Annotated in this window: 334 protein-coding genes, 4 tRNA genes and 1 pseudogene (1 of these 339 only partly in view); 144 read left to right on the forward strand and 195 right to left on the reverse strand. The window is 38.8% G+C overall.

Annotated features, from left to right (window positions below):
- Positions 1-80 (reverse strand): annotated as a pseudogene (locus tag ACRD69_RS04155) (DUF559 domain-containing protein); the annotation flags it as partial.
- A 610-nt stretch (positions 81-690) separates the two neighbouring features.
- On the opposite strand from ACRD69_RS04155, the gene ACRD69_RS04160 reads away from it, so the two are divergent.
- The 3 genes from ACRD69_RS04160 (at position 691) to ACRD69_RS04170 (ending at position 2420) form a co-directional block, all read left to right on the forward strand.
- Positions 691-763 (forward strand) — tRNA-Trp (locus ACRD69_RS04160).
- A gap of 106 nt (positions 764-869) precedes the next feature.
- Positions 870-957 (forward strand) — tRNA-Ser (locus ACRD69_RS04165).
- Between the two features lie 248 nt (positions 958-1205).
- Positions 1206-2420: a phage integrase SAM-like domain-containing protein gene (locus ACRD69_RS04170; RefSeq protein ID WP_430813805.1), complete on the forward strand. Its 1215-nt coding sequence runs from the start codon at positions 1206-1208 to the stop codon at positions 2418-2420.
- Between the two features lie 341 nt (positions 2421-2761).
- Here the strand turns inward: ACRD69_RS04170 and ACRD69_RS04175 are convergent, their stop codons facing one another.
- From ACRD69_RS04175 to ACRD69_RS04275, 21 genes are all read right to left on the reverse strand, one after another.
- Positions 2762-3937 carry an aldose epimerase family protein gene (locus tag ACRD69_RS04175; RefSeq protein ID WP_430813806.1) on the reverse strand — a complete coding sequence of 392 codons (1176 nt, stop codon included), beginning with the start codon at positions 3935-3937 and terminating at the stop codon, positions 2762-2764.
- Positions 3938-4081: 144 nt separating this feature from the next.
- The gene (locus tag ACRD69_RS04180; RefSeq protein WP_430813807.1) at positions 4082-6325 is read right to left on the reverse strand and encodes an alpha-L-rhamnosidase-related protein; all 2244 of its coding nucleotides are present in this window, start codon (positions 6323-6325) and stop codon (positions 4082-4084) included.
- Between the two features lie 541 nt (positions 6326-6866).
- The gene (locus tag ACRD69_RS04185) at positions 6867-9218 is read right to left on the reverse strand and encodes an arylsulfatase B (protein ID WP_430813808.1); all 2352 of its coding nucleotides are present in this window, start codon (positions 9216-9218) and stop codon (positions 6867-6869) included.
- A gap of 32 nt (positions 9219-9250) precedes the next feature.
- Positions 9251-10903 (reverse strand): hypothetical protein, encoded by a 1653-nt coding sequence (locus tag ACRD69_RS04190; protein WP_430813809.1) that lies wholly within the window; start codon positions 10901-10903, stop codon positions 9251-9253.
- 163 nt (positions 10904-11066) lie between these two features.
- On the reverse strand, positions 11067-13664 hold the full coding sequence (locus ACRD69_RS04195; RefSeq protein ID WP_430813810.1) for a T9SS type A sorting domain-containing protein: 2598 nt from the start codon (positions 13662-13664) through the stop codon (positions 11067-11069).
- Between the two features lie 177 nt (positions 13665-13841).
- Positions 13842-14888, reverse strand: a complete 1047-nt coding sequence (locus ACRD69_RS04200; RefSeq protein WP_430813811.1) for a T9SS type A sorting domain-containing protein — start codon at positions 14886-14888, stop codon at positions 13842-13844.
- 75 nt (positions 14889-14963) lie between these two features.
- A complete protein-coding gene (locus ACRD69_RS04205; protein WP_430813812.1) occupies positions 14964-16364 on the reverse strand; it encodes a hypothetical protein in 1401 nt (466 codons plus the stop codon).
- A 52-nt stretch (positions 16365-16416) separates the two neighbouring features.
- Positions 16417-18078: a hypothetical protein gene (locus tag ACRD69_RS04210; protein WP_430813813.1), complete on the reverse strand. Its 1662-nt coding sequence runs from the start codon at positions 18076-18078 to the stop codon at positions 16417-16419.
- Between the two features lie 98 nt (positions 18079-18176).
- Complete coding sequence (locus tag ACRD69_RS04215) at positions 18177-20690, reverse strand: glycoside hydrolase family 2 TIM barrel-domain containing protein (protein WP_430813814.1); 2514 nt, start codon at positions 20688-20690, stop codon at positions 18177-18179.
- Between the two features lie 4 nt (positions 20691-20694).
- Positions 20695-22236: a sulfatase family protein gene (locus ACRD69_RS04220; protein WP_430813815.1), complete on the reverse strand. Its 1542-nt coding sequence runs from the start codon at positions 22234-22236 to the stop codon at positions 20695-20697.
- Between the two features lie 118 nt (positions 22237-22354).
- Positions 22355-24148 (reverse strand): RagB/SusD family nutrient uptake outer membrane protein, encoded by a 1794-nt coding sequence (locus ACRD69_RS04225; protein ID WP_430813816.1) that lies wholly within the window; start codon positions 24146-24148, stop codon positions 22355-22357.
- A gap of 27 nt (positions 24149-24175) precedes the next feature.
- Positions 24176-27463 (reverse strand): TonB-dependent receptor, encoded by a 3288-nt coding sequence (locus tag ACRD69_RS04230; protein WP_430813817.1) that lies wholly within the window; start codon positions 27461-27463, stop codon positions 24176-24178.
- A 277-nt stretch (positions 27464-27740) separates the two neighbouring features.
- Positions 27741-28943, reverse strand: a complete 1203-nt coding sequence (locus ACRD69_RS04235; protein ID WP_430813818.1) for a FecR family protein — start codon at positions 28941-28943, stop codon at positions 27741-27743.
- A gap of 91 nt (positions 28944-29034) precedes the next feature.
- A complete protein-coding gene (locus ACRD69_RS04240; RefSeq protein ID WP_430813819.1) occupies positions 29035-29613 on the reverse strand; it encodes an RNA polymerase sigma factor in 579 nt (192 codons plus the stop codon).
- 148 nt (positions 29614-29761) lie between these two features.
- Entirely contained in the window at positions 29762-30439 is a 678-nt protein-coding gene (locus tag ACRD69_RS04245; RefSeq protein ID WP_430813820.1) for an inorganic pyrophosphatase, read from the reverse strand.
- 63 nt (positions 30440-30502) lie between these two features.
- Positions 30503-31801 (reverse strand): class II aldolase/adducin family protein, encoded by a 1299-nt coding sequence (locus ACRD69_RS04250; protein WP_430813821.1) that lies wholly within the window; start codon positions 31799-31801, stop codon positions 30503-30505.
- A gap of 114 nt (positions 31802-31915) precedes the next feature.
- Positions 31916-33070, reverse strand: a complete 1155-nt coding sequence (locus ACRD69_RS04255) for an iron-containing alcohol dehydrogenase (protein ID WP_430813822.1) — start codon at positions 33068-33070, stop codon at positions 31916-31918.
- A gap of 12 nt (positions 33071-33082) precedes the next feature.
- Complete coding sequence (locus ACRD69_RS04260; RefSeq protein WP_430813823.1) at positions 33083-34462, reverse strand: FGGY-family carbohydrate kinase; 1380 nt, start codon at positions 34460-34462, stop codon at positions 33083-33085.
- Positions 34462-35574: a class II aldolase/adducin family protein gene (locus ACRD69_RS04265; protein WP_430813824.1), complete on the reverse strand. Its 1113-nt coding sequence runs from the start codon at positions 35572-35574 to the stop codon at positions 34462-34464. Before ACRD69_RS04265 ends, ACRD69_RS04260 begins: the two co-directional genes overlap by 1 nt.
- Before the next feature lie 102 nt (positions 35575-35676).
- Positions 35677-36942, reverse strand: coding sequence for an L-rhamnose isomerase (locus ACRD69_RS04270; RefSeq protein WP_430813825.1), 1266 nt, complete (start codon positions 36940-36942; stop codon positions 35677-35679).
- Between the two features lie 54 nt (positions 36943-36996).
- Positions 36997-38025: an L-rhamnose/proton symporter RhaT gene (locus tag ACRD69_RS04275; RefSeq protein ID WP_430813826.1), complete on the reverse strand. Its 1029-nt coding sequence runs from the start codon at positions 38023-38025 to the stop codon at positions 36997-36999.
- A gap of 135 nt (positions 38026-38160) precedes the next feature.
- On the opposite strand from ACRD69_RS04275, the gene ACRD69_RS04280 reads away from it, so the two are divergent.
- Complete coding sequence (locus ACRD69_RS04280) at positions 38161-39033, forward strand: AraC family transcriptional regulator (RefSeq protein WP_430813827.1); 873 nt, start codon at positions 38161-38163, stop codon at positions 39031-39033.
- On the opposite strand, the gene ACRD69_RS04285 is transcribed toward ACRD69_RS04280, so the two are convergent.
- From ACRD69_RS04285 to ACRD69_RS04295, 3 genes are all read right to left on the reverse strand, one after another.
- Entirely contained in the window at positions 39030-40037 is a 1008-nt protein-coding gene (locus ACRD69_RS04285) for a DUF6371 domain-containing protein (protein ID WP_430813828.1), read from the reverse strand. The genes ACRD69_RS04280 and ACRD69_RS04285 overlap by 4 nt on opposite strands.
- A gap of 264 nt (positions 40038-40301) precedes the next feature.
- On the reverse strand, positions 40302-41657 hold the full coding sequence (locus ACRD69_RS04290; RefSeq protein WP_430813829.1) for a DUF3987 domain-containing protein: 1356 nt from the start codon (positions 41655-41657) through the stop codon (positions 40302-40304).
- Between the two features lie 14 nt (positions 41658-41671).
- Positions 41672-41953 (reverse strand): helix-turn-helix domain-containing protein, encoded by a 282-nt coding sequence (locus ACRD69_RS04295; protein ID WP_138529957.1) that lies wholly within the window; start codon positions 41951-41953, stop codon positions 41672-41674.
- A 368-nt stretch (positions 41954-42321) separates the two neighbouring features.
- Here ACRD69_RS04295 and ACRD69_RS04300 point away from each other — a divergent pair, with 368 nt between their 5' ends.
- The gene (locus ACRD69_RS04300) at positions 42322-42558 is read left to right on the forward strand and encodes a DUF4248 domain-containing protein (RefSeq protein ID WP_430813830.1); all 237 of its coding nucleotides are present in this window, start codon (positions 42322-42324) and stop codon (positions 42556-42558) included.
- Between the two features lie 525 nt (positions 42559-43083).
- On the forward strand, positions 43084-43320 hold the full coding sequence (locus ACRD69_RS04305) for a DUF4248 domain-containing protein (protein WP_430813831.1): 237 nt from the start codon (positions 43084-43086) through the stop codon (positions 43318-43320).
- Positions 43321-43591: 271 nt separating this feature from the next.
- On the opposite strand, the gene ACRD69_RS04310 is transcribed toward ACRD69_RS04305, so the two are convergent.
- Both ACRD69_RS04310 and ACRD69_RS04315 read right to left on the reverse strand, forming a co-directional pair.
- Positions 43592-44518, reverse strand: coding sequence for a nucleotidyl transferase AbiEii/AbiGii toxin family protein (locus ACRD69_RS04310; protein WP_430813832.1), 927 nt, complete (start codon positions 44516-44518; stop codon positions 43592-43594).
- A complete protein-coding gene (locus ACRD69_RS04315; protein WP_430813833.1) occupies positions 44515-45282 on the reverse strand; it encodes a type IV toxin-antitoxin system AbiEi family antitoxin domain-containing protein in 768 nt (255 codons plus the stop codon). Before ACRD69_RS04315 ends, ACRD69_RS04310 begins: the two co-directional genes overlap by 4 nt.
- A 567-nt stretch (positions 45283-45849) precedes the next feature.
- Between ACRD69_RS04315 and ACRD69_RS04320 the strand changes: the two genes are divergently transcribed.
- Entirely contained in the window at positions 45850-46920 is a 1071-nt protein-coding gene (locus ACRD69_RS04320; protein WP_430813834.1) for a Fic family protein, read from the forward strand.
- Between the two features lie 753 nt (positions 46921-47673).
- Here the strand turns inward: ACRD69_RS04320 and ACRD69_RS04325 are convergent.
- The 13 genes from ACRD69_RS04325 to ACRD69_RS04385 all read right to left on the reverse strand — a co-directional run bounded on the left by ACRD69_RS04325 (position 47674) and on the right by ACRD69_RS04385 (position 81032).
- Positions 47674-50175 (reverse strand): T9SS type A sorting domain-containing protein, encoded by a 2502-nt coding sequence (locus tag ACRD69_RS04325; RefSeq protein WP_430813835.1) that lies wholly within the window; start codon positions 50173-50175, stop codon positions 47674-47676.
- A 125-nt stretch (positions 50176-50300) separates the two neighbouring features.
- A complete protein-coding gene (locus ACRD69_RS04330) occupies positions 50301-51188 on the reverse strand; it encodes an energy transducer TonB (RefSeq protein ID WP_430813836.1) in 888 nt (295 codons plus the stop codon).
- A gap of 232 nt (positions 51189-51420) precedes the next feature.
- On the reverse strand, positions 51421-55998 hold the full coding sequence (locus ACRD69_RS04335; protein ID WP_430813837.1) for a CBM96 family carbohydrate-binding protein: 4578 nt from the start codon (positions 55996-55998) through the stop codon (positions 51421-51423).
- Positions 55999-56213: 215 nt separating this feature from the next.
- On the reverse strand, positions 56214-59564 hold the full coding sequence (locus ACRD69_RS04340; protein ID WP_430813838.1) for a CBM96 family carbohydrate-binding protein: 3351 nt from the start codon (positions 59562-59564) through the stop codon (positions 56214-56216).
- A 79-nt stretch (positions 59565-59643) separates the two neighbouring features.
- Positions 59644-62115: a glycoside hydrolase family 95 protein gene (locus ACRD69_RS04345; RefSeq protein ID WP_430813839.1), complete on the reverse strand. Its 2472-nt coding sequence runs from the start codon at positions 62113-62115 to the stop codon at positions 59644-59646.
- A 76-nt stretch (positions 62116-62191) separates the two neighbouring features.
- Positions 62192-63889, reverse strand: a complete 1698-nt coding sequence (locus tag ACRD69_RS04350; RefSeq protein WP_430813840.1) for a right-handed parallel beta-helix repeat-containing protein — start codon at positions 63887-63889, stop codon at positions 62192-62194.
- Between the two features lie 75 nt (positions 63890-63964).
- Positions 63965-67273, reverse strand: a complete 3309-nt coding sequence (locus ACRD69_RS04355; protein ID WP_430813841.1) for a sialate O-acetylesterase — start codon at positions 67271-67273, stop codon at positions 63965-63967.
- A 97-nt stretch (positions 67274-67370) separates the two neighbouring features.
- Positions 67371-69335: a DNRLRE domain-containing protein gene (locus ACRD69_RS04360; protein ID WP_430813842.1), complete on the reverse strand. Its 1965-nt coding sequence runs from the start codon at positions 69333-69335 to the stop codon at positions 67371-67373.
- A 42-nt stretch (positions 69336-69377) separates the two neighbouring features.
- Entirely contained in the window at positions 69378-71171 is a 1794-nt protein-coding gene (locus tag ACRD69_RS04365; RefSeq protein ID WP_430813843.1) for a RagB/SusD family nutrient uptake outer membrane protein, read from the reverse strand.
- A gap of 23 nt (positions 71172-71194) precedes the next feature.
- Positions 71195-74299 (reverse strand): SusC/RagA family TonB-linked outer membrane protein, encoded by a 3105-nt coding sequence (locus ACRD69_RS04370; protein ID WP_430813844.1) that lies wholly within the window; start codon positions 74297-74299, stop codon positions 71195-71197.
- Between the two features lie 4 nt (positions 74300-74303).
- Positions 74304-77090: a hypothetical protein gene (locus ACRD69_RS04375; protein ID WP_430813845.1), complete on the reverse strand. Its 2787-nt coding sequence runs from the start codon at positions 77088-77090 to the stop codon at positions 74304-74306.
- A 20-nt stretch (positions 77091-77110) separates the two neighbouring features.
- Positions 77111-79387 (reverse strand): FAD-dependent oxidoreductase, encoded by a 2277-nt coding sequence (locus ACRD69_RS04380; RefSeq protein WP_430813846.1) that lies wholly within the window; start codon positions 79385-79387, stop codon positions 77111-77113.
- Between the two features lies 1 nt (position 79388).
- Entirely contained in the window at positions 79389-81032 is a 1644-nt protein-coding gene (locus ACRD69_RS04385; RefSeq protein WP_430813847.1) for a sodium:solute symporter family protein, read from the reverse strand.
- A 235-nt stretch (positions 81033-81267) separates the two neighbouring features.
- On the opposite strand from ACRD69_RS04385, the gene ACRD69_RS04390 reads away from it, so the two are divergent.
- Positions 81268-82332 (forward strand): LacI family DNA-binding transcriptional regulator, encoded by a 1065-nt coding sequence (locus ACRD69_RS04390; protein ID WP_430813848.1) that lies wholly within the window; start codon positions 81268-81270, stop codon positions 82330-82332.
- A 229-nt stretch (positions 82333-82561) separates the two neighbouring features.
- On the opposite strand, the gene ACRD69_RS04395 is transcribed toward ACRD69_RS04390, so the two are convergent.
- Positions 82562-84868, reverse strand: a complete 2307-nt coding sequence (locus tag ACRD69_RS04395) for a TonB family protein (RefSeq protein ID WP_430813849.1) — start codon at positions 84866-84868, stop codon at positions 82562-82564.
- 780 nt (positions 84869-85648) lie between these two features.
- Here ACRD69_RS04395 and ACRD69_RS04400 point away from each other — a divergent pair.
- The 4 genes from ACRD69_RS04400 to ACRD69_RS04415 all read left to right on the forward strand — a co-directional run bounded on the left by ACRD69_RS04400 (position 85649) and on the right by ACRD69_RS04415 (position 88218).
- Positions 85649-86545 carry a hypothetical protein gene (locus tag ACRD69_RS04400; protein WP_430813850.1) on the forward strand — a complete coding sequence of 299 codons (897 nt, stop codon included), beginning with the start codon at positions 85649-85651 and terminating at the stop codon, positions 86543-86545.
- A gap of 108 nt (positions 86546-86653) precedes the next feature.
- A complete protein-coding gene (locus tag ACRD69_RS04405; protein WP_430813851.1) occupies positions 86654-87046 on the forward strand; it encodes a TFIIB-type zinc ribbon-containing protein in 393 nt (130 codons plus the stop codon).
- A 42-nt stretch (positions 87047-87088) separates the two neighbouring features.
- Positions 87089-87694 (forward strand): hypothetical protein, encoded by a 606-nt coding sequence (locus ACRD69_RS04410; RefSeq protein WP_430813852.1) that lies wholly within the window; start codon positions 87089-87091, stop codon positions 87692-87694.
- A gap of 29 nt (positions 87695-87723) precedes the next feature.
- A complete protein-coding gene (locus ACRD69_RS04415; protein WP_430813853.1) occupies positions 87724-88218 on the forward strand; it encodes a YcxB family protein in 495 nt (164 codons plus the stop codon).
- Positions 88219-88299: 81 nt separating this feature from the next.
- On the opposite strand, the gene ACRD69_RS04420 is transcribed toward ACRD69_RS04415, so the two are convergent.
- The 3 genes from ACRD69_RS04420 to ACRD69_RS04430 form a co-directional block, all read right to left on the reverse strand.
- The gene (locus ACRD69_RS04420; RefSeq protein WP_430813854.1) at positions 88300-92223 is read right to left on the reverse strand and encodes a sensor histidine kinase; all 3924 of its coding nucleotides are present in this window, start codon (positions 92221-92223) and stop codon (positions 88300-88302) included.
- A gap of 217 nt (positions 92224-92440) precedes the next feature.
- Positions 92441-92947: a PH domain-containing protein gene (locus ACRD69_RS04425; protein ID WP_430813855.1), complete on the reverse strand. Its 507-nt coding sequence runs from the start codon at positions 92945-92947 to the stop codon at positions 92441-92443.
- Positions 92948-93501: 554 nt separating this feature from the next.
- Positions 93502-94632: a helix-turn-helix domain-containing protein gene (locus tag ACRD69_RS04430; RefSeq protein ID WP_430813856.1), complete on the reverse strand. Its 1131-nt coding sequence runs from the start codon at positions 94630-94632 to the stop codon at positions 93502-93504.
- A gap of 575 nt (positions 94633-95207) precedes the next feature.
- On the opposite strand from ACRD69_RS04430, the gene ACRD69_RS04435 reads away from it, so the two are divergent.
- From ACRD69_RS04435 to ACRD69_RS04460, 6 genes are all read left to right on the forward strand, one after another.
- Complete coding sequence (locus tag ACRD69_RS04435) at positions 95208-95777, forward strand: hypothetical protein (RefSeq protein WP_430813857.1); 570 nt, start codon at positions 95208-95210, stop codon at positions 95775-95777.
- A 37-nt stretch (positions 95778-95814) separates the two neighbouring features.
- On the forward strand, positions 95815-96462 hold the full coding sequence (locus tag ACRD69_RS04440) for a flotillin-like FloA family protein (RefSeq protein WP_430813858.1): 648 nt from the start codon (positions 95815-95817) through the stop codon (positions 96460-96462).
- Positions 96463-96625: 163 nt separating this feature from the next.
- Positions 96626-97345, forward strand: a complete 720-nt coding sequence (locus ACRD69_RS04445) for a suppressor of fused domain protein (protein WP_430813859.1) — start codon at positions 96626-96628, stop codon at positions 97343-97345.
- A 413-nt stretch (positions 97346-97758) separates the two neighbouring features.
- The gene (locus tag ACRD69_RS04450) at positions 97759-98394 is read left to right on the forward strand and encodes a hypothetical protein (RefSeq protein WP_430813860.1); all 636 of its coding nucleotides are present in this window, start codon (positions 97759-97761) and stop codon (positions 98392-98394) included.
- Between the two features lie 134 nt (positions 98395-98528).
- Positions 98529-98975 carry a putative signal transducing protein gene (locus ACRD69_RS04455; protein WP_430813861.1) on the forward strand — a complete coding sequence of 149 codons (447 nt, stop codon included), beginning with the start codon at positions 98529-98531 and terminating at the stop codon, positions 98973-98975.
- A gap of 67 nt (positions 98976-99042) precedes the next feature.
- Complete coding sequence (locus ACRD69_RS04460) at positions 99043-100158, forward strand: Gfo/Idh/MocA family protein (RefSeq protein ID WP_430813862.1); 1116 nt, start codon at positions 99043-99045, stop codon at positions 100156-100158.
- 600 nt (positions 100159-100758) lie between these two features.
- On the opposite strand, the gene ACRD69_RS04465 is transcribed toward ACRD69_RS04460, so the two are convergent.
- Positions 100759-101088 carry a DUF3795 domain-containing protein gene (locus ACRD69_RS04465; protein ID WP_430813863.1) on the reverse strand — a complete coding sequence of 110 codons (330 nt, stop codon included), beginning with the start codon at positions 101086-101088 and terminating at the stop codon, positions 100759-100761.
- Positions 101089-101212: 124 nt separating this feature from the next.
- Here ACRD69_RS04465 and ACRD69_RS04470 point away from each other — a divergent pair, with 124 nt between their 5' ends.
- Both ACRD69_RS04470 and ACRD69_RS04475 read left to right on the forward strand, forming a co-directional pair.
- On the forward strand, positions 101213-101398 hold the full coding sequence (locus tag ACRD69_RS04470) for a carboxypeptidase-like regulatory domain-containing protein (protein WP_430813864.1): 186 nt from the start codon (positions 101213-101215) through the stop codon (positions 101396-101398).
- 247 nt (positions 101399-101645) lie between these two features.
- Entirely contained in the window at positions 101646-104549 is a 2904-nt protein-coding gene (locus tag ACRD69_RS04475) for a DUF2135 domain-containing protein (RefSeq protein ID WP_430813865.1), read from the forward strand.
- A 544-nt stretch (positions 104550-105093) separates the two neighbouring features.
- Here ACRD69_RS04475 and ACRD69_RS04480 read toward each other — a convergent pair.
- Both ACRD69_RS04480 and ACRD69_RS04485 read right to left on the reverse strand, forming a co-directional pair.
- A complete protein-coding gene (locus ACRD69_RS04480) occupies positions 105094-105774 on the reverse strand; it encodes a phospholipase D-like domain-containing protein (protein WP_430813866.1) in 681 nt (226 codons plus the stop codon).
- Positions 105771-106514, reverse strand: a complete 744-nt coding sequence (locus ACRD69_RS04485) for a helix-turn-helix domain-containing protein (protein ID WP_430813867.1) — start codon at positions 106512-106514, stop codon at positions 105771-105773. Before ACRD69_RS04485 ends, ACRD69_RS04480 begins: the two co-directional genes overlap by 4 nt.
- 194 nt (positions 106515-106708) lie before the next feature.
- Between ACRD69_RS04485 and ACRD69_RS04490 the strand changes: the two genes are divergently transcribed.
- The 11 genes from ACRD69_RS04490 (at position 106709) to ACRD69_RS04540 (ending at position 121758) form a co-directional block, all read left to right on the forward strand.
- A complete protein-coding gene (locus tag ACRD69_RS04490) occupies positions 106709-107107 on the forward strand; it encodes a type III secretion system chaperone family protein (RefSeq protein WP_430813868.1) in 399 nt (132 codons plus the stop codon).
- 8 nt (positions 107108-107115) lie between these two features.
- Positions 107116-107829 carry a PspA/IM30 family protein gene (locus tag ACRD69_RS04495; protein ID WP_430813869.1) on the forward strand — a complete coding sequence of 238 codons (714 nt, stop codon included), beginning with the start codon at positions 107116-107118 and terminating at the stop codon, positions 107827-107829.
- Positions 107830-107936: 107 nt separating this feature from the next.
- Positions 107937-108641, forward strand: coding sequence for a hypothetical protein (locus ACRD69_RS04500; RefSeq protein WP_430813870.1), 705 nt, complete (start codon positions 107937-107939; stop codon positions 108639-108641).
- 13 nt (positions 108642-108654) lie between these two features.
- On the forward strand, positions 108655-110790 hold the full coding sequence (locus ACRD69_RS04505) for a flotillin family protein (RefSeq protein ID WP_430813871.1): 2136 nt from the start codon (positions 108655-108657) through the stop codon (positions 110788-110790).
- Positions 110791-110914: 124 nt separating this feature from the next.
- Entirely contained in the window at positions 110915-115813 is a 4899-nt protein-coding gene (locus tag ACRD69_RS04510) for a DNA repair ATPase (protein WP_430813872.1), read from the forward strand.
- An 18-nt stretch (positions 115814-115831) separates the two neighbouring features.
- Positions 115832-116245 (forward strand): tellurite resistance TerB family protein, encoded by a 414-nt coding sequence (locus ACRD69_RS04515; protein ID WP_430813873.1) that lies wholly within the window; start codon positions 115832-115834, stop codon positions 116243-116245.
- Between the two features lie 209 nt (positions 116246-116454).
- Positions 116455-116856, forward strand: a complete 402-nt coding sequence (locus ACRD69_RS04520; RefSeq protein ID WP_430813874.1) for a TFIIB-type zinc ribbon-containing protein — start codon at positions 116455-116457, stop codon at positions 116854-116856.
- 190 nt (positions 116857-117046) lie between these two features.
- Positions 117047-118681: a hypothetical protein gene (locus ACRD69_RS04525; protein ID WP_430813875.1), complete on the forward strand. Its 1635-nt coding sequence runs from the start codon at positions 117047-117049 to the stop codon at positions 118679-118681.
- A 36-nt stretch (positions 118682-118717) separates the two neighbouring features.
- Positions 118718-119842: a DegT/DnrJ/EryC1/StrS family aminotransferase gene (locus ACRD69_RS04530; RefSeq protein ID WP_430813876.1), complete on the forward strand. Its 1125-nt coding sequence runs from the start codon at positions 118718-118720 to the stop codon at positions 119840-119842.
- Between the two features lie 5 nt (positions 119843-119847).
- Entirely contained in the window at positions 119848-120432 is a 585-nt protein-coding gene (locus tag ACRD69_RS04535; protein ID WP_430813877.1) for an acyltransferase, read from the forward strand.
- A gap of 36 nt (positions 120433-120468) precedes the next feature.
- Complete coding sequence (locus tag ACRD69_RS04540; RefSeq protein WP_430813878.1) at positions 120469-121758, forward strand: nucleotide sugar dehydrogenase; 1290 nt, start codon at positions 120469-120471, stop codon at positions 121756-121758.
- Positions 121759-121866: 108 nt separating this feature from the next.
- Here the strand turns inward: ACRD69_RS04540 and ACRD69_RS04545 are convergent, their stop codons facing one another.
- A complete protein-coding gene (locus tag ACRD69_RS04545) occupies positions 121867-122475 on the reverse strand; it encodes a T9SS type A sorting domain-containing protein (RefSeq protein ID WP_430813879.1) in 609 nt (202 codons plus the stop codon).
- A 639-nt stretch (positions 122476-123114) separates the two neighbouring features.
- Between ACRD69_RS04545 and ACRD69_RS04550 the strand changes: the two genes are divergently transcribed.
- The 3 genes from ACRD69_RS04550 to ACRD69_RS04560 all read left to right on the forward strand — a co-directional run bounded on the left by ACRD69_RS04550 (position 123115) and on the right by ACRD69_RS04560 (position 126973).
- Positions 123115-123540 (forward strand): hypothetical protein, encoded by a 426-nt coding sequence (locus ACRD69_RS04550; protein WP_430813880.1) that lies wholly within the window; start codon positions 123115-123117, stop codon positions 123538-123540.
- A gap of 332 nt (positions 123541-123872) precedes the next feature.
- Positions 123873-124520, forward strand: coding sequence for an HD domain-containing protein (locus ACRD69_RS04555; protein WP_430813881.1), 648 nt, complete (start codon positions 123873-123875; stop codon positions 124518-124520).
- A gap of 47 nt (positions 124521-124567) precedes the next feature.
- Entirely contained in the window at positions 124568-126973 is a 2406-nt protein-coding gene (locus ACRD69_RS04560; RefSeq protein WP_430813882.1) for a penicillin-binding protein 1A, read from the forward strand.
- A gap of 82 nt (positions 126974-127055) precedes the next feature.
- Here ACRD69_RS04560 and ACRD69_RS04565 read toward each other — a convergent pair whose 3' ends face one another.
- Positions 127056-128129, reverse strand: coding sequence for a mannose-1-phosphate guanylyltransferase (locus tag ACRD69_RS04565; protein ID WP_430813883.1), 1074 nt, complete (start codon positions 128127-128129; stop codon positions 127056-127058).
- 198 nt (positions 128130-128327) lie between these two features.
- Between ACRD69_RS04565 and ACRD69_RS04570 the strand changes: the two genes are divergently transcribed.
- Both ACRD69_RS04570 and ACRD69_RS04575 read left to right on the forward strand, forming a co-directional pair.
- Positions 128328-129068, forward strand: a complete 741-nt coding sequence (locus ACRD69_RS04570) for an MlaE family ABC transporter permease (RefSeq protein ID WP_430813884.1) — start codon at positions 128328-128330, stop codon at positions 129066-129068.
- Entirely contained in the window at positions 129065-129820 is a 756-nt protein-coding gene (locus tag ACRD69_RS04575; RefSeq protein ID WP_430813885.1) for an ABC transporter ATP-binding protein, read from the forward strand. The genes ACRD69_RS04570 and ACRD69_RS04575 overlap by 4 nt, the downstream gene beginning before the upstream one ends.
- Positions 129821-129892: 72 nt before the next feature.
- Here the strand turns inward: ACRD69_RS04575 and ACRD69_RS04580 are convergent, their stop codons facing one another.
- Entirely contained in the window at positions 129893-131290 is a 1398-nt protein-coding gene (locus ACRD69_RS04580) for a S41 family peptidase (RefSeq protein ID WP_430813886.1), read from the reverse strand.
- 117 nt (positions 131291-131407) lie between these two features.
- On the opposite strand from ACRD69_RS04580, the gene ACRD69_RS04585 reads away from it, so the two are divergent.
- Positions 131408-132037 carry a hypothetical protein gene (locus ACRD69_RS04585; protein WP_430813887.1) on the forward strand — a complete coding sequence of 210 codons (630 nt, stop codon included), beginning with the start codon at positions 131408-131410 and terminating at the stop codon, positions 132035-132037.
- A gap of 66 nt (positions 132038-132103) precedes the next feature.
- On the forward strand, positions 132104-132925 hold the full coding sequence (locus ACRD69_RS04590) for a purine-nucleoside phosphorylase (RefSeq protein ID WP_430813888.1): 822 nt from the start codon (positions 132104-132106) through the stop codon (positions 132923-132925).
- 99 nt (positions 132926-133024) lie between these two features.
- Here the strand turns inward: ACRD69_RS04590 and ACRD69_RS04595 are convergent, their stop codons facing one another.
- Positions 133025-133633: a riboflavin synthase gene (locus ACRD69_RS04595; protein WP_430813889.1), complete on the reverse strand. Its 609-nt coding sequence runs from the start codon at positions 133631-133633 to the stop codon at positions 133025-133027.
- Between the two features lie 209 nt (positions 133634-133842).
- Here ACRD69_RS04595 and ACRD69_RS04600 point away from each other — a divergent pair, with 209 nt between their 5' ends.
- Together ACRD69_RS04600 and ACRD69_RS04605 are read left to right on the forward strand one after the other, a co-directional pair.
- Positions 133843-134247, forward strand: a complete 405-nt coding sequence (locus tag ACRD69_RS04600) for an OsmC family protein (protein ID WP_430813890.1) — start codon at positions 133843-133845, stop codon at positions 134245-134247.
- A 9-nt stretch (positions 134248-134256) separates the two neighbouring features.
- Positions 134257-135246 (forward strand): NAD-dependent epimerase/dehydratase family protein, encoded by a 990-nt coding sequence (locus tag ACRD69_RS04605; RefSeq protein WP_430813891.1) that lies wholly within the window; start codon positions 134257-134259, stop codon positions 135244-135246.
- 128 nt (positions 135247-135374) lie between these two features.
- Here the strand turns inward: ACRD69_RS04605 and ACRD69_RS04610 are convergent, their stop codons facing one another.
- The 3 genes from ACRD69_RS04610 to sppA form a co-directional block, all read right to left on the reverse strand.
- Entirely contained in the window at positions 135375-136187 is an 813-nt protein-coding gene (locus ACRD69_RS04610) for a purine-nucleoside phosphorylase (protein WP_430813892.1), read from the reverse strand.
- The gene (gene lpxK, locus ACRD69_RS04615) at positions 136159-137199 is read right to left on the reverse strand and encodes a tetraacyldisaccharide 4'-kinase (RefSeq protein WP_430813893.1); all 1041 of its coding nucleotides are present in this window, start codon (positions 137197-137199) and stop codon (positions 136159-136161) included. Before lpxK ends, ACRD69_RS04610 begins: the two co-directional genes overlap by 29 nt.
- A gap of 72 nt (positions 137200-137271) precedes the next feature.
- Positions 137272-139032: a signal peptide peptidase SppA gene (gene sppA, locus ACRD69_RS04620; RefSeq protein WP_430813894.1), complete on the reverse strand. Its 1761-nt coding sequence runs from the start codon at positions 139030-139032 to the stop codon at positions 137272-137274.
- Positions 139033-139182: 150 nt separating this feature from the next.
- Here sppA and folK point away from each other — a divergent pair, with 150 nt between their 5' ends.
- The gene (gene folK, locus ACRD69_RS04625) at positions 139183-139674 is read left to right on the forward strand and encodes a 2-amino-4-hydroxy-6-hydroxymethyldihydropteridine diphosphokinase (protein WP_430813895.1); all 492 of its coding nucleotides are present in this window, start codon (positions 139183-139185) and stop codon (positions 139672-139674) included.
- Here the strand turns inward: folK and upp are convergent.
- Together upp and ACRD69_RS04635 are read right to left on the reverse strand one after the other, a co-directional pair.
- Positions 139671-140324: a uracil phosphoribosyltransferase gene (upp, locus tag ACRD69_RS04630; RefSeq protein WP_430813896.1), complete on the reverse strand. Its 654-nt coding sequence runs from the start codon at positions 140322-140324 to the stop codon at positions 139671-139673. The two genes, folK and upp, sit on opposite strands and share 4 nt — an antisense overlap.
- 50 nt (positions 140325-140374) lie before the next feature.
- Positions 140375-141496 carry a DegT/DnrJ/EryC1/StrS family aminotransferase gene (locus ACRD69_RS04635; RefSeq protein WP_430813897.1) on the reverse strand — a complete coding sequence of 374 codons (1122 nt, stop codon included), beginning with the start codon at positions 141494-141496 and terminating at the stop codon, positions 140375-140377.
- Positions 141497-141555: 59 nt separating this feature from the next.
- On the opposite strand from ACRD69_RS04635, the gene ACRD69_RS04640 reads away from it, so the two are divergent.
- Positions 141556-141966 carry a sugar 3,4-ketoisomerase gene (locus tag ACRD69_RS04640; protein ID WP_430813898.1) on the forward strand — a complete coding sequence of 137 codons (411 nt, stop codon included), beginning with the start codon at positions 141556-141558 and terminating at the stop codon, positions 141964-141966.
- On the forward strand, positions 141963-142898 hold the full coding sequence (locus tag ACRD69_RS04645) for a hypothetical protein (protein WP_430813899.1): 936 nt from the start codon (positions 141963-141965) through the stop codon (positions 142896-142898). Before ACRD69_RS04640 ends, ACRD69_RS04645 begins: the two co-directional genes overlap by 4 nt.
- Positions 142899-142915: 17 nt before the next feature.
- Here ACRD69_RS04645 and ACRD69_RS04650 read toward each other — a convergent pair whose 3' ends face one another.
- On the reverse strand, positions 142916-143848 hold the full coding sequence (locus ACRD69_RS04650; protein ID WP_430813900.1) for a glycosyltransferase family 2 protein: 933 nt from the start codon (positions 143846-143848) through the stop codon (positions 142916-142918).
- Positions 143849-143974: 126 nt separating this feature from the next.
- On the opposite strand from ACRD69_RS04650, the gene ACRD69_RS04655 reads away from it, so the two are divergent.
- Entirely contained in the window at positions 143975-145234 is a 1260-nt protein-coding gene (locus tag ACRD69_RS04655) for an O-antigen translocase (protein ID WP_430813901.1), read from the forward strand.
- A gap of 173 nt (positions 145235-145407) precedes the next feature.
- Positions 145408-146322: a CPBP family intramembrane glutamic endopeptidase gene (locus tag ACRD69_RS04660; RefSeq protein ID WP_430813902.1), complete on the forward strand. Its 915-nt coding sequence runs from the start codon at positions 145408-145410 to the stop codon at positions 146320-146322.
- Here the strand turns inward: ACRD69_RS04660 and ACRD69_RS04665 are convergent.
- From ACRD69_RS04665 to ACRD69_RS04680, 4 genes are all read right to left on the reverse strand, one after another.
- A complete protein-coding gene (locus ACRD69_RS04665) occupies positions 146319-147020 on the reverse strand; it encodes a hypothetical protein (RefSeq protein ID WP_430813903.1) in 702 nt (233 codons plus the stop codon). The two genes, ACRD69_RS04660 and ACRD69_RS04665, sit on opposite strands and share 4 nt — an antisense overlap.
- A gap of 278 nt (positions 147021-147298) precedes the next feature.
- The gene (locus ACRD69_RS04670; protein WP_430813904.1) at positions 147299-148054 is read right to left on the reverse strand and encodes a succinate dehydrogenase/fumarate reductase iron-sulfur subunit; all 756 of its coding nucleotides are present in this window, start codon (positions 148052-148054) and stop codon (positions 147299-147301) included.
- A gap of 30 nt (positions 148055-148084) precedes the next feature.
- On the reverse strand, positions 148085-150022 hold the full coding sequence (locus ACRD69_RS04675; RefSeq protein WP_430813905.1) for a fumarate reductase/succinate dehydrogenase flavoprotein subunit: 1938 nt from the start codon (positions 150020-150022) through the stop codon (positions 148085-148087).
- A 28-nt stretch (positions 150023-150050) separates the two neighbouring features.
- Positions 150051-150728, reverse strand: a complete 678-nt coding sequence (locus tag ACRD69_RS04680) for a succinate dehydrogenase cytochrome b subunit (protein WP_430813906.1) — start codon at positions 150726-150728, stop codon at positions 150051-150053.
- 460 nt (positions 150729-151188) lie between these two features.
- On the opposite strand from ACRD69_RS04680, the gene frr reads away from it, so the two are divergent.
- Complete coding sequence (gene frr / locus ACRD69_RS04685) at positions 151189-151752, forward strand: ribosome recycling factor (protein WP_430813907.1); 564 nt, start codon at positions 151189-151191, stop codon at positions 151750-151752.
- Positions 151753-151830: 78 nt separating this feature from the next.
- Here frr and ACRD69_RS04690 read toward each other — a convergent pair whose 3' ends face one another.
- Both ACRD69_RS04690 and ACRD69_RS04695 read right to left on the reverse strand, forming a co-directional pair.
- A complete protein-coding gene (locus ACRD69_RS04690; RefSeq protein WP_430813908.1) occupies positions 151831-155064 on the reverse strand; it encodes a S41 family peptidase in 3234 nt (1077 codons plus the stop codon).
- A gap of 668 nt (positions 155065-155732) precedes the next feature.
- Positions 155733-157040 carry an acetyl-CoA hydrolase/transferase family protein gene (locus ACRD69_RS04695; protein WP_430813909.1) on the reverse strand — a complete coding sequence of 436 codons (1308 nt, stop codon included), beginning with the start codon at positions 157038-157040 and terminating at the stop codon, positions 155733-155735.
- 548 nt (positions 157041-157588) lie between these two features.
- Between ACRD69_RS04695 and ACRD69_RS04700 the strand changes: the two genes are divergently transcribed.
- Positions 157589-158002: a DUF6146 family protein gene (locus tag ACRD69_RS04700; protein WP_430813910.1), complete on the forward strand. Its 414-nt coding sequence runs from the start codon at positions 157589-157591 to the stop codon at positions 158000-158002.
- Here ACRD69_RS04700 and ACRD69_RS04705 read toward each other — a convergent pair.
- The gene (locus ACRD69_RS04705; protein WP_430813911.1) at positions 157999-158898 is read right to left on the reverse strand and encodes a DMT family transporter; all 900 of its coding nucleotides are present in this window, start codon (positions 158896-158898) and stop codon (positions 157999-158001) included. The two genes, ACRD69_RS04700 and ACRD69_RS04705, sit on opposite strands and share 4 nt — an antisense overlap.
- A 475-nt stretch (positions 158899-159373) precedes the next feature.
- On the opposite strand from ACRD69_RS04705, the gene ACRD69_RS04710 reads away from it, so the two are divergent.
- Positions 159374-160186 (forward strand): hypothetical protein, encoded by an 813-nt coding sequence (locus ACRD69_RS04710; RefSeq protein ID WP_430813912.1) that lies wholly within the window; start codon positions 159374-159376, stop codon positions 160184-160186.
- A gap of 107 nt (positions 160187-160293) precedes the next feature.
- Positions 160294-163413 (forward strand): ATP-binding cassette domain-containing protein, encoded by a 3120-nt coding sequence (locus ACRD69_RS04715; RefSeq protein ID WP_430813913.1) that lies wholly within the window; start codon positions 160294-160296, stop codon positions 163411-163413.
- 192 nt (positions 163414-163605) lie between these two features.
- Here ACRD69_RS04715 and ACRD69_RS04720 read toward each other — a convergent pair whose 3' ends face one another.
- The 8 genes from ACRD69_RS04720 to ACRD69_RS04755 form a co-directional block, all read right to left on the reverse strand.
- The gene (locus ACRD69_RS04720; protein WP_430813914.1) at positions 163606-163824 is read right to left on the reverse strand and encodes a hypothetical protein; all 219 of its coding nucleotides are present in this window, start codon (positions 163822-163824) and stop codon (positions 163606-163608) included.
- Positions 163825-163930: 106 nt separating this feature from the next.
- Positions 163931-164632, reverse strand: a complete 702-nt coding sequence (locus ACRD69_RS04725) for a hypothetical protein (RefSeq protein ID WP_430813915.1) — start codon at positions 164630-164632, stop codon at positions 163931-163933.
- 162 nt (positions 164633-164794) lie between these two features.
- Positions 164795-167215, reverse strand: a complete 2421-nt coding sequence (locus ACRD69_RS04730; RefSeq protein ID WP_430813916.1) for a zinc-dependent metalloprotease — start codon at positions 167213-167215, stop codon at positions 164795-164797.
- Positions 167216-167300: 85 nt separating this feature from the next.
- Entirely contained in the window at positions 167301-168794 is a 1494-nt protein-coding gene (locus ACRD69_RS04735) for a hypothetical protein (RefSeq protein ID WP_430813917.1), read from the reverse strand.
- Positions 168781-170247 carry a RagB/SusD family nutrient uptake outer membrane protein gene (locus ACRD69_RS04740; RefSeq protein WP_430813918.1) on the reverse strand — a complete coding sequence of 489 codons (1467 nt, stop codon included), beginning with the start codon at positions 170245-170247 and terminating at the stop codon, positions 168781-168783. Before ACRD69_RS04740 ends, ACRD69_RS04735 begins: the two co-directional genes overlap by 14 nt.
- A 2-nt stretch (positions 170248-170249) precedes the next feature.
- Positions 170250-173315, reverse strand: a complete 3066-nt coding sequence (locus ACRD69_RS04745; protein WP_430813919.1) for a SusC/RagA family TonB-linked outer membrane protein — start codon at positions 173313-173315, stop codon at positions 170250-170252.
- Between the two features lie 82 nt (positions 173316-173397).
- Positions 173398-174801: a T9SS type A sorting domain-containing protein gene (locus ACRD69_RS04750; RefSeq protein ID WP_430813920.1), complete on the reverse strand. Its 1404-nt coding sequence runs from the start codon at positions 174799-174801 to the stop codon at positions 173398-173400.
- A gap of 130 nt (positions 174802-174931) precedes the next feature.
- On the reverse strand, positions 174932-176833 hold the full coding sequence (locus tag ACRD69_RS04755; protein WP_430813921.1) for a 4Fe-4S binding protein: 1902 nt from the start codon (positions 176831-176833) through the stop codon (positions 174932-174934).
- A gap of 255 nt (positions 176834-177088) precedes the next feature.
- Between ACRD69_RS04755 and ACRD69_RS04760 the strand changes: the two genes are divergently transcribed.
- The gene (locus tag ACRD69_RS04760; protein ID WP_430813922.1) at positions 177089-177289 is read left to right on the forward strand and encodes a hypothetical protein; all 201 of its coding nucleotides are present in this window, start codon (positions 177089-177091) and stop codon (positions 177287-177289) included.
- A gap of 16 nt (positions 177290-177305) precedes the next feature.
- On the opposite strand, the gene ACRD69_RS04765 is transcribed toward ACRD69_RS04760, so the two are convergent.
- From ACRD69_RS04765 to ACRD69_RS05010, 50 genes are all read right to left on the reverse strand, one after another.
- Positions 177306-178466, reverse strand: a complete 1161-nt coding sequence (locus ACRD69_RS04765; protein ID WP_430813923.1) for a helix-turn-helix domain-containing protein — start codon at positions 178464-178466, stop codon at positions 177306-177308.
- Positions 178467-178995: 529 nt separating this feature from the next.
- On the reverse strand, positions 178996-181011 hold the full coding sequence (locus ACRD69_RS04770) for a M3 family metallopeptidase (RefSeq protein WP_430813924.1): 2016 nt from the start codon (positions 181009-181011) through the stop codon (positions 178996-178998).
- 261 nt (positions 181012-181272) lie between these two features.
- Positions 181273-182709, reverse strand: a complete 1437-nt coding sequence (locus ACRD69_RS04775; RefSeq protein WP_430813925.1) for a sulfatase-like hydrolase/transferase — start codon at positions 182707-182709, stop codon at positions 181273-181275.
- A 4-nt stretch (positions 182710-182713) separates the two neighbouring features.
- A complete protein-coding gene (locus tag ACRD69_RS04780) occupies positions 182714-184237 on the reverse strand; it encodes a glycoside hydrolase family 16 protein (protein WP_430813926.1) in 1524 nt (507 codons plus the stop codon).
- Positions 184238-184271: 34 nt separating this feature from the next.
- A complete protein-coding gene (gene lacZ, locus ACRD69_RS04785; protein WP_430813927.1) occupies positions 184272-187400 on the reverse strand; it encodes a beta-galactosidase, LacZ type in 3129 nt (1042 codons plus the stop codon).
- A 288-nt stretch (positions 187401-187688) separates the two neighbouring features.
- A complete protein-coding gene (locus tag ACRD69_RS04790; protein WP_430813928.1) occupies positions 187689-188447 on the reverse strand; it encodes a T9SS type A sorting domain-containing protein in 759 nt (252 codons plus the stop codon).
- Positions 188448-188522: 75 nt separating this feature from the next.
- Positions 188523-189899 (reverse strand): glycosyl hydrolase, encoded by a 1377-nt coding sequence (locus tag ACRD69_RS04795; protein WP_430813929.1) that lies wholly within the window; start codon positions 189897-189899, stop codon positions 188523-188525.
- A gap of 80 nt (positions 189900-189979) precedes the next feature.
- Positions 189980-191533 carry a RagB/SusD family nutrient uptake outer membrane protein gene (locus tag ACRD69_RS04800; protein ID WP_430813930.1) on the reverse strand — a complete coding sequence of 518 codons (1554 nt, stop codon included), beginning with the start codon at positions 191531-191533 and terminating at the stop codon, positions 189980-189982.
- 19 nt (positions 191534-191552) lie between these two features.
- Positions 191553-194675 (reverse strand): SusC/RagA family TonB-linked outer membrane protein, encoded by a 3123-nt coding sequence (locus tag ACRD69_RS04805; protein WP_430813931.1) that lies wholly within the window; start codon positions 194673-194675, stop codon positions 191553-191555.
- A 653-nt stretch (positions 194676-195328) separates the two neighbouring features.
- A complete protein-coding gene (locus ACRD69_RS04810) occupies positions 195329-199384 on the reverse strand; it encodes a two-component regulator propeller domain-containing protein (protein WP_430813932.1) in 4056 nt (1351 codons plus the stop codon).
- Between the two features lie 339 nt (positions 199385-199723).
- Complete coding sequence (locus ACRD69_RS04815) at positions 199724-201121, reverse strand: T9SS type A sorting domain-containing protein (RefSeq protein ID WP_430813933.1); 1398 nt, start codon at positions 201119-201121, stop codon at positions 199724-199726.
- 196 nt (positions 201122-201317) lie between these two features.
- Complete coding sequence (locus tag ACRD69_RS04820; protein ID WP_430813934.1) at positions 201318-203837, reverse strand: N-acetylmuramoyl-L-alanine amidase; 2520 nt, start codon at positions 203835-203837, stop codon at positions 201318-201320.
- Between the two features lie 38 nt (positions 203838-203875).
- A complete protein-coding gene (locus ACRD69_RS04825; protein ID WP_430813935.1) occupies positions 203876-204802 on the reverse strand; it encodes a TolB family protein in 927 nt (308 codons plus the stop codon).
- A 15-nt stretch (positions 204803-204817) separates the two neighbouring features.
- A complete protein-coding gene (locus ACRD69_RS04830) occupies positions 204818-205723 on the reverse strand; it encodes a hypothetical protein (protein WP_430813936.1) in 906 nt (301 codons plus the stop codon).
- 47 nt (positions 205724-205770) lie between these two features.
- A complete protein-coding gene (locus ACRD69_RS04835; RefSeq protein ID WP_430813937.1) occupies positions 205771-208554 on the reverse strand; it encodes a family 10 glycosylhydrolase in 2784 nt (927 codons plus the stop codon).
- A gap of 85 nt (positions 208555-208639) precedes the next feature.
- Positions 208640-210256: a PKD domain-containing protein gene (locus ACRD69_RS04840; RefSeq protein ID WP_430813938.1), complete on the reverse strand. Its 1617-nt coding sequence runs from the start codon at positions 210254-210256 to the stop codon at positions 208640-208642.
- A gap of 22 nt (positions 210257-210278) precedes the next feature.
- On the reverse strand, positions 210279-211124 hold the full coding sequence (locus ACRD69_RS04845) for a hypothetical protein (RefSeq protein ID WP_430813939.1): 846 nt from the start codon (positions 211122-211124) through the stop codon (positions 210279-210281).
- A gap of 25 nt (positions 211125-211149) precedes the next feature.
- The gene (locus tag ACRD69_RS04850; protein ID WP_430813940.1) at positions 211150-212730 is read right to left on the reverse strand and encodes a SusD/RagB family nutrient-binding outer membrane lipoprotein; all 1581 of its coding nucleotides are present in this window, start codon (positions 212728-212730) and stop codon (positions 211150-211152) included.
- An 11-nt stretch (positions 212731-212741) separates the two neighbouring features.
- Positions 212742-215840, reverse strand: a complete 3099-nt coding sequence (locus tag ACRD69_RS04855) for a SusC/RagA family TonB-linked outer membrane protein (protein ID WP_430813941.1) — start codon at positions 215838-215840, stop codon at positions 212742-212744.
- Between the two features lie 444 nt (positions 215841-216284).
- Positions 216285-218141, reverse strand: coding sequence for an outer membrane protein assembly factor BamB family protein (locus ACRD69_RS04860; RefSeq protein ID WP_430813942.1), 1857 nt, complete (start codon positions 218139-218141; stop codon positions 216285-216287).
- Positions 218142-218200: 59 nt separating this feature from the next.
- Entirely contained in the window at positions 218201-218461 is a 261-nt protein-coding gene (locus tag ACRD69_RS04865; RefSeq protein ID WP_430813943.1) for a winged helix-turn-helix domain-containing protein, read from the reverse strand.
- A gap of 1465 nt (positions 218462-219926) precedes the next feature.
- Entirely contained in the window at positions 219927-221417 is a 1491-nt protein-coding gene (locus ACRD69_RS04870) for a Gfo/Idh/MocA family protein (RefSeq protein WP_430813944.1), read from the reverse strand.
- 17 nt (positions 221418-221434) lie between these two features.
- Positions 221435-222844: a sulfatase family protein gene (locus ACRD69_RS04875; RefSeq protein ID WP_430813945.1), complete on the reverse strand. Its 1410-nt coding sequence runs from the start codon at positions 222842-222844 to the stop codon at positions 221435-221437.
- Positions 222845-222942: 98 nt separating this feature from the next.
- The gene (locus tag ACRD69_RS04880) at positions 222943-224358 is read right to left on the reverse strand and encodes a sulfatase (RefSeq protein WP_430813946.1); all 1416 of its coding nucleotides are present in this window, start codon (positions 224356-224358) and stop codon (positions 222943-222945) included.
- A 33-nt stretch (positions 224359-224391) separates the two neighbouring features.
- Positions 224392-226581, reverse strand: coding sequence for a M60 family metallopeptidase (locus ACRD69_RS04885; RefSeq protein WP_430813947.1), 2190 nt, complete (start codon positions 226579-226581; stop codon positions 224392-224394).
- 154 nt (positions 226582-226735) lie between these two features.
- The gene (locus tag ACRD69_RS04890) at positions 226736-228295 is read right to left on the reverse strand and encodes an arylsulfatase (protein WP_430813948.1); all 1560 of its coding nucleotides are present in this window, start codon (positions 228293-228295) and stop codon (positions 226736-226738) included.
- Positions 228296-228367: 72 nt separating this feature from the next.
- Positions 228368-230059: a DUF3472 domain-containing protein gene (locus tag ACRD69_RS04895; protein WP_430813949.1), complete on the reverse strand. Its 1692-nt coding sequence runs from the start codon at positions 230057-230059 to the stop codon at positions 228368-228370.
- 113 nt (positions 230060-230172) lie between these two features.
- A complete protein-coding gene (locus ACRD69_RS04900) occupies positions 230173-232767 on the reverse strand; it encodes a VPS10 domain-containing protein (RefSeq protein ID WP_430813950.1) in 2595 nt (864 codons plus the stop codon).
- Positions 232768-232909: 142 nt separating this feature from the next.
- Positions 232910-233887 carry a LamG-like jellyroll fold domain-containing protein gene (locus tag ACRD69_RS04905; protein WP_430813951.1) on the reverse strand — a complete coding sequence of 326 codons (978 nt, stop codon included), beginning with the start codon at positions 233885-233887 and terminating at the stop codon, positions 232910-232912.
- Between the two features lie 161 nt (positions 233888-234048).
- Positions 234049-235881, reverse strand: coding sequence for a RagB/SusD family nutrient uptake outer membrane protein (locus ACRD69_RS04910; RefSeq protein WP_430813952.1), 1833 nt, complete (start codon positions 235879-235881; stop codon positions 234049-234051).
- A gap of 13 nt (positions 235882-235894) precedes the next feature.
- Positions 235895-239362: a TonB-dependent receptor gene (locus tag ACRD69_RS04915; protein ID WP_430813953.1), complete on the reverse strand. Its 3468-nt coding sequence runs from the start codon at positions 239360-239362 to the stop codon at positions 235895-235897.
- A gap of 148 nt (positions 239363-239510) precedes the next feature.
- Positions 239511-240524, reverse strand: coding sequence for a FecR family protein (locus ACRD69_RS04920; RefSeq protein WP_430813954.1), 1014 nt, complete (start codon positions 240522-240524; stop codon positions 239511-239513).
- Between the two features lie 77 nt (positions 240525-240601).
- The gene (locus tag ACRD69_RS04925; RefSeq protein WP_430813955.1) at positions 240602-241165 is read right to left on the reverse strand and encodes an RNA polymerase sigma-70 factor; all 564 of its coding nucleotides are present in this window, start codon (positions 241163-241165) and stop codon (positions 240602-240604) included.
- Positions 241166-241727: 562 nt separating this feature from the next.
- Positions 241728-242774: a polysaccharide lyase family 7 protein gene (locus ACRD69_RS04930; protein WP_430813956.1), complete on the reverse strand. Its 1047-nt coding sequence runs from the start codon at positions 242772-242774 to the stop codon at positions 241728-241730.
- A 99-nt stretch (positions 242775-242873) separates the two neighbouring features.
- Positions 242874-243071 carry an SDR family oxidoreductase gene (locus tag ACRD69_RS04935; RefSeq protein ID WP_430813957.1) on the reverse strand — a complete coding sequence of 66 codons (198 nt, stop codon included), beginning with the start codon at positions 243069-243071 and terminating at the stop codon, positions 242874-242876.
- Positions 243068-243928, reverse strand: coding sequence for a sugar phosphate isomerase/epimerase family protein (locus ACRD69_RS04940; RefSeq protein ID WP_430813958.1), 861 nt, complete (start codon positions 243926-243928; stop codon positions 243068-243070). Before ACRD69_RS04940 ends, ACRD69_RS04935 begins: the two co-directional genes overlap by 4 nt.
- A 106-nt stretch (positions 243929-244034) precedes the next feature.
- The gene (locus ACRD69_RS04945) at positions 244035-246338 is read right to left on the reverse strand and encodes a chondroitinase-B domain-containing protein (protein ID WP_430813959.1); all 2304 of its coding nucleotides are present in this window, start codon (positions 246336-246338) and stop codon (positions 244035-244037) included.
- A 177-nt stretch (positions 246339-246515) separates the two neighbouring features.
- On the reverse strand, positions 246516-247190 hold the full coding sequence (locus ACRD69_RS04950) for a bifunctional 4-hydroxy-2-oxoglutarate aldolase/2-dehydro-3-deoxy-phosphogluconate aldolase (protein ID WP_430813960.1): 675 nt from the start codon (positions 247188-247190) through the stop codon (positions 246516-246518).
- Positions 247191-247274: 84 nt separating this feature from the next.
- The gene (locus ACRD69_RS04955) at positions 247275-248306 is read right to left on the reverse strand and encodes a PfkB family carbohydrate kinase (RefSeq protein WP_430813961.1); all 1032 of its coding nucleotides are present in this window, start codon (positions 248304-248306) and stop codon (positions 247275-247277) included.
- Positions 248307-248475: 169 nt separating this feature from the next.
- Positions 248476-249222 (reverse strand): sulfite exporter TauE/SafE family protein, encoded by a 747-nt coding sequence (locus tag ACRD69_RS04960; protein ID WP_430813962.1) that lies wholly within the window; start codon positions 249220-249222, stop codon positions 248476-248478.
- A gap of 48 nt (positions 249223-249270) precedes the next feature.
- Positions 249271-250032 carry an SDR family NAD(P)-dependent oxidoreductase gene (locus ACRD69_RS04965; RefSeq protein WP_430813963.1) on the reverse strand — a complete coding sequence of 254 codons (762 nt, stop codon included), beginning with the start codon at positions 250030-250032 and terminating at the stop codon, positions 249271-249273.
- An 89-nt stretch (positions 250033-250121) separates the two neighbouring features.
- Entirely contained in the window at positions 250122-251387 is a 1266-nt protein-coding gene (locus tag ACRD69_RS04970; protein WP_430813964.1) for an MFS transporter, read from the reverse strand.
- An 80-nt stretch (positions 251388-251467) separates the two neighbouring features.
- The gene (locus ACRD69_RS04975; RefSeq protein ID WP_430813965.1) at positions 251468-251842 is read right to left on the reverse strand and encodes a cupin domain-containing protein; all 375 of its coding nucleotides are present in this window, start codon (positions 251840-251842) and stop codon (positions 251468-251470) included.
- A gap of 30 nt (positions 251843-251872) precedes the next feature.
- Positions 251873-254092, reverse strand: a complete 2220-nt coding sequence (locus tag ACRD69_RS04980) for an alginate lyase family protein (RefSeq protein WP_430813966.1) — start codon at positions 254090-254092, stop codon at positions 251873-251875.
- A gap of 470 nt (positions 254093-254562) precedes the next feature.
- Positions 254563-255447: a polysaccharide lyase family 7 protein gene (locus tag ACRD69_RS04985; protein ID WP_430813967.1), complete on the reverse strand. Its 885-nt coding sequence runs from the start codon at positions 255445-255447 to the stop codon at positions 254563-254565.
- Positions 255448-255455: 8 nt separating this feature from the next.
- Entirely contained in the window at positions 255456-256331 is an 876-nt protein-coding gene (locus tag ACRD69_RS04990; protein ID WP_430813968.1) for a PKD domain-containing protein, read from the reverse strand.
- Between the two features lie 29 nt (positions 256332-256360).
- On the reverse strand, positions 256361-257785 hold the full coding sequence (locus ACRD69_RS04995; RefSeq protein ID WP_430813969.1) for a RagB/SusD family nutrient uptake outer membrane protein: 1425 nt from the start codon (positions 257783-257785) through the stop codon (positions 256361-256363).
- 20 nt (positions 257786-257805) lie between these two features.
- Positions 257806-260844 carry a SusC/RagA family TonB-linked outer membrane protein gene (locus ACRD69_RS05000; RefSeq protein WP_430813970.1) on the reverse strand — a complete coding sequence of 1013 codons (3039 nt, stop codon included), beginning with the start codon at positions 260842-260844 and terminating at the stop codon, positions 257806-257808.
- Positions 260845-261082: 238 nt separating this feature from the next.
- Positions 261083-261790, reverse strand: coding sequence for a FadR/GntR family transcriptional regulator (locus ACRD69_RS05005; protein ID WP_430813971.1), 708 nt, complete (start codon positions 261788-261790; stop codon positions 261083-261085).
- Positions 261791-261805: 15 nt separating this feature from the next.
- Complete coding sequence (locus tag ACRD69_RS05010; RefSeq protein WP_430813972.1) at positions 261806-263578, reverse strand: polysaccharide lyase 6 family protein; 1773 nt, start codon at positions 263576-263578, stop codon at positions 261806-261808.
- Between the two features lie 552 nt (positions 263579-264130).
- On the opposite strand from ACRD69_RS05010, the gene ACRD69_RS05015 reads away from it, so the two are divergent.
- Both ACRD69_RS05015 and ACRD69_RS05020 read left to right on the forward strand, forming a co-directional pair.
- Positions 264131-264535 carry a site-specific integrase gene (locus ACRD69_RS05015; RefSeq protein ID WP_430813973.1) on the forward strand — a complete coding sequence of 135 codons (405 nt, stop codon included), beginning with the start codon at positions 264131-264133 and terminating at the stop codon, positions 264533-264535.
- Positions 264536-264543: 8 nt separating this feature from the next.
- Positions 264544-264708: a hypothetical protein gene (locus tag ACRD69_RS05020; protein WP_430813974.1), complete on the forward strand. Its 165-nt coding sequence runs from the start codon at positions 264544-264546 to the stop codon at positions 264706-264708.
- A gap of 67 nt (positions 264709-264775) precedes the next feature.
- Here ACRD69_RS05020 and ACRD69_RS05025 read toward each other — a convergent pair whose 3' ends face one another.
- Together ACRD69_RS05025 and ACRD69_RS05030 are read right to left on the reverse strand one after the other, a co-directional pair.
- Positions 264776-265291: a hypothetical protein gene (locus tag ACRD69_RS05025; protein WP_430813975.1), complete on the reverse strand. Its 516-nt coding sequence runs from the start codon at positions 265289-265291 to the stop codon at positions 264776-264778.
- A 120-nt stretch (positions 265292-265411) separates the two neighbouring features.
- Positions 265412-265843: a very short patch repair endonuclease gene (locus ACRD69_RS05030; protein ID WP_430813976.1), complete on the reverse strand. Its 432-nt coding sequence runs from the start codon at positions 265841-265843 to the stop codon at positions 265412-265414.
- A gap of 181 nt (positions 265844-266024) precedes the next feature.
- Between ACRD69_RS05030 and ACRD69_RS05035 the strand changes: the two genes are divergently transcribed.
- The 4 genes from ACRD69_RS05035 (at position 266025) to ACRD69_RS05050 (ending at position 270366) form a co-directional block, all read left to right on the forward strand.
- A complete protein-coding gene (locus ACRD69_RS05035; protein WP_430813977.1) occupies positions 266025-267359 on the forward strand; it encodes a DNA cytosine methyltransferase in 1335 nt (444 codons plus the stop codon).
- Between the two features lie 3 nt (positions 267360-267362).
- Positions 267363-268433, forward strand: a complete 1071-nt coding sequence (locus ACRD69_RS05040) for a hypothetical protein (protein ID WP_430813978.1) — start codon at positions 267363-267365, stop codon at positions 268431-268433.
- A gap of 59 nt (positions 268434-268492) precedes the next feature.
- Entirely contained in the window at positions 268493-268846 is a 354-nt protein-coding gene (locus tag ACRD69_RS05045) for a hypothetical protein (RefSeq protein ID WP_430813979.1), read from the forward strand.
- Positions 268847-269142: 296 nt separating this feature from the next.
- Positions 269143-270366 (forward strand): site-specific integrase, encoded by a 1224-nt coding sequence (locus ACRD69_RS05050; RefSeq protein WP_430813980.1) that lies wholly within the window; start codon positions 269143-269145, stop codon positions 270364-270366.
- A gap of 18 nt (positions 270367-270384) precedes the next feature.
- Here the strand turns inward: ACRD69_RS05050 and ACRD69_RS05055 are convergent, their stop codons facing one another.
- Positions 270385-271038: a helix-turn-helix domain-containing protein gene (locus ACRD69_RS05055; protein ID WP_430813981.1), complete on the reverse strand. Its 654-nt coding sequence runs from the start codon at positions 271036-271038 to the stop codon at positions 270385-270387.
- 131 nt (positions 271039-271169) lie between these two features.
- Here ACRD69_RS05055 and ACRD69_RS05060 point away from each other — a divergent pair, with 131 nt between their 5' ends.
- The 4 genes from ACRD69_RS05060 to ACRD69_RS05075 all read left to right on the forward strand — a co-directional run bounded on the left by ACRD69_RS05060 (position 271170) and on the right by ACRD69_RS05075 (position 273548).
- Complete coding sequence (locus ACRD69_RS05060; protein WP_430813982.1) at positions 271170-271466, forward strand: helix-turn-helix domain-containing protein; 297 nt, start codon at positions 271170-271172, stop codon at positions 271464-271466.
- 276 nt (positions 271467-271742) lie between these two features.
- On the forward strand, positions 271743-272231 hold the full coding sequence (locus ACRD69_RS05065) for a hypothetical protein (protein ID WP_430813983.1): 489 nt from the start codon (positions 271743-271745) through the stop codon (positions 272229-272231).
- Positions 272209-272919: a P-loop NTPase family protein gene (locus tag ACRD69_RS05070; protein ID WP_430813984.1), complete on the forward strand. Its 711-nt coding sequence runs from the start codon at positions 272209-272211 to the stop codon at positions 272917-272919. Before ACRD69_RS05065 ends, ACRD69_RS05070 begins: the two co-directional genes overlap by 23 nt.
- Before the next feature lie 284 nt (positions 272920-273203).
- Complete coding sequence (locus tag ACRD69_RS05075) at positions 273204-273548, forward strand: plasmid mobilization protein (RefSeq protein ID WP_430813985.1); 345 nt, start codon at positions 273204-273206, stop codon at positions 273546-273548.
- A 289-nt stretch (positions 273549-273837) separates the two neighbouring features.
- Here the strand turns inward: ACRD69_RS05075 and ACRD69_RS05080 are convergent, their stop codons facing one another.
- From ACRD69_RS05080 to ACRD69_RS05090, 3 genes are all read right to left on the reverse strand, one after another.
- Positions 273838-274209: a hypothetical protein gene (locus ACRD69_RS05080; RefSeq protein ID WP_430813986.1), complete on the reverse strand. Its 372-nt coding sequence runs from the start codon at positions 274207-274209 to the stop codon at positions 273838-273840.
- 17 nt (positions 274210-274226) lie between these two features.
- Positions 274227-275255: a thioredoxin fold domain-containing protein gene (locus ACRD69_RS05085; RefSeq protein WP_430813987.1), complete on the reverse strand. Its 1029-nt coding sequence runs from the start codon at positions 275253-275255 to the stop codon at positions 274227-274229.
- A 592-nt stretch (positions 275256-275847) separates the two neighbouring features.
- On the reverse strand, positions 275848-276609 hold the full coding sequence (locus tag ACRD69_RS05090; protein WP_430813988.1) for a metallophosphoesterase: 762 nt from the start codon (positions 276607-276609) through the stop codon (positions 275848-275850).
- A 315-nt stretch (positions 276610-276924) separates the two neighbouring features.
- Here ACRD69_RS05090 and ACRD69_RS05095 point away from each other — a divergent pair, with 315 nt between their 5' ends.
- From ACRD69_RS05095 to ACRD69_RS05120, 6 genes are all read left to right on the forward strand, one after another.
- A complete protein-coding gene (locus ACRD69_RS05095) occupies positions 276925-277344 on the forward strand; it encodes a hypothetical protein (RefSeq protein ID WP_430813989.1) in 420 nt (139 codons plus the stop codon).
- 11 nt (positions 277345-277355) lie between these two features.
- Complete coding sequence (locus ACRD69_RS05100) at positions 277356-278261, forward strand: SHOCT domain-containing protein (protein ID WP_430813990.1); 906 nt, start codon at positions 277356-277358, stop codon at positions 278259-278261.
- A 159-nt stretch (positions 278262-278420) separates the two neighbouring features.
- Positions 278421-279035: a hypothetical protein gene (locus ACRD69_RS05105; RefSeq protein ID WP_430813991.1), complete on the forward strand. Its 615-nt coding sequence runs from the start codon at positions 278421-278423 to the stop codon at positions 279033-279035.
- A 73-nt stretch (positions 279036-279108) separates the two neighbouring features.
- Positions 279109-279366: a hypothetical protein gene (locus ACRD69_RS05110; RefSeq protein ID WP_430813992.1), complete on the forward strand. Its 258-nt coding sequence runs from the start codon at positions 279109-279111 to the stop codon at positions 279364-279366.
- Between the two features lie 629 nt (positions 279367-279995).
- On the forward strand, positions 279996-280571 hold the full coding sequence (locus ACRD69_RS05115) for a Panacea domain-containing protein (protein ID WP_430813993.1): 576 nt from the start codon (positions 279996-279998) through the stop codon (positions 280569-280571).
- 9 nt (positions 280572-280580) lie between these two features.
- Positions 280581-281048: a hypothetical protein gene (locus ACRD69_RS05120; RefSeq protein WP_430813994.1), complete on the forward strand. Its 468-nt coding sequence runs from the start codon at positions 280581-280583 to the stop codon at positions 281046-281048.
- Between the two features lie 4 nt (positions 281049-281052).
- Here ACRD69_RS05120 and ACRD69_RS05125 read toward each other — a convergent pair whose 3' ends face one another.
- A complete protein-coding gene (locus ACRD69_RS05125) occupies positions 281053-282813 on the reverse strand; it encodes a hypothetical protein (RefSeq protein WP_430813995.1) in 1761 nt (586 codons plus the stop codon).
- Positions 282814-283434: 621 nt separating this feature from the next.
- Here ACRD69_RS05125 and ACRD69_RS05130 point away from each other — a divergent pair.
- From ACRD69_RS05130 to ACRD69_RS05175, 10 genes are all read left to right on the forward strand, one after another.
- Positions 283435-283974, forward strand: a complete 540-nt coding sequence (locus ACRD69_RS05130; RefSeq protein ID WP_489685665.1) for an SUKH-4 family immunity protein — start codon at positions 283435-283437, stop codon at positions 283972-283974.
- Positions 283975-284206: 232 nt separating this feature from the next.
- Positions 284207-285211, forward strand: coding sequence for a hypothetical protein (locus ACRD69_RS05135; protein WP_430813997.1), 1005 nt, complete (start codon positions 284207-284209; stop codon positions 285209-285211).
- A gap of 210 nt (positions 285212-285421) precedes the next feature.
- On the forward strand, positions 285422-286588 hold the full coding sequence (locus ACRD69_RS05140; protein ID WP_430813998.1) for a caspase family protein: 1167 nt from the start codon (positions 285422-285424) through the stop codon (positions 286586-286588).
- Positions 286589-286659: 71 nt separating this feature from the next.
- Positions 286660-287511 carry a hypothetical protein gene (locus ACRD69_RS05145; protein ID WP_430813999.1) on the forward strand — a complete coding sequence of 284 codons (852 nt, stop codon included), beginning with the start codon at positions 286660-286662 and terminating at the stop codon, positions 287509-287511.
- A gap of 224 nt (positions 287512-287735) precedes the next feature.
- The gene (locus ACRD69_RS05150; protein WP_430814000.1) at positions 287736-289742 is read left to right on the forward strand and encodes an ATP-dependent nuclease; all 2007 of its coding nucleotides are present in this window, start codon (positions 287736-287738) and stop codon (positions 289740-289742) included.
- Between the two features lie 122 nt (positions 289743-289864).
- On the forward strand, positions 289865-290884 hold the full coding sequence (locus ACRD69_RS05155) for a hypothetical protein (RefSeq protein ID WP_430814001.1): 1020 nt from the start codon (positions 289865-289867) through the stop codon (positions 290882-290884).
- A 117-nt stretch (positions 290885-291001) separates the two neighbouring features.
- Positions 291002-291832, forward strand: a complete 831-nt coding sequence (locus ACRD69_RS05160) for a hypothetical protein (protein ID WP_430814002.1) — start codon at positions 291002-291004, stop codon at positions 291830-291832.
- Between the two features lie 236 nt (positions 291833-292068).
- Entirely contained in the window at positions 292069-292914 is an 846-nt protein-coding gene (locus ACRD69_RS05165; RefSeq protein ID WP_430814003.1) for a hypothetical protein, read from the forward strand.
- Between the two features lie 488 nt (positions 292915-293402).
- Positions 293403-294194 (forward strand): hypothetical protein, encoded by a 792-nt coding sequence (locus tag ACRD69_RS05170; RefSeq protein WP_430814004.1) that lies wholly within the window; start codon positions 293403-293405, stop codon positions 294192-294194.
- Entirely contained in the window at positions 294187-297345 is a 3159-nt protein-coding gene (locus tag ACRD69_RS05175; protein ID WP_430814005.1) for a DEAD/DEAH box helicase, read from the forward strand. Before ACRD69_RS05170 ends, ACRD69_RS05175 begins: the two co-directional genes overlap by 8 nt.
- A gap of 106 nt (positions 297346-297451) precedes the next feature.
- Here the strand turns inward: ACRD69_RS05175 and ACRD69_RS05180 are convergent.
- Both ACRD69_RS05180 and ACRD69_RS05185 read right to left on the reverse strand, forming a co-directional pair.
- A tRNA-Leu gene (locus ACRD69_RS05180) sits at positions 297452-297535 on the reverse strand.
- A gap of 88 nt (positions 297536-297623) precedes the next feature.
- Positions 297624-299021: an MFS transporter gene (locus tag ACRD69_RS05185; RefSeq protein ID WP_430814006.1), complete on the reverse strand. Its 1398-nt coding sequence runs from the start codon at positions 299019-299021 to the stop codon at positions 297624-297626.
- Positions 299022-299278: 257 nt separating this feature from the next.
- Here ACRD69_RS05185 and recO point away from each other — a divergent pair, with 257 nt between their 5' ends.
- From recO to ACRD69_RS05200, 3 genes are all read left to right on the forward strand, one after another.
- Positions 299279-300007 (forward strand): DNA repair protein RecO, encoded by a 729-nt coding sequence (recO, locus tag ACRD69_RS05190; RefSeq protein ID WP_430814007.1) that lies wholly within the window; start codon positions 299279-299281, stop codon positions 300005-300007.
- Between the two features lie 147 nt (positions 300008-300154).
- Entirely contained in the window at positions 300155-301297 is a 1143-nt protein-coding gene (locus ACRD69_RS05195) for a methionine aminotransferase (protein ID WP_430814008.1), read from the forward strand.
- Positions 301298-301343: 46 nt separating this feature from the next.
- A tRNA-Arg gene (locus ACRD69_RS05200) sits at positions 301344-301415 on the forward strand.
- A gap of 70 nt (positions 301416-301485) precedes the next feature.
- On the opposite strand, the gene ACRD69_RS05205 is transcribed toward ACRD69_RS05200, so the two are convergent.
- From ACRD69_RS05205 to ACRD69_RS05230, 6 genes are all read right to left on the reverse strand, one after another.
- Entirely contained in the window at positions 301486-301971 is a 486-nt protein-coding gene (locus ACRD69_RS05205; RefSeq protein WP_430814009.1) for a hypothetical protein, read from the reverse strand.
- A 2-nt stretch (positions 301972-301973) separates the two neighbouring features.
- A complete protein-coding gene (locus ACRD69_RS05210) occupies positions 301974-303305 on the reverse strand; it encodes an AAA family ATPase (RefSeq protein WP_430814010.1) in 1332 nt (443 codons plus the stop codon).
- 389 nt (positions 303306-303694) lie between these two features.
- Positions 303695-305218, reverse strand: coding sequence for a phage/plasmid replication domain-containing protein (locus ACRD69_RS05215; RefSeq protein ID WP_430814011.1), 1524 nt, complete (start codon positions 305216-305218; stop codon positions 303695-303697).
- 128 nt (positions 305219-305346) lie between these two features.
- The gene (locus tag ACRD69_RS05220; protein ID WP_430814012.1) at positions 305347-305634 is read right to left on the reverse strand and encodes a helix-turn-helix domain-containing protein; all 288 of its coding nucleotides are present in this window, start codon (positions 305632-305634) and stop codon (positions 305347-305349) included.
- Positions 305635-306005: 371 nt separating this feature from the next.
- Positions 306006-306578 carry a hypothetical protein gene (locus ACRD69_RS05225; RefSeq protein ID WP_430814013.1) on the reverse strand — a complete coding sequence of 191 codons (573 nt, stop codon included), beginning with the start codon at positions 306576-306578 and terminating at the stop codon, positions 306006-306008.
- Positions 306578-307804 carry a site-specific integrase gene (locus ACRD69_RS05230; protein ID WP_430814014.1) on the reverse strand — a complete coding sequence of 409 codons (1227 nt, stop codon included), beginning with the start codon at positions 307802-307804 and terminating at the stop codon, positions 306578-306580. The genes ACRD69_RS05225 and ACRD69_RS05230 overlap by 1 nt, the downstream gene beginning before the upstream one ends.
- A 462-nt stretch (positions 307805-308266) precedes the next feature.
- Between ACRD69_RS05230 and ACRD69_RS05235 the strand changes: the two genes are divergently transcribed.
- Entirely contained in the window at positions 308267-309523 is a 1257-nt protein-coding gene (locus tag ACRD69_RS05235) for a site-specific integrase (RefSeq protein WP_430814015.1), read from the forward strand.
- Positions 309524-309968: 445 nt separating this feature from the next.
- Here ACRD69_RS05235 and ACRD69_RS05240 read toward each other — a convergent pair whose 3' ends face one another.
- The 4 genes from ACRD69_RS05240 to ACRD69_RS05255 all read right to left on the reverse strand — a co-directional run bounded on the left by ACRD69_RS05240 (position 309969) and on the right by ACRD69_RS05255 (position 315942).
- Positions 309969-311462 (reverse strand): glycoside hydrolase family 130 protein, encoded by a 1494-nt coding sequence (locus ACRD69_RS05240; protein WP_430814016.1) that lies wholly within the window; start codon positions 311460-311462, stop codon positions 309969-309971.
- A gap of 16 nt (positions 311463-311478) precedes the next feature.
- Positions 311479-312492: a glycosyltransferase family 4 protein gene (locus ACRD69_RS05245; RefSeq protein WP_430814017.1), complete on the reverse strand. Its 1014-nt coding sequence runs from the start codon at positions 312490-312492 to the stop codon at positions 311479-311481.
- A gap of 252 nt (positions 312493-312744) precedes the next feature.
- Entirely contained in the window at positions 312745-313671 is a 927-nt protein-coding gene (locus tag ACRD69_RS05250; protein WP_430814018.1) for a glycoside hydrolase family 130 protein, read from the reverse strand.
- Positions 313672-313719: 48 nt separating this feature from the next.
- The gene (locus tag ACRD69_RS05255) at positions 313720-315942 is read right to left on the reverse strand and encodes a glycosyltransferase family 4 protein (RefSeq protein ID WP_430814019.1); all 2223 of its coding nucleotides are present in this window, start codon (positions 315940-315942) and stop codon (positions 313720-313722) included.
- Positions 315943-316347: 405 nt separating this feature from the next.
- Between ACRD69_RS05255 and ACRD69_RS05260 the strand changes: the two genes are divergently transcribed.
- The 3 genes from ACRD69_RS05260 to ACRD69_RS05270 all read left to right on the forward strand — a co-directional run bounded on the left by ACRD69_RS05260 (position 316348) and on the right by ACRD69_RS05270 (position 319044).
- Positions 316348-316908, forward strand: coding sequence for a helix-turn-helix domain-containing protein (locus ACRD69_RS05260; RefSeq protein ID WP_430814020.1), 561 nt, complete (start codon positions 316348-316350; stop codon positions 316906-316908).
- Between the two features lie 206 nt (positions 316909-317114).
- Positions 317115-318599: a B12-binding domain-containing radical SAM protein gene (locus ACRD69_RS05265; RefSeq protein WP_430814021.1), complete on the forward strand. Its 1485-nt coding sequence runs from the start codon at positions 317115-317117 to the stop codon at positions 318597-318599.
- A 94-nt stretch (positions 318600-318693) separates the two neighbouring features.
- Positions 318694-319044, forward strand: a complete 351-nt coding sequence (locus ACRD69_RS05270; protein ID WP_430814022.1) for a cupin domain-containing protein — start codon at positions 318694-318696, stop codon at positions 319042-319044.
- 50 nt (positions 319045-319094) lie between these two features.
- Here ACRD69_RS05270 and ACRD69_RS05275 read toward each other — a convergent pair whose 3' ends face one another.
- Positions 319095-319571: a universal stress protein gene (locus ACRD69_RS05275; protein WP_430814023.1), complete on the reverse strand. Its 477-nt coding sequence runs from the start codon at positions 319569-319571 to the stop codon at positions 319095-319097.
- A 942-nt stretch (positions 319572-320513) separates the two neighbouring features.
- Positions 320514-321845 (reverse strand): B12-binding domain-containing radical SAM protein, encoded by a 1332-nt coding sequence (locus ACRD69_RS05280; protein ID WP_430814024.1) that lies wholly within the window; start codon positions 321843-321845, stop codon positions 320514-320516.
- A 558-nt stretch (positions 321846-322403) separates the two neighbouring features.
- On the opposite strand from ACRD69_RS05280, the gene ACRD69_RS05285 reads away from it, so the two are divergent.
- Positions 322404-323153: an NYN domain-containing protein gene (locus ACRD69_RS05285; RefSeq protein WP_430814025.1), complete on the forward strand. Its 750-nt coding sequence runs from the start codon at positions 322404-322406 to the stop codon at positions 323151-323153.
- A gap of 72 nt (positions 323154-323225) precedes the next feature.
- On the opposite strand, the gene ACRD69_RS05290 is transcribed toward ACRD69_RS05285, so the two are convergent.
- The 6 genes from ACRD69_RS05290 to ACRD69_RS05315 all read right to left on the reverse strand — a co-directional run bounded on the left by ACRD69_RS05290 (position 323226) and on the right by ACRD69_RS05315 (position 328573).
- Positions 323226-323531 (reverse strand): hypothetical protein, encoded by a 306-nt coding sequence (locus tag ACRD69_RS05290; protein WP_430814026.1) that lies wholly within the window; start codon positions 323529-323531, stop codon positions 323226-323228.
- Positions 323532-323604: 73 nt separating this feature from the next.
- The gene (locus ACRD69_RS05295) at positions 323605-324432 is read right to left on the reverse strand and encodes a sensor histidine kinase (RefSeq protein ID WP_430814027.1); all 828 of its coding nucleotides are present in this window, start codon (positions 324430-324432) and stop codon (positions 323605-323607) included.
- Between the two features lie 671 nt (positions 324433-325103).
- Positions 325104-325838, reverse strand: a complete 735-nt coding sequence (locus ACRD69_RS05300; RefSeq protein WP_430814028.1) for an ABC transporter ATP-binding protein — start codon at positions 325836-325838, stop codon at positions 325104-325106.
- Positions 325839-325846: 8 nt separating this feature from the next.
- A complete protein-coding gene (locus ACRD69_RS05305; protein ID WP_430814029.1) occupies positions 325847-326962 on the reverse strand; it encodes an MlaE family lipid ABC transporter permease subunit in 1116 nt (371 codons plus the stop codon).
- Positions 326963-326968: 6 nt separating this feature from the next.
- Entirely contained in the window at positions 326969-327586 is a 618-nt protein-coding gene (locus ACRD69_RS05310; RefSeq protein WP_430814030.1) for an ABC-type transport auxiliary lipoprotein family protein, read from the reverse strand.
- A gap of 3 nt (positions 327587-327589) precedes the next feature.
- Positions 327590-328573 carry an MlaD family protein gene (locus tag ACRD69_RS05315; protein WP_430814031.1) on the reverse strand — a complete coding sequence of 328 codons (984 nt, stop codon included), beginning with the start codon at positions 328571-328573 and terminating at the stop codon, positions 327590-327592.
- Positions 328574-329814: 1241 nt separating this feature from the next.
- Between ACRD69_RS05315 and ACRD69_RS05320 the strand changes: the two genes are divergently transcribed.
- The 3 genes from ACRD69_RS05320 (at position 329815) to ACRD69_RS05330 (ending at position 332544) form a co-directional block, all read left to right on the forward strand.
- Positions 329815-329940, forward strand: coding sequence for a hypothetical protein (locus tag ACRD69_RS05320; protein WP_430814032.1), 126 nt, complete (start codon positions 329815-329817; stop codon positions 329938-329940).
- Positions 329941-330618: 678 nt separating this feature from the next.
- Entirely contained in the window at positions 330619-331812 is a 1194-nt protein-coding gene (locus ACRD69_RS05325) for a hypothetical protein (protein WP_430814033.1), read from the forward strand.
- 9 nt (positions 331813-331821) lie between these two features.
- A complete protein-coding gene (locus tag ACRD69_RS05330) occupies positions 331822-332544 on the forward strand; it encodes a DUF6320 domain-containing protein (protein ID WP_430814034.1) in 723 nt (240 codons plus the stop codon).
- On the opposite strand, the gene ACRD69_RS05335 is transcribed toward ACRD69_RS05330, so the two are convergent.
- Positions 332541-333125: a CPBP family glutamic-type intramembrane protease gene (locus ACRD69_RS05335; RefSeq protein ID WP_430814156.1), complete on the reverse strand. Its 585-nt coding sequence runs from the start codon at positions 333123-333125 to the stop codon at positions 332541-332543. The two genes, ACRD69_RS05330 and ACRD69_RS05335, sit on opposite strands and share 4 nt — an antisense overlap.
- 609 nt (positions 333126-333734) lie before the next feature.
- Here ACRD69_RS05335 and ACRD69_RS05340 point away from each other — a divergent pair.
- On the forward strand, positions 333735-334901 hold the full coding sequence (locus tag ACRD69_RS05340) for a cation:proton antiporter domain-containing protein (RefSeq protein ID WP_430814035.1): 1167 nt from the start codon (positions 333735-333737) through the stop codon (positions 334899-334901).
- 551 nt (positions 334902-335452) lie between these two features.
- Here the strand turns inward: ACRD69_RS05340 and ACRD69_RS05345 are convergent.
- Genes ACRD69_RS05345 through ACRD69_RS05355 form a run of 3 tightly spaced genes read right to left on the reverse strand, consistent with a single transcriptional unit; the run spans position 335453 to position 337265 of the window.
- Positions 335453-336010 carry a hypothetical protein gene (locus tag ACRD69_RS05345; protein WP_430814036.1) on the reverse strand — a complete coding sequence of 186 codons (558 nt, stop codon included), beginning with the start codon at positions 336008-336010 and terminating at the stop codon, positions 335453-335455.
- A gap of 12 nt (positions 336011-336022) precedes the next feature.
- Entirely contained in the window at positions 336023-336928 is a 906-nt protein-coding gene (locus ACRD69_RS05350) for a relaxase/mobilization nuclease domain-containing protein (protein ID WP_430814037.1), read from the reverse strand.
- A 1-nt stretch (position 336929) separates the two neighbouring features.
- On the reverse strand, positions 336930-337265 hold the full coding sequence (locus ACRD69_RS05355; RefSeq protein WP_430814038.1) for a plasmid mobilization protein: 336 nt from the start codon (positions 337263-337265) through the stop codon (positions 336930-336932).
- 991 nt (positions 337266-338256) lie between these two features.
- Between ACRD69_RS05355 and ACRD69_RS05360 the strand changes: the two genes are divergently transcribed.
- The 3 genes from ACRD69_RS05360 to ACRD69_RS05370 all read left to right on the forward strand — a co-directional run bounded on the left by ACRD69_RS05360 (position 338257) and on the right by ACRD69_RS05370 (position 340622).
- Positions 338257-339015, forward strand: coding sequence for a metallophosphoesterase (locus tag ACRD69_RS05360; RefSeq protein WP_430814039.1), 759 nt, complete (start codon positions 338257-338259; stop codon positions 339013-339015).
- 78 nt (positions 339016-339093) lie between these two features.
- Complete coding sequence (locus ACRD69_RS05365; RefSeq protein WP_430814040.1) at positions 339094-340104, forward strand: MarR family transcriptional regulator; 1011 nt, start codon at positions 339094-339096, stop codon at positions 340102-340104.
- Positions 340098-340622, forward strand: coding sequence for a hypothetical protein (locus tag ACRD69_RS05370; RefSeq protein WP_430814041.1), 525 nt, complete (start codon positions 340098-340100; stop codon positions 340620-340622). The genes ACRD69_RS05365 and ACRD69_RS05370 overlap by 7 nt, the downstream gene beginning before the upstream one ends.
- A gap of 683 nt (positions 340623-341305) precedes the next feature.
- Here the strand turns inward: ACRD69_RS05370 and ACRD69_RS05375 are convergent.
- From ACRD69_RS05375 to ACRD69_RS05390, 4 genes are all read right to left on the reverse strand, one after another.
- Entirely contained in the window at positions 341306-342526 is a 1221-nt protein-coding gene (locus tag ACRD69_RS05375) for an outer membrane beta-barrel protein (protein WP_430814042.1), read from the reverse strand.
- Between the two features lie 243 nt (positions 342527-342769).
- Positions 342770-343642, reverse strand: a complete 873-nt coding sequence (locus ACRD69_RS05380; protein WP_430814043.1) for a hypothetical protein — start codon at positions 343640-343642, stop codon at positions 342770-342772.
- A gap of 243 nt (positions 343643-343885) precedes the next feature.
- Positions 343886-344668 carry a fibrobacter succinogenes major paralogous domain-containing protein gene (locus ACRD69_RS05385; protein WP_430814044.1) on the reverse strand — a complete coding sequence of 261 codons (783 nt, stop codon included), beginning with the start codon at positions 344666-344668 and terminating at the stop codon, positions 343886-343888.
- A 7-nt stretch (positions 344669-344675) separates the two neighbouring features.
- Complete coding sequence (locus tag ACRD69_RS05390; protein ID WP_430814045.1) at positions 344676-345149, reverse strand: T9SS type A sorting domain-containing protein; 474 nt, start codon at positions 345147-345149, stop codon at positions 344676-344678.
- 1694 nt (positions 345150-346843) lie between these two features.
- Here ACRD69_RS05390 and ACRD69_RS05395 point away from each other — a divergent pair.
- The 3 genes from ACRD69_RS05395 (at position 346844) to ACRD69_RS05405 (ending at position 349079) form a co-directional block, all read left to right on the forward strand.
- Positions 346844-347548, forward strand: a complete 705-nt coding sequence (locus ACRD69_RS05395; protein WP_430814046.1) for a hypothetical protein — start codon at positions 346844-346846, stop codon at positions 347546-347548.
- A gap of 68 nt (positions 347549-347616) precedes the next feature.
- On the forward strand, positions 347617-348312 hold the full coding sequence (locus ACRD69_RS05400) for an MORN repeat-containing protein (RefSeq protein WP_430814047.1): 696 nt from the start codon (positions 347617-347619) through the stop codon (positions 348310-348312).
- Positions 348313-348548: 236 nt separating this feature from the next.
- Positions 348549-349079: a hypothetical protein gene (locus ACRD69_RS05405; RefSeq protein WP_430814048.1), complete on the forward strand. Its 531-nt coding sequence runs from the start codon at positions 348549-348551 to the stop codon at positions 349077-349079.
- A 242-nt stretch (positions 349080-349321) separates the two neighbouring features.
- Here ACRD69_RS05405 and ACRD69_RS05410 read toward each other — a convergent pair whose 3' ends face one another.
- The 6 genes from ACRD69_RS05410 to ACRD69_RS05435 form a co-directional block, all read right to left on the reverse strand.
- On the reverse strand, positions 349322-352030 hold the full coding sequence (locus tag ACRD69_RS05410) for a T9SS type A sorting domain-containing protein (protein ID WP_430814049.1): 2709 nt from the start codon (positions 352028-352030) through the stop codon (positions 349322-349324).
- Positions 352031-352208: 178 nt separating this feature from the next.
- Positions 352209-355511 carry a BspA family leucine-rich repeat surface protein gene (locus tag ACRD69_RS05415; protein ID WP_430814050.1) on the reverse strand — a complete coding sequence of 1101 codons (3303 nt, stop codon included), beginning with the start codon at positions 355509-355511 and terminating at the stop codon, positions 352209-352211.
- Between the two features lie 505 nt (positions 355512-356016).
- The gene (locus ACRD69_RS05420; protein WP_430814051.1) at positions 356017-358662 is read right to left on the reverse strand and encodes an ATP-binding protein; all 2646 of its coding nucleotides are present in this window, start codon (positions 358660-358662) and stop codon (positions 356017-356019) included.
- Between the two features lie 93 nt (positions 358663-358755).
- A complete protein-coding gene (locus ACRD69_RS05425) occupies positions 358756-359793 on the reverse strand; it encodes a response regulator (RefSeq protein WP_430814052.1) in 1038 nt (345 codons plus the stop codon).
- A gap of 15 nt (positions 359794-359808) precedes the next feature.
- A complete protein-coding gene (locus tag ACRD69_RS05430) occupies positions 359809-360522 on the reverse strand; it encodes a LytR/AlgR family response regulator transcription factor (RefSeq protein WP_430814053.1) in 714 nt (237 codons plus the stop codon).
- A gap of 721 nt (positions 360523-361243) precedes the next feature.
- On the reverse strand, positions 361244-361717 hold the full coding sequence (locus ACRD69_RS05435) for an ester cyclase (protein ID WP_430814054.1): 474 nt from the start codon (positions 361715-361717) through the stop codon (positions 361244-361246).
- A 463-nt stretch (positions 361718-362180) separates the two neighbouring features.
- Here ACRD69_RS05435 and ACRD69_RS05440 point away from each other — a divergent pair, with 463 nt between their 5' ends.
- On the forward strand, positions 362181-362939 hold the full coding sequence (locus ACRD69_RS05440) for a metallophosphoesterase (RefSeq protein ID WP_430814055.1): 759 nt from the start codon (positions 362181-362183) through the stop codon (positions 362937-362939).
- Positions 362940-363268: 329 nt separating this feature from the next.
- On the forward strand, positions 363269-363790 hold the full coding sequence (locus ACRD69_RS05445; protein WP_430814056.1) for a CvpA family protein: 522 nt from the start codon (positions 363269-363271) through the stop codon (positions 363788-363790).
- On the opposite strand, the gene ACRD69_RS05450 is transcribed toward ACRD69_RS05445, so the two are convergent.
- Complete coding sequence (locus ACRD69_RS05450) at positions 363791-366856, reverse strand: PAS domain S-box protein (protein WP_430814057.1); 3066 nt, start codon at positions 366854-366856, stop codon at positions 363791-363793.
- A gap of 257 nt (positions 366857-367113) precedes the next feature.
- On the opposite strand from ACRD69_RS05450, the gene rsgA reads away from it, so the two are divergent.
- The 6 genes from rsgA (at position 367114) to ACRD69_RS05480 (ending at position 374378) form a co-directional block, all read left to right on the forward strand.
- Positions 367114-368043 carry a ribosome small subunit-dependent GTPase A gene (gene rsgA, locus ACRD69_RS05455; RefSeq protein ID WP_430814058.1) on the forward strand — a complete coding sequence of 310 codons (930 nt, stop codon included), beginning with the start codon at positions 367114-367116 and terminating at the stop codon, positions 368041-368043.
- Between the two features lie 22 nt (positions 368044-368065).
- A complete protein-coding gene (locus ACRD69_RS05460) occupies positions 368066-370870 on the forward strand; it encodes a response regulator (protein ID WP_430814059.1) in 2805 nt (934 codons plus the stop codon).
- A gap of 111 nt (positions 370871-370981) precedes the next feature.
- Complete coding sequence (locus tag ACRD69_RS05465; protein WP_430814060.1) at positions 370982-372133, forward strand: sensor histidine kinase; 1152 nt, start codon at positions 370982-370984, stop codon at positions 372131-372133.
- 100 nt (positions 372134-372233) lie between these two features.
- Positions 372234-372785, forward strand: coding sequence for a YceD family protein (locus ACRD69_RS05470; protein ID WP_430814061.1), 552 nt, complete (start codon positions 372234-372236; stop codon positions 372783-372785).
- 8 nt (positions 372786-372793) lie between these two features.
- A complete protein-coding gene (gene rpmF / locus ACRD69_RS05475) occupies positions 372794-372979 on the forward strand; it encodes a 50S ribosomal protein L32 (protein WP_212188993.1) in 186 nt (61 codons plus the stop codon).
- A gap of 385 nt (positions 372980-373364) precedes the next feature.
- Entirely contained in the window at positions 373365-374378 is a 1014-nt protein-coding gene (locus tag ACRD69_RS05480) for a beta-ketoacyl-ACP synthase III (protein WP_430814062.1), read from the forward strand.
- Positions 374379-374927: 549 nt separating this feature from the next.
- Here ACRD69_RS05480 and ACRD69_RS05485 read toward each other — a convergent pair.
- From ACRD69_RS05485 to ACRD69_RS05505, 5 genes are read right to left on the reverse strand one after another with little or no spacing between them, the layout of a single operon-like run.
- Complete coding sequence (locus ACRD69_RS05485; protein WP_430814063.1) at positions 374928-375413, reverse strand: DUF4252 domain-containing protein; 486 nt, start codon at positions 375411-375413, stop codon at positions 374928-374930.
- A 51-nt stretch (positions 375414-375464) separates the two neighbouring features.
- Positions 375465-376961 (reverse strand): PspC domain-containing protein, encoded by a 1497-nt coding sequence (locus ACRD69_RS05490; RefSeq protein ID WP_430814064.1) that lies wholly within the window; start codon positions 376959-376961, stop codon positions 375465-375467.
- 37 nt (positions 376962-376998) lie between these two features.
- The gene (locus tag ACRD69_RS05495) at positions 376999-377970 is read right to left on the reverse strand and encodes a PspC domain-containing protein (protein ID WP_430814065.1); all 972 of its coding nucleotides are present in this window, start codon (positions 377968-377970) and stop codon (positions 376999-377001) included.
- Positions 377967-378311: a PadR family transcriptional regulator gene (locus tag ACRD69_RS05500; RefSeq protein ID WP_262326143.1), complete on the reverse strand. Its 345-nt coding sequence runs from the start codon at positions 378309-378311 to the stop codon at positions 377967-377969. The genes ACRD69_RS05495 and ACRD69_RS05500 overlap by 4 nt, the downstream gene beginning before the upstream one ends.
- A gap of 24 nt (positions 378312-378335) precedes the next feature.
- A complete protein-coding gene (locus tag ACRD69_RS05505; RefSeq protein WP_430814066.1) occupies positions 378336-378557 on the reverse strand; it encodes a hypothetical protein in 222 nt (73 codons plus the stop codon).
- A gap of 250 nt (positions 378558-378807) precedes the next feature.
- Between ACRD69_RS05505 and ACRD69_RS05510 the strand changes: the two genes are divergently transcribed.
- The 7 genes from ACRD69_RS05510 to ACRD69_RS05540 all read left to right on the forward strand — a co-directional run bounded on the left by ACRD69_RS05510 (position 378808) and on the right by ACRD69_RS05540 (position 385077).
- Positions 378808-379254: a YqaA family protein gene (locus ACRD69_RS05510; protein ID WP_430814067.1), complete on the forward strand. Its 447-nt coding sequence runs from the start codon at positions 378808-378810 to the stop codon at positions 379252-379254.
- Positions 379255-379591: 337 nt separating this feature from the next.
- On the forward strand, positions 379592-380677 hold the full coding sequence (trpS, locus tag ACRD69_RS05515) for a tryptophan--tRNA ligase (protein WP_430814068.1): 1086 nt from the start codon (positions 379592-379594) through the stop codon (positions 380675-380677).
- Between the two features lie 191 nt (positions 380678-380868).
- Complete coding sequence (locus tag ACRD69_RS05520; protein ID WP_430814069.1) at positions 380869-381210, forward strand: ArsR/SmtB family transcription factor; 342 nt, start codon at positions 380869-380871, stop codon at positions 381208-381210.
- A 19-nt stretch (positions 381211-381229) separates the two neighbouring features.
- On the forward strand, positions 381230-381649 hold the full coding sequence (locus ACRD69_RS05525; RefSeq protein WP_430814070.1) for an arsenate reductase ArsC: 420 nt from the start codon (positions 381230-381232) through the stop codon (positions 381647-381649).
- 260 nt (positions 381650-381909) lie between these two features.
- Positions 381910-382941, forward strand: coding sequence for an ACR3 family arsenite efflux transporter (gene arsB, locus ACRD69_RS05530; protein ID WP_430814071.1), 1032 nt, complete (start codon positions 381910-381912; stop codon positions 382939-382941).
- Between the two features lie 84 nt (positions 382942-383025).
- Complete coding sequence (locus tag ACRD69_RS05535) at positions 383026-383406, forward strand: hypothetical protein (protein ID WP_430814072.1); 381 nt, start codon at positions 383026-383028, stop codon at positions 383404-383406.
- Between the two features lie 240 nt (positions 383407-383646).
- The gene (locus tag ACRD69_RS05540; RefSeq protein WP_430814073.1) at positions 383647-385077 is read left to right on the forward strand and encodes a sodium:solute symporter; all 1431 of its coding nucleotides are present in this window, start codon (positions 383647-383649) and stop codon (positions 385075-385077) included.
- Positions 385078-385080: 3 nt separating this feature from the next.
- Here ACRD69_RS05540 and ACRD69_RS05545 read toward each other — a convergent pair whose 3' ends face one another.
- The gene (locus tag ACRD69_RS05545) at positions 385081-387288 is read right to left on the reverse strand and encodes a DUF3352 domain-containing protein (protein ID WP_430814074.1); all 2208 of its coding nucleotides are present in this window, start codon (positions 387286-387288) and stop codon (positions 385081-385083) included.
- Between the two features lie 106 nt (positions 387289-387394).
- Positions 387395-388513 (reverse strand): CapA family protein, encoded by a 1119-nt coding sequence (locus ACRD69_RS05550; RefSeq protein WP_430814075.1) that lies wholly within the window; start codon positions 388511-388513, stop codon positions 387395-387397.
- A gap of 130 nt (positions 388514-388643) precedes the next feature.
- On the opposite strand from ACRD69_RS05550, the gene ACRD69_RS05555 reads away from it, so the two are divergent.
- The 5 genes from ACRD69_RS05555 (at position 388644) to ACRD69_RS05575 (ending at position 394210) form a co-directional block, all read left to right on the forward strand.
- Positions 388644-388982, forward strand: coding sequence for a MerR family transcriptional regulator (locus tag ACRD69_RS05555; RefSeq protein WP_200463263.1), 339 nt, complete (start codon positions 388644-388646; stop codon positions 388980-388982).
- A 9-nt stretch (positions 388983-388991) separates the two neighbouring features.
- The gene (locus ACRD69_RS05560) at positions 388992-390086 is read left to right on the forward strand and encodes a Nif3-like dinuclear metal center hexameric protein (RefSeq protein WP_430814076.1); all 1095 of its coding nucleotides are present in this window, start codon (positions 388992-388994) and stop codon (positions 390084-390086) included.
- Between the two features lie 4 nt (positions 390087-390090).
- Positions 390091-390858, forward strand: a complete 768-nt coding sequence (locus tag ACRD69_RS05565; RefSeq protein WP_430814078.1) for a zinc ribbon domain-containing protein — start codon at positions 390091-390093, stop codon at positions 390856-390858.
- A gap of 88 nt (positions 390859-390946) precedes the next feature.
- Entirely contained in the window at positions 390947-392383 is a 1437-nt protein-coding gene (locus ACRD69_RS05570) for a tetratricopeptide repeat protein (RefSeq protein ID WP_430814079.1), read from the forward strand.
- A gap of 261 nt (positions 392384-392644) precedes the next feature.
- Entirely contained in the window at positions 392645-394210 is a 1566-nt protein-coding gene (locus ACRD69_RS05575; RefSeq protein ID WP_430814080.1) for a lamin tail domain-containing protein, read from the forward strand.
- A gap of 182 nt (positions 394211-394392) precedes the next feature.
- Here ACRD69_RS05575 and hutU read toward each other — a convergent pair whose 3' ends face one another.
- On the reverse strand, positions 394393-396402 hold the full coding sequence (gene hutU / locus ACRD69_RS05580; RefSeq protein ID WP_430814081.1) for a urocanate hydratase: 2010 nt from the start codon (positions 396400-396402) through the stop codon (positions 394393-394395).
- Between the two features lie 209 nt (positions 396403-396611).
- Here hutU and ACRD69_RS05585 point away from each other — a divergent pair, with 209 nt between their 5' ends.
- The 3 genes from ACRD69_RS05585 to pepF all read left to right on the forward strand — a co-directional run bounded on the left by ACRD69_RS05585 (position 396612) and on the right by pepF (position 401361).
- Entirely contained in the window at positions 396612-398009 is a 1398-nt protein-coding gene (locus ACRD69_RS05585) for an aminopeptidase P family protein (protein ID WP_430814082.1), read from the forward strand.
- Positions 398010-398131: 122 nt separating this feature from the next.
- Complete coding sequence (locus ACRD69_RS05590; RefSeq protein ID WP_430814083.1) at positions 398132-399238, forward strand: C1 family peptidase; 1107 nt, start codon at positions 398132-398134, stop codon at positions 399236-399238.
- A gap of 239 nt (positions 399239-399477) precedes the next feature.
- Complete coding sequence (pepF, locus tag ACRD69_RS05595) at positions 399478-401361, forward strand: oligoendopeptidase F (RefSeq protein ID WP_430814084.1); 1884 nt, start codon at positions 399478-399480, stop codon at positions 401359-401361.
- Positions 401362-401722: 361 nt separating this feature from the next.
- Here the strand turns inward: pepF and ACRD69_RS05600 are convergent, their stop codons facing one another.
- Positions 401723-402697, reverse strand: coding sequence for a M23 family metallopeptidase (locus ACRD69_RS05600; protein WP_430814085.1), 975 nt, complete (start codon positions 402695-402697; stop codon positions 401723-401725).
- Positions 402698-402819: 122 nt separating this feature from the next.
- Here ACRD69_RS05600 and alaS point away from each other — a divergent pair, with 122 nt between their 5' ends.
- The 5 genes from alaS (at position 402820) to hutG (ending at position 410340) form a co-directional block, all read left to right on the forward strand.
- Entirely contained in the window at positions 402820-405453 is a 2634-nt protein-coding gene (alaS, locus tag ACRD69_RS05605; RefSeq protein ID WP_430814086.1) for an alanine--tRNA ligase, read from the forward strand.
- Positions 405454-405672: 219 nt separating this feature from the next.
- Positions 405673-406125, forward strand: a complete 453-nt coding sequence (locus tag ACRD69_RS05610) for a DUF2846 domain-containing protein (protein WP_430814087.1) — start codon at positions 405673-405675, stop codon at positions 406123-406125.
- Between the two features lie 273 nt (positions 406126-406398).
- Complete coding sequence (locus tag ACRD69_RS05615) at positions 406399-407604, forward strand: DUF1254 domain-containing protein (protein ID WP_430814088.1); 1206 nt, start codon at positions 406399-406401, stop codon at positions 407602-407604.
- A 101-nt stretch (positions 407605-407705) separates the two neighbouring features.
- Complete coding sequence (locus ACRD69_RS05620; protein ID WP_430814089.1) at positions 407706-408806, forward strand: BamA/TamA family outer membrane protein; 1101 nt, start codon at positions 407706-407708, stop codon at positions 408804-408806.
- Positions 408807-409356: 550 nt separating this feature from the next.
- Positions 409357-410340: a formimidoylglutamase gene (hutG, locus tag ACRD69_RS05625; protein WP_430814090.1), complete on the forward strand. Its 984-nt coding sequence runs from the start codon at positions 409357-409359 to the stop codon at positions 410338-410340.
- On the opposite strand, the gene ACRD69_RS05630 is transcribed toward hutG, so the two are convergent.
- Positions 410330-411025 carry a Crp/Fnr family transcriptional regulator gene (locus ACRD69_RS05630; RefSeq protein WP_430814091.1) on the reverse strand — a complete coding sequence of 232 codons (696 nt, stop codon included), beginning with the start codon at positions 411023-411025 and terminating at the stop codon, positions 410330-410332. The genes hutG and ACRD69_RS05630 overlap by 11 nt on opposite strands.
- 381 nt (positions 411026-411406) lie before the next feature.
- Between ACRD69_RS05630 and ACRD69_RS05635 the strand changes: the two genes are divergently transcribed.
- The 6 genes from ACRD69_RS05635 to ACRD69_RS05660 all read left to right on the forward strand — a co-directional run bounded on the left by ACRD69_RS05635 (position 411407) and on the right by ACRD69_RS05660 (position 417275).
- The gene (locus tag ACRD69_RS05635) at positions 411407-413002 is read left to right on the forward strand and encodes a tetrathionate reductase family octaheme c-type cytochrome (RefSeq protein WP_430814092.1); all 1596 of its coding nucleotides are present in this window, start codon (positions 411407-411409) and stop codon (positions 413000-413002) included.
- A 2-nt stretch (positions 413003-413004) separates the two neighbouring features.
- Positions 413005-413637 carry a cytochrome b/b6 domain-containing protein gene (locus ACRD69_RS05640; RefSeq protein WP_430814094.1) on the forward strand — a complete coding sequence of 211 codons (633 nt, stop codon included), beginning with the start codon at positions 413005-413007 and terminating at the stop codon, positions 413635-413637.
- A gap of 99 nt (positions 413638-413736) precedes the next feature.
- On the forward strand, positions 413737-414246 hold the full coding sequence (locus tag ACRD69_RS05645; protein WP_430814095.1) for a rhodanese-like domain-containing protein: 510 nt from the start codon (positions 413737-413739) through the stop codon (positions 414244-414246).
- 94 nt (positions 414247-414340) lie between these two features.
- On the forward strand, positions 414341-415333 hold the full coding sequence (locus ACRD69_RS05650) for a rhodanese-like domain-containing protein (protein WP_430814096.1): 993 nt from the start codon (positions 414341-414343) through the stop codon (positions 415331-415333).
- A 64-nt stretch (positions 415334-415397) separates the two neighbouring features.
- Positions 415398-416417: a porin gene (locus ACRD69_RS05655; RefSeq protein ID WP_430814097.1), complete on the forward strand. Its 1020-nt coding sequence runs from the start codon at positions 415398-415400 to the stop codon at positions 416415-416417.
- An 18-nt stretch (positions 416418-416435) separates the two neighbouring features.
- Positions 416436-417275, forward strand: coding sequence for a sulfurtransferase (locus ACRD69_RS05660; protein ID WP_430814098.1), 840 nt, complete (start codon positions 416436-416438; stop codon positions 417273-417275).
- Positions 417276-417475: 200 nt separating this feature from the next.
- Here ACRD69_RS05660 and ACRD69_RS05665 read toward each other — a convergent pair whose 3' ends face one another.
- Genes ACRD69_RS05665 through ACRD69_RS05675 form a run of 3 tightly spaced genes read right to left on the reverse strand, consistent with a single transcriptional unit; the run spans position 417476 to position 419216 of the window.
- Positions 417476-417856, reverse strand: a complete 381-nt coding sequence (locus ACRD69_RS05665; protein ID WP_430814099.1) for a hypothetical protein — start codon at positions 417854-417856, stop codon at positions 417476-417478.
- Between the two features lie 4 nt (positions 417857-417860).
- Entirely contained in the window at positions 417861-418103 is a 243-nt protein-coding gene (locus ACRD69_RS05670) for a DUF2007-related protein (RefSeq protein WP_430814100.1), read from the reverse strand.
- 39 nt (positions 418104-418142) lie between these two features.
- Positions 418143-419216, reverse strand: coding sequence for an amidohydrolase family protein (locus tag ACRD69_RS05675; RefSeq protein ID WP_430814101.1), 1074 nt, complete (start codon positions 419214-419216; stop codon positions 418143-418145).
- Between the two features lie 231 nt (positions 419217-419447).
- Between ACRD69_RS05675 and ACRD69_RS05680 the strand changes: the two genes are divergently transcribed.
- Entirely contained in the window at positions 419448-420701 is a 1254-nt protein-coding gene (locus ACRD69_RS05680; protein ID WP_430814102.1) for a DEAD/DEAH box helicase, read from the forward strand.
- Positions 420702-420768: 67 nt separating this feature from the next.
- On the forward strand, positions 420769-422610 hold the full coding sequence (locus ACRD69_RS05685) for a Xaa-Pro dipeptidyl-peptidase (protein WP_430814103.1): 1842 nt from the start codon (positions 420769-420771) through the stop codon (positions 422608-422610).
- Positions 422611-422702: 92 nt separating this feature from the next.
- On the opposite strand, the gene ACRD69_RS05690 is transcribed toward ACRD69_RS05685, so the two are convergent.
- From ACRD69_RS05690 to ACRD69_RS05725, 8 genes are all read right to left on the reverse strand, one after another.
- Positions 422703-423398 (reverse strand): hypothetical protein, encoded by a 696-nt coding sequence (locus ACRD69_RS05690; RefSeq protein WP_430814104.1) that lies wholly within the window; start codon positions 423396-423398, stop codon positions 422703-422705.
- A 432-nt stretch (positions 423399-423830) separates the two neighbouring features.
- Complete coding sequence (locus tag ACRD69_RS05695) at positions 423831-424514, reverse strand: hypothetical protein (RefSeq protein ID WP_430814105.1); 684 nt, start codon at positions 424512-424514, stop codon at positions 423831-423833.
- 329 nt (positions 424515-424843) lie between these two features.
- Positions 424844-425110: a DUF4834 family protein gene (locus tag ACRD69_RS05700; RefSeq protein ID WP_430814106.1), complete on the reverse strand. Its 267-nt coding sequence runs from the start codon at positions 425108-425110 to the stop codon at positions 424844-424846.
- 212 nt (positions 425111-425322) lie between these two features.
- Positions 425323-426939: a S41 family peptidase gene (locus ACRD69_RS05705; protein ID WP_430814107.1), complete on the reverse strand. Its 1617-nt coding sequence runs from the start codon at positions 426937-426939 to the stop codon at positions 425323-425325.
- A 26-nt stretch (positions 426940-426965) separates the two neighbouring features.
- Positions 426966-427457 carry a deoxycytidylate deaminase gene (locus ACRD69_RS05710; protein ID WP_430814108.1) on the reverse strand — a complete coding sequence of 164 codons (492 nt, stop codon included), beginning with the start codon at positions 427455-427457 and terminating at the stop codon, positions 426966-426968.
- 96 nt (positions 427458-427553) lie between these two features.
- On the reverse strand, positions 427554-427946 hold the full coding sequence (locus ACRD69_RS05715) for a DUF7670 domain-containing protein (RefSeq protein WP_430814109.1): 393 nt from the start codon (positions 427944-427946) through the stop codon (positions 427554-427556).
- A 205-nt stretch (positions 427947-428151) separates the two neighbouring features.
- Positions 428152-430680, reverse strand: coding sequence for a YfhO family protein (locus tag ACRD69_RS05720; protein WP_430814110.1), 2529 nt, complete (start codon positions 430678-430680; stop codon positions 428152-428154).
- Positions 430681-430860: 180 nt separating this feature from the next.
- A complete protein-coding gene (locus ACRD69_RS05725) occupies positions 430861-431265 on the reverse strand; it encodes a MerC domain-containing protein (protein WP_430814111.1) in 405 nt (134 codons plus the stop codon).
- A gap of 273 nt (positions 431266-431538) precedes the next feature.
- On the opposite strand from ACRD69_RS05725, the gene ACRD69_RS05730 reads away from it, so the two are divergent.
- From ACRD69_RS05730 to ACRD69_RS05740, 3 genes are all read left to right on the forward strand, one after another.
- The gene (locus ACRD69_RS05730; protein ID WP_430814112.1) at positions 431539-432222 is read left to right on the forward strand and encodes a pseudouridine synthase; all 684 of its coding nucleotides are present in this window, start codon (positions 431539-431541) and stop codon (positions 432220-432222) included.
- Positions 432223-432311: 89 nt separating this feature from the next.
- Positions 432312-433373, forward strand: coding sequence for a bestrophin family protein (locus ACRD69_RS05735; protein WP_430814113.1), 1062 nt, complete (start codon positions 432312-432314; stop codon positions 433371-433373).
- Between the two features lie 249 nt (positions 433374-433622).
- On the forward strand, positions 433623-433850 hold the full coding sequence (locus tag ACRD69_RS05740; protein ID WP_430814114.1) for a hypothetical protein: 228 nt from the start codon (positions 433623-433625) through the stop codon (positions 433848-433850).
- A 69-nt stretch (positions 433851-433919) separates the two neighbouring features.
- Here the strand turns inward: ACRD69_RS05740 and ACRD69_RS05745 are convergent, their stop codons facing one another.
- Positions 433920-435470, reverse strand: a complete 1551-nt coding sequence (locus ACRD69_RS05745) for a glycine--tRNA ligase (protein WP_430814115.1) — start codon at positions 435468-435470, stop codon at positions 433920-433922.
- Positions 435471-435796: 326 nt separating this feature from the next.
- On the opposite strand from ACRD69_RS05745, the gene ACRD69_RS05750 reads away from it, so the two are divergent.
- Positions 435797-435994, forward strand: coding sequence for a hypothetical protein (locus ACRD69_RS05750; protein WP_430814116.1), 198 nt, complete (start codon positions 435797-435799; stop codon positions 435992-435994).
- Positions 435995-436093: 99 nt separating this feature from the next.
- Here ACRD69_RS05750 and ACRD69_RS05755 read toward each other — a convergent pair whose 3' ends face one another.
- Together ACRD69_RS05755 and ACRD69_RS05760 are read right to left on the reverse strand one after the other, a co-directional pair.
- The gene (locus tag ACRD69_RS05755) at positions 436094-438565 is read right to left on the reverse strand and encodes a TonB-dependent receptor plug domain-containing protein (RefSeq protein ID WP_430814117.1); all 2472 of its coding nucleotides are present in this window, start codon (positions 438563-438565) and stop codon (positions 436094-436096) included.
- A 22-nt stretch (positions 438566-438587) separates the two neighbouring features.
- On the reverse strand, positions 438588-439100 hold the full coding sequence (locus ACRD69_RS05760) for a YfiR family protein (protein ID WP_430814118.1): 513 nt from the start codon (positions 439098-439100) through the stop codon (positions 438588-438590).
- 452 nt (positions 439101-439552) lie between these two features.
- Here ACRD69_RS05760 and ACRD69_RS05765 point away from each other — a divergent pair, with 452 nt between their 5' ends.
- Entirely contained in the window at positions 439553-440404 is an 852-nt protein-coding gene (locus tag ACRD69_RS05765) for a patatin-like phospholipase family protein (RefSeq protein WP_430814119.1), read from the forward strand.
- Between the two features lie 99 nt (positions 440405-440503).
- Here ACRD69_RS05765 and ACRD69_RS05770 read toward each other — a convergent pair whose 3' ends face one another.
- From ACRD69_RS05770 to ACRD69_RS05795, 6 genes are all read right to left on the reverse strand, one after another.
- Complete coding sequence (locus ACRD69_RS05770) at positions 440504-444064, reverse strand: AAA family ATPase (RefSeq protein WP_430814120.1); 3561 nt, start codon at positions 444062-444064, stop codon at positions 440504-440506.
- Positions 444065-444067: 3 nt separating this feature from the next.
- Positions 444068-445276, reverse strand: a complete 1209-nt coding sequence (locus tag ACRD69_RS05775; protein WP_430814121.1) for an exonuclease SbcCD subunit D C-terminal domain-containing protein — start codon at positions 445274-445276, stop codon at positions 444068-444070.
- Between the two features lie 6 nt (positions 445277-445282).
- A complete protein-coding gene (locus ACRD69_RS05780) occupies positions 445283-445723 on the reverse strand; it encodes a C-GCAxxG-C-C family protein (RefSeq protein ID WP_430814122.1) in 441 nt (146 codons plus the stop codon).
- Between the two features lie 86 nt (positions 445724-445809).
- Positions 445810-447831, reverse strand: coding sequence for a helix-hairpin-helix domain-containing protein (locus ACRD69_RS05785; RefSeq protein ID WP_430814123.1), 2022 nt, complete (start codon positions 447829-447831; stop codon positions 445810-445812).
- On the reverse strand, positions 447831-448661 hold the full coding sequence (locus ACRD69_RS05790) for a hypothetical protein (protein WP_430814124.1): 831 nt from the start codon (positions 448659-448661) through the stop codon (positions 447831-447833). The genes ACRD69_RS05785 and ACRD69_RS05790 overlap by 1 nt, the downstream gene beginning before the upstream one ends.
- Before the next feature lie 51 nt (positions 448662-448712).
- Positions 448713-449354 carry an HAD family hydrolase gene (locus ACRD69_RS05795; protein ID WP_430814125.1) on the reverse strand — a complete coding sequence of 214 codons (642 nt, stop codon included), beginning with the start codon at positions 449352-449354 and terminating at the stop codon, positions 448713-448715.
- 230 nt (positions 449355-449584) lie between these two features.
- On the opposite strand from ACRD69_RS05795, the gene ACRD69_RS05800 reads away from it, so the two are divergent.
- From ACRD69_RS05800 to ACRD69_RS05820, 5 genes are all read left to right on the forward strand, one after another.
- Positions 449585-451024, forward strand: a complete 1440-nt coding sequence (locus ACRD69_RS05800) for a sensor histidine kinase (protein WP_430814126.1) — start codon at positions 449585-449587, stop codon at positions 451022-451024.
- A gap of 153 nt (positions 451025-451177) precedes the next feature.
- The gene (gene lysS, locus ACRD69_RS05805) at positions 451178-452899 is read left to right on the forward strand and encodes a lysine--tRNA ligase (protein ID WP_430814127.1); all 1722 of its coding nucleotides are present in this window, start codon (positions 451178-451180) and stop codon (positions 452897-452899) included.
- 89 nt (positions 452900-452988) lie between these two features.
- Positions 452989-453984 (forward strand): NAD(P)H-dependent glycerol-3-phosphate dehydrogenase, encoded by a 996-nt coding sequence (locus ACRD69_RS05810; protein ID WP_430814128.1) that lies wholly within the window; start codon positions 452989-452991, stop codon positions 453982-453984.
- Positions 453985-454123: 139 nt separating this feature from the next.
- Positions 454124-455773 carry a glucose-6-phosphate isomerase gene (gene pgi, locus ACRD69_RS05815; RefSeq protein WP_430814129.1) on the forward strand — a complete coding sequence of 550 codons (1650 nt, stop codon included), beginning with the start codon at positions 454124-454126 and terminating at the stop codon, positions 455771-455773.
- A gap of 249 nt (positions 455774-456022) precedes the next feature.
- On the forward strand, positions 456023-456604 hold the full coding sequence (locus ACRD69_RS05820; protein ID WP_430814130.1) for a DUF2179 domain-containing protein: 582 nt from the start codon (positions 456023-456025) through the stop codon (positions 456602-456604).
- Positions 456605-456706: 102 nt separating this feature from the next.
- Here ACRD69_RS05820 and ACRD69_RS05825 read toward each other — a convergent pair whose 3' ends face one another.
- Positions 456707-458521 carry an AMP-dependent synthetase/ligase gene (locus tag ACRD69_RS05825; RefSeq protein WP_430814131.1) on the reverse strand — a complete coding sequence of 605 codons (1815 nt, stop codon included), beginning with the start codon at positions 458519-458521 and terminating at the stop codon, positions 456707-456709.
- A gap of 119 nt (positions 458522-458640) precedes the next feature.
- On the opposite strand from ACRD69_RS05825, the gene ACRD69_RS05830 reads away from it, so the two are divergent.
- The 4 genes from ACRD69_RS05830 to ACRD69_RS05845 all read left to right on the forward strand — a co-directional run.
- Complete coding sequence (locus ACRD69_RS05830; protein ID WP_430814132.1) at positions 458641-459168, forward strand: hypothetical protein; 528 nt, start codon at positions 458641-458643, stop codon at positions 459166-459168.
- Between the two features lies 1 nt (position 459169).
- Positions 459170-459601, forward strand: a complete 432-nt coding sequence (locus ACRD69_RS05835; RefSeq protein WP_430814133.1) for an SRPBCC family protein — start codon at positions 459170-459172, stop codon at positions 459599-459601.
- 2 nt (positions 459602-459603) lie between these two features.
- Positions 459604-460410, forward strand: coding sequence for a hypothetical protein (locus ACRD69_RS05840; RefSeq protein WP_430814134.1), 807 nt, complete (start codon positions 459604-459606; stop codon positions 460408-460410).
- Positions 460411-460482: 72 nt separating this feature from the next.
- A protein-coding gene (locus tag ACRD69_RS05845; protein ID WP_430814135.1) for a dipeptidase crosses the window boundary here: on the forward strand, positions 460483-461373 show its 5' portion. The gene runs 315 nt beyond the window's last position; only the first 891 of its 1206 coding nucleotides appear in the window; the start codon lies at positions 460483-460485; its stop codon lies off the right edge, out of view.

Here is a 461373-nt window from a genome sequence, read left to right on the forward strand (position 1 = left end):
GGACAATAAAAATCCAGAATGTATTGCCCAATAGAATGTTGTCGCCTAAACTTCAGATTGCATATTCTTTTTCCTTTAAGGTAATTCCAAAGTTCTCATTCCGCTGGAGTTGCTCTGTTTCTCAATAGTTTTCTCCTATAAATCATTTCTGGCCGGTTACTTTTCATATCTTTCTTATATTGTTGAAAACTAATTTATAAAAATGACTTAAAACCACCTCCCCTCTCCTTCGTCGAGGTACTCCTCCTTGCCAGGAGGAGAGCTGATTTACAGCTTGCAAAACACTATATATGTGAATGTTTGAATCTTTTCGAACACTCGTGCGCTTTGCCCCGGACTATGATATGGCAGACCTACAGCCTGCTATTTACAGCTTGGCAGCAAATAATGACCAGCCATTACGATCCTTTAATTCCTTAATTTACAGCACATCGATTCTGAAGGATTTAATCAGTAAAATCTGTAGTTTAAACTCTTTGAGAATTTGTAATCAATGCCTTTAAGAGATCAATTGCAGGACTGTGGATTTATTAAAACGAAGCAGGAATAGAATTTATAAAAAATTAAACCCTCTAATTACCAGAACATATGCGAGAGGCAGTGGTTTTTTCTTAAAAAAAACATTTGTTTTAATGATTATTCTCCTATTTTTGCATCCGCATTGACAAAGGCAGTGCATCAATAAAACATACGGGTGTAGCTCAGTTGGTAGAGCACTGGTCTCCAAAACCAGGTGTCGGGCGTTCGAGTCGCTCCTCCCGTGCAACAATCCTGACTTCGGTCGGGATTTTTTGTTTCAGGCAATGAGTTTAACCAATAAAACATTATTAGTTTAAATGGTATAAGTTATTATATTTGCTGTTCATATTGGAGAGGTGACAGAGTGGCCGATTGTGCACGCCTGGAAAGCGTGTGTACACCGCAAGTGTACCGGGGGTTCGAATCCCCCTCTCTCCGCTGAGTGCGAAAGCAATTTAAAGTAAAACCCTGTAAGTCAACACTTACAGGGTTTTTTAATGCGCAATATTTTGCAAAAAGATGCAAAAAAACGCAGTTTTTGGGTGGACTTCTGGTGGACTTAAAAAGTCCTCATTTTAGTCCACCAGAAACGGTTATAAAAGCTCTGCATTGCACTGTATTACTCGGTTTTGAATCGTTACAAAATGGACTCATAAAAATAATTTTAACACAAAAAATTTATTATTATGAGTGGACTTGAGACCATCAAAATCAACTTCTTTATCAAGAAGACAAAATTGCTTAAAAACGGAGAAGCTCCAATCTTCGTTAGAATCATCATTAACAAAGAAAGGGATGAGTACGCCTTAAAGAAAAGTATTCTACCTAAACAGTGGAACGAAACAAAACAATTAGCAAAAGGTAGTTCTGAAAAATCACAGGAAGTTAATCAGCTAATAGAGCTTCACTCTTCAAAGATTAAATCTTACTTTGATTTTCTCATTATGGACAACCAACAAGTATCTCCCAGAATTATTAAAGAGAAGATTGTTGGCAAAAAAGAAACCAGGCGCACTATCCTAAAAATATTCCAAGAACATAACGACAATGCCAGAAAGCTAATTGGCATAGACTTCGCTCCTGATACAGTTCAACGCTACGAAACCTGCTATATGCATACCAAAGATTTTATTCGTTGGCAATACAAACGTGAAGATATGACGTTGGAAGACCTGAATCATCAGTTTATACGCAATTATGAGTTATACCTAAAAACCGAGCGTAAATGTGCCCACAACACTGCCATTAAGTATCTGAAAAACTTCAAAAAAATTGTTCGCATTGCATTGGCTAATGGTTGGATGAAGAAAGATCCATTTGCTACCATTAAATTCAAACTGAAGCCAGTAGATGCCATCTATCTCACCAAAGAGGAGTTGGATACAGTTATCAATAAAGAAATAAGCATAGAACGCTTAAGACAAGTTCGTGATGTTTTTGTGTTTTGTTGTTTTACCGGATTAGCCTTCTCAGATGCAAAGTCCTTAAAACGAGAACATATTACAACTGATACAAACGGAATTACCTGGATTCATAAAAAACGTACCAAAACCGATCAAATGAGTACCATCTTTGTTATTGAGGCTGCCAAAAAGCTAGTAGCAAAGTATGAATACGAACCGGAACTTATTGAAAAAGGTGCAGTTCTTCCCGTTCTCAGCAATCAAAAAATGAATGCGTACTTGAAAGAAATTGGAATCATATGTGGTATTGATAAACCCATATCAACACATACTGCCAGGCATACTTTTGCAACAACTGTAGCTTTGGAAAATAATATGCCTTTGGAGGTAGTATCAAAAACTTTAGGCCATTCCAGCACCAAAATGACTCAGCGCTATGCGAGAACAACGGAAGCTTTGATTCAAAAGAATATGGAGAAGATTAAGGATTTGTATTAACTATAATTTCAGAAAAATTACCTTTATTTACTGATATTCTTCAAAATAAGGAATTGTTTATGCCAATACAATAATGACATAAGCAATTCTTTTTAGGCTTAATTAATCCTAAGTGGAAATAACGGTGATGTTGACCGCTCTAAACGAAGAACCAACTTCAGCGCTTTTTCCAATTTAGGCTTTCATCTTGGGTTTGACTTTTTTTAGGAACAATATATTGACTCTACGGTCATTGGCAGCCGATAAAACATGCCCACCATTCTAATCAATATGTTCGAAAATTAGATTGATTCGTCCAGAAGATTTTACTATGGTATTAGATTCGTTTGTGCTTAACGTTGTTATTTTACAGAAAACTGAAACCAGGTTTCGCTAGTGAACGTTTCACCGGGTTGTAAAATTGTAGTTGGAAAACTAGGTTCGTTAGGAGAGTTGGGAAAATGCTGTGTTTCTAAACAAAAGCCACTCCTTGCCCCATAGGTACCACCCATTTTTGAAGCTAGTTTGTTATTCAGATAATTGGCGGTATAGAGCTGGATTCCCGGTTGATCTGTATAAACTTCCATCACTCTTCCACTCTCAGGGTGATATACTTCAGCTGCATTGACAATTTTTTTGTTTAGGTTGTTAATCACCCAACAGTGGTCGTATCCATTACCGATCGTAATTTGGTCGTTTTTAGCCTCGATGTCTCTACCAATTATTTTAGGAGTTCTGAAATCAAACGGGGAATCTGCAACCGTTTGAAGGTTTCCTATGGGAATATTTGTATTATCTAAGGGCAGATATTGATCTGCGTTAAGATACAGCTCATGATCCAATATTTGCTTTGAAAAATCTCCAGAAAGGTTAAAATAACTGTGCTGAGTAAGGTTGATTACGGTGGTTATGTCTGTATGTGCTCTGTACTTCACTTTTAAGGTATTGTCGTCTGTGAGCACATAGGTTACTGTTACGAATAGATTTCCCGGATAGCCTTCTTCTCCATCTTTGGACGTGTAACTTAGTTGAATTCCGTTTTCGTTTTTTAGGCACTCCACTTCCCAAATCGCTTTGTCAAAACCCGATAATCCGCCATGTAAGTGGTTGGAACCGTTGTTTTGAGCAAGACTATATTCTTTCCCTTCCAAACTAAACTTTCCATGTGCAATTCTATTGGCAAATCGACCCACAATAGCACCAAAATATGGGTTGCTTTCAATATATTTCTCTAATGAATTATACCCCAAAACAACATCTTCATAAACCCCATCTCTATTTGGTGCAGTCCATCGAATAATAATTCCACCATAATTAATTACTTCAATACGCATACCTAATCTATTTGTCAACGTGTATTTTTCTACAGATTGTCCATTTCTAGTTGACCCAAACAGCTCCTTTTTGATTTGTGGAGTTTCATCGGATTTTAAAGAAGTTGTATTTTTAGATTTAGATCCAATTACGGCACACTGAATAAATAATGCGTAAAATAATATGAGCACATTGATGCAAAGAGTTTTGCTTAGAATTGTCATTTGATAATCTATTTAATACAATTGTCCATTCAAGTAAAATGGAGAAAAGGGCAATTGCAGAACCTAATGAATTTATTAATAAAAGGTTGCGCTAAATCTCCGATTTTGATACTAATTTAGTACACACTACTAAGAAATACACCATCATTTTACACGATACAAAGCGTATTCTCCATCCTTTTCTTTTGTAGAAACTCTTTTACCATTAATTATTACCTTCTTATATTTTTCAGGAACATACACTACAGCTTCACTTCCTTGAGGCACTGATAGCTCCATCTCCAATCCGTGCTTTATTTTAGTTATTTTCACTGATACTTTACCGGCTATTGTTTCGTTTGCGGTTTCGGCATATTTCAGACCGGCAAGTTCAGGTTTTACCATAAAGCTTTTCCAACCAGCTTCTATAGGATATAATCCACAAACATATTGTGATAGAATGGTTAAACCGCCACCACTCCAGGCATGGTTTGTAGAGCCTCCCCCAAAGCCCTCTTTTCCTATACCCCAGCCTTCAAATAACGTGGAATATTCTGTATTGTCAACCATAGGTTGAAAGCGTTTTTTCAAGCGCTCTAAACCATATTCTGATTGGCCCATTAGGAACAAAGCTTCACAAACGTATTTCTCCATGTAAGGACTCGAGTACTCCTGCGATTGCAATACTTTATAGATGGCATTATACTTATCACCATCAGCTAATCCTGCTACCACCGCAAGCGCCTGTCCACGGTCATCTGTATCATCTTTATAATTATAAGATCGGTATTCGCTACCTTTCCAGAAGGTTTTATTAAAAGCAACTTTAAAGCTACTCATTTGCTTTTCTGCCCATGCTGCCTGACTGCTCTTACCAAGTAGTTCAGACATATTCTTATAACCTTTTAATGCCAGGTAATACCATCCATTCATCAATAGGTCTTTATCTACATTGGTACCCCAATCGCCCCAGTACCAACCTTTACTATCAGCTTCATTCATCCGCTTAACGAGCACCCCATTTTCATCCAGTTCCCAAATATCTATATAACGCTTAACTCCATCATAAACGTGTTCAATAGAAGCAGTATCTCCTGTGTTCATAAAATAATTCCAAAACCCGTAATAACCAATACTGGCTAACATCTGTCCCGGTAATTCCTTGTCCCAGTTTCCGGCAGGCACTGGTGAAAATAAAGTACTATCTTCACGTTGCCAGTTAATTAATTCCAATATCCCTTTTTTAGTTAGACCATGACTCTTCGTATCAAGGGCATAAAAAGTTTCTCCACTTTCGTTCACTGCATCACCCCACCATTGAGCCCGTTCACGGTCGGGACAATCCATATAAGTATCGCGCATGGTTACATAAAGCGTACGGAGAGCTTTTGACCACAAACGATTATAAAAATCATCATTACAATTAAAACTTCCTGTAAACTCAGTATTATAACCAGTCTCTCTATACTTTAGATCCAGCACTTTAATCCCTTCCGGAATGATGTAATTGACTTTCTGGCCATTCATCCAGCCCAGATTTTCATACTCCTGTATTCTGTCTCGGGTAATGTATTCACCCCTTACATTAGGATGTCCACCTCCATAGTAATGATCGGTAAAAATGATAATTTCATCACCTTCTTTAGCTTCAACTTTAAAATATGGGGTAACCTGAGCATTATACGGAAGTTCGCAAACAATGGTATCTCCTGAGCTGACAAAAGGGAATGCCATTTCATTCTCATAGCTTTTCACCCCGAAATCTTTCCATAGAGGAATAGGTCGTTTGACCAAATTATTCCATGGGGCTGTTGGAGGTGTTCCCAAAGAACGGGTGCGTCCCCACATCTTAGATTTTGTAAAATCAAAATTCCCTAAACGAGCATCATAGCGGATGCTTGATTCAGGCAGTCTGAAATTGGGCAAAGGAAGTCCTGCAGTTCCAAATTCTCGACGGATAGTAGCTTGCCAACTCACATCTGAGAGTAATTCAAATCCCTGTGCCTGACAATCAAAAATTAACGCAGCCTTACCACTGCTGTTATGAGAAAATCCATCTTTCCCGAAGTACCAAACTAAAATAGAAATCATATTCTCTCCACGCTTTAAGAAAGGGGCAATATCTACTTCATCGTAATAAGTATCTTTTGGTGAGGGGCCACGTTTAACCTGGCCTTCGAAAACTGCTAACTCTCCATTTATCCACATCCAATATTTAGAATCGCAAGCTATTTTGGCCAAAGCCTCATTTGGTACATTTTCCAACTGAAATGTTTTTTGGTAAGCCGTCCAGTTATTGGTTTCGTTTTGTTGCTCAACTTGAGTTATCCACTGGGCTTTCCACGTATTATCCTGTGAAGAAACATGCAAGCCTATAAAGCTTAGAAGTATTAAAATTATTATTCTCATTTTTTTATTTTTATATCCTTTTTCATTGTTGTCTGGTAAACCCAATAGTTTATGATTTTTCATTTTCATAAATAAGCCCACTATATATTGGGGAATAGCAATTTTGGTACTTGCATTTGTCTTCATTAATGATTATCAGCCAACTACACTTAAACCTTTTTAGCAAACATTTGTGTTCAAAATTTTAAACCTAAAAAATATAAAAGCTTTTGAACATCGCGAATGATCAGAGGCGAGGATCGATTCATTAAATTAACTACTGCAAATAGCAGTGAAATATCTAAATTTAAATCATAGATCAATATCGCTAGTTCTTTGCTCGTATATATTCTAGAGGACCCATCTGTAAAATGCAAACTAATTGCATCTATAGTATTGGATTCTGAATGTCTTTTCATTATGATTAAGTATTAAACATCTACTGTTATATTTCTTTTTTTGTGGGGATACTTAGAAGTGAGGAATCACCATCACTGATTTCCCCCTAACGCTCTGTAAGTAACTTTTTACCGAACACTAATTTTCCCTTATTTAGCATCATTCATTTAGTTGCGGTTTCATTATAAAACCAAACATCTTTGAAACTTCGGCCTATTTTCAAATCATCAACAGTTAAATCACCTCCTGGTCGACCGGCAACTTTAAACTGTAATCTATCGAAGGTGAACTCTCCAAAATAAGAAGCAGTTGCTTCCATTTTTGGGCCTTTTTCAGGATTGATGAAGATGTTCAACTTGTCTTGACCTGTTGCTCCCAAATCAAACTCAAAGACAACATGCATTACTTCGTTGTGATAATTTGCCAGCCAACTCTCATTCTTTTCATAATTAGGCACATCAACCTGATTGCAGTAAATAGCATCATTTTGAATGGATAAAGAAACCTGCTTTTCGCTGTTTCCTCCCCAACCGTTTTGCACTAAAAAGTTAATTTGCGCCGTACTTTCTGATTCTAAGGCTTGATATTGTAATAACATCGCTAAATATACCTTTCCTGTATTCAGTGGTTCCTGAAAATACCTGGTAAGATAAACCTCTGGGATTTTATTTGTGCTTTTGAGGTTTAAAGCGCCCCCTTTTTGAGGGTAAGCCTTATATTTCAAGCTTTTGTCAATAATTCTTATATTCTCACCTCCGGCTACATCAGATTTGGTTAAAAAACCAGCTATGTTAGGGAGGCGATCGACAGTCCCGGCAAATGAGTCTCCAGTTTTATAGCCTTTATCTGCAGAGAAACTATCGTGTATAGGTAAACCGAAGTGCATATCTGTTAATACACGGTACTCTACTATTATTTTATCTTTGGGCAGAGCAGGAAAAGTGTATGCTTCTGCGTTCTCACGACAAACATATTCACCCAAATTATTCCAATTTTTCCCATCTTGAGTCCCCTGCAATTTATAAACTAGTTTATCACAAGCGGGTGATAAAGTGACTTTGGTCTTATTTCCTGCATTGTTAATATCAATTTCCGGTAAATCATTAATAACGTTGTCATAGCTGTGGTCAAAAGTCTTTTTCTCTTTCCTATACCTGGCATATTTAATATCCCAATTAAAGTCTCCCCGATTAACTTTAGGGAAATATGCCAATAACTGTTCTTGCATATGCGCCTTCTCATCTTGAGAATCATGAATCGATTTAGTTTGTGTTACATCCGAATCAATATCGTAAAGCCGGAAACTGTTCAATTCGTTATTCATTGACCGCAGATAATTATTACTGTTGCCAACCAAGGCATAATTATCATTAATTAATGCATGGCGCTGTTCAGATATAATAGCTATATGGTCACGATTCCCTTTTCCTCCCTTTATGATATTCAAAGCGGAAGTACCATCTAAGTCTTCATTTTTATACTCAATCCCCGCTGCGTCAGCAAACGTTGAATACCAGTCACTAACGTGTATCAACTCGCTGCTTTTTGAATTTGGCTTGACATTGCCCGGCCAAAACACTATAGCTGGCGTGCGGATACCTCCTTCAAAAGCATCCCCTTTAATGCTTCGCAATGGTCTATTGTCTGCTTCAATAATTCCACCGTTATCACTTGTAAAAACAATAAGGGTATTTTCTTTCATTCCATTTTTTTCCAATGCACCGAGCACATTACCAATGGCTTCGTCCATAGCATCGACCATAGCCATATAATACTGTCTGGTTTTGGCTGTACGCCCTTTTTCTGCTTCCATGCCAGCCCAGTAATCTTCTATTTGATCTAAGGGGTATTTGTCTAATTTATTTTGTGGAGCATCCAAAGGATGATGAGGTGCCGTAAACGGGAGATACATAAAAAGCGGTTGCTTTTTGTCGTGATTGTCGATCAAGTCAACAGCTTCGTCGGCAAACATATAAGTGGAATACCTATTGCCTGACTCCTCTTTATTTACCATAGAAGGAGCATATATTTTCTTTCCATTGCGAATCATATCACTTTTACCACCATGAGTGTAATTCCAATAAGATATACTTCCGTTGATGCAAACAAAGGAATGATCAAATCCTTGATGATGTGGAAGAAAGGATTGCTTTCGACCTCCAACATGCCATTTTCCTACAATGGCTGTTTTGTAACCACCCTCCTTCATCTTTTCAGCAATCGTTTTTTCCTCTCCGGGTATTCCTGTATAAGAGTATGGCAACACAATATGCTCGTGCAAACCATAACGATATGGATAGTTACCTGTTAAAAATGAAACCCGTGTTGGGGTACATTGGGGCTGAGTATAATGGCGCTCCAAAAACAATCCTTCGGATTTCAACCTATCAAGGTTGGGGGTTTCAATTACTGAGCTTTGCCAACTCATATCGGAGTAACCCATATCATCAGCAAGGATAAAAATAATGTTGGGTTGCTTTTGAGCAACTATTATGTGTATTGTTGAAAGAAACAATGCCAATATACTTATAAACCTCATTTCAGCTTTTATTTATTAATATTTACACTGATTTTATTATTATCTCCATCTGTAGGTCTAAATTGAACTTCAGTTTCTCCGAATTGATAGCGTATATAGTTTTCCTGAGGAAGAAATGGCTCTACAGCCTGTTTAACTTCATCGGAAAGGAACGATTCTGAAACAATCCATTGCCCTTGGCCATCTGTTACACTTCCATTGTTACCTGTTTGCGTATATATATCAGTGGGAGCCAAATGTGGTAAGGATATGCACAAAGCTCCTTGCCGAACACATGCTTGAACATCTGTTAATGTGGATTCCGAGATTCCAATACCAGTTAAGAAAATTAACTCAACGCCTGTAAGATGCTCAGCACCTACCTTCTCATCAAATACCACTACACCATCTAATGGATAAAATATTTGATATGGGGTGTTTTTTACACTATTATTATGCCAGTTGATTGACTCTTTAGAGATGTTTCCATTGGAAAGTAAATTCCATATCTCCAGCCAAGCGCTAGTAACAGAATTGCTAGAAAAGTTCGGGTTGCCAAACAAGCCATCACCCAGCCATGAATCGGCCTGTCCCCAACACGCATCTTCTTGTCGGATAATAGCCTTTTTAGGTTTTAGATCCGTGTGCTTGTAAAAGCGAGGATTATTGGGCACATAGCTGTTTTTAAACCACTTTGCGGCAACTCCGTATTCAGTTAACTCATAAGACAGTTTATCGTCGCTTACTTTTATCAAACTCCCTTTGCCAGCTCCGACTCCAGCACCATCGTAACCAAGGTTTTCGGTATATATTGCCTCGGCTCCCATATGATAAGCCATCATAAGAGCTGACTTGTATTCATCATTTGAATGCCCAGGATACCCATCAGGACTCCATAAATCTGGGGTTAACCAAAATGGTCTGTTATATTGTATAGCAGTACCTAACGCAATAGCCATATATGCAGGCATACAACCGTCCTTAAGTATTTTTGAAACAGGAGTAAAACCGGCATTAGCTAAAGTATGAAACTGAATAGGAAAGACATGTTCACTGTAGACATTAAGCCCATAACGGCTATATTTATCAGCAACTTTACGCGCTTCCTCTGTAAAAGCTACACTTGCTTGTTCTACAGAAGTAAGTTGATTGGCATCTAGAAAATAAGGTTTACCTCCATTATAATTTGCTCCGATTTTCATATTTTGCATGTGACCGGCCTCATCATACATTATGCCCGGTTTATGCGACAAACCTGATAAGAAGGTCAGAATATGATCCGGAAACATCCAATAGTGTCTGCCATCCGGACGGTTATACCAATCATTCCCTTTTGCATCAACAAACTCAGATGTTTTCCAATTGGCCTTTTCAGTGTTGATTATCCATTGAATACCGTGCTTGTCATAGAATTTAGACAAGCTATCCAATACTAACTTATTTCCGGACTTTTGTGGTTTGTAGTGATAAACCACAAAATCAAACCCGAAGTCTTTTAAAATCTCCGCTTCTAACTCACTACCGGGCAAGTAACCAGCATTATCATACCCCCAAGCCAAAGGTGTACCTATGATCCTTGGTAATGCTTTTTTTGTTGTACCCTTATTCCCATTGCATCCAAATAAAAAGAGTAGCATAAACATTACTATAAAGTAACTCTGTATCTTCTTATTTTTATTCATCTTACTCATTTATAATAATGATTAACCAATATCCCTTAACTTGATTTTTAGCACATTGACGCAACTAACCCTGTCGTTTCAATTATAAAGAATAGCCCCTTCTAAACATGGATAACTATCAAGAAACCTAAAGCGGAGGAAATATATTTTTTAAGATATTATCTTACTTTTTTATAAACTTACACGTATTAAGCACTACATTGTCAGATAACACCTGCACATAATAAACACCAAGCTGACATGAACTCACATCAATATTTTGATTGTCAGAAAAGGCACTTGACTTAATTAATTTACCCGTCATATCAAAAATGTTATAGCGAAGGTTAGCACTCTTCTCTCCATCCCATTTAATCTGAATAAAATCAGTTGCTGGATTTGGATAAACAGTCACATTTACATCTTGTTGCTCCATGTTACCTATAGCTGTTGCAACAGATTTCATTTTAGTGATTTTTACATTGTCGTACATAGGAAGGTCTGCATCTGAACCATGATTCATTATCCCTAATCTATTATCACCTCTGCTATCAATGACATATTCGCCTGACTTGACAAGTGTACCATCAATGTAATAGTCTATTTTTACAGGTGAAGCTACAGTACCTTCTCCGGTAAAGATTATTTTCACAGGAATCCAATAATCTGCATTAGCATAACCATCCACATAATAGTCGATCTCAGCATTATCATTAGCCCCATAAATAGCATCTTCCTGTTTAGCTCCATCTTTCCAATAATCGGTTACCAGATAGCCTCCACTTCCGTTCATAAAACGGAGACGTATGCCTTGTGTTTCGTTAAAAACACCAACAGGATCTCTATCAATCGTAAATAAATGAACACCAGCCCAACCGCTTCCTCCTCTATTATGAAGCATAAATTCCAACTGGTAAATTTCTTTGGGATCAATTACAAAACCTTCAATATTAGTAACAGCAGCCCATTGAGACTGTAAACACTGAGCACCACCAATGGCACCAGCTGAAGCATTTACAGCAAGCCCCCCATAGGCCGGCCAATTGTAGTTTTTAGTTCCTCCCAAGGCATTATTAAAGTATGTAGGAGCACCAGTTTGATTAAATGTTGTCTCAGCGGTTACTGCTTCAAAATCATAACTGCCAAGCACTACATCTTGTATGCCTGGATCTATCGATTCGTTTATCTGAACAATGATTTTATTATTATCTCCATTTACAGGCCTAAATTGAACTTCAGTTTCTCCGAATTGATAGCGTATATAGTTTTCCTGAGGAAGAAATGGTTCTACAGCCTGTTTAACTTCATCGGAAAGGAACGATTCTGAAACAATCCATTGCCCTTGGCCATCTGTTACACTTCCATTATTACCTGTTTGCGTATATATATCAGTGGGAGCCAAGTGTGGTAAGGATATACACAAAGTTCCTTGCCGAACACGTGCTTGAACATCTGTTAATGTGGATTCAGAGATTCCAACACCAGTTAAGAAAATTAACTCAACGCCTGTAAGATGCTCACCACCTACCTTCTCATCAAATACCACTACACCATCTAATGGATAAAATATTTGATATGGGGTGCTTTTAACACTATTATTATGCCAGTTGATTGACTCTTTAGGGATGTTTCCATTGGAAAGTAAGTTCCATATCTCCAGCCAAGCGCTAGTAACAGAATTGCTAGAAAAGTTCGGGTTGCCAAACAAGCCATCACCCAGCCATGAATCGGCCTGTCCCCAACACGCATCTTCTTGTCGGATAATAGCCGTTTTAGGTTTTAGATCCGTGTGCTTGTAAAAGCGAGGATTATTGGGCACATAGCTGTTTTTAAACCACTTTGCGGCAACTCCGTATTCAGTTAACTCATAAGACAGTTTATCGTCGCTTACTTTTATCAAACTCCCTTTTCCAGCCCCGACTCCAGCACCATCGTAACCAAGGTTTTCGGTATATATTGCCTCGGCTCCAATATGATAAGCCATCATAAGAGCTGACTTGTATTCATCATTTGAATGCCCAGGATACCCATCAGGGCTCCACAAATCAGGGGTTAACCAAAATGGTCTGTTATATTGTATAGCAGTACCTAGCGCAATAGCCATATATGCAGGCATACATCCATCTTTTAGAATTTTAGAGACTGGAGTCACACCAGCGTTAGCCAGATTTTGAAACTGAATGGGAAAAACATGTTCACTGTAAACATCAAGACCATAGCTTTGGTATTTACTCACTATAGTACGAGCTTCTTCTATAAAGGAAGCACTTGCATCTTCTATAGTGGCGACTTTACTAGCATCAAGAAAAAAAGGCTTTCCTCCGTTATAATTACTGCCTGGCTTTTGATTCTGCATGTGCCCAGCTTCATCATACATAACACCAGGCTTATGTGACAAACCAGAAAAGAAAGTCAACAGGTAATCTGGAAACATCCAATAATGCCTACCATCGTCTCGATTATACCAATCGTAACCATCTTGGTCTACAAATGCATCACCCCAATTCGACCTTTCAGTATTGATAATCCATTTAACATTTCGTTCTTCATAGAATATAGATAAATTACCTAATTTATTTTCATTTTCATTTTTGTACATTGCAGGCCAGTAATGATACACCACTAAATTAAAGCCAAAATCGTCTATAATTTCTGCCTCCATAGTGGGGTTAGGAATAAAACCGGCATTGTCATAACCCCATAACAAAGAAGTGCTAGTGTTCTGAGCAAACATTAATGTTGAAAGGTAAATATTCAGTAATAAGAGGTATATTCTATTCATTATTACAAGTTCTTAAGAGATTTATAAGAATTTCAGATACAGCAACATAATTTCAGTTACCATATTTATGAGATATTTTTGGCAAACAATTTTTATACTAATAAAAAAACCCCAATAAATCTTTGGGCATCCCTTTAGAAATACTGGGGTTTTAAGTAAAGTATTTAAGCTATTATCTTACTTTTTTATAAACTTACACGTATTAAGCACGACGCTGTCAGACAACACCTGCACATAATAAACACCTTGCTGACATGAACTCACATCAATTTTTTGATTGTCAGTAAAAACACTTGATTCAATTAATTTACCAGTTAAATCAAAGATATTATAGCTAAGGTTAGCACTTTTCTCACCATTCAATTTAATCTGAATAAAATCAATTGCTGGATTTGGATAAACAGCAACATTTACATCTTGTTGTTCCAGATTACCTATAGCAGTAGCAACAGATTTCATTTTAGTGATTTTTACGTTGTCGTACTTAGGAAGGTCAGCATCTGAACCATGATTCATTATCCCTATTCTATTATCACCTCTGCTATCAATAACATATTCACTTGACTTAACTAATACACTATTGATATAATAATCGATCTTAACAGGAGAAGCAACAGTACCTTCCCCGGTAAAGATAATTTTTACAGGGATCCAATAGTCTGTATTAGCATAACCATCTATGTAATAGTCAATCGCTGTATTATCATTAATCCCATAGATATTTTCTGTGCTCATTCCACCTTGCCAATAATCGGTCACCAGGCCGCCTCCATCTGCATTAATAAAACGAAGACGTATGCCTTGTGTCTCGTTAAAAACACCAACAGAGGCTCTATCTAATGTAAATAAATGAACACCTGCCCAGCCTGAACCTCCCCGGGGATGTATCATAAATTCAAGTTGGTATATTTCGTTGGGGTCAATAACAAATCCCTCAATATTAGTAACAGCTGCCCATTGAGACTGTAAACACTGAGTACCTCCAACGGCACCAGCCGAAGCATTAACTGCAAGCCCCCCATAGGCAGCCCAATTGTAACTTTCGGATCCTCCCAGGGCATTATTAAAGGCTGTAGGAGCACCAGCTTGGTTAAATTGTTGCCAGGCAGTAACTCCTTCAAAATCATAACTGCCAAGCACTACATCTTCTTCTATGCCTGTAATCTGCGCAAATAATAGCGTTGAAAAACAAATATTAAATGCTAATAGGTAGATTTTTTTCATAATAATAGATTTTTTTAGTTATTTAAAATATACCCAGTCAGAGCAATGAAAAATCTCTGACCGGGATAAAAATTCTTATAATAGTTCACTGATACGAACGTTATCGTATTTCGCCACTAAATCTCCCGGCTGCTTGTTAGTATTAGTGATACTAATCTTTTTGTTTCCTCTGTCTTCAATGGTGTAGTCAACTGATTTAACTTTTGTATCATTGATATAGTAATCAACAGATACCGTAGTGCCATTATCCGTAAAAACGATTCTCGCAGGCACCCAAAAATCCGGTGCACCCGCTTCATTTACAGCATCAACATAATAGTCAATTTCGGCATTATCATTTTCGCCATATATATCTGTCGATTGCATTTCTCCTGCTACCCAATGGTCAGAAACACATAAGTCAGGTGTGTCAGCGGTTTTAACAAAGCGGATACGAATACCTCTGGTCTCATTAAATGCATCTGAAAGATTAGGATATTCATTTGTATACAGGTGTATGCCTGCCCATTGTTCTTCGGCATGAGGGTGTACCATTACCTCTAGCTGATAGGTTTTATTTTCTTCGATAGTAAAACCATTGATATTAACAACAGCACCCCACTGGGACTGCAAACACTGTGTGCCACCTGCTGCACTATATCCGGGATGTATAACCAAAGAGCCAGATTCAGCCCATGTTAGGTTACTATTTCCCCCCATAGCATTATTAAAGTCTATTGGGGCACCGCTTTGGTTAAATGTTGTCCACGCTGGAGTTGCGCCTTCAAAATTATCGCTGGCCAAAATTTTAGCTCGTTGCACCATTATTTCAGCGTAGAAATCACTCACTGCTGTTGCATCTTTGGTTTTTACTCGGTAATAAAAAGCAGCACCTTTTTCGGCATTAAGTATTTCACTATCTGTATAATTAGTGGTCGTCACTTCAGCTAATTCAGAAAATTCACCATTCTTGGTCGCCGACTTGTACACTACATAACCTATAGCATTCTCAACAGCATCCCATGATAGGCTTGCCCCTTCTTGAAGAGTAAAACTACCCGATAAATTTTCAGGAGCAGCTATGCTTTTGCCAACTACCATTGCTTCGGCTGCTATGCTGTAATCACTTTCATCAGCAGTAGTTCTTAAAGACTTTACTTTATAAAAACGAGACGTCCCATTTTCTAAGTTGGGTTCTGTATCGTCTGTTGCGTTAGTTTGTTCTGTTGCGATCAATAAAGTATATTCACCATCTGCAGTGGTTGACTTATACACTTTGTACATGGTCGCCCCCTCTGCAACATCCCATGTGATATCAATAGCATTCGTTTCTACGTTGTAGGTTGCATTTACATTAACAGGAGGAACAATGCCAGCCTCCTCAATAGTATCTTTTTCACAACTGAGAAGAAATACTGACATCATGAACATTGCCAGGGCTTTTAGTGTGATTTTACTATTTGCTAAAACCTTCACTTTCATTGATATTTTTTTCATCATATAATTGATTTAGTTTAAATAATAGATACGATATAACTTTAAAGCCTTACTAGTTAACTTCAACTTTTATTTTATTATTATTGCCGTTATATGGTCTGAATTTCACCTCGGTTTCGCCAAACTTGTAACGAATGTAGTTTTCGGCAGGAAGGAATGGGGCTACAGCCGTTTTGACTTCATCAGAAAGGAATGATTCGGTAACCACCCATTTCCCTGTTCCATCGGATACACTTCCATTATTACCAGTTTGACTCACTATATCCGCAGGAGCCAGACTTGAGAGCGACACACAAACTGCCCCTTGTTGTACACGTGCTTGCACATCGTTTAATGTAGATTCTGAGATTCCAACACCGGTTAAGAAAATTAACTCAACATCTGTTAGGTGCTCACCCCCAACCTTTTCGTCAAATACTACCACACCATCAAGCGGATGAAATATTTGATATGGGGTAGCTTTAACACTGTTATTATGCCAGTTGATAGACTCTTTCGGTATTTCTCCATTGGACAATAAATGCCATATTTCTAACCAAGCTTCTGTAGTGGCATTGCTGGTAAAGTTTGGATTTCCATACAACCCATCTTTCAACCAGGAATCAGCCTGGCCCCAACAGGCATCTTCCTGTCTGATAATGGCCGTTTTGGGTTTTAAATCAGTGTGCGTATAGAAGCGAGGATTATTGGGTACATAGGTATTTTTAAACCACTTGGCTACACCTCCATAAGCTGTTACTTCATAACTTTTTTTGTCATCACTTACTTTTATAAGGCTTCCTTGACCTTCTCCTGACCCTGAACCATTAAAGCCAATATTTTCGGTATACATTCCCTCAACTCCCATGTGGTATGCCAATTGTAATGCAGAGCGATACTCATCAGTGCTGTGCCCAGGGTAATTATTACCAGGCATTCCCCACAAATCAGGTGTTAGCCAAAAGGGATTGCCATATTGGATGGCAGCTCCCAAAGCGCAAGCAATATAGGCAGGCATACACCCTTCCTTTAGAATTTTTGAAACAGGAGTAAAGCCGGCATCAGCTAAATTATGAAACTGAATAGGGAAGACATGTTCACTATATACATCAATACCATAGGTTTGATATTTGTTCGCTATTTCCCGAGCATTATTTCTAAAAGCAGCACTGGCTTCCTTTATAGAAGACAACTGAGTTGCGTCAAGAAAATAAGGTTTTCCTCCATTATGACTTCCTGTATTGTAGCTATTTTGCATGTGACCGGCTTCATCATACATAATGCCAGGTTTATGCGATAAGCCAGATAAAAAGGTCAGAATATGATCCGGGAACATCCAATAGTGTCTGCCATCAGGTCTGTTATACCAATCATTCCCTGCTCCATCAATAAACTCAGAGTCTTTCCAATTGGCCCTTTCGGTATTTATTATCCATTTAACATCGTGGTTTTCATAAAACTCAGACAAATCACCCAAGACTTTTTCATTTTCACCTTCCCACTTGCGTGGCCAATAGTGATACACCACTAAGCTAATGCCAAACTCATCGATAAGCTCTGCTTCCATAGCTGTATCCGGAATAAAACCGGCATTGTCATAGCCCCATACCAAAGGCGTTCCGCTTTCAGGTTGCGGTGTTACTCCGCCAGTTTCTTTTTCACAACTTGCTGTTCCGCATAGAATAGCAATAGATGCTAATATACTTATCAACGACAGTGTTATTTTATTTTTCATCTCATTATATTTAAACATTTTAGGTATTCGATGGAACTCGCCATTAATGATTTCCCTGTGTGAGAAATTTTTCTCATGGCTCGTTTCATCTTCACTATTTATTTAAGTTCCAGTATAACTTCTGCACTTTTTAAGTTTTTACTCTCAGCCCTTAAGGTGATAGTTCCTTTTTTTAGACCTGCTCTTACGATAGCTAATGCACTTCCGTTGTATAGTGTACGTTTATTGTCAACATGAAGCTCTTCACTTGTAATATCGCCATTATCCACTGCCACTAAAGTGGCATCACCTGCTATCGAAAAGTGAATCATATCATCAGCATGGACTACGGTTCTGCCTTTATCATCTACCGCATAAACCCTTACATGTTGTAAATCCAATCCATCGGCTTCCCAGTTTTCATTGTCAATGCTAAGCTTTAATGCTACAGGTTTACCATAAGTCTCTATTTGATGTTCGGCAACTATCTGACCGTTTTTGCGAGCTACGGCTTTTAGCGTTCCAGCTTGGTATTTTATATTTGGCCAATAGATACGGTTGCGTTTAAATACCCCTTTGCCTTTAAGATGACCAATGTGTACTTTTTTACCACTCCACTTATAATCTGAAGTATCATTTTTCTGTACTCCCAGCGATTTTCCATTCAGGAACAACTCTACTTCATCAGCATTGGTATAGGTAAATAGATTTACATTAGATCCCTCCGGACGATTCCAGTTCTCACTCATTTGGTGCATTCCAAGTGTAACGTCACTCCATTTTTCCAACTCGGCCTCTTTTTCAAACACGCTAATATGCACCACTGGTTCATCATCAAAATAGCTTTTAATAAAATAGAACTGAGGTTTCTTTTCCAGCGATAAGTCTATCACCGCCCGGGTTCCCCATCCTTTATAAGGCCACACGCCACCTTCTCCAAGGTATGCTATAGCTCCCCAATAGGCCAAACCTACCACCTTGTCAAGGTTCATCCCGAAAAAGTTGTACCCTAAATCAAGTGTTTGAGCTTCGCTCTGGTAGAAAATCATATTGGGATAATCTTTGCCATCTTTTTCAAACATTTCCCATGTGTAGTTGTAACTCACCACATCTGATGCTTTTGCTAATGCAGGAGCATCACTTTCTGTAAAGCCTTTTTGATTAAATAAGATACCATTAGCTCTCGCAGGATAGTGTCCCACGGTTGTTTTTCGGGTGGGATCCAGTTTTTTTGTCACTGCATCCATCTTTTTAAACATGGTCACTCCCCAGTCTTTTTCGCGACAAGTATTAAGCACTTGATGTTTCGTCAATTCATTACCAAGGCTCCACAGTACCACAGAAGGGTGGTTGCGGTCGCGCTTAACAAATTCAGTCAATTCCCTTTCCCATAAATCGTGAAATTCAGTACGACCTCCAGTCAGGCGTGTGTACCATTTGTCAAATGCTTCATTCACGACAAGAAAACCATATTTGTCTGCTAAATCTAAAAAGGATTCGGAATAGGGATTGTGTGCCGTACGGATATGATTACATCCCATTTCTTTTAGCAACTGAAAGCGCTTTTCGATAGCATTGTCGTACACAGCGGCTCCTAAAGCACCCAAGTCATGATGCATATTTACACCCTTAAAAAGTACCTTTTCCCCATTAAGCAAAAATCCTTGTTCAGGCGTAAACTCAATCTTTCTAATACCAAAATTGTACGTTTGCTTATCAAGTATCTGCTTATCTGATTTTACAGTAACTTGAGCTGTATAAAGCGTAGGTGACTCACAAGACCATAATTCTGGATTCTTAACATCAAATCTGGACATTACTTTTTTAAGTCCTTGTGCCAAGTTAAGCTCATTAAGCATACTGCCTAACTCAATACCATTGGGTGCAAATATTTTTGTTTCAAGCACCACATTTTTAGTATCAAGTTCTGTGTTTTCAATTTCTGTTTGTATGTTTACTATTGCATTTTCAGCAGTGATCTCTGGGGTGGTGATAAACACACCGTGTCTTGCTATAGCAACTGTTTCTTTTAGAACGATGTGTACATCACGGTAAATACCACCGCCAGTGTACCAGCGAGCATTGTCTTGCTCCATAGTGCTGGCGCGAACTGCAAATGTATTGGGCTTGTCAAAATTAATATATGGCGTGATGTTGCATTCAAAACCCACATAACCATAATCGGTTTTTCCAATCTTTACGCCATTTAACCACACATCACCAACTAACATAATACCTTCAAAATCGGCAAATATGCGCTTACCTTTCCATGCTTGTGGAGCCTCAAATGTTTTGCGGTACCAGCCTGTGCCAATGGGTTTAAAGCCACGAGGTGCATAAGCACTTCCTCTGGGATCGCCAGGTGTTTTGCTATTTAGCTTATAATCTTGCTCTTTGGTAATCCAATCTTGCTCTATCTGAAAATCATGAGGCAAGTTGATATCCCGCCATTGACTGTCATCAAAATCAGGCTTAGAAGCCTCAGCTATATCGCCGTAGTAGAATTTCCACCCGAAGTTAAACAATTGAGCGCCTGAAACTTTATCAACCCCTTTATCAGTACATCCCACCAATAAAACTATTGAAATGCAAAAGAGTAGATATGATACCTGTTTACTTACGTAAGTTGTCATTATGTTATTTTAAATCTAATTTCTGTACTTTTGAATATTTTTCTCCTCGGATAGCTTTAAAGGACTCTAACATCTCCTTCAGTTTTTCAGGGTGACTATTGGCTAAATTATTTTGCTGCGCGATATCTTCTCTCAAATTATACAATTGATAAACATTGTCATTACCCGTTTCAATATTGACATACTTATTAATTTTATTGCCATTATAGGGGGGAATAATTATCCAATCACCTTTTCTCAATGCCGTTCTAGTATTAGCTTCTATCACTAACTCTTCCCGACCATTAGAACTTCTACCTAAAAGCACTTCAATTAGTTCGTGACTGTCAGTATTCGACTCTTCTGTCCCTAATAACTTTGCTAATGAAGCCAATAAATCCATCTGACATACCAGGGCATTTGACTCTCCCGGTTCAATGGTACCTTTCCAGTAGGTAATAAATGGCACTCGTGCACCAGCTTCAAATAGACTATATTTTCCTCCACGTAAAGGTCCTGCAGGCATATGTTTACCTAGTTTTTCTACCGCATCATCATAATATCCATCGTTTAAAACAGGACCATTGTCACTTGAAAATACAATCAAGGTATTTTCAAGAATTCCTTCCCTTTCAAGTGTTTTTATAAACTCACCTATACACCAATCTGCTTCCAGAATAACATCTCCGCGTGGGCCCATACCTGATTTCCCAACAAAACGCGGATGCGGTGTTCGGGGTACATGGGGTTGTTGCATGGCATAATACAAAAAGAAAGGTTTGTCTTTGTGCGATTTCACATAGTCCTGTGCTTTATCCAGAAAATGGTCGGCCATATCTACGTCGCTCCACTTAGCCGCTTCGCCCCCTTTCATATAGCCAATGCGGGGTACTCCATTCACAATGGTTGCATTGTGCCCATGGTGCCACATCATATCGCATAATTCAGGATTGTCCTTTCCTGTTGGCTGACCTTCAAAGTTTTTATTGTAATCCACTTCAATCGGATCATTGGGGTCCAGTCCTTCAACCAAACCATCCTTTAAATAAACGGTTGGTACACGATCCTGTGTGGCAGCCATGTAATAGGCATAATCAAAACCTACTTCGTTTGGGCCTGGTGATACTGCTTTATTCCAATCTACATGGCCGGTGCCTAGACCAAGATGCCATTTACCAACCAAAGCAGTTTGGTACCCCTGTGCCTTTAACATTTTTGGCAAAGTAACCTGTGCGGTATCGATAATAAGAGGGGCTGTTCCAGGTAAGATTTGAGCCCTTTTATTCCGCCAAGGATACACTCCTGTCAATAAAGCGTAACGACTAGGTGTACAAGTCGCTGATGATGCGTAACCATTAGTAAACCTAATACCTCCATTAGCTAGGGCATCTATATTTGGGGTCTGTAATTCAGTAGCTCCATAACAGCTTAAATCACCATAGCCCAAATCATCAAGGTAAATAACTACCACATTGGGTTTAGTCCCCTCATTTTGTGTTGCAGTGTTGCAGGCAGAAAGTAAAACTGTACATACAACAACTAAACTTATAAAAATATTTTTTCCCATTATTGTATCTTTATATCGAATTAATCTTCACACTGATTTTATTTTTCCCCGAGAAAAGGTCTAAAACCAACTTCCTGATTAGGGAATAACATCGCATGTGTTTTTTCGTGAGCAATCTCTAATATCCTGGATTTTCGATCAGATTAGGATTAATTCCGGTTCTTGCTATTGTAATTGGCAGATAATAGTTTTGTTCGTAAAAGGCAGGAATATTATTCTCTCCATCTACATTTTCTATAACCATTAGTTCTAGCTTACCAGTTGCATAATCATAAATATGTCTTAAACCCGAAAATGTTCTTGATAATTCATTTTCAGCAGTTCTCCAGCGGCGTAAATCCCAATAACGATGCCCCTCAAAAGCTAATTCAACTTTTCGTTCGTGACGAATTGCTTCAAGAGTTATCGGTTTGCCCATCGATTGAAGTGTGGCAATACCTGCACGTGCCCTAATTTCATCAACAGCCCAAAGTGCTTCATCCATCTCGCCTCCCAATTCAAATGCAGCTTCGGCATAATTAAGAAGCACCTCGCCATAGCGAAACATAATAAAAGCTTGATCAGAAGTACCTCTAGCTGTCATTACATCATGTCCTTCTTTCAGGTATTTTTTCACCCCAAAACCTGTTCCATTTGAGGTACGTTGATTACCATTAGCCAACACCCCTTCGTAGGAACCTGAGGTAATCAAACTCCCATCCAAAGCACGTACGCCGTAATGCCAATCAATTGGAGCACCATTCCATAGTGTATTCATGGTATAAATAGAGGCAAAAAAACGAGGGTCTTTATTTTTCCAAAGCAAATCAGTTGTCCACAAATGACCATTTATTTCAGTGGTATCTAGTTTACCCGGAGTTCCGTCAAGGTATTCAAACTCTTCGACCATTTCGAGATAAACGCCATCTTGATTACCACCACCCCAAGCATTAGGTAGTGGGGTTTGCATAAAATCGTATGCCCAACCATTTCCACCATCTCCTTTATTTAGAGAGTTGTGTTGTTTTACAAACATCACCTCTTTATTTTTAGTCAGGAATAAAGTTTGAAAATTCACAGCTTTATCCTCTTGCTCATCGTATAGTTCAAAGTTGTCACTCTTAATAATGTCATAAGCGGCATCGTAAGCCATTTGATAGTATTCTGAAGCTTTTGCATTATCTATTCCAACTAACCCCTCAAGTTTTATTGTACCGTATTTGGCAATACTAGCAGCATAAAGCGCAGCACGACAACGCAAAGCTAAGGCTACATATTGGGTAGGTCTTCCATAATCATCTTTTGAATTGGCTTCCGGTAAGTCGTTTTTTATGGCAGCCATCTCTGAAAGAATAAAATCATACACATCTTGTTCTTTGTCTCGCTCCACATAAATACCTTCATCATCTATACCTTTGGCTTCTGTAATTATTGGCACGCCACCATAGCGCTTAACTAAATAGAAATAATTGAATGCTCGAAGGAAACGCGCTTCTGCACTGCGTTGTACTCTAAAATTTTCATTTACTGGAGCCGTCTTTATTTTTTCTATAAAAATATTAAGCGCACGGTTGATGACATAGGCCTGTTCCCACCATTCTAAAAGTCCTCCAGTGACATTTAATGTCCCATATTTTTTTTGCATTCCTAACCCTTTCCACCAGTTAGCTTTGCATTCGTCACTTACATTGTTGACTACATAAGGCGCAAACCACAGTTCTCCGTTACCACTATGGTCATCCCCTCCCGTTTCGTTGGAAAATACATACATTTGGGCATACTGCTCAGTGAGGTAGGCATCAATTAGCACTTCGTCTTCCCACACAACGGCGTCAGACATAATATCGAGCGGTTGTTTATCTAATATATCTTCACAAGAAGTTAAGATGTGAATGGATATAATAAACAGAAATATTTTATATAGATTATTCATCTTATTTGTTTTATAGAGGTATTAAACTTAGAATGAAAGATTCAGACCTAATGAGAGTGTCTTCTGCTGAGGATAATACATGCCAGAACCGCCACTTGGTGCTTCCGGGTCAGTATTGTATTTGTTCATTGAACTAAATGTGAGCAGATTGGTCCCTGAAAAGTAAATTCGGGCTTGTCGAAAATTAATTCTATTCAACCACCTTTCGGGAAGGTTGTAGCCCAAACTAAAAACTTTCAGTCTTAAATAACCCGCTTCCTTATAAAAGTAATCTGAAGTAGTGTTGTTGGTAGCAGCACCACCATAGCGAGGCACCAAAGCATATCTGTCATTATTCTCAGGTGTCCAACGATTATCATAAGCCTCAACAGAGTAAGGGTGTAATTTTATCCAAGTATAATACCCCCATGCCCCCTGAAATCGGGCAGACATATCAAAGTTTTTGTAGTTAAGATTGATATTAGTTCCCATCATCCAATTGGGCGTAGTACCCTTACCTATTTCTACCTGATCTCTCCAATCCAGAAATCCATCCTGATTTACATCAACGTAGCGAACATCTCCAGGGTTCAGTGTGATATTGCCTTGTTGGTCTTGATCAAAAAGCAGGTTATCTATCTCCTCTTGTGAGGTAAATAGTCCGTTGGAGATATAACCAAAAGCTCTATCAGTCCACTGTCCTGACTTGCCATAAACTCTTTTTTGGTCTTCATCTTCGTAATCCGGTTCTTCGAAATGATCCCATTTAGCTCGCGACCACGATACGTTGGCATTGACATCCCACCTAAAATCACCTAAATTACTCGCATTACCCAACATTAGCTCAAAACCTCTATTATTTTGACTATTGATATTTTCCTGCGGTAATTCCGCTCCCAGTGTAGAGGGTAAAGATGCCAACCTTGTGGCAGGAATTCCATCTCTGGTTCTGTAAAACACATCGAATTCACCGTAGAGTTTTCTTTGCATTAATGAGAAATCCATACCCAAATTATAAATGGTCATCTCCTCCCAAGTTAAATATGGATTGGCCAAGCCTGTAGATACAATTCCTTGTTGTGGATCTTCTCCAAGTATATAACTGCTATTAAAAGCGTATCCCGAGAGGTACTGAAAGTTACCCACTCCGTCGTTTCCCATTTCACCATAACTGACTCTCATCTTCAGGTTATCTAGATAATCGACGTTTTCCAGGAAACCCTCTTCACTTATTCGCCATCCCATCGATACACTAGGAAAAAAACCCCACCTTTCCTCAGAGGAAAATTTTGCCGAAGCATCTGCCCTCAAGATAGCCTCTAGCAGGTATTTATCCTTGTAAGCATAGTTTATTCGCCCCACAATACTAGATCGTCCCATTTCTGTGGCAGAACCACTATTAGTCATATTAACGGTACTACCTGCATAGAGGTATGGAATGGAGGCTGATAGGTAATCTCTACGAGCAGCACCAATATTATCAGTACTATAATCAATAAATTCGCTAAGTAACAAACCCTTCACTTTGTGATCTTGAGCAAAGGTTCTATCATAATTCAAAGAGAATTGTCCAGTTGTTGTTCTGGACCTACCTCTGCTTTCATTTAGATTGGGTGCTGAACCACCCATTGTACCGTTTAATATGTACGTTTCTGTTAACGGTTCATAAAGAAAGAACTCGACAGGCGTTAAAAATACTTTTCGCGTACGGTAAGATTGAATTGTATTGACAAATGCCCTTGCTTTTAAACCTTTAATAAGTTTACTAAAGTCATAATTTATCGACAGGGTACCTTTCAGTACATGATTTTCAGTATCATTGGTTCCTATCAAATCAGCATTAGTACTAATATGAGCACCTCCATTCCCACCACCATAGGATATTTTTGAAGGATCCGGCAATTCTGATGGATAAATGGGCAAGGTAGACCATAGGTGCTGCCACGCAGACCCCCCCGTATTACCTTGACTTACATACGGATATAATCGATCTTCATATATACTGGCAAAATCCAACTGTATGGACAGGTCATCGCTAATCTGTGCATCTATGTTAGATTGAATATTGAAACGTTTAAACGTTCCACCACTCTTCTTCCACATGCTCTCTTGCTCAGTGTACCCTACTAAACCATAGTATTTTATTTTCTCACTACCACCTTTGACTGATAAATTATATTGCTGCTGAGGAGCCCAGTCTCTTACCAGATAATCAAACCAATCCGTATTGGGATACAGGTATGGGTCAGCTTCTTCATAATATTTTTGAATTTCTGTCAAGGTATAAGGTACCGTCTCTGCAGGCTTGCCTGATTGTAGATGTGTCTCAGACATCAATTCGGCATATTGACCAGAACTGACCATTTGCGGCATTGTGGTAATGCCCTGAAATGTCATAGCGGCATTGAGCGAAATAACCGGCTTATCATTATTCCCTCGCTTAGTGGTTACAAGAATAACACCATTACCTGCACGAGAACCATAGATAGCCGCTGATCCGTCTTTAAGTATACTAATGGACTCTATTGAGTTAGGATCCAGCTGATTTATGTCTGCTTCCACACCATCTACAATTACTAAGGCATTTCCAAAACCTCGTATGCTTAGATTAGCCGCATCCTGACCAGGTTGTCCACTAGTTTGATGCACAATTAATCCTGGTAGTGTTCCTGCCAGAGCGTTGGAAGGGTTAGCTACTGGCGCCATGGTTATTTGTTTACTTGCTACTTTGGAAATTGCTCCGGTAATCGAAGCTTTGCGTTGCGCGCCATAACCAACTGCAACTACTTCGTCTAATCCAATAGCATCGGGCATCATTTTTACATCAATTCTCAGTTGATTACCTACAAGAAACTCCTGCATAGACATACCTATAAATGAGAATTGCAAAGAAGCATTAGACGGAACATCTGAAATAGTATAGTTACCATCCATATCTGTTATTGTACCGGTAGTTGTACCTTTTACAATCACACTAACACCAGGGAGAGGTTCCCCAAGATCGTCGGTTATACTGCCTGTGATGGTTTTTTTTGTTATTTGCCCATTAGCAGCATTTTGTTCGCTATCAATTTGATCCTTACTTTTCTTAATAATTGTAATTTGTCGCTTATTTATTTTGTAAGAATTGTTTGTGCCCTTAAAAACTTGTTCTAAAACAGCATTAATATCACCATTTTGTACATTTACAATTACTTTGCGATTTAAATCCACCACCTTGTCGTTGTAAATAAATACATAATTGCCGCTTTTTTCAATCTCCTGAAAAACTTGCTTAACAGATACGTTGTCTAGTTTTAGGTTAATACTTGACTGTTGTGCGTAAATGTTCTGCATAGAGGATACTGTTGTTATCGCCACCAGCAAGAGAAATGCGAACTTCTTTTTCAAGCTCCAACAGGTAACTTTTCTATCCAAAAAGTTCCTAACTACTCGATTCTTTTTCATAAATTTGGATTCCTTAAATTGAATATTTAATGATATTTAATTGTTAAACCGGGGGCGAGCAGGCCTTCGGTTTTTTTATGCTTTTCTAATTACTTTATCTAACACTATTGCACACCAATCCCATCCTGCCATTAGCTGGTTATACAAATAAACTATTAAACTGTCGTTATTTTTCCTCTTCTATAAATATGTCCTTACCCTTAACTTTGCATTTTATTTGAGCTACGTCTTCCAATACCTCTATCACATCTTTCAAGGAGTCGTTCAAATCTAACTTACCAGATATGGTTTCTGAAAAAACTAACCCCTTAGGTACTATGAATTTCACATCATAATAGCGCTCCACTCTTTTAAAGATTGTTCTTACATCTTCACTTGAGAAATCATACCATCCTTTTGTCCATGAAATAACTTTTTGAACATTATACTCTTCCTCTATTTCAATCGTATTATTTTCCTTATGAAAGGTTGCTCTTTGATTTGGCTCTAAAAGATACTCTTTCTTTCCAATTCCGAGGGCAGTTGGTCTTGACACAGCTACACTACCTTCTAACAATACGGTTTCTATTTTATTGTCTGAAGCATAAGCCGACACATCAAACCATGTTCCTAATACTTTGACATCCATTTCTCCGGCATTCACTATAAAAGATTTATACTTGTTTCTGGCAACTTTAAAACAAGCTTCTCCTTCCAGGTAAACATCTCTTTTTTTGCCGGTGAATTCAGATGGAAATGCCAATCTACTACCTGCATTAAGCCATACTTTTGTACCATCTGCCAGAAGTAATTCGGAACGCTTTCCTTTAGGAACAATCACTTCATTCATCTCAACCTTCTGTCCTTCGATGCTTTTTAAATTAATGATACTATCATTAACTATCAATTGCTCCTTTTCCTGATCCAACACAATGAAAGATTCATTCATCGTTAAAGCAATCTCTTCTCCCGAAGAAAGCACAAGGCGAGCATCATTGGATATTTTAAGCTCTGATTCTGCAAAATGATAGGCTTCCTCTTCTGTCAATTGAAACAATCCCAATGTACCCAAAGATATTACTAACAATATTGAAGCAGCCCAACTAATACTTCTCCTAATCCTAAGCTTCTTTATTTGTCTCTTATTATTAGCATCAAATTGCTCAATATTTCTCCAAATCCCCAATACAGATTGTTCATCCAAACCTTCACTGTCATCTTTTATCAACAATACAATCTCACGCGCCTCTTCAACCAAAGGCTTAAATCCCGGATTTTCTTCAATGAATGCATTCCACACATCGTTATTATCTCCTTTCAAAACCCAATCAATAAAGGATTTCTCCTCAATGAGTTCTTCAAGATTATATTTTAAAAAATCGTTCTTCATTAAATGGTTTTTAACGCCTCTTTATTATAGAAAGACTGCAGTTTATTTTTTGTGGACAAAAAAATTAAGTTTTTTTTATTTTTTTTTTAGATCACCAAAGATTATTGAAGAAGAACAACAGCATGCTGGTTCCTCCAATTGCATCTTTAAGTGCACTTAATGACCTAAACACCAACTTTCTTGCTGAATCGTATTTAATTTGCATCAGTTCGCAAATTTCATCGTAATCAAGCTCACATGTGTATCGGTAAAAAAGTATTTCACGCTGTTTGGAACTCAGTTTTTGCAATCCTTCCTGGACTTGCTTTTCACGGTGAGACAATTCTTCCTTCCCAATAATATCTTGTTCCGTAGAAAACATAAATTGGGTGGTTGAATCATCTACCGTACCCAATTCCAGGTACTCATCGACAGATTTTGAACTACGTGCCAGTTTTCTTCGGAAAGATCTTAAAAGGTAAAACTTAATATTATCCGTCTCTCCAAGATTCTCCCTGGTACGGATTAAATCAAAAAACAGATCCTGAATAGTATCTTTTATGAGTTCTTCATCATGACTGAATTTTTTACCGTAACGATGAAGTATTTGTACATGTTGATAATAAATATGCGAAAGGGCATAATTTTCCCCATTCCTAAAATCATCCCATATTTTCTTATCTGAATTCATATTTGTACAACTAGCCTCTTCACAAAGATAAATACTTTATAACAATTCTATTGAAAATTATTTCCTCGAGACGATGTATTAAAATCTGGAATTATTCATAGTTATATGATAACATAATTGAATGGCCTTATTCGTTTTTCTTAAAGCATTAATAATTTTGTAATTCCATACTTAACCTTTCAAATTTCTTTTTATAATCTAACCTTGAATATTCAATTACTTTCCTAGCTTCTTCTAAACCATAAACTTGCGTAATTTCACAGTCCTTATCAAGACCAGGCATATCCTTATAGGTTAGAAAATAATGTTTTAAACGGGTAACGACCAATCCCGGCAACTCAGAAATATCCTTAATATTACCATACATAACATCCCCCTTTAAAACTGATATAATTTTATCATCCGCTTCATTTCCATCAATCATCCTGAAACCTCCTATAGGGATAACATTTGCTATTATATCACCATGAGGAACATCCTTTTCTGTAAGCACAATAATATCAAGTGGATCACCATCTCCATCAATATCTTTTTTACCTGACATTTTTGAAGAATATTGCCCTACTTTATCACCACAATAAGTCTGTGGGATAAAGCCATATGGTGCAGGCACCACATTTGAATATTTTTGTGGACGATCAATACGCAAATATCCACTAGATTTGTCGACTTCATATTTAATAGTATCTGTAGGTACCACTTCAATAAAACAAGTAATCATATCCTTCTCAGGTGCTCCAATATCTACACCATGCCAAGGATGAGATTTATACCTAAGTCCCATCAATCTACCGATAGATTCCATAATATCGTAGGTTTCTTTCATGTTTTTTCAATTAAAAAAAGGTGGGTTTTAAGCCCACCTCAATAAATTGTTGTATTAATAAAACTATCCTAGAAACTTTTCTCGCAATGCTTCAACCTGCTCATCATTAATAGGGAATAGTTTTCCTAGAGGTGCTCCCATTACCAACGATTTAGCGCTAAATTCAGCCACTTCTAATCTATCAAACGTCTGCAGCAGTTTATCTCCTGTTACTAAAAAAGAATCATTGGCAATAAGTACCGATGGTACAGATTCACTTAACAATTCAGGTATGGCTTTATCTCCTTCGAAATGAACTCCGAAAGGAAGACAGGGAACATCTTGTAGAAAAATCCAACTCTCAGGAATGGTTCGTACATCAAACTTCACACCTGTTGTTCCATATGCCATCAGGTAAGGTGGCTGTGTTAATATAATAGAATTAATATGAGGATTTAACTCATAGATCTTTTGATGAAGAGCTACCGATCGACTTGGCGTTTTTTCCGGCTCAGCTTTTCCTCCTTTTATCTGAACTATATCCTCCGGCACAATGTCCCATCTTGCCACATGAGGAGGCGTCACCAAGAAATCATTATCCTTCCATCTTACCGATACTGTTCCATACGAACTAATCATTAGCCCCTGATCACAAGCTCTACGAACTATTTCACAGATCTCCTGACGAATTTTACGCTCTTCCGAAGGATATGATACATTATTATTTTTAGCAATATCATGAGGAATTTGCGATTCGAACTCTTCTATTTGTTCATCTGTGAGGTAAATAGGTTCTCCAATAGTTTTGGCATTAATGATGGTTCTGGCACAGAATTCCAATGTCTCAAAACGCGTATATGCATCCAGCAAATCAGATCCACCCAAGACCGTACCATGGTTTTCCATGATGACAGCCATATTTTTACTGTCTTTAAATTGGGCAGCAATTTTCTCACCCAGTTCCTCACTACCTGGCATTCCATATGGTGCGTATCCTATCGAACCACAAATCTCTTTAGCTTGAGGAATGACATTGGTATTTGGAATATCTCTAACAATACTAAATGACACTAGTGCCGGTGGGTGTGCATGTATTACAGCCTTAATTTCAGGACGCACATCGTAGATTGCCTTATGAAAAGGGAACTCCGATGATGGTTTATGATCTCCAATAATTGTTCCATCGCTTTTTACGCAGATGATGTCCTTTTCTGTTAAAGTACCTTTATCAATCGCAGAAGGAGTAACCCATATGTCACCGTTTTCATCCTTAATAGAAATATTACCACCAGAGGTAGTTGTCATTCCATTCTTGTAAATCCTGCTAATTACTTTTGTTATCTGCACCTTCGGGTGCATCAACTTTACATCTAGTTGTTTCATACCTTAAATAATTCGATAAACGACCATAGATGAACCTACTTTGTTATTTATACCCTTTTCTGAGTAGGTACCTCATGGTCATTTATTCTTCTCTTAAATAATCCGTTCTTATTATTAAAGTGCTGCTGTATATATTTTAATGGTATCCTCTAATGTCATTTCTTTTGGGTTACCTCCTGCACACACATCAAGCAATGCATTTTTCGACATTAGTTCAATATCCTTTTCTTGTACACCCAACTCTTTTAATCCACTAGGAATTCCTACATCGGCAGAAAGTTTTTTGATAGCATTAATAGCAACTTTGTTAGCTTCTTCAGTAGTCATACCAGCAGTATCTTCACCAAGGGCTTCTGCAATATCTCTGAACTTATCTCCACAGGCATCGGCATTAAACTCCTCTACGTATGGCAGTAACACAGCATTACAAACACCATGAGGAAGATTATAAAATCCACCTAATTGGTGTGCCATTGAATGCACATATCCTAAACCACAATTTGAAAAAGCCTGACCAGCAATAAACTGTCCCCATGCCATTTTACTTCGTGCCTCAACATTATTGCCATCTTTAACTGCATTACGTAAACTTTCTCCAATAAGTTTAATAGCCTTAATAGCAAGTGCATCAGACCACTCAAAGGCACCAGCAGTAACATAAGCTTCAATGGCATGCGTTAGCGCATCCATACCGGTTGCTGCCGTTAATGGGGCAGGTTTATTCAACATTAATAATGGGTCGTTGACAGCAATATCGACCAAACAGTTTTTATCTACCATTACCATCTTTACTTTACGCTTTTCATCTGTAATAACGTAGTTGATTGTAATTTCACTTGCTGTGCCGGCGGTTGTATTAATGGCTATAATGGGTAATGACTTCTTTTTAGAGACATGAATTCCTTCGTAATCCTCAATAGCACCTCCATTGGTGGCTAAAATACCAATAGCTTTACCACAATCCTGTGGAGAACCGCCGCCTAAAGTAATGATACAATCACATGCATTTTTTTGAAGAGTTGCCAAACCATTGTTTACATTCTCTACTGTTGGATTCTGACTCACATCACTATAAATCACATAGTCCAATTTAGCCGCTAAAAGTATATTTTCCACTTCTTTAGCCAAACCAATTTCAAGTAACATTTTATCGGTTACTAATAATGCTTTTTTAAACCCCCGTGATTTAAATTCTTCTTCCAGTTCTTTTAAAGACTCTGGCCCCACTATACTCAATGGAGGTAAATAAATTTTTCTTGAAATGTTCATATAATTATCTTTTTATACTATGCTTTTAGAATCTTGTATCAACTCAATTTGACTGCTATCAAATCCATCCAACTGATCAGCAATTACAAGGGCAGCACCTAATGCACTTGCATTATCAATTTCTGAGGTAAACACCTTCTTCGAAGAGAAATACTCTGCTAATAGACATAAGTAAATACTGTTTCTTGCAAAACCGCCTGATACATACAAAACTTCCGTTTGGTCGTTGGCTGGAATAATAAAATTGATAGAATCAATAGATAAAGCGGTCAATTCCATGACCAGACGAGTATAAGCTTCATCGAAATCTTTAAAAACAGATAGATCAATCTTATCTATTCCTTTCTCAAAGTCATTAATCCCATTTGGAAAGAAGACCTTCTTATTTCCAAATTTTTCTTTTAAGGCTTTGATCATTTCTGGCTGGTACGATAAAGACTTAAAATAATTCTCTTCAATACCAAAGTAAGAATTTAGCTTTTCTATTAACTTCTCATGGTAATATCCCATAAATAAACGAGATGATTTAACCTGACGTTTTTGAGGTGTTAAGAAACACAAACAATCATTATTTAGCTGGTCGCTGGTTAATGGCTCATCGTTATATGGATTCATACTAATACACCATGTACCGGTTGATACCAAAATAAATTTATCGTTTGAGTTTTCAAGATAAGGTACCAGAGAAGCTGAACTATCATGAATTCCAACCCCGGTTTTAATCTCTTTACCTTTTATCATGGCTGGATACACCGTATTATTATTAACTAGATCCGGCAGGTTTACCTCTTCATCTTTTACCCAGGGATGATATTGCATATTATCAAAATCCCACATAAATGTATGACAACCAACAGAAGTTGGTTCTGATGTAACCTTACCCGTCAGAATATATGAAAGGTACTGCGGAAAATGCAATATGTGATTGACCTGTGACCATAACTCTTTCTTTTTCGTTTTGAGCCAAAGTGCCTGAATGCCTGAATTTAGTAACAATCCTAGGGCCGGACTTGCTGTTCGGCGGCAAAACTCATGAATTCCACCATTAGCTCTAAATAGCTCGTTTTGGATGTCCGGATTAACCTCTTTAAGGTAATTATAAATAGGAGTAAGGAGCTTTCCATCTTTGTTTATATAAGCCAAAGATGCTCCATATGTTGAAAAATTAATCCCTTGAATATCAAACTTTCTTTCGCTAACAATGGAATCTAAAGTAGCTATCATCCAATCCTGGATAAGCTGAATATCATCGCATTCAAATCCGTCTTCATCAACAGTGGTAGCAAACTTTTGCTCGCTATTGTGAACAACTTTCATCTTCTTATCGAACAACAATATTTTCTTGTTCGTTTTTCCAATATCAAATACTGCAATTACTTTTGTCGCACTCATTATTTACTTTCTTTTGACATTTTACGTCTGTAATTTTCCACCTCCCAATTATCAATAAAATCAATTTGCTTACAGGTCATTGGACGTGGTCCCCCGAAGGCGGTAGTCAAATAGCTTATCTTCATCATATCTTTAAAAACATCAAGCACAATAGTGGCCGACTTTAAATTTTCTTCTATACAGATTAGCCCATGCCCTTCAATAGCTACTACTTTTGGATAGTAGCCGTTCACATTTTTAAAAGATGTGATTTCAGCATTAATATCGGAATTGGCTTTCAGGTATAAATATCTGGATTTGCAATACACAATATTATCCGGCGTAAAAGGAATGTTCACCTTTGAAAATACATTGACGTTCTTAACGAAAAACTGAACCAACTCACTTGAGTCAATAACTTTACTATCTATATCAGCACCATTTATTTGAACCTGATCAGCCAGCTTTAAAAGCTCTTTGTTATCGGAGTTCATTTCCGAAGGAAGACTTGATATATTTTTATTTAGCTTATACTCAACATTTTCGTATATTTCTTCTATCTCTTTACAAGTATCTGCCCCAACAAACACCCCATGATTCTCAAGAAAAATGATTTGGGCTTCCTTTCTTTTTTCTAACCTAAAGTCCTCTAAAGCAAGTTCTACTTTTTTAAAAAGAATATAACCGGGATCTGTATAGGGCACATAAACCACTTCATCTCCCCAAATCTCTTTAATCTCTTCTTTAGAGTTTTTTGCACATAAAACACCATTAACTAACGTAGGGTGCGTATGCATTATGTACTTATACTGGATAACCTCATGCATGCTGGCTTCTACAGAAGGTCTTTTTCCATCAGGTGACAAAATAGCCTTTTGCAAATCCTGTTTTACTTCTTCTTCCCTCAATTTTGCATCCTCACTATACTTCTTTTCAGAAAGGACTCGCATCATTTTTCTATCGAGACAAACAAATCCCTTTTCATCTATATTGGCCATTGAAGTGCCACTAGCCTTTACCCACATCAAGTTCTTATTTTTATAAGAACTATTTCCACCCCCAGCAATAATATAATCAGGATTCTTTCCGAATTTCTGAGACAGGTTTATCAATTCATTGAGATTATCTTCCATGTAAAGAGTTTTAGATATATTGATTTAATAGGATCAAAAAGGGTAGGTAAAGAATGAACCTGGGTCAAACAAGCACTTTTTCTCTACCTACCTTAATATCAGTTATCTTTTAGACAACACTTCTTTCTCGTATGCCTGTATTTCAGTAATATAATCCTCTCCTACTGCTACGCCTTCTTGCAAACAATAGTAATCCCAAACCGCACCAAAAGGCTTAGTTTTTAACTCTTCTAGAAGAGCTAAACGCTCAAAATTTTGTCCATTTTCTTCATATTTTACCAATGTAGAAGTTGGCTCCAACAAAGCAATCATGAATGCTTTTTGAGCTGCACGTGTACCTACCACATAAGCACCAATACGGTTGATTGATGCATCGAAGAAGTCAAGACCCACATTTACTCTGTCAATAAAGTCATTACGTACAATCTCCAAAGCGATTAGCTGCACTTCTTCGTTTAATGTTACAACATGGTCAGAATCCCAACGAATAGGACGAGTTACATGTAATAATACTTCATCCACAAACTGAAGGCAAGAAGAAATCTTATCACCTACAACTTCCGTTGGGTGGAAGTGACCATTATCTAAACAAATCATTTTATTGTTCTTGATCGCATATCCCAAGTAGTAATCATGCGATCCAACAGTCATTGATTCAGCACCAATACCAAATACTTTACTTTCAACAGCATCTTTCATATGCTCTTTTGGAAACTCTTGAGCTAAACCTTCGTCAAGCGACTTGGTTAACTGAGCACGCATACCATTTCTGTCAATTGGTGTATCTTTTGATCCATCAGGAATCCATGTATTTAATACACAAGGAGTACCTAACTGTTTTCCTATTTCTGCAGCAATTTCACGAGAACGTTTTAAGTGCTCTACCCAGAATTTACGTACCTCTTCGTCTTTTGAAGATAAAGTGAATCCACTATCAGCTTTTGGGTGAGAAAAGAATGAACCATTAAAGTCCATACCAATTTCCATTTTCTTACACCAGTCAATCCATCCCTGGAATTGCTTCACACTAATGGCATCACGATCTACCATACCATCAGAAAAATCACCATATAAAGCATGTACGTTAATACGTTGCTTACCGGGTAACATAGACATTACTTTTTCAAGGTCAGCCATAATTTCTTCAGCATTACGAGCTTTTCCTGGGTAATTACCTGTAGCTTGGATACCACCAGAAAGTTGTCCGTCAGGATTTTCTGTACCGGAAACATCATCAGTTTGCCAACAGTGAAGACTTATTTGTACATCATTAATTTTTTTAAGTACTGTGTCAGTATCTACACCAATAGCTGCATACTGCTCTTTGGCCAATTCATAGGCCTTAATAATTTGTTCTTTACTTGCCATAATTGATAAAATCTATATTTTCTAAAACTATTTCTTAATTTTTTTCTAAACAGATTATCCAAGATTCACTACAAACGTGGATAGTATTAGCACAACTATTCCTATTACAAGAAATACCATTGTTTTTTTGCTAACGCCTTTCCATTCTCCAAGAGCAATACCCCAAATATTACCAATCGCAATATTCAATGCCATTAGAATACTCCATGCAAATGGTGCAATATCTGAAGGCAACTGACTCTTACCCATTCCATAAAAATGAAATTGTAAAAACCATAAAAAACCAGCTAAGAATGTAAAGAACACGTTATTGAGAAAGGTTGATGCTGTAACTGTTGTATAATCTGTATAAGTTTTATTTTTTACATTTAGATATACACAGTAAACCAGGTTAGTAAGAAAACCTCCTCCAAGAATAAAAATTAACGTTGGATTACTTTGATATAAAGGGTTTACACCATGCTTAAGAGCAACAGCTTCTAAAGGTTTACCTACTTCAAAACCATAACTAAAAGCAGCACTCATTAATCCGGCTAAAAAGGCAATAATTAAACCTTTCTTTAAAGCGAATTCTTTAATAGCTTCCTTTCTTTCTTCTTCGCTAAGGCCTTGATTTTTTAAAGCACCTGCATATCCAATCAATGCGATTCCTGCAATACAAACCGAAACTCCAATAACCATTAAAATTCCTACAGTGGAACTAAATAAATTTTCTCCGGCAACAATCGGCGGAATCAAGGTTCCAAAAGCAGCACAAAAACCAAGAGCGATACTCTGGCCCATTGCAATTCCAAGATAACGTATACTTAAACCAAAAGTAAGTCCGCCAACACCCCACAAAACACCAAAGAATGCAGCCATCCATTTAGATGAAGCTGGCGCTTCGGCAATAATGGTTAATAAATTACCATCCGGCACGGTAAATAATGCAAAAAGCCAGGGTGCTAATAACCACGCTGCAACTCCCTGCACAATCCAATACGATTCCCAGGCCCAATTCTTAACTCTTTTAAACGGAACATAGAAGCTTGCTGCTCCTAGACTGCCGATGGCTATCATGCCAATTGCCCCCATTGCATTCATAAAAACTTAGATTTTTTTAGTTGAATATTAACAACAATGCTAATTTTACATTCGTTTGACATTGCAAACATACCTGTAATAGCAAGTTGTATCAATGCACAAAATGGGGTTTGATTTGCACTTTTTGGACTATTTATGAAGGACTTTTTTAAATACATTACAGCCAGTGAGGAAGACAAAGCCTGGGGCTTATATCTCAATGTTGTTGGAAAATCAACTATACCTTCAGATATTACATATCCTTCACCAGAACATCCTAGTGGATATTACTTTAAGTGGAAAAATGGACGTATACTCAACGAGTACCAGATCAATTATATCACCGAAGGGAATGGAGTTTTAGAAAATAAAAAAGGTAAGTTTATAGTTAAGCCAGGTTCGTTAATGATTATACGAAAAGGCGAATGGCACAGATACAGGCCAACCAAAGGACATGGATGGGTGGAGAATTATATTGGTTTTGATGGGAAACTGGCTGAACATTTCTTAACTGAAAACCAGGTTTTAAAAGGACAATCCATGATTCAATGCGGGGTACGCGAGGACTTTATTGATAGCTATTTTAAGATATTTGAATTAATTAAAAACGAGGATCCCGGTAATCAACACATAGCAGCAGGCCTTATCATAAAGTTACTCGGCTATATTGTTGCCTGGGAAAAGCAACGCAACTTCTCTGGTAAACCCATTGAAAAACTCATTCAGGAAGCCCGCTTTTATATGCGAAATAATGTAAATGGGGAGATTGACCTGGAGAAACTAGCGGAAGATAACTTTGTAGCCTACTCTTATTTTAGAAAAATGTTTAAGAAGTATACTGGAATCTCGCCTCATCAATATCATCTTGATTTAAAAATCATCAGAGCCAAAGAGCTCATTTTAACCACCAACAAAAACATTAAAGAAATTAGTTATGAATTGGGCTTTCAGAGTATTCATTATTTTAGTAGGTTGTTTAAGAAAAAAACGGGGTGCAATCCTTCGGAATTAAGAAAGACAATTGTTTAAGCATCACAAGTTGTCACTGAGTAACTAACTTCTTCAACTGTTAGATTAAATTTCTTTATAAGCATTGGAAAATATCTATTCTTGTTGTTGAACTTTTCAATTAAAGCCTCTGGAGTTACTTTATATTTTTCCTTTTTGATAGAGATAACCAAGTCAGCTATATCATCACCTTCATTCAAATCAGTATTTTCCAGAACGGTATTTACATAAACTTCAAAGCAAGCACTTGTTGCAATCTTGCTCCATTTCACAAATGCTTTTCCTTTATCAGGAAATAAAGTGACCTGATAATCTACGAGAGCATTTAGCTTTTGCACATTCAGCATTTCAATAGAGCCAACAGCAACCCAATTGTATTGTGGATAATACAATGCTCCGAATATGGCATTCTTTTCGCCTTCGGCAATAGCGACAGGTCTTGTTTTATCAATAAGCAGATGCGCACCAAAGAATACTTGTTTTAGATTGAAATCCTTTTGCTTAGTGATATGATGCACCCAATTAATATAACCGACTCGCTTTAAGGTTGCTGAATTATACTGCATTACTTTACCCGTTCTTACTTGTCCCAATCGATTGACTTGCCAAAAAATGGTTTTATTCCCTTTGGCTGTACCAACATAATATCTTTGTAACACCTCTAAAACCAAGTGTTCAGGAAAGTATTTAGTCAAGCCGATAGCAAAGTTATTTTGGTGATAGTTGGTAAGCGAAGCTAGCATTAGCTTTTTGTCAATACATGAAGGAGGTTTGCTGATTGGTTTTGGTTTAGACACTGGCATATTAAAATCATCCGCTTCATATCCATTTTTCTCAAAGTACATTTTAGGTGTAAAATGGTAACCACATTTTTCTACCCGGTTACATCTACCTGTATTATCTGACAAATGCTTGTTGGTGTGGTGGTCTACATACCTGGTAAAAGTCCTCTGGTGACATTTCGGGCAATTATACCTGGTTGATCGTCCTTTGTATTTTTCCAAGGAATAGCGAATATCTGACATAAAGGAAAGTTTTTTGTTTTAGTGGAGTTTGTGGAGTAGTGGAGGATTACTGTTTTTCAAGCACTTACTACTCCATACAACTCCACTCACTCCACAATTCCATCAATTTTGCGATAATGATTGAACTATTTGTGCTGCCTCATACTACACAGTTACTACACTAAAACTACACACGTAAACAATTGTGAATCAGCCAAACTCCACAACTCCACAAACTCTACAGTATTCCATATTTTTCTCTGTGCCTTTATGGTTGGAGTAAGATTAATTGAGTACGTCAGTTTCGTACACGCCTTTCTGCTTTTTATGCGCTAGCTTTGTATTGCTCAGCAATTGGTAAGCATATGATTCTTTGGCGATATTGAGTTTGTTGGCCATTTCAATAAACTCTTTGTTGGTAAACTCCCGTTTGCCAATCTTCTTTAAAACCTGGAATACCTTACCTTCCTTTGAGTTATCTTCATACACATTTAAAACCATGTGGTTTAGCTTTAATGCATTGGAAAAGAAATAATCCTTAAGCATAATGGCCTTTTTCATTGAATCCATGCTTATATTCTTAATCGCTTGCCCTTCAAAAAAACTATTGGAGACTTCAAGAACCAAGGCAAACCGTAATATATACCTATCCAGTTTTGACAGGATTCCAGAAATGGTAGCATCCTTATTAGATGGCTTTACGTGTTTGTTTACTTCATCAATAAACAAGTCCTCTGCTTTCTCAGATAATGGTAACTCTATCGTATTAATGCTCTCATAAACTTTATCCATCAATGCTTTCATTCTGGAATGAAATTTCTCCACCATATAATCATCCGGATTTTTTCTTTGGATATATTTCTTCTCCATTTTTAATGGAATGGCAAATAAAATTCGCTCAAAGAACCCGTCTTTGATATCCTTAGCCTTAAAGGATGCAATCACATCGTCCTGAATGCTACCAATAATTGATACGCAAGGCATACTCAACGAAGAGCTTTCAACTTCTTTACGATCCAGTGAAATAGGCGCACCATCCCATATGGATAAAAACTGACTTTGTTTTGAGGTTCCGCTATATCCAATCAAATTCAATATAAAGCTCTTAAACTCGTCCGGCATCAATATCATACCATTGGGATTTTGCTTATGTATATTGATGAGAGCCTCAAAAGTAGGATCAGTAGAATATAGTTTTTTCTTAGTCGGTTTCTTTTCTCCCAAATCAGGATCATAATTGGCGATGGCTGCTTCATAATCCTGGTCGTATTGCTTCTGCAGGTTTTTAATCGCTTTAAAAGCTGTTTTTAAGGGAGCACTTTTGTTCTGCCCTGACTTGCCGACCAACACCACCCACATGGATGGATTTTCTATCCATTCAATATGTTTACGCAGATGATACGAGTTGCCTATAATCCCAGCCAACGCTGTAAAAATACTTACCGATGTATAGTCGATGTTATAATTCCCGTGGTCATGCAATTCTATAATAGTATCCTGGATAAACTTTGGAAAGATGGTTAATGGAAATTCCGATTCTTCTGCCATTTTAAGTCTAAGATTGGCTTCATGGATGGACATCTTCCCATATTTTAGGTGCGCTTTCCCCAGTTCCGTTTTTTCATTTTCAAATGATTCCATAAGTTTTTCGGGGATTATCCATTAATACTTTCCAAGTAAGCTTCAATTTCAGAAGCCTTATAGTAGATTTTGCGCCCGGTCTTTTTATATGCAATAACCTTATTATCACGCATAGTTTGCAAAGTCCGCCTGCTGACGTTTAACAACTTGCATACTTCTTCGGTAACATACCAGCGGTCTTTAAAACCATCATTCTTGGCCACATTGATACTATCAATCTTATCGTTAATATGGTCAATCTTGCCCATTAACTTATTAAAGAGATGCTCATCTACAATTACAACTGTCTTGCTCATTTTTATACGATTTTAACGTGTTATTAAATTTTATTTCGTCAAACCTAAGCAATACGGTACACTCACTTCCTAGTAAAAGATAGTAACGGAAAGTAAAGGAGAGTAAAAGCAAGTAAAAAATTGTTTTGTATCGTATTTTATCGTTTTAGCGGTTTTTAATTGAGCGCAAGTAAATATTACTGAGTACAGACTAAATTACTTCACACTTCTAAACCTTGCCATTTTTCTATTTATTACCATTTGTTACTATCTAAAAATCAATTGATTTTACTTTTATTACTATTTATTACCATGTTCTACATTCCTTTTGAAATTGCATTCTATTTCTCTATAATTGAATCAGAAAAACGCAAAAATGACTCACTAAAATGATATTTAGAAGAACAATATTAAAACAAGATTTGGCCATTAAATTATATCCACAAAGCTCAAATATAAATGCAGCGATGCAGTTGCTCCGGAAAGAAATAAAATTGTCACCCGAATTGAATAGCAGACTTGAATTACTGACAAGAAATAAACGGGCTCATTATTACACTCACAAAGAACTGGAAGCTATCCTGGAACATTTTTGTATAAGTCAGGAAGAATTTGAGTTGTTATAAGGACTTCTTTGGGAAAATCATGATAATACTTACAGAAAACCTAGGGAAATCAAGCTCAAAAGCACTATCTAAGCCAATAAACAGATAGCTTTTGAGTGCTTTTCCAAGCTTCAGAGTACTTTCAGAGTATATACAGACCATATTCAGAGTATATTGAGCTTGCTTTTGAGAGCTTTTTGTATTTTGTAGAGTATATTAAGCGTGCTTTTTGAATGCTTCCAAAATTCTAAGAGTACTTTTGGGATGCTTAACTCATTATCAATAGTACTTGGTGTAAATCTGTCCACCAATATGAAAATAACACCATTGTTGAATCAGGAAAATGTTTCATTTTTAAGAGTGCATTTTGAGCACTTTATTGGGAATTGTATGGTCTGTCGTGCATGAAACCAATAAAAGTTCAAAATGTCGTTAATTGGCTAAGTTGTGTCGCAAATTGGCATAGCTGTAAGTCACTAGTTTTGTGATTTATAATATAATTTTACAACCATCAAAATGAAGTAGAATAATAATAAACGCAATACGATGATATTACCCCGAACAATATTAAAACAAGATTTAGCTAAAAAACTATACCCACAAAGTTCAAATACAACTTCTGCCATGCAATTACTACGTAAGGAAATTAAAGTTTCACAGGAATTAAGCTCCAAGCTTGATAAATTGACACGTAATAAACGTGCACATTATTTTACCCACAAAGAACTGGAGGTCATCCTTGAACACATTGGCATTAGCCAGGAGGAGTTTGCAGGGCTTTAATATACTTACAATATCCGTTCGGGTATAATTCACAACTATATTGGTATAATTATACCCTATTGGTATATTTAATGCTATTCATATATACTTCACATTTAAGGAGATTGCGAAATTACCGCAACAAACTAATTCTGTAGCATTTTTAGTATCTACTTATATATCAAATTTAGTATATAGCGATGTGGAAGTTTTAGTATATAGGTGCATATAGTTGTATTTCAAGCATTACAGAAGAACAATTCCGTATAAGTATTAATTAATAAAGCTTTAGTTACTTAAAATCCAAAACTTCTTTCAAGTGCGCTACCATCTGCGAATGCTTTTTTGCATTTACTTTTTTAAGCTTGTTAATATTTAGCAACTTCCACTGAATGGCAGGTAAGTCTTTTAATACTGGTATTGGAAATAGTTCCCAGTCCGGGTCTCCACTTTCAAAACTCAATAAGAATCGCTTATCTTCATCTGTAAGGCGTTCTCCAATGGTTTTAATCAACAATGCTCTTGTTGTTTCATAATCGTCATATGAAAATTCAACAGTTGTCATTCCGGCAAACTGATTGTCAAAAGCAGATTCCTGGTCTTTTAATATTGGAGAAAGCAATTCACTAATTGGTTTGTAATGGCTGATTAAGCCAATTTTAAAACCTTCCCAAATCACATCCGTGAAACCTTCGTTTTCAAGTAGCAATTTTACATCAAAAACATCACGTGGGTGCTGTCTGTCAACAGCTGCACAAATTTTACCTCCATAAAGTTCAGCGATAGAAACCACATTGATGGCTGCAAATTTGTCAAATTCATCCTGTACAGAATCTACCACTTGCATTAATTCAGTAGGGAATACATTTCCCCTGGTAATTGTATTGGCTTCAATTTTTATTTGAGCGCCTTGACCTTGGCAATTTAATTTAACGTCAGTTGCACCATTTAATGGAACGGTGTTGATTGTAATCCCTGGTACATTTTTTTCTATATCTGCCTTGATTCTACCTAAACCTTCCTGAATATTTTTGAGGGCTTCGGCTCTGGAATCGAGAGGCAGATAGGTTAGATCAATGTCAACTGACAAACGAGGCATTTCCCTTATAAAAAGGTTAATAGCTGTACCACCTTTTAATGCAAATATTTCTTCTTTTGCTACATATGGTAGAACCTGTAACAATAAATCCACTTGTGCCCTATATGCTGGTGAAATCATAACTCTGCTAATTCTTTTGGTATTGTAATCTTATACTTTGAGCTGTATGCTCCACTTTCTGTTATCATCCGGTCTCCGCTACCTAAATCTATTTTATCTGTTTTCAGGAATTGAAGCCATTGATGATTTGCCTTTTCTGCCATATAAAGAAACAGACGTTTTACCTTCACAGAGTTGCAAGCTGATAGAAGCTCGCTAACGAGTCTCGGTTTTAAGTTGACCAATCCTTCTAAAACCTGATAGCATTCAACAAGGTCTGCATGTTGCGGTGCTAAAAACAAGCATTCCAGTATGGCACGTTCGGGTGTTGATACATTAACTTTTATATCTTTTATTTCCATTTCCTTGATGCCTGTATTTTCAGGAAGAAATGAAGTAGGTTTCTGAAATAGTTCTACATTCCAGTTGTAATTTGTAAACCAGTTAGGCATTCTGGTTTGCAGGGGGGAAAAGAGGTATATCGTTTCCTTACTTAGTCTGAAATAGTGGCTGAATCCATGTAAGATTAATGCGGTTAAACCTCCCACATGAATTTTGATATTTAGTTGGTTTTGCAAAGCATTCACACCTGCCTGCCATTCTAACAAATCTCCGGGCTTTTTATAGGCACCTCTTCCTAACGGTTCTATCCATCCACTTTCCTGATAGTACCTTCGCAGATGTCTGGAAACACCATTTTCATCCAATACTGCTGCTGTTATCACATTATTGGGCTGTAATAAATTAAAAAGCTTCTTTAATTTTGTGTCATTATGCGTAGTCATACTACTCAATTTTACACAAAGATAAAGAGATTGTTTGATAAAAAAACACAATAGCTTTAAAAATATTCATTAATGAGTAGTTAAACTACGCAAATACTCATATTTATAAAGTTATTTATCTTCTTTTCGTTGTCAAAAGCAATTAACCTATAAGCAAACCCAAATGCTTTATTATCAATATGGGTTTCTGTCAACGGAATCTTTCTTAAATTAAAATCTAATGATTCTGGTTATTAAAATAAACGCTTTAAAACTTATTGAGAGTATTAATAATTTTTTACTTACGAAAAGACTACATACAATAAAGAACTGGAGCTTATCCTGGAACATTTTTGTATTAGCCAGGAAGAATTTGAGGGGCTGTAAGAAATGATTGTCTAAACAGAGCTTAATTTCTTATTCATACCTAAAACCTATCACAATCAAACATCTACAATTACTTAATTTCATAAAGGCATGTATAAAAAACTCCATTTTTTATACATCCATAACTAACTATGTATAGTTTATTGCATTTTCTATACAAAAGAACCTATATTTGTAAAGAAAAACACAAAATCTATACAAATGAAATCTTGGGGACTATCAGAGCTACCATTAAATATTGATTTCGAGACAAAGAAAGTTTTAAAATCGCTTCCATCCGCTCATGCAGCTTTAGCAGAATTAAAAGGAATCGCTTCGACAATACCAAATCAAAATATTTTAATAAACACATTGGGTTTGCAAGAAGCTAAGGATAGTTCTGCAATTGAGAATATTATTACAACGCATGATGATCTCTATAAATCAGAATTAAACCTTGAAGGATTTAAATCATTGAATGCTAAAGAAGTTCAGAATTACATTTCTGCTCTAAAAAAAGGATTTGCTCTGACTAGCAAAAGTGGATTGTTAACCAATAAGATTATACTGGAAATTCAGGAGGAACTGGAAGACAATAAAGCCGGATTCCGAAAATTACCCGGGACAGCGCTGAAGAATACATCTACAGGAGAAACAATATATACTCCGCCACAGGATTACGATGAGATTATGAAATTAATGTCCAATCTTGAGAAGTACATTAATGACTCCGATATGCAAGATTGTGATCCGTTAATAAAAATGGCCATTATTCATTTTCAATTTGAAAGTATTCACCCATTTTATGATGGAAATGGACGAACTGGAAGAATAATCAATATTCTGTATTTAATACTTGAGGAATTACAAAATCTCCCAATATTATATCTAAGTAATTATATTATAAAGCATAAATCAGATTACTACAGCTATTTACAGCAAGTTAGAGATCAGAATCTGTGGGAAGAATGGATTTTATTTATGATTAAGGGCATTGAGGTTACATCGCGAGAAACAATTGAGTTAATAATTAAAATTAAAGAGCTCATGCTTGACTATAAACATCGATTGAGAGATAATTATAAATTCTATAGTCAGGATTTACTCAACAACCTTTTTAAACACCCTTATACGAAAATAGAATACGTTGTAAATGACTTAGGGGTATCAAGATTGACAGCAGCAAATTACCTTAATAAATTAGCAAAAGATAAAATGCTAAAAAAAGAAAAATTAGGTACTGGTAATTATTACATTAACGAAGAGCTCTTTGAACTTTTGACGAAGAGATAAGATAAGATCACAAACATCAATTTAACCAGTAAATTTTTCATTTTTAGGTTCGGTTCCTTTTTGCTACTTTTGAAGTGAAATGAGTTCATTAAAACGCATTTGAAACGGTCATTTCTTGGCCAATTTTGGTGGACTTACAGAGGACTTAAATAATTGAATTCGTAAAATATTGAGGATAGGGCACTTAAAGTAATTTTTCAGTTCCCCCTCTCTCCGCGAAAGGAAAAGCGCTTCCCATTTATGGGGAGCGTTTTTTTTGTTTATGGACAAAGACGAAGCTTGCTTCAGGCTTTGGGATTAAACTAAAAAAACGAGAGACCTGAAAAGGGATCGTTTTTCTATGCTCGTTCAGGACTCCCAATTCGGGATATATAATCCCCCTCTCTCCGCGAAAGGAAAAGCGCTTCCCATTTATGGGGAGCGTTTTTTTGTTTATGGACAAAGACGAAGCTTGCTTCAGGCTTTGGGATTAAACCAAAAAACAAGAGACCTGAAAAGGGATCGTTTTTCTATGCTTGTCCAGAACTCCCGGTTCGGAAAATATTATCTCCCTCTTTTCTTTGATAGCGAAAATAATTTTAAAAGACTTTAGGTCACTCCAGCACCAAAATAACTCAGGACTATGCAAGAACAACGAATCTTTGATTCAAAAGAACATAAAGAAAGTTAAGGATTTGTATTTGATTGTTCATAGGATAAAAAAATGGAGGCAATCTCTTTTGCAGATCACCTCCTCGATAAGTTTATTGTTATTTATTTAACAATCAGCTTTTTTTTATGACGAACTACCACACCATCTCTAATTAATACAACATATATACCTGGTTCAAACCTTTTTATTTCAACGTTATATAGTTCATTACTGTTTATTATTTCTGATTTAAATTTACGTCCTAGTATATCATAAAATTCAATTACACATCCCTCAATCTGACACCCCTTAATAATAACATTATCATTGGCTGGATTCGGTGAAATAGTAATAGCATCGTTTAGATTCTCCTCCTCAAATTCCTCACCGTTGAAAGCTGATTTTAAACCTGACTGATTGTGGAGCTTCCAACATGTTTCGGTAGTATCAGCAGCAATCGACTGTGTCAGATAAGAATTATTTGCTGCATCTCCTTTCAAATAATTTCCACTATAATGGTTCTTGATGTGATAATATCCTTCTTTCCCTTCAACAGGTATAATTTGCCATTTCAAAGTAGACCAGCTGGCATAATCATAAACTGCTACTTTCTCACCGTCGGCAGTTGGCGTAGATGAAGCTGGGTCATAGCCCCTAATATACCTATCGCTATAAGCATTCTGAATATGATAATATCCCGGAAAATTTACATCTTCTGTGATCAACCAATTCTGTGTAGACCAGGTGGGTCGGTCATCATAAATGGTTACATAAGAATCATTCCCATGTGTATTACTTGAGTTTGGGTCATAGCCTCTTAAATAGTTAGAGTGCGTATAATTCTGAATTCGATATACGGCGCCACTTTCAATACCATTATTATTAATGGTTTTACTACCGTCAACATCACGCAATTGAATATCTTCAGCAATACCTGTAAAAGTGTTATCAGTAATTGTTATATCCCGTGCTTCATCAAGGATGATGCCTACTCTCCCCGTTTCGGCAACTGTACTTTCAAATTGATTACCTGTAATCGAGATATTTGAAATATCCATGTCGTCAAAACCATCCGTACTTGCATTAAATGCATTAATATAGCCGTATTCATCGGTTTCGTCACCAGGATTATCCAGATTGACTTCCCATACACAGTCTTTAAAAACCGAATTGGTAACAGCCAGGTTGCTTCCTGCATGATTACGTGTCGGATTGGCTCCAAACCGAACTGCAGCATACATGATATTTTCATGATTATTATTATCTGAAAGAACGTTATCGCAAAACAGAATATTTGATGAACCGGCAATACTTTTAAACGTGCTGTTTCGAATTATTACTGTATCGGGACTAACTCCTGCCGGTATCAGATTCGTTCCTACCTGAACAAATGAAGGCATATCTTCAGAAGTAACCACAGAGTATACACTACCAGCAGATGAGCTACTAATGTATGATACACTTTCCACATCTACTTTATGTCTTACACCATTTTCATTGAAATACAGAGGACGAATATTACAGGTAAATGATCCGATACTTTGATCAGTAATAAACTGAAGATTCCTGTCATCCGTTTTTGAATATATTTCGGCTGCAGTTCCTGTGACTACAAAAGCATCTAATCGTGTACCTTTCACGTTCATGTTTTCAAACACGAACTCACCTTTATTTCTTGAGGCATGCACACCGTCTCTGGGACTCATGGCAAAACGTTTGTTTTCAGGGCGTATCTCCACATTATTTCCATAAATATTCTCACCATATGCTACAAATAAAGACGACCTTAATGCACTGTAAATATGAATATTTTCAAGGTGTACGTTTATGTTTTTATATAAATATACAGTACCCACAGAAGTATAGCCATAATGCCATGACAGATAATCTCCAACCTCAACATGACTGAAATTGGCATAACTGGTATGATTGGTTTCCATTTCCCTATTGGTGCCAGCCACTTTAGAAAAAGTTGGCCCTGTTGTATATGTAACACTTGGCGCATCAATCTTCAAAATTTCATCGCCTTCGTTTTGGGTGGCAGAATCCCAGGTCCATACATTGGCTGCGGTAGCCGGACAGCTATTATCAACAGGATATCCGTCCTCAATCTCCACTTTTATATTTGTTGCATCTTTTGAAATCACTTTCCCTACAGTAAAAAAAAGCTGATCATTTGTAAATGTCAGGTTCTCCAGTTTTAGACCTGCATTACTACTAGCCTTTATTATTGATGGTAAATAACCGCTTGAGTTATCCTGATAAACTAATTCTCTCTTGATATGAGTCGCAGGTTCCCCACTAGCATCAATAGCGCCTCTGAGAGTCAGATTGGTTTTACCTGAAATAAACATATGGGCTGTATTATTGGTAGTAAATCTGGAATCTGGCTTTCTTAAATTGTAAACACCGGCCTGAAAGAGCACAACATCTCCATTTCCGGCTGCATCAATAGCTGCCTGAATTTGATCTTCATCGTCGATTCCATCATTAGGGAATGCATTGTAATCGGAAACATGAATGACAGATCCGCTTTCGCTAACACTAAAAGTCGGATACGATTGTGCATAAGTAGTTAACACTCCCAATAGCACAAATAGCAATTGAATTGTGAATTTTTTCATGATTTAAAAATTAGTTAGACTTTAATGGAAGTACCTTAAAAAAGGCATATCAACTCTAAGCCACAAACAAGAAATTGTCCGGGCACAAGAACCAATCAATTGTATAACAACTAATTATTTACGTATTAAAGCATAAAATCTATTGGAATAACATATGGCATTCGCACATATTCACCATACTGAATACCAGGCTCCCAACTGGGCATATTCCTAACAACTCTTAAAGCCTCTTGATCTAATAGATAATCTACTGACTTTACTAATCTTGCATTCTCAACCCTACCATCTTTAGCTATAACGAACTTAACAAATACCCGTCCTTGCTTTTTATATTTTTGAGCGGATAAAGGATATTTCACACACTTGGCTATATAATCTCTTAACATTGGTGTACCACCCGGAAATTGTGGCATTCGAAAAAATGGAATATGTGCAAGTTCTTCACCATTTTCAGATAAAACCATAGCTTTTACCAGTTTATAAGACCTCCCTTGTTCTTTATCAACAAAGTCATAATATTCATCATCCCGTTTTAACTGCCCATTTAAATAATATGATTTAACTTGAATTTTTCTTTCCCTTTCTGGACCAGAATAAAGAACCTCGTTTTTTAAATTACCTCCTACATAGTAATCGTGAACCGATTGAAGTACGCCACTCTTATAAACACTTTCCCGCTTTAAATCAGAAGTTGTGAAATATGACTTAGTCCATACTACTTTATTGTCTTTATATAACGTCTTTTTACTTATCACGCCAGTTTTATAATAATGCGTATGAACACCTATTCTACCCTTTAAATCTTTCTTAAGTGCATTCCCTTCAAAACTCAATTCTCCATTTATATGATAGCGTTCTATTTTCCACGTTTTATCAGCATTCTTTGTTTGAATGGTATAAAATACCGCCTTTTTCTTTGTTGTTATCTTTTCATTTTGATCCCAGTAAGTTATTTTCTGAGAAAAAACCAGGTGACTAATCATCAAAAACAAAAGCAATATTATGCATCTCATAAGCTTATCTAATATTTTTATTTAAATCTAGTAGAAAAAATCATGCTTACCCAGCTTAAAAAACATTAACTAACTCATTATTAACGGAAACGTTTCCGACACATAAGAAAGTAATAAATGACAAATAAAAGTTAGACGTAGCAAAGTTTATTATATGCACAAGAGCTGCTACTTTTGAAGCAACTGCTCTTGTACTCTGGTAGTTTGATTGAATTATTGCGAAATACCAAGATTACATTACAATAAAACGCTTAGTAATTATATCAGATTCAAGCTCTATAACTGCAATATATGTCCCACTTATAAAACCAGTCAGCGGATAACATGCTTGGTTACTCTTTTGTCCGACTATTTGACCAGCCATATTAACGATTGAAATTCCCTTTACCTCTTTTTGTGATTGGACAAATAACTCATGATTTAAGATAAACACCTTCACCTCTGAACCATCCGTTTCTTCAATGCTACTTGGAATGCCCTGGAATGAAACATCAGATACAAGTATGGGAGCTGTAGCTCCATCTCCTTCCTCCTTGCTATTAAACCTTAAATCCAAATCTTCATCTCCTTGTAAAAATTTTACTTTAAAGTTGACTTTATCAGATGGGTTGTTCTTTACAAAATCAGTCACATTAAAATAATGATACATGCCTTCAGGTGATAAATTACTAATCCCTATAGTATCGATAGCCACGAATGATTCACTAGCTGGTTTAGTATTCCATGTTATGGTGCTTTCATCCCATGACTCATCACTACCTAAGACTTCTATAACTGCGTTGGTTGCAATCGAGTTGGTCAACCATAAGCCTAATTGATAAACATTACCGGATAAATTAGCATTGGTGACATCAAATTCCACAAACACCTCTCGCTGACTGCTCTCACGCCCTTTAATTCTTAAATTTGGCTCTGTCCCATAACGGTTATCAGCACCAAGTAAATAAACATAAGCGTCCTGGGCTCCTGATAGGCTGTAATCAAGTATGAATTCATTCGCAATAGATACTTTGGCTTTATCCAATTCAACCATGGCCATATCGCCATCGGCATCCACTGCTGAAAGTAAGGTAAATGTGGTTGTATGCTCTGGTGTCAATACCTGAGAATATGATTGTGTTTCTACCTTTTTCTCTATTACATTTTCCCCATCGGAATAGGTTAAATCCCAAGGCGGCTTCCCATCAGTATGATAAGTCACTGTAACATTATCTCCTTTTAAAACTGAGGTCCAACCGCTAACTGATGCAGCAACAGTATAAGGGTTACGTGTAAAAACCACTTCCTCAGGCGTGCCTCTATCTGATGTAATCTCAATACGCACTGTATTGACGCTGCGCGGCACCCATTCTCCATATTCGTAAGGATAAGTTGTTTGTAACACATCATCCTGCTGCACGCCATCAAACCAAACTTTAAAACGCACATTTGAATAGGTATCTTTAGTAGCATCTGAATAGGCATATACTCTGGTATAATCGTTTGAGAAACCAATCATCATCGCCCTGGCGTCAACTGTAGTCAAGTCCTTATAGGACAATTGCCAATCGTTTTTGCCTGACTGGAAATACATTTTATCCTGAAACTTAGCCTCTACCGCTACATCGTTAATAGCAACAGCCGTAATACCATTGGCCGACACACTAATATTAAAGGCATTACCAGATACAGAAAGCGTTCCGCTTGCTTCATTATCTTTCCATACCTGTGCAGTATTACCTGCAACAGTCAACTGTTGGCTGTTAATATTGATTTGCGCATTCACATCTTCACCACTTTGATTAACAAAAGCCAGATAAAGCTTATTATTACCACGTGCTACTATGTAATTCAACTCCTGATTATCACAAGTCACCAAACCAACAGGCATCCAAGGTGTCACATTCTCATCGCCATAAAATACACCAGGTTTAAAATATAAGTTGTTATATAGGTTAGCTGTGTTCTCTGTAAATTCTGTTGGAAAATCAATCGCCCCCCCAGACTTGGCAAAGGCATCACTAACCAGGTAATCAAAGGTTAGAGCTACCATTGGCCAAACGTGACTGTAATGCATTGAGGTCGTTGTTAACAGCTCTGATATCTCTCGGTGTGCAAAATCTACTTTCTCATACACTGTGGTTCTGTCTGTATTAATGTGATATCCCGGGAAGCTTCTCCATCGTCCAATGATTGCCGCTTTGGCCACATCCATCAAAAACTGGTCATTGGTCAAGGCGCCTATACGCATAAAAAATGGCGCATGATTAGCCATAAAGACAGCTCTGTGCTTTCCGGTACTGGTACCGCCCGCTTCGCACGACAGACCAACACTTGATAATCGCCAGGCCGGGGCATCCTCTTCTGGAATAGAAATAGCTGTCCCACTTCGGTATAAAGGTGCTTTATCACCAATATTACAAGTTATCATTTCATCAGGTACCGCCGGTGACATCCACAAATGATAGGCATAGCTTCTGGCTGCTTTCTGAGCTGCATCCAAATAGCGCTGGTAGCCGGTTAACTCATAGGTTTCATATAACTCCCAGAATTTTGGTGCCAGACTAGACCAGAAACTACTCTTTGAATGGTTGATATAATCAAAGCCTGTTTGCTTGGTATTGATTCGCTCATTGATGTACTTATCAGCCCCGTTAATCACTTTATTTAGGTAAGTAAATTCGCCTGTCGCTTTATACATGGCCATGTTCTCACGCCATTCTTTTTCAAAGGCATTGTTTGAATAGTTGATGGCATTATCAACAGCCAAGTCCCAGAAAGCATGTGAATAATTACTCCCAGTAATATAGTACCCCATCATCTCACTGATATTCATGCAAGGATCACCCAAATCATTCGGTGCTGTCTGTCCGGTACCGGAGGTACCATCCTTGGAATAATTAAAACTTTCACGTGACAACATGTATTCGGTAATGGGCAGAGCCCTTTCTTTAAACATCACCGAATCATTCACCACAAAAGCCATGCTGTGAATTGGCAGCGCTGAAGTATTTTTTACTGAATTAGGAATATCCGTTTCGTAGGAATAGCCTTTCATATCTTCGAGATACCTGCCATAAGGTCCCATAGCAAATTCAAGCAGATTTTCAAAAGCAGAATTGAGAGAACCTAAATCGTTGTGACGATAATCTGAAAAACCATACAAGCGACGTGCAATATCCTCATAGGCACTTGATAAACCTCTATTTGAAACATATAAACGATAGTTAAAAGCATATTCCGTTCCGCTGCTTATCTGTGAATCAGCATTACCCATTATTAAAGCCCATACCATAGGACGTACTTGACCGGCATTGTCACGAATAGTTACACCAAAGGGACTTCGTGATACACCGTTGGGAAGCGGATTAAAAGGGAACTCTGAACGATCGGCTATTACACCGTAAGTTGTTCCATTGATTGTGGCCAACGTGGCTGGTAAGGTCGCTTTGTATGCCGGTGTCAGGTACGATGACTCTGGAAAACGCTTCTCGGTAAAAGGTAAGGGCTGAAAGATTTCTTCCACTTCGTTAATGGAATAAGCAGGAGCTCCACAATAGCCAATTGAAAAATAAGCAGTAGAACTTGGTGTTAACGAAGCCTTAAACTTGGGTTCGCCATCACCTGATTCTGGCAATTCCATAGTGGCTGAGAAGGCGAAGTCAGCATTAGCAGCATAGGTGAAAAACATCTTACTCCCATCGGTAGTTACCTCACTCGGTGTCATTATACTAAAGTCACCTGTGCGTGAAGAAAAATAATCGGTATTTCCTTCAACACTTACTGTTTTGTAATTAAAGTCTTCCGATATGGATGACTCAGAAACAGAGGGGCGACTTTCATTACGAGCCACATAGAACACAGGGGCAAACTCCAGAACAACACCTGAAGATTTTTCTGTTAGCTCGAGATTATTGGTGATTTTATTGTGTGACACCAGGTATTGTGCATTCTCAATAGTGGTATATAACTCTTCCTGAGTATAAACAGTTACCGTGGCTGTTCCTGAAACAGTCCCTGTACCATTCGCATCACTTACCGATACCAGTTCATAGGTAGTTGTGGTGTTTGGGGATACATTAATTTCAGTGTAGTAATCGTTCACCGACAGACTGTGCTGATTTACTCCATCACTGTAAACCACATCAAAAGGAGGTGTTCCAATGAATTCAATGGTCAAAGGAGTTGATTGACCTGATACAATCCCGGCATCGCCCGATAAGGTAGCCACAGCATCAGATATTCCTTCGGGCTTGTACAACTCAATCTCACTCAACATGGTGTAGGGAAAACTACCGCCATGATTACTTTTTATATCCAAACCAATCCATCTTGTGTTGGCTGGCAAACCCGCCATGTCTTTATATTCTCCTGTATAAGAAGTTGTACCGCTCGCTTCAGCTAAATTATCAGCTCTGAGTAAAGTCCACTCTCCGTTACTAAACGTTGAACCAGACAAGTCATTAACAGAAGAAGAATAGTATATGTCAAAGCTGTTGACTCCTCTGTTAGTATAGCCTACCCAATTTCCATTCCAAATGTGCATACCCAGAACATGGGTAGGAGCTGCCATCTTAAGAATGAGAGTGTGATTGGCAGCACTGCCATCCTGGGTCGCCCACATGGTACTTGCACTATTACTGTGGCTACCATCTGCATTTAAACCTGATTCATTGATGACATTATCTACTACCCTTCCGGTACCTGTATATTCGGAAGATGCAAAGGCCGTTAGACCAATAATTTTCTCATATGCAACCGATGGTTGTGCCTTAATCGTCGCTGTGACTATGGTTAGAGAAACGAGTAAAAGTATATGCATTGCTTTCATAAAACGATATTTAATTGCTTATTATAAACTGTTTAAATGCCAGACATCGCGCCAAGCTATTTGCATGCTGTCTTCGGTTAATTTAATGGGCAGAAGTAAATAAACAGTCAATTTAACCTTTAGGTATTTTTTTAATACTGCAGTCATTCTTGTTATAACTCTTAAACGGGTATGAAAACTTTTTAAGTTTTGTATTCTATAACTGATTCCAGCTATTAGCGAACAATCACTTTTTGAAACTGGCCGTCCACTGCAATTACATAAAATCCGGGCATCAAACTACTTACTTTTTCTGTTTCAAAGGCCTCGATATTGCTTTGTCGTATCAGTCGCCCACTTGAATCATAAATTGCATAAGTATCCTTCTTATCAAGGGGGTTTTCAATGTAGAATGTTCCATTTGAAGGATTAGGATAAATCACCAGTTTCTGCTCATCCAGTTTCGATTGGATGATGTCGGTTGGAAAACCATCCGGTTGGCTGGCAAAAAGCAATTTTGGCCTGTTTTCAGTACTCTCCATGGCATTATAATACAACACATGACTGGCACTGGAACCATCCAAACAAAGTACCATATTCGCTTGCCCCTCATTAATACAATGATTCAGGTAATCACTAACATCAAAAGATAAATAAGTACCCAATAAGCTTTCATCAACATTTACAAGCGCACCTGTTTCGATGAAACTAATGGCTTGTAAATTGTCCCAGGTAGTTACACCACAGGTGAAATCATCTTCATTCACACCATAAACCATAACCTGATTATTGAATGTTGAGGATGAACTTTTATTTAAAAACACCTGAAAGGACGCACCAGCCAGCTCTTCATTAAAACCACTGATATCAAAACTAAAAAGTCCTTTACGGCCCCATGATGAAGCATTCTTTTGCTCAATGAGTGCAGATGTATAATATCCGTCGGCCTGGGTTTGTCTAACCATACCGTCACAATTGGGCGTCAGCGTATGACTCTCTGGCACAGGTGTTGTGTCTAAAAGATATACTAATTGTGGTCTGTCCTCCGAATTTGCAGTCTCCTTTGAATGATACTCTATATAATCTTCGGCAGCATTCATATCTGAAATACGTACGCTCAAGTTATCACCAGCTGTATTGTTAACTGCGGATGTTACATCAAACTCAATCCAGTCGTTTACAGCAGGTGCTGCTTTAGATGCTATTAATGTAGAGGCAGCAGGCATATTGTTCCATGTAATAGAGGCTTCGTTCCAACTATTAGTTACCAAATGCAGGTTGTGGCTGGCATCAGGGTCTTCTCTCTTTACTTTAATTCTGATTTTTGCAATGGATACGTTGCCGGAGATAGTACTTAGATCAAATTTAAGAAAACTCATTCTGTCGTAACCGGCATAAGTCGATTCTTTTACTTGCAATGTTGAAGCTGTACCATAATTATTATCTGCATAATTTCCACCTTTAACATAAGCATCTGCTACCGGATTTAAAATAAGTTTTTTAGGAATAGTCAAATTGTAATTTGCGACATCAGCATTCAAAGCAATTGCTTGTGTTACCACAGGCACAGCATCACCTTGATTTTCATAAACCGAAACGCTTCTTTCTCCTGCAATCAATCCATCAATGCTGTAAGAGCCATTAGCATCAGTATAAACAAAATGTGTTAAGCCGGTCTGAACCCGTGCTCCTGAAACAGGAGTTCCTGAAAAATCTGTTACTATACCCGAAAGTGTGTATGTTCCCGTTTTTTCATTAATGGTTCTTTGAAGCCATTCCCGTGCTTTTTGAGTTATCGGCAAATCGCACACCGACCAATGCGGACTATGATTTCTGTAAGGATTTTTATAATACTCAACCGGATAGTTGTACGCCTCATTGTGCTCCTGAAACCGCCATGTTCCATAATAACCTGCCCCCAGCATAAAAGTTGGCCGTCCTTTAATTCTTTCATGACGCTGACTTACAGCATCAAATTCTAATGCTCCCGAATTATAATTCCATGCCATCGAATTAATATTAGCGTAGTATAAATGGTCATCGGTTCCGTCATAAGTTAAAAAGCCGCTCCAAATATCGTTCAACTCTTCATCGTATCTCGAAAAGAAATGAGCTCCCATAGCTCCTCTCGAATATCCGGTAATAAAAAAGGCGGAATGGTCAGCACCAAAGTTCTCGCATAAATCGACAGCTACTCTTTTGATATAATCTGCTGTAACATTTACGCTGCCAAACCAGGTTGTATGGGTATTGGTATTGTCGTCAATTAAAGGCAGACCTACTAAAATACAACCTTTCCCGCGTGAAATTCCATATCCTATTGGTGAGGATTCTGGGTTTCCGCTACTAATATCGCCCCACTTGTGTTTGAAAGGATTTCCCGGAATATCCATAATTACCGGATATTTTTTGTCTGCTTCCCAATCCGGTGGTAAATACAAGTTATGATATACTCCGGTTCCAAGATAATCGTCAAACTGAACTTTAACTATTCTTCCAGGCGATGGAACTCCACTTTCCATCGCCGGAACCATCACATCATAAAGCTCAGCCTTTATATCCGGTTTGGTAAACCTTGCATCAGCTCCTAAATCTATCAAAACACCATCTTCACTACTGTATGTTGCATTTTGGGTTGTGATGCCACTTAAAAATACAGGAGTTGCAGAATCCCAGTTGCACCAATTATCCGTGATAACTGTTTCGTTTCTTAAAATCATATCCACATTGGTTCCATTGGTGGGATTACCATCAATATAAACCGCTCCTCCTGCAACAGTTCCACTACGATGCCTGTTAGAGCCTACAATGCAATTATCCAGAAGGCATCTACCTGTTGATTTTAAATATATAGCTCCGGCAGCATTTTCTGTAAAGTTATTAATAAAATTACATGTATAAAATTCAGGTCCGGAAATTTTGGTATCTGTACTGATATACACTCCTCCAGCAATATTATCCGAATTCGTATTGTATGTAATTACCGAATGATTAAAAACAGGATTACTACTACCTGTGATTTGAATACCTGCTCCATATCCGCTGTTTATAGTGTTTTCTGTAATTTTACACATAGTAAGAACAGGTGATGCATCTATTATTGATAAACCCCGAACATTATTGTAGCCGATAACACAATTCGTTATACTGACATTGGAGTTGGTATTGTATATTCTAAGGGCTTCATTTCCCGATTGTACACCGCTAATCTGTATTCCGTTCAGGACAATTTCATTGGTTAAACCTGTTATTTGTAGGTTCGCAATCCCGTTCGATGAATACAAGACTGTACTATCAAGTGTCGTGATATTTGTTCTTTCTTCAATTAAACTTTCATCACCTGAAAATCCTCCATAAATATGCACTGCCTTATTAATTGTAATAGAGTTTGTAAAAGAGTATACTCCTTTCTTTATCCATATTTCGTCACCTGGATTTGCAGCAGCTAAAGCGCTTACAAAAGAGTTGAGTGGAGAACTCCATGAACTACCATCACCATTCGGAACGGAATTGTCTACAAAAATAACATTGCCGGCATTAACAATAAAACCTGGTATTATTAAAAAAAATGTCCAAATCTTTTTCATTGGTTTAAATTGTTTTTTCATCTATTTTAATCTATTTTTTATTCAGGACTTTCCTTTTAACACTCCCCTGAATAGAATATCATTTAACCAGCTTCAAGTTTTCATCAAAACTGTATTCCTTACCCTTTTCTGTTTTTATTTCAATCAATTTATCTCCGTATTTGAGCTTGCAAACACCACCTTGCTTTGAACGAATAGATGCTTTAGCTAATTTGCTTTTGTCCCAATACACATCAACTTCAAAAGCTCCTCTGGCAACCAATCCTGTAACATGACCCTTTCGCCAGTTATCGGGTTTTGCAGGTAATAAATGGATATAGCTTTCATGGCTTTGCATTAACATTTCAGCTATTCCGGCAGTGGCTCCCATATTTCCTTCAATCTGAAAACATGTGGTATTTCCACCTTGTCGTGGATGAGTATCGAATAGATTATAAAGTGTGGTCTGTTCAAAAAGTAACTCTAGCTGTTCACGAGCCAATTCGCCATCCTGAAGATGAGCGGCCAGGCAAATAATCCATGCACGACTCCAGCCAGTCCAGCCACCATTGTTTTCTAATCGTCGGTCTATAGATTTTCGGGCAGCCTCAAATATTTCAGGACTGTTTTTTTTAGTAATTTCATTACCTGGATACAAACCGTATAAGTGAGACAGGTGGCGATGCCCGGGATGCGGCTCATCATAATCCATAAGCCATTCTTGTAACTGACCATGTTTGCCAATTTTATATGGTGATAACTTGTCCCTTGTTTGAATAAATTCTTTACGCAAATCTTCATCAACATCCAGTATTTCAGATGCTTTTATGGCATTATCAAGCACTTCCCAGGCAATAGCCCTCGACATGGTCGTTCCCATACTGATGTGCCCTTTTTTCTTTTCCTCACCATCGCTGTAGTAAAAATGATTTTCGGGTGAGTATTCGGGACCAATCACCAGGTATCCACTATCCGGATATTCAATAGCATAGTCCACATGGAAAAGAGCCACTTCTTTAATCCAGGGGTAGGCCTTTGTTTTTAGATAGTTCGTGTCAAGAGTATAAGCGTAGTGTTCCCAAAAATGCTGGGCCAGCCAGCCAGCGAAGCCGTTCCAGTCCTGATAACCTCTTCTGGGCCCCCAAGGCGACATACTATTAAATACCATGCCACGTGTACCATACTCGATTTCAGCGGCACGCTTACACTTATCCAAATGTGGAAACACAAAATCAAGCAGAACATCATGGCTTTCTGAGAGATTGCACACCTCAGCCGGCCAATAGTTCATTTCAATATTTATATCGGTTGTATAATGACCAAACCACGGTGGCAACAAACTATTATTCCAGATACCTTGTAAAGCTGGTGGCATCGTCCCTTTGCGCGAACTGGCAATCATTAAGTACCTGCTGTATTGAAAATATAATGCATATAAATTATTGTCGCGCGGAGTACCTGGCGTCACACGTGGGTCTTTTATGCCCATCTGATGTGCCATCACACGCCTGTCGGTTGACATTTTTGAGTTGCGTGTCTTCTCCAACTGAATATCCACACGATCATACAAAGCCTTGTAATCAGTTACATGGCGCTGAAATAACTCATCGTAAGAATAAGATGATGCTTTCTTCATTTGCTTCCGTGCTATCTTATCCGGATCTTCGTAATTAAAATCGGTGGCAGCGGTAATAAATATAGTTACAGCATCGGCATTCTCTACTTTAAACCCGTTTTCAATGGGCACTCTCTTTCCACCTTCATTGATCAGTTTAAAATGAGCCACATAACTGACTCCATCGGGATCTGCCTTACCGCTAAAGCTGAAATGGTCATCGTCAAGCACTTCAATCATCGGTGCAGGAGGTGTTTTAATGCTTTCTACTTTTGCCCCCAGTTCAGCATCATAGCGATACATATCGTCTTTCACATCCACCCGACGTGTCATTTTACTTGACACCGAAATTTGTCCGGGTTTACTGGCTGTTAATCTTACTACGATGGCTTTATCCGGGTAACTGGCAATCACTTCCCGTTTAAAAGTGACATCATCCACTTTATAGGTCACCCTTGCTACAGCGTTCTCAATATCAAGTTCGCGTTTGTAATCATATGGAAGAGATGAAGTAGAACCAAAATGCAAATACAAGTCAGCCAAAGGTTTATAAATTGAGCGTCCTGTTACAAAGCCTTCCGGCTTTTCTTTAATGACTTCAAAGTCGTCTGGAATTTCCAATTTATTCCACTTTAGTTTTTTGGCTTCTTCGTACTTACCCTCCAAAATCAATTTTCGTTGTTCTTGTATTAGAATCTGTTTCCTCGAATTCAGCTCAACTTGTTGAAAAGGAAAACTCCAAATAGTCTCTTCATTTAAAGCAATGTGTTCACGATCGATTCCTCCATACACCATACCTCCCATATGCCCATTACCAACTGGTAGTGCTTCTTCCCATTCACGGGCAGGAAAGCGGTACCATAGTTTCCAATCGTCGGACTTCTCATTCTCCTCACTTGTCTGAGCAAATAACGGAAAGGTAAACAACAGATAGAAAAATATAATTCGATGTTTCATTTTAATTCGATTTAAACAGGCAGATTTACTTCTTTTAATTCTGTGACATTAATCCATTAAACTTTCATCAATATCCTTAATCCTTAACAATAATCCTTGTCGTACTAGCCTCTTCAACAAGTACCGTATTGTCTGTATTGATGTATTTATTTTGACGTATCGTTACTTCGCTTGCATTCTTAATATGAATGGCCGACGGTTTTTCAGGTCCGGTAATATCTTTAAATGTGTTATTCTCAATATGTATATTCTGATGATAGGGTTCTTTATCGAAAAACGGTGATTTATGGAAGGTGGTTATGGAACCTCGATAATTCTTGTATTTATCAATCCATGTGGAGCCTTCAAACAAGTTGTTTCGGATTAAAATGTTTTCGCAAAATGCACCTACATTTTTACTGGTAGGTCCTAATCCTATATCAGCATAGGAGTTGTTTCTAAAGGTTGAGTTCTCAACCAACAGGTTATCACATTCGTATACTAGTCCGGTACCATAATTACTTTCCACAAGACAATTTTTTATTATCGCTTCTTCCCAATACCAAGCTTCAGGAGAGAAATAGGTTCCTTGCAACACCTCAGGAGACAATTTATCAGCTAATGTTATTTTGCCATCCTGAACCTGAACCACCTTATTTTTCATTGGTTTTTCACCAACCCAAAACTTTAGATAATCTCCCGGCTGAATGGCTTCCAGCGCCAACTGTTGCTTATCCGATTGTCCATCCAACAGTATAGACTGATCGTCAATACGGTTTGTAATACTGACAAAACCCAGATAACTGACCAGTGGGTCCCAACGCACGCCTTTTACCAGAACATCTTCCATAAGCAAACGCCCTGAGTTTCGTGCAAGATGTATGCCGTCACGAGGTCCGACTGCCAATGATTTTCCTTCGGGTTTAATATGGAATTTACGAAAAGTCATATTCTTATTACTGCCTCCACCCAGTATCATACCAATGGCATTATGAACAAATATGTTATTAAGCTCTACGTCTGTGTTATTGTACACATCCACTGTTCGAGCCTTGCCTGCGATCACATTGAAATGAAATGACAATCCCTCTCCCGGTTTTAGAAGTGAGGCAAAACGCTTACTCTGTATTTCATAACGTCGTTTGTACCCTTCTACTTTTGTAAAAACATGCTTCTCACCTAATGTCATGGCAATGGTAATCGGAGGTCCCTTTATCAATTGCCCGGTTTCCAAATCCCAGTTATTGGCTGAATGGGTTTGCATACCATCAAAATGAGGCATACCTTCAAAAACTTCTATTGTTACCCAATGATCATCATTCACCTCCAGCACTTTGGCAGCTGTTGCAAAACGTGGGTTTTGATCCAATATGAAGTTCGTCACCTTTATATTCTCATTGTCCCTAATATCAAGATGACTGGCTCCAGTTATCTGGTTACCTAAACACAAATTCATCTCAAGTGTAGTAGCTGGATTTCCCTGCTCATCAACAGCCCCCTTAAGCATCCAGTTTTTTTGCCCCCAAACAAAAAGCATGGCCTTGTAGTTTTTTCTAAAGAGAACTGCATCTTCATTTAGGTTGTAAACTCCCGATTCAAAAGAAATAATAATATTTTCTTTGCCCTCTGCAGAAGAAATGGCTTGCCTGATAGCTGCTGCATCACATTTGCCATCATCAGGAATAGCACCAAAATCAGCTACAGCAATATGCAATTCAGATGCTGCTTTTAATGCACTAAAGGATATTTGCAGAAGCAAACAAAGAAGAAGTATGTGCCAAGTATTACTTTTCATTCATTCTCTTGTTAATTCCTGAATAGATATAGGAACCTCATAAAGGCGGTAAAACTCTTTCAAACTGAACTATTGTCACCGAACAATCACTTTTTGAAACAGTCCGTCCACAGTAACCACATATAGTCCTGGTATCAAATTACTTACCTTTTCTCTTTGAAAAGCCTCGATATTACATTGTCGTATCAGTCTCCCACTTGAATCATAAATTGAATAACCATCCTTCTTATCAAGAGGATTTTCAATATAAAAATGACCATTTGATGGATTAGGATAAATCACCAGTTTCTGCTCATCCAGTTTCGATTGGATGATGTCGGTTGGAAAACCATCCGGTTGGCTGGCAAAAAGCAATTTTGGCCTGTTTTCAGTACTCTCCATGGCATTATAATACAACACATGACTGGCACTGGAACCATCCAAACAAAGTACCATATTCGCTTGCCCCTCATTAATACAATGATTCAGGTAATCACTCACATCAAAAGATAAATAAGTACCCAATAAGCTTTCATCAACATTTACAAGCGCACCTGTTTCGATGAAACTAATGGCTTGTAAATTGTCCCAGGTAGTTACACCACAGGTGAAATCATCTTCATTAACACCATAAACCATAACCTGATTATTGAATGTTGAGGATGAACTTTTATTTAAAAACACCTGAAAGGCAGCACCAGCCAGCTCTTCATTAAAACCACTGATATCAAAACTAAAAAGTCCTTTACGGCCCCAGGATGAAGCGTTTTTTTGTTCAATCAATTCAGAGGTATAGTACCCGTCGGCCTGGGTTTGCCTGACCATACCGTCACAAACTACTCCAATCTCATCTTCAAAAAGGTAAATTCCTAACTGGTCGCCAGGAGTTCCTCTTCCAATAGCATCGGCTACATGCGTTATGGCTATCACTGTATTTTCATCAATAACTTCTTGAAAGGTATAAGGTGATGTGGAAATATCATTAAGGTTTACGGCATAACCATTAACTGTATAGCTTAGTTGCCAGGGAGCTGTTCCTTTTAACTCAATGGATACGTCAACAGTTTCGCCTTGTTGCACCACAGATGGCCCTGAGATAATGGCTTCACACTCGATTATATCATTCACCCAATTACGTAAGGTTGCTCGTTGAGGAATATCCTGTAATACCCAGCGTAAATCATGATTTCGGTAAGGAATAGATAAATAGGAGAAGTCACCTTCTACTCCTGTACCTTCTATGTAAGTCTTGGTAGCGGCCGGCCCTGCTCCTTCCTGAATAATTAACTGCGGTTTACCATTTAATCGTTGCAAGCGTTCTAAGGCGGAGGCCGAATCGGCATTTGGATAGGACCAATGTGTGAGCACCCCGTCATAATGGCTATTGGCAATAGAACCACACCAAAGAGATGCTATCTCATCGTTATGTAAACCAATGTAATTACAGGCAATGGCACCACGAGAGAAACCAGCCACAAAAACCAGCGACGAATTACCGCCGTAATTATTGCAAATATAATTGACTGTATTAATGGTATACTGAACTGAGGCTTCGATATCCCCCCACCAGTATAGTTGATTATCCTGTCCATCTTCACTCACAAATGGCATGCTGATCCATATAAAATCTTCACCCCCACTAATACCATAACCCATATAGGTATCATCAGGTTTACCTGTACACACATCACCGTATTTATTAAAATATGGCCCATTACCGGCATATTCAACAATCACTGGATATTGCTTTCCTGCTTCCCAGTTTGTCGGCAAATATAGTGTGTGATACACATTAGTTCCTTCGTAAGCTGCCAATGTCTGTTTCACACGCTTACCTGCAGCAGGAGCTTCCTGTGTCAACTCTGGCATACTTAAGTCAAAAGCCACATTTCTGATATCAGGCATGGAACTCCAGCTTGTAATATTGGTAGTGTAAGTAAAAGCTGTCCAGTCATCTGTTTTAAAAGGTGAAGCCGGTAAGCCTTCTGTATTAAAAAAGTTGGGTACGGCAGTGTTATACCAGGCAAAGCGCACGGCCATCGGTTCGTCCACATATGGTGAACTCACGACAATATCGTTGCCATCAACAAAAGCGTTACCCTGGTAGAATTTTTTATCGCTACCGGCTATGGTAAACCAATTTAGCTCCGCATAGTTATCGATTATGCCATTCTCTACGAAATCAAATGTTAATCGAATGGTATTGCCTTCTACCGAATAGGACTTAAAGTCGGGTCCTGAGTATATTTTTTCTGTTTGGCTATAGGTTTGGTTCAATACTGTATTGGCCAGTCGAGCACCCACTTCTTTTTTATTAGTCGGATGTAAATCATTGACATCGCCCTGATCCATGGTCACGATTAAACCAGTGTTAGCGATGTTTTTTGAAGCCATTCGCTGCGCTTCACGCACTGTAGCGGCACTGTATGGATTTCCTGATTCTTGTTGTGAGGTGGTATAATCATACGGTGGTAGTTGCACCAGGTAAAAAGGTAGGTTAGTACTATTAAATTCATTTCGCCACGACTGAATCATGGTTTCCAGTGCTTCGTAGTAGTGGCTCGCACGCACACAATTGGACTCACCTTGATACCAGGCCACTCCTTTAACACTGCAATCCAGTAATGGATGAATCATGGCATTATAAACGGCCGTTGGCACTTTTGATTCAACTGTGGTTTCGTAAGTATTGTAATGATCGGCCAGGTAGGTTTTAGATAACAGTGCCTCTTTGCTCATAAAAGCTTCAATGGAAGAACTACCAAAGGAAGCATTAATTAAACCAATTGGGGTTTCTGTAAGATTGTTGATTAATTCTTTACCAAAATAATAAGCTACAGCTGAGAAATTTTCTAAAGATGTAGGTGAGCACTGTTCCCAGGTGGTATTGGCGATATTGCTCTGTGGCTCTGAAGCCGTTGTAGTCGGCACATTGAACAATCGTAAAGGGACATTGCCTGCATTGCCTATTTCAGCATCGCCATTGTCTTCATACAGCATCCTTAAAGCCATATTTGATTGTCCTGCACACAACCAGACTTCACCAATGAGTACATCGGATAAAATAACTTCATCATCATTAGTGAATATGCGAATACTTTGGGGATCAAAAGAGGCTGCAGGTGTATTGAATGAGATTAACCAATTTCCATTAGCATCAGCAGTAGTGGATAATTGAGAAGCCCATGTCGACTCTATAGTCACCTCTTGGTTAGCTAAAGTTGTTCCCCATATTTTCACTTCATCATTTTGCTGGAGTACCATGTTAGAGCTGAAGACATTAGGGACCGATAACTCTCCTGAAATGTTGTTGTTTTCTAAAGCAACTACAGGTTGTTTGCCACTAACTATTTGTACAACAAAACATACAAATACAAGCATTGCAACATGGAGCATTCTCTTCATGATGATTATTTTAGTGAATTAAACAATAGTTGAGTGAGGAAGTGGAAGATAAAGAAAAGGCAACTCCACTTTCCGGAGTTGCCTTAATATGACTAATTTACTTCTTAATGATAATCTTATTTACCTTTTGGCTTTCACCAATAAGGCTAACAATATATTGCCCCTTAGGTAATTGTGCCATATTGATTCGATTACTTTCAACAGGTGCAGAAAGAACAACCTGACCAAGCATATTATAAACCTGTACAGAAGTAAACTGCTCATCGCTATTGATGAATAAGTCAGTTGTTACAGGGTTTGGCGCCAAAGATACTTCCACTTCTTTGGTTTCATCGCCAATGGCGGTTGGTACATCAAATGAAATTGAAGGACGTACATCCACATTGGCGTTAGTTACATCCCTAAACTTAGCCAAAATACTATAAGCATCATTTGGAGTAGATAAAATAACTGTAAATTGGTTCTTCTTACCCAAAATATCACTCACAAAAATATCGTTTATATCCCACTCCACGATTGAGTTAATCATACTTTCAGTAACCGTTACAGCAGCAGCTAATGGTGTGCGATCGACTAGTGCCGTGCGTGTTGACCAGGTCATATCATCACCATATAAACCATCAGCATAATCACAGTCAATATTAATTGAAGGATTATCAATTGGTTGCTTAGGATTTTCTGCCAATGAATACATGTATAATTTCAATTTGTAGTTAGTCGCATTTTGAGGAATTTGAACTCCTGTTAAATCAAAAGCTAAATGAATCTCTTTAGTATAATACGGCGCTCCAGCCACATCATTGTTTTGGTCTCCCCATGTATCATATTTAACTTCTAATCGAGCAATATCCAATAGTCGATCACCAGCTTCCTCAAGATACATATCTTTTGCCGGAGCCAGATAATTACCAACAATGTCGACCCAAATAGCATCGTCATTTGTACCACCTGTACAACCGTTACCATCCGTAACTGCAACATGAATTTCATTGGTACCAAAAGTAAACGCATCATTCATACTTGAAACAGTTAATGTACTGTTAGTCTCGCCGCTAATGGCAACACTATTATTGTACCACTGGTAAGCATCAAAACTACTACCTGCATCCAATGTTGCAGATTCACCTTCACGAATGGTAAAATCATCTCCCAGATATGGAGGAACTGGTAGTGAGTTTATTGTAATAGTCGTATTAATCGTTTGAGTAGCACTACCATCATCTGAAGTGATAACATCTGTATGTGTTCCTGCTGTATCGTAGTTTTTAAAAGTATTCGGTCCCACCTGCACTTCATATGAACTACCATCACAAATGGCTACATTATTATCTACTGTTCCATTTTCAATAAATAAGATGTGGTATGTATCAATTTTTTCAGCGCCACAAGCTGTTGTTGAAACTTCTTCATATGTACCTGAAGTTGTTACTGTTTCTCCATCAATAACAATTGATGTTCCTTCAACTAAGGTTTTTTCAATGGTATTGTATTCAGGCATACAATTTGAAAGAACAGAAATATAAGGCTTATTACCAGTTCCTGTACCCAAGCTATAAAACTTAATTAAAGCCGCATTCTCATCAAATGAATTCATGCGAATCGTTAAAGCTGATTCTCCTGCATTCAATGCAGCATTATATGCAGAAGTAATATCAACTTCAACCCAACCATACGCCGTATTGTTAGTTTGAATAGTAGCAGCATCTGTAAAACTAGCATCTGGTTGCTGGTTATCAAAATTTAATGTTACATTTTCTTCTACATCAACCGGCAGACCTCCTGGCATTGTTTTAAACTCCACAGGCCAATCTCCATCAGTATTTGAATTATAGAAATAAACATGAAGCTTTACCTGCGTAATTTCTTGTCCACTTACTGGCACTTCCACATATGAAACACGCGAGTAAGTAATTGTTTTTGCCTTGACTTCTAATACAGACTCAGTAAAAGCGGTACTTCCCTTTTTGACAAACCCACTTTTGGTGGCTTCAATAATTTGTTGCGCATTTATTTGCATCATTGCAAATACGGCACATAACAAGAGTAAAAATCTTTTTTTCATAACACTTTTCTTTGGTTAATTAATATCTGAACTTTGATTGGACTAGTAGCCCGGGTTATTGTTATTTATCAAATTATTTGTTTGTATTTCGGTATAAGGTATTGGCCACAAGTAGCCTTTAGAAGCATCAAAGCTTCGTTCACGGAAGCTATAAACTTCATATTTCGGCTGTACATATTCGATAATGATATCACCGTAACCGGCCACCTGTTCGGCCGTAAATACCTTATCCATCTGCTCACGGAATGCCTCTTCAGATTTAAATATTTTATTTAAGAAATAGCTATCTCGTTTGAGGTAACGAATCATGCGAGATGGTACAATAGCATCATTCTCCATTTCAACGATAATTTCATTGGTTACTACCCAATAAAATAGCAAGTTGGGATCGTAACCCTGAGCAGCAGAATATGCCTGTTCGCCAATCTTCCATCGTTTAATATCTAAAATACGGGTTCCTTCAATAGCAAACTCCACACGCCTTTCGTGCTTAATGATATCCATTAACTGTTCCTGACTTAAACCTGAACCTTCTACTTCTTCGACTTTAGGCATCATCACACTTTGTCGCTGTCGTACTTCATTAACCAACGATTGTATCTCCGCCTCTGCTCCTGCTCCATCTGTCATACATAAGGCTTCTGCTTTCATTAAAAGCACATCGGCATAGCGAAATAAAATTGTGTTAGTCCCTGTCGCTTTTTTTCCTCTCATACCGTGCTCTACATCGTAATCCACATATTTATTGACTCTTAGGCTAGAGAAATTATACGCCTTTTTGTTATAGGGGATGTAATATAAAGTATCCCCATTATTATCGAATCCGTTAAATGAATATGGCACTGCCAGTGTAGCATAAAGGCGGGGATCCCTATTTTCAAATGGCTTTTGAGGATTGAAATTAGGGTTTGCTTCATTAGCTGGTAAACCTTCAATAGTATAATAGGCATTGGATAAACTATAATCGGCCATGTACGAGCTCCAGGCATAAAAATATGTGGTCCAGGGCTCGGTTAGTTTCTCATCTGTTTTATCCATCATGTACTGAATATCAAAAATAACCTCACTATTATTCTCATTCGCAGGCTTAAACAAGCCTGCATAATCATGAAACAAAAAATAATCTCCATCGCTCATAATAGCATCACACATTTCTTTGGTAATGCTGTAATCATAATTATTAAGTGCAACCCATGCTTTAAGAGCTTGTGCTGCGCCTTTCGTTGCCCTACCCTGATCTGTTTCAAGCCTGGATGGTAATACAGAGATAGCACTGTCTAATTCGGCATAAATAAATTCTATCACCTCCTGTTTGGGTGTTCTTTCCCGGTCTGCACCTTCAATACCTTCTGGCTCCAGGCGCATTGGTACATCGCCATAAAAATGGACTAAATCAGCATAATAATAGGCGCGTAAAAAACGAGCCTCAGCATCATATCGTGCTTTATCTTCTGCTGTCATAGGCACATTCCCAATGTATGTCAATACTGTATTCGCCCTTAAAATACCCATGTAATTTCGGGCCCATTTCCTTTCTGCAAACTGCGAAAACTGATTATGACGCTGGTCCCAGTATTCAACAACACCCATCCAGGATTTATCCATGAACCCATTATCGGTAATAAAGTCGGTGATAATTGGCTCTACATTCTGATAATCCAGACCAGCCAGCCCCATTCCGGTTAATGCTTTATAAGTACCATTAAGGGCGTAGATAATATCATTCTCCGTTTCAAAAACCTCTGGTGACAAAAAGTCCTTAGGGTACCTATTCAGTTCATCCTCACATGAGCAAAATAGAATGGCGAATAAAAATGCGTATATAATAACTTTCATTTTAATGCTTATTTATGTGGTGATTAAAACTTAAGGTTTAATCCAAGTGAATAAATTCTAACCTGTGGGTGAAAATCAGGAGTAATCTTATTGAATGATTTTTCCGGATCGAAACCATCCATTTTACTAAAGAGGAATGCATTTTCAACACTTGCACTAATCTTCAACTCATCAATACCGACTGCTTCCAGATTATCGAAACGATAGGCCAGTTCTATGTTTTTAATCCTGAAATAAGAGGCATCCTGTAAATAATATGAAGAAACAATATTAGCTCGCTGTGAATCATCATATACGCGTTGATATTCTTCAGATGGTGAATCGAATGACCAATGGTTATTAACCATATCCTTTGAAATATTGCCACGTCCTCCCCAGAATGGTGTTACCAATGCACCCATTATATATGCATTAGCTCCCTGTATACCTTGTCCCAGAACGTTTAATGATAATTTCTTATACTCGGCATACAGGTTAAATGAATAAATAAAATCAGGTTGGGAGCTGCCCATATATGTGATATCATCTTCAGTTATCTTTCCATCAGGCACACCTTCTTCTCCGCTGATATCTTTATACTTAATATCACCTGGCATTGGTCGCCCCAAAATAGCCGAAGCATCATCCATACCTTCTTTCACAACATATAATCTGTCGTAATGCTCGATTGCTGGATCACTATCATTTTGCCAGGTAAAATCATCCACTTGATAGATGCCATCTGCAATCAGACCATAATAGGAGCCAAACGGCATCCCCACCTGTGACCTAATAATATCTGCAGGTGGCAGATAACCTGACACCACATCGTTATGGGCAACATAATCAAGATCTCCCAGATCAACGACCTCGTTAGTCAAATAAGTCAAATTAACACTACTGCCAATACTCCAGTTTTTCCAGTTCTTATTGTATTGTAAAGTAAGTTCCACACCTTCGTTCAGCATTGAACCAACATTCTGATAAGGCTTTGAACTGTTTGAATTACCCAGACCTAAAGAGAAAGGGATATCAACTCTACCTAAAATACCAGTAGTTTTCTTCTCGAAATAATTCGCAGATATTGATAACGCATTATAAAATACGGCATCAATACCAATATTTGTTTGCTCTGATACTTCCCATACCAAATTATCATTACCTAATAGCGAAGTTCCTGTTCCCTGTACCACTGTATTTCCGAAATTGTAATATTCACCGGCATCCATTGCATTAAAAGATGGATAATATTCTTTCATGCGTTCATTACCCAATTTCCCCCATGAGGCACGAATCTTTAATTCAACTGGTAAATCTTCCATAAAAGACTCCTGTGAAATACGCCAGCCTGCAGAGAAGGATGGGAAAAGACCCCATCTGTTTTCTTCCGCAAAACGAGAGCTCCCATCTCTTCGTAAATTAGCCTCCAGTAAATACTTATCTTTGAAATCGTATGCAAATCGCCCAAAATATGACATTGTAGCCCTTTCATTTATAGCTCCATCAGCAGTCAACGTTTCGGGATCACCAAATGGGAAATACGGTTGATTAGCCAGTAAGAATTTGATTGAAAATGCATCTAAATCATACTCGTAAGTCAAATGCTCATATCCCAGCAAAGCACTTAATTTATGTCCATTAAACTTCTTGCTATAATTGATTGTAGTAGTTAAAGTAGTAGAAGTGGTAGTACTATTGGTCAATTCATATTTTGAATCTGTCACAGTTGAAGGGGTATCTTCATCCGGATTACCAGCCAAAGCTACTGAAGCTAATAGTCTCTCCTTATCGTATCGGTAAATAGTTTGTCCATATAAAACTTTTGCTTTTAAGCCTTTCAATGGTTCTAACTCCGCACTAAATTGATAATTAAAGTTCGAACGTTTAATATCTGTACCTCCTCCGGCTTCATTTATGGCATAATACCTAGCTTTGCCTCCATATAAACCAGGTTCACCAGTTTCCGGATCGGTCGCCTGTAAGAATCCAATTGGAGAACTGTTAGCATTATATGCCATTACCGATGCTGTATTACTAGAAAGTTCTTCCTCTTTCTTGTTGTATCCGCCGAAGGAAGCTCCAACTCTTAGCTTATTTTTCCAGAATTTACTGTTCAACTTGGCCCGATAGGTTAATTTATCAGCACTTGTGCCATATAGCACACCGTCCTGATCAAGGTAACCAGCTGTAAAAGAAAAGTTATAATTCTTTTGTCCACCACTTACAGAGGCATAATAATTATGCATCCAGGCAGGTGAAAAGTAAAAATCATATAAATCTACATTCTGATAAGCCGGATCAGAACCTTCTTTTATGATTTCCAGCTTTTCATCGTCATATGGTACATTAGGAAAACCCGAGTTCAGGCGTGCTTCATTTAAAAGTGTTGCATACTCATACGAATTGGCAACTTCGGGAAATGTTGTTACCTGCTGAATGGAACTGGTGACCCTCGCATTTACATTTAATCCTGAACTTCCTGTTTTGGTCGTAATAATGATTACACCTGCAGCAGCTCTATTACCATAAATTGCAGCTGAAGACGCATCTTTAAGCACCGACATACTTTCAATATCATTGGGATGTACATCAGACAACTCTCCTTCAATTCCATCAATAATTACTAATGGATCATTACTGTTCTCAATCGAGGATACTCCACGGATACGAATCTCTGTTTCATCCTGACCCGGTTGTCCTGAATTCTGGGTAACAATCACTCCAGACACCTTTCCCTGTAAAGCCTGTCCTGCATTGGTAATTGTGCGTGTTGCTATATCATCTGTATTAATACTTTCAACAGCACCAGTTAAGTTCACCTTTCGTCTGGAACCATATCCCACCGCCACTACTTCATCCAGTTTCATGACATCGGCCACCATATTTATTTTTAAGGTATTTCCAGTAACAATTGCCGTCTGTGTTTTATATCCAATAAAAGAAAAACTCAATTCCTTTCCATTATCAGCCTTAATTGTGAATTGTCCGTTGATATCAGTGATAGTACCAGTATTTGTCCCAGATACCATTACCGTTACTCCCGGCATTGTCAAACCTTTTTCATCATAAACTACGCCAGATGCATTCTGGGCAAACAATGCGATATTGCCAGAAAGAACCAATAGCAGTAATAGCAGGATCTTTTTCATTTTCTTATTTATTTAGCTTTTTCCAATTACTAGTTTGAACATCTCCCTTTATGCCTGTTGCTATCAGCTGAAACTCGACCTCATCTGCAGTTACAGGCACTGTAAATTCATAAGGATAATTGTCATCCATCAATGTCTTCGATAGGCCATCTTGCTTTATGGTCAACTGAACGCGTTTGAAAACATCATCATCATCCTCAAGGTATAAGTAGAGATTCTTGGTTTTCTGACCACAATTCATAATCATGGCTTTGCTATTTCCAACATTTGTGGTTGTAAAATCATTTTCCCAGATTTCATTTACTTCGGTTAACTTCTCTTGATATGTTGTCTTAGTAATCACATTATCTAATACAATAGCCAACTGACCATTTGAAGGAACCTCAACCAGAATCATTTCTTCTTCAAGCTCTAGTTTCTTACCATCATGTTGAGTTGCTTTTGTTGTTTCTGTTAAGGTTACATGCTCAGCATTTACTTTGACCCATGTTCTGACGTTTGATTGTGATTGGTTTGACAGGGCTATATAAAGCTTATCATTCTTCCTCGCAGTTATATAGTTCAATTCAACTGAACCGGTTTCAATCAATCTCGATGGCATCCATAACCAGGCTTTTTCTCCATACCAATCTCCAGGTTTGTGTCCGTAGAACTTATTTTGCAGATAAGCATAACCTTCTATAAATTCTGAGGGAAAGTCGATTCGACCATTTGATTTCACAAAAGCATCAGTTACCAGGTAATCCAATACCATTGATGCCATTGGCATAATATGATTATAGTGGAACGAATTCACACTTAAATCTTTATGTGGACGAAGTGGATAGTCAGCTTTCTCATAAATGGTTGTGCGTGCTGTATTAATGTGGTAACCCGGGAAGTTTTTATATCGACCGATGATAGCAGCTTTCGCCACTTCCTTCAGAAAATTATCATTGGCATAATGTCCCAAACGTAACATCCACGGAGCGTAATTGGCCATAAAAATGGCTCTATGACCAGTACTTGTACCTGATGACTCAGGCGTCAGGCCTATTTCCGACAAACGCCAGGCAGGAGCTACCTCCTCTTCTGCATACATCTGCTTGTGTCCTTTTGATTTTAGATACCAATATAAAGGTGCCTTTCCTCCTTCATTAACAAGTAAACTATCGTTCGGTACTTGCGGGCTCATCCAACAAAACGTCGTGTAATAACGTGCACCTTTACGAGCAGCATCAAGAAAACGCTGTTCTTTACTTAACTCATATAATTCAAGTAAATAAATCCAACGAGGAGCAAATCCTGTCCAGAAGAAAAAGCCGCCTGCTAATGGGTCAGTAAAATCACTTTGAGCTGTTGTGACACGATTCAGGATATATTCATCTGCATCTTCAATGGCTTTTTGTAAAAAGGTATTATCTCCAGTTGCCTTATACATAAACATACTGTTCATCCAGGAATCTCCTCTTTCTTTCACATCAAGATTGCGAACCTTTTCTGTTCCATAAGCATTATGTGCCAGATCAACCAAAAAAGGCATATTCTTTCCGAAGATGTTATAAAGCGAGGTTAACTCACTAATAGGTGCTATTGGTCCATGTAACTTGCGGGATGGATGTTGAATCTTCTGCTCTCTATCAAGAGCAAACAGAAACTTCTCACGCGAAATCTGGTATTCCATGGTAGGATAAGCCCGTTTTTCAAACATCGCTTCATTATCTGTAACTATGGCAAGTTCCAGTGGATTTAATGAAGATACATTCTTGACTGCACCTGGCACATCTGTTGAATACGCGCAACCTTTTAAGCTATCAATAAACCAGGCGTAGTCAGACATGGTATAATCAATCAGGTTATCGAAAGTAGCATTCAGTGTGGTTATATCATTCTGCCTATAATCACCAAAGCCAAATAACTCGCGAGCTATATTTTCATAGTTATCAGTGCAGTTACCTTCGTTTTTATATAATATGGCAGTAAAATGATAATTATCATTCGGCTTCATTTGCGATTCAGCTCCACCTAATACAGGTGCAAATAGCATCGCCTGGGCTTCTCCATCCGGGTTGCGAACAGCAATTCCAAAACGGCTATTCTGAAGTAATGGTAACGGCTGAAACGGAAATTCATCCGGATGAGCGACAACACCATATGTTGAACCATTGAAAGTGGTCAAGGCTGATGGAATTGGACTTCTATACGCCAAGGTCATATATGAACGTTCGGGGAAACGTTTTTCGTGCCAGATCATTGGTTGCCAAATCTCTTCTGTTTCTTCGATTGAATTTGCAGGGGCATTCATAAAAGCGACTGAATAGTAACCTTTCTTAAATGCCTGCATTTCAACCTTAAAGCAAACCTGCCCACTCTCTTCATACACCTTTGCAAGAAGATCTGCATAATCATTTGCTTTATAATGTATAATGGTAGTATCACCAGATATTGAAGTTTTTTCTGGTGTAAAATCAACATTGATACCTGCCTTAAAAAGGTTAGCCGTCCTGTTCTCATTTTTACTTGACAGAATAGAGTCATCAAAGCCATCACCTTGTTGAGCTGCATCCCTTTTGACTTGCTTAAGCAAATCTTCACCCGACAAAGCGTTCCATGTTGCCACATTGTATTTTACATTTTCAATACCTGATGGACGCATTTTGAGCTTAGGGGTTTCCGTAGCGAATAATAAGGTTAGTTCACTTTCAAATTTCAAATCACCTTTAACAATTTCAAAATCAGAATTGACCTTAACTTTGTCACCACAACTTATAAGCAAAACAAACGCTAAACTATATAAAAGAATCTTTTTCATTACTTAGTGAACTTCAATGATTAATTGACAATTATTTGAAAAACAGATACAGGACAACCTGATTCATTCTGTTTAAATTTCATTGTTAATGATTTACTCACAACTGGGGTCGTTAATTCTATCCGATTAACCGTTTGATAATTACCTCTATTCTCATAAATGATGTTGCCATCTGCATCCAATACTTCATAATCCCTCACAACAAAAGGCATTACACTATCATGGTGTCCCATCTGAACAGATTCCATGGCGTGGTCGTAATCTGTATCGAAAAATATCGTTAATGTGTTAATTATCCTATTGTTTTCCCAGGAGAATTTTAGTGTCGGTTCAATGTCATTTACGTCAGCCACCCAAGCATTAGATTGGATCCATGGTCTTACAAATCCATTTATCACATTTGTCGCATAGAAATTATCAATAGCAGGCTGTATTGCTAAACCCATATTCTGTCCTTCCGGGCGACGCAGTGGCGTGTAAAAATCAAACGAATGAATCCCAATATTTTCAGGTGCTGTTTGTTTGCCTGTGTTAGATACTTTTTTGTTTTCTCCATTAAAAACCGAAACAACACCAGTAATTAATTGCTTACTTGTTTGCACATGAACCAGCTCATTCTTTTTAAGAATAATGAAAGCATATTGGTTTTCAGGAATAGCTTCTGTAAACTCAAACTTTACATTCTGCTCCCCTTTTTCTAATTTAACCTCTATAGTCTCTAAGGTAATATTTGGTGTATAATTTTCCTTTACATCACTCACTCGCAATTCTGCAAGCAATTCGGTTTTACCCTCGGCTTTTACCTTAAAATCTGCAACATACACCTGACCTTTACAGAGTGGCAATAGCTGTGCTGAAGCTCTCTCCAAATGAAGCCAATCACCATTGGCTGGAATCTCCGATAATTTTAATTCTGAACTAGCTTCTATTTTTGCACTTTCCAACAAGTTATCTCCTGCATAGGCAACTCCTGGAACACCTTGTCCATTTCTGCTTAGTGCATTCTTTAACTCATTTAGCAATTTTCCGGTCTTTAAAGCTTCCGGGCTAGCATTATGCTTTTTACAAAGTGCTGCAGCCATTCCAACCACCTGACCACCGTGGGCACAAGTTGTCATCACACGTGTTGTTCCAAATGCGATATGTGTAGCACTTATAATACGTCCTGCTAAAAACAGGTTTGTGATGTTTTTACTGATAAAACAGCGGTAAGGAATTTGGTAAACACCTTTACCATGCCATTGTGTGCAACTTGCTCCAGTTGTATAAACACCTTCTACATCATGATGGTCAACAGCCCACCCGCCAAAAGATACAGCATCATCAAACTCAACCTGATCAATTACATCATTTTGATTAAGCATATAATGCCCTTCGAAACGACGACTTTCCCGCTTACCGGGTATTGTCCCCACCCACTCCAGGGTCATTGTCTCAGCTTCCGGAAATTCACCAGAATTCTTGATATAATCCCAAACACCATACACGACTTTCCATAATTCGTCTTTTACCTTCTCCGAATCATGAATAGTATCCATTTTGCCACCATACTCCAACCACCAGAAGCTACATCCTTTATCCTTGCTTTTTATCGAACGGTATTTTGGAATCTCTTTAATGTCTTTTAGAGCAATATCTGGAGCGACATATTTAACCGGCTTACCAACATCTTTACTGTAGAAAAAAATACTATGACCTAACAGGTCAGTATTTTCCTTTTCCGGTGCCATCTGCTCGTTAAACTCAGCTTTAGCTTCCTGTCCAATACGAAAGGCTGCCCCAGCCTGAAAAGCAACGATACCATCACCGGTGGCATCACAGAAATTAGTTCCGCTAACCACATAATTTGTAGATGTTTGCGAGCAGAATGCTTCCACGGCCCTGATGGAATTTTCACTGGCTTTTATTGTGTTATAAATAGCTGTATTAAGCAATAATGTAATATTGGATTCCTTTTTAACGAAGTCCAATAACACCATATCAAACAGGACTGGATTACCTTCCTTATTTCGGTAAGTATTCTCCACCAGAATCTCATCAATTAATCCTCCTTCACGGGACCAACGATTGTTGTTACCCATATGAGAGGTAGCTCCCAAGGCCCAAAGGCGCACTTCACTTGAGGCATTGCCACCAAGTACAGGCCTATCTTGAATCATTACTACTCTGACACCTTCACGAGCCGCTGTCACGGCTGCACAAACACCAGAAAGGCCACCACCACACACGACCAAGTCGGTCTGGAGTTCAACTAATTTGTTTTTGCGGGTTTTATTGTCAAAATCTTGTTTTATCATCTTAGTTGTTTTTTTTACTTCGTACCAACATTACTATACCAAGCAACAGAATAACTGATGCAACTCCGATAATCATCAGCTTAGAACTATCGGCGATCGCACCAAGGGCGCTCAACAATATACCCACGGCAATAATTCCCCATGACATGACTTTAATACCATGTATATTTGCAGCTGCAGCTTCGGTACTTACTTCATCTTCTTGTGATGTTTGAGGAGTTTCTTCAATATATTCAACTCCTTTAGCCTTATTTACCATCTCAAACACCATTAACAATGCAATTGGCAGGGCCACACCCAAAATCATTTCATTGGCGCGCGATAAAGTGATGTCAAAAAGTAGTGGTGAAATAAATTTCATGAATAGGTTCACAACCAAGCTGGCAATAGTTGTAAACAATACTGAGAATCCCGTTTGACGCTTCGAGAACAGAGTCCATAATGGCGGCAGAAACATGGCTGCTCCGGTTAAGGATGCAATGGTGAGAATGACATTAACAATGCCTCCCATTAAAGGAACAAGCAGTGCTATACCTATTGTTAATGCACCAAAAGCCAAAGTTGCTAATTTTCCTATTTTCACAAGGTGCAGATCGCTGGTATGAGGAAACAACCTCTTATAAATATCATTTGTAATAACACCTGCTGAAATATTAAGAGTGGTATTGATCGAACTTGATGTTGCGAATACCATTCCACCAACGATCAAACCTAACATACCAACAGGCAATACCGTTTTACACATCAACATATAGGCCTCTTCACTCTCCAGTCCGGAAAGGCTTGGATCAACGACACGATAAAGCATTGGAGGCAACATCCAAAGCAAAGGACTAATGGTATATAACGCACCAAACATCCAACCTACTTTCTTGGCCTCCTTCGGCGATGAAACGGTTGTATAACGCTGAACAAAGGCCCAATTACCTGCAATAAAGAAGAGATTATATAAACCAAAAGCTAAAAGGAATCCCCAGGAATAGTCACCTCCTGTAAAGTTCATGAAACCTTCAGGTACCTTACCAAAGAAAGTACTCATCCCGCCTACATGCTCAATAGAAAGTGGCACCACAATAATTACTGCAGCCAATAATACAATAAACTGCAATACTCCTGTGACCACAACTGCCCATAAACCACCTACTGCAGTATATATAGCCATTACTGCTCCAATAACAATAATACTATAAGCCGCGGGAATCCCAGACCAAACCTCAACGATCTTAGCAACCGGATATAAAAAACCTCCGGCTGTAAAGATCGATACGCCAAGAAAAAGCAGTGTATATGTTTTCTGAATCTCTAAACCAAGACGTTTAGTTATATATTCAGCTACGGTCAATATCTTTGTTTTCTGCCATTTTGGAGCAATCCAGATTCCAATAATGATCCCGGCAATACACATAGTCCATTGAATGGATACTGACACCAAACCATCAGCATAAGCAATAGCACCCCAAACGACGAAAGTACCCGCCGAAAAAAAACTCATAAATAAGGATAGACCATTCATCCACCAAGGTACAGCGCCATCGGCTGCAAAAAAGGACTTCATATTGTTTCCGGATGCTTTTGAAAAAGCCATCCCAGTCATAAAAACAATGACCATAAAAAGAACGATCGCAAGTATATCGATTGTGCTCATCAGATTTTTCTGGATTTAGTTCGTTAGCATTTTTTAACAATACAAATGAAGTGTTTTGTATTTGTTCACCAAAGAAAAATCCGGAAAACACATTCATTTATTTACGGAAACGTTTCCGAAACAAATCACGCAAAACCTGAATACAACCACACTGCAGACGCAGTTATAACTAGTCAGTGAATACACATTAAACAAATACAATTCCGATAATAGAAAATATTTTTTCCGAAAATAAATGTTATTATTCCGAAATTATATCTCATATTTGTTAAAAACAATTCGTAAAATGAAGCACATAACCATTAAGGAAGTTGCAGAAGAACTTGGCGTTTCAATTTCTACTGTCTCACGGGCTTTAAACGACAAATATGATATCAAACAGGCTACCAAGGATAAGATTGTAGCTAAGGCTAAAGAAATGGGTTATGCTCCAAATCCAATTGCCCAAAAATTGCAACAGAAAAAAAGCAACAATATAGGCGTTGTAGTTCCAGAGTTCAGAAATGCATTCTTCCCAGACGTAATTACAGGCATACAAGATATCATGCTACCACTGGGCTACCAGGTCCTTATTATGCAATCAAACGAAAGTGCTGAAACTGAGCTCTCCAATGTCAAAACCCTCTATAACAACATGGTTGATGGCCTAATCATTTCTTTCAGCTCGGAAACTCAAAAAACAAGTTATTATAAAAGTATCATAGAGCAAGGATTCCCAATAGTCCAGTTTAATCGGGTAATTGACAAACTAAATACTTCAAAAGTTGTATTTGATGATTATGCCTGGGCCTTTATGGCAACTGAACATTTGATACTCCAAGGGTATAAGAATATTATTCACTTAAAAGGCCCTAAACACCTTACATTTTCAATCTCCAGAGCAAAAGGTTTTGAGGACGCAATGAAAAAGCACAAGCTTTTTAAAGGAGTCGAGTATTTTTATGATTCTGGAGTCACTATTGAAAGTGGCAAAAGAGTAATGAAATCAATTATTGCCGAAGACAAAGTTCCTGATGCTATTTTTGCTGTTACGGATCCAGTCGCCCTTGGTGCGATGATTGTCATGAAAGAGCATGATATCCAAATCCCCAAACAGGTTGGCGTAGTTGGTTTTTCCGAATCTCGCTTATCAGAAGTGATCCAGCCTTCCTTAACCACTATTAAACAACCTACTTATGAAATGGGGCAAGCCGCAGCTAAGCTGTTAATTCAAGAAATTGAAACAAACATCTCAATTCCACACAAAGTCAAATTGAGTGGTAGTTTCAAGATAAAGCAATCGTCTGTTCGTATACATTAAAAGTATGTTCGTAAAAAACGCCTTAATGTCCACATGCATTACTGTTTCGTTTTCATAGAAATATTCCAGTTGTTGGCGACTCTTCTTTTAAAGAGAAAAGTACTTCTGGAAAGCGTGTTTAACCACAAGAGTACCGGAGGGGGGGGGGGCAATCCCCTCTCCCTTCAAAAATTAAGGCTGACTTATGCCAACCTTAATTAAACTATCTTTTCGCATACTTCAACTTCAATTATTCCAATTTAAAATAAACCGGTACTGTATACGCCACTTTTATAGCTTGCCCCCTCTGTTTTCCTGGCTTCCATTTGGGCATAGCCTTGATAATGCGTATAGCCTCAGCATCCAATTCCGGCGATACACCTCTTACAACTTTAACGTCTGTCACACTGCCGTCAACATCGATACTAAAACTAATGTATACCGTTCCGCTAATACCATACTCCCGCGCCTTCAAGGGATAATTCAGGTTATTGGCAATAAAGGATTTTAGAGCCTTGTCACCTCCTGGATACTCAGGCATCTCCTCCACCAAAATAAACAAACTTACATCCTCTTCTCCCTCCTCAAAATCCATCGATACAATTTCAAGATCACACTCAGCGTCTTCGATACTCAATTCTTCATCCAGTTCAATAGCATCATCAGTAATGTTTAAAATATCGCCTGATGTTACAGGTGGTGCTTTTAAACTTCTATCGGTATTTTTTGTGGAATATTCAGCCTTTGGATCAATCGCCACAAAGGAGGTAAATTCAGTTAACAGGTTATACTTTTTTCCAAGCGTTATAATTTCATTTCTCAGAGCTGAGTCTGAACTTACTCCTCTGTAGTCTGATAACAAACGTATCTTCTCCCTTGCCCACAGGTATTTTAGTGCTTTGTCACCATTACCTTTGGGGGGATCAATTGTAATAAGCTGGTTAATCTCCTTTTCACCTGTCATACCTTTGATACGTAACGTGCCTTTTCCTTTTCCTTTATACTTTCCTGATATGATCAAAGGACGCCCGGCAAGCAGATCAGGTACATTTTTAGGCAGAACATCATAAAATTCAAGCCCCTCAGTTGTATAGCTGATGTTCGTCATTAATGGCTGCGACACATAGCGGATAAAACGCTGGCGTACAGGAGCTGCTTCCTCCCTGTTCATCACAAAGAAAGGTTCGCCGTATCCGACATGAGCCATACCTTCGATCAGATGCCTGTTCACCCCCTTACCTATACCAAATGCATAGAAGTTAGCTTCACCCATTTTGTTTCTTATCAAATCAAAGGTGGCCTTTTCAACTGTAACATAACCGTCGGTAAGAATCAGAAATGATGTTGAGAAATTTTCATTGCGTTTCATTTGAAGAGCTTTGTTTAAGGCAGATAAAAGCTCGGTCCCTCCTCCACCCTGTCGACGTTCAATAAACCTGATGGCTTTATCAATATTGCCCTGTGTGGCCTTAACCGATACTTCTGCGAACATTTCTGAACCACCTGCAAAACATATAATGTTAAACACATCTGTCAATTTTAAATGACCCAGCAATTCCTTCATCATTTGTTTAGATACATCCAGAGGAAAACCGTTCATTGAGCCAGACACATCAACAATAAATACATATTCACGGGGCGGGATAGCTTCGGGAACTATTCGAACAGGTGGCTGAACCATGGCTAAGAAATAGTTCTCTTCGTCGGCCCCTTCATACACTAACACTCCTGTCTCTATGGCACCTCCACTTAAGGAATACTTCATTACAAAGTCGCATAGCCTGCCATCATTATCCGTCATCCTCAGCTGAGCCGATGATCTGCTTTCGTATTCTATCTTGTTGGGATGTGTAGCGCATTGCATTTGTTTTATGGGTATATAGGTTGATAAGCCAAGTTCTAAGTTGAACTCAGGATTAAACCCGACTTCTGCCTGAAGGTATGGGTTAATTATCCAACTTTCTATTGCATGGCTTTGTAATTCATCCTTACTTACATAGCGTGGACCAACAACAGTTGGATAAACAAACTCATACACCTGATCAACAGGTACCAGTAACTCAGTATAATGCATATCAACCTCCATTGTGGTTCCAGGCCTTATATTAGCAACACTCATCTTAAATACATTCGGTCGCTCTTCTTCCAGTAAAGATGCATTTTGTCCTTTCTTTTTGGCGTTCCGATACATTGTTCGGGCCTTTCCTTTTTCTTCAACAACTGCACGAATTTCGCGCTCCCCCACCCTCATCACCATATCATATACTGCAGCTCTTGATGAAGCAGGAAAGACGTATAATGCCTCCAAGGTCGAAGCACTTGTATTCGTATATACCTGCTTAACCTGCACATCAGCAATAACACCAGAGATATTCACCTTTACAGCGGTTGATTCCAGCAAAAAAGAAGACTGCTCTTTATCTTCTGATAGCACGATAAAATATGGTGATTCATTCTTACAACTATTAGTCTGAGTATTTTGAGCATGAACCAACCAGTGAGGCATCAGCATAAACACTGATAGCATTAATCCTATTCCAATACGTTTTGACTTCATATTAAACGGTTTAAGTTAAACATGATTATCTATAATCAACAGCTGTACCAGGAAGCAAAACAACTCTTATTGAAATACACTTAAAACACTATACAAAGCTGCTATTGTGAACTTTACAGAACACCAAATAACCACATGTATAAATAAAACAAGAAATGAATCCTTATTCCTATCCGCCCATGTGGGTGCTTATAAACGAATACCAAAGTAGTCCAACGCTTGTTGAACAGTATAATACAGCCCCAAAAAAAGCCCATCCATATCCACCTCTTATTTATCAAATACATATGCGTTGTTTAGCTAAAAAAGTTAATTTAGTATTCACTAATCGGAATAAACAATCTTGCCATGGCCGGTTAAATCAGGAAGGTATAATGGATGGAATAGCAAGATTATCATTAAAATACCACAGCTTTGTGCAGTATGTAAATACTATAAATGGACCAATTATCATTAAGGAACAGTATACACCGGTGCTTCAGTGAGCAAGCATGATGCACTTATGAAATAAGATTATTCGTTGAAAAACCGGTATTTAAAAACAAGCGGGCATAAAGGTCAGAAACCTGATGTTACATTTCTTAAGCCTGAATATACACTTACTCAGAACTTAAAATAGAAGAAGATGAACAAAATATTAGAGATAATCTACGAAAGGACAAAACCTGCAGGTGATATTTCGATGCATTAGCGCCCAGTGTTAGCACTATGGACGAGTCAACCTCATCGAGATCCCCATTTTCCAATTGACAACCAGAACATATCAATAATTCCAATACTATGAAAAGACTAATTTTAATAGCTCTTGTTTTTACAGGAAGTTTAACAGGATTGAAAGCAAGTGACTTAAACAATGAGATAATCGAGCTCGCAAATATCTATAGAAACTTTATGTTTCGTAACAATCCTACTAATGCAACTTTTGAGCAGCTATCAAAGACGAATTCAATCGAGCTGACCACCTCGACAAAATTTATAAAAGAAACTATTACAACCGATAACAAACTAGTTTCTTCAGATTTCCTGAAATTACCCGACGAAGCTACCTTGAAGTATATTTATATTATCAGGAAAGTGAATTTGAATATAAGAGATGATCAAGCCAAAGACAATAACGAGTTAATAGACGAACTCACAAACACTGAAATTCAGCGTCATGAATTAATTGACAGCTACTATGATATGTTATTTAGTGGAGTTGCCAATAAAAACAGACCTTTCGACCTATCTGAAGTTGACTTTCAATTAAACGACTATGATTTACAGGATGATACTGAAAAAGCCATTTTCTTCTTTAAGGCAATGGACTTATGTGGTAAAGTGATTTGGGGATACATGAATATTGTGAGACCACCAAACTATAAAAAAGCTATGTCTTTTATTGAGAAATATCCGAAGTTTAATGGTCAACCTTATTATCAATATTTAGATTTTAGCTTTCCGGACTTCGAAATGCAAATGGTGAAAGATAAAGATAAGGAAAGCTATAAATCATACTACCTGAATAAGTACTATGACACTTTACTATCCCATTTGACCTGTTTAAGTCAAAAGAAAAAATACAAAAAGGAACGAACCAATCTTCTACTCGGCTCAATATTGAAAGAGGAGAATTATTATAAATATTCTAAGAAAAAGAAAATACTTGAATCTCTATTTACAACGGTAGATAGATAATACACCATACAAGCTTTATAAAGCACAGCCTTTAAAAGTGCCAATTATGGCTTTAAAATACAAACCAAAACAGCAAGGCTCCTCAGTAACAATTAATAATATAGAATTATGGATTGTCCCAGATGTAAATCACTATTAATAAAAGATACAGTAAAAGATCTGAATACAGGTTTTGAAGTAGATACCTGCCCTTCATGCGGAGGAACATGGTTTGATAAAAACGAATTATCTCAAATTGATAAAGTCATTGAACCAACATTTTTAGAGATAAGACATATACCGGGTAAAAAAGATCAGATAGAACCGCTGAACTGTCCATCATGTAAAACCTCTCCTGCCCTCCATAAGTCGGAACATTACAGAGATAAAAAGGTCATCATCGACCATTGTCCTTCCTGCAAAGGAATATGGCTCGATAAAGGTGAATTAGAAGCCATTAGAAAGGAAAATTGGCTGATCACCATTGGTAAAATATTTAATTGGTTGATTGGAAAGGAATAAATCGCACCCGCTAACCTAATTACGCATAAAATATCATATTCAATGAAAAAACAAGTTTTAATAGTCCTCGGACTGATTGTGTATTTATCAAGCTTTGCTCAAACACCCTTTCTGACTGAAAAGAAAAACATAAAGGAAGTAAGAGAAATTGAAAACCAATTACAGTCTGTTTTTATTGGTTTTGACACCACAAGAGTGCAACAAGATTACTTTCCGGGAGCTGTAAAGGACAAAGATTATTACCCGATTAAATTCAAACGGACCAATGATGATTTTTTTCCTGAGCTTTTTGTTCATTACTATTATGATGAGAATGATTCATCTGTTGTTTGTGCTTCTTATGACTGGGAGATCATGAATTATGTGCAAAACATCTTTACTGATGGTCACCGGTTTGAGACAGAACAAAAAAGAAAAAAGGAATACCTGAAAAAGTACAAAGAAGTAAAGAAGGATGTGATCAACAGCCTTGGTGAACCCGATAAAATTGATGAGTCCAAAGGTGATGAGGGTTACTTCTATAAGTTAGAGTGGTTTAAGGAAGATATTGATGTTCTGATATTGTTTTCATTCTCTACAAAACTAAAAGCAATGGGGCCTGCTAAGTTTGGTTCATACAGAATAAGGCTAAAGCTTGAATACAAATAAAATAATCGCAGTAACTAAATATATATAACATGACTATTAAAACGCACATTGATTTTAAGGAGTATGTAAAACTGATGTACATATTGACTTACAGAAAAGGTGCATTTATTTTCACTGGTCTATTGGGAGTCTTTTTATTCACCATATCAATGCTCTATTTTACAGGAAGCCTTGAAACCGACACACCTCCCGCGATGGCAATTACCATGAGTATCATTTTTTTATTCCTACTACCATTCTCCGTCTATTTTGGTGCAAAAAAGAACTACTATTCCCATGGCAGGTTACAGGAAGAAATAAGCTATGAGATCACAGAAGACCTCATAGCTATAAAGGGAGAAACATTCACTACTGAAATGAGCTGGGATAAAACCTATAGAGTTCTTGAACTTAAGAACTGGCTATTGATCTATGAAAACAAAATGATGGCCAACATCATTCCTAAAAGATCCATTGATAACATGGATAAGCTGCGGGGCATTATTCGAAATCAATCTATCAAACAGAAACTTAAAAGATCATAGGCTCTACCTCTGACCTGATTTAAGGATGTCATCTATCATTTGCACAGTGGAAGTATAGATGACATCTTTTTTTTCGCTCAATTAGTTACAAACAGGTACCGTAAAAGTAAAGGCAGAACCTTGCCCTTCCATACTTTCAACCTTAATTTCTCCTCCGTTCTTGCGAACAAAATCTTGGCACAAGATTAAACCCAGACCTGTTCCTGACTCATTGTCTGTTCCCTGGCTTGTCGTATTCACATTTATTTTAAACAAATCTTCAATGAGCCCCTCCGGTATACCTACGCCATTGTCTGTTACCGAGATAGCAAGATATCTTTTGTTATTCTGTCCTTCGAGCAGCTCTGAACTTATGATGACCTTCCCTTTCTTGTGAGTGAATTTCACCGCATTTGACAACAGGTTGCGCAACACCGTGTTCATTGTCTCCTTATCCGCATAGATATGTGCATGGGTATCAATATCAGTAATTATTGAGATTTCCTTTTTCCTAATGCTGCTTTCCAGTATCTCGATTCCGTCTTCAATAAAGTCTTTTGCATTAATAACAGTCGGGCGGTACTCAATACGGCCCGAACGACTTCTCGTCCAGGTCAACAAGTTTTCAAGCAACTTATAGGTTGTCTCAAGATCACGGTTGATGTGAGAGATCAGTTCCAGCTTGGTTTTTTCATCATATTCCTGGTAATTTGAAACCAATAGATCACTCAGGCCAAACAAGGCATGAAACGGACCTTTAAGGTCGTGTGCAATAATGGAGAAAAATTTGTCCTTCTCAACATTTGTCTGTTTTAGCTCCTGTTCAATGGTTTTCAGCTTAGTAATATCAGTTATAACCGATATAATACCATCACTATCATCCATTCCATTGTAATAGGATGATTTGATAAGTACATTGATCAGCAGTCCATCTTTTTTTCTAAAGATAGTTTCCTGAAAAATAGATTTACCACTTAAAAGCTTCCTATTTATCCTTTTGCCTACCGCTATAAACTCTTCATAAGACGTGTAAAACATTGATGTATCCTTATTGAGCAATTCATCATTGGTATAACCCAATAAATTGCACAAATAATTATTGGAGAAAATGGTGTGACGATTTTTATTATGCATGATGCCAACCTGAGCCGTGTCAAATATGGTTCTAAGCTTGTTTTCACTCTCCAATAGTTTAAGTTCAGCCTCCCGCTCTTTGGTAATATCATGCACCATACCCAGCAAATAGTATGGGGTTCCATTGCCATCAAATTTAAACTCCCCTATTTCGTGTATGTGCTTATATATACCGGCTGGTGTTTTAATACGGTATTTCATGTCATATGAACCATCGCCATTTTGAGCCTTGTCCTGGATAGCCATTACTCTTTCCCGGTCTTCAGGACAAACCACATCAAGAAAATCCCGACGCGTATGACGCGGCCTTTTAATCTGATAAATTTTATAATATTCATCTGATCCACTGGCATGCTTATCTCCGAGATACAATTCAAAATAACCAATGGAAGCTAATGACTGTGCCTTAATTAATTTGTTACTCAGTGACCTGAGTTCCAGCTCTTGCTTCTTTCTAACGGAAATATCCCGCCATATTGAATAGGAATATTCTTCTCCATTGACCACAAATCTGGTAATGGCAACATTAGCCCATTTCTCTTTTCCGCTTTTTGTCTTAAATAACCAGTCAAAACTCCATCGCCCCATTTTGAAAGCCAATTGGGTATAGTGGGATGCCTTGTCCTTAGAGAGTTGCCCATCGGGCTGATACATTGGCGAAACATCCTCGGGGCGATGATTGAGTAATTCCTCTTTCGATCCATATTCGAGTATATCAACGGCAGCCTGGTTACAGGCAATGGCCTTACGGTCTTTCCTCAATATAACAGCATCATAGGATTCTTCAAATAAGGCACGGTAATGACTCTCTTTAGCCTCAATTTTCTTCTTTTCTTCTATCAAGGCCTGCTGATAAGTTATACGTGGAGTGATATCAACCAATTGCGTATTCAAATACAATGGCTGATTGTCTACACCCCTGACTACCGTCACATATAGATTAGCCCAAATGGTTTGACCTGCTTTTGTGATGTACCTTTTTTCAAGGTGATAATACTTAATTTCATCATTTAACAATTGCTGCAGTGCTTTCTGATTGGTTTCCAGGTCATCGGGATGTGTTATCTCCCGAAAGTTCATACATAGCAAATCCTTTTCACTATAACCCAACATCTTACATGCAGCATCATTAACATTTATGAAAACACCTTCTAATGAGGCCAGTACGATTCCAACCCCCGAATATTTGAAGGTATCCTTAAAGGTTTGCTCACTTATCTCCAGGGCAATAGAAGCTTCCTTTTGCCTGGTTATATTCCTTGAGGTACCCATGATCGAATGTGGTTTACCATCGGGTCCTTTAATGATAGACATGGACTCCTGGGTCCAGATGTAACTCTTATCTTTTTTCTGAAGCTTTACATCAAAGGCCATTGGTTCCCACCCCAAGGGATTTCCATGCTCTATATCACTAAGCCTTGCTTTGATGGTACTCTCCATTAAGTTCTTATCATCACCATGATGAAAAGAATGCACCGCATTCATATCCATTGTCTCTTCAACAGTATAACCGGTCAGGTTATACACTGACGGGCTCACATGTGTAACGTTCATCTCGAGATCCGAAGTCCAGAGAGTATCACTGATGTGGTCATTGATCAACTTATACTGCTCCTGACTTTCCTTGAGGGCCAGTTCTACTTCCTTTTGCTTGCTTATATCACGTGAGCTGCCCATTATCATAGCAGGTTGACCATTCTCACCTTTAATAAAAACCACAGACAGCTGCGCCCATATATAGCTTTTATCCTTTTTAAGCAATTTAAATTCCTCTACAAATGGCTCCCAACCCATGGGATTACCTTGTCTGATCTGGCTTAGTTTTCCATTTAATACTTCATAGGCTTTTCCAAGGTGATCAGGATGAAAAGTATCTTCGGGCGACAATGTTAAGGCTTCTTCAACGGTATAGCCGCGAAAATTATAGATGGACGGGCTTATGTATGTACAGTTAAGATTAAGGTCATAGGTCCATACAGTATCACTTATGTTATCTGCAATAAATTTGTATTGCTCCCGGTTTTGCACTAAAGCCTGTTCGGCTATTATCTGCCTGGTGATATCTCTTGATGTTCCGGCAATCATCTGGGGCCTTCCGTCGTCTCCTTCAATTACTCTGCCATAGGCTTCCATCCAGACATCAGCATCTTCTTTTCTATAATTAAGGATAAAATCAAATGGTTTCCACCCCTCCTGATCACCCCGGGCAATTTGCTGCAATTTCCTATCAATGACTTCCTTAACCTGTGGATAATTACTGGAGCCAACAGCTTCTTCCAGACTTAAAGTCAAAGCTTCTTCAACAGTGATTCCCCGCTGGGCCATAACTGATGGACTTACATATGTAAATTGTTCATTCAGGTCAAAGGACCATATGACATCAACCAGGTTATCGTTAATTATCTTGTAATGCTTCTGACTTTCCTTTAGTGCTAATTCCGTTTGTTTCTGACGGGTAATATCATCAATGGTCAGAAGAGTATAGTCAATACCTTCAAGGGTAACAATAGAGGTGGAAATAAGCAGGTCGAGTTTTACATCCCTGTCATCGCGCCTGACTATTAAAGATCCTTCTTCTCGTATATGACTTTTACCTGTTTCAAAAGTATCCCTTACACAGTTGCGTAAAGGACAATGGTGACAATTGAGCCCAAACCCACAAACTACTTTTTCCTCGCTCCATGCATTATTACAGTTAAAGACCTCTCCAGTCAAACGATTGAGAACCTCTTCTTTTCTTTTACCGATAAAATCAAGGCCAGTCCTGTTAATATTAACAACTTTCCCCTCATCATTAATCAAAACCAATAAGACCATTGCGTTTTCAAAAATGGCACTTAGTTCTGCTGAAAATTTAACTGAATTCGATCCCTTAAGTAATCCTGATTGCATACAATTCCTTTACTTATAGACAGTTTAAATCCCAATTGGAGGGACACAGATCTTATTATTCAACTTTAACAGATTTAAAAAGACTAGCCTCAATCAGACTATGATGCACAAACCTGCTTTTTAGAGGTGCGAAACAACGAAGACAATCGGCAAGTAAGTCATCTAAGCAACAGGCTGACATATTGATGAAGTTCTTAACCAGCTGCCAATGACCCGATCATTCGTGTCGTATTACTTGTTTTTGCGCCAGGATCAATTTCAACCAGTCATCGGGATAGGCTACCTCAAACTTCTTAATTGAACCGTTTAAATTGATCATCAATCCATTATGGCACAAGCCAAATTTCTTTTGCAATGACACCTGAACGATTCTATTCAGATGATAGAATTGTTGCTCGCCTGTCTTATTGGACGAAAAAATTAAACGCTGATTGGTTAAACATAGTTTACCAATTCCATTGACCTTATCAGTGCTGTCAGCATAACCTTCCACTACAATTTCTTCTTCTGCATTCAGTTGAATAATAATTGACATTACTTTCCGCTCATGCTTTCTTCTGAATAGGTAGAGTAAAACCATTGAGAAAGAACTCAAAACCATAAGCAGCGACATTCCAGCCATCATTGGGTCAGAGTCAAAATCATTCATTGCGATAATTACAATGCCAATTACGATCATCAGCATAAAAACAGCCAGTATTAAGTTTAAGCCCATCTTCCTCATTACACACATATCTAATTGTAGTTTTTCTCTTTATACTTCTTCTTAATGTGACAAACAGACAGTATCATCAATAAGTAACTCATCCAAGAACAAGCGAATGTTATACCCGTTCAAACACAATAACATCTCCGGCACTTTTTTATTTGTTCCGGCAAATTTTTAATATAAGGCCGAAGATGTTATCCATTAATATCTTTCAGGGTGCTTAATCATTTCACATGTCATGCAGTACGAAAAAGCATGGAACCATATAATATCCAATACCTCTCTTGCCCGTGAGAACTTACTTCTTCTGCAAACTGTAATTCATTAAGCTTACTCCACATTCTTCTGTTTATATGGTAGTATAAACAGGTCCACACTATTGTGAGCTACAATAATACAGTATAGGTGCAAAAGCTTCAGTCCCAATGTTTTTTTATTCGTACCAATATAAATTGGCACAAATAAAAAATTGATACCCACGCTTACAAAGTGCTGATTTTATGTCTATTAAATAATTTACAAATGGTACCATGTCCATGTACCATAAGTACCCGCTGAGGAACTCACAACTATATGGTTTTTATGTAATCTGAAGGCGTTTGTCCGGTGTGTTTCTTAAAAATCCGGTTAAAGGTAGTCTTCGAATTAAACCCTGATTCTTCTGCTAAATGATATAAGGTATGCTGCTTGTGACGCCCTTCCTTTAGCAGGCGTTTGACCTCCTTAATGCGATATTCATTGACAACGTCGGAAAAGGATTTCCTGAATTCGGAATTGAAGACCTGTACAATTTGCTTATAGTTAAGACCTGTTGCTTCAACCACGTCAATCATTTTAAGGTCGGCCTTTAAATAAGGCCTGCGATTATTAAAGTAATCCATTAGTACTTTGTAATCTCCATTCTTATCTTCTTGTTCAGGATGATCAGTATTATGAGGCTTAGCTGTGACACTTAATGACAAGTCCTCTTCCATGCCAAATAATTGTGGCTTGTTAATTGAAAAAATAGCCAGCAAGTATATTAGTAATGTCAGACCAAAGTAAAAGACTTTAAACGGATCAAAACCCAATGGAAAACGAATCATGATCAATACTGAGCTCGCAGTACCATATATCCATAGAATGACATTCAGCGTCAGGAATAACTTTAGCCACTTTACACCTGACAATTGAGATTCGGATAATTTTGTTTTTCTGAAATATTGAAAATGTGCAAGACTTCTCCATGAAACAATTGAATAGAACATTCCCTGAACAATTACAATGATACTCACAATATATTGCATAATGTCAAACCACCTGGGGACACCTGCTTTAAGAATGATGGTTTTAGCTTCTGCACTCTGAAAATAAAACGGGGCAAACGCAATCATGTAGGCCAGGAATGGAATATAATGTAACAGAGCTGAGGTGATTGTTAGCCTGTTCCTGTAGAGATAAGTCCTGATATATAAATAAACCAATGGAAAAAACAACAACATCATCCCACTGGCTAAGCCATAAATATGTGGGAATCTAAATACAAATTCTTTTGATCCCAGGGCATAAGAAATAACGATAAATGACCAGACTAAAACCAAAGAACCAAGTACCCTGTTAGCATAAAGATTGTGAGGGTAAAACATCAAATACATGGATATCAAAATAGCAAAGGCTCCCCCGCACATGAGAATCAAGTTATAAATATTTTCAATCTGCATACCTTACTATTATAAATGATAAGGCAAAATTAATGTTTTTTGTCAATCTCATACTTTTGCTCCCTTGCCATCATTCTTTTTCTCAATAAACAAAGCTATCAACAACTTGCATTTAATTATCAATGCCATAAGCTCTGTTGAATCAAAACGCTTATTTTAGCCAACTCACAAAATGTAGACGGTCAAACAATGAAGAGAAGACGAATTCATTATTATAAGCGACCTTTTTACATATCCTCAATACAGCTACAAGCCACAAAACATCATACTTAAGGGTTAGTGTCAATAGTGATTCCAAGTGCTCTGGTCCACCTATTTTGAATAGGTTTAAATTACCCCTGATACTTTCGGTTAATATTAGATATGTTAATTTTGAAAATACAGCCATCATGCCTGGCACCTACTTTAATTCTAATCTATTCCTGTTAACGAATGGGACTTAGCAGGTAAAGCTGTGCTCAACAAGACATTAGTTAATGAATACTGACATGGCATTAGCCCTTACGCCATACAAAGCACTTGTCAATGGTGTTAAAGCCTGGCTTAAATTCTAACCCTTTTATCAAAACAATCCAATGAGACAATTACTAACCATCCTGGCATTAGCATCAATATTGGCTTTTAAATCAGATAAAAATGAGGTTGTTTTCAAGTATCCCAAATTGAAAGACAAAGAGATTGTAATGAAAACAAGCGCATTTGAAAAATTCAGGAAAGAATGGAGAGGAAAAGATTATTATTATTTGTGCGACAAAGGGCACAATGGAATGGTATGTTCAGTTTTATTTTATAAGTTGAATGAGGAGGAGAAAATGATGTACGTCGATTTAGCAAGAGCAATGATTGGTAAAGAATGTCCGGAAATATCCCCTGCATTTCCTTTAGCTTACTTTACTAATTACTCAAATTTAAAAAAATATGAGACCAATATTAGTAAATGGGGAAATAAAGGAGATGACTTTATGTTTAGTCATGCTGACATTAAGGACTTTAATGGTACTCAAATAAACCAAAAACACATGTATGCCTATGCTATGATGAGTAATGATTTATTTGTTCATATTCATCTGTCTAAAACCTTTTGTACAAAAAACGATTCAATAGTCATGGCTAAAACTCTTAACAGCCTCCATATCAGAAAATAACACAGACCTGAACTTATCTTGTCAAATAGAACCTCATATGGAAATACTGATAATCATTCTACTACTATTTTTCACTATTCTTCTGGGACTGCCCCTATTAGTGACCATACTAAGAGCAAAGGCGCAGGGTGCAAACATATCTTTTAAACAGGCATTGGGCTTGAATTTCAGGAAGACAAACAAGAAAAATCTGTTTAAAGCTCTTGCATTGACACAAAATAATAAGCTTGACCTGGAACTGGTTGACCTTGAAGCTCACCTTTTAGCAGGAGGTAACACATATAAAGTTATACAAACCCTCATTAAGCACCAGGACAAAAAAGACTTTACTTTTCAAATGCTTACCGCCCTGGATCTAGCTGGTAAAGATATTGAAGATGCGGTCCTGAAAACAACAGAGATTCATACCCTGAGCATCAACGACCTGGATTTTAAATCTTTCAAGATAAACCTATGGGCTGAATACAAACATGGTATGGCAGCCGCTTTTGGGGCTTTTGATGAACAAAACAACAGCATCGAAGAAAAGGTTAAAGAAAAGCTGACTGCTGTTGCCAGGGACTGGACCTCTACAGATACCATCGCATCGCAGAATTTTATACGAAATAACATATTGAATACCGAGTACTGGGAAAGGGTATTGGGTGTTCAATTGATTCAACAAAAACTCATCCTGAAGAAATAACTGTCCCTTTAATAGTATGCCTAAAAATATATACGGGTTATGTAAGCCAATCACAACTTTTGCTATCTGCTAAGCCTATAATTTTTGGGATTGGAACAATAGCATACAAATAGATATTTCAGACGATTAATACATCAGACCAATAGCTTAACAATAATATAAAATGGAAAAATCAAAATCAGGCTCACCAATTTATAGGTATAATGAGTCAAACAAGAATGAATTTGAAGGAGCTTCCGGTGAAATGTCAATAGATGAAATTTCAGATCATATTGAGAAACACGTTGGCCAAATTCATATGGTATTTCATGAAATAATATCTGAACAGGTTCATATTGATGTGCACTGGGTTAAACCAACAAAAGAAAGGCCTTTTCATACATTAATTACATCAGGAATGAGCGACAAAGCGATGAATACTCCTGAAGGAGTTGAAAATTATGATTTCGCTGAATTAAGCATCTGCTTGCCTGAAGAATGGAAAATATCAGAAGAAGACTTTAATGATGAAAGAAATTACTGGCCAATAAGATGGTTGAAATACCTTGCCAGGTTCCCCCATGAATATAATACATGGTTAAGCTATGGTCACACGATACCAAATGGAGATCCAGCCGAACCATTCTCTGATAATACAAAACTAAATACGATGCTATTGCTACCAACAATCGTATTTAATGAAGAATTTCACACGCTCGAACTTGCCACTAAGTCAATAAATTTTTATACACTAATTCCTATTTATAATGAAGAACTTAAGTTGAAAATGAACAAGGGAGTAGAAGCCTTATTTGATGGTTTTGATAAATTCGGCGTAAATGATATTGTCCATACCGACAGACCTAATACCGCTAAAAAGAAAAAATTCCTCGGTCTATTCTGAAATTAACCAATCTGTGAGATATCATCAAGTAAACCGGGCATAGATGGTATTTGGGTGTTTATCTCTTTCGGACATAAGAAAAACAGGAATTAAATTTTATTGGCGACTCCATTTTCCAATTTGCAGCTAATACAGAAGCGCACATTTATAATGCATACAATCAAAATATATTTACTCATCTTTCTTGTCTAATGCCAGGCAAATTGCACTATGACAGATGAGCAAAAAATTGACAAATTCCTATACTCCGGTGAACTGTATATACAGGAAAATATTTATGAGGGAATAACTGGCTATGATGAAGACTTTCAAATTTCTTATGGAAAGATTAAAGTTAACGACGAGCCATGAAAGCTATAATTGTATTATCATTTTCGTGCGTTTAACCATTAAAAACCTAATATACTAAATACATGTACGTAGATTTTCAAAACTTTATCATTAAGGAGCAGGCCGAAGAGGTCGCAAAAATATTGAATGACAATGACATTAATGTCATAGTTAAAGAGGTTAAACCAAATGTTGATATCACATTTAGTAATACACACTCACTTAATTACTGGATTCGAATTCCTAAAGGTCAGGTGAAATTAGCAGAATCAATATTGAATAAAGGAACAAACTCAATAAAAGTACCCGAAGGACACTATTTTTTGGAGTTTACGGACGATGAGTTGACTGAAGTGGTGAAAAACTATTACGATTGGAATAAGACCGATTATCAATACGCCAGAATACTACTTGATGAACGGGGAATTAAGTATAGTGAAGAAAAAATAGCAGAATTTAAGAATGCCAGCCTGGAAGAACTAAGAGCACCTGAAAATGGTAAGTCAAGCTGGATCATTGCGGGTTTTATAACCGCATTTATGGGTGGGCTCTTAGGTGTTATCATGGGATGGAATTACTGGACGGAAATTAAGACGCTACCAAATGGCGAAAAAGTTCACCGGTTTAATGCCCCGACCCGTCAGAAAGGTAAACTAATGATGATCATTGGCCTTGTTGTTATTGTTCTGGCCATTACCGGCAGAATTCTTACATTATAACTCAGAGACTGTAATACTATATAAGAATAACTCACAATGGTAAACATTAAGCATATTCATCCTGTATGCATACAGTCAGTTACACTATTTATAATTATTACATTGAATACCTTAAAAAAATACCAGCTAAAAAAATGAACGATTGGCAAACCATAATCACATTCACCCAACCACACGATGCCCATTTTGCAAAAGTATTACTTGAATCAGCTGGAATCGAAACAATAATTCGCGATGAACTTACAGCGCAAGTCAACAACTTTTATTCAAACGCGATTGGTGGTGTCAAGCTTGATGTAAAAGAAAGTGACTCATCAGCCGCCATTGCCACTCTTAAGGAAGGTGGTTATATTAATAAAACGAAACAGACCCAACACCAAAATGTTGAAATAATTGAACTAAACGAAAATACAGACAGAAGCATTTGTCCTTTTTGTAGTTCCGACAACATTTATAAGAAAAAAGTTGTTAACCCCTTAGTGCTTGTGGCATACCTGCTATTAGGTGCATTTTTCCCTATTTTTAAGCGCAACTATATCTGTTATGACTGTGATAAAGAATGGAAATTTCGGAAGAAATAAAAGAGTAGTGTTCGATTACACAGAAAACAGCCGGTAATTACAGCACAATAAAATACCATGAAATACAATGAAAAAATACAAGATTCTATTGATTCTGTTAGTATACTTTTTAAGTACAAATGCAGACGGCCAGGAGAGTAAAGAACCATTAAGAGTTGGTGTAATCGGCCTGACCCACACCCATGTTCATTGGATTTTTGGTAGCGAACCACGTGGGGATATAAAAATTGTTGGGATTGTAGAACCCAATGTAGAGCTGGCCAAACAATACGCTGCACAATATAAGTTTTCAATGGAAATGGTATACCCATCCATGGAAGCCATGTTAGAAAAAGTCAAACCTGAAGCTTTTACTGCCTTTGGAACAATCTACGAGCATTTAGAGGTGGTTGAGTTTGCCGCACCCAGGGGAATCCATGTGATGGTAGAAAAACCCCTTGCGGTAAGCATGGAACACGCTAAAAGAATGCAGGTTTTGGCTGAAAAGCATCACATTCATCTGTTAACCAATTACGAAACAACATGGTACCCAAGCACGCATAAAGCATACGATCTGGCTAAAAAAGAAAATGCCATTGGTGACATTCGAAAAATAATGGTACACGACGGACACAAAGGCCCTAAAAAGATAGGTGTTAATAAAGAATTTTTGGAGTGGCTGACAGATCCCGTTCAAAATGGCGGAGGTGCCGAAGTTGACTTTGGCTGTTATGGAGTCAATATACTGACATGGTTCATGGACGGGAAACGTCCCAATAGTGTAACTGCCGTTGCGCAACAGTTACAGGCGGAAAACAATCCTAAAGTAAATGATGAATCAATCATTATACTACAATACGACAGTGCTGTAGCAGTTATACAAGGATCATGGAACTGGCCTATTGGTCGAAAAGACATGGAAATTTATGGTGTCAATGGTGTTATATACGCCGATAATAAACATGACCTCCGTGTTCGTATTTCTCAAGGCTATGACGCCTTTGATGAAGACGTCATGCAATTAGAAGAACGCAAAGCTCCATTTGATGATCCTTTTGCCCTTTTAGCTGCTGTCATTAGAAACGAAATACAGCTGAAGGACTACGACTTAAATGCTTTGGACAATAACATGCTTGTTGTTGAAATTCTTGATGCAGCAAAAGAAAGCGCAGAACTGAATAGAACCATTTACCTCAAAAAATAAGACAATACCAGGCAGTAACAGATCAACTTTAACATTTCTTCCCTTAGTTATAACTACACCTTAGGTAAGGCTACAAAAGCCTGCCCTCGCTCTTCTTATATCTTCGCCGGCTCATTTTGCACCTTCTTATTTAACACTATAATTACCAAAGCACCACATAGTATACTTTCCCAAAAATAAACATCAAACTTGACCACATACCTGCCAACTTAGTACCTTACCGGGGTCTTCTTCGGGATCAACCTCGCCAGGAGCGAGGTTGATCCGAAGCGGTTCCGAAGAATTACCGAAGGAGCTCCGAAGAATTACCGAAGAATTACCGAAGCTGCATTGGTAAAAGCTAAATAAACGCTTACGTGATAAAAGTGAAGTTAGGACAGTGGTTTATTATATTATGTTTATTTATAAGAAGCGGTAATAATCTCATACAAAAATTGGTACCCGCCAGGAAATTACACACAATCCTTGGTTAAAAAATACATTCTGAAGAAAAAAATCAGTGTAACCTGTGGTTCCGGCAATTAAGAATTCAGAGGGAATTAATCTCAATAATTAATGTTCTTTTGCCGAAAGAATTAAAAAAGACTCAATTCAACAGAGCTACAAACCTTTATTATTCATCTTCTCAATAAATTGCTCTTTGCCAAACTTCTTTATATAGTCCTGGTTAGCCAATAGATCCTGTCCGTATTTCTTCCATCGTTCTGCAAACCGGCGGTATCCGGCACATGGATAGGTTTTACATTGATAACAAAATTCCAGCCCCTTTTTCTCAATGCAACACACATAAATGCCCTTGCATTTTCTTTCCTTACATCCCTTCTCCGCACCTTCACAGCGCCTTTTCTCGCGGATATATACAGGGCATCCCCCACAAAATATTCCACAGGGCGGCACAAATCCATCGTATTTTAAAGCATCAGTATCCATTTAAAAAATTCTTTATTCTGCTTCAGGTAATACAGTTAACCTGTCCAGGCTTATCACAAATCTACAAAAATATGCTTGCCTTTATGGAATTCGTCTGATTACTGCATCCCTTTTATAAAAATCTATGAAACACCTCATTCATGTATTATTCCTATTCAGCTTTATTGCTGCCAAGGCCCAATTGACCATACACGGCTATGTTATTGATGCAGAAACAAAACAAGCAATGCCCGGCACTACAATTGTTGAGGGTGGTACCACCAACGGCACAATAAGTGATATAGACGGGAAATTCAGGCTTTATTTATAAAAGTTACCATGATTACAATGAATCTAATATTTCATTAAGGTACTTTCTTGATTAAGCCCTTTAATCCCGCCCTAATGGGCGCTTTAATAAAATCACCGACATGGTTTACTACCATCTTTCACCAACATGCCATCTTTCTCTTTTTCAACACACAACAAACTCTAATACCCATATAGCACAGTTGAGCATCGGTAAATGGCACAGGGCTTGGATAAGAGATAACATGTTCCACTTAAACCTCACTATCATGTTGAAAAATATAATCATCAGAAGCCTGATACTGGCTGGTTTGTTACGAAGCCTGGTCATGTGCTCACAGACCATGCAAATGCCGGCGCCGGATATTGATGCCTTCCCTCAACTATCTGTTCAAAATGATTCCATCGATATTGAAATAGCATCCATGGACATTGGCATTAAAGTATTTGGCAATATCGCTATTACGTCCTACGACATCACATTCTATAATCCCTCCAATCGGGTGCTTGAAGGCGAATTAAACTTTCCATTAAAAGCCAACCAGGAGATTGTTGGTTTTTCAATGGATGTAGATGGCAAACTGCGCAAAGGCGTCGTGGTTGAAAAGCACAGGGGCAGGCAGGTATTTGAAACCATTGTCAGGGAAGGTATTGATCCCGGGCTGATCGAAAAAACAAGTGGTAATAACTTCAGGGCAAGGGTCTATCCAATTATGGCCAATGGCACAAAACGCATAGTCATCAGGTGCCAGGAAATACTTTCTATTTATAACAGCGATTACATTTATCAATTGCCCATGGGATTTCAAAGAGTGATTAAGGATTTCTCCATCAAAGCGGAAGTGGTAAAAGGGCACAAAAAACCGTCCATAATAACAAACGACTTCACTCACCTCAATTTCACTAAATGGGAAGAGTCATTTGTAGCTGAAGCAAGGCAAAAAACCATTTATGCATCGGGTTTGTTCGCCTTCTTATTACCCAACGCCGGCAAAAAAGAATTTGGTATCAGGTCGGATGACGGTCAATACTTCTATGCCACCGCCCCCATTGCCATGACAAGCAAAAACAAAGAGAAAGTCAGTCATATCCATCTACTTTGGGATGTATCGGGTTCAGGATCAAATAGAAATTCTGAGAAGGAGATAGATTTATTATCGGCCTATTTAAAATACCATGGAGACCTTAAAGTTTCGTTAACTCCCTTCAACCACGTCAAGCATCCTACAAGTGACTTTACCATTATCAACGGAGACATTTCAGACCTGGCGAGTGCCATAAAATCGCTTCGCTACGATGGCGGAAGTTGCCTTGAAAATATTCCGTTTGATGAGTTCAATACCGGGGAGATACTGCTGTTTAGCGATGGTCTGATAAACTTTGGCGAACTGTCCATTAAGCAATGTAAATCACCCTTAAACATCATCAATTCTTCATTAAAAGCCGATCATTCCTTAATGGAACACTTAGCCCTCAGTAATAAAGGTACCTATATCGACTTATCCGTTTTAGCATTGAATGATGCTCTTGTTATGCTCGAAAAGCAACAAATTACGGCCGAGGCAGATAACATGAATGATCATACCAGTGATGTAATTATTACTTTATCACCTAATAAGAAACACCTTGTCATGACAGGAAAAGTACATCACGAAGATGCACTACTTGCCATTAAGCTATACAGTGGCAGTAATGAACTTGAGCGTTATGAAATGGAGATTCCGGAAGAACAAAGCTATCATGATATCCCTGTGGCAAGAATATGGGCCTCTCAAAGGATAAATGTTTTATTACGGAATAAGCAGAAGCACAAAAACGATATTATTTCGTTGGCAACCAGGTATGGTGTGGTAAGCGATTACACCTCTCTGATGGTTCTGGAGCGTCTCGAAGATTATATTCGCTTTGAAGTTGAACCTCCTGCGGAATGGAAAGGTGAATATACAAGAATAAAGAAGCGTAAAAAAGATCTTCAATCCAGCAACAAAGATGACTATACCCAAACAATAAACACCTACATAAAAGATTATAAAGAATGGTGGAATACAACGTTTCCACAATCAAAAAGGTCTCCAAAAGGCAATACATCATTTCATGTTAGTGATCAAATGGATCTGGATGTTCCTATTACTCGACAGGAAGAAAACACACCACCACCACCCCCTCCTCCTGCAGAGACCAACATAGTTTCACTCATCATGATCGAAGATTCAGATATGGAGGAAGAGGCTTGCGATACACCTCCTGTAAGAAGCCGGGGCATGCAGGTTTATACCAATGCCATTCCATGGGACAGTACTGCAACATACATGACTGAAATTAGCAAACTAAAGGGGTCGGAGGCCTACCCCTATTATATCTCGGTGAAAGAAAAACATTTAAATCAACCTTCATTTTTTCTTGATATAGCTGCTTACCTATTTAAAATCAACAGAACGAAAGAAGGAGTTACCGTTATCACCAATATCGCAGAGCTACAGCTAGAAGATGCTGAAGTATTAAGGGTTGCAGGTCATAAATTAATAGAGCAGGATCAACTGGAAACAGGCATTCTAGTCTTCAAAAAAATCAAGGAGATAAGACCTGAAGAGCTACAGTCATACCGCGACCTGGCACTGGCCCTTGAAAAAGCCGGGCGACACCAGGATGCTGTCGACCTGATGATTGAAGCCCTTCATCAGCCAGAGCTTAGAGCGAACAGCGGCATTAAAGGAATCCTTCTAAACGAAATCAACAGCTTATTAAACAAACACCCCCAATTGATTGAGACGACACAGCTTCCTGATGGGTGGCGTTACAACATGCCTGTATCCATTCGAATAGTATTAAGCTGGAGTACCGATCATTCGGATGTTGACCTGTGGATTACAGAGCCTGGTGGCGAGCAGTGCATGTACAGTAATAACAGAACCTGCTTAGGTGGTCGCTTGTCGTATGATGTCACCAATGGCTACGGACCCGAAGAGTACCTGATTAAATCGGCCAGGCAGGGCCGTTACAAGATACAAGCCAATTACTTTGGCGACAGGCGACCTTCAATCACCGGCCCCATTACCTTGTATGCCGAGATATTTGAAAATTATGGTACCATGCAACAAACCAGCCGGCAAGTTGTATTGCAACTAAAGGAGCAAAAACAGGTTATTGACCTGGGTGAAGTGAGAGTGGATTGACCGGCTCCTGGTATCCCACCGCATCATTATGCTCTGCCCTGCGCAATTAAGACAACAAAACTACAGCCTGTTATTGACAACTCGCTTAGTAATGATTGTATCAATGTGCAGGAATTCTGACATCAGTAACGCAGGCGGGGTACCCACTTGACGAAGTGAAGGATAGAAAGATTTGAAGTGCGCAATGTAAATCTTTAAATCTTTCCCGGAACAAGGCAATAGTGGGTCGCTGAGTGCTGCCGTCAGCGGACTTTTTCTTCCCTTTTTTGACTGTAGAAAAAAGGGAAAGCCCTTGCGGCTTGAGCAATTAAAAAAACAAATTATTGACTGCCCAAGTAGATTTACGATTGTAAGGGATTGACCAACACCTGGTATCCCGCAGAACCGTTGCGCTTTGCCCAGCGCTATAAAAATGCCAGACTACTGCTGCAGCGCGAATCCCTGCTCCAACTCTGAGGCTAATTAATTTCTTAAAAAGACTTCCGGTTTTAAGGGCAGGGAACCCATTGCAAAAAGAGAATTTACCGCAATGACAAAAGAAAACCTAATAAACACTCATTGCCCCCCAAAGCTTGTCAAACTCCTTCTGATAGCTGTCAATTGCTTTTTTATCGTTGGTCTCAAGAATATTTTCCTGGTTAAACTGTGCAGCACTTCTTGTCCAGTTGTAACTGCCGGTCAGCAATACCTCATCATCGAAGATAGCAAACTTATGGTGCATATGATGACTTGAATTGTCGACTTTCACACTGGCTCCTTTTCGCTGAAGATATTCTATATCAGAACCTAAGTCGTTCGTTTTATCATCATCGGTTATTATTCTTACTTTAACGCCTTTGTTAATAGCATACTCCAGGCGATCCCTTATATCATTGTCGCTGATGGTAAAAACACAAATATCAATTTTCCTTACAGCGTAACTGATCTGGGTAAGAATAGTAGATAAGCATTCCTGCCCCGGGCTAAAATATGAGCGACAGTAAAAGCTTTGCCGCTCTTTCGGCAATATAAGCTTATTGGCTTCTTCCAGCCAGTCAATAACCTGAAGGTGTTTATAGTCACTGAAATGATTCCGCGCTTCGTTAAAGACTTCGCTCCTGACACGATTCAGATCATGCTTACTTAGCTTCTTGTCACTGATGACAGATTTCAGGGCTTTCTTTTCTCCTTTGGTAAGAATTCTATCTTCAAGGGTTTGCTTTAAATAAGCTATTAGTTCTTTCATAATTTATTTTGGATCGTTTTTTCAGTTAATCGGTATAGTTGTTCTTCCAGGCGATCAATTCGCTTTGATTCTGATTCACCTGAAAAACCGCCGATATATCTAATAACAGGATAATAATAATCAATATCATCAATATTTACCAGCAATAAATCATAATCCACCTGTAAGATCAAAACAGTTTTGCCTGCTAATACTTTTAGCTTACTAATATAAATAGCACCACCTGTTTTAATCACATAATACTGATCATTAGTAATGGATACCTGCTCTGTATCGACAATAATAATATCATTTTGCGTCATTGAATCGGGCATTGCTCTAAAGTCTCGAGGTGTGATATTAACAGCAACACATACGCCTGATCCCTCATTTAAAGGCATTTGCATACTATCAATCTCTACTTCATTATCCGACAACACTTTTTCAATATCGTGCACTGCAGGGCAAAAAGGGATGCTTTTTAACTCATAAACCAACTTACTTGAATTTTTAAATGTCGGCTCATTACCCACATCAAAATGATAAAGTTCATTTACGGTTAGCTCTTTATTGATCAGTTCATCGATCGTAATACTAAAATATTTAGCAACCCGATTAATTAAATCAATTTTAGGTTCTGCCCTCCCCTCTTCATATGAACCAACGCTAGCCCTTGATAAATCAAAGATTTCAGCAAATTCAGTCTGACTTATCTTTTGTATTGAACGTATCTTTCTAATATTACTTCCAAAATAACTCATAAATTATTGCTAATTCTATTTGCACCAATAAAACATTTCGCTATATTTGCTAATGTGATTGTCAAAAGAACAAAAAAAACAATAGAAATGCTAACCAACCTAACTCTTTCTTATGATTTTAAATAACCTCCCTATGTTTAATGAGACAATATTTTTTTTAAATTCAAAACCCGAAAAATGATTAAACCACTCTAATGATGGAAAACTATTTTAAAAAAGTTAAGAATTACCTTTTGGAACTGGATTGCGAAGTAGTTAACGAAAACGAGAGCGAGGGCGTTCTTGTCGTTACTAAGCCCGAAGAAGGAATTGTCAATTTAGTTTTAGGTTGTGTCGACCCTCTCCTAATCATGGAGCAATTTATTTTTGAAATTAATGGGGATAACATGAGTGTGTTCAAGCAGTTACTGATGAAGAACCGGGACATTGTTCACGGCGCCTTTGTGCTCGACGAAACTGGTCACAAGGTCATATTCAGAGATACCCTTCAAATTGAAAACCTTGATCTAAACGAATTAGAAGGTTCTATTAATTCATTAAGCCTTTTGCTTAGTGAGTATGCCAATGAAATTATTAAGTTTTCTACAAATTAGAGTAAGCCATGAACGTATTTAGTAGATTATTCAGAATAGGAAGTGCCGAGGCTCATTCGGCAATAGATAAGTTAGAAGATCCCATTAAAATGACCGAACAAGGTATTCGCGATCTTAAAACAAACTTAGATGACAGCTTAAAAGCTTTGGCTGAGGTTAAAGCCTTATCTATACGTGCGAAAAACGACTACGAAAACAACCGTTCCCGCGCAGGCGAATACGAAAACAAAGCCATCCTTTTACTTAAAAAAGCGGAAAAAGGAGAATTAGCAGCTGAAGAAGCTGACCGCCTGGCAACAGAAGCCCTTACTAAAAAGGAGGAGTGCTTGAGCATGGCTTCACAAAAGCAAGGTGAAGTAACCCGCTTTGAACAGAATCTGGCGCAATTAGACAGCAACATCAAGAAGCTGCGCTCACAAATCAGCACATACGAAAACGAATTAAAGACGCTGAAAGCACGTGTTAAGGTCAGTAAAGCTACGAAGAGCATTAATAAGCAAATGGCACAGATCGACTCCGACAGCACCATTAGCATGCTCGAAAAAATGAAAGAAAAAGTTGACCAGGAAGAAGCATTGTCTGAAGCTTATGGTGAGATCGCCAATGAATCAAAGTCATTGGATGACGAAATTGATTCTGCCCTTGGAGGAAATAAAGCTGAAGCCGCTGAATCATTAGCCGAGCTAAAAGCTAAATTAGGTTTAGATAAAAAAGAAGAATAATTAATAGTTAAAGGTTAATGCCACTGGCATTAACCTTTTTTGTTCAATTGACAATCGTTGGTTTCGCTTATCCGGAACCAATAATAACCAATCCAAATCCCTCTGTCATGAAGGAATTATTTGAAGCTGCCTTTTCAGGAGTAAACATCATCCCTACAGTACTGTTAATCCTCGTATTATTCTATTGGCTAATGGTGATCATTGGCGCAATGGATGTTGACTCGGTTGACTTTGATCTGGATGCTGATATTGACGTTGATGTAGATGTGGATGTCGACGTAGATGTGGATGCTGATGTAGATGTGGATGCCGACATTGATGGCGCCGATTCTGCAGGAGAAGGCATTGGCTCGATAGCATTCCTAAACTCAATATTGGTCTTTTTTAACCTTGGTAAGATCCCATTTATGGTATGGCTGAGCTTTCTGATCTTCCCGATGTGGATCATATCCATATTGTTTAACCACTTTATGGGTAACAGCTCATTCTTACTGGCATTAGTAGCATTGATACCAAACCTGGTTGTAAGTCTTATGGTTTCAAAAGTTCTTACAACACCCATTGCAGCGCTATTCGCCAGACTTAAAAAGAACAATGACGACCAGTTTAAATACACAGGTAAAATATGCACTGTGTTGATGCGTGCTACCCGCGATAGGTTTGGCCAGGCAGAAATAAACAGAAATGGCAACATCTACCGTGTTAATATTCTTACACATGACGAGGTAATATTGGAAAAAGGCCAGACAGCCCTGATAATAGAATACCTACCCGAAAAGAAGTGTTATTTAGTCGAACCCTATAAAATTTAAAAGCATAATGGAAATGATTCAATCTCTTGGCATAAGTGCCATTGTTTTTCTTGTCATTGTTATTATCGGTATTATATCGTTAATAATCAAAACTTACCGCAAAGCCACTCAAGGCCAGGCTATGGTGCGTACAGGTGCCGGCGGTGCAAAAGTAACCTTTACCGGTATGTTTGTCATTCCTATTCTTCACCGCATGGAGATTATGGATATCACCCTTAAAACGGTTGTTATTGAACGTATGGGCAAGGACGGTCTGATCTGTAAAGACAACATGCGGGCCGATATCAAAGTTGCTTTCTTTGTTCGCGTAAACAAAACCAGCGAAGATGTTATCCAGGTGGCTCAGTCAATTGGCTGTAACAGAGCATCTGATCAAAAGTCGCTGGTTGAGCTCTTTGACTCTAAATTCTCAGAGGCTCTTAAAACTGTTGGTAAGCAATTTGAGTTCGTTGAGTTATATAACTCACGTGAAAAGTTCAAGCATGAAATCCTCAATATCATTGGCACAGACCTGAATGGTTACATCCTTGATGACTGTGCCATTGACTTCCTGGAGCAAACGCCTCTCGAGTCATTGTCTGAAGACAACATCCTGGATTCAGAGGGTATCAAAAAGATTGTGGAGCTTACCGCCAAACAGAAGATCCTTTCTAACCAGATTGAGCGCGACAAGCAAAAGACAATTACCAAGCAAGATGTTGAGGCGCGTGAAACGGTATTGGAGCTGGAGCGTCAGTTAGCTGAGACAGAAGAAAATCAGAAGCGTGAAGTAGCTAACATCAAAGACCGCCAGGAAGCTGAAGTGAAAAAAGTGGCCGAAGAGCAACGCTTAATCGCTGAAAAAGCGCGCATTGCAACTGAAGAAGAAATCGCAGTGGCCGAAAAGAATAAGGAGCGCCAGGTTGTTATCGCCGATAAAAACCGTGAACGTGTTGAGGCGGTTGAAACAGAAGCTGTGGAACAAGAGCGTGAGCTTAAGTTAACAGAGCGTCAGCGCATCGTTACTCTTGCTCAGATTGAGAAGGAGAAGGAAGTGGAGATGCAGAAGAAGCAGATCCAGGAAGTGATTCGTGAGCGCGTAGAAGTTGAGAAAGCTACTGTTGCCGAGCAGGAAAAAATCAAGGACACGCAGGAGTTCGCTACTGCTGACAGGGCTAAGAAAGTGGCTATCACAAAAGCGGAAATGGATGCAGAAGAAGCATTTGTACGTGAAATCAAATCGGCCGAGGCTGCTAAAAACGCCGCAGAACACAATGCTAAAACTCGTTTGATTGATGCTGAAGCAGAGTTTGAGGCTGCCGGTAAGAAAGCCGAAGCCAGCAAAATTATGGCTGAAGCAAAAGCCGCCGAAGAAGCTGCCATCGGAGTTGCTGAAGCACAGGTTATCGAAGCCAAGGCTGACGCTATGGAAAAACAAGGCCTTAACGAGGCTAAAGTAATGGAGATGAAAGCAGAGGCAGAAGCTAAAGGCAAAAAAGCCAAAGCTGTTGCTGAAGCTGAGTCCATTCAGCAAATTGGTTCATCGGAAGCAGAGGTTATCAAAGCTAAAGCGGAAGCCGAAGCGGAACGAGGACAAGCTGAAAACAAAGTACTGGACGAGCGCAATGCAGTTGAAGCCAAAGGCATTGAAGAGAAAGGTATGGCAATGAAGAAGCTGGATGCTGTTGGTCGCGACCACGAAGAGTTTAAGCTGAAATTAGACATGCAAAAAGAGCTTGAGCTGGCACGCATCAATATCCAGAAAGGTATTGCTGACGCTCAGTCACAAGTGATTGCCGAAGCATTAAAAGCTGCTAACATCGATATCGTTGGTGGAGAAACAATGTTCTTCGATAAGATCATCGGTTCAATTACTCAAGGTAAGCAGGTTGATAAAGTGGTTAAGAACAGTGAAATCATCAGTGATATTAAGAATCACTTCTTCGATAGTTCTGACGGCAAAAGCTTTAAAGATCAGTTTGCCAGCTTTATCGATCAGTTTGGCATCTCATCTGAAGATGTGCGCAACCTAAGCATCAGTGCCCTGATAGGCCGTATGATGCAGGAGAACTCCGACGAGAAAACGGGTAGCATGCTTAGCAGCCTGAACGATATCGCTAAAAGCTTAGGCGTATCAAACAGCACCGCTAAAGCATTGGGCATCGTTTAAAACAAATACATTAACGCTTCCCGGGTCATTCGGGAAGCGTTATTCCTACTTTTCTGCAATAGTACAATTTCATATTGCCCCAATTGTCATGCTTTTTTTTCTTCATATCACTAACAATTGATTTATGTCTGATAATCAAAACACCACAGATAAAAACATACAGCTTGAAGAAGGCACCTACGAAATCATCAAAAACAGATTACGTAAGAGTGCCGGAGAATTAGGTCAAAGGTTAGAGCAACTCAATACCTCACGTAAAGATGTGTTTGGCTCCATTGAAAGTACACTGGTCGCCACCGATCGTATCGGTACCGAAAACAACTGTACTCCCGCCGACATGGTTGCCCTGGGTAACACATTGCTTTTTGGTTATAATGTAACCATGGGATTAAAGACTAAAACTTCACTGGACGATGTGTTTAGTGTCTACAACTTCAATGAGCACGCCTTTGACCAGAAGAATATGAACATCATTAATGACTCTCAGTTCATTAATGATTTCGACAACCTGTATGAGTATTATAAAGAAACGCAGTTTAAGAAATTTGCAACAATCGGTCCTCATCTGTTTATGGTGTTTCAGACGGGGAAAAGTAAAGACGACATAAAAGCATTCAAATGGCTGATCAAAGGTGATCATTTAGAATATAAAGGCAACAGGAGTACACATGAATTTGTATTTCCCGATCAACATGAATTTAAGTGGGAAAAAGTAACTCGTGAACAGTATGTATATGGCGAGCACCCGCATGTCTCCATCGAAGATAAGGTCTTTGTTGAAGCCGTTGGTGGAGATATCACTTTTAAGATAGAGGATAATACGGATTCTGGTTATGGTATATATGCCGAAGAGGTGGAGGTAAAAGACCAAACCCTTGATGATGCTGAGATGCATTATGCCATCATTGGTAACCTTATCATCATTCGCATACTGCCCTATAAAGAGAATGAGTTCAGGTATTTCGTTTACAACTCAAAAATCCAGAAGGTCCAGCGCATCGATGCCCTGGAGGATTCATGCGTTCTTTTACCGGATGATCAGGGACTGATCTTTGCCAATGGATATTATTTGCAGAATGGACAATTCAAGCTTTTCGACAGAGACATTAAAGGGTTAATGTTTGAGCGGAAGCTGGCTTCCATCAACGGAGAGGATTTTCTTTATACTTTTTACAATCAAGATATTGGTGCTTATGTATTGTTGATATACAACTTAATCAATCAACGCGTTGAAACACCAATGATCTGTAATGGATATTCATTGTTTGACAATGGTGAGTTATGCTACTTTAAAAAGCCCGATGAACCAACCCGTCATCATGTCATCCAGGTATGGCAAACACCCTTTATGACAGTCGAACACCAGGTGGCACCAACAAATAATTCACGTTTATACAAAATCGGCAATAAGGATGTTGTAAAAGCCATGGCTGAATGTAACGAAGTCATCCTGCTTGTTAATAAAGATGAGACCTATGCCGACATATACGGAGATCTGGTAAAACGCTGTACCGACGTTATTGACAGCTATTACTGGCTATCTGAAGAAGATGCTTTTGATATTAAAACGCCGCTTACTGAAATTAAAGAATCGGCATTTTCGGCCATCGCCGAATATGAAAAAGTCAGAAACATTCGCAAGAATACCAAAGAACGGATCAAAGAGGTAAGCGACAAGGTTAATGAAATATTCAGCCACATATCCAAGCAGCAAATTGGAGATATTGACCGCTACGTCGAATTACTGGCAGCACTGCGAACTGTCAGAGGTGAGGTAATTGGCCTGAAAGAACTGCGTTATGCGGATTTACCATACATCGAAGAACTGGAGAATAATGTCGAAGAGAAAACCGTTCGTTTATCACAGGATTGCGTCACATTTCTGCTCAGGGATGAAGCCCTTAATTCATACGAGGAAAAAGTCAATAACATACGCGAGAATGTAGGCAAAATTGCTAAAGTCAGTGAAGCAGATGATCTATCAGACGAGATAATAAAACTGGCTGGCCAGCTGGAAATGCTTATTGACATAGTGAGCAACCTGAAAATTGAGGATGCCACTCAAACAACACAGATCATTAACAATATATCAGGGGTATATTCACAATTCAACCTGATAAAAACAGACCTTAAAAAGCAACGTAAAAGCCTGAGGGCTGTTGAAGCCAAAGCTGAATTCAACTCGCAGCTGAAGCTGGTTGAGCAAGGTATGCTAAATTACATCGACCTTTGCGACTCTCCGGGTAAAACAGATGAGTATTTATCCAAACTCATGGTTCAACTGGAAGAGCTGGAAGGTAAGTTCTCTGATTTTGATGAGTTTATGCCAACCATTGCCGAGCGACGCGAGCAGGTCTACAATGCTTTTGAATCCAAAAAGCTTAGCCTGGTTGAGGAACGTAACCGCAAAACCACAGCTCTGCAATCATCTGCCGAGCGCATTTTGAAAGCTATACGAAGTCGCGTATCCAAGTTTAAAGAGACCAGCGAGGTAAACGGCTACTTTGCGTCAGATCTGATGATTGAGAAAGTGCGCGATGTCATTACACAGCTTAAAGAGTTGGATGACAGCGTTAAGGCCGACGACCTGGAGAGTAAATTAAAGTCTTTAAAGGAAGAAACGATACGACAGATCAAAGACCGCACTGAGCTGTTTGAGAACGGTGCCAACATCATTAAGTTTGGTAATCACAAGTTCTCTGTCAATACCCAGGCTTTGGAACTTTCAATGGTCAATAAAGATGGAAGCATGTTCTACCACCTGACCGGAACAAACTTCTTTGAAGAAGTGAAAGACACAGAGTTTATCGCAACAAAAGATATTTGGAACCAGCTCCTGCCCTCTGAAAACAATACTGTTTACAGGGCGGAATACCTGGCCTATGAAATATTCAATGCCTCTAAAAACAAAGCAGAAGGTCACCTGTCGATTGCCGACCTGGCCGAATTAGATACAAAAGCCCTGGTAGAGCATGTTCAGAAAATAATGTCCTTGCGTTTTAGCGAAGGCTATTCAAAAGGAGTACATGATATTGATACAGCCATTATCCTGAAACAACTTCTGGATGTATACAAAAATGCCGGCCTGCTTCGCTACCCTGCTGATGCAAGAGCAATGGCAGAGTACTTCTGGAAAGTATATTGCTCTGAAGATGTGCGATCAGATTTAAATAATAACCTGAAAGGTGCCGGGTTGATCATCAAGGTTTTCCCCGACACACATCAGTTCGATTATTTGCTGGATACTTTGGTTAAGATGCTTGAAGAATTTCAGGCGGCCGAACAACTATTTAATGAACAGAGCATTGAAGATGCAGCTCATTTCCTTTTCCACCAGATGCTGGAATCCGATGAATTCATCATCTCCAAGGCAGCCATCAGTCACATGGATGGATTTGTAGCATACTTAAGAAAAAACAGGGCTACAAAAACTTACGAAGAATCATTAAAGCCTTTATTAAAGGACCATCCCAACGCCTATCGCCTGATCACTAAATGGGTAAAAGCCTATTTGGATATGGAAGGTAAACCGGCAGAATACCTGAATGAGATAAGCATCACCCTCTTACTTGATTCTAAATTGCGTAAAAAGCTGATCGATCAGCCTGTGTCATCTGAACTAAAAGGTTTAAAAGGATCGCATCAGTTGATCAGTGAGAATAAGTACCAGTTCCACTTTAATGCTTTTATGGCTAAGCTGACTGGCTTTAGCCGTTTGGTTGTGCCTAAGTTTGAGAAGTACAATATACTGAAGAAGCAACTGACAGATTCATTCTCAGAAGAACTGCGCCTGAATGAATTTAAACCCCGTGTATTGTCCTCATTTGTCAGGAACAAATTAATTGACAAAGTTTATTTTCCACTGATAGGTAATAACCTGGCCAAACAAATAGGTGCTGAGGGAGCCGGCAAACGAACTGATTTAATGGGCATGCTGTTGCTGATCTCTCCTCCGGGTTATGGTAAAACCACATTAATGGAGTACCTGGCAAGTCGCCTTGGCATCATATTCATGAAGATCAATGGCCCATCCATTGGACACACCATTACTTCACTGGATCCTTCTGAAGCTGAAAATGCAGCAGCCAGGGAAGAGCTTGAAAAACTAAACCTGTCTTTTGAGATGGGCGACAATGTAATGATCTACCTGGATGATATTCAACATTGCAACCCTGAGTTCCTGCAGAAATTTATTTCACTTTGTGATGCACAGAGAAAGGTAGAAGGCGTATACAAAGGTAAAAGTAAAACCTACGACTTCAGAGGTAAAAAAGTATGCGTGGTAATGGCGGGTAATCCATACACAGAAAGTGGTGAGAAGTTTAAAATTCCGGACATGTTAGCCAACAGGGCCGACATCTATAATATTGGTGACATAATCGGAGGGTCTGATGAAGAATTTAAGTTGAGCTACATTGAAAACTCCCTCACCTCCAATCCTGTATTGAATAAGTTGGCTTCTAAAAGCCAGAAAGACTTATATACACTTATTTCCATCGCCCAAACAGGCAGTAAAGACGGACTTGAATTTGAAGCATCACACACACCGGAGGAAGTCAATGAATATGTGACCGTACTTAAAAAGCTGTTGACAGCGCGTGATGTTATTCTGAAGGTGAACCTGGAATATATCTCTTCAGCTGCTCAGGCCGATGAATACAGATCCGAGCCACCGTTTAAATTACAAGGCTCTTACAGGGATATGAATAAGATATCGGAGAAAATTTTGCCGATCATGAATGATCAGGAACTGGAAACATTGCTTTTGTCTCACTATCGCAATGAAGCACAGACACTGACAAGTGGCGCCGAAGCTAACATTCTTAAATTTAAAGAGATATACGGTGTAATCACAGCCGAAGAAACGGAACGCTGGACTGAACTGAAAGAAACCTTTGTCAGAAATAATAAATTGAAGGGAATGGGTAGCGATAAGCAGGCTGCACATGTTCTGGTTCAGATGGAGGAAATTGCCAAAGGTGTATTCGGCATTAAGGATGAGATTGGTAAGAACAAGAATTAACGCAATTAAAACAGAACAATGGACTTTAGAAATTACTTTGATTCAGCAGAAGCACAACTGGCTTTATTTATTAAAATGGCCAAAGCAGATGGTGAAATAATACAGGCAGAAATGATGTTTTTAAAATTACTGGCCCACAAGCTGGAGATTAAAAGCAGTGATTTTGACGCCATATTGGATAACTATGAAAAATATAAGTATTTACCGCCTGCCAATGAGAAAGAGCGCTTTATGACTCTTTATATTCTTATCCAGATGATGAAAGTGGATCTGTCTATGAAGGAAGAAGAAGTGGAGTTTTGTCTTGAAATAGGCAAACGCCTTCATATAGATGACAATAAAATGAGAAGTATCATTGAGCTCTCGAAAGAACAGGAGAAGAAGGTAGTAGGCTACGAGGAGATCGAGAAACTTTTGATGCCTGTTATATAAGTCCGCTAAACAGCATTCAATTTAAATACTACTCAAGAGGCTGTTCCTGAGATAAAAGAACGGCCTCTGTGAGTCTTCTTTGGTCAGGCACCTGCCAATAACTTACTTCACTCCTCTTCGTTTTGCACTGGCCTTAATTACATGAGTAAGATTTTATTAATGCTCTTCTTTTTATAATTTTACAAAAACACCACTAGCTAATTATTAATATGAACTGCCCAAGATGCCAGCACCCACTTGCTGTCACACATATTGACGATTGCAAAACAAGCATTGAAGTTGACAAATGTCCAAACTGCAAAGGCGTTTGGTTCGATAAGGATGAGCTGAGTCAAATTGAAGGCATCATCGAACCAATGTTTATTGAGATAAGAGACATACCTGATAAGCAAGAACAGTTTGAAACGCTGCATTGCCCTAAATGTAACAATTCTCCCCGCCTGCAAAAAGCAATTCACCCGCGCGACAGTAAGGTCGTTATCGATTATTGCCCATATTGCGATGGCATTTGGCTCGACAAGGGTGAACTGGAAGCCATACAACAAGAAAATTTCATTATTACCATAGCAAAGATCTTTACCTGCTTAAGTCGTATAAGATCACGTAAGTGATCAGCTATTTCTCACATTCAGTAAATCCCGGATTTGCGTCTGTTCTCTTTTTTTTGGCAAACTACCTTTTGCAGCAGTTAAATATGCCCAATATGCTGACAATCGTTGCATTTTGCAGGACGAAGCCAGGTTGGTCAATTTGTTTTGATACAGGGTTTTATCTACATTCGGGTTTATCAAACCTTACAGCATGAACCGAATTTGCCTACTTCTTGCCTTATTGCTTGTCTCTCAGTTCACAATACAGGCACAGGAAGTACCTCATCATATCAGTAATGTGGCCATCTACGATTTTATGGATGAGCTGGCCAACAAGGGTATAATCGAAGTTAATTCGGCCATAAAACCCTATTCCCGTCTTACCATTGCCAGGGCACTGCAAGAAGCCAACCATCACCCCTCACTCACTCAACGACAGCAAAAGGAGCTTGAGTTTTACCTAAAGGATTTCAACAAGGAATTAATTGATGGAAAAGACTTCGATAAACGATTTGATCTCTGGTATTACACAGACTCCCTTTTTAAGCTCACAGTGAACCCGATTCTTGGAGGTCAGTTTTTTAACAATGGCAATGCCACTGAATACCATCGTTGGGGAGGCGCCGAATTTTATGGCAGCATAGGCAAACACGTAGGGATTTACGGAAGCCTGAGAGACAACCACGAATCACATTTTTTAGGTGGCAGTGATTATATAACCAAACGCCCCGGAGCTGTTTATAAAGGCGATGGTACGGCTAAAGATTACTCTGAAACAAGAGGAGGCATCACCTACTCGTGGAAATGGGGAAGCATTGGCCTGCATAAAGACCATGTAGCCTGGGGCAATGGCTACAGTGAAGCTATCATACAAAGCGGACGTGCACCTTCCTACGGCTATATTTCATTTAAAATGACGCCAACCAAATGGCTGGAATTTAATTATATGCACGGCTGGTTGGTAAGTGAAGTGATTGATTCGGTTCGCTCCTACCCTGTTTACGGTGATGACCGACGCATTTATGTCAACAAGTTCATTGCCTCCAACATGTTTACTGTCAAACCCATGAAGAAATTATACATTTCTTTCGGAAACTCGATCGTATATGCCGATACTGATTTCAACGCAGCCTTCGCTGTTCCTTTTTTATTCTATAAGTCGGCTGATCACACCTATAATTCATGGGATAACTGGGTAGGTCAAAATGCTCAGATGTTTTTTGATATTAGCAGCCGCCAAATAAAGAACCTGCATTTATACACCTCAGTTTTTATTGATGAAATTTCTTTAGAACGCATGTTTGATAAAGAAGAACAATCAAACCATGTGGCCATGAAGTTTGGAGCCAAGGTCACCGACCTCTTGCCCAATACTTCTTTAACAGCTGAATATACCAGGGTAAGACCCATGACTTACCAAAACTTTGTACCCAGCATAAATTATACGAGTAATAGTTTCTTCCTTGGTAGTTATATGGGTGATAATTCAGAAGAGCTGTATCTGGCAGCTGGCTTCAAACCCATACGCGGACTTGACATTAATGCCAGCTATACTTTAGTTCGAAGAGGAAAAGATTACATGAAGATATTGAATGACGGAGAAATAGATGAGCATCCGGAGATCAATCCTGAACACGAACGACGTGGATTACCCTTTATTAACGAAGAACGATACAAAAACCAGAGCTTCACCTTTAAAGCTTCCTATCAGATCATTAATGATGGATTTGTCTTTGTTGAAGCCACCAAAAACAATATTAGCGGAGTTGACAGGGAGCTGTATACAAATCCTTTTTACCTTGATGGGGATAACATCTTATCCTTTGGTATCAACTTTGGATTCTGATATTTTTAATAATTTAACGGGCTTGAAACTGTAAATATGCAAGAAATAAGAATGGTGGATCTTCAGGCTCAGTATAAACGACTGAAACCTGAGATTGATGAGGCAATGGCCGATGTTATTGAGCAAACGGCTTTTATAAACGGCACCGCTGTTAAAACGTTCCAGGGCAACCTGGAAAAATACCTGAAAGTAAAGCATGTCATTCCCTGTGCCAACGGAACCGACGCACTGCAGGTGGCCCTTATGGCTCTTGGTTTAAAGGAGGGTGACGAGATCATAACCTCTACCTTTACTTTTATAGCCACAGTCGAAGTGATTGCCCTCTTAAAACTCAAACCTGTACTGGTTGATGTTGATCTGAATACCTTTATGCTTATACCGGAGCAGGTTGAAGAAGCTATAACTGAAAAAACAAAGGCCATTATCCCGGTGCACTTATTCGGCCAGGGAGCTGATATGAACCGTTTAATGGAGATTGCACACAAGCATCATCTCAAAGTTATTGAAGACACCGCTCAGGCCATTGGCAGTAATTACCAGTACAACAAGCAGGTTCAGAAGCTTGGCACCATTGGTGACATAGGCTGTACGTCCTTTTTCCCATCTAAAAACCTTGGGTGCTTTGGTGATGGTGGAGCCTGTTTTACCAATGATGATGATCTGGCGGCTCAAATGAGAATGATCGTCAACCATGGTTCGGAAAAAAAATACCACCACAAGGTTATAGGCGTCAATTCTCGCCTCGATACACTGCAGGCATCAGTTTTAAACGTAAAATTAAGAGAGCTGGATGACTTTAATGATCGTCGGCGCAAGGCTGCTGATTTTTATGACGGCGCCTTTAAAGATCACAATGCCATTCAAATACCGACCAGAACGCAAGGGTGCGTTCATACTTTTCATCAATACACCCTTCGGGTTAAAGATGGTAAACGTGATGAACTCCAGGCCTATCTGAAAGAAAAAAAGATTCCTTCAATGGTATATTATCCGGTGGCACTTCACCTGCAAGAAGCATTTGGGCATTTTATGAAAAAAACGCATAACTTACCCAATGCCGAGCAACTATGTAAAGAAGTACTGTCTTTACCTATGCACACAGAGCTCTCCATTGAGCAACTAAATTATATTACGGACGCCATCCTGGCATTTTTTGAGTAACAAATATGAATGATCAAGACTATTTTTTTCATGAAACCGCTGTCATTGATGACAACTGCACTATTCATAAAGGTGTAAAAATCTGGCATTTCTCGCACATTATGTCAGGTTGTGAAATAGGTGAAAACTGCAACCTGGGACAAAATGTGGTTGTATCGCCAGATGTGAAGCTGGGCAAGAATGTCAAGGTGCAGAATAATGTATCTATTTATACAGGCGTCATTTGTGAAGACGATGTTTTTTTGGGTCCGTCAATGGTTTTTACCAATGTTACCAACCCGCGAAGCGCCGTTAACCGACGTGGTCAATATCAAACGACCGTTGTTAAAAAAGGGGCTACTATTGGAGCCAACGCAACCATTGTTTGTGGTCATGATATTGGCGAATTTGCTTTTATTGGCGCGGGTGCGGTGGTCACTAAAACCATCCCGCCCTATGCCCTGGTGGTTGGTAATCCTTCACAGCAAATAGGCTGGATGAGCGAGTATGGTCACCGTCTTGAATTCGATGCAGATGGTTTGGCCGTTTGCCCTGAAAGTAAAGAAAGATACAGACTAAGCAATGATACTGTTGAAAAAATAAACGATTAAATCAATACAAACCATCTGAATAATAAAACCTCAACTATGTTACAAGAATTACTAGCAAAAGAAAAGAAACTATCGGTTATCGGGCTTGGATACGTTGGCTTACCAATCGCTTTGGAGTTTGCCCGGAAAATGTCAGTTATCGGATTTGATATTAAAGAGGATCGTGTTGAGCTGATGCGCCAGGGTATTGACCCGAGTAATGAACTTGAAGCTGAAGCTTTTGAAGGGTGCGACATTAAATACACCAGCAAGGCAGAGGACCTGAAAGAAGCTAATTTTCATGTGGTTGCAGTACCTACACCTATAAACACCCACAACCTGCCTGATCTGACTCCCCTCTTAAGTGCAACGCGCGCCGTTGGTAAGATTTTAAAGAAAGGCGACTATGTGGTTTTTGAATCAACTGTTTACCCGGGCTGTACCGAAGATGATTGTGTACCAATTTTAGAAAAGGAATCAGGCTTGAAACTCAATGAAGACTTTAAAGTTGGTTTTAGTCCCGAACGAATTAACCCGGGTGATAAAGAACATACACTGACTAAGATCTTAAAGATCGTTTCAGGCAGTGATACCGGGTCAGCCAATGTAATTGAGGAGGTATATGCCAGTATAATTACCGCTGGTATTCATAAGGCCAGCTCAATAAAAGTAGCCGAGGCTGCAAAGATCATTGAGAACACCCAACGCGATGTCAACATTGCCCTGATGAATGAGCTGTCACTCATTTTTGACCGCATGGACATCAATACTTTTGAGGTACTCGAAGCGGCAGGCACCAAGTGGAACTTCCTTCGCTTCTTCCCTGGCCTGGTCGGTGGTCACTGTATCGGCGTTGACCCGTATTACCTGACCTATAAGGCGAATGAACTGGGATACCATTCCAAAATTATTACAGGAGGTCGTTTTATAAACGATTCAATGGGTGGCTATGTGGCCAAAACAGTTGTTAAGAAAATGATCTCAAATGGCAATAAGATCAATGGCGCCAAGGTATTGATCATGGGAGCTACCTTTAAAGAAAATGTAAGTGACATTCGAAATTCAAAGGTGGCCGATGTTGTCAACGAGCTAAAATCGTTCAGCATACAGGTGGATGTGGTTGACCCTCATGCATCGTCGGATGAGCTGCAGCACGAATATGGGTATGGATTAATCGAGAAAGTGACTGAAAAGTACAATTCTGTGATCGTAGCTGTTAACCACGATGAATATGCTCAACTGGATGAGGATTACTTTAAAACAATAATGGTTAAAGAAGGTGTATTTGTTGATGTTAAAGGCATCTTCAGAGATAAAATCAAAGATCTGACATACTGGAGCTTATAAAAAGCACCCGGGTTTTAAGGCATAAAAAAACGGTGTATCTAAAAAATAATTGATACACCGTTTATTCGTTCCGTAAACCTTTGTTGGTCTACCTGGTCACTTTCATCATTACTTGTCAAATTCATAGTTGTACTCTTTACCGCCTGAAACTAATGAAACTTTGTACTCGCCCGATGGCAGGTTAGTTAAATCAAACATACCTGAATATGTACTTTCAGAAGGTAGGTTTGAGTTATAAATCTCAGTTCCAAACTTGTCATCAATACTAATGCTCAATGCTGCATTATCAAAGTTCATGTGACTAACAAACAGCTTGTCTTCTGCAACTCTGAAAAATGCTCTTAGCATTTCACTTTTTTCATCTGCACTATCAATTTTAACCAACTCATTGTTTTTAATTGTGAACTTCTCACTTGATGTTTCACTTTTGCTGGTCAATTCAATAGTATACTCTCCATCTTCCAATGAAGTAAGGTCAAATAATTTCTGAAAAGAAGAAGCTCCGTTTATACGTGAACTGGCATAAAGCACATCTCCGTCTGTATCAAAAATTCTTACCCGATAATTCTCAGCTGCATCATAACGAGCTGTAATAACCGCATAGTCGGTTTTTAAATACGAGTTAATAAAGATCTTTCCTTTTGCAAAGGTTACCGCGGGCAATAACGCCAATAAAGCGATTGGCAACATCCTCCTAAATACATTTACTTTTTTCATAGTAAAACTGTTTAAATTGTTAATAATTTGTTTTAACCCCCTTTTTGTAATAGGGTACGATGCAAAAGTAGAATGTTTTTTCTAATCCATTGTAAAAAATAAGGGGTATTTTTGTTAAAAAAACGAAATATCCACTTTTTAACTTCATTTTTAGGGGGTGCAAATGTAAAAAGTGATTTTTTAGGATTTTTTGAGCGATTTTTAAGGGGGTGCTAAAAAATATTTCATTTTTCAGATAGAAAACTCTAAAAAACGACCTAATTCATACCTCAAAGTCATTTTTTATGACACGGACACATTTACTAAAGGCCTCTAAAAAGTGTCAAAAAATCATTTGTTCATTACCTAAATGTTAAAAACACATAAATATTGCTCGTTTTAATTTCAATTCATAAGTCAATTTGCAATTAATATTTCATTTTATCACCAATCAATCTTGTACATCATTTGATTTTTATCGCAATGATCAAATAAGATCTTTGCATCCGGTCAAAATGAAAATGTATTAGTGTATATTAGTAATAGTGAACACCGGTAGTTGTTAGTTTTCAATCTTTCATAAGTATTAAAGGCTTTCAACATACATTGGCAGCACATAAAATTCTGTTTAGGCCTGGTTCCTTGTCAAAAAATTATAATATGGGATATCAAAAAGATTATATATTACGAATGCTGGAAATGATGGCAGAAATGATCGCTATTTTCCTGGGTCTGTTGAAAAAAGGGGATACTAAGCAAGCTGAAAAACGTTTAAACAATGCCTACAGAGATCTTCTAAAAGAGGATGCTGCCTTTTTCAATCAATTACCTGTTGAGCAATTGACCATAGAGCTACTGGAAAAACACAACTACACCCATCAGCATTTAAAGATACTTTCTGAACTGTTCTATGCCGAAGGAGAACTGTCGCTTAAGAAAGATGATAAGCAGAATGCCGGAGTTGTTTTTAAAAAAGCATTATACATCCGTGAGTTTATTGAATCCAGTGTTGCAACTTTCTCATTTGCCGATCAGGAAAGAATAAACTTATTGAAACAAAGAATAAAGGACTTAAGCAGTTCTTAGCCACTTATCGCCCCGATTCCGTCTTTTTTCTAATGGAATACACCCTTTGACTAAGGTAAAAAGAACCTATCTTCTTTCTTTCTTAGGAATCTCCAACTTGTCATATTATATAGGTATTTCAGAACACCATCGTTGAAGGCGAAGTATAATAAGGACGGTATTTAACCTGTTCACATGCTGATATTCAAAAAACAGAAAAATGAGCAGGTACCTGAACACATTGTCTTGCAACTAAACCAACTCCTGATGAGTTGACAAAGCGGGTTTTTAGGATAAGGAGCTACATAGCTCCCCTTTTTTTGCTATTTTAGTTTTGAATCATACGACTCATCATGATAAAAGACAAGATACTTTTCGAAATTGAAGAATGGGCTCAAAAAAAATTAAGTGAACTTGAAGCTGGTCACGATTGGTGGCATATCATTCGTGTTCGAAACAATGCTCAACAGATCCATCAAACAGAAGGTGGCGACTGGAATACCATTCTTTTAGCTGTATTGCTGCATGACATAGCTGACACAAAGTTTTTCGATGAAGTAGAGGCTTTAATGCTTATCGAGCAAAAACTACAAGAATATGACATTGAGCAAAACATGATAGATCATGTCATTAAAATTATTCAAAACCTATCCTTTTCAAAACAGTGGAGCGACAGCTCCTTTACATCAATCGAACTTAAAGTCGTTCAGGATGCAGACAGGTTGGATGCCATTGGAGCGATAGGCATCGCCCGGGCCTTTAGTTATGGAGGTCATAAAGGCCGCGATTTTTACAATCCTAATATCAGTCCACAGGAATATTCGAACATTGATGAATACAGAAAAAGCAATAGTCCGACCATCAATCATTTTTATGAAAAATTACTGCTACTAAAAGATAAGATGAATACACAAACAGGACTTTCAATGGCAAGGGAGCGTCATGCTTTTATGGAAAAATACCTTGAGCAGTTCTTTAATGAGTGGGGAAATAACGATTAACATTCACTATTATTAATTAATTTCACACTCGCTAAAACCTGTCATTAATGTCCACACGTAAACCAACAAACCGAAAAACATCTTCAAAAAAGAAAACGTCCGGTTCTAAGAAGTCATCCTCTTCTAATAAGAGTTTCAAAAAACGCTTGCTTATTTTTGGATTAAAGGCTGCTACTCTAGCCATTGCAGCACTCTTTGTTTTTTGCCTGTTTGTTTATTTAGGTTTATTTGGAGCCTTGCCTTCGGAAGAAGAGTTGTCTAAAATACAAAATCATTCGGCTTCTGAAGTTTATTCCATTGATGAGAAGTTAATGGGGCGCTATTACATTGAACACCGCCTGACAATAGATAACGATCAGATATCTGAATATGTAAAGGAAGGATTAATAGCCACCGAAGACAGTCGCTTTTTTGAGCATAAAGGATTAGACATTATCAGCCTGGGACGCGTTGTTGTACGAACCATCCTGTTCGGTGATAAGGCACAAGGCGGAGGAAGTACCATCAGTCAGCAGCTGGCCAAGAACTTGTATCCCCGTATGCGTTTAGGCTTCCTGACCTTACCCGTTGGTAAAACCAAAGAAATATTTACTGCTGCGCGACTTGAAAACATCTATTCAAAGGACGATATACTTACACTATACCTTAATACCGTACCTTTTGGCGAAGATATTTATGGTATAGAAATAGCCTCGCAACGCTTTTTTGGTAAAAAATCACAGGATCTTAATCCCGCTGAAGCAGCAACACTGGTGGGTATGCTGGCAGCCAACACGGCCTATAATCCGCGCCTAAATCCAGAGCGAAGCCTTAAGCGACGTAATATTGTGCTGAGCCGCATGCACGAGCATGGCACCTTAAGCGAGAACCAATACAATAAATGGAAGCAGAGCAAAATAAAACTCAATTACCGACGCATTGATCATAACACGGGTATTGCCCCCTATTTCAGAGAAAAGATCAGAATACAAGCTCAAGACATACTTGAGGATGAATATGGCGACGAATATGATATTTATTCAGATGGTTTAAAAATATATACTACGATCGATGCCCAGTTGCAGGAATATGCTGAGAAAGCAGTTGATCAACAAATGACACGCTTACAGGATGAATTTGACCGTCACTGGAAAGGTCGTTCGGCCTGGGCAAAACATCCGCAGGTATATACCAATGCCTTACGTCAGTCGCGTCGTTACCAGAAAATGAAGGAAGCCGGCCAAACCGACGAGGATATTTTTAAGGCCATGGAGAAAAAAGTGCCGATGACCATTTTTACCCATTCAGGTGAAAAAAAAGTACAAATGAGTCCGGTCGATTCGGTCAAGCACTACCTGATGCTGCTCAACACCGGCTTTGTGGCAATGAACCCCCGCAACGGTCATGTGTTATCGTGGGTTGGAGGCATCGATCATAAAACCTACCAATACGACCACGTTACGTCGCGTCGACCTGTTGGCTCAACCTTTAAACCAATATTGTATGCAGCAGCCCTTGAAGATGGGGTTGATCCCTGCGATTTTATTTCCAACGAACAGGTTGTTTATGAGGATTACGACGACTGGAACCCTGCCAACAGCAATGGAAAGCATGATGGATATTACTCAATGAAGGGTGGCCTTGCCAACTCTGTTAATACAGTTAGTGCTAAACTCATTACTCAAATAGGTGTGCGTAAAGTAGTAAACCTTGCTGAAGACATGGGCATTGATGAAGATATTCCAAACTATCCATCCATTGCACTTGGTACTGCAGAATTGTCGTTACTGGACATGGTGTCGGCCTATACAACCTTTCCCAATTACGGACGACCTGTTGCACCCGTTATGCTCTTACGCATCGAAGACAGGGATGGAAATGTTTTATATGAGAATGAAGGCGAGGTACCAAAAGATGAAGTTTTCGATGATGATGTGGCCTATTTCATAGTTGAGATGATGCGAGGAGTTGTGGAACGAGGAACAGCAGGTTCCCTTCGCAAGGTTTTTAATCTGAAAAGTGAGCTGGCAGGTAAAACCGGAACAACACAAGATAACTCCGACGGCTGGTTTATTGGCTATACACCAAATATTGTTGCCGGCGCATGGGTTGGTAACGATCAGCCATCAATCAGGTTCCGCTCAACAGCCCTTGGAAGTGGCGGACACATGGCTTTACCCATATTTGCCCGCTTTATGCAACGCCTTGAAAAAGACCGCAGTCGCTATCAGTACCACAAAGGCTCGTTTTATGTTGTACCTTCAAGATTACAAAAACATCTGATGTGTGATGATTATTCAGAGACAGATCCGGACAAGAGTTTCTTTGATAAATTATTCGATGATTTTGACAAACCCGATTCTCTGAAACTTAAGAAACAACAAGAGCGTGAAGCCAGAAAAGAAGAGCGCAAAAAGACTGATCATAAAAGCGTTATTCAAAAAATGAAGGATCTATTCAAGAAAAAGAAATAACATCATCAGAGTTAACTCATCGAATGATCATCGACCATCATTGTTAGTCATTCGAAGAGTTAATGAATAGCTAATAAGCTCCTTAACCAAACTCCGTTTTCAGATCTGTGGTAAATTGTCTTATTTGCTGTTCATTGGTTTTTGGACAGATCAACAGGGCTTTATCTGACTGAACCACAATGTAATCTTTCAGCCCCTGAATAACAGCAGTTGTACCCTTGGGCAGGTGAACTACACTATCCTCTGTATCGTATAATAAAACCTTACCACTCAACACAGCATTATTATCCATACTTCGTTCCGAGTTTTCATGCAGCGATGTCCATGTTCCAAGGTCAGACCAACCAAAATCGACAATTTGCACATAAACATTGTTGGCCTTTTCCATAACGCCATAGTCAATAGAGATATTTCGACAATCTACATAAGTATCGTACAAAGCTTTTTCTTCAGCCTCTGTAGCAACTGCCGGATAAAAATTATTGAACAAAGTGGCAACTTCCCGCAGGTGCTTCTCAAATGCCTCTTCAACACTTGCCAGGGACCAGATAAAAATACCCGAGTTCCAAAAAAACTCGCCACTCTCCAACAATATTTTGGCCATTTCCAGATTTGGCTTTTCAGTAAAAGTCTTTACCTTATTAAAATTCTCAGGCAAGCCATTTTCATGTTCAACCTGGATGTATCCGTATCCGGTTTCAGGCCGGCTTGGCTTGATACCCAAGGTCAATAAAATGTTTTTGTCTTCAACGAAGTTAAGGCCGTTCACAATCTTCTCGCGAAACACCTCTTCATTTATAATAAGGTGATCAGATGGGGTGACAACGATATTAGCGTTGGGGTTCTTCTTTTTTATAACTGCATTGGCAAATGCAATACAAGGGGCTGTATTACGGCGTAAAGGCTCTGCCAGAACCTGTTCGGGCACAATTTCAGGCAGTTGTTCAAGCACCAGGTCCTTATAGGCCTTACTGGTTACTATGAGTATGTTTTCGATCGGACAAATTGGTTTAAAACGTTCAAACGTTTGCTGAAGTAATGATTTCCCGGTTCCCGTAATATCAAGAAATTGCTTGGGAGTTTCAGTAGTGCTCAAGGGCCAAAAGCGTCTGCCAACACCACCTGCCATTATTACACAGTATGTATTGTTATTCATGCATTTATTAGTTTATCAGGTTACAAGGTACTCCAAAGAAAAACTTAATCATAACAACTAATTGAATTGAATGAGTAAATTTCACTTTCTCTGATCATAGATGAATGTATTTACAAATACTAAAGTTGTATCTTGCTGCAGAATTTGTAATATTATTACTTTTATAATACTAAATTACGGACTATTTTCCATATCGCAATGAGAATTTTTTACCACCTTGGTCGTTATACACTCTTTTTAAAAAAAGTTTTTGGCAAGCCCGAAAAACACGCCATTTTTCTAAAGCAGATCGTGCGTGAAATCGATAAGCTTGGTATTGACTCATTGGGCATTGTAATCATCATATCCATATTCATGGGCGCGGTGATCACCCTGCAGACAGCCTATAATATTGACATGCCTATTATACCAAAGTACACCGTAGGACTGGCCGCGCGTGATTCTATCCTGTTGGAATTTTCATCAACGATCGTTGGTCTGATACTGGCAGGTAAGGTAGGTTCCAACATTGCTTCAGAAATTGGCACCATGCGTGTAACGGAGCAAATCGATGCACTTGAGATCATGGGAATCAATCCGGCCGGGTATTTGGTTTTACCCAAGGTTGTTGCCTTTGTGTTTATCATTCCTGCCCTTACAATTATTAGTATGGGTGTTGGTATTTCAGGCGGATATATGGCCGGCTCATTAACAGGCGAAGTTCCGGGACCCGAATATGTTTATGGAATTCAATATGCCTTTCAGCCGTTTTACATTGTTTACGCACTTATCAAATCGGTTGTATTCGCATTTATCATAGCCACCATATCGGCCTATTGGGGCTATCACGTGCAGGGCGGCGCTTTGGAAGTTGGTAAAGCCAGTACGAAGGCGGTTGTTGCAAGCAGCATTCAGATCTTATTATTCAACCTTATTCTTACACAACTATTGCTAGCATGATAGAGGCTATTGACATACATAAATCGTTTGGCGACAAAGAGATATTAAAAGGTATTTCAACGGTGTTTGAAAAGGGTAAAACCAACCTTATTATTGGACAAAGCGGCTCAGGTAAGACTGTACTGCTTAAATCACTTGTCGGTTTACATGATGTAACATCGGGTGATATACGTTATGACGGCCACAGCTTTTTAAATTTAGACCAGGCCAGCAAAAAACGTCTGCGTCAGGACATAGGCATGCTGTTTCAGGGCTCGGCACTCTTTGACTCACTAACTGTTGAAGAAAACGTACGTTTTCCTTTGGACATGTTTACCGACTGGAGTGAAGAAGAACGACGTGAACGCGCCAACTTCTGTATTAACCGTGTTAAATTGGAGAATGCCAATGATAAGTTTCCTTCTGAAATTAGTGGGGGAATGCAAAAGCGTGTGGCCATTGCTCGCGCCATTGCCTTAAATCCTAAATACCTGTTTTGCGATGAGCCAAATTCTGGTCTTGATCCAAGAACATCAATAGTTATTGATGAACTGATTCATGAAATTACCAAAGAGTTTGACATGACTACCATCGTCAACACGCACGATATGAATTCCGTTATGGGAATAGGCGAAAACATAATATTTATCTACCAGGGTAATAAACTATGGGAAGGCACTAAAGATGATATTTTCCATGTGCAAAATAAGGAACTGGAAGATTTTATTTTTGCTTCGAAACTATTCAAACAAATAAGGGACAATAATTATTAATGCTTTTAACCCATCGGATGACTATCAACGATCGTTGATGGTCATCCGATGGGATAAGAGCAATACTTCTATTTACTTTTTAAAGTTGTATTGCATATCGTAATGAAGCGGATGCGATAAGCTCGCTTCAGTATTAAGCGGTTCACCTGCAATTCTTCTAATGGCCTTCAACCGCGCATTTGCTGGTGCCACACCCGTTAACTCTTTTAATGCCAATGCAAGGAAGTCTTCATTCGGATCTCCCAATTCCAGTAATTCTGGTGCATCAATAAAGTCTATGCGTTCCTGATCCGGTATTAAACCTTCGTCATAACTAATTGAGTTTGTCTTATTTTCAGCACGCATCACAATTGGTTGAATGGCCCATGAGTGTCTCTCATCAGGATCACTTAAGGTAATTGACCCATAATACTTTCCATGCGTCTGTTCTCCAATATGATATACTTCCATATGTGGGTCAAGTCCATAAATAACCATCTCACTTGCAGATGCCGTTTTAAAAGTCGATAATACTGCAAGCTTTTCAAGGTTAAGATTATTTGCATTTTCAATCAGACGATCTACATACAAATCAGTTTCATTGGGATATTCCCTGTTAAAATAATTGGTCAGGTTGGTATTGTAATTTGTTCGCAACAAAACATCACCTATACTATTGGCTGGTGCAATCATACTACTCAATAGAATAGCCGAGTTTACAGATCCTCCGCTATTGTATCTTAAGTCAAGGACAAGCTTATCTACTCCCTGACTTTTAAAATCGGCGAATACAGCCTGCAACTCTTCATCATAGTCACTCACAAATGAAGTATAAACAAGGTAGCCAACCTTTGAGTTGCCATGTTCAATTACCTTGCTCAGTAATATTGGATTGCTCTGCCATTCAACGGCTGTTAAATTAACCGATGGTGTTTCATCTGTTATAGTTAAATCCTCATTTAACACACCAAATGTCATGGTATAGGTGTCCTGATTTAATAATTCAGAATAATTCGATATGGTCATCTGTTTACCATCTATTTTATGAAACATTCGTCCCCTGTATACTCCTCCCGACAGATCAGCAGGCGACCCGGGTTCAACATACTCTATAAAACCCACTAAATCCTCTGAATCTGCAGTAAGCCTGAACAACCTTATTGAATGCCCCATTGACTTACTTATGCCCGAAAAATAGTTATTTAGAGCTTCAACATCGTCAGTAATAAATGACCATCTGTCAACCTGTGTATATAGTAATTTGTCAAAAAATTCATAGGTATCCGCTTCCTGTGTATAATCAAGATCAGGCATGTCTGTGTTCCAGAAATATGCAAATTCCATATTATCCCAGACAAATTTATTAATAGCTTGTACTTCTAACGGAACTTGGTTGGGATCGACCGGCTCAATTTTATCATCATCACAAGATGTTATAATTGTCAGTCCAATAAAAATAAAGAGAAAGTAGAATAATTTTAAATCTTTCATGTGTGTAGATTTTGAATTGTTTACGATATTTAAAACTACTAATTCATTTGAATATTATATCAAAACGTGCAGAAAAACACTCAATATTACATCGTATGGCCTGCCGAACAAGTCGACATGCCAAAGCCTCAAGAGGCTTTACACAATCTGGATCTGGTTGATAAGCTAAATAAATATGTTCCCCATATATTAAAGAAAGAAAAACGTATTTTGGTTCATCGCTCACTAAGTTTCATACAACGCCTTAGCTTGCCCAAAGGCTATCCGTTTAGAAACGGGCAACAAACAAATACAAAAGGCTGTATTGTGTGGACAGACTATAGTATCAGTAGCTGGCCTTTATTACTTTCACTTTTAAAATCAGACAAGCGATCTTTTGACCAGGTACTTTACCAATACTTTATTAAGAACGATAAGCTCATACCTGACTGGAACATCATTAAACAACAGTTGGTTGAGCACCATACCGTCATAAAGTCCATCAGCATCGATGAACTAGACAGGTGGTATGACGAGATAAGTGCTACATTAATCAGGCCTCAGGCTTACCACGAGCTTTACCAGTGGTTTGGATCTGATGTTCGTGATATAGGTTATGATGCATTTGATTACTTTATGGAATCGCGTAACACCGTTGATGCATGGCAACAAGCCATTAACAAGCATTTGGGAAGCATCAGCAACCTACCCAAGGAACAAAACGATTACTTAATGAACAAGTATCTTAACAAGATAATTAATGAATAGATAGATCAGATCATTGAAGTTTTAAAAACCTTTCAGTCTGTTTATCTTTGAGAAAAAACAATTATGATGAAAATATCATACGAACAAATAAAAGAAGCCGCTGCATTTATTGAGCAGCAGGGGGTGGAAAGTCCTCAGGTTGGTATCATTCTAGGCACCGGCCTGGGCGGATTGGTTAGTAGTATCAACATTGAGAAAGAAATAGACTATGCCACTATTCCTAATTTTCCGGTTTCGACGGTAGAGTCACACAAAGGCAAGTTGATCTTTGGCGAACTGGAAGGTAAAAAAGTACTGGCTATGCAAGGTCGCTTTCATTATTATGAAGGCTATAGCATGCAACAGATCACCCTTCCGGTGCGTGTAATGAAGTTATTAGGCATTAAGCAACTATTGATCTCCAATGCGGCAGGAGCTGTTAATCTTGACTACAAAAAAGGCTCATTAATGTTAATTGACGATCATATCAATTTACTTCCTGAGAACCCCTTAACAGGTCAGAATATCAATGAACTGGGTCCCAGGTTCCCTGATATGAGTCAGCCATTTGATAAAAACATCAATCAACTCTTAAAGAAAGCGGCAAGTGAAGAAAACGTTACACTTCACGAAGGAGTGTATGCCTCGGTACCCGGGCCTAACCTTGAAACCTGTGCGGAATATCGTTATATCAAGATAATTGGTGGTGATGCCGTTGGTATGTCTACTGTACCTGAAGTTATTGTGGCAAACCATATGAACCTGCCTTGTGCCGCTGTTTCAGTATTGACAGATGAATGCGACCCGGCCAATTTGCATCCCGTTAGCTTACAGGAAATATTAGATGTGGCTGCCGAAGCTGAAAAAGGTCTGATCAAGATTTTCAGAAAAGTTGTTGCGGCATTGTAAAAAGGCCGGACATCAGCAAGGCAACTTGTCTAACTCATAAAAAAAGGATCACACTTAAATACCCTGTGTGATCCTTTTTTCTTCGGCAATAGTGCCCAATTACTTATTCTGTATAGCCATAATTCGGCTAATGTATTTTCCTAAGATATCAAACTCAATATTAATGGTTGAGCCCACTTCGATCTGGTGGAAATTTGTGAAATCGTGCGTGTATGGTATAATGGCAACTGAAAACTGGTCATCCTTGCTATTTACAACAGTAAGACTAACACCGTTAACTGTTACCGAACCTTTTTCAACGGTCATATAACCTTCAGCAGCTTTTTCTTTGTCAATCACATACTGGAAAGTATAATACCAACTTCCATCGGCTTCTTTAACATCAATACATTTAGCTGTCTGGTCAACATGTCCCTGCACAATATGTCCGTCCAAGCGGCCATTCATGATCATGCTGCGCTCCAGATTTACCTTGTCACCAATTTTTAACAAGCCCAGGTTCGACTTCTCAAGTGTTTCTTTAATAGCTGTTACCGTGTAAGTTTTACCTTCTTTCTTAACAACAGTCAAACAAACGCCATTGTGTGCAATACTCTGATCAATCTTCAACTCATCGGTAAATGTACACTCCAGTGTCAAATGAAGATTTCCTTTATCTTGCTCTAAGCCTACTACCACTGCGGCTTCTTCTACAATACCTGAAAACATTTTAAAGCTCTTTTATGTTAGAAACTATCTGATTATCTGAACCGCTAAAATACCAAATAAATTAGACCTATGATGTAAGATTTTAATTTAAGACTTAAACATTTACCGTTTAAGCACACAATACTTTTTAGCAGATAATATTATTTGTATTTTTCGCTTCAGAATTTAAGTCTGGAGTCCTGGATCATAACTATTTTAAAGAAAACACCATGACAACAATAAAAACAAAATACCTGGGAGGTCTTCGTACCGAAAATATCCACCTGCAATCAGGCGCTAAGATTATTACCGATGCACCCTGCGATAACCGTGGCAAGGGAGAGTCCTTTTCGCCAACTGATATGTTGGCAACTGCACTGGGTAACTGCATTATGACCATAATGGGCATTAAGGCCATGGACAACAACATTGATATTGAAGGCACTGAACTGGATATTACTAAGGTCATGGCTGAAAACCCACGCCGGGTTGCTGAAGTTATAATTGAATTCAATTTCCCGGATAAAGGGTATAGCGATGATGAAAAAGCTTTGATTGAGAGTGTTGCCGGCACAAGTCCTGTGCCATTGAGCGTGCATCCGGACCTTAAGCAAACCATTACTTTTAACTGGTAAATACTTCCTATGATATTAGTAACCGGTGCTACGGGATTAGTAGGTTCTCATCTGTTAAATGCTTTAATTAAGAAAGGCAATAAAGTTAGGGCCTTATACCGTTTTGAGGATAGTAAAGCTACCGTTAAGGCAATTTTCGAACACTACAACACCAACAACTTTGAGTCCATTGAGTGGTTTAAAGCCGATTTAATGGACTATTTCCTCTTGCGTGATGCCATGAAAGACATTGATACGATCTATCATTGCGCGGCCATGGTTTCGTTTAAACCCAGTGACCGCAATGCAATGTTCACTATAAATGTTGAGGGCACTGCCAACCTTGTTAACGCAGCAATCGAACTTGGCATCAGTCGTTTTTGCCACGTTAGTTCCATTGCCACATTGGGTAAGTCTCAAAATGGAGAACTCATCGATGAAAGCACTTTCTGGCAGAACGATGATAACCATTCGGTCTATTCACAAAGCAAGTTCAGGGCCGAAATGGAAGTGTGGCGTGGCACCAAGGAAGGTCTGAACGCTGTTGTGGTCAACCCCTCTGTTATTATAGGACCTTGCCCTGACGAACAAAGTTCAGGACAATTAATAAACACCCTGAGCAAGAACATGACATTTTATACGGGAGGAGGTACGGGCTTTGTTGACGTGCGTGATGTCGTGGATGCTATGATTGCCATATGCAGTTCAGAGTACGTCAATGAGCGCTTTGTTATTAATGGTGAAAACCTCAAGTACCAGGAATTGATGAACACTGCTGCCAGGATATTTAAGGTTAAGCCTCCAAATATTAAGGCCAACAGGATATTAACAGGACTTGCCTGGCGTTTTGAGCGGCTTAAATACATGCTTTGGCGTACCGCTCCCAAAATGACAAAGGAAACGGCAAGAACCTCACAAAACCAGTCGAAATACTCAAGTGAAAAGCTCATTAACGCTTTTGGTAACAACTTTTATTCCATTGAAGAAGCCTTAGTTAATGTGGCTGAGTTCAGGAGATAAACTTCCCTTCGACAAGCTCAGGAAACGGGAACCTGCATACAACCGCTCCCCGAGCCTGCCCAAGGAAGGTATAAGAAGGGCGATCAACATTAATGCTGATCGCCCTTTTACTATTTAACTTAACCTGATTAAATTCGGCTTACCAGCTCCTTAATCACTTTTGTCATTTTTGGTTCAGCAGCCGCAGCTACCTCCTGCACCTCCTCATGCGATACCTCAACAATTTGTCCCGGCACGCCTGAATCGGTGATGATTGAAATCCCAAAACATTGCATGTCCATGTGACGGGCAACAATTACCTCTGGTACAGTAGACATACCAACAGCGTCCGCACCAAGGATACGAAACATCTTATACTCGGCAGGAGTTTCAAAAGTAGGGCCCGTTGTACCAACATATACCCCTTGTTTCAGATCAATATTATTCTCTTGACCGATCTTAATGGCTTCAGCAATGAACTTTTTACTATAAGGTTCACTCATATCGGGGAATCGGGGTCCCAGTTCATTGTTGTTCTTACCAATTAAAGGATTGTCACCAAACATATTGATCTGGTCATTTATCACCATAATATCACCTACCGCATAGTCAGGGTTAAGTCCACCGCTGGCGTTAGAAACGAACAGGGTTTCAATACCCAGTTGCTTCATAACTCTCACCGGAAACGTAACCTCCTTCATATCGTAGCCTTCATAGTAATGAAAACGTCCTTGCATGGCCAGGATAGGCACATTATTAATTGTTCCGAAAATCAACCGGCCACTGTGTCCTTCAACAGTTGAAACAGGAAAATTTGGTATCTCTTCATATGAAATTGACTTCTCAATTTCAATTTCCTGAACTAGTCCTCCCAGTCCGGTTCCTAAAATAATTCCGATTGCGGGGTTAAGCTTACTCTGATTACGCAGGTAATCAGCTGTAATTTGAATGGTCTCTAACATAGTTGCGTATTATATTTTCAAATTTTTCTTGTTCACTAAAAAGTATCCTTAACTCAATTGGTATATACCATGCTTTTCCTTTAACCAGATCGGGAAGCTTGTGGAAACGCACTGCATCCTTTTCTGTTGTGATCAACGATCTTATCTTTTCATCGCTAATAGCACGAGTTATTATGTCAACATCATCTGATGAAAAATGATGGTGATCGGGAAATATGAGTTGATCGTGTACTTTATAGTTATTTTTAAGATGATCTATAAACCCTTCGGGTCGTGCGATACCAGCTAATGCCACTACCGGCATTCCTCCCTGGAAACTCTCCTTATTGTTTTTATCCACCGCTTTGGGTAAACCATAGCTGATAGAGGTAAAAAACACTTGCTGATCATCACTTGCTTTTAGTTTTTTGAGCCAGTAAGCCTTATCCTTGTCTGAAAAGTTTTCAGGGCATTTATTGACCACAATGATATCTGCACGCTTTTGTCCATTCCTGGTTTCCCTTAAATCCCCAGCAGGAAAAGGACAGTCCTTCCACAGGGGACGATTATAATCGATTACCAGGAGCGAAAGACCAGGTTTGACATATCGGTGTTGATAGGCATCATCCATCAATACCACATCAGTCTGCAGGTTTTTCAGAATCAGGTTCATGCCTTCAACCCGCTTTTCGGCAACAGCCACATTGATGGAAGGAAACTTACTTTTTATCTGGAACGGCTCATCTCCGATTGTTTCAGCATTACTGCTTTTATTAGCTAAGAGAGCACCCTTGGTTTTGCGCTTGTAACCACGACTAAGTAAGGTCAGTTTATGATCGCTAATTAAAATTCGAATTAAATACTCCGTCAGAGGTGTTTTACCAGTCCCTCCAACTGTAATGTTACCTATAGAAATTATTGGTAACGAATAGCCCTTAGAGCGTAAGATTCCTGCGTCGAAACACTTGTTTCGAACACTTGTTATCCCGGCATAGAGCAGGCTAAAAGGATATAACAGTTTTCGGATTTGCATCTGGTTATTTAATTCTGACAAAAAAACAGCTTGCCTTGTCCAGGCAAGCTGCCAATATATTATCTCTTTTACTTATTTAATTTCTAAATTATAGGGAACACGTGCCTGTATCTGGTAACCATTTTTCAGGTTTTCCAGTGTTTGGATATACTTGTATTCCTCTCCCATTAATGACTTACCAATAAACATCCGCGCTTCACCGGTCAGTTCCTTCATAAACTGTTCAATCGGATCTTCTGCTTTTGGCAACTCAACAATACCATATTCCTCAAGGCCGGCCGCTTCTTTGGCAAAATCAATCGCTGTATTTAAGCCGCCAATCTCATCAACAAGGTCAATATCCAATGCATTGACGCCGCTCCATACTCGTCCCTGACCAATTTTATCGATTGCTTCTTTTGTTGTTTCACGACCGTCTGCACAACGACCGATAAATGTATCGTATCCTTTAACAATATAGGCCTGTAGCAGCTCTTTCTCTTCCTTTCTGAAAGGGCGAGTTATACTTGGCATATCGGCAAACTCGTTGGTTTTTACACCATCAAAGCTCACGCCTATTTTCTTTGTCAGGCCTTCTGCGTTAGGGATCATCCCGAAAATTCCAATTGAACCTGTGAGCGTTGTCGGGTTGGCAACAATTTTTTCGGCGGCACATGAAATATAGTAACCTCCTGAAGCTGCATAATTACCCATGGACACAATTACAGGCTTTTCCTGTTGTGCCAGCTCAACTTCACGCCAGATAATTTCTGAACCTAATGCCGAACCGCCAGGTGAATTAACCCTGAAAACAATGGCTTTAATTGAGCTGTCACGACGAGCTTTACGGATCGTTTTTGATAACTTATCTGATTTGATACCATCAGAAGAAGTTCCGTCAATATCACCTTCAGCATAAATAACTGCAATTTTCTCTTTTATAAATACCTTACCGTTTGGCACGTATACTTTAGCATATTTATTGCTTTTAACAGCTTCAAGGTCATCATCTTCATCAACTCCAATAAGCTCTTTTAATTCGCTAATCACCTCATCTTTATACTTCAAGCCATCAATTAATCCCGATTCAACCAGCGAGTTATCTGTACGAAACATGGGCATTTCATCAGCCAGCTCAGACACCTTCTCGGGAGTTAATCCGCGTGCTTCCGCAATTCCGCCTTTTACATGGTCCCACATTGAATTAAGATAAACTTCTGTTTGAAGGCGGGCTGGTTCACTCATTTTCTCCAACAAGAAAGGTTCAACGGCAGATTTGAATTTACCATGTTTAAAAACCTGTATCTCAACGCCAACTTTTTCCAGGGCTTTTTTGAAGAAGGTACGCTCCGCATACATTCCTTTAAGCTCCAGCATGCCCGATGGGTTCAAATAAACTTTATCAGCAACAGAAGACAGGTAGTAAGCTTTCTGAGTATATACAGGGGCAAAACTATAGATGAATTTGCCTGATGACTTAAAATCGATCAAGGCATTGCGTATTTCTTCAAGAGTAGCGTAGCCAGCTTGTACCATGCCTGATTCGAGCACAATACCTGTTATATTTTCATCACGTTTAGCTTTCTCGATATTCTTTAATAATCGGTTCAGACCTTCAGGCGAGGGCTCTCCGGTTAAAGAAGATAAAGCATCAGCAAAAGGATCTTCAGTAACACGATCAACGATTGGTCCGTTTAAATCCAATAAAAGGATGGTGTTTTCACTAATTTTTGTTTCTTTATCGCCCAAAGAGGCCATAGCTGAAAACATACCAATAAGTAATATTAACAGCACAAATGCTGCTACTATGCCTCCGGCAAATGTAGCTAACAGGTATTTAAAAAATTTCACCATAATGATAGAATTGAGTTTAGTGTTGTTGAGTCGTTCAACATCGTTTAAACAAAAGTATTAAAAAAACACTTACAATTATATCTTAAATATTCGTTACAAATATAGTGAACCATTTGGTCGGTTTTCATTTCTAAAACGTTAAATTTTAACATGAACACGCAAATTTTATTGTTAGGTGGTAATCAAGGTGATGTAATTGGCTCTTTAAAAAAGAGCATCGGATTATTGTCAGAGCGTCTTGGACAGCCGATTCTTGTGTCAGAATATTATGAAAGTGAAGCCTGGGGATTTGAGGCAGAACAAAACTTCATCAACCAGGTTGTGGAATTTAATTCTGTTCTGGATCCTGCCGAACTGCTCGACTTTACACAGAAAATAGAAAAAGAACTGGGGCGAAATAAAAAAACCGGAACCCATTATGAGTCCCGGCCTATTGATATTGATATTTTGTTTTTCAATGATAAACAAATTGAATTACCACGTTTAACCATACCTCATCCAAAATTACATGAGCGTCGTTTTACGCTTCTTCCTCTTTTGGATCATTGGGCCGACTTTGTACATCCTGTTTTTCAGAAAAACATTCTTCAGTTAGAAGAAAGTTGTCAAGATGCCGGTATGGTGAAAAAATTATCTGTTTAGATCTTGCTTCCGTAAGCCAGATCTCCGGCATCACCAATACCAGGAATAATATATGATTTGGAGTTTAATTCTGCATCAACAGCACCCAACCATAAAGTAACAGGTTCGTCTTTAAATATATTTTGAACATACTGTACTCCTGCCTCACTTGCGATCAATGACGTAATGTGCACATGCTTTGGTTTTCCCTTTACCAAAAGTGCCTTATATGCCAATTCAATGGATGTACCTGTTGCCAGCATCGGATCACTTAAGATCACTATTTTATCATCTAAGGATGGCGATGATATATACTCAATATGAATGTCAAAATCACCTTTCTCATTATACTTGCGATAAGCTGAAACAAATGCATTTTCAGCCCTGTCGAAATAGTTTAATAAGCCCTGGTGCATGGGTAAACCAGCTCTTAAAATTGAAGCAATTACCGGTTCTTCACTCATCACATTCTCCTGCGCCACACCTAATGGTGTTGTTACATCCTTTACTTCATGAGGCAACACTTTGCTTATTTCATAGGCCATGATCTCGCCCATACGCTCAATATTACGACGAAAGCGCATTGGATCAGTCTGAATGGAAGTGTCACGAATCTCTGCAATAAAGCGATTAAAAATGCTTTGTTGTTGATTGAAAATTGTTGTTTGCATTTGGAAATTTTGATTGCAAAGTAAATAAAAATTGAGCAGAGTATATGGTGTTATTCAACATCATTCTTCTTAAAATCGTTAAGAGAATCAATAATGTAATCAACTTCATCTTCTCTCAGGCACTGATGCAGCGGAACACTCAATATCGTATTGTGTATCTTTTCTGTCACCGGCAAACTTAATTCACCCAACTCCTTATATGCATTTTGTTTATGCGGTGGAATCGGGTAATGAATCATAGAACCAATAGTTTTAACAGATAAATAGTGCCTTAATTCATCGCGATAATTTGTACGGATAACATATAGATGCCAAGCGTGCTGTTTTACGTCATTGGGCCATTGTGGCAAAGTCAACACAGGATTCTCAATTTCCATACAATAACGCTTAGCTATTGACCTTCTCCTTTCTGTGATTGCTTCAAGTTCATCGAGTTTAACATTAAGAAAGGCCGCCTGAATTTCATCTAAGCGCGAATTACATCCTTTAAAGTCATTAATATATTTCTCTGATGAGCCATAATTGGCAAGCGCCCTTACCATATCTGCCAATTGAACATTATTTGTGGTCACCGCTCCGGCATCACCAAGAGCCCCAATATTCTTACCCGGATAAAAACTAAAGGCAGCTGCATCAGATAAATTACCTGTTTTCTTACCATTGAGTTCTGCACCAATAGCTTGAGCATTATCCTCAATCAGGAGCAATTCATTGCTTCTGGCAATTTCGTAAATTGGCTGCATGTTACAAACAAAACCATATAAGTGAACAACCAGAACAGCTTTTGTTCTTGAAGTGATTTTAGATCTTATCTGATCTGGATCAATATTATAGGTGCTTATTAGTGGTTCTGCCAATACCGGTTTTAAGCCATTATCACTAATTGCCAATATCGATGCAATATATGTATTGGCAGGAACAATAACTTCATCACCCTCTTTTAACAATCCCAGCTCAATGTAGCCCTTAAAGATTAAACGTAAAGCATCCAGACCATTACCTGTGCCAACTACATGCCGACAACCTGTTTCTTTTGAAAGTTTCTCCTCAAACAAGGCATTTTCCTTTCCCTGTAAATACCAACCCGAATTCAGAACGCACTTTACTGCTTCTTCCAATTGATCCTGATAGGGTGAATTAATTTGTTTGAGATTAAGAAATGGTATTTTCATATACAATAATAACGCAATTAAACAGTTTAAATTAGCGAAATGATCTAGAATTATAATCAATGTCAGAGCTAAAAGATTATTATCAATTGATTACATTGCCGAAGATAACTGATTCCAGGGGAAACCTAACGTTTATTGAAGGCAATGAACATGTTCCCTTTGAAATTAAAAGGGTTTATTATACTTATGACATACCAAGCGGAGCAGAAAGAGGCGGACATGCACACAAAGAACTCTTTCAATTTCTGATCCCAATTAGCGGTAGCTTTGATGTTATACTGGATAATGGCAATGAAAAAACAACAGTATTCCTAAATAAACCAGATATTGGATTATTAATTAAACCAGGTATTTGGCGGGAAATTAATAATTTTAGCGCGGGCAGTGTCGTAATGGTATTGGCTTCTGACTTTTTTTATGAGTCAGACTATATAAGGGATTATGAAGAATTCAAATCAAGTAGAAAGTGATTGAAGTAATCAGATATTCAAAAATAAAAAAAGAAGAGTGGGATGATTTCGCTCGTCATTCAAGCATTGATTCTTTCTTATTTTTTCGCGATTACATGGAATATCACAGCGATAGGTTTTCAGACTTTTCCTTGATGGTATATAAGGAAAATAAACTAAAACTTATACTCCCGGCTAATACCAGAGACCATATATTATATTCCCATCAAGGCCTGACATTTGGTGGAATAGTTACTGAAAAAAACCTTAAAAGCATAGATGTAATTAGTTATTTTGAGGCGATACATCAATTCCTTAAAGAAAACCGCATTCATAAAATGATCTATAAAGTTTCACCCAGTATTTATAATAATGGCAGTGAAATTGATTCATATTTGATGTTTCGGTTCAATGCTGTTTTAACCAGCAGACTGCTTACTTCGGTTATTGATCTAAACAAAGCTTTTAAGCCAAACAGAAACAGGATACGCAACCTTAAAAGAGCCAGGGACTATAACATCAACATTAATGAAAGTAATGACATAATGCAGTTTTGGGAGATCATGACCAATAACTTAAAGTCTAAGTTCAACGTTGCTCCTGTCCATTCTCCTGCTGAAATACAACTTTTGCAAAGTAGGTTTCCTGAAAGAATCAAACTATTTACAGCCAAGAGTGAAAACAAACTGCTTGGCGGTATGATCATTTATTTTTTTGATGAGGTTATTAAGGTTCAGTACGCTCATGCATCTCCTGAAGGTAAAAAACTGGGTACTATTGATGCCTTGTATTTCTATTTGTACGAAACTTATTGCAATACCTTTAAGTTCATCGATTTTGGAAATTCAAATGAAAAAGGCGGTCAGGTAATTAATAGCGGATTACTTTCCCAAAAGGAAGCATTTGGTGCCTATGGTGTTATAACAGACACTTACGCATACGAAATTCCATAATAGATTAAGAACAGGACTTAGTTAAACAAGAACCCCAATCTCAATCGCAGTACCCATAACATCACTATTCTATCCCACGGTTTATTAACAAGACGATTATAGTGTTTTATGTAATTCTTTAGATCGTTCTTTTTAAAGTAAAAATACGAATATGTTATGCTTTCATGTTGACTACAATAAAAATCTACCATTCCCTTATCCAGCTTTTGCTTTTCAAGGAAGGTTTTAGAAATAAATAAGGTGTGTTTATTGTATTGTAATGATTCTTCGATGTCTTTAAAGTGGCATGCAGAATTATCATTTCGACGGTAACATACGGTAGATTTATTAATGTAACCTACTTTATGGGTTCGACTGATCTCAAGCCACATTGGCAGATCTTCAATGTGATACTCCTGCCTGTTAAACCTTTCAATCAGATCACTTTCAACAATTAATGAACGCTTATAACATACTGTAACTGCATTGACCTTATTATTTACGGCTAAGCGAAGAAAGATATCTCCCTCCAGGTACTTTGCCTCTTTTTGGCAATTTTTCATATATCGAGGTTTTATACCTCGTTTTTGCATATATAACTCGTCAAATTGTGTGTGAACCATTCCATAGCCCGGATTAGCCTCCATAAAATCAACCTGCATCTGAAGTTTATCAGGGTCAATGTAAAAATCGTCCCCGCCTAACCCGGCAATATATTTTCCTCTTGCTTTTTCCAGACATTGAGTGTAATTACGAATCAGCCCAAGGTTATTTTCATTATCAATAAACTTTATACAACTATTCTTACTTGCATATTCCTGAATTATTTCTCCCGAATTATCTGTACTGCAATCGTTGGCGATTATAAATTCAAAGTCAAAATTTGTTTTCTGCATTAATACAGATTCTATCATTTGTGCAACATAGGCTGCCTGATTATATACTGTCGAAATTACTGTTAACTTGATCATTATTCAATATTACTTTATAAAGCTCTATAACGTAACAATCACCAAAAAGGTGCTTTAAAATGAAAAATTATCCAATTCGCTAATATTTTTACAACTAATGTCGTTAATTAGCATAAACAGTAACAAATGGCATTACTTAAGAACAGGTTTTTATCAGTTTCATTTAAAAACTCATTTCAAATCATTTTCAGATTTCTCGTTGGTTTAATCAACATGAAGGTAGTTGCCATTTATACCGGTCCGACAGGCATGGCACTGTTTGGCCAATTACAAAATGCACTTCAACTTGGGACAACGATTTCTAACCTTGGCTTTACAAACGGAATAATCAAATACACCTCTCAAAACAATCTATCGCCTAATGAAAGGCAATCAATTATTTCAACCAGCATCACATTAACCTTAATTGCATCTTTAGTTTTAGGCAGCATTGTTATGATAATGTCTGAAGAAATTTCGGTTCACCTATTTAAAACCAAAGAATACAACTTCATTTGTCAATTAATCGGCATACATCTTATCTCATCGAGTATGCTAAACCTAATTTTATCAATTTATAACGGACTAATGCGGTTAAAGCGATTCATTATAATAAATCTCATCAATTCGTTTTTTCTTTTGTTACTGGTTTCCCTTGGCACTATCTTTTTTAACGTCAAAGGAATGTTGTGGGCTCTTATATTTCAAAGTCTCTTTAGTCTGATTTTTGCCTTCTTCCTCTTGTCAAAAGATCGGATAAACTTTAAGTTAGCTATTAGCAAGGCAGCCTGCCTGAAACTGGGTAATTATTCCTTAATGACCCTGGTCAGTGGCATTGTCGGCCCATTGGTTTTAATAATCATTCGTGATATATTAATTCATAATGAAACACTTCATAATGCCGGAATATGGGAATCAATAAATAAGATCAGCAACAGCTACATTGTTTTACTTACCAGTGCTTTCAACTTTTATCTATTGCCAAAATTTTCTTCCCTAAAAAGCTCAAGTTCCATTAGAAAAGAAGTGATCTCAACTTTAAAAATACTTATCCCTGTTTTATTGTTAGGTGCAGCTTCAATGTACTTCCTGCGTAAACCAATCATTAGTACCTTATTTTCTCAGGAATTTAGTGAGGCAGGTCAGATTATCAGGTGGCAAATTATTGGAGATTTCTTCAAGGTTATCAGCTGGGTCTTTGCCTACTTATTAATCTCCAAAACAAAAACAATCGCATTCGTTATATCTGAAGTTGCTTCTGGTATCCTACAGGTCTCATTTTCTAAAATAATGATACTGAAATATGGACTTGAAGGCAGCACTATGGCATATGGACTTGAAAACGCGATTTATTTCATCATTCTCCTTCTTTTCTTTTTTTATTACTGGGGCTTCAAAAAGGAATAGATCACGCATGCCTCCCATAAAGACATAAGGGTTTTAATCAGATCGACTCCTATTAGCTTAACTATTAATATCAATCGATATTCCACATGAAATTAACTATATATTGGACCCGGAATTATTAAAACCATATTGATATCACCACAGATTCCCTATTTTTACAAAAAACAAACAAAATGCGTCAAGGCTATCTCTCACATTTACCGCCAATCATTAAGCTGATCTTTGTACTTACTACAGTAGTGCTCTTGGGAATGTTATCTGCAGTGTTTATGACCCTGATAGCGGAGCCACTCTTTGGGGTAGACATGAGCTCATATACTGATATGAAATCCAATATTGCTTTTATGCAATGTTACCAGATATTACAAAGCATCAGTTTATTTATTATTCCTTCGCTATTGGCTTTCTTTTTGTTTTACCCTTCATTCACCTTCGGCGTAAGGGGTGAGAAGAACCTGTCGGCACTAATAACAGTCATTGCCGTTTTTTTAGTTTTTGTTTCCCAATCCTTTATCTCCTACTCAGGCTGGCTTAACCATCAGATACAATTACCAGAATCTTTAGCTGAGGTAATTAACTGGATGACGCAAAAAGAACAGGAGGCAACAGAACTGACGACCTTGTTGATCAGAAACAATAGCTGGACACAGATTCTGATCACTGTTTTGATGATGAGTATACTTCCGGCCATTGGCGAAGAGTGGCTATTCAGAGGTCTTATACAACGTGAATTAGACAACTGGCTAAAAAACAAGCACATCGCCATTATTCTTACAGCCATAATTTTTAGTGCTGTTCACATGCAGTTCTTAACATTTCTGCCTCGCTTTTTTCTGGGAATAATACTGGGATATTTGTTTGTCTTTTCGGGCAACCTGTGGGTGGCAGTTATCGGTCATTTTACCAATAATTTCATGGCCATTGTAGCCTACTGGTATATGTCGGCAAAAGAAGGTGAATCGCCGCTTGACATCCCATTGGAGAACCCATTCGGAGTGCTAACAATCCTTAGTTTCGTCGCAATATTCTGGTGTCTGATATTGATTAAAAGAATCAGGACTCATTCAGAACACACTGACAGCATTTAATCGTGTATTTCCTTTTCGTGTTTTCTTAAAAGGTAAACAACACCATAATTGGAGCATTTAGTACGCTTGTCATCACCTTCAAGCATATCAAAATGAGCTTCAATCTCATTCCATATTTCCAGCACGATTCTATCTGCTACAGCGCGAAGCTCGGTTACTTTTTCATGCATTTTCTGAGTGGTAACCAGTAGGTTCTTATGATTATTGAAGTATTCAACAAACTTTTCATACTTGATCTTCACCATTGCAATTGATGGATTGTATATTCGTGATCCTCCCATCATACCGCGCTTCTCTTCTCCTTCAACAACATTTTTTCCTACCTGTAACAACTGCTGCTCTGTACCTAACTCGGGAACAGATTTCTCATCCACATCAAAACCATACAATTTTCTCACCTCAGGCTTTATCTCTCCTCTGATGATACAAAAATTAAGTACCTGGATAAAATGTGAAACATACAAGCGGGTTACTTTAAATTGGTCGCCCAGCAATTTACCGTATTTGGCCTGTCGTTCTTTACTGAAATTATATTGAGAAATAGCTTGTTCGTACAAAGGAAGGAAAGATTGCAATTCGAGAAATAACTTTTGACTATAGGCTAAGTCAAAAGGACTCAATTGCATACCCTTTTGGAGGGCAGCTTTTAAAGCACGCAAGCGAGCTTGATCTGTATTAGGCAGACGACGATATGGCATGTTGTTTTCAATTAAAGGAGACCTGTTCGCATCTAAAATTAGAAAAAATAACTTCTATTAACAAATACCTACAGTTCAACTACTTTTATTATTCCTTTTTTTAACACTAAACGATTCATCATTCAAACTTATCTGTTCATCAGTATGAAACAATCGTTCATAAAAACGTATTATTTCAATAAAGGTTACTATTTTCTAAAAATCAGTTGTATAAAAAATAAAAAAAGAGCTACTCCAATTGGAATAGCTCTTTTATTTATATCTCTAACGACCGTGTGTTAGTCTTGAAATTTAGCTTTCAGGAACTCACGATTTAAACGAGCAATGTTTGAAATAGAAACACCTTTAGGACACTCTACCTCACAAGCGCCGGTGTTGGTACAGTTACCAAATCCCAGTTCATCCATCTTAGCTACCATGTTCTTGGCACGACGCGCGGCTTCAACCTTACCCTGAGGCAACAAAGCCAGGTGGCTTACTTTAGCTGAGACGAACAACATTGCCGAACCATTTTTACAAGTGGCAACACATGCTCCACAACCGATACATGATGCTGCATCCATCGCCTCATCAGCATCATCCTTAGGAATTGGAATCGCGTTAGCATCAGGAACACCACCAGTGCTTACCGATGTATATCCACCAGCAGCAATAATCGTATCAAATGCATTACGGTTTACAATTAAATCCTTGATAACAGGGAAACCAGCTGAACGCCATGGTTCAATAGTAATCGTCTCTCCATCTTTGAATTTACGCATGTGTAACTGACATGTTGTTACATCATCATCAGGTCCGTGAGGACGACCATTAATGTATAATGAACACATACCGCAAATACCTTCGCGACAATCGTGATCGAAAGCTACAGGCTCTTTGCCTTCATTGATCAACTGCTCGTTAAGAACGTCCATCATCTCAAGGAAAGAGCTATCTGTTGATACTTTATCCAGTTTATATGTCTCGAAACGACCCTTTTCTTTAGGTCCGTTCTGACGCCAAACCTTTAGAGTCAAACTTATATTATTTTCCATTTTTCTCTGTTTAACTATTAAGACCTAAGATTATTTATAATTACGCTGAGCAACTTTAACAACTTCAAAAGTCAAGTCTTCTTTATGCATCACCGGTGCTTTATCTTCACCCTGATATTCCCAACAAGCAGCATATGCAAACTTGTCATCCTGACGCATAGCCTCTCCCTCTTCAGTCTGGAACTCTTCACGGAAGTGACCACCGCATGATTCTTCACGATTCAATGCATCGCGAGCCATTAAGTCGCCAATCGCGATAAAGTCAGCTAAACGAGACGCTTTTTCCAACTCAACGTTCATACCTTCTCCTGATCCGGGAATACGCACATTACTGTAGAATTCCTTTTTAATTTCAGCAATTTTCCCGATAGCCTGCTCCAAACCTTCTTTGTTACGAGCCATACCAACGAAATCCCACATTACCAAACCAAGTTCTTTGTGAATACTATCAACCGAACGCTCACCTTTAATCGCCATTAATTTATCGAATTTGGCTTTTGCTTCATTCTCTGCATCAACAAATTCTTTTTCATCACCTGTCATGCGAGGTGTTGAAATATCATCAGCAAGGTAATTTTGAATCGTGTAAGGAAGAACAAAATATCCGTCAGCCAATCCCTGCATCAAAGCGGAAGCTCCAAGACGGTTGGCACCGTGATCAGAGAAGTTAGCCTCACCGGCAGCAAATAAACCAGGAACTGTTGTCTGCAATTCGTAATCTACCCAAATACCACCCATTGTATAGTGAATAGCAGGGTAAATCATCATTGGCGTTTCATATGGATTGTCATCAACGATCTTTTCGTACATCTGGAATAAGTTTCCATAACGCGCACGAATAGCATCTTCACCTAAACGCTCAATTGACGATTTAAAATCAAGATAAACAGCCAAACCAGTTGCTCCAACACCAAAACCGGCATCACAACGCTCTTTGGCAGCACGAGAAGCTACGTCACGCGGCACAAGGTTACCGAATGCAGGGTAACGACGCTCTAAGTAGTAATCTCTGTCTTCTTCTTTGATCTCAGTTGGCTTCATCTTTCCTGCACGGATAGCTTCAGCATCTTCTTTCTTCTTAGGCACCCAGATACGTCCGTCATTACGCAATGACTCTGACATTAACGTTAACTTCGACTGGAACTCACCGTGCACCGGGATACAGGTTGGGTGAATCTGAGCGAAACATGGGTTAGCAAAAGCTGCACCTTTCTGATAAGCTTTGATAGCCGCTGAACCATTCGATCCCATTGCATTTGTTGACAGGAAGAAAGCGTTACCATAACCACCTGTAGCCAATACAACAGCATGACCAAAGTGACGCTGGAATTCACCGGTAACCAAATCACGGGCAATAACACCACGTGCTTTTCCGTCAACCATTACAATGTCAACAATCTCAGTACGCGTATACAAATCTACAGTACCAGCATTTACCTGACGCATCAGCGCCTGGTAAGCACCAATTAACAACTGCTGACCTGTTTGTCCTTTCGCGTAAAATGTACGACTAACCTGTGCTCCACCAAATGAACGGTTATCTAACAAACCACCATATTCGCGGGCAAAAGGAACACCTTGAGCCACACACTGGTCAATGATATCGTTACTTACCTCAGCCAAACGGTGAACGTTTGCTTCACGTGCACGATAGTCACCACCTTTTACTGTATCATAAAATAAACGGTGAACAGAGTCACCATCATTAGGATAGTTCTTTGCAGCATTGATACCTCCCTGTGCAGCGATAGAGTGCGCACGACGAGGAGAATCCTGAATGGTGAAGTTCTTTACATTGAAGCCCATTTCACCAAATGAAGCAGCAGCCGAAGCACCTGCCAGTCCTGTTCCAACAACAATAATATCTAACTTACGCTTGTTAGCAGGGTTAACCAATTTCTGGTTAGCTTTATAATTAGACCACTTTTTGGCCATTTCGCCTTGTGGTATCTTAGAATCTAATTTCATATCTATTTATGTATTTAGATTTGACCTATTAATAAAAAGCAAATTGAAGGATAGCTATCAAAGAAAAGCCTAATCCTACGATCCATGCAAAAGCAATACCGGCAACAGTCCAACGACTACGCCAGATACTATTACTTAATCCCAGAGTTTGGAAAGCTGACCAGAATCCATGTGTCAGGTGGATAGTCAGACCCAATGCCCCAATTACATACAATACAACCCTCCATGATTCTGAAAGGGCAGCATTAACCAATGCATAGGTATTGTGCATTTCAACGCCGTCAATGGTGATTGACTCAGCAGCATGTGTGATCTGTAAAGGCACCCAGAAATCAATTAGGTGAACCACTAAAAATGCTGATACTGTCAAACCTAACACAAACATGTTTTTTGAAGCCCACATCACATCTTTGGTATTATTACCCGATGCATACTTGGCCGAGCCACGTGCTTTGTTGTTTTGTGCTGTTAACACAGCCGCATAAATAATGTGTACAAAGAAACCGGCAAATAACACTGGCTGTAAACCATACTTAATTAATGGTAAGGCCATGAAATTTGCGGCAACATTAAACATTACTCCGCCATCTGGCACAAGCAGCAATAAGTTAATGGAAAGGTGAACGATCAAGAACACCACCAAAAAAAGTCCTGACAGACTCATCAGTAACTTTCTTCCAATTGAGGAACCAAAAATAGTACTCATAGGAATCCTTTTTTATTTATTTAATTGTTAAAACTAATTTGTTCTATAAGGCTGCAAATGTAGGTGTGAAAAGCCCTCTGGGCAAACTTTATTAAAGAATTAATTCTATATTTATATCAATTCTAATTAACCACACATTTAAACATTTTATATTATAAGATTTTTAACATTCGTTATTACAAATTAATAAAATATAAATGAGATTAACGCATCTTATTTTCATTCTTTAGAGGCAATTATAGAGAAACGAGGTAGGTTTCAGGCATGCAATTTACTGCAAATTTACACCTTATTCAAAGGAAACACTTTATAAATACGTTAAAGTCCATATTTGTACCGGGAAATTTTCAGTTGACAAACAGCTCTATTTCCGATTGACTTTCAGCGCTTTTTTATTTTCATATAAAGTTTTCTATTTTTGTGTAAACGAACAGTTTAAACGCAATCATACATTCCGACCATGCAAGAAGAAATAGATTTAATATTAGACGATGCCAAAGAGCGAATGACCAAGGCAATTGAACACCTTGATAACGAACTAGGTAAAATCCGTGCAGGTAAAGCAAACCCTAAAATGCTTGAAGGTATTTTAGTTGATTACTACGGTAGCATGACCCCACTTTCGCAGGTTGCAAACCTAAGCACGCCTGATCCACGTACCATTGCCATTCAACCATGGGAAAAACAGTTGATCGGTGAGATCGAAAAGGCAATTATGGCTGCCAACCTTGGCTTCAACCCTGATAATAATGGTGATATCATCCGAATCAATATCCCACCATTAACTGAAGAACGTCGTAAAGACCTTGTGAAGCAAGCTAAAGCAGAATGTGAAGATGCTAAAGTTAGCTTCCGTAATACACGCCGTGACTGTAATGATGAATTAAAGAAAATGAAGAAGGATGGCCTTTCTGAAGATCTTGAGAAAGATGCCGAAGCTGAAGTTCAGAAAATTACCGATGAATACGTTAAGAAAGTGGATGCAATGTTTGACGTTAAGGAAAAAGATATCTTAACTGTATAATTCACTTAAGTACATAATATAGAAAAGGCTGCTCAATTATGAGCAGCCTTTTTTTATATTGTAAGCGTTAACCTTACCTTAGTTCAAATCATTCAGCATCTCTTCAATGGCTTTTTCCAGCTGCTCGTCGCGACCATCTTTGAGTAATTCAAAGCTGTTCTGCACTTTTACATCCGGCTCCAACTGAGTATTTTCAAGGTAATTACCGTCCATATCTTTTACGCCAACTTGTGGAATTCCGAACACCAGGGTTCGGTCTTGCTGGGTTTCCCACCATACGGCGGTCATCGTACCCGGAACCGGCATGCCAATTAATTTACCTAATTTCAAGGCATTATAGGCGAATGGGAAGGCATGAGCATCAGAATAGTTACCTTCACTAATCAATACACATGATGGTTTATTCCACTTAGCTATTGGCTCCGAGCCAAAGTAACGACCACCCGGATAATAGTCTGCATATTTTTTACCACCCAGGAATGTTACCAAATCATCGTGCAACCATCCACCACCATTAAAGCGTGTATCAACTATTAATGCTTCTTTATCGTGATTACGACCCAATACCTCGGAATAAAACTCACGGAAACTTGGTGAGTCCATCCCTCTGACATGCACATAACCTAATCGACCTCCGGATAATTGTTCTGTTATCTCCCTACGTTGCTTAATCCAGCGTTCATACAGTAAATGGTTGCGTTTCGATAAGCTGATTGGTTTTACCGTTTCGCTCCATCGCGTGCCGTTTACCGGGCTGTAACATGAAAGCAATGTTGACTTGCCTTCCATATGATTTAACTGCCTGTAAAGGTCTGAAAGGTTATTTAAAACAAAACCATTGACCTTTTCTATTACAACTCCGCTCTTAATTTGAGTACCTTCTTTTAATACGGGACTCTTATCAACCACCTCTGAAATTTTAAGCCCCTGGCCCTTGAAATTATAATCGAAAAATAAGCCTAATGAAGCCGTTCTATCCGCATCAATAGTTTTAGGGCGATACCTGGCACCGGTATGTGAACCATTCATCTCGCCAAGCATTTCACTTAACAGTTCCTGAAAATCATAATTATTATTGACATGTGGCAAAAAGCGCTGATATTCTTCTTTGTAGAAGTCCCAATCCACATTGTGTAAATCAGGTCGGTACCATTTACGTTTTACCTGACGCCAGGCATGCTCAAAAATAGCTTCCCGTTCAGCACTCGCATCCAGGTACATCTCAGCTGTATAGCTCACCACTTTCGTTTTCTCACTTTTAGTATCAAACCTGGTTATTTTACCTCCTGAGAACACAAAAATATTGGCGAATGTCGAATCGGCCTGCAAATAACCACCCCTACCACCTAATTTGGCTATTTTCCTGGTTTCATTCTTTTTAAAATCATGTATCCACAGGTCGTGCCCCTTTTCAAAGCGCGACAAATAGTATAGCTTATCGGCATCAGGAGATAACAGAGCGCTGGCCAGACTCGATGAATGAATGGTCAGGCGGGCCATTCGATCTTGTAGTTTGTCCAGCTCCATTTCAACACTCTCATCTTCCTCTTTGGTCGGTTTCTTTTTCTTTTTCTTTTCCGCCTTCGACTCTTCTTCTTTCTTTTCTGCCTTTTCTAATTCATCCTTTAATTCCAGCTCTTCTTTGCTTAGCTTAAACTGATCATAGCTCTTCTGGTTAAAAAACATGGCATAAACGTCGTCGTGCGAACCCCAACTGCCATGGTTGCGCATACCATGTTTGTCTGTAAACCAAATAACGGCATTACCTTCCATCATCCATTGCGGACGCGAATCTCCATAACCACTATTTGTAAGGTTCTTCACCTCTCCTGAACCATTGGCAGCAACCAGACCAACTTCGTTTATTACCCAGTGGTTTGGTGAATAAGCCACTATAAACCATTTGCCATCGGGCGACCACTGATACCATTGATCTCCATCACTGTATGAATAATTGTAGTTACCATCAAGAATTGTACGAACCGCCCTTGTATCCAGATTAATCACTTTTAAAGTGGTTCTGTTTTCAAGAAAAGCGACTTCTTTGCCATCAGGTGAAAAATGTGGCTGAAACGTTTCGGCTTCCACCTCTATCACCGGCTTTTCTTCAACCAGCGTAGCACTGTTAAAATACAGCTCACCCTCCCTCTTTATCGATGATGTGTAAATATTCCAACTACCATTGCGCTCAGCGGCATAAACCAACGAACGCCCATCGGGACTGAAACTGACTGATCGTTCCTGACCAGGCGTATTGGTGATACGCTTGGTTGTATTGTAATCTACCGAAGTAACAAAAACCTCTCCCCTGGCAACAAAGGCAATCTCCTTACCATTAGGTGATACATCCATCTCCGTTGCTTCCTTACTCATTTTTACAAATTGGGTATCTTCTCCTTCAATATCAAAACTGATAGTAATGGCCACTTTTGCCGGCTCGCCACCTGGTTTTTGCGTGTATATCTCACCATTGTAGCTATAACATAACAAATCATCATCTGACGCACTCAGGAAACGTACCGGGTGTTTTTCGAAGTGACTAAGTTGTTCTGTTTTAACGGGGTTTGCGACATTTGTTTTACATACATTAAATGAACCATATTCTTCACTCAAAAAATAGACTTCCTGGTCATTGGCAGCTAAAACAGGCTGACGGTCTTCGCCTTTAAATGAACTTAACCGGGTATGTTTACCTGTTGCAGTCTCAAGACTCCATATATCCCTGGTTACCGATGATTGATGATGCTTACGCCACTTATCCTCGTATCCCTTTACATCCTGATAAACCATAATTGAGCCATCTTTGCTCAGCATGGCCAACTCAGCAGGTGTTGTCAGCATCTGGTCAATGGCAGATGTGGTGACATCGACTGTGTACAACTCTGAAAACATACCGTAGGGAAACTGACTATTTTGGTAATCATCTAACTGCTGTGATGAGTATAATACTTGTTTACCATCGGGAGTAAACGAGCAGGGCATTTCGTTAGCAGAATGATAGGTAAGGCGACGAGCCTGACCTCCATGAGCAGGCATAATAAAGATATCAAAGTTACCAAAGCGATTGGAGGCGAACGCAATGTACTTGCCATCCGGCGACCAGACAGCTTGATAATCGTGCGCCTTATGAATGGTTAAAGGTAATGCATTGCCTCCTTGTGAAGCTACCTTATAGAGGTTGCCTTTATAAGAGAATACAATACTTTGCCCATCAGGTGAAATGGAAGGATAGCGCATCCAGAGTGGTTGAGCAGAAGCCTCAATAACAAAAGCCAATAGCATCACTACCACAGCCATTTTTAGTAATTTCATAATCATAGGTATTAAATTGGTTAATACAGTGTGTTCTTTCGAATGTTTGCATGTTAAAATCAACCAAATATAACCAGAGAATAATTGATATTCAATGATAGGTGTTCATATCGGTTAATACACTTTCCTTTTTGACGAATAACAACTCGTAGTCATTCGCATAGATCTCTATTGCAGTTATAGAAAATAACAATCACCAAATTCAACTATAAATCTCCACAGGCATTGTTGTAAATAATAATCATAGTTCGTTCGATGTTCGTTCAATGTTCGTTCAATGTTCGTTCAATGTTTGTTCAATGCTAACTGAATGAATATTGTCTGAAATTTGAATGAATTATTTAAGATATCACGATAAAAACCGGGAGTGAATGTACACATATTCATCCGCAGCAAAAAGAATGCTCTGTGCTGTGCGATTAGCAATTCCCTATGATTCATGTAAACAGTTCACAAGGATAGAAAAGCAAAAAGGTAAGAGATAATTCAGAGGTGTTGCAGGACGCAATATAAAAAAACGCTTGTCTGATCCGATGATGCAATTTGATTACATCACGCTTATGTTTGATTAGCTTGAATTTCTATCAGCCTGGTACAAAAAAATAGTCCCCAGAGAAATTCTGAGGACTATCATTATATTGTAAAGCTTCAATGCTTTATAGTATCAATTAAATATTTGGATTCACATAGTGAAAGTGTGAACCAAAACGCTCAAAAGCTGCCTTATCCAACATTTCCTGGTGGTCAGGGTGGGCTACTGAGATAATTTGCTTAGCACGCTCCTGCATCGTCTTACCATATAAGTTTACAGCACCATGCTCAGTTACAAACCAGTGCATGTTAGCACGAGTAGTTACAACACCAGAACCTTCTAATAAGGTAGGAGCAATTTTAGAAATACCTTTAGCCGTTACTGATGGCATCGCGATGATTGGTAAACCACCTTTTGAGTAACCGGCACCGCGGATGAAATCGATCTGTCCACCTACACCAGAATAGTGCGTTGTACCAATAGAATCGGCACACACCTGACCAGTTATATCGATTGCCAAAGCAGAGTTAATGGCTGTTACTTTATCGTTTTGACGAATAACATTCACACTGTTTGTGTGACGTACATCCATCATGGCAACCATTGGGTTGTCATCAATGAAGTCGTATAGTTCCTGAGAACCCATTAGGAAAGATGCCACCATCTTACCCGGATCAATTTGCTTGCGCTTACCGTTTACAACTCCTTTTTCAACCAAAGGAAGAATACCATCAGCAAACATCTCAGTGTGTACACCTAAATCTTTGTGGTTACCCAATTGCGCCAATACAGCATTTGGTATACCACCAATACCCATCTGAAGACAAGCACCATCTTCGATCAATTCCGCGACATTTTTACCGATTGCAATATCCATATCGGTTAATGCACCCATATCGTGAGTATACAAAGGACTGTCATCATCTACAAAGTAATCGATCTCACTCATGTGGAAGATGGCGTCACCCCATGCACGTGGTACATTAGGGTTAACAGCTGCAATTACAATGTCTGCACACTCTACTGCTGCGCGTGTAGCATCAACAGATGTTCCCAATGAAACAAATCCATGCTTATCAGGAGTAGAACACATAATCATGGCAACATTCACTTTTAATACGCCTTCACGCATTAACTTTTGAGTCTCACTCAAAAATACAGGAATGTAATCAGCATAACCGGCTTGAGTTTGCTTACGCAGGTTACCACCAACAAAGAATTGCTCTGAAACAAAAACACCTTCGAATTCAGGATCTGCAAAATCTACTTTATCCTCAATGTGAATGTGCTGAATTTTTACATCATAAAATTCTTTGTTACGGCCACGTTCAACCATTGCCTTAATTAATTTGTGTGGAGTTACTGCCACACTACTAAGGTGAATGCGGTCTCCCGTCTTAATCACTTTTACTGCCTCTTCAGCCGATATCGCTTTATAACTCATGACTTTATTATTTATAGATATTTTTCTCTATTTAAAGGCTGCAAATTTAGAAAAATATGCATTGATGCAAGCGTTTATTAATAATTATTAAGAAGATTCATGATATTTAAAACAAATCTGAAATAAAACACTTTTTAACTATTGGAAATGAAAGCAAAAACATAATTAATGCTTACATGATGTACCTCCTTATTAAAAAGGAATTCATACAGTTAAGTATTTTTAACCTATTACATTAAACACCGCATACGAATTTAAACCGATTGATAAAGAAAATCAATCAGTCCAACTCAATATTTGCTGCTTACCATGAGCTCATTAAAAGCTATACTGCCCAAAACGCTGTATTTGAAAGAGAAGGTAAGCCTGCCCGGCAACCAGGATCATTTAGCCTTTTAAATTATTATCCCGGCTCAAGCTCATCTTAGTAAATTACCTTCAAGCCCACACTTTCGCTTTACTAAAAAAAGGAACTAGTTTATCATTTTAATAAACCTGGCTTAAATTTTGCGTAACTTCATACATCTGTTCATTAAATTCTTCGGCTCATGAAAACGCTCATATTTTTAACACTAGTCGTATTGACAGTCACAGCCTGTACTGTTCAAAAGCAAGTGGCCGATGTCAATGCACCACCACAGGAACTCAGCGTTGAAAACGGTGATTCAACAGAATACGATCTGATCGTGTTTGATCCACGCTTTGATACTTTTCTGGCAACACAGCCCTACCCTAAGGAGTTTTACTCAAACGAATACTACAAAAACTGGAACTATCGCTATTGTGTAGAATGGAATATCCGTCACTCCAATCCTTTAAGGTATGGTGATTTCTATGTCACTCAAATTCCATATGAACTTTCTGTTGACTACGGAATAGACTTTAACTTTAAACTCTATCAGTATTTTCAGTTTATTGACAAAGAATATGGCATTGTCCTTATACGCAGGAAAGGGCGTTAAGCCTTTTTCTTTTGCGTTAAACCTATTGCCAGAATCGTTCCGCCAATAACCAGTATTGCACCTGCATAGGCTAAAGGCGACACCTTATTGATAGGAAACCAGTTAATATCCAATAACATTAGCAGCTCCAGAACAACAAAAGTGATTACTGGATTCATAATAATGACAATGCTGATTTTATTAGCCTCGGTATATTTAAATGCAGCTGAAAGGGTTCCATAGGCCACAACTGTGTTTAAACCCAGGGCGATCATCAGCACCCAAACCCACCACTCATAAGTTTGCATGAACAGTTCGAAGTTAGCAGTCGGAAGAAACAAGAGTACAGGCAAACCAAATATGATCAGATTGATTTGCTGCGGATGGTATTTTTGCACCAGCTTTTTATTAAAGAAAGCATACCCGGCCCAACTGGCTGCAGCCCCTAAGGTCCATACGACGCCTTGGGTAATAGCCTCTTTTTGCGCTACCAGTTCATTGATCTGGTTAAAATAAAAAACACAAAAGCCAATTGTTGCTATCATAAAACCAATGCCTCTTATCCAGTTAATCGTTTCCTTAAAAATGGTAAAACCAATTATACCCAGCATCACAGGCCCGGTTTGTATAATAATCTGTGTTGCTGCGGGTCCTGCATAGTTGATGCCTTGCATGTAACCTATATAATTACCTGCCAGCAGCACAGCACCGGCTATCATCATTTTCGGTGGTTTCCGGTAAACTTGCAGCAAAGCCGGCTTTTTTACCGCATAATAAGCGATAAGCACCAACGTTGCCACTAAAAAACGAAACCAAACGATGGTATAAGAATCAAAGTAATTTAGCGCTACTTTTAACGCGATGGCCAAAATACCCCACAATACAGCTGTGGTGGCAGCTAATAAAATCCCTTTCATCAAAAGATCCTTTAAAAAATTAATGCAGTGGCTTGAATGAAACACTGCTGATTAATAATGTTAACTAACCTGCCATCTGTCCAAAGCAGTTCTCAGAAATACATTAACACTACCCCAAATATTTAGTTCAAATGTACTTCTCTTTTTTAAGCTAAAAATAACATTGGCCAATTACTTGATAGTATCGGATCTTGAACCAATGTGTTTTAGTAGTATTCCGACATACCCATTATGACTAAAAACAGTTTACAAGCCACCATATGCTGTCAAACTCGCAAAGAAATTAGCGCTTAAGCCAAACTTTATAGAAGGTGCACAATTAATTGTTTTCAAAATCAATTATATTTGTTTCAATTTAATTAGTCCGGGAGAAACAAAGTGAGCAGAAATTTGTCATTTATTTGAGTCTGGCTAATTGTCTGTCTTGATTTTTAAGGCTAGTAAATGCGATAATAAAAAACCAAAATTAGAACATATGAAAATCACTATCCGAATAGCATCTTTGGTTATAGCTGCTACAATGATGTTAACTGCATGTAACAGTAAGAAGGCTAAAAAAGACAAAGCTCCTGAAATCAAAAAAGAAAATGTAGAAAAAGAAGTGAGAGAATTCGTTTACCCGCTTCCTACATCATTTGAAGTAACAGAAATGCTTAACCGTATTGAGGCTGCATATATTCTTTCATTATCAAACCCTGCAAGCAATGCTGATAAGTATTTAACTGAAAATGCCCAGGCTATCAACCTAGGTATTTACAGTGCTGACCTTAGTTATGCCAGTACCTATAACCAGCAGCAGGAGACACTGGATTTTATGAATGCCTCTAAAAGTCTTATCGACAAACTGGATATTTCACCTGCGCTTGATAAGAATTTATTGGAAGTAATTGAAAACAACCTTGACAATAAAGATGAATTAGTAAAGGTAATTACCAACTCATTTTACAATACTTACGAGTACTTAAATAAAAACGACCGCGGTTCTGTTTCATTATTGGTTATTTCTGGTAGCTGGGTTGAAGCGTTATATATCGCCACTCATATTTCTGAAGAAACATTCAGCAATAAAGAGATGGTAGCTATTATCATGAAGCAAAAAGAGCCTTTGAACAAGTTAATGACCATGCTTGAAGTTTATGCTGCCAACGAAGACATTAAAGCAATGATGGATGACCTGAAGATTCTTCAGGAAATATACAATAGCACCGATGAAGGAAGTATCACTGTTGAGCAATTGGATGCTATCGAGAAAAACGTAGCTGTACTGCGTGAAAAGTATGTTTCATAAGCATCTCAACAAAAGATATTACACAAAGGGAAGCCAACAATGGTTTCCCTTTTTTGTTATGTGCACATAAAAATTAGTATCTTTCTGACCAACCCAAAAACACAGCGATGAGTGAACTATTTCTGGATGCTCTAATGCAGATTTTTGCCCTATTAACCGATCAGCGTGAAGAACAAAAGACAGGTGACGGTATCATTGAGGTAAAGAACTTTTTGCTCCGCAACTTAAATAAAGAGTTTGCAGAGCAGGCTTTGGAGCGATACGAATATTATATTTCAGAATATCATAAAGACAGCTATAGCCAGGATCAGGAGGTTAGAGATAAACAAGCCTCATCGAACATGGACAGGCTGACGAAAATATGTGATCAGCTTAATCAGGAATTAGAGCAATCGGAGAAATACATGCTGGTGGCCAACATGCTTAATTTTATTATGCGTGACAGGCATGTGTCTGAAGAAGAAGGTGTATTTACAGATGCCCTGGCCAAGTACCTGAAGTTGGACGAAAACGACTACCAGAACCTCAGAACCTTTGTACTTGACTATCCACTGGAGGTCGAAGATAAGGAGCGCCTGCTTCTGATCAGTGGTCATAAAGAGAAGCCCGAGGAAGACATTAAGCACATCTATAATCCCAAGCAGCAGATCTTTGTTTGGGTGATACATATTCAGGAAACCAATTTATTGTTTTTCCGCTATTCGGGTAGTCGAAACCTCTACCTCAACGGCCACATAATGGAGCAAAACAAGGCTGTTGCATTCAGACCGGGAGCTGTTATTAAAACATCACGCATGGCACCCGTGTATTATGGTCGGGTGGCCGAAAACTTTATCGCCCGTAAGGGACGTGCACGCATCCTGTATCGTGCATTGGATGTGTCGTATAAATTCAATAACAACCAAACAGGCATTCATCCTTTCAGCTTTTCTGGCCGTTCGGGACAGCTGGTTGCTGTTATGGGAGGAAGTGGAACCGGTAAATCGACTTTACTCAATGTATTGAATGGCAACTTAAAGTATGACACCGGTATTATTCGCATCAACGGTTTTGACCTGCATATGGAATCTGATGCTTTGAATGGTGTTATTGGTTATGTTCCCCAGGACGATCTGCTGAAAGAGGAGCTGACGGTCTTTGAGAACCTGTACTTTAACGCCCGATTATGCTTTAGTCATTTCTCTAAGGAGGAGATCATTGTTGTTGTTGAAAAGGCGCTACATGATTTTGATCTGGTTGAAGCACGTAACTTGGTGGTAGGCTCTCCCTTAAATAAAATTCTGAGTGGAGGTCAGCGTAAACGACTCAATATCGCCCTCGAGCTGATTCGGGAACCGTCGATCCTCTTTGTTGACGAGCCAACATCAGGTTTGTCATCCATGGATTCGGAAAAAGTAATGCTGCTCTTAAAACGCCAGACATTAAAAGGCAAACTTGTATTCATTAACATACACCAGCCCAGCAGTGACTTATACAAGCTGATTGACAAATTAATGTTGATCGATAAAGGTGGCCGTATCATATACAACGGCAATCCCATGGATGCCATCACCTATTTCAAGCAAAAGGCGTCCTATGTTAATCCGGAAGAGAAAGAGTGTTATGCCTGTGGTAATGTGCAAACAGAACAACCTCTCCGAATTATTGAGGCCCGTATGGTAAATCCATATGGTAAATTCATTCGTCAGCGAAAAGTATCACCGGAAGAATGGTACAGCCACTATGTTGAGAATTTTGAGGATAAATTTGAGTGGAAGGAAGCCAGGCATAATGAGAAAAAGGAGAAGCTACCAGCTAACCTTTACAATATACCGGGGCGTGTGCAACAGTTCCTTATCTACCTGATGAGGGATACCCTGTCGAAATTGAAAGACAAACAGTACCTGATGATAAACATGCTTCAGGCACCAATACTGGCACTCATCCTTGGATTCTTTACAAAATACATCAGCGGCGATGGAACGGATGAGTCGGTATATGTATTTGCCAAAAACGTTAATATCCCTGCGTACTTGTTTATGTGTGTTGTTGTGGCTTTATTTCTTGGCCTGATCGTTAGTGCTGAAGAGATATTTAAAGACCGGCGTCTGCTGCAACGTGAATCATTCCTTAACCTGAGTCGCTTCAGCTATTTAAACAGTAAGATTGTTGTACTGTTTACCATTTCAGCTATTCAAACACTCAGCTTTGTACTTATCGGTAATTTCATTCTTGAGATCAAAGGCCTGAACCTGAGCTATTGGTTAATACTATTCAGCACCGCCTGTTATGCCAATATGATAGGTCTTAACATCAGCAGCGGGCTTAATTCGGTAGTTGCCATTTATGTTCTTATTCCATTGATACTTGTACCACAGCTGCTGTTTAGCGGGGTAATTGTCAATTTTGATAAGCTTCATAATACCATTTCGTCACAGCAATATGTACCGCGCATCGGTGATTTAATGACATCACGATGGTCTTATGAAGCACTGGCGGTCAATCAATTTAAAAACAATGCTTACGAAAAGCAGTTCTTTGAAATTGACAGACAGATCAGCACAGCCTCATACAACCGCAATTTATTAATACCAAAGCTGGAAGATTTAAATGAAACCTGTAAGTATCATTTAATTCACAACAATACCGAGGAACTTGATCATGTTTCACAAATACTGACAGCCGAGATCGTCAAAATTGTCGGCTACAAAATGATGCACTATCCAAACCTGTCCTTTCTGGCCAGTGATCAGTTGGTTTATAATTTAGAAAAATACAATAACGTTCATAATTATCTTCAGGATGAGAAACTGGAGCAAAAAAAGCTTTATGATGAAGGGAAAAAGCTAAAGGACGCCCTGCATGAGAAGCTGATAACAGAGTACGGATCTAAAGACGCTTTCTTAAAATTTAAAGACACATATCAGAATGAGGCGCTTGAAGAAGTAGTGCTTAATAAAAGAGAATTAAAACAGCTGCTTTTAACCGGTACAGGGATTATACAAAAGAAGCACCCTATCTTCCAGGAACCGGTATCATACTGGGGGCGAACCCATCTATACGCACCTGAAAAGCGTTTAATGAATCTTAAAATACCAACGCCCCTGTTCAATATGCTTGTTGTGTGGCTGGGTGTCGCCTTCTTTTATGTCACCCTTTATTTTGATATTCTGAAGAAAGTCATCCGCTACTTTGAAACCTTTAAATTAAGGCGACTAAACCGACGATTACAGAAAATAAGACCTTAAGAAAGACATAACAGTATGCCTTGCTGCCTGTTCGTTTGAATGACGAACAGGTAATTTTGGCCCCTGGCAAGATTTTTTTAATACAGAAAGGCCTGCTCCGTAAAGGAACAGGCCCCGTATTATTAACTTAAAACGTATATGAAGTATTTTTATACTTTCTAACTGCGTGCCTCAAGCGTCGTTTCCCTGTATTTAAACACTTAATAATTTATCAATGCTTAACCCAATTTCTGACTTACGAACACAATCATGATGCTTCTCCAACATCTCATATTGTTGTTCAGGAGCCATTTCGAACCATATTTGTAATGCTTTATGAACCGGCATGGCTCTTAAATTCTTAAATGCACAATGACCACATTCATCGTTCAAGGGGCATTTAAATATTAATCCTACATATTGAGTTTTCATTTTGTTAATGTCCAATGTTTAATCAAAGACATTGTTGTCACATAATGATTAACTTATCAGGCATTTGCCTTTTAAGTTTTGTTGAGAGAGCAGAGAACTAATTGTCTTACTGGATTTTCTGGCAGCAATTCTCCTCATCGCAACCTACGCCAACCTTCATTCGGTCAACAGCACCATGCCGTTCTTTGTACTGCTGCATCAGCCGTTTTTTCTCAGCTCGTTTATTGGTATAGAAAGCGATTTTATCGGGATTGTGCTTATAGGCATAACTCAGGAATTCTGCTCTGGATGCCATATTGTACTCAGTCAGTCCTTTGTCATCAAGGGCCGTTTTAATATCTTCTATAATGTTAGCCAGCTGCTCATCATTATCATCAGCCCGTGTAATATATTGACGAAACAGGTAAGCGTGATTGATACCCGATCTTGCAGCCAGTTGCCTGGTTTCTTCAGGCGTTTTCCATAGGTAATAGCTCATTTTTGTCCATGAATACCCAATCTTGGATATGGCTTTGTTGGCAATATCCCAGTTATCAAATTCCATTATCATGGCCACAGCAACTGAGTCGGTATAGCTTTTCATTAGTAAGCCGGGCAGGTTGTACTTAAGCAGTGCTTCCTGATAGGTGACTGAGTCCATGCAAACATTATAATCCTTATCAATGTAGCGGTAATTGAGGCTAAAGAAGTCGGTGTTGCTCAGGTTTTCCGCATTAACAACCTCCTTTGCATAAACCTCCTGCGAGGCCACCTTGCCCGATATCAGAGCAATTAGCAGTAGTACGATTAGTTTTGAATGTTGAATCATTGGGGGTAGTTTTTTAAGGGCTAATAGTATTTTAAGACACAAGACTCCGGATGATCGATAGCCTTATCTCAGCCCATTGAACGAATCAGGGTGTTTTAAAATAGGAACCGCACCGTATTAAGAGGATGGACATTATATGCGATCCCTATTTTTTCAAACAACCTACTTATTCGTTGTAATAACTTTATATAGCAAGGCATAGTGCGACTTATCCGCGCCTTTCATGTTCTTTTTAACGATCTTCTCAGCTTTCTCCAACTCCGTCAAAGAGGCCATCAGAATAAAGTGATCCACGTAATTGATCTTGGAGGCATTACCTGTTGTCAAGGCATCTTCACCATTGATGTTGTCGGCAAAAAGCTTTTTAGAATCAGCCGGTCTCTTCATATGGTGCTTCGATGAATAACTCATACTGATCAGGTTATGCACATATGCCTGTTGTAACACCTTCTCTGTATCAGTTAAGCGTCCATCGTTGCTAAAGCTCCAGATCAGCTCACTCAGGTCGTTCAGGTATTCTTCTGACGAATAAGCCGGACGATTGGTTTCAATGCGCTGGAAAAAGAAACCACTCATCATTTTATCAAAGGCTTCGACTATTTGCTTGTAGTAGTCGTTGCGCAATGAGCCCAGTCGATCTTCCACATCTTTGTTCATCAGCCACTCGCTATTGGCCAATTCTTTGACCACCCATGCAATGGCCTCCTGTTGTTTGGCCTTTGACACAGGTGTAAACAATGGTATATCCTCACCTTCAACACCAAAATACTGATAAGCACCGCCAATATATGACATGTTGTGCTCAAGGTAACGGCCATATTGCTTGGTTACCTCCTTGTATATCTGGCGCAGGTACTCGTACTCCTGATTGGGTTCGGTGCACCAGTCAGTCAGGTTATTCATTATAAACTTCAGGTTTTTCATCCCGTAAGTACCGGCTTTTACGCCATCATCACCAAGTGCTTCGGCCTGTGCTGCCGGATCACCTGAAATACCCATGGCAAACTGCGGTGTAAAGCGATACATCGGATCATCAGCTTTATCAAGGAACCACTGATTAAGCGTTTCATACTCATCAGCCGGCTTCGTTACGTTGGGCAACCACTGGTAACCATATTTAATGGCAAAAATATCAAATACACCTAGTGGCGGAGGTGTTAATTCCACCCCTTTATCTTCGGGCTGAGCTATATAATTGTAGCGCGCATAATCCATGATAGATGGTGTGGTACCATATTTTTGTGTAAAAGTAACCGAGCGCAATGAATCAACCGGGTAGGCATACGAGGCACGCATGTTGTGCTGAAAACCCAGCGTGTGACCCATTTCATGAGCAGAAGCGTAGCGAATAAGGCGCCCCATCAACTCATCGGAATACACTTTTTTACGCGCTTCCTCTTCCACCTGACCACACTGCACAAGGCGCCAATCGTGCAACTTCTGAATCACATCGCCATACCAGATTATATCTCCTTTGATGATTTCACCCGAGCGCGGATCAACCCAGCGCTTACCCATGGCATTGATGGTTGTATTGGGAACATAGCGGAAACAGGTATTGTTTAAGTTGTCGGGATTAAACTCAGGGTCATCGGGGAATACCTGGGCCATGATCGCATTTTTAAAACCAATGGCTTCAAATGCCACCTGCCAGTCCTCAATTCCTTGTTTCACATACTTTTGCCAACGCTTAGGCATACCGTTGTCAATGTATACCATTATTGGCTTCTCAGGCTCCACCAGCTCACCTGCCAGGTAGGCCTCCACATCTTCTTCCTTAGGCTCTAAACGGTAACGATGTATGTATTTTTCACTGCGTGAGGTTGTGCCGTTATCTTCATAAAAGCGCTTACTACCCGAGAAATAGTTGATGCGACGGCTATACAGGCGCGGCATCATTGGTTCCTCAGGTAATAGTACCAATGAGCGGTTGACCATCGCGCGGTATGGTGTACGCTTGGTACTGAAATTAAAATAGGACTGCAGCTCTATGTTATTTTCAAACACCTGTACTTTGGCAAGGTAAGAAGCGTCCTTATCAATGGAACCCGGTTTTCCCTTACTGGCGAAGGGCGTGATAACAGGTAATTCTTTTGCGAAAAAGTCTGTTACATCAATCACCAGGGCATTGTTCTCTCCAATAGCCTTAATTGGGAATGTTTCCAAAACGGGCGTCAGGTAATTGCGATCAAAGGCATGTTTGATGTCCTCACTTTTTTCTCCCAGCTGATCTTTCACATTGGGTACAAGGAGATATACATTATTCTCATCGTGCGAAAGCTGAAATACCATTGGGTTATGGCGCAATTCACCAGCATAGGCTTTGCCCGGGTCGCTGACTTTGGCTATGTATGACGCCATTAAAAACTCACGCATAAAGAAAGATTCCGGTATCTCAAAATACAGTTTATCCTCACTTTTATGCACAGTCAGCATACCCGTCTGTGTGGTATACTCACTGGTAATAATCTTTTCGTAGGGTTTGATTTTGCCGTTGGTTTTTTCTTCGGCATTAACCGCCACTGACCATAAGGAACTGATCAGCAGGATCACAAGCAGGTGCTTAATGTTTAGTCGTTTCATAGATTAAAATATTTTAAATGGCAAGCTTCAACATGTTTTAGTTGAATTGGACGAATGGTATTGAAGCTTGCCTTGAAAATGGTCATTACAAATCAACAGGTGTTACTCCTTTAACATCTAAAAGATCAGGATCCTGGTAACTTCTGCTATTATACATATGGTAATGTACTTCTTGTGTACCTCCCCATAATTCATCATTGGTGAATTTCACCGTCAGAACTATCTCCCATAGTCCTTCTGATACTTTATGGTAGGTACCGCTTCCTTTAATCCCAATCGTGTATGATTTATCTTCCTTGCTTGATATAGTCAGGAATTGCGAAATAACCAACACGTTTCCTTCATTAGGATTATTACCATCTTTTGGATAGAACTCGAGTGCTTCTGCAATATTGAAGCCCGGCGATTTATCCGCATCCGTATATTCGTTGTTAAATATACTCTTCATGGCAAAAGCATTGGTTGTTCTTCCTGCATTAGGAGAATCAAACTTTAGTTTATAGGCATGGTGATATATATCATCCGAAGTATCATCGGGTGTTCCTCTATCGGAATACAGAACCCCATTCGGATCATCAGCACCAACAACAACAGGATAGGTAAACTGGCTCGATGACTTCCATTCACTAACAGCATCTCCTTCATCGTAATACCACATTTCAAGGTAGGTACGATAATACGGATCATTCAGGTTATAGAAATTGGAAGCCGGAAACGTTGATTTATCCCGATCTACTTTTATTGGTTTTACTATTTGCAGTGTTTTATTACCCTGAGGTACATATGCCAGATCCTCGATCAGGCTTAAGGTACTTTCGAAATAAACATCGTCATTGTTAATGTTCTCATCGAGTGTTAAGGTGTATGTAACTTTCGTATCTCCTTTCTTTAAAGGGTGCTGTGTCAGTGTGTAATCAAACCCGTCATTGCTCACAAATAAATTCATACCATCCACCTCAGACACAAATAATCCTTTGGGGAAATCAACATCAAAGTCAAAAGACTCTCCTGCCAGCCCTTCGATCTCGATACGATTGAGCGGCATGGTACAGGTTGTTGTCAGTTTTCCAAAGCTGAATGTCAGCTTATTGTTAGGCATATAGTCATTTAAACTACCTATTTGAACTGAAGGGTCACTCACATCGGTTAGTTCAAACTGCAGTTGATTGACTTGTGATGTATCCCAGCGCTCACTAATATCTATGATTATTGTATCGATCAACTTATTACGACTAAAGGTAAGTTGACCAATCGGTGATTGGGTATAGCCAGTGAAGTCGCCGGTTTTGCTTGTTGTATAATCCACAGTTATCTCACCATCCAGTTCATTGGCACTGGTTAGTACAACAGGTATTTTGCCCGGTTTAATCAATTTGTGATTATAGGCATCTACTGTTTGTCGGCCATACTCGTTAAAGCCACCCTCAAGAGGCACACTATCACCATCCAATACTAAATGGAAGCGAACAAACGAATATCCTGAATACACATTATCACCTGCAAAATCCTCATCATCACAGCTATAAATAACCAAAGCTGTTAAAACCAAACAAATAAATATCTTATTAATAGCCTTCATTTTGCGTCAGATTAGAGTTTAATTCAACATTTCTTTCAGGAATAGGCAGAATGTAAAAATTCGATGGATAGCTCAGGTTGCAAAGTTTTGCGGCACAGCCTTCTTCACGAACAACATTCTTCTGGAAGCGTGCAATATCAAATAGCAAGTGACCTTCAAAGCAAAGCTCTTTGCGTCGCTCTATAAAAAGCGCCTCCAATATATCATCAGCTTCAGTACTTAATGTAGCACCTGCCCTGGCCTGTATGGTTCTTAAATCACTCAATGCCTCTTCATTAAGACCCAAACGGGCAGCAGCCTCAGCCCTGATCAAGTATATTTCACTCATGCGTATAACCGGATAGCCCGGGTTATCCTGAAATTTCCTGGTAAAATAGTAAGGACGATCTTCTTTATCTTCACCAACAACCGTCTCCAGTTCTGCTTCAATAAACATGTTTAAACCTCTTATATCAGAACTCTCAAAAAGGTTTAACAAATCTCCTGAAGCCACATATGCCTCATAATCAGTAGGTGATCGATAGGCAAAATCATCAGATACTGAATTGGATGTGGCCAGCTCACCTTCATTGTTATAAGGAATGCTCAACTCAAAAAGCACTTCACTAATACTGGCATTGGGTTCTTCCCATTCTGCCACATAATCTTCATTCAGCATAATATCAATGCCTGAGGTGGTTATCACCTCGGTAGCTATGTCATAGGCCTGTTGCCACTTGTTGGCATATAAAGCGGCGCGTGCCCACAGAGCTTTTGTATTTATGGCAGTGAGCAAGGTATGATCTTCCCCGCTCAGGGTATTGCTTCCGGTAAATTGCGCAATGGCTGTGTTGTAATCTTCCAGAACATACTCATAGCATTGCTGAACCGTTTCGCGTGCAGGATAATCAACTCCCACCGTTTGGGTCCTTGTGTTATAAATAATACCCGGATGGGCAGCATTAGCAGTGTATGAATAATTTTGAGCATAATGACGAAGCAAAGTAAAGTGACACAGTCCCCTCATGCTATAGCATTCTGCTTTAATCTGTTGCTTTTGCTCTTCGCTGGCATCAATAAGGGCATCAACATTTTCTATTAGCATGTTACAGCCATTAATGATGTCATAGCATTCTTCGTAAATGGCATCCATATCACTATCCTCTTTGTTGTCAGAGAAAGAGTAAACATTTTCGATGCGTGTAGGTGCTTTAATAATTCCCTTGGACGAGGCAATAAGACTGGGTGAGAATGAAATATTACCACCACAGGCATCAGCATAAACCGCATTGACCTCGTTCATCATTAACTTTGAGAGCATTTGATAATTACCACTTAATGCTTCTCTTACACCTTTATATGTGCTTAACTGCTCAGTTATCGATATCTGGGTGCCTGGTTCCTGCTCCAGGAAATCATCGCAGGCCACAAGGCCAACGATTAACAACAGGCTATATATTAGTTTCGTCTTCATCTTTAAAATGTCAATTTAAGTCCTAATGTAAATGTCCTTGCTTCGGGGTAGATGAATCTGAATTCGCGAATTCCGTTTCTACCTTCCGGACTTTCCTGCTTATAAAAATAGGCTACGTTTGAAACGTCTGCATTAATGTTCAGGCTCTTAATAAATATATCTGCACGATGAACCGGCACTTTATAGTTTAAGCTGATATTGCTTATTTTTAAGTGAGACGCGTCATATACATACTTGTCAAGATTCGAGATGCTCGGTGTATTTTTAGATACAGCCGGATTGATGGATGCATCACCAGGTCCCCGCCAGAAATCGTATGCATTGACACTCAGGTTACGGGTGGTAATAAAGTTATAATTATCGATCAGGTTCCTGTCAATCTTTTCATTATTACCATACTTAAACGAGCTACGAACACTCAGGCTTAAGTTTTTATATTCGAATGTTGTATTAAAACCACCATAGAAATCGGGCTGTGTATTACCGATCACCTCCCAGTCGGTATCATCAAATAATTCCTTCACATCACGGGCATCATATACCTGACCATCTACCTCAACCAGGTTACGCCCGGTTGATGGATCAACACCAATCCAGTGATAACCCCAGATGGCCGATGTACTGTAACCTTGTTTAATAGCCGCAGCAGTTGCTGCCGATGAGGTGTCATCTCCGTAATCTTTGACCGAGGTAATCTTATTTTTAAGGGTAGCTATGTTAAAGTTGGCCCGCCATTTAAAGTCGCCATGTTTAATGATTTGTGCCTTAAGCGATGCCTCCAGGCCTTTATTGTACATGTCGGTACCATTAATCTGCACACTTGTGTAACCTGTTTCACTCGGTACATCACGACTTGATATCATGTCTTCAATACTATCGTAGAAATACTCAACGGTCAGGTTAAAACGTGACAACATGTTGATGTCAAGACCAACATTGAACTTTTTGTTGGTTTCCCACGACAGGTTAGCATTAGGTGCCGATTGCGGAGTAGCATAAGGTACTTTGTTGTAACCGCCATTCTCACTGTAACTATACAGGCCTTTTGCTGAATAGGAACCAATGCGTGAGTTACCGGTCGTACCATAACTCAGGCGCAGGCGCAGAAAGTCAAGCCATAGCTGGTTCTCAAGAAACGACTCCTTACTGATGATCCAGCTTGCACCCAAACCTCCGTTATATGCCACGTTGGTATCATCACCAAACACAGAGCTTTCATCGCGTCTGAAGTTGGCCAGGATAAAGTATTTCTTTTTATAATCATAGTTCAACTGGGCAAACATCGATACCCTTGAGTTGTAACTAATATCTGAGGTATAGGTCTGATTCTTATAGCGGTCGTCTTCCAATGTCTTTGGATCATCATCCTGTAAAGCATTACTAACAGGGTTGACAATATCAGGATTGACAAATCCCTGTCCTCGCTCGTAATCCAAATCTACTTTTTGCTCAGCCAGCTCAATACCGGCCAGTACATCAAAGTAATGTTCTTCGGTTATTTGCTTGCTGTAACTGGTTTGTCCCTGCCAGTTCCAGCTGGTTGTCTGGCGGTAGTTAATAAGTCGGCGCCCCCACTTTGGATACTCAATTCCATCGAGCTGAAAGGTACCATTGTACTGTCCACTTTCATTGGCGCCCGAAAAGTAACGGTCCTGCACTTTATCTTTATAGTCCAGACCAAATAAGGTTAATACCGTCCAGTCTTTAAGTATTTCATAATCGAGCTTTAAACTCGATAAAATTCCCTTTGTCTCTGAGTCGTACATGTTTTGCTCAATGGCCGCAAAAGGGTTGCCCAGGCCGGGAACACCCATTTTGGTATAGTTACCTTCCTCATCGCGGATAGGAACCGTTGGCACAAAGGCATAATTATAGTAGATGTTTGGTGCTTCTTTTTGAATAATACTGGGGTTTAAAGACAGGGTCGCCTTAAAACGTTTCTGGGTAAAGACCAAGCCGGTACTCATACGGTACTGGTTGGACGAGTTACCTTTTTGTGGTTCCTGAATATTTAAATAGTTTAAACTGGTTCTGAAGGTTAGTTTTTCACCACCGCCACTAACACTAAGTGCATATTTATGAAATGAACCATTTTCATTGAGTTCGTTAAACCAGTCGGTATTGACACCATTATATGGTACAGGAGAGGCTCCCACATCAGCCAGAAAGGCATTTTGGGCTTCGGTGTACTGTTCGCCATTCATGTACTTGATTTGGTTAATGGCCATCGACACACCATGCTGTGTGGAGAAGTTAAACTTTGTTTTACCGGCTTTACCTTTTTTAGTAGTGATAAGAATAACACCGTTGGCTCCATCGGCACCATAGATACTTACTGCTGCAGCATCTTTTAATACGTTAAACGATTCTATGTCTTCCGGCGCCAATTGCCCCAATGGATTATTAAAGTTTTCGGCACCTGTGCCACTTCCGTCAAAAAATGAATTGTCAATGGCCATTTCTTCAGTCATTATAACGCCATCAATAATAATAAGCGGTTGGGTTGATGTACCCAGCATATTATTGTTCATGGGTGTTAAACTACCCTGACCACGAATGTTGATTTTAACGGGTGCTAAAGTACCTGAACCGGGTTCAATATTTACACCGGCAATTTGTCCTTCGAGCATTTTATCAACACTTTCGAATGCCTGATCTACCTGAATATCTTTGGAAGTGAGTGTTTCAATACTACCCACCACCTCTTCTTTCAGCTTTTGCGTACCATATGATGAAGTAATGACAACCTGCTCCAGCTCATTCACGGCTTCATCCATAAATACCTCAATGTACTCGCGCCCTGCAACCTTAACAGTCTGGGTTTCCATGCCAATGAACGAGAAGATCAACTCCAGGTCATCGGCTTGCTCATCTTTAACTGCAATACCAAAATGACCATCCATACTGGTTATGGTTCCTAGTCCTGATGATTTTACAATTACATTAACTCCAGGTAAAGGGCTGTTATCGGTTTTGCTCATCACCTTACCCGTTATACGCACCTGGGCCAAAAGGCCGCTCAGTGGAACCAGCAAGGCTATGAATAGAACAGTGAGTCTCTTTCGCATTTGTAGATCTTTAAGTATTTCGAATTGTGCATTAATAAAAAGAGTGCCGGCCCGCTACCAGGCCGGTCTCCTTGTGAGCTAGTTATTTAACGGTTATTTTACTAACAGTTTTTTGTGTTCCGTCAATGATCTGTAATACATACAAACCTTTCTGGGTAAAAGTGATCTGGTTGTTGTAAACAATTCCTTTTGCCACGCACTGACCAGTTAAGTTATAAATGCTGTAGGCAGCCCTTTCACTGTTAAGGCCTTTCACATTTATCGTTCCGTATGACGGGTTAGGATAAACAGAGATCGGGTTAATTTCCGCATCATCGCCAATGGCTGTTGGTATCGTTGCAGGATCAAATGTAAACAACTCATTACCTGTTGTTTCAGTTGACGCATCCTCACCTTCGAAGTATAATTTACCGTTTAAAACAACGATCTCATCAACGTCTTTAACCACATCGTCCAATTGCTCAATGCTTGTACCATTGGTTCTGAACAAGTGACCATTCGTATCATTGGCATCTTCACCACGGTAATATAAATAACCGTTATAAGGACAGTAATCTGATGGATCATGGTTCGTATTGGTTCCTGATATATTACTGATGTTAGTAGTTGTACCATCAGCCGGATTGTAAACATATAACTGGTCACCGCTTGAATTATCACCTTCAAGGAAAAGCAGGTCATTCCAGGCATAAAGGTTAGCAACACCACTTAATGATGCTGCCGATGTTATAGCAACTGTACCGTCAGCGGTTCCGTCAGTTTGCCATAGTCCCCCTAAAGCTTCAAAGTACAATTTATCTCCTAATACGGTAAAGTTACTGATACCAGAATTGCCATCATCACCAGTAATATCCTTTATGAGACTATAAATTCCTGTTGCAGGATCATACTCATACAGTTCTAATCCAATGGTGGCATCCGCTTCCATGTATAGCATAACCTTACCATTGAAGACAATTAAATTTCCACCACTTAATTTTTCAGTGATTGTTCCATTGTTAACAACAGCTGCATTAGTTATGCCATCGTACGACCAAAGCGTATTTGACGCAACAGTGTTGTTATAGTAAACTATGCTGTTGTCGCTTTGTGGGAAGTATATTCCAGAAGTCAGAACATCGTTTGTATTGGCTTCTGTACCATCAGTCATCCATGTTTTGGTTAAAGCGGTAAAATAAAGCTGATCATTTAAGATAAAAAAGTTACCAGGAGTAGAATTTCCTGAGTTTGGCACTTCAGGGGTGCCATTCAAATCTTTAACTAAATATGTCCCTGCTTCAGTTCCATCTGAAACCCACAACTCTTTACCATGATCAACACTTGCATTGGCATCATCTGCCGCAAAATAGATTTTTCCATTATAAACAAACAGTCCAGCCGGGCTTGAGTTACCTGTACCCGGATTAATATCCTTTACAAGTGTTACCTGCGCCTGCATTCCTAATGCCATCGCGGCCATTAAACATAGAGTGTAAATCTTTTTCATACTTTTGCATTTTATAGGTTTATAGTGTGATTGCCGGTTTAATAGTGTGCAAAACTATAGTCCGTTGACCAGGCCGGCAATCACCATTTATAGGTAATTTTCTGATTAATTGTGATTAAGGTTGTGTTGTCTACTTAAAGGTGTAAGGATTGTCATATTCCTCAATTACACCATTATCGTATGTGATTTTGAATTTTTCTTCAGTTATTTTATCGACTATTTCCTGGGGTTCGACTTTACCTCTTACAAAATATACGCGTAGTGTTGGCTCTGTTTTATAGTAAGTAACCATACCTACCACATAAGGCTGTGCTTTACCCACATGGTTAATCATAAAGTCCATCATTTGCTTGTTTCGCGGATACTCATCAAATACCATTTCAAACGAGGCCAGTTCGCTGTTTTTGTATTTGTTGCGGTCGTTGAAGGCACGCTTGAACGGCATGAATAAATACTGACGTACATTAATACCATAGGCAAACTCTTTCAGGCGATCAATGGACGATACGTCGAACTGAAGCTCCTGCGTAAATTCCTTACCTCCGCTGATCAACGGAATGCTTTCGGTTTCAATGGTCTGTTTCAATGATTCCAGGTCGATGTCATAGTCGCAGTACATACGTAATGTAACAGGCTCACCAAACGATGATTCGAAAGCATAGATATCTTTGCGTTTGCGCAATAACTGGTCCATGTAGAACACGTCCATCTGGTCAAACAGGTTGTAAACCTTTGCTTCAATAATAGCTACCTTAACAGAATCGGCCGGGTCTTTTACATGTACCTTGGTTGGGGTAAATAAAGCCTTCTTAATACCGTCTGAACTAACCTTTGTACTATCATACCAAACCTTAACCGATTTGGAGTTAACATAGGTTGCAGCTCCCACTACACCAGGTACGGTTTTGATCTGCCCGATAAACGACATACTACTACCATAACATTTGATGTTTTTTAATCCGCTGTATTCGAATAAAGCTGCGTTCTCAACCACTTCTTCATCGGCCCATTTCATGTTTACAGTCGGCACCTCAAGCTTGTTGCCCAGGTAAATACCACCAAGTACCAATACAAACAGTGCAGCCACCGGCATCCAGCGGAAATTGTTTTTCTGATTCACCTGCAGTGTATCACTTACCGGACACGCACCCAGGCAGTCGCCACACAAGTTACAGTCTGCATGCTTCACCACTTCAAGGGATGCCACATCAATACCCTGCGGACATTTTTTAGAACACAGACCACAATCAATACATGAATGTGTATTACGGGTAATTTTCATTACCTGCATGGTCTTGGTCTTTTCGGGCAGTAAGACCTCAAAGAAATAACCGGCGATAAATAAACTGATCAATAAGTATATCCAGCTTACTTCTATTTTTAATGAATAGATAATAGCATAACCTATTACCAGCGTCAACACAATATAAATGTGTTTGAACAAGTTAGAGAAAGCTCCAAGCGGACATACATAACGGCACCAGAACATAGGTATTACTGTTGAACCAATGGCCAGCACCAACATGGCTGATATGGCCATCCATGGCACCACGTCTTCACCAAAGCGACTGGCAGCCGCGTAAAAAGGATCATACTCTTTACAAAACAGTTCATTGGACGCCAAAGTGAAATAAAAGGTAATACCCAGCAGTACGTATTTTAATACACGTAATAACTTATCGGCCGTTGGAGGAATGGTGGCCTGTATCTTCATTTTACGTCCCAGCTTGCCAAACCATTCTGAAATGGTTCCCAACGGACATATATAGGCACAAAATAATTTACTGAACAACAGTACCGCTATCAGCAGGGTAACACCCAATACCAATTGCATACCCGACATAGAACACGCCAGTGCACCGTTATTTAAAAAGGTAAACATGGACTGGATTCCTCCCATTGGGCAGTATGCTTCAAAATCAACAAATAAACTTGGGTTGATAATCACCCTCACCCACCAATATAGTACTACCGCCAAAAGAGCCATTTGTATAATGGTACGGATACCATTCTTTTTCAAAAACCTTGTCATTAATTCCAAATTAAAATTGATTGAGACTTTTCCTGAATCAAAGGTGTTAACTCTTATTAACAAATCGGACCCAAACAATATTATGGGGCTACAAATTGAGGTGTTAGAAAAATATGGTACGTCCCATCGCCTGATTATCTGCCCTTTATAAAATACAAACCATTAAAGCATTTCATAACAAAAATTAGCAGGGTCATTAATTATTCCCCGAAATGTTTATTTTTAATAGCATTATAAACAACCTGACACAGACCTATGACGCTAAGATTTAAATTAATTAAAAGTAACCTTTTAACGACTAAGAAAGCTTACCACGCTGTTCCGGTTTTAAGAAAGACAATCAACGAGGATGATCTGATCGAGTCGATCATCAGACCCGGCAGTGGAATAACGAAAAGTGAAGTCTATACTATAACTTGTGATCGCTTAAGTAAGGATGCCAGTAGCCGTGCATAAGAATGTTTAAAGAGTATTACTTTCTTTCCTGTGCTTCGCGGTATTCGGTAGGTGTTAAGCCAGTGTGGTTTTTAAATATGCGGTTGTAACTTGTTTTAGATGCAAAACCACAATCCATAGCCAGCGAGAAAATGGTATACTTATCATTTTCGGGGTTGTCAAGCTTGCTTTTCAATGCTTCAACGCGATAATCATTCATATAATCACAGTAGTATTTCTGTGTTTTCTTTTGAATGATAACAGATATTTCACTTTGCTGTATGTCCACACTTTCAGATAAGGCGCGGACAGTATATTGACCAAGCAGGTATGGCTTCTCAGCCTTAATAAATCGTTCGATAAGGTCGAACTTCTCATCGAGGTTCTCAACTTCAATATCGTCTTCGTGCTCAGGCTTCTTTAACTTTGGCTTATTTACCGGCATGGTAACATTGCTTTTGTCAGCATCCAGAACCAGGCTTTCTCCCGCAACAGGCGCTACAAACAGATAGGCATAGCTATTGCCCATGTACAGGAATATCATGATCGAAAAGGATACCATCAGGTTGACAACGGTTAACTCGTCACCCAGAAATCCGAAATCGAGGCGGTAAAGCACTTTATAAACTGCCGACAGACTGAATAACAAAAAAGCTCCAATGGTGATATTACTGATCCATGTGGCACGCAGCTCACTGATACCTTTTAATTTATTGTCAGATAACTTCCTGGACTGCACTTCATACCATCCGCCAAAGATATAGGCACCCAGGATAAAGAACTTTAAGAAATTAAGCAGGTCAACGTAACGGTTTCCTTCATGGATGCAACCCGTTCCGTAACAGTCCATAACACCCAAAACGGTATTGAAATAAAGCTTTAAGCCCAATAGTGCCGCAAAGGGAATAACATTGACCAGGTGAATGTATTTCAATCTAAAATCCTTATCGATAAAACTACGGGCATACAGATAGAAAAAGGCACCATGTAATACATGTGTATCACAAATGACGGAGAATAGAAATAAATAGCGATTAAAAAGGCCTATTGAATGCAGAAAAAAGCCTAAAACCGTCACTGCCAATATGAAAATCCAGGCCGTAAAGATCTTTTCTGATAACGTTTTGTGACTTTTTGTTATCAGGGAAAATGAAAAAAATACAATGAGTGCTAAACACACTATGTAGATATACGACATATGATTTCCCTATTCAACTGCAAATTTAGCGTTCTATTTCAGATGACAATGGCGAGGCCTTATAATTATTTGTTAATCTTTTAATGGATTATACCAAGACCATTTTACTGAGCCAGAAATACTATCAATTTATACTCATATCAGGTGTTTTTTGTTGCAGATTAACACTAAAAAATGGACGTTTATTTTTAAATGGTCTAATTTCTGCTCACTTTGTCATGAATGAAACGCGTGAGTTACGATAACCATCCTGCAAGCATACCTGTGGCCAACATGGGTAGAGCAAGGTCATGGTTTTGGGCTTTTTTTGTGTGGGGAGCAAAAAAGAGGCTGTCCAAATTTTAAGTTTCACGCTAAGGCCGCTAAGAATTACGCCAAGACAACAAAGTATATGATGTTATTTTTCAACACTTTGCGTGCTCTGCGTTTTTCTTCGTTTGCCTTCTTTGCGAGCAATATCCTTCATTTTGGACACCCTCATTCTTTCATCTACGGTATCGCTTTGTGCAACGCCATGGGTAGATGCTGATTAATTTAATCCGAGACTTTTGATGTAGGCCTCGTTATTGGATGGTCGTCCTAAAAACTCTTCAACAGCCACCATAATGTCGCGCTGCTGTCCGGTTGATAAGATCAGTTCACGAAAGCGCTTACCTGTAGCCTGGTCAGTCAGACCGTTTTGCTCAAACTGCGTGTACATATCCTGTGCATATACTTCAGACCACAAGTAGCCGTAGTAATAAACCGGGTGTGTATTGATATGTATCCAGGCAGCCTGCGGGTGCGTATCTTCAACATAGATATCCATAACGCCCATTTCCTTATCGAGCTTTTTCCATAACTCATCGGTATCGAGCGCCACTTCAGGATTGTATTTATTATACAGGTTCATGTCGTAGAAACAGTTACGCAGTGATGAAATGGCTTTGTAACCCGATGCCACATTCTTAGCCTTCAACATATTATCAAATAACTCCTTAGGCAGGACCTCTCCTGTTTCGTAATGCCTGGCAAATGAACTTAGCATCTCATAATCCATGGTCCAGTTCTCAAAGATCTGCGACATCGACTCAATAAAGTCCATTTTAGAAGAAGCCTGTAATGAGAACTCCCCTTCGTATGAAAGACCGTCGATAATATGGCCAAACTCGTGGAACAGAGTATTCAGCTCTTTGAAGCTAAGCAATGATGGCAATGTCTCTGTCGGTCTGGTAAAGTTTCCTAACAACATATTGGTAGGTACTTCCAACCCATCAGCTGTCATTTTACCCGACTTTAATCCAACACCATAAAACCATGATTCTTTATTGGGTCGTGGAAACAGGTCAAGGTAAAATCGTCCAACCAGCTGATCTCCATTGAATACCTCATACATATCCACTTCAGGATGCCATACAGAAGCATCTGCTATTTTTTTGAACTCAAGGCCGAATAATTGAGAATAGATATCAAGCACACCTTTCAGGCACTGGTCAATAGGAAGATAGGATCTTAGGGCCTCGTGATCAACCTGGTATTTGTTCTTTAAAATTTCGTTGGTGTAATAAGATACATCCCAGGCCTTAAGCTTTTTACCATTTATTTTTGACTTGTCTTTAGCCTTCAGCTTACTTAACTCCTTTATATCTGTTTTGGCCTTTCCTTTGGCACGATCAGCCAGGTCATTGATAAAGGCCCAAACGGTTTCCGGGTCTTTTGCCATTTTAGGATAGAGGTTGTAATGAGCATAGGTTTCGTAACCCATAATATTGGCCAGCTCATGGCGCTTTTGCACCAACTGGTCAAGAATAGCCAGGTTTTTATCGGCTGCCCTGTTATTGAATAACATGTAATAGGCTTTACGGGTTTCCTCACTGGCTGCATTACTCATTACCGGGCCACGGGTAGCGTTCATCACCGGTATTTCGTATTTGTTATCAGCCGTCCTGTATGTGTTCTTAAAATTTTCAGGCAGTCCCTCAGCACCTTCTTCATCCAACTCTAATACGGGAATGGCCGTATTCATATTATTGGAATATTCAGAAGTCAACTGGTTGATCTCCTTATTCAATGCCAGGTACCTCTCTCTTTTTTCAGGTTCCAGGTTAACACCCGACTGTTCAAAGTTAAGGATCAGGTCATCAACCAGGCGTTTCCTGTTTTCTGGCAGCCCCTTGTATTCATCCGATTCCCTGACACGAACCATCTGATTGAAAAGGTCTTTATCTGAATAAATCGTTGTTGATAAAGAATCCAGCAGTTTGTAGCTGTTCAGACCATTTACCCTCGAGGCAGAATCAGGGGATACCCAATACAACATAAATGATCGGTTAGAAGCAATGGAAACAGCATTGACCACTTCATCAAACGCAGCAAACACTGAGTTGAAATCAGGATTGGCCGTTTGCCTGATCGCTTCGATCTGCGCATCGGCATTCTTCAGGGTCAGTTGAGCATATTCGCTAATATCATCGGCTGTTACATTGGCATAATCAACCGGGGCATTCAAATCTGTTATGAAGGGATTATCAGATGCCTTCTCGGGCTGTTGACAAGCATAAACCATAACAAGCAAAATTAAAAGGTACAGTGATCTCATTATCTTAGTGTGTTATTATTTCACTGCCAAGATAATAAATGAAGTAAGCCCAGAAAAGTTAATTGATAATGAATAAAATCATTAAATCCAATGCTTGTTTGCATCTGCTCTGGTTAGTTAGTTGAGAAGTTGAATAGTTGAATGCTTAAACGCTTCAATTACTATACTCTTCAACTTATCAACTCTTCAACCATCAGATTATCAACTTTTTTTCAGTTCGACAATCAGTTACTTCTCTTCTGAAAAACTCCTACTCTTTGCCAGTTGACCGGGGTTTTTCACCTGGACTTCACGGTTCATAAAAAGATCTTCATGTATCAGGCGTGTCACCTCATCCCATACCTCACCCTCTGTCCACAGTGGTTCCATGGTTGTGGTCTCCCATGCCTTCAGCTCATCATTAAGTCGTGTAAAGGTTTCTTTATCCACATCAACAAGGTCATTGGTTTCCTGCAGGTTGTCCTTCAGGTTATACATGCGATACCCCAACTCACTTACCCTGATAACCTTATGGTCTCCTGAGCGGATCGCTGCCATCTTATCTTTCCTCCAAAATAATTCTGTATGTGGCTCCCCCTGCTTTTCTCCTTTCAGATAAGGAATAAGGCTGACTCCATCCAGTGATTCATCGACCGGCATACCGGCTACATCAACACAACTTGCAAATATATCAAGCGACGAAGTTAATCCATCGTATACCTGCCCTCCTTCCAGGCTCGCCGGCCAGTGAACAAAGAAGGGTACACGATGTCCACCCTCAAACTTGTTGCCTTTGAATCCTTTCAGGGGCAGGTTTGATGACTGGTTATTATGTGCTCCTCCATTGTCACTCAGGAAAAAGATAAGTGTATTATCCAGTAAGTTCTCACTTTTTAATTTGTTAACGATGGTACCCACTGCCTTGTCCAAAGACCAGGTCATGGCAGCCAGTGTTTGCCTCTCATGCCCTTCATACAAGACCATATCTTCTTCTTTAGCCTCCATTGGCGTGTGAACAGCATTGGGAGCCCAGTAGATAAAAAATGGCTGGTCTTTATGCTCACCTATAAATTCAGCTGCCTTCTCACCCAGGCGATCAGTCAGGTAACCTTCAAAGGTGGTAAACTTATCATTCTCCCTGATGGAATGGGCTGTGCCCTCCTTGTCCTGCTTCTTGTTTGGGAAGTAACTGCGCCCCCCTGTCAGGAAACCCCAGAAATAATCAAAACCTCTCCTATTAGGACGATATTCAGGCCCTTCACCCAGGTGCCATTTACCAAAAGCCGCCGTTTTATAACCTGCCTCTTTCATGGCATCCGCTATGGTCTTTTCATTCAGGTTGATCCCTGAATAATGCTTTGGAGGATTGCACTCGAAACCAAAGCGCTGTTGATATTTACCAACCATTAAACCGGCACGGCTTGGTCCACACACCGAGGCAGTCACATGAGCATCGGAAAAGCGGATACCATTGGTCGCCAGTTGATCAATGTTTGGTGTATCAAGGTCTTTGCACCCTGCAAAACCAAAATCGGCATAGCCGGCATCGTCCAGCAACATGACAATTACATTGGGCTTTTGCAGTTCTTTGTTCTTTTGTTTCGCAGGTTGACACGCGCCTGATATCAAAGCGATCATCAAGCTTAATACACCCGCTTTATAGTAGTTTAAATTCGTTCTTGTCATGGGTTTATTGTTTTTGTACTTTATAAATATCATTGCCGATCTTCAGAAGGTAAATGCCGCTTTGCAGATGTGACAGGTTAATTTGTTGCTGACAATCCTGCTTGCTCACCATAACACCCATCACATTATAAACTTCAACAGCCGTGCGTGCATCCAGCCCGGAGATGCAAAGGCGATCATTAAAAGGATTTGGATACAAGCTCAGAGCCTCTTGCATTCTTCTATTTAAAGAAGTTGTCACATCATGACTACTTTTCACCCATAACTTGTCAAACGAGCCAACATAGCCTCCGGAGTCATTACTCCTGCCAACACAGGCAAACTTCACCTTATAAGTTCCGGCATTGAGCTGAATAGCATTGAAGGTTTGACTGATTACTGAAGAGTTGGCCTTATACATATCAATTGTGCCATCCATCTCCTGCCATTCACCCGCTGAGGTTTCAATAGCACATTGATACTGTCCGAACGAGGTCCAGGTAAGCGATTGAAGTGTTATCTGATGCAGTCCGTCATTGTCAATGGGTAGCTCGAAGATAATTTCACTCCCTGCAGCCTGAGCCTCCAGCTTAACATGCCTGTCATTGCTTGCCGCACTATTACTGATCACCTGGCTATTGGTCCCAGTAGGTGAAGACCACACTAAGTTCTCGCACTCCAGTTCACTTTGAGCATCGAAGTCAACATTTTTCCATACCCTTACATAATCAACGTAAGCATGTGTTAAGGTACCAATGGGTTCCCGGGTAAAATAATCACCCTCAATGCCAAAGCTTGCACCATTGGATAACCAGATAAATTCGGGTGAGTTAACGACCCATTTGGCATCACCATATCTCACTTTAAAGACACCATCATAATAAATATCCATAAAATCCTCTGTCCAGTGAAAACCCCATGCGTGGTAGTTACCATCATGGATTCCGGGTGTTAAATACTTTTTGGTATTCGCCTGGTGATCGGCACCATAGCCATCTATGTGCACAACTGATTTGGTATAATCATCCAACCAGGCCGACTCAAACACATCAATTTCAGCACCATCATTGGCTGTATTATCCACATTGCCCATGTTATCACCCTGGAACCAGAACGCGGTATGTGTCCCCTTTGAAGCATCAGCAATTTTCATCCTTACTTCGAAATATCCGTATGCCGTTTCATACAGGTTGTTTGAGTTTACAGAACCACAATGCATCGTGTTAGCGTCATGCTTGTCCACCTTCAGTACCAGGTCACCATTTTCCTGCCACACATTGGCTTGTTTCCACCACCAGTCGCTGATGGAAAGCTTTGGCCTTGGTGCCCTTGAACTGCTACTTTCAAGCACATTCCATTTCCCGGTATTCACCTGTGAAGCATTGAACTCATCGCTAAAATCAAGCAGCCAGTTATCGCCTGTGGCAATATCCAATAGCGGTTGTGCATCAACAGGTGTATTGGCATCCACCATTTGAGCATGCAGCAGGTTGTTCCTGCTTAAGAATCCGGACAGGCATATGTAAATTAAAAATATATACTTAAACATCTTATCTTCCTGTTTTAGTAACAATCAAACCCTTTCACTTCGTTACTGGTGAAATACGGTATTGATATGAATAATCAGCATTTATCAGGCGATAGTCCTTACGGGGAAACGCCTGCATTAACCAACTGGTCGTTCCTCCTGTTCCCATCTGTTTGTCGTCCACATTGAGGAATATATCCGCCTGTTTGGTGAGCTCAAATGAGTAATCGCTCTTTTGAATATCTTGTTTTGAATAATGCGAGACCCCAAAACCAATTGTCGGTTCACCTGTGATCTTTATACCAAGCCCTCTGGCATTGGTCATTGTAAACCAGCGGGTATTCATTTTATAACCATTCTCCTGGGGTTTTGAATACTCCACCCATTCATCTTCAACACAAGATGTGTATACCCCAACTTTCTCAACATTACGATCGGAATAAGTCGGGTACTTACCCGGGCCATACCACTGTATGGTATTAAAACCGGGAGTGATCACCAGTTCAGTTCCTTGTCGGGGAAGCATTGGCAGGTTCTTTTCGCCTGCATAATAGGCACAAGCGACCTGCACTTCTCCTTTTCCATTAACGGTATAGGTCTGCACGTAGGAAGCATCAACCAATGGTAATGTTCCGCTGGCAGTAATAACAAGGGTTTGTTCCTGCTCCTCCACTTTAAAAGCATCGATCAACCAGGTACCTGCATTCTTCCAGATACCCAACTGCGGCAGTTTAGGATTTCCGCTTTTTACGGCCCCACGGTCATTGTCGGTTGGCACCCTCCAGAAGTCTGGTTGCGGTCCTTGTTTGATGACCAGTTCATCACCCAGGTAATACTTCTCCATCCTCCCATTGAGCTTATCGAACAGGATTGAAAAACCTTCACCCCAAACATATAACTCACGCCCCTCAGTCCGATGTTGCGGAGCTTCGTTCGTCACTTCCATTGGCTGTACCCGCGCCCTTGTCAGCTGAAACTGATCCCATGCCAATTCATGGCCGGCTTTGGCAAAAAAGGTGTCTTTCTTCAAGGTAAAACCGAAGCTCAGAATGTACTCCCTGCCTGTTTTAAGTTGATAGCCATTGAGGTCAATGGTGATATTTTCAGATGCCCTGGCTGGTATATCAAGTGTTGACAAAGCACCCGAGCTTACTTCACTTCCATCCTCCAGTAGTGTCCAGTGACCATCCACCCAGTCTGCCGCATTTGAAAAGTCATACCAGTTGGTGATACTGAATTGCAGTTTATCCTTATCAATCGCTTCAACATGAATATTTCGGTAGAAATACTTAACTGTATTTAAGCCGGGATGCGGCGTCCAGTCTGATGCCAACAAACCATTCATGCAGAAATTACCATCGTGGTGAACACCCCTGGCATTTTCCCACCACCCGCCATAGGCGAAGAAATGGCTCTGCTGCACATTATCCTGATATCCCTTTGGTACCGGCTGCTTCAACCCCTGGTCCATCCAGTCCCATACAAAGCCACCCTGGAAGTTATTATCGGCATAAACAAGATCCCAGTACTCCTTCAGGTTACCGTTACTGTTACCCATGGCATGGGTATACTCGCACAAGAGGTAAGGCATGTGTGAATAATCCTTTATGATCTTTGCACATTCTTCAGGTGTGGCATACATACGCGAGTAGACATCAGCATAGTCTCGCCCGCCTTTACGGGTAGAACCTTCATACAGGTATGGACGGGAAGGATCAACCTTATTGACCCACTCATGCGCTAACCTGGCATTGGGACCGTCACCACTTTCATTGCCCATTGACCAAATAACCACAGAAGCATGATTACGGTCGCGGTATACCATACGTTTGACACGGTCCAGGTAGGCCTCCTCCCAATCAGGAGAACAGGTTAAACGGTTATCACCCTTATTACCGAAGCCGTGTGTTTCGATATTTCCTTCATCGATCAGGTAGATACCATATTGGTCGCACAATGCATACCATTCAGGCGTATTGGGATAATGGCTTGTTCTGACTGCATTGATATTATTTTGCTTCATCAGGATTATATCACGCATCATATCTTCAGTAGTCACATAATGTCCTGTTTCAGGATGATGTTCATGACGGTTGGTTCCTTTAAACAATACGGCAACACGATTGATCAATAAGCGCCCTTCCTGGATCTCCACTTTGCGAAAACCGACCTTTTGCGGAATGACTTCAAGCAAATTATCATTCTTATCCTTCAGAGAGATCAATAGCTGATATAAATAGGGTGATTCGGCATTCCAGCTGTTGACCTGCTCAAGCATGTGCTCTTCCGATTCAAAACGGATGATGCCCTTTTTCGCTTCCACAGCAAGCGAACCATTGAGCTGCTCATTACCAGATGCGTCCAGTAGCTGATAGTTAACTGTCACGGCTTTTTTGGACCCCGAAACGATTTCCCCGCTTAACTTAAATACTCCATCGGTGTATGTATCGTTTAATGATGCTGTTGTCACAAAATCGCGAATATGTGTTTGGGGAGTCGACCATAAGTACACATCACGGAAAATACCACTCAGGCGCCAGAAATCCTGATCTTCCAGGTATGAAGCATCGCTCCAGCGGTACACTTCAACGGCCAGTTGGTTAACTCCTTTTTGCAGGTAATTGGTGATATTGAACTCACCCGGTGTGCGGCTTCCCTGGCAATATCCCACTTTTTTTCCATTGATCCATAGGTAGTAGGCAGACTGCACGCCATCGAAATTTATATATACCTCACGACCATTCCAGCTTTCAGGAACTTCAAAGGTGTGACGGTATGAACCAACAGGATTCCATTCTTTGGGTGCTCTTACTGCCTCTTTATCGAAAGGATAGGTGTCATTTGTATAGATGGGAATACCGAATCCATGAAGCTCCCAATTGGATGGAACGGGTATTGTGCTCCACCCGGAATCATCAAAACTGCCTTTGTAAAAATCATGAGGCCGCGCTGCGGGCTTATCGGACCAATGAAAACGCCACTCACCATTCAGGCTTTGATAATAATCTGATGCCGATCTGTCAAAGCTTAAAGCCGCCTTTTCAGAACCATAAACCATCATGGTCGTGTGTGGTAGCTCCTTATTGACATGTAATACTTTCACATTATCCCATTCGAGCCGTTTACCTGCAAACGTTATACTCACGATCAGCATTAAAGCTTGCACCATTAAAACTTTCTTCATCTTTCCGGTTTTGTTAAAATCCTTATTTCTTCTTGTTGCAAGGTTTGGGTCCTTAGGTTATTTCATTCGTTCTGATCCTACATCAATCTTTTCATACAATTATCCTTTATACAATGATATCTGAACATTCTTGCATTTCAGGCAATACCATCCCATTTATGGCATCCGCTTAAATTACATATTGTCATATGCAGATAACCACCAGACTGACTTAAGATCAAAAGGCAGCCAGCCGCTTATCACAGCTGACTGCTTTATTGGTACAGCAAACTATTATGCCTTTGTTCTTTATTTCAGCATTACTTTTTTAGTATAGTGATCACCACTGACTGACGACAGTTTCAGCACATACAGGCCACGTGAATAAGCGCTCATATCAAGCGTCAGGTCATCGGCATTAGCGACTGTCTGATTTTTCACCAATTGACCGGCCGTATTATATACCTCAACAGCACTCAATGTTTCTGATGCCGTTATTCTGAAGATGCCGTTTGACGGGTTTGGTGCGACTGTCAGGTTGATCGTTTCGGCATCCTTAATTGATGTAGGTGTATCAAGCGTTAATTTCATATCATCCACATACATGGTGACTTCTTTAAAATACATGTATGTTGTTAATACCACGTTCTGGGTAACAGATGGGGTGAAAGTAATGGATTTGCTCTGCCATGATGTGTTTGTACCTTCAGCTTTTAATGTGGTTCCGTCAACAACAACCTGAATAAAATGCTTCTTCCCTTCAGCCTGCATAGTTGATGCTGAATAGGTGTATTGCTTGCCACCCTGAAGCTCAATGGTTTTTCTCAGGTAGATATTCAATGTTGATCCTGGATTACATTTTGCGACATTAGCACCAGAAACAGCAGTTATTCCATTGGCTGCCGCATCCACTGCATTAACGGTTCCCTCCCATACATCGTAACCTTCCGTCGTCAGGTTAACCGGTACTGTATAAGCTTCAAAATCATCAGACCAAACAGTTGTTTGAGCAATTGTTGCTACACTAAAAGCCACAAACAGGGCCATAAAAAGTAAAGATTTTTTCATCATATAAAATTTAGTTAAAATAAAATACTGATAGCGGAGGGGATTGAATCCCCTCCTTTATGGGTATGATTGAGACTATTTCTCCCTGGCTATTACTTCGTCAATTAAACATGGCGATGTTCCTTTTCCTTTCCAGAAAGTAAAACGCAGGTTAGAAACCCCGTCAGGAACGGTAAATTCATAGGAAATAGTTTCCCACTGATTAGTTTCGGATGCTTTAACGGGTACAGCTTCTGCCGGTAAAGTCAGCTTCGTATTGGTATCGTGATCTTTAATAATCATTTTAATACCGCCATCGGGACCTAACCACTTCACTGAATAGGTGATGCTCAATGTTTTACCCGCTGTTACAGGGAATTTGGTGTTAAGTCCGGAATCACCGCTCCAACCGTTTAACATCTTGCAGGCCCATCCTTCAACGGCATCATCAGGCTCAGCCGCGAACTGATAGCCATACCATCCAACGGTTTTGGCGAGTGCCTCAGCCTCCGACAGTTTATCTGTTGTCCCATAAACATTGTAGTTTCCAAAGTTGCCGTTTTCAACCAGGTTACCTTCCACATTATCATAGATAGGAGCTTCAATTCCTGGTCCTATTTCTTCATTGGGAGTGTAAGAGGCATAATACTGTCCCAAAGGCGTCATGTTATTATCTTCGTCGAACAAGGCAGACGGAGCCAGGGCCGCATTATCAGGCTGACCTGAGAACCACGCGTATCTTTCAACATAATCAAGAGCATCCAACTGCGGCAGAACAGCTTTCATAAAAGCCAGTACCTGTTCCGGTGTATATCTGTTATCATCAACAGTAGCTGCATTCCAGTCGGCCACTGCAAACTCGGTAATCCAGATCGGCAATCCATAAGCCTCATATACTTCCTTTACTTTTTGTAAGAACGATTCCGCATTTGGACCAGGGTACCTGTGCATGGCTACAAAATCAATACGTAAACCTTCTGCTTTCGCGCGTGCCATAAACTCATTCATCCATTCATTGGTACCACCTACGGGAGCCGGACTACCAAGCGGCAAACCTATTGACTCTAACTTAGGCCATAAGGCAATAGCCTCATCAACAGTCATATTTGCCTGCTCTTCACCGTCTGGTTCGTTAAAACCCAGAACATACTGTATCTTACCCTCAGCCTTTAACTGCTTCAGGTACTCCACTTTTTCATCGCTTACCTGGCGCCCCCAGAACATAGGAACAAACTCAATATTTTCCGGCTCCATATCCTTCAACTCGTGCCCCCATGAATAATGCCAATGTCCTTTCAGGTCAGAAACACGTGACGACCAGGTAAAACCATTGGTGGTTAAACATACGCCTTTCTTGGTAACTGTTGTCGGGATATCTTCCTTTGGAGGTAATTCATGATCAAATCCCGGTGTCTCCTTCTCACATGCCGTTAAGAATACCACGGCACTTATTATCATTAGTAATTTTTTCATTTCAATATTGTTTAACAGATGAAAAGAGAGGGCAAAAGCTAAACTTCAGGTGCTCCTGCCCCTTTTTTTTATCACTTTAGCTATTGCCAGGCCGGATGTTGAACAAGGTTCTTATTCACATCAATTTCTTCCTGTGGAATGGCAAACACCTCAGACTTTTCGCCCTGGTATAATGGCACGTAACCTTTAACTGCATCAGCAGCAATGCGATTATATCCTTCTTCCATTTCACCCCAGCGTTTCAGATCATAAAAGCGCAGACCTTCAAAAGCCAGTTCCACACGACGCTCGTGACGAACGATCTCTCTTAACTGGTCCTGTGACAGGCCGGCTCCTTCAACAGATTCAACCGTTGGCATATTGACACGTTGGCGTACATCATTGATTAAACTGTATACTTCCTGGCCCACTTCACCTGTTTCAATAAGGGCTTCAGCACGCATTAACAGTACATCGGCATAACGGATCAGGTAAAAATCCTGTGATCCGGCCTCAAACACCGCTCTCTCGTATACATCCACATCATCGCGCACATATTTCTTCAATCCAAACTTTGTATTTGTGTTGCCTGCAAATATCTTTTCAGGATCCTTCAGGAAGATATCGCCTTTGAAATAGACAGATGCTATTGCCCGTGGATCACGATTTTCCTTGGGGTCTGCAGGATTATATATGGATGCGGGGTCATCGATAGGTAAGCCATCATTACAGTAATAATCATTAACCATGTTAGGCATTGGTTGCACATCCACTTTTGGTTTTGGCAGGTAGGTTGCTGAAAATTTCTCACCATTACTATATAGGTCTCCGTACAGGAACTTAACAGGGAACACTATTTCATTTGAATTTTCACCATCATAAGTGAACAGCGTTTCATAATCAGGATCGAGACCGTAACCCAGGGTTAACAATTCCCGTGTAGCCTCAAGCACATCGCTATGCTGTTCCCGGTACAATGCCACCCTTGATAAAAGGCCCAGTGCAGCCCCTTTGGTTGCATATCCATATTCCTTTTCATCCTGATCTGCAGGCAAAGGCAAAATATCAATCGCCTTATCTAGATCATCAAATACCTGTTGCCATAATTCATCCTCGGTATTTTTAGCCACATAAGCCTCTTCAAGAGTTTGTGGTTCTGTTATCAGCGGAGCTTCTTCAAAGTACAAAGCTACGTGATAATAGAAGAGGGCTCGCAGGAAATAAGCCTGACCCAGATAGTTATTCTTGTCTTCTTCTGAAATGACTGTTTCATCCATCATTCCAATATTTTTGATGGCCGAATTTGAGCGTACGATTCCTTTATACAGATCACTCCATAATCCGCTAAAAAACCAGTGCGAAGGATCGATACTTCCAACGACGAAAATACCTCCGCCTTCCCATTTCCAGGCGTTATACTCATTATCAGACAGGCAATCATAGGCGGGCATTCCCAGGCCACCGTTCAGATGGCCACCATACATACCATTGGCCTGCAGTACAGTATAAATACCATTTATTCCCAATCGTGCATCATTGGCACTTTTCCAAAAATTATCTTCGGCAATATTTGTTGGGTCCTCTAATGTTAAAAACTCCTCCGAACACCCGAAGCTAAACAGGGCTATTGCGATATATATTAAAAACTTTTTCATTTCCTCTAAGCTTTTCTGATTAGAATGATACATTAACACCAACGGTATAAACCTTTGTTAAAGGCACATTACGTGCATTAATATTGGTTGATTTTCTCTCGGGGTCGAAGTGATCCATGCGAGTAAATGTCAACAGGTTCTGGCCTGAAACAAATACTCTGAATTTATCAATACCCACCTGTGACATAATTGATTTTGGCAGTGTATAACCCAATTCCAGGTTTTTCAATCGCAGATATGAACCATCTTCAACGTAAAAACTTGACACTCTGTCGTTCTGGAAATTACGTCCCAAACGAGGTAAGGCGGCGCTGGGATTTTCTTCAGTCCAACGATCTTTCCAGTAACTTAATACATTTCTACGGTCATCAGTCATGGGTGTCTGACCATTACCCATCATGATACGATCAACGTCGGCAAGACCCTGGAAATTCATACTCATGTCAAAACCCTTGTATGCTGCAGATGCATTAAAGCTGTATATCCATTTTGGATGGGGATTACCGATCACCACGCGGTCATCATCGTTGATAACACCATCACCAGCATCCGGTATTCCATCGCCATTAGTATCAACCGTTAACTGGTCTTTATAACGAATATCTCCGGGCGAAGTGGTAGTACCGCCAAATTGTGTCGGTGCATCAGCCACTTCTTCTGGTGTCTGGAAAATTTTGACAGCCTCCAGCCCATAGTAGGCATTGAACGCTTCTCCTACTCTGACAATTGATGAGTTGGTAATTGTCTCTTCTCCACCTGCTCCAAGGCTTGTTACCTCATTCAGGAACATATTGGTCACATTACCACCGATAGAGAACTCAAAATCACCTGTCTTCTGGAAATAATTGATACCCAGCTCCCATCCTTTATTTATGATATCACCAACATTTTGAGCCGGTAATGAGGATACTCCTAAGGTTGAAGGTATCGGGAAGTTTTGATACAATACATCTTTACTTTCCCGTTCGAAATAATCGGCGACAAGCTGCAATCGGTTATTCAAAAATCCTGCATCCAGACCAATGTCAAACTGAGTTGTTTCCTCCCATGAAATGGCCGGGTTAGCCAATGATGTCAGTGCAACACCACCAACAGCCGCCTCTTCTGTGCCAAGCACATAGTCAAGCCCCGAGTTATAGGCCTGGCTGTATGCGTATCTTTTTACCGCACGGTCGTTTCCACTAACACCCCAGCTACCACGTAGCTTCAAATTTGCCAATAGATTAGACAGGCTTTCCATGAAAGGTTCTTCGCTTATACGCCATCCACCTGAGAATGAAGGAAAGACACCGTATTTATTATCGGGTCCAAAACGGCTGGAACCATCGCGTCTTAAATTGGCCTCAAGCAGGTAGCGATCTTTAAATGAGTAGTTAAGACGACCAAAAACAGAGAACCATGATTCTTCCCACTTACTACCTCCTACGGCAGGATCAAGTACACCACCCGCACCCAGTTCTTCCAGATCATCAGACGGGAAATTTGACAAAGAGCCATTGAAACCGTCACTCGTTTCATAGATAACTGAGGTACCAAGCATTGCAGTAACATTATGCTCCCCAAATTCACGTGTGTATTTAGCCACGTTTTCGTTCATCAGCTTGTAGTAGAAAGCAGCTTCGTTTTTAAGTGAGTTAAACTCATTGTAGTTAACGAGATCACCATTCCAGTCACGCATCTCCCAGCGTGGCATAAAGTCAGAAATGTTGGTGAATCGTAAATTAATGGTTCCGCTTGACTCAATGGATAAGCCTGGAAGAAGGGTCATATTCAGGGCCAGGCGATCATTGATGGTATACTGATCTTCTTCATAGTTACCAAGGTTCAGCTCACGCACCGCATTCTTCGTCATTAATGATGCATTGTCATTATAAAAAGCGCCGTCTACATGACCATATTCACCATTGGACAGATAAACAGGTATAGTAGGTGCATTGCGCGAGAACTGGTACATTATTTCGTTAACGGCATCGGCACCACCTTTAGGACCGTTAAAAGCTTTCCAGTATCCGTTAAAGTTATTGCTGATGGTTAACCAGTCTTTTACTTTGCTGTTCAGATTCAAACGGAAATTGTAACGCTGGGACTTGTATTTACCTACCAGAATGGCATCCTGGTCCAGGTAACCCAATGATAAGCGGAACTTTGTTTTTTTGTTACCTCCCGACAATGACAGGTAATGGTTTTGAATAGGAGCCTGTTCCAATACATGATCGGCCCAATTTGTCTGGGCAAACTGATCGGGAGCCTGACCATTTTTGATCAGTTCGATCTGCTCTGGCGTATAACGTACGATATTTCCTTCATTGGCAAACTTCTCGTTGATCAGTTCAGCATAGTCTACGGCATTCAGATATTCAGGTATGATGGTTGCCTCCTGCAAACCAAAATAGTTGTTGTACTCAACTTTTACATCACCTTCTTTACCTGCCTTTGTAGTTACGATGATAACACCATTGGCACCACGAGCACCATAGATAGCACTAGCCGAGGCATCTTTCAATACCGAAATGGATTCTATATCAGACGGTGCCAGGTTATTGAATTCGGCCATTGAGGAGAAAAGCATTCCATCAATGACAATCAGTGGATTTGTTTCACCACCAAAGGTTCCGACACCACGGATCTGAACCGATGCACCATCACTTCCCGGCAGTCCGTTACCCTGTGTCAACTGAACACCGGTAAAACGCCCGTACATTAATTGCGAACTATTGGTGACAGGCTGATTGACCGCCTCATCCATTTTAACCGTGCTGACGGCTCCGGTGAGGTTGACTTTCTTTTGGGTACCATATCCTACTACCACTACTTCATCAACGCCAACCATCTCGTCTGTCATCGTTACATTAATAACAGACTGGCTGCCAACGGGTATTTCCTGGGTTTTCATTCCAATAAATGAGAAAACGATTGATGCCGCTTCTTCATTCACCGAAAGATTGTATTGACCATCCAGGTTAGTAATGGTACCATTGGCCGTGCCCTTCTCGATAACAGAAACACCCGGAATTGGTTGCCCATTACTGTCATTGACCGTACCTGTAACCAGCTTATTCTGTGCTAATGCAGATAAGCTATAAGTAAAGATCATTCCGAATATCAGGAGTAATCGACTTAATCTTACATGTTTCAAATTCATAACAATTGGATTTAATCTTGGTATATTATTAGTTATTTGTTTCAATGTGCCCTAGTTTATAAATATAATCAGCGTAATTGCCAGCAATACTGCTAATACCATATAAAGCAGGGCCTTGGTTTTTTTTGCACTCTTGAGTTGACTTTCCAGTTCGTTCGTTTTCATTTTAATGACTCATTATTTGTTCCCTTATCAATGCTCCATCCGGATGGAGTTTTTACATGGTGCAAATTGAAAATATAAGCTAACACGGCATAGGACGGACCCCTCAATCGAAAAGGTAAATTCGTTCAAATGCTATTCGGAAATATTTTCAGGAAAAGGGGGGGTAATTATTCACATGCGCATGCTAAATTACAGCATACCTGATGGTTTAACATTTTTAAACAACTGAAAACATAATGATAATATTTGGGCATCATGTAAGCATTCTGTCTTCGTATCATACAAAAAGTGACATACAACAAAGACTGCCTTAAGCTTAAAAACAACCTTGTATGTACGAAAAAAAGTGAGGCTCTTAATACTTCTGATTCAAGCAAGGGGCGCAAATAGTTAGCCTGCGACTATTCAATATAATGGGTACATTGCCGGTTTTCACTTGTTCGTTGTTTGAGAGAAATGTTTTTTATCAGGAACACCTCAAACCGGCTCTATTCCTTTACTTTTCTATAATCGCTTGGTGTCTGCTCGTATAACTGTTTGAAGTTCTTGCGAAAGTTCTTGATATCCTGGTAGCCCACATCTTCCATTATTTCAGAAACCGTCAGGTTGGTTTCTCTCAGTAACTGAGCAGCTCTTTTAAGTCGTATGGTCTTAACAAATTCTCCCGGTGTATTATCCGTTAATTTCTTAATACGGCGATAAAAGGTGGATGTGCTCATGGCCAGTTCTTTGGACAGGGCGTCAGAATCGAAATGAGGGTCGCCTATGTTCTTCTCTACTATTTTAATCGCTTTTTCGAGCAAGATTGCCTCATCCGACTGGATAACAGCATCAGTTGGCTCCAGTTTAACCTTCTTTGAAAACTTTTCCGACAAATAGTTACGACTGGCAATCAGTTGTTTCACTTTCTCAATAAGCAGTTCGGGTTCAAATGGTTTCGTTAAGTAGAGGTCGGCTCCTTTTCGGGCACCGAATAACTGATCCTGCGGAGCCCCCTTTGCCGTTAATAACACAACCGGAATATGCGCAAGCGTATCGTTGGATTTTATTTTCTGACAAAGTTCAAAGCCATCCATACGCGGCATCATAACATCTGAAATAACGATTTGAGGTTTATGCTCAACTATCAGGTCAAATGCTTCAAAGCCATCTGCCGCTTCCAGTATTTCAAACTCCTCAGCCAGTAAATCTGCCAGGTACGACCTTACTTCTTCGTTATCTTCCACAAGCATTAACTTTGCACCTTTGGTACCAGTATTAAGAGAGCGTGATTTTGGCATGACAGGCAATGGCTGGCTGGCAATAACCTGATCAATACTGCTTTCGCCCTGTTTCAGTTCATCATCTGATAAATGCTGTTTGCCTTTGGGCAATATGACACTGAATGTGGTTAATTGTCCCGGCTGGCTTTCCACCTCAACACGCCCTTTATGAAGATCGACATAGCTCTTTACCAGGGCCAGTCCGATGCCTGAACTTCCGACCGAGCGTTTCCCTGAAGCCTGGTAAAAACGTTCGAACAAATGTTTCATATCCTCATCTGAAATGCCTTTCCCATTGTTTTTTATCTGGATGCTCACTTCAGTACCTGTCTCGGAAAGCGAGACTTCCACCTCTCCAGGTGTCCCGATAAACTTGAAGGCATTGGACAGCAGATTATTAACAACCACACCCAATCGTTCACTGTCAAAATATAATTCCGGCTCTTTAAGTTTTAACTGTTTTCTGTATGTGATATTCTTTGTATCAGCCAATTCATTAAAGGCTTCTGAAATATCTTCAACAAAACCGACAATATTCTGCTTACCTGCCTGCAAGCTGATCTTACCGGCTTCGATCTTTCTAAACTCCAGCAGTTGATTCACCAGGTTATACAGGCGCGTGGCGTGCTGGTGTACCAGCTGTATCTTTTTCGAGGTAAGTGCAGGCGAAACAGAAGCCAGATCCTTTTTCAACAGCTCATTTATTGGTGCGAGAATAAGGGTTAATGGTGTTCTGATCTCATGGGATATATTTGTAAAAAACTTAAGCTTATATTCATTGATTGTCTGTTCCTTTTCACGCAATACCTTCTGCATATTGGCAGCATTAACAAGGCGTTCCTGCTTGCGGGTGATAATGGTAATTAATGTGACAACCAACAGGATCAGCATAACGTAAATAACAATCGCATACCATGTGCGCCAGGGTGCCGGCAACACTTCAATAGTAAGCCTTCGTACATTTTCACTCCATACTCCATTACTATTGGTACCGTAAAGATGCAGCGTGTAACTGCCTGGTTTGACATTGCTGAATGATATATGCCTTCGTGTCCCGATATTCACTCTTTCTTCACCACTTCCCTCCAGCCAGTAGGCATATTGGTTACGGTTTGGTGCTTTATAATCAAGCGCGGCAATTTCAAATGAAAATTCCGATTCCCTATAGCTCAGCTCTATATGCTCAACTTCATTGATCGATCTGCTCAGTATACCATCCTGTTCAATGGGCACTTCCTTGTTCAGGATCTTAAAATCAGTGATCACGACCGATGGCATGATGTGATTTTCTTTGATCTGATTGGGATGAAAATAGGTGACATCAGAAAAACCACCAAAATAAAGCATCCCGTCACTGGCCTTAAAGCACGCCGACTCAGAGAAGTTAGATCCGCCTATACCGTCTGATACATCATAATTACGAAATACATTATCTCTTACATGTAACATCGAGATACCAGCGTTGGTGCTGATCCATATATTACCGTTCTCATCGCTTAGTATGCCATTGATATAATCGTCAGACATTCCGTTTGAACGCGTATAATCAGTCAGATCATACGTCTTGCCATCATCTGACCTGGTGAGCTTATTCAGACTGCAAGGTGTTCCGAACCATATTGCTCCATTGTCATCAATCCATGTGCACAAGATGATGTTACACAAGGGTTCTTTCTTATCACTGATGCGTGCTTCTATGGGCAAAAAGGTTGAATCCTTGGCCTGGTACTGAAAAAGTCCTTTATAGGTACCAACCCATAGTTTGTCTTCCTTATCAACAAACACTGAAGTAATCCGATTAATTGGCAGATAACCTTCTTTCCTGTTTGCAACATAGTTACTGACCAGCTGAAAACCGGCATCACTGAATTTATAGTGGTAGAGTCCTTTCTGTTGAGTGGCCACCCACAGATCATCATTGTTCCACAGTATCTGGTGGGCTTTCCTGGGTTCACGTAACTGAGGACTTTTAAAGAAGAGTGCGGCATGTATTAACTCAAAGGAACCTTTTGCATTTTTATTAATAATGTATAAGCCTTCATTGAAACTCACCCAGATATTCTCCTTGTTATCCTTAAAAATACGCTTAACAACGAGTGCGTCCTTGCTATACAGTCGGTCATTTTTCTTAAAGTCTACCTTTTTTAAATCACCCCGCTCATCATACACAAATAAGCCCTGTCCTTTTGTGCCAATCCACAGGCGTTGATATGAATCCTCGAGAATGGTGTTAACATGAAGGTTTAAGAGTCCGCCTGTTAGCTGTGAGCCCAAGGTGTTGAACTGACTTTTATCTGATAAGCGCAGTACACCTCCTCCATCTGTTCCTATCCAGATATCGCCTTCCCTGTCTTCAAAAATATCCAGTATTACATTGTAATCCGTTGAGGCACCTGCTTGACCCTGAGGCTTGATATCAATCGGTTCAAAAGCCTGCTTTCTTCGGTCAAATTTATAGATACCATCTCCCCAGGTACCCAACCATAAATCGCCATGTTTATCCTGCATCAGGGAGTAAGACTTTGGTGACAACATGGTTTTGGTCAATGGCAATTTGAATTGTTTGATCGTATGGTCGTTATAATTCAAGCGAATAAGACTTAAATCCCAGCCAACAAGCCACAAATAGGGCTCTCCCTGGTTGTCCACAACTATTTCTGTCAGCTCATTGTTGTCATTCTGCAGATCAATGGAATTAAAACTATCACCTGCTTTGCAATAGCGTAATCCATTATTAGTCCCGCACCAAACTGTACCATCGGGAGTATGTGCCACTGTATTAACCCTGGCATTTCCTAACCAGTGTTGCAGGGAATCATTGATCAGGTCATAATTTTTCAGGCCTCCATTCCAACCACCAATCCACATACTTGAATCTGACATTGCACCAAAAGCTATTATTCGATTGGGCAATTCACGATTAATATCAGGACAAATAAAATGCTCTTTATCCGGATCATAGATACTGAAACCACCAGATTTTGTACCAATCCATATATTACCGGGTCCATCCTGGTAAAGTCGTTCAATGGATGGATTATTAATACTGTTCAGCTTATCAGTTCCCGGCTTAAAGTGCTTAAAAGCATATCCATCATAACGGTTAAGCCCACCCCTTGTACCGAACCACATAAAACCATATTTATCCTGTAGAATGGAGGTCACCTCATTCTGAGAAAGTCCATTGTTCGTATCGATGAACTGAACGGAATACCGGTTAACGGCATCAGAGTTATGGATATATGCTCCTATTAAAAGGAGCAGTGATAAATAGAATTTCATTAAGCCTCACATGAATGGTATGATCCAAAAATAATAAAAACAAGTAATTATCAGCCTGAAGATCAGCTAAGCTTTCTTAATAAATGTTTTTGGACTTTTAATCAAGGCATGATGGGTATTCTATAAAATAAATAAAGATAAGGTCTGACATACAATGAATCAGGCTCTTTAAATCCGGATTCTTACATACAAATTCAAATAGTTAGCAAATCATAAAGAAATAGTGCTCAATTGAGGTGATGAAGAAAATTTGTTGCAGTCAATCCTTATTCATATCAAAAAAAGGGGCTGCCTAAAAGCAGCCCCTTAATCAAATTAAATACTTGTCTATTGAAAAAATTACTTCACAATTAATTTTTTATTGAAGCCATTACCCTTTGCATCAATACCTTTTACCAGGTATATACCTCCCAGGTCAGCAACGCTTATTTCCTTAACTGAATATGCTTTTTTAACCAGTTTACCAGCTAAATCATATACTTGTACTTCAGCCATTTCAGCAGTAAACTTCAGGTAATCAGTCGCCGGGTTTGGATACATATCAACTGTTGATTCTTCAGTATCTCCAATAGCTGTAGCTTCTGAAATAGTCAATTCGTAAACAGCCGCCCCCATGTTGGCAGAAAGCACTCCGATCATCACCTTGTCAGCCAATACTTCAGCAGCACACGGATAAGCAAACGATACATTCTTCGTTGCCGTTGTTGCACTTAATCCATCTGCAGGCAAGAATCCAAGAGATGTCGCCTGGGCCCAGTCTCCATCAGTAAATTCAAAGGCTTCAAATGAGTTGATTGGTACACCAACTATTCCATCATTCCAATAATTTGTTACGCAAACCATAAAATAACGTCCCTTAAACTCAAAATAAGCGACACCATTAAGGTTGCTTGTTTGTGGAGTCACAGCTCCTGAGAAAGATGCCACTGTTTCCAATGCTGTAGCATCGGCACTACTCATGTCATAGGCTATAGGAAACATATTGTTCCCATCAACAATTACTAAATCATTACTTACAGGTTCCAATTGAGGCGCTGTTGCAAAATTTACCGGTGTTCCATCAACATCCTTAACCTTAAAAATATCTGTGGTTGTTGCCGCTCCCTCATTAAAGTTCCATCGTACGATATAATTCGTTCCAGCAGGAGCAACCACTAAATAACCTGTTGTGCCTGCTTCCATATCACCATAAAAGGCAATACCATCACCCATCCTGAATCCAGGATTATCAGTATCACCTACATTGTGCCAGTTAACGATATTAGTTACATTTACAATACCGTCTTTAGATGCATTCAGTTCAACATAGTAAGCCTTGAAATGACCATTAGGATCACCACTTACTTCATCTGTTGACTGTGTATTACCAGCTAAATTACCAATGATCAGATTACCCGATGCTGTTGCATCAATACTGTTTACTGCAAAAACACCTCCCGAAACAGGATCTGCCGGTAATGCCAGGGTCTGCAAAAGATTACCCGTTGCTCCATCAAGCACAAGAATATTATTATCGCCATTACGTGAAGCTACATACATCTTACCATTGGCCATCACCATGCCACGTTCTGTGGTACTACCCATCCATGAAGGTGCAGAACCCTCCAAAAATGTCCCTCCAAGGTCAGTTGCTGTACTTCTGGTCGAATTATGCCAAACTTCTGTTAAGGTTGCCTGCTGTGCAGAAATTGTTAAGGCTACAAAAGCCATTAAAAAAAGAGTAGAAAGTTTTTTCATAATAAATCATTTAGAGTTTTTTAATAATATGTATGACATGTTATTATTGTCAAATATATTGTATATACAATCTAAAAACAAAATTTACATGATCTTTTTTTTAATATTTTTATTAATTCATATAGCCCAAGCTATCTGCTAGTTACATAATTTGAAGAAAAATGGCGATTCTTATGAAAAATCGCCATTTACATCCTTATTTTTCTATTTTAATTTTGCTGCCAGCCACTCCCGTCTCAGTGACTATTTTTAGAATATAGACTCCTGAAGTAAGATGAGAAACATTTAATTCAGCTCTGTTTTCATGACATTCTTCAGCATCAACAATCCTCCCATACATGTCATACACTGATACTTCGATAATCCTTTCATCAGATTTAACAGTTAATTTATCCCGAACAGGATTAGGGTAAATAGTTAAGTTAAGCTCTTTATAATTTTTCACCGATGTAGGCTGATATGCTTCCCTGATGGCAAAACGTAAATCATCAAAATAAAAAGTCCCACTCGCGGCTCCGGATGAAGAAGATGTCATATGTATGCCATCTAAGTAAAAATTAGTACCATCAAGTACACCGTTCCCATTCACCCAGGCTGTGGAAGTCCCAATAGTCAAATCCCAGCTCACCAACTTCCAGCCAATCCAGTCAACAATATACCACGGACTAGCTTCGTAAGTTGAATTTCCATCTTTGATCATAAACCTGAAACTATTTCCTGAACCATCACCAAACACAAAGGCTTGCAATACATGCCTGGTATCAAATCGATTGGAATTTTGACTGGCAGATGACGGAAGGTATTCCCTGATATAACCTGATCCCGGAGCAGCCCAACCATAACTTAGCTCCATACTGCCTGCGCTTCCAGTTGATTTGACCGTCAATGTTGTTTCATGAGCATTACCTGTCTGTTCAGTAACAATTCCAGATGTTGATCCGGAGGCCTGTGGTTGCCACCATGAAACTATCCCTGTCTCGAAGCCATCAATAACAGTCACTTCTTTTAGTTCCATCTCCTGAACCTCAAACGCAGACTCATGCAGGCTTGTTTTATTACCATAGTTATCCTCTAATCCTGCCTTAAGCTTTACATTATATGCCGAATGATTCACCAAATCCTGCATTGGAAAGAAGTGCAAGACACTCTGCCGCCCAACATAAGCATGCTGAACAACGCCATTGACAGCACCAACCCCTTGCTGAGTTAACACTATAGCATCGGCGGGAATCATGCTTTCGTTGAGCTTTTCGTCCAACACTATGCGAATAACAGGACGGATTTCATTGGAAACTCCATCAGCATCAGGCCATTGCTCTACAATTTGCGGAGCGGTAATATCCGCAGATGATGAAGTGAAGCTCAGGCTGTAATCTCCTCCTTCTGCACCATTATTATCTCCATCTAAAAATTGATCAGTAATACTATTTTTGGCGATAGCTCCATCAACGGTGAGTGTATAAGCCGTTACAAAGGCCAGGTTTTCAGTATTAATTCTTAAAATAAAGTCATCTACCCACTGATAGCTGAGACTTACCATTGGTGCAATTCCTATAGCCTGTTCAACAGAAGTCCTGTCCATCTTTCGGCTAAACACCAGTTCTATATATTTTCCGGGCACAATAGAACTCAATTCACCCTCTTCAACAATTACCTGGTTCACTACAGCAGGTATAACACTAGTCATCACAACATCTACAAAGGTTATATTTTCATCCGTGCGACCATTCGCGTTATTTTTTAAGGTGACATTTACAGACTTAGCCTGATAATCTGATGAACTAAAGGCCACATCCACATTAGCCCCCGGAACTAAATCATCGAAAAAATAAAAACCATTACGTAAGGCTTCCGGATCAGATGTGTAATTCTTAAATAATGACTCATAGCTATCCGTGGTATAAGTGGCATCCCCAATTGTCACTCCCATACCATTGATTGGCAGGCCGGTATCCTCATCTGTAATATAACCCGCAACTACACCCATTTCAGGTCTGTCAATCCCCATATATTGCAGAAACGATCGGTAAGCAGATAAGGCCTCCATCTTTTTCCATTCCGCATTCAGGTTACGCATTTGTTGAGTCGGATTCGTATGAAAGCCTGCCTCACTAAGCAGCGAAGCCATATTGGTTGTTCGATTCACATACAGGTATGGCCATTGGTTGGTATGGGTACTTTCATTACCCAGGTAATATACTCTGTCGGCATAATGGCCACGTGTTGGTATTCTCATCACACCTGTCAGATCATCAATCAGGATTTGACCATAAGCTTTACCTCCGTTGGGTGTTTTTTCAATGGTAGTACCGCTATTATTATAACCACCATACATCGTAAGAGTACTGTTGGCTGATGGAGAACCAGCATCACTATGAATAGAATAGTAAAAGTCAGCTCCTAATGAATTAGCTAAATCAGTACGAGCCGACAATGAGATCTGATCACTATCGGTCAGTCGACACATATGTACTTTAGCTATATCCGTCTGTGTTTCAAACAATTTTTTTATCTCCAAAGCCACACGAAGCACCTTCTCTGCTTCAGAGTAATTATAAAGACCCATATTCTCCGTTTGCGCATGACCGGGATCCAGAAAAATTTCATAGTTACTCAAGCCTGTTACCTGAGCTAAACCTGTATGAACAAAGAAAACAGAGACTACAAATAACAAAAGGCTTTTATATTGTTTAGACAAATTATTTAATAATTGCATAGTATACATTTTGCAGGTTAATTCTGATTTTAAAGCCATTACTCAATTTCCATTAAGTAAACAGCACCATCGCCGACATTGTCCATCAGCACTTTTTGGCCATCAGGTGACACATTTGGATTAAGCGCTATTATATCCGGATCGGATAACAGCACATATGCATCTCCTGTGCTGACATCAACCACCTGCAAAACCCCCTCAGTGAGGGCAACACCATTGTCTTTTACTTTTGCCACTATTAAATGCTTATTATCAGGCAACCAAACAGCCTGCTCTCCATATCCAAGATGCTTCAGATCTGTACCATCCACATCAGATACATACAATCCCAGGCCATTGACCTGAAAAACAACTTTCTTTCTATCAGGCGAATAAACCTGATTGAAAATATATCGCCCTTCAAACTCAGCTGCCAAACTGAATGACACCTGCCCGTTCTTCACTACAGCACCATTGACCAAAGAAAGACCTTGTTCTTTTTTCCCTTTCAGTTGAGATAATCCACTTTCGATACGCTTAATATCATTGTCAATGACAACTGCCACAGCAGCGTCTTCATCTACAAATTGCGGTAAACATCTAAGCCTGGTACTTCTTTCAAGCAATACGGTTTTTTCGAGATTATCAACACTATACAGCACTACTTCATTCATGCGGATATTCTGCTCTTTAACCAAAGATCTCGCTAAAATATGAGCGGCATCGCCTGACCACTGGTAGCCAAAACCAACATTGAGATCATTTGTTAAAACACGCACATTACGCCCTTTCTCATTACACAGGTAAAGGCCATTATTTTTCTCAGAGGTAAAGGCAATCATTTTACCGTCAGGCGACCATTTCGCATTCTTACACACCTGTCCATCAACACTGATTAAACGTACAGGTTTCTTTTTCACATGCGTCTGCGCCATCAACAAGGCAGGCAACATGAGACATGCCACAATAAGTAAATTTAACTTCATAAAGTAGGTTTTTGTTTAGTTATCCAGGTGAATCAAATACACTTCACCCATTGGTGTATGACAAATAATTTTATTGCATCCTTGCACGTAACGAGGATAGGAGCCAAACCGATCCTGAGACAAAATAACTTGCCTGAATCCTGTTGTGATATCGACAGCAACTATTGAAGATGACCTAATCTCTTGCCCATCATCCTGGCTTTGCATCCCGATTATTACATGCTCATTCATCCAAACCGGAGCTTCCAGGTCATCGATAATTTCCGTTTTACCACTTTCTATTTCATAGACAAAGCAGCCCTTGCCTACAGCATATGCACTAATCCATTTTTGGTCAGGAGATAATGAAGGAAACATGTAGTACTGAATATCAAAGGGATTTAGTTGTTGTTGTTCAATTTCAGAAATTGCATACACTAACTCTCCCTGAACAACAGTAACAAATGGATATGACAGATATCCGGCCCTGACAGCATCGGCTTGAAAGCTCTCCTCATCTTCCCACCACATCACCATACGTTTCCACCAGTTTAATTCGGAAACAGTTGCTTCTTCAGTCACACGAATGGTCATTTTCTCAATATCATATTCAAAAACCTTAACTTCCTTACTGCTGCCATTTGCTAATTGAGCAGTATAGAAAAGGCGGCTATCATCCAACGAAAAAACAAGGTTCTCACAAAAGTTATCCGTAGCGCACACCTCCCTTATTTCCTTCGTATCAATATTAAAAAGTCGTAATCCATGTTTAGTATATGAACGAACTGCTATCCACTCACCAGTATTACCCAGTACCGGAAAAAAGGCCCCTTCGTAACCCGGGATCTCAATTTTATCTACCTTCTTAATGCCAATGATTTCCTGGGCATTAGCCATCAGGCTCATTAGCAATGCAAGGCAAACCAGTTGAAAACATTTCATAGCTCAGGCTTTAGTCTGCCTGGCCATTACCAGCCAGGCAGTGTATATCATTGCTTTATAACTTTTATGGTCTTTCTTTGAGTATCACACTCAAGCATAAGCAGGTAAATTCCTTTTTTCAGTGCTCCTGCCTGAAGCATTGCCGTATACTTTCCTGCACTACGATAGTCGTTCACAAGAACCGCCAACTCCTTACCCATTAAATCATAAACCACTAACCTGATCTTACCGGATTCCGGAATAAAATAGGATATTGTTTCAGCATTTCTCCTCAAAATCGTTGGACAATCGACATGCAACAGTTTGTTTTCAACATCATCAATTGCTGTTGCAACAACATCAAAAGATCGTGTTGCTGACCAGGCAGTATAAGAACTACTTCCATAATTCGCCCTTACTTTCACATAATAGCTTGTCAATTCAAGATCAGAATACACCCCTTCATATGTAAAAGCAGGTATAGTCAACACTTTTCTGTCGGTCCAGGGAAATGTTGACGATTTAGACAACCACATTGTAAATGATTTTGCCCGCGGTTCTTCTGCCATTTCAACAACAACCTGCCCCGAACCTACTACAGCTCCTTCAGACGGCGTCAGAATAACCGGCACATCAGGAATAGCATCAACTGTGGTGAACGAAACAAGATCGGACCAGGCAGAAACAATGCGACCACTTATACCCCTCACTCTGAGATAATAGTGTGTCGATGCAGTTAATTTATTGACAGGTACATCAGCCTGCGTAGCCGTAATACTTTCTGCCTGGTAATGAATCGTAGAAAAATCTGAATTCAAGGCAATCTGTACTTCATAGACATAACCTAATCCAAGTCCATTCCACTCTATTGTCGGAGTTTGAGATATACCAGTGGCATTATTGGCCGGCGATATCACCACACACTTAGGCTCATCAACAAGCGTAAAAGAGAATGTGGCAGACACAAGATCTGTAACTCCCAACATTCGGCTTGTTACTCGCCAGTAGTAGGTTTGTCCAATTGTCATAGAAACATTGGTGGCCTCAAACGAATTCGTCTCCACATCCCGCTTGTAAATAATATTATTGAAGCTGACATCTGATGCTACTTCAACTTGATAACCTTCCGCATTACTCACTGCATCCCACGCAAAAGAAAATGGCAGGAACACATCCTGGCCATTCGCCGGGAATGTCAGGTCAGCTGCCACATTCTGCGATGGAGAATGCCCCATCAGTACAGTCGGAAATTCATTTCCATATCTATCCAATACAGCTACAGCAAATTTATGCGTACTTATCAGTTCAGAACGGGCACTAAGATCGAAGCTTTTCCCGTAGGAAATACCTACTATACACTCTGCTTTAAATGTATTCCCGGCATTGGCAACATCTTCATTGGGGATTGCATAGACAACGAAACGCACATTATCCTCCTGTGAATCCCACAACAGATCATTCCCTTCAAGCCTGATATTTGTAACAAGAGCCCTGTCTTCTGCCTGTTTCCAGTTGATGGCGGGCGCTATTGACATATTTTGATACTCATAGGACTTTAAATAATTCACAAATCCCTGCACAAAAAAGTTTTGAGTCCTGAAAAAGACACTTCCCGGCGCCCCGTTTTTATCCGCGTCCCGATTCACCTGAATCTGTTTTCCATACTCAGTAGGGGCCAGTTTCAACTTTGAACCACCGTAAAATGACAAATACTCCAGTAATGACATCCCATTCAGTTCCAGTGCCAAATCTTCTTTCTTTTCTGATTTTAAGGCTGCCGAATATGACGAAGCTTCCAGACCGGATAGGCTATGACTCACATATAAATGACGATGGAAGCGATTACAAACATCGGACCACCAGGGACTTAATACATCATAATCCTGACCTGCACTGGTAGTTGGCCAGTATATCTGTGGTGATATATAATCTACTGTTCCTTCCTTTAGCCATGCTACGGGATCACAGTAAATATCCTGATAAGCATTCATACCCGTAATTCCCTGGGGAAGTTCAATACCCTCCGAAGCAGCCACGTTACTATCGGTGGTCCAAATGCCGAAAGGCGACAAACCAAATGTTACCCAGGGCTCATTGTTTTGAATAACCTGATACACATCTGCCACCATCTTATTGACATTATCCCTTCGCCAATCATGCAGATCCATCCCGGATGGCTTGTACAAACCCTGTGAATAACTATCTAAACTGCCTGGAGTTCCTCCATAAGCATAGAAATAATCATCAAAGGTAATTCCATCAACATCGTAATTCTGGATGATCTCCTTTACTATATTGACAATTAACGTTCTGACACCCGGATTACCAGGATCCAATATGCTTACATTCTTTGAGCCATCACTTTTATCAGGATACTCAAGCACCCATTCAGGATTTGTTTGCCGATAGTCTCCGGCTGCACCATCATATTTTCCAACTGATGACTCAAAACGATAAGGATTCAACCAGGCATGCAATTCCATACCACGCTTATGCGCCTCCTCAATTGCAAATTCCAGGGGATCATAGCCCGGATCCAGTCCACGGGTCGCTACCAGATGTGATGACCATGGCTCATAGGACGATTCATACATTGCATCACATTCTGAACGGACCTGAAAAAAGACAGTGTTTATATTAGCTTCCTGTAACTTGTTCAGAAGGTTTATCAGTTGGTTTTTTTGCTGACTAATGTAATAAGCATCACCCGTTGAAGGTATCTTTGACGAAGGCCAATCAAGCCCCCATACAGTGGTCAACCATGTCGAACGCATTTCGCGTTTTGGACCCGACTGCGCCATCACACCTACACTTAGCAGTAACATGCATAAACAAAGTAAAATTCCTCTCATGTATATGAAATTATCTTTTATAACAAGGTTAATTAGTATGACATTGAGCTTTGCCCATCGACACAACCCAATGTCATTACTGCTTTTATCTCAATTGATGATCAATGGCGATACCATAGGCTTCAACACCTTCTAAAAAGAACTCAGGCGCTGCCGTATCATCATTTAATTTGTATCGTTTTATTCCTGATTGCTGTTGAGGATTATCACTTCCTGCAGGACCTCGATAAGCATAATACAGGTAACCATCGCCGTTCTCGTCTACGTCAATAGCCATTCCTGTCACAAATACATTCTCCGAATCTCCACCAACACCATCGTCAGCACCCAGCATATCAACGATTTTTACATAATTACCTTCCATATCAAAACAGAAAATAATTTTATGAGCCTGTGATGCGGCATAGATAAAACCATTTACCTCATCAACCACCATACCACGAATGGCAAAAGTTGTCATCATTGACCCGGCTGCCGGTGCAGGTTCCTCTGCGCTTACAGCTTCACCTTTTACATCAGATTCAACAAAGCGAAATACTCCGGCTCCATTGGAGTTTTTGGACCACCAGAAGGTATCACCAAATTTGGCTATGGGTCCGTTAACATTACCCCAATAAATACCTTTACCGTAATATCCGGTCCAGTTATTACGAACAAAATAGTCAACTTCATCTGTCGAGAATTTCATATTACGTGTATCCAGAGACATACGGAATATACCTTCGCGTCGATCAGCCCAGTAAATCTGGTTATTGGGCTCATCAATAAAACCATAATAAAAATCCTGGTAGGCATCACCACCAAAGTTCTCTATTACCGTCTCTCTTTTTGAACCATCATGAGCTACTGCGAAAATTTCACCATCTCCCCTTCCGGCAGTTGTAGCAGAATATGTAAAAACTGACCCTGCATCAAAAATATAGCACCAATCACCGGCAAACTGCATTGTCAAAGGATGTTTACCTGAACGGAATCCCAGGTCGAAGGGTTTATTTACCGACTCATCAACACCATCAATAATTTTACGTGACATGACATTACCGTCTTTCACTGCATAATAAAGTGTTTTAACAGGCTTATCGTAGTTAACACGTACATTAACAGTTAAGGGGGCCAGTTGCTTTTCTCCCATGGTAACAGTCAAGCTCACTTTCTGACTTCCAATGGTACCAAAAGTCACCACCGGTGATTCAACTGTTGAGGAAAAATCCTCTCCAACCTCATCTCCCTGCGTTGCTTCAGGAAAATTCCACTTGTAGCTTACCTCCAGGTTTTCAGGATTCAATAACTGCACTGTAAAAGCCACCTCTGACTGATTATAGATAATTGCCGGATCGCTCGACGTGTAGTTTACCACTGGAACAATGTCGCTGATCATCAAGCTTTTCTCCAGCTCATACTTACCACCGTCAACAATTAACCTCACCTTATAGGTTGCTGGCTCAGTGTATTTGTGTACCGGACTTTTCTCTGTAGAGGTGGCACCATCACCAAAATGCCATTCCCAGCTCGACCCGATAATTGATTTGTTTACAAAGCTTATTTCCTCACCTATTACATAATGAATAGATGAAGACTGGTAGGTAAAATCAATGCTTACGTCTGCAAATTCTTCTGATTCAATTTCGTTTTCACATGAGGTAACACCAACCACCACGACCAGGACCAGGAGAAGAGATAATATTTTATGAATTTGTTTCATCGGTCTATTGATTAATTCATTATTAGTTTATTTCAACAGCTTTTAATTCAGAGAACACCTCCACATCATTGCCGTTTACAACTCTGAATTGTGATTCCAGCGTATAAATTCTGCTGTAAAGAATCTGAAAAGCAAATGTGTTAGGATTATAGATCAGATCCTGCAATGGCACCTGACTGAACAGCTCATAAAGAACAGGCTTCGATTCCTCTTTCATTACTTTTTCGGAACCAATAACTTCTTCCGTATCCGGATCAATAATCTCAACATCATCAAAATGAGTGTCAAAAGTCTCCTGGTCGATCAGGGCTGCCCTTTCCACCAATATCAACTGAAGCAGTTCGTAATCGAGTGTTTCGAATAAGCCGTCATAAAACTGCTCAATAAAAGATGCAGGAAACAGTTTTGTCACTTGTCCCTCATCGTAGCTGCCAGGATTTTCTATAATGGTTGGCGCCAGCGTATAACTGACCGGGAAACTATCATCAATGATATACGCTGCCTTTTCAACATCATAACTTGTTGTGACATGCTCATACTCCAATATTACCTGCGACTCCCTTGCTGTTTCGGCAGAGTCAAGAGAAAGTGAGTAATCGTTCACTCCCGAAGTCAACCCATATTTCAGGCTTTTCTGAATACCGTACCAAAGCTCCAGGTTATTAAAGCGGTCATCAACCGACCAATATTCGGTATAAAAAGGCACATCGGCACCAGCCTTTGAATTGGTTGCCCCTGTCTCGTAATATACATTCGCCCCCATATAACCGGTTCGAACCAGTTCGTCGACCGGATCATTTATTTCGCATGCGCTAAAGATCAACATCCCTGGCAATAGAAAAATGAAATATTTTATTATGTTTTTCATCGTCTTTTCTGTTTAATGGATTAGCTTAATTCGTTCTTCCCCAAATCATAGGTTTCTTCAACCATTCAGGATTCTGGAATGCGCCCATACTCTCAAGTTGCGTTCGATTGTACTTTTCTTCAGTTTCAGGATCATAATTCAGACGATGGATCCATTCATTTGGTGTTGACCAATAAGCTTCATACAGGTTATGAGGCCTGCGTAGTCCAGGGTATATGATCTCGCCATTGTATTGAATGCCATTTTCATCATTACTATAGCCATACCTTCGCAGGTCAGTCCATTGCTCTGGTTGCAGATACATGGCAATATACTTCTGCTTCATCACATCAGCCAGTGTAACATTGGCCGAACCAGGTACCGCATTAGGATTGATCAGGTATGCCTCTATTTCTTCGATTGGCACACCCATACGATTCATATGATAACGAATACCTTCTTTCATCTGCTCTACAGCTTTAGCCTTATCTCCTGCCCAATAAGCAGCTTCGGCAACAATAAAATTAAGCTCTCCCCGGGTTAAAAGACAAATGGTAGATGTATCTGTGGTAAGAACCTTATCATACAACAAAGGGTACCATGCAGACTGGTGCGTTGCAGGCATACCAATATTATTTTCCAAATATCTGTAGGTCGTATCAACTCCTGCCTCCTCATCACCACGTGCATCCATCAGATAAGGCAAGCGCGGATCAACTGCCTCGCCGGTCGCAGGGTCATAGCCAAGTACATTTTCCATAAAATACTTAGCAGGAATAGCGCCTAACAAATTATTCGTACGACTCTCCCAGCTATTTACAGCACGATTGGTACGTCCCCAAAAACAATTCTGCTCAACAGCCGTTCCGCCGTCAAACTTGTAATTTGGATCCTGCCAGCCATTAAGTGCCATCTCTGCAGCTTCAATAATCATCTGACAAGTGGCGGCATCAGTATTTTGATTGGGCAACTGGCGCAACAATATGCGGGCCTTAATACCATAAACAAACTGCTTCCATTTAAGCATATCACCTCCATAGATACGGTCAATACTCTCATCCATCTTAACATTAGATGCCTGAGAGACTTCAGGTGAATCGTACAACTCCAATAAAGCATCCACCTCCTCAAGCATCCATTCGTAAATGCTTTCCTGTGTATCATATTCAGGATCCTCTGTATAGGCAGTACTTCTTGGCATATCTCCAAAGGCATCGGTCGTTTGCTGATTGGATAGCAAACGCATGGTTCGCGCAACGGCTTCATAGTTTTCATTACCACCTTCTTCCAGGTAACGCAATATCGTATTCACATTGGTACCCACATCAATGAAATGGCGGCGCCACATGGGGTGACGGTTCATACCTAAAAACTCCCATCCACTCTGATAAGCGCGTGCCCCTGTCTGACTGCGACCACCCGTTGTCAGGCACTGACTCAAATACATCCCATATTCACTATGATCATAGTTTTCAAGGGCACTGTAAAACAGCACCGGTGGCATTAACAGATCCACACTGGCTTTAACTGGCCTGTTGGGGTCGATGTTGTCACTAATAAAATCATCGCAAGAAGCAAAAATTGCCAGCCCCACTATTAATAAAACGATATATCTCAAATTCTTCATGATCTTCATTCTTAAAAGTTAGCGGTAATGTTAAATGCAACTGATCGTGTACTTGGTATCCGCAAATAATCAATACCATAAGTACCAGCTCCCCTGGAATTACCAGTATGGTTAACGATCGGATCAGAACCCGAGTAATTGGACCAAAGCAGAAGGTTACGCCCGGTAACAGTCACTTTAAGTCCATCTATCCCAATTTGCTTCGACATCGAACTCAAATCATAAGACAAGGCAACAGTTGACAAACGAACAAATGATCCGTCTTCCACAAAGTTTGAACTTGCAGGTGCAAAGTAGTTGGTGTAAAATAACTGATCGAAAATAACCGGTGTTGTATTAGGAACATAAGTACCATCGGGCTGTTCCACTACTCCCTCTACAATAATTTCCCTGTTTCTGTAGTCTTCGAGGTTAGCAGCCATACCACTGCCCATTAAATATTGCAATGTCCCATTATAAACATCCCCACCTTTCCTGACATCCAGCAATACTGATAAGCCTAAATTTTTATAACGCCATGAGTTTTCGATACCCACTGTAAAATCAGGCTCCCTGTTACCCAGCAAGGTGGTACTGGTTCCCCCAACTACCGGAGTTCCATTTTCCCTGACTACCACCTGCCCGTCATCTGTTCGCAAATAGTCTTTCCCGGTTATACCAAAGACAGGTCCGTGCTCAATGGAAGACGGTCTCATCGTACCGATTTGACCGGCATAATGATAGATCTCTCTTAAATCATCCGGCAAATCGCCAACCGTTCCTTCATTGTGTGCAAAGTTGGTGGTCAAATCCCATGTCAAATTAGAATTAGTCAAGATGCGCTGATTCCATGTTACTTCAATACCTTTATTGGAAATATCCCCCTCATTACGGGTTTGAAGAACATTACCGGTAGGAAGAGGCACACGCACAGTCACAATCTGCCCGTCAACAAATGTCGAATAGTACGCTACATCTATGCGCGTTTTATCATTGAACAAACGCATATCAACACCAATCTCCCATGAGTCCGTCATTTCCGGATCCAGATAGCGGTTACCGCTACTTACCGGATCGAAACCATAACCACCATCAGGATGTTGCGACCAGTTTTTCAGGTAATTGTGCTGCTTATACGGGTTGGTATCCTTACCAACCCTGGCCCAGTTACCTCTTAGCTTACCAAAACTGATCAAAGGTGAGTCAACATTTAACAACTCCGTTAAAATCAGACCACCACTAAACGAAGGGTAACGGTATGAATCTTTATCATCTGCCAACGTAGATGAGAAATCATTTCTTAATGTAGCTCCAACATGAGCAATACCTTTGTAATCAAATTTGATCTCCCCAAAAATACCCACGAGCTCTTTTTGCGAATAACCTACATAAACATCGTTCTCGTTTTTCACATCCAGGTTATTGAAACTATACAGCGTAGGAATTATAAAGTCATATCCCTTTGCCGACAGTGAGCTTCCTTTACTACGTTTAAAATCGATTCCGGCCATGGCCTCCAGCTTGATGTCTGCTGTAATATTTTTAGAGTATTGAGCGAGGGCTCCAAAATTGATAACCTCACTCTTACCCTCGTATAAAGACATATAGCCCAGGTAAGGCAAATCCTCTGCTGCCGTCTCATCTTCAGGATCAGGCCAGCGTGGTGTTTGTATATATTCGCTGTCTGAGTTGGTTAAATCATAACTCACTCGTCCGGTTAGCTTTAAATCCTTTACCGGGCTCCATCTGACAGCCCCCTGTACCAAAGTACGATAACTATTCCCCTGACTTGAATCTTCGTGTCGGGACCAGTTAGGGTTCAAAGGCGAATTATACCTGTTATTTGAATTTTCATACAACCAGCGAATATTTCCTTCGGGTGTTTTATAATAACTCATGTCGTCATCAATAGGCCATGAGTATACACTGCCCATACTTGAACCTCCTCTTGATTCCTTATTGGTAATATTGGCCATTAAATCGACGGAAAGGTTTTCACGAATCTTATACTCCGACTTAGTCAAAAAGGTAAAACGCTTCAGATAATCATTAGGCATTACTCCTTCATGATCCAAATAACTTAATGAAGCATAGGTATTGAACTTCTCCGTACCTCCTGACAATGACAAGTCATACTTCTGCATGACGCCTGTTTGCAAAAAATTATCAACATTATCATATGTACTTGTACCTTCAGGCATTAACGGTCCCCAGCCCCCTTTTGACTCCTCGCGATAAACACCTAATCCACCACGCAGATAGGAATCCTGCAAGTCCGGCAGATTAGCTACCTGCTCTAACTGAAGTGTCGTACTTAACGAAACCTGCATTGCTCCGGCTTTACCTGATTTTGTTGTGATCATAATGGCACCATTGGCCGCTTCAGAACCATATAAAGCTGCAGCAGCGGCACCTTTCAGAATCGTTACAGTCTCGATATCTTCGGGATTGATTTCGGCAGCTTTTGCCGCACCACCCGCCACATGCATTCCATTCAGAATAAATATTGGTTCATTGTTCATGCTAGGATCAATGGATGAAGCCCCGCGTATTAAGATTTGAGATGCTGCATTTGGCGAACCTCCGGCAGACGATACTTCAACACCCGCTACACGTCCCTGCAAAGAGTTGACAAAATTATTCTGCTTATCCTGTGTAATTTTCTCGGCTCCTACAGCCTGTACTGCAAAATTTAAGCTTTTCTTTTCTGCAACCACACCCATGGCAGTTACAACGACCTCATCCAAACCAGTTGATTCTTCAAGAAGTATAATATTGATCTCATTTTGATCTCCAACTAATATATCCTGCGCCTCAAATCCTATATATGAATACGAGATTGTAGCACCGGCTGAAACCGTTATAACATATTCACCATCAAGGTTCGTTATCACTCCATTGGTGGTTCCTTTCTCTATAATATTAACACCAGGCAGCGCTTCTCCGCCTGCATCCGTTACTTTCCCCGTAACCTGTTTCTGCTCCTGCTGCAATGATAGATTTTCATCACCATGCCTTAAGTCTTCTGCTGAAGAAAACTGTACTGCAGTTACAAATAAACAAAGACACAAAGCAGTTTTTTGCAGCCATGCAAAATCTTTCTTGGTCTTTTCCAGTAGTTTATTTCTCATTGGTATTAGATTTTGATTTAACGTTATTTTATATCATCATTATCTTCATGTCATACATCATTCATTTTAAACAATGTTATGCAATTTTAACATTAATATATGATATACACAAGTGTCAATAGCATTTGTATGACCACTCTTCTAGCCTTTATACCTTGCCGTTACAGCATTTACGACATTTATAATATTTTTACATATCATGTCATACATATTAAATATATACACACAACAAGCTAATGCGACAATAAAGCTGTAATACAAAAAAAAGAATAACAATGCAGAGCTACAGGCAAAAGGGAACACAAAACAAGCCACATCCCTCGTGTGCTTGTGCCAAGGAATGACTTCCTGACTTGATTTACAGGAAGACTTAAGCCAGTACCCGAAAAGAAGTTTTAATAATGAATAAGGCAGCCAATTAGCTTATCATGAAGTACTGTATATTTATTTCTTATCAACAAGTTTTACGATGCTCCCATCCATAAAGGACGCAAGTAATTCCCGGTCATTGAGGGGAACAATTTTATTTAACGACGAATTACACACTTTATATCGCCACAACAACTCTTTCTCTTGGATATCAACAGCAAACACTTCTCCATTTTTCGTACCTCCATACAAAACATTGTGTGATTCAACCAAAGGCACGGGATTGTGTTCATATCCAAATCCCACATTAACTACCCAGTCATTACCTTTATCAGGTTCATCAGTAGGATAAGCCACGATGGAATCATTCATCGACTTGGCGAAAAAGAATCGTCCGTCAGCCGATATACCGCATGACTCACGAACCTTATGCTTATTGGTCCTGAACAATTGCTCTCCACTTTCCAGGTCAATCACCGTCATGTGCCTGTCTGGCGCTACAATAAATACCTTTTCATCGCTCACTACCGGCACTACATTACCAGGTGAATATAAAGTTGCCCCATGTCCGTTGGTCCACTTCCAAAGCATCTCCCCGGTTTGCTTATCAATACAGTGCAAAAATCTATCCCAGGCTCCAAATATTACTTTGTCGTTTGTAATACACGGCGATGCCTGAACGAATCCACCAACATCTTTGTATTGCCAGATAATCTCCCCAGTTAATGCATTTAGCTTTAACATACCGCCCTTTCCACAGGCCACATACAAGTGATCATTATTTATTCTTCCTTCACTAAAGACCGGGTATTTTACATCCGTCTGCCAAACCAATTCTCCCGTGTGCTTATGAAATGCCTTTATAAATCCTTGCGAAGTTCCAACAATAGCAAATTGCTGATAAACAACGGGGCTTGAGTATTGCGGCTTACCCAGATCCTGACTCCATAGTAGCCGGTCCTTAGGCAGATCATAACAATTTAAGAGTCCATCGGAAGCCAGCCAATAGATGCATTCATTATCATAAGCCACACCACCAAGCACCGAAGCAGAAGCCTCAGTCAACACCTTAACTTCGATGTTTTTATACCATTCATTGATCGAATAATCAACTGAGGGTGGAAGCTTCATGGAATCAATCTGTGAGCTTTGACCCATATCCCAACTGAAAGCCAGTTGTGGTTCATATCCTAATCGTTTACTTTTTATCCTGACTATATCACCTTCCAGTTCAATAATATTATATCCAACATCTTGCTTATCGTGACCAACCAGGGCTCGCCCCATCACTCCGGTTATTCCATTGAAATTAAGTAACTGCAATTTATGCCCATGACCGCAAAAAGCCATTTTGACTTCATGCTTTTTTAGTTGAGCTGTCACTTCAGGCCAGTTATCCAACCCGTCAGCTAATGGATAATGTGCCATTGAGATTAAATGCTTATTCGCATCTGACTGCTTTAACATTTTTTCAAGCCAAAACAGGTCTTCCTGTTTCACATGACCATCTCCCATTTTCATGTAAGGACCTGTATTAAAACCAACAAACTGAAACGCATCGGTACTGAAGAAAAACCGATCATCACCAAAAAGCCTTTGGTACGTCGCGCCACCGGTCTCAGACCAATTTGTTTCGTGATTGCCTGGCAAAATATAATATGGAATTTCCAGTGAGTTCAGAATGTTTTTTACAGCCAACAACTCATTGTCAGACCCCATATTGGTCAGATCACCAGTTATTACAACAAAATCATATATTCCATCATGATTAATCTCACTTACAACTTCAGCAAAATAACCTTCGTTAGTATTGCCGGGCTCAACATGAATATCGGTAAGAAATGCAATAATAACTTCCTCTTTGGGACGACAAGCCACTGCACATACCATCATTAGTAAAATGCACAGATACTTAGGATTCATTGGCATCATATCAATCTATTTAAAAAAGTTCCTGTTAATCGAAACTGCATTACTGAAAATGCTCCTTGTTAATACTTTGAAAGGCCGCTGCTATTTTTAACATAAATCCCGCGGTCGCTTTTGAATTCGATTAAATTACGTTCTTCCAATCGATGAAGGGCATTTGTCAGGGCGGTTCTGCTTACACCTAAACGTATACTTAAATCACTTCTTGAAGGCAGTTTAGTTCCTGGTAATAATTGCCTTTCTTTAATTGCGTTTTCAATCTTGAACTCTATCACTTTTTCCAATGACTGACTGGCAATTACTTTATCAAAAACACGCTCCATAGTTGTATTTTTTATTAATACATCATACAAATTTAAAAAAAATAGTATAATTACAAAGGAGGGTTATCTATTTCTGAACATGACACATAGTGTCTTCACAGATACAACCAGGCAAAAAATAATTACAAGACTTAGCCGGAATATGTCAATTCTCAATTCTGATAGGATAAGGCATTCAGTCCTCTGCTGAAAAAATGATAATAGTGTCATTTTACACACAATTAAGAAAGGTAGGTTTCCTTTTGATCAAAGGTGCTTACAATAAGAATAATTCGTATTAAAACGATGCTGATACCACTGGACAGTGTTTATCATGAATATAAATGAAACACTTTAAACCGCCAACCTTCATCCTAATCATTGCACTTGCCTGCTATTTCGTATTCTACCTAAGCATCAACAAAGAAGAGCTTGTTATAAATTATTTGGAATGGAGACAATCAGGGGATCTGGATCTAATAAAATGGGGAGAAGTAAACTGTAGAAAGGTCGGCTACAAGCTAAGTCGAACTTATTGTTATAAAAAAACAGAATAACAATAGAGTGTTGCATTGAATTTAAAACTTAGTGAGCGCCTTATTTAATTTCTTATTTAACACAATAATATCAATTAGCGCATCGACCAGCAAGGTACCACAAAAGTACCTTCCCGGGGTCAAATCGGGGTCTTCTTCGGATCAACCTCGCCAGGAGCGAGGTTGATCCGAAGGTGTTCCGAAGAATTACCGAAGAGCACCCGAAGAGTTACCGAAGAAGCTCTAAGGATTTACCGAAGGATTGTTTAAAAATTACCGAAGCTACATTCGGTCCACTTGTTCTCAAAATTCTGGCATCACTATCACTAAATCTATATTATTGTTAACCAGACCTTGCTATATAATGTTGTTGATAGTTGTTGCTGTTCCAACCTTATATTGGAAGGGAATAATCAAGGCAACATGAATAATTTCCCTATGTGAATGGGGCATGTTGAGCACGTTGAATTAGAAAAAGGATTGATGAGTATTGCAAAGGACTATGTATAAATTGCCTGAATCACAGCACAGGAAGTTTACTGCTGTTAGTTCTGTATATCTACCCCTTGTGATCATCTCTCAAGCTGGAAGAGTTGGGATATGAAATGCAGGCATATCTGCCTGTTAACATTTCACTCCCCCCCAACATCATAAATCCTGACACTTAACACCCTTCCGGATACATTGCACCTTCTTTCTTTGAAAACAGCATTAGTCATTGGAATCATCCAACTAGTAACTGCAATTTATTGTTAGTTTTTAAAAAGATTAACAACTGTATGTTAGGACATTATGCAACGTCACTTAGACTGATCATAAGCAACCAGACTTTTGCTTACTGCATTAACGAAATGTACTGATCTATTACTAAAACAAATAAAAAGGAGGCAACCTCAGACAGTTGCCTCCTTTTATATAACACTAGTATAGTCCAGCCTTTAAAAAGGGGATTAATGCACATTCAACTGCTTACCCGAATCCGCCTCTTTTAAGTTACGTACCCCAGTTGTACCACCACCTTTAAGTGTTAATTCGACCGGTTTGTTTGTTTTCCATTTACCACGTGTAAAATCTGGTATAGCAATTGGTTTAGAACCATTTAAGATGGACCATTCACTTAGTGGTGTGATACAACTCCAAGCTGCCGCATCATACACATCCATATCCATTGGTAAACCGTTGCGTAAACAGTCAATCAAACGCCAGTCCATTATAAAGTCCATACCTCCATGACCACCAACTTGCTTGGCCATTTCGCCAATGCGACGTACTATTTCAGGTGTGTACTTTTCATCAAGCTCTTTCATCTTAGCCTCATCAGCTTTTTTATGACCAAAAGCGATGTGCTTCAATGGCCACTTCTGGGCAAAGCACTTGGTACCACTCAACATATGAATGCGTGAGTAAGGGCGAGGTGAACTGATGTCGTGCTGAATCATCATGGTACGACCTTTCACGGTACGTATCATCTGCATATCCATGTTACCACGCATCTCCTTACCGATGAATTGCTGTAAGTCCGGACGATCAGGAGCCAGCTCTTTGATACGGTGCTTCAAAGTGAAATCATCAGACATCATTGCGGTCAGGTAATCCATGCGGTCGCCACGGTTGATATCCATTGCCTGACAAATAGGTCCTAAACCGTGTGTTGGATATACATTGGCCTTGCGTGTATTTTCATGCAAACGCCACAAATTATCGTAAGCTCCATCGCCACGTGGCTTGTCATCCTTTGGCTTGTTGAAGTGCCAGTAATCCAAATCATGAATATAAGCACCTTCTCCGTGAACTAAATCACCAAAAGCGCCCTGACGAGCCATATTCAAGGTCATCAATTCAAAGAAATCGTAACAGCAGTTCTCCAAAATCACACAGTGCTTCCTGGTCTGCTCTGATACCTCTACCATCTCCCAGCACTCGTCCATGGTCTTGGCTGTAGATACTTCTACCGCAGCATGGCTACCACCGCGCATGGCTGCTAAAGCAACAGGCACGTGCCATTCCCATGGCGTAGCAATATAAACCAAATCAACCAGGCCACTATCGCATAAAGCTTTAAAAGCCGTATCACTACCTGTGAATTCTTTGGCTTTAGGTAAGCCTGCTTTAGCCAGTGATGCCTGAGCCCCATCTAAGGCAGCCTGTCGAGTATCACAAAGCGCGGTTACTTCAACGCCTTCGATAAAACCCATACGGTCAACAGCACCAATACCTCTGTCGCCTATACCTACAAAACCAACACGTACCTTATCCAGCTTAGGGGCTGCATAACCACACATATTAAATTCCATCTTAGGCACTCGTTCAGCATTTTCGCGAATATAAGCAACGGCTTCCTTCTCATGAGACCGCTTATCACATCCGGCCAAAGGAGCGGCAGCTGCTACACCTGCTCCCAGTGCCATGTTTTTTAAAAATGATCTTCTATCTGTTGACATATATATAATTTTAGTATTTACAATTCTTTTCCTTCCTGAATAGCCTTTTCTGTTTCCTTTGCCAGTTTGAGTATCTGCTTCACCACTTTAGGGTTATTATCCGCTACATCACTTGCTTCACCTAAATCGTTGTTCAGGTCGTACAAATACAATTCGTTATCTTCTTCTGGATTGTATTTATTCTTAAACACCAGTTTCCAGTTTTGGTAACGTACGCTCATCAGACCACCCCTGGCTCTGTAACCATAGATAGCCTTGTGAGGAGAAACGGCACCTTCTTCCTGTCGCATCAGGTTTTGAATGTCTTTTCCGTCGATTGGACGATCAGTGGGGATCTCAGCTCCTGCCACATTGGCAAAGGTGGTGAACAAATCCATGGCTGTTACCGGCTCCTCACAGGTAGTACCTGCAGGTATATTGTTTGGCCAGGTCATGATACAGGATACCCGGATACCTCCATCGTAGCGCTCCTGGTATTTTCCCTCACGTAAGACATGTTTTCTGTCCGGATCGGTAAAACCAAATTTGCCATAGCAGTTCTCCAGTTCTTCATCTTTGTATATCAATGGTCCGTTATCCGAAGAGAATACAATGATGGTGTTATCCTCTATCTTCAGACGCTTTAGGGTATTCATGATGATGCCCACAGAACGATCCAAATATTCCACCGCATCGCCATAGGCCGCAGCCTTACTCTGACCTTCGAATCCTTTAGGTACAAACCAGGGTGTATGCGTTTCAATATTGGCATATTGTAAGTAAAAAGGTTTCTTATCTTCCTTCACTGAACGATAGATAAACTTACAAGCCTCACGAGTAAACAAGGCTGGTAACTCAGCCAAATCATTGTTGTCACAACGCTTAATTACTTGTGCCTGCTCAATTAATGGAATTGCGGGATCACTCACCCCGTTAGGGCGCCAACCGCTGTTACCGATGCGCTCGGGTCCATGATCATTCGGATATGGTATGCCCAAAAACTCATCAAAACCATGCACACAAGGCAAATATTGAGGTAAGTGCCCCAGATGCCACTTGCCATACAGACCAGTCTTATAACCTTGCTCCTTCAATAACTCGGTAATGGTCACTTCCATCTCATCTTCCAGCCCTGTTTTTGAGTGTGGAAATAATACATACAAGCCTTCACCTTCGTTAACACGTGGCGCATAGCGTCCTGTTAGCAAAGCAGCCCGCGAAGGTGTGCAAGTGCCATGGGGCGCATAGAAGTTAGTGAATTTCATCCCCTTTTCTGCTAAAGCATCCAGGTGGGGTGTATGAATATCTGGTGAGCCAAAACAGCTTAAATCATCATAACCCACATCATCGGCCAGAATATGGATGATATTTGGTTTGGTATTGTCCTGTGCAAAAAGTTGTGTGCACAGAAAAAAACTACAGGTAATTACAATTGTTTTTAATTTCATTTGTCTAATTCATTTTAAATGAAGGCAGCGTATTCCTTGTTAGCGTACAAAGAAGAACTTAATACCCGCCTCATATTTTGCGTTGAAATATATTTTAACTATTCTTTTTCTGCCACATACGCTGGATTATGCTCATCAGGCACAGGTGCGTTCATTTCAAATCTCCATTTTACCAACATATCATGAAGTTCCTTCTTAATACCTGGCAATGAATCAGCCAGGTTATGCCATTCCCCGGGATCATTCTCCAGGTTATAGAGTTCCAAGGCACCGTCTTCAAAATACTCATGTAACTTCCATTTGCCCATTCTCATAGCTGATCCGGGACGTGTTCTGAACAAGGGATCACGTGCCTGATCTTTGACCGGATGAATACCCTGCAAATAAATTGGGAAATGCCAGTATAAAGCTTCCCTTTTCAAGGGCTTGTCTTTTTGCATTAATGCCACCAGCGATTGTCCATCCAGGGGCTGCTTAGGCTTCCTTTTCAATCCGCATAATTCCAATATGCTTGGATACACATCCATTGAGGCAACCGGTGTATTGATGGTCTTACCAGCTGGAATATGCCCGGGCCAGCTAATAACAAGTGGCACTCTTATACCGCCCTCATAGTAGGAACCTTTACCCGCTCTAAGCGGCTTTTGCGATGATATCTTGGCAATACCACCATTATCCGATGAGAATATAACCAGGGTATTTTGGGCCACTCCCACATTTTTAAGTGCATCCATCAGGCGACCGATATTCTGATCAGCACTTTCCACCATGGCGGCGTATACCGGATTATTCTGACCTTCTTCTCCCCCTTTCTTGCGGTACTTATTAATTAACTCCTCTTTTCCCTGCAGTGGTGTATGTACAGTGAAATAAGGCAGGTATAGAAAAAATGGAGTATCCTTTCGCTCTGCTTGTTGGCTAATATATTTTATGGCTTCATTAGTCAGCCGATCCGTCAGGTATTCGCCATCCGGACCATCAACGAGATCCTTATTTTTATACGGACTGAAATATGATTTAGGATGCCCGGCGTGTGATCCGGCCACATTGACATCAAAACCCTGGGTACACGGATCATCCCCAAGATGCCATTTGCCCATTTGAGCCGTCACATATCCAGCCTCTTTTAAAGCCTCAGCCAGTGTTACAATACTATCTGCAAGCGTCACTGTATTAGGAGTCGGTATCAGCTTACGCGTATGGGCTTTTCCTCTTTCTGAAGAACCAACCGTGTAGATGCCGTGCCTGGGTGTATTTTGTCCCGACATAATACAGGCTCTGCTGGGAGCACAATTAGCGGCTGGTGCATAAGCTTGATCGAAGTTGACCCCTATAGCTGCCAATTGATCTATATGAGGCGTTTCATAATAATCACTCCCCATATATCCGGTATCTTTCCATCCCAAATCATCAATAAGGATGAAAACTATGTTCGGACATTTTTTCTTGTATGGTTTTGCCAGTGCAGTATTTGATAGACTTATACCTATAATAAAAATGAGTAATCGGATCATATCATATATTCATTTAATGTTAGAAGCAACAAATCAAAATGTTATTTCAAGCCTTTCATTGTTGGCAGCCACTGCAAAAACAGAATATGCTTCACCTTCTGTTACCGAAAAAGAAAAGCGATCTTCTATTGAAATTTTTCGCTTTACACCATCAACCATCACTTCGTAGGCCACCGCATTCTGAAAGTTAGCAAGTGTTACAGTTACAGTGCTTCCTGACTGAGACTTACTGGCATTTCCTTCTACTATAGCTGATGAGTTTTTATAGGTTTCCACAATACTATCTCTGATATAATGAACTGCTTGTTGAGGCTTTGGCAGGTTTAAGGCTGCAATCCTGGTTTCCATTTCTGTCGAAAGCTCATAGCCCCACAAATTAAAAAAGTCAGTGAGATCATAACCACTTGTTTGACTTGCCAAAAAAGCGAATTCATGATGTTCCTTGCCTCTTTCCGGATCCGGAGAGTTACGGATAAGTTCATGTAAGTCTTTATAAAAATCAGTATTTCCTAATACCCCTGCAAAATAGAGTTCCAACTGCCAGAAGTGGACTAACTGTTCCCAGAAATACTTTTTATCAACCGTACCCGTTGCATCCATGTGCTTCATTCCTTGCACCATAAATGTATTAAAAGCCGGTTCATAACTATTCTTAGTTTCTAACCTTGATTCATTCCCGAAAGTGGTTTGAACATGTAAGGAGTACACGTTATTAGAAACCTCACCTAAAACAGACTCATTATTCAAATTTTTCCATCTAAACCCAGGCCGTGTTTGATTCACATGGCCCACCTCATGTGCCGGCCCCCAGATTGAGGTAGTTCTCAAGGCATTGACATCACATAAGTTAGCTACAGTACTTGGATTATATTCTGTACGATAGGCTGTTGCATGCATATAAGCTGCCGATTCCGAACTTCTAAATAGCATTCTGGACTGATTAGTACGATCATACTTATAGAGTCCCATGAAACGTTCTTCCAGCCAAACAATTGAATCGTAAACCTCAAGTAAACGAGCAGGATCAGGCGTGTGTTCTTTTAATAGGTCAGTATCATAGATCAGATGCGAAAATTCACCCTTTAGATCCAAACGATTTGAAACAGCAGAATTGAGCATATGCGGCCAGTCCTCATTTGTATTAGTAGCCATATCAAAATAGCCATTGATCTTTCCTGAAGCAAAATTGACCCTCACCTCTTCGTTCTCTTCATGGTGATACAAAAGGTAGATGAGACCTTTAGTGCTTGTCTTTATTTTATTAGCCCCTGGTGATAACAAAACGTTTTGCCCGTTAAAAGCAGCACTCCCCGTTTGGTCATGATCAATAATTCTTAAATATAATTCTTTTTGATGCTCATCAACAAAAACCAATAAATAATCGCCTGCTTCTACATACATACCCGTGATATTATCCAGCAGGCTATAAGTCGAAGTCTTGTTTAATTGACTCTGTATGGATGGATGCGGATAAGTAGCGTAGTTGCCAATTCGTCGCTGATCATAAGACTGATCAAATAGGGCAAGACCAATATTTCTAAAAACAGTATTCTCTATGTCCTCAATTTCTTCGCGTGTAACTCCGGGCTTTAGGTCAGAACAGCTCTTATTACTAAAAACAGATGGTATCTCAACGCCGAGGCCTTCGTTGTAGAATTCTATTTCCTGAATGACCACCATATCAGCTACCCCGGCCGTAACATGGATGACCAATTTCTTAATCTTTCCCTGATACTCACCTGGTATTACAATCTTCTTAGGATTTGCATCATCTTGAAAATCCATCGTATAAATAGAGATCAGTTCATCAGGATTGTTTTGAGTACTTAGTTTAATTTCTCCTTTTAGTATCCGTCCATTCGAACCAACCTGACGTGGCCAATAGTAGAGGTACTCAAAAGAAGGAGCTTCATCCGGTAATGTAACGGTTAAAATAACAGGCATCTCAGTGGGTGGATTATCTGATGCCCAGGGACTGTGATATTTGGTCGACAAATCGCCGTCAAAAGCATTACTTAAAGGCTGTGATGGGCGCTCTATGTGGTTCATATCAAATATTAAACCGTTTAATACAACTTTTTCCGGTTCACCAATTGACAAGTCATTATGATTACCTACCTGGTACTCGTATCTGGGTACTGTGGGTTCCTCTTTAGTTGTATCACTGCAGGCAAAGCCAAATGCTCCTGCAATAATTAACATTATAAAATATTTTTTTCTCATAATCTTCCATTTTACTGATTATCCATCATTTATAGTCTTCCTGAAACAATGGACATAATATAAGTACCTTGTGTGGAGTAAAGGCTCCAATGTTTCGGTATTCGAATCCATTGAAGCCCATACCACTATGAAAAATCAAAATCTATGAAAACCTTTAATTTTCTGTCTTGTCACCCAATTGTTTAAACTTCCATCGATCATTCCATGATTCGGTATGTTCATTCTTAATGATCTGATTTACTTTCTGAATAATCTCAGGATGCTGAGCAGCAATATTATTTTGCTCTTGTGGGTCTGTATCCAGATCAAATAATTCAAATGTTGTGTTATTTTCTTTCCGTACATTTTTACAAATGGCTTTGAAATTGCCTATTCTTACGGCCAACTGACCGCCATACTCTGGGTATTCCCAATACAAATACTCATGTTTTTCCTGTGGCTTGCCATATAATTCAGGTAAAAAGCTGATGCCATCCACATCCTCAGGGACAGCTGTACCACTAATGTCACATAGCGTAGGTAACACATCCCAGAAAGCCGAAATATGGTTAGATACCGTTCCTGCTTGTATGTGACCCGGCCAGCTAGCAATCATTGGCACACGAATACCTCCTTCGTGCAAGAAGCCTTTGCCCCAACCATACTCACTTTTAAATAGACCAGCGCTGTTGAACCATGGTGAATCCGTTCCGCCATTATAGGTAGGTCCGTTATCGGAGGTAAACATGATGATGGTATTTTCATACACACCCAAATCTTTTAATTGCTGAATTAACTGCCCTACCTGATCGTCCATATAGGATACCATGGCTGCATAACCAGCACGAGGATTCTTATGAGGGAAGTAACCTTTTTTTCCATCATAAGGCGCTTCATCACCAAACTTCTCGATGTAATAATCCACCCATTTTTTGGGTGCCTGAATAGGCGCATGCGGGATTGGGTTGGCCCAATACACGAAGAATGGATTCGCACTGTTTTCAGCAATAAAATTGCTCATGCGCTCGAACATGATGTCACCTGAGTAATCAGCTAAGTTATAAGGCTTATAACTTTCTTCAGCATATGGGTCGGCTCCTTCAGCCAACTTTGTACCGGGGGCTACTGTATCATTATTTAAATACACCCTGTACTCATTCTCATACAAGTGCACCGGATAATAGGTATGTGCCTGACGCTGGCAATTGTAACCAAAGAAATAATCAAACCCTTGCTTAGTAGCAATACCTTCTGTATGCGGAGCGCCAAGTCCCCATTTACCAATGACAGCTGTTTTGTAGCCTGAGCCCTGCAATAAGCGACCAATGGTTTTTGTTTCAACAGGTAAAGGACGCTGCCCTTCCAGCGTTGAATCGGCAATCTGCGCTCGATAATTCCACACATCGCCACGCTCTCTCCATTCATCATTACCTCTCACATAAGAGTGTCCCATATGTTTGCCTGTCATTAATACAGATCGTGACGGTGCACAAACAGGTGCACCACAGTAATGGTTGGTAAACAACATTCCATCGCTGGCTAATTGATCGATGTTTGGTGTTTCGATCAGCTCCTGACCATAACAGCCTAACTCCCCATAGCCAAGGTCATCGGCAAGGATGTATATAATATTCGGTTTTTCAGTTTTATTCGTTTCGCTTGTATTACAAGCGAATAAACCAAGCATAACAACCGTTAAACAAGCAAATCCTATCCAATATTTTTTCATTTTCATTCTCATTATTTAGTTACTTTATTCGTTATCATTCAATGTAGAGATTTTTATATGCCAATAGAACCAACACCTTTACTGACTGGTTTTAAAGGATTGTGTATCAAACGACCATGTTATTCCCTGATCATTGGAAATTTTTATGCGATAGAAATAGTCTGTATTGGCAGACAGACCGTCTAAAGCAATGGTTTGCTTTCCTGCCGACACATTAATCGCCTTACTGTATTCCCATTTTTCCTCTTTAGTTAATCCTTCTTTTGTGCCCCAAAACAAAGTAGCACTGGCATTGGTGCCAAGATCTATAACATTCAATTGTAAATCAGCTGAATTAGCACTAATATTCTGAGTTCCACCATCCTCAAATGTACTTGGCATTTTATACAAGTCATCAATATGGGCACCCTTTAAATATTCAGGTACTGGATCAGGATTGATCAGAGTAACCGTTTTGGCAGGTGTTCCAACTTCACCCCAACCGCCCATTTGCATGGAAAACTTGTTGCCAACTGTACGCCAATTACGAGCGCTTAGCTGGTTTATTGCCGAACTACCTACCAACTTATTTACCGGATGCCAGTTTCCATCCGTATCCATTTGCCAGCCTCTGTACTGAGATTCTCTTACTTCATGACCGCTACGTTCGCGAGAAGCAGGACCTGCCACTTCAACAAAGGCTCCGGTTTCCAGATATTTAATCTCACCCGTTTTATTATATTTCTTACCACATCCATATAGTTTCCATTTCTGGTCAACAGGATCCAGATAGTAGCTCCAATAGGTATTATATTTTTCTCCCGGTTGCATCCTGACTGCAATAACCTGCTTATTGGTATCAATGCCTATATATGGATGGGGCCCGCGAGGCTTAACACCTGTACCCTCATGCCCATAAGCTCCAAAAGTCAGTCCGGGTCCTACGGCTATTAAATGACTTTCCTGGTAAAAAGGAGGAATGGGATCGTTCTGCCCATATGACCATAACGAGAAATTATAGCCACCAAAGGTCTTTGATTTTAGTGACCAGGGTGAACCGGTATAACCAAATGGTGTTGTAATGGGCTGATAAACATTAGCAGTAGTGTTGATAACTGTTAATTCGTGTACACTTATTTCTACTGGATTTGAACTTGCTGTGTGCCATTTCCCATGCACGGCGAACGGCCGATACCGCCGCATTTCAATAGAGGCATTCTTTGCAGCGGTGCCTGTAAGGTGAACATTTTTAAGCTGTCCAATATTGGCTCCTTTGCTCTTTGCAGACTTAATCTGCAGCTTTATCATATAAAATCCGGGTTTTACATTAGTAAACTCCACACCATCCTGTATCGCATATTGACTCTCACCACCAGTCGCAGCTATTGAAAAATCTTGTCTTTCATTATTTAAATAGGCATATAGTTCAGACCCTTCCTGCCCATTAGCGACTCCTATTTCTGGTTGAATTTTTAAACTTCCTTCATTTTGAATGGTCACCCCAAATAAAATGGTATCGTTCTCCTGGTTCCAGTTATAAATGTAATCGTAGTATTCAAACTTATTATATTCCTCCCCAGAGGTTTTGTCAACCAAATGAGCTGTTAGAGTTCCCACCGGTGAAAAAAAGCTTTCGTTGGCAGTAAAGGTTAAGGTATCTGTCTCAACAGGCTTATCTGTCTTATTAACATTTAAATCGCCTCCTCTTTTACATTGGCAAAAGGTCAATACTACTATTGCACTTACTCCAAAAAGGAAGTTTGAAAATTGCTTGTATAATCTAATATTCATTCTCATAGTTTTTTAACATCTCACTTTAATAACTTAAGTTATTCATTTTAGAAACGAACAGCCATACCTATTACTCCCAGGTATTTAGTCGGGCTTGCCTATGTGCTGATGTATTATTCATAACGAACCTGCAGCATTCCTCCTTGTTTGGAAATTGTTACATAGTCCTCTTTTATTAGCGAGTCCATTCCCGCTCCGTTTGAAACCCTTAGCTCGACTTTATATCTCCCAGCTTGTTGATATGTCACCACTGGATTCATATTCTTGCTTGAGGAAGGCTCTCCCCCTTCGAAGATCCATTGGTATGTCTCTGGATGATTGCTGCTCTTATCAAAAAAACGGATAGTTCCTTCTTTATCACCAGGCTCTGTATTATGCACAAAATCGGCTTTTGGCAATTGTGGTTGAACACCATAAAGTAAAGAACGCCAGAATCCTCTTCCATCTGTTGATATGGTCATTACACTTTCCTCGCGGTCAGCACCGTAATAGATCTCCATTCCTGAAACACGAATAGCAGGCAGGCCTTTTGAAAAGTTAAGCCAGTTTGTCATTGATGCATCCTTATAAAACACGCCGATATCGGTTCCAACATATATCCCCTCATCACTACTTTTATCAACCACCATTTCCAATAAAGCAACCCCCGGCAGATTATTTGTCAGGTTGACCCATGTAGCACCCTTATCAGCTGAACGGTAGATGTTACTTCCCTGCAGTATATAAACAATAGACTCATCTTTCACACAGGTCGCAATATCATTTACAGCCGCATCGGCTAGTGGTAAATCAGTCGTAAGCTTTGTATATGTGGGTGCATCCGCATTAATATTGTCACTGCGAAACATGTCATTACCTCTTGCCACATATAGAATATCATGATTTGACTCACACTGTTCTACCTTTTGTATTTTTTCTTTACCGGGAAAGGAAGAGATGGTAGACCAGCTTACTGATTTAGCTCTGGCATTTATAGTGCGTTGTAACTGGGTAAATCCAACCAGCAGTGTATTTACATCACTCTTATGCAAAACCCCCGTTCCGGTGTAATGTCCCCTGTCCTTATTTTGTTTGTTAATACGAGGAAATTTAAAGCCTCCGTTGCTTGAACGGCAGACTTTTTCGTACTTGATATGGTAAATGTAATTCTCATTACTTGGGTCAATAATACAGGTAGCCTCATCACCTCCCCATGGTGAGTACCATATGCCATTGTTGTTTAATTTAATGCCGCAGTGCATGGTCCCGCCAGCCACATTACTTTTTACCGTCTGGCTCTGCGAGCATTCATATATTTCTGCTATTGGCAGGCCATCCGTAATCATTTGAAATTTCTGTTCTTCATTCAGATAGTAAATACCTCCATCGTTGGCGACGAAAAGTGTTTGATCATGTGGTGAGTAGGACCAGTTCAACTGATCCATGTGCAGGTGATCACCCTCAGTAGTTACATTATTATAATATTGCTCCCAGGTGTGGCCACCATCATTTGAGCGCCAGCTCTTCACACCACCTGCCCATATATTGGATGCATTAGCCGGATCAACAACGACAAACAAATTATAGTTGGGCTGGCCTCTTGAAAGGGAACCATCCGATTTATAGCCGGTGATACAAGGCGTTTCTCCTGAGAGTTTAGCAAATGATTTACCGCCATCCGTTGAATGGTAAAATCCTTCGAACGAATCCTGCCCCATATGATCTCTGGCGTTTAAAACAAAAACATCATCGGGCTGAGCAGGTGAAACCGCTATCTTCATAAAGCAGCCCTGCCCAAAGTCAGTTACCTCCGTCCATTTCTGTCCGCCATCACTTGTCCGGTAAAATTTACCAGGGGTGCCATTCGTAGCAGCATACATGGTTAAAGGTTGGCCCGGGTGCACTTTAATATCTTCAACTCTATCGGCATTCAGGACTTTTGTCCAGGATGTACCAGCATCCTGTGTTTGATAAATGCCATCTTTTGCCCCTACTGTTATAATATTTTCGTTGTAGCTATGAATATGTAAAGCCTTTACTGCACTCACAACACTTGTGCTGGTCCAATGTAATCCTTCATCGCTGGTTTTATAGACACCTAAATTGGTACCTATGAATATACTGGCTGGATCTGATCTCATCACTCTGCTAACATATACTTCCTCAGTAAGATTGTCCGATAAAGGCTCCCAACTTTCACCTTTGTCGCCAGATTTGAATAAGCCACTTTTAAAACATGATACATAAAGGGTATTGGGATCTGTAGGGTGGAACTCAATATCTCTTACACGTCCTCCATCGCGTTTAGTGCCATTACGCGGACCAACGTTAAGCGGACCATAGCAGTACCAATTACCTTGAATAAACTCTGTGTTATGATCATTCATCGCGTTTCGCCAGACACTGCTCACAGCTCTGGCTGATATAACATCACCATGCTTATTGGTTCGTTTGGCGCTAATAGCGTACCATCTCTCAAACTGTTTGTAACGATCACCCTTAAAACGCTCATTTTGTTCCCAATAGTTATCGAAGACCTGACGTGCTTCAGTCAGATTGACATCGGGCTGCTCCATCATGTCAATCCACACAGGATACTCTTCACCTGAAACAAGAGACGTTTCATTTGTAGCGTCATCACTTATTGAAAGTTTCTTATCAAATAGAAACAAAAATGTAATTACTGACAGCACAAGAGCACTGACCGCTATGCTAAAGTGTTTTTTCATTTTTAGATGTATAAATACTGAATCAGTATAAGATCTTCCCAATAGCTATGTGTTATATCAGGAGATAAGAATCATACCTTTAATTGCAGTGCACATTGGCTTATAGCCAACATGCCCGCAATTATGGTATTATTTAGATTGATTAATGAATGGTTGACAGAAATTGAATTTGTTCAATTAGTAAAGCCTCTCCATAGATACGCACATCATCGATCATTCCTTTATACAGTGCACCACCAGCCTGCGAACCAATGTATACAGGTGTTTCACCTGCTACACCAGTGTTAATGTTAGAATTTTCCAGGGATGCATCCAGCACTCCATCAACATATAGCTTTACCATTTGTCCATCATATGAATAAGCTATATGGTGCCATGCATTATCATTCACACTTGTTGTACCGTTGAGACCACCTCCCTGAAATTCGAAGCGAATGGTTCCGTTTTTATTCATCTTAAATGAATTACGGCTGTAGGTACCACTGGCCCCCCAGTGTACCAAACCGGCTACGGAGGTGGCATCTGTTTTCACCCAGCAAGTAACCGTTCTGGCATCGGCACCATTCACACCAGTGTAATCTTCCAATACGACATGTTGCCCGCTAATTGCACTAAATTTCATGCCCATGCCACCATATTTCGATCGGGGTTCATAAGAAGATGAACCGTTAATTCCGTTACCACCTGCTGATCCCTCATTAAGCAAATCATTTTCGAATCGCATCTTAACAGCCGGAACAACACCTTCAAGATCTGGTATTTCAAGAGGGGTAACGGTAACGTACTTAGTAATCTTATCTGCACCTGCATTGTTTCTTGCTGTTAAAGTAACAGGCTGTTCTCCCTCGGCCAAAAATTCAACTGTAATACTGCTCTGGTTACTATATGTAGGGTTACCACCCGGTACTTCCCAGGTAAATAATGATGGTTCGTTCGTTGACACATCGGTAAAAGTTACTATAGCACCAACCTCCACTTCCAGTTCGTTAATACTGGCTTTGAAATCAGCAACCGGTTTAGGTCCAAGATTCACTTCATCACTTTCTGAACAATTAATAAAAGCCAATGCTGCTATTAGACTGAGTCCAATATTGGCCATTGTATATTTTAGATTTTTCATCTGACTATTTTTTTCTTTCATTTATCAGATAGAGTAAATAAGTGACTGTTATTCATCCGAGTCATACTTTTTATGATATTCACTCTACCTGTAATATTAAAAAAACGAACTCTGATTAACCAGTTGCATTAAAACACAACTGGTTAATTTTATGTCACTTACTATTTCCAGGTTGGATTTTGGTCTAACTGTGGATTTAAAGCCAACTCATTTTCTGGCAGTGGGAATAAATAATAGTAATCAGGAAATACAGGAGGTGTACCAGTAACAAACTGACAGAAGCCCTCAGCTGCATTGTCTTGAATTTTAATATTGATCTTATAATCGGCCTGTTTTACCCAGCGACCTAATTTAATATCGGTCGCATAATCCATCTTTTTCCAACGACGTAAATCATCACGACGGAAGCCTTCGCCCATCAATTCAACTGCACGCTCTCGTCTGATCTCAAACAAAACAGGATCAACATCTGCATCACGAGAAGGATCAAAAGCTGCATCAATATTAGCCATCACCATATGAGCAACACGTCCTCTATCCCTTAACTTATTGATGGTTGCATCAGCAACTGCCTGATCAAATTCACCCACTTCAAATTTGGCCTCCGCATAATTCAATAAAATTTCTGCCATTCTGAATATAGGAGCATCGGCAAAATCAGCAGAGGAGCGACCAGTGTTCAGCTGGTTGTAATGTTTCCAGATACGGTAACCTGTCGCCTTTGTTTTATTATAAGGCTTTGGCTCAAAATGTGGCACTTCTGCAACAACATTACCTGCCCAGTTAAGATCAGGCAGTGTTTTGTGCAAACCATCACTTATTTCTTCCATTACTGCAAAATATTCCTGGTCAGCAGGTACGCCTGTATGCGTCCAATTAACATTCTGTGATACATTTACTTTGTATGGTGGTGGTGTGGTGAAATACAAACGATCATCCCTGTCTCTGAACTCGGCATTCTTATCCTTATATCCACCAAACTGCGGATTCGCCGGATTTGTTACCGGCAGACCATTTTTTGATAGGAATTTATCAACTCCTTTGCGCGTGATATCATAGGTTGAGTTAGAAGAACGGAAATCTGTTGACATACGAGATACAAGAACATCTTCAACATAACGACGATACAATACTATACCTTTAACATCAGCTAGTGATTCGCTATTGAATACTTCATCAAAACTTGGATGCAAATCCGGATGTTTAGTCATTAATTTTTCAGATGCTGCGATACTCGCATCAAGATATGTATTGGCATCGCCTAAAGCATGATACTTGCGCCATGTACCTTCAAATAAACCAAAACGTGAAATTAAAAAGTTAACTACATCTGTATTGATAGTATTCGCACCATCGCCTTCCGGTTTAATATGTTCTTCAGCCCAACTCAAATCTCTTAATACATTGGCAGCCACCTCATCACGTGGCGTTCTTGGACCGAACAAAATATCTGTATCTTCATCGGTTACTTCATTTTCCAACCAGATAACATCGCCATATAAGTTCATTAATTTATAATATTCATAAGCTCTGAAGAATAACCCAACACTTCGCCAGTGATCAATATCTTCCTGTGCCATCGTTGAACTCAATAAATTATCCAACATGATATTAACACGACGAATTCGTCTGTACGGACGTTCATAAAATTCTTCTGAGCTACTTGGCACTTCGAAATTATTCCATAGATAAGGAGCTCCGTTTGCCCATCCGTAATTCTGCATTAAGTCTGCTTCGCAGTCTTTACGCATCACACGCGAAACAGCTGGTCGCTTGCTTGAATTGACTTCTTTATATCGTAATAAAGATTGATGATCATAACCAATAAAACCATCGTAAAAACCATGAGAATAAACTAATATGGAACTATACGAATTAAAGGTAGTTGCCTCTGACAATTCATCTTTAGGTGCCAGATTCAGATAGTCTTCACTGCAAGACACCAAGCTAAAGACAAGCAGTAAAAAAACTGGTATTATATATGTTAATTTCATTGTTCTATTTTTTTTAGAATGATAGATTAAGTCCTACTGAAAAGCTTTTCATAAATGGATAGCCACCATTACCTATCTGGTTGGAATGCACAATGTCTGCATCAATACCTTGTGGCAGATCATCAATGGTTAAGATATTATTGGCTGCTGCAAAAACTCGCAGTTTTTCAACTCCTATTTTCTGTAACCATTGTTGGGGCAAGGTGTATCCAAATGTGATATTTTGAATTCGCAGATAAGCACCATTAGACAAATACTTTGTTTGTGTCCATCGGCTGCGTGCATAATTACTGTCTGAGTTACCATTTAGTGCACCTCCATATATACGAGGATAAAATGCATCCTGGTTATCAGGTGTCCAGTAATCTAACTGATGCTTATAAATATGGTCAAATCCAGATGGATAAGGCCAGATAAGGTCCGTATTAATGTTTAGGTCACGTTTTCCAACACCACTTAGTACAAATGAGAAGTCAAAGTTTTTATAGTTGGCATAACCGTTTAAGCCAAACTGATAACGACGTCTATTATTACCTATTACTTTTCGGTCACCAGGATTTTCAAGGGTACCATTACCATTATTAATGTATCCATTACCATCTAAATCAACATACTTAACATCACCGGGGTAAGGAGTGGGTTGATTTTCAATATAAACAACACCTTCCTTTAATTGACGATTATCGCCGGATAGATGAGCATCCAATGTGCCTTCTACAAAATCATCTACTGTGTAATAGCCATCAGTTACATATCCCCATATTTCGCCTACGTTTTGTCCAACATAGTATTGTGATAATAATCCAGCCTCATTATCAAACTTTAAAATTTCAGATTGACTGTTCGAAATATTAAAGTTCAAGCCATAATCCACCTGGCCGATCTTATCCTTCCAGGCAATCTCAACTTCCCATCCTCTTGTTTCCAGGTCTGCTGCGTTTTCCATTGGAGCCGACACACCCAATACAGCAGGTAATTCAGCACCTTGAATTAACATCCCTAATGTTTTACGGGAATAAACATCCACTGAAGTGCTTAAACGGTTCTTCAGTATAGCCACATCTAATCCTAAATTGGTTGTTTGAACCGTTTCCCACGTCATTAATGGACTTATCAGTTGAGCAGGATTAACAGTATTGTATCGTAAGTCAGTATCTAAATTAATGTAACGTACTTCTTCTCCTGCATAACCCGGATACATCGGATAAGGATCTGCAATAGCCTGATTTCCAACCTCACCCCATGAAGCTCTTAACTTAAGAGTAGTAAATAACTCCACATTTTCCATAAAGGACTCTCTTGCAATGTTCCATCCTCCCGAGAATGATGGAAAAAATCCAAAACGACTATCCTCCGCAAAACGCGAAGAACCATCATATCGTCCGTTTGCTTCTAGAAAGTACTTTTGCTTATAATTGTAATTAAGACGAGCGAAGTAACCCATTACAGCCCAATCTGTATAGCCGTCATTAACACTCATATCACCAATGGCCATACCTAAATAAGGTTGATCTACAGAAATTAAGTTCTTTCTTTGGGCATTGAAAGATTCGTTCACACGCTTTTCCCGGTTAAATCCGGCTAAAATACCCACATTATGATTTCCAAAAGTCTTGCTATAATTTCCATACAGGTTTAAAGCATTGTATACATACTCACTATTCGATCGGGTAACACTTGTGTTTTCAGGATTAGAGCTGTTTTCAGTAAACTTAAATGCACTGATAAAACGTGCCTGGTTATTAACTGAGCGACTGACAGTATTGCCCTTTTGGTAGGTTATTTCACCTGTAAAAACCAAATCTTTGATAGGGTTAAACTCTAACTTTTCAAACAAACGAAGGTTATCTGTTTTTGTCAATCCGGGAACACGGTAACGCTCCATATTACCAGGTGTATCAAATGGCAAAATATCACCTGCATTCTCACCTGCTATCAACTCATAGTGACCCGTTGGATCATACATACGCATCTGAATAGCCGAAGCATAACTTCCAATTGGATTGGATCGTTCACTCACTTTATAGTAAATGGTAGTTGATGACTTTAATGACTTTGTTAACTGGGCATCAACGAATGAGTTTAGATTAAACTGCTCATACGAATCATTATCAGTCACCATGATACCATCTTCAGAACTATACCCGGCATTCATCCTGTAAGAGATATTCTCACTTCCACCGCTCATTGAAAAATTATGAATAGTAGAAAAGCCTGTGTCATCCAAAAAGTCACCAATAACATCGGTATCTGCCAAAGGATAGTAAGTACCTGTATTCTCATCGATAATTAATGCGTAGTTACTACCGCTTACAGGATCTTTAATAAGGTTCAACTGACCTGGATCAGTCTCATACTGATCAATATAATCAAGCCACAGGTCTGTTTCCTGACCTGCAAAATAGGAATTAACACCCCAATCATTCAAGGCTTCAACAAATTGCCTGGTAGTAGCTTTCTCAGGCAACTCTGTTGGTGATGAAAAGGTATTTGTCGTTGAATAATTAAAGCGCATTTTCTCGTTTCTTTGGGCTTTCTTTGTGGTTACTAATATCACACCAAAAGCAGCCCTGGCTCCATAAATAGAAGCAGCTGCAGCATCTTTTAAGACAGAGACGGACTCAATATCTCTAGGGTTAACATCATTAATTGACATAGGTACGTTATCAACCAATACTAACGGTCCACCACCTGTTATTGATGTAAAACCCCGAATATTAAAATTTGTAGAAGGAGCACCCGGACGCCCTGATGTCGATACCACCTGCAGACCGGCTGCGACTCCCTGGAGAGCTTGTGCGGACGAAGTGATTGGTCGATCAGCAATGATATCACCCATTTTTACATAACTATTGGCTCCGGTTACATTTTCCTTCTTTTGTGTACCAAAACCAACCACAACGACTTCATCAAGTCCTGTTACATCTTCAACTAAAATTATATCAATCGCACTTCTTCCGGCTACCTGGATAACCTGAGTTTCAAAGCCAATAAAGGAGAATGAGAGCTCAGCCTCGGCAGAGCTTAATTCCAATGAGTAAGTACCATCAATACCTGTAATGGTTCCTGTTGTAGTACCCTTTTCTACTACAGAAACACCAGGCATTGGCTCGCCTGAAGAATCGGTCACAGATCCTCTAACAGTCACTGATTGTTGTTGATCGTTTTGATTAGCCTTTTGAGTTGCAGCAAAAATTACCACCTGGTTATTTACGATGCGATAACTTAAGTTAGAACCTTCCAATACCACATCTAATAATTCATTTAAATTTTTACTCGCAGCTTCAACAGTGACTTTCTTATCTAAATCAACATTAGCATCGTTATACAAAAAAGTAAAATTGCTTTTTTGCTCTATTTGTTTAAAAACTTCTTTTAAAGTTTTGCTTGTTGATTTAATACTAATTTCATTGCCTTGAGAATAAGCTGCTGCGCTTACATGCAACAGACCTATAAAAAGCATTCCCACTATCAACTTCATAGTTCGAAACCATTTTAGCAAAGAGGTTTGCCCCCTATTGCTGTTAAACACTAGCTTTTTTTTCATAAATTTGAATACTATTTGTTATAAATACATCGTGTTACAGCACGATGGTTAATTTAAGGAAAGTGTTACAGCACTTTCCTTTTTACCTTTCTTGCATTATCATTATTTGATCATCCATTATTTCATAACGTATTGGAGTTGTTATTTGTATTAATTCCAACACCTCATTAATGGTCTCATTTTTTATAGTCATTGTATAACGTCCCTTATATTCCAGTGATTTATCAAGCTTAATAGTAACTCCATACCATTGCTCCAATTTTTTCACTACTTCGTAAAATGTATCATCTTCAAATTGTAATACATTATGCTTCCATGGAGCAATTAGATCGACATTAACCTCCCCGATAATCATTGCTCTTGTCTTCTTTCTATAAGTAATCTGCTGTCCGGGAATAATCCTCTTTTCTTCCCCGGTCGCTATAATCTGCATACCTACACTTCCTTCTTCAAGGGATGTTTGTATAGTGCCTGCATTGTCATATGCTCGCACATTGAACCTGGTACCATAAACTTTCATAATAACCTCTGAAGTATTCACAATAAATGGTCTCATGCTATCACTCGACACTTCAAAAAAAGCTTCTCCTTTTAGGGTAGCTATTCGTTGTTGCTTATCAGGCTCAAAAGCATAATCGAGTTCACTGCCTGAATTTAACCAAACCTTCGTCCCATCTTGAAGAATTACCTGGCTCTTTTGACCGGGTGGTGTTATCATTTTTACTGACTGATCATGGAATGGAATTTTTGATGAATTATGAATGTTCCAGACAATAGAACTTAATGCAAACAATATGGCAACAACTGCAACAGATCGCCACCATGTCAGCTTATGGGAAGAAGGCAAACTATATACAGGCGGTTGACCACTTTTTTGGATTCGTTGCTTTAAACCATCCCAATTGTCTTCAGGATTGAACAACCATCCTTTTGCCAAAATATCTGCATACTGATAACTTTCATTAAATTCATCAAATACTTTTCTATTATTATCCGATGCATTTATCCACTCTTTAAGTTTATCAGTTTCAGCATCACTAATTCGTTTCTCAAAAAAACGAACTAACAACGTTCTATAATCATTTTCATCTTTCATCTTGTGACCTTTCTAATAAGTTATACAGAAAGGTCGGGGTTTACCCTGACAAGAAATATAAAAAATGTAAAAAAAAATCAGATAATGGCAACCAGCAGGCTTGGAAGATACTCCTTCAGCTCTTTTCTAAAGACTTTCAATGCTCTCCCCATTTGTGTTTCAACGGTCTTAATGGAAATATCCAATTCATCAGCTATCTCACGATACTTTTTACCTTCCTGCCGACTCATAAGATATATCTTACGACATTGTTCGGGTAACGAATCTATTATTTCTTGCGATTTAATGTTAATTTCTCTAACGAGTAAAGAATCAGTAGTGTCCAGTGAATTCTCGTTAGTATAAACCTCTTTTAAAAACGACTTGTATTTATCCTCTACTTCCTGATGCTGAATGATATTCAAACTCTTGTTACGGGCAATCTTAAACAGGAAGGAAGAAAAAGACTTTTTAGTATCCAATTGGTTTCGATTCATCCAAACTGTATAAAATACTTCCTGCACTACCTCTTGTGTTTCCTCATAATCATTGAGATACTTATTCACAAATGCACATAGTCGTCTGAAATACTTATAATACAATAACTCAAAAGCCTGATCATCACCTGCTTTCAACTTTTTTATTGTTTGTTCTTCACGCATAAATCGTCACCGTATGATAACTAAAAAAACGAAAACCAATTCTCAAAGCTAATAATATTCTGAATACTTAAGCATCATTCACCCTGTATAAAGGTATGAACGAATCCTTCGTCAGCTATTAGTATTCAAGTAACAATACGACCATTCAAATCCCTGAATATAAGTATGCTTCATTAAATACCTGGATGCTTTTGTACTCGTTTGGTTTTGTTAAAATCATCTGGGTAGGTTTAATTCAAGTATACTATTAAAATCTGACACTCTCAACAACAAATAATACCCTATCATAAAACGCCTTTAGCCCCTTCATGGTTTATAATCTTACGCAATGCTGTGGCTTGGTGTTACAAGGGTTATATGCTCAAACAAGCTCTTCTGAGGTCTTAAAAAGATAGAATTCAACTTTCCTTTAACTCTCCCTGCTGTGCAATACTTGTATAAAATCAAAAAGCCTGATACATGATATATCAGGCTCTTTTGATTTTTTGTGTATTTGAATGGAATTCACTTACAAATTGATAAGCAATTTCAACTTTATACCGGTCAAAAACTATTAATAGTATTAGTTTTTATCCGCTGGAGGTGTTCCTGCTCCAACACTTGCTTCTTTAAACCATACCTCTGCATAACAGCCATTGGCATATTGCCTTTCAATATCATCAGCAACACTTTCAGTCTTACTGTTCATCCCTAAACTATCCTCAGAGCATTTGCTTCTGGTTTGATTATAAGCCCCTTGCTTAAAAAACTGCAACTCGCCGGCATAAGCATTCTCACGTTCTATTCCATCACTTCGGCTGGCAGGATAGCGCTTCTTTATTTGCTCTGGAATAGCAATTTTTGTGGCAAAATCAGACTTCACTAAGTTTTTGGTAAAAGTGACAGTTTCATGTCCTTCGCTGGCAAATGTCAGATACATTACTCCCTTATAAACATTAACCTCATAACTGAATTCTTCGCCTAATGCGATACCATCTACAGGTTCGTCCGGATATTCATCGGCACTGTATCCCACCACGGTATTGTCGTAACCCCATGCTGGAGTTGAGTAATCCCATCGTTTGGCATTATCGCCAGCAGTATTTATTTCATAATTCCAAAAGACAGAACCTTTGCTGTGTCCGGGAAACTTCTTATAAAAGATTTTCAGAGGTTCATTCTCATGTCCTTCGTCACTGTGTATCTGCCCCACAACAACCGAATATGAAGATGCCACCCGCGCATCACCTGAGCTTGATACGTGCATAACTTTTAAAGTGCCGGTCAATTTACCGCCTTCCAGGGGCTTCCATCGTTTAATTTGTCCCAATTCCGTCCTTGTATTTTTGGAGGTTCTTGATGTAACACCAAGGTTGGGTGTTTTATACACCACCCAATTGGTTTCACCTTCATTTTGAACAAAAAAGAAACCATCTTTCTGATAGTTGACTAATTTGTTGTTATAAGTACCATCACCCAAAAGAATTTTCCATTCGTCCATAAAAGGAATCACATCGCTTGGATAAACAGCATTGTCAACTTCGTTATTTGTTGACTTTTTCGAAGAATTAAAACAGCTGCTAAATAACACAGTTAAACTAAGCAGCAAAAGTACTTGAGTGAAATTCATTTTATTTATCGTTTTTATTCATTTTTAATGTTCAAGCTAAGGTCCCATCCTGCCTCCATCAACCAATAAAGTACTCCCATTCACATAGGCAGAAGCCTTTTAACAAAGGAATACAATGGGGCTTGCAAAATCATCGGGCCTCCCCCAACGACCGGCTGGTAATCTGGTTAATATGGTTTCTGAGCGTTCAGCATCTTTTCTTAAAGCTTTAGTATTATCGGTATTGATATATCCAGGTGCAATGGCATCAACATTCACTCCGTGAGAAGCCCATTCATTGGCGAAAGCCATGGTCATCTGAGCGATGGCATCTTTTGAAGTCCTGCCAGATTTTCCTCAAGAATAGTTCTTACATCTGCACCTTCCACATGTCCTAGAATCCCAAAGGGACTTGTATATCCCGCATCTAGTAATGTTTGCAGCATTTGCTTTTCATATTCTCCCTTCCCTATTGTAAGAACCTTATGCCCATCGCGCATACCATTTAAATTGACGGCTGACAGATATGGCAACATGTCTTCCACCAAAGCAGGAAAGCGTTCTACATCCTTGTGTCCATGATGAAAATTATAAACAATACTTAATTCATGTTGAGGCAAGGCATCAATAATCTTTATTTGATTATTCGGATTAGCAAACCAGCCAGTATGATTGTAAAGCGCGACTTTGCAATTGATCTCTTCAGCTTTTTCAGCAATAAACTGTATAAAAGCAATCGCTTCTTTAAGAGATGTTTCATCTGCTTGCTCCTTAAAGAAATTGGGGCTCATACTGACCCAAAAAGTCGTTTCTAAACGTAAGTCTTCTAGAATGGAGAATAATCGTTCATTGCCCAGACTAATCTTATCAATACTATCTCGTTTGGCATTAAGCCATAGCCATACCGATATAACTTCTATATCCTTTTCAACAGCCAGACTAAGTTCTTCCTTAGTATCATCCAGATGCCTGTCACGCCAATCATAAGCATACTTCTCAAATCCGAGCTCCTGAAGCATGTCTATTCGTTCTGCCGGTGTGCGTTCTAATGAGTCGTAGGCAACAATGCACCAGGGATACAATTCTGCCATCTCAATCAACTTTGGCTTTTGCTCACATGAAGCACCCACAAGCAATACAGATAAGACTAAAAGCAGCTGTTTATTTCTTAGCATGATGGAAGTTTTATAACAAAAAAGGCCACCTGTCGGCAGCCTTCATTGTGAAATAATCACACAATACACAAACACATTACAGGTCAAATATTATAAGTCTAATCGCTTAATATACCAGTTTCAGTTTTAGATTCTCTTCAACAACAATTTTACCGGAATTCATTAGTTCATTATTGCTATGCGTATTATTCTTGGCTCCCCATAGTAATGCAACAAGTTTTACCGGATTATTTTTAAAGCTGTTATCACTGATTTCAACATTAACAATACCACGTGTATTAATTAATATTCCATTCTCTTCCCTGGCACCACAATTGGTAAATGAGCAATGCGTCAATCGCAAGTTACCACCAATTGTAGACTCATCATATCCACCTCTGTAATAATCAATAACATTACTTTGGATGGAATTAAAATAACAATCATCAATAGTCAGAAACTCTACGTTGTAATCGCCTTTATCATTGGTCTCTTGTGAAAGCTCTAAACCATTTGCACAGTCACTGAACTTCGTTCCTTTAATGGTAATGAATTCAGCAAAGCTTTGTTTATAGGCCTTTAGCACATAATCGAAATTTGAAACATCGCAGTTATTAACACTCAAAGTATAATGGCTGGACATGTTTTCTTTTAAACTGGCAAAAGCATACTGAGTATCCTGACCTGTAAGAACAATTCCATCCAATACCAAATGCCCTTTCGGATGCATTTCAAAAGCTGCAGTTCCTTTCTTACCTGCATAAATAAGCTTAGCCCTTTTACTGCTTTTAGCTTTTAGAGTGATATTTTTATTCACTACTAAAGAAGACTTAATGTTATAATTCCCATCATTGAGAACCAACACATCACCCGGTTTAGCTTCTTTGAGATTGGCAATAAAGTTATCAGTGTTCGTTTCGATCTTATTTGCTTCAACAGTCTCTGTTTCTGTCTCAAACCAATCAGGGCCATACTTTGATTTATCTAAAATATCGATACTGCCTTTCAATTGCCCGGCAATGGCACCAATTGCCTCCATAGGATTTCGTTTCTGCCCGCTTATATCTTTGTTTAAGTGTTCAAACTCAAAGCCCATATAGGCTTCCACTTCAGTTGGCTGACTGACAGGTACGAAAATATTTTCTCCCCCTGGCATCATTTCAATCGAACTGGCTACAAGGCCATCCCGTTTTTCAAATTCAACACCTTGATTGTTGATCACATTGCTTTTAAACAATACACCATCAGCCTTGTCATGCTCAATAACAGGAGCTGCATCACCCACCTTATTGTAGATAATGTTATTGGCCACTAATGTACGCAACGGACGTGCTGAACGAATCTCTGACTTGGGCAGCACTTCTCTCTGACTGATGTTGGTACCAACACCAAACTGCCAGGGTGATGCACAATCAACCCAGGTATTGTAAGCAACCACAACATCAGTTACCTGGTTATATCTATTCAGAGGTGATTTTGGAATGCCATTCATTACAGCCAGTGGACTTCTAAAGCTTTTCCCCTTCAAATTGTAGAAATAATTATTGGTTACCTTATGGCCTGTATTAATAATTCTGATGCCTCCGATATTCTCAGATTCATCATCACCAATAAAATAGTTACCATCAATGATACAATAATTACCGTGGCGTGTTACCAGGGAGCCTTCACTCTTATAAAAGACATTGTTTCGAAATTCGTTGTAATTGGTTTTACTGGAAATTATTTCGACCTCGCCATTACAACGGTCAAAAAGGTTATGAGCAACAGTCGTATAACTTGGCGACATCGAACTAAAACTATCACCCAACTGTATGGTTTCAGCCTTTGGACCTCCCTTGCGCGGACGTGGGCCAAAATAGTTATGAATTATCTGATGGTAGTTGTTAATGCTTCTGTTCCCTTTTATATCCACCCGAATGGTAGGGCCCTCATTTGATTTTCCGGATAAGTAACAATGATCGAGCTGATTATGGCGTCCCCAAAACTCAACCCAATGGTCTTTTCTGTCGCGGCTCATCTGGTTGAAGTCCTTAATCACACAGTTAGACACCCGGCAATAGCTGGCCAAATGATCCTGGTTAATTTTAAAATCAATAACCGCATTGGAAGGTGTATACCCATTTCTAAAGAACAAACCTTCAACATGAATATATGAACCGCCCAACTTAATGCAAGAGACGCCTTCAATAAATACTTCTCCAGGTGTTTGTGCCTTTAGCAACACTGGTGCGTCTTTAGTTCCTGCAGTTGATATCTTGATGATAAGGTCTTTCCAAACGCCATTTTTCATTACAATAACATCGCCTGCCCTGGCATTGGCAATGGCTGTATTGAGCTGCTCTTTATCGCTTACCAATATCTCATCATTAGTAAGCTGACAAGCAGATAATGTTATGATGATTGATAAAAGAATCAGTATTCTTTTCATGATTAACTGTTTTTCACTTCTTATTTTAAACAAAATACAACAATACAGACTCAATCGACATTGGCATTACAATAAGCTGCATTGTTGTACTCGTTTCGAACTACTATTTATTTTTATAAATCCAAAGCCCGGTGCATGAAGTCCGAAGCAATTTAATATAAATCATGTTCTTGCAGCTTAACAGGCCTTCAGTTTCTGTACCAGTGTAATGGCTTTTTTTACCATCTCGGTGAGCAACGCATAGTTGCCTGACGCAATAACATCTTTGCTAATCAACTGCGATCCCATGCCAACGCAATGAACTCCGGCTTTGAACCATTTAGATAAATTTTCTTCCGTTGGTTCTACACCTCCAGTAGGCATTATGCTTGACCATGGACAAGGCCCTTTTATGGCTTTTACAAACTCAGGACCTCCTACCTGCTGACCCGGGAAAATCTTTACGACTTCAGCACCCAGCTCCTCAGCTTTTGAAATCTCTGTTAACGAACCACAACCTGGTGACCAGCTAACCTTTCGGCGATTACAAACTTTAGCCATTTCTTCATTCAAAACAGGCGACACAATGAAGTCAGCCCCTAACTGCATGTATAAAGCCGTTGTTGCTGCATCAATAATGGAACCAACGCCCATGGCCAATTCCGGTAGTTCCTGACGCACATATTTGGTTAATTTTCCAAACACCTCGTGAGCAAAATCACCGCGATTGGTAAATTCGAAGACACGAGCACCACCCTCGTAACAGGCTTTTAAAACCTGCTTACAAATCTCCACATCTGCATGATAAAAAACCGGTACAATACCCGTTTCTTTCATCTTGATGGTAACATCTATTCTTGAAAATTTTGACATATCTAAATGTTTGAAGACAGAAGACGGATGACAGACACGTAAAATATTTCACTTCTGACCATTGTCTGCTGCCCATATACTATTTTATCTACTCACCCGACCTGATGCGTCACCACTCATCAGCTTCTCAACTTCAGACACAGTCACACGATTGTAGTCACCATATACGGTGTGTTTCAGACACGAAGCTGCGACTGCAAAGTTCAAGGCCGATTGCAAGTCTTCTTTGTATGTGAGTAAACCATAAATTAATCCACCCATAAACGAATCACCACCACCAACACGGTCAACGATGTGTGTTATCTCGTAACCAGGCGATTTATAAAGTGTTTCACCGTCATACAACACACCGGCCCAGCTGTTGTGGTTGGCACTGTGCGAACCACGAAGGGTCGTAATCACTTTCTTAACACGAGGGAATTTAGCCATTATTTTCTGCGATACAGATAAATACGCTTCAGCATCGACATGACCACCCGTCACATCAACACCCTCAGGATGAATATCCAAAGCCATGGCTGCATCCTCTTCATTACCCAATACGACATCACAACCAGCCACTAAATCAGGCATTACTTCTCCGGCTGTTTTACCATATTTCCACAAGTTTTTACGGTAGTTGATATCGGTCGAAACCGTAATACCACGCTCGTTAGCTGCCTTTATGGCTTCTAAACAAACATCAGCTGCCGATTGTGAAATGGCCGGCGTAATACCCGTCCAGTGAAACCAGGTTGCTCCTTCAAATACTTTATCCCAATCAACCATGCCGCTTTCGATCTCTGATATGGCAGAATGCGCACGGTCATATACCACCTTACTTGCACGGCTAACTGCTCCTGTCTCTAAAAAATAGATCCCCATGCGATCACCACCATAAACAATATCATTGGTATCCACACCTAAACCGCGCAGTTGCTGAACACACGCTTGAGCAATATCATTTTCAGGCAGGCGAGTTACAAAACTCACAGGTACACCATAATTAGCCAAAGACACGGCTACGTTTCCTTCTCCTCCACCAAAAGTGGCTGTAAATTCATCGGTTTGATTAAATCTTTTATATCCCGGTGTTGCCAAACGCAACATGATTTCTCCAAATGTTACAACTTTCATAATACAGTTAATTAGCCCCGATATCAATCGGGATTGTTAGCAGACTGCTATTATTCACAAAAAAACTTAATTAACACCCCATCGCCCAGATCACTTCCCCAAGGAGAAGATTTAGTTAATTCGGCAATAATTCTTGCTCTCCAGGTCAGGCCGAAGGGAAAGGGGCTTTTTAAAACAGCCACAATTTAATGGCCATGGCCACAATAGCCACCAATACAAATCGTTTAATCCACTTGTCACCTTTGCTCACTGAGAAATGGCTTCCTAACCATCCGCCAGTAGCACTTCCTATAGCCAGTATCGAGCCTGCTTTCCAATCAATCATACCTTCGTAGATAAACACTCCCAATGCTGCTACGGTGTAAATTAAGGCAACAGTCACTTTAATACTGTTGGTTTTAACCAGTGAATAGCCATTGATTTTAACCAATGCCAGCATCATTATAAAACCAATACCAGCATGTAAGAAACCACCATATATGCCAATCAGAAAGAAGGCGACGTAAGCCAATAGTTTTCGATTCTTACTTAAATTCTCGCCATGCAAATTGTTGTATGATGGATTAAAAGCCATTAATACAGCGACAACAATCATCACAACAGACAAGATGCGGTTAAATAGTCTGGCGGGTATATCAACCGCAATATTGGCACCAATAACAGCGCCCAATAAGGCTATACACCCCAAATAAATACCAAAGTTTCCGGGCGATACTTTTTTCGCCTTAAAATTGCTGACTGCCACAATATTTTGCGCCAGTAGAGCAATTCGATTGCTCCCATTTGCAATGGCCGGAGGAAGACCTAAAAAGATCATTAAAGGAAGTGTAATTAAGGAACCTCCTCCGGCAACTACATTAATGAATCCGGCACCGACTCCTGCCAGCACCAGAATTGCATAGTTTATTAAATCCAAAATAAAAAAACCCGTTACAGCTCTTTAGCTGCAACTATCATTGTGTAATTAAATTCCTAATGCCTGTCCACCACCAATCTGAATGGTTTCAGCAGTGATAAATGAAGCATCTTTGCTTGCTAAGAAAGCAACAACAGACGCAACTTCTTCAGGCTGACCTAAACGACCTAGCATGATGTTGTTCTTCCATGAAGCAAACACTTCTGGTTTAGTCGACTTAATCTGCGCATGAAACGGTGTATCAATCGTACCTGGTGATACTGCATTTACACGAATCTGGTACTCAGCCAAATCTTTAGCTAACGCACGGGTAATGGCATGCACACCTGCTTTTGATGTGCCATAAATACCTGCTCCCGGACCACCTGCATTCCATCCTGCATTCGATGTATAGTTAATAATTGAAGCGTTATCGCTTTTCTTAAGGAATGGAATAGCTGCACGTGAAGCAAAAAATACGGAGTCCAGGTTTAAAGCCATTACAAAACGGTAGAACTCAGTGGTCATTTCTTCAAAGCGCTGACGACCACCTAAACCACCGGCGTTATTAACCAACACATCGATACGTCCATATTTTTCACCAACAGCTGTTATATTTTTTGTAACAGCTTCCTCATTGGTTACATCAAAACCATAATATTCAGCGGTAATACCTTCAGCAGTCAATTCTTTTACTCTTTCTGCTCCAGCCTCATCTTCAATACCATTTAAAACTACTGTATAGCCGTCTTTACCTAAACGTTTTGCTACCTCAAATCCAATACCACCAGTCGCACCAGTTACAATAGCTACTTTATCATTTGTACTCATTGTTATTCGTTTTTATAGTTTTATCTTTCTTTTTTCAATTTAAAAGATAGTGGGTGCTCAACGGGCCTTCGAGCGCCACTATCATTATCTTAATTCTCTTCTACAGATTTAATTTTTGGAGCAAAGAAATAGATAGCTCCAACGCCAAGCGGCACAAATACCGCGATCATTACAAAAATTGGCGTATATGAAATCTCTGAAATGATTGGAACCAATGTATTCATCACGATTACCGAGAAAACACCAACTGTTCCACCGAATCCTGCTAATGAGCCTACTGATTTACCACTAAATAAATCACTTGGAATCGTTTGAACATTACTAATAGCAAATTGGAAACCAAACAATACCAGGGCAACAATACCTACAAATTTCTCAGGTGTATCGGCAAATAAAATGGTCACCACCAGGCCTAAGAACATTAAGGCTGCTCCAATCACAATCGTGGTTTTGCGCGAACGGTTCACTGAATGTCCTTTCGACATCAGGCGACCGGAATACCATCCTCCGGCGATACTTCCAACTGCTGCACCAACATAAGGTACCCAGGCAAAGAAACCGATTTGCTTTACATCGAATCCATAAACATCGGCCAGGTAAAGCGGCATCCAACCAACAAATAACCACCAGATTGGCTCTAAGAAGAAACGACCGATAAGTACCGACCACGATTCTTTGTGACGCAAAATCTGTCCAATGCTCTTTCCCTTAGTTTCTGTGTCCTGGTCAGCTTTGTGCTGTCCCTCTTTGATATACTGGCGCTCTAAGTCAGTTAGCCAGGGATGTTTATCTACTCCCTGGCGATTAATAATCAACCATGGAATTAACCAGATAAGTCCAAATGAACCTACAAACATAAAGGTTACCTGCCAGCCAAATGCAGCCCACAACAAGGCGATCAGAGGCGGTGCCACAACTGATCCTACAGATGCTCCCGCATTGAAAATGCCCTGGGCAATTGCACGCTCTTTGATTGGAAACCACTCTGCGTTACTTTTCGCTGCTCCAGGCCAGTTACCTGCTTCACCCAAACCGAGTGTTACACGCAAAAAGCTGAATGACAAGATACCACGGGCCATGGAGTGAAAGAATGAAGATAAGCCCCAGACAATGATAACCACCACATATCCCATGCGGGTACCAATCTTATCAAATAATTTTCCCGAAACCGACTGTCCGACAGCATAAGCTACCATGAATACATTCAGAATCAAGGCATAATCATTCTTAGTCATCCCTAAGTCCTCAGCGATACTTGGCCACATAATAGCCAGAGCACTTCTGTCAATATAATTAATGATGGTTGCTAATCCGATTAATCCAATAATCCACCATCTTAGTCCTTTTAACTTCATAGTTTTAATTTTAGAAGTGAGATTTAAGAGGTGAGAAATGAGAACACAATCCTCACCTCTCCCTTCTCATCTCTATTTTTTTATTTTTTATCTCCAAAATATGAAACACCGTCACCACTCAGGAAGTCCTCACGTACCGGACTAAATACATCGATAAGAATGCCAGGCTCAAGGCAAAGGGCACCATGGACCAGATTCGGTTCGATGTAAACACCGTCGCCGCCTTCCACAATCTGCTTCTCACCATCGATGGTAAACTCAAACTTCCCTGAAGCCACATAAGTTGCCTGAGTATGGAAGTGGTCGTGAGGCGTGCCTTCTGCTCCTTTTTCAAACTTCACCTGTACCATCATAATCTGATTGTCCCAACCTAAGAATTTACGTGATACTCCACCACCTAAATCTTCCCATTCCATCTTTTGTGTTAGGATAAACTTTTCGCTAAATCGTTTCATAATCCGTTGTTTTAATATTTTACTCTTCTTTTATTTGAATAATTGATAAGCACCAGTCCATCTGTATTCCTGCCCATTAGCAGTCAAGTGGTGCGTTATTGATTGGTCGTTATTCGTATTGCAAATGGCAAAAGTCACCTGCTTTTTATTTGCTAAAAACAATTGAACAAGGGTGTATTCACTGTTATTGATTAAGGTTTTTATATCAGTCACATTGCCTTTTAAGCCATTGACCAACTCGGTAACCGGATGCTTATTTCCATGCGCTTCAATGGTGGAAGCAAATAAGGTATTGGCTGTGTTACCTCTTTCAATAATGACAGACGGCTCATTGCGCAGGTTAAATTCCGGGTCACCGGCACCAATGCGCGCAAATACCAATTTGTCATTGAGCTGTGCTTCGGTAGTTAATGTATAAAAGCGGTCATCATTTAACCACACAAAGCGATTGGCTCCGGCTTTCATAATACCATTGCCGGTATTCCAGAGGTGCTGGTATCCATCATTCTTACCCAATGCTTTTAACTGGGTCGTTTCCGGCTTGTATTCTACATTGGTATGCATCATCTGCCCCATATAATAATAAGGCAAGTGATACTTGTGTTGACGTTTTGATTCAACACGGTATAAATCCAGTATAATTGCATCATTCGATAACTCAGGAATATTCAATAAGGCAATGGTACGATGCATATTTACCCCTTCGTAGGCCTTATTCTCTTTAGCGCTCATTACTTTTACTTCCGCTTTCGAAGCATCAAATACCCAGGGCTCAGAATGGTGCGATGAAGCCACTTTTACCTTCCCTTCTGATTGTGAGTCTTTATCAACAACCAGCGTGTTATGTGCAATGGTTTGACGCGCCCAGGTTTTATTCTCCGGCAGATAGCGACCACCATGCTTGTACTCCACATTGACATAGCGGGCTGCTCCATAATCTTGTAATATTTCCTTTCCCTGGTCGTAAAACGAGATGGTTAGGCGATCGAAGTGACCGTGTCCCATGCCTTGCGAGGCATATTTCATGGTTACGGTCTGGCTGTTTTTACCAGTATTGGACCGCAATACACCAAAAGCTCCCTGTTTTCCTTCCGGGCCATCTCTATACTCATTTGATTCCCACTTAAAGGGTTGACTTTCTCCATTAGCTATTGCGCGTGCTACTTTTAAACCTGCTTCGCAGATAATCACTTCACCTTGTTCCCGGGCAATGCTCAATAGTTCCTTCTGAGATTCATCTAAACCATAAACAAAATCTACAGCATGAACCAATGATGTTGACATATATGACATGCTTTTCAGTGCGTCATTGATTGGAAAGAATTGCCCATTGGTATTGGTTAACTGCAATGTGGTTAAAGCTGCTTTTTGTAATACGCCATCATGGTATTCAAAAATTCTCATCTCCGGGCGGTTGTTATCAATGGCTTGCGCGAACAACAGATAAGGCAACATGGCATAACGCTGGTAATACGGCCCTTCGGTATAATACCCATCAGGGGAGAATAGTTGTGTCAACTGCACCAGGAAACCAGCTCCAAGTTCTCCTTTTGGACCTGTCTCCACACCATTGAATGCACGATTGACCAACTCGTCATTATCCATGGCAAAACCCGCCATACCAACAGCAGCTGCTGCCCACACACCATGATTGTGCACACGATTAAAAACCCTTGGATTCTCCACCGATAAAAAATCGGCATATGGCAGTAACAATTGCTTTTCAATCGTATCCTTCTGTTCTGTTGTTAAAACTCCCGCAATACAATCGAAAGCCTGACTTACGTATACTAACCACACAGCCTCATTCAACTGCTGCCAGAATAAACGACCTGGCGCGTACGAAGCTTTTACGGGATGCTCCTTCAACGTAGGATACATCTCTGCATACTCCAACAACATGTCGCGCACATAATTGGCAAAATGAGCTTCGCCGGTAACCTGCCACAAAACACCTGCTCCATACATGTTAATGTAATTCTGCTTGTGCTGCTCATGTGTGTAACCTCCTGCCGGATCCTTAGGTGTCGGAACATCAATACCTTTCAACATTTCCTTTTCCACCTTCTTCTGCAGGTTTTCAATCGAATGTTTCAGCAAAGGTAAATTTGCCTGCTCCGCACGAATCGCCTTTACCGCCGCTTCTGTTAAAATAACTTTGGGATAATGGGTGTTATCAGACTCATGACTACACGCTATGAGTCCAATAACAACCGTTATAATCCAGATATATTTATTTAAACTTTTCATTTACAATTTCTTTAAGCTCCTTTACAACTAATCAACGCACACAATTTTCATTGCCTTTTGGTAAGCTTTTGGTTTGGAATTGATGTTTGTGGTCTCACCCGTATTTTATTATCCTTTGCCCAGGTTTTATTACCCACAAGGCCACGTTAAGTCTTAAAAATGAACAGAGTTCTTAGCGCTTAACTCACTCATTCAAAATGTGTATTTCATTTCCTATTCCAACAAAAACTTCTAAAATCATATACATTATTGAAACGCTCTTAGAAAAGAGGCCTGCAATAAATTTGCAACTAAACCTTAATGAATGCAGGCCTCTTACTCCTCCAAGAAAATCTAAAAAGCAATAATATTGACAGCCAGAACATCTATTTTAACCTGGCCGCCAACCAGTCAATTTTTTATAATTAGTATGATGCCTAAAATTATTATTAAAGCACCTGGCTCAACATGTTACTGAAGAAATACAGTAATCACTCATGCTCCACTTCTAATTCATAGTAGTTAACTTTTGAAAAAGCATCCTGATCATGTGATATTAAATAATTACCAGCTTTAAAGTAATTATCAAACACACCCCATTTTTGAATGTGGATATCATCATAAACTACAGATTCTTTACCGTTCAAAACAACTTCCATTCTACCCTCAGAAACTTTCACTTCCAGCGTGAACTTACCAAAGCCTACCAGTTCTGAGAAGGTAAACCCATCATCATCACCCCAGGCATCCGTATGAAGCAATTCTTCGTATGAATCATCAAGATCTTTTAGTACTTTGGTTTTTACTCTAACCGCTCCATTCGTCCAATATATTTTAAGTATTGGAGGCGCGTTGTTATCCTTTGCTCCTATTAAATCTCTCTGTTCATCTGTTAACCTGCCATGAATTTGCATGATGATAGCCCTGTGATAATCCCCTTCATCATCTTTCGAGATATCTGACATTGCCAGAGTCCCTTTCATGTATGCGCCATCAGTGAAAGTCCAATTTGTTTTCCCCTTATCCTCCGGGTTCATCAATTCCCTTAATTCTGTTCTTGAGTAAGTAGAATTAGCTGTTGATGCTGCCGGATAGGTATAAAACACGATGGCTCCCTCAATGGAATCGTTATACATAAAAGGCCTTAGCGTTTTATTAGTAGCATAATCCAATATCTCAGGGGGTAACACTTCCGTAGGGTTTCCTATCGGAAGTGTTACTTTCCAGTTGCTTAAATCAATTTTGGGTAACTTGTAATTTACTTCTTCAACAGGCTCAGTAAATTCGATAGTATCTTCAACTGAATCCTGACAACTAACAAGTGTAACTGTTAGCAGCAAACTCCATAAGATGATATATATACCTGTTTTAAGCATTATTAGTTTTACTGAGCTACCTCAATTTCAAATAGATCGGCACGGCATTCAACTCCTTCGTTGGTGATAAGTATTGAAACAGTTCCGTTAGTACCTGTATTAAAAGGAATTGAGACTTTTACGTAGGTATTTGAATCCGTCATATCAGTTCCAATATGCTCACCTAATGAAGCTGTAGCAACCTCAGACAAGTCAGTAATTGTGCCGCCTAGTACGTTAACAGTTAAATTACCTGTTCCACTTTTCATGGTGTAGTAATAGGTAAGAACGTAATCAGTATTTGGTGAAACAGCAATCCCATCCTGATAAGCGATACGATCACCTGCTGAAGGAAACTTAGCTGCTTGTGAGCCATCTTGTACAGGGCTGCTCGTAATTTGAATAACGCCTCCAAAATCATTTCTCCATGAATCCCTACCATCACCAGTACCATCGGGCAAGCTAAGGTCTTCGAAACTATTCTCCAGGATAACAGGAACTATAGCTGATGGAGCTTCTGGCTCAATAACCTCAATAGTTTCTGTATGAGTACTGATCACACCTAATTTATCTGATGCAGTTAAGGTAACCGTAAAGGTTCCTTCTCCCGGATAGGTATTTTTACCATCTTTCTCAGTGGATGTATTTCCATCGCCGAAATCCCAACTATAATCGGTCGCACTATTCGATAAATTTGAAAACGTATAATCTTTCCATTCTTCAGCAGTGCCTTGTCCTTGCGCATAAGTAAAGTATGCAGAAGGAGGCGTCTCATCCGGCTTTGAATTGGCTTCAGGTAATTCGTAGGCCATATCACAAGCTGTAAAAGAAATTGCTAAGACCATGATCATCAATTTCCAAACAGAGCTTTGATTTACCTTTATATTTAATCTGGTATTTTTCATCTTAAATCAAATTAATTGTTAAACAATGCTTAGTAACCAGGGTTTTGAGTCAGCAACCCCTTACTTAAGTTAATTTCTCTCTGAGGTATTGGTAACAATAAATCAGTTGCAGAGAAACTTCCTCCTGTTTCGTCTGAGAAAGCAGATAATACTTCTTCTGCCATTCCAAAACGCACTAGGTCGAAAAATCTGTGGTTTTCAAAAGCCAACTCTACTCTGCGCTCGTTTAATAAATCCTCCTTGGTAATTGTTGAAACCATATCGGTGATTCCAGCTCTGTTTCTCACATCCATAAAAGAACTAATTGCAGTGGAGCTTGAAGTTTCGTTAGCTCCTGCCATAATCGCTTCAACATGCATTAACAAAACATCGGCGTAACGCAATACAATCCAGTCGTTACCAGCCTTTTGCGGGTCAGTCGAAGTAGGTTCTATTCCTAAGTTACTATCACCATTCGGAAGATACTTAACAACCTGGTATTTTTGAGGCTGCAAAGCATCCTGGCGATATGAATACATTGTTCTGTCACCTCCCATAGCATCTAAAGCCTCACGAACATTAGCTGTCACATAGTTAACCCCACTGGTTCTACCAACAGCATTTAACCATTCAGCTGAAAAATTCTGACTAACATCTGTCAGGTCTCCTATGTATTCAATTGCAAAAATGACTTCATCGTTTAATTCATTGTAGAATATATCTTTGAAATTAGATTCTAAAGAAAATCCACTGCCCATCACAGCCTCACACAAGCCTTGTGCCAGATCATAGTTCTCACCCTGAGTCAGATATACCTTTGCCAGCAAGGCCTGTGCTGCAGCTTTTGAAGCTCTTCCACGGTAGGTATTGTCAAGGTTATCAACTGCGGTTTGTAAGTCTGATTCGATTAAGTCATAAATAACCGAACTAGCAACCCTGGTATAAGCCGTTTCAGTATCAACCGGACTAATAACCTTATCAATTAAAGGGATATCGCCAAATAATCGTACCAAATTAAAATACGCATATGCTCTTACAAATTTTGCTTCACCTTCAAAAGCGCCTTTAGCTTCTTCGGAAGCAGCATTAAGATTTTCTAAAACCAGGTTTGCTCTGTAAATGATGTTGTAATAGCTTTGATAATAATCAGCTACCCTGCCATTTGTTGCTTCAACCGTAAAGCTTTCGAATTGAGCATCTTCACCCTCACTACTTTTAGTTTCAGTATTATCACTTCTCATCTCAGTAAGAAAGAATTCATACATAACACCATGATTGTCTGATGTGCTTGTAGAATTAACTCCCTGAATACCATCATACATATTTATTAACGCTGCTTCTAATTCAGTATCAGTTGAAAAGAAGTTAGAAGAAGTTATTACACCTGTCGGTTCCGGGCTCAAAAATGTGTCCTCACAAGCAGTGAATACTACAATTAGTAGAAGCACCGCTACTTTGCTTATATATTTTATCATGTCTATCATTTTTATTTAGATTAAAAATCCAGGTTAACGCCTATACTAACTGTTTTAGCAATTGGAGATCCCGCTCTCTGGTAACCATAGGTGGTTGGAGAGGTATTATAAATAGACTCAGGGTTGAAACCTGTGTAATCATCGGCTGTAAAATAGAGTAAGTTTTGTGCAGATACATATACTCTGGCTTTTTGAATAAATGTTCTGTCTAAGGCTCCTTTTCCAAATGTATAACCAATATTAACACTTCTTAAAGCCACATAGGAAGCATCCTGGATAATATCATCTGTAAAAATCTTCTGCTTAATAAACTGCTGATCGGGTGTTATTGCCGGATCAAAATCCTGGGCACTATTAAAGTGGTTAAAGATATATTGGTCACCCATATTTCTTACTTCAGCACCATGTGATCCCTGGAACATAAAGCTAAAATCGAAGTTTTTAAATTTGAAATCATTTGCAAAACTCCAAATCAATTCAGGATAAGGGTTACCCAGAACCGCTTTATCTTCATCATCGATAATACCGTCACCATTCAAATCTTTCACATAAACATCCTGAGCTTCAGCTCCGATCGGATGGTAAGGATTTTTAATATACTCTAAAGGAATATCCCTATCGACAACCCAGCCGTAGAATGATGAGATCGGAAGACCTTCCAGGTTAATCCATTCTGCTGCTCTTTTAGAATCAACACTTTGAATCTGACCATTTGATTCAGCAAAATCTTTTAATACATTTTCATTTTTTGATCCTAATAGAGTACCTGTCCAGGTAAGATTATTGGTGATTTTAATTCTTGATCTTAATTCCAGTTCTATACCACTGTTCTCTACTTCACCTCTGTTAATCAGAGCTTCTGCAAATCCGGTAGTTGTTGAAACAGGATTGGCTAAAATAAGGTTATCACTTGTTCTGTTATAATACTCTAACGAACCTGAAAGCAAGCCACCCATTAAGCTAAAGTCAACACCAGGGTTATATTCTACTGATTTTTCCCATCCTAAGTTTGGATTGGCAATGTTTATCGCATTGAATCCGGTAACTGCTGAACCATTAACAACTGCGGTAGACGATTCTAACAATGCTAAATAAGGATAATGCTCTTCATAAACAGACCCTGCGTCAATGGCATTGTTACCAGTAACACCATAACTAAATCTGATTTTTAAGTTATCTAAAAACTCACTACCCTTTAAGAAATCTTCTTCAGTTAATCTCCAACCAACTGAGAAAGCACTAAAATTACCATACTTGGTATCTGATCCAAAACGCGAACTACCATCGCGTCTGAAACTGGCTGATGCCAGATATTTACCTTTGTAAGCATAATTTGCCCTACTGGTGAATGATAATAAACGCTCTTCGTATTTCCCTGACTCTGCTCCGCTAATAGTACCGGCAGCGCTAATGTTTTTAATGTAATCAAAAGTGTAATCAGTTGCTGACACTTCATTAAATTCAGTCTCCCAGGTTTCAACCGACACACCTAAAATGGCCGTAATCTCGTGATTGCCAAAACTTTTATTGTAGTCAAAGAAATTGTCATTCACCAAGTGTATTCTATTGATATTCTGCTCATTTAGCTGCGTATTGTCGGCACCATTTCTATGAGCTAAAGGACCTTGCCATCTTCTAATGTCTGTGTTTTGGAAGTCTCCACCAATTGTGGTCTTAAAATTCAAGCCTTTAGTAATTTTATACTTAAAGTAAGCATTACCATACATTTTGAATTTTTTGTAAGTATAATCTCTCTCTAAAACTTTAGCAGCAGGGTTCACATTAGAGGTATTACTAATATCAACCTCATTGCCATCCAGTATGTAGTTATCAAAATGACGTTGATTCGCATAGTCACCCACCTGAACATCCGGATATTTGGCTCTATCAACAAACTGAATAGTATGCTCGTCGTGATAGGTTGGCAACCATGGTGGCTGACGTAAAATATCATGTGTGGAACCGTCGAATCGTCTTCTGTCGGAATACGATGGATTTAAATTGACTCCCATCGAAAACTTATCGGTCACTTTTGTATCTAATTTTACCTTGAAGTTATATCTTTTATAATCGTCGGTTAACAGTACCCCTTCATCATGCAGGTAGTTGAATGCAGTACTAAATTTAGTTTTATCATTACCACCTCTTGCACTTACAGAGTGACTTTGAATTGTACCACCGTCAAATATGACGTCTTGCCAATCTCTGTCAACACCGATTAATTGTTTGTAGCGTGTCTTGTCCGAAATTGTACCTGTAGCAGCTTCTTCGGCGGCTGCGGTTTCGGCTACCGAAAAGTAATAAGCATCACTTTGGTGCGCTTCTTTAACGCCATAAAAACCACTGTAGTTAAATTTCGTTTTACCTTCTTTACCTTGTTTTGATGTAATCATAATTACACCATTTGCCCCACGCGAACCATAAATAGCAGCCGAAGCAGCATCTTTTAAGACTTCAAAAGAAGCGATATCATTCATATCCAGGTTACCCAGATAGTCTGAGTCAACAACCATACCATCGACTACAATTAAAGGATCAGAACTACCACTTATTGAACCTGTTCCTCGAATCCGGATAGTTGGTGCAGTTCCTGCTTCAGCACTTGTTGCCTGAATATTAACACCTGATATTTGACCAACCAGTGCTTCATCGACACGTGCTGTTGCGATCTCCTCCAGGTCTTCATTCACAACCTTTGATATTGCTCCTGTCAAATGTGACTTTTTCATTGAGCCATAACCAACCACAACAACTTCATCAAGGTCGGTTACATCAGTTTCAAGCTGCACATCAATAGTAGTTTGAGAACCAATATTTATTTCTTTGGTCGAGTATCCTATAAAAGAAAACACAAGAATACTTGACTCGTCTTTAACTGTTAAGTTATATTCACCTTCTACGTTTGTAATTGTTCCGTTTGTTGTTCCTTTTTCAGAAACAGTCACCCCAATAACAGGTGATCCATCAGTAGCATCTGTTACTTTCCCTTTAATACTCACCTGAGCTAATAAGGATGTACAAATACACACCATCATAAAAGTTGATAATAGGATTTTCATTGTAATTTTTTTTCATCCGCAAGCGTTTAGTTCTATATTTTAACATAGACTAACACTTACATGACAATTAGAAAAAATAGATTTATTAGCTTTGCATAGACACAATACCTGCTTTTTACAACTAATAATTACCACGTTACCAAGTTGTATTTAAGCCAGAAATAACAATTGTATTGCGTTAATAGTGCGTGCAAGCGCACTATTTTTTTACCCTGAATTATTTCTCATATCACATAGTTTATAGTTTTAATTTACTGAATTCAAGAACATCCTTTAAGTGTGCTGACATATGAAGATCGGCTGCTGCAGAGTCCTGATTTTTAATCGCTTCCAATATCAAGTGATGCTCATTCATCGTTTTTTCAAACTTCGAATCATCACAAACATTGTCACGACGATAAATACTCAGGATATCTGGCAGAATAATTAACATCATTGTTTTAATCACCGAATTATGGCCCGCTTCGGCAATTTTTAAATGGAATGTAAAATCTTCATTTTCAGCAGGAACCCCTGTCTTTATTTTCTTTTCGTATGCTTCCAGTGCATACTGCAGTTTTTCAAGGTCTTCATTGGTACGACGCATGGCTGCCTGTTGTACCGAATATTTCTCCATCATTACCCGTGTTTCTACCAATGAAAAGAAATCCGGTTTCTCAATTTTCATAACGTTTGAGAGCAAACCTTCCATGGCAGAAATATCAACACCATTGATCACCACCCCACTTTGAGGCAGGGTATTTAAGATTCCTAAGAACTCCAGTTTCTTAATCGCATCACGTATATATGTCCGCCCTACACCAAGTTTTTCAGATAACTTGCGTTCTGATGGTAATTTGTCACCAGGCTTTAGATAACCACCAATTATTAATCCTCTTATCTGACGAATAATCTTATCAACTGGTGTTTCTACTTCAATCGTTTTGAAATTTTCTAATAATTCCATACTCAATATTTATAATTACCACACTTTTTTAGTTAATGTTCTTTCAGTAGTCAATAGTTTATGCAACTGAACAAACCTATTACCTGAACTGAAATAAGCCAAATATACACCACTCCCGTTATTTTTAAAAGTGACTTCATTTTGTAATATGCCTTTCTGTAAAAGTTTGCCATTTATATCAACTATCTGATATGAAATTGGCAAGTATTCCATGTTATTGACCTGAAAGAAATAGTGACCATTCTGTTGGTATACTTTCACCATATCTTTAACTTGTTGAGCCCGGACAATACCTGTTTCCTCATTCTGTCCTGAGTATGGTCCCACATCTTCTTTACTTAATGGATACCATTCGGCATTCACTTCACCGTTATCGCAGCCAATCGTTTTAGTAGCTGAACGCTGATTTTGTTCCAAATCCAACTCCACAAAACTATAACTTCCAACCGCATTGTTTAGTAAAATGCTGCCAGGTGAAGGACGCCACATATAGCTCAATTGCTCTAAGGATGGATCCTGATAAGTAACACCTGTACTTATTGGTTCATCATTTGCATCAGCATTAACCACATTGCCTTCCCAAAGCATATTGGCCGGTTCGTCTTCAATAATAATATTTTTGCTTCCCGATGTTTTATCTATCGCATTATTCGCGATTATACAATCCGTTGGTGCCAATGTCTTTTCACTATCTTTTCCAGCTCCAATAATCAATGGCATTTTACAATTAACAATTGTATTAAAAGCCACAACAGCATCTTTCACCTGGAAATAGCGATTCAACGGTGAATCAGGCACGCCATTCATCAAACAAAGAGCCGAACGGTAGTCGTCACCTTTTAAGTTTTCGAAATAGTTATTATAAACTTTGTGACGTTCGCCAATAATACGAACACCTCCCGATGCTTTATCCTCACCTATAAAATAGTTTCCATACACGTCGCAGTCATTACCATGGCGCAAGGTCAGGCAGCCGTTATTATTACGAAAAGTATTGTAACGATAGGTATTAAAGCATGATTTATTAGAAATGATTTCAATCTCCCCATCACACTCTTCAAACAAGTTGTACTCAACAAGGGCGCGTGACTCTTTCATGCTATTACTGCTGGTTCCGATACGAATGGTTTCACCACCATTATAGCCCAAATCAGGTCGGGCACCAAAATAGTTATTATCAATTTGTGTATAATTCGGTTCATCAGTGATCCAAACCACCAATGTTGTTCCAGAGTGGTTTTTACCTTCGAAATGACAGTGGTCGATCCGGTTTTTCGTACCATAAACTGACACCCATTTATAATCGGTATTCAAATCTGAAGGATTATAATCGATGATGCTTGTATTCGTTAATCGGCAATTGTGGGATATTTCAGATGAACTATTTCTAAACTCTATCACAGCATTATTATCACGATACCCTTTTTCAAAGCGTAAACCATCAACTGTTAAATATTCACCAAAAATTTTAAGCTGTGATGCTCCGGTTAATACTGTGCCATTTTTCGTTTCAACCGTTAAAACAATATTCTGATTTATGGTTCCGATACCTTTAAATAGTAATTCTTGATTGTTCCAGGTACCCGATGCGAGTTTAATAGTATCACCTGGTAATAAAGCTGAGGTAATTGAGTTTAATTCTGACGAGGAATTAACAAGGTAATTCTTGCCATAAATGCCGGCAGAAAAAGACCATGCAATAAATAACAACACCAGGTGCATAATAGTCGAATTGATAATTCTTCGCATTATTCCACCCTTCTTCTTATTATTTAAAACTCTTTTCATAAAACGTTAGCTCATTTATTCACAATTGGCTGATTCCTCTTTTAATTTGGACATCCAAACAACTGACATACCATCCAACTGGTAGACCAATTTATGGACTATATTTTTACTAAACAAATTTTAACATACTTTTTTCCTCTCACTATTTCTGTATATCATTGATATAATGCTGCCTTAGCCTTATAAAACAAGCGTTACATTACTTATTTAGAAAGATTATTAATATTCTAAATGAAGAACTAAAAGTGGTTGACCAGTTCGAAAGCACAATTGAAAGTAAGCTAAATGGCAATGATTCTTGGTTCAGAATGCGCTATACTCAATAAGTGATAAATGAACTTAAAGAACCCGAACTTTAGCCAGGTAGAGACCAGTTGATGAGACTGTCATTGACAGTGATTGCTGTAGAAGGTATATTTCCGCTATGAATCCATTAGTTTACAAAAACAAAAAAGCCTGACACATAATGTATCAGGCTTTTTGTTGGTTACGATTTCGAATCGTACCCAGAGCCGGGATATTGAATATTTTAGCACAGTTTAGCATGAGTTGATGACTCTAAACAATTATCAATTTAGTTGCGCCCGCTTAGATCAAGCTCGTTATTTGTTCTGTTTTGGTGCATTTACCGGCTTTAGGCATTGTGATGCACACTCTCTATTACCTGAGCATATTCAGAATGAGATAATACACAAAAACAATATTAAAATAAAAAGAGAAGTAAAGATTCCTCCCAATAAACACGCTAAAGCCATACTTAATAAGTATATAGGTGAACCATATACCTTAAAGCAAATCAGTTATCAGAAGGCTAACGATTATATTAAGGATTGCCTTGAAGAAATTGTATCTGACGAGCACTTTAAGGAAGGACAGGTATTTAAACACAAAGTAATCATCCGAAAAGTCAGTAGACAGAAGGTCACAGAAAAAGCTGTCAACTCTATAAAGCAATAACCTTTCATATGGATAGAAAGACGTTTATTACTAATAGCTTAATGTTAGGAGCTAACCTCCAGGTATTGCAGGAAATGGGAGCACCAAAACGGCCAAAACATCTTGCTAAATATTTAAAAATTACTGATGCATTTAAGAATAAAGTAATGGAAGATACTTGGGATAAGGTATAGAATTAAAGGAAGCACAAGAGTGTAAACTGCATTAAAGTGGAGTATAGAAACTCAAACTCCTCTTAACTTATTCTAAAACATTAACAAATGACTCCAAATTGGTATAGCTAATTAAGGCTGAAAAATCCTTTATCTCAATTATATTTTCATTTTCTCCAGCAAGCATACGAATTGTTGAATTATTAGCAACTCCACTTATAAATACACTCTGTTCAGGTGTGACATATGCAAAAATATAATTTATTTCATGTGTTGCGCTAACCCTTGGAAAACTATCTCCATTCAATACAACTATACTTAACGTCTTACCTTTAAATAAATATTTCTTCCTCTTATATCTTTTCTTATCCCTTTGAACCCAATTGAAGCTGCTTAGCCCAATAGTTTTCTCAAATGCATATTCACTAAAAATATCACACCTCAATCTATCATAGTACAATTGCCCTTCCATCCTATCTCTTAGCTTTCCCATATCTGAGAGCTCCAGATGCTTAAGTGCTGATTCCTGTAATCTTGCTTCAATATATTTGGGGATTTTAATTTTTTTAAAAAATGGTAATTGTTTTAAAAAATCTTTATTCATAAGGGCTTCTTTAAATTTCGTACTGCATTAAGGATATAACATTTATTATTTTGACTATCATCAGAAGTAATTTGTTTAAAAGCAAAATTGCTTTATGAGCAATGTATACAACATAAATCTCTACTTTCTATAAGTAGTCCTTAATACCTTACTTATTCGATTAAGGGTGATTCTCTGCATTTTCTTTCTCAGCTGGCATTCCCAAACGATAATTACACTCCAGTTTAACCTATTCAATTCTTCTATGTTCTTCTTATCCCTAGCCTTGTTTTTTGTAATTTTCTCATACCAGAAACTTATGTTGGATTTTGGCATCATATATATTTTACAATTCTCGTGCCCATGCCAAAAGCATCCATTAACAAAAATGATGGTTTTATATTTTCTAAGAACAATATCAGGTTTCCCTGGCAATTCCTTTACATGAAGTCGATATCGAAATCCTTCTTTATAAAGAAATCGCCTAACAATCATCTCTGGCTTTGTATCCTTGAATTTTACTGCCCCCATGATCTCACTTCTTCTTTCTTTACTTACATTATCAACCATCATTTTCAACTCTTTTACTACCAATGATTACTTTTTGTTATTGTAATTAGATGAAGATTTTCAAATTCAAGATTCTAAATTACTAAATCATCTTTTTGAATGAAAATGCTATAGAATTCAATACATTTGCAATTGACAATCAATTTAAAGGCTAACGGTTGAAAAGTAATATATATTTGCATATATGAATATAGAATACGATAATTTAGAAATAGGGGAAGCTAAGCTAAAAGAAGTAAAAGAGCAGTTGTCATTCTATCACAATCTATACATTGACAAAAAGTCAGATAAAAAACAACTAAATGTTTTATCGTTATTCTCGGGATGCGGAGGCATGGATTTAGGCTTTGAAGGTGGTTTTTTAGCAAATAAAAAATCAATCTCAAAAAAGATGTACAAAGAGTTTGTAGATAGTGAATTTGATGATTGTTACGTCAAATTAAAGCCTACAAGATTCAAAACAATTTTCGCAAATGACATTTTTAAGGATGCGAGAAATACTTGGATAGCTAATTTTGCAACTAGAAAATATAAACCTGAAACATTCCACTCTGAAAGCATTGTGAACTTAGTTAAACTTCATGAACTAGGTATTAAAGTATTTCCTGAAAATGTTGACCTTGTTACTGGAGGTTTTCCATGTCAAGATTTTAGTATATCTGGCAAGAGAAATGGGTTTCATTCCCATCGTAAGCATGATGGAAAAGTTATCAATGGAGACTTACCAACAGAAGAAACTAGAGGTAAACTATACTTTTGGATGAAAAAGGTAATTGAAATTACAAAACCAAAAGTTTTCGTTGCTGAAAATGTTAAAGGATTGGTAAACCTTTCTGACGTTAAGGAAATTATACAAAAAGATTTCTCTTCGGCTAATGGTAATGGCTATATAGTATTGGAGCCTCAATTACTACATTCAGCCGACTATGGAGTATCTCAATCTAGAGAAAGGGTTATCTTTATTGGTATAAAAAAGTCAGAATTGAAACCTGAAGCTCTAAAGCAATTAATGAAAAAAAAAGTAAGTGATAGTTACAACCCATATCCAGAACCAACTCATTCAAAGGATAATCGTGTGCCTTTAAGCATAATATTGAAAGACTTGCCAGAACCTGAACTATCAAATGATCTATCCCAAATGTTTTATTCCAAGGCAAAATTTATGGGAAAACACTGCCAAGGACAAACAGAAGTTAACTTAATGGGATTAGCTCCAACCATAAGGGCCGAGCACCATGGCAATATTGAATTCAGGCGACTTTCAATTGCTAATGGAGGTAAATACCGAAATGAAATCGAAAGTGGTAAAATTGAACGGAGATTATCTGTAAGAGAATGCGGTTTAATTCAATCATTTCCTCCTGATTTTGAATTTGTGATAAAATCTAATGAACCCAGAAAAAAATTTTTGGTAAGTCCGTCTCAGGCATACAAAGTTATTGGTAATGCAGTTCCCCCACTTATGGCATATAATTTATCGAGAAGAATTGATAAGTTATGGGATAAATATTTTATATAAATTATGGTTATATCAGTAAATAAAGAAGTAACCAATGCCGACTTTGAATCGCTTTTAAAAACTACCGTAAAAACATTGGCAGATAACTCTCAAAAAGAAACTGAGAGATATATTAAACTTCTAGGGAACAAACTTGAAGGGGAGGTATTTGATGTAATGAACTCAAGTGCGAGTGGAACCCCATTTGAAGGAACAATCGAATTGATATCAGGACAGAAATTTCCTGATATTATAGCAAATAATTTCTTTGGAGTAGAAGTAAAATCTACAAAGCAAAATCACTGGCGAACTACTGGCAATAGTATCCTTGAGAGTACAAGAGTTGAAGATATTCAAAAAATCTACATGCTCTTTGGAAAGATACATGAGCCCATAGAATTTAAGTGTAGACCATATGAAGAATGTCTATATGATGTTATTGTTACACATTCGCCTAGATATGCTGTAGATATGGATCTTGAAAATGGTGGTACAATATTCGATAGAGTTGATGCTTCATATGATACTATTCGAAAAAGCACTAATCCTGTAAAGTATTTTAAGGACTACTATAGAAGTCGACTTACCGACGGTCAAGAACTATGGTGGCTAGATAACGAAGAATACAAACCGGAGTCTCTTGTTTTTAAGTTATGGAAAACTCTATCCAAAGAAGAGCGTCAAAGACTTAAAATTGAAGGGAGAACTTTCTTCCCAGAAACTTTAAGTAACAAACACAAAATAAAATACGATCGCTTTACCATGTGGCTTTCTGTCAAAAAGAGAATAATATGTCCAAACGTTAGAGATGAATTCAGTGCAGGTGGACAAGAGGATAGACAAATTGGTGCTACTAAACTAGAACGCTTACCGAAAGCTATTTCTAATTTAATTGATGATATTAAACTTGTTTCATCCTTATTCAATTCAACAAGCCTTGAACAATTCAATGAAATATGGAAAAGTAATTTTTTAACTCGAGATGAATTAAAAAACGAATGGTTGGATTGCATGCTAAGTAGCGCAACAACAGTTTATGATTTTGGGACTTTCAACTTTAGGAATTGGCTTAAAGATCAATTAGATTCAGCATAGTCTTTTTACATGCGCATAAAACTAATAATTCGAAATCTTTCGTATTTTCATTTATTAGTTTGAAAGCTCTGTCTATTACTGCATTTGTTGACAGAGCTTTTTTTATAATATCATTCATTTATACTTTTTATGGAAATAACGGTCATATTGACCACCCAATGTCTGATGCTGTAGGAGCATCCTGTAAACATACTAGAGGAAATCACCCCCTATTCTTTTCAACTGAGATAGCACGTGCTACGAGTAAGTCAGGTATTCATTATGGATTAATAAATTTACGTAGTAATGGTGAAACATTGGTAATGGCTCAAATGAAAGAACAACATAATAAACCAGATATCTGGGATAGTTATACTGTACCATGGGAAGGGAAATTCCATCATGAAATTGATGAATATAAAGCCCAAAAATAGGCCTATTAATTCTGAAAATAATATCAGAAAAGAAAATCGCTAAATAGGGGAATCCCCATTTCGCTATCAATTCACTAACACCAAAAATCAAAAAAGCCTGACACTTAACGTATCAGGCTTTTTGTTGGTTACGATTTTGAATCGTACCCAGAGCCGGGATATTAATTATTTTAGTGAGATTTAGTCAACTTTAGTATACTTTAGTCTATCAGTACTTTAGTGCTTTTTTTGTTTGTTTGCTTAAGTCATCTTTAGGTAGTTTTGACAACAATCGCTATCAAAAAACTATCAATTTTATGACGTACAATATCTCGTTTTATATTGCAAAAAACAGAACTGATAAAAAAGGGCATGTGCCAATATACGCTCAAATAACAATCAAATCTAAAAACTATCCGTTTCAGATTGAAAAGATCAAAGAAAGATACTGGAATTACTCAAAGCAGAGAGTTAAAAAGAATCGAGAAAATGAACCATACAACAGACACGAAGAAATCAACTCTTTTCTTGACAGACTTTCTAAAGATTGTTCTCGATTTGAACGATTTAGGATATACAAGAATGCTCCTAATCGCATTGAAGTAAAAAATACCCTTTTCAATATTGATCCGGAAAAAAAATCTTTTGACGTTGCTTATGAGGAATTCTTGATATATACAGAGAAGAATAAAGCTTATAATACTTTAAGAGGAAGAAAAACTGCCAGGAACTTTATAAAAAAATATGCCGATCATTTTTCTGTGGAGTTGCAATATTCTGATATTAACCTTCAGTTTTTTGACAACTTATACGATTTTGCATTTGAAGAATTAGACCTAGAAGACAATGCTTTTGCATCCTATGTAGCCAAGTTTAAGTCCTTCATGAAATGGGCCAAGAAACAAAAGTACCATGGCAATGATGCCTACAAAGAGTTCTCGTTCTCTGAAAAAAACAAGAATGTGATTTGTTTGACACCTGATGAGTTTAAGGCACTTTACAACCTAAAAATAGAGGAAGGCAGGCTTGATAAAGCCAGAGATTTGTATTGTTTCAGTTGCTTAACCGGATTGAGGTATTCTGATATGAAAACTCTTAATAGAGCACACATTAAAGGAGATATTATACAAAAAAACATCAAGAAAACAACTGAATACGATTCGATCCCTTTGCTACCGCAGGCTTTAGAAATATTAAATAAATATAATAATGAAAGCTTCCGCCCTTTACCAATAATCTCAAATCAGAAGCTCAATGATTATATAAAAGAGTGTTGTGAATTAGCTGAAATTAATGCACCTACAGTTAAAATTAGCTATCGAAGAAATAAGATTTCTGAAGCAGTATTTCCCAAACATCAATTAATAACTGTTCACACTGCCAGAAAAACATTTATTACAATCGGCTTTATGATGGGATTAGATGTTAAAATCATAAAATCAATAACTGGGCATAAAAAGGATGCCACATTTGATAAATACTTAAAGATTGCAGATGATTTTAAAAAAGAAAAACTCCTCAATGCTTGGAATAACCTTTAGAAGACTAAATAATCAATATTACTTTTTCTTGATAGGCTTCCCGAATAATTCTGCTGGAGTACAATCATTAAATATGCCATAGAAACCTAATTTTTTATATTGGTCTTCTGGTATGATTATGGAAGCCTTTGTTAGGTCAAATCTATTGTTTTCAAACCAATCCTTAAGTTCAGGGAATACATAACCTTCTTCCGAATCCAAAAATTGAGCAAGATCATCTTCGCTAAAAACTCCAGATTTTTTTAGTAAAGTCCATTTAAATTCAATTAAAGCATTTTTGTCATCTTGGTATCCAGTCGATCCAAATAATGAATTAGATGGCAATGGTTTTATTTTAGGATTACTTGCAAAAGCGCCTAGTAATTGAAAAACAGATAGCCTTATGAAATCAAGGTTTTCCATAAAATTATCAAGGAAATACTCTTTTGCCATAATCCTATCTTCCTCTTGAATTCTAACGTAATCTTCAACACCGAAAAAATCCATATAATTCAATTCAAGCTTTTCTGATATCTGTTTAGCTACTTTAAGTGAAATTTTATCAGTTTCTCCACGTTCAATTTTCCCATATCCAACCTGACTTATCCCTATTTCTTTCGCAACTTCCTCTTGAGTTAACCCCTTCCTAATCCTCTCTTTTTTAATCCTTTGACCTATGTTATTTTTTGGCATTATAACTTTTGTTTTATTTAGAACATTCTAAACAACAGATTGATGTTTAGAAACTTAACTAAAGATAACTAAACTATTTATAAAACAATCTATAATTGCATTGCATTCATGAATTACTAAAAATAAAAAATATGGCAGAAATAATCATTTCATCATCATCTAAGGAGATCACCAAAATCATTCGGAAAGAATTACAAATCCTCTTTAGAGAAAACGGTTTTGATTCACGAGTTCTAAATGACAATAAGGAAAATAGGAAAAACTCGCTTCCAAAAGAAAGAGTCAGCCAATTAGAAGCTTGCAAAATCATAGGCATCTCATTACCTACTCTTTACAAGGAAATTAGGCGAGGCAAGTTCAAACAGTACTCCGTTGGTCGGAACAAGTATTTATTAAGAAGTGAAATAATAGAAGCGCTCAAAAAATAATCAGCGCAACACCTTCTATACAAAAAAAAGGTGGGTCCCCACCCACCAAGAATAATTTAATTAATAACGTACGGCAAAGTTAGTTAAATGTTGAAGCAATTCAAGCATAATAGCATTCAACATGCCTAATAATTTGCCATCAACCAGAAGTTACATGATTAACATCTCCAATTTACCTCCGTTAGAGGCAGTCCACCTAAATAAGAAAAATCGAATTATAGAAGAGGCATATTATTCACAACAACCTGGAAATACTTCCATTTTGACCATTAAACTATGGAAGGTTGGATAAAATTACATCGAAATTTTATGGAACACTGGTTATATAATGGCAATGAACCTTTTACGAAGCGTGAAGCATGGATCCACCTTTTGTTATGTGTGAATCACAAAGACAACGAAGTTCCAATTGGAAATAAAGTATATGTCTGCAAAAGGGGCCAATCAATTAGATCATTAAAGACTTATGCTAAAGATTTTAATTGGACAAAATCAAAGGTTAATCGTTTTTTCGAACTATTGAAAAACCAGAACATGATTGAAATAGAAGGACTCCCCAAAACGACACGTTTAACGATCTGTAATTATGACACTTACCAAGGTCAGCGAAACACAGATGAAACATCAATATTTAAGAATCAAAACACCAACACAACGGACGCGACACCAAACAAGAATGTTAAGAATGCTAAAGAAGAGAAAAAGGTTAATGGCGTCAATTCTCAAAAAAATAAAAATGACGATGAATTATACACAGACTTTTAAACCAAAAAATGTTATAGAATTGATCTATAAGTACGGAAATGATATTGTTCCAGGTTTTTATTTAAACGATATAGATGTAAAGGTATACGATCGTGTCTACAGGTATTTTTTCAAGGATCAGTACTTTGAATCCTTACAGCCAAGTTATAGACTTAACAAGGGACTTTTAGTACTCGGAAACGTAGGAGTTGGAAAAAGTGTAATGCTCCAAGTGTTTTACGATGTACTTAAACACTACAATAGATTATATAGTAACATACCAAAGCTAAAGTATTTTTCCAGCGAACTTGATAAAGCAACGGAACATTTTCAAAGCTTCGAAATTTACAAAGCGAATGATTTAAGTGGCCTATACTCCAAAAGTGGTTACGAAATAATAGAACAACATACTGTCAAGTCTTATATGCGGCAAAATGGCATCAATAATAAGGATTATCCGCTGTCAATATGCTATGATGATTTAGGTGCTGAAGAGCAGTATAGTTCACATTATGGATGCAAGGTTAATGTATTAAAAGAAATACTTCTAAAAAGGTATGATCTCTTTATGGCAAAAAACATGAGGACGATAATAACTACAAATCTAAGTTCAGAACAAATCCAGTCTTATTATGGAGAAAGAGTTCTAAGTAGACTCAGGGAGATGGTCAATGTGGTAAAATACCCTGGTTTTGATCGAAGAAAATAGGATATCCCCTACGCATGATCGTTATCTATTAAATATTTTTCTCCCTTATGCCTTTTGGGGGGAATAAACATCGAACAACTAAAGGCATAAGGGAATAAAAAGAACTGTGAAATTTCGCATTTGATGCCGATTGTTAGGGTTCAAATAAATAGAGGAGCAAGGTATGGAAGTGTATATACACTCTGTCGAGTATACATAAACTCCCCCTTGCCCCTCCGATGGAGTAATTACCAGCCCTTCGGTTGGATATTTTTTTTAAGTTTATTCTATAAGAACTCTAAATAATGAAGAAAAGAAAGTCTGATAAACTGGTTACTTTTTGGGTTACTGAGAAGGAATTGGAACAAATAAATAAGAATGCCGAGGCTGCCGGACTCAATAGATCTAAATATTTAAAAGACATATCCCTAAAGAATAAGATTAAACCTATGATTCCAACAATCGAATTAGATACTTACTATCAAATTGGAAAAATTGGTAATAATATCAATCAAATTGCGAGAGTAATCAATAATGCCCACGCTAACATCTTTCATAAAGAGACTAAGAATTCTCTAATTCATGAATTCGATGACTTAAAGACTATTATGAGAAAACATTTGGATGCTTTAAAAAAACATATAAAATGATTGGGAAAACCAAATGGTGTAGATTTCTATCCTGAAAAGGAAAAGTATAATTAACACTAGAAGCTATCAGGCAAAAATTAGCTTTTTGAGTGGTAAAAATTATAGTATTAGCATAAAATCTACGCCAACTATTGCCATACTATCTTATTGAAAAGGTAGTATGGCTTTAGTGTTTTAAGTACATCAAATGATTAGTAGAGAACTCTGTAGTTTAACTATTTTCAGAAACTCACCCAAGTTCAAATGACAATGGACCTTTAATCAATTTGCAAGTCCGCTAATTAGAGATTTATTCTTCGCCCCACTGTTCCAAATCATCAACGGGCCTTGGTAATCGTCCTTCAAGCCATTTCATCAAAGTTCCTGGTTTAAAGTCTTTATCCTTCGTCTCAATGACCCAAGAAAGAAAATCAAACGGTCCTCCGTTCATATAAGGAGGTGGTGATACAGGATAAAAAACGGTTGGTAACCTTTCATTCAGAGATAGATAATTTATAACGTGTCCAAATTCCTGAACTACATTCCAGGCTAGCTTATGATCAATATTCAAAGAAAACTTAAGCCACCAATGGCCGTCATTATCTCCAAAAGAGATTGGCTTCCTAATAGCTGGAACCTTTTCCAGATAGTCGATGAGTGTTGTAAATGCTCTATGATCCATAATTATGTGAGGTTAAATCAGTTTTTAATACCCAAAAATGCCTTAAAATCATCAACACTTTTTGTATAACCGATCCTTGAAACCTCTTCCTTATTTGTATTTAAAAGAACTAAAAAAGGCTGACCATTAGCATTGAACTCCTTTACTTGCATTTCCTGGTATACATGTCCTTTAATTTTCATTTCCCGGCCAAGCGTTTCCGAATATCTTATTTCACTCTCTTCCAATCTGGACCGATCGTCAACGTATAAACTTATTAATACCAGGTTATCATTGATGTGTTTCGCAATTTCATCATTCATAAACAGGCTATCCTCCATTTTTCTTCCATTCACACATGCAAAGCCTGTGAAGTAAAGTAAAACAGGTCTGTTGGCTTCTTCTGCTTCCCTAATTCCTGCCTGATAGTCCTTATAAATCTTGATTCCATGAAGGTAAAAGAACTCCTTCGTCTTGTCATTTCTCGTTTTTTTGGCTTTGGCTTCTTCTTTTTCCTGCTTCAGACTCTGCACATAACTTCCTAGTAGCTCAATATATGGCAATCCTTCATGCTCAATCACCAATTCATAAATCTCATTGGTTTGTTGTTCATTAAATCCCATCTTAAGGAACAGATTTTTATCATTCGGCCAGTCTGACTGAGAAGCATATCTTTTTTCTAATTGGTTTTTGGCAATTACGACCTCCCTGATTTTTGGATAATCTTCCATTTCCCTGACTTGCATCAATTGCTCAAGAAGTTTCTGATAAGTGATCTTCTCTGTAATGTAATCTTCAGAAGCACTATTGGAATTAGCACTGTTCTTAAGCGCACCGAGAGCCAGCAGTGAGGCATTATTACCGGCCGGGCCACAGAGTATCTGATAATCGATACTGTCAAGGGTGTGGTATATAATTGTTTTTAAATTGCGGTTAAACTCTTCAGGGTCTTCCATAATATGCTGTAGAGACAACTCTTTTTTCAATAGTTGTTTATATTCCTGCTTGTTCTGTCCATAGGCATAGCTGATAAATAAGAAGCTTATAATTGTAAGTAGTATTTTCATATTCATTTGTTGGGTTTTAATCAGACGTACCGGCATCGAAGTAACCTTCACTAATATTAGATTCAATGTAGTTACCACTCTTATTTAAAGGATTAATATCTCCTTTTTTAAATGTCGTATTGTTACTCAATACATTAGTGACAAAATCATACTTGATTTTACTCTTTCCAGACCGATTGTTAGTCCTTGTTATTTTGAAACACTTTAATCCTGCCGACTTATCACTTTGAAAACAGCATGTATTATATTGTTTTCCACTACCACAGTGACAATTGTCTTTACCATTCAAAAGGAGTTTCTTTTCGGAATAATCAGGTTGAACAAAGCTATATAGAACTTCAAACCAGTCTAATAATGGCGATAAGAACTTAAGTACGATCCTATCACCAATAAAGTCTTTATTTGATTTCTTCTTTTTCAGAGCTTAATGTTTCAGAATTATATCATTTTACAATTCTAAAATTATAGAATTATATCATTCTATAATTATGTAATGCAAAAATTCTGTAATTATATAATTATTGAATTCGAGAATTATAAAATTATATTATTCTTGAATGATATAATTCTGTCATTGTATAACTCTATAATGCTAAAGCTTAAATGTGGCTGTTTGCCTGAAATCGTGATGTTCATCCAAATCGACGTAACCTAATTGATTGGTGACTAGTTTGGTACCATTGATATTGGTTTCGGGCATGTTGGCATGATGATGACCATATATCCAATAATCAACATCCCAGTTTTCAATCAAAGATTGCTGTTCAGATACAAAACCGGAATTGATTTTTGAGTTTTTATATTGTTCGGGATTACATAATTGAGTTGGAATATGGTGGGTTACCACAACCTTTTTTGCTGCAATTGAAGCTTCAATTGCTTCCTTCAAAAATGCTAAACTATTCTCATGAAGTTGGTTGAAAATTTTATGGTTCAACTTTTTGCCCCGGTATTTGATTTGTTGAAAATCGCCCATTCCATCTTCGACTTTTAGCGACATAGCTTCCGGAATGTTGGACCATAATACGCTGAAGATAAAATCGCCATCTTCGATAGTTACAACATGATTATTAACAAGAAATACATTCTCCCTTATGCCCTCGTAGATCGGCTTGTCTAATATGCGAAGATCTTTCCCTGAATAAAATTCATGATTACCCGGAACGTAATACACGGCTTTGAAATGCTCAGATACATAGTCAAAAAAAGCATGTTTAAAGTGCTTTTTGCCCCATTTGGTAATATCACCGGCCAAAATCAGAATATCACCAACTGGCTTTATGGGATTCGCTTGCATGAATAAGCTGTTTATAGCAAACTCAAGATGTAAGTCAGAGCAATATTGGACCACCATAAGGGAAAAAATAAATGGTTATCATTCACTTATGCTAAAATAACTAAATGAAGATAAAAGTTGTGTCGGAATTACTATTTTTGAAGTGACATATTAGAATAAAGTAATTGCGTTACTGACGCTTCTCTGTAGAAAAACGACCAATTTATCTTAGCATGAGAAGTCAGGAAGTGAACGCACTCTATATGGGTGTGTTCCTTTCGCTAATTTAGTATGCTGGGTGCTTGGTCGTACCTTCTACAGCTAAATATAGTGGAGGTTCACACCCACCTTGTTTTTGGTGGTCATGAGCCTATAACATTAAAACTAATGTTTATGACCAAGTACCCAGAGGTAGATATACCAAGAAATCCAGTCTTTGCACACCTTTCAGATGCTCAGTTTCGGCAGATGATTGAAGACTATTATTCTCCAGATTTTTTTTCCACACAACAGCTACTCAATAAATATGAGGTGAAGACAGTTGAGCCCAGTATGTTGATGCAATATTTTACTCCTTTACAACATCATGAGTGCATTTGTCCTTCATGTAAAGTTGTTTCATGGATTTGCATTGGTCACGAAACTGATGATCGACAGCCGTTTTGTCCAGTTTGCAGGCAGTCTCTTCGCTCTAGTATTAACTCTTACGCAAAAGAGATGTATTATGACGATCTGCTAATTAACGAAATGATGGAGTCCAAATATTGTATTGAAAAACAGGAGATTTCGTATTTAAATAAACTTCACGTATAAAAAATTAAACAATGACAAAGAGAGCATTAATAACCAGTATATGTCTTCTTTTAGCAATCAATTTATTTGCAAAAAAGGACAAAGTGGCCTATGCGCCGGTTGCAGGTTTTACATCTGAGAATGTGTGGCCAGCAGTAAAAGTTCAACTTGATTTTAATAAAGTTCCTGTTGAATCATGGAGCTTTGCCGACCAAAGGTTAAAATCAACCTGGCAGTACTATTCCTCAGGTATTTCAAAGAAACGATGTAAGTGGATATTCACTTATAGCGACAATTTGCTGCATGTTGAAATGGTAGATATACAGACAAAAATTGGTGATGAGCCATGGAAAGCTTATGGAACGTCTCAATCAAAATCTGAGCGCACGATGCACGCCTACATGGCTATGGGCGTGGCAAGTGTGAAAGAGAATAAAGACAACTTCAACAAGACAATCGATGATTTCTACACAAGTCTGGAAACACACAGTTTCTTTTATCAGAATGCGACAGAATTAGCGGGTAAACGTTGGTTTGAACGCTATTTAAAAGATAAAGAAATCAATTGGGATTTAGTGTTTGCAAATATTGATGAAAGTTCAACAAGGAAGCAATACAAAGAAACCTTAGTTTATGTAGTCGAAGGCCAATCAAAAAACTTCTCTTTCGATAACTCGAATTTCTTTGTGACAAAATACACCGATTCGGATGCTAATATTTTTACTTCTAAAGGTTCATTAGTTGAAGTAAAAGGAGTGTGTAAACAGCTCATCAATAAAGACAATGTGTTTTATATTGTACTTGAAGATAAGGGCGTTGCAATAGATAAACCCAACTCGGTTGCTGATGAGCTCCTTAAGCTAAAAGACTTATTGGATCAGGGAATAATCACTCAGGAAGAATTTGATACTCAAAAGAAGAAAATATTGGAAGGGTAGCCTGCCCTCCAACTTTTTTGGTTTTCGGGAGGCAACGGCCTCCCATTTAGTTTTTTATTCAAAACCTGTTGAGCTACTGTCCTCAGAATCGGACATCAAAAAGATTATTGATATTCTGGGCAGAATAGAGCATGGAATCATAAGTTAAAAGCACTTGCTATGAGAAAGAAAAAGCATAAACTCAATGAACTTTTGGAAGGCATTAATGACGAAAACCTTCATAAAGAGATTTATACAGGTGAAGATACTGGACGTGAATGGCCTAAAGATAATGCAGACGTTCCCTCCAAAGAAGAATACGAAAAAGCCGAAAAACGCATGGAGGAAATTATAAAATCAAATCAGGTTGGTAATGATACACCAAATGATGATCCATTGCTTCAGGAATTAATTAAAGTTTCGGATATCGTTCATGCATACGAAGAGGAGCATTACCCCATCCCTGATCTAACTCTAAAGCATAGAGGCTTTACCGGAGCTGTTGATTGGAATGACACAGATGGACTATACTATGGTCAGGTTAAAGGAGTCGAGCCGGATCTAGTATCTTATGAGGGCAAAACATTGGAAGAATTGGAGAAGGACTTCCAAGATGCACTGGATCTTTACCTGGACACCAAGGGTGAACTTAAAGAGTCAAATAAAAAAAACAATCTCGAAGGGTCTGGATTTAGAAGTGAACTTAGGGTTATACTGAATAAAAAAGATTGGAGTTTCAATGAAATATTTGAAGCAATTGATGAATTACACATGAAGTATCTAGCAAATAAATAATGAACTTAACGAAACCGATTCACTAATCTAACCCAAATTTTATTGAATTATAGCACTGTACAACCTAAGCAATATGAGAACACAAAAAGACAGAGACTACGCCAAGAAACGCATGAAGCTTTGGGACGCATTTGATTGGAAATATGCTTCAACAAATGCCCTTAGCAAAAACCATTCACTCAGATGCCGTTGCAAATGGTGCGCAATAGAACGATACAATAAATGGTTTAGAAATAAACGCAACCGTATTGATGCCAGAGAAGCCCTTTCTAATGTGAATGACTTGCGAATTTATGAGGTGAATAGAATGGCTAAGTTGGCATTAGATTAGGCGTACTATCACACAAACACTATTGATCTACAGCATTCTAATATGAAAATATACAATCATCTTAATATGCAATCATACTAGTATGCAAAGATGAAATCATACAATCATCAAAGTATGATAGTATGCAAGTATGAAAAGATGCAAGTATGCAATCATACTAATATGAAAATATGATAGTATACAATCATATTTGTATTCAAACATACTTACTCCTTTTCCGACTGATAATTCAACTGCCAATGGAGTGTATAAAAGGTACAATAAATGGTTTATAAATAAACGCAACCTATTGATGCCAGGGAAGCCCTTCCTAATGTGGTGACTTACGTATTTATGAGGTGAATATGGCAGTAAAAAGAGTGTAGTTCTTTTGATATGCCTTTAGAATAACCACTTGAAAAAACACTTATTTTTTCGTAAATTATTAAATTAAAGAGAATTAATAAAACCATTCTTAGAGAACACTGTTATCAAAAAATAAGATTAATTGATGGAACAATAATTGCTTGTAATTTCGAGAATCAAAGTTTTTTTTTAGATTTATTGAAAATTGTAATACTTTTGCAGCTCATTTTAAACAGCATATATCATTTTAAAGAACTCATCAGAATACTTAAAAAGTCTCTAGTATGTGCTTAGGAACTCGATTAAATAAAGAAAAAGTTGGTAATCTTTTGGTGAAGATTACTTCTGATTTAGGAGTTGTTTATCACACGAAGCTTTTAAAGTTGCTTTTTATCATTGATGAAACATCAATCGAAAAGTATGGATACCCTATTAGCTGGCTCGATTATAAAGTCTGGCAACTGGGTCCTGTTCCTCCTGTTATCTACCAAGATATCAGATTTGATGGCCATGAATATCTTGAGTATATCAATCCTGTTAAAGATGAATTAGGAACAAGAATTGTTGCTGTTAAGGAATTTGATGACATTGATTTCTCAGAAGCAGAATTAAATCTTATAGATGCCGTACTAAAGGAGTTTGGAAGGATGTCGAGCGATGACCTCGTTCAAATCACTCATGAAGAAGGTGGTTTGTGGAAAACAATTGTAGACTCGAAAGGTGGTGAGGAAGTTTTATTTGAAGAAGTCAATACAACACCTTACAGTATCGATTTTAAAACTAAAATCGAGGGCGATGCTGAAAAAACTGAGATTTTCAACAATGCTTTAGAAAATCTTGAATTTTATGCTTCCTTATAAACGGTTTTAATGCTTTCATCTGGAAATATCCTACACATAGATAATTTTGAGTTTAGAGATGGTTCGTCAAAAGACAAATTTCTTATTGTAATATGTAATCGTGGTAATGACTATGTAGTCATTAATCTAACTTCATCTCAGGTATATGTAAACGATAAGGATATTGTTTGCGGCTGTATCCACACAGAAAACAAACACTGTTATCATTTTCCGGCAAAGAAAGTAATTGGAGTAAATGGCTTTGCTTTTCCCAAAAATACATTTGTGTACTTTAGCCAACTCACTCCAATAAAAGCTGAGCTTATATCAAAGAAATACATTGAAACTAACCAGGCTAAACTTGTAGATACATTGGCAGAAGGAGAATACAACGAATTAGTTTATTGCGCCTATAAAGGAGACCAGGTAAATAAAAGGGTTAAGCTTATTCTGGAGGAGTATCTAAAGGATATATATGGCTCAGACCAAGAAGAATAATACATTATTCCTCCAAAATAACTTCGACTGGTATCTCCTCCTCACCCCCATCACCACAAGGAAATACAACAGAATGTAACTGACCAATAAAGCGACTGTCCTGTTCCCATCCCTCCCTTTTTAGGTTTTCCTTATAAAAGAAAGCCTGCACCTCAAGATCACGCATGATACTATTGGCCTTATCATATTTGGAATAGCTTTTAAACCGTTTCTTCAGGTTATTATCTGGTAGGCTCTTTAAGGTCAATGTTTCTTCAATCGTCTTCGATTGTAGACATTCCTCTTCATCCACTGAAGCATGGGATTCCTCAAAACCAACTGAAACAATAGAAAAGGATTGCCCTTTCTTTAATAGCAACTCTTTATCTAGCACATGAGCCATATCAAAAGTCATCTTATCGTTGGAGAAAAGAGCAAATAAACTTTTAATTTCGGGATTGATAACATAGGTGTGCACCCGGTCATATTCATTTCCATTAGAAATATTGACCTTAATATCGAAGGTATCTAATTCTTCCAGGGCAACTTCTTTCGCAAAGTTATACCAACCCGTTTGAGTTAGTTCAAAACCAAATCTGTTGAGGCGAGTTTGATTCCGTTTAGTCAACAAGTTGGCATATTGCTTCTTCTTCTTCATAGAGATCTGTTCTTCTTTTGCAATCTGCTTTAGGTACGTCGCCCTTTCTTTTTCCAGTGCTTTGCGAATCTCTCTTTTCTGATCCTGATAATATTTTGCCAAACGTGCCAGTCGTTTTGGAGTGTTTTTTACGTTCGTTAGTTTCTCTTTGTAGAATTCAAGGAAGACAGGATAATATGCTTCTTGCTGATTGAGGTAAGCTGCAGCCAATGAGTCTGCCTGGTATAAGTTTTTATCCAGGTTGTTGATGTATATCTCAAGCACTTTTTCATCACAGGTCTTAAAGATTTGTTTTAAGCGCCGTTCAAACTCCCGGGTACTTATATAGGTATTAGCAAACATGCGGGATTTTAAGGCTGCGATAGAGGCTGGATCGATGCCATACATTTGCAGCGCAGCAACTTCTTCGACAGCTTCAGATACTGTTATATCTTCCTGTGGGAAGGATAGCCAACCAGCGTGCTCAATCTTCACCTTGGGTAGTGGCTTAATGGCAAAACTATAGTACAGGCTATCAAGGATTTCTTTTGACAAGCTTTTGTAGTTGCGAAAAGGCAAATTGAATTCCGCAGTTTCAACAAAACCTTCAGGATAAAAGTCGAGATGATCAAAGTCAAAGGGGATAAGGTATTTTGATTTATTATTACCATGTTCCCAGTCGATCTGCATTTTATCTTCTTCTCCTTTGAAAAGTTGCCATTTACTTGATTGGTCAGGGGCAGGCAGTTCGATATAGATGGGATTATCCGGATCAACCTCCAATTGTGTTGAGCCCTTGTGTGCTTCTATGAAAAAGACTTGCTTACAGTGAAGAACCTGTCCCGGGTTTGAAGTATTGATTCCGTTTGCTAGCAGGTCTGAAAGATCGTTGATACTTCTGTAGTTTATTGTGACCGAATCATCCACTACATGACCATCATTATCAATGAACGCATGTTTCGGGATTAAAAGAACGGCACCTGTTGAGTCTATCAAAATATTATCCTGATTGGGATGTATTGTATAGCTTTTGGTGCTTAATCCGGAATGTAAAATATAATGCTCTTCTGTATTGGCGGTCACATAGTAGACTAAATAGCTAGCAAGTGCAATTATTAGAATGTAGGCTGGTATTTTAAAATGTTTCATAGCCAGAAAGAATTATTATACTATGAATGTAAGTATATTTTTTAGAAACAATTAGAATGTTGAGAGTAGTTGTTGTCATTGACCACCAGGTTAATTGCTTAATGCTTTGGCATTATTAAAGAATTAAACACTGCTAGTGTGCATGTAAAGTGCATTTTATTTTTTATACCCTTCACTGAATTAGTTAAATATCAATACTCAAAGACTAACGTTCATCGCTAAAATATGTTACGTTTTTAACTTTTTGCTATTAACTAATGATGGGATAAATCGACTATCTAAGTTAATTTGTCATAATTATTTGACAGTAAAAATATCTCGAGAGCCATATTTCAGTATCTTAAAGGCTTGAATAATTAATTTACTCGTCTTATGGGACTGAGAAGGCGAAGCTGTGGGTTGAAAAATATATAGTATATAAGAAATAGTAATACGATATATCGCCGACTGGCTATATGTAATATATAAAGCTTAACGTCGTATATCGACTTGTTGGTAAACATTACCACATACCGTAAAATATAATATACAGAACAAAAAATGAACTTTGAATCATATAAAATTGACTGGAGAAATCATTTTTGTATTAATGATAAAGTTATTCTCTATGACCTACAGGAAATGGAATTACAGGAAATTCCAACTGAAACGAAATACTTTTTAGCTACTTATGGACTTCCAAAAAATGAGGGCTCTTTTTATTTGAATTTTGATAACGTCAACTATGAAATGAGTACCTTCAATAGACTTCCTTTAATCTGTGACATGTTCAATCTTGAAATAGAAGACTTATCAAGCATGGAAGAAGATTACTTTACTAATTACAATATTGGTAGTGCTGGTTCTGGTTATCCAATTACAATAAATAAAAAGGGAGAAGTACGGATTATTGCATTAGACTCCACTCTGTCAGGACAGTACGAATGGACATTTATAAATTCCTCAATTACTCAAATGGCAATTTTTTTTATTGAATTTGAAAAGTTTACCATTTATCAGAAAGAGAAGTCTTCTGCTAGTTCGTTCTCAGAAATTAAAGTAAAACAAGAGGATTTAATCTCGTTTGTAGAGAAAATAAAAACAATTGACTCTGTTGCTACAAATAAAGGTTCGTTTTGGCATAGCTTTATTGAAGAATTTGAAGAAATGGTTCATAAATAACGTTTACCAACACGCTAGTATAAAGCATATGGCGTTCGTTATTTTGGGAAGTAGAGTGAGTTTTTTGAACAGCGCCAAATCTTTGATTTGGCTTTAAAATGAAAATGTAAAAACAAATAAAAGATTTGGCTCAGTGGGGTTTTGGAAGGTTCGGTTCATTAAATCGCCATACGCTTCATCTAGCCAAACGTTAGCCACCATTCCAAATAACTAAAGCTTTGTCAGAATTAATATGAAAACCTTTATAGACCCAACTGAACAGTTTGTTATTAAAATACCAGATGATTGGCATTTTACTGCTGATTATCACGACGGAGTTGTCAGAAAACAACCTTACGGATTCGAACCATACGAGAATAGGAATGCTGCATTTCAAATAAGCTTTATAGATAACAATGCAGATAGAAAGATTAATATTTCAGAACAACCTAAAGGAAAAGTTGATTTAGATTTTATCGAAACAGAAGCAGATGGTATAAAAAGCTGGCTCACAATTATTGAAGGAGGAAAAGTTTTACTAATTACATACGTTTATGATTTAGAGACAAATAAACAGCAAATAGAGTTGGAAATTGCAAAAGCCAGTGAGTCAGTAAAATCCTTATTAGTCTTTAATGATTATTCTAAGCATAAAATTTTGCCTAGAATTAGATGGGAAAAATTCATGCTTTCCCATGCAGCTTCAATTGATTTGGTAAATCGAGCTTATGAAAATGGCTCAGCAATTGAGTTAGTTATTCTATTAGCAAATCAAATAGACTCTGTCTTAAGACAATCGATTATCCTCAAGAAGCAATTAGATGAAAAGTCCGATTTTATAGATATAAATTTAATTTATCAGAAAGACTCCGATCGACCAATAATGGAAAAAACCATTTATAAAATGGCACTAGATCAAGGAGTACTTACAAAGAAAACATATGATGATTTAGTGGAACTTTATGGGATTAGAAATAAAGCAGTTCATCGATATATCATTTCTGATTTAAGAACGGACGATATTTTTCAACTTTCTTGGTCTTACACCTTGATATTTGAAAACTTAAGTAAGAATCTAATTTCATTAGAACATAGGCAATTCAATGAACAAATAGGGATATACAAAGGAGACATCCATCCAGGTGAAGAAGTTACTGATGAAATGACCAAATTTTTAATTGCTAAGATTAAGGATAAACACGGTAATAGAAAACTAAACGAAGGTATTTCTCTAAAAAAACAGAATAACGGTGGCTAATAAATCGCAATAGTGCATAAGGGATTCAGCTCAATTTGGAAGGTTTGCGACACTATGCAGCCAAACGTTAGGGCTAATTGCTCCTATAAACCTATGGGATTAATTTATGAACAGTTAATCAATATCTTTTAGTTTTAATTTTTTTGCTAACGTGCAAATATTCATGTAAGCATAAAGCTTTATGTTAGTTAGGATTTAATAGAAACATCTATGAGCAATAAAATAGCACTTTGTATAGGTATCTCAGATTATGATTTTGTTTCACCACTAAAAAATCCAGTTAATGACGCAACTGATGTTAGCGATAAATTGACTGCAATTGGATATGATGTTACTCTTTTAATAAATGTGTCACGAATTGAGTTACTGAGGCAAATTGATAATTATAACCAAAAAGAATCATCTTCTGATGTTTCGGTGATTTATTATGCAGGACATGGTGTTCAGTATAATGGTATTAACTATATAATGCCTAAAGATGCTAATCCACAGAATGAACGTGAACTAGATTACTTTTGCATTGGGTTTGATAGATTGGTTTCTCAAGAGGAAGTAAATGATTATAAGACAAATATTCTAATATTTGATGCATGCCGAAATAACCCATTTGACAGAGCTTGGAGTAGAAATACTGATTTTCTTGGATTTTCACCAATTTTAGCTCCTTCAGGGACATTAATTGCTTTTTCTACATCGCCAGGAAAAACAGCTTCAGATGGAGAAGGAAGGAATGGATTGTATACAGAATCGTTACTAACTGAATTAACAAAACCAGATTTGTCAATAATACAAATATTTCAAAATGTAAGACAGAAAGTATTATTCAATTCTAACCACAATCAATTACCATGGGAGTCTACTTCATTATTAGGAGATTTCTTTTTCAATCCAAAATCGTTTAATCCATCTGATTCAAAGGTTATTGCGGTAAGGAAAAGTGTAAGTAAAATTAAAGAATCACTTTTTTTACATGACAAAAAAGAAGTAGATATAGATGATGAATCGTCAGAAGGAGGAACTATAATTGGATATTACAAAGACGGAGTAATTATAAAAGTTGAAAAAATACTATTCTTTGAAATGGGGAGGTATTTTGAAGATGTATTCTTTGAAGAAGGTATACCAATTTATTATAGAATTTCAAGTCATAGATATAATGTACCATTTCATATTACCCCCGAGGTTGCAAAAGAAATAAATTCAGATTTTTTTAGCGAGGAGAAAACTAAAATCAAGATACAGGAATATTTCTTTCATGACAACTTACTTATTGGAGTGAATAAAATTGAAGAAAAAGAAGTAATTGATATTGATAATACTTTAAATGGGGAAGTATTAAAGAGTATTAATGAACTTATCAAACAATGCGATAACTAGCCCTAACACGCTGCCATAGCGCCATGCAGCGAGACCGCTGGGTGCAAGCCAATCACAATACGTAGTATAATATGAATGGATTAGATAAGAAAGTAAATTCAAATAGAAGGTTAGCTAAAAGATTTCATACTCTGAATCGAATCAATTTTTGCTCATTCAAATTAAGGCATATAACGAAGATTTCCTCCTTAAGAAAAGTTCCTTTTGACCTTCATACTCTAGAAGTAACAGACTCCAATTATATTTATAGGGCGTGCATAAACGAAACAGAAGAACCATTCAAATCAATAAATAGAATCAAATATAATCCGAATCCACAATATATTTCAAGAGCAAATGTGTTTGGGCAAGGCATAGCATACTATGCGTGTGCGCCAGACATCTCAATAATCGAAGGGTGTCAAGATTCATTGAGAAATTCTGACAAACGGAAATTTACAATGACCTTAAGTAAATGGAAAATAAGAAAAAGGCTTTCTGTTCAAATCGTCTGTAACTCTAAGAAATCCCAACAAGGAGGAACTGATTTGCACTTATTTTGCAATGGAACTAAAAGAAAGAGACTTAGGAACATGAAAAGAAAAGATTATAGAACATATTTTCTAAAGACTAGGTTGCTTGCTGACCAATATGCAAAAACGAATATTAAATGTGATGAAGATTACTATATCTCAGCATTACATTCAAAATCAGTACTGAACCCCCATAAAAACATTGACGGAATAATATATCCAAGTGTAGGATACCTATATACGGGATTTAATTATGCATTTCCTCCTCGACTTTTTGACAATAATTATTTTGAATTAGAAGAGGTGTCAAACATATACGTGGAATTTGATAAGACAAATTATAAGAAATATCCTTATTGGGGAATTCTTGAAACAACATCTAATTTCGAGAATGATAGGATATTATGGTAATAAGGCCAGTACCCAACAAACCGCAATAGTGTATAAGGCGAATACCGAAGTTTGGAGGTTTAGTAGCTTCGGCAATCAGCGCCAAATTGCTGATTTGGCTTTTAAAATGAAAACTTAAAACAAATACAACGCTTTGGCCCTGCTCAGTTTGGAAAGATTGTAAGGTTAATTTCCCTCACGTCGCCATGCTGCGGGACCATTAGCTGCAAGCAAAAACTACTTAAATGAAAATATCGAACATTAAGATTAAGAACTTCAAGACTTTTGATAATGATGGAGTAGAGTTAACTTCTAGTAGCTTGACTGCTTTAGTAGGCGAGAATAGTGTTGGTAAATCCAATGTATTAGAAGCACTTGATGTTTTTTTTAATTTTTCAAAAAGCAAGATTTCTATAAAAAGCTTTCACCATAATGATTACTTAAACAATATAGTGATTGAGCTAAAGTTTATTGAGTTATCTCAAAATGAAAAAAAAATATTTAAATCGCATCTCGATGAGCACCAAGAGTTGACCATAAAACAGATTATCAGTTCGGTTCCCAAAGAGGAAGACATAGAATTAAAAGATGCTAGTTTAGAAGAACTAGATTTCGTTGAATCTAAACACGGCACAAAAATTCAACCAACAGAAGAATATGATTGGGCTGTTCTTAATGAAAAAGTTCCAACAAAGAAAAATCTTCAAAGGTGGTGGAAATCAGACCTAATTGTTGGTGGAATTGATTTTAAGACTTTTTTTGACAAAGTTGAACAACCAACTCAAGAAGAATATCAAGAAAAACTTATCAACTTATGGGAGGAGCATGACGATATTATTCCTACAGAATCAATTAGTGGTGATGAAAAAATGCTTGGATGGAAAAGTAAATTAAAAGCAAATTTGCCTAAGTATTTCTATATCCCTGCAATTAAGAATCTTTCTGATGATTTAAAGGTTACAAGTTCATCTCCTCTTGGAGAAATGGTTAAGTGGTTATCCAAAAGTGTTTCAAAGGAAATAAAAGAAGAGTTTAAAACGAAGTCGGAAAAATTAATTAGTGAGTTAATATCAGAAATAGATAAAGGTGCAAATGGTGAATCCAAGATTAAAAGTTTAAATACAGCTCTAAATACCAATATTGGATTTGACATTGGTTGTGAACTTGAATTGCGATTTGGTAGTCCTGGTATCGAAGAAGTTGTTTTTCCTGAGCCAAAAATCTTTGCAAATGATGGTTATGATTCTGAATTAACTCAAAAAGGACATGGAATACAACGGTTAACAATATTCTCTTTGTTAAGAACATATAATACATTTCAGTTTGACGAGACTAAAAAGCAAAGGAATATTATTATCGGTATAGAGGAACCTGAAATCTACTTACATCCACCTGTAAAAAGGTCAACATATAAACTTCTAAGGCAAATATCGGAGACAAACGACCAAGTTTTTTACACAACTCATGATAACTATTTTGTTTCGGTAGAACATTTTGAAGAAATAAAACTTTTTAGGAAGTCTAATGAGAACAGTCCTAAAACCTTTGTATACGGTTTAACAATCGGTCAAATACAGAGTTTTTACAAAAAAAAATATGAAATTGATATTGATAAAGAAAGTTTAAAGGATAGGTTTAATCATATAATTGACGAATCGAAAAATGAAGGCTTCTTTGCTAAAAAAATAATCCTCATTGAAGGTGAGACCGAGAAATATGCTCTTCCGAATTATTTTCAGGCTTTAGGTTTTGATATTGATATGAACCGAATTGCTTTAATTTCTGCAGGTTCAGTAGATAATATTTCATACCTGTATTTACTATTCAATGAATTTCATATCCCTTGTTATGCTATTTTCGATGGAGATAGACCAGATGTTTTTAGCTTAGACTCACTATTTGGTGATAAAAAGCAGGATGCCAAAAGAAAATCTAAAAGAAATAAAGAACTATATTCTCTATTAGGTTTGAAAAGCAGTGATAATCAATACTTTTTTCCAGAAACATGTATTGGTGATAATCATTCTGTATGGAATCAAGACTTTGAATGTGAATTCCATATCCCTCTTGCCAACTATTCTGAACTAAAAAGTCAAGCCAAAAAATTATATGGTAACAATAGTAAGCCTCTGACTGCAAAATATATTTCTGAAAAAGTTTCTGATAACTTAAATGGAGAAGTAAGAATCAAAGTAGAAGGGCTAATTTCCAAAGTAAATGAATTAAAATGGAAAAGTTCAATATTAGAATAAAGCAAAGGGCATAATAACAATGGCTCATAAAGCATTGACTTGCAGTAGGCGCAACACAAGCCAACGCTTCATAGCCTCGTCCCTTGGCGGTAATTAACGGATGCTACTAGACAAATGAGATTATGAAAACATTTACACATCCCGACGGCATATTTGAAATGAAAATACCGCTCGATTGGGTATACAAAAATGAAATAGCTGGATATAAGAACAAGTCTCCATTTAGTTTTGAACTTTTAGAGAATAATTGTGGTGCTTTTCAGATTAGTGTTTACCATAAATCAGAGAAAAAAATTAATCCGACTTTACCAAGGCATGATTATAATACGGATAAATTGAAATTTGTACGGAACCAATTGCCTGACCCAGAATTTCAGATGTTGTTATGGGCGACCGTGGCTGGAGATTATTTCTTTATGGCAAAGTATATTTCTCAACCAAATGAAGAGAATAAGGAGCAGATTAGGAAAGAGTTGACTAAAGTAACCGAATCACTTTCGACTTTAATGTGCTTAAGTGAAGACAGAAGACCTTATGCTATTGGATTTGACAGATACGAAAAGTTTTGTGCTTCACTTGCAGCATCTTTTGATATTAAAACCAAGGCATATAAGAGCTTATGTTTTGTTCAATTTATAATTATCTGTGCAAACCAGATTGATGCATATTTAAGGCTCTGTATCGTACTTAAGTATCAAATAATTGAGAATACCCTACTTTTTAAAGTCGAATATTTACACCAAAAGGAGAATGATAAGCCTATGATGGAAAAGAAAGTATACGATAAGGCGAAAAATATGGGCATTATAAATTCCGAGCAAAATGACTTGTTGTATAAATTATACAATTTGAGAAATAAGGTCGTACATCGCTATATCATAACTGATATTAAAACTATTGAGTTATTGAATCTTGGGCTTGAATATGAGACTTTAAGTGAGGAAATAAGGAGGATACTTTCTGAAATTGAAAAGGAGCAATTTGATAAGAAAGTTGGTTATTTCCAGTCCAGACACCCTGACAAGATGGAAGAATCTAGTATTGTCAATCAATTATATGCAATGGTGAATGAAAAGCACTTTTACTCGGAATATAAAAGAGAAATATATAATAACTACCCCAACAAATCCCATAAAGCTTAGTAGGCAGCAGTGTGGTTTGGTTGGGCATACTCCCGCAGATTGTCTAGTCGTCCTGCGGAAAGACAATCACCGAGACTCTGCTATAGCCTCATACGGCAGGCTGTTACAAACATTACAATGGAAGATCTACTAAATACAGAATATGAGTTAATTCCTATTAATGATTTGATTAATATATTTAGTCAAAGCATTAATGGACATACTAGACCACGGTTGAATAACTTTAGCTCAGAAGGATTTTTTAGGGCAAGAAAAATAAATGGTGTTTCCGAAAAAGAGTTAGGCAAAGCTGAATCTATCTGGTATCCAGATTGGAATAAAATAGAAAGAAAATATCATACATATAATCGATGTAGTAATAAAGGAGAAAACTTTTTCTATTCATCAAACTCATTAGAAGCAGTTATTAGTGAAATGAATCCTAAACATGGAGACAAATTGTTAATAGGAATATTTAAACTAGCAAAACCAGGAATGGCTTTTTTAGCGCAATTAGCTGGAATCGAAAGACTAAGAATGACATTGGAATGTCAAAGTGCTCTCAAAGATTATAAATTTCAAACTGAAAAAGACAGGGGATTTGAGGATTTAATCTCAAATTTTTATACCCGTCGAGTTTCTAAAGAGAGTGATTATAAACCAAGCATTGCGTTTACCAAAATGCTCTTAAAAAATGAAGATTATAAGTGTTTAATCTATCCAAGTGTTGCTGCAGATTATAGGTTTGTAAACTTTGGTATAAAGCCTGAATTTGTAGACAATTGCTTACGTTGCAGAGGTGCATATATCTATAACGTAGAACGAACTGAAGAATCAATTACTTTAGAACCTGATAGATTTACTATTAGAGTCTATGAGAATAGCAACGAACCTAAAAATTCTAAATTTGAGTGGAAAAAAAACACTAATGAAGAGAAGAAAATGTGGGCTAAAAAGTACTGTTTGTAACACGCTAGTATAAATATATATGACGTTCGTGGTTATTGGGAAGTTTAATCAGGTGTTTGAATACCGCCAAATCTTTGATTTGGCGTTAAAAATGAAAAGATAAGAACAAATAAAAGATTTGGCTCAGTATAGTTTTGGAAGGTTTAATTCGTTAAATCTCAATACGCTTCATCTAGCCAATCGTTATGTGGTAGTAAAAAGAGAAATCATCCGAATTATAATTAATTTAAATCAATATGAGTAAGCCTCTTATCATTCTTAAAGAATATCTTATCATGCCAATAGTTGCTACAGAAGCAAGAATTGATGACATAACTAAAGAAATACAAAAGGATAAGACAGATGTAGGTTTAAATGGACTTTTTTTAATGCTTGTTTCATATATTGAATCAATGCAAAAGGAAATTATTAAATACTATTTAAAATACCATCCTGAAAAACTAGCAGATAATACAATTGAAGTTGATAAATCAGTTCTGAAGGAATGTGAAGACTTTAATATGATGGAGCATATAATTGCAGATTATGTTGACAAAATGCCATATTGGAAACTCTCAAAGTTATTTTACTCAGTGCTTCGAATTGATAAACCAAATAATCAAAATGAAATTGACAGGATAAAAAAAAGAAGGAATGAGTTAATCCACAAAAATCTTGAAGTCAATTTTAAGCGAAATGAGATTCGGCAGGACTTTATTACCGTTCAGTATTTAACAAATAGCCTAGAAGAATTTAGTATTTTTCTGACTGACCTTAAATTATCAATAGCAGACTCTTTTGCCTATTGTACGAAAATTAATTCGTTGCAAAACTTGTGGCATTATACTTTTAAAACACCTTTATGTTCAAACTTTTCGGACTTTTGGTATATTGATGAAAAGAATGATTCTTTAGCTGGTTGCAAGCATCCAGAAGCGGAGGAAGGATTGTCATCAGGGGAGCAATTCATGTTGAGTATATGGCGTAGTCAAGTTTGTGGTTGCAAGGTGGATTTTCTAAATATGGCTTCTATTGGAAGACATTATCAAAATTGCCTTTTCATGTTCCTAAAACTTTCGGATGACATTTTTCTATATAGTTGAAACAATAACACCACATAACAATGGCTGTTAAAGCATAAGCGAGTCCAGATGATTTTGATTGGTTCCTTGATCCGGCAACCAACGCCAAATCTATTTGGCTTGAGATCGAAAAGATAAAAGAAATACAACGCTTTGGCTCCGCTCGAGCTGGAAAGATTGTAAGGTTTATTTCTCTCAAGACTCCATACAACAAGACCGTTAACACCAGGTTTTAAAACGTGCAAAACAACTAACAAAACCTGATCAAAATGAAAATATTCAAACTGACAATGTAGCCTTACCTGAAACCCATTAAACTGAGAGGATTGATTTTAAGACAATTTAATAAATCTCTTAAAAGTTTATTGATTTCTGAGGCGAACGTAAAAGTAGGTAGCAAAAATGTACTTGAGAATAATAAATTGACGAAATATAATCACCTAAATATCAGCGGCTAATTTTTACATTAGTCAGAAGTAAAATCTAGAGTGAGAATAAGATAAAATAACATGCCAATTAAAATAATAGAAACAGACTGCTCTCCATTAGTTTTTGACAATGAATACGAAATTATTGACATCGATTTGTTAGCAAATTATGTTGGTGAGTTATTGCTTGGACATCATTTACACATATGTCGTATCATTAATTCCTTAAAAAGTGTTTCACCAGTTCATCCTAATGATTCTATAGATCAAGTAATTCAAAAATTGACTACATCATCTAAAACAAAGCGAGATGGTTGGCTTTTTCAAATGATTTCATGGATCGTATTAACTGAAAGGAATAAAGGAGAAAAATACTTTTCAAATTATCCGCATTTTGCACCTGCTCAGCATGGAATAGATGGTTTAGCAATTGTCTTAGACAAAGACAATAATCTCAGCCGAATCATTATAACAGAGGATAAGTGCACAACCTCTCCTAGAGGTAAGATTACACAACAAGTTTTTCCTGAATTTCAAGAATTCGAAGAAGGTAAAAAAAACAATGCATTGGTTTCCATAATATCAAGCCTTATTGGTCAAATGGACTCAGGCAATATCCTTGAAGGTATCCAAAATGACATATTTGATAATAATTATCGCCATTATAGAATTGGTATAACAAGGGAATCTAATCATAATAGCATTGATGGACGAAAACGTCTTTTTAATAATTATGAGAAATATGTAACTGGGGATAATCCAGCTCGAAGAACTGGAGCTAGTATTTATCTTGAGGATCTGCGGAATTGGATGGAAGATTTTTCAACTAAAGTGATAGACTTTCTTGAATCTAAAAAAAATACAAATGTATAATAGTAGTACTGTAGAAAAAATAAAGAACATTCCTTCAATAGGAGATATTGACATTGATAGGCTACCCCAAGAATTAACTAAAATATATGCTCAAATTGTTAGTTTAAGAAAACAAGTTGCTGAAGGAACAATAAATTTTCAAGATAAGGAATTGATATCCGCTTTGAGTCTTCTAAGCAAACTGGCAAGTAACTTGGAAGTAATTCTTATAAACAATCCCAATCATGAACAGAAGGAATCAATTGCATTTGTTGCAGCCACTGCAAATAGTTTAATCCACAAAATAGGGAGTATTGAAGAATCAAATGATCTTTTAGAGTTTGATAATATTTCAATGTACATTTCTGCAATTATTTTATTCATGATTGGAAATAGTCAATCTGATGCTGCTGAGATGGCAAATTCTATTGATAACATTGATAATACAAATCATTCTAAAAGTGGATTAATTAGCTGTATTAAATCTTTAGCTAAAGGAAAACCGCTTGAGGTATCAAATGTCAATTTTGAAGAAGAAGAGATATTCAAAAAGGATAATTTTGAGGAAACAGCTTTGAATTACCTATGGAGAGAGGTAGGTTTGGGAATTAAAGAAATTGCAAAAAAATTGATTGGGGATCCAATTCATGAAGAGCAATATCATTTTAATAAAGTTATTAACTTATCAGTCTCTGAAGCGATTTATTTTAATCATAAGAGTGTAATTGCTGGGCCTTATCGTCTGGCAAGGTTAATGAAGATATTAGAGCAGGACGTTTTTAATAGAGCTGTAATTGACATATCTGCACCAAGAGGTATTGAGCAAACGGCATGGTCATCATTTTTAAAAAAACTCGCCATTGAACGTCCTTTTTTATGGGAGAATCACATTGACGCTATAAAGACAAATTATTTAGAACCTGGAGTATCTTCAGTTATTACGCTTCCTACTGGAGCAGGTAAATCAACTTTGGCTGAGCTAAAAATTGCATCGACACTTTACTCTGGCAAAAAGGTTATTTACCTAGTTCCTACCCATGCATTAGAAGATCAAGTCAATAAAAATCTGAAACAATTATTTAAAGAGTTTGAACCAATCAATATTGAATTTGGGGGTGAATATACCGAATTTGAAGATATTGAACGATTTCCCATCCTTGTTATAACACCTGAACGATGTTTGTCATTATTGAATATCAATCAAAGTCTGTTTGATCGTATTGGCTTGGTAGTTTTCGATGAGTTCCATTTGATTCATGGTGTCGATATAAAAAAAGACAGACGAGCGATTGATGCTATGTATTGTCTTTTAAGTTTGTTTTCGCAAGTTCCGTTGGCAGACTATTTATTAACATCTGCAATGGTTGAAAATGGGAATGAGATTTCCTCTTGGATTGAAAAAGTGACCGGTAGAGAATGTAAAACATTTAACTCAACTTGGAAACCAACTCGTCAACTACATGGTTGTTTGGTATATGAATCAAGTAGAATAGAAGAATTACAAAAAATTATCTCTTCAAATTTTCAGAAACGAAAAACTAAAAACCCTCCTGCTAAATTAAAAAGAGAGATGACACTGGAACCACAATGTTTTTTCAGTCTTAAGAATGTATGGGAAACAGAAGCTAATAATGACTATTTTAAAAGTAAGATTCTTGATCATAATGTAGTTCTTGGCATTAACAACTATTGGAAACTTACAAGTAATAGGAATGAAATAGCCGCAAAATTAGCGATACAATTTTCAAAGCTGGGGTTGAAAACTCTTGTTTTTGTAGATGACCCTAGAATAACTAAATCTACTTGCAAAACAATTAGTGAACATCTTGAAGATAACGATAATACTTACAATCAATTTGTAGCTAGTCATGAAGAAAGTATAAAAGCCCTCTCGCTTGAATTAGGAAGTTTTGAACATTCTTATTTTCACGAACACCGAAATGTAGGTGTACATCATGGGCTTTTACTACCTATTGAAAGAAGTTTGATTGAAAACTACTTCAAGCACTCAAATGGCTCATCAGTATTAGTTGCGACTGCAACATTAGCACAAGGAATTAACCTACCTGCTGAAGTGGTCATAATAGCAGGTGATGACCGTTTTGACGAAGATGGAGGAAACAGACAAAGAGTAAATCCACATGAATTACTCAATGCTGCTGGAAGAGCTGGAAGAGCTGGATTATCGGCACAAGGTGCCGTTATCCTAATTCCTGGAGGGATTATAACCATTGAAGATTCAACAATATCTGACAGATGGTGGCAGTTAAAAAATGATGTATTTTCCAAAGGTGACCAATGTCTTGAAATAAAGGATCCATTGGGAAATTTCTTAGATTCTTTACAGGATAATATTGAAAATTTAAGCGTGGAACAGACAAATGTGCTATTTCGTTTTAAATCAGAATCATTATCAATTAATGACACTAAGAACTTATTAAATAATTCTTTTTATGCATATAACAGCAATAAATCTGGCAATCAAGAATTATTTGACATTCAAGTTCGGAGGTTCTTAGATCAAAGGAATGAAATAGATAACTTATCTGATGATTATCTTTGGCAAAAAGAAATTGGTGTTAAAACAGGTATTGAACCAGCATTAATTCTTGAATTGGACAATGCAATTAACCGAGAAGAATTTGATGTCTTCATTAATAAAACTATTGTTGAGTATATAGATTGGTATTTTGAATGGCTTAGCTCTGATGAAACCTATATAGACAAAATATTCACCAAATTAAGTACGATTGATCAATTAAAACGTGCAGTTGGTTTAAAAGCTGACGATAATAAAACTGAGATTCTTTCTAAATTAAAATTACTAGGTGAAGTTCTCAAACAGTATGTTAAAGGGGCGCCTCTTAATATCTTGAATGAATTAATTCCAAATGCTAATAAAGCAGATAAATCACCATATCTTATTAAAGCCAGAAACTTTGTAAGTCGACTCGTACCTGAATTAAGCTTTAGCTTTGGGCTTATCTCAATGTTAATAGTTGAAAAGAGTAAACAAAGAGGTATAGATAGAAATGATCTTTCTTCAGATGTAAAAATGCTCTCGAGCTGTATTAGAGAAGGTTTTGATACTTCAAGTAAATTATTTTACAAGATGAATAAAAATCGAACTATGAGAGTTGATACTCATATAGAATATTTAAAGTTCAATTAAAATCATTGGGATTCCCGAATTTGTGAGGGATTCCCATTTCGCTATCAATTCACTATCATATAAAATCAAAAAAGCCTGACACTTAACGTATCAGGCTTTCTTTCTGTACCCAGAGCCGGGATCGAACCGGCACGGTATTGCTACCACTGGTGTTTGAGACCAGCGCGTCTACCAATTCCGCCATCTGGGCAAACACTCTATTGAGCTTTTTTGCGGTTGCAAAGATAAGTCAAATCCTTTGTTCTGCAAGAAAATTCAATAAAATGTTTCAATTTTATTTAGGCCTCTGAGCTAACAAGCTCTTTCTTAGCATCTATCTTTTTAGTCACATATCCATATACAATTAACGATATGGCCGAGACCAGTGCAATACCTACAAAAACAAACCAGATATAGTGGGCATGCTCATAGGCCGTCAGTTTTTCCGCATCCGTTAAAAGAAGTGGATCGGGACACCATTTCTCAAGCAGGATACCTGATAAACCAAATCCAAGTAAGGACGATAAGAATGAGTGCAGGTGACTAAAGCCAAGGTATAGCCCCTCCTCTCCCTTTGGCGCCTGCAGGGAGAAATACTCCAGGAAGCGTGGTGAAATAAAGGACTCTGCCAAGCCCTGGAAACCGATTCCGATAATCATCATAAAGGCTACCGGGTGCATATTCATAAAGCCCATGGTATCACCTCCTATCATATTACCTGCTGCCATACAAAAGGCCGAAACAGGCATGATAAACATTCCGACTGTCATTGAGAACAAGGCCGTCTTTTTCCTCAGTAGTGAGGTAATAAGGCCTACCGTGGTAAATACGACAAGTGGGTTCACGTTGGCATACCATGATGGAGATGCACCCTCACCTGCCATACGCAATACATACTTAGGCATGGTAGCATATAACTGATGCTGTACCATCCAAAAACCGGTGATAATAATAATCAGGATCAGAAGGCGGAAGTTAAACACAACACGTACCAATGCTCTCCAGATTTCTTTGATTGATTTTCCCTCACCATGAGTCACACTTGGGCGGAAAAAGAAGATGATAGCAATCAATGCCAGCAAGGTCATACCAGCTGAAAAATAACTGATGTTGATCAGACCAACATTACCCATGGCCTCGCGCAATGGCTTAACAATCGTTTTACCTGAGAAAGAACCAATGTTTACTATGGTATAAAAAATAGAAAAACCGGTAGCACGCGTGGCTGTTGATGTTTCTTTTGCCACCGTACCGGTAATAACCGACTTAATAAAACTACCACCAATAATAATCAGTGCCATTATAGGAATAATGATATACTTCTCATTAGCCTCCTTCAGACCCGTAAATTCAGTTGTAAATCCATAGCTTGCCAGTCCGGCACCCTCAAGAAAGGTAGGAAAAACACCCAGACCTGCGTAACCTACCGTTAAAAATGCAAAGGCTACTATCAAAGATTTCTTAAAGCCAATTTTATCGGCATAAGCACCTGTAAAGGTTGGTAAAAAGTACAACAACGCACTGAATGTACCCGAAATAAGCGCTGCCTCCACATCAGAGAAAGCAAGTATCCGCGATAAATACAATGTAATAACAATAAATACTCCGTAATAGGCAGCACGTTCTAATAACTCAGCAAAGTTAGCTACCCAAAATCCCTTACTGAAACGTTTAAAAAAATTGACAATTCCCGTCATAATTAAATTATTATTGTTTTTAATATATATCCCTTAATCCAGTTTGGTAATAGTAATACTACAATCGCCAAATATAGTTACTTTGTTATTGCAAAATAGTTGCATTCATTAGCAATTGAACAATAGTTGCCAAATATAACCATATAAGCTTAGCCAGGCATGCATTAGCCTCCATAGCTTATCAGACAGCTAAATCATCACTTACCCTATATCGTCTTATTTCATGAAATATTACCTTTGCGAAAAGCCTCTTAACAATGATACACACAACAAAAGGAATAGTACTCAACCACATTAAGTATAAAGAATCCAGTATTATTGTTAATATCTATACGCAAGTATTTGGCCGACAGAGTTACATGGTCAATAAAGTACGCAGCAGACGCAGCAAGGGCAATACCATATTACTACAGCCACTCACCCTGCTTGACATGGAAGTGTATCACCGGCCCAAGTCAGACATTCAGCGTATCAAAGATTTTAAGGTTGCACATCCGCTCAGCAGTATCCCCTTTAAGCAGGAAAAGCGAGCCATGGCTTTCTTTTTAACCGAGCTGATGAGCAAAGTATTGATCGAAGAAGAAGAGAACAGAGATCTGTTTGATTTTATCTATCATAGCGTTGAAGTGTTTGACACAGGTATTGATGGTGACTATAACTTCCACCTGTTTTTCCTCTTTCACCTGACGCGCTTTTTAGGTTTTGGCCCTGAAGCCAATAACAGTGATGCTCCTTTTTTTGATCTGCTCAACGGCTATTTTGCCAATGCCGAACCATCGCACGGCTTTAGCATCAGCGGCATGCACCTTGACAACTGGAAAAAGCTTCATGACCTTAACATCCAGAGCCTTGAAAGCATCAACCTGTCGGGCCAGGAACGCTACCAACTGCTTGAAAACCTATTGGAGTATTACAATCTGCACATCGACTCATTGGGCGAACTTAAATCACTGCCCATTGTCCATCAGCTGTTTCATGATGAGTAATGACAGGCCATAAATAGCCGTTTGTCAAATATTTGAGCACGTTAACTGTTCAAATCGTGTGTTTCCACAAAACTAAAAGCATTTTAAAAACTTAATCGTTAAATTGAGTTACTTAATCACTTAGGCCTATATCCGTTAAGTATTGTCATGAAAATAAATTCGAAGTTTCACAATTCGGAACCCAGCTTCCTTACTACTATCAGACCATTGATCAATGAGTTTAATGCCATTGACCTTGCCTCGGGCTACACCGGTTTTCATTGCTCGTCGAAACTTATTGGGCTGGTTGAAAAACATTTGCGCGAAGGCCTAAACCGCTATGCCGATGCGGCTGGCGAAATGGCACTCAGAAGCAAGATGGCTGAGAAAATTAACCGGCTATACGAATGGCAATACAAGCCCGAAACTGAAATAACCATTACTGCCGGTGCTGCCCAGGGTATCTACACGGCTATTGCGGCCCTGGTTAAGGAAGGTGACGAAGTTATTATTTTTGAACCGGCCAATGAATACTATGCTCCGGCTATAGAAATGAACGGCGGCCAGGTGCGCACTGTTCCCCTGTCGGGTAAGGAATATCATATTGAGTGGGAACTGGTGCAGTCAATGATCTCCAATAAAACGCGTATGATCATTATTAATTCACCCCATGCCCCCACCGGATGGGCCATGGCCGAGATTGATATGCTGCGCCTGCAAAAGATTATTAACGGCTCTAAGATCATTATCGTCAGCGAAGAGACCTTTGAGCATGTGCTGTTTGACGGAAACCTGCACCAGAGCATTGCCTGTTTTCCCAAGCTGGCCGAACGAAGCATGATTGTTTCATCCATTGGCGAAACTTACCATGTCACCGGTTTTCAGATTGGCTACTGCGCTGCTCCCGAAGAGATCATGCGCGAGTTTAGACAGGTGCACGAGGCCATGATGTACAGTGTTAACTCACCTTTTCAACTGGCCATTGCCGATTTCCTGGATGAGAAAGAGGAATACAAGAAACTGAATGCCTTTTACCAGGGAAAACGCGATTATTTCCTCCGTTTAATGGAGGGGTCACGCTTTAAACCACTAAAATGTTCTGGCTCGTTTTTTCAGCTGCTCGACTATAGCCTGGTCAGTGAAGAAAAAGACCGCAACTTTGTTAAACGCCTTATAAAAGAACACGGTATAGCCACCATGCCCATTAGTGCTTTTATTAAAGAACGACAGCAACGACACCATATTCGCATTAATTTTGCCAAGCCCGACGAGGTGCTCGAAGAAGCTGCTAAACGCCTAAAGGCTGTTTAACTTTTGTTCTTTTCAATGAAACCATTACTTTTGCAGCCACAATACTGGTCCCGTAGTTCAACGGATAGAATAGCGGTTTCCTAAACCGTAGATATGGGTTCGATTCCCGTCGGGACTACAAAAAAGCCTGCAATCATTTGATTAGCAGGCTTTTGTGTTTTTTAGGTGGCAATTTTGGTGGCAAATATCTAAAAGAATTCGCTCTTTAATTCACTAACCGTCATAACGCTAAAAACTTTCCTATGTGCGTACAATCGCCTAATCCGATTATAGGCTTCTTGCTTAATTTTATCAGAGAATACACAAATGTGTGGTGTAGCAATCTGCGGTGATTGACCAATAATTCCTCTAGAGTTGGCAACTTTTGAGTCCAGTTCAGTCTTGCTTAAATTATTTGCATTTTTATATCTCAATCTATATTCGCAAAGCACCATTCTGCATTGTCGACCGTTATTATCACTAACACCAAAAACCATATCAACAGTTTTTCTCGGATCAGTGCGATTTGTTCTTGCAATGCCAGCTTCAACCTTATCAAGGTTAACGGCTAATTCTCCATTAAAAGGAGACCTTCTTGCACCTTCATTAATTGTTATGTCATCAATGCTTTCAACACAATTTGAATGAGAAATAGCTATATGATGTTGCTTAGTTGTATGCTTACAGTATTTCATTCTTAATCCATTTTACCATACATATCAATCCTTTCAAGGGCAATATTAAAGGATTCAAATATCTCATCAATTTCGGTTCCTAAACATCTATAATTGTATAGAAAATCATTGTTTTGCTCAGCCAAGTAGAAATTCAATTTTTGACTATTCGTTTCCTTTTCTGAGATATATTTAATAGCACTAATCATATCAGGATTATGACTTGCAATTAGAAAATTAACACCAACATGTTTATGTAGCAAAATAATCAATCGAGCATATTCAACAATCCACTGAGGATGTAAGTGAACTTCTGGTTCATCAATTATAAGTAAAGAGCCTTTTCTTAGGAAGTCATTTTTGAATAAAATCTGAAGAATAGCAAAAGACTTTAAACCCGTTGCACATTCAAGTAAATCAAACTCTTGTCCATCACTCCTTTTGTAAATAAACTTTTTATCCGAAATCTCTTCTTCTGACTTACTAATTTCTCCTTTTATTATTTCATTAATATCTAATTTACCTTTGCTATTATTTGATATTGATTTATCATTAGAGATTACCTCATTTAAATCATCCCAATGTTTTCTGTCAATACTTGAAAATGTATCAATCCCAAGAATCATAGGAGTATCAATGTATGCAACATTTTCTATGGAATGAAGAGGCAAAACTTGATTAGTGTCCCTATCGATAATTGGAGTTCCATACTCATATATATTATATCTGTTAGGGACAGGATTATCTTCAAATGCCTCACTCAGCTTTTCTTTAAGAATGCCAATTGGTCTATACTCAATTATATTTTCAGCTTTCTTGAGAGTTCTCTTTACACTATCTCTTAATTCATATAAAAGCTCAACTACATCTTCCTGTTTTTCAGATATGTCATCTTTTAATGTTCTGCCGATAATTCTTTTTATTCTATCAACCCTTACATCTATAGGCACTCTATGGTTATAATTAGGAACTTCCCTAAATAATCTTATAAGAAAATCAATACCGACAATCAAAGAGTTATTCTCAAACAAGTCAAGCTGGTTTACATCTCTAGAGGTAATTTTTCTGAATGTATTTCTTAGTTTTGGATATTCATCTTTCGGATATAAATAACTTAGGTCTCTTGTTAATTGATCTAAGGTTTTAGTTATCATCCTTAATTCATTATCAATCTCTTCCCGAACAATATAATCATACTCAATAGATGTTTTAATGATATGGTATACAAGTTTTGATATTGTACTCTTCCCAGAACCATTTACACCTGTGATAACACTGATGCCATCAAGAGCAATTTTAGCTTTTTTTACTGACCTAATACTCTTTATATCTATTCTTAACTCTGTCTGTGCCATCTGTCAGATTTACTTTTATTCAAATATAACTGTTTTTTGTTTGTTCCTATTTTTATTTATAAACCAATCTCATCAAGGCGTTAATATAATTATACTTTGTACGCCCTGATATAATTTTATTACATGCTCATTTAATAACACCAAATAAAAAACTCCCTTGCTAAAATTAACAAGGGAGCAATTCTAAAAAACCTTCCAAATCATCATATACTCATTACAATCAGGGCAATAACGATAATATTTAACATCATGATTATCTTTTTTGAAGGTATTCTGTTGTTCAAGTGGCAACTCATCAAAACTTAATCTTACTCTTTCAGTCCTACATTTTAAACACTCTAACATTTGAGCCTCAAACATTCTCATATAATCCATAGTTCTGCTCTTGATTAAAAGGTTAGTATTTGGTGGTAATGGGCAAAATCTTCACTCTTTTCAATCTCTACACTATCAACAGCCAAATGATTTTTACTTAAACCAATCTTATCAAGTGCTTTAATGTAATTGTACTTTGTACGTGAGGATATTACTCCCATTTGCACTAACTCATCAAATGAATGTGTTTGCAGGTGAAGCAATATCGAATTTATGTAGTTTTCGGATATTCGTGCTTTACGTTCTTTTGAGCCTTTCGGTAGGCTCTTGTTATACTTCTCTACATCGTTATTGTAAGCAATTACTCGTTTGGTTGTATCGGTAAACTTATCCATTGAACTAATACGGAATTCCTCTTTAAAATTGAGAAACACTTTAAACATCTCATTCAGTAACTCTTTTGTAAAAAGAGCCGCTTTAGAAGGTTCAAAGTTCCCTTTGTCATCCTTTAAACAAGCGTGAAGTGATTCGTTTTCTCTCCTAGCTGTTTCTGATATAGCTAAGCTAAATGTATTACTACGGTTAAGAATTTTTGAATAGGCTTTATGGTGCACACGTTTTTCGGGTGAGAAATTGTGATACTGTTTTTCAAGGTGGTAAATACTTAATCCTTTAATGCGATTTTCTCTTATCTTCTTTACAACCTTATTCACTTCTTTATAATCCTTTTGAGCTTGTTGCCATGCTGTACAGTCACGAGCGAATAAGTGCTTTTTGAACAAGTAAGTCATGAAAGGCTTTTTAAAGGTTATTTCATAGCGCAATATTCTATTGGCTGTATCTTCCAATCCTTCACGAACCATCACACCATCTTTATATTTACTTTCAACTTCAAAATGTTCTCTTCCTAACTTTTTATTCATGGCTAAATGGTGCTTTCGTTCGCCTTTTGAACTAGCGTATTCAGAGCCTTTATGGTATATTTTAGCAGCATAGCGGTCATTCTGAATAAAAATAGATGTACCCCAATCAACCTTATTCTTAGTGGTCTTTTTTATGTACTTCTTTTTAATGCGCTTTTGATAATCGAGGTACTTTAATGAATCTTCTTCTAATTTAAAGTATTGATTATAACACAAATCAAGGCGATTAATCTCAATATCTTCTTTACTGATTTCAATATCCTTAAACCAATCATTCATAAAATTATCAATGAATGTTATCAGCCGTTCAAAAGTAATTTCAGCGTTGAATTCTAAAGAATCTAATTCTTCATTGTTATATGGATGCTCTTCAAATTTATGTGGCACAAATTGCATGATATTGGTACCGTATAGGTACTTAGGAATAGAAAAGTTCATTTCTACATAATCTCGGTCAATCCTAACACTATAGGCTAAGTAATAATGTGATGATGTAAGCACCTTGTTCCTGTATGATGTGAATGTGTTGCCACTATCAGCATAATGCACTTGTTTAATCTGCAAGAATCGGTCTTTACTTATTTCTCCAGTTTCAAAATCAACTGCTTCTTGGTCATGCGGACTATCCACAACTGAATTATATTGCCCTTCACCTTCTTTTCTTAATGCTTCCAATATTTTTGAGTATTGGTGCAAGTTGTTTATTCTTAAAACGATTGTATCTACCATTGCTCATCCTCCCTCTATTATTTGAGTGAAAATCTTGCACAGGTTCTGCTATGTTATAAGCTCGCAGAAGTCCTTTACTTGATTGCCTCAACTTTTAAATGGTTAACTAAATCGGATTTGCTGAATAGAATTCTTCGCCCTACCTGATGATAAGGAATAAGGTTTTTCCTTTGGTAGTGCCATAACGATGTAAGCGAACAGCCTAAGAATTGACTTGCTTCTTCACGAGACAGCATTTTGTCATCTGCCTTTTTGTTTTCTTGTGGCGAACTTATAGTATTAAGTTCTTCTTTGATTGTTTCTTTTAGTAGAGCTTTGATTTCATTTCTAAACTCTTGTGTTAATGATAATTCCAACTTCATAGTGAATCAATTTTAAAATTTATTTTGATTCAAAAGTCTTTATGGAATCATGCGTGGGTTGGGGTTTGGGTCGACCCAAACACTTAAAAATATTCCAACTACATTTAAGTAGATTTACATTTATTCAATGAAAATGTATTGATTTACAGTATTTTTGATTTCAATTTCTACAAACAAAAATAATATTGACTCTGAACCCGTCAAGGGTATATAAACGGACTGCCGCAGGCGCAACACAGTCCGCCCTTGACTGAACCCTCATCAATTATTTAAATGGTTTTTGAAAGTTGAAAACGAAAAAATATTAGGGTGTGGATGACGTGCTAGATTAACATGACGCCATCCCAAATCGTGAGGAGATAACGTATTAATTAAAAACTTACCAAGTCGTTTTCTAGCTCTTTAAGTTTCTTATCTGCTAGAGTTACTCCTTCTTGAAACAGTATCAGTTCAAATTGTGAGCGTACTGATTTAACATCTTTAATTAGTGATAAAACAGCTTTTTCTTTTGAGCTTTCTGTACGTTTGAAGGGTTCATTAATTAGCTTTCTCATCTTATCAGGATTCAAGCCTGTGAGGTAATAAATAAAGTTTGCATCTATAGTGTGCTCACCTGACCTTAATGGAAACTTATCTAGTTGTCTTAAAAAATATAATGCAATCGCAGCTTGTCGGATGGACGCCTGTTTTGTATTCGTGCTTTTGCTAGTCTTTTTCTGTGCCTTTAAATAGTCTATTGCGTATTTTAATTCCTGGGCTTTTACAAAGTTCTTTTGTTGCTGTTTATGACCAAACGCAAATGCATTGCCACTCATGATTTTGTCATACTTCTGTTGCATTTCAGATTCAATATCATATTCGAATTCTTCACCTTTTTCTTTGGCGAGCTGTTCTTGATATTCTTTTATGCTCTCGTATTTATTGAGTATTCTTGGTTTATCCATTATCCAAACACTTTGTCCATTTCACTTTTCTTATGCTCATCCACAACTTTAAAGTAACGTTTAAACACCTTGTAATCTTTGTGTGTGGTTATGTCCATTATCACTTCTGTTTTCATGCCTTTTGCAAGCGCATTTGTGATAAAGGTTTTTCGAGCGATATGCGAAGATAATATTTCACTTTTATCAACCATTTTTTCTTCACGTATTCCACCTTTGTATTTTACAAGCTGTACTTGTGAATTTAGTTTGACATACCGACCTAACTCCTTTAAGTACTCATTGAATTTTTGGTTAGTTATATCTTCAAATACATTACCCTTTTTGCCTTCGTATTTCTGATAGATAGTACGTGAGTATTGATTTAATGGAATTGCATTTGGTGTGTTGGTTTTTATTGTGGTAATAAATATGTAATCATCTTTAATGTTTTCGTGTTTAAGATTCATGATATCAGAGAAGCGCATGCCAGTAAAACACCCGAAACAGAAAACATCTCTTACTTTTCTTAATCTATCATTAACTGAAAGGTCATAATTGTTTAAATGCATTAGTTCATCCCAAGTCAAGAAGAATATTTGTCCTTCATTAGATACATTCTTAAACTTTAGGTAAGTAGTGTTTTTATTATAGCCTTTTTCAGTTGCCCAATTCAAAAACGTTTTCAACTTCTTCACATCTTTTGCAATCGTGCTATTGGCTAGCTTCATATTATTAAGCAAGTAATCCACATACACTTCATGAAACGAGTTATTTATTGAATTATAAGCCAAAGTGTAATTGGTGTCTTTTACAAAGTCCTCCAAATGACTTAGTGTGGTTTGGTAGCTTTTTATTGTGTTAGGTTTTTTGCTATTCTTTGATACTTCGATGTACTCTTTAAAATGTGTGATGATGTTAACCGAATCTTCACGATTAAGGAAATCATTTATTTTTTCTTTCAGCTTGTCAAGGTTAACCACCTCACCTTCTACTAAGTACTTGTTGTATTCATCCTCTGTATAATATGCTAACTTATCAAGGAAAGCGTTAAGTGTAGTAGCATTGGAATATTGACTTTTTGCTCTATGCTTCAGAGGCAACCAGTTTTTTTCCTCAATGCGTTTACCTATGTAATGACGTAACCTTTTGCCCTTATATACGACAACTAAGAATATTTGAAATGGCTTTGTTGAGTTAGGTACCTTTTTAAGGTTGAATTTTACAAGTGAGTTAGTTTTATATTTCATAGCCCATATTTAAAGTGGTGGCAAATGTGGTGGCAAATATTACTTAATTCATTTGAATTGTAATAAATGACATTGAAACTCAAATATAGCTATTCCTTTATTAATAGGGCTTTTGAGACGCTTTTAAAATTTAATTAATTTTTATTGGAGGTTTGAAATTATTCCCGTCGGGACTACTTTTTAAGAAATCAAACGAAATCAAAAGCCTGTAAATTAATTGATTTACAGGCTTTTAACATTTTTTAACTCTCCATTATACATCAATATATCCCAATTCTCTGGTGAGGCATTAGGTGAATGAAAATTCTATTTAACTTAGTGCTCACCAGACCCATCGCAAACACCTGTATTACTGCACATTAATAGATGTTGTTTTTATATTATTTTGGGTGTTTTTGGTGGGTTTTGACCTGCTTTTTGAATATTTATTAATTTAATTCGAATCAATCTAAATGAGTGATTATGAATGAACAACAAACACTAGGAATTCAGTTCGTTTTAAGAAAACGAAAAGATAGGAAGCAAGGACAAGTCTATATCCGCATTACTGTGGATGGTGATAGATGTGAGTTTTCGACTCACTTACAACTAGATAATAAAGAATGGGATAAGCAAATGGGTATGATGAAAGGTAAAACTGCCATAGCTATCCATAACAACCAGATGCTTGACCAGATTAAGGGAAAATTGATTGGAATTTATCAAGATTTAAGAATAAGAGAAGAGTTTATTGATGCTAAAACAATAAAAGACCGTTACCTTGGTAATAATGAGAAAAAGAACACACTACTTAAACTCATCGATTTTCATTACGAATCACAAAAACACACTTTAAGTGAGAGTACGCTAAAGTACTACATAACAACAAAGCGTTATCTAATAGCATTTCTTCAAAACATAAAACAAACACAGGATATTTACCTCAGAAAGATTGATTATAAATTTATTACAGAGTATGAAGCCTTCCTGCGTTCGTACCAACCGCCATCGCAAGGTCAAAGGAAGTTGGCACATAATACCATTATGAAATTAATGTCCAGGCTCAGAACGCTTATTAATTTTGCCATTAAGCTGGAGTGGATGGAGCATTATCCTTTTCGTGCATACAAACTTTCATACAAGCAAAGTACTCGCACTTTCTTAGACACTAAAGAGCTTGAAGCGATTGAATCAAAACACTTTTCATTTGAACGCTTACAACTTACAAAAGATTTGTTTATTTTCTCATGCTATACAGGTTTGTCATTTATTGACATTGTAGAGTTGGAGAAGGAAGCCATTGTTAAAGGCATTGATGGTAACCAATGGATAAAAATGAATCGTCATAAAACGGAACATCTCTTGCAAATTCCGCTACTTCCAGAAGCTGCTCGTATAGTTGAAAAGTACAATGGCCATCCTATCTCTGATTACAGAGGTCGTATCTTTCCTGTGCCAACTAATCAGAAAGTAAATGCATATCTGAAAGAAATAGCAGACATCTGCCAAATTAGGAAGAAGTTAACTTTCCATATGGCAAGACATACTTTTGCAACAACAGTAACATTAAGTAATGGTGTTCCTATTGAAACGGTAAGTAAAATTTTGGGACACACTAAAATATCCACAACACAGATTTATGCAAAGGTTGTTGAGAACAAAATTAGTGAAGACATGAATATATTGAGGAGTAAGCTGACTGGAAATAAAAGAAATGATAATTCGAGTATGGCATTATAATCACTAGAAACCAAATCGTTTCCGATCCTCTTTTAAAATTGACAAATCAAGATAATAATCTGGCTGTCCGGTAATTTGATGTGTTTATTTTCGAACAGTTTACTGATGTAATTTGAGCTCAAATCTTTTACCTGTTTATTAATCATCTAAAATAGAGAACACCTCACTATCAAAGCCACGGGGACTTAGATAGTCATATTGTAATTAGAATGATTATACGCCATCTACTGCTAAGGTGCATCTATAGAGTTCTCTTTGATGGCACATGTTAATCTCAGAAAACCTGGGTTTGCTGAGACACAATAGAATATCTTCCTATTATATAGAATTTAACAGCATTTCCTTCATTTTAGCCAATTGCTGGGGAAATTTCTTTTTCCAATGATTCTATTCAGCTTCATTGTCTGCTTCATTTGTTTTTAAATCAAGCCTAGATACGAAACTGTTATTCATTATTGCTCATATAGGTCATCGACTTAAGCAAATCATTTACATTGATGATAGCAATTCCTGTTGATATATCAGACATGGCATATGGAATGATTAATTCTTGATTTTGTAACAGGCCGCCACAGGAATAGATTACATTAGGCACATAACCTTCCCGTTCTGCTTTTGTTGGTGTTATCAGTGGTTCATCCAGTCGGGCTATCACTTTTGTGGGATCATCCAAATCAAGTAATATCACCCCAATGGCATATTGTCGCATGGCACCAACACCATGGGTGAGCACCAGCCACCCCTTATCCGTCTCTATGGGAGAACCACAATTACCAATCTGTATAAATTCCCAGGGCTTCGTTGGTTCCTGAATAATCTGGGATGATTGCCAGAAGTGCAAATGATCAGAAAACATGATGTGGTTATTTTCGCCATCTTGCCGCGATAACATCACATACTTTCCATTGATCTTACGCGGAAACAGTGCCATTCCCTTATTCTGAACAGCCTTACCATTCAGAGTCATCACTTTAAAGCGGAGAAAATCCCTGGTTTCAATCAATTGAGGCAGGATGCTGAACCCATTATATGCTGTATAAGTGGCATAGTAAGTCACTTCACCATTGTCATCTTTAAATAGTACAAAACGAGCATCTTCAATTCCCCTGCTTTCATTATCAGAAGATGGAAAAATGACTCTTTCCGAAATGTTACTGGTTTCATCAAACTGAAGCGTATAATTGGAGTTAGCCACCCAGTAAATAATCTCAATAACTTTATCATTGCATACAAAATCAGGATCTAAGTATAACACACCTATACTAACCTTTAGCTCCTGATAAGAAAAAGTATCTGGAATCTGCTCAAATATGCGAATGCTTGTTTCATCCCAGGCGTCCAAATCCTGCAGTTTCATTTGAAATAAGTGCCGATCATACGCCGAATTGTGGCACACTGAAGCCTGCTCGACATACCTGTTAGTTTCATCAAATGAGAATGAACCATCTTTATTAATAACACCACTACGAAAAACAATGGAGGAAATATGTCCTTCACCAGTGGCCCGCAAGCTCATAATAAATCTCAGGCAACCATCTACAACATATTTCTGGTTTGGATGTGCAACAATGGAAGGATTAAACAAAGCAGCTGATTCAATGGAATATTCCATGGTTAAATAGGCGCCAATAAGCATCCGCATATTTTGGCTTAGAGTCACAGAGGCTGGAATATACTCCGAAACTTTATTAAAATGCTTAATCAACTGGTGATCCAGGTTTTTATGTCTGCTTTCAAAGTCACGATATACCTTTTGTAATTCCTTCTCTATCTCATCATTAGTAAGCTTAAGTACCCTGTTGATGATGTTGTTGATACGCGTTAATTCACCTGGGATATGAGCACGTGTGATAACGCGTGAATCGTCACCACGAATAATTATCTTTTGCCTTTGCACCAGTTCTGTAGCGTTTTTGTCCTCAATATTAAATACTGCCATGACCTTTGTATGTATTTTATTTGCGACTTAGAATTCTTTTATAAACTTCAATATACCCTTCAACCATTTTATCCTGCGAAAAATTAGAGGTAGCCCACCATTTGCAGTCCCATCGATTGATAGTTGAAATCTTATCAACAGCAGCAACGGCTTCATCAAGCGTATTCACCAAAAAACCGCTTTTTCCATCAAGTATAATTTCGGGCATTGACCCTCTGTTAAAAGCGATTACAGGAGTACCGCAAAACATGGACTCCACCACACTTAATCCAAAAGGTTCATTGAAACTAATCGGATGTAACAGGGCAAATGCCTGCCTCAACAACTCATCCCGTTGTTTAGGCCCTGAATTACCTACAAAAACAATGTCATCGTCATTGATATGAGGTTTAACACGGCTGTAAAAATAATCTTCATCCTGAACCAATCCGGAAATAATAAGCTTGCGTTTTGTTCTTTTTGCTATCTGAATGGCCTCGTAGGTGCCTTTTTCAGGATGTATTCTGCCAAAAAAGAGCAAGTAGTCGTCGGGGTTGGCATTGAAGGTAAAATCAACCGGATTAATGCCATTGTAAACTGTGGCAATATAATTTAGATCAGAGCTTCGATCAGCATTACTAATAGAAACGTAAAAATTATGGTTGTTGTATTGCTTAAAAATCGGGATAATCTTTGGTGATGAAAAACCATGAATGGTTGTAACCATTGGAGATTTGATAAGTCTGGAATAGCTCAGCGGTAAGTAATCAAAATGATTATGGATAATATCGAAATCATCAGCTTGTTCCATTAGGTAACTGATGTGAAGACATTCCCACACCTTGGGAGCGATCGAATCGTCTTCGGCATAGGCGGTAGGCGAGATAAATTGCAATTTAGCATTGGTACTAGAGTTTCCGGTTGCGAATAAAGTCACATCCAGCCCTTTGGCAACCAAGCCTTCGGTAATGTTAAAAGCAACCTGTTCCCAAGGTCCATACCTCAGGGGAGGTGTTCTCCAGGCTATTGGTGATAATATGGCTATTTTCATGGGCTTATAATTTGTTTTTATATCTGCTTAGGAGAGACGAAAGTCGTCAGGAAGATTCATACACGGTTGAATAGCTTTCTTGTGTTGGTTTCATGGCTTTACGCTCTTTAATTCCGGATGTATAATTTATATTGTTTTAATCTGATACTTAGAGTCCTGTTCTTAATTCAAAAAACAGATAAAAACAGACTTTTCTATTCGTTAATTATCACCAGGTACGAAACTTAACTTTATTTCTCTTCGACTACTGGCTTATAAAGCTTGTCTGAGATTACTGAGACAATGATCAACCAATTCGTCAATAACTGCTGTTCCGACACACATCACCTTATCAGCACCGCCCCAATACAGTTTTAAAGTTCCATCGGGTTCAGGTATGGCACCACAGGTAAAAACAACATTGTGCACATAGCCCGTTATCTCATACTCTTCTTCGGGCTGTAAGATCCATTCATCACCAACTGCAATAATAACTGACGGATCTTCAAGCTTATGCAAGGCAACACCTAAGCGGTAAACACATCCGTCCATTGTAGGAAATACACCATGGTATATATTTAACCATCCGCGCGATGTTTTGATAGGGCTTGCTCCGGGGCCGATTTTCATTTCATCCCAATGGTATTGCATTGGGCGCATAATCAGTTGAGATTGACCCCAATGAATTAAATCAGGCGAATAGGATATCCAGATGGACCAGGGGGATATTTCGGAGTGCGGACGATCTAAACGGGCATATAGGTTATTGAACTTTTCGGGGAAAATTACAACGTTCCGATAGTCGGCTTCGGTTATAAGAGCCACGCGCTGAATATGGTCAAAGTCTTTGGTTTTTGCCAGTCCAATCCTAACACCATATTGGGAGTAGGCACTGTAAGTAATCAAATATTCTCCATCTATTTTTACAATGCGTGGGTCCTCAATACCATAAGCTTCATATTTTTTAAACGGTTGCTCCTTTGATGGTATCATAAAGGGCTGCTTATCAACTATAAAGTTAAAGCCGTCATAACTCACTGCTTTACCCAATATGCTACGCCCATTAAATTTGTGGGATCTGAAAATCATGATGTACTTATCCTCATGTTTGACCATACCTGCATTATGCACTGTTGCAACAGGATAGGGCACATCATCTTTTTGCAGAATCGGATTACCGGAATATCGTTTTATTAACATTTTTAATGATTTTAAGTAAGTAGTAGGTGCATTTCGTCGTAATTGACATCACTTAAGGCTGTAAAAATCTTCATGTGCTTTTAACAACGTTAAGTGTGAGATAAGGTACGCCAGGGTGCTTTCGGCACCTTGGTTTCGATTGATTCCGTCGCGCTCTAAGCCGTCGCAACATCCATGGGTTTCAAAATCATACAGTCGCATTCGCAAATCATTTTCACCAAGAAACCACATGAAAGAGGTAAATAATTTGCTTAAGTATTCTTTATTTTTGGTGAGGCTATAGGCCTGATGAAACATCAGAATCATTGCCATGGCATCAACCGGTTGCTGACTAAACATCGCTTTGCGACCGTTTTTGTTAAACCATCCATCATTACCTACTAGAGACAGGTAACCATCACTCAAAGTGTGTTGAATTAAAAAGTCCATAGATGCGATACCAACACCCTTGATATGCTCATCATTAAGCATCTCAGCAACATGCAATAGCGCAAGAGGAATCATGGCATTATCGTAGGTCAATACCTCTTCAAACCAATTCCAGTCTCTAGAGCTATTATTATCATAATGAGTAATCAATTTATTGGCTAATCTTCTTAATACAGCCACCATACTGTTGTTGTCAGGTGAGTTATTTAAATAATGGCTTATTCCTATTATTGTATTGGCAATGCTGCGAATAGATTTCAGTTCTTCAAAAATGGGGGCAGCTTTAAAGAACAAGGAATGACTTGCCTGGTAATAGGAATCATTGGGTGCATTAGCCATTAAGTAGCCTAGAGCCCAGATGGTTCGGCCAAAGGAGTCTTCTGAACCTACGTTGTCTATATAGTTCCGATTGAAGCTCAGGAAGTTTCTAAAGGAGCCATCCTCGTTTTGCATGTAATGGATATAACTCAGATATACATGACATAAATCCAGTGCCTTTTTACTTTTCTTTTGAGTATAGGTCATGAGTGCCATTAGAAGAGCTCTGGCATTATCATCGAGGCAATAGCCATGTTTCAAATTAGGTATGCCATATTTAGCATGCTGAATAATCCCGGTATCATCTGTTAATCGTTTAATATGCTTTAGCGAAAATGCAGGTATCATCAACAAATCAAACGGTTGCTCATTGTCGTCATCCTCTTTTATGTCTTCATGAATAGTGTGCGCCAATAATTCACTGTACTTAATACCGGTTATAGGCCAGGTAATTTCTTTTCCATAGTTACCTGCATTTTTTCTCAAGGTATTCAGTTCCTCAGGGTGATCTAATAAATCAATCAAGATGTCGGCCAGCTGATCTGAATTGCCAAAATCAAACAGAAGCCCCCGGTTGTTAGCCAGCAATTCAACCGCATGCCAATAGGGTGTTGAAATAACACAAGAACCAACACCTACAGCATACGAAAGGGTTCCGCTGGTTATCTGCGCCTCGTTGTTGTATGGTGTGATATAAATATCCGATGCATACAAGTACATAAATAGCTCATCCTGGCTCATATACTTATGCGGAATAATCACATGGCTTTCCAAACCTAAAGTTTTGACCAATTGCCTCAGGTAGATGAGATACTCTTCTCCGGAATAGCGCAGCACATTGGGGTGGGTTTTACCCAATACAAAGTAGAGGCTATTAGGATGCTCTTCAATTACCTTTGGCAATGCTTTAATGGCGACATCAATACCTTTATTACGCCCCAGGAAACCAAAAGTGAGTATCACATTTTTATCCTTAAGCTTTAAGGTGCTTTTTGCCTTTAGATGGTCAAGTTGATATTGCGGTACACCGTGTTCAATCAATTCTATTTTATCTTTAGGTACACCATAAATATCATCCAGGAAATCAATAGCCTTTTGGGTCATTACAACTATTTTGCAAGCCTTTTTACTTATCTCCTGAAGTATTAACTTCTCGCTGTAGGACGGGGTGTTAAGGATGGTGTGAAGAGTTACAACAAGAGGTATTTTCAGGCGGTGTATCAATGGAAGGATGTAAACTCCATCCTTGCCACCAAAAATGCCGAACTCATGCTGTAAGATACAAATGTCGGTGCCACTGTGGTTTATAAATTTTGCGGCATCAATGTAATCACGCTGGTAATCCTGCCGGATAATCTGTTCCACTTCATTTGGATACGAAAGTAATTTATCTGAATTGTTTAAAGCAATAATGCTAACATGGTTATGGTGATTTGCCCCAATAATCGATTCATAAAGGTGGCGGGTGAATGTGCCGATACCACATTCTCGGGGAGGATACGTTCCTATTAATACTGTTTTCATAATCCCATTCTTTTCATTGTCAACGGTCAATCAATTAGTTGCAACAACTAATTGTTAAAGTATGAGGTTATGGAAACGTATTTCAAACCATAACAAGTTAGTGAAATAATAATGGAATAGATAGAAAACAATCATCTTTTATGGGCATACTGCAACCTAAATGCCGCGGCATATCTATTTCTGAAGAGAGAGTTTTGTTTTTTTAATAGTACGATATCGAAAACTGAAAATCTTAATTCTGACTTCGGCTTTAAATTCGACGATAGATAGTCCAAAACGGCTTTATAAAAAAATCGAATATCCTTAACTTTATACTGCGGCTCCTCTACTTCAGTGCCTTGTTTGTATTTGCAACACCAGAAAAAAGGAGTACGAAGTGACAACTGAAAAGCCTATTATAAAAATATGAAAGTTTACATCAAAAATATGGTATGTATTCGCTGCCAAATGGTTGTTAAGAGTGAACTGGATAAGCTGGGATTGGAATATACAGATGTAAAAATTGGAGAGGCTTGTATCATCGGGCCAGTGCCTGATGAAACCTTGAAAAAATTAGATGCGGCATTAAGAAAAGCTGGGCTGCAGCTTATGAGCAATAAGAAAAGCATCCTCGTTGAAAAAATAACCAATGCGATTATTGAATTGGTGCATTATACCGAAGAACAAATAAAAGTGAACCTATCGGATTACCTGAGTGAAAAACTTTGCTACGACTACACCTATCTGGCCAATCTGTTTTCGGAAGTAAAAGGCACCACCATCGAAAAATTTTACCTGAAGCATAAAATCGAAAAAGTTAAAGAGCTCATTGTCTATGATGAACTAAACCTTTCAGAGATAGCTTACAAGATGCATTACAGCAGTGTTGCACACCTATCCAACCAGTTTAAAAAGATGACAGGCCTGACACCTTCTCACTTTAAAAAGCTTAAAAACAAGAGACGTGACACACTCGAAAATGTGTGAATTTTGTAAAATTAAACAGGAAAAATGTAATGCCTTTTTTGACTGACTATACGAAACTTGCACCAATACAATTCTCGCAGACGCAATGGTTGCAATGTTTCTGATAAACAAACCATTTGCAAGCAGTAAAGCTGAGAGGATACAACTCATTAGTGGGGAATGGGATTAGCTATGAGCAGGCTAAACTATATTGATTAAAGGTGATAATGAACATTTTACTCGTATATCCGCTATATCCCGACTCCTTCTGGAGTTTTAAACATGCGCTTAAGTTTATATCTAAAAAAGCGGCGGTACCTCCACTTGGCCTCATCACTGTATCGGCCATGCTGCCAGGTGAATGGAATAAAAAACTGATTGATTTAAACATTTGTGAACTGGAAGCTAAGGACATTCTTTGGGCCGATTACGTTTTTATTAGTGCCATGCATATTCAAAGGCAATCCGTCAGTAATATCATTGCGGAGTGCGTGAAACTGGGAACAAAAATAGTAGCAGGTGGTCCGCTTTTTACTCAGGAGCATCATAACTATCCACAGATTGACCATTTTGTCTTGAATGAAGCAGAAATCACCTTGCCCTTGTTTCTGGCTGATTTGGCAGATGGCCATCCCGCCAAAGTATACAAAACAGACCAATTTGCCGATCTATCGCATACGCCAAGGCCTGATTATCACCTGTTGGAAATGAAAAAGTATTTCTTCATGAATATTCAGGTTTCCCGCGGGTGCCCTTTCTCATGCGACTTTTGTGAAATCACCTCCCTTTTAGGGCATAAGGTGAGAATGAAAAGACCCCGCCAGATTATTCTTGATTTGGAGGAGTTATACCGCTTAGGCTGGCGTGGACCTGTTTCAATTGTGGATGATAATTTTATTGGCAACAAAAAAGAAATTAAATACCAATTACTTCCTCAAATGAGACAATGGATGCAACAGCACAATCATCCTTTTGTCTTTAATATACAGAGTTCTATTAATGTTGCCGATGATCACGAGCTCATGTCATTGATGGTTGAAACTGGCATAACGTCAACTTTTATCGGCATAGAAACACCCGATGAAACATCACTTCATACCTGCAATAAACTACAAAACAAGGGTAGAAATTTGTTGCAATCCATTACAACCATTCAAAAGACAGGATTGACCGTTTCGGGCGGCTTTATTGTGGGATTTGACAGCGATACACCCAGTGTCTTTCAACGCCAAATTGACTTTATCCAAAAGAGTGGTATTGTTTCGGCCATGGTGGGCTTGTTAAATGCTCCCAGGCATACACAACTATATAAGCGCTTAGAGGCAGAGAAACGTTTAACCAAGGAAACCTCAGGGAACAATACCGATTTATCAATGAACTTTATCCCTAAAATGGATTACCATCAATTGTTGGATGGATATAAAAAGATAATAGCAGCCATATATACTACCAAACCATACTATAAGAGAGTTCGCCAGTTATTTTTAAATTATAATTATACCTACAAACAACATCAACGAATCAACTTTTCACTGGTTATTGCCTTTTTAAAGTCCATGTATATCATTGGTATTATTGATAAGGGGCGTATCGAATTTTGGAAATTATTAGCCTGGACCTTATTTAAAAAGCCTGCCTTGTTGACCGAAGCCATCACTTTTGCTGTTTACGGCTATCATTTTAGAACGGTATATGGCCTTAACCCGGGTTAGTAAAATGTGTGAATAATGTAAATGAAACCATCTAAAGTGTAACGAATTATGCTGTTTATAGAACTACCTTTGTTTTATAAGAAAAGCAGAATGTATGTCAAGCACTGAATTAGAAAAATCAAAGGCTCATATTCTAATTGAGATTATTGAATATGTTCCCAACTCTGTGGTGAGTAAAACCATTATAAAAAAAAACACAGGTAATGTGAGTGTAGTGGCTATAGACACTGGCAAAGCACTTGCCGAAAAGATCTCTCCCTTTGACACCTTTATCCAGGTCATTGAGGGCCGGGCAGAAGTGATGATTGACAAGCACTCCAATAATCTTATAGTCGGCGAAGGCATAATCATACCGGCGCATACATCCCATAATGTAAAAGCCAACGAACGCTTTAAAATGATTTCAACCGTTATAAAGAGTGGCTATGAGGATATAGCAATCTGAAAATTATTAAATAGTCAGGATGTCGGAAATTTAGGCGAGAAATCCGCTAGTTAATCAATCCTATTTTTGTTTGTCGGAATTACAAATACTGGAATACTTGAACCAAGTAGCACCTTTTGAGTAACACTGCCAATAGTTGTGTTTTCAAACCATTTCCGGCTGTGCGAACCCATAACTATCATATATGCGTTTAACTGATTGGCAACATCAATCAATGAATCGGCACACGGACCATTGGCTACCATAACTTTGATGTTCTTATCTGCAAGATGTAACATCGCCTTATTAAGAAATTCCTGCGAAATAGCATCAGGGTCAATTCGATCAGGTGCAATAGGTGTATCATTTTTTAAATGACCTGAGAAGCCAATAACAACAACCTGGCCAAGGGAACTATAATAATCTGCATCAGCTTTTACATGTACTAAAGTAACCTTAGCTTTTAAAGCTTTAGCTAGGGCATAACCTTCCTCAGCTACCTTTTGAGCGCTAGGATCAAAGTCGAGTGCAATAATAACTCGTTTCATCAGATGATAGTTTAATAGTTAAATAAACCATGCCAACAATCATATTTGTATAGGCTTCGAAAGCGAGCCAACCTAATAAAAGGTTCCTTTTAAGAAACCCCTCATTACTAACTTAAAAACTTATGGCTTAGCATTGTTATCTAATTAGTTTGTTAATCGTCTGGTTAAAATAAACCTCATAAGTATCGCTAATCCAGCAAATGCTAACAACCAATGAACGGATCCTGAGGAATTGAATCCAAAAAAGATAATTCCCCATATAACTATTAATAGTCCTGCTATAACATACAATAAATTTTTCATGGTATTTTTTTTAAAATAAGTATGTCAACAAACCAAATCTGATTAATTCAGCACATGGTTCATTCGAAAGAAGATGTAGTATAATTGACTGGTTAACCGACTAATACTTCTACACTAAAATCAACATTATATCGTTCTTCGTGATTTAATGGTTCATTCAAAACATCATTATTGAAGCAATCATCTTAGCCTGATCCTTATCAGATTGTAACTTAGCCAATGTTAGCTTGTGGGTATTTTCTAATATCAACAAGTAACAAAGCAATTATTCTAAACGCTTTATTACCCTATTTCTGTAGGAATACCTCCTAACATATACAAAGTTACAATCCAGTTATTGGGGAGTCCTTACACAAATCCATAAATATGTTACATAATTCACACATTGGCCACTTATAAAAAACAGGAGAATATCGTGATGAAGCCCATTCAACAGCAGTATGAGTTCAAAACTCAATTATCATTGCACTGATATACAAAAAAAAAGAGGTTCAATGGTTAATTATGATTTGACCTTCTGATTTTTAGTTTCATATGACACGTTCATTAATTTAGTCTTTGTAATTGTTTTGTCTGATTTTATAAATAGTAAATTGATCGTAAAAATTAGGAAATGTATTGTTGAGTAATTGCATCAGCCTATTCATTAGTGTCATGTAAACTCTGCAATCGTAACAGGTTGGATTTTAAATTAGCTATCCGGCGGCTTTCAACCTTTACTTGTTTCATATGGCCTAAATTCATCGAAAGATATACAAACGGTTTGTACCAATTGCCTAATAATCGCTTCAATACTGACGTTTTACTATAAAACTTCTTCCTGGCATTTATTTTCCCCAGCTGTAGCTCAAGGGGAGTCATGTTTTTAGGCCTAAACACAACTGTATTGTGGTCATAATACTTCCAATCTGTTGTTATTAAGCGATCCTCATTTTTTAGCTTCTCATACACTTTGGTTCCGGGATAGGGAGTTAACACATTGAATGAAACTGTGCTCACTTTGTTTTGCACCAGAAATTGAACTGTTTCATCAAATATTTCCTTCGTGTCATCATCAAAGCCAAAAACAATTGACGCATGGATAAGAATTCCCATCTTTTTTACCTTTTTAAAAGCGTATTCAAGATGTTGAATTTCCTTTATTGATTTGCGCATAGATAGCAGCTGTTTGACCGAAACACTTTCAATACCCAAAAAAAGTGACTGACAGCCACTCTCAGCTGCTAATTGTATCAATTCATCATCACCCACTAATAAAGATATAGAAGCTTGTCCAACCCATTTGATTTTCAATGGCTTAATGGCTCTAAAGAGCGCTTTGGCATATGCTGGGTTACCAATAATATTATCATCCAGAAAAATAAAGACCTTTGCTTTTGATTCTCCTATGTCGCGTACAACATTTTCAACTGAAATATGTCGTATTTTTTGTCCGAATAAGTTAGTTACACAGCAAAAATCGCAATTATAAGGGCAGCCACGAGTCGTTAATATTGGAATTATATTGAATAGTCTTTTCGATGCTATTTTTCTAAAATCTTTACGAACATATTTCTCTAAATCAGGATTAGATTTGTGGTATTTCTGCTTCAATTGATTGTTTTCAAAATCGCATAGGAGTGTCTCCCAAACACCTTCTGCTTCACCAATAACCACCGCATTGGCATGCAATAAAGCTTCGTCAGGAAGTATGGTAGGGTGTACACCACCAAGTATGACTGTCTTCCCTCTTTTTTGAAAATCATCGCAAAGCTGATAAGCCCTGGGAGCATTGGCCGTCATGCAACTTATGGCAACCAAATCACATTCTTGTTCCAGGTTAACTGCCTTAGTTTCTTCCTCTATCACCTCTACATCAAATCGGTCAGGAGTTAACCCTTCAAGTATATAGAGAGCGAGTTGCGGTATCATAAGCCCTTTGTTGGTCCTTTTTTCAGCATCAACAGTTGGTGAGATGAGGAGAATTTTCATGTGTTTAATATTTATTTTTCAATGGTTAAATGCAACTCCTAGATAAATCTAAATCATCCAGTTCTCCTTAGGAGAGATTAACTATGTGTCAATTGGATTAATCATATTTACGTATTTGTTTCAAGTCTCTATACTATCTTTTGCATTACCTGTGCATTTCAGCAACTGTAAAATATATCTTAGCCAATCGTTTCTTTGCCGTTATACACAAGTATTTAATTGCCTAACAAAGGAGCCCTGATGGACAAACCTGACGAAAACAAATGGCTCTTACCAGAGAGCTTTTAATTAAAAAGGAGGTCAAAGAAAATCGATTTAAGTTACGAAACTTCTGCGCCTGCATCAAGTCAGATAATTACATTTCGCAACAGTTAAAAGCTACAGTTTTTTGGTTTGAAAGAGCATGGTTAATCCTGTAGTTAAAGAGCTTATATTGACATAACTTAGAACAAACCTCAAGATTTTGATTTAATCGCAATAGAGAACTGTCATATAATTCATTAACTTGATGTTTGTTTCAAATGAATAACAAAGTATGATGAATCTAAAAATAAGCTGATGAATTTAAAACTAGCAGTATTAATTGATGGTGACAATATTCCATCAGCCAACATCAAAGAAATGATGGAGGAAATTGCTAAATACGGTAATCCTACTATTAAAAGAATATATGGTGACTGGACACGACCTGACTTGAATAATTGGAAAAAGGTATTACTGGAGAATGCGATTGCGCCAATTCAGCAATACGCATATACATCGGGTAAGAATGCCACCGATTCAGCTATGATAATTGACGCCATGGATATTCTTTATTCTGAAAAAGTTAATGGTTTCTGTTTGGTATCGAGCGATAGTGATTTTACAAAACTGGCAACCCGTTTGCGGGAAGCAGGCATGATGGTAATCGGGATTGGTGAGAAAAAAACGCCAACGCCATTCATCGTTGCTTGCGACAAATTTATTTATGTTGAAATATTAAAAACAAGGGCTAAAGAAAAAGAGTTTGAAGACGATAAAGATGCTGAAAAAGAAACGTTTGATAAAATAACCACAAAGGAAATCAAATTAATTGCGGCAACCATTACCGATCTTTCAGATGATGATGGCTGGGCATTTTTAGGCGATGTAGGAAGCTTATTACAAAAGAAACGACCAAACTTTGATCCCAGGAATTACGGTTTTCAAAAATTAACTCCTTTGATTGACTCCATTGGTCGATTTGAGATTGAACAAAGAGACAGTCCCAATAGCAGGCACAAATTGATTTATGTGAAAAATAAAGTAAAATATATCTCAAAAAAGTAAGCTAACGATTTATTTACATACCCTACAAAGACAAGCAAATAAGCACCCAAGAAGGTGTTGTTTGGGATGACTTTATAGCTTTTCCCCATTTTGATTACCTGCCAAAAAATCACCTTTATTGGGACTCTTTACCATGGTTAGAAAATCCCAGACCTCATTTAAAATTTGACGTTCTTTAGTCCTCGGTGGCTTAATACCATCGAGGTATTGCACTTCAGCAACACTTTTAAAAAACTTATCAAAATCAGTATAATAGCCCTCTGTTCGCTTAAAACGGATAAAGACACTGGGAAAGCTTAGCTTAATCACAAATTCATATTCAGGAAAGAATAGGTTGTTTGCTCCCAGGTAGTAACTTTTAAATTTTTCAGGAATCATAACTTATTTATATTTTGATTATTGGCTGTTGCGTGTCGGAAATTAGATAAAGGCTATGTTATAAAATGACCAGTTAGCATTGCTTATGACAAGGTAAAGTAAATTTGAATTCACTACCCTGTCCTAAAATGCTTTCCACCCAAATTTTACCCCCTTCAATCTCAATAAATTCTTTACAAAGTAGTAAACCTAAACCTGTTCCCGGCTCTTGTGCGGTACCATAGGTTGAGTTAATAGCTTCCTGCTTAAAAATCTTTCGCAAAGCATCTTCATGCAGACCTATTCCATTATCTTTCACAACTATTTCAATAAAATCATTCTTTACATGAGCAGTAACTTCAATAGTACCATTGTTTTCAGAGAACTTGATGGCATTATTAATCAAATTTCTGAAAACTGTAGCAATCATATGCCTATCTATATAGGCAACAATATCCTTGTTGATAAAGTTATGAATGGTTATGTTTTTTTTATGAGCATTTAATTGCGCTGAATTGATGGCTTCGGCTAGAATGGGTGAAATGTTGATACGTGACGGTTTAAATGGCATCTTATCGTTTTGAACATTCAACCATTCTGATAAGCTAATAAGTAATTCGTATGTTATTTTAGACGACCGGTATAACATTTTCAGGAAGCTTTCGATTTCCTCCAATGTATAACTCCGAAAATCATTAATAAGCAACTCTACCAACCCCAAAATTCCATTAAAAGGGTTTCTTAACTCGTGCGCAATTATCCGATAAAATTTATCACGGGCTTTTATTACCTCCTCAAGATCATTTATTCTGTCATTAACAATTCTTTCAATTTCCCGCTGTTGATCATTTACAATTAGTTTTAGTTCAGCATTTTGCTGTTCTAATTTTTGAATATAATCATCTGTGGAAAGATTTTTCATCAAATTTAGTTTAATCTCTGTTTCGTTATTCGTGATAAATACCTTACTAAAACCGAAGGCTACACGAGAGCTTGAAAGTAGTGCAACAAAAACGTTTAAAAAGCATCTGACTCTACCAACAAGTTAGTAAAAATATAATGGAATACTTACAAAATAGCATATTATACAGGCTCCTTATTTTTTAAACTGGTGCATTTCTCAATATAACACTTCCTCACCTTAAAAACTTAAAAACAAGAGACGTGACACTCTCGAAAATGTGTGAATCTTGTAAAATTAAATAGTAAAAATGTAATACCTTTTTTTACTGACTCTACGAAATTTGCACCTATACAATTTTCTTTCAGACGGAATGATCGCAATATTTCTGACTTTGGCTGTGCAGCTTAAATTTATCTTATAGACAGACCTGTAAAAAAAATGTCGCAATGCTGAAAAGACCTGGCACAGCGATTGCAAAGTGATGCGTGAGAAGCACCTCTTGATCAAAGTGAAGTGTTTATTAGAGAAACCATCATGTAAATGATTAGTGCTTTTAGGCGGTGTTCTATTTGCTCAAAACTGATGTTATAAAATATGTATTTCAAAAAAACATAGATAGTTGAAAGTGAGATAGAATTGAATGGAGATTTAGCAGCGCGAAATTATCATTGGTAATACTTTAAAGATGCTTACTTAGCTGTTTCAAAATAGCTCTTAACTTGTTCGTTTTGGGTATGTAAGGCCTCCTCTAAAGTTCCCTGGAATACAACCTGGCCACTATCAATAAATACGATGCGGTCAGCTATTCTAAATATACTTGATACTTCATGTGTTACTACAACGATTGACATTCCTAATTGCTCTCTTAAGTTCAGTATTAATTCATCCAATGAAACCAGAGAAATGGGATCAAGGCCGGCACCCGGTTCATCACAAAATAGCAGTAACGGATCCATTACTATTGCCCTTGCTAAGGCTGCTCTTTTGAGCATGCCTCCACTTAGCTGGGAGGGGTATAAATAGTAGGCGTTTAATAAATTCACCAGTTTGAGTTTTGACCAAACAATTTGATCGATGAGTTCATGGCTCAGGTTACTGTTCTGTTCAAGAGGCAAAGCAATGTTTTCGCCTACTGTTAAGGTATTTAGCAATCCACCATTCTGATAAAAAACCCCCATTTGTAAGTACAGCCTATTCTGTTCCTCTTCCTGCATCTCAGCTATATCCTTATCAAAAATGACAACCGATCCTTTCTGAATATCCATGAGCCCCAGCAGGTGTTTTAAAAGCACTGATTTACCGGCTCCACTTCTTCCAAGGATGACTGTTATCTCTTTCTCATACACATTAAAACTAATGTCCGATAGGATATTGCGGCCGCCCAATGAGGCAGAAAGGCTTTTTATTTTAATAACTTCTCTCAATGTAATTTTTAATAAAACAGTAATCCCATGGCACTATCAGCAATAAAGACCAATGAAATAGAAACAACCACCGCCTGGGTAGTAACCTTTCCTACACCTTCGGCTCCCTGTTTAACACGAAGACCAAAAAAACTACCTGTTAGGACAATTATACAAGCAAATACAAGGCTTTTAACGAGGCCAATCAGAATATCTCTATTATATAGCGATTCCGTCATCCGATTGATAAATACCTGGAAACTTATGTCAAGATAAAAATAGGCCACAATCATCCCTCCAAATATTCCAAGTATATCTGCCAAAATAGTGAGAAATGGCAATGTAACAATAGTTCCGTATATTTTAGGAATCACCACAAAACGAACGGGATTTATCCCCATGGTTTTAAGCGCATCAATTTCGGAGGTCACCTTCATCGTCGCTATCTCAGCGGCAATGGCTGAACCGCTTCGACCGGCTACTAATATGGCTGGCAATAGTGGCCCCATTTCACTCATCATGGCAATAACTATCAAGTCTACAATGTAAATGTTAGCTCCCAAATTACGCAATTGAGTAGCAGATTGAATGGCCAATACCAATCCAATAATGAAAGACATGGCTAATACTATCCACAAGGCATTTACTCCAATGAGAACAGCCTGGTTATAAAACTCACCCTGGCGCTGCATTTTCGGCTTAACCAGGTCGGTAATTGACCAATACATTACATTAGTCATCAGAATAATAAACTCTTTTAGGTCATCGTGTAAAAAGCGATACATTTGGTATCCCACATTCTCCCCAAAAGGGACTTTCTTATTTTTTTGAATTTGAATCGATTCGTTTAAGGAAAAGGTTTGGAGTTTTAGTTTGATTTCCTTTCTACCGCCCTCTATCTGTACCTTAATTTTTCTTTCGCCCAATTTAGATTTTACATAGTTTAATGTAGTCACACCAATGCTATCAATGTGTTCCAGATGATCAATTTCAATGACAATCTGTTCATGGTTGTACTTTTTCAGGCACATCAGGACCTCCTCCATAAAAACATTGGCATTTCCAATCAGTAATGAACCGCCTAGATGCAAGGTTGTATCCTCCATATTCAACGAATAGGCTGGTATGTGATTCTTATTTTTCAAAACTGCTTATTTATTATCCAAAGCATATTTCATTATTTTTTCCGTGAAGGCATTTAATTCCTGATAAAACAGCACGCCAATGGATTTGGCATATTCATTTAAATCCTTTTTTTCGAGTTTTTGCAACTTGTCTGCGCGGTGCGTTATCAATGTTTTATCTTCAGTGTTAGCTGACAGTATAAATTCCAAAGAAATATGTGCCAATAAATGGTTCTCCTGTTCAACAATTTCAAGTTTGTATATGATCGTTCTTAACTTATAAACCGGGCTTAATCGCCAATATCGTGTTGAAACGCCTTTAAAAACAGGAGCCTGAGTAAAGTAATCTTCCAGTAGTAAAGTAAAGGATTCACCTGGTAACTGAGCCCATTGGTGATAGTTGTAATAGACTATTTCGTATCGATTACTCCTGTTTACTATTTTTTGAGTTCCATAGGCGGGGTATATCTGCACAGGACTGATTTCGCAGAATCCATTCAGGCAGGTGGTATCTGTATCCTTAGCGTACTGAATCGAAGGCGGTTTTTCAATCAAATAATATTTGGTTACCATTTTATTCTGACTAATACAAGCGCAAAATAAGATAAGCGTTATCGTTGTTATGAAGTGGATGAGTCTTCTCATTTTCTATTCTTTCAATTGATTATCAGGTGTATTCTTCTGGCTGGTGCCTCGAATCAGTATGGAAGGATCATTATTAATTTTGATTGCTGCCTGATTCAGGTTCTCAAGCGTCAACCTTAAGAGTTGAAGGCTTTCGGAGAAATCCTGGCTTCCCCGATCAAGGTCGTTATCCATTTTGCTTAATAACAGTTCTATTTGATTGGCTATTGCACCTATATCAGCAACTAGAGTTTTGAAATCTGCTTCGTTTAATTTCATCGAAACATCCCTGATGTTTGCAAATATTTGGTCGATGGTTTCACTTTGGGCTTTGGAATGAACTGTTTCGATGGTTGACAGCAACAAACGGCTGGTTTCATCAAGGCGATAGCTGATATCTTTTAAAGGAATAATTGCTTTTCGGATATCCGATCTGTTTTCAATTATCAAACTATCCATATTGATAAGTACCATACTGGCATTGTCAGCCATTATTGTTATTTTATTCAAGTTGTCAGGTTCTGTAAAGAGTAAAAGGTTGTTCAGAACCATTTCAACTTTTTTAGCGATCACTTCAGCTTTACCTGAAATCTGGTAGGAAAAAGAGGATCCTGCCTTGATAAAAGAACCCGGTTTTAATGCTTTCGACTCATTAGTGCCCCCACTGATTTCGATGGCCTTTAACCCGGTGATCCCAATGGATGTGATATTCGCACTTGCATCCTCTTTAACTGGTGTTTCGGGATTAAGTGCTAATTCAACAATCACTATATTTACATTATCAGGATCGATGCTGATATTTTTAATACTCCCTACAAGGATACCCATGTATTTTACCGGACTACCTGCATCTAAACCACTCACTGATAAATCTTCAAATGACACGTAATAGGTATCTTCTTTTTTAAAATATTCACGAGCCGTGAAAAAGATCAAACTGAAAATAAGCACAGCTAAACTGACTAGTAAAAATAGTCCCAGTCTTATTTTTTGAGCACGGTTTTTCATATCTTTCAATTTACTTAATTACTAAGTTGATTGCAATAATATGTAGTATTGTGTGCTCATAATTAACCTTGCTAAGTAAACATGATACATCCATTCAATTATTGCTGCAATGCTCTTTTGTTCACCGGTACCCTTTATTGATTGCCTTTTTTATTTTTATAATCTTCCTGAAACACTTGAACTTGTAATTTAACCTGCACAAGTGCACTAACTATTGAACAATTAAGCTTGCATTATCTGCATTTCATATGATCATAGCATTATTCTAATACACATATTATTATCGATACCAGTTGTTTTTTCTACTGCCCAAAGGATATGGAAGGACGAGTGTTATCCCCCATGAGCAGGGACTGTTCAGAAATTACAAGTAGGACATGTTTCAAACAAGGTCAATAAGCCAATAAAAGTCACCCACTTTTTAATACATGCTTCGTCAAATTTATTATCGGCCATGATTTGATACAAAAGAGTTCGGTATAAACGCGCCAAAATCAATCATATAGGAAGCGAAATATTTATAAGTTATTAAATTATGGATTTCGTATTCTTGCCAACTCCAGCTATGCCCTTTTTTGATTACTAAGCTCTCTCATTCTAATGTTGATAATGCCTTTTGAAAGCTTGAACTCTGGACGAATAACTTTAATTGATTTTGAATGTTCTCTTTGGAAATATCACTATTTTTTAAAGTAGAATTTTTTAATATTCTCCTTAAAACTAATTGGATGCCAAAACAAAGCTTAACGTTTCATCTCTCAATATCTTGAAATATTGGTTATAGCTTATTTAATTCCTCTCGGTTGTAAATATCATCAGTCTATATAATATACGGAGAGAACAAGCCTATAACTTTTTAATTACAAAAAACCATTGTTAAATGCACTTAATTGACCAATCTTCAGGGAAGCCAACACGATTTTTTCAATATCCTCTTGTTGTTTTTTTATTACATTCTTAATTTTCAGCAAGAAATAATGCAACTTGTTATACCATTTGTAGTTTAATTTACACTATTCACACATTTATTGTTTTATTCAGCTTAATCCGGTAACTTTAAGTACTAAATGGAAGGTACATTAGAAATGTTTGAATATTTTTAGAGTTCTACGCAAAACAACCTTGGAATAAAAAGAATGATAGGAGCAATTTATCAAGATCCCGTTCTTTCCAATTTTGTAATCCTTTCTATGGTTATAATTACAGTAGGCATTGTTCTACGCTTGTTTAAACAGCTATCGATGGTAACTTACATAGTTGTTGGAATTATGGTTGGTCCATACGGTTTTGAAGTTGTTACAGATGAAATTCTGATCACTAACCTGGGTTCACTGGGCATTGTGGGCTTTATTATCACATATTGGTGAATTTAGTTCTTTTTTAGGTGCTACCAGTTATTATGCAGAAATTGTTAAAAACGATGATTATCGGCTAATTATTAGCACTATCACTCTCACATTACTTTTAAGTCCGTTTTGGATTAGCCTGATCAGAAAAATATCAAAGTTACTATAAGTATTATTTCTCAGTTTCTTAAAGAACATTATCGCTTTAATTTGATTTTTTTTGACTTCAAAATCTTATTAATTCAATTGCCATCAAAATTATAACGAAAGATATTATTATGGCTTCTTTCTTCGAAACCATAACCCTGTACGCTGGTGGTGTCATTACTATCATTCAAACTAATAAACTCTACTCCTTTTTTTCGTATACCAGATATCATATCAATAAGATTCTTTAGAGAACGTGGGTTTGGCCGAACTTTTTCTATATTCTCAATAATATTGGAGAAATGCTCTATTGCATTTTGACGGTAAATACAAACTTTAATAACACTATGTAATAATTACTGCTTCATAAACCATTGTCACACATTTTGCTTAAATTACTGTAATTAATTGACAATGTGCTAATCTTAATTAACAGTTAAAGCTCTGAAAACAGTATCTTCCATAACGAATAACGAAAGTACCTTTTGGACTCCCTTAGACAATGCTGCTAAAATATTTCCGGCCATTAGGAGCAAGGAAAACACAACTGTAATGCGACTTACAGCCAATTTAAAGGAGAGGGTCAGAATTAGTAGTCTTTTTAAAGCAGTGAAGCGCGCTGAAAGAAGATTTCCATATTTTAAAGTGAGTTTACATGGTGGTTTTTTCTGGTACTACCTCGAACAAGTTAATGATCAGATAAGTATTCAACATGATAATGCAGTTGCTTGTAAAGCTTTTAACCGAAAGACCGAAAATAATTTACTTGTGAGAATACTAGTTTATAAAAATAAGATTAGCGCTGAATTTTCTCACATACTTACGGACGGCTACGGTTTATTAACCTTTTTAAAAACTATACTAATATATTATTTTCAGGATAAAGGTATACTTGAAGCGAACCGGATAGATAGATTTTATACAATGCAAGCCGATAAAGAGGAATTTGAAGATGCCTATAACAGATATTTTAAAGAGAATATACCTCATGTAATTAAGCAAGCAAAAGCATTTCATTTACCTTTTCTTTTAAAGAAAAAACCACGATTTGATCTTTTATTTGCCATATTATCTATTGAGCAAATAAAACAAAAAGCAAAGGAAAAAGGTGTAAGCATTACAGATTACCTGGTTGCCGTTTATTTATTGACACTGCAAGATATCTATCATCAATATAAGAGAAATAGAATCTACTTATCCAGTAATATCGCAAGGATACAGGTACCGGTAAACATTCGAAATATATATCCTACAAAATCAATGCGTAATTTTTCGCTTTTTGTTATGCCGGAAATTGACTTTCGCCTAGGGGAATATACATTTGATGAGATATTAAAAGTTGTGTATCATAAAATGCAGTTAGAAACTGATGAAAAACTGATCAGCAAAATCATTTCCCGTAATGTTAGTAGTGAACGAAATTTAATTGTGAGGGGAATTCCCATTTGGCTCAAAAGCATTATTCTGTATTATAAATACCATTCTCAAGGAACCAACATGTATAGCGGTGTTTTAACAAACCTGGGAAAAGTAGAATTGCCGGATCCGATTCGCAAAAAAGTCGATTATTTCACAATATCACCTCCTCCTCCTAACAAGAAGCTCAAGATCAACTGTGGTGTAATAGGTTATGAGGATACACTTACTTTAAGTTTTGGTAACATTACTGATTCCAATGAATTTGAACGAGGATATCTTCACTTTCTCTCTCAGCAAGGTATTAATATTAGAATAACCAAACACTAAAATTTGTTTATGAACTATTGTAAAAATTGTGAAGTAGAATTGGATGACGATTTGATATTCTGCCCTTTATGTGGACTAAGATCCGGCGAAGAACCAGTCACCGTGAAGAATTCAGAAGAGATACATAATAAACTTAGAGATAGAACTTTAAATGAAATTGAAAGCCTAAGCCTAACTCAAAAACTAAAGCTATTTCGGAAGATATCCGGTATTATTTTGATATCCGGTATTATAATCACACTTACTATAAACTTCATAATAAGCCACAATATCAATTGGGCTAAGTATAATTTAATAGCTTCAATAGTTACTTTTTCGAATATTAGTTTTGTTACCTTTTTGCGAAGAAAACCCTTCCTTATGATAATTAGCAGCTTAATGTCTTTAATATTGATGTTTTTAATAATAGATTATTTTAATGGCGAAAGTAATTGGGGTATTAAATTGGCGATTCCTATTGTTACATCCTTTTATGTTTTAACACTTGTTGTTTTAGTATTAATTCGAATATCAAATCAAATAGGATTCAATATATTAGCTATTGTTTTTATGGCCATAGCCTTACTTTTACTTTGTATTGAAACTTTTGTTTGTCTATATTCTCATCCAATAATAATACTTAACTGGAGTATGATTGCAGGTGCTTCATTAATGCCCATTGCAGGCTTATTGTTTTTTATACATTATAAACTTAAAAAGGGAATAGAGCTAAAGCGATTTTTTCATATTTAAAATCCTGATAGTAATTCTAACCAAAGATTACGCTCCAATACGTAATAAAGTAAAAAGGTAGCTATCCAGCCATGCGTAATACCAATTGCCCAAAGGTTACGCCATTTAAGGTAGACTGAAGCCAATACCAATTCGAGACAAAAGGCGTAAATCATCAGAAAAGCATTTGGATAATGAATGATACCAAACAAGGTTGATACAATAAAAACTAAAATAATAGTATTGGTATTCCCTGAAAGATATTTTATTACAAAAACTAGAATAATCTCAAGCATAATAAATTGTTGCATAACTCCCCAAACTGGATACAAAAGAAAAACCAGTAAAATGTGCCAAGATATATCGAGAGTATTTTTATTATATGCATAAAACAAACAAGCCAAACAATTGAGTAGAAAGAAAGGTAATAAAATGATTATCGATTGTTTGAAATTATGAAATTTTAATATTTCGAACTCTTTATGTGTTCTATTACGAAACAATATGTAGCTAATCCAAAAAAACGATATGCCGACAATATATATACTCCTGACGCTCAGGCAGTCAATCAACAAATACTTTAAAAAGGCTGTTAAGAACACAGCAATAAGTTCAAAATTCTTTTGTATCCATTTTACCAACTTAACTTACAGTTTTTTCTTTGTTGTAATTTATCATTTTTTCCATAAAAATCGGCCTTAACATGTCCCTTTTTCCTTTGTTTGAAAATCCCAGACCTCATCATTTAATACTTGTCGTTCTTCTATTATAGAGAGCTTACTTCCTTCAATATATTGTACCTCAGCAAAATTTTTAAAGAATTTATCAAAATATGTATAATACTCTTCTACGCTTAAAAAGCGAATAAACACTCTTGGGTATCATATCTTTTGAATTATTAACCTACTTTCATTTAAAACCTATAACTTTTTAATCACATAAAACAATTGTTAAATACACTTAATTGACTAATATTCAGGGAGTCCAATACTGTTTTTCAATGTCCTCTTGTTGATTTTTTATTACATTCTTAATTTATGGCAAAAAATACTGCAAATTGTTATACAATTGGTAGTTTAATTTACACCATTCACACATTTATTGTTTTATTCGAGCTTAATCCGGTAACTTTAAGTACAAAATGGAATATACACTAGAAATATTTGAATATTTTTTAGTGTTATATACAAAACAACCTTAGAATAAAAAGAATGATAGGAGCAATTCATATAGATCCCGTTCTTTCCAATTTTGTAATCCTTTCTATGGTTATAATTACAGTAGGCATTGTTCTGCGCTTGTTTAAACAGCCATCGATGGTAACTTACATAGTTGTTGGAATTATGGTTGGTCCATACGGTTTTGCAGTTGTTACAGATGAAATTCTGATTACTAACCTGGGTTCACTGGGCCTTGTCCTGTTGTTATTTTTTATTGGCATGGAAATCCACCTTCCGAATTTAATTACGAATTGGAGGATATCTGTGTTTGGAACTATCATACAAATAATTCTTAGTATATTGATTGTTTGGCTTCTGGGACAATATTTCAACTGGGAACTAAATCAGGTTGTTATGCTTGGTTTTGTTATTAGTTTGAGTAGCACGGCAGTTATTGTTAAACTTTTGCAGGAAAGAAATGAGATGCAGACAAAAGCAGGGCAGAATGTACTTGGCGTTTTGCTGGTGCAGGATTTATTAATTGTCCCCATGATAATAATCCTAGGCTACATGGGTGGCGACAGGCCTAGTATTTCAGAAGTATTAAATCAAATAGTTGGAGGTATATTTATTGTTGGCATTATCATTTATATTTTAAAAAAGAAGAAAATTAAACTGCCATTTATAGGATATTTAAGAAAAGACCATGAAATACAGGTTTTTGTGGCCTTCGCATTATGTTTCGGTTTCTCAATACTGACCGCTTTGCTTGGTTTATCTTCTGCTTTAGGGGCTTTTGTTGCCGGTATTATATTGGGTTCAACCAAATCGACTAAATGGGTACATGATAGCCTTCATGCTTTTAAAATAATGTTTGTTGCTCTTTTTTTCGTCTCGGTGGGTATGCTTATCGATCTAAAATTTTTACAAGAAAATGCAATTACAATTAGTGCATTAGTGTTAATGGTTTTTATTGTAAACTATGTTATAAATGTATTGATTATGCGTCTTTTTCGTAATAGCTGGAAAATTAGTATGTATGCCGGGGCTTTATTATCACAAATTGGTGAATTTAGTTTTATTCTAGGTGCTACCGGTTATTATGCAGGAATTATTAAAAACTATGATTATCAGCTAATTATTAGCATAATCGCTCTCACATTACTTATAAGTCCGTTTTGGATTAGCCTGACCAAAAAAATATCAAGGTTAATATAAATATTATTTCACAGTTTCTTATAGAACCTTCTCGCTTTAATTTGGTGTTTTCTGACTTCAGAATCTAATTAATTCACTTGTCTTCAAGACTATAACGAAAGAAATTTTTAAGACTTCTTTCTTCGAAACTATAACCCTATACACTGGTGGTGTCAATACTATCATTCAAACTAATAAACTCAACTTCTTTTTCTATAAAACAGATACCATTTCAATAAGATGCTATAGAGAATGTTCCAATCTATCTAATTTTTAAACAACCAATACATCACCTTCGCTGGTATGTTCTAACATCTTTTCGAATTCCAGACGTTCTTTTGCTGCACTTCTTGTTTCCTAAAATATTTTTGTACAACCAATTTTTACCAGTGCTTCCACTTGCATCTCCAAATTCTGGTCTTTAGTAGATAGCCCTGCATAACCGATTTTCATAACTGTCTCTTTTAAGGTTAATCCGTGAAACCCATTATTAAAACCTGTTTTTGAGACTGTCAATGTCAGTCCTGATTACAGAAGATAAAATCGTCTCAGCAAACGGTGGTTTAATTAAACTATTCTCCTTTCACATCTCGCTTCATACGTGCAATAGCCTCCTCATCCCTATACACATTAAAAATAGTATCAAGTCTACTGACAGCATCTTCATTGACATTATTGGTTTCCTTAAGGTATTGCAACTGAATATCACTATCCTTCAATCTTTGGTTATCATTCAGCAAATAAACATTGAATAAAATTGACACAGTAGATAGAATCTGAAAAACTATAACCTTAACTATTAATTGCTTTCGCTTCTTAAGGCTCTGCATAACTTCTGCATGTAACGTTTGACTAACAGATGTTTGCTTTTCTATCGCAGGAAGTATCTTGACAATTTCGTCGAATAAATCACTTTTGGAAGAATTAATGATTCCACTTATTGATTTCAGAAAATAATTGACGACACTTTCGATTGTTATCGACCTATCTTTTTGCTTCTCCATAGTGGAAATAATTTCACTTTTTGCCAGTTCATGATTGTAATTGACATCATCCAGCTTCTCATTCATTTGCGCCAACTTCTCTTTGATTTCTTCAAACATGGCTGTCGTCATTTCATTTTTCGTCATGGTTTTCTGTTTTTAGAATTTAGGGCCAAAGCGGCGTTTCTTGTATCTGGATATATTTTGTTGTTTTCTTTTCTGTTGCTGCTCATGTAGGCTGTGTACATAATCTGGATGGAGCAATTCTGCACCAATCTTCAAGGCATTGAAGGTTTTACAATCTAACTTTTCATAGTAGGAATATGACGCCTTATGTGCATTACAATAGAGTTGATAACTGATTTTAGAATAACTAAACTGTCGGTCAATTTTGGAACCATTAAAGCTTAGTTTATCTTTTCGAAAGATGACACCCTGAATTTCATCCGTCTGCCCTTTGTATTTGTAGGTAATCGTTATCTCTTTTTGACCTAACTGATTTTCCAGATCCTTCCAATTCTTGCATTGCGGTATCGCTTGCTTCAGCGATTCATAGATTTCATACTTGGCTTTGTCTGCACCCTTTAACCGGTGTGTTTTAACGTGTTCTTTTCCTTTCGCAAAATAGAGATGATGCTGCCGAGTCAGATCCTTGCAGATTCGCTCACTTCTTATCCGGTCATTTTTATCCGAGATGGTCTTGCCATTAAAATCCACTCGATTTATAATTAAATGAATATGAGGATGCTCTTTGTCGTAATGCCGGGCCATCAGGTATTGCGTTTCATCAATATTCATTTTCTCCATGTAGGTCCTACCGATATCTATCATCAAATCATTGGTGAGCTTTGCTTTATCATTGGCTGAGAAATCAAGCGAAATATGATAGACAGGTTTGGTAATGCGTTTATTGAGTTCTACCTGACTTTGGAAACTCTGAATAATGGATTCGGTATCTTTCAAGCGCAAACCATCTGAGCACAATAATTCAGTTCCTTTCTTTTCATCCAGAACATAGCTGACGATTCCTCGAAAAAATTTGCCTTTCACTATTTTAGCTATCATACTAGATTTGGTTTAAAAGTTGGTCAATTTGATTGGCCAAATGCAAGTATTCACTTCTTGCATTGTTGTAGCCTTGCCCATTGGCTTTCCTGGCAATTTGATTCAGATTATTGGCCATGCCACATAGTTGACGAATCAGTTTTTGATGCTCCGGGCTGAGACGCTCTTTGACTGAACTGTTATGAATGCATTGTCGCATATATTCGCTCTTGGTCATGCCAGCTTCCATTGCCTTTGACTTTAAGGTATAGTAATCCTCTGTGGACATTTTCACATCCACTTTATACTTCTTTTTCTGGGAAGCACTTAATCGAGGCCGGCCACCTTTATTTGTCATTTTCTACTCTGTTTTTTAGACCAACGGGATGCTTTTTCAAGGTTTTGGTCGTACCAAAACATAAACTTGCTAATAGCTTCGCTTAAGAGACAAGCATTAATATCTCTTTAGATATTTTGCAATTCGTAGCATTCGGCATTTTCTCTTTCTAATACATACATTTGGGCTTTTTTACATACGTAAGCCACCCATTTTTTGGAGGTCATGGTTTGGCAAAAGGAAGCGGAATAAAAATCCCTGTGCTATGGGAAGAAAAATCAATTCAAACAGATTTTGAGCGGACAGAGCAAAGGGCTTGTATTTTGCGGCACGCAATAATAATAAGCTTTTTGCTGTCGGGACTGTGCATTGGGAAGAAAGATGTGTTTGAATGATTTTGGCGTGTTTATGCCGAACACTTTTGTATCAAACCATGGCCGTTCACACCTTTGCTGAAGCATGTATAAAAAAGCATAGCTTTCAAAAAAATCTTTGATTTCCATGTTAGTGGTTTTAAAGTATATTTCTTTCTCTTTAAATTACCAACACCCTTATTACCAAACAATAAGTAAAACAATACAAATCAATCCAAATTATACGATTTTCTGATTTTGGACGTCATTTTTTACAAAACAGACGAAAAGCAATAGAGATTATTTTTCTGAAAATGTAAGGGAAAACATCAAACTTCTACCGTATCTTTTCTCCCTCCTCCTTCAAAAAATAATAACCCTTTCTTCTCATGTAAGGGTATATAAACGACATCCAAACATGTCGCCCTTGCATTGAGCGAAAGTTCTATTTCTCATTCTTACGAAGGAGCGATACACTATACGGCAGCAATAATTAAAAGAGACGAATACTACATTGCATACACCGTGTATTTTTTCTCTTGGGAGGGAGCTCTGACTATTGGCAGAAAGATGCTAAGAATAATTCACGCCCCATTACTACCTACTTTTTGAAAGAATAATAAGTAGCTTTATTCACCTTATAAATTCATCGGTTTATTATGAGAGTACAGTACTGCTCCGACTTGCATTTGGAATTTCATGAGAATAAGGCATTCTTACAAAAGAATCCTATTCCGGTGAAGGGTGATGTCTTAATCCTGGCTGGAGATATTGTGCCATTCAAAGTACAAAATGAACATGATGACTTCTGGGATTACTTGTCAAACAACTTTCAGTATGTTTATTGGGTACCTGGAAATCACGAATACTATTATTCCGATATATCTGAATACTCAAGCTCTATTTATAAGAAATTAAGGGATAATATTATTTTGGTCAACAACACCTCGGTGATGCACAACGATGTGCGTTTTATCTTCACTACTTTATGGACGGACATTTCTCCAACAAATCAATTTATCATTCAATACCGGATGTCGGATTTTAGGGTGATTAGAGGTGGAGATGATATTTTTACGCCAGAACGATACAATCAACTGCATAGTGAGAGCCTTAAATTTCTTAGGTCAGAGCTGGCTATAACAGCTATTGAAAAAACAGTAGTAGTAAGCCATCATGTGCCCACATATTTAAATTATCCCGAAAAATATAAAGGAGATACTCTTAATGAAGCCTTTGTTGTAGAATTAAAACACTTGATTGAAAATTCAGACATTGATTACTGGATTTTTGGACATCACCACCAAAACAGATGTGATTTTACAATAGGTAAAACACAACTATTGAGTAGTCAATTGGGCTATGTAAGACACAATGAGCATTTTGAATTTTGCAACAATTCTTCATTTATTGTTTGATTATTAATTTAATAAACTTAATATTGCACAATAAATACATCGGGTTTATTGTGCAAAAAACATGTTTATCAACTATTTATGGAAGTATTAAGGCAATATATAGAAACCACAATAGGAGAAGATGTACAGTTTGAGAATTTGGAGGCTGCACAAAAGACTAAACTACCTTTTTATTTAAGCCAGACTTATCAGCTGTTTGCAGCCCATTTGTTTAACCATGAGCTTATTTTTGCCAAACTCATCGATACAGACAGCTTCACGGTTTCGCAGTCTGCCAATAATTTATTGAAATTACATAGCTTGCTCAATAAACCTATTGTGCTCGTGCTTGATGAGATTGCATCATATAATCGCCTTCGATTGATCGATAAGCGTGTAAACTTTATCGTTCCGGGAAAACAAATGTTTTTACCTGAGCTGTTTGTTGATTTGAGAGAGTCGTTTGCAAAATCACAACCTGAACAACAAAAGCAAACTTTAACGCCATCGTCACAATTTCTACTTCTGTTTCATTTATTGAACCAGGATAGTCAATGGCATATCGGAGAAAAAACATTTAAGGAAATTGCCGAAAGATTAAGCTATACAGCAATGTCAATCACCAAAGCGGTTGAAAATCTAAAGCAGTTAGATTTAGTTACTACTGTAGGTGAGAAAGAGAAGTATATCCGGTTTAAACATGATAAGGTGGAACTATGGAGTCAACTTGAAGAGCAAAATCTTTGGAAGACGCCGGTATTAAAACAAATTTATTTGGATGAGTTGCCATCTAACGCAGTGACACTATTTAGCAATACATCTGCTTTACCTGAATATAGCGATGTAAATCCAAGCCGTCAGGAATTTCTGGCCATGGATAAAAACAACTTCTATTCTCTGAGAAAAAGTAATGCACTAATTGAAACGAATGCGAATGAAGGCCGCTACTGTCTGGAAATATGGAAATACAACCCTGTATTATTAGCTAACCTGGTGCAAGACGGTAATTCGGTAGTTGATCCGCTTTCGTTGTACCTATGCTTAAAAAGCGAGACTGATGAGCGTATTGAAATGGCGCTGGAACAGATTAAAAAGAAATTCTTATGGTAAGAGGACTGGCTACTTTTAAAGAATATTTCAAAGACTATTCCGATAATTATATAATTATTGGCGGATCGGCCTGTGACGTCATTATTGATGAAGCTGGTTTTGAACCCAGGGCAACAAAAGATATTGACATCATTTTAATTGTTGAGGCCTTAACTCCTGAATTCGTCAAGAAGTTTTGGGATTTTATCCGTGATGGAGAATACCAACAAAAAGAAAAGAGTGAGGATGAACGAAGATACTATCGTTTTATAAACCCGAAGAATAATGCGTTTCCACAACAGCTTGAGTTATTTTCCAAAATTCCTGATTTATTGGACTTGGAAGGAGAGCCACACTTAACGCCTATCCCTGTTGAGGATGATTTATCAAGCCTTTCGGCTATTTTAATGGATGAGGCATATTACAAGTTTACTATTGAGCATAGTAGTATTGAAGAAGGAGCGCATATTGCGGCACCTGAAACACTCATCTGTTTAAAGGCAAAAGCATACTTGGATTTGACTGAGCGAAAAAGCTAAAGGCGAGAGAATTGATGAACGCAATATCAGGAAGCACAAGACCGACATTTTTCGCTTGGCAGTATTGCTTCCTCCTGAGCAAAAATACAAGTTTCCAGATGGGATTAAAGCCGATTTAAAGACTTTCACAGTTGCTATTGAAAACGACTTACCTGATAAGTCCATTTTTAAGCAGATGGGGATGGGAAATATCGATGTTAAGGCAGTTTACGAGCAGCTAATTAACATTCTTTAACATGCCTGAAATTGAGCGTTTTTTGCTAAAAATGGATTAACCCGTTTTTTTAGCAAAAAATATATCGCTAACTTGCAATGTATCAAAGGATATCAAATGCAATCAAAAATACTTGCGGGACATTAGGTAAATCTGAGGATAGTTAAAATCTTAATGTCAGTATATCAACAACATACAGGTGAAAAAATCGATTCCCGTCGGGACTACAAAAAGCCTGCAATCTTTTGATTTGCAGGCTTTTGTATTTTATAGGTGGCAAATTAGTTTGAAAAAATCTTATATATATTGCTCTTCTTTTTTATTGGCACATTGAATTCCATACCAACCTCCTCACTATCTATAGATTATATCTAGGCTAAATGTATTACTACGGTTAAGATTTTTTGATTATACTCCCAAAATCCGCTAAAGTCAGGGCTAATTTATGATGACCTGTTATGGATCGTTACTAAAACAATGATAATCCTAGAATTACATATAAGCTACTATAGTTCGAGCTCCAATAATTGTATTTGCTTAGAATATCCCGATTTGAATTATAACGTATTTCTAAACTATATTTATCCTTGAGTTTATAACCTGCCCCCAAAGCAAAATTTCTGCTTGATTCGATCTCAACTTCTTTCGTAGGATAATCATCACTTCTTAAGAGACTAATAGATGAATTGATTTGAATATCATAAGCATAAAAAGAGGCATTCACAAACAGTTTTGATTTATCGTTAAGAAAGAAATAGTGTCGCAAACCTATTGGCAATTCTATAGAATTGTAATTAATTTTTGATTTAAGAACTTTATGCTCGGGTACTTCCGTTGGTTGCTCTTCTTTAAAAGACTGATAAGTTGGCTCGATTATTATGGCCCATTTATTCATATTAAATGGTAGAATGAATTCTGCTTCAAATCCAACCCTAACTCCAATATTATTGCCAAAATCAGGTTTTATTGTAGGTAAAAGAGAATTTTGTATATCTAAGCTGTTATAATTTAAACCTGGTCTGAATGTTAAATTGAATAAATCATTCTTTTGTTTTGATTCAGCATAATTGATAAAATTTGAACCGGCACACTCGTTATATTTTACAAATAGTTTTATTAAATTACCTTTGGAATACTTAAGTCGTTCGATATCATTTAATCCTATTTCTTCACATTTTAAGTTTAGATATAGTTGCTGTTTAAATAAATTATTCTCTTTTATTTTACCTTCATGTATATATTGTTTATATACTAATTGATTTATTTCGGAATCGTCTAGATTATAAAACAATCGGGATAATTCTCCTTCTTCGTAAAGAAATAATGACGCGCGCCCCTCAATAAGGACTTTTAGAAATAGCAATTCTTCTTTTGAGGTGGAATTTCTTTCAAAACCTATTTTATCAATATGATCAATGGATCTGTCAATTTTGGTGTTAGCCCTGATATATTTGCAAAAATCATTAATTACAAATTCTTTAACAGTGTGAATTGTAGCTTTTTGAACTTCCTCGTTTGGCGAAAGTTTATACATAAATTCGGTGGGATTATCTAACCAGTCAATGTTCTTTATTAAACACTCAATTTTCTTGTTTGATTCATCGATGAAATATCCATTCTCAAAAGAAATCTGAGAATATGATTTAATGAATGAAATTGTAATTAAGGCGATTACTAACTGTTTTCTCATTTTTTATAAATTTTTTATGTTCTCAAACCTGGTTTCGTAAAACCAATAACGTTGGCTAGATGAAGCGTATGGCTATTTAAGGAACCAAACCTTCCAAAACTCCGCTGAGCCAAATCTTTTATTTGTTTTTATCTTTTCATTTTAAAGCCAAATCGACTATTTGGCGTTGATTGCCATTGCTGAGATGATTCAAAATTGAGGCGAACCACTTTTGCGACATTTCAGCGTGTTAGTGGCCGTATTTTATATTTCTGTAAGGTTTAATATAGCGTAACAATTAAATGTCTGTGAAGTCTCAGCATCTTGAAATTCGCATGTAAATACGAATGAATTCTTACTAGTAATATTCACATTACTAAAACTCCAACGACAGCCTTTAGCAAGGTAAGAGTTACAACCTGGAGGATAAAATTCCAGTCTCTTTTTAAGTTTCTTATCAACAATATCATAGACTGTAATTCCTCCTGATACATATACCCAATCATCCCAATCATAGGTAATTAGAGTTTGACTTTTAGGCGATGAAACAATATGCTGTTTTAGTTTTTCCTTGTTGCCTGTTTTTTTGTTAATCAATACACAATCATGAGCTTCATAATACTGTCCAGCAAACAAATAAGAATTTATCTCATCAATAAACCCAGCATATTTATAAGCAGAGAAACTCATATGTCCGATGTCTTCATTATTTAATGAGTCTTTAATTCCTGAGTCTAACTTAAAAACAAAAGTAGAATCATTAACTCTCTTTGTATTTTCATCAGTATTTTCCTTCCAATCTACATGATGTATATTTTCATATTTATTTGATTGGTTTATAGCTGTCAGTTTATCAAACTCATATTTTCCAATTTTCCTAATTGAAATCTTGAATCTATCTAAATCGTATTTTGCGATTGAACGTATTAAACTATCAGTAACATATTCATTATATTCTTTTGACGCAGAAACTTTGTTTTCGACTTTCTGCATTTTGATGTTGCTTCTTGTCTCTATCAGGCTTAATTCTAAACGCTTAACGTATTTATTAAGATTCTTAATTATAGTTTTTTGATTCTCAACTTTCTCTACCAATGGCTCAATCCTAGACTTTGAATTGGTCAAAAGTAGCGCCAAACTAATGCAGGTCAAGAAGAGTAAAATAATTATTAACCAGTGTATTCTGTTGTGATTCATTTGTTATTACGTAATTGGTTTTTTATATGCCCACTAACGGTGGCTACATGAATCGGGGTGCATTTGCGGAATATTAACTTGTCATGCTATAACAAAGGGTTCATGCGGCAAACTAGCTTCCAAAACAACGCTACCGCACCCTTATTTATTGTAGCGTGTTGCCCAACGTTATTTTATAATAAATTAATCCTTAATGCAACGAACTGAAAATCCATTATTTTTGTTGTCCAGATTACGCATAATTGCATCATTCAGACAATAAAGTAGCCGACTATATGCATCGTTACCATTTTCTGTACCACTCCACCATGTTCCTAGGAAGCTAGCATCATAGAAACCACTATTACTATAATGACGACCTCCGCTAGGAGGAGCTGAAAAATCATAATCATTGGTGCCATTGCCAGTTGAATACCATCCAGAATTTGCTTTCAATTTAAGTCCTTCCGTTGTACCTCGATAACCTGTAGCATTTAAATCTGATTCTGATATTCCAAGGAATCGTTCTAGTATCTGCCACTCTTCATCTGACGGTACATGCCATCCTGATGGACATAGTTTATTAGTCTCAATAGTGTACCAGTTATAAAGTGCTCCATAATTATTATCATTCGCAAATGTTTCATCGTTATCATACCAACAATATGCTCCAATAGATATATCTGCCCATAAAGCATTGTCTGTTATTTTATGAATTGCTGTTCCATCATTATAAGTTGTTGTTCTCAAATTCTCAGACATCCATGTTTGTGTTCCGATTAAAACAGTTTGATATTCATTACCATCATTATCTATTAAAATCCCTTGTGATGGCTGGTAAAATATAACACTATCCACTTCTGCTAATACATGTTCCCCAACAACAACACCATCTTTAATAATGTACATAGTTTCTTGAGCTTCAGTATTAGCTATAATTGATAAAGAAATAATTATTAGTAATAATATTCTATTAATTAATTTCATTTTAAGTCTAGTTTTTTAAGAATTTAATATTTTCAATTTTATCATAAGTATAAATACGACATAAGTACATTCCATTTCTTAAGTCTGATACATTAATACTTTTAAATGAGGTAAGAATTTCTTTCTTTAGCACTCTCCCCTGTAAATCAAATATTTCAACTTTCAAGACACATTCTAGAGCTATTTCGCTTTTTATATAAAATACATCATTAACTGGATTTGGGTAAAGTTGTAGCTTTTCTTCAGGTTGTTTTCTTTCTAATGGAATTTCAATCTTTGTACTTATGCCATTGAAATCAAGTCTTTTTAGACCACTTATGTCATAAGAGTTTGAACTTCCATCCATTTCATTAACATGTAAGTTACCTCCGGAAAAGGTTAGTTTCCTGATGTCATTGGTGTAAAAAAAGGAAAACCCTCCTGAACTCTCTTTCACATTTAATATGTTTTGTGCATTTAAACTTAAGAGTCCAAAACTCATAAATAGAGCTATATAAATCTTCTGTATTCTGTTCTGCATGTTTAGTTGTTGTAAAACATTTTGTATTCTTGTTGCTATGTCATTCCAATGTTGGGTAACTACTCGATATACGGCGTTATGCTTTGTATATATTCTATAGTAATTGACTTATATATGGTATTACTAAAAAATATATAGTATATATTTTTGCAGCACAAGGCTGTGATATCTAAGTTGTATTATTGCTTCACCACCCTCTCTTACACTCTCAATACACCCGGTTAGGTAAGATGGCCTATTTCCGATTAGCGCCACTAAATTAAATATTTTGCCTAAACAACAAGTACCATATTGATAAATATAATTAATCCGTTGACTAAAGGAGAAAATGTGCTCATATGGAAAGAATATGGGCAATCCACTCCTATAATTGTATTTTCATAAAACTCCAAACCGCATAACCCATTTATAAAACCAGTTTATGAGACTATTAATACTTGTGTATGTTAGGGAGGGTAAGATAGTCTCCCAAAACCGTGCTATTGCATGACTAACACATTACCTTCCCTGCTCTAAAGAGCTATCAAACTAATTTGCCTGCGATAACAGCAGTTTTGGATAGATAATATTACTCCTCCCACTTTACACCCACAAACTTTATATCTAATATATTTGACATATCACTACTCCTTCGTCAAACTCACTCATTCCATTTTATATTTCACCCACACGATTACCTTGAGTCCTTCTTAGCCTATTAGGCTGACACTCACAAAATGTTTCAGACCTACAGCCTGATATTTACACGATAACCATGATCAAGGGGCGATGCCCTTTGCTGCGATGTTTAAGGCTGTCAGCCTTATGCTTAGGTACATGATGTTTGAGTTGGAAGATGACTAACTGTCGAACTGATTAATTGTCGAACTGTCTATTGGCCAATCAGTCTATCATCTAATAGTCTATATCAACACCACTGGCGCAGTTTTGCAAACATTGCCTTTACAGATTTATTATTAATCAACTCATCTCTCCCCCGATGGCTATCGGGGTCCACGGATTATTGACTGGACCATTTGATTATTGTTACAACTAATCGCTACACGATTAGATAATCCGTGTAATCCGTGGTTCATCTTTTTTTTATTTATTTATATCATTGGCTTGTGTTATATTTTGCCTCTCTTAAAACCACCGTTTTCTTTTTTTTGACCACGCCCAGATGGCTATTTGAGTCTCACCGCTCTCCGCTTTGTCGAATTGTCGAGTTACTAAATGGAGGAATTGTTGAGTTATGCTTAAAAACCTTTATGGTGAGTTAAACAGATAAACTTTTAAACTAATAAACAGTCTCATGATCTAATGGTCTTCTAGTGCACAGTACTCGGTGCATAGTGCCCCTCTTACTACTCCCCCGATGGCTATCGGGGTCTCACCTTCCATTCCCTTCATCAACAGTTTAATATAATAAATAAACAAGACAGTTGATTTCTGAACAAAATATTTAATTTAGTGGCGCTAATCGGAAATAAACCATTCTGGAGCGGACTCATTTAGGTTAGGATATGTTTATATAGTCGTTTATAAACGTATAACCTGCTAAACGTTTATAAGTGTTTAATAAATGAGTATATAGATCTTATTTAGGGTGTAAAGAATTGGTGGGTGATAGCAGGAAGTTGGGCTTAATTTATGAGTAAAATCGACCCATAGATATGAAGAAAATATTGATTGCTATAATTCTTGGAGCTGTTTGCTATTCATGTATTAATCCCAAGGAAAATATTTTGAATCAAGACATATTTGAACTAATCATTAAGGATAGGATTCGATTAAACTCTACAGTTCAGATTCTTCAAGAAACAAATGATTCTTTAGGGATTTTCAATATCACACTCATTGAAAATTCGAATATTGATGTTGAACTTGATACAACAAGAAATAGGTTGGTTTTTCTTGGCGGACAATCTATTCCATTATCACATCCATTTTTTATGGATTCCGTTGATTACATTGACCATCAATTAGATCACTTGAAATCTTCTTCATGGGATACAACCTCTCTAGGCTTAAAAATAGAGATTGATTCACCATTAGAAGAACTTGGTGATAGTATAAAGTACAAGACATTGTGGTGGATAGACAAATATGTAAAAGACAAGGCTTTCCTGCAAATAGGTCAACCTATTTTTAATGTAAATGGGGAAGCTCTGGTTGCTACAGAGATAATGATAGAAGACTACGTGATAAATAAAATGTACATATTAAATAGGGTAAATGACAATTGGAAAATTATTGATTCGAACTCTTCAATTGGGAAATTTACACCTCCCGAAATTAAAGAAAAAACTAATCCCGATGGAACAATAGCAAGAACAGAGACACGCTATTTAATTTTTCTAGGGAATTATGATATTTAAAAAACTAAAGTTATGAAAATGCACCATACATCAACCATGATATACCATTTGCAATATCCTTAAGCCCAATGAGAATACTTGTTATATTATTTTCCCTAATGGCAACTGTTTCATTTGCTCAGGATAGTTGGCTAATTGATAAAAACGGATGTAAAGTATATAATCCTTACCCAAGAAAGCATGAATCTGTCGAATGGACAGGTGAATGCAAAGATGGCACTGCTAATGGTTATGGTAAGCTCATTTGGTATCTGAAAGGTAAGAAAACAAATAATGTTTATACCGGATTCATGAAGAATGGACGACCAGAAGGCAAAGGGAAATATGAAACGCAAACGAAGTTTTTTAAGGAAACCTTTGAAGGTGTATTTCAAAATGGAGAATTATCCTTTGGTACAATATATTCTTATTCAAAGCAAGATACTACAAAATATGTTGGTGAAATAACAAACTGGAAAGCTAATGGCCATGGTGTTATGTCGTTCTCTGATGGCGATTGGTTCAAAGGAGAATTTAAGGATAATTATTTTATAGACGGTGTTTACACAGTACCATCCCTGGGTTACAAAATTGAAAGTTCAGAATGGAAATATTATTCGACACCAAAAGGAACATTAACTTGGGGAGATGGATCGGTATACATTGGAGAACTGGAAGTATATCTTCCACATGGAAACGGAATGATCGTTTATCCTGATGGAGTCATTCAAAAAGGAAAATGGAGAAATGGAATATTAATAAAAATATTAGAAAGCGATTTGTAACACTCAGCCATTGGCACAGGTTTGCAATCTGTGTCTTTAAAAATTATTCAAACAATTAACATTCAGCAAGCACCTAAACGCAATAAATGTCGAACCGTCAAATTGCTTAATCGCTAATATTAACAAACCACAAATTGCTCCACCACTGACGCATATTAGCAATCTGAGCCATTAAAGATTATTCAATTGCCCAGCTAAAACCAATGGCTTTGTAATAAAATTGTTAAGTTTAAATAATGAAAAACTGCTACTATATAGTCCTGTCTATAATGCTTTTATCCTGTCTCAAACATGGCAAAAGCAACTCCTTACCTACTGACCAGGAAATCAACAATACCATTAAAGAGATTTACGAATTGAAATTGGATAGTGAGACGGACAGCGAATGGAGACAGTTCATTCAATCTAACCCTATTACAATAAGACCAAATATAAATTTACCTGAGTTGACCTTAAATAATGAATCGGAAAAGTATTTCTCAAAAAAGGATTTGAAATATATGATCAGGCAAAGGCAAATGATCAAAAATTGTCATCTCGATTCAACTATATTAAACGATTATAAAATAATAACTAGTGAAGGCGATGATTATAAAGGATTGATAAATGAATTCACTATACCACTTTACTCATTAGATAGAAAAACAATCATTTTAACCGAGGGATATAACAGGGGAGTTTTATCCGGATATTCATATACTTCGATTTACAAAAAGAATAATCACAATTGGGAGCTAGTATATAGATCCGATAAAATAAGATATTGATAAATTAAGCGCTCCCCCGCCGGCGCAGATTTGTAATCTGTGCCTTAAAAGAATACGCTTAATTATCTTCTTGCTTGAGCAAACACATTAACTGTCGAACAGTCAAATTGTCAAATTGCTTAATCGTTAAATTGACAAACCACAAATCTTTAAGGTCTGGTACCGATTGATTACCTGTAAACCTGAACTATTCGATGACCCATTGATCGAACAAGCTATTAAGCTAACAATTAATAACCTGCCTATTGAATCACCATGCGTTTTGTACCAGTTAGTTTATCATTGACGAACAACGAGTACAGATAGGTGCCGGACTTTAACTGACCGGAGTTAAACTGAACTTCACCTTCTCCCGGTTCTTTGATGCTGAACCTTGCCATTTCTTTGCCATTGATTGAATAAAGGATAAGATAGGCTGAGTTATAGGTTTCAGCAATATAATAGGAAATAGTTGTGCTGGAACTAACAGGATTGGGTGTGTTTTGATACAATACAGATTTGCTTGCCTGTATGGATTTTAATGATGCAGTGGTTGCTATTCCTAACCTGTCCAACACTTCTGCCATTTGGGTTTCCAGGGTAGCTATCCTGTTTTCAAGCGTTTCGATTTGGTTTTGCTGGTCAACTAGTATCTCGGAAAGATCAACTGTGTTACCTCCTGAAATTGTTAAGGAAGTGCCACTAATCGACAAATTCTGCTCGTCAGTATTATCCTTATAGGCGGATAAACTGACGGTAGTGCTGCTTGTGGATGTGCCTAATGCATCACCCTCCAGGTAAAGAGATGCCCCCCCCGACTCTTCTAAATTAGTTTCTTCAAGCCAAAGTGCTAAATCAACACTATTACCGTCCTCTATGCTTAAAACACCATCTACCAGTGATAATGACTGATCATCTGTTCCTGTTCCGTCTTGTAATGCGGATAGGTTTACTGAGTTTCCGTTATCGATAGAAAGAGTAGTACCTGTTAATGCCAGATTCTGCTCGTCGGTATTGGCTTCGTAACCATCCTGAAGAGCGGATAAATCAACCGAGTTGGCACCTTCTATATGCAGTGTTGTGCCCGATAGTGTCAGGGCTTGGTTGTCGGTATTGGCCTCGTAACCATCCTGAATAAGCGATAAATCGATAGTACTGCCGTTTTCGATGGACAAGTTGGTGCCCGACAAAGCTATATCCTGGGCATCGGTATTATCCAGGTAAGACGACAAATCCACTGAATTACCATTGGAAACCGAAAGACTATGGTCGGTAATAGAAAGGGTTTGCGCATCGCTATTGTCCATGTATGCTGATAGGTCGATGTTATTTACACCGCCCGATATGCTTAAGTTATGATCGGCCAAACTTAGTTCCTGATTATCGGTATTATCCATATATGCAGAAAGGTCAACCGAGTTACTTTCTGAAACGGACAGGCTATGGTCAGTCAAATCCAAACGTTGAATACCATTTGACAGCCAGGTTGTACCATCCCATATTTTCAGTAGGTTATTCGTGTTGTCATACACCATCATGCCTTTGTCATCTGTTGTTAAGCTTCCCACAAACTGCTCCAGTTCTTCTTCCGACAGGCGGTTGATCAAGAAACCTTTATCTGTTTCTGAAAGGTCGATACTGGCATTGAGGTTTGGTGCCGTTGTTCCTATACCTAAGGTCATACGGTTATTGGCTGATGTTCCACCTATAACGAAACTATTATCTTGTGTAACGCTGGCATTGGATCCAATGGCCACTGAATGAAGGCCTGAAGCACTGGCATAACTACCAATGGCTATGGCACTATCGCCCGATATTTCTGTCTCCCGTCCTATGGCAATAGCATGGTCGTTGGTGATGCTTGTTTCGTAGCCAATGCCAATAGAGTATTGCGAATTGTCTTGCAAATAAGCCTTATTTCCGATACCAATAGAACCCGTTGTCAATACAGTAGCAATATTGCCAATGGCAACGGCATAATTACCAGTTACATAGGTGTCATAGCCTAACATGGTAGCATAATTACCACCTGCATAAGCTGAATAACCAATAAATGTAACGCCAGACTTATTAGTGCCGTTAAAATCAGCTCTGGCGCCTATGCCAACATTATACTGCCCGTTTCGGTTCTTTCCTCCCGTGCGATAACCTAAATAGGTGTTATAACTGGCATCATTCGTTTCATTGGTCCGGTTATTGTCATATCCGGCACCATAACCCACAAAAGTGTTGAAGTCAGCATACTCATTAGCTGCACCCGAGGCAAAACCTATGAATGTATTGGCCTTACCTTCACCATTATCAGTTCCTGCTCCACTACCTAAAAAGGTATTGGCTGAACCGGTAGTGTTATCATACCCAACACTGCCTCCTGAAAAACTAATATTAGAAGTACCTTCGATTGTCTCAGAAAGACTGTATGTCGCTTCACCTCCTACAAAAGTATTGCCGGTTCCGGAGGTGTTCTTATAGCCGGCTACACTACCTACAAAGGTATTATGGTCGGCTGTATTATTATAGCCGGCATCTTCTCCAATGAAGGTATTTTCATCACCGCTTATGTTGTTAAAGCCAGCCTCTTCACCAACAAATACATTATCAACGCCGGAGGTATTGTAGTAGCCGGTGCGGTAACCGATAAACACATTGTCGCCGGCATCACCATTACTATTACCTGCCAAAGATCCGAGGAAAGTATTGTGATAGCCATTATAATTTGATGCACCTGCACGCATACCAATAAAGGTATTGTGTTCTCCCGAGTTGTTATAGCCGGCTTTGTAACCAATAAAGGTTAAATGATTATTGTATTCGTTTAAATGTCCGGCAAAGAATCCCACAAAGACACAGGAGTCACCACCATCGTTATTATCTCCGGCACCGTTACCGGCATAATAAGTCCCATATTGTGCATTGATGATCTGGTTGATGCCCCAAAAGAAGCATAGAATAATAAGTAATTGTTTTTTCATGATGTGTGTATTAAGTATCAAGGTGCAAGACTTAATTACAGCTCGCGTATTCCTATATCTTAGTCAGGATGGTTTGAAAAGAAAGATGAGAAGTACCCGAGGAATAGGAGGATTAAACAGGCAAAGGCACACTACAAATTTTGCTACTGCTTATGCCTTTGCCTGTATACTCTGAATATTATCGTACAGAAAGTTTAGATACTTCTTGTGTCCCTTTGATCTTTACAAGGTACATGCCTTTGCTTAGATCGCTAATGTTTATTCTTTGATTAGTATAGCCCGTTTTATACAATTGGCCCGTGATACCGTATACACTGAACTGAACTGTTTGATCTGTCTTCACAATAATGTAATCATTGGCAGGATTAGGATATACCATCACATCATTTTGTAAATGATTGTCGATGGCTGTGGCAACACTCACGGTAACCTTATGGCTACATGTTGATGTGTTTCCTGTTGCATCTGCTACCGTCCAGGTAATAATATTATCTCCCATTGCTAATGATTCACCTGCCAATTCTGATTCATTATTAAAGTCGTTAGTGTAATCAACCGGTGAACAGTTATCGTCAGAAGCTACTATTTCAAACTCGCCATCATCTACTACATAAAAGTTTCCGTCATTGGCAATCACCGTTTGATCATCAGGACAAACTATAGTAGGATTGGTGACATCTTGAATCACCACATTTTGCGTTTGAGTGCTTGTATTGCCATTACCATCATCATAGGTCCATGTTACCAGGGTTGTTCCCTGTGTGGTAATTGGCAACACAACATCATGAGTTCCCATTACCGTGCCTGCAAAGTTATCGGTGGCTGTTGGTGCAGTTAGTTCGGTCACTTCACACTCGGCAGTGATATCACTTAGTATTTCTACATCTGCAACCGGCGCTGTGCCATCTGTGATAATCACATTTTGGGTTTGCGTTGCTATATTTCCGTTACCATCTTCATAAGTCCAGGTTATAATGGTGGTCCCTAATGTCTTGATTGGCAATACAGCATCATGTGTACCCACAACACTTCCTGTACACATATCCGTTGCAGTAGCTGCAGTTAATGAAGTCACTTCATTGATTCCTTCTATATCGCTTAAAGTGGTTTCGTCAGGTACCGGAGCATCTGATTCCAGGCCACTGTCATCTATCGTCCAACCAAATTCTGACATTAATGTTTCTCGGGCTTCGCCTGCACTACAGTAGCTGGCATTTATGTTACCCAGAGTTACATCTGACTGGATCGGCTGAGCAGCCCAGCCTTCCAAAAGGGCGTCATAATTAGTGGTTGATAAACTCAGCCCTTGTAGCATATTATACATGTTTGAATTTGATGTTACACCTGACAATACCCAGCTACCCAGGTTTTGGTCAAAACTGCCTGCATCCTGAAACATATGGAAATATTTGTCTACCGAAGAAACATCCCATCCTGAAATATCCTGATTAAAAGCCTCTGCATACGCAAACATATACCGCATATCAGTAACTTTTCCAGTATTCCAGCCCGAAATGTCCTGGTTAAAAGCAGTCGTTTCACTAAACATATATCCCATATTGGTGACCTCACTCATATCCCATCCTGAAATATCCTGGTTAAAAAGAAGACATCCACGAAATAGATCATAAGTGGTAGTTACATTGGCAGTATTCCATGAACCTATATTTTGATTAAAGTCTTCACAGTCCCTGAACATGCCTTTCATAGTTGTTACATTACTAACATCCCATGCTGAAACATCACCGGTGAATGAAGAGCCATCGAACATATAAGACAGTAATTGTGCATTACCCATCTCCCATGTTGACACATCACCATCAAAGGATGTATTAGCAAATAAAAAAGAGAAATCAACCACATGACTAACATCCCAATTAGATAAATCCCCGGTAAAGGATGATGCTCTCTTGAACATGTTTGCCAGACTGGTTATGTTTGATAAATCAGGGGCATCTGTTGCGTTATATTCCATATTAACACAACTGACAAATGCATTTTCCATATTTTCCCATTGAATAGTTCCCCACTGATCAATAGAGCTTAGTTTCTGGCAATCGCCACTACCGTTGAACAAAATTGCCGGAAAAGTTCCCTGAATGCGTATGGTATATGCTCCTGCAGATCCATAATCATAAGTCAGATCTCCCGAAGCATTTAAATCATCAAATACCCCGTCGTTATTCCAATCAACATCGTAATCGTATGTTAAATCAGAATTTGTGGGAATAGTAAAGGAAGTTGAACCTGAAGTTCCTTCATTATCGGTTTGTACGCTTATTACAAAATGCTCTGAATCTGAGCATAGTCGACCTTCGTCCTCAATTATCCAACCGTAAGTATCTGTAAGGATGTTGTGAGATGCTCCGGCACTGCAATAACTGGCAGGTACTGTACCTAAACTTATACCTGAAGGAACCGTCAATGCAGCCCAACCCATTAGTATATTGTCATAATTCTCTGTTGACAGCCCTGATGACCTGAATATATTATTCAAATAAGTAACATTGCTGATATCCCATGCAGAAAGGTCCTGATCAAATTCCCAGGCGTCTCTGAACATGGCGCGCAAATCAGAAGCATTCGACACATTCCAGCCCGAGACATTGCCATTAAAACGGTATGCTCCATTAAACATATATGGCATTTGTACAACTTTACTTACATCCCAGGTTGAGACATCTCCGTTAAAAACTGCAGCCTGGTAGAACATGTATTTCATATCGGTGACATTACTAACGTTCCAGCCGGTAAGATCCTGGTTAAAAGCAGTGTTTTGCTTGAACATTCCATACATATTCTGCACACCGGAAACATCCCAGCCCGATATATCCTTATTGAATGAATTAGCAGCTTCAAAAGTATTCTTCATGCTAATCACATTGCTGACATCCCAAGCTGATATATCCTGGTTAAATACACTTGCCTTAGTGAAAGTTGACTCTAAAGTTGTGATAGTAGACACATCCCAGTTGGAAATATCACCATTGAATAACCTGCAATTATAAAAAGTACCTTTTAATGAAGTAGTATTGGAAAGGTCAGGTGCATCTGTTGCATTGTAAGTCATATGGAGACATCCGTAGAATGCGTTTTCCATGCTCTCCCATGAAATACTTCCCCATTGGTCAATGGATATAAGCTTGGCACAATCGCCTGTGCCGTTGAAATAGATGGCCGGGAATGCTCCACGTATACGTATTGTATATGTGCCTTCTGCTTCAAAATCATGGGTAATATCACCAGTTAAACCTGTTTCATCGAAAGTTCCGTCATTATTCCAATCCACTTCATAGTTATAGGTATATGAAGGGTTGGTTGGTATGGTAATTTCGGTTGAACCGGAAGTACCTGTTTCATTGGTTTGCCAGGTGGTAATGAATTCGTTTTGTGCTAATGCCAAGTTGCTTCCTGTCCAAAGTAGAGCTATAAATAGGATACTCTTTTGAAGAGCTTTGGAGCAAAACTTCTTTTCTTTCATGATGTGTGGTTTTGTGTTTTCACTGCTAAATAACATCGCATCAAAACCCTAAACCAATTCATTCAAGTTTTACCCCTTTATATTCTACGAAACGGGTCATATTTTATTCAAATGAGCGTTAAGGAGGTGGTAGATATGCGATACCGCTGGAGTCGTAATCATAGACCTGTTTGAATTTCTATATCTATGCCACTCCTCTGGAGTGTGGTTTGTATGATAATTACATAAGACCTTCAGCTCTGTGCATATGGTCATTAAATGATGCCATAGGCATCACATATTTATAGAATAAATAGTTATATTAATAACGACTCCTATGGGAGTCGAATAATAAATAATCAAAAATCTGAAATATGGCTACTACCTGGCCGATTTTCCATATTTATGGCACATCGCTGAACGGCGGCTATATCTAACTGAAAAAACAACAACATGTCACTCAGTTGGAGTTACCTGCCTTTACACACAAATATTACCTTGTCTTTATCTTAAATTATTTAATCCCTTACTGCTTGAATTCCAACAACTCCAGATACCTATCCTGATTCATGGTGTAAACACAATCCAATATTGATTTCTTCCAATGGATTAAAGCCTGATTATCATTGGTTTCAATACGCGATAAAATAGTTTCCACTTCGCTGGATTCGTATACTAATATGGCGTTTAACTGCTCAATGAAGGGGTTTAAGTAGGCAAAATCCTCAATGCTCAGTTCTTTACTATCATCATTCAATTTGCTATGCTTATTATCAGCGCTACAGACTTCATCAGCATGTTCTGCCAACTGCAAAGTAAACCAGAAAGTTGCTCCCTTGCCTTGCTCACTTTCAAAGCCTATTTCACCACCATGGGTTTCAATGGCCATTTTACAGAATGTAAGTCCAAGACCTGTTGAACGAACAGAACCCGAGCGTTTGGCTTTGGCTTGAGCAAACTTGTCAAAAACCAGGTGTTTTTTATCATCGGATATGCCTTCACCCGAATCACTGATGCTGACTTTTAACGACGAATCCGTTTCCCTAATGACAATTATAATGCTACCGTTTAATGGTGTATACTTTATAGCATTGGTCAATAAGTTAATCATTACCCTTTCAATGAGCTGACCGTCAACCCTTACAGTATAAGCATCATTTTTGTCCACATTTAAGGTGATGTTCTTTTGTTCTAACAGGTAGTCAACAGATTCTATGGCATTGTTTAAAATGGTAGAGAAGGTGTAATTTGCAAGTTCCAGACTAATTTTAGCCGCTTCAGCTTTATACACATCCAAAATATTCAGCACCATGTTCAACATCTGTTTACCTGATTGCTGAGTCATTTTTAAAGCCAGCTGCGGTTCTGTTTGTGGCGCATTAATGATAACGTTCAAAGGATTTTTTAAGTCGTGCACAATCATTCCTGTCATGTCCTGTTTAAATTCGTCCAGTTCAAGTAGTTTTTTGTTTTGACTTTGAATCTTTTCCTTTTGCTCAGCAAGTATTTTATTCGCTTTTCGTTTCTGGACAAAACTTCGCAGGGTGACAAGCGCTAAAGTTAAAATCAATACCAATCCACCAAGGGTCGCATTTCTGATAACCTTTTGTTTGTTTAATGCTGCCTTTTGCAGGGCATCTTTCTTTTCTTGTTCCAGTTGAATGGCTTCTTTTTCTTTATCAAATTCATACTGACTCTCCAAAAAGGCTAATTCCCTCACTTTTTTTTCATTGACCACACTATCATTCAGCTCTTTGTGTCTGATATAATGCTCATATGCTTTCTTGTAGTTGTTCTTCTTTTCATAAATTTTTGAGTAAAGTATATGAGCATCTCTCATATTTCCTCTGTCATTACGCTGACTAACGTACTGATAAAATTTATCTAAGTTGTCTTTCGCCGATTCAATTTCATCCAAATAATATTTAGCCTCAGCAAGTGTAATAAGGGCGACATTATATCCTGAATGTTTCTTATACTTAGTGCTGTACTGAAGAGAGCTGTCGCAATAGGCGACAGCCTCTTTGTACTTCTCGTGCCGTATGTTAATTCTTGCAACAACCCTATATACTTCCTGTAAGTCAGTAACAGATTTAGCCTCTTTTGCAATGTTAATTGCATCCTGATAATAAATTAGTGCCTGTTCATATTCTTTTTTGCTCTCATACACTTTACCAAGCCTTAGGCTTAATGAAACGATTCCTCTTGTTGTTTTTTTGTCCTTAGCTGCTTTAAGCCCTGTTTTAAAGTGATACTCGGCCTCATCGTAGTTTTTAAAAATAGCATGAATTTGCCCTATCCCATTATGAAGTATGTGCTCAAAGACATGATACCCCTGAATGTTTTTACTTTCATCCAAAGCCCTGTAAAAGTAGTTTAAGGCCTCTGTATATTCCTGAGCTCTTCCAAGTTTCTTTGCCTTTTCATTGAGTAATGTGACAATCAGATGGGGGTCTTGTTCTTTTTCAGAGTAGAATATGGCCTTATTCAGACAAGAATCACCTTCATTCTTATCTGTGCCTGATGAACGCATTATAGATAGCATAAAATAACTGTAAGCTAATCTTTTGTAATCATTGCTTAAGTGCTTCATCTGAATAAAATGTTCAAACATCCTCGCAGACTCGTCCCTTTTTCCAATAAAGAAATTGGCATATCCTTTATAAAAATAGGCTTTAGAAGAAATATCCTTATCCCCAGGGTATAAGCTATCATTCTCAATAGCCATGTTATAGTATTTTAGCGCTTCCTGAGGCTTTTCCTGACCGGCATTAATACGTCCTTTAAAATAATAAGCTGAAGATAAGGTGTAATTAAGCTCATCTTTCTGACATAATACAATTGCAGAATCGGTTAAAACATTACCGTTTTCGAATTCCTTTGTATGGAAATAATACTGACTTTTCATTATGTAATAGTCGGCAAGCCCTTTGGAATAGTTGAGCTTTTGAGCCAAAAATCTGGCTTCGTCCAACAAAGGTTTCATTTCCTCTGTATTGGTTTTCTTTATAACATCAGACAGCTCAATTAATCGGTCAACTTTTAGTTCGTCATCTTTCGATGAATGAATCAGTTGTTGGAGGCTATCTGCTTTGCTATTTTGAGAATACAGCTCAGGTATACAATGAAAGAGCAAAGCGATAAAAAAGTAAATTAAAAGGACTTTTTTCATAACAAATTTTAGTCGGCGAATTTAGTATAAAACAGTTATATTTCTGTTACACAAAAAGGAGCACTACAGTTACGGTAAAGTAAGCAAAAGAGCTTAAATAAAAGGTACTTTTAAGCGAGCAGTATATACATTATCGCGTTCAGTAATTTTTAACTCATACTTATCTCTGTAAAGCAAATCCAATCGTTTGCGTGTGTTTACAATACCAATACCAGCCTGTTTATTGGCACTTGTGCTTTGGTCGGGAATCAGGTTTTTAATTTCAAAAAGAAAATTATTTTCTTCCGCTTTTATATCAATGTGAATAAATGATGTCTTATCAATACCTATACCGTGTTTAAATGCGTTCTCAAGTAAGGAAGTAAATAACAAAGGTGGTATTGAGCATGCTGGTAAGGCTTCCTGAATATTCAACTGAATATCAACTTTTCCTTCAAAGCGTAAACGCATTAGCTCCACATAATTCCTTACAAAGTCTACCTCTATTTGGATAGAGTTCGTTTCCCTTTCTGATTCGTACAGGAGGTGACGCATTAACTTCGAAAGTATAATGATATACCCTTTTGCTTCTTCGGCATCCACATCAATTAAGGCATGTATATTATTTAAGGTATTCATCAAAAAATGGGGACTTACCTGACTTCGTAAATAGGCCAGTTCACTCTGTACAAACAATGCCTCTACCTTGTTCTTTTCCTCATCAATTTCAGCTTTCTGCTGCTTTATTTGCCTGTACGAGTCTGATAGGCATAGCATGGAATATACCCTGGCCGTTAACTCCAACGGATCGATGGGTTTACGCACATAATCTGCCGCTCCGGCCTGCAAAGCAGTGTTCAGGTTTTCTGTGGTGGTCATCACCCCGGTGCACATAATGACAGGAATATCGGACGTAAGCATTTCCTTTTTCAAAGCGCTGATTAACTCTACACCGTTCATTTGCGGCATATCCCAATCGGTAATAATTAAATCGGGCAGTTTTGATAAAGCCAAACGATAAGCTATTTCTCCATTGGGTGCTTTCAAAAACTTGTAATTATAATCTTTATCTGAAAAACAATTTACAATAGCCTGGAGATTCTCCGGTTGATCATCAACAATCAATATCTTTTTCTCTTCCTTAAATGTCATCAATAATACTCCCCTCTATTTATTTAACGAGTTTTCTTCCACATACTTTTTAACCTTTGGCAAATATTGTTCACTGATCGGAATATAGGTATCCTTGTTAAAAATGATACGGTTACGTTCCAGGGTGGTAAAGTATTTCAGATTGATGATATAAGATCGGTGAACCCGCATAAATTTATCCTCACTTAATAATTCTGTTGCTTTCTTCATCGACATGAGTGTAACAATAGAGGAACCATCTTCCAGGATGATTTTTAAATACTCACGCATGCCTTCCACGTACAAAATATCATTCAGATTAATACGAATATGTTTGGTTCCTGTTTTAACAAAAATATTCTCGTCTTCCTCAATCCCCTTCTTTACCTGATTAACGCTACTATTTGATTTGACTTTATCTGCTGCTTTTAAAAAATCAGCATATCCAATGGGTTTTAGCAGGTAGTCCACTGCATTCACCCTGAAGCCTTCCAAAGCAAATTGACTATAGGCGGTTATAAATATTACTTTGGGCGGATTGTTGAGCGATTTTACGAAATCCATCCCGTTGAGCTCTGGCATTTCAATATCCACAAACATCAGATCGACAGAGTTATCCTGTAAATAAGCGATGGCCTCAATAGCATTATCAAACTTACCCACTAATTGCAGATAAGGTGTTCTTTCTATATAGTTGCAAAGTTGCCCAAGAGCCAGTGATTCATCATCAATGGCAATACACTTTATCATGATTCGTTTATTTGGTTTAAATGTAACAAAAACAAGGTTTACTATTTCAAAGTCATTTAAATCTCTAAATATCAGAATTAAACTTGAAGGCAACTATTGTTTTCAAGGTTTGACCTTTTTTATTCTACTAAAACCTTAATGTATTCCACCAATTATCTATCCTGACGGTTTAAAACACCTCTGATAAAATCTGCGGAAGAAGGTGTCAAAAATAATGATTCTAAAGCCCATCGCAGGCGTTGATTTGCAATCTGTACCTTTAAAGATTTACAACTCACTTTTCCCCATCGGTCACCGGTCTCCCATCCTTGGTCTCTTTTCTCACCGCTCACCTCTTTGTCGAATTGTCGAGTTGCTAAAATTGAGGAATTGTTGCGTTATGCTTAAAGACCTTTATGGTGAGTTAAAAAGATAAACTTTTAAACTAATAAACAGTCGCATGATCTAATGGTCTTTTAGTGCATGGTACTCAGTGATAGTGCACCACTCATTACTCACCGCTCCCCCGATGGCTATCGGGGTCTCACCTCTCATCTCTTTCATCAGTTCGACTGTTCTCCCATCGCTACCGCGCGAGGCCTTCAGTCTTGACTTTTGAGAACTCGTCGGATGACTAATAGCAATTATCGTTAGTCATCCGACGAGTTATGCTTACCGAACTACCTATTGACCCTATGATCTAAGAAACTCCGTCATCAGTCAACTATCTTATGTCTTTGTACTACTGCAATGTGAAACCTATTTGAGTCATCATGGTCAGATCGTCTTCAACGGCATGGATTTCTGTTACCATATCATCTACGATCTTATAGATTTGAATACTCTTGTAGGCTATCCTGTTGTTGGTTGGAGCAACCTCCTGAAAACTGTTTTTATGTGTGCCTGTCAATGTCAGTAGCATGACTACATAAGTACCGGAAGCAAAAATGTTTTCAATGATATGTTCATAATCCGGAAATGCCCTGTAGAACATTTCGATCATAGGAATAGCTTCATCCATACTCATGGCCTTGGCAGCACTACCCATAAACAGCTTAAAATCATTGGTGCATGTGTTTCTTAATGATTGTAGTTCCTGCTTGTCGAGGTATTCGACGCACTTTTTCGTTGTTTCAATATTTCTTTTTTCCTGAGCCTTAATCTGTTGAAACTCCTTCAACAGAGACTCTTCCTTTGTAAGGTGTTTTGTTTCCATGGTAAATTGTAAAAGGTAAATTGTGGTGATTTAAGGCCAGTGTCTTCATTCATAACTTTAGCGAATGACCTCGTAAAAAGCACTCAAATGCATACGTAATAAAATGAGTAGCTTTAATGATCAGAGAGCAGCACGTTGCCGTCAGGAACCGGAAGAATAGGTGATAATTAAGCAAAGTTATTACCGGATTGAACACTTGTCAATTGGGTGTTAGTGATGAAATTTATATCCCTCGCTGGCGCAGATTTGTAATCTGTACCTTTAAAGAATTACAACTCCCCATCGGTGACCGGTTGCCCGTCCTCGGTCTCTTTTCTCATCGCTCCCCCGATGGCTATCGGGGTCTCATCTCTCATCTCTTTCATCAGTTCATCAGTTCTCCGATCACTCACCTCCCTTCCTTCCACGCAATAATCATAAATTATAACTAGCTTTGATTATCTTACCAGTTCATTGCCCGATTATGATTGTACAATACTACTCCGATCTGCATTTGGAATTCCCTAAGAATAAGGCATTCTTAAAGGAGAATCCTATTCCGATAAAGGGAGATATATTAATATTGGCAGGCGATATCGTACCAATTGTCGTACTGGAGGAGCATGACGACTTTTGGGACTTTCTTTCCAACAACTTTCAATATGTATACTGGGTACCCGGCAATCATGAATTTTACTATGGTAATATTTCGGCATGCTCAGGTCCTTGTAATAAAAAGATAAGAGACAACATTATGCTGGTCAACAATACCACTGTTGCACTCAATGGAGTCAGGTTTATATTCAGTACGCTATGGACTGCTATTTCTCCCGCTAATCAGTTGATGATTCAATACCAGATGCCCGATTTTAAGGTGATTACTGATGGTGAAGATATCCTGACACCTGAAGGCTACAATCGACTGCATGCTGAGTGCCTTCGCTTTCTGACTGGCGAACTGGCTAAAACTAATAATGGAAAGACTGTTGTGGTAACGCATCATGTACCTACTTATACCGGTTATCCTGAACGATACAAAGGAGACATACTTAACGAGGCCTTTGCCGTTGAACTAAAGCACCTGCTTGAAGCCTCTTCCGTTGATTACTGGATATTCGGACACCACCATCAAAACACCTGCCGCCTTAACATTGGTCAAACACAACTACTGAGCAGCCAGCTGGGCTATGTGCACTACAATGAGCATCTGGACTTTAATAATGATTCGTGGTTTGAGGTTTGAATTGATGAACTTATAAAAATGTCGAATCGTCAAACTGATAAATCGTCGAACTGAAAAAGTGAACCGCTAAGGCGCGAAGAGGTTTAATAAACGTATATATCTGTGCATCCTGAAATCAGCTCTCATCCTTTTCAAGGAGGAGTACCTCAGCGAAGGAGAGGGGAGGTGGTTTTAAAGACGGATGGCGTAAGTGAGACCCCGATAGCCATCGGGGGAGCGGTGAGACACCAAATAAATTTTACCCCTTTTATATCGACTGTCTTCTTTTCTTTTCTATTTTTATCGCGTAAATGCAGATTAGATCGGGACGATCTGCTAACCTAAACATCATGAATTATTTCGACATTGTAGCTGGCATCATACTGATACTGGCCATTATTAAAGGTTTTAAGAACGGTTTAATTATTGAACTGGCTTCATTGGCCGCTTTGGTACTGGGTTTATTTGGAGCCATCAGGTTTAGCAGCATCACCGAATCATTTCTGATCGAGTACATTGACTCTTCTTACATCGGCATTGCAGCCTTTATCATTACTTTTATCCTTATTGTTATTGGTGTTCATTTAATTGCCAAAGTCGTTGACAAACTGGCCTCTGCCATTGCCCTGGGAATGGTTAACCGGGTGCTGGGTGCCATTTTCAGCTTATTGAAATATGCCTTTATCATTAGCGTTGTGATCGCCATACTGGGAAGCTTCGAAAAAACATACAGCCTTATACCCGAAGAGCAAAGGGAATCGTCACACCTGTATGAGCCACTGCAATCCATTGCTCCTTCGGTATTTCCTTATTTACAATTTGACGATGTCAGGGAACAGGTTGATAATGCCAGAAAAGGAATTGACGTGTAATTACTTCACCTCAACCCCATTTAAGGAATTATTTAAAGCATGTAAGAGGGTATCATTATCCACGGGCTTTTCAAACACGCAAGCAAATCCCATCTGCTGGAATTTCAATTGATCATCAGCACTTAACGACTGGGTTGTTTGTCCGATAAATGGCACATAAATGCCCATTTCGCGGATACCCGGAATAAAGCCTTCCAGTTCCAGTCCCGGCATTTCCAGGTCCATTAGCACTATATGAATATCATTACGCTTGAGTAATAATTCACGTGCCGACTTTTGTGTTCGGGCCGAGATTAAAGTGATCTTTGTACGGTCCAGCACCTTACGCATTTGTAGTTGAGCGGTACTTGTCGCATCAATCAGCAGCATCATTTTATTGGACCAGCTATAATTGGCCGGTGTTTTAACAACCGGTTCCTTAGGCTCTGCCTTTGGCTTAACAGTGTTTGCGACTATATCGTTTTGAGCTTCGTTCATGTGATCAACACCGCTATGTGGCACAGAACTTAACTCAACTCCGTTTTGCTTTATACCACTGCCATTTTCATTGTACTGTATCGGAAGTGTAAAATAAAATTCCGAGCCCGTCTCTGGTTCTGACACCAGGCCTATATCTCCATCGTGGGCCGCGATCAGGCGCTTACAGATAGATAAACCCAATCCGGTTCCCCCATAAAGCTTCGAGGTACTTTCATCGGCCTGCCTGAAAGGTTCAAAGATCAAGGACTGCTTATCGGCCGCTATGCCAATACCCGTATCACGAACATAGAAACGTACACGTTTGCCTTCTACTGCATAGCCAAACTCGATAAAACCTTTTTGCGTGAACTTAAAGGCATTACCCAACAAATTGATGAACACCTGGCGTAAACGACGGTGATCGCACACAATAGTCAAAGCATCATTCTCGTCGGGCAAATTCAAATAAAACTTAAGGTGTGTTTTCTGGTCAATGGCCATTCGCTTCTCAAACAGCAGGTGCAACTCCTTAAGCAGCCTGGTGATATTGAATGGTTCTTTGACCAGGTTTAATTCACCGCTTTCAATTTTGGCCAGATCAACAATATCATTAATCAGCTCCATGAGGTTTTCAGAGCTTTTATTAACGATATCGATGTATTCAATCTTCTCGCTTTCTGATATATTATCTTCTTTCAGCAGGTTGGTAAAACCAACAATCGCATTTAATGGGGTGCGTATTTCGTGGCTCATATTGGCCAGGAATGCCGATTTCAGCTTGTCGGCTCCAATGGCTTTCTCTTTAGCGATAACCAGCTCCTGCTCTGCCTTCTTCTTTTGGGTGTAATCTCTCCCTACAATTAACAGCGATGAAAGTTCGGCATTGTTTGTTTCAGGAGTAATGGTCCAGTCAAAAGCACGGATAACATCTTTAAAACGGAATTCAAGCTCAACATTGGTTGATACGCCCGACTTCATCACAATGTCAATACCCTTTGACAAGCCGTCGACCAGTTCTTTGGGCAGTTCTTTTATTTTATCCAGTTCAACACCAAGACACTGGTATTCCTTTAAAGCAAAATCACTCAGGAAAGCCTGGTTACAGTATGAAAGGAGCCTGCCGCTGTCAATACGGATAATATTATCAGGTGAATTCTCAGTCAAGGCCCTGAACTTCTCCTCACTGTTTCGGAGTGAGGCTTCATTATTGATCCGTTTTGTAATATTATGAATGGAAACATAATAATGCAGATTGCCATCGAGGTTAAGCGTAGTCATATAGATCTCGGCATGAACAACCTGGCCGTCTTTGTTTAGCAACTGGGTATCTCCCCTGTAGTCATCACCTTGTTTGACACGTGTAACTGAGTCATTGAAACGCCTGATATATTCGTCGGATGGAAAGATTTCCATAACCGAACGTTCAAAGATCTCTTCCTGTGTATAATGTAACATGTCACATGCCGCAGTATTGGCGTACATCAGCTTCAGGTCGCAGTTGATAATTAATATGCCATCGATGGTGGCCTCTATTAACTTACGGTTGCGTTCCTCGCTTTCGCGCAAGTGTACCTCTGTTTTTTTGGCCTGGGTAATGTCTTCTCCTATTATGAGGTAACAATCATCACCAACCGATTGCGGAGCCGGCGTTCCCAAAACGCGAATAACCAGTTCTTCACCGTATTTATCGCGCATGTGAGCGTCCATGGTGGCAATGCCGTTCTTTTCAATATTCTGGTAAAACTGACTGATGGCACCTTCATCCTGGCGTCCTTCGAAATAAAGATCGGCAATGTTTTGCCCTACCAATTCATCTTTGCTATAACCCGAGTGCAGCAAAGTAGCTTCGTTAATGTACTCGATAACACGGTTGCGAATAAGCATGATACCAACCGGTGCCGAACTTAATATGCTTTGCAAAAAGCGCTCTTTGTCGGCCAGTTCACGGTTGACTTTTAGTATTTCGGCATGACTACGCCTTATTTCAACCACCCCGGCCTCATGCTCATAGGCATTGGCAATTAAACGGGCCGACATCTGCAGCAAATCGATTTCGTGTGGTAACCATTCGCGATTAAAGCTGCACTCATCAAAGCCTATAAAACCATAATATTGTTCTTTAACCCATAAGGGATAAACCAAAACCGATTGTATACCCTGGTTATTAAGGGTGTCATATACCTCATCGGGTAAGTCTTTTATGTCAGAAGCTTTAATTATGTTTTCCTCCTCCAGCATACGCCTCCATTCCTTAAAATCGGCATATGATAAATTCTGAAGGTTTTCTTTTTCCGAATTAACACCCTCATTGCACCACTCGTAGGTATTGGAGAAGCCAATGGAGTCTTCATGATTTTCAAAAATATAGATGCGGCTAACATCAGCAAACTGCCCCAAAACCTCCAGGGTTTTCGTCAAACGGTCCTTAAAAAATTCGTCGGATGATAAAATTGAAGACAGGTACAATGGCAGGTAACCGGTTGAAATCAACGACTCTTCACCTTCCGTATTGAAAGGAGCTCCGTATGCACTGCCGTAGATGCGTTTCATCATCCGCTTTAGGCGAGCATTCTCTGCTTTTAATGTTTGTACGTTTCTTTCCTCCACTTTCCTATTTCAAAAAATCACTTTCTTAACAATAATCTGTTACATTACAAATGTAGCTTTTTCATCACCATAAATACGGTCGTTGCTAAATGAAAACAGGCCGTTCGTGTAAAAAATCAAACGTTTTACATATATATATTCATAATAAAGAGTAGATAGCCGCACTTTCATGAAAGTTTGCCTCTAACAGCAAAAAGTATGTATCTGGAATGGGTATTTTTAAATCATTCGGTTATTTTTGAGAAAATGTTTTTTGGATGGAGCAAAAGAATGGATTAGTCATTAAATCAACCGGTAGCCGTTATACTGTTTTATCAGATGATGGAACAACAATCGTGTGCCAGATAAGAGGTAAAATCAGGCTGAAAGGTATAAAAAGCACTAATCCGGTATCGGTTGGCGACCGCGTCACCTATGATGATGACGGACTGGGAGAAGGTGTGATCTCCAATATTGAAGAGCGAAAAAACTACATCATCCGAAAGGCGACGAACCTCTCAAAGGAGTCACATATCATTGCAGCTAACGTTGATCAGGCAGTGCTTATTGTCACCATTAACTACCCTATGACTACCCGGGTTTTTGTCGATCGCTTTATTGCGGCCTCTGAAGCCTATGGCATTCCTGTGACCATTGTGTTCAATAAAACCGACCGCTATGACCAGGAACATATGAAGCTGTTACAGGAATGGCGTGACCTGTATGAGGGTATCGGTTATAAAACCCTGGCTGTTTCTGCCAAAAAACAGGAAGATCTGTGTGAAATTGAAGCTTTGCTAAAAGATAAGATATCTGTTTTGAGTGGTCATTCCGGTGTTGGAAAATCCACGCTTATCAATCGTGTGGAACCAAACTTAAATCTTAAGACAGCAGAAATATCAGCTATCCACCAATCGGGTAAACACACAACCACCTTTGCCGAAATGCACCCACTTAGCTTTGGCGGATACATCATAGACACACCGGGCATCAGGGGATTTGGTTTGATTCACATTGAAAAAGAAGAGCTGTATCACTATTTCAAAGAGCTTTTTGATTACGCCGCTGATTGCCGCTTCCATAACTGTACACATTATAACGAACCGGGCTGTGCTGTAAAAGCCGCCGTTGAAAACGGGGATATTGCCTATTCGCGTTATGAAAGTTACCTGAGTATATTACTGAACCGAAACGATAAATACAGATAAAGTGCAAACAATGGGGTAAACAATGAAGAAAGCCTTTGTCATATCATTTATCAGTATTGCTTTTTTAGTAGTCTCCAATGTCTATTACTACATTGACACCTACAAATGGCAAATTAACACGCAGGAAGAGATTCTTCTGAAGCAGTCGTTAATGGTACGCGATAAACTGGCGCAATTTGCCAATAAGACCAACACTGGCATCTCCATTCTTATCTCACAAAACGAATTAGACAGCCTGTTTTTGTCACGTGGCCACTCCATTGAAGTGCAGAAACGACTTGAACTGCTATACAATGGCTTTAGCGAGCAGCTGAATGAGCTGGCCGTATACGATACCAAAGGCAATGCCTTTGAACTGAGGCGCAGTGTGCAGGGTACGTTTATATCGGCCTTTACGCATTCTGATAAAATAAATGTGAGGGAAGCCAAAGTGCTTATTAATCCCCAGGGAACAAGAATCATTTACATTCAGCCACTTCATAAGGAGAGCGAGATTATTGGTTTTGTAAAGTTCGATATGGACCTGGAGAGCTTCTTTACCTCCATATTCCATAACTTTAATGTGAAAGATGTGAACTTTCAGTGGGTGATGAAACCCAATGGCGAGGTGGTATACAATACACTGGAGGTTAATAAGTTTATTCCCATACTGGAAGGGGTTAATGATAAGATTGGCCAGGAAGATTATTTCTCAAAAGTTCATTCCTTAAAAATTAATGGTGAACATACGGATGTGCTGACAATGTTTAGCAAACTGTACTTTAACGGTGTTGGCTATTACCTGGCTTTTTCAATGCCTAAACATATTATTACAGCATCCATTGCCCGCTACTCGTTCCTGGTTGGCGGCATATCATTGTTTATCATCTGTTTAATAATGTTGGTATTTAGCATCTACCAGCGACGGCGCACCGAAGATGAGCAAACGCTTAAAAAATCGGAAGAAGCATTGCGGAAAATGGTGTATTACATGCCGGTTGGTGTGGTGCTGATAGATAGCCGTAACCGCATCAGGCAAGTCAATAAAGCCGCTTTAAAATTATTTGCCTTTGACGATGAAGACCAGCTGGTGGGCCGCATTGCCTGCGATGACATCCTGTTTGAAAATAAAATACGACTGGACAAAACCTCTTATTCAACACAGTCAAACAAATACATCTTAAAAAGCAAGGCAGACGAGGAGTCGGTTATTTTACACGAGCAGATACCTTTCTTCCTTTTGCGCGAGAAGTATACCATACAGGTATTTGTAGAAGTATCTTCGCTTGAAAAGGAACGAAAAGATGAGGAGATGGCACACAAAGCCAAATCGACCTTCATTGCCAATATCAGTCATGAATTGCGCACACCTTTAAACGGCATCATAGGCATGACCGATATACTGCTTTCATCAGAGAAAGATGACAATGACCGTAACCTTCTTTCGGTGGTGAAGCGTTCAGCTGATACATTACTGGCCCTTATTAATGATATACTCGACTTCTCAAAAATGGAGGCCGGGCGCTTTGAGATAGAAGCCATACCGTTTGACCTTCATGAGGAAGTTGAATCAACCATACAGTCGTTTATTCCGCGAGCCAAAAACAAAGCGATCAAGCTCACCTGGGCATCAATGATGAGATTACCTGATCATTACCTGGGCGATCAGATCAGGATCAGACAGATCCTGAACAACTTATTGAGCAACGCCATTAAATTTACCGAAGAAGGTCGCATTCACCTTAGTGTTAAACAGGTAAGAGGAATCAACGGATCGCCTGCCATATTATTCTCATTAAAAGATACGGGGATCGGCATTGCAAAAGATAAACTGAAGAGCATCTTCAATTCATTTTCGCAGGAAGATGAAAGCACCACCCGTAAGTATGGAGGAAGTGGTCTTGGCATCAGCATATCCAAGCAACTGGTGAATATGATGGGAGGCGAAATATGGGTCGATAGTCCGTCGGGCATATCCAGCAACCCTGACTATCCGGGATCTGAATTTGCCTTTACCATACCATATAAATCAAAGACCCATCAAAAAACCTACAATTACAATCACATTACTTCACTTCGTAAGGTAAGGGCCTTTATAATATCTGACGAACCGCTGCAGGTAAGAACACTGATAAAGAACCTGGCATCCTTGCGCATTGACTATAAAGTATTGCCACCGTCCAACGAATCGATAGACATTATCCGAACCGATAATAAGCACCACTTACTGATTATTGATCAGCGCCCTGATTTTAACGGTTTAGACTTTTTGCAAACCATATACAACCATCGTCTGCACAAGCGCATGCCAATCATACTTCAAAGTTCAGATTTTGAAAGGGCCAACACCTCACTGGCCAAACGCATTGGTGCCGATGTGTATTTAAACAAGCCGGTTCAGCTGAACACACTGGAAGAATTCATCCTTCGTTTTTTCCAAAACATACCAGATAGAAGAACAGGGATAACAAACCTTAATAATACCAAAGCTTTAAACGTACTTGTAGCTGAAGATAATGTACTGAATCAACGGGTTGCCAAAAACCTTTTTGGTAAAATAGGGCATACCATTGACATCGCTTCAAACGGACTGGAAGCCGTTAACAAAATGCGTCAAAAGAAATACGACATTGTATTTATGGATGTACTGATGCCACGAATGGATGGCATTGAAGCCATTAAAAACATGCGTGAAGGCGAGAAAAGCTGCCCGATAATAGCCATGACCGCCAGCGTTGATGAATCGGAAAGAAACAGGGTGCTTGATGCCGGCATGGATGATTTTATAACCAAACCAACTAAGGTTGAAGACCTTTCTAGGATGATTGCCAAGTGGTGCAACAAGTAAATTAAGCATAAAACAGGTTCTGTCTTTTGCCTGAGTAAATAGTATAAAGTAGTAACAAGTAATAAAACTGCACTATAGCCGTTTGTGAAAATGTACTCAAACGAATAAGCAATGAGTTTTTATACACATAAGCGCATCTGGAAACTTTTTTTACTCATTGGAGCTGTTACAATCGGCTTCTTTACACTGGTTTATACAGATAACCTGACCAAGGAGCTGAAAGAAGAAGAACGAAAAAGTGTTGAGATCTGGATAAGAGCCATTAAGCAGATTACCCAAAGCGGAGCAGGAGAAGATGAGCTGGGGCTGACACTGGAAGTAATCAGCCAAAACACGACCATACCGATTATTATTGTGGAAGCAGATTCCACCATTAACTCACACCGTAATATCAAATTACCAAAGGATAATCCTGAGGAAGCACTTCAAAAAGAGCTGGAGACACTTATGAAAGGTGAACCACTGATCATTGACCTGGGCAGTGATGAGCTTCAGTATTTATACTATGATGATTCAGTACTGATTAAAAAGCTCGAATGGTTTCCCATCATACAGTTATCTGTTGTAGCACTGTTTATATTTATAGCTTACATAGCCTTTAATGGTGCACGTAAAGCCGAACAGGACCAGGTATGGGTTGGCATGTCAAAGGAAACGGCACATCAGTTGGGAACACCCACCTCATCATTGCTGGGTTGGGTCGATTTACTAAAGCTGAAAGAAGGCAATGATGACATAGCCGGCGAACTGGAAAAAGATGTTCAACGTCTGCAAGTGATCACCGACCGCTTCTCCAAAATAGGTTCAAAGCCCGAGCTAAGCGAACAACCACTTATCCTGGCAATTGAAGAAATCATTGATTATCTGAAGCGACGCACAGCAGCCAACATACAGTTTAAAATCAGCATGGGCGATATTCCCTACCTAATGGTCAATATCAATAAAGTACTGTTTCAGTGGGTGGTTGAAAACATTTGCAAAAATGCTGTTGATGCCATGAAAGGTTCCGGTATCATTGAAATTAGTATCGGTAATAATAACGGCCATGTTAACATCGATATAAGTGACACAGGGAAAGGCCTGCACCGCAACCAGTTTAAAACCATCTTTAAACCAGGCTATACCACCAAATTAAGAGGCTGGGGCCTGGGACTTTCATTGGCTAAACGCATTATTGAAGGTTATCATGGCGGTAAGCTCTTCGTGAAAGAATCTGAGCTTGGTAAAGGAACAACCTTCAGATTAACCCTACCAAAAGCCTGAGAATTTATTACTTATTGAAAATAGAAAAGTAAAAAAAAGTACTTTTCTTTTCTTACGTTGGTTTATTTTATACTTTTGCACAGTTTTTAGAAAGGGAAAAGTGGACAGATTGAAAAACTACGGTATCCCGTTCAAGGGATTAAAAGAAGGTAAGCACCTGTTTAACTATGAAATAGGAGCCGAGTTCTTTGAATTATTTGAACAGCCTTTAATTGAAAAGGGTGAGTTAAAAGCAATCGTTGAGCTAAATAAAAGCTCAGCACTTTTAACACTAAGCTTTAAAATTGAAGGAGAAGTTGAAACCGTTTGTGACAATTGTCTGGAAGCATTAACTCTTCCGGTTGAAAACGAATCGCTGATGTATATTAAGTTTGGCGAGGAATATGACGAACCAACGGAAGAAATTATTGTTTTACCTCACGAAGAACACGAGATCAACGTAGCACAGTTGATCTATGAGTTTATTTGTGTGGCGCTTCCAATAAGGCACGTTCACCCTGAAGATGAAAATGGCAGCGTTACCTGCGACTCTGAAATGCTGAATCAATTAGATAACTATTTGGTTGAGGAAGGTACGGATGAGAAGGAGGACGATGATATGGATCCGCGTTGGGCGGCTCTGAAAAATTTAATGGATAAATCAAGTAAATAGGTTGAAAAATGGCACATCCTAAGCGAAAGATCTCGAAAACGAGAAGAGACAAGAGAAGAACACACTACAAAGCGGTTGCACCTGCATTGGGAGTATGTTCAAACTGTGGTGCTACTGTAAAGTTACACACAGTGTGTGGTGAGTGCGGTTATTACCGTGGAAAATTAGCTGTGGAAAAAGAAGTAACAGCATAGTTTATTGAATCCGCATTCAATAAAATTTGCCTTCAAAGAAATTTGAAGGCAAATTTTGTTTTAGGGCATTAATCCGACTATACTCTGCGTTGCACTTGAAACTCAGCTCTAAATAAGACCGGTATTGATTAAAACGTTTGCATACTATAAGCGTTTTCTTACTTTTGTATTCGCCCTAAATGAGTGCTAATTAACTATCTTATCAAACATATCTGAAAATTTATCGTTGGTAAGTTGAAGATAAAATGGCATGTGTGGCGCCATTTTAAGTGTTATTGAAAATACAGGAAGCTGAAAAATAATTCAATGAGTGGAGTTTGAGAATTAATTTTTTGAATGTTTCCAATGCTCATGCAACCGTGCATAAGCAAAAAAAGAAAGTCAAATGAAGAAAACCAGTGCAGTAATTACAGCCGTTGGAGGATATGCTCCTGATTATATCCTTGATAATCACGAGTTGAGTACAATGGTAGATACCACCGACGAGTGGATCATGACCCGCGTGGGAATTAAAGAACGTCATATCCAGAAAGGTGAAGGCCTGGGTGCTTCGGATATGGGTGTTGAAGCAGTTAAAGATATTTTCCAGAAAACTGGTGTTAAGCCAGAAGAAATTGATCTGGTTATTTGTACAACAGTTACTCCTGACCATCCGTTCCCGGCAACTGCTAACATTATTGCTGATAAATGTGGTATCAAAAACGGACATGGTTTTGACCTTAATGGTGCATGTTCGGGCTTTTTATATGGTTTAGATACAGCATCTCAGTTTATTGTTTCAGGCTCAAAGAAAAAAGTGCTTTTGGTATGTGCTGAAAAGATGTCTTCGATTGTCGATTATACCGATCGAACAACCTGTGTTTTATTCGGTGATGCTGCTGCTGCCGTATTGCTTGAACCAACCGAAGAAGAAATCGGTATACGTGATAGCATCCTGCATAGTGATGGATTTGGACGTCACCACCTGCATATGAAAGCCGGAGGTTCGGTTATGCCTGCATCTCACGAAACAGTTGATAAGAAACTACACTCCGTATACCAGGAAGGACAACCTGTGTTTAAAAATGCTGTATCGAAAATGGCAGATGTTTCAGTTGAAATAATGGAACGTAACAACTTAACTGCTGACGATGTATCATGGTTGATTCCTCACCAGGCAAACCTTAGAATTATCGGAGCTACCGGTGACAGAATGAATTTGCCGAAAGAGAAGGTAATGATTAACATCGAGCGCTATGGAAATACAACATCAGCCACTATCCCATTGTGTTTGTGGGAATGGGAAAAGCAACTGAAGAAAGGTGATAACCTCATTCTTGCTGCGTTTGGTGCCGGCTTTACATGGGGCTCTATTTACCTTAAATGGGGTTACGACGGTGATAAATACGCTAAAAAATAAAACTGTTGGTTATAACTGACAGCAAAAGCGGAGTATCTTTTATGATACTCCGCTTTTTTGTTTCTGTCTTAGTCGATTCCTACTCAGTTATAATTTGTCATTCCTTGTAAATTTCATCAAAGTTTATTCAATCATCATTGAACGAACATTGAACGAACATTGAACGAACATCGAACGAACATTGAACGAACATCGAACGAACTCTGTCAAAGTATAAATTGATCACCTGAATAGATAAACTCCTCAACTCTTAAACCAATAAACGCTTTCAACAATTAATCGAATGTACGATGTTGGATGCTCAATTCGACAGTTTGACAATTCAACAATTGATCACCTGAATAGATAAACTCCTCAACTTTTAAACTAATAAACGCTTTCAACAATTAATCGGATGTACGATGTTGGTAGCTCAATTCGACAGTTTGACAATTCAACAATTTATCAGTTCAAAACCGATGTGTCTGTGCGATGATATCACTAATTAAAACACAAAAAAACGGAGCACCCTATAAGCACCCCGTTTTTCTTGATTAACCAACTATGACACTACTTGTAGCTATCCATCTTCTCGGCTAATTCATCAACATCATCAATCTTAAAGTTACCAAAGAAAGAAAGCAGAACACCATTGGTTTCACCTTGAAACAGAATATGACATTCTGATACTTTCTTTCCTTTTCGTAATATGCGAATATCCACATCTTCATCCGGATCGTCATCTTCCACCTTGTCATAGCGGCTTAATGGAAGATAATTCAAAGTTACCTCTCTGAAATCAATCGTCTCCTGGTCTTCAGGTGCTTTATAAATCATCAGCTTAACCTCTGTTAAATCACCCGTTACATTATCCTCTCCTCCTTCTTCGTTATCAAAATTCAGGTTAACGGCATCAAGCATAGATTTGGAGAAAGACATCATGGTAATACCGGGCTTAAGTGCCATCTTCTCAAATAGTTTATCTGATGGACGACTTTGCGCATAAATACCTAATGAAAACACAGTTAGTGCTACTATTGCTAATACTTGTTTCATAATCTTCTTTTTGGGGTTTGTTTAATTAGAACTGAAAATTACTCTCTCTGTTTAATACTCGTCAATAAACCTGTCTAAATACGGGCTTACTTCCAGCTTTTTATCGTAAGGAATCTGAATATTAATCACCACTTTCTGGTGACGTACCAACGCTTCCTCAGCAATGACAAATTTCTTATCAAGATAGATGATCGAGTCGTTTTGTGACCAGTTATAAATGGTTGTTGATGCATTAAATTCGGCATCATCGTCATTCAGTCCTCTTGCTTTTTTATCGATCACCATTTGAAATTTATCACCACGGCTAATGTTTACAACAGGAGCTCCTTCAATCATCAATTCACCATCTTCGGTAAACATTTCAAGATGATCAATATCCATCAGGTAATCCCGGTCAACGGCACCCGACTCAATCTCTGAAGCACGCAAATAAATGGTTTCTGAACTTGTTGGTTTCAGCATGTGTTGTTCCGAAACGGTTCCTGTTTCTTCAAAGCTTTTAGCGATCCGTATGCCGGTAAAGAACACAAGCACAATACCTGCCAGCCAAAGTATCAGTGCTGTCATACCAACAAACTTACCATGACTTTTAAAACGGAATATCAATTTTAATCCAAGATACAGAATAACAATGAATGGTATACCAATAACCAGGAGAGTTGCTGCCATTAAAAGGGTTTGATCCATATACGACAGAAAACGATCAGGCACAGATGCAATAAAGTGATTACCGTCAGTTACAGCCAGGCCAAAGATGGTATCTTTAAACGCGAAGAAACCAACCAATCCCATTATTGAAAGTACACTCCAGATAACGATGCCCACTCCCAAAATGATTCCAAAGATATTTAAGAGCTGATACAGACCATTGGCCATGGCATCCCCTGTTTTACTTGCTCGATTTTGCATACGTTTATAATTTGGTTTGTTTTTATATTCTTTAAACTTGGAAGATACCGCCTGGTACTCTTCCTTAATGTTATCACCCATTTTTTTAAAAGTGATTCCACCACGCATCTCAATTCGCTGCCCCAGTGTTGAAGCCTTTGGCATTGCCACCCAAAGTATGATGTACACCACTACAGTAATACCCACGGAAGCAAAAGCAGAAACGGCTGCAATGATCCTGAACACCAGAGGATCTACATCGAAATAAGCTGCCAGACCGGCACAAACACCACCCAGGAAACGGTCGTCGGGATCGCGGTATAAGGAACGCTTACCAACATAGGTTGTTGATGAGGCTGAGCCCGCACTGCTTTGCTGAGAACTATTTTCATCGGCATCTTCTTCATCTACAATCTCGGCCGGCTCACCAATGGTATGGATAATCTCTTCCACATCAGCCAGCTTAATAGTACAGCCCTGGCATTTGAATTGAAACAGTTCGGCTATGCGCGCTTCAATATCTGCGATAACCTCTTGTGCTTCCCCATTATTACCCAGTCGCTTTTTGATGGTATCCAGATAAGTATTTAAACGGTCGTATGCCTCCTCTTCAATCTTGAAGGCCAATCCATCCAGATTTATATTTATCGTTTTATTCATTTCTTCGTCAATGAGATATTAATAATGAATTTGTTGGTTAACACATCAGCATAAACCCACCAAACATCCAGAATAACACCTTAAGTGCCAGGGACCCCAGCAATACAAAGGCTATCAGGTACAAAATGATTTTTAATACTGTCTTAAAGATTAAACCAATAACCAATAGTACCAACACCACTGTTAAAGCGCCGGGAAAGAAAATATGGTTAAAGGTTGGAACCAAGTGGCCACTTATCCCGGTGAATGCAGCCGTTACACCATGAAAACCATGGAAATGAGGCATATTAAACAACATGGTAGCTCCAACTACTGCCAAAATGATCAGCACTGTTGTTTTCTCTTGTTTTGAGAAACGACTAAAGAAGCTCTCTCCCTTTTTATAGGTTTTTGACTGCTTGAAATTGCCAAACTTCTTTCTCACCTCATCATACTCATCGCGGATGCTACGCTCTATATTCTCGATGGTAATACGTTCACCCCGCATCTGCAGTTTTTGAGCCGTTGTTCTGGCCGGCGGTAAGGCAATCCACAAAATCAGGTAAATGAGAGGTAAACCACCCCATGTTAATAAGGTAAGTACAACAAACAGAACCCTGATGATCACCACATCAATATCAAAATATGCGGCAATACCGGCACAAACACCACCCAAGACACGATTATCTATATCGCGATAAAAGCGGCGGTTCGCTTTACGAAAAACCATTGTTGTCGGGGGCGTATAGCTTTTCTTTTCTTCTGAATCGCCTTCAAACTGTTCCGGTTCACCCATGGTGGAAATCACTTCTTCAACCATTTCAAGGGTTACCACGCCAGTTTCCTTATTAATGCGTTCATTGAATATTTCAGCCACACGACTTTCAATATCCGATATAATCTCCTCTCCGCTTTCCTGCTTACGGAAAGTGGCGTCGATTTTATCGAGATAAGCTTGCAGGCGTGAATAAGCATCATCATCGATGTAAAACATGTGCCCGCTTATATTGATCGTTACTGTCTTCTTCATTGCTCTGTTACGTTTTTGGTTTGGTGTATTAAATCAACAGCATTTACTAATGCATTCCATGAGGCATCCATTTCCCCTAAAAAAGTGCGGCCTTCATCGGTTAAAGCATAATACTTACGCGGCGGCCCTTGAGTCGACTCTTCCCAGCGATAGCTAAGAAGTTTAGCGTTCTTTAATCGCGTCAACAGCGGATATAATGTTCCTTCAACAACGATCATTTTAGCTTCTTTCAATTGGTTAATTATATCAGAGGCATACGCATCGTTGTTTGACAGGATGAGTAAGATACAATACTCTAAAACTCCCTTCCGCATTTGCGCTTTTGCATTTTCTACATTCATTCTCCCGGTTTTATAGAGTTATTATTATAATTGAATCGACTGACGCTTAAATATGAAGCCCTCTTCAATGCTTTTGGCGCCATTCTCTTTCTTTTTGTCTTCTTTAGAATTTTGTTTGGTTGCTACCATTACCACTTCTTTTTCCTCCTTCACTTTCGTGCATTGCTCCTTTCGTTCAGCTTTACAACTGTCGGCTTTGGCTGTTTGAGCTCCCAGACTTGTTGCAGCGAATAAAAACAAAATCATACAAGTTGTTTTTAAAGTTCGAATTAGTATTGACTGTGATGACAACATGATAAAATACTATTTAAAACAATGAATTATGCATTACAAATATACGGTCATAAGATGGTACTTTGCAATACATAGTACCATATTTTTTCAAATTATTTTTAGTAAATCTTCTGTAAGCGTTATAAAATAAGGCCTTCAGAGCACAAAAAAATTCCTGTACAAATGGCTTATTTTCTTACATTTGTGCCCTAAAGGATGAAAAATGCTATTTGACTCGGGATATTTTGCATTGTTTTTAGCGTCATTTTTAGCTGCCACCGTTGTACCATTCAGCTCCGAAGCGTTGCTTTCGGGTATGCTGGCTTCTAATTACAATTTATATTGGTGCCTTGGCCTGGCCACGCTTGGTAACTGGCTGGGCGGAATGACTTCTTATGGATTAGGCTGGCTGGGAAAAACGCAATGGATTGAAAAATACCTTCGAATCAAGCATTCCCAAATAGAAAAGACCCAAAAAAAGGTCGCAGGGAAAGAACTATGGATAGCTCTTTTTTGCTGGCTTCCTGGCATTGGTGATGTGATTGCGGTATTACTTGGTTTATTAAAAGTTAATGTGTGGCTGGCAGCCATTGGCATGTTGATCGGCAAACTTGTCCGTTACATTGTATGGGCCTTGCTCACCCTGGAGGTCATTAACTGGTTTCAGTAACAAGATCCTTTCACTTATAGCATGAATCCATAATTCTTCTTTCTATTTACGATTGAGAGCATAGCAATTCGCAGTATTTTTCACTCAAATCGGTGAACGTTTATCTGCGTATACTCTCATAAAATGGGGGCTATTGAATTCTCCTTTGTGGAAATAAGGAACTCACATTTTCAAATCATCACAATTTTCCCCATTTTTGCACCTCTTTATTAAGATTTTAGACTGTTAGATGATAGACCTGAGTATAGAAACGGAATGGCAAGAGTCAAAATCGGTTCACTTCAATTCTATCTTCTACCCTTTTTAGATAATAAAACATTGATTAAATAAATTCCAGATGGCAGAAGAAAATATTGTTGAATCAATCAACGCGTCATTCGAAAGAGCTGTTCAGAAAAGCAATGCATTAGAAGCTGATTTACAGTTAAACCCTGAAAAGCACCGTGTATTAACCGGTGACAGACCAACAGGTAACCTGCATATCGGGCACTACTTTGGTTCCTTACAAAACCGTGTACGTCTTCAGAACATGGGCGTTGAAACCTTTATAGTTATTGCCGATTACCAGGTATTGACCGACCGTGATGTATTTAAGGATATCTCAAAGTATGTTCTGGAATTAACCATTGACTACCTGGCTTGCGGATTAGATCCTCATAAATTTAAAACACACATTTTCCCACACAGTCATATACCTGAATTAAACCAGCTCTTAGTACCTTTCTTATCATTGGTTTCCAACTCTGAACTGAGCAAGAACCCAACCATCAAAGAAGAAATACAGGCTTCAGGGCAAAACGTGATCAACGCCGGTATGTATACCTACCCTGTTCACCAGGCTGCTGATATTTTATTTTGTAAGGCCGATGTAGTTCCCGTTGGTAAAGATCAGTTACCTCACATTGAATTAACGCGTAATATCGCCAAGCGTTTTAATAAGAAATTTAAAGCTCGTGTTTTCCGTGAACCAACAGGTTTATTGAGCGAAACTCCAATGATCCTTGGTTTGGATGGTGGTCAGAAAATGAGTAAGAGCCGCAATAACACCATCATGATTAAAGCAACAGCTGATGAAACAATGAAAGCTGTTAAGTCGGCTAAAACAGATTCGGAACGACTGATCACTTATGATCCTGCCAACAGACCTGAAGTAGCTAACTTATTAAGGTTAGCAGCTTTATCATCTGGCGGAACTCCTGAAAAAATTGCTGAAGAAATTGGTGAACAAGGAGCCGGTAAACTAAAGCAAGTTGTCACAGAATCGATCAATGAGCACTTTAAAGCCATCCGCGAACGTCGCAATCAATTAGAAAATGATCTGGATTTCGTGAAGAGCATCTTAAGGGAAGGCATTGCCGAATCGCGTAATGTAGCTCAAAAAACATTGGAAGAGGTTAGAGCAGCCATGAATATGGACATTTAATATAACTCTAAAGAAATAAGCAATATAAGGGAAGCAACAGCTTCCCTTTTTTTATTTCCGAATGTTAAAAAACCATTAAATAATCATATGTCGTATTTTTACGTCAATAATTGACGTATTTTTACGTCGAATTAAAAGCATGGTGTTATTTTCCATTCAACAATCATTAAATATCAATTAACCTTTAACATATGTCACAAGCTAAAACCGATTTATTTGATAGCGAACTACAGGAGTTAGCACAGCTATTTAAAGCCCTGGGGCATCCGGCACGTCTGCAAATACTTAAGTTCCTCGGATCACGTGACACATGCTTCTCGGGAGATATTACAGAAATTGTGCCCCTTGGGCGCACAACAGTCAATCAACACATTGCAGAGTTAAAAAAAGCCGGACTAATAAAAGGCTCTGTTCAGGGCTCAAAAACCAATTACTGCCTGAATCCGGATGGAATTGACAAACTCAACAAACTGGGTGTTGATTTCTGTTCAGGCTTTGAGTGTGCTAATAACTGCCAACCAAAAGAATGTTAATAATCTAAAATACAAGATAATGAGAGTTTTAATTTTATGCACAGGCAACAGTTGCCGCAGCCAGATGGCGCATGGCTTTTTACAGTCATTCGACAAAGACATTGAAGTATATTCAGCAGGAACTGAAGCTTCAGGTAAATTAAACGCTAAAGCCGTTCAGGTGATGAGTGAAATAGGTATCGACATTAGTGGCCATACTTCTGACTCGGTTGAAAAATACCTGGGTGAAAAGTGGGATTATGTGATCACCGTATGTGGTGGTGCCAACGAATCATGCCCGGCATTTATGGGTGATGTTAAACACCGCTTGCACATTGGCTTTGATGATCCGTCGCACGTTGAAGGAACTGAAGCGTATATTATGAGTGAATTCCACCGTGTACGTGATGAAATCAAAGATGGATTTTACAAGTTTTACACTGAAAACATCAAAGGATAACTAATTTTAAGCCGGCAATCTGAACACGCTTCCTCGCAAAAAAGCTTTTCAATTCAGATGAGTCGGCTTCATTCATATTAAACAATTAAACAGAGGGTGTCTAACATTTAAGTTTCACACAAAATTCGCTATGGATTGAGCAAAAGGCCGCAAATAGTATAGAGCTGCAATTCTAAACTTTGTGAGCTATGTGCACTTTCTCTTACGTGTTCTTTGCGAGAATTATTTTTCATTTCGGATATCCTCATCAGAATCTTATTATGAGTCAGGAGAAAAAACAAATTGGTTTTTTTGAGAAATACCTCACTTTATGGGTGGCGCTTTGTATTGGCGGAGGTATTTTAATTGGTCATTTTTTTGGTGATACAGTTAAGGTTTTAAGCGGACTGGAAGTTTCGGGTGTTAATATACTGGTAGCTGTCCTGGTTTGGTTAATGATCTATCCTATGATGCTCCAGGTTGATTTCACAAGCATTAAAAATGTAGGCAAACGCCCCAAAGGCCTACTATTAACCCTGGTTATCAACTGGTTGATCAAGCCTTTTACCATGGCCTTCTTCGCATGGATCTTCTTTACCAGGTTATACGGCGCTTTTATTGAACCGGAACTGGCTGGTGAATACATTGCCGGTGCTATCCTCTTAGGTGCAGCTCCATGCACGGCGATGGTGTTTGTCTGGTCCTATTTAACCGATGGTGACCCTAACTATACCCTGGTCCAGGTATCGGTTAATGACTTGATCATACTGGTTGCATTTGTGCCAATCGTAGGATTTCTATTGGGAGTTACCAATGTCACCATACCATACGATACATTAGTAACAAGTGTTGTGGTATTTGTTGTAGTTCCACTTCTGGCCGGCACACTCACCAACCGTTACCTGGTTAAGAAACATGGTGCAGAATGGTTTACCGGAATCTTTTTACCAAAATTTAAGCCGGTAAGTATCTTTGCTTTATTGGCAACACTTGTATTGCTTTTTGCTTTCCAGGGACATAACATCACTGAAAATCCGTTGATCATTGTACTGGTTGCTGTTCCTCTGATCATACAAACTTACCTGATCTTTTTCATTGCCTGGTTTGGAGGCCGCAAACTTAAGTTACCGCATGCCGTCTGTTCGCCTGCAGCAATGATTGGAGCCAGCAACTTCTTCGAACTGGCAGTTGCAGTTGCCATTGCCCTGTTTGGTTTACAATCACCTGCTGCTTTGGTAACCGTAGTAGGTGTTTTGGTTGAAGTACCTGTTATGCTTTCATTGGTAGCTTTAGCGAACAAGTGGAAGTATTAAGCGTTTATTGAGTGATCAGTGGTAAAGAATGTTAAACTGCTGACCACTCAATAATATCTTCTGACTAATTATTATTTTTGCAACATGAATTATTTACTGGCAGGTATAGTAGCAGCATTGATCGTGGCTTACTTTTTTTCACGTAAGTCAAGTGGAGAGGAAGAAGAGCAAACTGTTGTGGCCGATGATTGTTGTGGTGCTCATGAGGTTTGTGAAGCTGATAGCTTATTAAGCAGCAGTGATAAAGCTGAATACTTCGAAGACGAAGATCTTGATTCCTACAAAGGTCATTCAGCGTCAAGCTATACCGATGACCAGATAGAAGAATTCCGCGAAGTACTGTTCACTCTTAAGGAACGTGAGGTAGCAGGCTGGCTCAAGAGCCTTCAGATACGGCAGATAAACCCGCCGGAAATAATTCGCGAAGAAGCATTAATGATCGTTGCTGATAGACGCGGAGCTTAAGTCGATATAAGATTTATGGGCTTTTACTTATGATGCTTGCCAGTCAGGCCTGCTTTGTTTACCTGATTGTCTGATTAGTCCATCCCGATACCTATCCGGGAGTCGGATTGCTAAAACCCCTATTCGCATATCCAAACATCGTACATCCAACATCCAAACATCTTACATCCAAACATCCTCGCATCCAAATCGGAACTTTTCAACTTATCTTCTATCTTAGTGCTGTAAATTCATAAAAAAATGAACCCAGCATTAACAGCAGTAATCATCGCCGGATATTTTGGCGTATTAATACTCATATCTTTTTTAACCAGTAAAAAGGCTGATAACAATACCTTCTTTCGCGGCAATAAGCAATCTCCATGGTATATTGTGTCCATTGGAATGATTGGTGCCTCTTTGTCCGGAGTTACATTTATTTCTGTTCCCGGCTGGGTTGGGTCCACCCACTTAACCTATATGCAAATGGTAATGGGTTATTTCCTGGGCTACCTGGTTATTGCCCACATTTTATTGCCATTGTACTACCGCCTAAACCTCACATCCATATACACCTACCTGGATGAACGCTTTGGGTTCTGGTCCTATAAATCGGGAGCTATCCTTTTCTTATTGTCCAGAACCATAGGTGCTTCAGCCCGCCTTTACCTGATGGCCAATGTATTGCAGATCGCAGTATTCAATGCTTTTAACATCCCGTTTGAAGTCACTGTATTGGTGACTATCCTGTTAATTTGGCTCTATACCTTCCGCGGTGGTATTAAAACGATCATATGGACAGACACATTGCAAACACTGTTTATGCTATTGAGTGTCGGCATTACTGTAGTTGTCATTACCAGGACAATGAATTTATCTTTTACAGGTATGGTTAATACCATTGCCGACAGTGACTTATCAAGGATGTTTGAATTTAATGACTGGTCATCAAAACAACATTTTATCAGGCAATTTTTCTCTGGTGCTTTTATCACTATTGTAATGACCGGACTTGATCAGGATATGATGCAAAAGAACCTGACCTGCAAAAACTTAAAGGACGCACAGAAAAACATGTACTGGTATGGCTTTTCATTTATGCCGGTTAACCTCTTGTTTTTATGCTTAGGGGTTTTATTGTTTTTATTCGCCGCCAACCAGGGCATTGCCATACCCGAGCGTTCTGACGACCTGTTCCCCATCATTGCAACAGGAGGTTATCTGCCCAAAATAGTTGGCATCTTTTTTATGCTGGGCCTGGTGGCAGCAGCCTATTCAAGCGCCGATTCGGCTCTAACATCATTAACCACTTCTTTTTCTGTCGATATTCTTGGTGTTGAAAAAAAGGATGATGCGGCGGCAAAAAACACGCGTTTTAAAGTACATATTGGCTTTAGCATCCTGCTGGCCGTCGTCATCTTATTATTCCGTCTTTTTAATAACGATAGCGTGATCAGCACGGTGTTTAACCTGGCCGGTTATACCTATGGTCCATTGCTCGGTTTATATGCCTTTGGCTTGTTCACGAAACTGAAGGTTAAAGACAGATGGGTTCCCCTGATAGCCATCCTCTCACCTGTTATCATTGGCATAATGGATTACAATCTCACAATGGGCTATGAGAAATTAATCCTTAACGGTGCTATTACCTTTTTAGGTTTACTGATGATAACAAAATGGAGTAGTCGCTAAAGCCTACTCCTTCCCTTTTCGCCAGCTTTCCTTATCGATCAAATCGCCTGACTTGGTATAGTATTTCCATTTACCATGGCGGAGTCCATCCCTGTACTTCCCTTCAATTTTTAATTGTCCGTTACGGTAATAAAACAGCGCATCGCCATCCAACAGTCCATCATCAAGCGATAAAATGGCTTTTTTGCGTCCATTGCTGTAAAACTCTTTATAATCACCATCCAACACATCGTCATTGAAATCCACCTCCGCTTTTACAGTGTGTTGGGCATCGTCAAAATAAAAGACGGCTGTTCCATCAACCTCGCCATCATCATAGGGTATGGCCGACATAATGTTGCTGCTGAAATAATAATTCCGCCATAAATCCTGTGGTAAACTGTCGCGCATCTCACCTTCGTGTATCATGACACTGTCCTGCACCTGATCGGGATGACTCACATAGTACTGCACTGCTCCTTCGTTCCAGGGAAAACTATCATCGAGGCGCATTTTAAAGGATAACTCCCTGTACTCATCAATATACAGGTCCTCAGCTGAGTTCTGCATTTTTTCAAGTTCTTCGTATAGCATGGCATTTTCATCATGCTTGGCCAGTAGTACTGTCTCAAAGGTCTTCCCGGTCGCTTTTAACTGCCAGCCTATATTGGCAAAATTGATGATCAGGTTCTTATTCTGACGTAAACTCTTTTTTGCTTCACTATCGCTGTAATAATACAGATGCTGATAAACTTTTGGCATCTGCACAAACAGTGAGAAATTACTTTCATTATCAAACTCTTCCAGAAAGGATTTGAATGATGGTGTTCGTGCGATAGTATTACCCACCAGGTAATCATCAATCATGCCCATTAGCGAATTAACCGAATTTGAGAAGACCACATAATCGTCAATGTATGTGAAATAGGGCTGCTCCATTCCCTGGATCAATCCACCGAAGAACAATTTGAAAAAACCTTTCATCTTCAGCAGGTGAATCTGGTGATTCCGGTAATCGATCTGATCAAATCGTACCGGGGTTCTCTTTTTAATATGTTTCAGCAAGAGCTGCATTTTTTCCTTTGCCAGGTCAATATCATTGGCCTTAATTGCCATCAGGGCATCAAACTCCCGGGCATTGGTTTGCGGATTAAGCTTAGCCAGGGCAAATTCCCCTTTAACCCATGAGAACAGAACATCCTCAAACTCCAGGCCCAACCATTTCTCAGCCATATTCAGGCCATTTATATACTCCTGGTATACCTCTGGAGACGACTGGCTGTACTGATCCAGCATCTGCCCATAGAAATCATGGAAATTATCGGCATTGACCGACATAAATAGAGCCGTTTGTGATGGTAGAATATTATGAGCCTCCATTTTACCGGCTTCAGCCTTTGCAAGGGCATCGGCCAGTGAAGGAATGGAATCGAAATAGTTAGTATGACCCGCCAGGCGAATGTTCTTATCTTCAAGGTCGGCCACCAGGCACGAAAAGCCCATGATATTGCTCACATCAGACAGGGAGTTTTTTAATTCTGGCGCCAGGCTTCCCGCAAAGTTATCCAACTGCTCATAGTTGAAATAAAAGTTAAGCAAGCCGCCGGCCGTTTCATTTTGCACCTCAATAAATTTCTCGCTGTTAAACCACCTGTCGTTTTTAATGGCTTTAATTGAACGATTCATCAATTTGCCTGAAAGGGAACCAATCAGCAGGTTTTCATGAATACACAGGTGAATTACATCATTGGGTTTATCGTACTGAAGACTGTATACCGACAAACTATCAACCTTGCGCTCTTTGAGTTCCAGATCTAATAAACCTGCCAGTTGCGGTAATACAGACAGCTTTCCATACTTACCGATATCAACAGCGAAAACAGTTTCAAAATTGGCATCATCGAGCATCTGAACAGACAAGGCCAGTGGTCTCCCTTTAAAGATATTTCTCACCAGTGCATTACCCACCATCAGAGAGTCAAAAGTCATCATATTGGCTTCGTACTCTTCAAAATAATCACCTTCAATAATACTGGCCCATAAAGCACTCTCTTTAATCTCACGCCAGGCAGTTGTCAGGTTCTCCGTTTCAATGATAATAACAGAATCGGAATGCATAGACTGAAGCGGCTGAAGTTTATCAACCTTTACAAATTGAAGATACACAAAAAAGCCAATGATACTTATAACTATCACTGCCAAGATGATAAGGAATACCTTTAAAATTTTCATAGATGTACGAGGTCAGAATTCGAATCCCTAAATAAGCTATTTTTTTCAAGAAATCATGAAACTTTTACAAGCTTCTGTATCATCTGTGAGTCGATAAACCGAATACCTAAAGTTTCTCCGGCACTTTAACAACAGTTCTTGACAGTTTTAAGCCCCTGGACTGAATTGTATTTTCGTACGGCATGTAAAAATCACCATCATCATCAATAATCAATCGATGATTGAGTTCGGGAAAATCTATCCTGGTCAGATCGCGCATTTTATATACAACCGCATTTCCATGGTCGCGCAGGGTACCTTTCCCTTTTACCTGGTAGAATGAGTGGATTTTTCCTCTTACAAACGAACCATCATCATTGGTCCAAACCTGCACAACAGGTGTTAAACCGTTGGCTCCCGTCAAATTAAAACGGCTGTAAGTGCAAAAGTTACCTAAGCTGTATGCGATAAAGCGATCTTTATAAATCTCTATTGAGCGTGGCACATGCGGACCGTGTCCGAATACTATATCGGCACCGGCATCAATCATGGCATGCGAAAATTTGTAGACATTGCCTCTGTTCTCACCATAGAAGATCTCCGTTTCACGTGTTACATGCATGTGCTTCTTTCCTTCTGCACCGCCATGAAAAGAAACGATCACATAATCACTATTTTCCGCAAGTGATTTAACTATTTTAACAGCACCCTCAATATCACCGATCTGAGCCGTTCCCGTATTGGGTGCAAAAGCGGCCATGCCAATCTTTTTACCACCTATTTCAGTAATCACCGATGGCTTAGTGATCAGCCCCGCATAAGCAATATCAAGACTATCCAGTAAACGACGGGTTGTTTTTAATCCCTCAGGCCCAAAATCACGAATATGATTATTGGCTATGCTCAACAAATGAAAGCTTGCCTGTTTTAATACCGGAGCATATCGCGTAGGTGTTTTAAAAGCATAGCATTTACTGAGATCTTTACACCGTTTATATACTTCCCCTTCATCAAGGAACGCACCTTCAAGGTTACCAAATACCACATCTGCATCAGCAAAAACCGGAGCTACCTCTTTTAAAAGCGGCCATGGATCATCATCGGGTGGCAAATAATCTGCCGATGGAAAATGCGTTCCCAGCATCATATCGCCTACTCCAACAAAAGATAAGCCTGTATTACTTTGAGAATTGACCTTAATAGTTAAAGTCAGTAGTATGATTGTGATAATTGATAATCTGAACATGCTTGTCGTATTTTGATGATAAAGATACAATTTTGCCCCTATGACCCTTTAGCTGCATTTGGCTTTTCGCCAAAATACCTTTAATATTGTGTTACATCAAGCATTAACTGCACCAATAAAAATCTAAGTCATGCCATACAAAGAGCAAAAAATTGAAAAATTGTTCTATCCCATAGGAGAAGTTGCTGAAATGTTTAATGTTAACACCTCCTTGATTCGTTTTTGGGAAAAAGAGTTTGATATTATTAAGCCACACAAAAACAAAAAGGGTAACCGCATGTTTACCCCTAAGGATGTGGAAAATTTCCACCTTATTTTTCACCTGGTGAAAGAGAAAGGCATGACTTTAAAAGGTGCGCAAAAAAAGTTAAAAGAAAATCATGATGATACAGTTAATAACTTTGAAGTGGTGTCGAAATTAAAAGACATACGTGAGTTATTGGTTGAAATTCGTGATAACATAGATTAAGAAAGAACCGTGCAGATTCAGGAAATAATTAATGAGCTGGAGCAATTCGCTCCATCAGCCCTCAAAGAAGATTTTGATAACGTAGGATTATTGGTTGGTGAAGCCAGTACGGAAGCTAAAGGTGTATTGATTACACTGGATATTACGGAGGAAGTAATAGACGAAGCCATTGAACGTGAATGTAACCTGGTTGTTTCGCATCACCCCATTATGTTGTCGGGTCTGAAAAAGATCAATGGCCATAACGCCACCGAACGAATTGTTATTAAAGCCATTCAGAATAATATTGCCATTTATGCCTCACACACCAATGCCGATTCGGTGATAAATGGTGTAAGTGGTAAAATGTGTGAAAAATTGGGCCTTGAAAACTGTAAAATACTGGCTCCTAAAAAAGAAAGCCTGTTAAAACTGGTGACCTTTGTACCTAATGAACATGCCGATTCGGTGCGTGAAGCGCTATTCAAAGCAGGTGCAGGGCAAATTGGCAATTACGATGCCTGCAGTTATAACCTAAACGGTGAAGGTACCTTCAGAGCCGGTGATAACACCAATCCTTTTGTCGGACAGAAAGGGGAAATACACCAGGAAGCGGAAGTGCGGATTGAAACGGTACTGCCTTCTTATTTGAAAGGTCGGGTTGTCGGCGCATTGTTAAATGCCCATCCATATGAAGAGGTGGCCTATGATCTGTATCCATTGGCTAACGAATGGACAACAACAGGTATTGGCATGGTTGGTGATCTGCCTCATGAATTAGATGAAGCAACTTTTCTTAACCGTCTTAAAAATACTTTTAATGCGGGCTGCGTTCGATACACCAGCTTACTTAACAAACCTGTTAAGCGTATAGCCCTTTGCGGGGGCTCCGGAAGCTTTCTACTCGGCAAGGCCATAGCCTCAAAAGCCGATGTATTTGTGACCGGTGATTTTAAATATCATCAGTTTGCAGATGCTGAAGACCGGATTTTAATTGCTGATATTGGACATTTTGAGAGTGAACAATACACTAAAGAAGTTTTTTTTGAGATACTTACAAAAAAATTCTCTAATTTTGCAATCCATTTATCAAACGTGAATACGAATCCCGTAAATTATTTATAACAGCATGGCAAAAGCAGATTCTAAAGCAAATGCAAAAGAAATGTCGGTGGAAGAGAGATTAAAAGCTCTTTACGACCTTCAAAGCGTAGAGTCATCAATTGACAAAATTCGCACCCTTCGTGGTGAGCTTCCTTTAGAGGTTCAGGATTTGGAGGATGAAGTTGAGGGGCTAGAAACTCGATTGGGCAACCTTGATGGGGAGGTAAAAAATTTAAATGACGCCATCCTGAGTAAAAAGAACGAGATTAAAGAAGCTGATCTATTAATTAAGAAATACGAAGCACAGCAAGGTAATGTGCGTAACAATCGTGAATTTGACTCTTTATCTAAGGAAATTGAGTTCCAAAAGCTGGAGATCGAATTATGCGAAAAGCGTATTAAAGAATTTACAGCTGAATTAAAGAATAAAAAAGAAATTGGCGAGTCATCAAAAACTCTGATCGAAGAGCGCAAAGCTGACCTGACTGCCAAGCAAAAAGAGCTGGAAGAAATTGTAGGCGAAACTCAGGTTGAAGAAGAAAGACTGATTGAAAAGTCTGACAAGATCATGAACATCATCCCTGAGCGTTTACAAACTGCCTTTAAGCGCATCCGTAAAAATGCACGCAACGGATTAGCAGTTGTAACTGTTGAACGTGATGCTTGTGGTGGTTGCTTTAACAAAATTCCACCTCAGCGTCAGATGGATATCGCTTCTCGCAAAAAAATTATTGTTTGTGAGTACTGTGGTCGTATCCTTGTTGACAACGCCATTGGTGGTGAAGACGAATAAACTGCACAGTTAAAAAAATATAACAGCCGGACTTGTTCCGGCTGTTTTTGTTTGTAGCTTTTATTACTTTTAAAAGCAAATACAAGCAATGAAGCAATACCTGACCATAGTGCTGTTAATGCTGGCCTCTTGCCACGCATTTGCACAGGATCATACCTTCCTCTCAGATCAAGGCCACGAGAGGCTGCTTCAGATATACCAGTCGCCAGAGGCTGATTTTATAGAACTGATCACCGGAAACAGCAAAGCCACAGCTGAGGAGGAATACCTGCGTCTCTACAACTTATTTATCGCTTTTCAGGTTAATGAGCGCACGCTTTATGCCAACAGTTTTCATAAAGGACTGAGCCATTTCGAAACAAGCTTTGAAACAAATGCACATGTCGGGTTGATGCATACCACTTTACTTATTCAACAAAGTCTCTTATTCTGGAACCAGGACAAAACAAGCGAAGGCGCACGCTCACTGTATAAAGCACACCGGCTGTTCAGAAAACTCAATAAAGACGACTATCCGTATGACTATTTAAAACTGCAGTCCGTCTTTAATATTTTCCTGAGCCAGATACCTGCACAGTTTCAGTTTCTGGCATCACTTTTCGGTTTGGAAGGTGATATGGAAGAAGGTTTTGATCAACTGAATACATATGTCATAAATACCAGTCAGCAATCGGCCATCAACTATGAAGCAATGGTACTGCATGCCTATTGCCTGTTAAAATTTGGCAGGCCTGACATCAAACGGGTACAGCTGTTAATGGAACAATCCCTTAATAGCCAGTCGCCGCTCCTGAATTTTATTGTTGCCTCTTTATCTGTTAAGAACAGAATGAGCGATGAAGGAATAAACTACATCAGTGAAATTGATAAAAAGACCATTACCAGTTTCCCCCTACTCTATTATATGAAAGGGCGTTTACTATTAAACCAACTCAAACCAGGTAGCATCACCATGCTTCAGCAATTTGATAGTATTTACCAGGGGCACTCCTTCCGAACTGATGCCTTAATGCGACAGGCCTGGTACTATCACCTGGAAGAGGAAGTGGAAATGCGCGACAGCTTAATGATCAGAGTAAATAAGCAATACAAATTACCCACATCCAACGATAAACAAGCCAAAAAAGAGATAGCATCACTGCCCAATACCCCTGCCTGCCTGCTAAAAGTCCGACTTCTTTTTGATGGAGGAAATTTCGACAAAGCATACCAGGTGCTTAGATCCGCACCACCCGAAAGCATGGCAAGCTACAATGTAGCCGAATACTATTATCGCCTGGGAAGAATCAATACAGAACTCGGCAGATATAACGAAGCGACAGCTTGTTTTGACAAAACAATAGAGTTAAGTCATGACAATACCCGTTATTTTGGCCCATATGCCGCCATTGAGGCCGCAAAGATTATGTTGATGCTGAAAGACACCATAGCTGCCAGGACATATCTTGAAAAGGCGCGCCATTTAAACAACGGTGAATACCAACAAGACATCTCCCGAAGCATATCGTCTTTACTTAACGAGTAAGTGCTAATGCCCGTAAAGTTAAATTAACACACATTTCCTCTCGTTCTCAGTTGCCATTCAATGCAATAAGTTTTTTTTCACAGCCGCTATCCCTTGCCACATCTAGCCACTAGACCTTCCAGTCTGTTTAAACTTAATAATCACTTAACAATTAAGTTTTTAAATAGATTTTTTTCCTAATGTTTTTGTTTACATTAGCAGTGAGAACTTTTAATAACCTAATTTTTTAAGAATGAAAAAACACTACTCTATGTATTAGTTATGCTTACTCCTTTGGTAAGTTTTTCTCAAACCAGTGACCTTTTCTTTTCTGAATACGTTGAAGGAGGAGGAAATAACAAATATTTGGAAATCTATAATGGAACAGGTGCCACAGTAGATTTATCAGATTACATAATCGAACGATTTAATAATGGTGGAAGCGGAACACCGTCAGGAACAATGGAGCTTACTGGTTCATTAGCAGATGGTGATGTTTATACCATCGGTAATTCAGGAGGTACGATTTTTACCGCTGATATAGATCATACCATTACATATTACAATGGAGATGATGCTGTCGCTCTAAAGAAAGTTTCCACTGGCAACTACGTTGACATTATTGGTTGTATTGGTGAAGATCCGGGAAGTGCATGGTCAGATGGATCACATTCAACAGCAAATAAAACATTGGTGAGGAAAGCTTCCGTAAGTGGAGGTGTGACAACTAACCCTACTTCAGGATTCCCAACACTAGTAACTGAATGGAATGTATATAATCAAGACGAGCCAAGTTACCTTGGTTCTCATACTTATTCATCCGTTACAGGTTCACTTGAGTTAACTTCTCCCAATGGAGGAGAATCTTATTCAGCAGGACAAACCGTTAAGTTAACCTGGAATTCCACCAATGTTACTAATGTTTACTTTGAAGTATGGACACAAGATTCTGAATGGAATCCTATTTCAGGAAACATTGCTTCTCCTGATGGAAGCAATGAATATGATTTTACAATTCCTGCCAATGCCTTTACAGGAGATCAATACAAAGTCAAAGTTGTTGATGCCGATAATGTTTCTGTCATGGATGAATCCGATGCAGCATTCTCTATCGATGGGCATGACACAGAATTATTATGGGAAAATTTTGAAGGAAGTCAATTCAATTCAACTTTTCAGGTTAGTGTTACAGGAACTAAAATCTGGACTGCTAATGATGGCTATGGTGAAATGAATGGCTATGATAACGCTGCTCAGGAAAACGAAGAAGACTGGTTGATTTCTAATGCTATTAACCTTGACAACACATCAGATGAGTTACTGGCTTTCCAAACAAGTTTAAGTTACCCTGCAGATGGTTCTGATCTTACAGTTTTCTACTCATCAGACTATTCTGGTTCCGGTGATCCAAGTGGTTCAACATGGAATCCTTTAACGGCAGCAATGGCAAGTTCTTCAACCTATACACATTCTGGCTATATTGATTTATCATCTGTATCAGGAACCATCTACATTGGATTTAAATATATTGGTACAACAACAGATGCTGACAGATGGAGAATCAATGAGATTGAAGTTACTGGAGTTAACAGTACTCCAACTGATCTTGAAGATACAAAAGAATCAGATGTAGTAATTAGTCCTAACCCATTTTACAACGAGCTACTAATCAAATCATCGAAAGATGTACAGAAAGCAGTTATAGTTAATACAGCAGGACAAATTGTTAAGAACGACCTTACTGGCAGCAAGAGAATTACCACTGCAAACTTATCAAAAGGTCTTTACATTTTACAAGTTGAATTTACTGACGGTACTTCAACAACACAGAAAGTAATTAAGAAATAAGCTTAATTTTTTCCCTCAAATATTTCAATGACTGTCGCCCTTGCAAAAGGGTGGCAGTTTTTTTTTGCACATATCGCATTGGTGTTTTTAAGTCAATATCTGCATCGGGTATTTGGCCACTTAATAAAAAAGGGCTTGCCAAACGACAAGCCCCAATAAACTAAACTTTATAGTATCCATTACTACTTAAACAAACCTTCAATCAGCTGGTCGTCTGCCATACTTGGAATGGTAACCTTTAAATTCGGATTAGCTTCCATGGCACGCTTAATAGCAAATACAGCGCCTTCATTGCGGGCCCAGCTGCGTCGGGATATACCATTGTTTACATCCCAGAATAGCATATTTGTCAGGCGACGGTGCGAATCATCTGTTCCATCCAGCACCATACCAAAACCACCGTTCATTACTTCACCCCAGCCTACGCCACCACCATTGTGGATAGACACCCAGGTAGCACCGCGGAACGAATCACCAATCACATTCTGAACAGCCATATCAGCAGTAAACTGCGAACCGTCATAGATATTGGATGTCTCACGGTATGGGCTATCTGTACCCGACACATCATGGTGGTCACGACCCAATACCACAGGAGCAGAAATACGTCCATCGGCAATTGCCTTGTTAAAGGCAGCGGCAATACGCATTCGTCCTTCAGCATCGGCATATAAGATACGAGCCTGCGAACCTACGACCATTTTATTTTTACCTGCTTCTTTGATCCATAGAATGTTATCAGCCATTTGCTGCTGAATCTCTGCCGGCGATTCTTTCATCAGCTCTTCCAGTACATCAGTGGCAATCTGATCAGTAATTTCCAGGTCCTTGGGATCATTACTTGAACAAACCCAGCGGAATGGACCAAATCCATAATCGAAACACATTGGTCCCATAATATCCTGTACGTATGATGGATATTTAAAGTCACCTTTCTCATTCAGAATATCGGCACCGGCACGGCTTGACTCAAGCAGGAAGGCATTTCCATAATCGAAGAAATACATACCCTGGTTTGTACACTTGTTAACTGCTGCCACATGTCGGCGCAAACTCTCCTGTACTTTCTCTTTAAATAACTCAGGATTTTCAGCCATCATCTGGTTGGACTCTTCAAAAGACAAGCCAACGGGATAATAACCACCGGCCCATGGGTTATGCAGGGACGTCTGGTCTGAACCCAGATCAACTTTAATACCCTCTTCTGCAAATTTCTCCCATACATCAACTATGTTACCCTGGTAAGCGATAGAAACCACTTCTTTGGCGGCTTTAGCTTTTTCAACGCGGGCAACCAACTCATCAAGGTCAGAAATCACCTCATCAACCCAACCCTGCGAATGACGTGTATGTGTAGCTTTAGGATTAACCTCCGCAGTAATACTGATCACACCGGCAATATTTCCTGCTTTTGGCTGTGCTCCTGACATACCTCCCAAACCGGCTGTTATGAACAGCTTACCGGCCAGGTCGGTTTTACCTCCCGAAATCTTACGTCCGGCATTCAATACGGTAATTGTTGTACCATGTACAATTCCCTGCGGGCCAATATACATGAACGAACCTGCGGTCATCTGACCATATTGTGTAACCCCCAGTGCATTGAATTTTTCCCAGTCATCCGGCTTGGAATAATTCGGGATCATCATACCATTGGTTACCACAACACGTGGAGCATCTTTATGTGAAGGATATAATCCCATAGGGTGACCCGAGTACATTACCAATGTTTGCTCATCGCTCATCTCGGCTAAATATTTCATGCAAAGACGATACTGTGCCCAGTTTTGGAATACCGCCCCATTACCTCCGTAGGTTATTAACTCATGCGGATGCTGCGCTACGGCGTAATCCAGGTTGTTCTGGATCATTAGCATGATAGCTGCAGCCTGACGCGACTGGTGTGGAAACTCATCTAAATGACGGGCTTTCATCTCATAATCAGGACGCAAACGATACATGTAAATACGACCGTAGGTGTTTAGCTCTTCCAAAAACTCAGGTGCCAGTTCGGCATGCTGCTTCTCCGGAAAATAACGCAAAGCATTGCGTAAAGCCAGTTTCTTTTCATCTTCAGTTAAAATTTCCTTACGCTTTGGCGCATGATTAATGCTTGCCTCATAAGGTTTTGACGCAGGCAACACCTCTGGGATTCCCTCTAATATCGCTGCCTGAAACATTTTAGTATCCATATATGTTAAGTTTTTTTAAGTGTCTGTTTTGAGCGAAATTACTATCATATTTAGTTCATATACATGACAAAATGCAAATTGAGCAAAATCAGGTTTTCAACGATCGCATTCAGTCACTAAAAATTGGTCATATGCTAATGTGATAAATGTCGTTTCCCTTTGTAATTAAAAACCTTATCTTGAAATCCAATTTTTAAAAATCAAATAACATGTTTTCAAAAGAGACGTATATAAACAGACGAAAGCGATTGGCTGAAAAGGTTGAGTCTGGCCTTATTTTAATGTTAGGCAACAGCGATGTACCAATGAATTATAAAGATAATGTGTACCATTTCCGTCAGGACAGTACATTCCTTTATTTCTTTGGTATTGATCTGCAAGACCATGCTGCTATAATTGACGTTGATAATAATAAAGAGTACTTATTTGGCGATGATATTTCACTGGGTCATATTATCTGGATGGGGCCTCAGCCAACCATGGTTGAAAAAGCTGCATCAGTAGGCGTTGAGCATACACGTCCAATGGCCGACCTGGCTAAAATGATTGCTGATGCCACCAAATCGGGTCGTAAAGTACATTTCAATCCTCCTTACAGGGGAGAGAACATCATGTGGCTGGCTGACTTATTTGGCTGTCGTCACAATGAAGTTCAGGAGAAAACCTCACTGGAGTTGACCAAAGCCTGTATTGAGATCCGCTCTATTAAAGAACCATGTGAAATTGAAGAGATGGAACGCCACATGGCTGTTGCATACCAGATGCATACCACCGCTATGCGCATGGCACAAGATGGCGTTACGGAACAACAAATAACCGGCGCTATGGAAGGTATATCGATGAGCGGCGGCGGAATGGTATCATTCCCTATTATTTGCAGCAAGCGCGGCGAAACACTTCACAACCATGATCACAGCAACACTCTAAGAACAGGTGACTTGCTACTGGTCGACGGAGGTAGCGAATCTCCATTACACTATGCGACTGACCATACACGTACATCACCGGTTGGTGGTAAATTCTCACAGCGCCAGAAAGAGATCTATCAGATCGTAGTGGATGCCAACGATATAAGCCGCGAAGCGACTAAGCCGGGAGTAACATACAAGGAAGCCCACCTGGTGGCGGCCCGTGTTATTGCATCGGGATTAAAAGATCTTGGCCTGATGAAAGGTGATGTGGACGAAGCAGTTGCTGCAGGTGCTCACGCCATGTTCTTCCCTCACGGACTGGGCCACATGATCGGTCTGGATGTTCACGATATGGAAGACTACAATGATACATTGGTGGGATATATGGATGAAATGGAACGCAGTACTCAGTTTGGCTTGTCGGCCTTGCGCTTAGGACGCACCCTGCAACCTGGCTTCTGTATTACCAATGAACCGGGTATCTACTTTATTCCGGCATTGATCGACACCTGGAAAGCAGAGAACAAACACACTGATTTTATCAACTACGATAAAGTGGAGGCCTACAAAGACTTCGGAGGTGTTCGTCTCGAAGATGATATCCTGGTAACAGAAGATGGCTGCCGCATCCTTGGTGATCGCATCCCAATTACCGTTGATGAAGTTGAAGCTACTGTCAGCGAAGGAAAGAAATAACAATTAAAAACATAAGCAGGGGTCCATAGGCAATGTCGACCTCTGCTTAATAATCTTTGGTCGCTTCAATAAAGCATCTGACCATAGACATATCTCTTAAAACAATAGATTAAAGGTAAATCATGAAGAAACTGACATTATTAATGCTGGCCGGTGCAATTGCTTTTGGAGCATCGGCGCAGGAAGAACCCAAAAGCACAATTGAATTTACACCGGTACACGACATTCAGACAACCGCCGTTAAAAGTCAGGATAGAACAGGTACCTGCTGGTCATACAGTACTACCTCTTTCCTTGAAACGGAAATCATAAGATTGGGAGGCCCTGAACTGGATCTTTCTGAAATGTATTTCGTTCGTTATGCTTATCCTGAGAAAGCCCGCTTATATGTAATGGCACATGGCAAAGGCAACTTCAGTGAGGGTGGACAGGCGCACGACGTCATGAAAGTGGTAAGTGAGCACGGTATTGCGACTGAAGAAGCTTATCCGGGACGCCGCGATGTTAGCAAACCCCATAATCACTCAGAATTGGCTTCTTCTCAAAAAGCCTTGTTAGATAATTACATCAAGGGTCGTAAGGCATCTCCTTCGCCGGTTTGGTATGAAGTGCAAGGCGCTATCTTAGATATTTACTTAGGTGAAGTTCCTGAAAAGGTGGACGGCAAAACGCCACAGGAATTTGCTAAAGCAATGAATATAAATGCTGATGATTACGTAGAATTAACATCCTACACACATCACCCTTATTACAAAGCTTTTAATCTTGAAGTACCAGATAACTGGAGCGATGATTTATATTATAACCTTCCTTTGGATGAATTAATGGAAGTGATGGATAATGCCCTGGCTAATGACTATTCATTTGTTTGGGACGGTGATGTAAGTGAGAAATTCTTCTCACACAAAATGGGTGCTGCCATTGTACCTGTTGATGAAGAAAAAGGTTTTGCTCCACAGGAGGAAAAAGAAATTACACCTGACGTTCGTCAGGAGGCATTTTTATCATGGCAGTCAACCGATGACCATTTGATGCACATAACTGGCTTATCAAAAGATCAGAATGGTACGCCTTATTACAAAACTAAAAACAGCTGGGGAACAGGTCGTGGAGGATACGAAGGTTATCTATACATGTCTGAAAGCTATATGCGTTTGCATACCGTAGCTATAATGGTGCATAAAGACGCTATTCCGAAGGCCATTAAAAAGAAATTAGGCATTAAATAAGGCCTGTTGAACAACAAAAGTGGAGACATCTTTGTCTCACTCTACAATATACCACTCCCCTTCTCCATTGTGATGAGGGGGGTGGTTTATACCAATAATATATTGAAATGAGCGTTATTAGTAAGCCCTCTTAAAAATCATCAAAACAAGTTAACGCTCGTTCATCGCAAAATTGGTATTATTTTGATTTAAGAACTGTCCCATAAACTCTTAAACCAAATCACACAAAACAAATCACTATGAAAAAAATTGCACTTGTATGCGTTTTAGCTGTAGCAACATTACTACCGGCCATTGCACAGGTTAATTACAAAACAAGAGAAGAGATTCCTGATAAATACAAATGGAATTTCAATGACATCTACAAAAGTTGGGATGCCTGGGAAGCCGACCTGGCAGCCATCCAGAAGGACATGGACGAAATGCTGACCTTCAAAGGCAAATTGGGCGAAAGTCCTGATAACCTGCTTGCCATGATGAGCCTGCAGGAAAGCTTAATGAAAAAGGCCTATAAAGCTTACCGCTTTGTTTCATTGCAAAGCACCGTTGACACACGCAACACCGAACTGCAGGGAAAATTGCAGAAGGTACAGTTGATGTTTGCACAATTTGGCGTATCCATGTCATGGATGGCACCTGAAATGATCCAGATCCCTGAAGCAACCATGAAACAATGGCTTGCCGATAACGAGGGGCTGAAAGTGTATGAGTTTGAACTAACTGACATGTACCGCCTGCAAAAGCACGTGCTTAGTGAAAAAATGGAAGAACTGGTTTCTTACTACTCGCAGGTATCAGGCACACCAGGTGATGTTTTCACAGCCCTGTCAACTGCCGATATTGTTTTCCCTGAAGTGGAATTATCAAATGGTGAGAAAGTAACGGTTACACCAGGTGGATACTCGCACGTTGTAACGAACAATAAAAACCAGGAAGATCGTCGCAAGGCCTATGAAGCTTTTTACGATGTATACTACAAGAACAAAAATACCTACGCAGCCATTTACAATGGTATTGTTCAATCGGGCTGGGCCAATGCCAGAGCCAAGAAATACCCAAGCTGTCTGGATGCAGCACTGGAAGGCAACGCCATCCCTAAAGAAGTGTATTTAAACCTGATCAACACGGTTAAAAAGCACACTGAACCTCTTCAGAAGTATACTAAGTTACGTAAGAAGGTATTGGGACTTGAAAAATATTATGGTTTCGACGGCTCCTTAAGCCTGACCGATTTCAACAAGAAGTATCCATATGAAGAAGCTGTTGAGATTGTGACGCAGTCGGTTTTACCATTGGGTAAAGACTACCAGGCTAAACTTGAAACAGCGACCTCAAGTGGCTGGCTTGATGTATATGAAAATCCTGGTAAACGTTCAGGCGCATTCTCTGCAGGTGTATACGGTGTTCACCCATACATGCTGCTGAACTACGACGAAACACTGGATTATGTATTTACCCTGGCTCATGAGCTGGGTCATACCATGCACACCACACTGTCTAACGAAACACAGCCTTTCGCAACCCATGGTTATACCATTTTTGTAGCTGAAGTAGCTTCGACCTTTAACGAGCGTTTATTACTGGATTACATGATGGAGAACACCAAAGATCCAAAAGAGCGTATAGCTCTTTTAAACCAGGCTATTCAGGGCATTATCGGCACCTTCTATGCACAAACCATGTTTGCTGATTACGAGTACCAGGTTCACAGCCTGGCAGAGCAGGGTCGTCCTGTTAATGCTGATATCTTAACCAATATCTGGAAAGGATTGGCCGACACCTATTATGGTGATGTATCAGAGGAAACCATGTATTCAGGTTATGCCTGGACACGTATCCCTCATTTCTACAACTCACCGTTCTACGTATACCAATATGCCACTTGTTTTGCATCGTCGGCACAGATATATAAAGACGTGACCGAAGGTAAAAAGAAAGACCGTCAGGCAGCCCTTGAGCGCTATATCACCTTATTGAAATCAGGTGGTAATGATCATCCTATGGAGCAGCTGAAAAAAGCAGGCGTTGACTTAACTAAAGAAGAAACCATTATGGCTGTTATTAATCAGCTGGATGTGTTGGTTGATCAGCTGGCCGTTGAACTGGACAAACTGGAGGAGTAGTTCTTTGCATCATTAATAATGACGAACATATAATTATAAGGTGGCCTTTGGGTCACCTTTTTTTGTATCAGCCTTAGTCGTTTTATCCTCCCTCAAAACCTGAGAACGCTCCATACTTCATATTTGAAACTTTTCCGGTTGTATTTTACAGTCTGCTGACATAAACAATTCAGGCCCTTCAAGCCTGGTAACAGAAGGTTCAGTGCGAACGGTTACCGGTGCTAATTCAAATTTGGTCCTTTATGGACAGTCCCCCCCTAAGTTACTAACTAACGCACACAGTCAAAACAAAAAAAGCCCTGCTTTCGCAGGGCCTTATATTATTTGCTTAATTCGTAACAGTGGAAGTAATTCACCATACTTAATCGAAAGTCTGGTTCGAATTAGATGCAATCTGAATCATCTTATCATACTGCTCAGCCGTTAAGTCTTCTTTAAAATAGTAATGCTGAGGATTCACCTTTTTACCTTTTACATGCACTTCGTAATGCAGGTGAGGTGCGGTACTACCACCTGTATTTCCAACGTAACCGATAATATCGCCCCGCTTAACCTTTTGTCCTCGTTTTACATTGAACTTATCAAGGTGAGCATAAAGGGTTTTATAACCGAAACCATGGTCAATCTCAATGCGTTTTCCGTAACCTGTTTTTTCGGTGGTGATCTTGGTTACTTTCCCATCAGCCGTAGCATAGATATCTGTACCAATAGGTGCAGAGAAATCCATTCCCTCATGGAACTTTTTAACCTTATAGATCGGGTGTATACGATATCCCCATCCTGAAGCTGTGCGCTTTAGGTCATTATTGGCAATGGGCATGATGGCGGGCGTACAACGCAGCATCTCTTCTTTACGCATGGCCAGGCCGATGACTTCATCAAACGAAGTTGACTGCACATACAGTTGTTTCATCACAATATCCAGTCGCTTAGCAGTAGAAGTCACCAATTCGGCATTGTCCATACCCTCCAGGTGCTGGTAGCGGTTAACTCCGCCAAAACCGGCACGGCGAATACTATTAGGAATGCTGTCAGCCTGAAATATGGTTCTGTAAATGTTCTCATCACGTAATTCGATATCTTCCAAAACCAACTCCAGCTGGTCAAGTTTCTTATTCATGATATCGTATTGCGATAATAATTGCTTGTTTTCGTTCTTCAGACGCTTCTCAACAGGACTTTCGATAATATGCGGATATATAAAGAAACTCAGCATTCCAACTAATAATACAAACAACGAATAGATGGATGCCCGAGAGCCGTAATATTTAAAACCTTTATCAATTTTATCGTAGCTAAGCGTTTCTGGATTATAACGATACTTAACTTTTGACATAGTGTAGGTGTTTTACTTTTTAATTAGAAAAATTAGGGACTAATCGTCCCAAAATTACTTAAATAATCTAACTTTGCAAGGTTTTTTATTGTACATAACACCTTGATATAAAATTTACGAATATGATGACGGCCTCTGAAGTAAGGAAGAGTTTTCTGGATTTCTTTAATTCTAAGCAACATAAAGTAGTGGCATCGGCGCCAATGGTGGTAAAAAATGACCCTACACTCATGTTTACCAACGCAGGTATGAATCAGTTTAAGGATATCTTTTTAGGAAACAATCCGGCTGAAAGCCCGCGGGTTACCAATTCACAAAAGTGTCTACGCGTTTCAGGTAAGCACAACGACTTAGAGGAAGTAGGTCACGATACCTACCACCACACTATGTTCGAGATGCTTGGCAACTGGTCTTTTGGCGATTACTTTAAAAAAGAAGCCATTGCATGGGCATGGGAATACCTGACTGAAGTATTAAAGATAGACAAAGACCGCTTGTATGTTACCGTTTTTGAAGGTAGCAAAGAAGATAACGTGAGTCGTGATGATGAAGCTGCTGACGCATGGATGGAATGGATCTCTGAAGACCGCATCATCAACGGTAATAAAAAGGACAACTTCTGGGAAATGGGTGAAACAGGTCCTTGTGGTCCTTGCTCAGAAATCCATATTGACATGCGCCCCGATGATGAGCGCGCTAAGGTTGATGGTAAGTCATTGGTCAATATGGATCACGATCAGGTAATCGAGATCTGGAACCTGGTATTTATCCAGTTTAACCGTATGTCGAACGGTGAGCTAAAGCCACTGCCAAACAAACATGTTGACACAGGTATGGGATTTGAGCGCCTGGTACGTGTTATCCAGGGTAAATCATCCAACTACGATAGTGATGTCTTCACGCCTATCATCAATAAAATTGCAGAGCTTTCGGGATTTGAGTACGGCAAAAGCGAAGAAATTGATATTGCCATGCGAGTGGTTTCCGACCATGTGCGCACCATTGCCTTTTCAATCACTGACGGTCAGCTGCCATCAAACAATAAAGCTGGCTATGTAATTCGCCGCATCTTACGTCGTGCCGTGCGCTACAGTTATACATTCCTAAACAGTAAAGAGGCCTTCGTATATAAATTGGTTGACACCCTGATTGCAACAATGGGTGATGCTTTCCCTGAGTTACAGGCTCAAAAAACATTAATTGAGAAAGTAATTAAGGAAGAGGAAGAGTCATTCTTACGTACCCTGGCAACAGGTATCAGTATGTTAGATAAGATCATGGCTGAGACAAAAGCCAAGAACTACAATGTTGTAAATGGTGCTGTTGCTTTTGAATTGTACGATACTTTTGGCTTTCCATTGGATTTGACTGAGCTTATCCTTAAGGAAAATGACTTGGTGGTAAACCGTGAGGAGTTTGAAGGTGAAATGCAGAAGCAGAAAGAGCGTGCGCGTAATGCCTCAGCCATTGAAACAGATGACTGGGTAGTGCTTCAGCAAGATGACCGGGAAGAGTTTATCGGCTATGATTACCTGGAGTCGGATGTGTTTATTACCCGCTACCGTAAAATCAAGCAGAAGAATAAAGAATTATACCAGATCGTATTTAACATTACCCCTTTCTACGCGGAGAGTGGTGGTCAGGTTGGTGACACCGGTTATATTCAGCTTGGTGAAGAAAAAGTATCTATCATTGACACGAAAAAGGAAAATAACCTGATCGTGCACCTTGCCAAGAAATTGCCTACTGAATTAAACGGTACATTTAAAGCGGTTGTAAACAAGCAGGGGCGTCAAAACATTGCCAACAACCACACCGCTACCCACCTGATGCACGAAGCCTTGCGCGAAGTTCTGGGTGAGCACGTTGAGCAAAAGGGTTCACTGGTACATCCCGATTACCTGCGCTTTGACTTCTCGCACTTCCAGAAAGTGAGTGATGAAGAAATTGCAAAGGTTGAGGCCCTGGTTAACCAGCGTATCCGCAGCAATATGCAATTGGAAGAGATGCGTGAAATTCCACATGCCGAAGCAATGAAATTGGGCGCTATGGCTCTGTTTGGTGAGAAATACGGTGACCTGGTTCGCGCCATTAAGTTTGGTTCGTCTGTTGAATTGTGTGGTGGAACACACGTTGAAGCAACCGGCCAGATGGGCTTCTTTAAAATCATCAGCGAATCATCTATTGCAGCAGGTATCCGTCGTATTGAAGCCGTAACAGGCGCTAAAGCTGAAGAGTTTATCAACCAGCAGTTTGCTCTTATTAAGGAGTTGGGCGAGATGTTTAAAAACCCGGCCAACCTTAAAAAGAACATCGAGAACCTGATGAGAGAAAACAGCAAGCTTAGCACACAGACAGAAGGCATGTTAAAGAATATCATGGCCATTGAGAAGCGTGATTTGATCGACGATGCCGTTGATCATGCCGGCATCAAACTTATTGCCACCCGCGTAAAACCAATGCTGTCCAATTCATTGAAGGACCTGGCTTTCCAGATCAAGCAGGAATTAGACGATGTGGTCGCCGTATTGGGTGCGGAGGTTAATGGTAAACCTCAATTGGCAATTCTTGTCTCTGACAACCTGGTAAAAGAAAAGGGCTTAAATGCCGGTACGATCGTTCGCGAAGCAGCTAAGAAGATGCAAGGCGGTGGTGGTGGTCAGCCATTCTTTGCCACAGCAGGTGGTAAAAACGTTGAGGGCCTTGATGTAGCCATTGAAGAAGCCGTATCAATTGTGAAAAATCAGCTGGCTTAACAGAAGCCCAGATAAGATATAGTAAGAAAGCTCGCCTTTGGCGGGCTTTTTTTATTGTGCGTTGATTCTCATACCATGACAAAACATTTCCTGCTTTTGTCAGTTGTATTAACTGTAAACTTTTGACTTTGAGCCCAACAGAGCACTTCGTGAACTATAAAGGGTAGTCAGGCTCTTAAAATCTGAACACTTTTGTACCAAACATAAAAACGATGAGTCATGAGAAAATTAGCATTTGCCTTGTTAGTCCTGCCGCTATTAATTGGTTGCGCATCTACCAGTAAAGCACCTGTTGAAAAAAGTGAAGAAGCTAAGCGTTTTGAAAAACACCCCGACAAAGCTGTAGTCTACCTTTATAGAACCGGCCGAATGGTTGGTGCCGCTGGTCAGATCCAGGTTAAAATAAATGGTATTGAAGCCGGTGGTACAGGACCTGGTACTTTCTTCAGGTGGGAACTTAACCCGGGTACTTATTCATTTATGAGTTCAACTGCAGAAAGTTCACGCGTGGTAGAGCTGGAGGTGAAAGCCGGTGAACATTACTTTCTTCGTCAGGATGCAAGAGTTGGTGTTAATGCCGGTCGTGTAACACTTGTTGAAAAAGATGAGAAAACGGGCATGAAAGAAATTGACGGTTGCAAGCTTATTGTCAGTGCTTATAAACAAGAGTAGATTCGTGCAGGAATTAGTCTGCAGCGATTGTTTTTTATTGAGTCTTTTTATTGCTCAAGACGCTAGGGCTTTCCCTTTTTTCTACAGTCAAAAAAGGAAACAAAAAGTCCGCTGACTGCAGCATTTATAGTATCGTATAGTATAGTAAGCCATTTGTTATAACACTAGATGAAGCAAAGCTCAATGAAAAACAATCCACCTCTATTTAAGCATTTATAATGGTTAAATAGTCATAAATCACTATATTGAAGACTATTAACCAGCAAACCTATCATGAAAATACTTACAAACCTGTTTATAGTACTACTCGTACTTTTCCTTTCTGCATGCGGCTCCAAGTCTAAAAAAGATTCTTCTATTACAGTTGATACAACAAAAAAAGTCACTACAACAGAACGTCCTTCCGATGCAGAGTTACATGCCTACAAAGCTTATCACCACACACGCTACATGGTCGAAACAGCCAAACAGGCGGGTGGTACCAATAAATTATTACACACCAAAGATCTGCCTACCGAAGGAACCGATCCGGTTGTAACACCTGCCTTGGATCACCTGTACTCCAAAGCTGTTATTGATTTAAGCGAAGGGCCTGTTACAGTTGAATTCCCAGATGATATTAGTGATCGTTACTGGTCCATCCATATAACTGACCAGGAGCATTATACCATCTTTGATGAAATACGCCCGGTGGGACAATATACTTTTGTACGCAAAGGAAAAAACATGCCTGTCGCCCATGGTGCCCAAGTAATTGAAAGTCCGGGTGACTATCCGCATCTGTTTATTCGCATTCAGGTCAAAACACCCGAAGATAAAACCAATACCCTGGCTGTTCAGGAACAGATTACCCTTAGCGGCGTGAGCAAAGACTTTATGGTGCCTGAAAGCGACTATGTGAAACATGTCATAGAGACGCATGACATCTATCCGCAGAACGAAGGATTATTAGCTTCTGTAATCGATTTTGACATTGATGATTATAACCAAGTGTTTGCCTATGTGGGAACGAGGGCTTATACAATTGCCGATAATCGCGGTGCATTTGGTCCCATCGACAGCCAGGAACCCAACAGCGATAATCCGGAAATCAGAGCAGCTGCCATTATTGGTCACCTGGGACTGCCTGCTGAACACGCCATCTACATTCCGCAGTTTATCAATTGCGATGGCAAGCCTCTGAACGGTGATAAAACAGAGGTATTCACTTTTGCCTATGAACCGGCAGGTGTGAAAGAATTCTGGTCCATTACACGTTATAGCGCTATTACACGAAATACCCTGGCCGGTAAAAATGATGTGTACAATGCCTATAACACTCAGCCCGATGACAATGGTAACATTACCATTACATTTAGTGTTGAAGATCCTAAGGACGGAACATACTGGATGCCGGTTAACGCTGGGGAACCATATTATTTTATCGCCCGGTATTACAGTCCCGACCTAAACAATATCCCTCCAAATCCCTGCGATTAAAAAGATTACACAACCAAACTTGATATAAATTCACAGGCAGAGCTGTCCAGTCGCTAATTAAAGGTCGGCTCTGCAGTTTTCTTTATAGAACTAAATACACCATGACAAAAGCTCTTTTGTTCGCCCTGATAATTGCCTTAGTAACGCCTGTTGCCATGCAGGCCCAGGCACCTGATAACACCACAAGTATAAGTGATACCAGTAAACAAACGATATGGAAAAAGCACAATGTTAAGTTGGCTGCTATACCCATTATTAACTACGATCCGTCATTGGAACTCAATATGGCGGCCCTGGTAAATGCATTCTACAGGCTCAATCCTGCAGATACCATATCTCCACTCTCTATGGCTGGTGCCATGGTGGGTTATACCACCAATGAATCGTGGTACTGGGCCCTGTATACCAAAATGTATTTCAATGAAGACAATTACCGCCTGACACTGGCCTATGGCGACGCATCGGTCAACTTTCAGTATTATGATGCCGGATATGGTGGTTTTATTGATTTTAATTCCCTTCACGATCTTTTTATTGTTGAATTGCAGCGCCGTGTATATAAACGATGGTATCTGGGTGCCAAATATTTTAATCAGAAGATCTTGACTACCTATGATTTTGATGGGGCTCCGGCAGAGCCTGAAAAACAGGATATGACACACCTGGGACTGGTCATTTCGCACGATAGCCGTGACTTTATATACAATCCCCACGGTGGCGATTACCTCAATTTCAAAACAGGTCATTATCGCGATGCCTGGGGTTCGGCCTATGAGTTTGATAAGTATGAATTTGACTTCACCAAGTTCTTCGGTCTAAATGAAAACGAGGTGATCGCTGCACGCCTCACTGCCCTGGTTGCCACAGGTGATGTACCCTTTGAGGGACAGTATGTGGTTGGTCGCGATGACATAAGAGGATATACCAATGGTAAGCACCGAGCCGATCAGGTATATAATATTCAGGGCGAATACCGCTGGAACTTTTACAAAAAATGGGGCATGGTTGGCTTTGCCGGAATAGCAACAGCAGTCAATAGTCCTGCCGATATTAAGTTTGACGAGCTTTTACCCGGTGCCGGTGCCGGTCTGCGCTATATGGCCATACCTTCGGAGAAGATCAATATTGGTGTTGATGTGGCGGTGGGTAAAGACGACTGGGGTATATATTTCCGCATTGGGGAAACTTTTGGTGATAAGTAAGCGATTATTAAAGTGGCATTTGTTCGGTAATTCCTGCCATTTGCTTGTTATCTCCTTCGGAACAGCTCCGGGGCTGCTTCGGTAACTGTTCGGTAGTTGTTCGGTAATCCTTCGGTAATTGTTCGGCTACGCGCGTAGCCGAACAATTACCGAAGAAATACCGAAGCAGGCCCGATTATGACCCGAAACAGGTCAGAAAAAGCTATAAAATGGCTTCAAAATGCACTTTTTTCGGATTTTTTATGTCAAAACACCGTTTTCTATAACGTCTATTGGTTAGTATTTTGAGTCAAATTCAACTTCATATTCTCATATATCACTAATTATATGGCCTTTAAGGTTTTTATCAAATTACAGTGCATGCATTGTCATTGACCTGCCCCAGCTGAGTTAGTATGTTTGTGAAAAGTTAAAATGCAATGATCATGAAAACATATGGAACAATAGCAAAACCTGTTCAATGCATTGTATCATCGAAGTTTATTTCTTCAATTGATGCAAGTCAGTCCATGAACAATTGTTTAAGCTCATCTTTGCAAAAAACACAAGCATGCAAAACAGATATCAGCCACCAACACCATTGAAAGGACGAATTGACAGCACAGTGGACAAGGATGCATTCAGATGGCATCAAACCATTAATTACATTGACCTCACAAAGTCAGTCAGTTATGATAATGAGCAACTGAATATTTGTTTTCTTGGTTTTTGCTGCGACGAAGGTGTTAAACGAAACATGGGCCGACAGGGAGCATCCAGGGGTCCCGCTAGCATACGCAAGGAGATGGCCAACTGGCCTGCCAACTACCTTCCTCACGCATGTTTATTCGATGCTGGCGATATCACTTGTACCGATGGAGATCTTGAAGATGCACAGGAAGCATTAGCGCAGGCCGTAGATATAATTATCAGTAAGGGCTTCTTTCCTATCTTGCTGGGCGGTGGTCATGAAATTGCATTGGGGCACTTTAAGGGTCTTATTAAAAACAATGGGCATACACCTGCAATCATTAATTTTGATGCTCACCTTGATTTACGTCCTGTCATTGATAAGGGCTCTTCAGGAACTATGTTCAACCAGATCCATCAGATATGTGAAGCGCAAAACAAAGACTTTAATTATATGTGCATTGGTGCTCAAACATATGCCAATACCCAAAGCCTGTTTAATAAGGCCAGATCAATAGGTGCCGATTACATCCTGGCAAAAGATATTAGTGCTGCTACATTTGATACCGTAAAAGAGAAAATACACCAATTCATTGACGATAAATCGGCAATATATCTGACGATATGCACCGACGTACTTTCAGCGGCACATGCACCCGGCGTTTCTGCGGTTCAGCCCTTCGGCCTCGATCCCGACAATGTGCTTCAGCTAATAAAAAGCATCATTGCCACAGGAAAACTATGCAGCCTCGATATAGCTGAAGTGTCACCACGATTTGATACAGATAACCGTACTGCCAAATTAGTAGCTGTATATATATATGCAGTTATTAATTCTCTGATTGAGTTACGCCTTAACCAATAGTGCTAATTTCAAGCAGCTTATCAGGATTGAGTATTTCTATTTCGTTACAATGAACGGCTATTAATCCCTCATCCTTGAATTTGGTTAATATACGTGTTGTACTCTCAACCGACATACTTGCCAGTTCGGCCAGGTCTTTACGTGTCAACTGCAGCGGGAACTTATCTGTTTTATAAATGCGATTGGAAAGGCAAAGTAAAACATCAGCCAGGCGACCATAGGTCTGCTTCTTGGTTAAGCAAAAGAAACGCCCATTGATGATCACAGAATTTTCGGCCAACATGCTAATAACCTGTCCGGCAAATTTCGCATTGCTCTCGATCAGCTTCTTGAAAGCACCTATCTCAATTAGTTTGACCGTTGAATCCATATATGTTTGCGCACTATACGGAAAGGTATTGTTACCTTCAAATAAAGCAGGCAGACCAATAATATTAATAGCAGGCAATATTTTAAGAATAAGGGCATCATTACCATTTTCCAGGTAGATCTTTGCCAAACCTTCTTTCATCACCATAATATGAGAGGCAAAAGATCCTTGTTTGCATATGGTTTCACCGCGCTTATACTCCACCTCAACACTATTCTCTTCAACAAAGTCCAACTCCTCCGGGGTCAAATCATCAAAACAACAAAGAGGATTTTCTCCAACTGAACAACCATTATAAACTACTGATTTTGGCATATAACTAACTTTAAAGGGTTAGCCAAAAATACTTATTGTTTTTGAAATAACAGACAATTACGCAAACTTTCTGTCGCTTTTAATAGCTTACAAATCAACACAAAACGCAAACGGATTGACATGAAACAATAACTTTTATGTGCCAGTGCAACTACTTATTAACAGAGTTACACTGTTCGATCGGTAATGCGTCATATTTTTAATTGATTTAGGTCAGTCATACGAAACACAAGTTACAGAAAGAGGCCTGTTTTGTTGCAGGTCATTTTATATAGAGAAAAAATTCTTCAAAACTAATTTTGCTTCGAATCCAATTAGTATGAAACGACCAATTAAAAAATTGGGAGTTCCATCTGACAAATGAAAGTAAAATCAAAACAGATGAAAAGTCAGTTCTCTAAATCAGCGATGGCACTACTTGTAAGTTTACTGCTCCCACTTGCAGTACTGCTGTTAACTGTTAAGGTATCTTCCTTCAGAAACGTACCCGACAAAGTTGATGTTAAATTAAAATCGGAGCATATTTCATCAGTTGACCATTCGCAGTTTGAAATTCTGCAACAGGATTTTGAAACACCACATGATGTAACAGAAGCCTGTTTATCCTGTCACACAGGTCGCGATGAAGAAGTAATGGCAACCGCTCACTGGAAATGGGAGCGCGAAGAAGAAATTCCTGGTCGTGGCGTTGTATCTGTGGGTAAAAAGAACCTGCTGAATAACTTCTGTACCGGCGCCAATGGTAACAATGGTTCTTGTATGCGTTGCCACATTGGCTTAGGATGGAAAGACAAAAGCTTTGACTTTGCCGATAACCGTAACATTGATTGTTTGGTTTGTCACGATCAGACTGACACCTATTTTAAACAAAAAGGGCAAGGTGGAATGCCTGCAACCGAGTCAACGGCCAATGCAGCCTACCAGGTTCCTGACTATCCCTATGTCGCGCAAAATGTTGGTCTGCCAAAGAAAAACAACTGTGGTATTTGTCACTTTTATGGTGGCGGCGGTAACAATGTGAAGCACGGCGATTTAGAAGAAGCTCTGTTATCATGTACAAAAGACGTGGATGTTCACATGGCTATGGATGGTCCTGATATGGCCTGTATTGATTGCCATACAACAGAACGTCATAATATTATGGGTAAACTGTATTCGGTATCATCTGCCAATACCAACCGTATTAACTGCGATCAGTGTCATACGACAACGCCTCATAATGACATGGTATTAGATAACCACTTTGAGAAAGTTGCCTGCCAGACCTGCCATATTCCTGAATATGCAAAAGTGAATGCCACCAAATTATACTGGGATTGGTCATCGGCCGGATTAACTGACGAACATGGTCATGGTTATTCAGAAGATGATGCTGACGGCAACCATAACTACCTGTCTATTAAGGGTAACTTTGTATGGGACGACCATGTCAAGCCAGAATATTACTGGTTTAACGGTACAGTAGATCACTACCTGTCAACAGATACCATTTCAGAGGTGCCGGTGAAGATCAATTCCTTGTTTGGCGAATACCGCGATTCAACGGCCAAAATATGGCCTGTTAAAGTACACCGCGGCAAACAAATTTACGATACTGAATACAATACGCTTATCAGTTTAAAGCTATGGGCTCCTGAAGTTGGTCAAGGTGCCTTCTGGAAAGATTTTGATTGGGATGAAGCGGCCCGCTTAGGCATGGAATACAATGATCGTCCTTACAGTGGCAACTACGATTTTATTGCTTCGGAAGTTTACTGGCCCATCAACCATATGGTTTCGCCAAAAGAACAAACACTTACATGTACAGAATGTCACCAGCGCGAAGGCCGATTAGCCGGTTTGAACGATTTCTACCTGCCTGGTCGTGATTACAACAAAACAGTTGATTACGCTGGATTTGGCCTCATCTTTTTAACGCTAATAGGTATAGCTGCCCATTTCTTAGGTCGCATAGTCGCCTTCTTTAAAAACAGATAATTATGAATAAAGTAAAGATATATAGCCGCTTTGAACGCTTCTGGCACTGGACACAGATGGTACTCATCCTGTTATTGATGATTACCGGTTTTGAGATTCACAGCACATTTGAAGCATTTGGTTTTGAAACTTCAGTACGCCTTCATTCGGCTGCTGGCTGGGCCTTTTTAATTCTTACCATATTTGCCGTTTTCTGGATGCTGGTAACGGGTCAAAGCAAACAATTTGTTCCGGTACGCAATAACGTGAAGCAACAAGCCATGTATTACATGGTAGGTATCTTTAAAAAGGCGCCTCATCCGGTTAAGAAGACCGCTGACAGCAAACTGAATCCTCTGCAGCGAATCATCTATTTCGGGCTAATTATCCTGGTATTCCCTGTACAGTTAATTACCGGATTCCTTTACCTGTTCTTTCACTATCCCGATAAGCCATTTGCGCTTGAAGGACTGGAGGCCGTGGCTGTGCTGCATACTTTAGGAGCTTTTTTACTGGTAGCTTTTGTAATTGCACACCTCTACCTGATAACAACGGGTCATACAGTTACTTCGAACTTACAAGCCATGATAACCGGTTATGAAGACCTGGAGGAGGAAGAAGAAAAAGAAGCTCAGTTAGAAACAACAACTCATTAAAACACTCAGGCAGGAGAACAAGCCATATAGAGCGATTTATAAAAGTCCATTATGCAATTGGCGGGTTCTCGAGCCTATTGAAAATAAAATTACAGACATATGAAAAAGCTAATAATATATACAGCATGTGTTATGGCAATGATAAGTTGCCAGACGAGACCAACTAATCTGACAGTTGATATGATGGTTGAGCAGGCAAATGAAGTTGTAACTACCGTTACACCGGCAGAATTAATGCAAATAATGGAAACCGAGGAGATATTTAATGTGATAGATGTTCGCCAGAGCAATGAGTATTACCATGGTTTCATCCCCGGTTCGGTTAATATCCCGCGTGGAAGTATCGAATTCAACATTGCCACTGAAGCCTTTTGGGAGACAGAAGGACTGTACATGCCCGAAAAGAAAGAAACGCTTGTGCTGTATTGTAAAAAAGGCAAGCGCTCCACTTTAACAGCTGAAACACTCATGTCAATGGGTTATCAAAAAGTATTGGTGCTCGATGGCGGCTGGAAGAACTGGGAGTTGACTTACCCTGAATACTGCGATAAAAACCTTGAGATGTTAGCCGGGGGACCTGCCAAGCATGATGATGGTGGCGGCTGTTAAGTCCTGACTGCCTACCAGTAACAAACGCATGATTTAAGACACAATAGTCCGATATATAAAAAAACAGTTATTAATTATTAAATCCTTTCTAGTTATGAAAAATCTATTTCGTTATTCATTTTTAATGCTTGCCATTAGTGCAATGTTATTTACAGGTTGTAAAGATGACAGTAGTGATGAAGCACCAGCTGTTAATCCTTCTAAAGTATTAATGGATCACCTGGTTGCCATTGACATGGACTTAAACCACGTTATTAAAAATACCGATGGTCAGAAATTTGTAATGGGAGCTCCTGCCGATGGTAATGTGAGCGGCAAACACGTTATTGATATTCGCAGTACAGATGCTTATAATGCAGGTCATATTGAAGGCGCTGTAAATGTAGCACTTCCGAATATTCTAACAGAGGCTGCAAGTGCAACTAAACCTATCCTGGTTGTTTGTTACACTGGTCAAACGGCTTGTTATGCTACTTCATTATTGCGCTTGTATGGTTACCATGATGCACAGGCTCTTAAGTGGGGTATGAGTGGCTGGAATGCTTCAACTGATAGCTGGTCGACTCAAACTGATAACCTGGCTGACGGACATGACAACTGGAGCTATAATGCAACTCCTCCAACACCAAGCGTGTATGATATTCCTGAATTTATGACAACAGCTATTACTGGCGAGGCTATCCTTAAGGAGCGTGTTGAGTATGTTTTAGCTCAGGGTTTCAAAACTGCAAAAGCGGGTGATGTATTGAATTCACCATCTAATTACTACATCAATAACTATTTCAGTACAACTGATTATGGTGCATTTGGTCACATCGATGGTGCTTACCGTTTACATGAATTATTGATCAACCCTTCTTCGTCAAGTGTATCTTCAATGACTAACCTGGATCCGTCTAAAGACATTATAACATACTGCTATACTGGTCAAACTTCAGCTGTTATTACTGCTTACCTGAACGTATTGGGTTACGATGCTTACAGCTTGACTTTTGGTATGAATAAGTTATTCAACAGCGAAGACAGCTGGACAGTAAATCAGTGGGGAGGCGACTCTAATTCAAAGAATTTAGACATAGTACAATAATCAACAATAAAGATAAGCCGCTTGCATAAAGCGGCTTCTTTCACACATCTAAAATCAAGTTATTATGATGAAACATATATTCCTTTTGGCGTTTGCAGCTTTGCTATTGCTACCCGGCAAAGCAAGTGCACAGGGATGCGAAGAGCCTGCTGATGATGATCAGATGATCAAAATGTTTGGTTACCTGCAAACCGAATATAATTATCAGTTTAAAGATGAGGCTGAAAGCGCATTCAATTTCAGAAGAGCACGCCTGGGTGCTACCGGTAATATCCCTTACGACTTTTCATACTATGTATTGATGGAAATGAGCCCGATGATCAGTGGTAATGGAAGCGCTTATTTATTAGATGCCTTTATTTCATACAATCGTTGGGAATGGGCAAAAATATCTGTCGGATCATTTAAGAATCCATTCAGTATGGATTTGGGTGGTACGGCATGTAGTGGTCTTCACACCATCTTCCGTTCACGTGCTGTTGATCAGTTTATCGTACCTCAGCGTGATATGGGTCTTATGATCCTTGGTGGTAACCGCGAAACATTCCTGCAATACCGCGTAGCCTTTATGAATGGTGTAGGAACATTAAATCATGAAAATAACAATAAAAAGGACTTTGTTGGCCGTGTAATATTGCACCCTATCGATGCCTTGTATGTTGGTGGTAGTTACCGTAAAGCTTATCCTTTGGCCGACGAAGGAGAAGAGCGTACTTCCTATGCTCTTGAAGGTGAATTCAACCTGGGTAACTTTAAGTTACTGGGTGAATATATTTATGACGAAGGTGCTGTAGACCGATCACTTGGTGGTGGTTGTGGTGGCGAACTGTTACCTATTGGCGACGAGCGCAAGGGCGCCTACGTGCAAGCCATGTACATGACTCAATTCAATATTCAACCTGTATTTAAATATGAATTTTTTGATGCTGGTATTGATGACTATCGTGAAGACATTATGACATTTGGTGTCAACTATTTCTTCAATGACTGGACTCGCCTGCAGGTTAACTACCTGTACAGAGCTGAAGAGCCGACTGAAGTGAAAGATGATGGTCTTTACCTGCAATTACAAGTAAGATTTTAATCGATAAAAACAAAGACGATGAAGAGATTAAGTATAATAGCAGCGCTTGTTATTTATACCCTGGGAGCAGCTGCACAAGGAGATTTTATTTCGGTTAAAGAACTGGCCTCTAAGATTAACAGCAAAGATGTGATCATCATTGACGCACGCAAAGATACTGAATACAAGAAGGTGCATATCCGAAATGCCATCAATTTCCCAGTGGAAGAGCTATCAAGCAAAGCACCTGTTGAAGGCATTTTAAAGAGCGATGCCGAGTTGTGTAAAATTATGGGAGCACACGGTGTTGATTTCAACAAAGAAATCGTACTGTATTGCAACAAAGGATCTAATGCCGGACGTATGTACTGGATCATGAAAATGATGGGTGCTTCCAACGTCAAACTGCTGGATGGTAACCTTGATGCATGGAAAGCAGCCCGTAAGCCAGTAACACGCATGCCGAAGATGCCTAAGAAAACAACTGTTACGGCTACATTAGATAAGTCGACTTACCTTAACATGGCTGATGTTAAAGATAAAAAATCAAATGGCAATGTGGTATTGGTTGATGCCCGCAAAGACACCTATTTCAATGGCTCTGATCCTAAAAGTAAAGGGCATATCGAAGGTGCTGTCAGCATTAGCTCTGACCTTATGCGCGATGATAAAGGCTTACTGAAATCAGCCGAAGAATTGAATAAAATATTTACATCTAAAGGTGTAACAAAAGATAAGGAAGTGATACTTTATTGCCAGACAAGTACACGTGCCGGATTATTATATACCATTATGACAACCAAACTTGGTTACAAGAATGTAAAAGTATATGATGGTGCCTACAACGAATGGATAACTGCCAATAAAGTTGTTTCTTAAGATACCCTTTAAATCAGTTTAACTTGATTTTTTACAGGCTGCTCTGAACCCTTGAGCAGTCTGTTTTTTTTGTTATAAGCTAAGGTTTAAACCCTTTTTATCGTTATTGCAGTAAAAACTTATGGTGTAGCACACATGACAGACCTGACAGGTTTTTGAAACCTGTCAGGTCTTCCACATATTCTCATATCCTTTTACTTCTATCTTAGGAAGATAAACACAGCGATCAACACCCAGAATATCCACTGAAACATTTTGAACAAACCTCCTTTAACCGATGAAGACAGGCTTATAATGATCTGTACTCCTGCAAAAAAGGCATAGTTTAAAGCGATAAAATTCAGAACCATGGTTGGATCATACATGCAATTATCAAAATTGATACCAACCATGATCAAAACCATTGATGACAATATCTGGTAAACTGATATATAATGAAAAACAGAGAGAATAACATTTTTTGGAATAAGATCCAGATCACTGGCCAGAAAAGGTTTGAGATACATTTTTGTTCCGGCAGTGAAATGCCCTAGTGTTGCTAATCCAGCCAATATCCCGGCCATTAAAACCATTGTGTTCATACATTCATTTATTTTGGTTATTTAAATATTCAGCTACGATCTTACGCGCTTCCTGTTCGTCTTTTTCCAATATAATAACTTTGGCCCCTTCTGATTGAATGGGTTCGTAAAGATTAACATTCAGCAAGCAGTTTTTCATAAAATTAGAAATATGTGCCGCTTCAAGCAATGAGCGTATCATCTCTGCTTCCCATAGGGTACCCGAAAATACCTCAACACTCGCCTGTTTATCATCCGCACCTCTCATAATGGCAACTTACAAATACAAAACGAGCAAAGCAAGGTGTTACTTCATCTTCGTATGAAAGAACCGTTCAGGATTATCTTTGGCAATGGTCATAAAATCATCTTCACCAAGATAAGCCCTTAAATCGATGCTGAAACGCCGCTCTGTCGCTTCTGTCTCGACCATGTAATAATCAGAACCAAACAGCACCTTAGGTTTAAGCGCGGTGTCCTGCAGCAAAACCTTAAGCATGGGGAAAAACTCTTGCTCATTTAAAGTAAAGGAAATATCAGAGTATAAATTCGGATACTTCTCAATCATCCCTTTAATGATTAAAAACCAGTTAGCTTCATTGCCCGGATTATCCAGAAATTCTTTCCAGTAATGCGATGAACCAAAATGCCCCAGGCAAATTTTGAGATCAGGAAAATCGGCCATAACATGTTCCCAGTTTAAGGGATTGGTAAACTGCGAACACATAACTTTCCGGCTCATACCGCGGGTATCGATCTTATCGCGCGACTTTTGCAACAACTTTTTCAGCTCTTTCTTTTTACCTTTAAAATGCACCGGATTAAAAGGACTGCAATGTGTAATAACGGGCAACTCATGTTTCTGGCAGTATTCATAAACCGGGTACATGCGCTCATCATAAGGAAAGTAGCCCAGGGGCGGATATACTTTAACGCCCCTAAAGCCCCACTCCTCAACACATTTTTTCAAAACTGACATATAATCTTCTCTGCGCGGGTCAATATGAACGAACGGGATCACCTCAGGGTGTTTCTGACCCAGTTTACCTAACTCCTTCAACTGATCAGCATAGTCACGCGGCACTCTTCCGGCTCCCATATAAGCCATATCCATTGCCAGTACGCCAAACCTGCTGTTTCGGGGATAAAACCTCTGACATTCTTTAAAAATATCTTCCTGCGTTCCCAGACGGCCTATCTCAACAAACTTCACATAACGGTCAAAGGCATCATTATCAGAAAATGGATTAATATTATTCAATACGCGGGAGATCAATTTAAACCCGGGCTTGGTTGACAGTATACGAACCAGCCCAAGCGGCAAAAAACCTCTCGGAATATCAGCATCTTTAAAGGTATGAATATGGCTATTGTAAATCATTGTTAAGTTTTAAGTTAAAAACAGCGACAATGATAATGAAAAAAAATGCTTATCCGGTTCTGAACTACTAACTGCAAATTATTTAACGACAGAGAAAATAGAGTAATTAAAGAAGAAATTCGTAAGATGCCTGTGCTACCCGCGGAATTATTCTCCATTCTTACTGCGCTTACAAATGCTGATAACTAAATTCTTACTTATTATCGTATCTTTGCCGAAAATTGATACACGATGAAGTTTGAAGAGTTTGGCTTAAGCGAGAAGATTACCAAAAGCATTGACCAGTTAGGATACAAGCGCCCTACTGATATTCAGTTTAAAGCTATTCCTGCCATTTTGGAAAAAGAAGATGTACTGGCTATTGCACAAACCGGAACCGGTAAGTCGGCTGCTTTTGTTATACCTATTCTTCAACTGCTTCAGACCAAACGTAAAAACCGTGATGCAGGAGTGCGTTGTATCGTGATGGTTCCCACCCATGAACTGGCCAAGCAGATCACGGATGTGTTCAAGCAGATTGGTAAGAACACGTCTTTAAAATTCACTGCTATCTACGGGGGTGTTGATCAAACAGAACAGGTTGAACGCCTGAAAAAAGGAACCGATGTATTGGTGGCTACACCCGGACGTTTATTTGACTACATCAACCAGGGCGTTGTTAAAGTTTATAATGCTGAAATATTAGTTCTTGATGAAGCAGATCATATGCTTGATCTGGGCTTCTATAAGGACATACAGGATTTAATCAAATACCTGCCCAAAAGACGCCAGACCTTGTTCTTTTCGGCAACCATTGATAAGAAGATTAAGAAACTGGCCTACTCACTGGTTCGTCGCCCTATCCGCATACAGATCTCACCCAAAAACCCTGTTGCCAAAAACATTGAGCATTCCGTAGCCTTTATTAAAATGGATGATAAACGCTTCTTTTTAGAGCGTGTATTACGCAGTAATCCTGATAAAAAGATACTAGCCTTTGCGCGGACTAAAGTACGCTGCGAAAGGGTACTAAAAGCCATGGAGCGGGTAAATGTTGAAGCGGTTACCATTCACAGTGACAAAACACAGGATGAGCGCGACCAGGTCATGAAACAATTTAAGACCGGTGAGATCAAACTGCTTATTGCTACAGATGTCAGTGCCCGGGGAATTGATATTCCGAATGTGGACATCGTGGTTAACTACGACCTGCCCGAGCAACCCGAGAACTATGTTCACCGTGTTGGCCGAACAGGTCGCGGTAAGCAAAAGGGTACAGCTATTGCCTTTTGCAGTGAAGAGGAAAAGGAATTGCTGTCAGCAATTGAAGAATACACCGGCTACCCCATCGATATTACCGATATAGACCACGAAGAGTATGCTGACACAATAGACTTCTCAACAGAAACGCATGCCGACTGGAAAACACTGATGCGCCAGGCCGAGGACGATGAAGCCGATTACCTTGCCATTAAAAAGAAACGCGCAAAGAAAAAGAAGAAGTAGAAGTTTTATAGTTATAACTATATTTACTCACTAGTAAACAAGTTTATAACTCAAATACCTACTTCTTATGATGAAGAAAAATTCTTTCCTTTCATTATTGATATGTTTGGTTGCTTTTATCCAGCTAAGTATAGCGCAGGAGGCAGAAAATGCAGTTCCTGTTTTTAAAGATGGTGAGGCTCAAATCATTGAGGCTTTTAGCGATCCTGATGAATGGATAAGACATGACCTATGGGTTGAAACGGAATTTGACACCGATGGTGATGGTAAGCCCGACAGGATGCACGTAGCAGTCACCAGACCTAAACAGACGGAAACTGAAAACCTGAAGCTACCCGTTGTGTATATTTCAAGTCCCTATTTCGCGGGTGTGGCAAGCGACGATGGTGGTTTATGGGATGTCAGGCATGAGTTGGGAGAACTACCTGAAAAAGAGCGTCAACACCCACAAGTTACACGAACTGGTAAGCGACCAATCATATCCAACTCTCATATCAGAACGTGGGTACCACGCGGTTATATAGTTGTGCATTCTTCTTCTCCCGGTACCGGTTTATCACAGGGAGCACCAACTATTGGCGGAGACAACGAATCACTTGCACCCAAAGCTGTTATTGACTGGTTATGCAAGCGTATACCGGGTTACACGACTATTGACGGCGATGAAACAATTGAAGCCTATTGGTCAACGGGCAAGGTGGGAATGACAGGCACCTCATATAACGGAACTATTCCTTTAGCTGCAGCAACTACCGGGGTTGAGGGTTTGAAAGCCATAATTCCAATTGCACCTAATACATCGTATTACCATTACTATCGTTCAAACGGACTGGTACGTTCACCTGGCGGTTATTTAGGAGAAGATATTGATGTATTGTACGATTTTATTCATAGTGGCGATGAGGCAAAAAGAGCCTATAATAATGCCACAGTTCGTGACAAGGAAATGAAAGAAGGTATGGACAGGCGTTCAGGTGACTATAATGATTTCTGGGCCGGCCGTGATTATCTCAATGATATGAAACCTATGAAAGCCGCACTACTAATGTCACATGGCTTTAACGACTGGAATGTGATGCCTGAGCATAGTTATCGAATCTATAAAGCAGCAAAAGAGATGGGTCTGCCCTGCCAGATCTACTACCATCAGAAAGGTCATGGAGGACCACCTCCAATGCGTATGATGAACCGCTGGTTTACCAGATATCTGCATGGGATTGAAAATGGTGTTGAGAATGATCCGAAGGCATGGATCGTGAGAGAAAATGACAAGGAATCAAACCCAAGCGCTTATGAAGATTATCCCAATCCTGAAGCTGAAGTAGTAAGCCTTTTTCCAACAGCCGGAGCACCCGGCAGAGGAAAGCTTTCTATGGAACAAGCAGAGACTAATTCGTCTGAAACCCTGGTTGATAATTACTCGTTTTCAGGCTCAAGTCTGGCTATGGCTGAGATAACAGATCATCGCTTAATATACTGCACCCCTGTATTATCAGATGATGTTCATATTTCGGGCGTACCCAAAATAACGATCAGACTGGCCTGTTCCAAACCTGCCGCTAACCTTTCAGTATGGCTGGTTTCTTTGCCCTGGAATGAAAAGCCGGATGCTAAGATCAATGATAATATTATTACCAGGGGATGGGCCGATCCGCAGAATTACCGCTCAATACGTAAAGGCACGCCCCTGAAACCAAACAAATTCTACGAATTAAGCTTTGAGTTAATGCCTGATGACCAGATTATTCCCAAAGGTCAACAAATTGGATTGATGATTTTCTCAAGTGACCGGGAATATACCATCTGGCCTGAACCTGGCACAGAGCTGACAATTGATCTTGATCAAACAACTATAGATTTACCAATAGTTGGTGGGAAACAGCAATTTACCAGAGCTATAAGTAACTAAAAACATATACCAGCAGAAGGAATAAATATGAATTTGTATTTATTCCTTCTGTTTTCTATTCATCTACACTATGGGGGTTAAGAAAGAATCGCTTAAAGCGAATTATAATACTCAACCAGTTGCCTTACACTTTCTGACTTCTTAAACTTCGTATTATTCTTTTTTATAAAAGCCGTTAACTCTTTTTGATGCTTAGGAACTAATTCAAGAAAATCTTTCTTGTTCTTTATTGGTAGCAATAGTCCATCATTAAAAGTTATAAACAAGTCGTATGGCTTACTCACAAAAGTTGGAAGTTTCGCGTCCTGGTATGGCTTGGGTTCACTTGCTTCTTTCAAAAAAACATTATGCTTTACATACAAGCTACAGAGAGAATCGCTAACAATAGACTCGAAATAACCTGTTCGTTTCTTATTGTTTATCTTAAATACTTTAAGGTGAAAATGATGTTCATCAAGGATTAAATGTGAAAATACCTTCTCCTTGGGAATAAGGTAATAGCTTTGATCTTTTTTAATTTCCATCTGATCATTATACACATTATAACGTAAGGTAAGGTTCTTAACTTCCTGACCTGTATTTAATCGCAACTTCGCATTTTCAGTTTCAAACAGGTATGGATTACCTTCATACTCTAGTTCCTTTTCTCCCTCAATTTGTTTTCGATACTTTAGGTCATCCCAAAAATTATTGAACTCTGGCGAACCGATATAATTGTTTGAATACTCTTGAGCGTTAGCTAAAAAGCCGAAAACCGACAAAATAGTAAGTGATATTAATTTTCTCATAAATAGGTATATATAATCTAAAGTAATAATTTACAGTCATTAAACGAACTTATTCACTCTCCTGCTCCTTTTTTAGATGAATTAACTGATGCTTTTGGCATCTTTATCATATCAATATTGAGAAAGGATGATCTGATAAAGCAAATGTCACTATAAACTTCCAGACCCGATTAACCAGTTCAATTAGCATATGTATAGTCATGAAAGACAATCGCATAAACGGCTACCTGTTAATATCAACGGATTATTAAATAGGGTTAATCTTTCTCACATAGGAACTTAAGTGTATAGTTTGATCACTATCTCATAACTAGTATGGCATATATTAAGGTGGAACTAAAATTGTTTTACCTGTTAGTTAATGGAACAGAAAAGTCCATACGAGCATTTATTAAGTAAATTGATTTTAAGCTTTCATTGCAATGCGGTTTACTAAAGAGAATTATAATATTCTATCAGTTGCTTAACGCTTTCAGGATTTCGAAATTTAATTTTGTTCTTCTTCATGTATTGAGCTATTTCAGTATGGTTATCGGGAATCATCTCAATAAAGTCCTTTTTATTTAGAACAGGCATTAAATAATCCTCACCAAATGTAACATAAGATATTGGCGTCTGATTTTTAAATTCAGGTGGTCTGGCTTCCTGAAAGGGTTTTGGCACCTCTTCCTCTGTTAATAAAATCCGATGCTTTAGAAACAAGCTGCATTTCTCATCATTATCGAGTAGGCATTCAAAATATCCAATGTCTTTAACTTTTGACATCTTATATGGCATAAGAAAAAACAAATGCTCATCTAACTTAATTTTAGGCACGATCCTCTCTCTTGGAACATTATAAAACTTCTCTCCTTTCTTGATTTCCATCAAATCATTATAAACATTGTAGCGCATGGTTAATCCCTCAATTTTCTTTCTTTCATCAAGAAAGACAGAGGCAGCATCTGATTCATAAATGTAAGGAGAACCCTCGTAGTTTAAATATTGAACTCCATCAATGATTTCTTCATTCTTAAAGTTCCACCATAGTTCCTCAAATTGCATGCTTATAATCTCTTGAGAAATGGCAAGAGAGGACCATAATATCAGGGCACTGATTAAAACAACTGTTTTCATAAAAATAGGTTTGGTTTATATAATTAAACCTAATTTAACAATTTTTATGCCAAAAACCTGTGCTTCCACGCCTTAATGAATTAACACGCAAATCATTACAGTTTTTAACCAATTGCTTTGTACACGAAGGTTTTCTGAACTTAGTTTTAATATCCTATATGGATTTTGCGAGTCCTTTTGGATGATTGGAGCTCGATCAATACCTCATAACCAGGAATACTTCCTACTTTGGCAGTCACTGAGGTAGCAGCAGAAATAATAAGGGGAAAAGTGTGGATATTTTCTTCATGGCGATAGATTTTGATCTCACATAAAACTTATCGGAAATATTATTTCACCTCCTCAAAATCTACATATTCTCCCTCATTCTGATCAACAACATTTGAAGATTTCTTTTGAGCATTTTTCTGAACAGTAACCTCTCCCTCTTTTTGCTGAGCATGTCGTTGATAATTTGTCGCAGCGTTTTGTTGTTGCTGTTGCATACGTTCAACGCCCTTTTTCATGAGATAGGGTAAAACCAGGCGTCCGATAATTTTAAACAGGTAATAAAATGTGATTAGAAAAAATATGGTTTTTATAAGACCTAATAGCATAGCAAATAAATTTTAATCAAATATAAGACTAGTACGTCAATTATCGTGCAAAAGTTAATAGCCCATGAACGTTCTGTCAAGTATTCCTGTTTCAGGCTAATTTATTGACAGAATGACATAAATAGTGTCAAACAGCCCAAAAAAAGATCGCATCCCTTGTAGTGAGTTCCACTAAAGATGCGATCCTTAAATTATCTGATATCAGTATTACTTCAGCTTCTCATCTTCGCGGCTTCTTCAACTGCTCTCTGGAAAATATCATCAACCTGATGAAGAATCGGATAAAAACCTTCATTATCAATTATATTTCGGGCGATATAGGCTTTTAATTCAATCTCAATCAATTGCTTCGATATTCGATATTCTTCCCTGTTATACTCAACCCCTTTGTCTTTTGCAAATCGAAGGAAGTCTGAAAGTATAGCCTTTCTTTCAAGGTACTTTTCTATGTCCTCTGCGGTGTTAAACTTTTCAAGCTCTGCCCGGTTATTATCGGTATACTGTAAAGCGTAACGGTAGACAATTCCATTCATTCTTAGTTTATAGAAATAGTCTGTCATCATGGATGTATCGCGGGGCACAAATATGTCGGGCATAATACCTCCACCTCCATATACAGTCCGCCCGTTTTTAGTGGTATATTTTAGTTCATCATCAAACTCAATGCTGTCCTGATTAAAGAATTCTCCGTGTTCATAACGGTTATAAATATCTTCGTAATAGTCATCGGTACCATTTTCATATGGTTTCTGAATAAAACGACCACTAGGAGTATGGTAACGGGCAACGGTTAATCGCAGTGCAGAACCATCAGACAAACCAATCTGTTGCTGTACCAGACCTTTCCCAAAAGAACGACGGCCGATAACCATTCCTCTGTCATTATCCTGAATCGCTCCGGCGAATATTTCACTGGCTGATGCAGAGAATTCATCGATCAACACGATAACTTTTGTATCCTGACAAGTACCTGCTCCATTGGCATGCACATTGTGGCGCTTTTGAGCCTTACCTTCGGTATAGACAATCAGATCCTTGGCTGGCAGAAACTCATTACACAATCGGATGGCTGCATCTAACAGGCCTCCAGAGTTACCACGGAAATCGATAATGACCTCCTGGCAATTATTAGCCTTCAATTTAGCCAGAGCGGTTAAAAACTCCTGATAGGTATTTTGAGCAAACTTATCAACTTTAATATAGCCTGTTGTTGCATTCACCATATAGCTCACTTCAACACTATGAATGGGAATACTGCCACGTGTTATATTAAAATCTATCAGGTCCTTATTTGGTCGGCGCAGTATGCCTACCTTAACATCGGTTCCCATTTCGCCGCGCAACTTCTTCATAACATCGGTAGTGGCAATATTTTTACCCGCAATAATCGAATCATCAACTGCAACAATGCGGTCTCCAGGCAACAAACCTACTTTTTCGGATGGTCCTCCCTGAATAACCTGAATAACCATTACCGTATCATTTTGCATGCTGAACTGAACCCCAATTCCTCCGAAATTGCCTTGCAGTTCTTCATTTACCTTATTTAGATCCTCAGCGGGAATATAAACACTGTGTGGATCAAGGTCTTTTAATATTTCAGGGATGATCTTTTCCTCAATACCCAAACGGTCAATGGTATCAACATATTCGTCTTCTATCAAGGTCAATATTCCATCCAGCTTATTGTTGGCCTGTGGATAGATCATTAAAGAATTACTGCCTCCCGGACCAGGAGCTTTTATGAAATTACGACCTATAAAAACACCTAATGCCACCAAAAGGGCATAGAGAAATGGAGTGAAAATCTGCTTACGTGTATTTGACATGTGCTGCTGTTTTTTCGATGAAAGATCTATTGTTGTGTGTTTCCTATTATTAAACCGTCTTCTACCTTAATGAGTTCATCTTCGATGTGAACAACTTCAATATTAGCCCTTGTTAATAAGTCGAGACCCTCGGTATTATGGTATTTTTCGGCGAATACAACGCGCTTAATTCCTGCCTGAATAATCAGTTTCGAACATTCAATACAAGGAGAAGCTGTCACGTATAGAGTCGAATTATCTGAACTGTTATTGGAACGGGCTACTTTAGTAATGGCATTTGCCTCAGCATGCAAGACATAAGGCTTGGTTTTATTATTACAATCCTCGCACTCATTTTCAAACCCGGAAGGTGTTCCATTATAGCCATCGCTGATAATCATTTTATCTTTCACAATAATAGCACCAACCTGACGACGCACGCAATAGGAGTTTTGCGCCCAAATACGAGCCATGGCTAAATATCGTTGATCCAATAAAAATTGCTTGTTTTTCGTTTTATCTTGTTCTTTCTGCATCATTTACTATAGCTTAATACAAAAGTAACAAAATATGCTACGGACAAACCCTACTGCCTGAAAAGAATGCAAGCCTGCAGGTTCTTAACAGGAAAGAAGTTAATGTAAGATGTTACGCTGCTTCTTACGATGAAAGAAATCGATGATGAATAAAATACCGGTTATACAAAAAGGAAGTGTTAACAGCAAAACAGGAATAAGGCTTTTGATAACTGATTGATTCATCCTGAAGTTATGACGAAAAACTAAAACAGATAATGCCAAACCTATTATAATCAGAATACTGCCACCGGTCAATTCTTTTCGCCAAACATAGATTAAGAAAACCAGCAAAGTAAAAGATGGGATCATATGCATAATAAAATTACGGATCTGATGCCATGTGCTAAATGAGGAATCAAATGCATCTAAAGCAAACAAGGAAATAAAAGCTACAGTTGTTATATAGATAAGCCTTGGTGTCCAGTACAATATTTTACTCGCTTTTGCCATACGCAGAAGATACAACCATAAGCCTGTTACGTCAACGAATAATGGCTGTTTTAAGGCTGTTTAACAGTTATATCGCGCAACAATGAGGGCATCTAATAGAAAGATTTTACTGACAAAGTAAAAAAAACGCAAAGTGCGCAAAGTATTGAAAATAACATCAAATACTTTGTGCACTTTGCGTGAAACTTATATTTCGAACAGACCTTTACTTTTTAATATTGATCTGTTTTTTCTTTCGCGATACAAAAGCTGCAGCTATAATAAGCAACAGGATGATTATTGAACTAATGGTTGCCAGAAGCTGTCCCGTTGAAAATGACTTTGGCTCAAACCTGAACTCAATATCATGACGCCCGGCCGGAATCATAACACCGCGCAACAGATAATTGGCACGTATTATTTCTGCTTCTTCACCATCAATATAGGCTTTCCATCCTTTGTCATAATAAATGTCGCTAAATACAGCCAATTGCTCCTGTGGCGTCTCGGCTTCAAATATCAACTGATCAGGTGCATACGTGCTTAACTGAATCTGCCCCATGATCGAATCAACTGAATAGCCCTGCACCTTGTCAATAAAGCTATTTTCAACCACTGCCGTTGTTTTAAGGTTGGTTGTGCCCAATGCAGCTATTTCTTCATCGGGGTTAGCCACTTCTTTTATACTCTTAACAAACCAGGCATTGCCCATATATGATGGATTAAAAATTGGACTGGCTCCAGGGTTAAAAATGATATACTTGGTATTCATCATATTAAGCACAGGCATATCTTCCATGACCTCTTCCAATTCACCAGGCGTCTGGGCTGTTTGTAATGTGCGCATTAACTCCTGCCAGTCGTTCATCAGGTAATGATCTGCCACATCCTGATAGCGACGCAATTTAGCCCCGTGGAAACCGCCTACCGACTTATGCCAGTAAGGAGTAAATCCATCCTTAAACGGATCACGATATATAGGAAAAACACGGTAATAAAGGTCCTTGTCTTTTAAAATGGCTTTATCAGCATTTGACTGAGCCAACTCCTGACGCTCTCTTGACTTAGTGACAAAATCATCGTTATTGAGGTAGCGCTTCGATACGCCCCACAGATCAATAAATACGATTAAGGCAAGTCCCCACATCAGGTATCGCTTTTGCAGCTTCCCCTGGGTATAAAACCAGATAGAAGCCGACCCTAAAAGGATAAATACAAACGATCGCCAGGCGTCGGAAGTTAAGAGTACCTGTCGCGCTGCAATTAAATTATCCTCGAGCAACTGATACATTTGTGCATTTTCACCACCTTGTCTTATCATTCCGCCGATTTGTTCGGCTTCCATAGGAGATAAAAAGCTGTAAAATGATGTTGGGATTAAGGCCAGAATTAAACTCATCCCACCCGTCAGGGCAAAAGCAATGGCAAACCACTTACTGTCTTTTTTTAACACCTCCGGCTTATCCAACAGTGTTTTTAAACCCAAAAACCCGAGCACAGGCATTGCCATCGAGGCCAGCACCAATGCCATTTCCACAGTACGGAATTTATTGTAAAGTGGGAAATTATAGAACATGAAATAATTAAAGCCCGGGAAGTGCTTACCCCATGCCAGTATGATTGAGAATACAGTAATACCGATCAACCACCAACGTTCTTTGCCTTTGTAATAAAAGGCACCAATAAAAAACAGAAAACAAATCAAGGCACCTGCATATACAGGTCCACTGGTAAAGATTCGGCCTCCCCAATACTGACTCGACTGGCCTACGTATTCTTTTAATCGCGGATCAACCTGTTTCATGGCCTCCTCGGAGCTAGCCAGTGCAGCCGATTCACCTCCCACCACATTGGGTATTAAGAGCGTTAGCGTTTCGTGCGTTCCATAACTCCAGCCAAAGGCATAATCCACATCTAAGCCCGAATGTTCTTTTTGGCCTTCTTTGGAACTTAACTCGGAAGCGCCACGAATGGAATATTTACCATATTCGTAGGTAGTCCAGAGGTTAGTGATATTGGGCAGTACAGCCAGCATGGCTGCAATAACCAAGATACCCGTTGTTTGAGCAAATGGTTTAACTGCCTTTTCTTTAATCGCATAAATCAAGCGTGAGATAACAATGAAACCAACCATGAAGGCCAGGTAATAGGTTATTTGCACATGGTTATAAGCAATCTCCATTCCCAGTGCTACAGCCGTAATCACACCGCCAATAAACCGGTTTCGGTTATAGGCAAATAAAACACCGGCTACAACAGGAGCCATTAAAGCAATGGCATAAGTTTTTGTAATGTGTCCGGCTATTATGATTATGAGGTTATAGGAGCCAAAGGCAAAGGCAATGGCACCAATAACACTGAGCCAGTGATCAACTTTCATGCTTAGCAAAAGCAGGTAAAAACCCAGCATGTATAGGAAAACGATAGCTACTGTTTCGTATGGTAAACCTAATCGTGTTGCTTTATTCAGATAGCTGAAAATGTTTTTCGATGAATCGCCTTTGATCTGGTAGGCGGGCATTCCACCAAACATCGAGTTAGTCCACATGGCTTTTTCGCCTGTTTGCTCCTCATAATCCTTCAGCTCTTTCGACATGGCTTTCGCATGTGTGTTATCGAGTTGAGGCAATTTTTTACCTTCCAGAACCGGTGAGAAATAAACAAAACTGAGAACAATAAATAACAATAGTGCTCCTAAATAAGGCAGATAGCCTTTCATCTTGTCGAACATGGTAATGTGTTTATTATTTAGCATGTGAAAATACGTAATGTTATTGGATTACGAAAAAGCTAATATCAGCCTGTTAATTGTTTCCAATACCGGCTTAACAAATTACTCACTAAAAAGCGTGCAAGACTATAAATAGGATGCGTATCTATTTCATCAATCCATCTTACTTTAACGAAGTCAATAAGAACATAACAATTTCAAAGTTTATGCATCACAACATTCATTTGAGCATTTGCTGAGACTTCTATTGTAGAAATGTAACCCAGCTAATAAAATTGCGGCAGCATACAAAGGCACTTTTGATAGACTATATATCACCACATATTCATTTATAATTAAAGTTGATAATATGATAAACAATGCATAGAAAGCATAGCCCATCCATTTCTTAGGTGTTTTTTTTGCTGAAAAATAAACCGCCATAAAAGAAATGGCAAGGAATATAAAATCAACAGCCCTCCACCACACTGGAGCGGTTTCGCAACAGCTGGCTGCACATGCCTGAGCAATGAATATAAATGGAGTAATCAAACAATGAACCAGGCATAAAGTAGAACTGGCCATCCCAATAGAGTCAAAACTTAGAGTCTTCAAACTTGTGTTAATCATACTTTTATCTTCTTATTTATTGTTTAATTATTCAATATTTTTAAACTACTTAACTGTCTATATACCAACTCTTTATTTAATATGTCAGATGGAGTGTTATGCATCTGATAATGTGTATAGCATTTATAACATATCGTCATATTCTAAAGGTTAACAGCATAGATGCAACAATGTTGCATCTATGCTAAAGAATTATCATTATCCAATACATAAAAAATAGCAGTTCATAACCAGGACCAATTACATTCACCTACCTTTGCAAAAAATCTGTGTATGCTCGAAATCATTTACCAGGATAAGTATATGGTAGCCATTAACAAGCCACATGGTCTATTGGTACATCGTAGTCCGATTGCTGCCGATGCTGAGGAGTTTGCTTTGCAAAAGGTACGCGACCAGATAGGTAAAACCGTATATCCGGTACACCGGCTTGACAGAAAAACGGCAGGCATCCTGGTATTTGCTTTAAACAGCAGGATAGCAGCTAAACTAAAAACCATATTTGAAGATCCGGGCACTCAAAAAATCTACATCGCCATTGTTCGGGGTTACTTTCCTGATTCTATTGAAGTGGACTATGCTCTTACCAATGACAGGGGGAAAACACAGGATGCTATTACCCATTTTAAAACAATAAAACGGAGTGAGCTGGCCATTCCCTTTGGAAAGTTCAGCACATCACGTTATTCACTGATTGAGGCATATCCGAAGACGGGCCGCATGCACCAGATCCGGAAGCATCTGAACCACCTGCGACACCCAATTATTGGCGACCGGCCGCATGGTTGTAACAAGCAAAACCGATTGTTTAACGAGCGCTGGAACATGAACACCATGTTATTACATGCACAACAACTGAACTTATTACACCCGGTATCAAAGGAACAATTGATTTTAAAAGCAAAGCCATTTGCGGAATTTGAAAGGATGTTACACGAACTGTGTTTTAGTGAGTAGTGAAAGCCGGAAAATCCATTCTCTGTAATCGTAGTCAACATCTTAATCAAATGTTTGTTACTTGATTATGTAACCGAAAAACATAATTGATGCTTACAAAAACACGTTACTCACTGAAAGATATGATCCTCTGGACAAGGGGTGAGTCCTTATTCTTTGTTGTTTATGCCTTTCTAATTACATTTTTATACGAGGTAATTGGCTTTGTTTTTATTGATATGCCCTGGACAGCCATAGCACTAGTTGGTACTGCTGTCGCTTTTATAGTCGGTTTTCAGAATAACGCAGCTTACGGACGTATATGGGAAGCGCGAAAAATATGGGGTGGTATAGTAAATACATCACGTAGTTGGGGCATGATGATACAAGCCATGTTAAGCAACGAACATGCTAAAGAACCGATGGCTGATGACGAGATCGACAAGCACAAACAACAATTGGTATACCGACATATAGCCTGGTTAACGGCCTTGCGACACGCCATGCGACAAACTAAAAAATGGGAGGTTTTCGAAAAACACAGAACCAATCGCGAATGGTCACGCATAGCCTATATTCCTGAGCGGGTAACATCTCTCAATGATGACCTTTTGCTTTACCTGAGCCCTGAAGAGCACAGTTATGTAATGAGTAAAGACAATAAAGCAGCCGCCTTACTTTACTTACAGTCCAACCATTTGAAAGATCTTAAAGAAAAAAAGATCATCTGGGAATTTGCCTTTCTGAACCTTGAAGAGAAGCTAAGCGAGATGTTTGATCTGCAAGGAAAGTCTGAGCGCATTAAAAATTTTCCGTATCCCCGCCAGTATGCAACCCTGTCTCATCACTTCGTATGGCTGTTCCTGCTGATGTTACCCCTGGCTTTGGTTTCTGAATTTGAATCCATCGCTCAAAACGTTCAGGTACATTTTCCCCTTGCTGACACCTGGTTTGTGTGGTTAGCAGTACCCTTTTGCGGCGTTGTTTCCTGGATATTTCATACCATGATGCGCATAGGAACAGTTGGTGAGAATCCCTTTGAAGGATCGGCCAATGACGTGCCTATTTCCACCATTGCCAGAGGTATTGAACGTGATTTAAGACAACTGATGAACGAAGAAACTGACATCATACCTTCCCAGTTTCCTGAGAAGTTTCATGTGCAAATGTAACTCGACAAGCAGGAAATTCTATATGCCTGTCTTACTGAATATTGAAACCCTACTCAAGGGACTCATTTTCCTTGCGTACGGCGTAAAATTTCCTTACGTAAGGAGTTTATTTTCCATACGTAAGGAAAAAAAGTTGCCTACGTACGGAGTTTTATCTTCACATGCATCACCTGAAAGTGATCACGAAAAAGCCTTATTATTGTCCAGCTGATTTTATTACATTTGGTAAAACAATCTAAACCCATTGCTATGAAGAAAGTTAGTATTGCCGGATTCCTTTTGCTAGTTATCACCTTTGCATCATGCAAAAGCATTGAAGTTACCGGAAGCGGCCATGAAGAATATCCTGAATTTAAAGATGGTTACAGGGATGGTGATCCGGATGTACCGAAATACACAACGGTAGAGGAATGGAAAAAGAAACAGGAGGAAGAGAAAGCTAAGGAAGAGCAAAAATCAAAGAAGAAAAAGAAATAGCAGCAATTTGCTTATAAAAAAACAGCCCGGTTGAATGACTCAACCGGGCTGTTTTATATGAATTGTTTATTACAAATTCTTAAACGCTTCACGCATACTCACTTTTTTACTGATGATACCCTGCAGATCAGCAATTTTAACACGCTCCTGCTGCATCGTGTCGCGATAACGAATGGTCACTGTATCATCTTCCAAAGCCTGGTGATCAACTGTTACACAGAAAGGAGTACCAATGGCATCCTGACGACGATAGCGTTTACCTATACTGTCTTTTTCATCATACTGACAGTTGAAATCGAACTTCAACTCATCAATAATAGCACGTGCTTTCTCTGGTAAACCGTCTTTCTTTACCAATGGCATTACAGCCAGTTTAATTGGTGCTAAAACAGGAGGTAAATTCAGTACGACACGCGTTTCTTTTTTGCCATCTTTTCCCTCTACTTCTTCCTCATTATAGGCACCAGCCATAATGCTTAGGAACATCCTGTCAACACCAATAGATGTCTCAACCACGTAAGGTACATAGCTTTTATTCAACTCAGGATCGAAGTATTGAATCTTCTTACCTGAAAACTCCTGGTGCTGTGACAAATCAAAATCGGTGCGTGAGTGAATACCTTCCACTTCTTTAAAGCCAAATGGCATCTTAAACTCGATATCGGTAGCAGCATTAGCATAGTGAGCTAACTTTTCATGATCGTGGTAACGATACTTCTCCTCACCCATACCCAATGACTTGTGCCAGCGTAAACGGGCATCTTTCCAGTATTCAAACCACTTCATCTCCTCACCCGGACGAACGAAGAATTGCATCTCCATCTGTTCAAATTCACGCATACGGAAGATAAACTGACGCGCTACAATCTCATTACGGAAGGCTTTACCGATCTGGGCAATACCAAACGGTAACTTCATACGACCTGTCTTTTGCACATTAAGGTAGTTGACGAAAATACCCTGGGCCGTTTCTGGTCGAAGGAAAATTCGTTGTGCTCCATCGGCTGTTGATCCCATTTCTGTTGAGAACATCAGGTTAAACTGACGCACATCGGTCCAGTTTTTAGTACCTGAAATAGGACAGGCTATTTCATAATCAACAATGATCTGACGTAAATCTTCCAGGTCATTATCATTTAACGCCTTTGCAAATCGTGTGTGTACCTCATCAATTTTCTTTTGATTAGAAAGAACACGTGGATTTGTCTCCAGGAATTGTTGCTTATCAAAACTTTCGCCAAAACGCTTTTCGGCTTTCTTTACTTCCTTATTGATCTTTTCTTCGAACTTTTGGATCAGGTCCTCGATCAACACATCAGCACGATAACGCTTTTTACTGTCTTTGTTATCAATCAATGGATCGTTAAAAGCATCAACGTGTCCTGAGGCTTTCCAGGTTGTCGGGTGCATAAAAATGGCTGAGTCGATACCCACCACATTCTCGTGCAACAACACCATGGCATCCCACCAGTACTTTTTGATGTTATTTTTTAACTCAACTCCATTTTGCGCATAATCGTAAACAGCGCCTAATCCATCATAGATTTCGCTTGATTGAAAAACAAAACCGTACTCTTTACAGTGAGCTACCAGTTTTTTAAAAACGTCCTCTTGTGCCATATTATCGAATTTATCTTATTGTCGTTATACTGTAATTATTTACGCTTTAAATCTTATCGTTTTTAATAAGAAGCACAAAAATAGTTGAAATTTAAAAAGTAAGGAAGTTTTTTGGACAGAGGTTTTCAGATCACTCCCGATATCTCATCTTATCTGCATAAAGCTAAGAAATGTCGCTTATTCTCTTATCAAAAGCCTGACTTATAGCAATAGAGTAACTATTTGACGGAATTATCGTAAAGAATCCATTAAAAGCCCTGTTCTGCGTGGCTTTGAAAAAGGGGGAGCAAAAAACGGGCCTTGCCCGGGAGCATACATTTTAGTGAATGAAGCAATATTCAAAACCAACTATAACTGTGGTTAAGATCGACAAATGTGCATCACTTATACTGATGAGTACAGAACTAGGCAATGGTAATGGTCAGGGAGGCGGCTGGGGTCCCGGAGGAAAACCCAAAGGAGCTGCTCAGGTGGACAATACGCAGTTGAATGACAATCCTTTCGAAACAAATCCCTTTCAGTAAATAGTATTACCCTCCCTTTCAAACAGAAAAGCCACCTCGTAAACGAGATGGCTTAAGGTATTAAGATGTTATATTAAACTCCGCAGAAACGAAATTTCCTTAAAACTTGAAGCTCAATCCTCCAAGCACCATTCCTGGTATTTCATCCATGTATGCAAATTCTCTTTCGTTCATGTTAAGGATGTTTCTTCCATTAACAAAGAAGGTCAGTTTATCAGATGCCTTATAGGACACTTTTGCATTAAGGAGAAATTTACCATCAATCTTCTCGGTACTATATTGGCTTTCAAACTCCTGCTCACCATAGAAATAAGCCTGAGGGAAGATCTCCAGCTTTTCAATTGGTCTGTATGTTAAAGAGAAAGCACCATAATATGATGGAGTTGCCTTGTGCTCATAATCATCTTCTTCAACATCAGGTATTGCATTGGTTGTTGATGCAATAGCATATGTCTGCACCGCAGGGTCGATGGTTCCATCCTGTACACCTGCCACATAAGCCATTACTGCCTGGCCCACTTTAGTGTTTAAATCCGGATCCGCCATTAATAATCCGGCCTGATAACCTACCACATCGTTACGGCTTAACGGGATATAATTATCTAACCTGGTTTCCTGAATGGTAAAGTTACCATTGGCAACAAGTTTTTCAGAAATAACCCAGTCAACAGAAGCTGTTAAACCCTTTTGTTTGGCAACCAGATCAAGGTTCTGATATTGTATATTTACATAACCATTCACATCAGGCATGGCTGTTCCTGCAGCCACGTCAAGCGGATTGTAAACTGCTAATGATGAACCGGCAGGCAATAGTGCTCCAAAGTCTTCAGATACTGTGTAGAATGCCTCAACATCGATAAATAAATTTTTGGCAGGACGTGTGCGATAGCCTACCTCGATCATGTCCATTGTTTTAAGGTCGTGCTCTTTATTACCATCAAATTGCATAATCCTTGGATAGGTCATATTCACCACATTCCAGGTATAATTTGAATAGGTATTAACAAGGAACGATGACTGGTTAGCACGCGAATAAACAGCACGTAAAATATTATTATCGTTGATTTTGTATGAACCTACAAACTGCCACGACGCATAGATATCATCCGGATAATTGTACTTCTCTGCACGTAAGGCTGCAACCAAACGCAGTTTATCAGTCGGACGGTAATCAAAGCGGGCACTACCAGCTAAAATATTGATGGTCTGCTCTTTGTTTAAGTACCCATTGCCTATTTCAGCAATATGGTCTGTGTCATCGTATGACATGGACTGGTAACTAATACCCGGGCGAATACTTACTTTACCAAGATGCCAGTCATATTCTGCCTGAATATTGATTTGCTGATTATCCAGTTCAAAACCTTCGTTACCCATCATGTAATCAATGGTACCACCATTGTAGTTAGCCTGAAGGTTGAAACCTTTATAGCTGGCTCTTAAGTCAACATATGAAGTAGCTGCTTTTTTAGTTGTATAGGGAGTTGGTACATCACCCATAAGCGAAGTAACAACCTGTGAGTTCTGGTGCCCCGCCATCAGATTAACGCTTGTGTTTTCATTTGGCATAAAATCCAGGTACCCATTCACACCCATGCGCTCTTTAGCCTTTTCCGGATCCGGGAATGATTTATAAATATCGTATGTTTCACCATTTACGTCATAAGGAGGCCATAATGGTAATGAACCATTCATCATACGGTTAATTTCATCACGTGTAAAATAACCGGGATCAACAGGATTTCCATCCAATGAATACTGGGCTCCTCCACGGTCATAAACCAACAGATCTTCGCGCTCACGGTCACGTGTTTCGAAATTTGCACTTAATCCGACATTAAATTTGTCGCTTAATTTCTTACGAAAAGCAACATCACCAAGATAGGTATTTAATGATCCTGCCTGCACATTACCCGATACAAGAGGTGACTCTTCAGTAATGGTTTGCGTAATTATATTGATTACTCCCGACAAAGCATTAGGACCATATAGTGCACTGGCAGGGCCACGCACCACTTCAATACGATCAATATCTTCAAAACCTACGGGTAAAGTTTCCCATAAAGTACCCCCATGTGAGTAGTTAAATACCGGACGACCGTTGATCATAACAAGTGTATTCATATTCTCAGAATACAATATCATATTTTTGGCCGGCAGGTTATCATTACCGCGAATGTGTACATCGAAATTACCGTTTGTTTTTTCGCGTACAATAAGCCCAGGCACCAATCGCAAAGCCTCCTCAATGGAAGTAGCACCAGATGCTATAATTTGCTCATGTGACAATACGGTGGTAGACAATGGAGAGTCAAAAAGGCTCTCTTCTGATTTTGATGCTGATGTTACATCTTTATTTAGCAATAATTCATATAATTCTTCCAGTGATGATACCCCTACTATATCAATGGCAGCCATTAAATCATCCAGATCCAAGGCACTTAACTCTTCTGTCGTCATTGATAAAACCTTCTCTTTGGTTAAAGAAGATTTTTCACCTTCCTGAGCTAAAGCAGTCATGCCCATAAAAAGTGAAACCAATAAAATTGTGATGTATTTAATTCTTAACATTTTTTCGACTTTAAACATTTTGTTATTGCACTGTAATACCAAGGCTAAGTACCTTTTGTGTCACCTTAAGATTATGTTTCTCAATAACCGGCTGGCAAATTTCATATCGAAGCTTACCATTAACCGTCAAAAACGAAATACCGGCACCTTGCTTGCATAATCCTCCCTTATCGGCAACCAGCAATACAGGTTTTCCTTGTTGTTCGTGACTTAAAGTCTTCATCAACGAACTTTTTGCACTCCCAAGAAACACAATATGCGTATCAGTAATATCTTTTACACTTTTTACGGTAACAATCTTAATGCTTTTGTTACCAGCCTTTTTTACTTTAGCAATCTTTTCCAGCTCAGCACTAATTTCATCGTCACCCAATACTGTAATGATTAACTCATTGCCAACTGCATTAGCCGGCCATTCGATGTTTTTAGTGAAATTGTAAAGGAAAAGTGCTTTGAAAGTGGCTGTCTGCCCTTTCATTTCACTCATCATGGCGCCCAAGCACAGGACGCACAGTAACAGAATCGTTTTCTTCATTTGATTTGTTTGTTATGCATGTATAGTATTTTTAGTTAATTAAAACATCATCAGGCAAGACAAACGCTTAGAAAAGAGAAGAAGATTAACGGCATAATACACCAATCAGCATTACTACTGTAAGTTATCGGTTTTAACCGACCATCATTTGTTAGAATGATGAATAATTACCGTTAATCCCAATGAGTATTATTTCTAAGCCTATTGCCTTTCCCAAAGCAATTAGCTCTACATTAATCGGCGGTGAAAATATATTTATAGCCATTAATGCCAAAATATTTATGATTAAAGGCTATAATATTATGACGAATAAATTCGGCAATCGGGTACTTATAAGATTTGTCATAATTCTTTACATTATTATGTAAGTTGATTATGGTACACGCAGAAGAATATGTTTTAAAAAAATCCTATTTTCATAGTCAATTTAAACAGGACTAATATCTACCCAAATGACAAGAATTAAACCAAACAAAACCGTATCACTTGTTCTTGGGAGTGGAGGTGCTCGCGGACTCGCTCATATTGGCATTATTCGCTGGCTTCAGGAAAACGATTTCGCCATTCATTCGATCTCTGGCTGTTCAATTGGTTCAGTCATCGGCGGTATTTATGCAGCGGGTCAGCTTGATAAATTTGAAGAATGGGTGCGCTCACTCACACTGTTGGACATTGCTTCTTACATGGATATTTCGTGGGGCGTAAGTGGATTGATAAAAGGTGATAAACTAATAAATACACTCAAAGAATTAGTTGGCGATGAACATATCGAGCGATTACCTGTCAAGTTTACCGCCGTAGCCGCTGATGTCAGAAATGAAAAAGAAATATGGCTCACAAAGGGTAATTTATTCGAATCGATCCGCGCCTCAATTTCTTTACCTCTTTTTCTTACGCCTGTTACTATCAACAACAGGGAACTAATTGATGGTGGTGTTTTAAACCCAATTCCTATCGCCCCGGTATTCAGCGATAACAACGACATTATTATAGCTGTCAACCTGGGCGCCGTTCCAAAGCACAGCAATAATTCAGCCTCGCCCGATAGCAAAAGCTGGTTGTTCAATAAAAAAGACACTAAGGAATTAAAGCCCAACCAATCGGGCATGTACCAAATTGCCGATTGGGCCTTTGATGCCATGCAAAACACAATCGCCCGACAAAAGCTGGCTGCCTACCCGCCTGACTTTATTATTGAAATTGCACGTGATGCATGCGGAACACTTGATTTCCATAAAGCTGATGAAATGATTGAGCTGGGCTACAATAAAGCAGCCGAAATATTATCCATAATCAAAGAATGATAGCACAGTCCACTAGGTGACAGCAGTTGCATATATTCTTTTCGGGGCCAAAGCTTATCACTAAGCCATGACATCCGCTACTCCGGCTTCCACAGGGAATTAACAGCGAACTTCGAGTGTACTGTAGCCTGAGGCATCTTTTCTAAGCTCAATTTGGGTTGTAACCCGCTCCTTAAGGGCAGGCACATGGCTAATGATCCCAATTGTTCTGTTGGTTTCGCTCTGTAATTTTTCAAGAGCCGACAAAGCTACATCAAGTGTATTTTGATCCAGGGTTCCAAAACCTTCATCGATAAACAAACTGCCAATAACCGTATTTTGCCCTGCCAGATCGGATAAACCGAGGGCCAGCGACAGACTGACCAGGAAGCTTTCTCCTCCAGAAAGCGTTTTAACGGAGCGCTCGGCGTTACCATGGTACATATCAACGACAAACAACTCATCTACAACATCGTTTTTTACATGCTTAACCAGATAGCGATCGGTCAACAGCTTTAAATGGTTATTAGCCAGTTGCAGCACTTGTTTTAAAGTCAGCTCCTGGGCAAATCTCGAAAACTTATTACCTGTGGCATCACCAATAAGACTGCTAAGTTCATCCCATCGCTGATAATTCTTTTGCTGCTTGTCTATCAGTTGAACCTTTTCTTTTTGCTTTTCCTTATTCTGCTTATCTGTTTCGATTTGTTGCTTTAAACTGCCAGACTTACCAAGCCCGGTTTTTAAAAGCTGTTCAAGCTCAGTTAAACGCTTGCTAAGCTCAACTTCAGGAAGTTTTATTGTCTCAATTACTTCTTTTAAGCGGCTCAATTGATTGCCCTGCTCCTTAATGCTATGATCAAGTTCGGTTGAGGCCTTAACAAAGCCCTCTTGTTTTTGCTGCAGACGCTTCACCTCATCTTCACCCAATATTAATGCATGCGCTGCCTCTATCGAATCCAAACCTTTTAACTTCAGTTGCCTGCTCAATACTTCTGTTTGCTTTAGCAGTTTCGACTGTTCCTCGTTCAATTCACTATCCAGCTCCTTTAAACGATCGGCCAGGGACTTTGCTAATACAGCAGATCTTTGCAAGGTGATCTCAAGGCTCTTCCTGGTCTCTTCAAGCCTTCCTTTTTCAGCGATCAGCTCCTGTTCCACATCTTCAGGCACGCGCGCTCCAAAAAGTGATTCACGCTTAGCATTTCGTTCATCAAGTTCCAGCTTCTTCTTGCCCAATTCTTCACTTTGACTCGCAAATACCTGCAGTATCTCCTGAAACTGTTTACCTTTCTCTTTCCAGGCTGTACTTATAGTTGAGTACTCCTTCTCCTGTTCTTGCAGCTGTTCCTTCCTTCGGGCATAACTTGTATATCTCTTTTTTAATGCTGTCAACTTATCTGACAGGGGAACATCTGAATTTATTCCCATTGTTTTAAGGCTTTCATCAACCTGCTTATGCAGCTCTATCAGCGCCTGCAGTTCATTGGCCAGCATTGAATACTCCTTATTTCGGGCAATGGCCTTCTCCAGCTTTTCCATTACAGTGATCAAGCCTTCCACCTGTTCCTGTTCTGCTGTATGCTTTACAATAGTACCCAATACAGCCTGCTCATTCACTTCATCAAACTTAAGAGCATATTTATCAGAAGCCTGTTGAATAGAGCACTTATATTGCTCGAGCTTATCACCATATTCATCCAGCCGCTTTTGAACACTTCCAACTACAGACCGGTGGTTCGACAACTGCTCTAACAGCACCTTCTCTTTATTGAGCAGGTCTTTACGTTGAGCATTTCTCTCTTTCAGAGATTCTTCTGTTTCGTTTTTTCGCGACTTATAATGATTGACATACGGGTGTTGAGTTGATCCGCATAATGGGCATGCCTCATTGGGCTTTAACAGTTGACGTGCTTCTTCGTATTTCGCCTCGAGCAATTCACGTTCGCGACGGATAGTTAATTCATCAAGGTATTTCTGATTAATTTTCAGAGCCTGCTCATGGTCACCCAGCTCTTTTTCTTTAACAACAATCTCCTTACTACTGGTAGTCAGTTCCTTTGTTAGGGAATCTTTTTCTTTAAGTAATGCTTGTTTTTCTTTACAGACATTCAGCAATCGTTCAAGAGCCTGACCTTTAGCCAGCAGATCCTTATGTTGCTGTTTTAACCGGTCAATATCCGGCTTTTCGGCGGGTATCTGCTCACTTTTCTCACGAATAAACTGCTTACTCTGTTGTACTGCATTCCGGATAACAGTCAAACGGCTGTCATGATTCTCTGCATTAAGCACTGCCGTCTTTGTCGGTGATGTCTCCAACTGCTCAATACCCGATGTAATTGATCCAGTATTTGTATGAATGGTTAAAACCTGTTGCTCAAGCAGGGATAAGAGCTCACCGGCGCCCGCTATCCTGTTATTTTCTTCAAGAAAGGATTTAATGGCACTGATATTCTTCTCCTTCACTCCAAGGTTTGCTTCCTGCTTCCTGATCTCTTCATGAAGCGCATCTACCTGTTTGCCAAGTGATCTATTCTGCTCTTCCAGCGACTGATAACTACTCTGAGCGACTTTTATTTCTGAATCTAAAGCCCGCACATTTTTTATCAGCAACTGTGTTTCTTCTTGCTTTTTGTTAAACCTATCTATTTCCTGGATAAGTGAGCTGAGTTGTTCTTGTGTCTTTTGCCTTAAAACGTCCTCATTTTTTAGGCTTGCACTTTTATCTGCCTTTTCTGCCTGCTTTTCCTTAAGTCCTTTTTGGCATTGTTCAACCACCAGAATTTCTGCCCTTAACGGCATGATCTCCTGATGCTTTTCAAGACGCAGGCGATCTGACTTAAACAGTTCAATTTCAGAGTTTAACTTATTCTTTTGCGCTTTATTTTCTTCAATGGAGGCCACTAACTTAGTGTATTCCCTGGTTGTTTGTACTTGCTTCCTCAGCACAGCCATGTTTTCTTCATGCCCTGTACAATCCTTTGTCAGTCTCTCCAGTTCGACTTCAGCCTGCTTCCGTTCTTCTTCTGTTAAGATTTCAATACCTTCAAGCTGAATCTTTAAACGTTCCAGCTCTTTATACTCCTTTCCCCGACGTTCGTAGCAGGCACGACCAAGCATACGGTAAATTTCAGTTCCTGTAATTTTTTCAAGGAGCTCACCACGCTCATTGGCATTTGACTTAAGAAAGCGTGCGAAATCGCCCTGGGATAACAATATTGACCGCAGAAACTGATCGAAGTTAAGTCCTATCAGACGGGCATTTTCCTTTGGCACCTCATTGCGCTTATCAACCATGCTGATAAATCGCCCGTCTTTTTCCTGTTTTGATAACACCAGGGTATAGTCCCGCAGGTTACCATTTCTATTGCGTGATATTCCCCATTGCGATCGATAGGTGGTTTCTTTTACACGATAATCAAGCTGTGCCCATGCCTCGTCAGTATTTCTTGTAATAATGCTTCCCAACCGTGCAATGTCGTTTTTTGATACTGAACCACTGCGCGGTGTCTGATTATACAAGGCTAGTGTAATGGCATCTAATATGGTGGATTTACCAGCTCCTGTCGGACCGGTTATGGCAAACAATCCAGTATTACCAATTGGTCCGTTCTCAAAATCAATCAGGTGCTCACCTTTTAGAGAGTTCAGGTTTTTTATTCGAAGTTGGAGTAATTGCATGCACTATTCATTTTCTGATTGATGAAAGAAATCATCCATTAATTCGCTAAAAGTATTTGTTACACCTTCCGGGCTAACCACCTGTTTTGAATTCAAAAGATTATCAAACACATCTGTAACACTTAGGTCAGCCAGAGAACTCACCTGCTCATATTCACTGAGCTGTTTATCACTTGTAAATCTCAAACTTGGCTTAACAATAAGCAGTTGGTTATCCTGGCGGTTTACCTCATCAAGCAGCGCTTCAAATTTTGCCCTTAGCGATGTATCCATTTCATCTTCTTCGATTGCCATTTCCGCCCAGTCCTCAAGTTCTGAAGTACCAGCATAAGTATTAAGCTGTTGGGCAACTTCATCAAGGCTTCCTTTAAAAGCTGTTAACTTACGAAATGATGGTACTTCCACAGATTCGATGCTCTTAATCGCATCTCTGTCAATTGTCAATACAATCACTTGCTTATTATCTTTTCTTTCCGAAAAACTTAGGGGAAGCGGAGAGCCCGAATAACGAATCTTCTCACTTATTTTTTGTGGTCTATGGATGTGTCCCAGAGCTATATAATCAAATTCCTCGGGAAAGAGTCCCGCGTTAAACCCACCAAGATTCCCGATATGAATGTCGCGCTCACTTTCAGACTGGCTGGCTCCATGCACAAATAAATGCCCCATGGCAATGACCGGACAATCATAGATTTTGACTTCATCAGCCAGTTCTTGATAATGACCGACAATGCCGTTATTGATAGCATCCTGCGTTTCTTCGTACGACTCACCTGCATTAACCTGGCGAATGTCTTTATCGCGTAAAAAGGGAACAGCGGCAACAACACACTCCAATTTATCAGCTTTGTAAACCTCTATTAACTCATCTGTTATATTGTTTTTTGCTCCACCGACAACTCGTATGTTTAATGCAGCCAACACATCGGCAGGGGCCTCAAGTGTGCTTATGTAATCATGATTGCCACCAGTAATGATCACCTGCTTGCAAGAGCTACCAATCAATGAGGTTAAAAACTGATAGTAAAGTTTAAGTGCATTGTTTGATGGAAAACCAACATCAAAAACGTCTCCGGCAATTAAGAGAGCGTCAATATTTTCTTCTTGGATTAACTGATGTAACCACTTAAAAAACAATTGAAACTCTTCTTCACGTTCATGTCCGTGCAGTTTTTGCCCTATGTGCCAATCCGAGGTATGAAGTATCTTCATGAACAACTATTTAAAAAGATCTTCCAAAATGGTAATTGATGATTCTATACATTTGGAACATACCTTATCCTTAAGTTTGTTTTCATTAAAGATCTGACGACCGGCTTCGGTTCGGATATCACAACCCAACAAATGCACACATTGATCTGTTTGATGGCGGTCACAAAATTTCTTGCGAAACGACTGAATCATTTCAGGGGTTCTTTCACCACATTCTTCAACATCATCAATAACTTTTGAATTACGAAGACCAATTACCATATAGGCACCGGTTACTGCACCGCAAGCCTTTTGCATCCTTCCCATTCCACCACCAAAACCTAATGCCATATTAAGCGCTTGCTGTTCATTAACATCTAAGTCATCAACATATGCTTTTATAACAGACTGTGCGCAATTGTTGCCATTGTAAAAGGCATCAATTGCTGTAGTTATTTTCTTTTCCATGTGCAGGCGATTTGTTACTCCTGTAAAAATAACAAATGATTTGCTTCGTGATGTGCAATAGTGCAGCGAATTTGTCATATTTCAACTTAAAACCTGTACTGCATCTGAATCTTCCATTCTGTCAGCTTATTACCCTTTATCAACTGATGCCCGGATCCCAGTTCTTCAATATTAGCATATTTGGTGTGAGCCAGGCGCCCCCATATTCTAAGATTTTTAACAGGTTTAATACTCTTATTCAGAATAAGCTTTGTTCCTTTGTTCATATAGGCCGGAATACTAAATGCATATAATACATCAGGCTCATAGGCATATATACGACTGTTGTAATCTTCAATATCAAAAACGATATAACGCCCGCTCAAGGTCCACTTGCCCGATTTAAAACCCACATCCTGAAATGCCATCCATCCTGCTTCAGATGTCACACCCTCTTTATAAAATGATTGTTCTATCTGTGTTTGAAACCGCCACTTATCATTAGGTTTGTAGGCATAAAACAGGCGCAGGTTATCCTTTTGACAAGCATGAACTTCATACATGGTTACCTGCGCGCCTGAATTGATTTCTTTCTGAGTTGATTTGTATCTTAAATAGGCGAAATGGTAATTGTTGATCCTGTAATCGGCTTGTGTAAACCATTCAAAGCCTGTCGATGGACGATACACATTATAACGTAACCAATCATATGAGAACAAATCGGCATAAGCTCTTAATGATATTTTTTCCAGTGGACTAAGACTAAGAGATGTAAAAACACCAGACTCACCTCCCCTGCTCGATGATTCTGAAAAGGGATTGGACAAAATGGCTGAATACCCATTGCTGTACTTCCTATAGGCCACAGATAAGGCCACATCAAATCCGGGATTATAACTTAAGCCCTGGTATATTCCTTTGTGCTCAGAATTCTGAACAGCCAATTCTCCAAACAGGGTCAGGCGGTTTAGAAAAACTGCATGCGACAGCCATATTGTTTCCTGTATATCACCTGAAAAGCGATACTTATCTTTTAAATGGGTTTTCAAGGCCACCGGTTCATCAATAGACCAGTTGACATACCCCGCATCAACATGAAACAAGTGATGACGATATGCTGATTGCAGGCCATATACCCTTTCATTGACAGATAATCGATTATCCAGTTCTGGTTGAGTGCGATGATAACCTGTCTCCTGCAAAGATGATACATTGATGCCATCAATGGTGTCATTAACAAACGAAGCGTCACGCTTTTTATACGAAACAAACGGCGCCAGGGACCAATTTCCCGACCTCACCTTTACAGCTGTTCCTCTCAGAAAAGAACTCTCATTGACAGATGTATAGGAATTGATTCCCCTGGGGCGACGGCGTAACTGGGCTGTTTCGGTTGTTTTTGAAAAAGCCATGTCCGTCCAAACAGCCAGCCCCTGACCAAATGACAAGCGGTAATCGCCAATTATCACCGTTTCAAGGTATTTTAGCGGATTACTGAATCGAATAAAACCAGATGAAAAATCTGCCACAGGAAAATAATTGGGAAAGGCCTTTTCACCCTGATCCTTTTCGAGGGTCATACCGGCTTCAATCAGATCCCCATAATAAAAGCGAGCTCTCATCAGCCACTTTTCTTTTGATCCCAGGTATGCAGCTTCGGTACTATCATTTTTAGCCTGGTAACCTACCGGAGTTTGCACGGTACTTTGAACGCGTGCAAGTACATTTCCGTAAAACCTTTTTGCCTTTTTCTCTTCAACCGGCTCTGTAACCACAAATGGCAACAGATAGGAAATGGTTAAATGATCCATTTGTTCCACGGCCTGTAATTCAAATACGGAATACAACGGTCCGTTGACATACCTGTAATACAAAAAGTTCTCAATCTGTTGATCTGACAGAAAAAAGAACTGCTCCAGGTCTTCCTTCTGAGCCTCGTTTAAGTTGACAGGACGCTGACTGAGCATAATCAAATCATTAACAACCTGTTCGTAATCCACATTTTCGAGTTGCTGAGTAGCCATCGCCTCAAGCATATCACTTATCATTTTCTGAAGGTCATCAGTTTGCTGTGCATGAAGAAACAAAGGCCACCAGAATCCTAGTGTAACAATCCACCGTTTCAACATTATTTCTGTTTTTGCTTAAATGAATATGATAATCCCGCTCCCGATGTCACTCCCAATTGCTGGTGATGTGCAAAACCAATGTCAACCATCAGTCCCTTGCCGCTAAAGCCTCCTCCAACAGTTAATTCAGCAGGTCTGCCTTTGACTCCTCCTCTGACAAACAATTTATTTTTAAAACTTAACTGCAAAGCCGCTTTATAGACCAAGTCATATTCTAATTGCTTTTCCACCTCAACAACAGACATAAAATGTGAAGCAACAGAGTATTTTATACCTGTATTAAAGTAGCTTGGTAAAGTGTATTCATCATCATGATACCTGATACTTCCCTGTTCAGGATTTTGAATAAACACTCCCAGCTCAAAACGCTCAGACACATCAACATTCAATCCCAAAGATGAGTAAAAGGCATCGGCCCTGTCGGCTGCTTCAATTTGATGCGATACATAATTAAATTGAAAACCTGCTTTAAGCTCATCTCCAAATAAACGACTGTATGCTAAGCCATAACGACTATAATTACTTTTCGCGTAGCCACTTTGAAAAACAAGACCTGAAAAGGTGCCGTAAGATGACGGAGCGACCAGTGTGGCTGCCCTGGAACTTAATTCTTTAATGTTAAAGCGCATCTGGTAGGCAACTCCAACAGTTAAGTGTTTTCTTTCAGCCAGGTTAGATACATTACTGAGGCAGGCCCAAGAAGATGAATCAAATACTTTGGTGAATGCCAGTGCTGAACTGACTGGCCCAGCATAATCAAATGATTGTGCATGTAAGAATGAACTAATTCTAACAAACAGAATGACAAGAGGTAAGGTTGTTTTTTTCATGATATAATACTATTATCAATAAAAATATTAACCTTACCTGTCAATGTCAATCTAAGTTGACATTTTGCCAAGAATATCTGTCATTGGATCATTTTTTGAAACCAAAACAGTCTGAAAACCTAACTCATCAGCTACATCCAGGTTTAATTGCGAGTCATCTAAAAACAACGTTCTTTCGGGTTTTATACCTGTATTGGCAATAACATATTCAAACGCACCTTTATCTGGTTTACTGTGTTTTATCTCAAAGGAATAAAAGGTTTTTGTAAAATACGCTTCAATATTCTCAATGCCATAAGCCATTCGCACAAAGGTACTACGATGCAACTCGTTTGTGTTACTTAACAAATAGACAGGGACTTGCTCCTTAAGACTTTCAATGATCTGAAGACGCTCAAGCGGCAATTCAACCAACATCTGGTTCCAGGCATCGATAATCTGCTCATCTGTAGTAGTATGCGGCAATAAATCCTTAATTTGCCTGATAAAGTCTTGCGTACTTACAGCCCCCAGTTCATACTGTTTGAATAATCCATTATGGTGTCCGTGGGTAATCTGTTCTTCCAGGTTGCTTAAACCCAGTTTACTAAAAGCGCTAATGGCAGCAGCCGGACTAATATCGACGATCACTCCTCCAAGGTCAAACAAATAAGCATCAATAGTCGATGCGCTCAGTTCTTTTGTTTTTTGCATTACAAAGTGTTTACAGACAATAAGTACAAATGTAAAAACAGAATCGAAATAAATATTACGCATTAAATCGAATCTTTCCCATGTCGTTTCATACAATTAGTAGGTGTCAGGTTATCAATAATTCTTTAAATTTCTTAGTTTTGTTAATTAGAGAAAGGATAAGTGACTAATAATGACACTCCTTACCAATGACCATACATAAGCCTTGATACTGAATAAAACCGGTTAATTTGAGCATAGAAAATCAGGACATAAGAAAAAACTTCAGGCAATACCTTGAAGACATCACCATAAAGTATATTCCTGCGTTTGCCATTTCATCAATAGCGATTATCTCATGGTTTGCTTATTCGGATCTGTTTATTCGCCAAAGTGTTAATGCCTTTTACACAAGGATTATTCCCCTGATCATTGGCATATCTCTTTTATTATTTCATTATATCGATAAGGGAAAAAACAAGAACATCGAATTCAAATTGTATAACATTTATATGTTCAGTGCCCTTATAATGATGTATGCCAAATACCTTGTATACTTGCCCTTTGAAGGTGATTCTTTTTCTGTTACAGGCATCATTGTGGTTATTTTTGCAATTGCCCTAGATTATAAGGTTAGTTTCCGCGTCGCCATACTCTCATTCTTTGGTCCCCTCGCTGCCACTGTTGTTATCTTTTTATTTTTTGCAGAGCTGCCGGATTCAAAATGGGTCAATTACTCCAATTTGTTTCCAATGACCATTATCGCTTTTATCGCTAACAGGGCCCATTACAGACTTCGATTCAGGCTATTTGAATCAAACTACCTGTTGAACATCGAGAAACAAAATACCAGGGAGTTGTACGAGGAGTCATTAAGTACTAACGAATACCTTCAGGAAAAGAATGATAAAATTGAACAACAGAAGAAATCTATTATCAGTGCAAACAAAGAATTAAGAAAACTAAGCCAGACCAAAGACAAATTCTTATCTATCATATCGCATGATCTAAAAACACCATTCAACTCAATCATCGGGTTCTCGAACCTGCTGTCTGACCATTATGATGATTTTTCTGATGAGGACCGCAAGAAGTACATAAACGTTATTGATAAAAGCGCCAATAACACCTATAAATTGTTAGACAACCTGCTTGAATGGTCGCAATTGCAATATAACAGAGAAGAACTTAATCTGGAAAAAGCGAATCTCTTCCTGCTTGGCAATGAAATAATCAGCCTGCTAAAGCAGACGGCCGACGAGAAGGACATCGTTTTAATCAATAAAATAGATGCAGATACAGACATTGTTGTTGATGTCAATAAAATTAAAAGCGTTATGCGCAACCTGGTTTCCAATGCCATCAAGTTCACGTATTCGAAGGGATTTGTAACTCTTTATTGTAAGCCTGTGGATGGACACCTTGAAGTAGCGGTTGAAGATACCGGTATTGGTATTGATCGCGATAAAATAAATCGCCTTTTCAATATTTCAGAGAAAGTTTCAACTCCCGGCACCAATAGAGAAAGCGGAACTGGCTTAGGTTTACTACTTTGTGATGAGTTTATCAAACTTCATAATGGAAAAATTAGTATTGAAAGTGAACCTGGTAAAGGAACCACCTTTATGTTTACACTTCCACAAAATATCAGCACTACACAGATGTTAACCCAAGTTAAATCAACACAATAACTTGGAAATTTAACACACAAAGCAAATGCAAAAACTTCATTTTTGATGAAAAGCATTATCTTTGCAGCACTTTTCGCATTTTTTATGCTGGAAAGGTAACGGTTGGCAGTAAAATCTGTCATTTTAGTAATATTCTAAAAATAGATCAATAGAATGAGTACGTTGGAACTGAGCGAACAGGAAATTATCAGACGAAAAAGTTTAGAGGAACTAAACAAGTTGGGTATTAACGCATATCCGGCAGCAGAATTTAAAACCACTCATCTGTCAACTGAGATAAAACAGGAATTTGATCCTGAGAAAGATAACTTAAAAGAAGTTGTGATAGCCGGTCGTATCATGAGCCGTCGTATCATGGGTAAAGCTTCTTTTGCAGAGTTACAGGATTCCGAAGGACGCATACAGATCTATCTTAACCGCGACGATATGTGTCCGGATGAGGATAAAACATTATATAACACTGTGTTCAAAAAACTATTGGACATTGGTGACATTATTGGAATTAAAGGATTTGTTTTCCAGACACAAATGGGCGAAACTACTGTTCATGTGAAGGAAATGACAATTTTGAGTAAATCCCTGAAACCCCTTCCAATCGTGAAGGAAAAGGATGGTAAAACGTACGATGCCTTCTCTGATCCGGAGATGCGTTACCGTCAGCGTTATGTTGACTTAATTGTTAATCCACAGGTAAAAGAAGTTTTTGAAAAGCGTCGTACCATCATCAAGACCATGCGTGAAATGTTTGATGATGCAGGTTACCTGGAAGTGGAAACTCCAATTCTTCAACCAATTCCTGGTGGAGCATCAGCACGCCCGTTTATCACACACCACAATGCCCTGGATATTCCATTGTATATGCGTATTGCCAATGAGCTTTATTTGAAGCGACTAATTGTTGGTGGTTACGAAGGTGTGTATGAATTCGCTAAAGACTTCCGTAATGAAGGAATGGATCGCACGCATAACCCTGAATTTACGGTAATGGAAATCTACGTAGCCTATAAAGACTACAAGTGGATGATGGAATTTACCGAAACTATGTTGGAGAAAGTAGCTTTAGCACTTCACGGTACTACAGTGATTAAATTCGGTGATAAAGAAATTGATTTTAAAGCTCCATATCGTCGATTGTCAATGATAGATGCCATCAAAGAACACACTGGCATTGATATTACAGGCATGAACGAAGAACAATTGCGGAAAGTTTGTGATGACTTACATGTTGAAATAGACGAAACCTTTGGTAAGGGTAAAATGATTGATGAAATCTTTGGTGAAAAATGTGAAGGCCACATGATTCAGCCTACTTTCATCACCGATTATCCGGTTGAGATGTCACCATTGTGTAAGAAGCACCGTGACAATCCTGAATTAACCGAACGTTTTGAGCTAATGGTGAATGGTAAGGAGCTGTGTAATGCTTATACAGAGCTAAACGACCCGATTGACCAGCTTGAGCGCTTCCAGGATCAGTTGAAGTTATCTGAAAAAGGTGATGACGAAGCAATGTTTATCGATATGGATTTCGTACGTGCCCTGGAATATGGTATGCCTCCAACATCGGGCATGGGTATTGGTATCGACCGTTTAACAATGTTTATGACCGGTCAGGATTCAATCCAGGATGTTTTATTCTTCCCACAGATGCGCCCTGAGAAAAAGGTTTTACCTGATAGTGACGAGAAATTTGCCGAGTTAGGCATTGCACCTGAGTGGATCGAAGTTGTTCGTGGACTGGGTTTTTCTAAAGTAGATGCACTAAAAGAAGTGAAGCCGACAAAACTGTTCCAGGACCTTTGTGGCTATAACAAAAAGAACAAATTAGGCTTGAATAATCCATCGCAAGACGATGTAAAAGCCTGGTTAGCTTAAGAAACTATTAATTCCATAAGACAAAAAAGGCAATGTTTCCTTTTTTGTCTTATTTTTATCTCTCATTTTTAAAACTAAACTCATAATATATGGATGAATCATCAAGGATAGGCCTTATCGGTAGTGGAAGCTGGGCAACTGCTATTGCTAAGATGCTTTTAAATAATGTTCCATCCATCAATTGGTATTTCCGAAACAGAGCTCATATCGATGATTTTAAGCGCTATAAGCACAATACCAATTACCTGACCAGTGTTGAGTTTAATCCTGACAGAATTATTTTTTCTGATGATATTAACGAGGTTGTTCGTCAGTCTGATATTTTAATATTTGCTATTCCTTCAGCATTTATTAAATCAGCTCTTGAAAGCCTTGAAGAGCCGATTAAGGACAAGTTTGTGGTATCTGCCATTAAAGGGCTCGTACCTGACGAAAACCTTATAATTGGCCAGTATTTTAGTCAGAAATACAGTGTTCCAACAGAGTCTATAGGCGTTATTAGCGGACCGTGCCACGCAGAGGAGGTAGCGCTGGAACGATTATCCTATCTGACCATTGCCTGTCAGGATGTGAAACGCGCAAGAGCATTTTCAGCCTTTTTAAAGACGCCTTATATCATGACGACCATTTCTGATGATATATACGGAACTGAATATGCAGCGGTACTTAAAAATATAATGGCTGTTGCATCAGGCATATGCCATGGACTGGCTTACGGGGACAACTTCCAGGCTGTTCTTATTTCAAATGCCATCCAGGAAATGAAGCGTTTTGTAGATACAGTTCATCCGATTACACGCGATATCAAAAGCTCGGCATACCTGGGCGACTTGCTGGTAACAGCCTATTCACAATTTAGCCGGAACCGCATGTTCGGAACGATGATCGGTAAAGGCTATTCGGTAAAATATGCTCAAATGGAAATGTTGATGGTTGCTGAAGGATACTATGCCGTTAAAAGCATTCACGAAATAAATGATAAATACAAAGTTAACATGCCTATTACCGAGGCTGTCTACAATATCATCTATGAAAAAATATCTCCATCGATGGAGATACGTTTGCTAACGGAGCACTTACGATAATTGCTTCCCGCAGATTACGCGGATAAACGCAGAAAAAATAGATTTACGCAGAACTCAGCCCAGAAATACTTCAGCTTAAATCTGCGACACATGCGGGAAATTTGAAATCAATACATACAAACATACAAATACTACTAACATGTTACCAGGTATTAATCCAACTACTACCAAAGCGTGGAAAGAGCTTGAGGCGTATTATGCCCAGTTCAGTGACACGCACATGAAAGACCTTTTTGCAAAGGATAGCGGGCGTTTCGATAAATTCTCGCTACGTTTTGAAGACATTCTTTTGGATTACTCCAAAAACCGCATCGATGACAAGGTGATGTCATTGTTGTTTCAATTGGCCGAAGAATGTGGCTTAAAAGATGCTATAAACAGTGTTTTTGCCGGTGAAGCGATCAATGTAACAGAAAACCGCGCCGTATTGCATACTGCATTGCGTAACCGCAGCAATACACCTGTAATGGTTGATGGCAAAGATGTAATGCCCGATGTTAATGCTGTTCTGGACCAGATGAAAGCCTTTTCAGATAAGGTAATCTCAGGTGAATGGAAAGGTTATACAGGCAAAGCCATTACTGATATTGTTAACATTGGTATTGGTGGTTCTGACTTAGGCCCCTTAATGGTGACTGAAGCCTTGAAACCTTATAAAAAGAACGTGAACCTTCACTTTGTATCAAACGTGGACGGAACACATATTGCTGAGGCATTAAAAGTGGTGAATCCTGAAACAACTCTTTTCATCATCGCTTCAAAAACATTCACTACCCAGGAGACAATGACCAATGCCAACTCGGCTAAATCATGGTTTCTTGAAGCAGCTAAAGACGAAACTGCTGTAGCCAAGCATTTCGTGGCACTGTCGACCAATGCCGATGCAGTTGCTGCCTTTGGTATTGATACTGCCAACATGTTCGCTTTCTGGAATTGGGTAGGTGGCCGCTATTCATTATGGTCAGCTATCGGCTTAAGCATTGCCTGTGGTATTGGCTTCGATAATTTCCGCGAACTGCTGGAAGGTGCTCATGCGATGGACAATCACTTTAAATCAACGCCGTTTGAAGCCAATTTACCGGTTATACTGGCCATGATCGGCATATGGTACAATAATTTCTACGGAGCCGAAACTGAGGCTATTTTGCCTTACGATCAGTACATGCACCGTTTCTCAGCCTATTTCCAACAAGGAAACATGGAAAGTAATGGTAAATACATTGATCGCAACGGTGAGAAAGTAAACTACCAGACAGGACCAATCCTTTGGGGTGAGCCGGGCACCAATGGCCAGCACGCTTTCTACCAGTTAATTCACCAGGGTACGAAGTTGATCCCTTGTGACTTTATGGCAACAGCCAAGAGCCACAATCCACTTAGCGATCACCACCCTAAATTGTTAGCCAACTTCTTTGCTCAAACAGAAGCAATGATGGTGGGTAAGACTGAAGAACAGGTAACTGCCGAATTTAAAGCCGCCGGTAAATCAGATGAGGAGATCGCCGCCCTATTACCTTACAAAGTTTTCCTTGGTAATATTCCTACCAACTCATTTTTGATGAAGGAGTTAAACCCTCGTACATTAGGTGCTTTAATTGCCATGTATGAGCACAAAATATTCGTTCAGGGAATTATCTGGAACATTTACAGCTTCGACCAGTGGGGTGTTGAGCTGGGTAAGCAATTGGCCAACGCCATTCTTCCTGAACTTCAAAGCGATGAAGAAGTCACTTCTCATGACGCTTCTACCAACGGTTTGGTAAACGCTTATAAGGAAATGAAAAAATAACAACCGGCTTAGTCAGATTTCTAAGTAACGGAAAATACAAGGCTTTGGAAGACATTCCAGAGCCTTTGTTTTTAAACATGAAATATCGCTAACCTCCGGCGCACAACAGTATTCATTAAGTTGTTTGTAGAAAAGCAGGTTTCCAATGTCAAATGAATTAGTGCCGAACTCAGTTTATCAAATAGAAAAACCGTGTTTTTTACTAATTTCAATGCGTATTTTTGCGTTGAATATTTACAGATATAAGTTATGATTGCTGATGCAGATAGTTTTACGATCACATACATTGCCATCCCCCTGTTAATTTTCTTATCACGGGTGGCCGATGTTACCATTGGAACCTTGCGCATAGTTTTTATTTCGAAAGGATTAAAAGTACTGGCGCCTGTCCTGGGCTTTTTTGAGATTCTTATCTGGCTGTTAGCCATGTCTAAAATATTTCAAAACCTCGATAACTGGTTTTATTTTATCGCCTATGCAGGTGGCTTTGCTATGGGCAACTACATTGGCTTAAAAATTGAAGAACGCATTGCCCTTGGTTTTGTCAATATCAGGATCATTACACAGAAATCAGGCCTTGAACTGATAAAGAGTCTTACCGAAGCCGGGTATGGTGTTACTTACCTAGATGCCCATGGCAGTAAAGGACCTGTCAATATTATTTACTGTGTCTTAAAACGAAAAGATATTTCTGAGGTAACTGAAATTATAACACATTTTAATCCCAAAGCTTTTTACACACTGGAAGATATCCGTCTGACCAACTCAGGAGTTTTCAGAACACGTTCGCTGGGACACAAAAATCCGATACCTGTCAGAAAAGGGAAATAGGATTATAGCAATGAATCATTGCCGATAAAAGAAGAAAAGGGATCTGTAATAATACACATCCCTTTGTCATAACCTGAGTTCAATATATTCCTGTCAGCTTTTTCAGCTGAACTTGATCGAGCCCTTATTCTCTTCGTTTTCTTCGTAGTTATACATCTCACGGAGAATATCGGCATATTTTTTATAGATCACCCTGCGTCGCAGCTTAAGAGTTGGTGATAATTCACCACTGGCCGAAGTCCAGGCTTCATGCACCAGTCGAAAACGCTTTATCTCTTCGTGTTTACCGATCATCTTATTAAAACGCATCACTTCCTTACGGAAAACAGCAAGAACTTTCTCATCCCTGATCAGCTCCTGGTTATCGCGGAAATGCACTTTATGGTCATGCGCCCACATGTGCAGATATTCAAAGTTAGGTGCCAATAACGCACCTGCAAACTTCTCACTTTCACCTACAATTATGGCCTGCTCAATAAAATCAGACTCCTTTAATAAGTTCTCAATCGCCTGTGGAGCAATGTATTTTCCACTCGACAACTTAAACATTTCTTTCTTACGATCAGTAATTTTAAGGTATTTACCTTTAACAAGCGTACCTATATCGCCTGTGTGAAACCATCCATCCTTATCGATCACCTCAGCTGTGGTTTTTTCATCCTTGTAATAGCCCATCATAACATTAGGCCCTTTAGCAAGAATTTCGCCATCTTCATCTATTCGCACATCAACACTGTTGAATACTGTTCCAACAGTTCCAATCATCAGGTTACCGTTTTCTTCGATGTAATTAGACGCGATCACAGGCGCTGTCTCCGTTAATCCGTAACCTTCCATCAACGGAATGCCGGCAGCAAAAAACAAACGGCTTAAACGCGGCTGAAGAGCTGCTCCGCCACTAACCACAAAGCGCAACTGTCCACCAAATGCTTTTTGCCATTTTGAGAAAACCAGTTTACGGGCCAGCTTTAACTTAGCGGCATAAAGAGGATAATTATTACCATTGGTCCTGTAACGCTCACCCAGGCGCATAGCCCAGAAGAAAACAGCTTTTTGTGCTCCTGACAGGTCATTCCCTTTAGAAACCAACTTATCGTAAATACGTTCAATAACACGTGGAACTGTCACAAAGGCATTAGCCTTGATATCTTTCAGATCCTGGGCAATGGTCGCAAGATTTTCAGCATAGTAAATGCTGCATCCATTGTACTGATAAAGGTAGTTGATCATACGCTCATACACATGGCATAAGGGCAAAAAGCTTAATATCCTGTCACCGGCATTCAACGGATAACGCGGAACCGCGTCTTTCATATTGCTGATAAAGTTGCGGTGGCTTAGCATAACGCCCTTGGGGTTACCAGTGGTACCCGAGGTATATATGATCGACACCAGCTCGTCTTCGGTAATATTATCCCTGATGGCTCGAAACTCTTCCTTGCCTAAAATGCGCTTTTGCTCTCCTAAAGCTATAATTTCGCTCCAGTTGGCCACATCCTTAATATCATTAAAGGTGTATATTTCCTTTATACTGTCAATCTCCTTTGCAATTTCCTTTAATCGACGATAGAGAATGATATCAGATACAATCAGCATTTTTGCGTCACTATGCTCTAAAATGTACCTGTATTCTTCATCGGATATAGTAGGGTAAATAGGCACATGAACAACTCCGATCATCGACATGCCCATATCAACAAAATTCCATTCAGGACGATTGTTTGAAACCGTCGCAATTTTATCGCCTTTTTTAAAGCCTTTGGCCAACAAACCATAACCAAAAAGCTTGGCTTGCTCACTATATTCCTTAACACTAAACTTAACCCACTCGCCATTTCGCTTGGCGCACAATACGTCTTCTTTGTTTATGTTTTGCTTGAGATTAGCAAGCAAATCAAAGGTCCTTTTAATCTCCATAAAATTGATATATTGGATTTTCCACTCAAACTCAACCAACAAAGATATAATTTTTTTAAAAGTAGAAATTACTAATTGTAACGCTTTGGCGTTAAGCAACAATCGTGTATTTTTAAATGATGAAGAATCTGTTCCTGAAAACCATATTCTACACTCCTTTTATTGTAGTCTCAGGATTGTTGGTATATCGTATATATGACCATATTGATTATATTCAGACGATAGAATCAATGACTGGTAGAGCACTTAACTGCTATGAGGGCATATTATTGGAAGTGCTGCTGGGGCGTTATGTAACTCCCCTGATAGTAGTGATGAGTAGTATGGGGTTCCTGATTAAAAAACCAATCGGATGGATTCTACTCACCGCCTTTTATTATTTTTTGTTTTCGTTCAGTTACTTCCGCATAACAAATCTGAACGATGTTGCAGCCAGCCTTATCACTTCACTGATCTCTTCTGTATTCCTCATTATCGTCAATAGGAGTTCATACCATAACAGGTTTGTAACCAACAGATATCCCAGGCTTACAATCAACCTGTCTGCATTGCTCCTTGCCATGTCTTACAATTACATACACGGATACATTGAACTCAATAACAGCATAAGAACAATTACAGAAGCATTAACATATATCGGACATTAGTATGAAAGAAATTATTATTCAAGCGTATTTACCAGCTTCACTTGAGCAAACATGGCATGCCATAACCGACGTCGATGAAATGCGCCAATGGTTTTTTGATAATATTCCGGCATTTGAAGCAAAGGCTGGTTTTGAAACACGTTTTTTGGTTGATGCCGGCGAACGACAATTTATGCATGTCTGGCATATACTTGAGGTCAAAGAACAGCAGCTAATAAAATACCGGTGGACTTATGAGGGGTATAAAGGCGTTGGCTATGTAACATTTCGTTTAAGTAAAGTGGACGATATGACCCTCCTTCTACTGACAAGCGAAGGTCTGGATAGCTTCAAGCCCCAGGTTCCTGAATTTACACGTGAAAGCTGCACTTTGGGCTGGAAATATTTTATAAATGAGCGATTAAAAAGCTATATTGCAAAAGCAAAGCACTAACCATGAAAAAATACCGGAAGATAATTATACACGCCATTGTGTTTGTAATTTTAACATTACTGACCCAGATTGGTGGCGTTGTATATCTGATGTCTTTCGTTTTTTGTGGTCGCATCAAATACTCTTTTCCCTTGAAAGGGCTGGCTGCTTTTCTTATTATTTATGCCTTGGGCACTTTCGTTACCACCCCCATGCTTGCCAAATTATTCAACCGAGAACGCATCACCCACTACGATAATCTTCGTCCGGCTAATTACATGACAGTGCTGATGAACCGCAACTATGTGAGACCTGAAGTAAATAGCTATTTGAAATCGGTATCTGAGCAGTTAAAAGAACAAGACAGCAAGGTATGCATGCGTTACCTTGATGCCTGCTTCCCCCTGATTGATGGCTTTCCGCTATTACCGCACTTAAGTCATAACGATGGTAAAAAAATAGATCTGAGCCTGGTATACGAAAACACAGGAGGTAAAATTGTTAATTCGTCGAAATCGGTTAGTGGCTATGGTGTGTTTGAAGGCCCCAGGATTGGAGAAGTCAATCAGAACAGAGCATGCCAAACAGCTGGGTTCTCCCTGTACGACGCACCAAAGTATCTGACCCTGGGTAGCATTAACGACGACCTTCAGTTTTCTGAAAATGGGACCAGGCAATTAATGGATGCACTAACGCAACATGATGCTGTGGACAAGGTATTTCTGGAACCCCACCTTAAAGAACGTCTGCGACTAAAACACAATAAAATCCGCTTTCAGGGTTGTCACTCAGTCAGGCATGATGACCACATTCATGTGCAACTAAGGTAATATGTATAAGCTTGCAGAGTCAACACTGTAATCACAACAATATTGCTTATCATTGTACAAAAATCTACACACATGAGTTTTAAAACATTAGCCATTGCCACTTTGGGCCTATGTGCTCTAAGCGCATGCCAGACTAAACCTGTTGATGCCAATGCAGCCCATGCAAGAGCCATCACCATTGATACACATTGTGATACTCCCATGCGTTTTTTACGTGAACCATTTGACATTGGTCAAAAACATGAGGCCCCATCAAGTCGCGTTGACCTGCCACGCATGAAGGAAGGTGGATTAGATGCTATCTTCTTTGCCATCTTTACCAGTCAGCGAGAAAGAACAGATGAAAACTATGCCAAAGCCTATCAAATGGCCCATGACATGATCGATTCAACCGAAAAAGCTCTTACGCTGAATAATGAGTTGGCAACACTGGCCCTTACTGCTGATGATATATACTCCATTGAAAAAGCCGGTAAGCGCGCTATCTATCTGGGCATGGAAAATGGATTTCCCCTCAACAAAGACATCAACCGGGTAGAAGAGTTTTATAACAGAGGCGTTCGCTACATCACCCTGGCGCACACTCAAAACAATGACATATGCGACTCGTCAACCGACAAAAAGGGGGCAGAACACAATGGTTTAAGCGAATATGGAATTGATGTTGTGAAAGAAATGAATCGCCTGGGTATGCTAATCGATGTATCACATATATCTGATAAAGCTTTTTACGATGTTATTGATCAAAGCAAAGCACCTGTATTTGCTTCCCATTCATCTGTGCGCGCTCTGTGTGATCACCCGCGCAACATGGACGATAAAATGATTAAAACACTGGCAGAGCACGGAGGCGTTATTCAGATATGTATTCTTGGAGCCTACATTGAAGAAGAAGATACCACATCATTGAACTATGTTAAGAAAGAGGAACTACGACTAAAATACAACAACTGGAACTTTACA

The sequence above is a fragment of the Carboxylicivirga agarovorans genome, from assembly GCF_050589845.1.
Classification (GTDB): domain Bacteria; phylum Bacteroidota; class Bacteroidia; order Bacteroidales; family Marinilabiliaceae; genus Carboxylicivirga; species Carboxylicivirga agarovorans.

Excerpts from the sequence above, each read along its gene's own strand:
- ACRD69_RS04170 (WP_430813805.1), top strand. The coding sequence starts at position 1,206 with ATGAGTGGACTTGAGACCATCAAAATCAACTTCTTTATCAAGAAGACA.
- ACRD69_RS04175 (WP_430813806.1), bottom strand. The coding sequence starts at position 3,937 with ATGACAATTCTAAGCAAAACTCTTTGCATCAATGTGCTCATATTATTT.
- ACRD69_RS04180 (WP_430813807.1), bottom strand. The coding sequence starts at position 6,325 with ATGAGAATAATAATTTTAATACTTCTAAGCTTTATAGGCTTGCATGTT.
- ACRD69_RS04190 (WP_430813809.1), bottom strand. The coding sequence starts at position 10,903 with ATGAATAAAAATAAGAAGATACAGAGTTACTTTATAGTAATGTTTATG.
- ACRD69_RS04195 (WP_430813810.1), bottom strand. The coding sequence starts at position 13,664 with ATGAATAGAATATACCTCTTATTACTGAATATTTACCTTTCAACATTA.
- ACRD69_RS04200 (WP_430813811.1), bottom strand. The coding sequence starts at position 14,888 with ATGAAAAAAATCTACCTATTAGCATTTAATATTTGTTTTTCAACGCTA.
- ACRD69_RS04205 (WP_430813812.1), bottom strand. The coding sequence starts at position 16,364 with ATGAAAAAAATATCAATGAAAGTGAAGGTTTTAGCAAATAGTAAAATC.
- ACRD69_RS04210 (WP_430813813.1), bottom strand. The coding sequence starts at position 18,078 with ATGAAAAATAAAATAACACTGTCGTTGATAAGTATATTAGCATCTATT.
- ACRD69_RS04215 (WP_430813814.1), bottom strand. The coding sequence starts at position 20,690 with ATGACAACTTACGTAAGTAAACAGGTATCATATCTACTCTTTTGCATT.
- ACRD69_RS04220 (WP_430813815.1), bottom strand. The coding sequence starts at position 22,236 with ATGGGAAAAAATATTTTTATAAGTTTAGTTGTTGTATGTACAGTTTTA.
- ACRD69_RS04225 (WP_430813816.1), bottom strand. The coding sequence starts at position 24,148 with ATGAATAATCTATATAAAATATTTCTGTTTATTATATCCATTCACATC.
- ACRD69_RS04230 (WP_430813817.1), bottom strand. The coding sequence starts at position 27,463 with ATGCAGAACATTTACGCACAACAGTCAAGTATTAACCTAAAACTAGAC.
- ACRD69_RS04235 (WP_430813818.1), bottom strand. The coding sequence starts at position 28,943 with ATGAAGAACGATTTTTTAAAATATAATCTTGAAGAACTCATTGAGGAG.
- ACRD69_RS04240 (WP_430813819.1), bottom strand. The coding sequence starts at position 29,613 with ATGAATTCAGATAAGAAAATATGGGATGATTTTAGGAATGGGGAAAAT.
- ACRD69_RS04245 (WP_430813820.1), bottom strand. The coding sequence starts at position 30,439 with ATGAAAGAAACCTACGATATTATGGAATCTATCGGTAGATTGATGGGA.
- ACRD69_RS04250 (WP_430813821.1), bottom strand. The coding sequence starts at position 31,801 with ATGAAACAACTAGATGTAAAGTTGATGCACCCGAAGGTGCAGATAACA.
- ACRD69_RS04255 (WP_430813822.1), bottom strand. The coding sequence starts at position 33,070 with ATGAACATTTCAAGAAAAATTTATTTACCTCCATTGAGTATAGTGGGG.
- ACRD69_RS04260 (WP_430813823.1), bottom strand. The coding sequence starts at position 34,462 with ATGAGTGCGACAAAAGTAATTGCAGTATTTGATATTGGAAAAACGAAC.
- ACRD69_RS04265 (WP_430813824.1), bottom strand. The coding sequence starts at position 35,574 with ATGGAAGATAATCTCAATGAATTGATAAACCTGTCTCAGAAATTCGGA.
- ACRD69_RS04270 (WP_430813825.1), bottom strand. The coding sequence starts at position 36,942 with ATGGCAAGTAAAGAACAAATTATTAAGGCCTATGAATTGGCCAAAGAG.
- ACRD69_RS04275 (WP_430813826.1), bottom strand. The coding sequence starts at position 38,025 with ATGAATGCAATGGGGGCAATTGGCATGATAGCCATCGGCAGTCTAGGA.
- ACRD69_RS04280 (WP_430813827.1), top strand. The coding sequence starts at position 38,161 with ATGAAGGACTTTTTTAAATACATTACAGCCAGTGAGGAAGACAAAGCC.
- ACRD69_RS04285 (WP_430813828.1), bottom strand. The coding sequence starts at position 40,037 with ATGTCAGATATTCGCTATTCCTTGGAAAAATACAAAGGACGATCAACC.
- ACRD69_RS04290 (WP_430813829.1), bottom strand. The coding sequence starts at position 41,657 with ATGGAATCATTTGAAAATGAAAAAACGGAACTGGGGAAAGCGCACCTA.
- ACRD69_RS04295 (WP_138529957.1), bottom strand. The coding sequence starts at position 41,953 with ATGAGCAAGACAGTTGTAATTGTAGATGAGCATCTCTTTAATAAGTTA.
- ACRD69_RS04300 (WP_430813830.1), top strand. The coding sequence starts at position 42,322 with ATGATATTTAGAAGAACAATATTAAAACAAGATTTGGCCATTAAATTA.
- ACRD69_RS04305 (WP_430813831.1), top strand. The coding sequence starts at position 43,084 with ATGATATTACCCCGAACAATATTAAAACAAGATTTAGCTAAAAAACTA.
- ACRD69_RS04310 (WP_430813832.1), bottom strand. The coding sequence starts at position 44,518 with ATGATTTCACCAGCATATAGGGCACAAGTGGATTTATTGTTACAGGTT.
- ACRD69_RS04315 (WP_430813833.1), bottom strand. The coding sequence starts at position 45,282 with ATGACTACGCATAATGACACAAAATTAAAGAAGCTTTTTAATTTATTA.
- ACRD69_RS04320 (WP_430813834.1), top strand. The coding sequence starts at position 45,850 with ATGAAATCTTGGGGACTATCAGAGCTACCATTAAATATTGATTTCGAG.
- ACRD69_RS04325 (WP_430813835.1), bottom strand. The coding sequence starts at position 50,175 with ATGAAAAAATTCACAATTCAATTGCTATTTGTGCTATTGGGAGTGTTA.
- ACRD69_RS04330 (WP_430813836.1), bottom strand. The coding sequence starts at position 51,188 with ATGAGATGCATAATATTGCTTTTGTTTTTGATGATTAGTCACCTGGTT.
- ACRD69_RS04335 (WP_430813837.1), bottom strand. The coding sequence starts at position 55,998 with ATGAAAGCAATGCATATACTTTTACTCGTTTCTCTAACCATAGTCACA.
- ACRD69_RS04340 (WP_430813838.1), bottom strand. The coding sequence starts at position 59,564 with ATGAAAAAGATTTGGACATTTTTTTTAATAATACCAGGTTTTATTGTT.
- ACRD69_RS04345 (WP_430813839.1), bottom strand. The coding sequence starts at position 62,115 with ATGAAACATCGAATTATATTTTTCTATCTGTTGTTTACCTTTCCGTTA.
- ACRD69_RS04350 (WP_430813840.1), bottom strand. The coding sequence starts at position 63,889 with ATGAAAAGTAATACTTGGCACATACTTCTTCTTTGTTTGCTTCTGCAA.
- ACRD69_RS04355 (WP_430813841.1), bottom strand. The coding sequence starts at position 67,273 with ATGAAGAGAATGCTCCATGTTGCAATGCTTGTATTTGTATGTTTTGTT.
- ACRD69_RS04360 (WP_430813842.1), bottom strand. The coding sequence starts at position 69,335 with ATGAAAAAAAGATTTTTACTCTTGTTATGTGCCGTATTTGCAATGATG.
- ACRD69_RS04365 (WP_430813843.1), bottom strand. The coding sequence starts at position 71,171 with ATGAAAGTTATTATATACGCATTTTTATTCGCCATTCTATTTTGCTCA.
- ACRD69_RS04370 (WP_430813844.1), bottom strand. The coding sequence starts at position 74,299 with ATGAAAAAGATCCTGCTATTACTGCTATTGGTTCTTTCTGGCAATATC.
- ACRD69_RS04375 (WP_430813845.1), bottom strand. The coding sequence starts at position 77,090 with ATGAAAAAGATTCTTTTATATAGTTTAGCGTTTGTTTTGCTTATAAGT.
- ACRD69_RS04380 (WP_430813846.1), bottom strand. The coding sequence starts at position 79,387 with ATGATAAAACAAGATTTTGACAATAAAACCCGCAAAAACAAATTAGTT.
- ACRD69_RS04385 (WP_430813847.1), bottom strand. The coding sequence starts at position 81,032 with ATGAGCACAATCGATATACTTGCGATCGTTCTTTTTATGGTCATTGTT.
- ACRD69_RS04390 (WP_430813848.1), top strand. The coding sequence starts at position 81,268 with ATGTTATTATTCCGAAATTATATCTCATATTTGTTAAAAACAATTCGT.
- ACRD69_RS04395 (WP_430813849.1), bottom strand. The coding sequence starts at position 84,868 with ATGAAGTCAAAACGTATTGGAATAGGATTAATGCTATCAGTGTTTATG.
- ACRD69_RS04400 (WP_430813850.1), top strand. The coding sequence starts at position 85,649 with ATGAAAAGACTAATTTTAATAGCTCTTGTTTTTACAGGAAGTTTAACA.
- ACRD69_RS04405 (WP_430813851.1), top strand. The coding sequence starts at position 86,654 with ATGGATTGTCCCAGATGTAAATCACTATTAATAAAAGATACAGTAAAA.
- ACRD69_RS04410 (WP_430813852.1), top strand. The coding sequence starts at position 87,089 with ATGAAAAAACAAGTTTTAATAGTCCTCGGACTGATTGTGTATTTATCA.
- ACRD69_RS04415 (WP_430813853.1), top strand. The coding sequence starts at position 87,724 with ATGACTATTAAAACGCACATTGATTTTAAGGAGTATGTAAAACTGATG.
- ACRD69_RS04420 (WP_430813854.1), bottom strand. The coding sequence starts at position 92,223 with ATGCAATCAGGATTACTTAAGGGATCGAATTCAGTTAAATTTTCAGCA.
- ACRD69_RS04425 (WP_430813855.1), bottom strand. The coding sequence starts at position 92,947 with ATGAGGAAGATGGGCTTAAACTTAATACTGGCTGTTTTTATGCTGATG.
- ACRD69_RS04430 (WP_430813856.1), bottom strand. The coding sequence starts at position 94,632 with ATGCAGATTGAAAATATTTATAACTTGATTCTCATGTGCGGGGGAGCC.
- ACRD69_RS04435 (WP_430813857.1), top strand. The coding sequence starts at position 95,208 with ATGAGACAATTACTAACCATCCTGGCATTAGCATCAATATTGGCTTTT.
- ACRD69_RS04440 (WP_430813858.1), top strand. The coding sequence starts at position 95,815 with ATGGAAATACTGATAATCATTCTACTACTATTTTTCACTATTCTTCTG.
- ACRD69_RS04445 (WP_430813859.1), top strand. The coding sequence starts at position 96,626 with ATGGAAAAATCAAAATCAGGCTCACCAATTTATAGGTATAATGAGTCA.
- ACRD69_RS04450 (WP_430813860.1), top strand. The coding sequence starts at position 97,759 with ATGTACGTAGATTTTCAAAACTTTATCATTAAGGAGCAGGCCGAAGAG.
- ACRD69_RS04455 (WP_430813861.1), top strand. The coding sequence starts at position 98,529 with ATGAACGATTGGCAAACCATAATCACATTCACCCAACCACACGATGCC.
- ACRD69_RS04460 (WP_430813862.1), top strand. The coding sequence starts at position 99,043 with ATGAAAAAATACAAGATTCTATTGATTCTGTTAGTATACTTTTTAAGT.
- ACRD69_RS04465 (WP_430813863.1), bottom strand. The coding sequence starts at position 101,088 with ATGGATACTGATGCTTTAAAATACGATGGATTTGTGCCGCCCTGTGGA.
- ACRD69_RS04470 (WP_430813864.1), top strand. The coding sequence starts at position 101,213 with ATGAAACACCTCATTCATGTATTATTCCTATTCAGCTTTATTGCTGCC.
- ACRD69_RS04475 (WP_430813865.1), top strand. The coding sequence starts at position 101,646 with ATGTTGAAAAATATAATCATCAGAAGCCTGATACTGGCTGGTTTGTTA.
- ACRD69_RS04480 (WP_430813866.1), bottom strand. The coding sequence starts at position 105,774 with ATGAAAGAACTAATAGCTTATTTAAAGCAAACCCTTGAAGATAGAATT.
- ACRD69_RS04485 (WP_430813867.1), bottom strand. The coding sequence starts at position 106,514 with ATGAGTTATTTTGGAAGTAATATTAGAAAGATACGTTCAATACAAAAG.
- ACRD69_RS04490 (WP_430813868.1), top strand. The coding sequence starts at position 106,709 with ATGATGGAAAACTATTTTAAAAAAGTTAAGAATTACCTTTTGGAACTG.
- ACRD69_RS04495 (WP_430813869.1), top strand. The coding sequence starts at position 107,116 with ATGAACGTATTTAGTAGATTATTCAGAATAGGAAGTGCCGAGGCTCAT.
- ACRD69_RS04500 (WP_430813870.1), top strand. The coding sequence starts at position 107,937 with ATGAAGGAATTATTTGAAGCTGCCTTTTCAGGAGTAAACATCATCCCT.
- ACRD69_RS04505 (WP_430813871.1), top strand. The coding sequence starts at position 108,655 with ATGATTCAATCTCTTGGCATAAGTGCCATTGTTTTTCTTGTCATTGTT.
- ACRD69_RS04510 (WP_430813872.1), top strand. The coding sequence starts at position 110,915 with ATGTCTGATAATCAAAACACCACAGATAAAAACATACAGCTTGAAGAA.
- ACRD69_RS04515 (WP_430813873.1), top strand. The coding sequence starts at position 115,832 with ATGGACTTTAGAAATTACTTTGATTCAGCAGAAGCACAACTGGCTTTA.
- ACRD69_RS04520 (WP_430813874.1), top strand. The coding sequence starts at position 116,455 with ATGAACTGCCCAAGATGCCAGCACCCACTTGCTGTCACACATATTGAC.
- ACRD69_RS04525 (WP_430813875.1), top strand. The coding sequence starts at position 117,047 with ATGAACCGAATTTGCCTACTTCTTGCCTTATTGCTTGTCTCTCAGTTC.
- ACRD69_RS04530 (WP_430813876.1), top strand. The coding sequence starts at position 118,718 with ATGCAAGAAATAAGAATGGTGGATCTTCAGGCTCAGTATAAACGACTG.
- ACRD69_RS04535 (WP_430813877.1), top strand. The coding sequence starts at position 119,848 with ATGAATGATCAAGACTATTTTTTTCATGAAACCGCTGTCATTGATGAC.
- ACRD69_RS04540 (WP_430813878.1), top strand. The coding sequence starts at position 120,469 with ATGTTACAAGAATTACTAGCAAAAGAAAAGAAACTATCGGTTATCGGG.
- ACRD69_RS04545 (WP_430813879.1), bottom strand. The coding sequence starts at position 122,475 with ATGAAAAAAGTAAATGTATTTAGGAGGATGTTGCCAATCGCTTTATTG.
- ACRD69_RS04550 (WP_430813880.1), top strand. The coding sequence starts at position 123,115 with ATGGGATATCAAAAAGATTATATATTACGAATGCTGGAAATGATGGCA.
- ACRD69_RS04555 (WP_430813881.1), top strand. The coding sequence starts at position 123,873 with ATGATAAAAGACAAGATACTTTTCGAAATTGAAGAATGGGCTCAAAAA.
- ACRD69_RS04560 (WP_430813882.1), top strand. The coding sequence starts at position 124,568 with ATGTCCACACGTAAACCAACAAACCGAAAAACATCTTCAAAAAAGAAA.
- ACRD69_RS04565 (WP_430813883.1), bottom strand. The coding sequence starts at position 128,129 with ATGAATAACAATACATACTGTGTAATAATGGCAGGTGGTGTTGGCAGA.
- ACRD69_RS04570 (WP_430813884.1), top strand. The coding sequence starts at position 128,328 with ATGAGAATTTTTTACCACCTTGGTCGTTATACACTCTTTTTAAAAAAA.
- ACRD69_RS04575 (WP_430813885.1), top strand. The coding sequence starts at position 129,065 with ATGATAGAGGCTATTGACATACATAAATCGTTTGGCGACAAAGAGATA.
- ACRD69_RS04580 (WP_430813886.1), bottom strand. The coding sequence starts at position 131,290 with ATGAAAGATTTAAAATTATTCTACTTTCTCTTTATTTTTATTGGACTG.
- ACRD69_RS04585 (WP_430813887.1), top strand. The coding sequence starts at position 131,408 with ATGCCAAAGCCTCAAGAGGCTTTACACAATCTGGATCTGGTTGATAAG.
- ACRD69_RS04590 (WP_430813888.1), top strand. The coding sequence starts at position 132,104 with ATGAAAATATCATACGAACAAATAAAAGAAGCCGCTGCATTTATTGAG.
- ACRD69_RS04595 (WP_430813889.1), bottom strand. The coding sequence starts at position 133,633 with ATGTTTTCAGGTATTGTAGAAGAAGCCGCAGTGGTAGTAGGCTTAGAG.
- ACRD69_RS04600 (WP_430813890.1), top strand. The coding sequence starts at position 133,843 with ATGACAACAATAAAAACAAAATACCTGGGAGGTCTTCGTACCGAAAAT.
- ACRD69_RS04605 (WP_430813891.1), top strand. The coding sequence starts at position 134,257 with ATGATATTAGTAACCGGTGCTACGGGATTAGTAGGTTCTCATCTGTTA.
- ACRD69_RS04610 (WP_430813892.1), bottom strand. The coding sequence starts at position 136,187 with ATGTTAGAGACCATTCAAATTACAGCTGATTACCTGCGTAATCAGAGT.
- lpxK (WP_430813893.1), bottom strand. The coding sequence starts at position 137,199 with ATGCAAATCCGAAAACTGTTATATCCTTTTAGCCTGCTCTATGCCGGG.
- sppA (WP_430813894.1), bottom strand. The coding sequence starts at position 139,032 with ATGGTGAAATTTTTTAAATACCTGTTAGCTACATTTGCCGGAGGCATA.
- folK (WP_430813895.1), top strand. The coding sequence starts at position 139,183 with ATGAACACGCAAATTTTATTGTTAGGTGGTAATCAAGGTGATGTAATT.
- upp (WP_430813896.1), bottom strand. The coding sequence starts at position 140,324 with ATGCAAACAACAATTTTCAATCAACAACAAAGCATTTTTAATCGCTTT.
- ACRD69_RS04635 (WP_430813897.1), bottom strand. The coding sequence starts at position 141,496 with ATGAAAATACCATTTCTTAATCTCAAACAAATTAATTCACCCTATCAG.
- ACRD69_RS04640 (WP_430813898.1), top strand. The coding sequence starts at position 141,556 with ATGTCAGAGCTAAAAGATTATTATCAATTGATTACATTGCCGAAGATA.
- ACRD69_RS04650 (WP_430813900.1), bottom strand. The coding sequence starts at position 143,848 with ATGATCAAGTTAACAGTAATTTCGACAGTATATAATCAGGCAGCCTAT.
- ACRD69_RS04655 (WP_430813901.1), top strand. The coding sequence starts at position 143,975 with ATGGCATTACTTAAGAACAGGTTTTTATCAGTTTCATTTAAAAACTCA.
- ACRD69_RS04660 (WP_430813902.1), top strand. The coding sequence starts at position 145,408 with ATGCGTCAAGGCTATCTCTCACATTTACCGCCAATCATTAAGCTGATC.
- ACRD69_RS04665 (WP_430813903.1), bottom strand. The coding sequence starts at position 147,020 with ATGCCATATCGTCGTCTGCCTAATACAGATCAAGCTCGCTTGCGTGCT.
- ACRD69_RS04670 (WP_430813904.1), bottom strand. The coding sequence starts at position 148,054 with ATGGAAAATAATATAAGTTTGACTCTAAAGGTTTGGCGTCAGAACGGA.
- ACRD69_RS04675 (WP_430813905.1), bottom strand. The coding sequence starts at position 150,022 with ATGAAATTAGATTCTAAGATACCACAAGGCGAAATGGCCAAAAAGTGG.
- ACRD69_RS04680 (WP_430813906.1), bottom strand. The coding sequence starts at position 150,728 with ATGAGTACTATTTTTGGTTCCTCAATTGGAAGAAAGTTACTGATGAGT.
- frr (WP_430813907.1), top strand. The coding sequence starts at position 151,189 with ATGCAAGAAGAAATAGATTTAATATTAGACGATGCCAAAGAGCGAATG.
- ACRD69_RS04690 (WP_430813908.1), bottom strand. The coding sequence starts at position 155,064 with ATGAAATTACTAAAAATGGCTGTGGTAGTGATGCTATTGGCTTTTGTT.
- ACRD69_RS04695 (WP_430813909.1), bottom strand. The coding sequence starts at position 157,040 with ATGAGTTATAAAGCGATATCGGCTGAAGAGGCAGTAAAAGTGATTAAG.
- ACRD69_RS04700 (WP_430813910.1), top strand. The coding sequence starts at position 157,589 with ATGAAAACGCTCATATTTTTAACACTAGTCGTATTGACAGTCACAGCC.
- ACRD69_RS04705 (WP_430813911.1), bottom strand. The coding sequence starts at position 158,898 with ATGAAAGGGATTTTATTAGCTGCCACCACAGCTGTATTGTGGGGTATT.
- ACRD69_RS04710 (WP_430813912.1), top strand. The coding sequence starts at position 159,374 with ATGAAAATCACTATCCGAATAGCATCTTTGGTTATAGCTGCTACAATG.
- ACRD69_RS04715 (WP_430813913.1), top strand. The coding sequence starts at position 160,294 with ATGAGTGAACTATTTCTGGATGCTCTAATGCAGATTTTTGCCCTATTA.
- ACRD69_RS04720 (WP_430813914.1), bottom strand. The coding sequence starts at position 163,824 with ATGAAAACTCAATATGTAGGATTAATATTTAAATGCCCCTTGAACGAT.
- ACRD69_RS04725 (WP_430813915.1), bottom strand. The coding sequence starts at position 164,632 with ATGATTCAACATTCAAAACTAATCGTACTACTGCTAATTGCTCTGATA.
- ACRD69_RS04730 (WP_430813916.1), bottom strand. The coding sequence starts at position 167,215 with ATGAAACGACTAAACATTAAGCACCTGCTTGTGATCCTGCTGATCAGT.
- ACRD69_RS04735 (WP_430813917.1), bottom strand. The coding sequence starts at position 168,794 with ATGAAGGCTATTAATAAGATATTTATTTGTTTGGTTTTAACAGCTTTG.
- ACRD69_RS04740 (WP_430813918.1), bottom strand. The coding sequence starts at position 170,247 with ATGAAGACGAAACTAATATATAGCCTGTTGTTAATCGTTGGCCTTGTG.
- ACRD69_RS04745 (WP_430813919.1), bottom strand. The coding sequence starts at position 173,315 with ATGCGAAAGAGACTCACTGTTCTATTCATAGCCTTGCTGGTTCCACTG.
- ACRD69_RS04750 (WP_430813920.1), bottom strand. The coding sequence starts at position 174,801 with ATGAAAAAGATTTACACTCTATGTTTAATGGCCGCGATGGCATTAGGA.
- ACRD69_RS04755 (WP_430813921.1), bottom strand. The coding sequence starts at position 176,833 with ATGACAAGGTTTTTGAAAAAGAATGGTATCCGTACCATTATACAAATG.
- ACRD69_RS04760 (WP_430813922.1), top strand. The coding sequence starts at position 177,089 with ATGACGCTAAGATTTAAATTAATTAAAAGTAACCTTTTAACGACTAAG.
- ACRD69_RS04765 (WP_430813923.1), bottom strand. The coding sequence starts at position 178,466 with ATGTCGTATATCTACATAGTGTGTTTAGCACTCATTGTATTTTTTTCA.
- ACRD69_RS04770 (WP_430813924.1), bottom strand. The coding sequence starts at position 181,011 with ATGGTTTATGCTTGTCAACAGCCCGAGAAGGCATCTGATAATCCCTTC.
- ACRD69_RS04775 (WP_430813925.1), bottom strand. The coding sequence starts at position 182,709 with ATGACAAGAACGAATTTAAACTACTATAAAGCGGGTGTATTAAGCTTG.
- ACRD69_RS04780 (WP_430813926.1), bottom strand. The coding sequence starts at position 184,237 with ATGTTTAAGTATATATTTTTAATTTACATATGCCTGTCCGGATTCTTA.
- lacZ (WP_430813927.1), bottom strand. The coding sequence starts at position 187,400 with ATGAAGAAAGTTTTAATGGTGCAAGCTTTAATGCTGATCGTGAGTATA.
- ACRD69_RS04790 (WP_430813928.1), bottom strand. The coding sequence starts at position 188,447 with ATGAAAAAATCTTTACTTTTTATGGCCCTGTTTGTGGCTTTTAGTGTA.
- ACRD69_RS04795 (WP_430813929.1), bottom strand. The coding sequence starts at position 189,899 with ATGAAAAAATTACTAATGATAATAAGTGCCGTGGTATTCTTAACGGCA.
- ACRD69_RS04800 (WP_430813930.1), bottom strand. The coding sequence starts at position 191,533 with ATGAAAAAGTTTTTAATATATATCGCAATAGCCCTGTTTAGCTTCGGG.
- ACRD69_RS04805 (WP_430813931.1), bottom strand. The coding sequence starts at position 194,675 with ATGAATTTGAAACATGTAAGATTAAGTCGATTACTCCTGATATTCGGA.
- ACRD69_RS04810 (WP_430813932.1), bottom strand. The coding sequence starts at position 199,384 with ATGAAATTCTATTTATCACTGCTCCTTTTAATAGGAGCATATATCCAT.
- ACRD69_RS04815 (WP_430813933.1), bottom strand. The coding sequence starts at position 201,121 with ATGAAAAAACTTTCTACTCTTTTTTTAATGGCTTTTGTAGCCTTAACA.
- ACRD69_RS04820 (WP_430813934.1), bottom strand. The coding sequence starts at position 203,837 with ATGCAATTATTAAATAATTTGTCTAAACAATATAAAAGCCTTTTGTTA.
- ACRD69_RS04825 (WP_430813935.1), bottom strand. The coding sequence starts at position 204,802 with ATGAAGTTAAATTTACTTATTGTGGCATGTCTCATGTTGCCTGCCTTG.
- ACRD69_RS04830 (WP_430813936.1), bottom strand. The coding sequence starts at position 205,723 with ATGAAATGTTTTCAACTGGTTTGCCTTGCATTGCTAATGAGCCTGATG.
- ACRD69_RS04835 (WP_430813937.1), bottom strand. The coding sequence starts at position 208,554 with ATGAGAGGAATTTTACTTTGTTTATGCATGTTACTGCTAAGTGTAGGT.
- ACRD69_RS04840 (WP_430813938.1), bottom strand. The coding sequence starts at position 210,256 with ATGAAACAAATTCATAAAATATTATCTCTTCTCCTGGTCCTGGTCGTG.
- ACRD69_RS04845 (WP_430813939.1), bottom strand. The coding sequence starts at position 211,124 with ATGAAAAACATAATAAAATATTTCATTTTTCTATTGCCAGGGATGTTG.
- ACRD69_RS04850 (WP_430813940.1), bottom strand. The coding sequence starts at position 212,730 with ATGAAGAATTTGAGATATATCGTTTTATTAATAGTGGGGCTGGCAATT.
- ACRD69_RS04855 (WP_430813941.1), bottom strand. The coding sequence starts at position 215,840 with ATGAGAAATAAACTACTGGAAAAGACCAAGAAAGATTTTGCATGGCTG.
- ACRD69_RS04860 (WP_430813942.1), bottom strand. The coding sequence starts at position 218,141 with ATGATGCCAATGAATCCTAAGTATCTGTGCATTTTACTAATGATGGTA.
- ACRD69_RS04865 (WP_430813943.1), bottom strand. The coding sequence starts at position 218,461 with ATGGAGCGTGTTTTTGATAAAGTAATTGCCAGTCAGTCATTGGAAAAA.
- ACRD69_RS04870 (WP_430813944.1), bottom strand. The coding sequence starts at position 221,417 with ATGTCAACAGATAGAAGATCATTTTTAAAAAACATGGCACTGGGAGCA.
- ACRD69_RS04875 (WP_430813945.1), bottom strand. The coding sequence starts at position 222,844 with ATGAAATTAAAAACAATTGTAATTACCTGTAGTTTTTTTCTGTGCACA.
- ACRD69_RS04880 (WP_430813946.1), bottom strand. The coding sequence starts at position 224,358 with ATGATCCGATTACTCATTTTTATTATAGGTATAAGTCTATCAAATACT.
- ACRD69_RS04885 (WP_430813947.1), bottom strand. The coding sequence starts at position 226,581 with ATGAGAAAAAAATATTTTATAATGTTAATTATTGCAGGAGCATTTGGC.
- ACRD69_RS04890 (WP_430813948.1), bottom strand. The coding sequence starts at position 228,295 with ATGAAAATGAAAAAATATTGGATAGGATTTGCTTGTTTAACGGTTGTT.
- ACRD69_RS04895 (WP_430813949.1), bottom strand. The coding sequence starts at position 230,059 with ATGAATATTAGATTATACAAGCAATTTTCAAACTTCCTTTTTGGAGTA.
- ACRD69_RS04900 (WP_430813950.1), bottom strand. The coding sequence starts at position 232,767 with ATGAAAAAACACTTTAGCATAGCGGTCAGTGCTCTTGTGCTGTCAGTA.
- ACRD69_RS04905 (WP_430813951.1), bottom strand. The coding sequence starts at position 233,887 with ATGAAAAATCTAAAATATACAATGGCCAATATTGGACTCAGTCTAATA.
- ACRD69_RS04910 (WP_430813952.1), bottom strand. The coding sequence starts at position 235,881 with ATGAAATTAACATATATAATACCAGTTTTTTTACTGCTTGTCTTTAGC.
- ACRD69_RS04915 (WP_430813953.1), bottom strand. The coding sequence starts at position 239,362 with ATGAAGTTGATAGTGGGAATGCTTTTTATAGGTCTGTTGCATGTAAGC.
- ACRD69_RS04920 (WP_430813954.1), bottom strand. The coding sequence starts at position 240,524 with ATGAAAGATGAAAATGATTATAGAACGTTGTTAGTTCGTTTTTTTGAG.
- ACRD69_RS04925 (WP_430813955.1), bottom strand. The coding sequence starts at position 241,165 with ATGCGTGAAGAACAAACAATAAAAAAGTTGAAAGCAGGTGATGATCAG.
- ACRD69_RS04930 (WP_430813956.1), bottom strand. The coding sequence starts at position 242,774 with ATGAATTTCACTCAAGTACTTTTGCTGCTTAGTTTAACTGTGTTATTT.
- ACRD69_RS04935 (WP_430813957.1), bottom strand. The coding sequence starts at position 243,071 with ATGACCATGGCTTTCGCCAATGAATGGGCTTCTCACGGAGTGAATGTT.
- ACRD69_RS04940 (WP_430813958.1), bottom strand. The coding sequence starts at position 243,928 with ATGCTAAGAAATAAACAGCTGCTTTTAGTCTTATCTGTATTGCTTGTG.
- ACRD69_RS04945 (WP_430813959.1), bottom strand. The coding sequence starts at position 246,338 with ATGAAAAGAATACTGATTCTTTTATCAATCATCATAACATTATCTGCT.
- ACRD69_RS04950 (WP_430813960.1), bottom strand. The coding sequence starts at position 247,190 with ATGTCAAAATTTTCAAGAATAGATGTTACCATCAAGATGAAAGAAACG.
- ACRD69_RS04955 (WP_430813961.1), bottom strand. The coding sequence starts at position 248,306 with ATGAAAGTTGTAACATTTGGAGAAATCATGTTGCGTTTGGCAACACCG.
- ACRD69_RS04965 (WP_430813963.1), bottom strand. The coding sequence starts at position 250,032 with ATGAGTACAAATGATAAAGTAGCTATTGTAACTGGTGCGACTGGTGGT.
- ACRD69_RS04970 (WP_430813964.1), bottom strand. The coding sequence starts at position 251,387 with ATGAAGTTAAAAGGACTAAGATGGTGGATTATTGGATTAATCGGATTA.
- ACRD69_RS04975 (WP_430813965.1), bottom strand. The coding sequence starts at position 251,842 with ATGAAACGATTTAGCGAAAAGTTTATCCTAACACAAAAGATGGAATGG.
- ACRD69_RS04980 (WP_430813966.1), bottom strand. The coding sequence starts at position 254,092 with ATGAAAAGTTTAAATAAATATATCTGGATTATAACGGTTGTTATTGGA.
- ACRD69_RS04985 (WP_430813967.1), bottom strand. The coding sequence starts at position 255,447 with ATGCTTAAAACAGGTATATATATCATCTTATGGAGTTTGCTGCTAACA.
- ACRD69_RS04990 (WP_430813968.1), bottom strand. The coding sequence starts at position 256,331 with ATGAAAAATACCAGATTAAATATAAAGGTAAATCAAAGCTCTGTTTGG.
- ACRD69_RS04995 (WP_430813969.1), bottom strand. The coding sequence starts at position 257,785 with ATGATAAAATATATAAGCAAAGTAGCGGTGCTTCTACTAATTGTAGTA.
- ACRD69_RS05000 (WP_430813970.1), bottom strand. The coding sequence starts at position 260,844 with ATGAAAATCCTATTATCAACTTTTATGATGGTGTGTATTTGTACATCC.
- ACRD69_RS05005 (WP_430813971.1), bottom strand. The coding sequence starts at position 261,790 with ATGGAATTATTAGAAAATTTCAAAACGATTGAAGTAGAAACACCAGTT.
- ACRD69_RS05010 (WP_430813972.1), bottom strand. The coding sequence starts at position 263,578 with ATGAAAAGAGTTTTAAATAATAAGAAGAAGGGTGGAATAATGCGAAGA.
- ACRD69_RS05015 (WP_430813973.1), top strand. The coding sequence starts at position 264,131 with ATGACTCTAAACAATTATCAATTTAGTTGCGCCCGCTTAGATCAAGCT.
- ACRD69_RS05020 (WP_430813974.1), top strand. The coding sequence starts at position 264,544 with ATGGATAGAAAGACGTTTATTACTAATAGCTTAATGTTAGGAGCTAAC.
- ACRD69_RS05025 (WP_430813975.1), bottom strand. The coding sequence starts at position 265,291 with ATGAATAAAGATTTTTTAAAACAATTACCATTTTTTAAAAAAATTAAA.
- ACRD69_RS05030 (WP_430813976.1), bottom strand. The coding sequence starts at position 265,843 with ATGATGGTTGATAATGTAAGTAAAGAAAGAAGAAGTGAGATCATGGGG.
- ACRD69_RS05035 (WP_430813977.1), top strand. The coding sequence starts at position 266,025 with ATGAATATAGAATACGATAATTTAGAAATAGGGGAAGCTAAGCTAAAA.
- ACRD69_RS05040 (WP_430813978.1), top strand. The coding sequence starts at position 267,363 with ATGGTTATATCAGTAAATAAAGAAGTAACCAATGCCGACTTTGAATCG.
- ACRD69_RS05050 (WP_430813980.1), top strand. The coding sequence starts at position 269,143 with ATGACGTACAATATCTCGTTTTATATTGCAAAAAACAGAACTGATAAA.
- ACRD69_RS05055 (WP_430813981.1), bottom strand. The coding sequence starts at position 271,038 with ATGCCAAAAAATAACATAGGTCAAAGGATTAAAAAAGAGAGGATTAGG.
- ACRD69_RS05060 (WP_430813982.1), top strand. The coding sequence starts at position 271,170 with ATGGCAGAAATAATCATTTCATCATCATCTAAGGAGATCACCAAAATC.
- ACRD69_RS05065 (WP_430813983.1), top strand. The coding sequence starts at position 271,743 with ATGGAAGGTTGGATAAAATTACATCGAAATTTTATGGAACACTGGTTA.
- ACRD69_RS05070 (WP_430813984.1), top strand. The coding sequence starts at position 272,209 with ATGAATTATACACAGACTTTTAAACCAAAAAATGTTATAGAATTGATC.
- ACRD69_RS05075 (WP_430813985.1), top strand. The coding sequence starts at position 273,204 with ATGAAGAAAAGAAAGTCTGATAAACTGGTTACTTTTTGGGTTACTGAG.
- ACRD69_RS05080 (WP_430813986.1), bottom strand. The coding sequence starts at position 274,209 with ATGGATCATAGAGCATTTACAACACTCATCGACTATCTGGAAAAGGTT.
- ACRD69_RS05085 (WP_430813987.1), bottom strand. The coding sequence starts at position 275,255 with ATGAAAATACTACTTACAATTATAAGCTTCTTATTTATCAGCTATGCC.
- ACRD69_RS05090 (WP_430813988.1), bottom strand. The coding sequence starts at position 276,609 with ATGGTGGTCCAATATTGCTCTGACTTACATCTTGAGTTTGCTATAAAC.
- ACRD69_RS05095 (WP_430813989.1), top strand. The coding sequence starts at position 276,925 with ATGACCAAGTACCCAGAGGTAGATATACCAAGAAATCCAGTCTTTGCA.
- ACRD69_RS05100 (WP_430813990.1), top strand. The coding sequence starts at position 277,356 with ATGACAAAGAGAGCATTAATAACCAGTATATGTCTTCTTTTAGCAATC.
- ACRD69_RS05105 (WP_430813991.1), top strand. The coding sequence starts at position 278,421 with ATGAGAAAGAAAAAGCATAAACTCAATGAACTTTTGGAAGGCATTAAT.
- ACRD69_RS05110 (WP_430813992.1), top strand. The coding sequence starts at position 279,109 with ATGAGAACACAAAAAGACAGAGACTACGCCAAGAAACGCATGAAGCTT.
- ACRD69_RS05115 (WP_430813993.1), top strand. The coding sequence starts at position 279,996 with ATGTGCTTAGGAACTCGATTAAATAAAGAAAAAGTTGGTAATCTTTTG.
- ACRD69_RS05120 (WP_430813994.1), top strand. The coding sequence starts at position 280,581 with ATGCTTTCATCTGGAAATATCCTACACATAGATAATTTTGAGTTTAGA.
- ACRD69_RS05125 (WP_430813995.1), bottom strand. The coding sequence starts at position 282,813 with ATGAAACATTTTAAAATACCAGCCTACATTCTAATAATTGCACTTGCT.
- ACRD69_RS05130 (WP_489685665.1), top strand. The coding sequence starts at position 283,435 with ATGGAATTACAGGAAATTCCAACTGAAACGAAATACTTTTTAGCTACT.
- ACRD69_RS05135 (WP_430813997.1), top strand. The coding sequence starts at position 284,207 with ATGAAAACCTTTATAGACCCAACTGAACAGTTTGTTATTAAAATACCA.
- ACRD69_RS05140 (WP_430813998.1), top strand. The coding sequence starts at position 285,422 with ATGAGCAATAAAATAGCACTTTGTATAGGTATCTCAGATTATGATTTT.
- ACRD69_RS05145 (WP_430813999.1), top strand. The coding sequence starts at position 286,660 with ATGAATGGATTAGATAAGAAAGTAAATTCAAATAGAAGGTTAGCTAAA.
- ACRD69_RS05150 (WP_430814000.1), top strand. The coding sequence starts at position 287,736 with ATGAAAATATCGAACATTAAGATTAAGAACTTCAAGACTTTTGATAAT.
- ACRD69_RS05155 (WP_430814001.1), top strand. The coding sequence starts at position 289,865 with ATGAAAACATTTACACATCCCGACGGCATATTTGAAATGAAAATACCG.
- ACRD69_RS05160 (WP_430814002.1), top strand. The coding sequence starts at position 291,002 with ATGGAAGATCTACTAAATACAGAATATGAGTTAATTCCTATTAATGAT.
- ACRD69_RS05165 (WP_430814003.1), top strand. The coding sequence starts at position 292,069 with ATGAGTAAGCCTCTTATCATTCTTAAAGAATATCTTATCATGCCAATA.
- ACRD69_RS05170 (WP_430814004.1), top strand. The coding sequence starts at position 293,403 with ATGCCAATTAAAATAATAGAAACAGACTGCTCTCCATTAGTTTTTGAC.
- ACRD69_RS05175 (WP_430814005.1), top strand. The coding sequence starts at position 294,187 with ATGTATAATAGTAGTACTGTAGAAAAAATAAAGAACATTCCTTCAATA.
- ACRD69_RS05185 (WP_430814006.1), bottom strand. The coding sequence starts at position 299,021 with ATGACGGGAATTGTCAATTTTTTTAAACGTTTCAGTAAGGGATTTTGG.
- recO (WP_430814007.1), top strand. The coding sequence starts at position 299,279 with ATGATACACACAACAAAAGGAATAGTACTCAACCACATTAAGTATAAA.
- ACRD69_RS05195 (WP_430814008.1), top strand. The coding sequence starts at position 300,155 with ATGAAAATAAATTCGAAGTTTCACAATTCGGAACCCAGCTTCCTTACT.
- ACRD69_RS05205 (WP_430814009.1), bottom strand. The coding sequence starts at position 301,971 with ATGAAATACTGTAAGCATACAACTAAGCAACATCATATAGCTATTTCT.
- ACRD69_RS05210 (WP_430814010.1), bottom strand. The coding sequence starts at position 303,305 with ATGGCACAGACAGAGTTAAGAATAGATATAAAGAGTATTAGGTCAGTA.
- ACRD69_RS05220 (WP_430814012.1), bottom strand. The coding sequence starts at position 305,634 with ATGAAGTTGGAATTATCATTAACACAAGAGTTTAGAAATGAAATCAAA.
- ACRD69_RS05225 (WP_430814013.1), bottom strand. The coding sequence starts at position 306,578 with ATGGATAAACCAAGAATACTCAATAAATACGAGAGCATAAAAGAATAT.
- ACRD69_RS05230 (WP_430814014.1), bottom strand. The coding sequence starts at position 307,804 with ATGAAATATAAAACTAACTCACTTGTAAAATTCAACCTTAAAAAGGTA.
- ACRD69_RS05235 (WP_430814015.1), top strand. The coding sequence starts at position 308,267 with ATGAATGAACAACAAACACTAGGAATTCAGTTCGTTTTAAGAAAACGA.
- ACRD69_RS05240 (WP_430814016.1), bottom strand. The coding sequence starts at position 311,462 with ATGGCAGTATTTAATATTGAGGACAAAAACGCTACAGAACTGGTGCAA.
- ACRD69_RS05245 (WP_430814017.1), bottom strand. The coding sequence starts at position 312,492 with ATGAAAATAGCCATATTATCACCAATAGCCTGGAGAACACCTCCCCTG.
- ACRD69_RS05250 (WP_430814018.1), bottom strand. The coding sequence starts at position 313,671 with ATGTTAATAAAACGATATTCCGGTAATCCGATTCTGCAAAAAGATGAT.
- ACRD69_RS05255 (WP_430814019.1), bottom strand. The coding sequence starts at position 315,942 with ATGAAAACAGTATTAATAGGAACGTATCCTCCCCGAGAATGTGGTATC.
- ACRD69_RS05260 (WP_430814020.1), top strand. The coding sequence starts at position 316,348 with ATGAAAGTTTACATCAAAAATATGGTATGTATTCGCTGCCAAATGGTT.
- ACRD69_RS05265 (WP_430814021.1), top strand. The coding sequence starts at position 317,115 with ATGAACATTTTACTCGTATATCCGCTATATCCCGACTCCTTCTGGAGT.
- ACRD69_RS05270 (WP_430814022.1), top strand. The coding sequence starts at position 318,694 with ATGTCAAGCACTGAATTAGAAAAATCAAAGGCTCATATTCTAATTGAG.
- ACRD69_RS05275 (WP_430814023.1), bottom strand. The coding sequence starts at position 319,571 with ATGAAACGAGTTATTATTGCACTCGACTTTGATCCTAGCGCTCAAAAG.
- ACRD69_RS05280 (WP_430814024.1), bottom strand. The coding sequence starts at position 321,845 with ATGAAAATTCTCCTCATCTCACCAACTGTTGATGCTGAAAAAAGGACC.
- ACRD69_RS05285 (WP_430814025.1), top strand. The coding sequence starts at position 322,404 with ATGAATTTAAAACTAGCAGTATTAATTGATGGTGACAATATTCCATCA.
- ACRD69_RS05290 (WP_430814026.1), bottom strand. The coding sequence starts at position 323,531 with ATGATTCCTGAAAAATTTAAAAGTTACTACCTGGGAGCAAACAACCTA.
- ACRD69_RS05295 (WP_430814027.1), bottom strand. The coding sequence starts at position 324,432 with ATGAAAAATCTTTCCACAGATGATTATATTCAAAAATTAGAACAGCAA.
- ACRD69_RS05310 (WP_430814030.1), bottom strand. The coding sequence starts at position 327,586 with ATGAGAAGACTCATCCACTTCATAACAACGATAACGCTTATCTTATTT.
- ACRD69_RS05315 (WP_430814031.1), bottom strand. The coding sequence starts at position 328,573 with ATGAAAAACCGTGCTCAAAAAATAAGACTGGGACTATTTTTACTAGTC.
- ACRD69_RS05320 (WP_430814032.1), top strand. The coding sequence starts at position 329,815 with ATGGTAACTTACATAGTTGTTGGAATTATGGTTGGTCCATACGGTTTT.
- ACRD69_RS05325 (WP_430814033.1), top strand. The coding sequence starts at position 330,619 with ATGCGACTTACAGCCAATTTAAAGGAGAGGGTCAGAATTAGTAGTCTT.
- ACRD69_RS05330 (WP_430814034.1), top strand. The coding sequence starts at position 331,822 with ATGAACTATTGTAAAAATTGTGAAGTAGAATTGGATGACGATTTGATA.
- ACRD69_RS05340 (WP_430814035.1), top strand. The coding sequence starts at position 333,735 with ATGATAGGAGCAATTCATATAGATCCCGTTCTTTCCAATTTTGTAATC.
- ACRD69_RS05345 (WP_430814036.1), bottom strand. The coding sequence starts at position 336,010 with ATGACGAAAAATGAAATGACGACAGCCATGTTTGAAGAAATCAAAGAG.
- ACRD69_RS05350 (WP_430814037.1), bottom strand. The coding sequence starts at position 336,928 with ATGATAGCTAAAATAGTGAAAGGCAAATTTTTTCGAGGAATCGTCAGC.
- ACRD69_RS05355 (WP_430814038.1), bottom strand. The coding sequence starts at position 337,265 with ATGACAAATAAAGGTGGCCGGCCTCGATTAAGTGCTTCCCAGAAAAAG.
- ACRD69_RS05360 (WP_430814039.1), top strand. The coding sequence starts at position 338,257 with ATGAGAGTACAGTACTGCTCCGACTTGCATTTGGAATTTCATGAGAAT.
- ACRD69_RS05365 (WP_430814040.1), top strand. The coding sequence starts at position 339,094 with ATGGAAGTATTAAGGCAATATATAGAAACCACAATAGGAGAAGATGTA.
- ACRD69_RS05370 (WP_430814041.1), top strand. The coding sequence starts at position 340,098 with ATGGTAAGAGGACTGGCTACTTTTAAAGAATATTTCAAAGACTATTCC.
- ACRD69_RS05375 (WP_430814042.1), bottom strand. The coding sequence starts at position 342,526 with ATGAGAAAACAGTTAGTAATCGCCTTAATTACAATTTCATTCATTAAA.
- ACRD69_RS05385 (WP_430814044.1), bottom strand. The coding sequence starts at position 344,668 with ATGAAATTAATTAATAGAATATTATTACTAATAATTATTTCTTTATCA.
- ACRD69_RS05390 (WP_430814045.1), bottom strand. The coding sequence starts at position 345,149 with ATGAGTTTTGGACTCTTAAGTTTAAATGCACAAAACATATTAAATGTG.
- ACRD69_RS05395 (WP_430814046.1), top strand. The coding sequence starts at position 346,844 with ATGAAGAAAATATTGATTGCTATAATTCTTGGAGCTGTTTGCTATTCA.
- ACRD69_RS05400 (WP_430814047.1), top strand. The coding sequence starts at position 347,617 with ATGAGAATACTTGTTATATTATTTTCCCTAATGGCAACTGTTTCATTT.
- ACRD69_RS05405 (WP_430814048.1), top strand. The coding sequence starts at position 348,549 with ATGAAAAACTGCTACTATATAGTCCTGTCTATAATGCTTTTATCCTGT.
- ACRD69_RS05410 (WP_430814049.1), bottom strand. The coding sequence starts at position 352,030 with ATGAAAAAACAATTACTTATTATTCTATGCTTCTTTTGGGGCATCAAC.
- ACRD69_RS05415 (WP_430814050.1), bottom strand. The coding sequence starts at position 355,511 with ATGAAAGAAAAGAAGTTTTGCTCCAAAGCTCTTCAAAAGAGTATCCTA.
- ACRD69_RS05420 (WP_430814051.1), bottom strand. The coding sequence starts at position 358,662 with ATGAAAAAAGTCCTTTTAATTTACTTTTTTATCGCTTTGCTCTTTCAT.
- ACRD69_RS05425 (WP_430814052.1), bottom strand. The coding sequence starts at position 359,793 with ATGACATTTAAGGAAGAGAAAAAGATATTGATTGTTGATGATCAACCG.
- ACRD69_RS05430 (WP_430814053.1), bottom strand. The coding sequence starts at position 360,522 with ATGATAAAGTGTATTGCCATTGATGATGAATCACTGGCTCTTGGGCAA.
- ACRD69_RS05435 (WP_430814054.1), bottom strand. The coding sequence starts at position 361,717 with ATGGAAACAAAACACCTTACAAAGGAAGAGTCTCTGTTGAAGGAGTTT.
- ACRD69_RS05440 (WP_430814055.1), top strand. The coding sequence starts at position 362,181 with ATGATTGTACAATACTACTCCGATCTGCATTTGGAATTCCCTAAGAAT.
- ACRD69_RS05445 (WP_430814056.1), top strand. The coding sequence starts at position 363,269 with ATGAATTATTTCGACATTGTAGCTGGCATCATACTGATACTGGCCATT.
- rsgA (WP_430814058.1), top strand. The coding sequence starts at position 367,114 with ATGGAGCAAAAGAATGGATTAGTCATTAAATCAACCGGTAGCCGTTAT.
- ACRD69_RS05460 (WP_430814059.1), top strand. The coding sequence starts at position 368,066 with ATGAAGAAAGCCTTTGTCATATCATTTATCAGTATTGCTTTTTTAGTA.
- ACRD69_RS05465 (WP_430814060.1), top strand. The coding sequence starts at position 370,982 with ATGAGTTTTTATACACATAAGCGCATCTGGAAACTTTTTTTACTCATT.
- rpmF (WP_212188993.1), top strand. The coding sequence starts at position 372,794 with ATGGCACATCCTAAGCGAAAGATCTCGAAAACGAGAAGAGACAAGAGA.
- ACRD69_RS05480 (WP_430814062.1), top strand. The coding sequence starts at position 373,365 with ATGAAGAAAACCAGTGCAGTAATTACAGCCGTTGGAGGATATGCTCCT.
- ACRD69_RS05485 (WP_430814063.1), bottom strand. The coding sequence starts at position 375,413 with ATGAAACAAGTATTAGCAATAGTAGCACTAACTGTGTTTTCATTAGGT.
- ACRD69_RS05490 (WP_430814064.1), bottom strand. The coding sequence starts at position 376,961 with ATGAATAAAACGATAAATATAAATCTGGATGGATTGGCCTTCAAGATT.
- ACRD69_RS05495 (WP_430814065.1), bottom strand. The coding sequence starts at position 377,970 with ATGAAGAAGACAGTAACGATCAATATAAGCGGGCACATGTTTTACATC.
- ACRD69_RS05500 (WP_262326143.1), bottom strand. The coding sequence starts at position 378,311 with ATGAATGTAGAAAATGCAAAAGCGCAAATGCGGAAGGGAGTTTTAGAG.
- ACRD69_RS05505 (WP_430814066.1), bottom strand. The coding sequence starts at position 378,557 with ATGATTTTGTTTTTATTCGCTGCAACAAGTCTGGGAGCTCAAACAGCC.
- ACRD69_RS05510 (WP_430814067.1), top strand. The coding sequence starts at position 378,808 with ATGCTATTTGACTCGGGATATTTTGCATTGTTTTTAGCGTCATTTTTA.
- trpS (WP_430814068.1), top strand. The coding sequence starts at position 379,592 with ATGGCAGAAGAAAATATTGTTGAATCAATCAACGCGTCATTCGAAAGA.
- ACRD69_RS05520 (WP_430814069.1), top strand. The coding sequence starts at position 380,869 with ATGTCACAAGCTAAAACCGATTTATTTGATAGCGAACTACAGGAGTTA.
- ACRD69_RS05525 (WP_430814070.1), top strand. The coding sequence starts at position 381,230 with ATGAGAGTTTTAATTTTATGCACAGGCAACAGTTGCCGCAGCCAGATG.
- arsB (WP_430814071.1), top strand. The coding sequence starts at position 381,910 with ATGAGTCAGGAGAAAAAACAAATTGGTTTTTTTGAGAAATACCTCACT.
- ACRD69_RS05535 (WP_430814072.1), top strand. The coding sequence starts at position 383,026 with ATGAATTATTTACTGGCAGGTATAGTAGCAGCATTGATCGTGGCTTAC.
- ACRD69_RS05540 (WP_430814073.1), top strand. The coding sequence starts at position 383,647 with ATGAACCCAGCATTAACAGCAGTAATCATCGCCGGATATTTTGGCGTA.
- ACRD69_RS05545 (WP_430814074.1), bottom strand. The coding sequence starts at position 387,288 with ATGAAAATTTTAAAGGTATTCCTTATCATCTTGGCAGTGATAGTTATA.
- ACRD69_RS05550 (WP_430814075.1), bottom strand. The coding sequence starts at position 388,513 with ATGTTCAGATTATCAATTATCACAATCATACTACTGACTTTAACTATT.
- ACRD69_RS05555 (WP_200463263.1), top strand. The coding sequence starts at position 388,644 with ATGCCATACAAAGAGCAAAAAATTGAAAAATTGTTCTATCCCATAGGA.
- ACRD69_RS05565 (WP_430814078.1), top strand. The coding sequence starts at position 390,091 with ATGGCAAAAGCAGATTCTAAAGCAAATGCAAAAGAAATGTCGGTGGAA.
- ACRD69_RS05570 (WP_430814079.1), top strand. The coding sequence starts at position 390,947 with ATGAAGCAATACCTGACCATAGTGCTGTTAATGCTGGCCTCTTGCCAC.
- ACRD69_RS05575 (WP_430814080.1), top strand. The coding sequence starts at position 392,645 with ATGCTTACTCCTTTGGTAAGTTTTTCTCAAACCAGTGACCTTTTCTTT.
- hutU (WP_430814081.1), bottom strand. The coding sequence starts at position 396,402 with ATGGATACTAAAATGTTTCAGGCAGCGATATTAGAGGGAATCCCAGAG.
- ACRD69_RS05585 (WP_430814082.1), top strand. The coding sequence starts at position 396,612 with ATGTTTTCAAAAGAGACGTATATAAACAGACGAAAGCGATTGGCTGAA.
- ACRD69_RS05590 (WP_430814083.1), top strand. The coding sequence starts at position 398,132 with ATGAAGAAACTGACATTATTAATGCTGGCCGGTGCAATTGCTTTTGGA.
- pepF (WP_430814084.1), top strand. The coding sequence starts at position 399,478 with ATGAAAAAAATTGCACTTGTATGCGTTTTAGCTGTAGCAACATTACTA.
- ACRD69_RS05600 (WP_430814085.1), bottom strand. The coding sequence starts at position 402,697 with ATGTCAAAAGTTAAGTATCGTTATAATCCAGAAACGCTTAGCTACGAT.
- alaS (WP_430814086.1), top strand. The coding sequence starts at position 402,820 with ATGATGACGGCCTCTGAAGTAAGGAAGAGTTTTCTGGATTTCTTTAAT.
- ACRD69_RS05610 (WP_430814087.1), top strand. The coding sequence starts at position 405,673 with ATGAGAAAATTAGCATTTGCCTTGTTAGTCCTGCCGCTATTAATTGGT.
- ACRD69_RS05615 (WP_430814088.1), top strand. The coding sequence starts at position 406,399 with ATGAAAATACTTACAAACCTGTTTATAGTACTACTCGTACTTTTCCTT.
- ACRD69_RS05620 (WP_430814089.1), top strand. The coding sequence starts at position 407,706 with ATGACAAAAGCTCTTTTGTTCGCCCTGATAATTGCCTTAGTAACGCCT.
- hutG (WP_430814090.1), top strand. The coding sequence starts at position 409,357 with ATGCAAAACAGATATCAGCCACCAACACCATTGAAAGGACGAATTGAC.
- ACRD69_RS05630 (WP_430814091.1), bottom strand. The coding sequence starts at position 411,025 with ATGCCAAAATCAGTAGTTTATAATGGTTGTTCAGTTGGAGAAAATCCT.
- ACRD69_RS05635 (WP_430814092.1), top strand. The coding sequence starts at position 411,407 with ATGAAAAGTCAGTTCTCTAAATCAGCGATGGCACTACTTGTAAGTTTA.
- ACRD69_RS05640 (WP_430814094.1), top strand. The coding sequence starts at position 413,005 with ATGAATAAAGTAAAGATATATAGCCGCTTTGAACGCTTCTGGCACTGG.
- ACRD69_RS05645 (WP_430814095.1), top strand. The coding sequence starts at position 413,737 with ATGAAAAAGCTAATAATATATACAGCATGTGTTATGGCAATGATAAGT.
- ACRD69_RS05650 (WP_430814096.1), top strand. The coding sequence starts at position 414,341 with ATGAAAAATCTATTTCGTTATTCATTTTTAATGCTTGCCATTAGTGCA.
- ACRD69_RS05655 (WP_430814097.1), top strand. The coding sequence starts at position 415,398 with ATGATGAAACATATATTCCTTTTGGCGTTTGCAGCTTTGCTATTGCTA.
- ACRD69_RS05660 (WP_430814098.1), top strand. The coding sequence starts at position 416,436 with ATGAAGAGATTAAGTATAATAGCAGCGCTTGTTATTTATACCCTGGGA.
- ACRD69_RS05665 (WP_430814099.1), bottom strand. The coding sequence starts at position 417,856 with ATGAACACAATGGTTTTAATGGCCGGGATATTGGCTGGATTAGCAACA.
- ACRD69_RS05670 (WP_430814100.1), bottom strand. The coding sequence starts at position 418,103 with ATGAGAGGTGCGGATGATAAACAGGCGAGTGTTGAGGTATTTTCGGGT.
- ACRD69_RS05675 (WP_430814101.1), bottom strand. The coding sequence starts at position 419,216 with ATGATTTACAATAGCCATATTCATACCTTTAAAGATGCTGATATTCCG.
- ACRD69_RS05680 (WP_430814102.1), top strand. The coding sequence starts at position 419,448 with ATGAAGTTTGAAGAGTTTGGCTTAAGCGAGAAGATTACCAAAAGCATT.
- ACRD69_RS05685 (WP_430814103.1), top strand. The coding sequence starts at position 420,769 with ATGATGAAGAAAAATTCTTTCCTTTCATTATTGATATGTTTGGTTGCT.
- ACRD69_RS05690 (WP_430814104.1), bottom strand. The coding sequence starts at position 423,398 with ATGAGAAAATTAATATCACTTACTATTTTGTCGGTTTTCGGCTTTTTA.
- ACRD69_RS05695 (WP_430814105.1), bottom strand. The coding sequence starts at position 424,514 with ATGAAAACAGTTGTTTTAATCAGTGCCCTGATATTATGGTCCTCTCTT.
- ACRD69_RS05700 (WP_430814106.1), bottom strand. The coding sequence starts at position 425,110 with ATGCTATTAGGTCTTATAAAAACCATATTTTTTCTAATCACATTTTAT.
- ACRD69_RS05705 (WP_430814107.1), bottom strand. The coding sequence starts at position 426,939 with ATGTCAAATACACGTAAGCAGATTTTCACTCCATTTCTCTATGCCCTT.
- ACRD69_RS05710 (WP_430814108.1), bottom strand. The coding sequence starts at position 427,457 with ATGATGCAGAAAGAACAAGATAAAACGAAAAACAAGCAATTTTTATTG.
- ACRD69_RS05715 (WP_430814109.1), bottom strand. The coding sequence starts at position 427,946 with ATGGCAAAAGCGAGTAAAATATTGTACTGGACACCAAGGCTTATCTAT.
- ACRD69_RS05720 (WP_430814110.1), bottom strand. The coding sequence starts at position 430,680 with ATGCTAAATAATAAACACATTACCATGTTCGACAAGATGAAAGGCTAT.
- ACRD69_RS05725 (WP_430814111.1), bottom strand. The coding sequence starts at position 431,265 with ATGATTAACACAAGTTTGAAGACTCTAAGTTTTGACTCTATTGGGATG.
- ACRD69_RS05730 (WP_430814112.1), top strand. The coding sequence starts at position 431,539 with ATGCTCGAAATCATTTACCAGGATAAGTATATGGTAGCCATTAACAAG.
- ACRD69_RS05735 (WP_430814113.1), top strand. The coding sequence starts at position 432,312 with ATGCTTACAAAAACACGTTACTCACTGAAAGATATGATCCTCTGGACA.
- ACRD69_RS05740 (WP_430814114.1), top strand. The coding sequence starts at position 433,623 with ATGAAGAAAGTTAGTATTGCCGGATTCCTTTTGCTAGTTATCACCTTT.
- ACRD69_RS05745 (WP_430814115.1), bottom strand. The coding sequence starts at position 435,470 with ATGGCACAAGAGGACGTTTTTAAAAAACTGGTAGCTCACTGTAAAGAG.
- ACRD69_RS05750 (WP_430814116.1), top strand. The coding sequence starts at position 435,797 with ATGAAGCAATATTCAAAACCAACTATAACTGTGGTTAAGATCGACAAA.
- ACRD69_RS05755 (WP_430814117.1), bottom strand. The coding sequence starts at position 438,565 with ATGTTAAGAATTAAATACATCACAATTTTATTGGTTTCACTTTTTATG.
- ACRD69_RS05760 (WP_430814118.1), bottom strand. The coding sequence starts at position 439,100 with ATGAAGAAAACGATTCTGTTACTGTGCGTCCTGTGCTTGGGCGCCATG.
- ACRD69_RS05765 (WP_430814119.1), top strand. The coding sequence starts at position 439,553 with ATGACAAGAATTAAACCAAACAAAACCGTATCACTTGTTCTTGGGAGT.
- ACRD69_RS05770 (WP_430814120.1), bottom strand. The coding sequence starts at position 444,064 with ATGCAATTACTCCAACTTCGAATAAAAAACCTGAACTCTCTAAAAGGT.
- ACRD69_RS05775 (WP_430814121.1), bottom strand. The coding sequence starts at position 445,276 with ATGAAGATACTTCATACCTCGGATTGGCACATAGGGCAAAAACTGCAC.
- ACRD69_RS05780 (WP_430814122.1), bottom strand. The coding sequence starts at position 445,723 with ATGGAAAAGAAAATAACTACAGCAATTGATGCCTTTTACAATGGCAAC.
- ACRD69_RS05785 (WP_430814123.1), bottom strand. The coding sequence starts at position 447,831 with ATGTTGAAACGGTGGATTGTTACACTAGGATTCTGGTGGCCTTTGTTT.
- ACRD69_RS05790 (WP_430814124.1), bottom strand. The coding sequence starts at position 448,661 with ATGAAAAAAACAACCTTACCTCTTGTCATTCTGTTTGTTAGAATTAGT.
- ACRD69_RS05795 (WP_430814125.1), bottom strand. The coding sequence starts at position 449,354 with ATGCAAAAAACAAAAGAACTGAGCGCATCGACTATTGATGCTTATTTG.
- lysS (WP_430814127.1), top strand. The coding sequence starts at position 451,178 with ATGAGTACGTTGGAACTGAGCGAACAGGAAATTATCAGACGAAAAAGT.
- ACRD69_RS05810 (WP_430814128.1), top strand. The coding sequence starts at position 452,989 with ATGGATGAATCATCAAGGATAGGCCTTATCGGTAGTGGAAGCTGGGCA.
- pgi (WP_430814129.1), top strand. The coding sequence starts at position 454,124 with ATGTTACCAGGTATTAATCCAACTACTACCAAAGCGTGGAAAGAGCTT.
- ACRD69_RS05820 (WP_430814130.1), top strand. The coding sequence starts at position 456,023 with ATGATTGCTGATGCAGATAGTTTTACGATCACATACATTGCCATCCCC.
- ACRD69_RS05825 (WP_430814131.1), bottom strand. The coding sequence starts at position 458,521 with ATGGAGATTAAAAGGACCTTTGATTTGCTTGCTAATCTCAAGCAAAAC.
- ACRD69_RS05830 (WP_430814132.1), top strand. The coding sequence starts at position 458,641 with ATGAAGAATCTGTTCCTGAAAACCATATTCTACACTCCTTTTATTGTA.
- ACRD69_RS05835 (WP_430814133.1), top strand. The coding sequence starts at position 459,170 with ATGAAAGAAATTATTATTCAAGCGTATTTACCAGCTTCACTTGAGCAA.
- ACRD69_RS05840 (WP_430814134.1), top strand. The coding sequence starts at position 459,604 with ATGAAAAAATACCGGAAGATAATTATACACGCCATTGTGTTTGTAATT.